At 61.2% G+C, this 410115-nt stretch carries 401 protein-coding genes, 1 tRNA gene and 3 pseudogenes (1 of these 405 running past the window's edge); 222 read left to right on the plus strand and 183 right to left on the minus strand.

The annotated features are described in order from the left end of the window. From V2B23_RS05240 to V2B23_RS05275, 8 genes are all read right to left on the minus strand, one after another. On the minus strand, positions 1–791 hold the 5' portion of the coding sequence (locus V2B23_RS05240; RefSeq protein WP_430949376.1) for a threonine aldolase family protein. It extends 220 nt beyond the left edge of the window; only the first 791 of its 1011 coding nucleotides appear in the window; the start codon lies at positions 789–791; its stop codon lies beyond the left edge, outside the window. Positions 792–851: 60 nt separating this feature from the next. After that, positions 852–2273 (minus strand): DUF2252 domain-containing protein, encoded by a 1422-nt coding sequence (locus tag V2B23_RS05245; protein WP_430949377.1) that lies wholly within the window; start codon positions 2271–2273, stop codon positions 852–854. 80 nt (positions 2274–2353) lie between these two features. After that, positions 2354–2677: a DUF6292 family protein gene (locus V2B23_RS05250; protein WP_430949378.1), complete on the minus strand. Its 324-nt coding sequence runs from the start codon at positions 2675–2677 to the stop codon at positions 2354–2356. Between the two features lie 69 nt (positions 2678–2746). Beyond that, on the minus strand, positions 2747–2923 hold the full coding sequence (locus tag V2B23_RS05255; protein ID WP_430949379.1) for a hypothetical protein: 177 nt from the start codon (positions 2921–2923) through the stop codon (positions 2747–2749). A gap of 141 nt (positions 2924–3064) precedes the next feature. Continuing rightward, positions 3065–3616 carry an acyl-CoA thioesterase gene (locus V2B23_RS05260; protein ID WP_430949380.1) on the minus strand — a complete coding sequence of 184 codons (552 nt, stop codon included), beginning with the start codon at positions 3614–3616 and terminating at the stop codon, positions 3065–3067. 160 nt (positions 3617–3776) lie between these two features. After that, on the minus strand, positions 3777–4142 hold the full coding sequence (locus V2B23_RS05265; protein WP_430949381.1) for an antar domain protein: 366 nt from the start codon (positions 4140–4142) through the stop codon (positions 3777–3779). A gap of 336 nt (positions 4143–4478) precedes the next feature. After that, positions 4479–5312 (minus strand): alpha/beta hydrolase family protein, encoded by an 834-nt coding sequence (locus V2B23_RS05270; protein WP_430949382.1) that lies wholly within the window; start codon positions 5310–5312, stop codon positions 4479–4481. Between the two features lie 124 nt (positions 5313–5436). Continuing rightward, positions 5437–6480 (minus strand): LacI family DNA-binding transcriptional regulator, encoded by a 1044-nt coding sequence (locus tag V2B23_RS05275; protein ID WP_430949383.1) that lies wholly within the window; start codon positions 6478–6480, stop codon positions 5437–5439. A 257-nt stretch (positions 6481–6737) separates the two neighbouring features. Here V2B23_RS05275 and V2B23_RS05280 point away from each other — a divergent pair, with 257 nt between their 5' ends. After that, positions 6738–8372 (plus strand): N,N-dimethylformamidase beta subunit family domain-containing protein, encoded by a 1635-nt coding sequence (locus V2B23_RS05280; RefSeq protein WP_430949384.1) that lies wholly within the window; start codon positions 6738–6740, stop codon positions 8370–8372. Positions 8373–8551: 179 nt separating this feature from the next. Here the strand turns inward: V2B23_RS05280 and V2B23_RS05285 are convergent, their stop codons facing one another. Beyond that, entirely contained in the window at positions 8552–9193 is a 642-nt protein-coding gene (locus V2B23_RS05285; protein WP_430949385.1) for a nucleoside/nucleotide kinase family protein, read from the minus strand. 124 nt (positions 9194–9317) lie between these two features. On the opposite strand from V2B23_RS05285, the gene V2B23_RS05290 reads away from it, so the two are divergent. The 5 genes from V2B23_RS05290 (at position 9318) to V2B23_RS05310 (ending at position 15367) form a co-directional block, all read left to right on the plus strand. Further along, positions 9318–9911, plus strand: coding sequence for a TetR/AcrR family transcriptional regulator (locus tag V2B23_RS05290; RefSeq protein WP_430949386.1), 594 nt, complete (start codon positions 9318–9320; stop codon positions 9909–9911). A gap of 45 nt (positions 9912–9956) precedes the next feature. Then, positions 9957–10835 carry a crotonase/enoyl-CoA hydratase family protein gene (locus V2B23_RS05295; protein ID WP_430949387.1) on the plus strand — a complete coding sequence of 293 codons (879 nt, stop codon included), beginning with the start codon at positions 9957–9959 and terminating at the stop codon, positions 10833–10835. Positions 10836–10849: 14 nt separating this feature from the next. After that, positions 10850–12493: an AMP-binding protein gene (locus V2B23_RS05300; RefSeq protein ID WP_430949388.1), complete on the plus strand. Its 1644-nt coding sequence runs from the start codon at positions 10850–10852 to the stop codon at positions 12491–12493. Between the two features lie 82 nt (positions 12494–12575). Further along, entirely contained in the window at positions 12576–14129 is a 1554-nt protein-coding gene (locus V2B23_RS05305; protein WP_430949389.1) for an acetyl-CoA hydrolase/transferase family protein, read from the plus strand. Between the two features lie 26 nt (positions 14130–14155). Beyond that, positions 14156–15367: a PucR family transcriptional regulator gene (locus V2B23_RS05310; protein ID WP_430949390.1), complete on the plus strand. Its 1212-nt coding sequence runs from the start codon at positions 14156–14158 to the stop codon at positions 15365–15367. 6 nt (positions 15368–15373) lie between these two features. On the opposite strand, the gene V2B23_RS05315 is transcribed toward V2B23_RS05310, so the two are convergent. Continuing rightward, on the minus strand, positions 15374–15721 hold the full coding sequence (locus V2B23_RS05315; RefSeq protein ID WP_430949391.1) for a hypothetical protein: 348 nt from the start codon (positions 15719–15721) through the stop codon (positions 15374–15376). A 250-nt stretch (positions 15722–15971) separates the two neighbouring features. Between V2B23_RS05315 and V2B23_RS05320 the strand changes: the two genes are divergently transcribed. Together V2B23_RS05320 and V2B23_RS05325 are read left to right on the plus strand one after the other, a co-directional pair. Further along, positions 15972–17057, plus strand: a complete 1086-nt coding sequence (locus V2B23_RS05320; RefSeq protein WP_430949392.1) for a TerC family protein — start codon at positions 15972–15974, stop codon at positions 17055–17057. Between the two features lie 280 nt (positions 17058–17337). Further along, positions 17338–18984 (plus strand): alpha/beta hydrolase, encoded by a 1647-nt coding sequence (locus tag V2B23_RS05325; RefSeq protein ID WP_430949393.1) that lies wholly within the window; start codon positions 17338–17340, stop codon positions 18982–18984. Between the two features lie 108 nt (positions 18985–19092). Here V2B23_RS05325 and V2B23_RS05330 read toward each other — a convergent pair whose 3' ends face one another. The 4 genes from V2B23_RS05330 to V2B23_RS05345 all read right to left on the minus strand — a co-directional run bounded on the left by V2B23_RS05330 (position 19093) and on the right by V2B23_RS05345 (position 24304). After that, on the minus strand, positions 19093–20604 hold the full coding sequence (locus V2B23_RS05330) for an MFS transporter (RefSeq protein WP_430949394.1): 1512 nt from the start codon (positions 20602–20604) through the stop codon (positions 19093–19095). A gap of 120 nt (positions 20605–20724) precedes the next feature. Further along, the gene (locus V2B23_RS05335) at positions 20725–21834 is read right to left on the minus strand and encodes an NAD(P)-dependent alcohol dehydrogenase (protein WP_430949395.1); all 1110 of its coding nucleotides are present in this window, start codon (positions 21832–21834) and stop codon (positions 20725–20727) included. A gap of 23 nt (positions 21835–21857) precedes the next feature. Continuing rightward, the gene (locus V2B23_RS05340; protein WP_430949396.1) at positions 21858–23321 is read right to left on the minus strand and encodes a benzaldehyde dehydrogenase; all 1464 of its coding nucleotides are present in this window, start codon (positions 23319–23321) and stop codon (positions 21858–21860) included. A 92-nt stretch (positions 23322–23413) separates the two neighbouring features. Then, a complete protein-coding gene (locus V2B23_RS05345) occupies positions 23414–24304 on the minus strand; it encodes a LysR family transcriptional regulator (RefSeq protein WP_430949397.1) in 891 nt (296 codons plus the stop codon). 123 nt (positions 24305–24427) lie between these two features. Between V2B23_RS05345 and V2B23_RS05350 the strand changes: the two genes are divergently transcribed. Continuing rightward, entirely contained in the window at positions 24428–25798 is a 1371-nt protein-coding gene (locus V2B23_RS05350) for an NAD(P)/FAD-dependent oxidoreductase (protein WP_430949398.1), read from the plus strand. A 46-nt stretch (positions 25799–25844) separates the two neighbouring features. Here the strand turns inward: V2B23_RS05350 and V2B23_RS05355 are convergent, their stop codons facing one another. The 3 genes from V2B23_RS05355 to V2B23_RS05365 form a co-directional block, all read right to left on the minus strand. Beyond that, complete coding sequence (locus tag V2B23_RS05355) at positions 25845–27167, minus strand: ClC family H(+)/Cl(-) exchange transporter (protein ID WP_430949399.1); 1323 nt, start codon at positions 27165–27167, stop codon at positions 25845–25847. A gap of 99 nt (positions 27168–27266) precedes the next feature. Beyond that, complete coding sequence (locus tag V2B23_RS05360; protein WP_430949734.1) at positions 27267–28814, minus strand: FAD-binding protein; 1548 nt, start codon at positions 28812–28814, stop codon at positions 27267–27269. Between the two features lie 199 nt (positions 28815–29013). Next, entirely contained in the window at positions 29014–29634 is a 621-nt protein-coding gene (locus V2B23_RS05365; RefSeq protein ID WP_430949400.1) for a LysE/ArgO family amino acid transporter, read from the minus strand. Between the two features lie 74 nt (positions 29635–29708). Between V2B23_RS05365 and V2B23_RS05370 the strand changes: the two genes are divergently transcribed. The 5 genes from V2B23_RS05370 to V2B23_RS05390 all read left to right on the plus strand — a co-directional run bounded on the left by V2B23_RS05370 (position 29709) and on the right by V2B23_RS05390 (position 36866). Then, on the plus strand, positions 29709–30596 hold the full coding sequence (locus V2B23_RS05370; protein WP_430949401.1) for a LysR family transcriptional regulator ArgP: 888 nt from the start codon (positions 29709–29711) through the stop codon (positions 30594–30596). A 115-nt stretch (positions 30597–30711) separates the two neighbouring features. Continuing rightward, on the plus strand, positions 30712–32184 hold the full coding sequence (locus V2B23_RS05375; protein WP_430949402.1) for a class I adenylate-forming enzyme family protein: 1473 nt from the start codon (positions 30712–30714) through the stop codon (positions 32182–32184). Positions 32185–32269: 85 nt separating this feature from the next. After that, positions 32270–34117 carry a DUF3556 domain-containing protein gene (locus tag V2B23_RS05380; protein ID WP_430949403.1) on the plus strand — a complete coding sequence of 616 codons (1848 nt, stop codon included), beginning with the start codon at positions 32270–32272 and terminating at the stop codon, positions 34115–34117. Then, complete coding sequence (locus tag V2B23_RS05385; protein WP_430949404.1) at positions 34114–35547, plus strand: phytoene desaturase family protein; 1434 nt, start codon at positions 34114–34116, stop codon at positions 35545–35547. The genes V2B23_RS05380 and V2B23_RS05385 overlap by 4 nt, the downstream gene beginning before the upstream one ends. Continuing rightward, positions 35544–36866 carry a PucR family transcriptional regulator gene (locus V2B23_RS05390; protein ID WP_430949405.1) on the plus strand — a complete coding sequence of 441 codons (1323 nt, stop codon included), beginning with the start codon at positions 35544–35546 and terminating at the stop codon, positions 36864–36866. Before V2B23_RS05385 ends, V2B23_RS05390 begins: the two co-directional genes overlap by 4 nt. 9 nt (positions 36867–36875) lie before the next feature. Here V2B23_RS05390 and V2B23_RS05395 read toward each other — a convergent pair whose 3' ends face one another. Both V2B23_RS05395 and V2B23_RS05400 read right to left on the minus strand, forming a co-directional pair. After that, on the minus strand, positions 36876–38024 hold the full coding sequence (locus V2B23_RS05395; RefSeq protein WP_430949406.1) for an RNA polymerase sigma factor: 1149 nt from the start codon (positions 38022–38024) through the stop codon (positions 36876–36878). A gap of 9 nt (positions 38025–38033) precedes the next feature. Continuing rightward, complete coding sequence (locus V2B23_RS05400; protein WP_430949407.1) at positions 38034–38441, minus strand: YciI family protein; 408 nt, start codon at positions 38439–38441, stop codon at positions 38034–38036. A 167-nt stretch (positions 38442–38608) separates the two neighbouring features. Between V2B23_RS05400 and V2B23_RS05405 the strand changes: the two genes are divergently transcribed. From V2B23_RS05405 to V2B23_RS05435, 7 genes are all read left to right on the plus strand, one after another. Beyond that, complete coding sequence (locus V2B23_RS05405; RefSeq protein WP_430949408.1) at positions 38609–39898, plus strand: SWIM zinc finger family protein; 1290 nt, start codon at positions 38609–38611, stop codon at positions 39896–39898. Beyond that, positions 39895–41379 carry a DUF5691 domain-containing protein gene (locus V2B23_RS05410; protein WP_430949409.1) on the plus strand — a complete coding sequence of 495 codons (1485 nt, stop codon included), beginning with the start codon at positions 39895–39897 and terminating at the stop codon, positions 41377–41379. The genes V2B23_RS05405 and V2B23_RS05410 overlap by 4 nt, the downstream gene beginning before the upstream one ends. After that, positions 41376–42476 (plus strand): ATP-binding protein, encoded by a 1101-nt coding sequence (locus V2B23_RS05415; RefSeq protein WP_430949410.1) that lies wholly within the window; start codon positions 41376–41378, stop codon positions 42474–42476. Before V2B23_RS05410 ends, V2B23_RS05415 begins: the two co-directional genes overlap by 4 nt. 8 nt (positions 42477–42484) lie before the next feature. Then, complete coding sequence (locus V2B23_RS05420; protein WP_430949735.1) at positions 42485–44668, plus strand: DUF5682 family protein; 2184 nt, start codon at positions 42485–42487, stop codon at positions 44666–44668. Continuing rightward, positions 44665–45822, plus strand: a complete 1158-nt coding sequence (locus V2B23_RS05425; RefSeq protein WP_430949411.1) for a VWA domain-containing protein — start codon at positions 44665–44667, stop codon at positions 45820–45822. Before V2B23_RS05420 ends, V2B23_RS05425 begins: the two co-directional genes overlap by 4 nt. 29 nt (positions 45823–45851) lie before the next feature. After that, complete coding sequence (locus tag V2B23_RS05430; RefSeq protein WP_430949736.1) at positions 45852–47486, plus strand: MFS transporter; 1635 nt, start codon at positions 45852–45854, stop codon at positions 47484–47486. 205 nt (positions 47487–47691) lie between these two features. Continuing rightward, positions 47692–50019 (plus strand): putative bifunctional diguanylate cyclase/phosphodiesterase, encoded by a 2328-nt coding sequence (locus V2B23_RS05435; protein WP_430949412.1) that lies wholly within the window; start codon positions 47692–47694, stop codon positions 50017–50019. Here the strand turns inward: V2B23_RS05435 and V2B23_RS05440 are convergent. From V2B23_RS05440 to V2B23_RS05450, 3 genes are all read right to left on the minus strand, one after another. Next, positions 50006–51130: a GGDEF domain-containing protein gene (locus V2B23_RS05440; protein ID WP_430949413.1), complete on the minus strand. Its 1125-nt coding sequence runs from the start codon at positions 51128–51130 to the stop codon at positions 50006–50008. The genes V2B23_RS05435 and V2B23_RS05440 overlap by 14 nt on opposite strands. A gap of 64 nt (positions 51131–51194) precedes the next feature. Continuing rightward, entirely contained in the window at positions 51195–52319 is a 1125-nt protein-coding gene (locus V2B23_RS05445) for a GGDEF domain-containing protein (RefSeq protein ID WP_430949414.1), read from the minus strand. Positions 52320–52476: 157 nt separating this feature from the next. Beyond that, a complete protein-coding gene (locus V2B23_RS05450; protein ID WP_430949415.1) occupies positions 52477–53622 on the minus strand; it encodes a cation:proton antiporter in 1146 nt (381 codons plus the stop codon). Positions 53623–53710: 88 nt separating this feature from the next. Between V2B23_RS05450 and V2B23_RS05455 the strand changes: the two genes are divergently transcribed. Together V2B23_RS05455 and V2B23_RS05460 are read left to right on the plus strand one after the other, a co-directional pair. Next, complete coding sequence (locus V2B23_RS05455; protein ID WP_430949416.1) at positions 53711–54091, plus strand: cupredoxin domain-containing protein; 381 nt, start codon at positions 53711–53713, stop codon at positions 54089–54091. Between the two features lie 135 nt (positions 54092–54226). After that, positions 54227–55999 carry a CocE/NonD family hydrolase gene (locus V2B23_RS05460; protein WP_430949417.1) on the plus strand — a complete coding sequence of 591 codons (1773 nt, stop codon included), beginning with the start codon at positions 54227–54229 and terminating at the stop codon, positions 55997–55999. A gap of 12 nt (positions 56000–56011) precedes the next feature. Here the strand turns inward: V2B23_RS05460 and V2B23_RS05465 are convergent, their stop codons facing one another. From V2B23_RS05465 to V2B23_RS05500, 8 genes are all read right to left on the minus strand, one after another. Then, positions 56012–57205, minus strand: coding sequence for a globin domain-containing protein (locus V2B23_RS05465; RefSeq protein ID WP_430949418.1), 1194 nt, complete (start codon positions 57203–57205; stop codon positions 56012–56014). Between the two features lie 31 nt (positions 57206–57236). Next, positions 57237–57686 carry an RrF2 family transcriptional regulator gene (locus tag V2B23_RS05470; RefSeq protein ID WP_430949419.1) on the minus strand — a complete coding sequence of 150 codons (450 nt, stop codon included), beginning with the start codon at positions 57684–57686 and terminating at the stop codon, positions 57237–57239. A gap of 108 nt (positions 57687–57794) precedes the next feature. After that, entirely contained in the window at positions 57795–58925 is a 1131-nt protein-coding gene (gene galK, locus V2B23_RS05475) for a galactokinase (RefSeq protein ID WP_430949420.1), read from the minus strand. Further along, positions 58925–60025: a galactose-1-phosphate uridylyltransferase gene (gene galT, locus V2B23_RS05480; RefSeq protein WP_430949421.1), complete on the minus strand. Its 1101-nt coding sequence runs from the start codon at positions 60023–60025 to the stop codon at positions 58925–58927. The genes galK and galT overlap by 1 nt, the downstream gene beginning before the upstream one ends. Beyond that, the gene (locus V2B23_RS05485; protein WP_430949422.1) at positions 60022–60648 is read right to left on the minus strand and encodes an SMI1/KNR4 family protein; all 627 of its coding nucleotides are present in this window, start codon (positions 60646–60648) and stop codon (positions 60022–60024) included. Before V2B23_RS05485 ends, galT begins: the two co-directional genes overlap by 4 nt. A gap of 21 nt (positions 60649–60669) precedes the next feature. Beyond that, the gene (locus tag V2B23_RS05490; RefSeq protein ID WP_430949423.1) at positions 60670–61254 is read right to left on the minus strand and encodes a TetR family transcriptional regulator; all 585 of its coding nucleotides are present in this window, start codon (positions 61252–61254) and stop codon (positions 60670–60672) included. Next, positions 61251–62300: a saccharopine dehydrogenase gene (locus V2B23_RS05495; RefSeq protein WP_430949424.1), complete on the minus strand. Its 1050-nt coding sequence runs from the start codon at positions 62298–62300 to the stop codon at positions 61251–61253. Before V2B23_RS05495 ends, V2B23_RS05490 begins: the two co-directional genes overlap by 4 nt. Before the next feature lie 47 nt (positions 62301–62347). Beyond that, positions 62348–62701 carry a VOC family protein gene (locus V2B23_RS05500; RefSeq protein ID WP_430949425.1) on the minus strand — a complete coding sequence of 118 codons (354 nt, stop codon included), beginning with the start codon at positions 62699–62701 and terminating at the stop codon, positions 62348–62350. Positions 62702–62847: 146 nt separating this feature from the next. Here V2B23_RS05500 and V2B23_RS05505 point away from each other — a divergent pair, with 146 nt between their 5' ends. Continuing rightward, positions 62848–64308 carry an anion permease gene (locus V2B23_RS05505; protein ID WP_430949426.1) on the plus strand — a complete coding sequence of 487 codons (1461 nt, stop codon included), beginning with the start codon at positions 62848–62850 and terminating at the stop codon, positions 64306–64308. Here the strand turns inward: V2B23_RS05505 and V2B23_RS05510 are convergent, their stop codons facing one another. The 3 genes from V2B23_RS05510 to V2B23_RS05520 are packed head-to-tail and all read right to left on the minus strand — an operon-like array spanning position 64309 to position 67758. Then, the gene (locus tag V2B23_RS05510) at positions 64309–65058 is read right to left on the minus strand and encodes a succinate dehydrogenase/fumarate reductase iron-sulfur subunit (protein WP_430949427.1); all 750 of its coding nucleotides are present in this window, start codon (positions 65056–65058) and stop codon (positions 64309–64311) included. Then, a complete protein-coding gene (locus tag V2B23_RS05515) occupies positions 65055–67007 on the minus strand; it encodes a fumarate reductase/succinate dehydrogenase flavoprotein subunit (protein ID WP_430949428.1) in 1953 nt (650 codons plus the stop codon). Before V2B23_RS05515 ends, V2B23_RS05510 begins: the two co-directional genes overlap by 4 nt. A 4-nt stretch (positions 67008–67011) precedes the next feature. Then, positions 67012–67758 carry a succinate dehydrogenase cytochrome b subunit gene (locus V2B23_RS05520; protein ID WP_430949429.1) on the minus strand — a complete coding sequence of 249 codons (747 nt, stop codon included), beginning with the start codon at positions 67756–67758 and terminating at the stop codon, positions 67012–67014. A 155-nt stretch (positions 67759–67913) separates the two neighbouring features. Here V2B23_RS05520 and V2B23_RS05525 point away from each other — a divergent pair, with 155 nt between their 5' ends. The 3 genes from V2B23_RS05525 to V2B23_RS05535 all read left to right on the plus strand — a co-directional run bounded on the left by V2B23_RS05525 (position 67914) and on the right by V2B23_RS05535 (position 71237). Continuing rightward, positions 67914–69242 carry a lipase family protein gene (locus V2B23_RS05525; protein WP_430949430.1) on the plus strand — a complete coding sequence of 443 codons (1329 nt, stop codon included), beginning with the start codon at positions 67914–67916 and terminating at the stop codon, positions 69240–69242. Further along, a complete protein-coding gene (locus V2B23_RS05530; RefSeq protein ID WP_430949431.1) occupies positions 69243–70490 on the plus strand; it encodes a Tat pathway signal protein in 1248 nt (415 codons plus the stop codon). 108 nt (positions 70491–70598) lie between these two features. Then, positions 70599–71237: a YdcF family protein gene (locus V2B23_RS05535; RefSeq protein WP_430949432.1), complete on the plus strand. Its 639-nt coding sequence runs from the start codon at positions 70599–70601 to the stop codon at positions 71235–71237. Here V2B23_RS05535 and V2B23_RS05540 read toward each other — a convergent pair. Together V2B23_RS05540 and V2B23_RS05545 are read right to left on the minus strand one after the other, a co-directional pair. After that, positions 71221–72750, minus strand: a complete 1530-nt coding sequence (locus V2B23_RS05540) for an MFS transporter (protein WP_430949737.1) — start codon at positions 72748–72750, stop codon at positions 71221–71223. The two genes, V2B23_RS05535 and V2B23_RS05540, sit on opposite strands and share 17 nt — an antisense overlap. A 129-nt stretch (positions 72751–72879) precedes the next feature. Continuing rightward, positions 72880–73311 carry a MarR family winged helix-turn-helix transcriptional regulator gene (locus tag V2B23_RS05545; RefSeq protein ID WP_430949433.1) on the minus strand — a complete coding sequence of 144 codons (432 nt, stop codon included), beginning with the start codon at positions 73309–73311 and terminating at the stop codon, positions 72880–72882. A 357-nt stretch (positions 73312–73668) separates the two neighbouring features. Between V2B23_RS05545 and V2B23_RS05550 the strand changes: the two genes are divergently transcribed. Next, on the plus strand, positions 73669–74763 hold the full coding sequence (locus V2B23_RS05550; protein ID WP_430949434.1) for a diguanylate cyclase: 1095 nt from the start codon (positions 73669–73671) through the stop codon (positions 74761–74763). An 8-nt stretch (positions 74764–74771) separates the two neighbouring features. Here V2B23_RS05550 and V2B23_RS05555 read toward each other — a convergent pair whose 3' ends face one another. Together V2B23_RS05555 and V2B23_RS05560 are read right to left on the minus strand one after the other, a co-directional pair. Next, the gene (locus tag V2B23_RS05555; protein ID WP_430949435.1) at positions 74772–74984 is read right to left on the minus strand and encodes a DNA-binding protein; all 213 of its coding nucleotides are present in this window, start codon (positions 74982–74984) and stop codon (positions 74772–74774) included. After that, complete coding sequence (locus V2B23_RS05560; protein WP_430949436.1) at positions 74981–76384, minus strand: MFS transporter; 1404 nt, start codon at positions 76382–76384, stop codon at positions 74981–74983. The genes V2B23_RS05555 and V2B23_RS05560 overlap by 4 nt, the downstream gene beginning before the upstream one ends. A gap of 64 nt (positions 76385–76448) precedes the next feature. Here V2B23_RS05560 and soxR point away from each other — a divergent pair, with 64 nt between their 5' ends. Beyond that, entirely contained in the window at positions 76449–76889 is a 441-nt protein-coding gene (gene soxR / locus V2B23_RS05565) for a redox-sensitive transcriptional activator SoxR (protein WP_033233647.1), read from the plus strand. Positions 76890–76896: 7 nt separating this feature from the next. Here the strand turns inward: soxR and V2B23_RS05570 are convergent, their stop codons facing one another. From V2B23_RS05570 to V2B23_RS05580, 3 genes are all read right to left on the minus strand, one after another. After that, positions 76897–77721: an ABC transporter ATP-binding protein gene (locus V2B23_RS05570; RefSeq protein ID WP_430949437.1), complete on the minus strand. Its 825-nt coding sequence runs from the start codon at positions 77719–77721 to the stop codon at positions 76897–76899. A gap of 12 nt (positions 77722–77733) precedes the next feature. Next, the gene (locus tag V2B23_RS05575; protein ID WP_430949438.1) at positions 77734–78438 is read right to left on the minus strand and encodes a FadR/GntR family transcriptional regulator; all 705 of its coding nucleotides are present in this window, start codon (positions 78436–78438) and stop codon (positions 77734–77736) included. A gap of 87 nt (positions 78439–78525) precedes the next feature. Then, on the minus strand, positions 78526–79086 hold the full coding sequence (locus tag V2B23_RS05580) for a QsdR family transcriptional regulator (RefSeq protein WP_430949439.1): 561 nt from the start codon (positions 79084–79086) through the stop codon (positions 78526–78528). A 144-nt stretch (positions 79087–79230) separates the two neighbouring features. Here V2B23_RS05580 and V2B23_RS05585 point away from each other — a divergent pair, with 144 nt between their 5' ends. The 3 genes from V2B23_RS05585 to V2B23_RS05595 all read left to right on the plus strand — a co-directional run bounded on the left by V2B23_RS05585 (position 79231) and on the right by V2B23_RS05595 (position 83496). Beyond that, entirely contained in the window at positions 79231–80202 is a 972-nt protein-coding gene (locus V2B23_RS05585) for a phosphotriesterase family protein (protein WP_430949440.1), read from the plus strand. A 2-nt stretch (positions 80203–80204) separates the two neighbouring features. After that, positions 80205–81875 carry an AMP-binding protein gene (locus V2B23_RS05590; RefSeq protein ID WP_430949441.1) on the plus strand — a complete coding sequence of 557 codons (1671 nt, stop codon included), beginning with the start codon at positions 80205–80207 and terminating at the stop codon, positions 81873–81875. Between the two features lie 229 nt (positions 81876–82104). Further along, entirely contained in the window at positions 82105–83496 is a 1392-nt protein-coding gene (locus V2B23_RS05595; RefSeq protein ID WP_430949442.1) for an MFS transporter, read from the plus strand. A 49-nt stretch (positions 83497–83545) separates the two neighbouring features. Here V2B23_RS05595 and V2B23_RS05600 read toward each other — a convergent pair whose 3' ends face one another. Beyond that, a complete protein-coding gene (locus tag V2B23_RS05600; RefSeq protein ID WP_430949443.1) occupies positions 83546–85048 on the minus strand; it encodes an AMP-binding protein in 1503 nt (500 codons plus the stop codon). A 134-nt stretch (positions 85049–85182) separates the two neighbouring features. Between V2B23_RS05600 and V2B23_RS05605 the strand changes: the two genes are divergently transcribed. Continuing rightward, the gene (locus V2B23_RS05605) at positions 85183–85857 is read left to right on the plus strand and encodes a TetR/AcrR family transcriptional regulator (protein ID WP_430949444.1); all 675 of its coding nucleotides are present in this window, start codon (positions 85183–85185) and stop codon (positions 85855–85857) included. A 54-nt stretch (positions 85858–85911) separates the two neighbouring features. On the opposite strand, the gene V2B23_RS05610 is transcribed toward V2B23_RS05605, so the two are convergent. Then, positions 85912–86388: a MaoC family dehydratase gene (locus V2B23_RS05610; protein WP_430949445.1), complete on the minus strand. Its 477-nt coding sequence runs from the start codon at positions 86386–86388 to the stop codon at positions 85912–85914. 144 nt (positions 86389–86532) lie between these two features. Between V2B23_RS05610 and V2B23_RS05615 the strand changes: the two genes are divergently transcribed. The 11 genes from V2B23_RS05615 to V2B23_RS05665 are packed head-to-tail and all read left to right on the plus strand — an operon-like array spanning position 86533 to position 97320. Continuing rightward, positions 86533–87354 carry an SDR family oxidoreductase gene (locus V2B23_RS05615; protein ID WP_430949446.1) on the plus strand — a complete coding sequence of 274 codons (822 nt, stop codon included), beginning with the start codon at positions 86533–86535 and terminating at the stop codon, positions 87352–87354. Continuing rightward, entirely contained in the window at positions 87351–88151 is an 801-nt protein-coding gene (locus tag V2B23_RS05620; protein ID WP_430949447.1) for an enoyl-CoA hydratase-related protein, read from the plus strand. Before V2B23_RS05615 ends, V2B23_RS05620 begins: the two co-directional genes overlap by 4 nt. After that, positions 88138–89358 (plus strand): acyl-CoA dehydrogenase family protein, encoded by a 1221-nt coding sequence (locus V2B23_RS05625; RefSeq protein WP_430949448.1) that lies wholly within the window; start codon positions 88138–88140, stop codon positions 89356–89358. The genes V2B23_RS05620 and V2B23_RS05625 overlap by 14 nt, the downstream gene beginning before the upstream one ends. Before the next feature lies 1 nt (position 89359). Further along, entirely contained in the window at positions 89360–90142 is a 783-nt protein-coding gene (locus tag V2B23_RS05630; RefSeq protein WP_430949449.1) for an SDR family oxidoreductase, read from the plus strand. After that, positions 90135–91169 carry a phosphotransferase family protein gene (locus tag V2B23_RS05635; protein WP_430949450.1) on the plus strand — a complete coding sequence of 345 codons (1035 nt, stop codon included), beginning with the start codon at positions 90135–90137 and terminating at the stop codon, positions 91167–91169. Before V2B23_RS05630 ends, V2B23_RS05635 begins: the two co-directional genes overlap by 8 nt. 45 nt (positions 91170–91214) lie before the next feature. Beyond that, positions 91215–91973, plus strand: a complete 759-nt coding sequence (fabG, locus tag V2B23_RS05640) for a 3-oxoacyl-ACP reductase FabG (protein ID WP_430949451.1) — start codon at positions 91215–91217, stop codon at positions 91971–91973. 33 nt (positions 91974–92006) lie between these two features. Then, complete coding sequence (locus V2B23_RS05645) at positions 92007–93200, plus strand: acyl-CoA dehydrogenase family protein (RefSeq protein WP_430949452.1); 1194 nt, start codon at positions 92007–92009, stop codon at positions 93198–93200. After that, positions 93197–94294: an acyl-CoA dehydrogenase family protein gene (locus V2B23_RS05650; protein WP_430949453.1), complete on the plus strand. Its 1098-nt coding sequence runs from the start codon at positions 93197–93199 to the stop codon at positions 94292–94294. The genes V2B23_RS05645 and V2B23_RS05650 overlap by 4 nt, the downstream gene beginning before the upstream one ends. A 33-nt stretch (positions 94295–94327) precedes the next feature. Continuing rightward, on the plus strand, positions 94328–95311 hold the full coding sequence (locus V2B23_RS05655; RefSeq protein WP_430949454.1) for an NADPH:quinone oxidoreductase family protein: 984 nt from the start codon (positions 94328–94330) through the stop codon (positions 95309–95311). A gap of 27 nt (positions 95312–95338) precedes the next feature. Then, positions 95339–96538, plus strand: a complete 1200-nt coding sequence (locus V2B23_RS05660; protein ID WP_095887342.1) for an acetyl-CoA C-acyltransferase — start codon at positions 95339–95341, stop codon at positions 96536–96538. Beyond that, positions 96535–97320, plus strand: a complete 786-nt coding sequence (locus V2B23_RS05665; protein ID WP_430949455.1) for a RhlG family 3-oxoacyl-ACP reductase — start codon at positions 96535–96537, stop codon at positions 97318–97320. The genes V2B23_RS05660 and V2B23_RS05665 overlap by 4 nt, the downstream gene beginning before the upstream one ends. Positions 97321–97515: 195 nt before the next feature. Here the strand turns inward: V2B23_RS05665 and V2B23_RS05670 are convergent, their stop codons facing one another. Beyond that, on the minus strand, positions 97516–99540 hold the full coding sequence (locus V2B23_RS05670; protein ID WP_430949456.1) for a YhgE/Pip family protein: 2025 nt from the start codon (positions 99538–99540) through the stop codon (positions 97516–97518). Positions 99541–99784: 244 nt separating this feature from the next. Between V2B23_RS05670 and V2B23_RS05675 the strand changes: the two genes are divergently transcribed. The 6 genes from V2B23_RS05675 (at position 99785) to V2B23_RS05700 (ending at position 105815) form a co-directional block, all read left to right on the plus strand. Continuing rightward, on the plus strand, positions 99785–100429 hold the full coding sequence (locus tag V2B23_RS05675; protein WP_430949457.1) for a type 1 glutamine amidotransferase: 645 nt from the start codon (positions 99785–99787) through the stop codon (positions 100427–100429). 67 nt (positions 100430–100496) lie between these two features. Beyond that, a complete protein-coding gene (locus V2B23_RS05680) occupies positions 100497–101471 on the plus strand; it encodes a TIGR00341 family protein (protein WP_430949458.1) in 975 nt (324 codons plus the stop codon). A 54-nt stretch (positions 101472–101525) separates the two neighbouring features. Further along, positions 101526–102686, plus strand: coding sequence for a DUF4185 domain-containing protein (locus V2B23_RS05685; protein WP_430949459.1), 1161 nt, complete (start codon positions 101526–101528; stop codon positions 102684–102686). A gap of 23 nt (positions 102687–102709) precedes the next feature. After that, on the plus strand, positions 102710–103975 hold the full coding sequence (locus V2B23_RS05690; RefSeq protein WP_430949460.1) for a LuxR C-terminal-related transcriptional regulator: 1266 nt from the start codon (positions 102710–102712) through the stop codon (positions 103973–103975). A 128-nt stretch (positions 103976–104103) separates the two neighbouring features. Next, positions 104104–105192 carry an S-(hydroxymethyl)mycothiol dehydrogenase gene (locus V2B23_RS05695; RefSeq protein WP_033233613.1) on the plus strand — a complete coding sequence of 363 codons (1089 nt, stop codon included), beginning with the start codon at positions 104104–104106 and terminating at the stop codon, positions 105190–105192. Continuing rightward, entirely contained in the window at positions 105189–105815 is a 627-nt protein-coding gene (locus tag V2B23_RS05700) for an MBL fold metallo-hydrolase (protein ID WP_430949461.1), read from the plus strand. The genes V2B23_RS05695 and V2B23_RS05700 overlap by 4 nt, the downstream gene beginning before the upstream one ends. Positions 105816–105895: 80 nt before the next feature. Here V2B23_RS05700 and V2B23_RS05705 read toward each other — a convergent pair whose 3' ends face one another. Beyond that, positions 105896–106582 carry a dienelactone hydrolase family protein gene (locus V2B23_RS05705; protein WP_430949462.1) on the minus strand — a complete coding sequence of 229 codons (687 nt, stop codon included), beginning with the start codon at positions 106580–106582 and terminating at the stop codon, positions 105896–105898. Positions 106583–106764: 182 nt separating this feature from the next. Continuing rightward, positions 106765–107226 (minus strand): Hsp20/alpha crystallin family protein, encoded by a 462-nt coding sequence (locus tag V2B23_RS05710; protein ID WP_430949463.1) that lies wholly within the window; start codon positions 107224–107226, stop codon positions 106765–106767. A 197-nt stretch (positions 107227–107423) separates the two neighbouring features. Between V2B23_RS05710 and V2B23_RS05715 the strand changes: the two genes are divergently transcribed. Continuing rightward, a complete protein-coding gene (locus tag V2B23_RS05715) occupies positions 107424–108401 on the plus strand; it encodes a serine/threonine dehydratase (RefSeq protein ID WP_430949464.1) in 978 nt (325 codons plus the stop codon). 29 nt (positions 108402–108430) lie between these two features. Beyond that, complete coding sequence (locus V2B23_RS05720) at positions 108431–108814, plus strand: hypothetical protein (protein WP_430949465.1); 384 nt, start codon at positions 108431–108433, stop codon at positions 108812–108814. Between the two features lie 36 nt (positions 108815–108850). Here the strand turns inward: V2B23_RS05720 and V2B23_RS05725 are convergent, their stop codons facing one another. After that, positions 108851–109588: an SDR family oxidoreductase gene (locus tag V2B23_RS05725; RefSeq protein WP_430949466.1), complete on the minus strand. Its 738-nt coding sequence runs from the start codon at positions 109586–109588 to the stop codon at positions 108851–108853. After that, positions 109581–110288 carry a TetR/AcrR family transcriptional regulator gene (locus V2B23_RS05730; protein WP_430949467.1) on the minus strand — a complete coding sequence of 236 codons (708 nt, stop codon included), beginning with the start codon at positions 110286–110288 and terminating at the stop codon, positions 109581–109583. Before V2B23_RS05730 ends, V2B23_RS05725 begins: the two co-directional genes overlap by 8 nt. Positions 110289–110544: 256 nt before the next feature. Between V2B23_RS05730 and V2B23_RS05735 the strand changes: the two genes are divergently transcribed. Further along, positions 110545–111390: a pentapeptide repeat-containing protein gene (locus tag V2B23_RS05735; RefSeq protein ID WP_430949468.1), complete on the plus strand. Its 846-nt coding sequence runs from the start codon at positions 110545–110547 to the stop codon at positions 111388–111390. A gap of 24 nt (positions 111391–111414) precedes the next feature. Here the strand turns inward: V2B23_RS05735 and V2B23_RS05740 are convergent, their stop codons facing one another. Continuing rightward, positions 111415–112407, minus strand: a complete 993-nt coding sequence (locus tag V2B23_RS05740) for a helix-turn-helix transcriptional regulator (protein ID WP_430949469.1) — start codon at positions 112405–112407, stop codon at positions 111415–111417. Between the two features lie 103 nt (positions 112408–112510). On the opposite strand from V2B23_RS05740, the gene V2B23_RS05745 reads away from it, so the two are divergent. Then, the gene (locus tag V2B23_RS05745) at positions 112511–112978 is read left to right on the plus strand and encodes a VOC family protein (RefSeq protein ID WP_430949470.1); all 468 of its coding nucleotides are present in this window, start codon (positions 112511–112513) and stop codon (positions 112976–112978) included. Between the two features lie 14 nt (positions 112979–112992). On the opposite strand, the gene V2B23_RS05750 is transcribed toward V2B23_RS05745, so the two are convergent. The 11 genes from V2B23_RS05750 to V2B23_RS05800 form a co-directional block, all read right to left on the minus strand. Then, a complete protein-coding gene (locus tag V2B23_RS05750) occupies positions 112993–113532 on the minus strand; it encodes a hypothetical protein (protein WP_430949471.1) in 540 nt (179 codons plus the stop codon). A 262-nt stretch (positions 113533–113794) separates the two neighbouring features. After that, a complete protein-coding gene (gene aztD / locus V2B23_RS05755; protein WP_317818947.1) occupies positions 113795–115039 on the minus strand; it encodes a zinc metallochaperone AztD in 1245 nt (414 codons plus the stop codon). 76 nt (positions 115040–115115) lie between these two features. Then, the gene (locus V2B23_RS05760) at positions 115116–116360 is read right to left on the minus strand and encodes a benzoate/H(+) symporter BenE family transporter (RefSeq protein WP_430949472.1); all 1245 of its coding nucleotides are present in this window, start codon (positions 116358–116360) and stop codon (positions 115116–115118) included. 2 nt (positions 116361–116362) lie between these two features. Then, positions 116363–119065 (minus strand): LuxR C-terminal-related transcriptional regulator, encoded by a 2703-nt coding sequence (locus V2B23_RS05765; RefSeq protein WP_430949473.1) that lies wholly within the window; start codon positions 119063–119065, stop codon positions 116363–116365. Then, complete coding sequence (locus V2B23_RS05770) at positions 119062–120447, minus strand: MFS transporter (protein ID WP_430949474.1); 1386 nt, start codon at positions 120445–120447, stop codon at positions 119062–119064. Before V2B23_RS05770 ends, V2B23_RS05765 begins: the two co-directional genes overlap by 4 nt. A 42-nt stretch (positions 120448–120489) precedes the next feature. Next, the gene (locus V2B23_RS05775) at positions 120490–121272 is read right to left on the minus strand and encodes a 1,6-dihydroxycyclohexa-2,4-diene-1-carboxylate dehydrogenase (RefSeq protein WP_430949475.1); all 783 of its coding nucleotides are present in this window, start codon (positions 121270–121272) and stop codon (positions 120490–120492) included. Then, complete coding sequence (gene benC, locus V2B23_RS05780) at positions 121269–122867, minus strand: benzoate 1,2-dioxygenase electron transfer component BenC (RefSeq protein ID WP_430949476.1); 1599 nt, start codon at positions 122865–122867, stop codon at positions 121269–121271. Before benC ends, V2B23_RS05775 begins: the two co-directional genes overlap by 4 nt. A 28-nt stretch (positions 122868–122895) precedes the next feature. Then, positions 122896–123405 carry a benzoate 1,2-dioxygenase small subunit gene (gene benB, locus V2B23_RS05785; protein ID WP_430949477.1) on the minus strand — a complete coding sequence of 170 codons (510 nt, stop codon included), beginning with the start codon at positions 123403–123405 and terminating at the stop codon, positions 122896–122898. 11 nt (positions 123406–123416) lie between these two features. After that, positions 123417–124829: a benzoate 1,2-dioxygenase large subunit gene (benA, locus tag V2B23_RS05790; RefSeq protein ID WP_430949478.1), complete on the minus strand. Its 1413-nt coding sequence runs from the start codon at positions 124827–124829 to the stop codon at positions 123417–123419. Between the two features lie 235 nt (positions 124830–125064). Beyond that, positions 125065–126693, minus strand: coding sequence for a 4-hydroxyphenylacetate 3-hydroxylase family protein (locus tag V2B23_RS05795; protein WP_003939685.1), 1629 nt, complete (start codon positions 126691–126693; stop codon positions 125065–125067). A gap of 11 nt (positions 126694–126704) precedes the next feature. After that, entirely contained in the window at positions 126705–127274 is a 570-nt protein-coding gene (locus V2B23_RS05800) for a flavin reductase family protein (protein WP_430949479.1), read from the minus strand. 275 nt (positions 127275–127549) lie between these two features. Here V2B23_RS05800 and V2B23_RS05805 point away from each other — a divergent pair, with 275 nt between their 5' ends. After that, positions 127550–128488 carry an AraC family transcriptional regulator gene (locus V2B23_RS05805; RefSeq protein WP_430949480.1) on the plus strand — a complete coding sequence of 313 codons (939 nt, stop codon included), beginning with the start codon at positions 127550–127552 and terminating at the stop codon, positions 128486–128488. On the opposite strand, the gene V2B23_RS05810 is transcribed toward V2B23_RS05805, so the two are convergent. Further along, positions 128485–129255, minus strand: a complete 771-nt coding sequence (locus V2B23_RS05810; RefSeq protein ID WP_430949481.1) for an IclR family transcriptional regulator — start codon at positions 129253–129255, stop codon at positions 128485–128487. The genes V2B23_RS05805 and V2B23_RS05810 overlap by 4 nt on opposite strands. A 198-nt stretch (positions 129256–129453) precedes the next feature. Here V2B23_RS05810 and catA point away from each other — a divergent pair, with 198 nt between their 5' ends. The 3 genes from catA to catC are packed head-to-tail and all read left to right on the plus strand — an operon-like array spanning position 129454 to position 131740. Then, a complete protein-coding gene (gene catA / locus V2B23_RS05815; protein WP_430949482.1) occupies positions 129454–130293 on the plus strand; it encodes a catechol 1,2-dioxygenase in 840 nt (279 codons plus the stop codon). A 29-nt stretch (positions 130294–130322) separates the two neighbouring features. After that, entirely contained in the window at positions 130323–131444 is a 1122-nt protein-coding gene (locus V2B23_RS05820; RefSeq protein WP_430949483.1) for a muconate/chloromuconate family cycloisomerase, read from the plus strand. Between the two features lie 14 nt (positions 131445–131458). Next, a complete protein-coding gene (gene catC, locus V2B23_RS05825; protein ID WP_430949484.1) occupies positions 131459–131740 on the plus strand; it encodes a muconolactone Delta-isomerase in 282 nt (93 codons plus the stop codon). 143 nt (positions 131741–131883) lie between these two features. Here catC and V2B23_RS05830 read toward each other — a convergent pair whose 3' ends face one another. The 3 genes from V2B23_RS05830 to V2B23_RS05840 all read right to left on the minus strand — a co-directional run bounded on the left by V2B23_RS05830 (position 131884) and on the right by V2B23_RS05840 (position 136256). Further along, positions 131884–132999, minus strand: a complete 1116-nt coding sequence (locus V2B23_RS05830) for an NDMA-dependent alcohol dehydrogenase (RefSeq protein ID WP_430949485.1) — start codon at positions 132997–132999, stop codon at positions 131884–131886. A gap of 129 nt (positions 133000–133128) precedes the next feature. After that, positions 133129–134841 (minus strand): PucR family transcriptional regulator, encoded by a 1713-nt coding sequence (locus tag V2B23_RS05835; protein WP_430949486.1) that lies wholly within the window; start codon positions 134839–134841, stop codon positions 133129–133131. A 77-nt stretch (positions 134842–134918) separates the two neighbouring features. Further along, a complete protein-coding gene (locus V2B23_RS05840; RefSeq protein WP_430949738.1) occupies positions 134919–136256 on the minus strand; it encodes an ABC1 kinase family protein in 1338 nt (445 codons plus the stop codon). A 206-nt stretch (positions 136257–136462) separates the two neighbouring features. On the opposite strand from V2B23_RS05840, the gene V2B23_RS05845 reads away from it, so the two are divergent. Together V2B23_RS05845 and V2B23_RS05850 are read left to right on the plus strand one after the other, a co-directional pair. Beyond that, positions 136463–137182: a 2OG-Fe(II) oxygenase gene (locus tag V2B23_RS05845; protein WP_430949739.1), complete on the plus strand. Its 720-nt coding sequence runs from the start codon at positions 136463–136465 to the stop codon at positions 137180–137182. Continuing rightward, on the plus strand, positions 137172–137465 hold the full coding sequence (locus tag V2B23_RS05850; RefSeq protein WP_084702504.1) for an Ada metal-binding domain-containing protein: 294 nt from the start codon (positions 137172–137174) through the stop codon (positions 137463–137465). The genes V2B23_RS05845 and V2B23_RS05850 overlap by 11 nt, the downstream gene beginning before the upstream one ends. Here V2B23_RS05850 and V2B23_RS05855 read toward each other — a convergent pair. Genes V2B23_RS05855 through V2B23_RS05865 form a run of 3 tightly spaced genes read right to left on the minus strand, consistent with a single transcriptional unit; the run spans position 137428 to position 138726 of the window. After that, a complete protein-coding gene (locus V2B23_RS05855) occupies positions 137428–137856 on the minus strand; it encodes a VOC family protein (protein ID WP_045065366.1) in 429 nt (142 codons plus the stop codon). The genes V2B23_RS05850 and V2B23_RS05855 overlap by 38 nt on opposite strands. A 40-nt stretch (positions 137857–137896) precedes the next feature. Next, entirely contained in the window at positions 137897–138379 is a 483-nt protein-coding gene (locus V2B23_RS05860; protein ID WP_045065363.1) for an SRPBCC family protein, read from the minus strand. Beyond that, positions 138376–138726 (minus strand): ArsR/SmtB family transcription factor, encoded by a 351-nt coding sequence (locus tag V2B23_RS05865; RefSeq protein WP_430949487.1) that lies wholly within the window; start codon positions 138724–138726, stop codon positions 138376–138378. The genes V2B23_RS05860 and V2B23_RS05865 overlap by 4 nt, the downstream gene beginning before the upstream one ends. A 94-nt stretch (positions 138727–138820) precedes the next feature. Here V2B23_RS05865 and V2B23_RS05870 point away from each other — a divergent pair. Beyond that, positions 138821–139470 (plus strand): annotated as a pseudogene (locus V2B23_RS05870) (alpha-ketoglutarate-dependent dioxygenase AlkB family protein). A 5-nt stretch (positions 139471–139475) separates the two neighbouring features. Here V2B23_RS05870 and V2B23_RS05875 read toward each other — a convergent pair. The 6 genes from V2B23_RS05875 to V2B23_RS05900 form a co-directional block, all read right to left on the minus strand. Continuing rightward, on the minus strand, positions 139476–139934 hold the full coding sequence (locus V2B23_RS05875) for a hypothetical protein (RefSeq protein ID WP_430949488.1): 459 nt from the start codon (positions 139932–139934) through the stop codon (positions 139476–139478). Between the two features lie 70 nt (positions 139935–140004). Next, positions 140005–140277, minus strand: coding sequence for a zinc-binding dehydrogenase (locus V2B23_RS05880; protein ID WP_430949740.1), 273 nt, complete (start codon positions 140275–140277; stop codon positions 140005–140007). A gap of 44 nt (positions 140278–140321) precedes the next feature. After that, positions 140322–140984: a quinone oxidoreductase family protein gene (locus V2B23_RS05885; RefSeq protein WP_430949489.1), complete on the minus strand. Its 663-nt coding sequence runs from the start codon at positions 140982–140984 to the stop codon at positions 140322–140324. 27 nt (positions 140985–141011) lie between these two features. Beyond that, positions 141012–141425 (minus strand): (R)-mandelonitrile lyase, encoded by a 414-nt coding sequence (locus tag V2B23_RS05890; RefSeq protein WP_141486793.1) that lies wholly within the window; start codon positions 141423–141425, stop codon positions 141012–141014. Between the two features lie 9 nt (positions 141426–141434). After that, entirely contained in the window at positions 141435–142904 is a 1470-nt protein-coding gene (locus V2B23_RS05895) for an MFS transporter (RefSeq protein ID WP_430949490.1), read from the minus strand. Between the two features lie 3 nt (positions 142905–142907). After that, a complete protein-coding gene (locus V2B23_RS05900; RefSeq protein WP_430949491.1) occupies positions 142908–143945 on the minus strand; it encodes a zinc-dependent alcohol dehydrogenase family protein in 1038 nt (345 codons plus the stop codon). A 137-nt stretch (positions 143946–144082) separates the two neighbouring features. On the opposite strand from V2B23_RS05900, the gene V2B23_RS05905 reads away from it, so the two are divergent. Next, positions 144083–144967: a helix-turn-helix transcriptional regulator gene (locus tag V2B23_RS05905; protein ID WP_415394832.1), complete on the plus strand. Its 885-nt coding sequence runs from the start codon at positions 144083–144085 to the stop codon at positions 144965–144967. Positions 144968–144973: 6 nt separating this feature from the next. Here V2B23_RS05905 and V2B23_RS05910 read toward each other — a convergent pair whose 3' ends face one another. The 4 genes from V2B23_RS05910 to V2B23_RS05925 form a co-directional block, all read right to left on the minus strand. Further along, positions 144974–145435: an RrF2 family transcriptional regulator gene (locus V2B23_RS05910; RefSeq protein WP_430949492.1), complete on the minus strand. Its 462-nt coding sequence runs from the start codon at positions 145433–145435 to the stop codon at positions 144974–144976. Between the two features lie 62 nt (positions 145436–145497). Beyond that, entirely contained in the window at positions 145498–146247 is a 750-nt protein-coding gene (locus V2B23_RS05915; protein WP_430949493.1) for an SDR family oxidoreductase, read from the minus strand. Between the two features lie 67 nt (positions 146248–146314). Beyond that, positions 146315–147163, minus strand: a complete 849-nt coding sequence (locus V2B23_RS05920; protein WP_430949494.1) for an LLM class F420-dependent oxidoreductase — start codon at positions 147161–147163, stop codon at positions 146315–146317. Between the two features lie 29 nt (positions 147164–147192). Then, positions 147193–147516, minus strand: a complete 324-nt coding sequence (locus tag V2B23_RS05925; RefSeq protein WP_033233560.1) for a GYD domain-containing protein — start codon at positions 147514–147516, stop codon at positions 147193–147195. 73 nt (positions 147517–147589) lie between these two features. Here V2B23_RS05925 and V2B23_RS05930 point away from each other — a divergent pair, with 73 nt between their 5' ends. From V2B23_RS05930 to V2B23_RS05945, 4 genes are all read left to right on the plus strand, one after another. Next, positions 147590–147781, plus strand: coding sequence for a hypothetical protein (locus V2B23_RS05930; protein WP_033233559.1), 192 nt, complete (start codon positions 147590–147592; stop codon positions 147779–147781). A gap of 9 nt (positions 147782–147790) precedes the next feature. After that, entirely contained in the window at positions 147791–148606 is an 816-nt protein-coding gene (locus tag V2B23_RS05935; RefSeq protein ID WP_430949495.1) for a DUF72 domain-containing protein, read from the plus strand. A gap of 61 nt (positions 148607–148667) precedes the next feature. Then, positions 148668–149162, plus strand: a complete 495-nt coding sequence (locus V2B23_RS05940) for a hypothetical protein (protein WP_430949496.1) — start codon at positions 148668–148670, stop codon at positions 149160–149162. 27 nt (positions 149163–149189) lie between these two features. After that, positions 149190–149645 carry a PPOX class F420-dependent oxidoreductase gene (locus V2B23_RS05945; protein ID WP_138870729.1) on the plus strand — a complete coding sequence of 152 codons (456 nt, stop codon included), beginning with the start codon at positions 149190–149192 and terminating at the stop codon, positions 149643–149645. Here the strand turns inward: V2B23_RS05945 and V2B23_RS05950 are convergent. Beyond that, positions 149642–150082, minus strand: coding sequence for a winged helix-turn-helix transcriptional regulator (locus V2B23_RS05950; RefSeq protein ID WP_430949497.1), 441 nt, complete (start codon positions 150080–150082; stop codon positions 149642–149644). The two genes, V2B23_RS05945 and V2B23_RS05950, sit on opposite strands and share 4 nt — an antisense overlap. A gap of 110 nt (positions 150083–150192) precedes the next feature. On the opposite strand from V2B23_RS05950, the gene V2B23_RS05955 reads away from it, so the two are divergent. Then, complete coding sequence (locus V2B23_RS05955) at positions 150193–150597, plus strand: PaaI family thioesterase (protein ID WP_430949498.1); 405 nt, start codon at positions 150193–150195, stop codon at positions 150595–150597. 1 nt (position 150598) lies between these two features. Here the strand turns inward: V2B23_RS05955 and V2B23_RS05960 are convergent, their stop codons facing one another. Continuing rightward, positions 150599–151114, minus strand: a complete 516-nt coding sequence (locus tag V2B23_RS05960; protein WP_430949499.1) for a MarR family winged helix-turn-helix transcriptional regulator — start codon at positions 151112–151114, stop codon at positions 150599–150601. A 59-nt stretch (positions 151115–151173) separates the two neighbouring features. Between V2B23_RS05960 and V2B23_RS05965 the strand changes: the two genes are divergently transcribed. From V2B23_RS05965 to V2B23_RS05975, 3 genes are read left to right on the plus strand one after another with little or no spacing between them, the layout of a single operon-like run. Next, the gene (locus tag V2B23_RS05965) at positions 151174–152601 is read left to right on the plus strand and encodes an FUSC family protein (protein ID WP_430949500.1); all 1428 of its coding nucleotides are present in this window, start codon (positions 151174–151176) and stop codon (positions 152599–152601) included. A gap of 33 nt (positions 152602–152634) precedes the next feature. After that, on the plus strand, positions 152635–153786 hold the full coding sequence (locus V2B23_RS05970) for an alpha/beta hydrolase (protein ID WP_430949501.1): 1152 nt from the start codon (positions 152635–152637) through the stop codon (positions 153784–153786). After that, positions 153786–154427 (plus strand): SanA/YdcF family protein, encoded by a 642-nt coding sequence (locus tag V2B23_RS05975; RefSeq protein ID WP_430949502.1) that lies wholly within the window; start codon positions 153786–153788, stop codon positions 154425–154427. The genes V2B23_RS05970 and V2B23_RS05975 overlap by 1 nt, the downstream gene beginning before the upstream one ends. A 35-nt stretch (positions 154428–154462) precedes the next feature. Here V2B23_RS05975 and V2B23_RS05980 read toward each other — a convergent pair whose 3' ends face one another. Both V2B23_RS05980 and V2B23_RS05985 read right to left on the minus strand, forming a co-directional pair. After that, entirely contained in the window at positions 154463–154858 is a 396-nt protein-coding gene (locus V2B23_RS05980) for a VOC family protein (protein WP_430949503.1), read from the minus strand. Beyond that, the gene (locus V2B23_RS05985) at positions 154843–155127 is read right to left on the minus strand and encodes an ArsR/SmtB family transcription factor (protein ID WP_430949741.1); all 285 of its coding nucleotides are present in this window, start codon (positions 155125–155127) and stop codon (positions 154843–154845) included. The genes V2B23_RS05980 and V2B23_RS05985 overlap by 16 nt, the downstream gene beginning before the upstream one ends. Before the next feature lie 248 nt (positions 155128–155375). Between V2B23_RS05985 and V2B23_RS05990 the strand changes: the two genes are divergently transcribed. Together V2B23_RS05990 and V2B23_RS05995 are read left to right on the plus strand one after the other, a co-directional pair. Next, the gene (locus V2B23_RS05990; protein ID WP_430949504.1) at positions 155376–155747 is read left to right on the plus strand and encodes a DUF2255 family protein; all 372 of its coding nucleotides are present in this window, start codon (positions 155376–155378) and stop codon (positions 155745–155747) included. Positions 155748–155775: 28 nt separating this feature from the next. Beyond that, the gene (locus V2B23_RS05995) at positions 155776–156792 is read left to right on the plus strand and encodes a zinc-dependent alcohol dehydrogenase family protein (protein WP_430949505.1); all 1017 of its coding nucleotides are present in this window, start codon (positions 155776–155778) and stop codon (positions 156790–156792) included. A 28-nt stretch (positions 156793–156820) separates the two neighbouring features. Here V2B23_RS05995 and V2B23_RS06000 read toward each other — a convergent pair whose 3' ends face one another. Both V2B23_RS06000 and V2B23_RS06005 read right to left on the minus strand, forming a co-directional pair. Then, complete coding sequence (locus V2B23_RS06000) at positions 156821–158020, minus strand: AI-2E family transporter (protein WP_430949506.1); 1200 nt, start codon at positions 158018–158020, stop codon at positions 156821–156823. Positions 158021–158151: 131 nt separating this feature from the next. After that, positions 158152–158751: a TetR family transcriptional regulator gene (locus V2B23_RS06005; protein ID WP_430949507.1), complete on the minus strand. Its 600-nt coding sequence runs from the start codon at positions 158749–158751 to the stop codon at positions 158152–158154. 186 nt (positions 158752–158937) lie between these two features. Between V2B23_RS06005 and V2B23_RS06010 the strand changes: the two genes are divergently transcribed. Further along, positions 158938–159765, plus strand: coding sequence for a mycofactocin-coupled SDR family oxidoreductase (locus V2B23_RS06010; protein ID WP_430949508.1), 828 nt, complete (start codon positions 158938–158940; stop codon positions 159763–159765). A gap of 112 nt (positions 159766–159877) precedes the next feature. Here the strand turns inward: V2B23_RS06010 and V2B23_RS06015 are convergent, their stop codons facing one another. From V2B23_RS06015 to V2B23_RS06050, 8 genes are all read right to left on the minus strand, one after another. After that, positions 159878–160714, minus strand: a complete 837-nt coding sequence (locus tag V2B23_RS06015; protein WP_430949509.1) for a methylamine utilization protein — start codon at positions 160712–160714, stop codon at positions 159878–159880. Between the two features lie 49 nt (positions 160715–160763). Further along, the gene (locus V2B23_RS06020; RefSeq protein ID WP_430949510.1) at positions 160764–161087 is read right to left on the minus strand and encodes a cupredoxin domain-containing protein; all 324 of its coding nucleotides are present in this window, start codon (positions 161085–161087) and stop codon (positions 160764–160766) included. Then, positions 161087–161431 carry a cupredoxin domain-containing protein gene (locus V2B23_RS06025; RefSeq protein ID WP_430949511.1) on the minus strand — a complete coding sequence of 115 codons (345 nt, stop codon included), beginning with the start codon at positions 161429–161431 and terminating at the stop codon, positions 161087–161089. The genes V2B23_RS06020 and V2B23_RS06025 overlap by 1 nt, the downstream gene beginning before the upstream one ends. A gap of 28 nt (positions 161432–161459) precedes the next feature. Further along, positions 161460–163049: a multicopper oxidase family protein gene (locus V2B23_RS06030; protein WP_430949512.1), complete on the minus strand. Its 1590-nt coding sequence runs from the start codon at positions 163047–163049 to the stop codon at positions 161460–161462. Then, positions 163046–164368, minus strand: coding sequence for a hypothetical protein (locus V2B23_RS06035; RefSeq protein ID WP_430949513.1), 1323 nt, complete (start codon positions 164366–164368; stop codon positions 163046–163048). The genes V2B23_RS06030 and V2B23_RS06035 overlap by 4 nt, the downstream gene beginning before the upstream one ends. Then, the gene (locus V2B23_RS06040; protein WP_430949514.1) at positions 164365–165036 is read right to left on the minus strand and encodes a methylamine dehydrogenase light chain; all 672 of its coding nucleotides are present in this window, start codon (positions 165034–165036) and stop codon (positions 164365–164367) included. Before V2B23_RS06040 ends, V2B23_RS06035 begins: the two co-directional genes overlap by 4 nt. A 77-nt stretch (positions 165037–165113) precedes the next feature. Further along, on the minus strand, positions 165114–165722 hold the full coding sequence (locus V2B23_RS06045) for a redoxin domain-containing protein (protein WP_045065315.1): 609 nt from the start codon (positions 165720–165722) through the stop codon (positions 165114–165116). Positions 165723–165765: 43 nt separating this feature from the next. Continuing rightward, entirely contained in the window at positions 165766–166356 is a 591-nt protein-coding gene (locus V2B23_RS06050; RefSeq protein ID WP_430949515.1) for a MauE/DoxX family redox-associated membrane protein, read from the minus strand. 330 nt (positions 166357–166686) lie between these two features. Here V2B23_RS06050 and V2B23_RS06055 point away from each other — a divergent pair, with 330 nt between their 5' ends. Both V2B23_RS06055 and V2B23_RS06060 read left to right on the plus strand, forming a co-directional pair. Further along, a complete protein-coding gene (locus V2B23_RS06055; RefSeq protein WP_430949516.1) occupies positions 166687–168225 on the plus strand; it encodes an APC family permease in 1539 nt (512 codons plus the stop codon). Further along, a complete protein-coding gene (locus V2B23_RS06060) occupies positions 168222–169007 on the plus strand; it encodes an IclR family transcriptional regulator (RefSeq protein ID WP_430949517.1) in 786 nt (261 codons plus the stop codon). The genes V2B23_RS06055 and V2B23_RS06060 overlap by 4 nt, the downstream gene beginning before the upstream one ends. Before the next feature lie 4 nt (positions 169008–169011). On the opposite strand, the gene cobU is transcribed toward V2B23_RS06060, so the two are convergent. From cobU to V2B23_RS06080, 4 genes are read right to left on the minus strand one after another with little or no spacing between them, the layout of a single operon-like run. After that, positions 169012–170331, minus strand: coding sequence for a bifunctional adenosylcobinamide kinase/adenosylcobinamide-phosphate guanylyltransferase (gene cobU / locus V2B23_RS06065; RefSeq protein WP_430949518.1), 1320 nt, complete (start codon positions 170329–170331; stop codon positions 169012–169014). Beyond that, entirely contained in the window at positions 170331–171119 is a 789-nt protein-coding gene (locus V2B23_RS06070) for an ABC transporter ATP-binding protein (RefSeq protein WP_430949519.1), read from the minus strand. Before V2B23_RS06070 ends, cobU begins: the two co-directional genes overlap by 1 nt. Continuing rightward, entirely contained in the window at positions 171116–172150 is a 1035-nt protein-coding gene (locus tag V2B23_RS06075) for a FecCD family ABC transporter permease (RefSeq protein WP_138870704.1), read from the minus strand. Before V2B23_RS06075 ends, V2B23_RS06070 begins: the two co-directional genes overlap by 4 nt. An 8-nt stretch (positions 172151–172158) precedes the next feature. Beyond that, positions 172159–173121 (minus strand): ABC transporter substrate-binding protein, encoded by a 963-nt coding sequence (locus V2B23_RS06080; RefSeq protein ID WP_430949520.1) that lies wholly within the window; start codon positions 173119–173121, stop codon positions 172159–172161. 307 nt (positions 173122–173428) lie between these two features. Between V2B23_RS06080 and V2B23_RS06085 the strand changes: the two genes are divergently transcribed. The 3 genes from V2B23_RS06085 to V2B23_RS06095 are packed head-to-tail and all read left to right on the plus strand — an operon-like array spanning position 173429 to position 175784. Further along, entirely contained in the window at positions 173429–173845 is a 417-nt protein-coding gene (locus tag V2B23_RS06085; RefSeq protein ID WP_430949521.1) for a GntR family transcriptional regulator, read from the plus strand. After that, on the plus strand, positions 173842–174711 hold the full coding sequence (locus tag V2B23_RS06090; RefSeq protein WP_430949522.1) for an ABC transporter ATP-binding protein: 870 nt from the start codon (positions 173842–173844) through the stop codon (positions 174709–174711). The genes V2B23_RS06085 and V2B23_RS06090 overlap by 4 nt, the downstream gene beginning before the upstream one ends. Continuing rightward, the gene (locus V2B23_RS06095; RefSeq protein WP_430949523.1) at positions 174708–175784 is read left to right on the plus strand and encodes an ABC transporter permease; all 1077 of its coding nucleotides are present in this window, start codon (positions 174708–174710) and stop codon (positions 175782–175784) included. Before V2B23_RS06090 ends, V2B23_RS06095 begins: the two co-directional genes overlap by 4 nt. A 3-nt stretch (positions 175785–175787) precedes the next feature. On the opposite strand, the gene V2B23_RS06100 is transcribed toward V2B23_RS06095, so the two are convergent. Further along, positions 175788–176423, minus strand: a complete 636-nt coding sequence (locus V2B23_RS06100; protein ID WP_430949524.1) for a DUF4232 domain-containing protein — start codon at positions 176421–176423, stop codon at positions 175788–175790. 116 nt (positions 176424–176539) lie between these two features. Between V2B23_RS06100 and V2B23_RS06105 the strand changes: the two genes are divergently transcribed. Further along, a complete protein-coding gene (locus V2B23_RS06105; RefSeq protein WP_430949525.1) occupies positions 176540–177613 on the plus strand; it encodes a VIT1/CCC1 transporter family protein in 1074 nt (357 codons plus the stop codon). 49 nt (positions 177614–177662) lie between these two features. Here V2B23_RS06105 and V2B23_RS06110 read toward each other — a convergent pair whose 3' ends face one another. Both V2B23_RS06110 and V2B23_RS06115 read right to left on the minus strand, forming a co-directional pair. Then, positions 177663–179318 (minus strand): FAD-binding dehydrogenase, encoded by a 1656-nt coding sequence (locus tag V2B23_RS06110; RefSeq protein WP_430949526.1) that lies wholly within the window; start codon positions 179316–179318, stop codon positions 177663–177665. After that, positions 179315–179974, minus strand: coding sequence for a TetR/AcrR family transcriptional regulator (locus V2B23_RS06115; protein WP_430949527.1), 660 nt, complete (start codon positions 179972–179974; stop codon positions 179315–179317). The genes V2B23_RS06110 and V2B23_RS06115 overlap by 4 nt, the downstream gene beginning before the upstream one ends. A gap of 249 nt (positions 179975–180223) precedes the next feature. Here V2B23_RS06115 and V2B23_RS06120 point away from each other — a divergent pair, with 249 nt between their 5' ends. From V2B23_RS06120 to V2B23_RS06130, 3 genes are all read left to right on the plus strand, one after another. Continuing rightward, a complete protein-coding gene (locus V2B23_RS06120) occupies positions 180224–181354 on the plus strand; it encodes an LLM class flavin-dependent oxidoreductase (RefSeq protein ID WP_430949528.1) in 1131 nt (376 codons plus the stop codon). A 121-nt stretch (positions 181355–181475) separates the two neighbouring features. After that, positions 181476–181994 (plus strand): hypothetical protein, encoded by a 519-nt coding sequence (locus V2B23_RS06125; protein ID WP_430949529.1) that lies wholly within the window; start codon positions 181476–181478, stop codon positions 181992–181994. 12 nt (positions 181995–182006) lie between these two features. Then, positions 182007–182714: a hypothetical protein gene (locus V2B23_RS06130; protein ID WP_430949530.1), complete on the plus strand. Its 708-nt coding sequence runs from the start codon at positions 182007–182009 to the stop codon at positions 182712–182714. Positions 182715–182719: 5 nt separating this feature from the next. On the opposite strand, the gene V2B23_RS06135 is transcribed toward V2B23_RS06130, so the two are convergent. Next, positions 182720–183235 carry a CGNR zinc finger domain-containing protein gene (locus V2B23_RS06135; protein ID WP_430949531.1) on the minus strand — a complete coding sequence of 172 codons (516 nt, stop codon included), beginning with the start codon at positions 183233–183235 and terminating at the stop codon, positions 182720–182722. 265 nt (positions 183236–183500) lie between these two features. On the opposite strand from V2B23_RS06135, the gene V2B23_RS06140 reads away from it, so the two are divergent. The 3 genes from V2B23_RS06140 (at position 183501) to V2B23_RS06150 (ending at position 186022) form a co-directional block, all read left to right on the plus strand. Beyond that, complete coding sequence (locus V2B23_RS06140; RefSeq protein WP_430949532.1) at positions 183501–183989, plus strand: hypothetical protein; 489 nt, start codon at positions 183501–183503, stop codon at positions 183987–183989. A 129-nt stretch (positions 183990–184118) separates the two neighbouring features. Further along, positions 184119–185306, plus strand: coding sequence for an ATP-binding protein (locus tag V2B23_RS06145; protein ID WP_033233842.1), 1188 nt, complete (start codon positions 184119–184121; stop codon positions 185304–185306). After that, a complete protein-coding gene (locus V2B23_RS06150) occupies positions 185303–186022 on the plus strand; it encodes a M50 family metallopeptidase (RefSeq protein ID WP_430949533.1) in 720 nt (239 codons plus the stop codon). Before V2B23_RS06145 ends, V2B23_RS06150 begins: the two co-directional genes overlap by 4 nt. A 59-nt stretch (positions 186023–186081) precedes the next feature. On the opposite strand, the gene V2B23_RS06155 is transcribed toward V2B23_RS06150, so the two are convergent. Further along, on the minus strand, positions 186082–187089 hold the full coding sequence (locus V2B23_RS06155) for an NAD(P)H-dependent glycerol-3-phosphate dehydrogenase (protein WP_092804301.1): 1008 nt from the start codon (positions 187087–187089) through the stop codon (positions 186082–186084). A 101-nt stretch (positions 187090–187190) separates the two neighbouring features. Continuing rightward, entirely contained in the window at positions 187191–187916 is a 726-nt protein-coding gene (locus V2B23_RS06160) for a FadR/GntR family transcriptional regulator (RefSeq protein WP_430949534.1), read from the minus strand. A gap of 132 nt (positions 187917–188048) precedes the next feature. Between V2B23_RS06160 and V2B23_RS06165 the strand changes: the two genes are divergently transcribed. The 3 genes from V2B23_RS06165 (at position 188049) to V2B23_RS06175 (ending at position 191043) form a co-directional block, all read left to right on the plus strand. Beyond that, positions 188049–189437: a GntP family permease gene (locus tag V2B23_RS06165; RefSeq protein WP_033233479.1), complete on the plus strand. Its 1389-nt coding sequence runs from the start codon at positions 188049–188051 to the stop codon at positions 189435–189437. Between the two features lie 9 nt (positions 189438–189446). Further along, positions 189447–189971 carry a gluconokinase gene (locus V2B23_RS06170; RefSeq protein ID WP_430949535.1) on the plus strand — a complete coding sequence of 175 codons (525 nt, stop codon included), beginning with the start codon at positions 189447–189449 and terminating at the stop codon, positions 189969–189971. A gap of 100 nt (positions 189972–190071) precedes the next feature. Continuing rightward, positions 190072–191043 (plus strand): alpha/beta hydrolase, encoded by a 972-nt coding sequence (locus tag V2B23_RS06175; RefSeq protein ID WP_430949536.1) that lies wholly within the window; start codon positions 190072–190074, stop codon positions 191041–191043. 7 nt (positions 191044–191050) lie between these two features. Here the strand turns inward: V2B23_RS06175 and V2B23_RS06180 are convergent, their stop codons facing one another. Both V2B23_RS06180 and V2B23_RS06185 read right to left on the minus strand, forming a co-directional pair. Continuing rightward, complete coding sequence (locus V2B23_RS06180) at positions 191051–191923, minus strand: alpha/beta fold hydrolase (protein WP_430949537.1); 873 nt, start codon at positions 191921–191923, stop codon at positions 191051–191053. 90 nt (positions 191924–192013) lie between these two features. Next, positions 192014–193561, minus strand: coding sequence for an FAD-dependent oxidoreductase (locus V2B23_RS06185; RefSeq protein ID WP_430949538.1), 1548 nt, complete (start codon positions 193559–193561; stop codon positions 192014–192016). A gap of 225 nt (positions 193562–193786) precedes the next feature. Here V2B23_RS06185 and V2B23_RS06190 point away from each other — a divergent pair, with 225 nt between their 5' ends. After that, positions 193787–194299: a nuclear transport factor 2 family protein gene (locus V2B23_RS06190; RefSeq protein WP_430949539.1), complete on the plus strand. Its 513-nt coding sequence runs from the start codon at positions 193787–193789 to the stop codon at positions 194297–194299. Between the two features lie 122 nt (positions 194300–194421). Here the strand turns inward: V2B23_RS06190 and V2B23_RS06195 are convergent, their stop codons facing one another. Together V2B23_RS06195 and V2B23_RS06200 are read right to left on the minus strand one after the other, a co-directional pair. Continuing rightward, positions 194422–195216: an IclR family transcriptional regulator gene (locus V2B23_RS06195; protein ID WP_430949540.1), complete on the minus strand. Its 795-nt coding sequence runs from the start codon at positions 195214–195216 to the stop codon at positions 194422–194424. A 202-nt stretch (positions 195217–195418) separates the two neighbouring features. Then, positions 195419–195925: a flavin reductase family protein gene (locus V2B23_RS06200; RefSeq protein ID WP_430949541.1), complete on the minus strand. Its 507-nt coding sequence runs from the start codon at positions 195923–195925 to the stop codon at positions 195419–195421. A 266-nt stretch (positions 195926–196191) separates the two neighbouring features. Between V2B23_RS06200 and V2B23_RS06205 the strand changes: the two genes are divergently transcribed. Beyond that, the gene (locus V2B23_RS06205; RefSeq protein ID WP_430949742.1) at positions 196192–196803 is read left to right on the plus strand and encodes a PadR family transcriptional regulator; all 612 of its coding nucleotides are present in this window, start codon (positions 196192–196194) and stop codon (positions 196801–196803) included. Between the two features lie 32 nt (positions 196804–196835). Here V2B23_RS06205 and V2B23_RS06210 read toward each other — a convergent pair whose 3' ends face one another. Then, positions 196836–197597, minus strand: coding sequence for an IclR family transcriptional regulator (locus tag V2B23_RS06210; RefSeq protein WP_430949542.1), 762 nt, complete (start codon positions 197595–197597; stop codon positions 196836–196838). 316 nt (positions 197598–197913) lie between these two features. Between V2B23_RS06210 and V2B23_RS06215 the strand changes: the two genes are divergently transcribed. Next, on the plus strand, positions 197914–199473 hold the full coding sequence (locus V2B23_RS06215; RefSeq protein ID WP_430949743.1) for a flavin-containing monooxygenase: 1560 nt from the start codon (positions 197914–197916) through the stop codon (positions 199471–199473). Positions 199474–199527: 54 nt separating this feature from the next. Beyond that, entirely contained in the window at positions 199528–200454 is a 927-nt protein-coding gene (locus V2B23_RS06220; protein WP_430949543.1) for an alpha/beta hydrolase, read from the plus strand. Between the two features lie 150 nt (positions 200455–200604). Here V2B23_RS06220 and V2B23_RS06225 read toward each other — a convergent pair whose 3' ends face one another. Next, positions 200605–200847 (minus strand): hypothetical protein, encoded by a 243-nt coding sequence (locus tag V2B23_RS06225; RefSeq protein WP_045065251.1) that lies wholly within the window; start codon positions 200845–200847, stop codon positions 200605–200607. 353 nt (positions 200848–201200) lie between these two features. Here V2B23_RS06225 and V2B23_RS06230 point away from each other — a divergent pair, with 353 nt between their 5' ends. From V2B23_RS06230 to V2B23_RS06260, 7 genes are all read left to right on the plus strand, one after another. After that, positions 201201–202127, plus strand: coding sequence for an SMP-30/gluconolactonase/LRE family protein (locus V2B23_RS06230; protein WP_430949544.1), 927 nt, complete (start codon positions 201201–201203; stop codon positions 202125–202127). A 51-nt stretch (positions 202128–202178) separates the two neighbouring features. Further along, positions 202179–203084 carry an SDR family NAD(P)-dependent oxidoreductase gene (locus V2B23_RS06235; protein ID WP_430949545.1) on the plus strand — a complete coding sequence of 302 codons (906 nt, stop codon included), beginning with the start codon at positions 202179–202181 and terminating at the stop codon, positions 203082–203084. 33 nt (positions 203085–203117) lie between these two features. After that, entirely contained in the window at positions 203118–204350 is a 1233-nt protein-coding gene (locus V2B23_RS06240) for a cytochrome P450 (RefSeq protein WP_172937571.1), read from the plus strand. A 10-nt stretch (positions 204351–204360) separates the two neighbouring features. Next, positions 204361–204681 carry a 2Fe-2S iron-sulfur cluster-binding protein gene (locus V2B23_RS06245; RefSeq protein ID WP_430949546.1) on the plus strand — a complete coding sequence of 107 codons (321 nt, stop codon included), beginning with the start codon at positions 204361–204363 and terminating at the stop codon, positions 204679–204681. A 102-nt stretch (positions 204682–204783) separates the two neighbouring features. After that, on the plus strand, positions 204784–206268 hold the full coding sequence (locus V2B23_RS06250; protein ID WP_430949547.1) for an aldehyde dehydrogenase: 1485 nt from the start codon (positions 204784–204786) through the stop codon (positions 206266–206268). Next, entirely contained in the window at positions 206268–207377 is a 1110-nt protein-coding gene (locus V2B23_RS06255) for an NDMA-dependent alcohol dehydrogenase (protein WP_430949548.1), read from the plus strand. Before V2B23_RS06250 ends, V2B23_RS06255 begins: the two co-directional genes overlap by 1 nt. A gap of 49 nt (positions 207378–207426) precedes the next feature. After that, positions 207427–208674, plus strand: a complete 1248-nt coding sequence (locus tag V2B23_RS06260) for an MFS transporter (protein WP_430949549.1) — start codon at positions 207427–207429, stop codon at positions 208672–208674. A 19-nt stretch (positions 208675–208693) separates the two neighbouring features. Here the strand turns inward: V2B23_RS06260 and V2B23_RS06265 are convergent, their stop codons facing one another. Both V2B23_RS06265 and V2B23_RS06270 read right to left on the minus strand, forming a co-directional pair. Then, complete coding sequence (locus V2B23_RS06265) at positions 208694–209677, minus strand: MarR family winged helix-turn-helix transcriptional regulator (RefSeq protein ID WP_430949550.1); 984 nt, start codon at positions 209675–209677, stop codon at positions 208694–208696. Between the two features lie 36 nt (positions 209678–209713). Next, positions 209714–210691, minus strand: coding sequence for an alpha/beta hydrolase (locus tag V2B23_RS06270; protein WP_430949551.1), 978 nt, complete (start codon positions 210689–210691; stop codon positions 209714–209716). A gap of 175 nt (positions 210692–210866) precedes the next feature. Between V2B23_RS06270 and V2B23_RS06275 the strand changes: the two genes are divergently transcribed. The 10 genes from V2B23_RS06275 (at position 210867) to V2B23_RS06320 (ending at position 223022) form a co-directional block, all read left to right on the plus strand. After that, positions 210867–212012, plus strand: a complete 1146-nt coding sequence (locus tag V2B23_RS06275) for an acyl-CoA dehydrogenase family protein (RefSeq protein ID WP_430949744.1) — start codon at positions 210867–210869, stop codon at positions 212010–212012. After that, on the plus strand, positions 212009–213100 hold the full coding sequence (locus tag V2B23_RS06280; RefSeq protein WP_430949552.1) for an acyl-CoA dehydrogenase family protein: 1092 nt from the start codon (positions 212009–212011) through the stop codon (positions 213098–213100). The genes V2B23_RS06275 and V2B23_RS06280 overlap by 4 nt, the downstream gene beginning before the upstream one ends. Further along, entirely contained in the window at positions 213097–214344 is a 1248-nt protein-coding gene (locus V2B23_RS06285; RefSeq protein WP_430949553.1) for a CaiB/BaiF CoA transferase family protein, read from the plus strand. Before V2B23_RS06280 ends, V2B23_RS06285 begins: the two co-directional genes overlap by 4 nt. Before the next feature lie 131 nt (positions 214345–214475). Next, positions 214476–215213, plus strand: coding sequence for a GntR family transcriptional regulator (locus V2B23_RS06290; protein ID WP_045066737.1), 738 nt, complete (start codon positions 214476–214478; stop codon positions 215211–215213). Positions 215214–215311: 98 nt separating this feature from the next. Further along, on the plus strand, positions 215312–217261 hold the full coding sequence (locus tag V2B23_RS06295; RefSeq protein ID WP_430949554.1) for a flavin-containing monooxygenase: 1950 nt from the start codon (positions 215312–215314) through the stop codon (positions 217259–217261). A 149-nt stretch (positions 217262–217410) separates the two neighbouring features. After that, positions 217411–218169 (plus strand): SDR family NAD(P)-dependent oxidoreductase, encoded by a 759-nt coding sequence (locus tag V2B23_RS06300; RefSeq protein WP_430949555.1) that lies wholly within the window; start codon positions 217411–217413, stop codon positions 218167–218169. A gap of 170 nt (positions 218170–218339) precedes the next feature. Then, positions 218340–219500 carry a Rieske 2Fe-2S domain-containing protein gene (locus tag V2B23_RS06305; protein WP_430949556.1) on the plus strand — a complete coding sequence of 387 codons (1161 nt, stop codon included), beginning with the start codon at positions 218340–218342 and terminating at the stop codon, positions 219498–219500. A 37-nt stretch (positions 219501–219537) separates the two neighbouring features. After that, entirely contained in the window at positions 219538–220719 is a 1182-nt protein-coding gene (locus V2B23_RS06310) for an acyl-CoA dehydrogenase family protein (protein ID WP_430949557.1), read from the plus strand. A gap of 48 nt (positions 220720–220767) precedes the next feature. Next, positions 220768–221682, plus strand: a complete 915-nt coding sequence (locus tag V2B23_RS06315) for a VOC family protein (protein WP_430949558.1) — start codon at positions 220768–220770, stop codon at positions 221680–221682. A 101-nt stretch (positions 221683–221783) separates the two neighbouring features. Continuing rightward, positions 221784–223022 carry an NADH:flavin oxidoreductase gene (locus V2B23_RS06320; RefSeq protein WP_430949559.1) on the plus strand — a complete coding sequence of 413 codons (1239 nt, stop codon included), beginning with the start codon at positions 221784–221786 and terminating at the stop codon, positions 223020–223022. A gap of 113 nt (positions 223023–223135) precedes the next feature. Here the strand turns inward: V2B23_RS06320 and V2B23_RS06325 are convergent, their stop codons facing one another. The 9 genes from V2B23_RS06325 to V2B23_RS06365 all read right to left on the minus strand — a co-directional run bounded on the left by V2B23_RS06325 (position 223136) and on the right by V2B23_RS06365 (position 231351). Continuing rightward, entirely contained in the window at positions 223136–223786 is a 651-nt protein-coding gene (locus V2B23_RS06325) for a Dabb family protein (RefSeq protein ID WP_430949560.1), read from the minus strand. Beyond that, positions 223779–224126: a hypothetical protein gene (locus V2B23_RS06330; RefSeq protein ID WP_430949561.1), complete on the minus strand. Its 348-nt coding sequence runs from the start codon at positions 224124–224126 to the stop codon at positions 223779–223781. The genes V2B23_RS06325 and V2B23_RS06330 overlap by 8 nt, the downstream gene beginning before the upstream one ends. A gap of 86 nt (positions 224127–224212) precedes the next feature. Beyond that, positions 224213–225286 (minus strand): hypothetical protein, encoded by a 1074-nt coding sequence (locus tag V2B23_RS06335; protein WP_430949562.1) that lies wholly within the window; start codon positions 225284–225286, stop codon positions 224213–224215. Continuing rightward, positions 225283–226296: an ABC transporter ATP-binding protein gene (locus V2B23_RS06340; RefSeq protein WP_430949563.1), complete on the minus strand. Its 1014-nt coding sequence runs from the start codon at positions 226294–226296 to the stop codon at positions 225283–225285. The genes V2B23_RS06335 and V2B23_RS06340 overlap by 4 nt, the downstream gene beginning before the upstream one ends. Before the next feature lies 1 nt (position 226297). Beyond that, positions 226298–227407 (minus strand): ABC transporter ATP-binding protein, encoded by a 1110-nt coding sequence (locus V2B23_RS06345; RefSeq protein ID WP_430949564.1) that lies wholly within the window; start codon positions 227405–227407, stop codon positions 226298–226300. Positions 227408–227430: 23 nt separating this feature from the next. Next, positions 227431–228381 (minus strand): ABC transporter permease, encoded by a 951-nt coding sequence (locus V2B23_RS06350; RefSeq protein WP_430949565.1) that lies wholly within the window; start codon positions 228379–228381, stop codon positions 227431–227433. Then, positions 228378–229328: an ABC transporter permease gene (locus V2B23_RS06355; protein WP_430949566.1), complete on the minus strand. Its 951-nt coding sequence runs from the start codon at positions 229326–229328 to the stop codon at positions 228378–228380. Before V2B23_RS06355 ends, V2B23_RS06350 begins: the two co-directional genes overlap by 4 nt. Positions 229329–229353: 25 nt before the next feature. Beyond that, a complete protein-coding gene (locus V2B23_RS06360) occupies positions 229354–230814 on the minus strand; it encodes an ABC transporter substrate-binding protein (protein WP_430949567.1) in 1461 nt (486 codons plus the stop codon). Between the two features lie 144 nt (positions 230815–230958). Then, positions 230959–231351 carry a VOC family protein gene (locus V2B23_RS06365; RefSeq protein WP_430949568.1) on the minus strand — a complete coding sequence of 131 codons (393 nt, stop codon included), beginning with the start codon at positions 231349–231351 and terminating at the stop codon, positions 230959–230961. A 272-nt stretch (positions 231352–231623) separates the two neighbouring features. Here V2B23_RS06365 and V2B23_RS06370 point away from each other — a divergent pair, with 272 nt between their 5' ends. From V2B23_RS06370 to V2B23_RS06405, 8 genes are all read left to right on the plus strand, one after another. Beyond that, complete coding sequence (locus V2B23_RS06370) at positions 231624–232511, plus strand: SDR family NAD(P)-dependent oxidoreductase (protein WP_430949569.1); 888 nt, start codon at positions 231624–231626, stop codon at positions 232509–232511. Between the two features lie 134 nt (positions 232512–232645). Then, complete coding sequence (locus V2B23_RS06375) at positions 232646–233149, plus strand: hypothetical protein (RefSeq protein ID WP_430949570.1); 504 nt, start codon at positions 232646–232648, stop codon at positions 233147–233149. 16 nt (positions 233150–233165) lie between these two features. Further along, complete coding sequence (locus V2B23_RS06380; RefSeq protein WP_430949571.1) at positions 233166–234128, plus strand: alpha/beta hydrolase; 963 nt, start codon at positions 233166–233168, stop codon at positions 234126–234128. Continuing rightward, positions 234121–235029, plus strand: coding sequence for an SDR family NAD(P)-dependent oxidoreductase (locus V2B23_RS06385; RefSeq protein WP_430949572.1), 909 nt, complete (start codon positions 234121–234123; stop codon positions 235027–235029). The genes V2B23_RS06380 and V2B23_RS06385 overlap by 8 nt, the downstream gene beginning before the upstream one ends. Before the next feature lie 2 nt (positions 235030–235031). After that, positions 235032–237041 carry a flavin-containing monooxygenase gene (locus tag V2B23_RS06390; protein ID WP_430949573.1) on the plus strand — a complete coding sequence of 670 codons (2010 nt, stop codon included), beginning with the start codon at positions 235032–235034 and terminating at the stop codon, positions 237039–237041. A 166-nt stretch (positions 237042–237207) separates the two neighbouring features. Then, positions 237208–238911, plus strand: coding sequence for a 3-ketosteroid-delta-1-dehydrogenase (locus tag V2B23_RS06395; protein WP_430949574.1), 1704 nt, complete (start codon positions 237208–237210; stop codon positions 238909–238911). Next, on the plus strand, positions 238908–239735 hold the full coding sequence (locus tag V2B23_RS06400; protein WP_430949575.1) for an SDR family NAD(P)-dependent oxidoreductase: 828 nt from the start codon (positions 238908–238910) through the stop codon (positions 239733–239735). Before V2B23_RS06395 ends, V2B23_RS06400 begins: the two co-directional genes overlap by 4 nt. Before the next feature lie 110 nt (positions 239736–239845). Continuing rightward, complete coding sequence (locus V2B23_RS06405) at positions 239846–241129, plus strand: NAD(P)/FAD-dependent oxidoreductase (protein ID WP_430949576.1); 1284 nt, start codon at positions 239846–239848, stop codon at positions 241127–241129. Between the two features lie 106 nt (positions 241130–241235). Here the strand turns inward: V2B23_RS06405 and V2B23_RS06410 are convergent, their stop codons facing one another. Beyond that, positions 241236–242027 (minus strand): enoyl-CoA hydratase-related protein, encoded by a 792-nt coding sequence (locus V2B23_RS06410; RefSeq protein ID WP_430949577.1) that lies wholly within the window; start codon positions 242025–242027, stop codon positions 241236–241238. 311 nt (positions 242028–242338) lie between these two features. Between V2B23_RS06410 and V2B23_RS06415 the strand changes: the two genes are divergently transcribed. From V2B23_RS06415 to V2B23_RS06435, 5 genes are all read left to right on the plus strand, one after another. Continuing rightward, positions 242339–243763: an ABC transporter substrate-binding protein gene (locus tag V2B23_RS06415; RefSeq protein ID WP_430949578.1), complete on the plus strand. Its 1425-nt coding sequence runs from the start codon at positions 242339–242341 to the stop codon at positions 243761–243763. Positions 243764–243845: 82 nt separating this feature from the next. After that, positions 243846–246098, plus strand: coding sequence for an ABC transporter permease (locus tag V2B23_RS06420; protein WP_430949579.1), 2253 nt, complete (start codon positions 243846–243848; stop codon positions 246096–246098). After that, positions 246091–246834, plus strand: coding sequence for an ABC transporter ATP-binding protein (locus V2B23_RS06425; protein ID WP_430949580.1), 744 nt, complete (start codon positions 246091–246093; stop codon positions 246832–246834). Before V2B23_RS06420 ends, V2B23_RS06425 begins: the two co-directional genes overlap by 8 nt. Further along, a complete protein-coding gene (locus V2B23_RS06430) occupies positions 246831–247574 on the plus strand; it encodes an ABC transporter ATP-binding protein (RefSeq protein ID WP_430949581.1) in 744 nt (247 codons plus the stop codon). The genes V2B23_RS06425 and V2B23_RS06430 overlap by 4 nt, the downstream gene beginning before the upstream one ends. After that, a complete protein-coding gene (locus V2B23_RS06435) occupies positions 247571–247933 on the plus strand; it encodes a hypothetical protein (RefSeq protein WP_430949582.1) in 363 nt (120 codons plus the stop codon). The genes V2B23_RS06430 and V2B23_RS06435 overlap by 4 nt, the downstream gene beginning before the upstream one ends. Before the next feature lie 167 nt (positions 247934–248100). Here the strand turns inward: V2B23_RS06435 and V2B23_RS06440 are convergent, their stop codons facing one another. From V2B23_RS06440 to V2B23_RS06450, 3 genes are read right to left on the minus strand one after another with little or no spacing between them, the layout of a single operon-like run. Next, positions 248101–248475, minus strand: a complete 375-nt coding sequence (locus V2B23_RS06440; RefSeq protein ID WP_430949583.1) for a nuclear transport factor 2 family protein — start codon at positions 248473–248475, stop codon at positions 248101–248103. Between the two features lie 6 nt (positions 248476–248481). Continuing rightward, a complete protein-coding gene (locus V2B23_RS06445) occupies positions 248482–249258 on the minus strand; it encodes a glucose 1-dehydrogenase (RefSeq protein ID WP_430949584.1) in 777 nt (258 codons plus the stop codon). 47 nt (positions 249259–249305) lie between these two features. Then, on the minus strand, positions 249306–249755 hold the full coding sequence (locus tag V2B23_RS06450) for a nuclear transport factor 2 family protein (protein WP_045065181.1): 450 nt from the start codon (positions 249753–249755) through the stop codon (positions 249306–249308). Between the two features lie 77 nt (positions 249756–249832). On the opposite strand from V2B23_RS06450, the gene V2B23_RS06455 reads away from it, so the two are divergent. From V2B23_RS06455 to V2B23_RS06465, 3 genes are all read left to right on the plus strand, one after another. Further along, entirely contained in the window at positions 249833–251101 is a 1269-nt protein-coding gene (locus tag V2B23_RS06455) for a sensor histidine kinase (protein WP_430949585.1), read from the plus strand. A 15-nt stretch (positions 251102–251116) separates the two neighbouring features. After that, positions 251117–251803 carry a response regulator gene (locus V2B23_RS06460; protein ID WP_430949745.1) on the plus strand — a complete coding sequence of 229 codons (687 nt, stop codon included), beginning with the start codon at positions 251117–251119 and terminating at the stop codon, positions 251801–251803. 111 nt (positions 251804–251914) lie between these two features. Continuing rightward, positions 251915–254107, plus strand: coding sequence for an MMPL family transporter (locus V2B23_RS06465; protein ID WP_430949586.1), 2193 nt, complete (start codon positions 251915–251917; stop codon positions 254105–254107). Positions 254108–254335: 228 nt separating this feature from the next. On the opposite strand, the gene V2B23_RS06470 is transcribed toward V2B23_RS06465, so the two are convergent. Next, positions 254336–255583, minus strand: a complete 1248-nt coding sequence (locus V2B23_RS06470) for an MFS transporter (protein ID WP_430949587.1) — start codon at positions 255581–255583, stop codon at positions 254336–254338. Positions 255584–255594: 11 nt separating this feature from the next. Further along, a complete protein-coding gene (locus tag V2B23_RS06475) occupies positions 255595–256422 on the minus strand; it encodes an LLM class F420-dependent oxidoreductase (RefSeq protein WP_430949588.1) in 828 nt (275 codons plus the stop codon). 118 nt (positions 256423–256540) lie between these two features. Between V2B23_RS06475 and V2B23_RS06480 the strand changes: the two genes are divergently transcribed. Together V2B23_RS06480 and V2B23_RS06485 are read left to right on the plus strand one after the other, a co-directional pair. Next, positions 256541–257164, plus strand: coding sequence for a TetR family transcriptional regulator (locus V2B23_RS06480; RefSeq protein WP_430949589.1), 624 nt, complete (start codon positions 256541–256543; stop codon positions 257162–257164). A gap of 895 nt (positions 257165–258059) precedes the next feature. After that, on the plus strand, positions 258060–259550 hold the full coding sequence (locus V2B23_RS06485) for an MFS transporter (RefSeq protein WP_430949590.1): 1491 nt from the start codon (positions 258060–258062) through the stop codon (positions 259548–259550). A gap of 296 nt (positions 259551–259846) precedes the next feature. Here the strand turns inward: V2B23_RS06485 and V2B23_RS06490 are convergent, their stop codons facing one another. The 4 genes from V2B23_RS06490 to V2B23_RS06505 all read right to left on the minus strand — a co-directional run bounded on the left by V2B23_RS06490 (position 259847) and on the right by V2B23_RS06505 (position 262858). Continuing rightward, complete coding sequence (locus tag V2B23_RS06490) at positions 259847–260413, minus strand: nucleotidyltransferase family protein (protein ID WP_430949591.1); 567 nt, start codon at positions 260411–260413, stop codon at positions 259847–259849. Between the two features lie 5 nt (positions 260414–260418). Continuing rightward, the gene (locus V2B23_RS06495; protein WP_336880482.1) at positions 260419–261261 is read right to left on the minus strand and encodes an alpha/beta hydrolase; all 843 of its coding nucleotides are present in this window, start codon (positions 261259–261261) and stop codon (positions 260419–260421) included. Positions 261262–261310: 49 nt separating this feature from the next. Next, entirely contained in the window at positions 261311–261922 is a 612-nt protein-coding gene (locus V2B23_RS06500; protein ID WP_430949746.1) for a formylglycine-generating enzyme family protein, read from the minus strand. Positions 261923–262009: 87 nt separating this feature from the next. Next, on the minus strand, positions 262010–262858 hold the full coding sequence (locus tag V2B23_RS06505; protein WP_430949592.1) for a mechanosensitive ion channel family protein: 849 nt from the start codon (positions 262856–262858) through the stop codon (positions 262010–262012). 103 nt (positions 262859–262961) lie between these two features. Between V2B23_RS06505 and V2B23_RS06510 the strand changes: the two genes are divergently transcribed. From V2B23_RS06510 to V2B23_RS06525, 4 genes are all read left to right on the plus strand, one after another. Next, on the plus strand, positions 262962–263600 hold the full coding sequence (locus tag V2B23_RS06510) for a DUF2461 domain-containing protein (RefSeq protein WP_430949593.1): 639 nt from the start codon (positions 262962–262964) through the stop codon (positions 263598–263600). A 124-nt stretch (positions 263601–263724) separates the two neighbouring features. Further along, positions 263725–264717, plus strand: a complete 993-nt coding sequence (locus V2B23_RS06515; protein ID WP_430949594.1) for an ABC transporter substrate-binding protein — start codon at positions 263725–263727, stop codon at positions 264715–264717. Between the two features lie 76 nt (positions 264718–264793). Continuing rightward, positions 264794–265558 carry an alpha/beta fold hydrolase gene (locus V2B23_RS06520; RefSeq protein ID WP_430949595.1) on the plus strand — a complete coding sequence of 255 codons (765 nt, stop codon included), beginning with the start codon at positions 264794–264796 and terminating at the stop codon, positions 265556–265558. Between the two features lie 56 nt (positions 265559–265614). Then, positions 265615–266364: a Clp protease N-terminal domain-containing protein gene (locus tag V2B23_RS06525; RefSeq protein ID WP_430949596.1), complete on the plus strand. Its 750-nt coding sequence runs from the start codon at positions 265615–265617 to the stop codon at positions 266362–266364. Positions 266365–266423: 59 nt separating this feature from the next. Here V2B23_RS06525 and V2B23_RS06530 read toward each other — a convergent pair whose 3' ends face one another. Further along, positions 266424–266627, minus strand: coding sequence for a cold-shock protein (locus tag V2B23_RS06530; protein WP_003939930.1), 204 nt, complete (start codon positions 266625–266627; stop codon positions 266424–266426). A 163-nt stretch (positions 266628–266790) separates the two neighbouring features. On the opposite strand from V2B23_RS06530, the gene V2B23_RS06535 reads away from it, so the two are divergent. Next, the gene (locus V2B23_RS06535) at positions 266791–267510 is read left to right on the plus strand and encodes a dienelactone hydrolase family protein (RefSeq protein ID WP_430949597.1); all 720 of its coding nucleotides are present in this window, start codon (positions 266791–266793) and stop codon (positions 267508–267510) included. Between the two features lie 16 nt (positions 267511–267526). Here V2B23_RS06535 and V2B23_RS06540 read toward each other — a convergent pair whose 3' ends face one another. Beyond that, positions 267527–268252 carry an SDR family NAD(P)-dependent oxidoreductase gene (locus V2B23_RS06540; protein ID WP_430949598.1) on the minus strand — a complete coding sequence of 242 codons (726 nt, stop codon included), beginning with the start codon at positions 268250–268252 and terminating at the stop codon, positions 267527–267529. Positions 268253–268321: 69 nt separating this feature from the next. Between V2B23_RS06540 and V2B23_RS06545 the strand changes: the two genes are divergently transcribed. Continuing rightward, the gene (locus tag V2B23_RS06545) at positions 268322–268879 is read left to right on the plus strand and encodes a MarR family winged helix-turn-helix transcriptional regulator (protein WP_430949599.1); all 558 of its coding nucleotides are present in this window, start codon (positions 268322–268324) and stop codon (positions 268877–268879) included. Positions 268880–268926: 47 nt separating this feature from the next. Further along, positions 268927–269499 carry a peroxidase-related enzyme gene (locus tag V2B23_RS06550; RefSeq protein WP_430949600.1) on the plus strand — a complete coding sequence of 191 codons (573 nt, stop codon included), beginning with the start codon at positions 268927–268929 and terminating at the stop codon, positions 269497–269499. A gap of 61 nt (positions 269500–269560) precedes the next feature. Here the strand turns inward: V2B23_RS06550 and V2B23_RS06555 are convergent. From V2B23_RS06555 to V2B23_RS06565, 3 genes are all read right to left on the minus strand, one after another. Continuing rightward, positions 269561–269634, minus strand: a tRNA-Met gene (locus tag V2B23_RS06555). A 65-nt stretch (positions 269635–269699) separates the two neighbouring features. Then, complete coding sequence (locus tag V2B23_RS06560; protein WP_430949601.1) at positions 269700–270410, minus strand: FadR/GntR family transcriptional regulator; 711 nt, start codon at positions 270408–270410, stop codon at positions 269700–269702. A 22-nt stretch (positions 270411–270432) separates the two neighbouring features. After that, positions 270433–272100: an L-lactate permease gene (locus tag V2B23_RS06565; protein WP_430949602.1), complete on the minus strand. Its 1668-nt coding sequence runs from the start codon at positions 272098–272100 to the stop codon at positions 270433–270435. A 184-nt stretch (positions 272101–272284) separates the two neighbouring features. Between V2B23_RS06565 and V2B23_RS06570 the strand changes: the two genes are divergently transcribed. Genes V2B23_RS06570 through V2B23_RS06580 form a run of 3 tightly spaced genes read left to right on the plus strand, consistent with a single transcriptional unit; the run spans position 272285 to position 275171 of the window. Next, positions 272285–273034 (plus strand): (Fe-S)-binding protein, encoded by a 750-nt coding sequence (locus V2B23_RS06570; RefSeq protein ID WP_430949603.1) that lies wholly within the window; start codon positions 272285–272287, stop codon positions 273032–273034. Beyond that, positions 273031–274551: a LutB/LldF family L-lactate oxidation iron-sulfur protein gene (locus V2B23_RS06575; RefSeq protein ID WP_430949604.1), complete on the plus strand. Its 1521-nt coding sequence runs from the start codon at positions 273031–273033 to the stop codon at positions 274549–274551. The genes V2B23_RS06570 and V2B23_RS06575 overlap by 4 nt, the downstream gene beginning before the upstream one ends. After that, positions 274548–275171, plus strand: coding sequence for a LutC/YkgG family protein (locus V2B23_RS06580; protein WP_430949605.1), 624 nt, complete (start codon positions 274548–274550; stop codon positions 275169–275171). The genes V2B23_RS06575 and V2B23_RS06580 overlap by 4 nt, the downstream gene beginning before the upstream one ends. Positions 275172–275179: 8 nt before the next feature. Here the strand turns inward: V2B23_RS06580 and V2B23_RS06585 are convergent, their stop codons facing one another. From V2B23_RS06585 to V2B23_RS06595, 3 genes are all read right to left on the minus strand, one after another. Continuing rightward, on the minus strand, positions 275180–275413 hold the full coding sequence (locus V2B23_RS06585; RefSeq protein ID WP_430949606.1) for a hypothetical protein: 234 nt from the start codon (positions 275411–275413) through the stop codon (positions 275180–275182). Next, positions 275410–276552, minus strand: coding sequence for a Rieske 2Fe-2S domain-containing protein (locus tag V2B23_RS06590; protein WP_430949607.1), 1143 nt, complete (start codon positions 276550–276552; stop codon positions 275410–275412). Before V2B23_RS06590 ends, V2B23_RS06585 begins: the two co-directional genes overlap by 4 nt. Before the next feature lie 216 nt (positions 276553–276768). Then, complete coding sequence (locus V2B23_RS06595; RefSeq protein ID WP_187328638.1) at positions 276769–277548, minus strand: IclR family transcriptional regulator; 780 nt, start codon at positions 277546–277548, stop codon at positions 276769–276771. Between the two features lie 215 nt (positions 277549–277763). Between V2B23_RS06595 and V2B23_RS06600 the strand changes: the two genes are divergently transcribed. After that, complete coding sequence (locus V2B23_RS06600; protein ID WP_430949608.1) at positions 277764–278579, plus strand: mycofactocin-coupled SDR family oxidoreductase; 816 nt, start codon at positions 277764–277766, stop codon at positions 278577–278579. A 6-nt stretch (positions 278580–278585) separates the two neighbouring features. On the opposite strand, the gene V2B23_RS06605 is transcribed toward V2B23_RS06600, so the two are convergent. Together V2B23_RS06605 and V2B23_RS06610 are read right to left on the minus strand one after the other, a co-directional pair. Next, on the minus strand, positions 278586–279224 hold the full coding sequence (locus V2B23_RS06605) for an LON peptidase substrate-binding domain-containing protein (protein WP_095887259.1): 639 nt from the start codon (positions 279222–279224) through the stop codon (positions 278586–278588). Next, a complete protein-coding gene (locus V2B23_RS06610) occupies positions 279224–279700 on the minus strand; it encodes a DUF309 domain-containing protein (RefSeq protein WP_430949609.1) in 477 nt (158 codons plus the stop codon). Before V2B23_RS06610 ends, V2B23_RS06605 begins: the two co-directional genes overlap by 1 nt. A gap of 141 nt (positions 279701–279841) precedes the next feature. Between V2B23_RS06610 and V2B23_RS06615 the strand changes: the two genes are divergently transcribed. Beyond that, positions 279842–280186 (plus strand): YciI family protein, encoded by a 345-nt coding sequence (locus V2B23_RS06615; protein ID WP_430949610.1) that lies wholly within the window; start codon positions 279842–279844, stop codon positions 280184–280186. A gap of 6 nt (positions 280187–280192) precedes the next feature. Continuing rightward, positions 280193–281434 carry an RNA polymerase sigma factor gene (locus V2B23_RS06620; RefSeq protein WP_430949611.1) on the plus strand — a complete coding sequence of 414 codons (1242 nt, stop codon included), beginning with the start codon at positions 280193–280195 and terminating at the stop codon, positions 281432–281434. Here the strand turns inward: V2B23_RS06620 and V2B23_RS06625 are convergent, their stop codons facing one another. Beyond that, positions 281435–281824, minus strand: a complete 390-nt coding sequence (locus tag V2B23_RS06625; RefSeq protein ID WP_430949612.1) for a hypothetical protein — start codon at positions 281822–281824, stop codon at positions 281435–281437. It abuts the gene before it with no gap. 3 nt (positions 281825–281827) lie between these two features. Continuing rightward, positions 281828–282427, minus strand: coding sequence for a TetR/AcrR family transcriptional regulator (locus V2B23_RS06630; protein ID WP_430949613.1), 600 nt, complete (start codon positions 282425–282427; stop codon positions 281828–281830). A gap of 140 nt (positions 282428–282567) precedes the next feature. On the opposite strand from V2B23_RS06630, the gene V2B23_RS06635 reads away from it, so the two are divergent. The 3 genes from V2B23_RS06635 (at position 282568) to V2B23_RS06645 (ending at position 285268) form a co-directional block, all read left to right on the plus strand. Beyond that, on the plus strand, positions 282568–283713 hold the full coding sequence (locus V2B23_RS06635) for an acyl-CoA dehydrogenase family protein (protein WP_092804239.1): 1146 nt from the start codon (positions 282568–282570) through the stop codon (positions 283711–283713). 57 nt (positions 283714–283770) lie between these two features. Further along, on the plus strand, positions 283771–284532 hold the full coding sequence (locus V2B23_RS06640) for an SDR family NAD(P)-dependent oxidoreductase (protein ID WP_430949614.1): 762 nt from the start codon (positions 283771–283773) through the stop codon (positions 284530–284532). Positions 284533–284629: 97 nt separating this feature from the next. Further along, positions 284630–285268 carry a TetR/AcrR family transcriptional regulator gene (locus V2B23_RS06645; RefSeq protein ID WP_430949747.1) on the plus strand — a complete coding sequence of 213 codons (639 nt, stop codon included), beginning with the start codon at positions 284630–284632 and terminating at the stop codon, positions 285266–285268. Between the two features lie 8 nt (positions 285269–285276). Here the strand turns inward: V2B23_RS06645 and V2B23_RS06650 are convergent, their stop codons facing one another. Beyond that, positions 285277–285735, minus strand: coding sequence for an SRPBCC family protein (locus V2B23_RS06650; RefSeq protein WP_430949615.1), 459 nt, complete (start codon positions 285733–285735; stop codon positions 285277–285279). 90 nt (positions 285736–285825) lie between these two features. Here V2B23_RS06650 and V2B23_RS06655 point away from each other — a divergent pair, with 90 nt between their 5' ends. Then, on the plus strand, positions 285826–286452 hold the full coding sequence (locus V2B23_RS06655; RefSeq protein WP_430949616.1) for a TetR/AcrR family transcriptional regulator: 627 nt from the start codon (positions 285826–285828) through the stop codon (positions 286450–286452). A gap of 59 nt (positions 286453–286511) precedes the next feature. Here V2B23_RS06655 and V2B23_RS06660 read toward each other — a convergent pair whose 3' ends face one another. Next, positions 286512–287090, minus strand: coding sequence for a TetR/AcrR family transcriptional regulator (locus V2B23_RS06660; RefSeq protein ID WP_430949617.1), 579 nt, complete (start codon positions 287088–287090; stop codon positions 286512–286514). Between the two features lie 34 nt (positions 287091–287124). Between V2B23_RS06660 and V2B23_RS06665 the strand changes: the two genes are divergently transcribed. Continuing rightward, positions 287125–288096, plus strand: a complete 972-nt coding sequence (locus V2B23_RS06665) for a DMT family transporter (protein WP_430949618.1) — start codon at positions 287125–287127, stop codon at positions 288094–288096. Between the two features lie 4 nt (positions 288097–288100). Here the strand turns inward: V2B23_RS06665 and V2B23_RS06670 are convergent, their stop codons facing one another. After that, positions 288101–288688 carry a TetR/AcrR family transcriptional regulator gene (locus V2B23_RS06670; RefSeq protein WP_430949619.1) on the minus strand — a complete coding sequence of 196 codons (588 nt, stop codon included), beginning with the start codon at positions 288686–288688 and terminating at the stop codon, positions 288101–288103. Between the two features lie 94 nt (positions 288689–288782). Between V2B23_RS06670 and V2B23_RS06675 the strand changes: the two genes are divergently transcribed. From V2B23_RS06675 to V2B23_RS06690, 4 genes are all read left to right on the plus strand, one after another. Beyond that, positions 288783–290558 (plus strand): ABC transporter ATP-binding protein, encoded by a 1776-nt coding sequence (locus V2B23_RS06675; RefSeq protein ID WP_430949620.1) that lies wholly within the window; start codon positions 288783–288785, stop codon positions 290556–290558. A 72-nt stretch (positions 290559–290630) separates the two neighbouring features. Next, complete coding sequence (locus V2B23_RS06680; protein WP_430949748.1) at positions 290631–291839, plus strand: acyl-CoA dehydrogenase family protein; 1209 nt, start codon at positions 290631–290633, stop codon at positions 291837–291839. Then, positions 291839–292864, plus strand: a complete 1026-nt coding sequence (locus V2B23_RS06685; protein WP_430949621.1) for a phosphotransferase family protein — start codon at positions 291839–291841, stop codon at positions 292862–292864. Before V2B23_RS06680 ends, V2B23_RS06685 begins: the two co-directional genes overlap by 1 nt. Continuing rightward, positions 292861–293598: an SDR family NAD(P)-dependent oxidoreductase gene (locus V2B23_RS06690; RefSeq protein ID WP_430949622.1), complete on the plus strand. Its 738-nt coding sequence runs from the start codon at positions 292861–292863 to the stop codon at positions 293596–293598. Before V2B23_RS06685 ends, V2B23_RS06690 begins: the two co-directional genes overlap by 4 nt. On the opposite strand, the gene V2B23_RS06695 is transcribed toward V2B23_RS06690, so the two are convergent. Continuing rightward, positions 293599–294144, minus strand: a complete 546-nt coding sequence (locus tag V2B23_RS06695) for a ribulose 1,5-bisphosphate carboxylase large subunit (protein ID WP_430949623.1) — start codon at positions 294142–294144, stop codon at positions 293599–293601. It abuts the gene before it with no gap. A gap of 144 nt (positions 294145–294288) precedes the next feature. On the opposite strand from V2B23_RS06695, the gene V2B23_RS06700 reads away from it, so the two are divergent. The 4 genes from V2B23_RS06700 to V2B23_RS06715 are packed head-to-tail and all read left to right on the plus strand — an operon-like array spanning position 294289 to position 296780. Next, complete coding sequence (locus tag V2B23_RS06700; RefSeq protein ID WP_430949624.1) at positions 294289–294789, plus strand: methylated-DNA--[protein]-cysteine S-methyltransferase; 501 nt, start codon at positions 294289–294291, stop codon at positions 294787–294789. A gap of 43 nt (positions 294790–294832) precedes the next feature. Then, positions 294833–295330 carry an RNA polymerase sigma factor gene (locus V2B23_RS06705; RefSeq protein ID WP_430949625.1) on the plus strand — a complete coding sequence of 166 codons (498 nt, stop codon included), beginning with the start codon at positions 294833–294835 and terminating at the stop codon, positions 295328–295330. Next, positions 295327–295932, plus strand: coding sequence for a methylated-DNA--[protein]-cysteine S-methyltransferase (locus V2B23_RS06710; protein ID WP_430949626.1), 606 nt, complete (start codon positions 295327–295329; stop codon positions 295930–295932). The genes V2B23_RS06705 and V2B23_RS06710 overlap by 4 nt, the downstream gene beginning before the upstream one ends. Beyond that, positions 295929–296780: a DNA-3-methyladenine glycosylase family protein gene (locus V2B23_RS06715; protein ID WP_430949627.1), complete on the plus strand. Its 852-nt coding sequence runs from the start codon at positions 295929–295931 to the stop codon at positions 296778–296780. Before V2B23_RS06710 ends, V2B23_RS06715 begins: the two co-directional genes overlap by 4 nt. On the opposite strand, the pseudogene V2B23_RS06720 reads toward V2B23_RS06715, so the two are convergent. Next, positions 296781–299007 (minus strand): annotated as a pseudogene (locus V2B23_RS06720) (MMPL family transporter). 197 nt (positions 299008–299204) lie between these two features. Between V2B23_RS06720 and V2B23_RS06725 the strand changes: the two are divergent. Genes V2B23_RS06725 through V2B23_RS06740 form a run of 4 tightly spaced genes read left to right on the plus strand, consistent with a single transcriptional unit; the run spans position 299205 to position 303021 of the window. After that, positions 299205–299492: a hypothetical protein gene (locus V2B23_RS06725; protein ID WP_430949628.1), complete on the plus strand. Its 288-nt coding sequence runs from the start codon at positions 299205–299207 to the stop codon at positions 299490–299492. Next, the gene (locus tag V2B23_RS06730; protein WP_430949629.1) at positions 299489–300307 is read left to right on the plus strand and encodes a hypothetical protein; all 819 of its coding nucleotides are present in this window, start codon (positions 299489–299491) and stop codon (positions 300305–300307) included. Before V2B23_RS06725 ends, V2B23_RS06730 begins: the two co-directional genes overlap by 4 nt. 25 nt (positions 300308–300332) lie before the next feature. Then, complete coding sequence (locus V2B23_RS06735; RefSeq protein WP_430949630.1) at positions 300333–302264, plus strand: fumarate reductase/succinate dehydrogenase flavoprotein subunit; 1932 nt, start codon at positions 300333–300335, stop codon at positions 302262–302264. Position 302265: 1 nt separating this feature from the next. After that, positions 302266–303021: a succinate dehydrogenase/fumarate reductase iron-sulfur subunit gene (locus tag V2B23_RS06740; protein WP_430949631.1), complete on the plus strand. Its 756-nt coding sequence runs from the start codon at positions 302266–302268 to the stop codon at positions 303019–303021. A gap of 6 nt (positions 303022–303027) precedes the next feature. Here V2B23_RS06740 and V2B23_RS06745 read toward each other — a convergent pair whose 3' ends face one another. After that, positions 303028–303741, minus strand: a complete 714-nt coding sequence (locus V2B23_RS06745) for an IclR family transcriptional regulator (RefSeq protein ID WP_430949749.1) — start codon at positions 303739–303741, stop codon at positions 303028–303030. A gap of 109 nt (positions 303742–303850) precedes the next feature. On the opposite strand from V2B23_RS06745, the gene V2B23_RS06750 reads away from it, so the two are divergent. The 6 genes from V2B23_RS06750 (at position 303851) to V2B23_RS06775 (ending at position 310175) form a co-directional block, all read left to right on the plus strand. Beyond that, positions 303851–305062 carry a 4-hydroxybenzoate 3-monooxygenase gene (locus V2B23_RS06750; protein WP_430949632.1) on the plus strand — a complete coding sequence of 404 codons (1212 nt, stop codon included), beginning with the start codon at positions 303851–303853 and terminating at the stop codon, positions 305060–305062. Positions 305063–305155: 93 nt separating this feature from the next. Then, on the plus strand, positions 305156–306772 hold the full coding sequence (locus tag V2B23_RS06755) for an ABC transporter substrate-binding protein (protein ID WP_430949633.1): 1617 nt from the start codon (positions 305156–305158) through the stop codon (positions 306770–306772). After that, the gene (locus V2B23_RS06760) at positions 306769–307806 is read left to right on the plus strand and encodes an ABC transporter permease (RefSeq protein WP_430949634.1); all 1038 of its coding nucleotides are present in this window, start codon (positions 306769–306771) and stop codon (positions 307804–307806) included. Before V2B23_RS06755 ends, V2B23_RS06760 begins: the two co-directional genes overlap by 4 nt. Continuing rightward, positions 307799–308620 carry an ABC transporter permease gene (locus tag V2B23_RS06765; RefSeq protein WP_430949635.1) on the plus strand — a complete coding sequence of 274 codons (822 nt, stop codon included), beginning with the start codon at positions 307799–307801 and terminating at the stop codon, positions 308618–308620. Before V2B23_RS06760 ends, V2B23_RS06765 begins: the two co-directional genes overlap by 8 nt. Further along, a complete protein-coding gene (locus V2B23_RS06770; RefSeq protein ID WP_430949636.1) occupies positions 308617–309528 on the plus strand; it encodes an oligopeptide/dipeptide ABC transporter ATP-binding protein in 912 nt (303 codons plus the stop codon). The genes V2B23_RS06765 and V2B23_RS06770 overlap by 4 nt, the downstream gene beginning before the upstream one ends. Continuing rightward, positions 309525–310175, plus strand: coding sequence for an ABC transporter ATP-binding protein (locus V2B23_RS06775; protein WP_430949637.1), 651 nt, complete (start codon positions 309525–309527; stop codon positions 310173–310175). The genes V2B23_RS06770 and V2B23_RS06775 overlap by 4 nt, the downstream gene beginning before the upstream one ends. Here V2B23_RS06775 and V2B23_RS06780 read toward each other — a convergent pair. The 6 genes from V2B23_RS06780 to V2B23_RS06805 are packed head-to-tail and all read right to left on the minus strand — an operon-like array spanning position 310172 to position 316143. Next, positions 310172–311722 carry a bifunctional 3'-5' exonuclease/DNA polymerase gene (locus V2B23_RS06780; protein WP_430949638.1) on the minus strand — a complete coding sequence of 517 codons (1551 nt, stop codon included), beginning with the start codon at positions 311720–311722 and terminating at the stop codon, positions 310172–310174. The genes V2B23_RS06775 and V2B23_RS06780 overlap by 4 nt on opposite strands. A 60-nt stretch (positions 311723–311782) precedes the next feature. Next, positions 311783–312646, minus strand: a complete 864-nt coding sequence (locus tag V2B23_RS06785) for a biotin-dependent carboxyltransferase family protein (RefSeq protein ID WP_430949639.1) — start codon at positions 312644–312646, stop codon at positions 311783–311785. Continuing rightward, entirely contained in the window at positions 312643–313281 is a 639-nt protein-coding gene (locus tag V2B23_RS06790; RefSeq protein ID WP_430949640.1) for a 5-oxoprolinase subunit B family protein, read from the minus strand. The genes V2B23_RS06785 and V2B23_RS06790 overlap by 4 nt, the downstream gene beginning before the upstream one ends. Continuing rightward, a complete protein-coding gene (locus tag V2B23_RS06795) occupies positions 313278–314033 on the minus strand; it encodes a LamB/YcsF family protein (protein ID WP_430949641.1) in 756 nt (251 codons plus the stop codon). The genes V2B23_RS06790 and V2B23_RS06795 overlap by 4 nt, the downstream gene beginning before the upstream one ends. Beyond that, entirely contained in the window at positions 314030–314824 is a 795-nt protein-coding gene (locus tag V2B23_RS06800) for a putative hydro-lyase (protein ID WP_430949642.1), read from the minus strand. Before V2B23_RS06800 ends, V2B23_RS06795 begins: the two co-directional genes overlap by 4 nt. 53 nt (positions 314825–314877) lie before the next feature. Beyond that, complete coding sequence (locus V2B23_RS06805; RefSeq protein WP_430949643.1) at positions 314878–316143, minus strand: MFS transporter; 1266 nt, start codon at positions 316141–316143, stop codon at positions 314878–314880. Between the two features lie 171 nt (positions 316144–316314). On the opposite strand from V2B23_RS06805, the gene V2B23_RS06810 reads away from it, so the two are divergent. Continuing rightward, the gene (locus V2B23_RS06810) at positions 316315–317046 is read left to right on the plus strand and encodes a GntR family transcriptional regulator (protein WP_430949644.1); all 732 of its coding nucleotides are present in this window, start codon (positions 316315–316317) and stop codon (positions 317044–317046) included. A 14-nt stretch (positions 317047–317060) separates the two neighbouring features. Here the strand turns inward: V2B23_RS06810 and V2B23_RS06815 are convergent, their stop codons facing one another. Beyond that, a complete protein-coding gene (locus tag V2B23_RS06815) occupies positions 317061–318437 on the minus strand; it encodes an NAD-dependent succinate-semialdehyde dehydrogenase (protein ID WP_430949645.1) in 1377 nt (458 codons plus the stop codon). A gap of 225 nt (positions 318438–318662) precedes the next feature. Between V2B23_RS06815 and V2B23_RS06820 the strand changes: the two genes are divergently transcribed. The 8 genes from V2B23_RS06820 (at position 318663) to V2B23_RS06855 (ending at position 326770) form a co-directional block, all read left to right on the plus strand. Continuing rightward, entirely contained in the window at positions 318663–319253 is a 591-nt protein-coding gene (locus V2B23_RS06820) for a DUF4178 domain-containing protein (RefSeq protein ID WP_430949646.1), read from the plus strand. Beyond that, positions 319250–319750 carry a DUF2617 family protein gene (locus tag V2B23_RS06825; RefSeq protein WP_430949647.1) on the plus strand — a complete coding sequence of 167 codons (501 nt, stop codon included), beginning with the start codon at positions 319250–319252 and terminating at the stop codon, positions 319748–319750. The genes V2B23_RS06820 and V2B23_RS06825 overlap by 4 nt, the downstream gene beginning before the upstream one ends. Before the next feature lie 35 nt (positions 319751–319785). Further along, a complete protein-coding gene (locus tag V2B23_RS06830; protein WP_430949750.1) occupies positions 319786–320151 on the plus strand; it encodes a DUF4247 domain-containing protein in 366 nt (121 codons plus the stop codon). Positions 320152–320191: 40 nt separating this feature from the next. Continuing rightward, complete coding sequence (locus V2B23_RS06835) at positions 320192–320662, plus strand: DUF350 domain-containing protein (protein ID WP_430949648.1); 471 nt, start codon at positions 320192–320194, stop codon at positions 320660–320662. Next, positions 320662–322215, plus strand: coding sequence for a polyamine aminopropyltransferase (locus V2B23_RS06840; protein ID WP_430949649.1), 1554 nt, complete (start codon positions 320662–320664; stop codon positions 322213–322215). Before V2B23_RS06835 ends, V2B23_RS06840 begins: the two co-directional genes overlap by 1 nt. A gap of 18 nt (positions 322216–322233) precedes the next feature. After that, positions 322234–322899 carry a GAP family protein gene (locus V2B23_RS06845; RefSeq protein WP_430949650.1) on the plus strand — a complete coding sequence of 222 codons (666 nt, stop codon included), beginning with the start codon at positions 322234–322236 and terminating at the stop codon, positions 322897–322899. 44 nt (positions 322900–322943) lie between these two features. Next, positions 322944–324788: an SEC-C metal-binding domain-containing protein gene (locus V2B23_RS06850; RefSeq protein ID WP_430949651.1), complete on the plus strand. Its 1845-nt coding sequence runs from the start codon at positions 322944–322946 to the stop codon at positions 324786–324788. Positions 324789–324850: 62 nt separating this feature from the next. Next, positions 324851–326770, plus strand: a complete 1920-nt coding sequence (locus V2B23_RS06855; RefSeq protein WP_430949652.1) for an SEC-C metal-binding domain-containing protein — start codon at positions 324851–324853, stop codon at positions 326768–326770. Between the two features lie 62 nt (positions 326771–326832). Here the strand turns inward: V2B23_RS06855 and V2B23_RS06860 are convergent, their stop codons facing one another. Further along, complete coding sequence (locus tag V2B23_RS06860) at positions 326833–328263, minus strand: aldehyde dehydrogenase family protein (protein ID WP_430949653.1); 1431 nt, start codon at positions 328261–328263, stop codon at positions 326833–326835. Between the two features lie 110 nt (positions 328264–328373). On the opposite strand from V2B23_RS06860, the gene V2B23_RS06865 reads away from it, so the two are divergent. After that, positions 328374–329171, plus strand: coding sequence for an enoyl-CoA hydratase (locus tag V2B23_RS06865; protein WP_430949654.1), 798 nt, complete (start codon positions 328374–328376; stop codon positions 329169–329171). A gap of 45 nt (positions 329172–329216) precedes the next feature. Next, the gene (locus tag V2B23_RS06870; RefSeq protein ID WP_430949655.1) at positions 329217–330737 is read left to right on the plus strand and encodes an acyl-CoA synthetase; all 1521 of its coding nucleotides are present in this window, start codon (positions 329217–329219) and stop codon (positions 330735–330737) included. Here V2B23_RS06870 and V2B23_RS06875 read toward each other — a convergent pair. Together V2B23_RS06875 and V2B23_RS06880 are read right to left on the minus strand one after the other, a co-directional pair. Then, on the minus strand, positions 330734–332101 hold the full coding sequence (locus tag V2B23_RS06875; RefSeq protein ID WP_430949656.1) for an amidohydrolase family protein: 1368 nt from the start codon (positions 332099–332101) through the stop codon (positions 330734–330736). The two genes, V2B23_RS06870 and V2B23_RS06875, sit on opposite strands and share 4 nt — an antisense overlap. Continuing rightward, a complete protein-coding gene (locus tag V2B23_RS06880) occupies positions 332098–333279 on the minus strand; it encodes a CoA transferase (RefSeq protein WP_430949657.1) in 1182 nt (393 codons plus the stop codon). The genes V2B23_RS06875 and V2B23_RS06880 overlap by 4 nt, the downstream gene beginning before the upstream one ends. A 109-nt stretch (positions 333280–333388) precedes the next feature. On the opposite strand from V2B23_RS06880, the gene V2B23_RS06885 reads away from it, so the two are divergent. From V2B23_RS06885 to V2B23_RS06900, 4 genes are all read left to right on the plus strand, one after another. Then, a complete protein-coding gene (locus tag V2B23_RS06885) occupies positions 333389–334453 on the plus strand; it encodes an enoyl-CoA hydratase/isomerase family protein (RefSeq protein ID WP_430949658.1) in 1065 nt (354 codons plus the stop codon). 107 nt (positions 334454–334560) lie between these two features. Next, complete coding sequence (locus V2B23_RS06890; RefSeq protein ID WP_430949659.1) at positions 334561–335724, plus strand: acyl-CoA dehydrogenase family protein; 1164 nt, start codon at positions 334561–334563, stop codon at positions 335722–335724. 40 nt (positions 335725–335764) lie between these two features. Further along, on the plus strand, positions 335765–336505 hold the full coding sequence (fabG, locus tag V2B23_RS06895) for a 3-oxoacyl-ACP reductase FabG (protein WP_430949660.1): 741 nt from the start codon (positions 335765–335767) through the stop codon (positions 336503–336505). A gap of 21 nt (positions 336506–336526) precedes the next feature. Then, a complete protein-coding gene (locus tag V2B23_RS06900) occupies positions 336527–337735 on the plus strand; it encodes a CaiB/BaiF CoA transferase family protein (RefSeq protein ID WP_430949661.1) in 1209 nt (402 codons plus the stop codon). A gap of 12 nt (positions 337736–337747) precedes the next feature. Here V2B23_RS06900 and V2B23_RS06905 read toward each other — a convergent pair whose 3' ends face one another. Then, positions 337748–338968, minus strand: a complete 1221-nt coding sequence (locus V2B23_RS06905) for an acetyl-CoA C-acetyltransferase (protein WP_430949662.1) — start codon at positions 338966–338968, stop codon at positions 337748–337750. Positions 338969–339190: 222 nt separating this feature from the next. On the opposite strand from V2B23_RS06905, the gene V2B23_RS06910 reads away from it, so the two are divergent. The 7 genes from V2B23_RS06910 to V2B23_RS06940 all read left to right on the plus strand — a co-directional run bounded on the left by V2B23_RS06910 (position 339191) and on the right by V2B23_RS06940 (position 346578). After that, the gene (locus V2B23_RS06910) at positions 339191–340381 is read left to right on the plus strand and encodes an acyl-CoA dehydrogenase family protein (protein ID WP_430949663.1); all 1191 of its coding nucleotides are present in this window, start codon (positions 339191–339193) and stop codon (positions 340379–340381) included. A gap of 170 nt (positions 340382–340551) precedes the next feature. Then, positions 340552–342111 carry an AMP-binding protein gene (locus V2B23_RS06915; protein WP_430949664.1) on the plus strand — a complete coding sequence of 520 codons (1560 nt, stop codon included), beginning with the start codon at positions 340552–340554 and terminating at the stop codon, positions 342109–342111. Then, complete coding sequence (locus tag V2B23_RS06920; protein ID WP_430949665.1) at positions 342108–343154, plus strand: MBL fold metallo-hydrolase; 1047 nt, start codon at positions 342108–342110, stop codon at positions 343152–343154. Before V2B23_RS06915 ends, V2B23_RS06920 begins: the two co-directional genes overlap by 4 nt. Before the next feature lie 38 nt (positions 343155–343192). After that, positions 343193–343954 carry a crotonase/enoyl-CoA hydratase family protein gene (locus V2B23_RS06925; protein ID WP_430949666.1) on the plus strand — a complete coding sequence of 254 codons (762 nt, stop codon included), beginning with the start codon at positions 343193–343195 and terminating at the stop codon, positions 343952–343954. After that, on the plus strand, positions 343951–344763 hold the full coding sequence (locus tag V2B23_RS06930; RefSeq protein ID WP_430949667.1) for an enoyl-CoA hydratase/isomerase family protein: 813 nt from the start codon (positions 343951–343953) through the stop codon (positions 344761–344763). The genes V2B23_RS06925 and V2B23_RS06930 overlap by 4 nt, the downstream gene beginning before the upstream one ends. 30 nt (positions 344764–344793) lie before the next feature. Further along, complete coding sequence (locus V2B23_RS06935) at positions 344794–345696, plus strand: LysR family transcriptional regulator (RefSeq protein ID WP_430949668.1); 903 nt, start codon at positions 344794–344796, stop codon at positions 345694–345696. A gap of 3 nt (positions 345697–345699) precedes the next feature. Next, on the plus strand, positions 345700–346578 hold the full coding sequence (locus V2B23_RS06940; RefSeq protein WP_430949669.1) for a LysR family transcriptional regulator: 879 nt from the start codon (positions 345700–345702) through the stop codon (positions 346576–346578). On the opposite strand, the gene V2B23_RS06945 is transcribed toward V2B23_RS06940, so the two are convergent. The 5 genes from V2B23_RS06945 to V2B23_RS06965 all read right to left on the minus strand — a co-directional run bounded on the left by V2B23_RS06945 (position 346575) and on the right by V2B23_RS06965 (position 352640). Beyond that, the gene (locus V2B23_RS06945) at positions 346575–347537 is read right to left on the minus strand and encodes an NAD(P)H-dependent flavin oxidoreductase (RefSeq protein ID WP_430949670.1); all 963 of its coding nucleotides are present in this window, start codon (positions 347535–347537) and stop codon (positions 346575–346577) included. The two genes, V2B23_RS06940 and V2B23_RS06945, sit on opposite strands and share 4 nt — an antisense overlap. Continuing rightward, a complete protein-coding gene (locus V2B23_RS06950) occupies positions 347534–349219 on the minus strand; it encodes a class I adenylate-forming enzyme family protein (RefSeq protein ID WP_430949671.1) in 1686 nt (561 codons plus the stop codon). Before V2B23_RS06950 ends, V2B23_RS06945 begins: the two co-directional genes overlap by 4 nt. Positions 349220–349230: 11 nt before the next feature. Next, complete coding sequence (locus tag V2B23_RS06955) at positions 349231–349995, minus strand: SDR family NAD(P)-dependent oxidoreductase (RefSeq protein ID WP_430949672.1); 765 nt, start codon at positions 349993–349995, stop codon at positions 349231–349233. Between the two features lie 54 nt (positions 349996–350049). Further along, positions 350050–351180: a thiolase family protein gene (locus V2B23_RS06960; RefSeq protein ID WP_430949673.1), complete on the minus strand. Its 1131-nt coding sequence runs from the start codon at positions 351178–351180 to the stop codon at positions 350050–350052. A 122-nt stretch (positions 351181–351302) separates the two neighbouring features. After that, the gene (locus V2B23_RS06965; RefSeq protein ID WP_430949751.1) at positions 351303–352640 is read right to left on the minus strand and encodes an MFS transporter; all 1338 of its coding nucleotides are present in this window, start codon (positions 352638–352640) and stop codon (positions 351303–351305) included. A gap of 298 nt (positions 352641–352938) precedes the next feature. Here V2B23_RS06965 and V2B23_RS06970 point away from each other — a divergent pair, with 298 nt between their 5' ends. Next, entirely contained in the window at positions 352939–354096 is a 1158-nt protein-coding gene (locus V2B23_RS06970; RefSeq protein WP_430949674.1) for an acyl-CoA dehydrogenase family protein, read from the plus strand. Positions 354097–354163: 67 nt separating this feature from the next. On the opposite strand, the gene V2B23_RS06975 is transcribed toward V2B23_RS06970, so the two are convergent. Genes V2B23_RS06975 through V2B23_RS06985 form a run of 3 tightly spaced genes read right to left on the minus strand, consistent with a single transcriptional unit; the run spans position 354164 to position 357284 of the window. Then, positions 354164–355393 carry a CoA transferase gene (locus V2B23_RS06975; protein WP_430949675.1) on the minus strand — a complete coding sequence of 410 codons (1230 nt, stop codon included), beginning with the start codon at positions 355391–355393 and terminating at the stop codon, positions 354164–354166. 20 nt (positions 355394–355413) lie between these two features. Continuing rightward, positions 355414–356412, minus strand: a complete 999-nt coding sequence (locus V2B23_RS06980) for a MaoC family dehydratase (RefSeq protein ID WP_430949676.1) — start codon at positions 356410–356412, stop codon at positions 355414–355416. An 11-nt stretch (positions 356413–356423) separates the two neighbouring features. After that, on the minus strand, positions 356424–357284 hold the full coding sequence (locus V2B23_RS06985) for an HpcH/HpaI aldolase/citrate lyase family protein (protein WP_430949677.1): 861 nt from the start codon (positions 357282–357284) through the stop codon (positions 356424–356426). 220 nt (positions 357285–357504) lie between these two features. On the opposite strand from V2B23_RS06985, the gene V2B23_RS06990 reads away from it, so the two are divergent. The 5 genes from V2B23_RS06990 to V2B23_RS07010 are packed head-to-tail and all read left to right on the plus strand — an operon-like array spanning position 357505 to position 361599. Beyond that, positions 357505–358656, plus strand: coding sequence for an acyl-CoA dehydrogenase family protein (locus tag V2B23_RS06990; protein ID WP_033233268.1), 1152 nt, complete (start codon positions 357505–357507; stop codon positions 358654–358656). Positions 358657–358687: 31 nt separating this feature from the next. Next, a complete protein-coding gene (locus V2B23_RS06995) occupies positions 358688–359434 on the plus strand; it encodes a GntR family transcriptional regulator (RefSeq protein ID WP_430949678.1) in 747 nt (248 codons plus the stop codon). A gap of 51 nt (positions 359435–359485) precedes the next feature. After that, positions 359486–359938 (plus strand): MaoC family dehydratase, encoded by a 453-nt coding sequence (locus V2B23_RS07000; RefSeq protein ID WP_430949679.1) that lies wholly within the window; start codon positions 359486–359488, stop codon positions 359936–359938. A gap of 39 nt (positions 359939–359977) precedes the next feature. Further along, positions 359978–361174 (plus strand): acetyl-CoA C-acetyltransferase, encoded by a 1197-nt coding sequence (locus V2B23_RS07005; protein WP_430949680.1) that lies wholly within the window; start codon positions 359978–359980, stop codon positions 361172–361174. 56 nt (positions 361175–361230) lie between these two features. Beyond that, entirely contained in the window at positions 361231–361599 is a 369-nt protein-coding gene (locus V2B23_RS07010; RefSeq protein ID WP_430949681.1) for an ArsR/SmtB family transcription factor, read from the plus strand. Between the two features lies 1 nt (position 361600). Here V2B23_RS07010 and V2B23_RS07015 read toward each other — a convergent pair whose 3' ends face one another. The 3 genes from V2B23_RS07015 to V2B23_RS07025 all read right to left on the minus strand — a co-directional run bounded on the left by V2B23_RS07015 (position 361601) and on the right by V2B23_RS07025 (position 363767). Continuing rightward, positions 361601–362011 carry a hypothetical protein gene (locus V2B23_RS07015; RefSeq protein WP_033233259.1) on the minus strand — a complete coding sequence of 137 codons (411 nt, stop codon included), beginning with the start codon at positions 362009–362011 and terminating at the stop codon, positions 361601–361603. A gap of 116 nt (positions 362012–362127) precedes the next feature. Then, entirely contained in the window at positions 362128–362799 is a 672-nt protein-coding gene (locus V2B23_RS07020) for a pyridoxamine 5'-phosphate oxidase family protein (RefSeq protein WP_430949682.1), read from the minus strand. Positions 362800–362840: 41 nt separating this feature from the next. Continuing rightward, entirely contained in the window at positions 362841–363767 is a 927-nt protein-coding gene (locus V2B23_RS07025; protein ID WP_430949683.1) for a DNA-3-methyladenine glycosylase family protein, read from the minus strand. A gap of 73 nt (positions 363768–363840) precedes the next feature. On the opposite strand from V2B23_RS07025, the gene V2B23_RS07030 reads away from it, so the two are divergent. Next, positions 363841–364404, plus strand: coding sequence for a ribonuclease H family protein (locus tag V2B23_RS07030; RefSeq protein WP_430949684.1), 564 nt, complete (start codon positions 363841–363843; stop codon positions 364402–364404). A 25-nt stretch (positions 364405–364429) separates the two neighbouring features. Here the strand turns inward: V2B23_RS07030 and V2B23_RS07035 are convergent, their stop codons facing one another. Both V2B23_RS07035 and V2B23_RS07040 read right to left on the minus strand, forming a co-directional pair. Next, on the minus strand, positions 364430–365563 hold the full coding sequence (locus V2B23_RS07035) for an NADH:flavin oxidoreductase (protein ID WP_430949685.1): 1134 nt from the start codon (positions 365561–365563) through the stop codon (positions 364430–364432). A 5-nt stretch (positions 365564–365568) separates the two neighbouring features. Continuing rightward, positions 365569–366096, minus strand: coding sequence for a nuclear transport factor 2 family protein (locus tag V2B23_RS07040; protein ID WP_033233253.1), 528 nt, complete (start codon positions 366094–366096; stop codon positions 365569–365571). A 126-nt stretch (positions 366097–366222) separates the two neighbouring features. Here V2B23_RS07040 and V2B23_RS07045 point away from each other — a divergent pair, with 126 nt between their 5' ends. Continuing rightward, on the plus strand, positions 366223–367128 hold the full coding sequence (locus tag V2B23_RS07045) for an amidohydrolase family protein (RefSeq protein ID WP_430949686.1): 906 nt from the start codon (positions 366223–366225) through the stop codon (positions 367126–367128). Between the two features lie 45 nt (positions 367129–367173). On the opposite strand, the gene V2B23_RS07050 is transcribed toward V2B23_RS07045, so the two are convergent. Beyond that, the gene (locus V2B23_RS07050) at positions 367174–367917 is read right to left on the minus strand and encodes an SDR family NAD(P)-dependent oxidoreductase (protein WP_430949687.1); all 744 of its coding nucleotides are present in this window, start codon (positions 367915–367917) and stop codon (positions 367174–367176) included. A 28-nt stretch (positions 367918–367945) separates the two neighbouring features. Continuing rightward, positions 367946–368884 carry a 3-oxoacyl-ACP reductase gene (locus V2B23_RS07055; RefSeq protein WP_033233249.1) on the minus strand — a complete coding sequence of 313 codons (939 nt, stop codon included), beginning with the start codon at positions 368882–368884 and terminating at the stop codon, positions 367946–367948. Positions 368885–369142: 258 nt separating this feature from the next. Between V2B23_RS07055 and V2B23_RS07060 the strand changes: the two genes are divergently transcribed. Together V2B23_RS07060 and V2B23_RS07065 are read left to right on the plus strand one after the other, a co-directional pair. After that, positions 369143–369295 carry a hypothetical protein gene (locus V2B23_RS07060; protein ID WP_430949688.1) on the plus strand — a complete coding sequence of 51 codons (153 nt, stop codon included), beginning with the start codon at positions 369143–369145 and terminating at the stop codon, positions 369293–369295. 70 nt (positions 369296–369365) lie between these two features. Beyond that, positions 369366–370949: an acyl-CoA synthetase gene (locus tag V2B23_RS07065; protein ID WP_430949689.1), complete on the plus strand. Its 1584-nt coding sequence runs from the start codon at positions 369366–369368 to the stop codon at positions 370947–370949. 64 nt (positions 370950–371013) lie between these two features. Here V2B23_RS07065 and V2B23_RS07070 read toward each other — a convergent pair whose 3' ends face one another. Next, complete coding sequence (locus V2B23_RS07070) at positions 371014–371523, minus strand: nuclear transport factor 2 family protein (protein ID WP_430949690.1); 510 nt, start codon at positions 371521–371523, stop codon at positions 371014–371016. Positions 371524–371554: 31 nt separating this feature from the next. Continuing rightward, positions 371555–372424 (minus strand): TIGR03619 family F420-dependent LLM class oxidoreductase, encoded by an 870-nt coding sequence (locus tag V2B23_RS07075; protein ID WP_430949691.1) that lies wholly within the window; start codon positions 372422–372424, stop codon positions 371555–371557. A 138-nt stretch (positions 372425–372562) separates the two neighbouring features. On the opposite strand from V2B23_RS07075, the gene V2B23_RS07080 reads away from it, so the two are divergent. From V2B23_RS07080 to bphC, 4 genes are all read left to right on the plus strand, one after another. Then, the gene (locus V2B23_RS07080; protein ID WP_430949692.1) at positions 372563–373471 is read left to right on the plus strand and encodes an IclR family transcriptional regulator; all 909 of its coding nucleotides are present in this window, start codon (positions 372563–372565) and stop codon (positions 373469–373471) included. 76 nt (positions 373472–373547) lie between these two features. Continuing rightward, entirely contained in the window at positions 373548–374408 is an 861-nt protein-coding gene (locus V2B23_RS07085; RefSeq protein WP_430949693.1) for an alpha/beta fold hydrolase, read from the plus strand. 305 nt (positions 374409–374713) lie between these two features. Beyond that, on the plus strand, positions 374714–375892 hold the full coding sequence (locus tag V2B23_RS07090) for an acyl-CoA dehydrogenase family protein (RefSeq protein ID WP_033233236.1): 1179 nt from the start codon (positions 374714–374716) through the stop codon (positions 375890–375892). Positions 375893–375927: 35 nt separating this feature from the next. Continuing rightward, positions 375928–376848, plus strand: coding sequence for a biphenyl-2,3-diol 1,2-dioxygenase (gene bphC / locus V2B23_RS07095; protein ID WP_172936975.1), 921 nt, complete (start codon positions 375928–375930; stop codon positions 376846–376848). Between the two features lie 61 nt (positions 376849–376909). On the opposite strand, the gene V2B23_RS07100 is transcribed toward bphC, so the two are convergent. The 3 genes from V2B23_RS07100 to V2B23_RS07110 form a co-directional block, all read right to left on the minus strand. Next, the gene (locus V2B23_RS07100) at positions 376910–378223 is read right to left on the minus strand and encodes a bifunctional o-acetylhomoserine/o-acetylserine sulfhydrylase (protein WP_430949694.1); all 1314 of its coding nucleotides are present in this window, start codon (positions 378221–378223) and stop codon (positions 376910–376912) included. A gap of 37 nt (positions 378224–378260) precedes the next feature. Next, a complete protein-coding gene (locus V2B23_RS07105; RefSeq protein WP_430949695.1) occupies positions 378261–378776 on the minus strand; it encodes an OsmC family protein in 516 nt (171 codons plus the stop codon). Between the two features lie 243 nt (positions 378777–379019). After that, complete coding sequence (locus V2B23_RS07110; protein WP_430949696.1) at positions 379020–379781, minus strand: enoyl-CoA hydratase-related protein; 762 nt, start codon at positions 379779–379781, stop codon at positions 379020–379022. A gap of 72 nt (positions 379782–379853) precedes the next feature. Between V2B23_RS07110 and V2B23_RS07115 the strand changes: the two genes are divergently transcribed. Continuing rightward, positions 379854–380462 carry a TetR/AcrR family transcriptional regulator gene (locus tag V2B23_RS07115; protein WP_430949697.1) on the plus strand — a complete coding sequence of 203 codons (609 nt, stop codon included), beginning with the start codon at positions 379854–379856 and terminating at the stop codon, positions 380460–380462. Here V2B23_RS07115 and V2B23_RS07120 read toward each other — a convergent pair. Further along, positions 380459–381166 carry a TetR/AcrR family transcriptional regulator gene (locus V2B23_RS07120; RefSeq protein WP_430949698.1) on the minus strand — a complete coding sequence of 236 codons (708 nt, stop codon included), beginning with the start codon at positions 381164–381166 and terminating at the stop codon, positions 380459–380461. The genes V2B23_RS07115 and V2B23_RS07120 overlap by 4 nt on opposite strands. Positions 381167–381355: 189 nt before the next feature. Between V2B23_RS07120 and V2B23_RS07125 the strand changes: the two genes are divergently transcribed. The 5 genes from V2B23_RS07125 to V2B23_RS07145 all read left to right on the plus strand — a co-directional run bounded on the left by V2B23_RS07125 (position 381356) and on the right by V2B23_RS07145 (position 386877). Then, complete coding sequence (locus V2B23_RS07125; RefSeq protein ID WP_116102732.1) at positions 381356–382159, plus strand: SDR family NAD(P)-dependent oxidoreductase; 804 nt, start codon at positions 381356–381358, stop codon at positions 382157–382159. A 50-nt stretch (positions 382160–382209) separates the two neighbouring features. Continuing rightward, positions 382210–383331: a DUF5938 domain-containing protein gene (locus V2B23_RS07130; RefSeq protein WP_430949699.1), complete on the plus strand. Its 1122-nt coding sequence runs from the start codon at positions 382210–382212 to the stop codon at positions 383329–383331. Between the two features lie 34 nt (positions 383332–383365). Continuing rightward, complete coding sequence (locus V2B23_RS07135; RefSeq protein ID WP_430949700.1) at positions 383366–384886, plus strand: AMP-binding protein; 1521 nt, start codon at positions 383366–383368, stop codon at positions 384884–384886. 78 nt (positions 384887–384964) lie between these two features. Next, positions 384965–385909, plus strand: coding sequence for a TauD/TfdA dioxygenase family protein (locus tag V2B23_RS07140; protein WP_430949701.1), 945 nt, complete (start codon positions 384965–384967; stop codon positions 385907–385909). Positions 385910–386082: 173 nt separating this feature from the next. After that, positions 386083–386877, plus strand: coding sequence for an SDR family NAD(P)-dependent oxidoreductase (locus tag V2B23_RS07145; protein ID WP_430949702.1), 795 nt, complete (start codon positions 386083–386085; stop codon positions 386875–386877). Between the two features lies 1 nt (position 386878). Here the strand turns inward: V2B23_RS07145 and V2B23_RS07150 are convergent, their stop codons facing one another. Genes V2B23_RS07150 through V2B23_RS07165 form a run of 4 tightly spaced genes read right to left on the minus strand, consistent with a single transcriptional unit; the run spans position 386879 to position 389646 of the window. Next, complete coding sequence (locus V2B23_RS07150) at positions 386879–387337, minus strand: nuclear transport factor 2 family protein (protein WP_430949703.1); 459 nt, start codon at positions 387335–387337, stop codon at positions 386879–386881. 52 nt (positions 387338–387389) lie between these two features. After that, positions 387390–388178, minus strand: coding sequence for an SDR family NAD(P)-dependent oxidoreductase (locus tag V2B23_RS07155; RefSeq protein WP_430949704.1), 789 nt, complete (start codon positions 388176–388178; stop codon positions 387390–387392). Positions 388179–388208: 30 nt separating this feature from the next. Then, positions 388209–388505, minus strand: a complete 297-nt coding sequence (locus V2B23_RS07160; protein ID WP_430949705.1) for a hypothetical protein — start codon at positions 388503–388505, stop codon at positions 388209–388211. Then, positions 388483–389646, minus strand: a complete 1164-nt coding sequence (locus V2B23_RS07165) for a Rieske 2Fe-2S domain-containing protein (protein ID WP_430949706.1) — start codon at positions 389644–389646, stop codon at positions 388483–388485. Before V2B23_RS07165 ends, V2B23_RS07160 begins: the two co-directional genes overlap by 23 nt. Before the next feature lie 237 nt (positions 389647–389883). Between V2B23_RS07165 and hsaA the strand changes: the two genes are divergently transcribed. The 7 genes from hsaA to V2B23_RS07200 all read left to right on the plus strand — a co-directional run bounded on the left by hsaA (position 389884) and on the right by V2B23_RS07200 (position 397235). Continuing rightward, positions 389884–391050, plus strand: a complete 1167-nt coding sequence (gene hsaA / locus V2B23_RS07170; protein ID WP_430949707.1) for a 3-hydroxy-9,10-secoandrosta-1,3,5(10)-triene-9,17-dione monooxygenase oxygenase subunit — start codon at positions 389884–389886, stop codon at positions 391048–391050. 45 nt (positions 391051–391095) lie between these two features. Next, positions 391096–392391: a glutamine synthetase family protein gene (locus V2B23_RS07175; protein WP_430949708.1), complete on the plus strand. Its 1296-nt coding sequence runs from the start codon at positions 391096–391098 to the stop codon at positions 392389–392391. Between the two features lie 56 nt (positions 392392–392447). Further along, positions 392448–392795, plus strand: a complete 348-nt coding sequence (locus tag V2B23_RS07180) for an ArsR/SmtB family transcription factor (protein ID WP_430949709.1) — start codon at positions 392448–392450, stop codon at positions 392793–392795. After that, complete coding sequence (locus V2B23_RS07185) at positions 392792–393250, plus strand: SRPBCC family protein (protein ID WP_430949710.1); 459 nt, start codon at positions 392792–392794, stop codon at positions 393248–393250. Before V2B23_RS07180 ends, V2B23_RS07185 begins: the two co-directional genes overlap by 4 nt. Before the next feature lie 83 nt (positions 393251–393333). Continuing rightward, a complete protein-coding gene (locus V2B23_RS07190) occupies positions 393334–394206 on the plus strand; it encodes an SMP-30/gluconolactonase/LRE family protein (RefSeq protein ID WP_430949711.1) in 873 nt (290 codons plus the stop codon). Positions 394207–394216: 10 nt separating this feature from the next. Next, positions 394217–395221 (plus strand): TIGR03617 family F420-dependent LLM class oxidoreductase, encoded by a 1005-nt coding sequence (locus V2B23_RS07195; protein ID WP_430949712.1) that lies wholly within the window; start codon positions 394217–394219, stop codon positions 395219–395221. A 103-nt stretch (positions 395222–395324) separates the two neighbouring features. Next, positions 395325–397235, plus strand: coding sequence for an alkyl/aryl-sulfatase (locus tag V2B23_RS07200; protein WP_430949713.1), 1911 nt, complete (start codon positions 395325–395327; stop codon positions 397233–397235). Between the two features lie 57 nt (positions 397236–397292). Here V2B23_RS07200 and V2B23_RS07205 read toward each other — a convergent pair whose 3' ends face one another. Further along, the gene (locus V2B23_RS07205; RefSeq protein WP_430949714.1) at positions 397293–398825 is read right to left on the minus strand and encodes an FAD-dependent oxidoreductase; all 1533 of its coding nucleotides are present in this window, start codon (positions 398823–398825) and stop codon (positions 397293–397295) included. A gap of 171 nt (positions 398826–398996) precedes the next feature. Here V2B23_RS07205 and V2B23_RS07210 point away from each other — a divergent pair, with 171 nt between their 5' ends. The 10 genes from V2B23_RS07210 to V2B23_RS07255 all read left to right on the plus strand — a co-directional run bounded on the left by V2B23_RS07210 (position 398997) and on the right by V2B23_RS07255 (position 409898). Further along, positions 398997–399608 carry a TetR family transcriptional regulator gene (locus tag V2B23_RS07210; RefSeq protein ID WP_430949715.1) on the plus strand — a complete coding sequence of 204 codons (612 nt, stop codon included), beginning with the start codon at positions 398997–398999 and terminating at the stop codon, positions 399606–399608. A gap of 180 nt (positions 399609–399788) precedes the next feature. Beyond that, on the plus strand, positions 399789–400952 hold the full coding sequence (locus V2B23_RS07215) for a steroid 3-ketoacyl-CoA thiolase (RefSeq protein WP_430949752.1): 1164 nt from the start codon (positions 399789–399791) through the stop codon (positions 400950–400952). A gap of 34 nt (positions 400953–400986) precedes the next feature. Next, positions 400987–403167: an acyl-CoA dehydrogenase gene (locus tag V2B23_RS07220; protein ID WP_430949716.1), complete on the plus strand. Its 2181-nt coding sequence runs from the start codon at positions 400987–400989 to the stop codon at positions 403165–403167. Between the two features lie 7 nt (positions 403168–403174). Then, positions 403175–404377 carry a lipid-transfer protein gene (locus V2B23_RS07225; protein ID WP_430949717.1) on the plus strand — a complete coding sequence of 401 codons (1203 nt, stop codon included), beginning with the start codon at positions 403175–403177 and terminating at the stop codon, positions 404375–404377. Further along, positions 404377–405246: a MaoC/PaaZ C-terminal domain-containing protein gene (locus V2B23_RS07230; protein ID WP_430949718.1), complete on the plus strand. Its 870-nt coding sequence runs from the start codon at positions 404377–404379 to the stop codon at positions 405244–405246. Before V2B23_RS07225 ends, V2B23_RS07230 begins: the two co-directional genes overlap by 1 nt. Then, positions 405246–405896, plus strand: a complete 651-nt coding sequence (locus tag V2B23_RS07235; protein WP_430949719.1) for a PaaI family thioesterase — start codon at positions 405246–405248, stop codon at positions 405894–405896. The genes V2B23_RS07230 and V2B23_RS07235 overlap by 1 nt, the downstream gene beginning before the upstream one ends. A 25-nt stretch (positions 405897–405921) precedes the next feature. Then, the gene (locus tag V2B23_RS07240) at positions 405922–406710 is read left to right on the plus strand and encodes an SDR family NAD(P)-dependent oxidoreductase (RefSeq protein WP_430949720.1); all 789 of its coding nucleotides are present in this window, start codon (positions 405922–405924) and stop codon (positions 406708–406710) included. Between the two features lie 256 nt (positions 406711–406966). Further along, a complete protein-coding gene (locus tag V2B23_RS07245) occupies positions 406967–408412 on the plus strand; it encodes an aldehyde dehydrogenase (protein ID WP_430949721.1) in 1446 nt (481 codons plus the stop codon). 48 nt (positions 408413–408460) lie between these two features. Continuing rightward, positions 408461–409585, plus strand: coding sequence for an NDMA-dependent alcohol dehydrogenase (locus tag V2B23_RS07250; protein ID WP_430949722.1), 1125 nt, complete (start codon positions 408461–408463; stop codon positions 409583–409585). 172 nt (positions 409586–409757) lie between these two features. Next, positions 409758–409898: a hypothetical protein gene (locus V2B23_RS07255; RefSeq protein WP_181317471.1), complete on the plus strand. Its 141-nt coding sequence runs from the start codon at positions 409758–409760 to the stop codon at positions 409896–409898. Between the two features lie 22 nt (positions 409899–409920). On the opposite strand, the pseudogene V2B23_RS07260 reads toward V2B23_RS07255, so the two are convergent. After that, positions 409921–410115: pseudogene (locus V2B23_RS07260) on the minus strand (HNH endonuclease); the annotation flags it as partial.

Raw genomic sequence — 410115 nt, forward strand, 5'->3', positions numbered from 1 at the left:
GCATTGTCGTGATCGTCGGACAGTCGGGCCTGCGAGCGCAAGGCCACGATGCCGGCCGCGGCAAGCACGCCGCCCTGACGAACGCCGCCACCGAGCATCTTGCGAATCCTTCGGGCTTCGGTGATCAGTTCGGGTGACGCGGCCAGTATCGACCCGACCGGCGCGCCGAGTCCCTTGCTCAGGCACACCTGCACGGTATCGGCGCCGGTAGTCAGCTCGGCAGGTGAAACATCCAGTGCAGCAGCCGCATTCCAGAGACGGGCACCGTCGAGGTGAATGTTCAGGCCGCGCGAACGGGCTGCCTCGACCAGCGCCGCCCATTCGGCCGGATTCATGACGGCGCCACCGGCGAAGTTGTGGGTGTTCTCGAGGCAGAGCAGCGTGGTGTTCAACGTGAAATACGGACCGGGGGAGCCTGCGGCCTTCAGAACTGTCTCGGGGCTGGGCCGTCCGGGTCCGCCGTCGTGCGGCAGCGCCATTGGCATCCCCTGGGCGAGCCAGGCGGCAGTGCCCAACTCGGAACCCAGGACGTGGGAGTGCTCCGGCGCCAGGAACTGATCACCCCGGCGGAGGTGCAACATCAGCGCAATCAGGTTGCCCATCGATCCACTCGGTACCCACAAGGCGGCCGGAAAGCCCAGAGTATGTGCGACCTCTTCCTCGAGTGCTGCCATGGTCGGGTCGTGATCGAGGACGTCGTCACCGACCTCTGCGTCGGCCATGGCCTTGCGCATCTCCGCGTCAGGTTTGGTGACGGTGTCCGAGCGTAGGTCGATGTACGACGAAGTCATGACTCATTCGATCAAGTCGCGTGATCCGGCGTCAAACTGCAGTGAGTCGGACGTGAGGGATCAGATTCCCGGCTCCGCGGCGATCGTGCCGGCGGATACCGCTCGGCACAGGGCATCGTGGTCGCGTTCGGTCTGATCGGCGTAGAGCCGAGCGAACCGAGTGAGGGCGGTGTCCACCACGTCCGAAGTTCCCAGATAACCGGAAATCAATGACGCGCCACTGGTGCGCGCGTGACCCTTCGCGAGCAGTCGGCCGCAGATCGCGACGTAGTCGGTCAGCGCCGCAGCATCGATATTGTTCAGATCCACCGAACCTTTCATGTTCCGGAACTGACGGACGTAGTACTGACGGTCGTCGACGGTGCACCAACCGAGCAGTGGATCGCTGACCGTCTGGAGAGCCTGCTGGTATTCCGCGACACGTCGTCCTTGGTGATCGTGCCAGGCCGAGTCGCCGTGCACGAACGGCGCAACAACGGATCGGCGAGCCTGTTTGAGCTGCAGGAATATGACGTCGTCGGGGATGCTCCCTTCGCACAGGGCGACATAGGCTCGCAGTGCGACGCTTCCAACTCCGACGACCCGGTGTGCCACGTCGATCACGTTGTATCCCGAGACCACTCGACGCCAGTGCGGTGCAAGGGTTTCGAGATACTCGTCGAGACCTTCCAAGAGAAAGTCGGTGTCCTGTGGGGTGAGTCGTGTTGTGAGCGGCGGGTTCTCGAGTAGCTGTCGTCGTCCGTGATCCTCGACGGTGAATCGGGGAACCGCGTGATCGCTCGTACGTCGCCTGGCGCGTTCCGCTGCGCGTTGGATCTCGGCGAGCAAGCCTGGATCGGTGACGTGGTCGGTCAGCCCGTCGAGATCGACTCGGTCGAAGGAACGATCGAACAGTGGACGCTCGGACAGCTTTGCCAGGTGGAGGCGATACGCGGACACACACGAGGTTGTCGCTGTTTCGCATTGAGATTCGGTGAGGCCGTTCTGTCGACCGGCCACCCAGATGCTCGCAGCCAACCTACGCAGGTCCCATTCCCAGGGACCGGGATGTGCTTCGTCGAAATCGTTGAGGTCTATGACAAGTTCGCGTTCCGGCGATCCGTAGAACCCGAAGTTTCCGACGTGGGCGTCACCGCAGATGACGGGTGTGATGCCGGTGGCCGGGAGCGCCGCCATGTCCTCGGCCATCAGTCCGGCAGTGCCGCGGAGGAATCCGTACGGTGAAGCGACCATGCGCCCCACCCGAATCGGCACCAACCAGTCGAGTCTGCCCTCGTGGGCAGTGTTGACCTGATCGACCGGGTCACGTCGGTTCGGTGGTGGCGTCCAATCGCCAAGTGACGACCGTGCCACTCGTTTACGTAGACTCTTTCCGATCTTGCGCCGCTCACTGCGAGGGGTTTGACGCGCGCGCAGGGTCGCCCTGGCGTCTGGTTCGTTCTCGAGAGCCAACTGACCGGCAGGCCTGCTCAGCGGGTCCATGTCGGGCTCTCTTTCGTCGGGCGTGCGAAACTCGCGCTCGATCTTATGCCCGCTGGACTGAGCGCCGCGCGACGAGTTCCTTAACTACTCGCCTGGGCAATCAACTCGACGACGCGGTCGGCGCACAGTTCCGGATCCGGCATTCTCCCGATGCCGAGGCATTCGACGACGGTGAACGACGCATCCGGCGTGTCTTCCACACCGAGCGCCCACCCGAAGTAGTGGTTCCAGGCGAGTACGGCTCGGTGGCCGCTGTGCTGCGGAATCTCGTTGCCCAGCACAAGTACCGCGTCGAACGCCGGCCCGTCGAACCAGATAACCGATTCGGCAAAGGCGGAGGCGGCGACCGCGATTACGTACCTTTGACAAGTGGATTCGCTCGGAATGGCGATGTGTGCACGCATGCTCGCTCCTCCGACTCGGTTGCGATCGGAGGGTTCCCCATTGGTGCTGCCGAAGAAACGCCGTGCAGGTTACGTCCCGGCCACAGATTTACGACGCAGGCGATGCCCGAGATGTTTCCGTGCTGCGCGCGCCACCGATCGGGCGGAGAGGTGGTGCTCTCCGGTATCAATCGGGAGCAGATGTTCGAACACTGTGAACTTTCGGCTGCCCGCGTACCCGCTCAGGTAGTCGACATGGCTCGTCATACCGGCTCTGGCACTGCGGTATTCAGTCAAAGCAGCGTTTACGTTCCGATGTGAATCGAGCCCGTGTGTTGTCGTCTTCACCAGCGTCGCCGATGAGTGCGAACCCGTTACCTACGGGGTTGGTGACGGTTGGTGAGAAGCTCAGTCGTCATGTTCGGGCGTTAGGTCCCGAACTGCGGCTCGTATGGACTGTTCACGAAGTTCGTTCTCTCTGCGAAGCTCACGGCGCCTACGCCCCGCCTCGAATCGTTGCCTCGCAGTTGTTCCGGTTGGTCGGAGTTGGGGTACCTCAGCTGGTTTTCCGTCGCTGCCCATTGCCACCATCGTGAAGTAGCAACTGTTGGTATGTCGAGATTTTCCGAGAAGAATGTCTTCGGTTTCGACTCGTATTCCGATTTCCATCGACGTGCGCCCGGTGTAATTGACGGAAGCGGTGAAGGTGACGAGTTCTCCGACATGCACCGGTTCGCGGAACACGACACGATCCACAGACAGGGTCACGACGTACGTCTGGGCGTATCGACTCGCGCACGCGTATGCAACCTGGTCGAGGAACTTCAGAATCGTTCCGCCGTGCACGTTGCCCGAGAAGTTGGACATGTCCGGCGTCATGAGGACGGTCATGGACAGGGTTTGTTTTGCCGCGTGCTGCGATGCTTGCTTCAATGCAGACAGGGAGTTCGATTCAGACATCGAGTGGGCCTCTTGGGGTCGGTGGACGGTGAAGAGACCGTATCCGGCAAAGAGGGTTACTCGCGCGTACGAGGAGTGCGGTATCGGAGTTAAATACGAAGCTGGGGCAGTACACGATGTCCGTGTACTGCCCCAGCTGTCGTTTTTTGTCGGTTGTCTCTCAGGCGCCGACGAGATGGCGATGAAAGTGATCGCTGCGTCGATGGGCCTGGCTGAGATTCCTGATCTCGCGAAGCCAGAAGTGAGACGCCAGTGCATTATTGCTGCCGTAGCCTGTGCCGGACGTGTCTTCGTCGATCAAGGCGACAAGCGCCTTGATCAGGCTGGTGACCTTGAGGTTGTTGGTCTGAGAATGCCGGACCAGCAGGTCGGCGGCCTCGTCGGTGGTGCAGCGGTAGAGCGTGCAGACGATTTCGATGCCGCGTGCACGGAGACGGCCCGAAGTGGTCGGGATCCGTAGACCGTTTGTCGTGACACTGTTCGTGTCGTTGGTCGTGTTGTCGGGATGAATCATGGTGTTGTACAAGGTATTCCTTTGAACCACACGAGTTTTGGACCCGTGCGGTGTGTAGCGCGTGTTGATACTGGTGCAGTCGGTACGCGATTGGCGGCGGGCTCCGTCGGAGCCTTCGGCCTGGTCAACAATCTGCGGGACTGATGAAAGTGCGTAGTGATCAAAGGTGCGGATTTGCACCGAACTGGAAGTTTGCCCCTGGAACGAATATTGGAACTGTCGTTCCGGGCGAAGCGACCGGCTGCCTGACTGACGGCTGCCCTCTGATAACCCCACCGTACGTCATGGAGTCGGTTTCAGCTAATCCTTTTCCGGGCGATCATGCTCACAGTAGGCGGTTTCGCCTGTTCAGGGCGTGTTTACGTGATCGATAATTGCTTGCTTGGTGGTAGCCCACGCTGCGGATTCGGTGTTGGTGAATTCGCCGTGGCCGACGCCAGTAAGTTCGATCAGGTCGACGCGGTCACCGGCAGCGCGGGCGGCGTCGGCATAGCGTCGGCTCTGTTCGATCGAGACCACCCGGTCAGCTTGCCCATGCAGTGCAGTGATCGGGATGCCGATGGGAAGATGTTCGATCGGCGAGGCAATGCGGTATCGATCCGGGTAGTCGGACGGCATGCCGCCCAAAAGATTTCGAACAAATCGATCCTTGCCAGCGGTGGCCGCGAGTTCCATGTCGAAGACGCCGGCCATGATCGTGGCGGAACGAATGGGTACCTCGAGAGCCGGTTCGGGTGCGTCGATACCTTGGCTAGGTCGCGACGCTGCCCAGGCGGCGAGTTGGCCTCCCGCGGAGTAGCCGGCTACGTGCACGCGGCCCAAATCCAGTCTTCCGGAAGCCTTCTCCTGCACTGCGTCGGCCAAAGCGTTAGTTGCCGTGACGGTATCCGAGAGTGTGGTCGGCCATCCGCCGTGCCCACCCACACGGCGATACTCGATGTTCCACACGGCAATTCCGTAGGGCGTCAACGATCGCGCCCACGCGCCCGCGTAGTCGAGGTTGCTTTTCTGGGCCCATCCGCCACCATGAATGAGGACAACCACTGGTAGTGAATTGCCGTCGCCGGGAGGTAGATACAAATCCCCGAACGTGTCCGTGTCGGCGGCGTAAGAAACGCGGACAGGGTCTACGGATCGGTCAGTGCCCGCCGCGCTGGAAACGGAAATGACGAGGGTGAACAAGCAGACCAGCGCAACCGCGATATACCGAAGCAGCCGGTTGGCGGAGCGGTGCGCGATGGCCGGATTCCTCTCGTCACGCTGGGGTGATTGTCGTAAAGAGGAGTCTATCTACGATAAGTGAATTTCAGGTGACTACGGTTCGGTCCGTACTGGCTCTGATGCGAAGTTCGCTCCGGGTGTGACCATGAGAGCTGGGTTCATCGCCGTTGATCAGGTCAATCAACACCGCGACGGCAACTTCTGCTTGTTCTTCGGGGCAAAGATCGATTGCCGTGATCGGCGGATCCGAGATCGTGAGGGTCGGTTCGTCACTGTCCTGGGCAATGAGAATATCCCGGGGAATAGACAGACCTAGGTCGAGTGCAGCTCGTGCCGCCGCCGCCGCGCAACCGAGAATGAGTGAGACTATCGCGTCGGGCGGGTTCTCGGACGTCAACGCATCGTGGGCCGACGAATATGCGGAGTGGACAAGTTCCTCGACAGTGCGTTCGGGTTGTGCACTGCGTGGATTGCTGACCCGAGCCCGTATGCCCCGGACGCGGCACCACTCGGCATAGGCCTGTGTTGTGGCGCGGGTCCAGTCGGATTCCGGGCCGGGCGCCAGGGCGAGGATATTAGTTGCGCCCTGTTCTGTGAGATGGTTCAGCAGCACTTCGGTGGTCGCGACCAGGTCCGGACACACGGTGTATCCGAAATGGTCCGAAGGCCCGGGACCAATTGCTACAGAGGGCATTCGAATTTTCTCGAGTACATCGACGCGGGGATCCTGAGCGATCGGATCGGCCACGATCACTCCGTCCATTGCTATGCGTCGAAGACTGTTCGGGTCTTTCATCGACGGCAGCAGCAAGAGTGAGTGATCGGCCTGGAACGCGGCCTGAGTGGCGGCGGTTGCCATGCGTCCGTACCGGTCGAAGTTGAGGTATTCGTCCGAGGTCAACTCGTCCGGTACCGGGAGCATCAGTCCGAGGGTGGCAGTTCTGCCTGCCCGAAGATTCTGTGCCGAGCGATTGGCCCGGTATCCCAAGTGGTCGGCGGCCTCTTGAACGCGTGTGCGAGTCGCCGAGTCGACTCTGCCCTTGCCGTTGAGTGCGTAGGAAACGGTCGAAACGGCGACGCCCGCAGCAGCCGCGACGTCGCGAAGCGTCGGAACGTTCGGCGTGATCATCGGGGTCGCGTCCTTCAGTTGCTGGGCGATTTCTACTCAAGAGTAACGCCCAATCGTTTCGGCAAGCCCCGTCCTCGTGGGCGATTGTTTAGTTGGGACAATTTTGCCGAATCGTTTCATCGGCGCTCTTGACTATGCTGAAACGATTCGGCACTCTCGTAGAACACCGGGATAACTTCGAATGAAATTCGGTCGACCTCGGGCACGCCATTCCTAGTTCCAGCAGCGCCTTCATACGATGATCCACGGAGTTCCCCATGATCGAGAAAACCCGTCCGCATCACGCTGGCGTTGCTGCGGCGTGGTCGGCCCCCGGTGGTTTGGTCGAACGGCCGGGATTGATTCCGGGAGCGCCTGAGATTTGGGTGTACGCAGACAAGTTCTCCTACTTTGCCGGCGACACCGTCTCGGTTCGAGTACACACCACCGCCGACGAATACGATCTCGAGGTGGTGCGAGACGGCGCACGACCGAAGAGCATCGTCAAGTACCTCGGTCTACCAGGCAAACAACAGCCCACGCCCGACGACGCCTATGCGGTCGGGTGCGATTGGACGGAATCCGTTGCCTTTACCGTCGCGCCGAACTGGACTTCCGGGATGTATCTGATCCTGGTTCGAATGCGTCACGAAGGTGTGGTCGTCGAACGCGAGGGTTTCTTCATCGTCAAAGTGTGTGAGCCCGAGCATGCGGACATGGTCCTCATCCACACCACGAGCACGATGTTGGCCTATAACGACTGGGGTGGCGCCAACCATTACCGTGGTGTTCCGGACGGTTCCGGAGACATTGCGACACCGATTTCGTCGACGCAGCGCCCCATCGCGCGAGGCATGTTGCGCAAACCTGAAGGTGCCGCGCGTAATACTCACACTGATACGCCGGGCATCGGATGGGTTCCGCGCCACCCGTCGCACGAGTGGGCATGGTTGAACGGTTACTCGCGGCATCACTCCGACGCATTCTGGGCGACGTACGAACGCCCGTTCACGGTGTGGGCGGAGGAGCAAGCGTTTCTCGTGCACCACCTTACCCAGCACGACCTACATGAGGATCCCTCAGCGCTGCAAGGATATTCGTGTGCAGTCGTTGTCGGTCACGACGAGTACTGGTCGTGGGAAATGCGTGATCGTCTCGACGCATTTGTCGAAGGAGGAGGCGGCCTGGCGCGATTCGGCGGGAACTTCCTGTGGCAGGTACGTATCGAAGGTGACGCGCAGATTTGTTACAAGAACCCCTCCGACGATCCCATGCGGGAAGTGGATCCCACCCGCGTCACCACGGCATGGGATTCCCCCGAGATTGCCCGGCCGGGCGCGTGGACGACGGGTTTGACCGCGATGGCGGGGGTGTACAACCGTTACGGTGCAACAACTCCGAGGTCATCCGGAGGCTTTACCGTATACCGGCCGGATCATTGGGCATTGAACGGAACCGACCTGTATTACGGTGACAACTTCGGAATCGCGCCGGCCTGTATTGCTGCCTTCGCGATGGACGGTGCGGACTACACGTTCAGGAAAGGTCGGCCTTACGCCACTGGTGTCGACGGTGCACCCGAGGATCTGGAAATCATCGCAATGGCTCCGGCAGTATCGGGGCCACGGGACAACTGGAACGGCACCGTTCCGATCGGTGCGCCCTTCACCGAGGTGCCGGGAATCTTCGAAAGTGCTTATGGGAGAGAACTCCCCGAGCATCTGCGCGAGTTCGAATACGGTTCGGGAATGGTGGCAACACATCAGCGCGGTCTCGGAACCGTTTTCAATGCCGGAACGACCGAGTGGGTCAGTGGACTGATTCACCGCGATCCTTTTACCGAACGAATAACCGCAAACGTACTGAATCTGTTTGCTGCGCGACTGTCGAGCTTCACTGCGGAGACCAACTGACGGCGGCGATCAACGTTAGAGTTTCTTGCCGGGTAGGTGATGGCCGAAAGAAGGATCCATGCATACGTATGTATGGAGATATGAAATCGACTTGACCAGGGTTTTTAAATCAAACTACCGTAGTCTTCGGCGTTCAGTTGGATGACGGGTGGGTGCGGGAAGCTGCCGAATTTCGGCAGTCACCAGCGGATCTCCACGATCAGATCCGCACGTGACCTGGCTGCCGCGATCATGTCGGCGTTCGGTTGATCCACCCGTCTCACCCAGTCTGCGGCCGCTTCGGAACTCTTTCCGAAGCGGCTGTGGCGTTTCACCAAGCGTTCCGTGCGTGTCGCCTCCGGAACCTCGAGGTACCAGACGGTGTCGATCGCCGCTCGTACTTCCCGCCAGTTGGCGCTAGGCAGGAGGAGATAGTTTCCCTCGGTGACGATCAACGGTGTTCGAGGCTCGACAGCGGTTGCGCTGCCGATGGATTCGTCGATGTCGCGATTGAAGGCGGGTGCGTAGACCGTGGAATTCGAAGTTCGGAGGCGGTGTAGAAGCGCCGCGTAACCGTCGGCGTCGAAAGTCTCTGGAGCGCCCTTCTGCCCACGTCTGCCGAGTCGGTCGAGTTCCCGGTTGGCAAGATGAAAACCATCCATCTCGACTATGGCGCATCGCGAACCCAGCTTCCGTGCGATCGCCTGTGATGCCGTCGATTTCCCGGCTCCAGGTGCCCCCGTGATGCCGAGGATGTGCCTGCCACCGTCGGGAATCAGTGACGCTGCGCGTGTGGCAAGTTGATCGAGCGTCAGCGTGACGGTCGGCGGTGAGGTCCTCACATGCTGCTCCCATCGGTCTGTGAGTCTGGTGAAACGAGAGTACGCCGAGCGTCGCAACCTATTGACAGTCCAAATGGACTGTGAAACTGTGAGCCATGCCACTCGAGGCGTTGGAGGTGTGACCGTGACCCTGCGTGATGTGCAGCGCGAAGCGACACGCCACCGGATCCTTGATGCGGCAACGGATTTACTGATCGCAGAAGGATATTCGTCGTTGACGACGCAGTCGGTGCAAACGGCCGCCGGTGTCAGTCGTGGCGCTCTCCTGCACCACTTTCCGAACATGCAGCAGCTGACTGCGGCGTTGGTGTCGAACATCGTCGTGCGGAACGAGGCGGCGGTGCGAGTCGCGATGTCTCGGCAGGATCCGTCGGTGGATACGATCGAGAACTCGATCTCCGCTCTCTATGCAGCCCTGACCCGTCCGCCGTTTCAAGCAGAACTCGAATTGTGGTCTGCGGCTCGGACGGATCCGGTGTTGGCCGAGGTTCTCCGTGAGTCGGAGCGCGACGCCGGACGGGATCTACGACGCGTGGTCGACGACGCATTCGGGCCCGAAATTGTTGCTTCCGAGAACTATTCGCAAATTGCAGATCTAACCGTGCTGATGCTCCGTGGTTTGGCGTTGTCCCGGGCAGTGCACAAGAGCGATGCCTCTGCGCGTCGTTCGATCAGTCAATGGGCGGGCGTCGTTCGCCTGCTGCTCACCCAGAACTAGCGCAACTCGTTTCGTTCGAGGTGCGCTCGATCGACAGGACCGATGATGACGGATTTTGTGACCCTGAAATACGAGACCTCTGGTGGTAAGGCGTACATCACCCTGAACCGCCCCGATCGGCTCAACGCAATCGACGATCGGATGCCGTCGGACATCCGAAATGCAGTTGCGGCGGCCAATGACGACGACGACGTTCGCGTGATCATCCTGCAAGGCGCCGGCAAGGCGTTTTGCGCCGGGTACGACCTGAAGAAGTTCGCCGAAGGAGATCTCGACGGAAAGTGGAATCAAGGCCCGGTGTGGGACCCGATCAAGGACTTTCGGGGCATGAAGCAGAACACAGACGACTTCTTCACGCTCTGGCGATCGCTCAAGCCGACCATCTGCAAAGTTCAGGGGTATGCAGTCGCAGGCGGAAGCGACATTGCGCTGTCCTGCGACATGCTGATCATGGCTGACGACGCCCGCATCGGATACCCGCCTGCGCGCGTGTGGGGTTGCCCGACCACGGCTATGTGGGTGTACCGCCTCGGCGCCCAACGCGCCAAGCGAATGTTGTTGACGGGAGACACTATTGACGGTGTCACCGCGGCCGATTGGGGATTGGCGCTCGAATCGGTACCCGCCGACGAATTGGATGCTGCGGTGGAGGCTTTGGCGGATCGCATCGCCGGTGTCCCGCTCAATCAACTGGCGATGCAGAAGATGATGATCAATCAGGCGTACGACAACATGGGGTTGCAGGGCACCCAGGTGCTGGCAACCCTGTTCGACGGAATTACGCGTCACTCTCCGGAAGGGCGCTGGTTCAAGGATTTTGCCGAACGCGACGGATTTCACGCCGCGGTGCAGTACCGCGATTCCGGCCGCAAGATTCCAGACGGAGGCGGGCCGCTCCCCGCATCCGATACCCCTCCTCGATAGAAAGTGGATGTGAGATGAGCAGTGTTCTCGAAACGTCGTACTTCCCCGCCGACGTGTCGGACCCGATTGCGGAACAAACGGTGGGCGGGCTGCTGCGAGAGTGCGCCGCGGACTCGCCGAACCTGATTGCAATCAGAGAAGTAGTCCCGGCGCAATCTCATTCGCTGTCCGGGGCCGCCGAAACCGATCGCACGTGGACCTTCGCCGAACTTCTGGCGGAAGCTGAGGGGTGCGCGCACTACCTCTTGTCGCAGTTCGATCGTGGAGACCGGATCACCGTCTGGGCTCCGAACGTTCCCGAGTGGATGATTCTGCAATACGGCGCGGCGCTTGCCGGAATGGTTCTGGTGACCGCCAATCCGGCATTGGGTGCGGAGGAATTGGCGTATGTCCTGTCGCAGTCGCAGTCTCGCGGACTCTTTCATACCGGCAAGTTTCGCGGTGGTGATATGGCAGCGGTTGCATCCGAGGCGATTTCGATTGCGGGAGAAGAAGTTCTGGCAGTGAACTTCGAGGACTGGGATCGTCAGGTTCGAGGCTGGGCGGGTGAGCGGGGCGCACTGCCGGAGGTCTCTCCTGACGACAATGCGCAGATTCAGTACACGTCGGGAACCACCGGTGTTCCCAAAGGTGCGCTGCTGCATCACCGAGGACTGGTCAACAATGCCGATTTTGTCAGTCGCAGAGGCCAGTTCCCCGAACGGGGTTCGGTGGTCTCGGCCATGCCGCTGTTTCACACCGCGGGGTGCGGCATCCTGGTTCTCGGTGCTGCGCAGCGAAGAATGTCCGTCGGTCTGATCCAGTATTTCGATCCGACTGCGGTTCTCGATGCGGCGGAACGCTTTCGGGCCGACGTGGTCAGTGGAGTCCCGACGATGCTGATCGCGATGATCAACGATGCCAGCTTCGCGAGCCGCGATTTCTCGAACTGCTCGGTGGTTGTGTCCGGTGGATCGTCGGTCCCGCCCGAACTCGTCAGCACTGTGGAGTCGGCATTCGGTGCGGGGTTCAGCATCGTCTACGGACAAACCGAAGCGAGCCCCGTGATCACGCAGACCAGCCCCGCCGACACCCCCGAAGACAAGTCTGAGACGGTCGGTCTCGCGTTGCCTCAGGTCGAGGTGAAGATTTCCGACGTCGTGACCGGGGGCAGCGTGCCGCTCGGAGAGCAAGGTGAGATCTGCGCTCGCGGGTACCTCGTCATGACCGAGTACTTCCGCAAGCGCGAGGCTTCGGCAGCCACCGTCGACAAGGACGGCTGGCTGCACACCGGCGACTTGGGGACGATGGATCACCGTGGATACGTCCGGGTGACCGGCAGGCTCAAGGACATGATCATCCGCGGCGGCGAGAACATCTATCCGCGTGAGGTCGAGTCCGTGATCTTCACGCATCCGAAGATTCTTGATGTCGCGGTGGTCGGTGTTCCCGACGAGGTGTGGGGTGAGCGGGTGGTTGCCGTCGTTCGGTGGAAGGACGTGTCCGACCAACCGACTGCCGCCGAACTGGTCGAGTTCTGCAACGAACGACTCGCGCGCCACAAGGCACCCAAGGAGTGGTTCAGTGCGGAGGCCTTTCCGCTGACCGGCTCAGGCAAGATTCAGAAGTATCGAATCGCGAGTTTGGTCGGCGAAGGCGCCTACGGTGTCGTCAGCTGATCTGAGCGCATAGCACGTCGGAGCGATTCTGTCTGGGTTATCCCCGTAAGTCGCTTCGACGTGCCCTGTTTATCCTGGTGGCGTGACTTCCTCATTGGGTGAGCCCGGGCACACCGCAGCCTCCGGACGTATTCGCAGCACAGCTTTTGCTTCGAAAGTGATGTCCGCGACGGAAGCAGTCAAGTTCATTCACCCCGGCGATACCGTCGCGATCAGCGGTTTTGCCAGCGCCGGCACCCCCAAGGTCATCGTTCCTGCCCTCGCCGAGCGGATTCACCACACTCGCGGAGAGGGGTCGAACTTCACGATCAACCTCCTGACCGGCGCTTCGGTCTCCACCGAGACCGAGCGCCTACTCGCCGAGGTCGACGGAATCGCACTGCGCATGCCGTATCAGTCCGAGGCGACGGCCCGTAAGCGAATCAACGACGGCCGGATGGACTACGTCGACATCCACCTCTCGCACGTTGCCCAGCAGGTCTGGGAGGGCTACTACGGCAAGGTCGACGTGGCAGTTGTCGAGGTCGCCGGGATCACCGCGTCGGGTGAGCTGATTCCCTCCGCGTCGATCGGTAACAACAAAACTTGGCTCGATGTTGCCGACAGAGTCATTCTCGAGGTCAATTCGTGGGTGCCCGAGGCTATGGAAGGCATGCATGACGTGTACTACGGCACTGCCCTTCCGCCTCACCGCAAGCCGCTCGAGATCATTCGCGTCGAGGACCGCATCGGTCAGACGACCTTCCGGGTCGACCCCGCCAAGGTAGTTGCCGTCGTCGAGACCAACTGCCGCGACAGTGCGAGCCCACTGACTGCACCCGACGCCGTCAGCGAGGCCATCGCCGGTCACGTCCTGGAGTTCTTCGACTTCGAGGTGCGTTCGGGCCGCATGCCCGCCGATACGCTGCTGCCACTGCAAGCCGGCATCGGCAACGTCGCCAACGCGGTACTCGGCGGACTCGACCGCGGATCGTACAAAGGCCTGACCTGCTACTCCGAAGTCATCCAGGACGGCATGCTTCGCCTCATCAAGGACGGAACCGTCGCACACGCGTCGTCGACGGCCTTGGCGCTGACCGAGGAAGGCATCGAAGAACTGACCGCGAATGTCGATTTCTACCGCGAACACATCACGTTGCGTCCGCAGGAGATCAGCAACCATCCCGAGGTGATCCGTCGGCTCGGCATCATTGCGATGAACGGCATGCTCGAGGCCGACATCTACGGCAACGTGAACTCGACCCACGTCATGGGCACCAAGATCATGAATGGCATCGGCGGTTCCGGCGACTTCACGCGTAACGGCTACGTCTCGATGTTCCTGAGCCCGTCGACAGCCCGCGGTGGCGCGATTTCGGCGATCGTCCCGATGGTGCCGCACGTCGACCACACCGAACACGACACCCAGGTGCTGGTCACGGAGCAAGGCCTGGCGGATCTGCGCGGCCTGTCGCCGCGACGTCGCGCCCGCCTGATCATCGACAAGTGTGCGCACCCCGAATTCCGTCCGCTGCTTCATGACTATGTCGCCCGCGCCGATGCACAGCCGGGCGCGGGTCAGACTCCGCACATCCTGGGCGAGGCTTTCTCGTTCCATCAGCGCTACATCGATACGGGCTCGATGCATCTGTCCTGATGCCCGCGCAGTGAGAGAATGCGGGAGTGAACGGAACCGGTGTACCCGCAGATGTGCTTCGACGGGTTGCAGAAGCGGGGGCGGACGACGCCGGTGGCTTGCCGATCGAACTGCTGGGCGATTTCCTCGATGTGATCAGTTCAGCCGTCTGTGACGGTAAACCGCTGCAGCGGAGGCAACTTCACCGATTCCGCGGCCGTGGTGAGGACGCGGCCGAGCAAGGTGTTGCTTTACGTGCGTTGCTTGATCTGTACCTCTCGTCTGCCTGGCGTCTGTGGCGTGAACTTCCCGCTGTCATTGCAGCGCAATCGGATCCGAACGCGGTAGTGGCAGCCGGTGAGGTGATGCTCCGGGCTGTCGACGACGCCGTCGCGGAATTGACGGAGGGGTTCCAGCTCGCGCAGCGCTCGCTCGTGCGTTCGCAAGTATCCGCGCGACGCGAATTCGTGGACGATTTGTTGACCGGTGGCGCCGATGTTGTCGGATTGCTTGCTCGCGCTTCGAGTTTCGGGTTGCATTTGTCGGGACCGCATTCGGTGGCCGTCGTGACCGCTGCGCGCGAATTTACCGACGACAATCCTCTGGTCGGCGCTGTCGAGCGGGCCGTGCTCGGCAGTAAAGGAGACGCCGACGCGCTGGTCGCCAGCAAGAGCGGCAAACTCGTCATCGTGTTTGCGGCGCCGGATCGAGATGCAATCGACCATGTGCTTCGCGGAATTCGGGTGGCTCTCGAATCCGGGACCGATGGCGCCGGACGCGTTCAGTTGCAACGACGCGCCATGGACGTGGCCTGGCAGATTGCGGTCGGACGACCGCGCACCACAGCCGCCGGTGTGGTGGCGTCGTACCGCGAGGCGCTCGACGCACTCGATTTAGCGCAGCGGTTGTCACTGGACTCACCGGTGATCGACGCGCGGGATCTGTTGGTTTATCGCGTGCTGGTCAACGACAGGCCGGCAGTCACCGACCTGATTCAGACGCTCCTCACGCCGCTGCTCGAGGCGCGTGGGGGAGCGGAGCCGATGGTGGACACTCTGCTCGCCTACTTCGCGGCAGGCGGGAACACGGCAAAGACTGCCAGGGATCTGCACCTGTCGGTGCGGGCGGTGACCTACCGGTTGGATCGCATTCGTGAGCTCACCGGCCAGAACGTGAATGATCCAGGCGATGCTTTTGCTCTGCACGCCGCGGTGCTCGGGGCCAGGCTTCTCGATTGGCCCCGAATCCCGCTCACCTGATTGCTCTCAGCTGATGTCGGGCAACCCGGGCAGCGAATAACCTGATTCGTCGTCCCAGTCGACGGGCGTGTCGTCGAGCGAGACATCCCACTGCGCGCCGGGCAAGGCGCGCCTGAGTTCAGTCAGTGCGTTGAACCAGTACACGAGTGACGGGATGATTTCCGTTTCGTCGTTCGAGATCTTGGTGGACCCGTTCAGGACCGTGTTCGGGATGTCCGAGTCGTACAAGTCCAAGACTTCGGCGTCGAAGGGGAACTCGTCGTTGTGCACGGCGATCAGACGGTCGATTTCCGTCCTCTCGTCGGCCGACAACGGTTCGGGGCGAACGGCGGAGTAGTACAACGAGGTGCTCATGATTGCCAGGCTAGAACACTCGGACGGATTGCCGACCCGCCTAATTGAGCCAACATTGCCGTAATCCGGCAATTTCAACGGGAAAAGTCGTCGATAAATAGACCGTGATGGTTTGAAGTCGGCAAGGAAAACTGGTGAAGACGGTGAAATTGCCGTCGTAATCGAAGTAAGCAATCGAAGTAATCGTCTTCCAGGCAAAGGAGAATCCCGTGACTGAAGTTAGCCGTGGCAGTCGGGCAGGTGATCGGCGATGACGGTTCCCGTGTGGGCATGGGCCGCGTTTGCCGCCGTCATCGTCATCATGCTGCTGATCGACCTGCTTGCCCACCGCGGCGCGCACGTCATCGGATTCAAGGAAGCCGCCAGGTGGAGTGCACTCTGGGTCGGTTTGTCGCTGGTGTTCGCGGTGGTTGTCACCCTGACCTTGGGGGTGAACTCGGGTGTCGAATTCACCACGGCCTGGCTGCTGGAGAAGAGTCTCTCGGTCGACAACCTGTTTGTGTTCGCCCTGATCTTCGGTTACTTCAAGGTGCCGCGTGAGTACCAGCACCGCGTGCTGTTCTTCGGTGTCATCGGCGCCCTGATCTTCCGCGGTATCTTCCTCGCTGCCGGTGTCGCGATCGTTAGTAAGTTCACGGCAGTCCTGTTCGTGTTCGCCGCGATCCTTCTCTACAGCGCCTACAAGCTGCTCAAGGACGAGGACGAAAGCTTCGACCCCGGCACGTCGTTCGCGGTTCGCATGTTGCGCAAGATCATGCCGGTTCAGGACGAGTATGTCGGTACCAAGTTCTTCGTGAAGGAAGCCGGAAAGCGCATCGCAACACCGCTGTTCGCGGTTGTCGTGGCCATCGAAGCGGCCGACCTCGTGTTTGCCGTCGACAGTGTCCCGGCAGTTCTGGCAGTGAGCGACGACCCGTTTATCGTGTACTCCAGCAACGCGTTTGCGATCCTGGGTCTGCGCGCCTTGTACTTCCTGCTCTCGGGATTGCTCGAGAAGTTCCACTACCTGTCCAAGGGACTGTCGATCATCCTCGCCTTCATCGGCGTGAAGCTGATCATGCAGGCCGGCCACAAGGTGATCAGCACGTCTATTCCCGAGATTCCGTCGCTGGTAAGCCTCGCCGTGATCATCGTGGTGCTGGCAGGCTCGATCATCTTGAGCCTCAAGAAGCCGCTACCGGAAGATCCTGACACAGAAGAGGTTGCGTCCGGTGACACGCCGGTCGAGCTCGAGAAGACGGGCGGTGATGCCGGAGCCCGGGATTCCGACATCGAGTTCGCAGCCGGCGAGCACGACGACGATGACGACAAGGTGGATGCCCGTAGTAGGAGCTGACACCGACTGACCGAAAATCAAAGGGAGACCGCACAATGTGCGGTCTCCCTTTCTCTGCCCGGCCTCAGGGCCCGGAAAAGCACTGGCGGACAAGGCGTTGAGTTCGTCGGAACAGTACGCCCTCGAGGCGCCGAAAGCCGGCTACTGCAGCATAGGAATCGGTGCCCATACCTTCGAGGGTGACTCCTGAATTCAGTGGTGCGTCTGAAATACTGGCGGTGAAGCGGTGGGGTGGGTGCCACTGCCGTCACGACACTGACTACGAGGGGGCTGCGAGACTATGCCGGGGATCGACAGGAAATTGAATTCGATGCGGCGTGAAGATGCGACGTTCTCGCGGCGTAGTCGACTCGTGACTCTTGCCGTCGGCGTCACCGCGGTGATCTCCGTCGGGGGCGCACCCATCGCCGCTGCGGAGCCGGCACCGAGTGGAGATCTTCGTTGGGAGTCCTGCCCAGCCGAATATCAGCTCGATCCGGCATCTGATCAGTGTGCTTCGGTCACCGTTCCCCGCAACTACGCAGAACCTGACGCCGGCATGATCGACGTGCTCGTCACCCGGCACCGCGCCGAAGATCCGGGCTCGCGCAAAGGCGTGCTGTTCACCAATCCCGGAGGACCTGGTGGAGACGCGATCGGCTCGAACAGAATGTTCGTCGACGTCCTGCCCGATGCGATTCGCGCTCAGTGGGACGTGATCGGGGTCCAACCACGCGGACTCCCCTATGCCGGCGCCCTCTCGTGCGTAGTGGGTCCCGAGCAGGCGACGGCGGCGGGCTTCGGTTTCGGTGGGGCCGCGGCACGAAACGCATGCGAGTCCGGTGCGCCGGGCGCCGCGGCGCACCTGACGACCGAGAACACGGCGAGGGACTGGGAGCAGGTCCGGGTTGCGCTCGGCGAGGATGTCATCGACATCTATGGTCTGTCCTACGGCACTATTCTCGGATCCACGTACGCGACGCTTTTCCCTGAGCGCACCGGTCGCATGGTTCTCGATTCCGCGGTCGACCAGAATTGGTTGTGGAACGACGTGTTGTGGCAGCAGAACGACGGTTACAAAGCTCGCTTCTACGACCTCATGGATTGGATCGCCGCCAACAACGACACCTACGGCTTGGGCGAGACTCCGCTGAAGGTCTACCAGCGGTGGTCGGACGGGATTGTGGCGGAGGCCGGTGGTAACCCGACGCTTGCGCCGCCGCCTGCCCAGGTCGGTGACGTACCGCCCGGCCTCGAAGCACTCGCAAATGCCTACCGCAGCGGCGTCGATCTGACGGGACCGGCCCGCGTTCAGTTCGAGGCGTTCATTCGGGGCCTCGCAGATTCGTCGCATACGCAGATGTCGTCGAGCATCTACGTGATGACGCGGCAGGTGCTTCCCGCTCGGAACAGTTGGCCGCTCATGGCCCGGGTAATCCGCGACGGTGTCGAGGCGATTCCCGGCGGCGCCGGGATGAACGACATCCCGGAGCAAGAGTTGGAGCGAATTGCTCAGTCCCAGATGATGCAGTCACTGATCCTGTGCAACGAGAACAGTGTCGCGGACCGGCCCGACCGTATCCCGGGTTGGCTTTTCTCGACCTTCGTCACCGGAGACCTTTTCGAGCTCATCGGGTACGGCTACAGTGCCGGAACCTTCTGTGCCGGTGCGCCGCCCGTTGCCGCGCTGCCCGAGTTGAGCAACCGGGGACTGGCGACGGCGCCGCTTGTTCTGCAGGGGTTGCGTGACCCGCAGACGCCTTATCAGGGCGGGGTGCGGCTAGCCCGCGACATGGGCGCGAATCTGATCACCGTGGAAGGTGGAGATCACGGTGCCGGTATCCAGGGTGGTAACGCCGTCATCGATCAGGCCGTCACCGAATACCTCGAGACAGGGCGCACCACCGTCACGCATGCGCCCGAGGCTCCGATTATCGCCCCGCTATGAGGCCGTCTCGGCTTTGACGTGCGGGTGCACGCCGCTTCCGGTGGAGGTTGGCTTGTTTTGCTGCGTCTCGATCTCGCATTCCATTGTCAGATCGCCGGGCCACCGAACTCACTTAGCGGGAGGTAGTTCCGGGGTGGCACGTTGCTCCGAAGCTGCAAGGGAACGCGACGGTCGCAGACCCAGCCACCCAACCAGTCCCACCAGAACGAAGGCGACGGCGGCGGTCGAAAACGTAACGGTGAAGGCGGATTCACTGGGCATCGCGGGTACCCCGTCGGGGAGGTTCGCGATGGTCATCGACGCCAGAATCGTCGTCACCACTGCGCTGCCCATGGCGCTGCCGGTGGAGCGCGAGATCGAGTTGATGCCGTTGGCGATGCCGCTCTGGTGGAGCGGCACACTGGACATGATGATGGCGGGCATGGCTGCATAGCCGAGGCTGAGGGCGGCCCCGATCACCATGCCTGCACCGATGACCGATGCGGTGTGCGTGTGGTCGAACGCCAGCCACGCGAAGGGCAACGCCCCGAGGACCGCGGTGAGCCCCAGGACGAAGCGTGGCCCGCGAAGCCTGATGAGGCGACCGCCGATCGGGGCGGCGATCAAGGAAACCAACGCGCCTGGCAGCAAGAATTCGACCGAAGCACGCAGAATGCTCGCGTCGAATCCGTAGCCGGTGAGATCGCGGGGAAGTTGTGCGAGATACGAGATCCCGAGGAAGTTGGCGAACATCCCGAAGCCCACCACGACGCCGGCAAGATTTGCCATCATCACCGGGCGGTGGACGAACATCCGCATGTCGACCAGCGGTTCGTCGACGATCTTCTCGATCCACACCCAGATTGCGAACATCACGATCGAGGCCAGGAAAACGCCGATCGTCAATGGCGACCGCCAACCCCATTGGTGGCCTTGAGAAATCGACAGCAGAAGCAGAAGTAGTGCTGCTCCCAGACTCAGCGCACCGATGAGGTCAACGCGCCCACCGCTCTTGTGTGTGGTGGGCGGGACCAGGGTGATGACGGCAATCAAGGCCAGCACCGCGAATCCTGTGGCCATCCAGAAGGCGTTGCGGTAGTCGGCATCCGGGGCGGACGTGAGAAGGCCGGTGGCAACAAGGGCCAGCCCACTGCCGAATGCGAGAGTTCCACTGACCAAGGCCATTGCGCCGGGAAGCTTGTGCGGCCGCAGCTCTTCGCGCAAGACCGAGAGCGCCAATGGGAAGATCGCGGTTGCAGTTCCTTGAAGGACCCGACCGAGAATGAGCAGTGGCAGATTGTGTGCCAGCGCGGCGACGATCGAACCGATCACCATGACGACAAGAACGCCGACCAGTGTGCGTTTCTTGCCATGCTGATCCCCGTAGCGGCCCAGCAGCGGGGTGAAAACTGCTGCAGAGAGCAGGGTCGCCGTTGTCACCCAACTGACGCCGGCGGTCGAGATTCCCAGGTCGGATTGGATCCGTCCGAGAATCGGAACCGGCAACGTCTGCATCATCGAGACGATCATCGCGGCCAAGCTCAGGGCCGCGATGATCATCGCTTCTCGGCGCGGAGATGGTGCGATGGATTCGACTGCGGAGCTCGCGGCAGCAGTGTTTGTCGTAGTGGTATTCGTCAATGGGTCCTTCTCGGGAACTACAAGAGAAATGTACTTAATGTGGCGAAGTAAATTTCTCTGGATCGTAGGTCCGGGGAATTGATCCCGTCAACGGCTGTGTTCACCGAAGCTCGCTGGGAATCAGTCGAACAGCAAAACCGGCTTGAGCACACTGCCGTCCTTGATGCCCTCAGCGGCTTCATTGATCTGATCGAACCGGTAGTGCTTGACGAGCTTCTCCAGAGGGAAACGGCCCTGCTCGATCAGCGACACCAGCGACGGCAGAAATACTTGCGGCACCGCGTCGCCCTCGGTGACGCCGATGAACTTGCGGCCGTTGAGCAGGTAATTCACGTCCACTGCCACGGTAGTTCCGGCCGCCGGAGCGCCGATGGCAGCGACGGTACCCAGCGGAGCGAGGCATTCGATCGCAGTCGAGAGCACCGCGGCGTTACCGGTGGCGTCGATGGCGTAGTCGATGCCCAGGCCGCCGCTGATCCGGTCCAGTTCCGCTGCGGCGTCGACGTCCTTCGAATTGATCACATCGGTGGCGCCGAGTTCGCGCGCCAGGTCTAGTCGGGACGGCACTATGTCGATCGCGATGATGCGCTCCGCGCCCGTCAGTTTCGCCGCCATGACCGCCGCCATGCCCACTGCTCCGACGCCGAAGATTGCGATGGTCGAGCCGGATTCCGGCTTCAGGATGTTGAGTACCGCTCCTGCGCCGGTCTGGATGCCACATCCGAGCGGAGCGAGTAGACCAAGATCTGCGGTGTCGGAGACCTTGGTGGCGCCGCGTTCGTCGGCCAGGGCGTAGGTGGAGAATGAGGATTGAGCAAAGAAGTGGCCGCTCACGTCTTCGCCACCGCGCGAGATAGTGGCAGTGCCGTCGGCTCGGCTACCGCCGATCAAGTTGCGCGGCAAGAATTCCTGACAATATGCCGGGTGCGCTGTGCGGCAGTTTCGGCACGTTCCACAACTGGTGAAGGACAGCAGGACCTTGTCGCCGGGCTTGACCGTGGTGACCGCGTTGCCCACCTCTTCGACGATACCCGCGCCCTCGTGGCCCAGAACGCCGGGCAACGGGAAGGGAATGTGGCCGCCTTGAACGCCCAGGTCGGTGCCGCACACCCCCGCGGCCACGATGCGGACCAGAACCTCGTCCGCCCGTGGCGTGTCCAGTGTGACATCGCCGATGGTGAACGGGTCGCCGATCTTGTCGACGACTGCGGCACGTGCTGTTTGGGACATGTTGCGCTCCTGAGTGATTCGGATCAGAAGGGGTAGACGGGCAATGTGCTTTGCGCGGTTACCCATTGAGTTTCGGTGAAGGCGTCGAGGTTGGCGCCGATGCCGCCGACGCGACCCCCGTTGCCGGAGGACGCCATGCCGCCGAACGGAATAACGGCTTCGTCGCCGACGGTCTGATCGTTGATGTGCACGAGGCCGGTCGGAATCTGCTGGGCGATCTCGAGTCCACGCATGGCGTCGGCGGTCAGAATGCCCAGGGAAAGGCCGTATTCGGAGTTGTTTGCGATGGCGACCGCCTGGTCGATGCTGGAGAAGGACGTCACCGGAGCGACCGGGCCGAACACCTCGTCGGCAAAGGCAGGTGCTGAGAGTGGCGTATCGGCCAGGACCGTCGGCCGGTAGAAGAGGTCATCGTAGGTGCCGCCCGCGGCCAGTTTTGCTCCGGCCGCGATGCTTTCGGTGACCAGCGAATGGATGTGGTCGCGTTGTTTGGCGTCGATGATGGGGCCGAGCGCTACCTGGCCGGTGAATGGATCGCCGACCGGAAGTTTCTCGGCGTGCTCGGCGAGGAGAGCGGTGTAATCGGCGACGATGCTCTCGTGGACAAGTTGGCGGCCGGTCGTCATGCAGATCTGCCCCTGGTGCATGAACGAACCGAAAGCGCCTACCGACACTGCCTTTTCGAGGTCGACGTCATCCATGACGATCAGGGCGTTGTTGCCGCCCAGTTCGAGATGGGCGCGCTTGAGGTGCCGGCCGGCCAGTTCGCCGACTGCCCGGCCGGCGCGAGTCGATCCGGTGAATGCGATGACGCGGACGCTCGGATGAACCACGATGGCCTCACCGGCGTCGGCGCCGCCGGGCAGCATGCTGAACACGCCCGCGGGCAAGCCGGCTTCTTCGAAGATGCGGGCGAGGACGACGCCGCCACAGATCGCGGTGCGCGGATCTGGCTTGAGGATCACCGCATTGCCCAGCGCGAGGGCGGGAGCAACCGCGCGGATGGCCAGGATGATCGGAAAGTTGAAGGGAGCGATGACGCCGACAGTTCCGACGGGGACCCGCCGCGAGAAGCTGAGGCGAGGCTGTTCCGAACGCAGAACCTCACCGACCGGGTGGGCGGCCAGGGCAGCGGCGTTGTAGCACTCCTCTGCGGCGGTGTGGGTTTCCAGCCCGGCCTTGGCCGGAATGCTGCCGGCCTCACGGATCACCCACTCGCCGATTTCGTCGGCGTACTGCTCGAACAGTTGACCCGCGCGGCGCAAAACGGCTGCTCGCTCGGTGTACGGCCGTGCTGCCCAGTCTTTCTGAGCAGCGTTGGCCTTTGCTGCTGCGGCAGCGACGTCGTCAGGCGTGGCCATGCCGACGGTGCTGAGCTGATTACCAGTTGCGGGTTCGACGACTATGCGATCTGCGGCCCCGCCGGCGATCCATTCTCCCGCAAAGATCTTCGATTCCCAGACCGGTTCGGTCATCAAACTCGTCATGGTCGCTCCTTGGAAAAGGGATGCGCCGCTCGGCCGCATCACATGGTTACCCACCACGCTGCTCTGCCCAGGAATTGATGACCACCCAACTTTCACTCAGTGAAAGACGGGTTCATGGAATCTTTGAGTGCCTGAATCAGATCGTTGAATTCCGGCACATGTGTGGCGCCGCTGCGGGTTACACCGGATACGGGGATTCGCAAGCGGCCGTTAGCTTCTCGCATGAAGCTGATTCCGGCGCGCGGGGATTCGCCGGCGGTGATCGAGTACAGCAGGGTCCAGGCCTTTGGGTTCGTGATGACGTCGAGTGTGGCGGTGTGATCGCTCGGAATTGCCGGACCCAACTGCACTCGACGCCCGATTTCCCGGAAGGCGTCCTCCACGACCTGGTGAATCAAAACCTGGCTTTGGCGAGGTGGCAGCAGTAGCGGATACGCGGCGAGATCATTCAGGTCGACGCTCTGCTGGCCGGCCAACGGGTGCCGACTCGACATGACGATCAGAAGATCCTCGACGCCGAGGTCGATAGGTTCAAGCCCGGGGCGATCGACGCTGCCACGAATAAGTGCAATGTCTGCATCACCCGACGCGACCGCGTCCATTCGGTGCGCAAAACTCTTGATCACGAACTCCACGTCGAGGTCCGGATGTCGTTCGCGGACATGGGCAATCGCATCGAGCGTCTGGCCGGCGAAACTCATGTTTCCGGTGATGCGGATGCGTGCGCTGGGGTCGCGTGCCACCGAGTACGCCATGGTTTCGAGACTGAGAACCTGCTGAGCGATCGGCACCAATCGGGAGCCTGCCGGTGACAGGTGCACCGCCCGGGTGGACCGCTCGAAGAGCGTCGCGCCGAGTTCCTTCTCCAGTCGCGCCACCTGATGGCTGATGGCGGATTGGGAGATGAAGCACCGTTCGGCAGCGCGACTGAAGCTCAGTTCCTCGCTGACGACGAGAAAATACTTGAGTTGGCGAAAGTCCATACCGACATCCTACTTATGAGCAAAACAGATAACAGTCTTGCGAATACTGCAGCTAGCTGGACTGAGCCTATGACTGTTCCATACGGTAATAGTCATACTTTCAATTTGGTCAAGGAGTTTGTGGTGGACAGAACTGCTGCGGGTCGCGCAGATGTGGATGCAACGGGACACGAGAAGACGCCGGTCGTCATCGTCGGATCCGGGTTCGGGGCGCTTGCTGCCGCGAAGACGCTCACGAAGTCCAAGACCCCGTTTGTCCTGATCTCCGAAACCACTGAGCATCTCTTCCAGCCGCTGCTCTACCAGGTTGCGACTGGCGTGCTCTCGGCCGGCGAAATCGCTCCGCCGATCCGCAACATCCTGCAGAAGTTCCCCGACGCGGATGTTCGTCTCGGGCGCGTCGTCGAGGTCAACGCCGAAGAAAGCACAATCGTCTACGAGGCGTCGGGCCAACGGCACACTCTCGGATATCGCTCACTGATTGCGGCAACGGGAGCAACGCAGGCGTACTTCGGCCGCGACGAGTTTGCTGAGGTCACGTACAAGCTCAAGACCGTCGAAGACGCAGAATTGCTGCGTAAGCAGATCCTGCGCTGCTTCGAAGAGGCTCACACCACCACCGACGCAGTCACTCGCAAGAATCTGCTGAGCTTTGTTGTTGTCGGTGCCGGTGCAACGGGCGTCGAGTTGGCCGGTCAGATCAAGGAATTGGCACGACGCTATTTCGCGATGGCTATCAACAACATCAGTGCAGAAGAAGTCACCGTCACCATGGTCGAAGGTGCCGGCGTTGCACTGCCGGCCTTCGGTGGCAAGCTCAGTGAGTACACGCAGAAATCGCTCGAGAAGTCCGGTGTCGAGGTAGTTCTCAACACCATGGTCACTGCCATCGACGAGCATGGCGTCACAGTGTCGTCGATCCAGACCAAGGAAGAAAAGCGTATCGACGCCGAGACCGTCATCTGGTCGGCCGGTGTGCGCGCCAACGACTTTGCCGCAGTTCTCGGAGCTGCAACCGGTTGTGAGAGCGACCGTGCCGGCCGACTCCTCATCAATCCCGACCTCACCGTGGGTGGTTTCGCCAACGTGTATGCCGTCGGCGACATGACCTCGCTCAACGGGTTGCCGGGTCAGTCTCCCGTCGCGATGCAGGGTGGCCGTCACGCTGCCAAGATTGTCAATGGAAAGCGTAAGGCCGGAACGCCTTTCAAGTACATGGACAAGGGCAGTATGTCGATCATCAGCCGATTCAGCGCTGTGGTCCGGGTGGGCAAGAAGATCGAATTCAAGGGCACCATCGCATGGTTCATGTGGTTGGCTGTGCACGTCATGTACATGGTGGGCTTCCGAAACCGTTATGTCGCAGTGATGTCCTGGTTCGGGTCTTTCATCGGCCACCGTCGCCCGCACTTCCACTACACGCAGGAACCGGTGAAAATCGAAGCTGCTCCACCGGTGCTCGAGAAGGAACCCGAGTTGGCGCACTCCGCCTGACTCTCGCGGTTGCCCGGTAACGCAGAGTCTTCCAACGCCCACTTCGCTACGTGCGAGGTGGGCGTTGACTTTGCAGCATCCGTTCGCGCAAACTGTCGTAAATAGGTGCTGATCCGGCCAATGTCGCGACAACGACTGCGGCAGCGGTGGCGGCGAGCATCGGAACGAGTACCGAAGTGACTGCTGTCATTTCCACGACGATCACAATGCCGGTGAACGGCGCGCGCACCACGGCGCCGAAGAACGCGGCCATACCGACAATCGCCATCGCGACGGTGACTCCCGCGTCGACGCCGGGGATGAAGCTTGCCAGCCCGGCAAAAAGTGAACCCCAGAGAGCGCCGAGCGCGAGTAGTGGAGCAAAAAGGCCTCCGGGAGTTCCAGCGGCATAGGACAGCGGGCCGGTGAAGAATCGAACAACCAAGTACAGCAGCAGAATCGGCATGACAAAGGTGCGCCCACCGACAAGTATCTGCGAGACGGTATCACCGCCGCCGCCGACCAGTGGGTTGAGAAACAAAACGGCGCCGATGACAGCACCGATCATCGCCCCGATGACGGTCGGCGGAATACGGCGGAGGCGCGAGGCAAGATCGAGCATTCCCAGAACCAGGCGGTTATAGATAATCCCCAGTATCCCGGTGAGCAGTCCGAAGACGACAAACAGCGGTAGCAGCGCAATCTGCGGGCTGGGGACAGCGCCGGCCGCGAAGTCAGGCCGATCACCCATCACCAGCCGTGAGCATGCCACTGCCACCGCTACGCCGAACAGGGTGGGAAGGACCGTTCGGAGCCGGAACGATTTGGTGACTTCCTCGCAGACGAACAAGGCGCCACCGATGGGCGCATTGAAGGCGACGGCGAGTCCGGCTCCGGCCGTGGATGTTTGAAGCAGTCGCACATCCGGTGCCGAAAGCCTGGCTCGCCGACCTGCTTCTGCTCCGATCGCCGCACCCATATGCACGGTGGGGCCTTCGCGGCCGAGCACGAGTCCCGAGCCGATCGCCAACAGGCCGCCCACAAATCTTGCGGGCACGAGGACAAGTCGCGGAGGTTGTGCCTCGCCGCGGAAGACAGCTTCCACATGCTGGATACCGCTTCCCGCGGCAAGCGGCACGCGTTGCACGATCACGACGGCAAGCGCTGTGCACAACGCCACCAGTGCGACGGGGACAAGCCAGCCGACATAGGGAATCCCATGTGACCATTCCAGAATCGTCTCGCGCAGCCTGTCCGCCCTGTGCAGGCACCAACGGAACGCTCCACCGATGAAGCCGACACAAGCTCCGGCGACGATCGCGAGCAGGCACAGCAACACCAACCCGCGGCTGGCTTCACGCGGTTCGTCGCCGGTATCGTCCGCGGTCATCGTGGTCAGTCCTACCTGACGGTCACAACTCTCGAAACGTGAATTGCGTGGAACATGCGTCGTGTGAACGGTAACGCATGTGCGCCGGCAGCCTGTGCGTTACTCGCGCTCGGAGAGAATGTTCTGTACGGCGAGGTGGCTGAAGAGCATGCTGGTGCCGATGGGATTACCCCCGCCGGGATATACCGTTCCACTCGGCGCTGCCATGGTGTTTCCCGCCGCATAGAGGCCGGGAATCGGATTGTGCGACGTATCGAGAACTCGAGCTGCTGTGTCGGTGCGCAGCCCGCCCTTGGTGCCGAGGTCGGAGATTCCGAATGCCGCCGCGTGGAACGGGCCCTGCTCGATCGCCACCAGTGGTGGTTCGCCGCCCGAGAACGCACGATCATAGGCTTCGTCACCACGACCGAAGTCCTCGTCGACGCCGTTTTCGACCATCTTGTTGAATCGAGCGACCGTCTCCACCAGTATTTCGGACGGCACTCGGATCTTTTCAGCGAGGGCTTCAAGAGTGTCGGCGGTGTGCCACAGGCCGGCGTCGACGTACTTTTCAGTCTCTGTCATCGACACGTTCGGTGCCTGCACCGGTGGGCGCTCGCCCTCCTTGTCGTCGTAGATCATCCAATACGGCAGGGTGAGGGTGCCTTGTTCCATCTGAGCGATCACATCGCGCCCGAGGCGGTCGTACGGAGCCGACTCGTTGACGAACCGTGCACCGTCCTGGTTGACGAAGATGCCGCCGGTGAACCACAGTGCAAACGCCGAACGCCCGTCGGGATGGGTCAGTCCTGGTGACCACCATGCCTGATCCATCAGGTCGGTGTCAGCGCCGACTGCGATGGCAGCCTGATGCGTTTTGCCGAGGTTCGCTCCGGGCCCCATGGTGTCGCGGGCGTGGCCGGGAACCCCGTACTGCTGTCGCAGTTCGTCATTCGCCTCGAAACCTCCGGCAGCCAGGACCACGCCGCTGCGGGCACGGATGGCTACGCGTTCGCCATCGCGTTCGACGATGCCGCCGACGACGGCTCCTTCTTCGACCACAAGCTCGACAAGCGGGCTGTTCAAGGTCAACTTCGCATTCGGATACTTTTCGATGGCTTTGAGGAAGCGGGCGATCAGTGCTCGTCCGCCGATGAAAAAGTCGTCGGGTTGGGGGATCCCGAGACGGTCGAAGTCGAGGGGACCGCGCACAACCTCCCGCAGTTCCGGCGCCTGCGAGACCGGTAACGGGGTGGGCATGGTGTGCCGCTGTCCATCGAGGCGGGCTTTGGGTGCCTTGCCGAAATAGTCTGGCCAGGGGAGCATTTCGAACTTCAAGTTTTCATCCTGTTCGAGGTACTCGATCAGGGGTCCGCCGCCGCGGACGTACGTGTCCTGCAACTCGCGCGGAGTGCGGTCGCCGACTACAGCGTGGTAGTACTCGAGCGCGTCCTCGATGGTGTCGTCGGTACCCGCGCGTTGCAACGCCGGGTTGCACGGAAACCAGACGCCGCCGCCGCCGGAATATGCGGTGGTGCCGCCGAACTTGTCGGTCGCCTCGATAAGATTCACGGTCAGTCCCTCGCGAGCCGCCGTGTAGGCGCCGGTGACGCCGCCGGCGCCGGAACCGACGACCAGTACGTCGTATTCTTCGTTCCAGTTCATCATCATTCAGCCTTTCCCGGCTAAGCCGGTTTTCCAGGTGGGTCCACGCACGGAAAGCTACTGGTGTACAGATGCGAAGCGGCGAACCATGTCGTCAGTGATGTCCTCGACGTCGACGTAAAGTGATTTTAAGCACGGCCTTACCCGCGTGCGGTTGTCGATGTTCCAGTGAACGGGATACAAACTTCGGCCCGCCCGGCGTTCAGAGTTCGAGGAGCAAGCTGACCCCGAGAATCGTCATCATCACGGCGATAATGGCGTCGAGAACTCGCCAGGCGTTGGGTTTGGCAAACAGTGGCGTCAGCAAACGTGCGCCGTAACCGAGAGCGGCAAACCAGAGTGCGCTGGCGGTGATGGCGCCGGCAGCAAACCACCACCGTCCGATCTCGCCGCGGCCGTTGGCAATCGAACCCATCAGAACCACGGTGTCGAGGTAGACATGTGGATTGAGCCAGGTTAGTGCCAATGCCATGGTGACGGCGGCAAGCCTTGATCCGTTGCCGTGTTGATCGGGCGCCAACGTCTGCGGCCTGAAGGCGCGTTTGGCGGCGAATGCTGCATAGCTGAGAAGGAAAATCGCACCGGCAATGCGAACGAAAGTGATCAGTGACGGTGCGTGTTCGAGAATGGCTCCGATTCCACTGATACCGGCGAGAATCAGAATTGCGTCCGAGACGGCGCAGACTGTCACAATCGGGAGTACGTGCGAGCGCGTCAGGCCTTGGCGAAGTACAAACGCATTCTGGGCGCCGATCGCAACGATGAGCGAGAGTCCGACACCAAAACCGACGACGGCGGACGTCGGGTCACTATTGCTGAGCATGTCACCAGCCTGGCCGCCGAATAATCAGCAGTCCAGCTAATGATTCTTAAGCCGCATAAGAGTAACTTCAGATTATGTTGGACATTGAGCAGTTGAAAGCGCTCCACGCTGCGGTCGACGAGGGAACGTTCGACGCGGCGGCCCGGAAACTGCACATCACGCCATCTGCAGTCAGTCAGCGGATCAAAGCACTCGAACGGGCGGTGGGCCGGATTCTGCTGCAACGCACCAAGCCGGTTCAGGTCACTGACTCGGGGCGCGAAGTACTGCGTTTGGCCCGTCAGATAGATGCTCTCTCGCGGGATACCGTGCGCGAGTTGGGTCTTGACAGCGCGCAGGGTTCTCTGGCCCGCATCTCGGTTGCGGTCAACGCAGACTCGTTGTCCACGTGGGTACTTCAGGTGCTTGCAGATTTCACGGCCGAAGCGAGTTTCGATTTCCATATCGACGATCAGGACCATACAACCGATCTCTTACGTGACGGGTCGGTGATGGCAGCAGTAACCTCGGCGGCGACGCCGATTCAAGGGTGCACGTCGAGCCGGCTCGGCATCATGCGCTACCGGCCGATGGCAAGCGTCGAATTTTGTGACAGATGGTTCGCGGACGGTGTTACGGCAGAAGCACTTTCAGTGGCTCCGGTGGTGGTGTTCAACCGCAAGGATCTGCTGCAGGACAGGTACTTGGACAGGAAGGTCAGGTATCCCGTTGATCCCCCTCGTCACCAGGTGCCCTCGTCTGCGGGTTTTTCGGACGCGGTGCGACTGGGCTACGGCTGGGGCCTGTTGCCTGATCTGCAAAGTCACGAATCGGCGGATACGCTGATCGGGTTCGATCCGGATTTTGTCGACGACGTGCCGCTCTTCTGGCAGCAGTGGAAGTTGTCGCCGCCCATTTTGGTGCGAATCGCCGACGCCGTCGCTGCTCGAGCACGGGAAATCTTGCCTCAAACGAATGCCTGACCCATTGTGCTCCGGAGACAAAGAAATTCAGCAAGTTGAGCCTCGGCGACCGTTTCTTCGGCCCCGGATCGCCGATAGTGTTCTGAGTCACATGCAATGAAAGGTGCTGACTCACGTGGTGGACATCGGATATCTGGCCCCCGATCTGGCAAAGAAGTACGGATCCGCTCCGTGCCTTCGTGACGATGGAAGTGAACTGACCTATTCGGAGTTCGCCGATCGCGTAGAAGCTGTTGCGGCGCAACTCGCAAGCCGGGGTATCGGGCGCGGTGACGTCGTTGCGATCATGCTTCCCAACCGAGTCGAGTTGGTGACAGCGATCATGGCGGCCTGGCGTGTCGGCGCCGCTGCGACACCGATCAATCCGATGTTCACGGCCAATGAGGCTGACTATCAGATCATGGATTCCGGTGCGCAACTGGTCGTTACGGCTGGACTGGATGCGCCTAACGGTGGACGCGCAGTGCTGTGCGTCGATGATCTGGCTGCTGCGCCACCCCGCGTACCGTTGCCGGACGTTGCGGTGGTGGAGGAAGACCTTGCGCTCTTGATCTACACCAGTGGATCGACGGGTACACCCAAGGGCGTCATGCTGACCCATGCCAACCTGCAGTTCATGGCGTCGTCAATGGGGCGCAGCATCGGCATCACGGCGGCAGATCATTGTCTTCTGGTGCTGCCACTGTTTCACGTCAACGCTATATGCGTGAGCGTTCTCGCCCCACTGATCGTCGGCGGTCAGGTCAGTATCACCGGAAAGTTCTCGGTATCAAGGTTCTTCGACGACGTGGCACACTTGCGGCCCACGTACTTTTCCGCCGTTCCCGCCATCTATGCGATGCTGACGGCGCAGTCCGAAGGTGCAACGCTCGACACGTCGTCGTTGCGACTAGGTGTCTGCGGCGCTGCACCGATCAGTAAGGAACTCCTCGAGCGCGCCGAGGAGCGGTTCGGTTTTGTCATCGTGGAAGGCTACGGACTGACCGAGGGAACATGTGCGTCGGCGTGTAATCCCTATGACGGCATTCGCAAACTCGGCACCGTCGGTCCGGCGTTGCCCGGGCAAGAGATTGCGATCCTCGCCGACGACGGGACTTTTGCTCAGCGTGGCGTCGCGGGCGAGGTAATCATCAAGGGTGCCAACGTGATGCGCGGCTACCTGAACAGGCCGGAAGAGACGGCCAGAACTGTTGTGGACGGTTGGCTGCACACCGGCGACGTCGGAGTGCTGGACGAGGATGGCTACCTGACCCTGGTCGACCGCATCAAGGACATGATCATCCGGGGAGGAGAAAACATCTACCCCAAAGAAATCGAAAACTCGCTCGCCACACATCCTTCCGTGCTCGAAGCCGCAGTTATCGGAGCTCCGCACGAGGTCTACGGAGAGGTTCCTGTTGCCTATGTCGTCGCCTATCCCGATGCACCCGTCACCGAAGACGAACTGCTCGAACATGTCACGGCCTTGCTCACCCGAGTGAAGGTGCCAGTGGCGATCTACGTCGTCGATACGCTTCCCCGAAATCCGGTGGGCAAGATCGACAAACCCGGGATGCGACGAGCCCTGAGCGCAACTCCCGCCCACTAGTCCTATCCCTGTGGTACCAGCACAACTCGACGACGTGCGTCGAGTTGATCCGTCATGCCCACATTCCGTATTTCAGGAGCACATCATGGGATTCAAAGAAGGAAACTTCCCTCCCGTCGACCCGGCCACGTTCATGGACAAGCCTTTCCTTGAGCGTCTTCGCGACATGTCCACGCACTGGGTGGATTACGGCTTCGGGACACCGAAGATGGTCCATACCGTCTACATCATGAAGTTGCTGTTTCTCTACCTTCTGGCCGGAACCGCAGTTGCGACACTGACTTCCGGGCTTTCCTGGGTTGATCCAGGATCATGGTGGAATCAACCCGTCGTTTACCAAAAGCTCATCCTCTGGACGATGATGCTCGAGCTGCTGGGCTTGGCAGGTTCGTGGGGTCCACTGGCCGGCCACTTCAAGCCGATGACCGGTGGTGTCCTCTACTGGATACGGCCGGGAACGATTCGCCTGCCACCGTGGCCGGGCAAGGTTCCGCTCACCTCCGGTGACACCCGGACGGTGTTCGACGTGCTCATCTACGTTGCGGCGGTCGCCAATCTTCTTGTTGCCGCTGTCCTTCCCGGAGTGCACACCACGGGAATCGACGCGGCGATCGCCGACAACGCCGGACTGGTACGCCCGACGGTCTTGTACTCCTTGCTCGTGCTCATGGTGATTCTCGGGTTGCGGGACAAGGTGCCCTTCATCGCTGCCCGTAGTGAGCAGTACCTGCCGGCAATCTTCTTCTTCACATTCCTGCCGTTTGTCGACATGATTCTGGCGCTCAAACTGCTGATCGTCATGGTGTGGATCGGTGCCGGTGTCTCGAAGTTCGGCCGCCACTTCTCGCTGGTGGTTCCCCCGATGCTCAGCAATACGCCGTGGATCCCGTCGAAGAAGATCAAGCGAGCGCACTACCGCAACTTCCCGGAGGATCTGCGTCCTTCGCATCTGGGCGGCGGCGTCGCACACGTGGCCGGAACGATGGTCGAAATCGTCACCCCTTTGATCCTGCTGTTCTCGACGAACAAGACACTCACCATCCTTGCCGTGATCCTCATGGTCGGATTCCACCTCTTCATCGCGTCGACCTTCCCGCTGGCCGTTCCGTTGGAATGGAATCTTCTGTTCGCCTACGCCTCGGTCTTCCTGTTCCTGGGCTTCCCAGCGTGGGACGGTTACGGCCTCGGCGCCATGTCGTCGCCGTGGATCACCGCGGGAATTGTTGCAGCCCTTGCCTTCTTCCCGATTCTCGGCAATCTTCGACCTGATCTCGTGTCCTTCCTGCCGTCGATGCGTCAGTACGCCGGAAACTGGGCATCCGCAACGTGGGCATTCGCGCCCGGCGCCGAAGCCAAGATCGATCAGTGCATCAAGCGTCCGTCGCCTGATACCCGTAACCAGTTGATGACGATGTACCCCGAAGACGTGTCCGATGTCGTTCTGCATCAGCTGTTGGGCTGGCGTTCCATGCACAGCCAGGGGCGTGCACTGTTCTCACTGATGATCAGGCACCTCGGTGAGGACATCAACACGTACTCCTTGAGGGAGGCCGAATTCATGTGCAACTCCATCGTCGCCTTCAACTTCGGCGACGGCCATCTGCACGACGAGAAGATGATCGCGGCGATACAGCGTCGTTGCAACTTCGCGCCGGGCGAGTTCCTGGTGACGTGGATCGAATCCCAGCCCATCCACAAGGGCACGCAGGAGTACAAGGTGATCGACGCGGCGTTGGGCGTCATCGAACGGGGGACCTTCAAGGTGGCCGACGCGGTAGCCGAACAGCCGTGGTTGCCGAATGGCCCCATTCCGTTCGATGTTCAGTGGACACTGGACGTACGAGCCGACCGCGCGGCGACAGACCCTCAGGTCGTCTCCGAGCCGAGGATGCGGACGAAGAGCAGCAGTATCGAGCAAGAGGTGGGTAAGTGACAAAGGCCGTAGTTGTCGGCAGCGGGCCGAACGGGCTCGCTGCCGCAGTACACCTTGCCAGGAGCGGTGTGGACGTGCAGGTCCTCGAGGCCGCCGACCAGATCGGCGGAGGAACGCGCTCCGGTCCGATCGACGTGCCCGGGTTGATCCACGATCACTGCTCGGCGTTTCATCCGATGGGTATCGGTTCGCCATACCTGTCCAAGCTCGACCTCGAGCGATACGGGCTGATCTGGCGGTGGGCCGAGGCGGATTGTGCGCACCCCCTCGACAACGGTGATGCCGGTGTTCTGTACCGCTCGCTGGAGCAGACCGCGGCGGGGCTCGGCGCGGACGGGCCGCGATGGCAGCGCATGTTCAGCGACCTGTCGACGGGTTTCGACGCACTGGCGTCAGACCTGATGCGGCCCATCGTGAACGTTCCGCGTCATCCGCTGAGGCTTGCGGCTTTCGGTCCGCGAGCACTGCTTCCGGCAACCGTGACCGCGAAATTGTGGAAGACGGACAAGGGTAAGGCGTTGTTCGGTGGGGTCGCCGCGCACGCCTTCTACCCACTTCACCGTCCGGCCACGTCGGCCGTGGGGTTGATGATCACCGCGGCTGGTCACCGCTACGGTTGGCCGGTTGCCGAGGGCGGTTCACGCTCCATCACCGATGCGTTAGCGGCGATGCTCCGCGATCATGGTGGCAAGATCGACACCGGTACCCGGGTGCGCTCAGCTGCCGAGATTCCCGACGCCGATGTTGTTCTGATGGATGTCAATCCAGTTGGTGCTCTCGAAATCCTGGGGGATCGTCTCCCCGCCCGAGTGGCGAAGGCCTACCGGAAGTTCAAGTTGGCACCCGGCGCTTTCAAGGTCGATTTTGCGATCGAAGGTAATGTGCCGTGGACGAATCCGGATTGTGCTCGGGCGGGAACAGTCCATCTGGGAGGCGGTTTCGACGAAATTGTGGCAGCTGAGCGTGAGACGAATGCGGGGCACATGCCGGAGCGGCCGTTCGTGCTCCTAGGTCAGCAATACCTCGCTGATCCCACCCGCTCCGCCGGGAACATCCATCCGCTGTACGCCTATGCGCATGTGCCACAAGGATATACCGGCGACGCTACCGAGGCGATCGTTCGACAGATCGAAAGGTTTGCACCGGGGTTCCGGGATCAGATCGTGGCGACATCGAGTCGCAGTACCGCAGATCTGGCCCGAGACAATCCGAATCAGGTGGGTGGCGACATCATCGGCGGAGCAAACTCCGAACTGCAAGTGGTTTTGCGTCCACGCATCGCTGTAGATCCGTACAGTACCGGGATCGAGGGCACCTATCTGTGCTCGGCATCGACACCGCCAGGGGCCGGGGCACACGGAATGTGTGGGTACAACGCGGCCGAATCTGCACTGAAGTATCTCAGGCGGAAGGGTGCGGAGGTTTTGTGACTGGTCCATCGCACAAGGATCGAGACGCCGTTGCGAGGCGGCGCCTCGCCCGGGTGCCGGCTGCTGCGGACCCGGAAGTACTTGCCGTGGTTGCAGAATTGGCGCGACGCCTCGACGCGCGTAGTACTGAAATAGCGCGTGAAATGAGCGTCATGATGGCCCACGAGATCGACCAGTTGGACAACGATGCCAATTTGATCGAGATGCTCGAAGCCAGCGTGCAGGGAAATGTCACGACCATCATCCACGTGCTGGCAAACGACATTCCCATCGATCATCTCCAGCCCACTACCGCTGCAGTGGAATACGCGCTCAGGCTCGCCCAACGAGACGTCCCGTCCAACTCGTTGGTACGGGCATATCACATGGGCCAGGGCGATCTGATGAGGATCTGCCATGATGAGGTCAGCGCCCTCGACATTCCAGCCCGGCTGACCTTGGCTGTCCTGAAACATACTTCGGATGTGGTGTACAGCTACATCGACTGGATTACGTTGTACGTCTTCGATGCGTACGAGCAGGAGCGAAGTCGGTGGATCAACGCACAGGGCAACTTGCATTCGGCTGCGATCCACGCACTGTTGTCCGGAACTAGTGCAGACGCGGTAAGTTTCGAGGCTGAAACCGGATATCGGTTGGACCAGAACCATATTGCCGTGGTTGCCTGGTCGACGTGGGATGCCGATGCGTTGGGCTTCAATGCCCTCGATCGGCTGGTGCGTGATCTCGGCGCGGCGGCCGGCGCTGACAAATCAGTGATCGTCACCGCGATCGACCGTCGAACTGTGTGGGCGTGGTTGCCCTTCGGGCGCCGCGTTCCGGGACCGGATCTGCAGGTACTGTCGGCATCCGTGCCACTCGACGGTGGCACCCGCGTCGCCATCGGTCTTCCCGGGAATGGGATGTCCGGGTTCAAGCGTTCGCACGAGCAAGCGCGCGCCGCCTATTCTGTTGCAACCGTGCCGGATACGCCGGGACGGCCACTCGTGAGTTTTGGTGACCGAGGCATCGCGGTGGTGTCTCTCCTGTCCGACAATCTCGATGCGACCAAGTCCTGGGTGTGGGAAGTGCTGGGGCCGTTGGCCGCCGACACTCCGGCGGCGGCGTCACTACGGACGACGCTGAGCGTGTACTTTGCGAACGGCGAAAGTCACCTCCACACTGCCAATCAGATGAATCTGCACCGCAATACCGTGAAGTACCGCATCAACAAGGCGCTCGGCGATCCAGTCATCGTCGGGCGTGACAAGCTGGATCTTGCTCTGGCATTGCAGGTGTGCGAATTGCTTGGTCGTTCGGTGTTGCGCCCGCCCGGGTGAGGCAGGAATTCAGTCTGCACTCCGGCGGGAGTTGAGCCGGGAAGCCTGGCGTGTGAGGTGGTCGCGTTCGGCGAGGTTGGTTGCCTTGTGCGCGGCCTCGCCGTACAGGTGTGCAGCCGTCGTGAGGTCTCCGTCGCGCTCGTGGAGATACGCCGCCACCGCCGTGTAGCGGGGCAGTGAGTTGTCCAACCTTGCCAGTGCCGCCAGACCGGCGCGTGCTCCGTCAGCCTCTCCCACGGCGACCGCTCGGTTGAGGCGGACAACCGGGCTGTCGATGAGTTGCTCGAGTTCGTCGTACCACTCGACGATCTGAACCCAGTCGGTTTCCTCGGCGGTGAGCGCGTCAGCGTGGAGTGCCGCTATGGCGGCCTGAGCCTGGTATTCACCGAGCCGGTCGCGGGCGAGCGCGGCGTACAAGATCGTGATGCCTTCGCTGATCGCCTCCGTGTCCCACCGGCTGCGATCTTGCTCCGCAAGGGGCACAAGATTGCCGTCGGGCGAGATTCGGGCAGGCCGCCTGGCGTGGTGGAGCAACATGAGGGCGAGTAACCCCACCACTTCGGGGTGATCGATTGTGGCCGCGAGCTGCCGAGTGAGCCGGATGGCCTCGGCAGCGAGGTCGACATCGCCGGAGTACCCCTCGTTGAAGACCAGATAGAGGACTCGCAGGACCGTGGCGACATCGCCCGGCTGATCGAACCGCACGCCGGATACGGCGCGCTTGGCCCGGCTGATGCGCTGCGCCATCGTCGATTCGGGGACCAGGTAAGCCTGCGCGATCTGGCGGGTGGTCAGCCCGCCGACGGCCCGTAGCGTGAGCGCGACCGCGGACGACGACGTCAGAGACGGGTGAGCACACAGAAAGTAGAGCTGGAGTGTGTCGTCCACCGCGGGCGCGGACTCACGCACCGATTCTTCCTCGAGTAGCTGCTCACGCCTGGTGCGAGCGGCATCCGCTCGGGTCGCGTCGAGGAACCGCCGCCAGGCCACGGTGACCAACCAGCCCTTCGGGTCTCGCGGCGGGTTATCCGGCCAGACTCGGAGTGCCTCGAGCAGTGCATCCTGCACGGCATCCTCGGCCGCCGCGAAATCTGCTCCGCGGCGGACGAGAATGCCGAGCACGCTCGGAGTGAGGCTCCGAAGCAAGACCTCGTTCATCTGGCGAGGTCAGTCCGTGATCGTGGGTGGCGCGGTCAAGAAGGGGCGCAATTCGAGCCACTCGTGGATCGGCTTTCCGCCTGCTCCGGGTGCTGCCGACAACTCACCCGCCAGTTCGACGGCACGGTCGTAGCTGTCGACGTCGATCACCATCCAGCCGGCGATGAGGTCCTTGGTCTCCGCGAACGGACCGTCGGTGACGGGCGGTCGACCCTCTCCGTCGTACCGGACAAATGTTCCTGAAGGGGCGAGCGCCTGACCGTCGACGAACTCGCCCGTTCCCTCGAGTCGATCCGCGAAGTCCTGCATGTACTGCATGTGAGCCGTGATCTCTTCCGGCGTCCACTGATCCATGGGAATGTCGTTGACCGAAGCCGGAGCGCCGCGGTAATGCTTGAGAAGTAGGTACTTGGCCATCGTGTATCTCCTCGGGTTGGTGCCACCCATTCTGGTCGCACTTCACTACAGGGACGTAGCAAGTCACGGATTCTCGACATCATGCCGACAAGTTTTTCGAGCTTTGTGTCTGTGCTGGTGAAGCGTCTGGAAGCTGTGGTGTCGGCAGCGTGACCTACGGTGTTCTCGTGACTTCGCCGTGGACCGCCGGGCAGGTGGCATCGGTAGCTCCCGACGCCTCCTCGTTGGCAGCTGCGCAGAAACTGGCCGGTTCGTGGTCGCTGGCGGGGCAGATCGAGAACGCGCTCTGGGGACTGTGCCAGGGCAGTGGATCGAAGCCTTACCAGGCGATAGTCGATCTGAATGGTCCGGCCTACAAGTGCTCGTGCCCCAGCCGCAAGTTCCCGTGCAAGCACGCGCTCGGCCTTCTTCTCGAATGGTCGACCGGATGCGTCCCGGTGGCATCGGAACCGCCGGACTTCGCTACGGAGTGGTTGGCACAGCGGGAGCAGAAGGCGTCGCAGCAACCGGTACCCGCCGCCAAGGCAGTTGCCGATCCGGCCACTGCCCAGAAACGCGCCGAGCGAGTGGCAAGCGGATTGGTCGAACTGGACCTGTGGATCACCGACCAGATACGTGGCGGCCTGGCATCCATGGATATCTCCTGGGAAGCGCTCGACGGAGTGGCCGCGCGCATGGTCGACGCGCAGGCCCCCGGGGTTGCCGGCGCGCTCCGGTCACTGGCCGGGGCGGTAGCCGGCGCGGAGAACTGGCCCGAACTGGTGTTGGGTGAACTCGTGCGCCTACATCTCCTTGTTGTTGCGCATCAGAGAATGGACCAACTTCCCGGCCCACTTCGGGATTCGGTGCGAGCGCACGTCGGATACCCCGTGTCCACCGATAGTGTGATGGCACTGCCTACTGTTCGCGAACACTGGATGGTGATGGGTTCACGCATCACGGAGGAGAAGCGGCTCTTCACCCGCACCACGTGGCTCCTGGGGCGAGCTACGGGACGCTGGGCGATTTTGCTCGACTTCTCGCACGGTTCCCCCAACTTCTCGGGTGTCGTGCCGCCTGTCGGACATGTTGTCGACGCGGACCTGCACTTTTATCCCGGTGCGGCGGCGCTGCGGGCACGACTCGGAACAACACATGGTGACGCGGAGCCGTTCACGACGCTGCCGCCGGGAAACATTGCAGCGGCGCTGGAGCACTACACCGACGCTGTCAGCGCTGATCCGTGGTTGCGGTCATGGCCGGTTGTGGTCACGGATGTGACTCCGTCGTATGTCGGCGGATTATGGTTTCTGGTGGACCAGTCCGGTTCAGCGCTTCCCGCAGAAGGTGATTCGCGCATGATGTGGACACTCCTCGGAATTTCCGGTGGGCATCCGGTGAGTGTCTGCGGAACGTGGAATGCGCGGTGCATCGAGGCATTCTCCGTATTCGTGAATGGCCAGGTGATAGCGCTGTGAGCACTCTCATGTCGGCGGCTCTGCTCGGAACATCGCGTACAGCACCGAGTTTCGATGATCTTCCGGTCGATGTCCGTTCGGCTGCCACACGACTCGGCGGCGATCCGGCAGTAGTGCTGCTGGAGGCGGCAGCACTGGCCAGGGCCTACCGCGGAGGGGGAGCAGGTTCCGTCACTGCCGACCTGTCTGCACCTGCGGAGGACGATCCGCGGCTGGTTCTCCCCGAATCGTCCTCTGTGCATCTGCTTTCCATGCTGGCCGCCAAGGCGACGCTACTCGACGAGTGGTTTGCGCTGGCGCTCGAGCGAAACTTCCGGGCACCGGATCATCTGGTCGCGGAATTGCTGGCCTACGCGCGAGCCGGTGAGGTCTACCGTGAGAACATCCTGCGAATCGCCGGCGAGCGCGGGCAGTGGCTGGCTGCCCGAAATCCCGAGTGGTCCATGCTGATTCGTGGTCACGGCGGCGGCGTCGACGGGTGGCGGCACGGTACGCCGGCAGAACGTCTCCGGTGGTTGGTCGATACCCGCCGGAGCGAGCCGGCGAAGGCGTCGGAAGAGCTGATGCAATCCTGGGAAACGGAACGGGGAGAACACAAAGCGGCGTTTGTCGCAGCTCTCGTCACCGGATTGAGTGCCAATGACGTGCCTTTGCTCGAACGCGCCCTCGACGACAGGCGCAAGGATGTCAGGCGCGAAGCAGCGACGGTTCTCGCCCGACTGCCGCAGTCGTCTTTCGGTGAACGTATGGCTCGGCGCGTCCAGGAATGGGTGCGGATCGAACGGACACAGCCTGGTGTGCGACTTGTGGTCGAGGCACCCGAAGAAATCGATGCGGCCGCGAAGCGCGACGGGATCGAGGATCGACCGAACCCACACACCGATTACCGTGCCGAGTACGTACGGCAGGCGATCAGTGCAGCTCCACTATCTTTGTGGAACAACATAATCGGTCAACCGCCGGCGGTGCTGAACCTGAGTCTCGACCGAACCTGGGAACCGATCCTTCACGACGCCTGGTCCACAGCCGCTGTACTCCAAAACAGCTCGGAGTGGGCTCAGGCGATTTTCCGCACGCGTGGTCTGTCCACCGACAGGCGCCTTCTCCCGATGATCCCGCCGAGCGATCTGGCCGATCTCCTTCTGTCGGGAACCGGTGACGCGAACATCCTGCACCCGGACCGGGCGGCGATCTTCCAGGCGCTGCCTCGCCCGTGGCCGGAGGACATTACAGCTTCCGTGGTGGCGCAGTGGGAACGCGCCGCGGCCCGGCGTGCAGACGGCGGGGCCAGATCTGCGGAGTTCTCGCGCTACAAGTACTCCGAGTCGCTGCGTCTTGCACAGGCCAGCTTCCCGTACAGCGCAGTAACTGTGCTCGGCCGGGCTGCGGAACGTACCCGTGATCTCGACTGGCAGCAAGCTTTTGTCAAGACCGCCAACGCCATCGTCCACCGCAAGACACTGCTCGAGGAGCTCACATGAGTGCCACTGTTGATCCGACCTCACTGATGCGTCCGCACGCCGAGCAGGAATACGCACATGAACTAGCTGCACTGGCCGCAGCCGACACGCGTCCGCGGCCACCGTCGTGGAATCTCTCACCCTGGGCGGTGGTCACCTACCTACTGGGCGGGACGCTCGACGACGGTACCGTTATTTCCCCCAAGTACGTGGGCCCGCGTCGGCTGATGGAAGTCGCTGTCGCGACCCTCGCCACCGACCGCGCACTCCTCTTGCTCGGGGTGCCGGGAACCGCTAAAACCTGGGTGTCCGAGCATCTTTCGGCCGCCATTTCGGGGGCGTCGACGCTCTTGGTTCAGGGCACGTCCGGCACACCCGAAGAAGCGATCCGGTACGGCTGGAACTACGCGCGTCTGCTCGCCGAAGGCCCTACCGCCGGCGCGTTGGTGCCCTCGCCGGTGATGACCGCGATGGAAACCGGGAAGATCGCCCGAGTCGAGGAGTTGACGCGCATCCCGGCCGATGTGCAGGACGCGCTCATCACGATTCTGTCCGAGAAGACGCTTCCCGTACCCGAATTGGGTATGGAAGTGCAGGCGGCCAAGGGCTTCAACCTCATCGCCACTGCCAACGACCGCGACCGTGGTGTCAACGATCTGTCCTCCGCGTTGCGCCGACGCTTCAATACCGTCGTTCTGCCTCTGCCTGCCAGCGAGGAAGACGAGGTGGCCATCGTGGCCCGGCGGGTCGAACAATTGGGTGCGGCGCTGGAGTTGCCACTCGTTCCGGCAGCGGCCGAGGAAATTCGTCGAGTCGTCACGGTATTTCGCGAATTGCGGTCCGGCACCACGGCAGATGGCCGGACAAAGCTGAAGTCCCCGTCCGGGACGCTGTCAACAGCAGAGGCGATTTCGGTAGTCACCAACGGCTTGGCGTTGTCCGCGCACTTCGGTGACGGTGTCCTGCGCGCATCAGACGTCGCGGCCGGAATTCTCGGCACGGTGATCAAGGACCCGGTAGCGGACAGTGTCGTGTGGAACGAGTACCTCGAGGCCGTGGTGCGTGAACGAGGCGACTGGTCCGACTTCTACCGGGCCTGCCGCGAGGTCACCGGGTGACATTTGCCATGCAGGACAGCAGGGTCCGAGTTTTCGGGATCCGTCATCACGGGCCAGGTTCGGCGCGTGCGGTTCGGCGTGGGTTGGAGGAGTTTGCTCCGGAAGTTGTCCTGATCGAAGGTCCATCGGATGCGGATCCACTGGTAATGCTGGCGGCATCGGAAACCATGTCGCCACCGGTTGCCCTACTGGCGTATGCGACAGGGGAACCGTCGAAGGCCGCATTTTGGCCGTTTGCAGTATTCTCGCCGGAGTGGCAGGCACTTGACTGGGCCGCGAAAAACGGTGTGCAGGCACGCTTCTGTGACCTACCCGCGTACAACATGTTGGCGGATCAGCGTGAACTGAGCACGCGTGAAGGTGACCCGCTGGCCGAGTTGGCGGCGGCTGCAGGTTACGACGACACCGAGCGCTGGTGGGATTCCGTCATCGAATCCGACTCGGGTACGGGTAGCTCGGATGTCTTCGATGCGATCACCGACGCGATGGCCGCACTTCGGGAGACCGTTCCGATCGACGAGGAGACGGCGCATCGCGAGGCGTACATGCGTCAAGTGCTGCGAAAAACACTCAAGGACGGCCTGCAGCGAGTGGCCGTCGTCTGTGGTGCATGGCATGCGCCTGCGTTGGTCGGCCCGCTCGGTCCCGCTGCGGTGGATGCTCGAATCCTCAAGGGAATGACCAAGATCAAGACGTCGTTGACGTGGGTTCCCTGGACGCATTCGCGGCTTGCGTCCGTCTCCGGGTACGGGGCGGGGATCACCTCGCCGGGTTGGTATCACCACCTGTTCACAGCGCCGGACAAGACTGTTACCCGCTGGCTGACCAAGGTTGCCCGGGTGCTCCGCACAGAAGATCTGCCGATCTCGAGTGCACACGTCATCGAAGCGGTGAGACTGGCAGAAGCACTGGCAGTCATACGCTCTCGGCCTCTTGCCGGCTTGTCGGAAGTGACAGAGGCGACAAGGTCGGTGATGTGCGACGGCAACGACGTGTTGCTCGATCTGATCACCCGAAAACTGGTGGTCGGTGAATCTTTGGGTGAAGTACCCGAAGAAACTCCGACGGTTCCGCTGGAAGCAGATTTGCGGGCCCGGGCAAAAACGTTGCGTCTCAAACAGCAGGCCGGCGCAAAGAACCTTGATCTGGACTTGCGCCGCGACATCGACGTCGAGCGTTCACGATTCCTGCACAGGTTGGCTCTCCTCGATATCGACTGGGGAGTGCCCGCGGAGGACGAAGTGCGTTCGACGGGTACCTTCCGGGAAACCTGGGCTTTGCAATGGAAGCCGGAATTTGCGGTGTCGGTGATCGAGGCATCGCTATGGGGAACAACGGTATCGGTCGGAGCTGCGGCCAAAATCGAGGCACGAGTGCAGGCGCCGGACATTGCGCTCGCTGCGCTGATCGAACTCTTGGAACAGTGCCTCCTCGCTGATCTTCCGGACGCGCTCACCAGGGTGCTGACGAGTGTCAAAACTGTTGCAGCTCTTGATCATGACGTGACACATCTGATGGCGGCGTTGCCGATACTCACACGGACGCTGCGCTACGGTGACGTGCGCGGTACCGACGTATCTGCGCTGACGGAGGTTGCCGACGGACTGTTGGTTCGAATCTGTACCGGCCTGCCGGTGGCGGTCACCGGACTTGACGACGCGAGTGCCGAAGAGTTCCGTGATCATCTTGACAAGGTGCACGCGGCCGTGTTGATGCGCGACCATCCGGAGTCCATCGAGCGATGGCTGAAGGTGGTCTCGGGTCTCATCGACCGTGACGACGTCAACGGAATCCTGACGGGTCGGATGGTCCGATTGCTCCGTGATGCCGGATCGATATCGGAAATCGATGCGGCGCAGCGGTTGTCACGGGCACTGTCTGTCGGTAGCGCGCCAGTCGACAAAGCGGGGTGGGTCGACGGTTTTCTCGGCGGTGGTGGGCTGGTCCTGGTGCATGATCGAGCGCTACTGGACTTGATCGACAGTTGGGTGGGACGACTGCGCGAGCAGGATTTCATCGACACCCTCCCGTTGCTGCGCCGGACGTTCGGTGCATTCGAGGCGGGGGAGCGGCGCGCGATCGGGCAGGCCGTGCGCGGTGGCCGTGACACGGAGACCGCAGTCGAAACCGATGCCAGACGCGGCCGCGCAGCGATGGCTGTCGTTTCGGATATCTTGGGGGTCAACGCATGAGCGAAGACGATCAGCGGTTGCGGAGATGGCGCTTGATGCTGGGTGAATCCGCGGAGGAGTCGACTGGTGGACTCGGCTTGCCGGGAGACTCGCAGATGGATGCCGCGCTGGCCGCTCTCTACGACAGTTCGACACCTACGAAGGGAACTCGGCGCTCAGCGGGGTTGGGTGCGTCGGCGCCGAAAGTTGCACGGTGGCTCGGCGATATCCGTACCTACTTTCCCAGCACCGTGGTTCAGGTGATGCAGAAGGACGCGATAGAACGACTCGGACTGACGCACCTGCTGCTGGAACCGGAACTGCTCGACGCCGTCGAACCTGATGTGCATTTGGTGGGGACCTTGCTCAGCCTCAACCAGGTGATGCCGGAAGCCAGCAAGGCCACCGCCCGGATGGTGGTGGGCAAGGTCGTGCGCGAAGTGGAGGAGCGCATTGCTCAGAAGACCAAAGCCGCGGTGACCGGAGCGCTCAATCGTGCTGCCCGGACGTCCAATCCGAAGCTGCGAGACATCGATTGGAACCGCACCATCGCGGCGAACTTGAAGAATTACCTGCCCGAGTATCGCACTGTGGTGCCGGAACGACTGATCGGCTACGGACGGAAATCCACGGCCGTACAACGCGACGTGGTACTGGCCATCGACCAATCGGGTTCGATGGCGTCCAGTGTTGTCTACGCCTCGGTATTCGGCGCAGTCCTGGCGTCGATGCGCGCATTGAAGACGTCGCTCGTGGTGTTCGATACCGCGGTGGTTGATCTGACGGAGAAATTGGCGGATCCGGTGGACGTGCTGTTCGGAACTCAGTTGGGGGGCGGCACCGACATCAACCGAGCTATCGCCTACAGCCAGTCGTTGATTTCGCGGCCGTCCGAGTCGATGTTCGTGCTCATCTCCGATCTGTACGAGGGCGGAATTCGCAACGAGATGCTTCGACGAATGGCCGCGATGAAAGCGGCCGGCGTGCAGGTGGTGGTCTTGCTGGCGCTCTCCGACGACGGTGCACCCTCCTTCGATCACGACAACGCCGCTGCTTTGGGTGGGCTGGGGATTCCGGCATTTGCGTGTACGCCGGACAAGTTCCCGGAGTTACTGGCGGTGGCGTTGGAGCGTGGCGACGTAGGTGCGTGGGCAGACAAAAATCGCCCTGCTTGAAAGAACACATGTTCGGGTATGCCCTCGCGATGACCCATGCGCAGACATCGGCAACTCGAGCAGGTTCTGGTTTGGTCCTCGCGGTGTTGGCATGTGGCCAATTCTTGATGACTCTCGACAGTTCGGTCATGAACGTCTCGATGGCGACTGTGGCCGCCGACATCGGGACCACCATTACCGGCATCCAAACCGCTATCACGCTGTACACCCTGGTGATGGCGACTTTGATGATCACGGGCAGCAAGGTCGGTTCGATGATCGGCCGACGACGGGCCTTCGGGTTGGGGCTCGTCATCTACGGGATCGGGTCGTTCACGACGGCGATCGCGCCCAATCTTGCCGTACTGCTGATCGGATGGTCGCTCCTCGAGGGGATCGGTGCGGCATTGATCATGCCCGCGATCGTGGCGCTGGTGGCATCGAACTTTTCGGCGGAAAAACGCCCGGCAGCATACGGATTGGTAGCCGCCGCCGGCGCGATGGCAGTTGCCGTCGGACCACTGATCGGTGGCGCCGTCACGACGTTCGCGTCGTGGCGGTATGTCTTCCTCGGCGAGGTTGTCCTTGTTGTTGCGATCTTGTTGGTGTTGCGAAAGGTTGCCGATGTTGCCCCCACCAAGGGCCACCTCGACGGTGTGGGTTCCCTCCTGTCCGTGGCTGGGCTCGGCATGATCGTGTTCGGTGTTCTGCGTTCGAGTGAGTGGGGTTGGTTGCAGGCCAAACCCCAAGGGCCAGAGATGCTGGGGATGTCCCCGGTCGTGTGGCTATTGCTCGGTGGAATGTTGGTTGTCTACGGTTTCCTCCGCTGGGAAGCGTGGTTGGTCAGCGTAGGTAAGGAACCACTTGTCGATCCGGACATGCTGAGGAATCGGCAACTTACGGGCGGGCTTTCGATGTTCTTTGCCCAATTTCTCGTTCAAGCGGGAGTGTTTTTTGCAGTACCGCTATTCCTGTCCGTGGTTCTCGAGCTGAGCGCACTCGAGACCGGGGTGCGAATCCTGCCGTTGTCGGCGGCCCTGGTACTGGCCGCGATCGGAATTCCGAAGCTCCGGCCGACGGCGAATCCCCGTCGCGTCGTCCGCATCGGGTTGTTGTCGATGATCGTCGGCATCCTGTTGTTGGTTGCCGGGATGGATCCGGGCGCAAATGCCGCGATCGTGATGGTTCCGATGTTGTTCCTGGGGTTCGGTTTGGGGGCGCTGTCGTCACAACTCGGAGCCGTCACGGTGTCGGCACTGCCGGACGACAAGAGCGCAGAAGTAGGTGGATTACAGAACACCGCCACCAACCTCGGTGCGTCGCTGGGAACGGCGTTGATCGGTTCGGTGCTCATCGCAACACTGACAACGTCGGCAATTGCCGGGATCGAGGACAATCCGGCTGTTCCAGCATCGGTGCAGCAACAAGCCACGACGAATATGGTGTCCGGTGTTCCATTCCTCTCGACCACCCAACTTCAAGAATCCTTGGCGCAGGCCGGCCTGGACGAGCAGACTTCCGCAGCGATCGTCGACGTCAATTCCGAGGCCAGACTCGAAGCTCTGCGTGTCGCATTTGCCGTCGCGGCGTTCCTTGCGGTCGCGGCACTGTTCGCGACCGGTCGGATTCCGCGCCAACCGGTCGGGTCCGACGATCGAAAGAGTGAAATTTCTAGCTCCGACTGATATGTGCTTTTGCGTCCTGCACGTCGAGAAATAGCGATCTTCGCGAACTGGAAACTCGCAGTCGGCTAACGTCGAGCGAAGAAACAGTCGAAAAGTCTGGAAAACTCCATTGAACCGGCAATCCGATCGGTATGGCGACAAAGGAGGAACCGATGCCCGGACACCAGCGTCCGGCTGCGATCCGCCACGGTCTCAGGCCACCTGAATGTTGAGTTCTGTCCGACAATCAGGTCGCCGGTCCGCACTGCCGGAATCCGAGCACAGCGACTTCTTCCGGCGCCAGGTAAACGAGGCCGTTGCGGTCGCGCCGTTGGCGAACTTTGCCATCATGGCCGGCATCACTTCGGTGCTCGTGTTTGTCATTCCTCCGGAGCAGTACCTGATTCGCTGGGTCGGCGCTGTGGCGATTCTTCTTGTCTTCCTGAACTCGACTCAGGCGTGGATCTCCTTGCGTCAGAAGCGAGCGCAACGATCTGTTCGCCGGGACTACATCGGTCTGATGTTCGAGGTTGTAGTTCTGGGAGTCCTCGACGTCGTTCTGTTTGCGCTGCTGTTTTCCGAGACGGCAACCGATGACGTGATCCTGATCGCGACAATGGCCGGTCTCATGGGTGCCGGAACCATCAATTTCTATACCCTTCGCTCAGCTAGTTTGACCTGGATATATATCCATGGTGTCGGGTTGTTCATCATCTTTCTGTCGCACACGAAGCCGTATCTCCCGGTCTTGATGCTTCAACTGGTGATCTACACGTTTGCACTCACAATCGGTGCGCTGTATCTGTCCGCGTCATTCAAGCGGAGGTGGCTCGCCGAGATGCAAGCCGAATCGGAACGTCAGACAGTGGCCTTGTTGCTCGACGGATTCGAAGGTGGATCGCGCGACTGGCTGTGGGAAGTCGACGCTGCGGGACGCTTCACCCACACGTCCCCCCGGTTCGCGGAGGTGACGGGGTTAGCGGTTGGCGAGCTACAGGACAGGACTTTCGATCAGATGCTCGACCAACTTGCCATTACCTCCAGTGCGGAGGGCCGGAAGGCAGTTGATCTGTTGGTCGACAAGTTCGAACGCCGGGTGCCCTTCGGTGATCTGGTGGTGTCAGTCCGAGTCGACGGCGTTTGCCGCTGGTGGTCACTCTCCGCAAAGCCCCGAATCCGCGAGGACGGTGCAATGCTCGGATGGCGCGGTGTCGGTTCCGATATCACCGAGTGGTACGTCCGCGGGCAGGATATTTTGCGGCAGGCGGAGACTGATGCCCTGACAGGACTGCCCAACCGGCGAGCATTCGGACAAGCGCTGGAGCAGGCAATCGCGGACCGTGACGAAGGCCAGGTGCATGTCGCGATCCTCGACCTCGACAACTTCCAATCCGTCAACGACACACTGGGACATCCCGTGGGAGACGGGTTGTTGCTCGCGGTCACCGAGCGACTGTGTGCCGTAGCGGATTCGGATGTGTGCGCGCGCATGGGTGGTGACGAGTTCGGATTCATCGCCCGTATGCCCGCCGGCCAGAGCGAGCGAGGCGGATTCGAACGATATCTCGACGTCCTGCACGATCCGTTCTTTGTCGACGGCAACCGGATCGAAGTACGCGCGACCATCGGCTTCGCGACAAACCCACATGACTCCGCCGACGTCGACGAGTTGGTCATGCTCGCTGATCTTGCCCTGTACGAGGCCAAGTCGACGGGACGTAACCGGGTTGGCCGATTCTCCCCGGCGCTACGGGCGCGGGCATCGGAGCGTGCCACCGCGCAACAGGAGCTCGCCCGTGGAATCGCGGCCGACCAATTCGAACTTCACTACCAGCCCCAGGTAGACGCGGTGACCGGTGAGGTAGTGGCGTTCGAGGCATTGATTCGGTGGAACCATCCTGTGCGAGGTCTTCTCGGACCACGCCAGTTCATCGGAGTGGCTGAAGAAACCGGGATGATCATTCCGCTCGGGGCGCGCGCGTTGGCCCTTGCGTGTACGGCTGCCGCGAATTGGCCCGTCGGCATTGCGGTCACCGTCAACGTCTCATCCGTTCAGCTGGTGTCAACGGGCTTTCTTGCCACCGTTGTCGATGTATTGAGATCCACCGGACTCGAACCGCATTTGTTGCAGGTCGAAATTACCGAAACCGGAGTTGTCGACGATCGGGCCGTCGCAGATCTGCACCGATTGCGCGAACTCGGGGTTACCGTAGCTCTGGATGATTTCGGTACCGGATACTCGTCTTTTGTGACTTTGCAGCGGTTACCCATCGACGTCCTCAAGATCGACCGTGTGTTTATTGTCGATTGTGCCGACCAGCCGATGGCGGTGGTGCAATCGGTAGTTCAACTGGCCGGAACACTAGGGATGAAGTCGTTGGCTGAAGGCGTCGAGACGGCAGTGCAATTGCGACGTGTTCAAGCCGCGGGTTGTCAGCTTGTTCAGGGCTTTCACATAAGCAAGCCTCTGGATGCGGCGAATTTGGAAGAATATTTTGCCGCAACGAAGACTGAATCAGGCCGTCATATTCATCCGTTCGTCAGATTTCCGTAACCCGCAAACCGTTTCCTCCGGCGGCCTTCGCTTGATACATCATCGAGTCCGCGACATTCGATGCCACAGATATCGCGGACGATCCACCGGCCCAGGCTTTCGACCCCGCCGGCATTATCACTGCCCCGACGCTCACAGTGGTCGGGACGAGATCGGAATGATCCGAAATTGCAGCAGTAATGCCGTCGATCAATGTGCCAATTTCTTCGTGACATCCTGAAATGACAGCCAGGTACTCTTCGCCACCCACCCGCCCTACTACGCCCTGATTTCCTATATGAGTCTTCAGGCGGTTGGCAGTGCGAATGATCACTTGGTCGCCCTCGGAATGCCCGTGAAGATCGTTGACCATTTTGAATTTGTCGATGTCGACGACTATGAATGCCAGGCATTTTTCCTGCACCCGGGCCGAATCGAATAAATTGATGACAGCAGCCTCGAGGCCGCGGCGGTTGAACAGTCCGGTCAATGGATCACGATCGGAATCGCGGGCATCCCGGTAGAGGGTGCGCCACGTCAAATGCGAGAAAATCGGCACGACGGTCACGGCGCCCAGTAGAACGGTGGCTCGTGCCGCGATGGTCGTGGGGTCGACGGTTCCTTGTTGATAGGCGAGAACGAGGATGAGCGTCGTGATCGACGTTGCAAAGATTACGTGCGCCATAAGCCATCTCGCACTGACGAACAGCGTTGCGAAGGTACCGCTTATCGCAAAGATGATGCACCCGAACAACGCCGAGTCGCGGTCGGGGACAAGAATAATTGCCGATGCGATTCCGAGGTCGGCGAATATGCCGAATGCGAGCAGTCCGCGTCTGCCGGGAAATGGCAGCGTGAACCAACAGGTCATGACGATAAGCGATCCGATGACCATGCAGACCGACAGGAATTTGCCGGCAGTGGTTGTCGGTGTATCGGGTCCGATCAATTTGAAGAATGCGCCCGATCCGAGGATGGCAGTCATTACACCGAGCAAGCCACGGAAGATCGGCGCGATAGCGCGACTTGATCGTTGGTTACTTATCCACTCGTAGTCGTGTGGTTCGTCGAACCATTCCTTGAGCGTGCGCCACGAGGTGTTCCTCGAGTGCACGCGTTCCGGACTGGACATGTGGTTCATTCTCGCATTCGAGTATGGGAAGGCATGGCAATCACTCTCTGAGCGCTGTTTGCTCTCAGATATTGGTGGTTCGGACGCTATTTCCACCGGCAGCCTTCGCTTGGTACATCATCGAATCGGCGGCGTTCGACGCAACCGAGATGGCTGACGAACCACCCGTCCATGCTTTCGACTCGGTCGGCATGATCGCCACTCCGACGCTCACCGTTGTGCGTATGGGGTCCGGGTAATCGGAGATTGCCGGAACAATGCCCTCAGTCAAGGTAATAATCGTCTCGGGTGGCCCCGATATGACAGCGAGATACTCTTCACCGCCGACTCGACCGATTACGGCTCGCTGACCCAGGTGAGCGCTCAGCCGGTTGGCTGTTCTCTGGATTACCCGATCACCTGCGGGGTGCCCGTGTACATCGTTGACCAACTTGAACTTGTCGATATCGACAACGATGAATGCGAGACACCACTCGTCATCGCGGGCCTGATCGAATAGAACCGTAACCGCCGCGTCGAGTCCACGACGGTTGAATAGACCGGTCAGGGGGTCGTGGTCGGATTCGCGGGCATCTCGATACATCATCCGCCACGTCAGATGCGAGAAGATCGGGAGAAGGGTTACTGCGGCAAAGAGGACCAATGCTCGGGCGAGGAGTGTGCCGTGGTCGACTGTTCCCTCACCGAAAGCGAGAACAAAAACGATGATGCTGACGCCGGTAGCCCAGGCGACGTGGCCCAGAAGCCATTTAGCGCTGACGAACAATGTCGCGTAGGTGCCGCTCACGGCAAAGGCGATACACCCGAAAGTCGCTGAATCGCGATCAGTCACCATGAGAACCGCCCCAGCCAGACCGATGTCGGCAAAAATTGCGAAGGCGATAAGCCCACGCCGTCCGGGAAAGGGACGAGTGAACCAAAGGCCCGCGATGACAAAACAACTGACGACCACGATCGCCCCCAGGTATTTCCCGAGTGTTGTCGGCGGCGCGTCGGGTCCGACGAGTTTAACGAGCGCGGTAAGACCGAAGATCATCGAGATGATGCCGAGCAAAGCGCGACAGAGGGGCTGAATTGCGCGGCTGGAGCGGTGGAGTTTCATCCATTCGTAGTCGTGCTCCTCATGGAACCAATCACCGAGCAAATTCCATGAGGTACCCCCTGTTGGTAGATGGACAGGGGTGCGCATGTGTCCTATTTTGGCATTGAATTCGAGCGAAGAAAAACTAACATTCGCCAGGTTGATTTCTTCGGAGCGTCGCGGGGGACAAGTACCGCAATACTTCGCAGAACTGACTTTGTGCGTGTTTTGGTGAGAACCGAAATAGGTCGCGGCAATGAGTTTTTCACGGTTTCCCTGTAAGTAGTCGACTTGATCGTGCCGCACTTGCTCCGGCCAATGTCGCGGCACCGACAGTGATCATCGCGCCCAGCAGAATTGCTGCCGGTTCACCGTCGCCGAGCACGCCGAGTTGCGAGCCCACCGTTACCGCGGCAACGGGAACACCGAGCTGCGCAGCAGACAAGATGCCGAGCGGAAGAGGCAAACCCATTACCCGAACCACGGCATGAACTACGAGAGTTGCCATGCCTAAAGACACACCCAGCCAGATGGACGACGGATGGCTGACAAGGTCCCGAAGATTGATGGAAGCGCCGAGCCACACGAAGAACAGCGGCGCAAAAAAGCCATCCGTGACGGCGAAGAGCTGTTTCGCCAGGCGTCGAGGCTCGCCGATCGCCGAAAGGACCAAACCGAAAGCAAAGCCTGCGAGCATGACCGATACGTGAGTACTGGTTGCCAGCGCCGCTAGGGAGAACAAGATCACGAGATTGATCCGCAATTCGAGAGCGAACTTTCGCTTCTCCGAGAACTTGTGGAGCCGTCGCCACGATCCGGAGCGATGGAATGACCGGAGCCCGAAATAGAGCACGACCGCAGCGGCGATGACGGCAAAGGCACCGAGTCCCGCACGCACCGCGTTCCCGGGATCGATTACGAGCGGCACCGCCACGATGCATGCCGTGTCGGCGATGGCGATCTGTGCCGTCATTTGCAGAACGGATGTTCCGCCGAGCGCGAGTGAATCTACGATCGGAAGAATAAGTGCTGCAGACGACGACGCGATGAGCACCGCGTACAGAGCGGCGTGACCGGTATCGAAAACCGATGCCACCGCGTATCCCGCGACCGCGGCCAGAACTCCCACCACAACTGCGCGTACCGCGCCCTTACCCATCGCCGACCGAACCGCAGGATCGCGAACCGGCACATGCGACCCTGCAACCAACATCGTCAATGCAAATCCGATGTCGGCCATGAACGTGAAAGTGTGGTCAGTCGCGTCGAGCCATCCGAACCCGGTGATCCCGAGAACGACACCCGCCGCCAACTCACCAACTACGACCGGGATATGCCAACCTGCGCGCGCCGCCAGTAGCGGCCCGAGGAGACCGGCGAATGCAACCAGTGCGAGTACGTCGAACGTCACCGATGCCCTCCTCGCCGTTTGGTGCCTCAGTGCAGGGGTAATCATCGCATTGGGGATGACGGGGGGATTCGACCAGGAGGCGGTACCCATGAGAAGGATCGTCGCCGCAATCGCGGCGCTGTTCCTGTCGACATTTACCTTGATCGGTTGCAGTGACACCAGCGCCGATTCCCACGGCAGTCACTCTGCTGAGATGGGAGTGACAGCTGCAAACGCACAGGCAGCGGAAATTGTGATCAACGGCTTCGAATACTCCACACCGGCCCCCGTGATGCCGGGTCAAACTGTCACGGTCCGCAACAACAATGACAACCAGCATTCCGTTACGTCTGATACGCCAGGGTTATTCGATGTCATTGTCAACGAGAACGAAGTCGCTCGTCTGACAGCGCCCGAGGAACCGGGGACATACGCGTTCCACTGCACCTACTTCTCGGACATGCACGGGACCTTGACCGTGGAGGATTGAGAGGAAGTGATAGGCCCTCCCTCCGAGCGAAAGGTATCTTGGTCGCCTTCGATGCGCTGAAAGGTACTTTCGCTCGGTTGGGGAGATCCGTTTTGCCGTGAATAACCGGCCCGGAAACAGTTCCGGGTGTACGGTATGCGGGTGCGCCGGAGACTGGTAATCGGTATCGTCACGATAGTGGTTTGCGCCTTCGGCTTCGCGCCGCCCGCGCTCGCAGACAGTACGTATTCGTCGCAGCTACTGTACTTTTCGGTTCAGGTCGGCCCCGATCAGGCAACGCAGTGCACGGTTGTCGGCGAGCTGACCATCCCTGACGGCGTCAGTGCCGGCAATCGAGCGCCGGCGATCCTGACCACCAATGGGTTTGGCGGATCGTACAAAGACCAGATACCGATGGTGCAATTTCTTGCCGAGAACGGGTACGTGGGTCTGACGTATTCAGGCCTGGGCTTCGGCGGAACCACCTGCAAGATCACTCTCGACGCTCCTGCGTACGACGGCATTGCCGCGTCGCAGTTGGTCAGCTTCCTCGGCGGCGCAGAGGGAATTGCTTTCACTGATCCTGGTCTGACGCAACCTTTTCCGGCTCTGGACGTCGTGGCGCAAGATTTCGTGGACCACAACGGTGAGTCGTCGATCAACGATCCGCGCGTCGGCATGTCGGGCGGATCGTACGGCGGGGGTATTCAATTTGCCGCTGCCAGTGTCGATCCGCGAATCGACACGATCATTCCCATGATCACCTGGAACGATCTGTCGTATTCGTTGGCACCCAACAGTACCGGCATCGTCTCCGGCGTGTCGACGGTGGAACCCGGTGCGTCCAAGGTGCTGTTCGCGTCGTTACTGTTCGGATTGGGGGTCACGAATCCTGGCGTCGACGGGTATGTCGCCGACCCCGCGCGGCTCGAGGGTTGCCCGAACTACGTGCCGTACATGTGCAATGCCATTGCGCAGGCGGTGGTTACAGGTGAAGTGGGTCCGAAGATAGTCGCGGATCTGCTGGCGTCGTCGGTCGTGTCCTACATTGATCAGATCAAGATCCCGGTGTTGCTCGCGCAGGGGCAACAGGACACGTTGTTCGATTTGAACGAGGCGAGCGCCACCTATGAAGCGCTGAAAAGCCGTGGTGTGGATGTGAAGATGATCTGGCATTCGTGGGGACACAGTCACTTGGCTGCTGCGCCAGGCGAATTCAGCTTCAGTGCTCCGGACGCGGAAACTCAGTACGAGACAGGCCGATTCCTCGACTGGTTCGATCACTATCTTCGCGATGACAACACCGACACCGGACCGGAATTTGCCTACTTCCGTAATTGGATCGACTACCAGGGAAATGCGGCGCCTGCCTACGCGACGTCGAATACCGTGAACGTCGGCAGCAACCGGAACTTCCATCTTTCTGCAGACGGCGCGCTGTTGCCCGGCGGTGTGCCGCCGGTACCCGGCGCGAACACGATAGTCACCGCTCCGGCGGGGCTTCCGACTGGCATCGAACCGCTCAATATCTCTCCGGCAGGCAATATTCCGAATGTGCAGATCCCCGGAACCGAGGCCCTGTGGACCTCGGCTCCGATGACCGACACGATGGATGTCGTAGGTTCGCCGACTGTCACCTTGCGGGTTGCGGCGCCCGGCCAACCGGTAGTGTTTGCCAAGGTGTACGACGTGGCGCCCGACGGAAGCTCGACGTTGATCAATGGCCTGATCGCGCCCATCAGGATCAGTGATCCGTCGCAACCGGTGCCGGTGACCATGCCCGCGATCGTTCATCGTTTCGAACCCGGTCATGCTGTGCAACTGGCAATCACAGGGGGAGACATCAGCTTCCGGGGCGGTCTTGCCGGGATGCCGGTGACAATCTTCGCCGACGCCTCAGGTCCGCTGCAGCTTCCGGTGGTGGGCTGAGACGGCGGCACTTCAGATATTTGCCCAGCTGTCCGGCCCGAACACCTCGTAGTGGATATTCTGCGCCGGAACATCGCGCGCTATCAACGATTCGCGCATCGACAGCATGAACGGCATCGGGCCGCAGAGAAATGCCTGCGTGTTCGGTTCGAGTTCGATGTCACGCAGATCAGCGCGTCCTTCGTGAACTGCGCCGACGGGTGCAAGCGAGCCGAGGTCTTCGTACCACCGGTGCAATGTTGCGGCCGGAATCTTGTCGACCAGCTCGCTGAGTTCAGCGCGGTGAGCGTGATCAGCGATCGAGCGATCCGCGTGAATCACCGACACCGAGCGCTGCGCGCCGGTATCTGCGAGATGATTGAGCATGCCGATCATCGGCGTGCATCCGATTCCGGCAGACGCGAGCAGGAGTGGCGAATCGTCGTCCGGCATCATCAGATCGCCGAACGGTGTGGTTACCGATAGTTCGGAACCTTCGAACGCGTTGTTGTAGAGGAAGTTCGACACTTCACCGTCGGGTGTCCCCGAAATTCTCTTCACGCTGATGCGCCAGTCGGCGCTACTCGGTACCGAACAGAGGCTGTATTGACGAATCTGCCGAGCGCCGTCGGGGAGAACTACGCCGACTGAAAGATACTGTCCGGGAGCAAATGTGGGGAGAACGCTGCCGTCGAGTGACGTGAGTGTCAACGACACGGTATCGGCGGACTGCAATACCCGTTCGGTGATTCGAACCGTCCGCCATACGTCTCCGGGTTCGATTCCGGCGAGTTGATAGAGCCCACGTTCCATGGTGATCAACGTTTCCGCCATCAGCCAGTAAACCTCGTCCCACGCCTTCGCAACTTCGGGAGTGACTGCATCGCCGAGGATTTCGACGATTGCGGCAAAGAGGTGCTCGTGCACAATTGCGTACTGGTCCGGGGTGATTCCCAACGACGCGTGCTTGTGAGCAATACGCGAAAGGATCAGATCGACCTTCGCGCTGTCGGGTTCGAGTTGGAGTGTCGCGAAGGCGGCGATCGCTCCGGCCAGGGCTTTCTGCTGTTCACCTTGCTTTTGATTGCCACGGTTGAACAGATCGCGTTCGAGTTCGGGCCGGGCCTCGAACATCTTGCGGTAGAACAGGGTTGTGATATCTCCGATGGCGGCACCGACCACGGGAAGGGTGGCGCGAATGACCTCGGTTGACGCTCTGGAAAGCATGAGATGCTCCGTTCGGTCGAAATTCGGTTGTTCAGCCTGCTTCGTCGCTCCGAGTGGTGAGGCGAAGCAGAACAGTTTTGGACGGTTGGCGCGTCACGTCTTCGATCGTGACTCCGTCGAGTGAGGTAAAGAACGCCTCTTGTGCGTCGTGCAGTGCACTCCGCAGGAGGCAACCGCCGCGCAGGGGGCACGGTTTGTCGCCTTCGCAGTCGACTACCTCGCCGGGCCCTTCGAGGCGTCTGGCGAGCCAGCCGATGGTGGCGGTCCGACCCAGTTCGGTGATGGAGAGTCCGCCACCGCGCCCGCGTTTGGTGTTGACTATGCCCAGCTCACCGAGTCGTGTGACCACTTTGGTTGCGTGGGCGTACGACACGTTGAGTTGCTCGGCAATTACCCGCGTACTGGGGGAAGCGTCGGCGTCGAGTACGGCTAGCCGCATGACGACGCGCAATCCCAGGTCGGTGAACTGCGTCAGTTGCATGACTTGAATCTACATAATTCGCATCTGAGATGAGTATTTATGTGAGGGGGATCTCGAGGGAGCGAACGTACCTTTCGGCGCATCTGAGGCGATGAGAGGTACGTTCGCTCAAAGGCGGCTGGCCGAACCGCCCGGGGCGACGTCAAAAAAATGGGGCGGTTGCCAGGTTTGCGCTGCAAATGCCTCACGGACGGACTCGGTGACATCTGCGGACTTCCCAGCCGGTATCAGTGCGATAGCTGATCCGCCGAATCCGCCGCCGGTCATGCGAGCTCCCGCAGCGCCGGCGACTCGGGCAGCGGTGACCGCGACGTCGAGTTCATCGCACGAGACTTCGAAGTTGTCTCGTAGTGAGGTATGGGAGCTGTCCAACAGCGAACCGATATCGTCGAATCTTCTGGTGCGCAATAGTTCTGCGGTCAATAACGTTCGGTTGATTTCAGTAACCACATGCCGTGCCCGTGCCCGGAGTATCGGATCGCTCAGGGATTCGGCCTGCTCCGCGGTGGCTTCTCGTAGGCTGGGTATACCGAGAATGGCTGCTGCGTCCACGCATTGGGCGCGGCGCAGCCCGTACTGCCCGTCCGCGAGCGAGTGCTTCACACGCGTGTCGATGACCAAGAGTTCGAATCCGGCATCGTGGAGGTCGAAGGGAATGTGGTCGATAGATCCGTCCCGGCAGTCGAGCAACAGTGCGGTCGACGGCTTGGCGAACAGCGCTATGGTTTGATCCATGCCGCCGGTCGGTGCGCCGACGCCGTCGTTCTCGGCTCGGATGCACACCTGCACCAGCTGATCCCTGGTGAACATCGAACCGTGAAGATCATTGACCGCCAGGGCAACTGAACAGGTGAGAGCGGCTGAACTGGACAGGCCAGCTCCTACCGGAACCGACGAGTCGATTACCAGATCGATGCCACCAACGGTCATGCCTTCGCGGGCAAGCGACCACAGGACTGCCGTGGGGTACGCCGCCCAGTCTGCGCCGATTTCGCCGACGGCACCCACATATGTCGCTTCGGACTGTCTGCTGTGTATGCGGACGGCCTGGTCGTCGCGCGGGGCAACTGCTACCAGCGTCCGTTGCTCTAGTGCGACGGGCAGGCATAACCCGCTGTTGTAGTCGGTGTGCTCGCCGATCAGGTTGATGCGGCCCGGCGCCGACCACACGCCGGTTGCCTGATATCCGTACGTGTCGCGGAATTGTTGGAGTACAGAATCTTTCGATACGGAACTCATCAAGCGAGCTCACGTAGGCGGGTTGCGACTGCCTCGGGCACCGTGTCGCTGATCCAGGCGCCCATCGCCGACTCGGACCCGGCGAGGTACTTGAGTTTGCCGGGTGCACGCAGGATCGAGAACAACTGCAGGTGCAATCGCCAGAGATGCCGATCGATGCGAATCGGAGCCTGATGCCACGCCGCTATGTACGGCACGCGGTCGACTCCCGGATAGAAGCCGTCGATGCGCCGCAGTAGGTCTTGATAGACATGCGCAAGTTCCTCGCGCTCTTCGGTATTCAGTGACGGGAGGTCGGGGACGTCGCGGTGCGGTGCCAGATGAATCTCGATGGGCCAGCGCGCGGCGGCCGGGACGTAGGCACTCCAATGCTCCCCGGAGTAGACCACTCGGGCCCCGTCGCGTCGTTCGAAGGCAAGGACGTCCGCGAGGAGTGAGCGTCCGGTGCTCTGAAAGTGCTTGTCCGCCTGAACCAGCATCGCCTGGGTTCGCGGTGTGACGTAGGGGTAGGCGTAGATCTGGCCGTGGGGATGGGTGAGAGTCACACCGATCTCTTCTCCGCGGTTCTCGAAGCAGAACACTTGCTCCACCGATGGATCCGCCGACAACTCCTCCGTCCGCGAGATCCACGCGCCGACGATAGTGCGCAGGCGTTCGGCCGGTAGTTCGCCCACCGAAGCCGTGTGATCGCTCGAGAAGCACATCACCTCGCAGTGGCCGTCTGCGCGCCGATCATCGGGCCCGAAACGGCTGGCGGGCATTACTTCACCTCGTTCGGGCGCAAAACTGGGAAACCGATTTTCGAACACTGCGACGTCGTAGTTGGTCTCGGGTATTTCGGTGGGGGCGCCGACTCGAGTGGTGGGGCAGAGGGGGCATTGCGCTGCGCTGGGTAGGTGCGTTCGTGTCATTCGATGCGACGCCATCGTGATCCACTCGCCGGTCAGTACGTCGAACCGCATGTGCGACTCGTTTGTGGCGGAGGGTAGTTCGCGTAGATCGCGTGCGGTCCTCGTGTGGGTGGTGCCCGCGTCGTCGTAGTAGTAGATGTGTCGACCGTCGGCGAGCGTCCGACGCGTCGGACCGGGCGCTGGAGTCATGCGTCAACTTCCCATTCCAGAACACCCTTGCTCACAACAGGTTTCCACACTCCGATGGTGTCGCCGGTCTCGAGTGCGGTGGCGTGGGCCGCCAACATGACGGAGACGGACGCCCAGATCGGTCCGCCGTTGTCGGTCCCGTCCGACGCGTATTCGGTTACGCAATGGTGCAGGGCACCGCCCCGTGTGTCAACGAAATAGTGGTATTCATCCAGTCCGGCAAAGGGAATGAACGTCGGGATGAACATGTTTGCAGCACTACCCGCATCGTCTCGATCGCGTCGATCCATCTCGTCTGCGGGATAGAGGTCGGGATTCTCGTAGATCGTCTCGTCCCACGTTTCCAGCAGCGTGAGACGAACCTCCGTCGCGACGTCGATGGGGTACAAGAACTTGTCGGGAAGAACGCTTCCGAGAAAGAGTCCGGTCCTGTCGTCGTGAGTCAGGCTGCCGTTCTGGACTCGATAGAGATCACGAAGGTCCTGAGGCCACGAAACACCGGTCGACGCTTCGAACTCGTCGATGATGCTGTCACTGAGCCCTGGATGAAACGCGGCCGCTGTCACCGGTGCGTGTGTGCGGCACCAGGTGGTGATTCGACCCCATTCGTTTGCAACGCTCATGGGCTTTACGATACGTCCGCGTCAGGACCCGTGAATCAGGTACTGCAGCGTGTTCACCAGTGTTCGGTCCGAATCCTCGGACTTGCGGCCCGCGATTCCCGAGCGGAGAACTGCAGAACCTTCGAGCAGGCTCACAATCGTCTGCGCCGTTGCTGTGCGCCCCGTGGCATCAAGATCAGGTTGAGTGCACGCGACGACCCGCTCCACGTGCGAGACGTACTGCGCGTAGAAATCTCGGACCACAACGGAGACTTCCTCGTCGGCGGCGGATAATGCCCACACCTCGACGTACAGCCGAACAGTGGCCGGGTCGTCCTGTTCGCCGAGCAGGATTCTGACGAACTGCTCGGATTCCTCGCGGGACACCGTCTGCGGTGGGTCCGTCACGGCGGCCAATCGGTCGAGCGAACGGGTCAACGCGCGCGCCATGACTGCACGGATCAGGTCGGCGCGGGTGGGGTAGTAGTGCTGCAGATGCCCCACCCGCACGCCCGCCGCGGCGGCAAAGTCGCGCATGGCAGCGTTTGCGTTACCCTGCGTCGTCAGTACCTGTTCTGCAGCGTCGAGGAGTGCTGCCGCGCGAATGGCGCCCTTGGTCGGGGTCATGTTCGTAATACTGCCACGCCGAGATTCTCCAACTCGGAGACAGCGCGGCCCGGATTCGGAACTGATTCGGGGAAGGCAACTCCGGGACGTGCGTCGTCGCTCAGGACGTGCCGCACTGCGAGTGCGCCGCCTACTGCTGTGAGATGCGCCTGGCCTAGCGGATCGACAATTGTTGCGGTGGTAGCGCCGTTCGTCCCGGTGACGTCGACTCGTACCTGAGCGCTACCACCTGTGCCGGGTGAGTACAGCAAACCACGTCGGAGCGGTGTGAAGCGTTCTCCGCGTCCCCAGCGAAACAGACCGACCTTCTTGGCGGCGAGCAGTGCGGTTGTGGACGCATTCGAGCTGAAACCGATTCGCGTGCTTGCAGTATCGACATTCAGGGTCAACGGAAAAGTGAATTGCTCGGGAGTGTCGATCCTTCCGACCTTGGTGCGCGATCCCCGGAAATCCACCCAGCGAGTATCGGTCAACGGGCTGACAGTGACCGGGTTTCCGTTCTGCATAACCTCGAAGTCCTGACCGAGGCGGTCCATGAACTCGACGGAGTCGAGGCCGGCAATGTCGTTGACGTCGTAGCGAATCGAGACGTTGATCGTGTCGGCGCCGCCGAGTTCGTCGGCGAGCGCGGCGGCAACGATGTTGGTGACACCGCCCATCCAGCCGGACGACAGGTAAACCGGTGCGGTGGGTGACATCTGGCTTGCGACAGTGGCTGCGCGGGCGACCCGCGCAGTCCAGCGGGTGATGTCTACGTAGGGTATTCCCGCTTGGACTGCGGCAGTCAGCACGCGATCGTGTGGATCGTTGACGGCGGACACGACCGCACGAACCGAGGCGTCGAAAGGCGTCGGATCGGTGAGGTCCCAGCGGCGGACGGAGGCTCCGTGCCGACGGGCCGACTCGGCGCCCTTCTCGGGGGTACGTCCGGTCAGGAGTAGCGAAAAGTCAGGTGCAAGCAGGGCGGTCAGCGCGCTGCCGACGGTTCCGTATCCACCAGCTACGAGGATGGCACCGTCGGGGTCGTGGCGCAGTGAGTCGGTCATGCCGCCAACTCTAGGTCAAATGACCTAAAACGTCGAACGGCCCGGGGTCAGTCACGATGAGCCACGATGTTGACAACGTTGCCGTCCGGGGCCCGGACCAGGAATCGGCGCACACCCCACACCTCGGTTGTCAGTGGGTGCACGATCTCGTATCCGAGTTTCCGGGCTTCGTCGTACGCTCCGTCGACGTCGTCGGTGTGAACCGAGATGACCGAGTCCTCGGGGGAGGTCGCATCACGCGTGACGAGTTGTACATGCGCATCGGAGTCGGGAGACGCGAAGCGCGCCACCCAACCCATATTGAACTCCTCGGTGCTCAGACCGAGGAAGTCTGCGTAGAAACTTTTTGCCGTCTCTACGTCGGAAACTTTGAGGTTGGTGGTGATTCGTTGTGAGCGCATGCGGGTTCTCCTGACCGTCGACAATGGCGTACTTCGATGATTACCTGTGCGTCGGGACGTGTCGAGAGGTGCTGCGGCGATTGACTGCACGAAAATCCGGCAAGTGGGGGACAATCACCGTCAGGCGACAAGTCGAGGAGATGCAAATGTCCGAGGCCAAATCCGAGCGCACCGATGTAATAGTTGAACGGGAACCGTCGATGATGCAGCGGTACTACCCCGCTGCGGTGCCCGTGATCCTCGGTCTGATCATCTTCTTCCTGCCTGTGCCCAGCGGTGTCGATCCCAAAGGCATGCAGATGCTCGGCATCTTTGTCGGCACGATCGTCGCGTTGATTCTGCAACCGCTTCCCACCGGATCAGTTGCCCTGGTCGGGTTGTCGATCGCAATGATCACCCAGACGGAGACACCGTCGGAGGCGCTCGCGGGCTTCAGTAACACCACGATCTGGCTGATTGTCGCGTCCTTCTTCATTGCCGAAGGCTTTCTGGTCACCGGACTGGGCAAACGGATCGCGTTGATGTTCGTCACGAAACTCGGAAAGTCCAGTCTGGGACTGTCTTACGGGATGGCGTTGACCGATCTGATCCTTGCACCGGCAACACCCTCGAACACCGCGCGAGCGGGCGGCGTGGTGTATCCGATCATCGTCTCGCTGAGCAAACTCGAGGATTCCAATCCCGAACCGGAGGAGTCCCGAAAGAAACTCGGCGCGTACCTGCTGCTCACCTCGCTTCAGGTCAACGTAGTCACCTCGGCCATGTTCATCACCGCCATGGCCGGCAATCCGGTAGCCGTCGACGCGGCCGCCAAACTCGGTATCGAGATATCGTGGGGCAAATGGGCATTGGCGGCTTCGGTGCCGGGAATTGCCAGCTTGATCGCGATCCCGTGGGTGATGTCCAAGATCTTCCCGCCAACCATGCTGAAAACCCCCAAAGCTCCGGTGCAGGCCAGAGACGAGCTACGCAAGGCCGGTCCCGTGAGCCGCGACGAGAAGATCATGGCCGCAACGTTCATTCTGCTGCTTGTGCTCTGGTGTCTGGGCACACAACTCAACGTCAACGCCACCACCACCGCGTTTGTCGGCATCGCGATCCTCCTTGTCACGAAGGTGCTCAGTTGGAACAACCTGGTGACAGACAAGGGTGCATGGCAAACCTTGGTGTTCTTCGCCGTATTGGTGGGTATGGCAGGTCATCTCGAAGAGTTGGGCGTGATCGCGTGGATCGGCGGGCAGGTATCGTCCAGCGTCGACGGGCTGCCGTGGATCTGGGCGTTCGCGATCCTCACGCTGGTCTACTTCTACGCGCACTACCTGTTTGCTTCCAACACGGCGCAGATCGTCGCGATGTACGCGGTGTTCCTCGGTGCAGCAGTTGCCACCGGCGCTCCACCGCTGTTCTCGGCCTTGGTGTTCGGATTCATCGGCAGCCTGTTCGGCGGTATCTCGCACTACGCGTCCGGTCCCGCCGGAGTGGTCTACGGTTCCGGGTACATCAAGACGTCCGAGTGGTTCCGAATCGGGTTTGTCATGAGCGTTGTGATCATCCTCATCTGGACGATCATCGGTGGCGCGTGGATGAAACTTATCGGTGCCTGGTGATCAGTTGTCCTTGCGGCGCAGGCTGAACCGCATGGATTCCTTGTTGACGGCGGCGATTGCCGTCAGCGGAATCTCGGCCGGGCACACCTTCGCACATTCGCCGTAGGTCGAACACGGCCCGAAGTCGGCTTCCATCTGATCGGACATCGCGCGGGCGCGCTTGCCCCTTTCGTTGCGACCCTGCGTTGTCAACGACAGATGCGTGAGTTTGGAACCCGTGAACAGATGGGCCGCTCCGTTGGGGCAGGCGGCAACACAGGCGCCGCACCCGATGCAGGCCGCAAAGTCCAGCGCGGCTTCGGCACTCTGGTGGGAGAGCGGTTGACTGTCGGCGTCAGGTGCTGTGCCGGCGTTGACCGAAACATAGCCCCCGGCCTCGAGTACACGATCCATGGCCGACCGGTCCACCACCAGATCCCGAACTACCGGAAACGCCGCAGAACGAAACGGCTCCAAAACAATTCGATCGCCGTCCGAGAAACTACGAAGATGCTGGCGGCACGTCGGCGTGTTGGCTACCGGACCGTGCGGGGTGTTGTTGACGGTGATACCGCAAGAACCGCAAATCCCTTCGCGGCAATCGGAATCGAACGCGATGGGGCTGCTTCCCTCTTCGACGAGTTGGTCGTTGAGCCGATCGAGAAGTTCGAGTAGCGACATCTCGGCGCTCGCGTCGTCAACCTGATAGGTATCGAAGGCGCCGGAAGATTCAGGTCCGTTCTGGCGCCACACGTCCACAGTGATTTTCATGCGTAGTTCCTTGTTTGCAGCGGAACGGCGGTGAAGGACAACGGTTCGTCGTGACGGATGTGCCGACCGTCCTTGGCGGTTTCCCAGGCCGACACAAAGCACCAGCGATCGTCGTCGCGTAGTGCTTCCCCGTCCGGCGTCTGGTGCTCGGCACGAAAATGGGCTCCACATGATTCGTCCCGGTCGAGCGCGTCGACGCACATCAGTTCGGCGAGTTCGAGGAAATCGGCGACCCGTCCCGCCCGTTCGAGTTCCTGGTTGAACTGATTTCCGGTGCCCACAACCCGCAGGTCCGACCAGAATTCGCCCCGCAGTTCCCGGATCTCCGTGATGGCCTTGGTCAGCCCTTCTGCCGAACGGGTGACTCCGCAACCCGCATAGAGGATCTCGCCGAGTCGGCGATGGAATCTGTCGGGTCCGTGCTTGCCGCCCACAGACAACAGCAGGTCGATGCGTCCTCGTACGTCATTGAGCGTCGACACCACCGCCTCGTCGTCGAGGCTGAGTTCGGGAGTGCCGAGCAGGGGCGCAAGGTAGTTCGGAATTGCATAGGGAAGGGTGAACCACCCGTCGACGCAGGCGGAGAGTAGGGAATTGGCGCCGAGTCTGTTTGCACCGTGGTACCCCCAGCCGGCTTCGCCGCCGACGAACAGGCCTGGGATCGACGTCATCTGGTCGTAGTCGTTCCAGAGGCCCCCCATGGTGAAATGGGCGCCCGGTGCAATACGCATCGGCACCATGTACGGATCCTCACTGGTGGCATCGCGATACATCGAGAAGAGGTTTCCGTATCGCTCTTCGATCGTCTTGCGACCCAATCGTGCGAGGGCATCTCGAAAATCGAGGTACACACTGTTTTTCAGCGGACCGACGCCGTGACCGGTATCGATTTGCTCGCGGGCGGCGCGCGAGGAAACATCGCGGGGTGAGAGATTGCCGAAGGCGGGGTACTTGCGTTCGAGGTAGTAGTCGCGCTCGCTATCGGGGATGTCTCCGGGTTCGCGACTATCTCCCGGTTGTGTTGGTACCCAGATGCGGCCGTCGTTGCGGAGAGACTCGCTCATCAGAATGGTCTTGGACTGCCACTCGGAATTGACGGGCAGCGCGGTGGGATGGAACTGAATGAAGGACGGGGACGCCATCAGTGCTCCGCGCCGGTGCGCCCGCCACGCGGCAGTGGCGTTGGAGTTCTTGGCAAGAGTCGATTTGTGGAAGACCGTGCCGTAGCCACCCGACGCAAGGACAACCGCATGTCCTGTGGTGGACCTGATTTCGCCGGTCACGAGGTCGCGCGTCACAATTCCCTGGGCGCGTCCGTCAGCGACGATGAGATCGAGCATCTCGGTGCGGGTATGCAGGTTCACAGTGCCGGCAGCGATTTGGCGTTGCAGTGCCTGCGACGACGCTATCTGCAACTGCTGACCCGTCTGCCCACGCGTGTAGTACGTGCGCGAAACCTGGACGCCACCAAATGACCGGGTTGCCAAGGTCCCGCCGTATTCGCGTGCAAACGGGGCGCCGATGGCATTCATAAGGTCGATCACGCGCACGGATTCCTCGGCCAGTCGGAAGCAGTCCGCCTCCCGTCCACGGAAGTCGCCGCCCTTGACGGTGTCCTTGACGAATCGATCGAGGCTGTCGTTGTCGACTTTGCGGGCGCGGGCTGCGTTGATGCCACCTTGAGCGGCGACGCTGTGCGCGCGCCTCGGTGCATCGTGGAATGTGAACGACTCGACGTGGTAACCCAATTCGCCGAGCGACGCGGCACAGGCGGCGCCGGCGAGTCCGGTACCGACAACGATGATCGTGAACTTGCGGCGATTGAGTGGGCTGACGAGTTTGTAGTCGAGTTTGCGGTTCGGCCAGGCCGTCGACGGATCTCCCGGCGGTACGTTGCCGTCGATCGGGCTTCCGATGGTTCGCAGGTCGTCGGCGTCGAAGCTGCTCATCTGATCACACTCCTGTTGTCGAGACGAGTCCGGTGAGCACGGCGATGGGGATCGACATGTTTCCCACCATGACAACCAGCGCGATAATGCCGGCGAGTGCCACCGCAACTTGGCGGAACCGCTGGCCGGTCACGCCGAGATCATTGACGGCGCTCCATAATCCGTGTGCCAGATGCATGGCGAGGAGGGCCATCGCGAGTATGTAGAAGGCGGCGACAGCGGGGCGTTCGAAGCTGGCAACGAGGTTGTCGTAGGCATAACTCTGCGATCGGGTGGCCGCTTCGTATTCAGTGCTGCCAATAGGCCGGGTGCCGGTCGTGAGATCGAGGATGTGAAAGATGATGAACAGCAGGAGAACTGCGCCGGTCGCCGGCATTGTCCGGGCGGTGAACGAGGAGAGTCCTAACCCCTTGCGGCGGAACGGTCCTCGGGCTCTGCGCGCGCGAACGGTGAGAAGCCACGCGCACCACACATGGGCGATCAGTGAGACCAGGAGAACGATGCGGAGAATCCAGAGCAATCCTTCGTAGGGAAGGAACGGTTCGAAGACGGTTCGGAGCCAGTGTGCGTAGTCGTCGAAGTGTTCGGCGCCGGTGTACACCTTCAGATTGCCGATCATGTGGACAACTACGAATGCCGCAAAGATCAGCCCTGTCACTGCCATCAGAATCTTGCACGTGACGTTCGACGGGCGCGGGCGTGACCGTGGTGAATCGGTACCGGCGTGCGGTACACGGGTCGGAGCACTCACTCGTAAAACCTCCCAAGCCAGACGTGCCGGATAGGTGTCGTCAGCCTAGGCGTGATTGCGCAATTGAGCAGGGGAACGCAGTGTGACTTGTCGGTTCGTGCCAGTCAATGGTTATGTAACGGACAATATTACTCGGAAGTAAGGAAGCGTGGGCGATGGTGAACTCGACGTCACGACGACGAGCAGTGTGCGTCGGCGCTGCATCTGTCCTGGCAGCGGCCCTGATCGCGGCGGGGGCGCCGGCTGGGGCGCAGGAAGCCGTCGACCTGTCCGAGGTCTTCAATCCGCTGGTTGTGCAAGCTCTCCAGGGTGGTGAGATCTCGGGGGAGTTCACTCCGCTGGGACTCTCGTCGGATGATCCGTGGTTCGACGAACCGGAGCTCAGCGGCGACACGGCGCCGGGAACCCTGCTCAAAGCCCGCCCAGTGAGCGTGCAGGTCTATCAGGTGCGTCCGGACGTGGTCAGCGCCTACCAACTCATGTACACGACAACCGATCATTTCGGACGTCGGGTGATCAGCACCGGAATCCTGATGATTCCCGAGGACGGCACCGCTCCCGCTGATCGCAAGATCATCGGTTATGCCGAGGCGAACGACAGCCTCGGAGCCAACTGCGCTCCCAGTCACCAGTGGACCGGTGGTAATCAGAGCGACCCGGCCATGTTCTCGGCACTCGGACCCGTTGCGGAGATGTTCGGACGCGGTTGGGCCGTCATGATGAGCGATGTCGGAAACGATGGGGACACGTCGCCGCATCCGTTCTCCGTCGGTCAGTTCTCGGGCAAGGCCACCCTCGACGGTGTGCGCGCGGCACTGGCACTTCCCGAGGCCGGATTGGCATCCGATACACCGGTTGGCATCTACGGAGTTGCCGGTGGCGGTGTCGCAGCGGGCTTTGCGGCGGAGCAAGCTCATACCTACGCGCCCGAGCTGAACGTGACGGCCAGTGCGATCCAGGCGATGATGATCGATCCCGCGACGTTCGAGGCAACTGCCGCCGGTGGCATCGGTTCCGGGTTTGTCTTCTCGTCCGTCCTCGGTTTTGATGCCGGGTATCCGGAGATCAAGCTTGACGATCACTTCACTCCGGTTGGCCGCGACGTTGCTGCGGCTTTTCGGACATCTTGTCAGGCACTGTATTTGGGACTTCCGTTCGTTCCGTTCGACGTTTTGCTGACCAACCCCGCGCCCCGAACCATTCCGGCATTGGCGGCTGCCTACGAGGACAACACGTTGGGTAAGCAGACACCGCAGTCGAAGCTGCTCATCTCGTCCTGCGAAGACGATTTTCTCGTGCCCTTCAGTGAGGCACAGGAATTGGCGGACACCTATCGCGCCGACGGCGGTGACGTCGATCTGATTCCTTCGCAGTGTGGGCCTCTCGACTATGTCACCAACCTGTACAAAACGGTCACCGATCAGCTCGGTATGCAGGACGTCGCCTGGCTGGCCGCGGCGTTCGATGAAGCGGAGGGCAAGTAGATGATCCGAAAGCCTGTGACACGCAGAGATTTTGCCCGCGCCGTTGTGGTGGGCTCGGTTGCGCTCGGCAGTGCGATGGCGGTAGGAGCAACTGCTTCGGCGCGCGAGGTGGATCGGTACCTCGATCTCGCCGCCGTCAACGCCGATGCCGAAGCAGCAGGTGGGCTTCATCCGGTTCTGCCCTCCGATTCTGCGGCACTCCGTACCCTTCTTGACCAGGCCAGATTGTCAGAGGTGGATCCGCGGCGGTATCAGGTATTGCTGAAGCAGTATTGGCTTGCAGTCGGAACGGAGTCTGCGGGAATCGACCTTGCCTCCTGGACTCCGTTCGACGGAGTTCATGCAAATCTCGGCAACCTGACCAATACCTTTGCGTTCTACGAGCGACTTCAACTCGAGCACAGTGAATTACAGTGGGCTGGAATGGGTGGGATGGTTGGCCCGGCTTTTGCAGCGGGACTACTCGACGTGGATTTCGGGCGGGTCGTCCTGAACATCCGGGCGATCAGCGACGCTATGGCCGTGGTGTGGCGCGAACTCGATCGTGTCGGCACACCCATCGCGCAGTCGGTGGCAGCGCCCGAAGACCTCCAGTCATTGCTCCAGGTGGGGCACGAAATTCGACCTGAGGATGTGATGTGGTTCCAGGGCAAGGTTATTGCCATGAGCAAACACATCTTCTCGGACCTCATCCCCATGCATATGGCATGGATTCACAACGGGGCCGACGGAATAGATGAACTGGACCGGGCGGGTTTGCTCGACGAAAATGCGCGAATTGCCTGGCACAACATTGCATCCGGTAATCCGGAAGCGGTGTTCGACGGCAACGTGCGACTGCTTCGGCGTGAGCAGTACCAATCCGTCGGTGATCAATGGGACGAGGCAAAGGATTATCGAGGTAGCGTCGGGCGGGCGCTGACGTACTTGACCACGTTTGCCGCGTCGCCGTCGATGCCGGGAGTTGTCCCACCTCGTGAGTCCGATTCGCTCGAGTTTCAGGTCGGCGCAGCAAGAATCGCGACTCCGTTGCCGGACTTCAACTGGGCGGATCGAGACGGGCGTTGGACATACATCACCAACCAATTGCTGCCCGTCTACCGCGATCTCATGAACGATCAACCGGTCCTGTGGCGCGAGACATTGGCTGCCCCGGTATCTCAACGGATTGCGGGTCAGGGCATGATCGCGCGTCTGCCGGATCTGCTGCGCTCGATGTTCTCGGCGGTCGAGATCGACTGGAACTGACAGCGGATCCAGGATATTTCCTGAATAACAATCCCGCCAAAACGGGTAAATAAGACAAAATTCTCGTTACCGTGACCGGACATCCGACATTTCAGGGGGTCCAGCTTGATGGTCACTGTGCGTAAATCGGTGCTGAAGGGAATTGTTGCAGCCTCGTTGGTTGCGGTAGCGGGGGTGGGACTCTCACCGGCAACAGCCAGCGCCGATGTCACGCCCGTAACCCTGGTCAACGGCGTTCTGTCCACAGTCGGAGGTTGCCAAACCACCGTTCGTGAATTGATCGTGTTCTGCACGGGCGCAGAGACGTTGACCAGGCGGTCGCCGATTCTCCTCGATCTGAATCCGGTCGGAACCAACATCGTTGTGCTCGGCGCCGGGCTTTTCGACGACGGCACCATGCGAGACATGTTGGTCGATCGTCTGCAAGCTGCCTTGTACCTCGCGCAGAGGTATCCAGCCGCACCGATCATCACCAGTGGCGGTGCGCCCAAGTCGGGTGTCACCGAAGCCAGGGCTATGCGGGATTGGCTGGTAGCCAATGGCGTTCACCCGGGCCGTATCACCGAGGAAGGCCGATCGGGTTCGACCGTCCAGAACGCACAATTCTCTGCGCGGATACTGGCCGATCGCGGAGCAACCGGCGTTGTCGTGGTGTCGAGCGCCAACCATGTCGAGCGGGCGATGATCGACTTCAGAGTTGCGGTGGCAGGCAGAATGCTCGTCGCCGGTGTTATTGCTGCGACTTGATCAACTCCGCTTCGGCCAGCAGTTGCTCGTCGCCGCTCTGGGTGCGTAGAGCACGTTCCTTGATGAAGGCGACGGCAACAAGGCTGAGCAGGCTCAGGACGCCGGCAATCAGAAACAGGCGCGCGGAGGCGTCGCCGTACGCGACGCGGACGACGTCGGCTAGGGCGTCGGGCAGTTCATTGAGATTGGACAGTCCGGCTCCTCCCGTTGCGTCGACGCCGATTGCGCTCAAGCCCCGAGCAGTCAGATGAGCCACGTGTGTCGACAGAACTGCGCCGAGGATCGAGACTCCGGCTGCCCCGCCGAGCGAGCGGAAGAATGTGATGGTTGAACTAGCCGCTCCGAGATCGCTCGCATCTACCGTATTCTGCACTGCGAGAACAAGATTTTGCATCACCATTCCCATGCCAGTGCCCGCGATGAACAAAAATACGCCGATCCAGACGACCGGGGTGGCATGGTCGATGGTGGCGAGCAGGAAGAATCCGAGTGTCATCGTGCTCGCACCGGCAACGAGGAAGATCTTCCATCGACCGAACTTGGTGATGAGTGAGCCGGAGATGCTGGACGAGAGGGTGGATCCGATCACCATCGGAAGTGTCAGAAGCCCTGCGACAGTGGGTGAGTAACCGCGTGCGATCTGAAAGTACTGTCCCAGGAATACCGCGCCACCGAAGATGGCAACACCGACGGTGATGCTTGCGAAGGTCGCGAGCGAGGTGGTGCGGTCACGGAAAAGTCGCAGGGGAATGATGGGTTCCGCCACTACGCTCTCGACCCAGACTGCCACGGCGAGAAGCATGATTCCGAGACCGCACAGGAAGAACGACATCCCGGAGGCCCACTCGAAGTTCTTGCCCGCCAAAGTCACCCAGATGAGGAGTGTGCTTACGCCGCCCGCGATGAGCGTCGCGCCGGCGTAGTCGATCTTGACCTTCCTGCGTACGACCGGAAGATTAAGGGTGCGCTGCACGACTATCAGTGCGATCACTGCCAACGGGACGCAGACGAAGAAGGTCCAGCGCCACCCCAACCAGCTGGTGTCCACGATAACCCCGCCGATGAGTGGACCGGCGATGGTTGCAATCGACATGACGGCTGCGATCGGGCCTTGGTATCGGCCACGCTCGCGAGGGCTGAACATGGCTGCGATCACGATGATGACAAGCGCCTGCAAGCCGCCGAGCCCCAGACCCTGCACTACTCGGAAGGCGATCAATATGCCGACGGATTGTGCGAGTCCGGCCAGGATGGATCCGATGGTGAAGATCAGTATGGAGAGCTGAACCAGCAGTTTCTTGCTCACCAGATCCGAGAACTTGCCCCAGATCGGGGTTGTCGCGGTGGAGGCCAGCAGGGTTGCCGTCACGACCCAGGTGTATTGATCTTGGGTTCCGTGTAGTTCGGTGATGATGGTCGGCAGGGCATTCGAGACGATGGTCGAGGACAGGAAAGCCACGAACATTCCGAGGAGAAGTCCGACAAGCGCCTCGATCTTCTGCCGGTGTGTCATCGGAGCGGCGAGGGCCTCCGGCAGGCGGATCGATCCGACTTCTTCATGCGTGACCACGGCGACCCCACTTAGTTAGTTGACATATGCAACATTAGGCTAAGTTGGTTGTAGAACGCAACGGTTTTGCGATTAGTTGTCCATGCTGCCCAGTCGATGCAGAAGCGACGTCAGCGCGATGACGTCCTCGGGGTCCCACGTCGCCAATCGTGCGCGCCACTCGTCGGTCTGGCGATTCTGGACAGTGGTCACACGTTCGCGGGCCTCGGGTGTCAGGGCAACCAGTTTTGCCCGGGCGTCATCGGGGTCGGGGATTCGCTGTACCAGTCCGAGGCGCTCGGCCGAATCGATTTGTCTGGTCAATGTCGATTTCTCGATATCGAGCGCAGCAATGAGATCCGACATCGGAACCGCATTCGAACGGTTCAGTAGAACGAGGACGGAGTAGAGCGCCGGATCGAGTTTGGGGTGGATCGCCCGCGCGTACTTACGGGCGCGAGCGCGCCCGCGCTGCCACATATCGGCGAGTTCCATCTGCAAACCCGAGATGGGATCTGAAACCACTGTTGCTACCCCTTAGGTGCGTCGACTTCCGGTGTTCATCCAACCAGAAGGGGCGCGGGATGCGAGTTCCGCATGAATCGTCACCCGAAGGCAAATTAGCCACAGCTTCGGGTCTTCGACTACGGAGTCGGCAAGAATCTCCTTTCGGTTTGATGCGGTGCTGATCTATTGTCTGATTCGGGACGGTCCATAGCTGGATAGTTGCTTGACCAGGCGCTATTGCATGTCGAACATGTTGGTCAGACCGTCCGTTATGGTTATGCTGCACGCTATGGCCGAATTTTCGGGGAAATCAGGCAGGTGCACGCCACGCGGGAGGAAGCGAGAGATTTGCTCTCGAATGATTGTGGCTCCATCATGAAAGCCTTGATCGACCTGCTTGCGCTGTGGTGGCGTCTGCCAGATCAGTATCAGAGTTTCCTGCGTTACCTCGAAGATCGTGGCCTTGTGGGGGCCTGCCGGATTCTGGTTGGTGGAACAGCATGCGGGATGGGATTGGTCCTCATGCTCATGAGGTGGAGTCCTGCGGGGCCCCACGGTACGTTCTGGCGATCCGTCAACCTGTTTGTGGTGGCTGCCTGCCTGATCGCCGCCCTTATCTGGTGGCTGATTCCACCGACCCGGCTGTGGTCCTACACCTTTGTTATCGGCTCCGATATTGCCATCGCATTGGCGTCGTTCTCTGACGCCGATCCGCTGGCACGATTATTGTGCTGTGTGGTTTTTGCATCGATCGGTGGATACATCGCATTTTTCCACAACCCCACGTTGCAGCTCGGGCACTTGGTCTTTGCCACTCTCGCAACGGTTGCGGCCGGCTGGTCTCTACTGTTCGGAGACAGCCCGGACCCAGGATTGGGAATTGCCAAGATAGGTGTCACTCTCGCGACAATCTATGTGATTCCCGTCGTTTCACAGATCATGCTGGCGATGCTCAGTTCTGACGCAACAACATCGGAATTCGATCCGCTGACAGGGCTTCTCAATCGACGCGGGCTTTCACGTCGGGCGACGGACATCGTGGGCGAGCAGATAGACGAACACAATGCGCTTCTGGTTGTGGTGATCGATCTCGACCGATTCAAAGAGATCAATGACCTGCACGGACACGATATCGGCGACAACACGATTATCAGGACCGGTTTGCGTATCAGGCTATGGACGTCGCAGTCGGCTTTGATTGCTCGCGTCGGGGGCGACGAATTTGTAGTGCTCGAGCGGGCGCCCTTCAATTCGGTGGCAAAACTGTCGACGCGGATCACCACTTTCATGAGCGGTGACAATGACGTACCGGCAATCAGTTCGAGTATCGGAATCGCGATTCGTACGGCGCCCCGAGAAGTGGACGAAACCGTGGACGACATTGTTTCCGCACTATTCAGAGTGGCCGATTCGGCTATGTATCAAGCAAAACGTGAGGGTGGCAATCAGGTGCGTGCCAGCGTCGTGTGAAGAATTCTTCAGTCGCGGAACGACAACCCTCGTTCAGCGAGTGCCTCACCCAGAATTCGAAGGGCTTTGGGGCCCATTCCGTGGAGCTTTGCCAATTCGGATTCGGATACCGATGCGAGCTGCGACAACTCGGTGTACCCGGCGGCAAGAAGAGCCCGCGTTGCCGGCGCGCTGGTTTTCGGGAAACCGTCGCCTGGCTGTGCTGACTGAGATTCGGTCACGGTTGATCTCCTCGAGACGACGGGAAGGCGCGCGCTGCGATCGCCACACCGATACAGGCTACGACGGCAAATGTGATCAGGAGTAATTGTGCGGATCGCAAAGTCGACGGTGCGCCGAGATTCACCATCACTCCGGCCAGAGCGGCGCCGAACGCGTTGGCGATCAATTGCACGGTATTGATCGCCGCGGCGGCTTTTGCTCCCTCGCCTGGTTCCGAAACCGAGTTCATCGCACCGACAGCCAGGTGTGGCCAGGCGATGCCGACACCCGCCCCGGCAATGACCAGTCCGACGATCCACGCCGCGATTGCGCCGCCGCCGGCCTGATCGGTGAGAAACGTGGCCGTCAGAGCAAGTCCGAATGCGACCAGAACCGGTCCGCCGACAACGATTGTGCGGACAGCCCGAGGTGACGTTGCCGAGGCACTCGGAATTTCGCCGAGGGTCCAGCCGAGGGCGAGGGCGGCGCCGAGGAAACCGGCGGCCAAGGGTGTCATGCCGGCAAGGCGCTGACCGAACAGGGGAATGAACGTTTCGACCGTCGAGCTCAGGGCCAAGACGACGATGGTCAAGTACACCCATTTGAGGGACGACGCGGTGAACGTCGACGGCGGGAGTACTCCATGGCTCGCGCGACGGTCTGCTGCGACGAAAGCAATCAGCAGCAGCACGGCGGCAAGAACCAGAGCTGCGGTCACCGCAACGTTGGACAGAATTCCCGCGACGCTCACCAACAGCGCTGCCGCGGTCAGCAGCGCCAGCGAGAGGACCGGAACCGGACTGCTGGTGGTGTTGCCTGGAGTATGTGACGGCAGCACGCTGGGGACGAGCGCGGCAACTGTGATCGTTGCGACCACCAAGACGCCGAATGCCCAGCGCCAAGCGCCGAATTGAGCGAACACTCCACCGATGGCCGGCCCGGCGAACGTGCCGACACCCCACATCGCTGATACGAGTGCCGCTGCGCGCGTCCACAACTGCTTGGGCAGGGCGGCGTTGATGACGGCATAGCCGAGGCCCGCAAGCAGTCCACCGCCGGCTCCTTGAACCGCACGCCCGACCAGAAGCATTTCCATCGACGGACTGAGCGCGCAGACAATCGTGCCGATTGCGAAGATCGCAAGCGCAATCAGATACGCGCCTCGAGGTCCTCTCGCGCCGAGGATTCGGGTGACCAGCATCGAGGAGATGACTGAGGCAATAAGGAAAACTGTTGCAGTCCAAGCGTAATACCGTTGCCCGCCGATGTCGTCGATTGCCGTCGGAAGCAAGCTGGTCGTGAGATAGACGTTCGTGGCATACAGCGCCACGCCGCCCGCCAGGACGGTAGCGGTCCCGAGATGCCGGCCGCTCAGTAATTGGCGCCATGTGCCGACGGAGACATCAGTAGGGGAATGCATGTCGATGAAGGTAGAGTCTCAAGTGCGCTTGAGGTCAACTTCGGGCGCGCGACGGGAGGCTGGGATGATCCGCAAGAGCGATGAACTCCTCTCCATCGGAGAGGTGTCGGCCCGCACCGGTGTGGCGGTGTCGGCCGTGCGGTACTACGAAACCCTGGGCCTGGTTCCTGCCGTTCGCACCGCCGGCAACATGCGAAAGTTCCCGCGGCACGCCATACGGCGAGTGACGTTGATCCAGTTGGCCGTCCGCTTCGGCATTCCGTTGTCGGAGGTCGGGGAAGTGTTCGCCTCCCTGCCGGAGGGACGCACACCCAACAAGAAAGACTGGGCAAAGATCTCGACCGCCTGGAATCAGCGACTCGAGGATCGTAAACAAGCGATTGCGCGCCTCCAGGAGGAGTTGACCGGGTGTATCGGGTGCGGGTGCTTGTCACTGCAGACCTGCAACCTGCTCAATCCGGGAGACGAACTCGGTCTGGGGGGGCAGGGCGCCCGCCGGATCTGACGAACTGTCAGATCAGTTCGCTCAGTTGGCTCAGTTGTCGAGGGCGGGACCTGGCATTCCAACGTCCGTTGCGTCGTTCGATCTCGATCGGATGTGAGAAGCAGTCGCTGATGTTCTCCGACGTGATCACATTGTCGGCGACTCCGGTTGCCGTGACAATGCCGTCCTTGATCAACAGTGCATGTGTTGTTGTGCTCGGAATTTCTTCGATGTGATGGGTAACAAGAATGCTTGCCAGGGAGGGGTTTTGGTTACGCAAGTCATCGAGGGCACTCAGCAGCTGTTCGCGGGCGGCCAAGTCGAGGCCAGTGGCGGGCTCGTCGAGAAGAAGCAATCGGGGCTCGACCATGAGTGCCCGGGCGATCAGTGCGCGTCCGCGCTCTCCCTGAGACAAATTGGGCCACAGTGCATTCGATCGGGGGCTCATGCCAAGCAGGTCGATCAAGGCGTCGGCGTGTGCTTCCTGCTCCGGAGTGGGCGACCAGCGAGGCATCAACTCAGTGGTGTTGGTGAGTCCGGTGATCACGACGTTGCGGACGGTGATCGGAATGCCGATCGTATGACGCGGATTGACATGCCCGATGTCCATCCGCAACTCACGCATGTCGACGCGGCCCAACTTGTGGCCTAGCACGAAGACGCTGCCGCGGGTGGGGTGCGCAGTTGCCCCGAACAGGCTCAGGAGCGTGCTCTTTCCCGCGCCGTTAGCCCCCAGCAATACCCAATGCTGGCCGGGCTCGATCGAAATGTTGATGTCCCGCAACAAGTACCGGCCGTCGCGGACCAGATCGACGTGTTCGGTCGACAGCACTGTGCCGCTGGGATGTTCCACGGTAAAGCCTCTCTATGAATCGAGAATGCGTAGCTGACGGAGGACGGTGTCGATGTTTTCGCGTGTTGCAGCTACTGCGGCCTCGGGATCCGAATCCCATAGCGCTTCGAGCAATCTGTCGTGGGCCTGTGAAGTGTCGGGAACTCCCTCCTCGATGTCCACCATGTCGATGAGAGTCTTGCGAAGAAGCGGACGCACCGATTCGAACAGTGACAGCAGGACAGCGTTTCCCGAAAGTCGAACGACTTCTGTGTGGAAATCGAGATCAGTGTCGACAAACTTCTCGACGTCCCGTTCGAAGTGGCTGTGGCGGATCGAAAGTCGGCGTCGAAGCCGCTCGAGATCTTCCGGTTGTGCGCGCTCCGCCGCAAGTCTGGCGGCCTCGACCTCCAACGCCCGGCGCACCTCGAAAACCTCGAGCATCTGCGAGCGTCGGAGTAGTCGGGTGAATTCGTCAGCGTGGTCCAGATCCTCCGCTGCGACAACAAAGGTTCCGACCCCGTGCCGTACCTCCAGCAACCCGGCATGAGCTAGCAGTCGGATCGCTTCGCGGATGGATGAACGCCCGACTCCCAGTTCTGCGGCGAGTGCGGCTTCGCTCGGAATCCGTTGCGTCGGCAGCCACACCGATTGGCGGATCTTCGACCGGAAGATCTCTTCGATCTGCGGCACCAGGGGACCGCTGCGCAACACGAAACCACCGTGGTCGTCGGACATTGCTACCTCTCGAATCGAATTCGCCTAGCGTAACAAGTCATCAGACCACTGAGGACTAACCCTCAGTGGTTGTGTTCGACCACGCACTCACGCACGCGGAACCCCGAGCAGAAGTGCGATCAGATCGAGAGCCGTCTCGATCTCTGCCTTCTCGCGACCTAACAGAGGTGCGTACAGGTGGATGTCGCAGATACGAACAAGCGCCTGGCCCAGCACTTGTGGCGACAAGCTGAGGGTCAGCTGGCCGGCATCGACCTGCGACTGCAGGATTTCGGCGGCAATGGATGCGGAAATGGACTCGATAGCACCGGGCATCAGCGCGAGCTTGATGAACACCATCGGTTCCCTCTTGGTGAGCGCGCGAAGCTCGGTTGAAGAGTCGACTGAACGCATCACTCGGCCGAATACGTCGATGACGTACTCCGGGCCCTTGCCTGATGCTTGTGACATCGCCTTGCGGTAAGTGCGCTCGGTGGCTTCCGCCAGCACCGTCCCCAGAAGTTCGTCGCGGTTTCCGACCCAGCGGTAGAGCGTCGCGCGGCCTACACCGAGGCGTTCGGCAAGTAGTGACATGTCGAGCGCCTCTTCGGCGAGATACATACTCGCGGCGGTGTCGATGGCGCGCCGGCGGTCGAGATCGGATGGCATACGGGCATTCTCTCCGGTGGGCCGGTGTGTCGATTTTCGGGTCCCTGTACGGCTCTGGCTATCTATTGACGAACTCGCCAAGGTGAGACACACTAGCTCATTGTCTCATCTTAGTGATGCCGATCACAGTCAGGGGTTTTATCGATGAGTTCAGTACAGACCGTTCGCGGTTCGGTGGACAGCGCCGATCTGGGGAAGGTGTTGATGCACGAGCACGTCTTCGTTCTCGGAGAGGAGATGCGCCAGAACTATCCCGACTACCCGGAGCCTTGGGACGAGGAGGCTCGGGTGGCGGACGCAGTTGCCAAGCTGACCGAACTGAAGTCCCGCGGGATCAACACAATCGTCGATCCCACCGTGATCGGACTCGGTCGATACATTCCGCGCATTGCGCGAATCAACGAGCAGGTCGATCTCAACATCATCGTCGCCACCGGCATCTACACCTACAACGACATTCCGTTCCAATTCCATCACACAGGACCAGGATTGCTGTTCGATGTGCGAGAGCCGATGGTCGATCTGTTTGTCGAAGACATTCGAGAAGGCATCGCCGGAACCGGTATTCGCGCGGCATTCCTCAAGTGCGCCATCGAAGAGCCCGGGCTTACTCCCGGTGTCGAGCGAGTAATGCGCGCAGTTGGAGCAGCGCAGGTCGAAACCGGCGTGCCCATAACTGTCCACACCGATCCCCATACCGAATCCGGGCTCGTTGCACAGAAAGTCCTGGCCGAAGAGGGTGCAGATCTGACCAAGGTCGTGATCGGTCATTCGGGCGACTCGACGGATCTGGACTATCTGTGTGCGCTCGCAGATGCAGGCTCCCTACTGGGCATGGACCGCTTCGGTCTGGATGTGCTTTTGCCGTTCGAGGAGCGCGTGAACACCGTGGTCGAGATGGCTCGTCGCGGCTACGCAGAAAAAATGGTCCTCGCTCACGACGCGTCGTGCTTCATCGACTGGTTCTCCAGTGAGGCGAAGGCTGCCGCGGTGCCGAACTGGAACTACACGCATATCAGCGATCACGTCATCCCGACCTTGCTGGAGCGAGGCGTCACGGAAGACCAGATCGCGACGATGCTGGTCGACAATCCGCGTCGATACTTCGAGAGCTGATCATGGACGACGTGCATGCGAGCAAGCCGCTGGGGTCGGTTCCCTGGCTTGCGCTGTACGACAGTGGTACTGCGCCAACCGTCGACATCGAATACACCAATGCCCTGGAGATGTTCCGTGCGTCGGTGGCCCGCGACACTGATGCTCCCGCCATCCGGTACTTCGATGCGACTCTCACGTTCGGCGAACTCGACGCGATGTCTGACGCTTTGGCAGTGGCTCTCGCCGGTGACGGTATCGGCTTCGGCGATCGGGTGGCATTTGTCCTGCAAAATGTGCCGCAGTTCTTTGTAGCGACGCTGGCCGTATGGAAGTTGGGAGCCGTCGTGGTTCCGGTCAATCCGATGTACCGCGACCGTGAGTTGGCGACGGTCCTGCTCGACAGCGGTGCCGTTGCGGTGATCTGTCTCGAGTCCTCGGCCGAAACGGTGGTGACGGCGTCTGCGGGTACGGATGTTGGATGTGTTATCACCACGTCGGAACTCGACTTCCAATCACGGAGTGATCAACGGATTTTCGGGTCTGCCATCAGAGCGAGGCGCGAGGGTTGCCGCGATCTGCTGAAGCTGATCGAGGAGAACCGCGGCGCCGCACCCGATCCCGTCGATCTCGAGCCGGGCGATCTTGCCTATCTGCCGTACACGTCCGGTACGACGGGTCCGCCAAAGGGGTCTATGAACACGCACTCCAATGTGGTGTTCGCAGCGCAGATCTATCGGGACTGGTTGGGCCTGCGCCCAGGCGGAGCGATGTTTGCCGTAGCACCGTTGTTTCACATCACTGGATTGATCGGGCACGTCGCGGCGCCACTGCTGTCGGGGGCCGCGACAATTCTCACGTGTAGATTCCACCCGGTTGTTGCGGCAGAGTCTATTTCGGAGCATCGCGCCACCGCGATCATCGGTGCAATTACCGTTTTCATTGCCTGGACGGATAATCCGGCGGTATCGAAGGAGTTGCTCGGTAGTCTCGAATCGGTCTACTCGGGTGGCGCGCCCATTCCGCACGCAGCGCTCGAGTCGTTTCGGGCGAAGTTCGGTCACTACATCCACAACGGCTACGGTCTGACCGAAACCAACAGTCCTGCAATCGTTGTGCCGAATTCGCGAGAAGCGCCGGTCGACCTGGCGTCGGGTGCGGTAGCGGTAGGCGTGCCTGTCTCGAGTACGTATGCCGAGGTTGTGAACGAGAACGACAACCCTGTACCGGTCGGGGAGTACGGGGAGATAGTTGTCAGCGGCCCGCAGGTCGCGCTCGGATACTGGAACAAGCCGGAAGAGACCGCCCACGCCATGCCACACGGCCGTTTTCACACCGGCGATGTAGGTTTCATGGATGCCGACGGATGGTTCTACGTGGTCGATCGGATGAAGGATCAGATCAATGCCTCGGGATTCAAGGTATGGCCGCGCGAAGTGGAAGATGTTCTCTACGAACATCCTTCCGTTCGTGAGGCTGCAGTAGTGGGTGTCATGGACCCCTATCGCGGAGAGACCGTGAAAGCCTTCGTTTCACTCAAGGAGGGACTGGAGACGACGCCGGATGAACTGGTGGAATTCTGCAAGGTCCGTCTGGCCGCGTACAAGTACCCGCGCATGATCGAGGTCATGAGTGACCTTCCGAAGACCGTGAGCGGCAAGATTCTTCGCCGTGAATTGAGGGTTCCGCGCTAATTCCACACTCCAATGACTGCCGGCTCATCGAATCGTGATGGGCCGGCAGTTGTCGTGTTTGACTGAATTGCATCAAATATTGTGCGCAACAATGCTATTCAGTGATTGACATCACTCCGTGGGTGCCGCACACTGGTCACATCATCCGAACTTGAAGTTGGCGTCAGTTTCTACTCTCGGGGTGGCGCTTCGTTCGGATGCAATCGCTACGACCCATCGAGGAGTAGGCATGACTAGATCGGTAGTGAATTCGGGCGGGCCCGGAGGGGGCGTATCCGATCAAGAGCGCACCAGGAAGCGCGCACATCGCAAGCTTCTCGGCGCCGGACTTTTGGGCAGCTCGATCGAATGGTACGACTTCTTTCTGTACGGAACGGCTGCAGCACTTGTCTTTCCGCAGGTATTCTTCCCGCACTCGTCTGCCCTCATGGGTACGTTGCTCTCGTTCAGTACGTTCTGGGCCGGATTCGTCGCCCGCCCGATCGGTGGGATTGTTGCCGGCCATTTCGGGGACAAGTACGGACGTAAGCCTGCCGTGGTTACCTGTCTGCTCCTGATGGCATTGGCGACGTTCCTGATCGGCGCGATTCCGAGTGCATCGGCAATCGGCGTCGCTGCTCCGATTCTGTTGGTCACCTTGCGATTCATTCAAGGGCTCGCCTGTGGCGGACAGTGGGGTGGCATAGTCCTGCTTCTCACTGAGTCGGCGAGTCCCAAGAAGCGGGGATTCTCCGGAACCTTTGGACAGATGGGTGTTTCGTTCGGCGTGGTTCTCGGCAACGTGGTGTTTCTGATCGCTACCGCGACGATTTCGAACGAAGCATTCCTGAGCTGGGGGTGGCGAATTCCCTTCTTTGCCAGTGCATTACTCTTCCCCGTCGTCCTGTACATCCAGACCAAGGTCGAAGACACTCCGGAATTTCTGGAGTTGCAGAAAGAAGCAGCTCGAAACAAGAAGAATGTGGTGGTGCAGGCGCCGCTGACAAAAGCGATCAAAACTCATTGGCGCAAGATTCTGCTCGGCTGCGGCCTCCTAGCGGCTACCAATTCGCTGTTCTACATCAGCATTGCCGGTGTTTTGAGCTACGGCACAACGGAACTCGGACTCAAACGGAACTCTCTTCTGATCATCTCGCTCCTCAGTGCGCTCCTGACCGTCGGAGTGGTGCTGTGGTCGGGAAAGATGTCGGACAGGATCGGGCGTCGTCCGATGATCTTGATCGGTGCGGCCGCGATCGTCGTCTGGGCGTTTCCGTACTTCTGGTTGATCAACACCAAGTCGCTACCGCTCTTCTTTGTTGCTGTCACGGTCGGCAGCGTGTTCCAGTCGATGACGTACGGGCCCATCGCGGCATACATGGGCGAGTTGTTCGCCCCGAATGTCCGCTACTCCGCAGCGTCTCTTGCCTACCAACTGGCGGCGATCACTGTCAGCGGTGGCACACCGTTCATCATGACGGCGCTGATCGCAAAGACGGGAACCACGACCCTGGTTGCTGTGTTCGTCGCACTCATGGGATTGGTGACCTTCTTCAGTGCGTGGGCACTTGCGGAGACCAATCCGAAGGAAGTCCGCGATGATCCGGAAGCGATCCCTGGTGCGCATCTGTATGCGTCGTAGCTAGACAGGAAAGCCCCGGCAGACAATTCTGCCGGGGCTTGTTGCGAACTCAGCTCTGTTTCAGCGTGACCAGTCCGGTGCGGTCGATCGAGCGTTTGAGGATCTTACCGGTGGAACCCTTGGGCAGTGCGTCGATGAACTGCACAACCCGAGGAATCTTGTACGCGGACAGGCGCTCCCGTGCCCATGCAGTCACGTCTGCAGCATCGACGGCGCTACCCGGACGCACCGCTACGACTGCCGCGACTTCCTCGCCGTAGTAGTCGTCCGGGATGCCTATCACCGCAGCTTCGATGATGTCGGGATGCTGATACAGCACCTCTTCCACTTCGCCGGGGTACACGTTGTACCCGCCGCGGATGATCAGATCCTTGACCCGATCGACTATGCGAAGGTCGCCGTCCGCATCGGTTTCACCGAGGTCTCCGGTGCGGAACCACCCGTCTGGGGAGAGCACTGCCGACGTATCGTCCGGGCGCTTCCAGTATCCCTTCATGACGGTGGGGCCCTTGATGAATATCTCTCCGACTGTGCCTGTGGGGCAGGGTTTTCCGTCGTGATCACGAACCTCTACTTCGGTTCTCGGGACTGCCTGGCCGGTGTAGCCGATTTTCGGTGGACGGTCGATGCTGTTGAACGTTCCGAACGCGCTGGTCTCGGTGAGGCCGTACCCCTCGAGGATCGTGCAGGCGAACCGAGTTTCGAAGGCGCGGGCTACCTCACCGGGAAGGGATGCTCCACCGGAGATGGCGATTCTGAGTTGATCGAAGTCGGAGCTGTCCACCTCGGCTGCTGCGTGCAGCATGGCATTCCACATCGTCGGGACACCGGCCATGATGGTGAGCTTGTCCTTGCGGACCAGATCGAGCATGGCGGTGGGATCGAAACGCGGAAGCAGGGAGAGCGATCCGCCGCCGGTGAAGGTTGCCATCATCACGGAGCCCTGCCCGAAGATGTGGAACAGCGGCAGTCCTGTTCCTGTTCGGTCCGAAGGGTTTCCCCGGCTGCTCTCGGCTCCGATTTCGCCGGCTGACAACAGGTTTCCCACGGTCAGCTGAGCGCCCTTCGGCCGTCCGGTTGTGCCGGATGTGTAGAGAATCGCAGTGGTGTCGTGTACATCTCGGTCAGCAATGGCTGTCGGTTCCTGGTCGGTTCTCGCCGTTTCTTCGGTGAGTGTCCAGACCGGCACGCCGCGGGCAGCGCCGGCGTCGTGGGTCGCCGGCCCGAGTTGATGCCAGGCGATGGCGAGTGAGATATCGGCGTCGTCGAGTACGTACTCGATCTCGGGCTGTGCCGACATTGTATTGACCGGGACGACAACGCAACCGGCTGCCTGAATGCCCATGTACGCCACGATGAATTCTGCAACCGACGGAGCGGCGAGCAACACCCGATCGCCTTCGCTCAATCCGGCAGCACGGATTCGGCCGCCGAACGAGAGGGAGGCGTCGTGGAGTTGTCGGTATGTCCAGTCCTGGCCGGAACCGCGAATCGCGATGTTGTCCGGTGTGGCTGCGGCGGATCGGGTTACCGGATCGAGAACGCTGACCATGGATATGCCTTTCAGGAGAATCGGCCGATTGTGGGTCCTGATGTCTTTGCCGAGCGTACACTTGAACTCGGTGTCAACATTGAGTTTGACGTGAATCTTCCTCAGTGGCAGTGAACTTCGGAAAGGTGAGTAGCGTGGTGGATGATGATTCGCGGATATCCGAACTGCCTCTTGCCCCGCCGGCGGGGCATCGTGATCCGCCGAGCACCGAACGGGGTGTTCGCACCAGGTCTGCACTGATCGCTTCTGCACGTGTGGTTTTCGAGCGGGATGGCTATTTGGATGCACGATTGATAGATATAGCGAAGGAAGCTGGGTGTGCCACCGGTTCCTTCTATACCTATTTTGCCAACAAGGAAGAGGTCTTCGCGGCAGTTCTCGAGGTGGCTCGTGAAGAAATGATGCATCCGGGCATGGGCAGGGTTGCCGGCACCGACGATCCTCATGCCGTTCTGGAGGCAAGTAATCGGGCGTATCTTGCTGCATACCAACGGAATGCAAAGTTGATGGGATTGATGGAGCAAGTTGCCAGTATCGACCCGGAGTTCCGCAGGATTCGCAATGAGCGAGCAGACGCCTTTATTGTGCGCAACGCGCGAGGTATTGCCGAACTTCAGGGGCGTGGCGTCGTGGATCCCAGCTTGAACCCGCTGCTGACGTCAATGGCATTGTCCGGCATGGTGAGTCGATTTGCCCACAGTGTATTCACTCTGGGTGAGGGGCAAGTGGATGGCAGGCCGGTCGATTTCGACGAGATCGTCGCCACCGTGACCGACCTGTGGGCCAATGCGCTGAAGTTCCCCGGATAGAGCTGACGACGCGCGCCCTGGTCGAGAGTGCTCGAGGCGCGCGTCGATATCGTCTCAGCTCTTCTCGACGACGCGAGCTACCGCTTCCGCGACGGCCACAGGCTTGTCGGAACCTTCGCGTTCGAGAACCTGGCGCGTCTTTACCTGGATGCCGCCAGGCAACTGTTCGGCGGACACCACGGTTGAGCGCATCCGCAGGCGCGAGCCCACCGGGACGGGTGCGGGGAAGCGCACTTTGTCGTATCCGTAGTTGAGGCTGTGCGCAAAGCCGTTGAATGCCAGGAGTTGGGAGGAGAACTGTGGACCCAGTGAGAGGCTGAAAAGTCCGTGCGCGATGGTGGTGCCGAATGCGCTCGCCGCCGCACGCTCTGGGTCGACGTGAATCCACTGGTGATCGTTGGTGGCCGCGGCAAAAGCGTCGATGCGGTCCTGGGTGATCTCGTACCACTCGGTGGGGCCTAGTTCCTGGCCGATCAGCTTCTCGAGCTCGGCAAACGTGGACGGGCGGACGGGCAATTGATCTTCAGTCATCGTGGTCCTTTACTCGCAGTTCAGGAGGTTGGAAAATAGATTCCACTGGCGACGGTTGAAGTTGACGCCGGATTCAACTATACATGACAAGAGACGTGGATCACGGTAAAAGCTTTCGGTGAATGCAAGCGAGAGGAATCGCCAATGAAGGTCGCGCAGAAGGTTGCAATTGTCACCGGAGGTGGCGGCGGTATCGGGGGAGCGCTCGCCAGGAAGTTGGCGGCGGATGGCGCCCACGTAGTTGTGGCCGATCTCAATGCGGATGCAGCTGCCGCTGTGTCCGACGCGGTCAACGCGGAGCACCCAGGATCGGCGGTGTCCGCCGGCGGCGACGTGTCCGACGCCGGTGTAATCGAGGGATTGATCGCGCAGGCCGAGGAGGCTTTCGGTCCCGTTGATCTCTACTTCGCGAATGCAGGTATCACCGGCGGCCTCGGTCTCGATGTCGACGAGGACGGCTGGGACGTAGCCTTCGACATCAACGTGCGGGCCCACATTCGCGCTGCTCGTTTGTTGGTTCCCGGATGGGTCGAGCGGGGCGAAGGGTACTTCGTCAGCACCGCTTCGGCTGCCGGCCTGCTCACACAGGTCGGTTCGGCGGTGTACTCGGTCACCAAGCATGCGGCAGTGGGTTTTGCCGAGTGGCTGTCGATGACATACGGAGACAAGGGCGTCCGAGTCAGCTGTCTGTGTCCGATGGGTGTCAATACCAAGCTCCTCTACGAGGGGAAAGAGACCGGTGATCCCCTCGGGGTCGCTGCGACGGGAGCTGTGCTTGCGGCCGGCGAGGTGATCGAGCCCGATCAGTGCGCCGAAATCGTCCTGGCTGCAGTGGACGCCGAGCAGTTCCTCATCCTCCCGCACCCGAAGGTGCTGGACATGTACCGGCAGAAGGGTGCTGACTACGATCGCTGGCTCAGCGGCATGCGCCGTTACCAGGCGTCGTTGCTCGCCGGAACGCGATGAGTCCGGAACTCGTACTTTCGCAGCGGCGTGGCCCCGTCCTACTGCTGACCTTCAATCGTCCGGATGTCCTGAACGCCTGGACAAACGAACTCGAGGACGTGTACTTCGATCTACTGGCCGCCGCGGACGACGATCCCGGCGTCCGGGCAATCGTGATCACGGGTGCGGGTCGTGGATTCTGCTCCGGTGCAGATCTGAGCAACCTGAAGAACGTCGGCGACGTTTCCGACGAGGATCTGGTGCGGCCGCGGCCTCGGGAGTTTCCCATGTCGCTACGTAAGCCGTTGATCGGCGCGATCAATGGAGTAGCGGCCGGACTTGGTTTCGTGGAAGCGCTGTACTGCGACGTTCGATTCGGCTCGTCTGCAACACGATTCACCACCGCATTTGCCAAGCGTGGGCTGATCGCCGAGTACGGCATCTCATGGATGTTGCCTAGACTTGTCGGCCGGAGTCGGGCCACCGATTTACTGCTGTCGAGTCGAATGGTCGGCGCGGACGAGGCGTACCGCATCGGACTGATCGACCACCTCGTCGACGGTGATGTCGTAGAAGCAGCGGTTGCCTACGCCGCAGAAGTCGCGGCCAACTGCTCGCCGACCTCGTTGTCCGTCATGAAAACCCAGCTGAGTGCCGACGGGACGGGCACGTTCGACGAATCCGCGCAGCGCGCGGAAACGCTCATGGTCAATGCATTTCGCGGACCGGACGTCGTCGAAGGTGTTACCAGTCATTTGGAGCGCCGGCCACCCAATTTTCCTTCCCTCTCTGTCAGGAGTTCACATGTCAGTCTTTGAGTTCTCGGATCGCACCAAGAAGTACCAGGCCGAACTGCTCGACTTCATGGACAAGCACGTCTATCCAGCCGAAGCTGTCTACGAAGCGCAGATGCGCGAGTCCGGCAACCCCCATTTCCAGCCGCCGATCATCGAAGACCTGAAGTCGGAAGCCAAGGCGCGTGGACTGTGGAATCTCTTCCACCCACACCCCGAATGGGGCCCCGGCCTGACCAACCTGGAATACGCACCGCTTGCAGAGATCATGGGCCGTAGCCACCTCGCCTCCGAAGCCACCAACTGCGCCGCTCCGGATACGGGAAACATGGAGGTGCTCACGCTCTTCGGCACCGACGAGCACAAGGAGAAGTACCTCAAACCGCTGCTCAATGGTGAAATCCGGTCCGCCTTTGCGATGACCGAGCCCGAGGTTGCCAGCTCCGACGCCACCAATATCCAGCTTCGCATGGACCGTGACGGCGACGAGTACGTACTGAACGGCCGTAAGTGGTTCGCTTCCAACGCTTTGCACCAGAACTGCAAAGTTCTGATCGTCATGGGCAAGACGGACGTCAATGCCGCGACGCACCGGCAGCAGTCGATGATGGTCGTGCCGATCGACGCTCCCGGTGTCACGATTCTGCGTAACCTGCCGGTGTTCGGTTACCAGGACCGTGAGGGGCATGGCGAGATCACCTTCGAGGACGTGCGCGTCCCGGCCAAGGACATCCTCGCCGGCGAGGGTGAAGGTTTTGCGATCAGTCAGGCCCGCCTCGGCCCCGGCCGTATCCATCACTGCATGCGTGCCATCGGAATGGCCGAGCGCGCACTGGAACTGATGTGCAAGCGCGCTTCCACTCGCATCACGTTCGGAAAGCCCGTCAGTGACAACGCCAACATCCAGGACTGGATCGCCGAGGCGCGCATCGACATCGAAATGGTTCGACTCCTCACGCTCAAGGCCGCGCACATGATGGACACGGTGGGCAACAAGGAAGCGCGTACCGAGATCGCGGCCATCAAGGTTGCGGCGCCGAACATCGCGCTCAAGATCATCGACCGTGCCATCCAGGTTCACGGAGGTGGCGGTGTCACGGACGACTTCCCGCTCGCGATGGCTTACGCCCACATGCGCACCCTTCGCCTCGCCGACGGCCCCGACGAGGTACACAAGCGCGCCATCGCGAAGCAGGAACTGCGCAAGTACCGCGAAGTCAAGGCGAACTGACATGGCAGGACTGGACCTCACAGGCAAGACGGCAATCATCACGGGCGCCTCGCGGGGCATCGGGCTCGCGACCGCGCAGGCGATTGCGGCAGCGGGCGGGAACGTCGTACTGACTTCGCGCTCACAGGAATCCGCAGATGCGGCTGCCGCGCAGGTGACCGGTAACGCCATCGGTATCGGTGCGCACGCGACGGACGAAGACGCGGCCCGTAAGTGCGTCGAGCAGACGATCGAGCGTTTCGGCAGTCTCGACATCCTGGTGAACAACGCGGGAACCAACCCGTCGTTCGGGCCGATCATCAACCAGGATCACTCGCGCTTTGCCAAGACCTTCGACGTCAACGTGTGGGCTCCAGTCCTGTGGACCGGGCTGGCGGCGCGAGCCTGGATGAGTGAGCACGGTGGATCCGTGGTCAACACCGCCTCCATCGGCGGTATGGCATTCGAGGCGGGAATAGGCACGTACAACGCGTCGAAAGCCGCGCTGATCCACATCACCAAACAATTGGCGCTCGAACTGTCGCCGAAGATTCGCGTCAACGCAGTTGCGCCGGGAGTGGTGAGAACCAAACTCGCCGAAGCGCTGTGGAAAGAACATGAAGAAGCGGTATCCGCGTCAACTGCACTCGGCCGGATCGGTGAACCGGAAGATATCGCTGCGGCCATCGCTTTCCTGGTTTCCGACGCTGCTCAGTGGATTACCGGTGAGATCATGACGATCGACGGAGGCCAGCTGCTCGGCGACGTCACGTCGTTCAGGCAAGGAGCGTCGTCCGGTGGCTAGCGTCGACGTCGTGGGACTCGATACCGAAGCGGTCACCGGCTGGATAGGAGGCCTGGGGGTCGACTTCAGCGGGCCGTTGTCCTTCGATCGAATCGGCCTGGGGCAGTCCAATCTCACCTACCTGGTGCGTGATCCGGACGGCAACCGCTGGGTGCTACGACGCCCACCGCTCGGTCACCTGCTGGCTTCGGCTCACGACGTAGCGCGCGAAGCTCGAATTCTGAGCGCTCTCGAATCCACGGCTGTACCTTCGCCGCGCGTGTTCGGTTTGACCGAGGATCCGGCCGTCACCGAAGTCCCGCTGCTCCTCATGGAATTCGTGGACGGCGAAGTGGTCGACCGGATGCCTCTCGCGGAAGCGTTGTCGGAGGATCGTCGCCGGGCAATCGGCATCTCGCTCGCTCAGACGCTGGCGAAGATACACGCCGTCGACCTGAAGCAGGCCGGTCTCGACGACCTGGCAAGCCACAAGCCCTACGCCGCACGGCAGCTGAAGCGTTGGGGTGGACAGTGGGAGCAGTCGAAGACACGGGAATGCCCTGATCTGGACGATCTCACCCGACGTCTGATTGCAGCTCAGCCGGCTCACACCGAAACCACGTTGGTGCACGGCGACTTTCACCTACGCAACGTGATCACCTCCGCTCAGAACGGTGAGGTTGTCGCGGCCCTCGACTGGGAACTCTGCACACTCGGTGATCCGTTGGCGGATGTCGGAAGCTTGTTGGCGTACTGGCCGGCGGCGGGGGAGAACACGGGCGGCGACTTTCCGGCGTCGGCGCTCCCCGGATTCCCGTCGAGAGACGAGATCTCCCGGATCTACCTCGAGGCCACGGGGCGAGATCCGGCTGCGCTGAAGTTCTGGCACACCTTGGGGCTGTGGAAGATCGCCGTGATCGCCGAAGGCGTGATGCGTCGCGCCCGCGACGAACCGCAGAATGCTGCCGAGAGCGGAACTCCCACAGTGGAACGTATTGACGCCTTGGTGGCCAAAGCCAGGGAAATTGCAGATCAGGCCGGGATCTGACGAGATCGTCCGGTGTCCGTCGAATCACGAAATCATGGAGGGCCAGTGAGCCAGGAACGTAGAACAGCAATTGTCACGGGAGCAACTCGCGGAATCGGTGCTGCCGTGGCAAAGAGATTGTCGGACGACGGCTTTGCCGTTGCCGTGCTCGACCTGGACGAAGCATCGTGCGCGGGAACCGTAGACGCGATCAAGGCTGCAGGCGGCCAAGCACTGGCCGTCGGCGCTGACGTCTCCGACGAAGCGTCCGTCGCCGCAGCGGTAGAGCGCGTGGCGGCAGAACTCGGTGCTCCCACCGTACTGATCAACAATGCCGGCATCACTCGCGACAACCTTCTGTTCAAGATGAGCGTCGCCGAGTGGGATTCGGTGATGAACGTCCACCTGCGCGGAGCATTCCTCATGTCTCGCGCGGTGCAGAAGTACATGGTGGAAGCCAAGTTCGGGCGAATCGTGAACCTCTCGAGCACGTCGGCACTCGGTAATCGTGGACAGGTCAACTACTCCGCAGCCAAGGCTGGGATGCAGGGATTCACCAAGACACTGGCCTTCGAACTCGGAAAGTTCGGCGTCACCGCTAACGCGATTGCGCCCGGATTCATCGAAACCGAGATGACCGCCGCGACGGCCGAGCGTATGGGCGTCGGGTTCGAGGACTTCAAGACCGCTGCCGCTTCGCAGATTCCGGTCAATCGCGTCGGACAACCCGAGGACATCGCGCACACAGCATCGTTCTTCGTCAGTGAAGGCGCCGGTTTTGTTTCCGGGCAGGTCGTCTATGTTGCCGGTGGGCCCAAGGACTGAGTTTTTACTCACCGCTCGAATCGAGGAGTTGGCATGGCTTTCGACGAAGAAGCAGTATCGCATGACCTCACCGACAAGGTGAACACGTTTCTCGCAGAGAATGATCCGGCGTCGACGTCGGTAGCAGATTTTCTCGGCGCACGATTCGATGCAGGATTGGCGTGGGTTCACTTTCCCGAAGGCCATGGCGGTCTTGGTCTGCCGCAGAGCTTTCAGCGACAGATCAACGCGCAATTGGCGGCAGCGGGAGCCCCGGGTCCGGACACCGGCAAGAACGGTATCGGCCTCGGCATGGCAGCGCCCACCATCGCAGCGTTCGGCACCGAAGAGCAGAAACGAAAATTCTTGCGGCCGTTGTGGACATCCGAAACGGTGTACTGCCAGCTCTTCAGTGAGCCGGGCGCAGGATCGGACCTGGCTGCCGTCGCCACCCGGGCTGTGCGTGACGGCGACGACTGGATAGTGAACGGACAGAAGGTCTGGACGTCGGGGGCTCAGAACGCTCAGTTGGCGATTCTTGTTGCCCGGACTGATCCGGAGCGGTCCAAGCACGCTGGATTGAGCTACTTCATCTGTGACATGACCGATCCCGGAGTTGATGTCAGGCCGCTCCGCCAGATCACCGGTGAGGCCGAATTCAACGAGGTATTCCTCACGGACGTCAGGATTCCGGACGCCAACCGCCTCGGCGCGGAAGGTCAGGGATGGAAGGTTGCAACCACCACTCTGAACAACGAGCGTGTGGCCATCGGTTCGGGCGCACCGCGTGAGGGCGGCATGATCGGTAAGGTCGCACAGGCTTGGCGCGAACAACCTACGCTGCGGCGGCCCGCGATGCACGACGAGTTGATGCGGCTCTGGACCGAATCGGAGGTCGCGCGGCTGACGGGTGAGCGTCTGCGCCAGCAGCTTGCCGCCGGCCAACCGGGGCCCGAAGGTTCGGGAATGAAGCTGGCGTTTGCCGGTTTGGCGCAGCAGATTTCAGGTTTCGAGCTGGAAATGCACGGCGAAGACGGGTTGCGGTACGACGATTGGACGTTGCGTCGTCCGGATTTTGTCGACTTCACCGGGCGTGAACCCGGCTACCGATACCTGCGAGCCAAGGGCAATTCGATCGAGGGCGGAACGTCCGAGATCCTGCGCAACGTCATCGCAGAGCGCGTTCTCGGGTTGCCGCCCGAGCATCGCGTCGACAAGGACATCGCCTGGAAGGACCTGCCCCGATGAGCGCCGATCTGTTGTACTCCGAGACCGAACAAGACCTGCGGGCCAGCATCCGACGCCTACTGAGTGAGCGCGCCGGTGCCGACACCGTGGTCACTGCCTACGACGACGTGTCTGCCGACTTCACCGGGCTGTGGAAGTCCCTGGCTTCGGAACTCGGTCTGGCGGGTCTGCTGATCCCCGAAGACCTGGGCGGTGCGGGTGCGTCCACACGTGAGGCTGCAGTCGTGATGGAGGAGATCGGCCGGGCAGTTGCTCCGGTTCCGTTCTTCACGAGTGCGGTCCTGGCGACGACGGCGTTACTGAAAGCCGGCGAGACCGAGGTGCTCGGTCAAATGGCGGCCGGAGATTCGACCGCTGCTCTGATCGTCCCGTTGTCCACTGCACCAGGCGCTTTCACGCCCACGGTCACGGCGACAGCGAGCGGACTGGTCGGCAGCGTGACCACCGTTGCCGGCGTCGCCGAGTCCGATGTTCTTGTTGTTCCGGTTGCCGGCGCGAGCGGTCTGGAGCTGCACACCGTGCGGATCGCTGACGCTACCGTCACCCCGATCCTGTCCCTGGACATGACGCGCCGACTGGCGGACGTCGAGTTCACGGAGGCACCATCGGTCCGCGTCGACAGTGGGAATGCAGCTGAGGCCGTTGAGGAGGCATTGCTCTGCGGAAGTGCGCTCCTGGCTTCGGAGCAGTTCGCCGTGGCGCAGTGGTGCCTCGAGACCACTCTCGCGTATGTAAAGGAACGCAAGCAGTTCGGCCGGGCAATCGGTTCGTACCAGGCGATCAAGCATCGTCTTGCGGACTTGTGGCTCGAAGTCAGCTCTGCGGGTGCGGCCGCGCGTTATGCGGCTGATACCTATGCACGCGGTGATTCCGACGCGGCAGTTGCCGCGACGCTTGCTCAGGCGTACTGCAGCGGAGTCGCGGTTCACGCGGCGGAGGAATGTGTACAGCTGCACGGCGGGATCGGTATGACGTGGGAGTATCCGGCGCACCTGTACCTCAAGAGAGCCAAGAGTGACCAATTGACGCTGGGAACTGCATATCAGCACCGGGCGCGGCTTGCCGAGCTCGTCGACCTCCCCATCTCGTCCTGAACCATCCTCACTACCGAAACTGGAGAAAACACTGTGAAGGCTTGGCGCGTCAATCAACTCGGTGAACCCCGCGATGTCCTCTCGTTGGAAGAGGCGTCGGAGCCCACCGCTGGTGCCACGGAAATGCTCGTGAAGGTGCTCGCTGCGCCGGCGAACTTCCCCGACGTACTCATGTGCCGTGGTGAGTACCAGATCAAGCCGCCGCTGCCCTTCACTCCCGGTGTGGAGTTGTGTGGTGAGGTTGTGTCCGTGGGTGATTCGGTCACGAAGTTTGCGGTAGGAGACCGCGTGATCGGCAATCCGAGCTTGCCGGCGGGTGGCTTTGCGGAATTCTCGGTGCTGGACCAGAACAACACATTTCCGGCGCCGTCGGCACTGGACGACGCTGAAGCCTCCGCACTGAGCATCGGCTATCAGACGGCGTGGTTCGCGCTGCACCGCCGCACACAACTCCTCGAAGGTGAGACCCTGCTGGTCCATGCCGCCGCAGGTGGTGTGGGCAGTGCCGCAGTGCAACTCGGCAAAGCAGCCGGAGCCAAAGTGGTCGGTGTCGTCGGCGGACCGGCGAAGGCCGAGTACGCCCGCAAGCTCGGTGCCGATCTCGTGGTGGACCGTCACAGTGAGGACTTTGTCGCGGCGGTAAAGGAGTTTACCGGCGGCAAGGGTGCCGACGTGGTCTTCGATCCGGTCGGCGGCGATGCCTACGCGAAGTCGACCAAGTGCATCGCCTTCGAAGGCCGGATCGTCATCATCGGATTTGCGGGTGGCACCATCCCGCAGCCGGCTCTCAATCATGCTCTCATCAAGAACTATTCGATCATCGGTCTGCACTGGGGCCTGTACAAGGCGTACAACCAGCAGGCCATCGACGATTGCCACGTCGAGCTCACCAGGCTCGCCGATGCGGGCTTGGTCAAACCTCTGATCAGTGAGCGGTTGTCGTTGACGGACGTGGCTGACGGTATCGGTCGCCTCGGCGACGGCACCACGGTCGGCCGCGTCGTGTTCCAGCCCTGAACCGCACCGCACTAGAAAGGTCCCCCCATGAGACAAGCTGTCATCGTTTCCACCGCCCGCACCCCGATCGGTAAGGCGTACCGCGGCGCATTCAACAACACGCAAGCACAAGAGCTTGCTGCACACGCAATTTCGAATGCCGTTGCGCGTGCCGGCCTCGAGGGCGGCGAAGTCGAGGACGTCATCCTCGGCGCCGCGCTGCAGCAGGGATCTTCCGGCGGCAACGTCGCACGGCAAGCGGTGCTGCGGGCCGGGCTTCCGGACTCGGTTTCCGGAATGACGATCGACCGTCAGTGCTCGTCCGGACTGATGGCCATTGCGACGGCGGCAAAACAGATCGTCGACGACGGTATGCAGATCGCGATCGGTGGTGGCGTCGAATCGATCTCGTTGGTCCAGAACGATCACATGAACAACTTCCGTGCGGCAGATCCGTGGTTGAAGGAGAACAAGCCGTCGATCTACATGCCGATGTTGCATACGGCCGAGATCGTGGCCGAACGCTACGGCGTCACGCGTGAGCAGCAGGACGAGTTTGCACTGGTGTCTCAGCAGCGCACTGCAGCAGCTCAGGAAGCAGGCCGTTTCGATCTCGAGATCGTGCCGCTGACTTCGGTCAAGCAGGTTCAGAACAAGGAGACCGGCGAGATCGGCACCGAGTCGGTCACACTGACTCGCGACGAAGGTAATCGTGCGTCCACCACGTTGGAGGGCCTCGCGAGCCTGCGTCCGGTGCTGGCCGACGGTACTGTCAGCGCGCATTCGTCCATCACCGCCGGAAATTCGTCACAGCTGTCCGACGGCGCGTCGGCATCGGTGTTGATGGAGGCTGGTGAGGCGGAACGTCGCGGCCTGGCCCCTCTTGGCATCTACCGCGGAATGGCTGTTGCCGGTTGCGCACCGGACGAGATGGGAATCGGTCCGGTATTCGCGATTCCGCGTCTGCTCGACCTGCACGGACTGAAGATCGACGACATCGATCTGTGGGAATTGAACGAGGCATTTGCTTCTCAGGCGCTGTACTGCCGCGACAAGCTCGGCATCGACCCCGACAAGTACAACGTCGACGGTGGCGGAATTTCCGTCGGACATCCGTACGGGATGACGGGTGCGAGGTTGGTCGGCCATGCTCTCCTGGAAGGGAAGCGCCGCGGCGCCAAGCTGGTTGTTGTCACCATGTGCATCGGCGGCGGCATGGGTGCTGCCGGGCTTTTCGAGGTCGCATGAGCTTGCTGGAGGGATTGTTCGACGTCAGTGGCAAGACTGTCGTCGTGACGGGTGGTTCGCGCGGAATCGGCTACATGATCGCTCGAGGATTTGTCGAAGGCGGCGCGACGGTCGTCATCTCGGCCCGTAAAGCGGAAGCGTGCGATGAAGCAGCGCGAGAGCTTTCCGAGTTCGGCACCTGCATCTCGCACCCGGCGGACTTGTCCACGGACGAGGGAATCGAGAGCCTCGCTGCGAAGGTCGCCGAGATTTCGCCGACACTCGACGTGCTGGTGAACAATGCCGGCGCAACGTGGGGCGCCCCCGTCGACGATTTCCCGGCAGCCGGCTTCGACAAGATCTTCGACATCAACGTCAAGGCGATCTTCCTGCTGACACAAAAGTTGTTGCCACAGTTGCGTTCTGCGGCAACCGCGGAAGATCCCGCCCGAGTGATCAACATCGGATCGATCGACGGGCTTGTGGTGTCAGGTTCGGAAAACTTCTCGTACGGAGCGAGTAAGGCTGCAGTACACATGCTGACCCGCAAGTTGGCGGCGACGCTCGCCGCGGAACAGATTACGGTCAATGCCATTGCGCCTGGACCTTTCCCGTCGAAAATGATGGCGTTCTTGCTCGAGAACGAGGAGAGCGCACAAGCGGTGGCGGATTCGGTTCCGCTGGGCCGGATCGGAACGCCACAGGATGCGGCCGGTCTTGCAATCTTTTTGTCCTCACGCGGCGGCGCCTACTTGACGGGGACGGTAATCCCCCTTGACGGTGGTACGAGCGGAGCGCGCTGATCGGTTGACGATATTGAACTGTCCGGGTTGGCCTGAAAGTCTGAAATACTAAGACTTTCAGGCCAACTCGCTTTTGTCCGATTGTAATATCGGTTACTTCCGTGGTCCAACGGCTCGGATCTGTATTTCCTTGCCACCACGTGGGCCGACTACAACGTGATGCTGATGCGCACGACACTCGTTCGCTGGCGCCGGTTACGTCTGCGCCGGTTGCAGATAGACGATCTCTTCCGTGATCGGTGCGTCGTCGATTGGCGGATCTTGTCGACGACGCCACCAGATGGTGAACACGACGGCTCCGATCACCAAGGCAGCCAAGGCGGCTACGGCCAGCCAGAATCTCGGCCCGTAGTAGCCGACCAGGACCATGCGCATCGCGTTGCGCGCCCAGGTCAGTGGCATCAAGGCGTGCAACCACCGCAGCGGGGCAGGCATCTGTTCGATGGGATAGACCGCGCCGAATGCAAAGATCTGAATCATCAGGGCGCTCAGTGCGATGAATGTTCCGTTGACGGCGCCGAAGACAACGGTGAACAGGCGTCCGCAGGCAACTGCAGCTGCACCGACAAGGATCATCACGGCGACCATCGCGGCCACGCTGGGTGGGTCGACATCCGCGACGGTCATCGCAATTACGGACAGTAGCAATGCCGTGACAAAGGTGACGAGTGCCGGAATGCGGTAGCGGCGCAGACCTTCACGCAGCATCGAGCCATGCACCTGCTGTGAGCGTCCACGACGTGGGCGAACTACGAACCAAGTGAGAATTCCGCAGAGGAACAGGGCCACCGACATCACTGCCGGCACCGCACCAGGTCCGAATCCGGCTGCCGGGTAGTTGTTTCGAGCGTCAACTGCGACCGGTGCCGACAAGAGGTTGGCAGTGGTAGCGCGTTCCTCGTCGGTGAACTGCGGTACCTGCGCGGCGCCGTCGGTGAGTCCCTGGGCAAGTTCGCCCGAGCCTGCATTCAGTTCACCCATGCCGACATTCAATTCTCCAAGACCGTCGCGGAGTTCGATGCTGCCTGCCGCCAGTTGGCCGAGGCCGGAGGACAGTTCGTTTGCGCCCGAATCCAGTTGGTGCGCACCATCGGACAGTTGCCCGAGGCCGGTGCTCAATTCGCCGGCACCGGCCGCAGCAGCGTTCAATCCGCCGCGATAGTCACTTGCCGGATCGGTGAGTTGGCGGGTGATTTCCCGGGCACCGTCCCGTAGTTGGCCGAGCTGGCCCATGACATCGTCATCTGCAGGTTGTGCGGTGAGCGAGGCTCGCAACGTGGAGAGCGCGTCGACAAGCCCTGCGGACACGGGATCACCCGCGAGCCGAAGCGAATTCGTCAACGCGTCGATCTGACCGACCACAGCACCCGCCGAGTCGGCGATGTCGAGGATTGGCGTCGTCACCATGTCGACCACTTCACTGATCTGGCGTGCGCCTGCGCCGAGTTCGTCTGCTCCGCCCACCAACTGCTGCAGGCCGGCGGCGAGTTCTCGAGACCCGGCTGCGGCCTCATCGGTACCCGCGGCGAGTTCGCCCGCTCCCGTTGCGAGTTCCTGTCCGCCCTGGTTCGCCTCGCCGAGACCGGCCGCGAGTTCCGCGCTGCCGGCGTAGAGCTGGTTGGTGCCGGCCAGTGCGGCGGCGGAGCCGTCGGAAAGCTGTTGTGCACCAGCGGCTGCTTCTCCGAAGCCGGTTCCGAGTTCGCCGAGTCCCACCAGGACCTGGTCGATGGACTGCTCGCCGATGGATTCGGAAACGGCCGAACGTACCTGCGCGATGATGCTCTCACCCACGGGTCCTGCGACGAGGCTGTTGTAGTCGTTGTAGACCACCTGCAATTGGGCTTTCCGTCCCGAACCAGTAGCCGCACTTGCCACATCGGCGCTGAACGACTCGGGTATCACGACGGAGAAGTAGTACGTGCCGTCATCGACGCCCGTCTGCGCTTCCTGAGCCGTGACGACCTTCCAGGCGACGTCGCCGCTGTCGACAAGCGCGGCCACCACGTCGTCTCCCGCAACAATGTGGGTGCCGTCGAGATCGGTGCCCTTGTCGGCGTTGACGATGGCCACGGGCAGGCGGTTCACAGTGTCGCCTGGGTCCCACAGCGCCCACATGTAGAAGGCGGCAATCGAGAGCGGTGCGATCACCAGCACCGCGAGGATCGTGCGAATGACATGTGCACGCCGGGGCGAAGCGTCGTGAGCGGATGTGGACACCATGAACAGCTCGTTTCTCGTGAACCGGAGTGGACGGCGGGGCACTCCGAACGCGCTGGACATACGTCCAGCTCGGTCACACTACAAAGCAATCGGTCGCGGCGTGAGGGTTTCCGCAGAATTGGTGCACAGCCGACAAATCGGCGCTGGAACTGATCCGGGAGGAATACGAGGAATAATCAGCGACATGCGATTCTTGGAACTGCGGCACGCACAATGCGAGCCCCCTGCTGCTTACTCTCCGGTCTTGGACACGTATGGCGATGTGCAGACCGTCCTGTTGGGAACCGACCCGCTTCCCACCCATGTCGAGTTCGACGCGGTGATCGTCATGGGTGGCCCGATGGGCGTCGGAGATCAAGAGGACATCGAGTGGTTGGCTTCCGAGATCGCGTACATTCGTGCGCTCGTCGACGCCGATGTTCCGGTCTGGGGAGTGTGCCTCGGTTCGCAATTGTTGGCGGCAGCGCTTGGTGCTCGCGTGTACACCGGTGCGGTCCCGGAGGTGGGCGTCGAGGACGTCACGTTGACCGAGGCCGGAACACTGGATCCGATCTGGGGGAGTCTGCCCGCCACCTTTCCTGCCATGCAATGGCATTCGGATACCTTCGAGATCCCGGAGGGTGGCGTGCATCTCGCAGGTTCTGCCAAGTACCCGAACCAACTCTTCCGGTACAAGCAGAGTTACGGCGTGCAGTTTCATCTCGAAGCGTCGTGTGAGGTGGCACGCGATTGGATGGAGTTGGACGAGTACCGCGAGTCGCTGCTGACGTCGCTGGGCGCCGACGGACCTCGGATCTTCATCGAGCAGTTGGCATCCGCGGAAACCGAAGGGCTCGAGTTTGCCGCGACAGTCATGGACAGGTGGCTGAAGTCGATTTCGCCCAGGTAAGCCCACAGTGGCCACCTAAGGCTTACGGTGTGGAGAATGTCCGGGTTCTTGTCCGAAAGGATCGGCTATGCGCTCATTTCTGATTCCGGACAGCCAGCGTCGTAGCCTCGAGGAACTTGACGATCGGCTGGATCTCTCCACCGGCGACAAGGCGGCTAAACGTTCCGCGTTCTGGATAATGCTTGTTCTCTCCGGGATGATCGCGAGCGCCGGGGTCGTGGGTGACTCGACGGCCACTGTGATCGGGGCGATGATCGTCGCTCCGTTATCTACACCGATTCTGGGAATCGGCCTCGGCATTGTCACCGGTCGGGGTGCGCTCATTGCCCGCAGCGTTGTGTACGTGGCGGGTGGGCTCGTTCTTGTCGTTGCTCTCGGCTTTCTGTTTTCCCTTGTTCTACTCAACCCGACGAGCGTGCTGTCCAACTCTCAGGTGACCGGACGAACCACCCCGACGTTGACGGATCTCGCGGCGGCCATAGCCACAGGGTTTGCCGGGTCGATCGCGATTACCCGGCGCGATGTCGGTGACGTGCTCCCCGGCGTGGCGATCGCGATCTCACTGGTTCCACCTCTTGCCGTTGTGGGTGTCTGTCTCGGATCGGGTGCACCGTCGCTAGCGTTGGGTGCGCTGATCCTCTTTGCGTCGAATGTCGTTGCCATGGTGATCACGGCGACGGTGGTACTGGTGATCGCCGGTTATGCGCGCGAATCAGGGGCAGCTGCCGCGGGACATCGACGTGTCTACCTGGTGCTGGCGTCGGCCTTGGTTGTTGTTGCCATCCCGATGGTGGTGAATTCTCTGGCTTCGTTGTGGGCGAGCCAGATCCATGATGCGGCGCAGCAGTGGCTCGCCGGAGTTCCGGGCGTTCAGGTCGGGTCCGTCACGTGGCAGGCCCACACCGCGGTGATCGAAGTACTGGGACCGCAGGATCTGCCGCCCGTCGAAGACCTCGAGCGTTCGGTCGACGCGTTGGTGCCCTGGGGTCCGCACATCGTGATACTTCACGCCGTCGGCGCCCGAGTAGAGGCCGCGGAATAGAAGCGAAGTTACGTTCGCCTCCGTTCGGGGCATCCTCCCCGCGGAAGGGGAGCGATGAAACAGTCATGGAAATTGCCGGTAGTCGCACTGGCCTGTGCCTTTGTGCCCGCTGCAGTGGTCACAACAACAGCTCACGCCTCGCCGTGGGGTTGCAACATCTCGGCGATCTTCGACAAGTCGGGTGGGCCGACCAACCCGATTCCGTGGCTCAACGGAACGGACGGGAATCTCCCCGACTTGCAAGGCCGCACGTCTGCGGTCGAATACATCACCGGAGCACTCAGCCCCAATCAGACGGTCGAACGGTTCAACGTGCTCGGCACCGATCTCGGGATCATGTGGGACAACGGCGCAGGCCAGGTTCTGACGGTCTTCGGCGATACCGTCGGATTGAATTCGGACCCGACGTGCGGCGGTGTTGTGGGTGACTGGCGAAGCAACGTCCTTTTTCGCAGCGCCGACGGCATTCTGAGTGACGGCATGAATATCGACTCCTCACCGGTCGATCGTCCCAACCGCTCCCGCGAAATCATCGACAGCCTCAAAGTCACCGGAGTCGAAACCAGCAGCATTCCCACGACAGGTATCGCGGTGGGTGGCGTGCAGTACGTCAACTACATGTCGGTGCGGTCGTGGGGAGGATCAGGAGAATGGGTGACAAATTTCTCGCAGATCGCTTCCTCTCGGGACAACGGCGAAACGTGGCAGGTGGAACCGGCGTCGGCGCGCCCGAACCTGCCGCTGACCGGTAACGCCAACTTCCAGATGGGGTCCTTCGTCAAGGACGGTGGGTATGTCTACAACTTCGGGACACCCTCCGGCAGGTTCGGCGAAGCGCGACTTTCACGAGTGAAGGAAGAGTCGATCGTAGACGTCGCGGCGTACGAATACTGGGACGGAAAGTCTTGGGTGCCAAACAAACCCGACGTAGCGACGCCGGTTCTGGACGGCGACGTCAGCGAACTGTCGGTGCAGTACAACAACTATCTCGGAAAGTTCGTTGCGATGTACTCGAACGAATGGGGCGCTCTGGTGTTGCGTACCGCCGACCAGTTGACCGGCCCGTGGAGTGCCCCCGACATCGTGATCGAACCGGGTGCGGTCCCGGGGCTCTACGGCGCGTACATGCATCCGTGGTCGCAGGGGCAGGATTTGTACTTCCTTGCCACGACGTGGTCGGACTACAACGTGATGTTGATGAAGACGACGCTGTAAAAGTGAGTGGTTATCGTTGAACGGTGAGCACCGCCGAACAATTCCCCACCCTCATCTCCGAACTACGCGACGTACTGGTGGGTCCGCTGCCCGAGATCGGCCGCAGATTCTCGGTGCTGCTCGCTGATCTGGTGCCGCACACCGCGCTCGTGATCTTCACACGCGAATGCACCGGCCGGCCACGCAAGGTGGCTGGAGATCCGGCGGTCGTGGATCGAGTCACCATTGCCGAGCTCGATCGTATCCGTACCGATCTTACTGTGGGACAGATCTTTCGGGGGAATTTGACGGTTGCCGGCCGGGAGCGTGAAGTGGTCGCTGTTCTCGACCGGACAGACACGGTACTGGTACTGATGCCGCGCTCGACGACCTCTCGGGCATCGGCGCTCGAGTTGACGGCGGCACTGTTCGGCGTGGTCGCGACCGGCATTCAACTGCAAGTCCGCAATGCCAGTCCGGCATATTTGGCGGAGTCGCGGGCGGCGTCGTCGGAACGTGCGCGCACGGTTGCCGAGATGACCGAGGTTCACGCGGCGACCCTGGAGACCATCCTCGCTACGTTGCGTTCGGATGATCTCGACGACACCCGGGCGCGAACATCTGCCAGGGAAACGACGTCGTCGGCCTTGATCGGCTTGCGGTCCGCTGTCGACGTCCATCGGGAACTGGCAGAAGAGGCAATCACCACGGCTTTTGCGCGGATGCGGGGGGAGTTGCGATCACTGCTCAAACACCGCAACGTCGAGTTGGAACTGGTGGAACCGCCGGTCGAGGGCCGAGGGCTTCCCGGTGAAGTTGCGCACGGCGCGCGGGCGGTGGTGCGAGGCGCGGTGCTCGCTCTTGCAGATCAACACACGCTGTCCCGGATCCGGGTGGCGTGGAGCCTGGACGGTTCCGCTCTGCTGATCGACATCCGCGACGACGGGCGAGGTGAAGCCGACGTCGCCGACTTGGAACGCCAATTACGTTCGCGGGTAGAGACGTTGGGTGGAACCATCGAATCGGAATCGACTACGGGGTGGGGCAGCCGGATCAGTGCCACCATTCCGCTCGACGTGGTTGCGGCGACGCCCGCCGACCACACGCTGTCCGATCTGGCGCCGCGAGAAATCGAAGTGCTCGAGCATCTGGTTGCGGGTCGTCGGAACAAGGCGATCTCCGAGCGTCTCGGTGTCAGTGAGAGCACCGTCAAGTTTCACGTCGCCGGAGTTCTCAAGAAATTGGGCGTCGACAGTCGCGGTGCTGCCGCAGCTGTAGGCGCGGAAGCCGGTGTCAAGCCGGCTTCCTAGCTCTTCGGATAGGTCGGTCAGTTATTTCGGCCAGGGTTCCGGCTCGGGTATTCGGGCTAACCTCGTAGTGCGTTCATATATTGCTATGTGACGACATGTCCGACAACGCACAAGCCAGGAGCAGAGCCATGCCACAGCAGGTACGCGGCGTCATCGCCCGATCCAAGGGTGCCCCCGTCGAAATCGTTCCCATCACGATTCCCGATCCCGGTGCCAACGAGGTGGTTGTTGCCATCGCAGCGTGCGGCGTTTGCCACACCGACCTCACCTACCGCGACGGCGGCATCAACGACGAATACCCGTTCCTGCTCGGACACGAGGCGTCGGGCATCGTCGAGAGCGTCGGCGCGGGAGTCACACACGTCGAGGTCGGCGACTTTGTCGTCCTGAACTGGCGTGCTGTCTGCGGGCAGTGTCGTGCATGTAAGCGCGGACGTCCTCAGTACTGCTTCGACACTTTCAATGCCGAGCAGAAGATGACCCTCGAAGACGGAACCGAACTGACCCCGGCCCTCGGCATCGGCGCGTTTGCCGACAAGACCCTTGTCCACGAAGGCCAGTGCACCAAGGTCGACGCCTCGGCCGATCCCGCTGTTGTCGGCCTGCTCGGTTGCGGTGTCATGGCCGGCATGGGTGCCGCGATGAACACCGGCAACGTCGGCCGCGGCGACTCGGTGGCCGTCATCGGCTGCGGTGGTGTCGGCGACGCCGCCATCATGGGTTCGCGTCTGGCCGGCGCCAACACCATCATCGCCATCGACCGTGATCCGCGAAAGCTGGAGTGGGCCACAGAACTTGGTGCAACCCACACGATCAACGCCACCGAGGTCGACGACGTTGTCGAGGCTGTTCAGGAGCTGACCGGTGGTTTCGGCGCCGACGTCGTCGTTGACGCAGTCGGGCGCCCGGAGACGTGGAAGCAGGCTTTCTACGCGCGTGACCTCGCGGGAACTGTAGTGCTGGTGGGTGTTCCGACGCCGGACATGACTCTCGAGATGCCGCTTGTCGACTTCTTCTCCCGTGGTGGCGCACTCAAGTCGTCATGGTACGGAGATTGCCTGCCCGAGCGCGACTTCCCGGTCCTGGTCGATCTGTACCAGCAGGGACGTCTGCCGCTCGAGAAGTTCGTCAGCGAGCGCATCAAGCTCGACGAGGTCGAGAAGGCCTTCGAGACGATGCACCGCGGTGAGGTCCTGCGCTCGGTGGTGGTCCTGTGACCTTGCGTGTGGATCGTGTTGTCACGTCGGGTTCATTCAGCCTCGACGGCGGAACCTGGGACGTGGACAACAACATCTGGCTGATCGGTGACGACAACGAGGTGGTTGTCGTGGACGCCGCACACACCGCGCAGCCCATCATCGACGCTGTTGGCGGTCGCAAGGTCGTCGGAATCGTCTGCACGCACGGGCACAACGATCACGTCACCGTTGCGCCGGAACTGTCCGAGAAGCTGGACGCGCCGATCTACCTGAATCCGGCTGACGATGTCCTCTGGGAGATGACACATCCAGGCGTCAAGCACCTGAGTTTGGAAGACGGACAACGAATCTCCGTGGCAGGCACCGACATTCTGGCTATGCGCACGCCGGGCCACTCGCCGGGATCGACCTGCCTCTACCTGCCCGAGGCTGGAGAACTGTTCAGCGGCGACACCTTGTTCTCCGGTGGACCAGGAGCAACAGGGCGCTCGTACTCCGATTTCCCGACCATCATCGGATCGATCCGCGACAAGCTGTTTGCCCTACCCGCCGCGACCACGGTTCATACCGGTCACGGTGACGGTACGACGATCGGTACCGAGGCTCCGCATCTCGAGGAATGGATCCGCGCCGGATCCTGACTACGGCAGAAACGGTCGGTGCGAACACGACGTGTGTTCGCACCGACCTTGAGGGCGCGTTCCCTGACCTGAACTGGGCGTCAGAGGGTATCGGCAAAGAACTCCATCGTGCGTGACCAGGCGAGCGTTGCGGCGTCGGGGTTGTAGTGGTCGCCTGCGGTGTCGTTGTTGAACGCGTGGCCGGCGTCGGGATAGCGATACACCTGGGCGAGTTCGGAGGCGGCCCCGCGTAATTGTTCGACGCTCTCCGGCGGGATACCGGTGTCGAGATCGCCGTAGTGACCGAGCCACGGAACCCTCAGTTGGGCGGCAAGTTCGGTACCGGCCGCGATTCCCGACCAGCGTGCTTCGGCAACCGCGCCACCGTAATAGGTGACCGCCGCATCGACAAGTGGAACCGTCGTGCACCACAGTGACACGGTGCCACCCATGCAGAATCCGAGGGAGCCGATCTTGCCGGCTCCCTCGGACCTGCAGTACGAGACCGCGGCACGTACGTCGTGACCGATCCCCTCACTGTTGAGAGCCATGAGAGAGTCCTTGGCCGAGGGGAAATCGGTGAAGAACGACTGTGATCCACGGTGGTAGAGGTGCGGGGCAACAGCAAGATATCCGGCGTCGGCGAGGCGTATCAGAATGCTCTCGATGTGGGTGTTGACGCCCCACGCTTCCTGCAGCACGATCACGGCAGGTGCCTGCACGGCAGGGGATTCGGGCCGGGCGATGCTCAGCGGTACGTCGTTCACAGTGCTGGTGAGGATGTCCATTTTCCGACTGTAAGCGACCGTTCGGCCTGTCGCAGCGACCTCCTCGGATTGTGACGCCATTGCTTCGGTCCTCTGAGCGCACGTAGCGAGATGGTGACCACCGAAAGGTGATCACCATCAACTGCATCATTCCGGGCCCGGAAATCACCTCCTTCGGCCGGAATACGGCAGGTGGCAGTTACTCAATGGTTGGAGTCCTGCTCATGCGCCGGGTTGATCATTGTCTGCTCGGAATCTCCCGCGCGACTGACTTCGATGCGCCGCGGCTTTGCCTGCTCGGCAATCGGAATCGTGACGGACAGAACGCCGTTGTTGTACGTCGCGGAAATTCGGTCGGCATCGATGTTCTCTCCGAGTGCCAGTTGCCGCCGGTAGCTCCCGGCGAACCTCTCCGAAGCCATCCACTGCATGTTTTCGTCCGACGATGCAGTGCGCGTTGCAGAGAGCGTCAGCATTCCGTGATCGACACTCACGTCGACGGTTCCTGGATCGACTCCGGGAAGATCGGCGTTGAGCACGTAGTGATCGTTGACCCGGTAGAGGTCCATCGGCATGAAGCGAGGAACACGGCGCGCGCCTACGTCTGCGCCGAGCAGTGACTTCGCAATCGAATCGATATCACTGAAAGGGTCGAACCGAAGCACAGTACCCACCTCCCATGTTCACATGGTCGCAGTCCCTGTGACAGCAACCGAAATCACTGCGCAACAAGAGATTAGCACTCTGACCAGTTTAGTGCCAGGTCGCGATTTCGAGATATCGCACGATTTTCTGCGACGTGTGTGGCCCCGCGATGAATGTGGCCGGAGGTCGGTACGGGCGCGATCCGTAAGGTTGGCCTATGACTCCTCGCACCGAGAACATCGCAGGGCCGGCCGCTGTGACGACTGCTGATGTCGAGGCCGCCCGCAAGCGGATCGACGGACTGGCTCGACGGACTCCGATCTTTCGCGCCACGGTCCCGGCACCACAAGGCGACGTTGCGGTGCTGTTCAAGCTCGAGTACCTCCAACACGGCGGTTCGTTCAAGGTCCGCGGCAGTTTCAACGCGATCGAGCGGGCAGCTGCCGACGGCACGATGCCCAGTGCGGGTGTGGTGATCGCATCGGGTGGAAACGCGGCAATCGGCGCTGCGTGGGCGTCGCGTCGCCGTGGGCTGGGGTGCACCGTGGTCGTGCCGGAAACTGCGCCCGATGCAAAAGTTGCGGCGCTCGGCGCGCTGGGGGCAACGGTCGAAAAGGTGGGCGACCGGTATGTTCTCGCGGCCGCCGCAGCAACCGAGATCGCCTTGTCGAGCGGAGCTTTGGAGCTTCACGCCTACGATCTTCCCGACATAGTGGCCGGTGCGGGAACCATCGCGCTCGAGGTTGCGGAGGAAGCTTCAGGGCCGATTACTTACTGCATCGCTGTGGGAGGCGGCGGGCTGGTCGCGGGGATCGCTGCCGCTGCGCGGCCAGAGGATCGAGTCGTTGCAGTTGAGCCGATCGGGGCCGCCACATTGCATGCTGCTCTTGAAGCTGGACATCCTGTCGATATCGAGTTGGACAGCATTGCGTCCGATTCTCTCGGCGCGTCTCGTGTTGGCGGCATCGCCTGGGCGACTGCCACCGACAATGCGCTGGATAGCGTTGTTGTAGATGATCGTTCGATCGTTCAAGCTAGATCCCTCCTGTGGAAGGAGTTTCGGATACTGGTGGAATTAGGTACCGCCGCAGCGCTGGTTCCGGTGTTGGATGGCAGGGTCACACCGCCGGAAGGCGGTGAGTTGTGCGTAGTTCTCTGCGGCGCCAACGTAAGTCTGGGTGACCTGGACGTGTGAGAAATCTGCTGGTGGGTACTGCTTTCAGTATGAGTACCAGCAGTGTTATCTGGATCATTGTGGTTGTGGTCGTTGTGGTGGTGATCGTGGCGCTTCTGGTGTGGACAGCTCGAAACAAACGTAACGAGCGGCGCCACCTGGAGGCCGAGGCGATTCGCAAAGACGTGGCGGACTCGTCGTTCGAAGTAGGCCAGCGTGAGGCCAGGGCAAAGGAAAGTGAGGCAAAGGCTCGCATGGTGCAAGCTGAGGCCGACGCCAAAGCTGCGGAAGCATCTGCCCTGCAACAGCATGCGGCGCAGCACCGGCGGGACGTAGCAAGCTCCAAGGATGAATTGAACGAGAAGCGGGATCAGGCGGACACTATCGATCCGGCCACCCCGAACCCTGAGAAGCCACAACCGAAGAACGAGTGAGCTAGGCGAGGTTGTAACGGGTGCGGGCGAGATGCGCTAGACGACGCCACCGTTGACGTAGACCACCTGACCGTTGACCCACCGTGCCGGGCCCGCGAGAAACGCGACCGCCTCCGCGATGTCGAGCGGAGTCCCGAGTCGTTCGAGGGGTGCCATCTTCGACAGGTTTTCCACTGTCGCTTCGTCTTTCCCGTCCAGGAACAGGTCGGTGGCAGTGGGACCCGGAGCGACCGCGTTGACCGTGATGTCGCGTCCTCGTAGCTCTTTCGCAAGAACCAGGGTGATCGCGTCCACAGCGCCTTTGGTGGCCGCGTACGCAGCGTAGGTCGGGAAGGCCAGCTTCTTCACGGAGGTGGAGAAGTTGATGATGGCACCGCCGCTGCGCACCCGCCTCGCGGCTTGTTGATCGACAACAAACGTGCCCCGAACATTGGTGCGGTGCATCCGGTCGAAGTCGTCGAAGTTCAATTCGGCGACGGTCGAGAGAATCATGATTCCGGCTGCGTGGACGACAACGTCGATGCCTCCGAACTCCTGCTCGACCGTATCGAACAGAGCCGCGACTTCACCTTCGTCGGCAACGTCGGCGTGGACTGCGATAGCCTGTCCGCCCGCGGCGGTGATTGTGTCGACGGTTTCGTGGGCGCGTCCGAGATTTCCCGAATAGTGAACGGCCACAGACATTCCATCGGCGGCGAGCTTCTCTGCGGTCGCTCGGCCGATTCCGCCGGAAGCTCCGGTGACGATAGCGACGCGGGTGGTGGTATCAGTCATGATGAAACTCCTGAAAGGGTTTGGGTGCATCGGACAGCTTGCGGAGCCACTCACGCAGCAGGCCAACCTCGTTGGTGGAGAGGCAAGTTGAATCCGCCGTGGCGAGTTGGGCGTCCAGGGTGGATGCGACGGTGTTGAGTGTGGCGTCCGGTTGCGCGCCGGATTCGTTGATGACGGATGCGAGGATTCCGTCGCGAACCCGCTGCGACAGTGTTGGGTCTGGATACTGCTCCGGCCTCACGACGAGCATCAGTGCGACGCCCGCATTGGCAGACATCACCATCTGGGTGGCAACGTCGACGGATACGGTCAGAACGCCTGCCGCGGCACAGCGTTCGAGAACCGAACGTAGCAGGGCCTGAGCGTGCAGTGTGGTCTCGGCACTCTTAGCGGAGGGCGAGTGCAACAAGCGGTAGTGAGCGGGGTGCGCGAGTGCAAATGCTGTGTGTGAATCCCAGCCGGCCCTTAGATCTGCTACCGGATCGGCAGAGGGGACGGCCGCACGTTTGCCGTCCAGGTATTCCGTGAAACCTGCATCGACGACGGCTGCGAGCAGGCCGTCCTTGTCGCCGAATTGGCGGTAGAGCGCGGGAGCGCCGACACCGGCTCTTTCACAGACGGCGCGGGTCGAGATCTCGCCGTCCGGAGAGGCGTTGAGTAACTCGGTTGCCGCCGCCAGTATCTTTGCTCTCGAGCTCATGAAATCAACGATAACAAAATTTCGTTATCATTGATACCAGGCTGTTTCGGTTCTCGACCCATCGCAGATTCGTCGTGCCTGAACTGGTACTTTGTCTGCAGTGATAAACAAAACTTGTCTGTGACCCAGACCCGTCGCGATGACTGTGTGCCGCGCCTTCGCGCGGTGGTGATTCCGTGTGCCCCGAGAGGGAACCTGACTTCGGTTCCCGCCTCCTGTCCTGCATCGGAATCCCCATTTTGGAGCTCACTTCACCATGTCATCGACACACTCATCTGTTCGCCGCGAGAATCTGCGCGCCGACTGCAATAACTGTTTCGCCTTGTGCTGCACGGCCTTCGGGTTCTCGCGATCGGTAGATTTTGCCGAGGACAAGCCGGCGGGTTCTCCGTGCCGGCACCTCGGCTCGAATTTCTCCTGCACCGTCCACGAAGGACTTCGACCCCGGGGGTTCCGCGGCTGCACGGTCTTCGACTGCTTCGGCGCGGGACAGGTTGTGTCGCAGCAGTTGTTCTCCGGCGTCAGCTGGCGCGAGCGTCCTGATGCGCAGCAATACATGTTCTCCGCCTTCAAGATCGTCAAACAGTTGCACGAGATGCTGTGGTACTTGTTCGAGGCGCAGGAACGCACCTATGACCCGGACGCTGCGCACGAAGCTCGCGAACTCGCATCCACCATTGCCGCACTGATCCGCGGCGGACAGGCCGAACTGTTCTCGACTGACATCGGCGCATTACATTCTGTGGTCAGGGCAGTGCTGATGGAGATCAGTGCGGAAGTTCGGGCTTCCTACTTTGCCGAAGTTGATCAGTTGGACTCGATCATCGCCGCCGGAGTGGACCTTGCCGGATCGGACCTGCGCGCACACAGGTTGTGTGGGGCCGATCTGCGAGGGGCCTGCTTGATCGCCGTGGATCTGAGGGGAAGTGACCTCACAGCGGTAGACCTGCTCGGGGCGGATCTGCGTGATGCCAGGCTGGACGGCGCGGATCTTTCGGCCGCGTTGTTCGTCACCCAGCCTCAGGTGAACGCAGCCAGAGGTAACGACGACACACGTTTGCCCGACGGTGTTGCAGCCCCGCCGCATTGGCTTGTTCGCTAGCGTTCCTGCGGCCGGGGAGAACACCTAGCTCGCAGCGGTCGAAGCGTTGCGGGTGGCGAGTTGCGCGAAGGCGCGGGTCAGTTCTACTGGGCCGATGACATCGATGTCGGTGTCGAATCGGTTGAGGGAGGCTGCCAGGGCCACCCAGGACCATGATCCGGCTTCGAGGCTGCACCGGTCGGGGCCAAGGTCTTCGACGAAGCCGTCCCCGGCAAAGGGAAGAACGTAGCTGGCCGGCCGATGGAGAATGACCTTGCCGTGGCATGGCCATGTGTTGATGTGCTCTGAGCCTTTGAAGCGTGCGGACACGTATTCGGTGACGTCGCCGCCGGGGATCTCCCGCGGCGCGAACCGGGGGCCGTTCGGGGTCCGCGGGGTGATGCGATCGGCGCGGAAGATTCGCCATTCGTCTCTCTCGAGATCCCACGCGACGAGGTACCAGCGACGATTGGAGGTCACGAGATGATGCGGCTCCACCCGGCGTGGGGGCGCTGGTTCGCCGTTATCGGTTGAACTGTCGGCCGGGCGGTCGCTCGCATAATCGAAACGGAGCACTTCGAGAGCGCGGATCGCTGTGGACATCGCAACGAGTACCTCCGGTGACACGGAGTCGGACGCCGTGTCACCGGGCCCGGCCGAAATCGCCGTGAATGCGAGAGCGTCGAGTCGATGGCGCAGACGCGACGGCATCACTTGCCGCACGGTGGTCAGAGCACGAACTGCACCCTCTTCGATTCCGACGCCGGTCATGGTCGCCGTCTGCAGGGCAACAGCCAACGCGATGACTTGATCGTCGTCGAACAGGAGGGGAGGCAGCTCACTACCCGCATCGAGTCGGTATCCGCCGTCCGGGCCCATGGTTGCCGCAATGTTGTAGCCCATTTCCCGCAGCCGGTCGATGTCGCGGCGGACCGTGCGATGACTGACGTCGAGCCGCTCGGAGAGTAGGGCGCCTGGCCAGTCACGCCTGGTCTGCAACAGGGACAGCAGATTCAAGAGCCGGGACGTGGTCGCCATCTCACGAGATTAGTTCGAGTCTAGGACAAAAACCGTCCTAGACGCCTGTGAGAGTGGCAGTCGTCAAGAAGAAAGCCGGACAGCGTTCTTACTAGGAGCAGGCATGAGCATCAAGACAACGACCCACCTCAACTTTCGCGGCGACGCCCGAGCAGCCCTGGAGTTCTACCAGTCCGTCTTCGGTGGCCAGGTCACAATTGCAACCTACGGCGACTTCGGGATGCCCAAAGACGTGCCCGGCGCGGAGAACGTCGTCTTCGGCCAGGTCGAAACCACAGACGGATTTTGCGTGATGGCGTACGACATCCCCGGGCAGTCGGGCGGCTCGGCGGGAAATGCCGGCTCGACGCACCGCGAGAACGGCACCACGATCACCGAACAGCCGTTCTTCGTCTCCGTTCGCGGTGAGACCATCGAAGAGGTGCAGAATTACTGGGCCAAGCTCTCAGCCGGTGCATCCATCATCGAGGGGCTTGCCGCGGCAGTGTGGAGTCCCGGTTTCGGCATGCTCACCGATGCTTTCGGGGTGACCTGGATCCTCGACGTCTCCGCCGCGGAAAGCCCGGCGTAGTCACTCCTCGTGCTTCAGAGTGGGATCGGAGGGAGTGGTTCGATGTCGTAAGTGCGCGGTCCGAACAAGCTCAAAGCTCGATCGCGGATGGACGGAAGTGCTTCTGAGAGACTGTCGCCGAGTCGGTGGAGAGAGTTGAGTGAGCGTGATTCCCAGACTGGGAACTCCCCGTCGGTGCCGCGCGATGTTGTATCCCACAGCAGAGCGTCGCCGTTCTCGCTCAATCCGAATACGTGCAGCGAGGCGGGGAGCGACCAATCGCCGTCGGGTTCGACCATCCAATCGAACTCCTCGCTGTGGCCCTCTCGGTAGACGGAATGGAGGTTCGCGGTGAGATACCCTGCGCGCCCTTGCCAGCCATCGGCAAATCCGGGATGCACGGGCGGGTAGATGAGCCAGAGTCCGAAGGACCGCGCCCAACCTGCATGCCGGATATATGCACGATATGAAGCGGGGAAGCCGTCCCCATCCGGGAAACGAAAGGAATCCAAAACGGCGAAATCAATGTGTCCGAGCGTTGGTTGGCCGTCCACCGTCAATCCATGTGTGAGCACGTCCTCGACACTAACAATCCCGTCGCGATTCGAGGCTTCCCCTGCGGTCTCGTCGTCGGTAACTTTCTGAAGAAGAGGAATCAAATGGATCTGGACTGTTCATCTTCGGTTGCTGAAATCTGAATAACCTGCCGACCGCTGCATTCGCCGGTGGCTTCGGTGTAAATGTGGCTGGTGGTCGACATGCCGTTCGGAATCCGTACTCGTAAGACGGCTTCGGCCCCCACCTCGGTGCGAGACGGGGGCAGAAGCGAAATCCGAATCAGCCAGTGACACCGGTCAATTCGTTCGGGGTGTGATCGAGGGTGGTTTCGGTCAGGATGCTGCCGTCTTCGAGATCGACGGCGATCAGCTTCTTCGACGCGGGGTCGGTGACGTAGGCCGTGTGGTCCAGTGTGAAGAGGGTGGGCCTGGGCTCCTGCCATTCGGTGGGTTCGGTCCACTCGCCGATGACGGCAATCTTCTTGGTCACTGCGCCGGTGTTCGGGTCGATGACGTGGATAGCGCCGTCGGTCCCGAGAACAAGTGCCTCGCCGTGCGGTCCGCGACCGAGTGATCGGAAGGTGTAACTGGTCCCGAGATCAACGAGCTTCAGTTCCGATGTACTGGTATTGGTGAGTGAGATCCGCTGTGGTCGTTCGAGTTCGGCGTCCGGATCTGTTTTGTAGTCACCGAGTACGATCTCGGAGTCTTCGGAGCCGGCCTGGTTTCCGATGCGTCCGTATGGATCCGGGCTCTGGACCTTGGTGATCGCGCCGTTCTTGTACACGAGCAGGCCGTCCTGGCAGCCCAGCACGATCGTTTCATCTGCTGCGACTGCCTCGCCGTGAACGCCCGGGCACTGCTCGTTGCGCATTACCTCTTTGCGATCGGCGTCGAGTACTGCAATTCCGTTGCGAGACTCGGAGTTTCCGATGGTGGTCAACAGGCTTCCATCGGCGAGTGCGACAGCCACCCCGTGATGCGCCTGCGGGGTTGTGTACGTCTCGACGCGCGGCTGCCGCTTGGCCAGCTGAACTGGATCGAATATTTCGACCAGGCCGGATCCGTCGTTGAAGAGGACAGTTTTTCCGGCATGTCGCACAACGTGTCCGGGCTCGTTGGCCGCGAACTCGACATCTGACATCGCGGGATCGGCTGTGTAGTAATGGGAATGGTCACCGTGGGCCGAGGACCATGTACCGGTGTCGAGAACCTTGAACGCTTCGCCGGCGGAGATCATGACGTGCCGACCGTCGCCGGCCGGGTTGAGTCGTGTGAAGCCGTCGATATCGGTTTCGCCGACGACGTCGAGGGAGGTTGCATCCAGTACCAGGACGCCGCCGTCGTAGGAGATGGCGAGACGTGGTGTTGCCGAAGCCTGTTCGTTCGGTGCCGACGACGCGGCGGTGGTTGTTGCCTCCGCCGCGTCCGTGGTGTCAGAGGAACATCCTGTGACGAGGGCGAGTGAGAGGCCCACTGATGTGGCAAGAGTGAGGCGCCGCGATACGCGGGTGTTGAGGTGCATGGGTATAGATCTACTGCTTAATGTAAATGATTGTCAAAGTCGCGTATGCGAATATTCGCATGTCAGGGCAACTTCGTCACGAGTAGTCAGAGCGCTCGAGGATGCGTGAGGCGATCACTCCCAGTACTAGTCCCCAGAATGCGCCACCGATATTGAACAGTTCGACGTCGGAGATAGTCACGAGGAACGCGATCAACGCGCCGAAGGTGAATCGCGAACCGAATGCAGTGACGAAGGCGCCTTGCAGTGCCTTCAGCATTGCCAATCCGCCCAGTGTCACGATGAACGCAGCGGGCGTGCCCAGCATCATCGACACGAAGGTCGGGGCAAAAAGGCCGAAGACAACCGCGAGCACGCCGCAGAAAATGCCGGCGGTGTACTGCCTTGTTCGTTCGCCGGACGCTGACAAGAGAGCGTTGGTGGGCCCGGTCAGGCAGGTTGATACGCATCCCACCGCCGCGTTGACGAGTGAGAACACGCCACACGCAATCGTTGCGCTGCCGATCGGCGGTTGATGGCCGGCCGCTCGGAGGACGGCGATCCCTTGGCCGTTCTGCACAACAACCACGGTGATTGCCAGCGGCACAACAAGTTCGATCATGGCCTGCCATGCCCATGTCGGTGCGGACAGCACCGGATGCGCAAACCACTCGTGATCGCCACCGGTAGGGGTGAACCGTCCGGTAGCGAGAATGACCACCACCCCGACAATCAACGCACCGAGAACGGGAGGGATGTACCTCCCCAGTTTTGCGAAGGCGCTGAGTACAACAAAGGTGACGATCATCGGCATTGCAATGGCGGCGTCGTGGGCGGGCGCCTCTACCAGGTCGGTACCGAAATGAAGGAAAACACCTGCCACCATTGCCATGACGATGGGCATGGGGAGTGCGTTCATGATCGGCGTGATCCATCCGGTCAGTCCCAGTAGCAAGATCAGAGCGCCCGTTGCAAAGAATGCTCCGATCGCCTGCTCCCACGGAAGGTGCTGCAGGGACGCTCCGACGACGACGGTTCCGGGAATGGTCCAGAAGAACGCAAGTGGTTGCCGGTACAGCCAGGACGCGGTGATCGTCAGGATTCCGTTGACGAAGAAGGCGCCGAAAATCCAAGAGGCCAACTGTGATTGGCTCAGACCACCGGCCAAACCGGCAGCAAGTATGACGGCTACCGGGCCGGTGGCGGAGAAGACGATACCGATAACAGCGTTTGCGCCGTATGTTCCGCCGAAGTCTCGCAAGACGCGCCGAGGGCTGTGGAGGGGGTGGGGTAGCGGTTCGGTGATGACACGGGTGGGTGCAATTGTCGAGGTATTCGACATGTTCAGGTCTCCTGGTGGGGATCGCCAAGTTCGCGTTCACGAAAGAGCGCCGCGAGTTCACTGCGAGAGCGCAGTCCGAGTTTCGCGTACGCACGAGTGAGGTGATACTGGATTGTCTTGACAGAGAGGAACAATTCGCCCGCAGCTTCCTTGTTGGACTTGCCGGCGGCGACAAGATCGGCAACGGCTCGCTCTTGGGGGGTCAGGTCGGTGATCCCCTTGTCCAGGCGTGAAAGGTTCAGCCCGCCCGCGCGCAGTTCCCGCTCACAACGCTCGACGTACGTCGCTGCGCCTAGCGCGTAGTAGAGCTCGCGGGCGTCCCTCAGTACGACGTCTGCCTCGGCGCGTTTGCCGGCTCTTCGAAGCGTTTGGCCGTAGGCAAAATTGATTCGGGCGCGGTCGTAGGGGAGCGGCAGGTCTTCGAGATTGAGAAGCGCGTTGTCGAAACAGTTTCTGGCTGCGACGAGTTCGCTTCTGGCTCCATGGATTCGGCCACGAACATATCCAAGACGTGCCGTGGCAGAACGGTGCCCGCGAATGCGTGCTGTCTCCTCGTGTGGCTGTAAGAATGCGTCGGCGTCGTCGACCCGTCCGACCATGACCAGCGCATTTGCATAGAGGTCGACCCACGGCCAGAACCCGGGTTCGTCGAGCCACTGTTGTGCTGTGCTCGAGGTCAGGGGTGCCAGCGCTGCCAGTACATCGGTGTAGTCGGCCGCAGCTTCGGAGAATTGTGCCCGGGCGAGAAGTGCAGGCACGTACATGATTTCGTAGGAATGTGCACCAACATGCGCGCGGCGCACATGATGACGGGCCAGGTCCCAGTTCCCGCGAAGCGCGTGTATTTGTGCTCCGGACCAATGAACCAACGGTCGGACGATGTCGATCTCGAAACGGTCGACTTGGGCGGCGGCACCGTCGATTGTCGACAGTGCGTCGTCCCACGAGCCCAAGGCGAACTGTGTGCGGGCAAGCCAGGCCTGCGCCCACAGCGAGATACGTGCCGAGCCGCTGGAAAATTCAGTGGAGACAGCACTTTCGAGATCGCGCCGAGCCGCCTCGGGGTGATCCACTGCCAGTTCGAGCCAACCGCGGCCCATCTGGAATCGCTGAGCTTGAGCGCCGGGCCGGATGCGGTCCGACAGTTCTTCATAGGCCGCGAGTGCCTGTTCGGTGCGTCCGGTGGCACCGAGTCCGAGGCCTTTGATTGCCTCGGACTCCACCGCGGCAGGATCCGACGGTCCGACCAATTCGACTGCGCGGTCGACCCACTCGACCAGAGCTGTGCCGTCGAGTCGTGCTAGGGAATGCAGGACCATTCGCTGGGCGATCATTGCCGCGACTGCAGGATCGAGATCCGCAGGGCAACTATTCCAGGCGTGAGCCAGTAAGTCGGCAGCTTCGCTGGGGCGTCCCCGGTGAATCGCAAGGTAACCGAGGACTGCGTCCCGCAGCGGTCCGCGGGCAATACTCTCGATTTCGGGAACGAAGTCCATGGCGTGCGGAATGTCGCCCGCACCGGTCAGTGCGTCAATTCCCCTCAGCAGCCGGTTCTCGTGGTCTTTCCTGCTGGTGGTGAGACGGCTGGCGGTGACCATGGCGTCGGCCACCTCCGACCACGCGCCGTCAGCTGCTCGGAGTTCCGCGTAGGCAACCAATTCTGTGGCAAGCGCTTCGTCGTGTGTGGTGGCGGCAGCGGCCAGATGAAACAACCGCTCTCCGTCGCTCCAAGCAATCTCGGCTGCGCGACGATGCAGTTGGTGCAGCTGGGCAGGTCCCAAGCTGGCACTCACGGCAGCCGCAACCATCTTTGCTCGCACGGATACTTCGGTGCTGCCGCGCTGTTCATGGACGGTGAGTAGACCGCGGGCAAAGGCGTCGTCCAGCGCGCCGACGATGTCGTCGACGTCGGCCAATTGGGCGAGGTGGGACAACGTCGTGCTGCGTCCGAGGATCGCGGCGGCTTCGACCAACGTGCGTGCTCCGTCGGAGCACTGCGCAAGTGTGCCCGCGATCGACGCTGCGCGATGGCGGGGAACAGGCAGGGTGCGGTGCCACTGCGTCCAGTACGTCGGCGGCAATTCGTCGAGAAGCGAGACGACGTCGAGTGTGTTGCCCGCTGTGAATTCCTGAAGTTGGAGCGCGACGCCGGAACTGAGATCAATTCCGTTGCGAACCCGAGCGATGTCGACGATGGTAGCGGCGTCGAGGGCGCTGATGTGCAGTCGCCGCGACCAGTGAAGTTCGAGAATGCGCCGGACCTCGGCGTTGATGTGTGGTGATTCTTCGACGACAAGCACAACCAACAACTGCACGCCCCGGCCTCGATGAAGTGCAGAGGTTAACGCCTGAAGCGAGCCGACGTCACTGTGATGGGCATCGTCGACGATAACCATGGTCAATTGGTCGGCGCTGTCGAGAATCTTCTTGGCAACGGCGACGGGATCGTGGCCCGACACCGGATGCTCGAGTAGCTGTGCGACCACCCCGAACGGAGTCTGAGACTCCCACTCCAATCCGCGGGCGGATCGAAGTGTGTGCTGCGCCGAGATTTCGGCGAACCGGTTGACCAGAGTCGACTTGCCGCTGCCCACATCGCCCTCCACGAGAACGAGGGACGGAGTGCGTGCCTTCGCGGCGGCCAGTGCCTGGCCGAGAACGGTCAGTTCGCGTTCTCGGCCTACCAGCACGTCACGAAGTGTCACCTGACTACCGTAACGCCGGGCTCACCGCGGGATCCGTTTTCCGACCGGACTTCTGCCGCCGGAACTGCGGTGGTATCGAGATCTGGAGCCTGCTTGGGTACGAAGAAGGTCACGATGGAGCCCAGCACGGCGATGCCGGCGAACACGTAGAACGCGGATTCGGAACTGATACCGGCGCTGATCAAGCTTCCGCCGATCAGCGGGCCGAAGATGCCGCCGAGACGGCCGAAGCCTGCGCACCACGCGACGCCCGCCGCTCGGGCCGCCGTCGAATAGTAGTTGGAGACAAAGCCGTAGATGAGCACCTGAGTACCGATGGTGCCGACACCGGCGATCGCAACAGATGCGAGAAGGACGGGTAGTGGGAAGCCGAACGTGAACAGCAGGAGTGCTAGTGCAGCCAAACCGAAAGTGGTTGCGACAACCCGCTGCGGCCCGGTGATGTCGGCGATGCGCGACGCCAGTAGGCCGCCGATGATCGCGCCGCCGTTGAGGACCAGTAGGAACGAGAGTGAGTCCTTGGCGTTGTATCCCGCATTCTCCATGATCTTGGGCAACCAGGTGTTCAGCCCATAGGTCAGAAGTAGTCCGGCAAAACTCATGAGTCCCAGTAGTGCTGTGCCCCAGACATATTGCTTGCTGGCCAGGGCCCGGAACCCGACTCGTTCCGCTGGCTGATCGGTGGTGCGAGTTGCATTGACGGGCAGAGGAATTCCGGTTCTCGTGGAAATTGCCCGAGCTTCGTCGCCCCGACCGCGGGCTACAAGCCACGCGGGAGATTCGGGAAGTTTGAACCAGGCAAGCGGGAACAGGATGACCAACGGAAGAGCGCCGATGAGAAAGAGTCCCCGCCAACCGATGGAATCGCGCAGAAGGATTGCCAGGATCGACGCCATGACACCGCCGGCCGGGACGCCGCTGTACACGATGGCGTTGAACAGATTTCGACGCCCTGGCGGTGCGAACTCGGCGATCATTGCTCCGGCAGTGGCAACCAGTCCGCCGACGCCGATACCGGTGAAGAATCGCAGGAGGCCGAAAGTGGTGATGCTGGTTGCGAACGCCGCCAGCGCCATGCCGACCGAGAACCAGACAATGTTGATCAGCATCATCTTTCGGCGACCGAAGTGGTCACCAATCGCGCCGCAGGTCAACGCACCTACCATGACCCCGACGAGGGCGTACGAGCCCAATGCGCCGGCCTGAGAGGCAGAGAGCACTCCGATATGGCCGGGATCGTCCATCAGAACCGGCAGAATCGTGCCGTATACGACGAGGTCGTATCCGTCGAACAGGATGGCTATGGCGGCGATGGTGACTACCCACAGCACGGAGGAGCGATGGCGGGCGCTGGCCCAGGAACCGCGTTCGATCGAGGACATGGCAAATCTCCGTTCGAGAGATCAGGAATTAGGGTGACTCGCTCAGCCGAGGTCGCCGCCGGCAACGGGAAGGACCGTTCCGGTGACGTACGACGCCTCATCGGAGGCAAGGAAGGTAATGGCCGCAGTTTGTTCGTCGAGGGTGCCGTAACGCTTGAGTAGTGACGAGTCGACGGTCTGGTCGACGATCTGCTGGTACCAGAGTTTCTCTTCGTCGGTCTGTGCACCGGGGCCGCGGGCTACGACGCGAGGTGGCGCTTCTGTTCCACCGGGAGCTGTTGCCACGACGCGAATTCCGTACTGCGCGACTTCCATCGCCAGTGCCGCGGTGATGGCGCCGACTCCGCCCTTGGCCGCTGCGTAGGGAACACGGTTGACGCCCCGGGTAGCGACCGAGGAGACGTTGACGATGGTTCCGCTCGCCCGTTCGATCAAGTGGGGTAGCACTGCTCGGCACGTCCACAGGGTGGGGAACAACGAACGTGTGACCTCGGCGTGGATCTGCTCCGGGGTGTAATGCTCGTAGGGTTTTGCCCAGATTGTGCCGCCGACATTGTTGACCAGCACGTCGATGCGTCCGAAGTGCTCCAACGCGGAATCTATTGCGTGTTGCGCACCTTCGAAGCTCTCGAGATCCGCAGTTACCGAATGGGAACGATCCAACGGTGCCGCAATCTCGTGGACCAGCTCTGCGCGGTCCACGAGAACGACGGAACCACCTTCGGCGGAGATTCTTTCGGCGACGCTGCGCCCGATCCCCTGGGCGGCCCCTGTCACCACCACCACACGATCATCGAAGCGTCCGGCGAACACACGTGGGCTCATTGAGCTGCGCTCATGCGGTTGTCGGCCATCGCCCGCCGCATCGTGGACTTGGCGTGCTTACTGTGGGCCACGATCAGATCGCGGGCAGCAGCCCTGTTGTTCTCTTCGAATGCTCGCACTATGCCGAGGTGGTCGTCTACCACATGTTCGTCGACCCAATCCGCAGTTCGCAGTTCACGATTCATCAGCTCCGTGACTTCGAGCCGATGATAAGCCTGCAAGAGAACGTCGTTGCCAGTGCACCGGAACAGGAAATCGTGAAACAGTGCGTTTGTTTTCGTGAAAGCTGCTGCGTCGGTGAACCGGTCGCGGCTGATCGACAGGGCGGAACTCTCGGCCAGGATTCGGTATTCGATCAACTGGGCCGTTGTGAGTCGGCCGATCGTGAGCTCCATGGCACCGAGTTCGAGTGACATTCGGGCATCGAACTGCGCATCCGATTCGGCGACAGGTGGGTGCTCCTCGCCGATTTCGTAAGTACCGACATCGGCAGCGGTGACCGGTGCCGAAACTACGGGAAGTCCCATGCAGACAGCAGCTTTGGCGGCGCGGTCGGTATCGGTGGCCTGCGGCACGGTCACGGCCGGGGTTGCCGCGCTGTTGAACTTCTCGAAGTAGAAGTTCGTGGGTGTGATCGACACGTCCTTGAAGTGCTGGCGTACGGCTTCGACCATCGGTGGTGGGCCGCACAGGTAGACGTCGACGTCTCCGGCGTCGAGATGATGCGGCTCGATCAAACTCGTGACGTACCCCTTGTTCGGTGCTGTGCTGCCGGGATCGGAGACACAGTAGTCGAAGGTGAACTGCGGCAACGATCCTGCGTACGCGCGCAGCTTTTCCAGTTCGACCAGATCGAGGTCGGAGTTCACGCCGTAGATCAGGTGGACGGGTCGCGTCATACCGTCGGTCTGCATTTTCGCCAGGATCGAAAGCAGTGGAGCCACACCGGTTCCACCGGCGAGCAGCAGTGCGCGTCGCTGTCCGCTACGCAGGAAGAAACTACCCATCGGGCCGGCCAATTCCAATGTGTCACCGACCTGCGCTCGCTGACTGAGATAGTCGGACATCAGACCGCCCGGCGTGATCTTGACCAGGAATGATGCGGACTCGACGTCGGGTCCGGTGCTGAACGAGTACGAGCGTGTTGCTTCGGTTCCCGGAACGAGGATGTTCACGTACTGACCGGGGAGGAAGATCAGGTCCGCGCGGTTCTCCACCGAGACGGTGAAGCCGATAGTCGAATCCGAGTGACGAACGATCTCGGTGATGGTGGACATGTGCGAACCCGCGGCGGTCTTGGCCACCGCTGATGTGGTGGGGATCTGCAGTACGAGATCGGATTCCGGCACCATCTGGCAGGGCAGGCAGTATCCCTGCTCGGCTTCGTCGTCCGTGAGCGCCTCGTCGATGTAGTCGCCGGCGTCGAAAGTGCCTGATTCGCAGAGCGATTTGCAGGTGCCGCAGGCCCCGTCGCGGCAGTCGAGGGGGATGTTGATTCGGGCGCGATAGGAGGCGTCTGCGACGGTCTCGTCGGTGTTGCATTCGACGAAGCGCGTGATGCCGTCCTCGAAACTCAGTGCTACTTGAAAGGTCATGGGAAACAGCTCGATTCGATCGTGAGAGTCAGAAGTGATAGATGTCGACAACATGATGGATGTAGTCGTTCTTGAGGACTACCTTCTTCTTCAGAATCAACGGCTGCTCGCCCGCGAAGTCGATTGTGTAGTGCGAGGTGCCGAAGTAGGTGTCGACGGTGTTGTAGCGGAAGTACAGCGTGAACCAGTTGAAGCGCACGTCTACTACCGAACCACGTGCCTCGACGATTTCGACGTTGGTGATGTTGTGACCGGTGCGTGGCTCGGGAAGGCTTGTCGCGCTGGAACGATCGGTTCGGATACGGAAAATGCGATCTTCGATGCCGCCCCGGTTGGGGTAGTAGATCAAGGAGATCTCGGTCTGCGGATCGGTGGTCAGTTCCCCGTCGTCAGCCCAGGCCGGCATCCAGAACTCGGAATCGGGGTGGTAGCACTCGATCCACTTCTCGAACTCACGATCGTCGAGGTAGCGGGACTCGCGGTAGAGGAACTGTTCGATGGCGTGCTGGGTGACGGTGGTGTCGGTGGCAGTAGTCATGATCGAGTTCCTCATCTCGTCCGAGCGGAATCGGTGCGCTGGGCGCCGGCTTCTTCGGCATCGACCGCGGCGATCATGGCGTCGCGCCAGTAGCCGTGCTGAATCGGGTACAGGCCTTCGTCTTCGGTCTTGGCTCCGCTGGAGAGAACGCGATCCATGCCCAGATCCTTGGCGACGTCGTTGGGTCCGGAAACCTGGTGCGTCACACCACGGCTCAGGTCGTTCCAGGGCGCTCCGGCTGCCTGATAGGTCTTCTGGCAGGACCGGAACTCTTCGAGATCGTCCGGGGTGGCCATGCCGCTGGCATTGAAGAAGTCCTCGTACTGACGGATGCGGTTGCTTCGGGCTGCGGCACTTTCGCCCTTGGGTGCGATGCAGTAGATGGTGACTTCGGTCTGGTCCACGGAGATCGGACGGAAGTGCCGGATCTGACTGCTGAACTGATCCATGAGATAGACGTTCGGATAGAGGCAGAGGTTCCTTGAAGCACCGACCATGAATTCGGCCTTCTTGGTACCGAACTGAGCTTCCAGCTCCGCTTTGCGCTCGAACAGTGGGCGGTCTTCGGGATTGCCCCACCACATCCACAGAAGGAGGTGTCCGTAGTCGTAGGAGAAGTATCCGCCGCCCTGCTTGCCCCAGGTGCCGGCGTCCATGGCCTTGGTTTCATTGGATGACTCTCCGGCAGTGCGGCGGGCCGTGGTGGCGGCGTAGTTCCAGTGCGTCGAGGAGACGTGGTAGCCGTCAGCGCCGTTCTCGGTCTGCAACTTCCAGTTGCCGTCGTACGTGTAGGTGGAGACGCCGCGCAGCACTTCGAGTCCGTCGGGTGACTGATCGACGATCATGTCGATCACCTTCGTGGTGTCGCCGAGATGTTCTTCGAGGGGCAGGACGTCGGGATTGAGGCTGCCGAAGAGGAACCCTCGATAATTTTCGAACCGTGCGACCTTCGTCAAGTCGTGCGAGCCGTCCTTGTTGAACTGTTCCGGGTAGCCGCCGGACCGAGCATCCTTGGCCTTGAGGAGCTTTCCGCTGTTGTTGAAAGTCCAGCCGTGGAACGGACAGGTGAAAGTGGTTCGGTTGTCTGTCTTGCGGCGGCAGAGCATCGCGCCCCGGTGGCTGCAGGCATTGATCAGTGCGCCGAGTTCGCCATCCTTGTTTCGAGTGATGACGATGGGCTGACGGCCCATGTAGGTGGTGAAGTAGTCACCGACGTTGGGGATCTGGCTTTCATGTGCAAGATAGATCCAGTTGCCCTCGAAGATGTGAGTCATTTCGAGTTCGAAAAGTTGCTCATCGGTAAATACGCTGCGGCGCACTTGATAGCGGCCGGTGTCCGGGTCCTCGACGAGAGCGTCGTCGAGGACGGCGCGCATATTCGCGTATTTGTCTGTGCTCTGAGCAGCGTCCAACATATCTGTCATGGGAAACCTCCAGCTCGAGTAGGCGACCAGCTGCGACTACCGAGGGCTGTCGGTATCTGCTTGGGGCCTGCTTTCCGGACGGGGCTGCGTCCGGTACTGGATTTACCTTGACATTCTGTGTCTCAGGTCACACTAGGCAAAAGCCTAGTCCTGACCCAGGGCATGGTGTTCGCGAACGTGGCGGCGCCGCTAGGGCGGACTCGTCACCGCGAGTCCGCCCTAGCGGCGGCGGGAGTTACCGGTTCTTGAAGAACGAGACGTCGTCGTTGCCGATGAGGTCAGGAACCGTCCAGCCGTCGAGATCGTATTCACTCAGGCACTGTTCGGCCAGACCCTTCATGGAGCTGGCGTGCCCACGATTCTGCGCGGCGAAGAGGAGTTCCGCCTTGACGTTCTCGTGGTTCCCTGAGTAGTTCCGCTCGTACAGCTCGTGTCGGCCGCCGAATTCGGTACCGATCGAATCCCACAGAGCCTTCATGACTTTAACCCGGTCGACGGCTGTGATTCCGTCGGAGCCGCGAACGTACTTGTCGAGGTACGGACGCACGTCCGGGCTCTTGAAGTCGAGTGAGCTCGACGGCAGGTAGATCAGGCCTGATGCCACGTCCTGCTCGATGATTTCCTTGATCCGCGGGTATCCCTGGATCATGAACATCCGATAGGTGAGGCCGTATTCGAGCTTCGGGATCACCGAATCGCCGACCCACTGCTCGGGGTCGCGTGCCATCGATTCGGTCAAGGACCAGAAGAGGTTTCGCCAGCCGATTACTTCACCGACACGAGTCTGGACTCCGCGGAAGCCGCCTGCACCGGTGGCTTCGAGTGCCTTCATCAACAGGCCGGCGATGAAGTCGAGTTTCACGGCCAGGCGCGTGCAGCCCTGAAAGGTGAAGCGCGGCAGGAATCCCGACTGAGGGAAGAAAGCGTTGATCCGGTCGACGTCGCCGTACATGAAGACGTTCTCCCACGGCACCAGTACCTTGTCGAAGACGAAGATGGTGTCGTTCTCGTCCATCCGGCTCGACAGTGGGTAGTCGAACGGACTGCCCATCACCGCAGCATGTTCGGTGTACGAGGTACGGCAGATCAGCTTCACGCCCGGTGCGTCCATCGGCACCGTGCAGATCAACGCGAACTGCTTCTTCTTGATCGGTAGGCCGTAGTGAGCGATGAAGTTGTAGTTGGTGATCGCCGATCCGGTGGCGACCACCTTGGCGCCACTGACGATCAAGCCGGCATCGGTTTCCTTCTCCACCTTCATGAAGACGTCGCCGACCTCGTCCGGCGGAAGTTGGCGATCTACAGGGGGGTTGATGATCGCATGGTTCCAGTACAGGACTTTCTCCTGCGATTCGCGGTACCAGCGCTCGGCATTGTCCTGGAACGGTGCGTACAACTCCTTGTTGGCGTGGAGGGTTCCGAGGAAACTCGCCTTGTAGTCGGGGGAGCGACCCATCCAGCCGTAGGTCATACGAGCCCACGTCGCGATGGCGTCGCGCTCCTTGAGTAGATCAGCCGACGACGTCGGGGTGCGGAAGAACGGCATGGTGACACCGCCGTTGCCCGTGTCGGTCGGAACAGTCAGAGCGTCCACATGCTCGCCGGTGTGCAGAGCGTCGTACAGCCTTGCGGTCATACGGATCGGATTCCGGAAAGCAGGATGCGTCGTGACGTCCTTGACGCGGTCACCGTGCAACCAGATCTCGCGACCGTCCTGCAGGCTCGAGATGTACTCGTCGCCGGTCATCGGCCGGGTGGCGAAGTTCTTCGTGCGGTTGGCTTCGCAATCAGCGGCCGGATTGACTTGTGGCGCTCCGGAATCTGCGGGGTCGACGCCGGTGGGAGGAATTTCGGTGGTCGTCATGGCAAAGCCTTTCAGATCGTTTGGGGTGCGGGCTGAAGATGAATCGGAGTGAATGAGGTGGTGGCGTCGAACCACCCGCTGTGGGGGTCATCCTGGCTGCCGTTCCAGACTGTGGTCGACGAGGTGGCACCTAGATCGTGAAAGGTGCTTCGGTAGAACAGAAGTGGATCTTTGCCGCTGGACTGAGCGTCGACGATCTCGCCGATGAAGATGATGTGGTCGCCGCCGTCGTACTCCTTCCACGGTTTGCACGAGATTGTTGCGGCGGCGCCGTCGAGTAGTGGCGCGGTAGGTCCGTCGATCCATCGGGGTTCTGTGCGCTGCGGTCGGCCGGCAAAATGCATGGCCGTGTCCACTTGGTCGGCAGCAAGGATGTTCACGGCAAACGGCGCGTTGCCGAGGTAGCCGCATGCCTTGGACTTTCGAGTCATCGTGATCTGGCACAGGCGCGGTTCCAGGGAGATTGCCGTGAATGCTGTGACCGTCGCTCCATGCGGTTGACCGTCGGCGTTGGTGCAGGTGATGACGGTGACGCCGCTGGCAAATTGGCCGAAGATGCCTCGAAGCTGATTTTGTTCCATGACCGGACCTCCTTGTCGGATGGCTGGTGAGTGAGAGTGCCGCGAAGTGCGGGAGGCGGAAGTTGCAGACGACTCGCGCCGGGAATGAAGACGAACGTACGGCGAGCGCGGCCTTCGGTCGATCCGTACAGCGCGGTGTCTATCCGGATTGCGCACCCGATAACAGCTCGCGTCCGATTTTCCTTGGAAGTGACCGGGGACACAGTGTTCAATGATGTCCAGCGCCCATGCTTGGCAATGTGGCTGGTCACGGGTTTGGAAGGTGAAGAAGGACGATGGTCGATTCCATGATCGGTACAGCTCCGCTGGACTGGGACGAGGCATGTCATGCGGTGTCGGACGCCTATTTTCCGCACACTCTGACGCCGTTGTCCCGGCACGCGGCCAGTGGTGTCGGGGTGTGCACCGCCGAGTTGGGTCCGTTGCGGATCGCTCACATTCGGTGGGGCGCAGACGTCGCAGTCGAATCTGATCATCCCGGTGCCTACGGGGTGAACATCCCGCTCTCGGGCGAGCTCGAGTCGGTGTTCGCGGGCTCGCACGTGCTCTCGACGCAGGGCGTGGCGACGGTGTGTCCGCCCGACATCACGACAAAAATCACGCGTTGGAGTGCGGACTGCGAGATCGTCGGAGTACGGATGGACCGCGAATACCTCGACCGCGAGATGGAGAAGGTGCTCGGCCGGCCTGGAATGCACTTGCCCGATCAAGTGGATCTTCGCGGGGACGACGGGGCCAGGTGGCTGAACTTTGTTCGCTCACTGTCGGATCAGATACTCGGCCCGGTCGGAGTGCTGCACAACGAACTGGTGGCAGGTCAGCTCTCCGGCGCTGTGGTCACAGCGTTTGTCCTTGCTGCGATGCCCGAAAACGAGGATGTGGTGCGACATGCCAGGCCACGCATCGTCAAGCGGGTGCTCGACGAGATGCATGACGACCCGGCTCGCGTGTGGACCGCAGCGGAGATGGCCGAAGTGGCGGGCGTCAGTGTGCGGAGATTGCAGGAAGGATTTCGGCAGTATGTGGGCCGGAGCCCCTCGGAGTGCCTGCTCGACATCCGTCTCGAGCGAGTCCACGCAGATCTGCGCGATGCCGACGACTCTACGACGGTCACGGATGTCGCTGTGAGATGGGGTTTTACGCACACCGGGCGATTCGCATCGTCGTTCCGACGCAAGTACGGTCTGCTTCCTTCTGAAGTGTTGAGAAACTAGCTCCGGTATCCCATGTCGGCGCTGAGTTGATTCGCCTTCTCCACGAGGAAAGGTGCGACGTCGGCGCGGAAGGCTTCCGGGGTTGTTCGTCCCGCCGAGGTTGAACACGCGGTCACGCCCACAACGCTTCCGCCGGCATCGCGGACGGGGGCGGCGAGGGAGATCAAACCGTCTTCGAGTTCCTCGGAGGTGAGTGCGTAGCCCTGTTCGCGCACCACACGAAGTGCGGTGTGGAATGCGCCTTCGTCGGTGATCGTGGTGGGCGTCAGGGCGTCGAACGTGGAGTGTGCGATGACGTTGTCGACGATGTCGGTTGGCGCCCAAGCGAGCAGGGCGCGGCCCATGGAGGTGGCATAGGCAGGCACGCGGGTGCCGACGCTGACGTTGATGCTCATGATCCGGCGGACGGGTACACGCGCGGCGTAGACCACGTCCACGCCGTCCAGCACGCCGAGCGACGCGGATTCGTGGGTGTGTTCCGCGATCTCCAGCAGACGGGGGAGAGCCGCCTCCGTCAGGGCATGTGACGCGGAGAAGTGCTGCCCGATGCTCAGAACGCGAGGGGTGAGCGACCACCGACTGTTGTTGCCGATGACGTATCCGAGCTTCTGCAAGGTGAGGAGGATGCGCCGGACGGCGGGGCGGGAGAGTCCCGTTTCGGCGGCAAGATCGGCGAGCGACGGGTTGGGATTCTTCTCGTCGAACGCCATCAACACGGCGAATCCGCGCTCGATGCTCTGGATGTAATCGCGATCGTTCTCGGTCACGGGATGGCCCTTCAGCTGCGGATATATCGACCTAGTGTGCCCGAAGGTTGACAAGATCTGTGATTGGGCGCACAGTACAAGCGTACGCACAGCGTAACAGATGTACGCACAGCGTACAACCAGACTTGGGAAGCCGACTCAGCCCAGCAGTACGGCGCCCACCCGGTAACAGCCATACACGGCCCCGAGGAGGACCACATGACCACTTCCGAGAGCCCCACCGCAGTAGGTTCGGGCACTGCCGCCACCGACAAGTTCCTGCAGGAGCGCGTCAGTGCGGACACCCCGCCCGAGCGCGTCTCGGCGATCGCCAAGGACGTCCTCGAGGCACTTGCCGGCGTCATCGACAAGCACGGCGTCACGTACCCCGAGTATCGGGTGCTCAAGCAGTGGCTGATCGACATCGGCCAGTTCGGTGAATGGCCACTGTGGCTGGACGTCTTCCTCGAGCACAACGTCGAAGAGGTTGCGTACCGTGGACAGAGCGGTACGAAGGGCAGCATCGAGGGTCCGTACTACGTGGCCGACGCCAAGGCATTGCCGGCTAAATGCGAACTTCCCATGCGTGACAACGAGGTTGGATCGAAGCTGGTCTTCGAGGGCCAGGTTCGCGACCTCGACGGCAAGGGCCTGGACGGTGCAACTGTCGAGCTGTGGCATGCGGACGACGAGGGGTACTACTCCCACTTCGCGCCGCACATCCCCGACGGCAATCTGCGCGGAACGATCGCGACCGACGGTGAAGGACGTTTCGAGATCACCACGATTCAGCCTGCGCCGTACCAGATTCCGACCGACGGACCCACCGGCTGGTTCATCGAGAAGGCCGGCTGGCACCCGTGGCGTCCCGCGCACCTGCACCTCATGGTGAAGGCTCCCGGAAAGCGCACGATCACCACCCAGCTGTACTTCTCGGGCGGTGAGTGGATCGAGGACGACGTCGCAACGGCCACGAAGCCCGAACTGATTCTCGACCCGAAGCCCGGCGCAGACGGAACGAACCGAGTCACGTACGACTTCGTGCTCGATCCGGCCTGATTCGCAACTGACCACGAGAAAGTGATCTGATGACAGACCTGTCGATCGTCTCCATCGAGACGACCATCCTCGACGTTCCTCTGGTTCGCCCCCACAAATTCGCCACCACGTCGATGACAGCGCAGCCGTTGTTGCTGGTCGCGATTCGCACCTCCGACGGAGTGATCGGATACGGCGAAGGTGTCGTTCCGGGGGGCCCGTGGTGGGGCGGTGAATCGGTGGAGACGATGCAGGTCATCATCGAGAAGTACATCGCACCGGTGGTGGTCGGCAGGCGCGTCGACCACATCACCGCGATCATGGCCGGCATCGAAAAAGTTGTTGCCAATGCACGATTCGCGAAGGCAGCCGTCGACGTGGCGTTGCATGACGCCTGGGCCCGTAGCCTGGGCGTGCCGGTGCACACGCTGCTCGGCGGAGCCTTCCGCGAAAGCGTCGACGTCACATGGGCACTGGGCGCGGCGCCGGCGGCAGAGATCATCGAGGAAGCTCACGAAAAGCTCGAAGCCCGACTCAATTTCAGCTTCAAACTGAAGATGGGCGCGCTCGATCCTGCCGTCGATGTTGCGCGCATCGTCGAGATCGCGCAGGCGCTCGACGGTCATGCCGGTGTCCGCGTCGACGTCAACGCGCGGTGGGATCGCTTCACCGCGCTGCGGTACCTGCCGCAACTCGCCGAGGGCGGCGTCGAGTTGATCGAACAGCCCACTCCGGCAGACCAAATCGAGGTCCTCGCCGAACTCAGTAGGCTGCTGCCGATTCCGATCATGGCTGACGAGAGCGTGCAGACCCCGCACGACGCTCTGGAAATCGCGCGTCGGAGCGCTGCCGATGTCATCGCCCTCAAGACCACCAAATGCGGTGGCCTCCAGCGCAGTCGCGACATCGTCGCGATCGCCAAGGCTGCGGGTATCGCATGCCACGGTGCGACGTCCATCGAAGGGCCGATCGGCACAGCGGCTTCGTTGCACTTCGCCTGCGCCGAACCCGGAATCAACTTCGGAACAGAGCTTTTCGGACCGTTGCTCTTCAGTGAAGAATTGCTCCAGGAACCCCTGAAGTATTCCGAAGGTCAGTTGCACCTTCCGTCCGGGCCTGGCCTGGGAGTCGAACTGAACATGGACGCCGTCAAGACCTGGACCAGGAACTAGAGGAACAAAAGAACATGGCACTTTTTCACGTACGGATGGACGTCGATATTCCACGCGATCTGGACCCGGTGGTGCGCGCGGAGACCGTAGCAACGGAGAAGGCGTACTCGCAGGACCTTCAGCGCCGTGGCAAGTGGGTGCATTTGTGGCGAATCGTGGGTCAGTTCAGCAACATCAGCATTTTCGATGTCGAGTCGGCTGACGAACTGCACGAGATTCTGTGGAATCTGCCTCTGTTTCCGTACATGAGCATCGAAGTCATGCCGTTGACGCAACACGGATCTTCGATCAAGTAGCCGGTCATGCCTGCGTAGTCGCCGAGAGCGGTTGATTCGCGTACGCCGCGATCTCGCCGACCTGATCGATGGGCGCGTCGGGCGATGGGACGCTGATCCGACCTGTCTGGACTCGACCTGAGGAGGAGTCCAGACAGCGCGTGTCAGAAGTTGATAACGCCGCGGAGGTTACGGCCGGAATGCATGTCCGCGAAGCCCTCGTTGATCTGATCGAGGGAGTAGCGGTTGGTGATCAACCCGTCGAGGTTGAGCTTTCCGCTCGTGTAGAGATCGATCATCCACGGGATGTCGGCAGTGGGGTTGGAGGCGCCGAAGAGCGATCCCTGAATTCTCTTCTGGTAGAGCGTAAGTTCCATCAGGCTCACGGGAATTCCGATGTCCGTCATCTTGCCCAGTCCGGTGACCACACAGGTGCCGGCCTTACGGATGGATGAGAAGGCCTGTGCCACATGGTCTCCAGTGGTTACGCCGACCGTGACGATCGCGGAGTCGGCGCCCTGGCCGTTGGTGAAGGACCGAGCGATGTCGGTTGCTTCTTCCATCGTGGACACTGCGTGTGTGGCACCGAATTTCAGGGAGCTCGTGCGCTTGAATTCGACTGGATCCACCGCGATGATGTGTGCCGCGCCGGCGTGCGCGGCGCCTTGAACCGCATTGATTCCGATGCCGCCGACGCCCATGACGATCACGGTCTGGCCCGGGTACACCTGGGCGGAGTTGACGGCTGCGCCCCAACCGGTGCCGACGCCGCAGCCCAGCAGACACAGCGTCTCGAGCGGGAGGTGCTTGTCCACCTTGACGGCGGAGAGCGTGCTGACCGTGGTGTATTCGCTGAAGGTGGAAAGGCCGCAGGTCTGTGAAACCGGCTCGCCGTCCAACGACATGCGGTAGCTTTCGGCGTCGCCGGGACGACCACCCGTCATGATTGCTGCGCCGTTGTCGCACAGGTTCTGAATTCCGCTTGCACACCAACGGCATCGGCCACAGGCGGCAAGGAAGGAGAAGATGACGTGGTCGCCTTCGGTCCATCCCTCGGTGTTCGGGCCGACCTCCACCACAATGCCCGCGCCTTCGTGGCCACCGCAGATGGGGTAGCGGCCCACTGCATGATCGCCGCTGGCGATGTGGTCGTCGGAATGGCACAGGCCGGAGGCAACCATTTTGACGGTCAGTTCATTGGTGCGGGGTGAATCGAGTTCGAGGTCGACGACCTCGTACTTGCCGGGCGCTTGACGGATGACGGCTCCGCGAGTTCTCAAGGGTGCTCCTGAGTTAGACGTGTTCGATTCATTGACGAGTGTTGTGTACCGCGCAATTGGAGTGCGGTACGTGATGTGTCTCGTTGATCGGACGGAGCGCGATTCTGGGAGCGGTTCACACGGTAGGTGTTACAGCCGTTCGGGTTCAGACGGTCCCCGGCTGACGAGCGCCAGTTGAAGCTCTGTCAGTAGTCGTGTGTCCGGTTCGTCGAGCGAGATTCCCATGATCTGTTCAGCGCGACGGACGCGGTACCGCAACGTGTTGGGGTGCACTTTCAGCAAGGCCGCAGCTTTTTTCACATCACCGAACGCAGCGAGGTAGCTCGTGAGTGTGAACTGCATGTCCGAGGAGTTCTTGTCGTCGTAAGACAACAATCGATCCACCCTGGGATCGCGCAGTCGGTCGTGATCCCCGATCAGGTCGAGGATTTCGCCGAGTAACACTGCGGTGCGGGAGGCAGCCAGAGTAGTGACGCGGGAGGGCGTGTCGCCGGGAGCATCGAGTACCCGGTCGACTTCTCTGCGGGCCTCCGGCACCCCGGACAGCCGGGGAATCATCACCGCGACTGCAGCCCGCGCGACGATATCCGACGAACTCTCCAGATAGTGAACTGTGTCGGAGGCCCAGTCGCTGATCAGCGATTCGCCTTCTGCATGAGGGAAGAGCACGTAGATCCGGTCGACTATCGCCGTGGTGACGGCGTCACGTCGGAAAGCGCTGGCGTGCAGGCGCAGTGAGTTCGTCATCCGCCGCAACTCGGCCGGGGTCTGCTCGGTGGTCGCAAATCCCACCACAGCGGCCGGTCCGTCGAGGGACAGCGAGAGTGAATCCGCTAGGGAAGTGATATCGACGCCGCCGCCCAGGGCGCCGAACAGTCGCTGGATCTGGGCGCTCTCCCGGCGAGACGCGTCGAGAATCCGGATCACGATGCGTGAGGCCACTTCTGCTGCGCCGCGAAGCACCTCGTCGGAACCGTCGTGAAGTGGTGTTCCCGCAGTCTGGACCCAGATGGTTCCGAGATGCTGCTGGTGCACGCCGGAGGTAGCGACGCTTGTGCCGCGGCGCCGAATGCTGACGGCCAGCCGGTGTGCGGCGCCGAACTCCGGCGCGGCCGGGATGTCGATGATCTCGTCCGAGCGTCGTAGATGTTCGAACGTGCCTCGCTTCTGCAGCCATTCGCTGTAGCCGCTCGGCCATTCGCGGCCGAGCACCGACCGTTGGTGCAGTTCGTCCTCATTCTCGTGTCCAGTGGAATGGGCAAGGATGTGCTGGGCATTGTCGTTGATCGTGACCAAGCCGCCGGTCAGTTCGGCGACGGTCTCGGAGAGCGCGAACAAGTCGGAATCGCCAGTGGGGTCAAGCCCAGAACCTTGAGGGGCAGTACGACGGCGGTACGTGTTCTTGATGAGCAACTGCTGTATCAGCGAGTAGATGTGACCGGAGCTGGCCTTCGGGTGAACGGACGCGAGTGCAATTCCCGACTTTTCCGCGGCTGCCCGCAATGCGCCTTCGTTGCCGGCATTCTTGACGAGCACCAGCTTCGGCTTGTGCGGATGGTGCTCCGACGCGACCAGCCACTCGATCACCGAATCAATCGGAACTCCGACCGGCAGATACACGTCGGACAGTGCGCCCGGGGGTTCCGAGCCGTCGACGTCGGAGTCCTCGAGGAGTGTCATCGATCGAATTTCGACATCGAGCCCACCCGGACTGACGAGTAATTCGATAACGGAACTGTCGAAAGAGGTGATGAGCGTGCCGATGGTGGTTGCAGGGGTGGTTCCGCTGATTCGGTTGTCTGCGGACTTCTGCTCGGCAATGGTGGCGGGTGCTGTTTGCACGGCGTGCTCCTAGCGCAGGGGGTTGCTTCAGATTAATCCCCGCGCCTGGATTGTCGTAGTAGTTAAGTTAGGCAGATTTATTCCGGAAGGGTGATTCCCAAATTGTGCGCCTTGGCCGTGACGTCGTCGGGAAACACATTCTTGAAAAGGTAAAGGTCCTGACCGATAACCCAGCCCGGTGCGAGCGCGGTGGCATAACGCTCGAAATAGCCGAGCTGCTTGCCGAACAGAACCAATTCCTCGGGGCTGGCCACACCCCACTGTCTGCCTAGCTGGATCAGCGCCATGATGAGTTCACTCAACTTGAGTTCTCCCAGGTCGCGCCCCAGAATTGGCGCCAATGCCGTGGCAACCTGCAGGCCGAGTTGGTCGTCGTTCACCTCGTAGTCGGTGGCGTATCCCAAGGCGCGGATACCGCGGGCGACACGGGCGAAATCTCCGTCGATCAATGTTGCACGAAACATGTCGGTGAGAATTGTTTGCCACGTTTCGGGGAGAATTCCGACAATTCCGAAATCGAGCATCGCGATTCGACCGTCATCGAGGACCCAGAGATTTCCAGCGTGAACATCACCGTGAAATGGCCCGTGAACAATGACGGATTCGAGCCAAACCTTCACGCCGCGCCGAATCAGCATCCGGGCTTCGTCGACGCCGTCCGGACTCGCGACAAAACGATCGAGAGGAACACCCCGCATTCGCTCCATGCAGATCACCCGCGGCCCGCAGTAATCCCAGTACACCTCGGGCGTCGTCACGCCCTTGTTGTCGCCGAAAGCGCCGATGTTGTTCCGGAACGTCGTCTGTCGATCGGCTTCCACGGCACTGTTCAGTTCCGTCATCGTGGCAGTGTGCAGGTCGCGGATAATGGCCGTAGCATTGGCTATTCGTAGGAACTCGACGAACTTCTCGAGAATTCTCGCGCCTCGATATGCGGCCCTGAGATCGATGAGCATGCGGGCGTAGATACCCGGCCGCTGAATCTTGATGACAGCTTCACGTCCGTCGTGCAGGACGCACGCATGTACTTGCGCCACCGATGCAGCCGCCAGCGGCTGATCGTCGAACGTCGCGAACAGCTCGGAGATCGAGTATCCGAGGTCGGCTTCCACGACGCTGCGGGCCTGCTGCGCGGGGAACGGTGGCACGTCGTCAAGGCACCGGAGGCAGGCATTGGCCAGTGGTGCCGGGAAAATGCCCGACGACGACGCAACCAGTTGCCCGAGCTTCACGAACGTCGGGCCGAGGGTGATGAAGCCGTCCACCACACCGTCGGACGCCGCGTCAGCGATGGTGCGTCCGCGTCTGCGGAACGGCCACACGATCAGAGCAAGCATGATCGACGTGGACAGCACCACCGCGATGACTGCCGATCGCCACAGCTGGGGGAGGCCGAATCGTTCCAGGTCAGGCATACGTACATCGAGAGCGCCTACGGGCACCCCTGAAGAGTAAGGACCGACTGGACGTCGCGTGTGGTCCGGCACGGCTCTCCCTTGTTCAACGGTCGACTTTAGTCAGCATGTCGAGTCACACTAACTTGCCGAGTGCGGGCAATGACTCAGCCTACGTACAGCATGGGCTGTTCTCACGTTTCTGCGCGCCGGATCGTCTACGACGTATGGACCACTTCACCGATCTGCCCGCTCGTGTCGATTCCCTCGATTGGCCTGCGCTGATCGAAGGAATCAATACCAGTGGGTGCGCCCGGACCGGGCCGTTGCTCGACGAGTCGGAATGCAAGGAAATCGCGTCGTGGTACTCGGAGGTGGGCCGGTTTCGGAGCATGATCGACATGGCCCGGTACCGATTCGGGCAAGGGGAGTACCGATACTTTCGTGATCCGGTACCGGAGCCGATCGCCGTCATGCGAGCCGCCTTCTACCGGCAGCTTCTGCCTGTTGCGCGTGAGTGGGCTTTCAAGCTGGGGGACCACGCGCCCTGGCCGGATACCTTCGACGAATGGATCGAGTTGTGCCATGACAGCGGCCAACAGCGTCCGACGCCGATTCTTCTGTCGTACGGCCGTGGCGACTGGAATGCGCTGCACCGGGACCTGTACGGCGAGTTGGTATTTCCGATGCAAGTGGTGATCGGGCTGGACAAGCCGAACGTCGATTACACGGGTGGTGAATTCATGTTGGTGGAGCAGCGGCCGCGCGCCCAGTCCAAGGGAACCGTCACAGTGCTCGAGCAAGGACATGCCCTGATTTTCACCACCAGGGACAGGCCGGTTCCCAGCGCGCGCGGTTGGTCCAGAGCGCCTGTGCGACATGGTGTCAGCGTCGTGCGGTCAGGGGCGCGTCGAACATTGGGATTGGTGCTTCATGATGCCGAATAAGTCGTACATCCTCCGCGACGCCCACAACAAACCGTACGAGAGTCAGACGCCCGGGGTGCTTGGTGGACACCGGAAAACGAAGATCTACGGTCGACTCGACTGCCGAGGGGCCGCGCGCGCAATCGCGCGCGGTGGGTATGTCGCCAGTCGGGTGTTCTTCGCCGACGAGCCGACCGCGATTGCGGCCGGCTATCGACCCTGTGCTGTCTGCATGCCCGCGGACTACGCAGTGTGGAAGGCTGCTTCTACTGGCCGAAGCGGTCCTGGTACTCCTTCGGAATGAGCGGCTTTTCACCGCGAACCTTCAGCTGCTGAACCGCCCAGGTGTTGCCGTCAGGATCGGAGAACCCGAAGAGGGTGCCGCCGTCACGCTCGTCGAAAACTGTGACCTCGCTGGCGTCGACGCCCCGGTCGATGAGCTCCTGCCTGGCCGCTGCCGCGTCGGACACAACCAATTGCAGGCCCTTCAACGAGCCGGGAGGCATCTCGGTTTGTGACGGCAGGTTGCCGATGACGATGGAACAACCCGATCCACGTGGCGTGAGCTGGGCGACCGTCATGTGCTCGTTCACGGTGTGGTGATCGAGATTGAATCCGACCTGATCGCGATAGAACGCAATGGAGCGCTCGAGATCGCTGACCGGAACGATGACTACTTCGAGGGTCCAATCCATGAGAGTGCCTTCCGCAGTGAGTAATCGGGCAAACAGGTGATCAGGACTGTGCGACGATCTTGTCCAGGCGCTCGTAACCTTCGACGACGCCGCGCTCCATATTGCTCTCGATCATGCCGTCGCGCGCCTCGAGGCTCGGATATACGGAGTGGCCGGAGAGGCGGGTGCGCCCGTTGCCCAGATCCTCGAACGTCATGGATTCGATGCTGACCACATCGGGGAAGCCCTCGTATTCGAAGGTCTGGATGGCAAATTCGTTCTCACGAACAACGTGGAAAACGCCGTTGAACGTGTACTCGCCACCCTCTGGATCGCGGTGGATGTACTTGTATCGACCGCCGCTGACAAAGTCGTATTCCTCGATGTCCATCTCGTACCCGTTGGGGCCGAGCCATTGCTTGACCAGTTCGGGATCAGAGTGGGCCGCGAACACGGCACTCACGGGTGCGTCGAATTCGCGCGTGATGTCGATGAACGGAACGCCCTCGGGCGCCGTGATCGTGACGGGATTGGTGGTGCTCATGTCTGTGTCTCCTTCTGTGTGGTGTGCAGTAGGTGATCAAGTTTTCGGAACTGTTGTTCGTGGACCAGTCGATAGCGGTCGATCCAGGCCGTCAAAGCCTCGAGTGCTGCGGCATTCAGATGCACTGGGCGCCTCTGGGCGTCGCGGCTGCGAGTGACCAAACCCGCGGTTTCGAGTACCTGAATATGTTTGGAGACAGCCTGTTTCGTTATTTCGAACGGCTCGGCCAGCTCGTTGACCGTCTGGGGTCCGGTACTCAGGCGGGCGATGATCCGTCGTCGTACCGGGTCGGCAAGTGCCATGAATGCCTTGTCGAGACGATCATCGGCCCCGGGATCCACGATCACTTGTCAATCATCTCCTTTATCAACCAATCTGTTGATTACGATACGAGTCGAGGTGCAGAGTGTCAATGCCTCGGCGCCTACTAGCCTGGAACTCATGAACGCGCTGATCCCGCGCCCGCGGATGGAGGTATCCCCGGGAGCCGTCCACGTTCCGGATTGGCTGGGCCTGGACCAACAGCGCACGCTCGTGAGCGAATGTCGACAGTGGGCAACCGCGCCGGTCCCGATGCGCTCGGCGGTGGTTCCGGGTGGACACAAGATGTCCGTCCAAACCGTGTGCCTCGGCTGGCATTGGCAGCCCTACAAATACACGCGTACGGCCGACGATGTGAACGGTGCGGCTGTAGCCGCACTACCCGAGTGGCTGATCGAGTTGGGGCGCAAAGCTGTGCGAGTGGCGTACGGAGATTCAGGTGAGATCTACACCCCCAACACGGCGCTGATCAACTTCTACGACGACGGCGCCCGGATGGGAATGCATCAGGACAAGGACGAACGCTGCGACGCGCCCGTCGTGTCCCTGAGCATCGGCCAGAGTTGCATATTCCGCTTCGGGAACACGGAGAATCGAAACCGGCCTTACACCGACATCGAACTTCAGTCTGGCGATCTCTTCGTGTTCGGTGGAGAGTCACGGTTTGCCTACCACGGAGTCCCGAAAGTTATTGCAGAAGCGTATATCCGGACAGCGGATTGACGTCTGGCCGGTTGAACATCACGCTCCGGGATACCGGTATGCGGTGAGGTTTTCAGGCTGCCAATGCCCGTTTCACGCGTGAATTATGGATGAGGGCAGGCAGTATCAAAGCTAGAACTGACACCATCGCGCACAGTCCGAGGAAGAGGTATGACCAATTCATTCCCGACGCTCGGAGTGCAGTCAAGGTGCCGGCTGCAAACAACGGCATACCGACTCCGGCAAGCAGGTCCATCTCGCGCGGAGACACCGGAGGGGCGCCCCACATCGGTATCCGTTTGCCCGCGTTCTCTCTCAGCGTGCGCGATATCGACATGGCATAGAGGACTATGCCGACAAGGCTGACGGCAACTCCCATCACAACAGAGCCGGCTCCGGTTCCAGTCGAGAGCAGGGCATACGCAAAGGCGCACATGGTTCCCAGCATGACCGCCGCAGATTTCCATCTCGGCGTCGAAGTCTGCATCGGCGCGTGAACGCTCACCGGCCGCATCGGTTCGAGAGGCTCCATGGGATCAGCGTGCCATGAGTCAGACCGAAAACGAACCATTCATCCTGTTGGGGTGTGACGCACAGATCGATCAGGGCATCGGCATCACGATCTTTCCGACGGTATTGCCGCTACGCATGCGGTGTGCCGCGTCGGACGCTTCCACGAAGGGATAGATGCTGTCGATGACGGGACGTATCCGACCGTCGACGACAGCAGGTATGACCTCGTTGGCGAGGGCAGCAATCACGTTCCCGAGTTCTTCTGCTCGACCGAAGCCGAATGATGCTCCATGCAGGTGAAGATGGCGGTAGGAGAGCGCGTCCAGGTCGATCGTGGACTGCGCGGCGTCGAGGCGTCCGATATTGACGAGGTGCCCGCCGTCTCGGGTGGCGGGTAGGCAGGCCGCTAGAGTCTGCCGCCGGCGTGGTCGAGTACGACGTCGACTCCTCGACCATCTGTTGCTTCGAGTACGGCGTCCGTGAGATTTCGATTCGTCGTGACGACAACGGTGTCTGCGCCGGCTTTGATCAATACGTCTTCCTTGTCCGGAGATCGTGTGGTGCCGATGACGGCGGCTGCGCCCAACGCCTTCGCGATCTGAACTCCCAGCAGGCCGATGCCTGACGTGGCCGCCGTGATGAGTACCGTCTGTCCCGGCGTGTAGCCGGCGAGCATCAGAGCCCCGTGTTCGGTGAGTAGTGCGGTCGGCAGGGCTGTGGCTTCGTTGTATTCCAGGTTGTCGGGCATGGCTATGACGTGCCGGTAATCCGCGAGGACGAACTGCGCGAAACTGCTCGGCGCAGTTCCCATGACACGATCGCCCACTGTGAGGTTGTGGGTACCGGGGCCGAGTGCTGCTATGTCACCGGCAAATTCGTATCCGGCGACGTACGCGTTGTCGGAGCCCGGTGTGTCGAACTCAGCGAGCATCTGCGGATCGGCGTTGTTCAGTGCGACGGCATGAGTGCGCACAAGAACCTGTCCGGGGCCAGGCTCGGGAACGGGAACTTCGTGGGCCACCCAGTCCGGGCCCTGCCCACCGAACAATGCAGTCATGGTCTCAGTCACGATGTTGCGCTCCTTGATATTCGGACTTCACCGGCGATTGCTACGAGGGGCGTTGTATTCCTCGTCGGTGACCTTGTCGCCCCACGTTGTTTCCGTGCTGCCGTCGCCGGGACCTTCCCACAAGGCGAGGTGGCTCATGAAGTGGTCGGGCGCCGCGCCGTGCCAATGTTCTTCGCCGGGCGGTGTGTAGACGGTGTCACCGGGGTGAGCCTCGATGATCTCGCCGCCGCGAGCCTGAATCAGGGCGGTGCCGGACACGATGTGCAAGGTCTGCCCCAGCGCGTGGGAGTGCCAGTCTGTGCGTGAGCACGGCGCAAAGCGAACCATGTTGGCGCGCATGCGTGACGGTTCCTGGCCTGAGTAGATGACGTCCCACCAGACGTCGCCGGTGAACCAGTCTGCGGGAGCTTTGCTCGTGGGCGGTTGCTTCAGAATCTCCATGGGAATTCCTTATGTTGTGGATGAACGATGTTCGATTGACTGTCTCTGCAAACTCGCACTTCTTCGACCTGCTTTTCGTTTACCCGCTGGCGGCACGATGAAGACAAGAAGTATGACGAGGCAACCGGCAAGGAGGCCGGCGCCTGCGGTCAGTGCAGTCGAGACATGCTCGGTGAGTGCTTCTTTCGGGGATTCCGCAGCGGATCCGGCCCCGGCTGAGATCGCGACGAGAATGCCGAGTCCCAGTGCGCTACCCAGTTGGTGTGCTGTGTTGACCAGTCCGGACGCGGCCCCGGCGTCGTCGGCCTTCACCCCGGCGATTCCGGCAGCGGTGAGCGGCGCAAACGCGAGACCTTGGCCTGCGCCGATCAAGATCATCGGTAGTGCAACGCCGCTCAGATAAGTGCTGCCCGAATGCACGAAGCTGAGCCACGTCATACCTACCAATGTGAGTGCCACACCCGCGGCGAGCAACGGAGCGTTTCCGAATCGAGGGGTCAATCGCGGAATCAGCAGTGCAACTGCAAAATTGACGACCGTCATCGGGAAGAAGGCCACACCGGCTTGGAAAGCGCTGAATCCCATTGCGCCCTGCAGAAGTTGAGTGGTGAAGTAGAAGAATCCGATCATGGCGCCGAGGTACAACATGCGGGCGGCGTAGGCGCCGGATCGTTCGCGAGAGCGGAAGAGTCGAAGCGGCATGATGGGTTGCTCCGCGCGCGATTCATTGCGAATCAGCAGAGCCAGGAGAACCGCACCGAGCGTCAGCGTCAGGAAGGTGGTCGGTGATGCCCATCCGGCTTCGGCGGAGTTGACTATGCCGAAGACCAGTGCGGCCATTCCGAGTGTGGCGTAGACGGCGCCGGCTACATCGAAACGTCCTGTGCTCGGCTTTGTTTCGGGAATGAACCGCGGTGCGAGAACGATCATCGCGATGCCGATCGGGACGTTGATGAAAAATCCTGCGCGCCAGGACACCCAATCGGCAAGGGCACCGCCGATCACGAGGCCGAGGCTCGCGCCGATCCCGGCGGCTGCGCCGTACCAGGCAACCGCGCGTGTCCGTTCGCGCCCTGGCGGGAAGCTTGCCGTCAGGAGTGACAGTGATGCCGGTGCGACCACCGCGGCGCCGACACCCTGGAGGGCGCGGGCCGCGATGAGCCACCAACCGTTGGGAGCAACCCCGACCAGGAACGACGCGGCTGCGAAGATCGCCAACCCGGCAACAAAGACGCGGCGACGGCCGAAGATGTCGCCGAGTCTCGCGCCGAGAAGGAGAAGGCCGCCGAACACGAGGGTGTACGCGTCCTGCACCCAGGACAACCCGGTCGCCGAATACCCCATCTCGGCTGCGATGCTTGGCAGCCCGGTGAAGATGATCGAGTTGTCGAGCAGGATCATGAAGTAGCTGATCAGAATGATCGCGAGGATTGCCGTGGAGTTGACGCGACCGGTCCGGGCAGTGTCGACGGTGGTCATGGGTTACGGCTGAACGAGAACTTTGAGTGCCTCACGTGTGTCCATCGCGCGGTAGGCGTCCGGTACCTCGTCGAGGTTGACAGTTCGGTCGAAAACCTTGCCCGGCTGGATCTTTCCGTCGAGAACGTCTGGCATGAGCTCCTCGATGTACGCGCGCACGGGAGCGGGACCACCGGTGAGTGTGACGTTGGGTCCGAACAGGCTGCCGAAACCGACGGGTGCCACCTCGTACTGAGGTACACCGACGCGGCTGATGACACCGCCGGGGCGAACGACACCGATCGCCTGCTCGTAGGCGGGCATGTGGCCCACGGCTTCGAGCACAACATGGGTGCCGTCACCGCCGGTCAGTTCGCGGACCTTGGCGATGCCCTCGTCGCCGCGCTCGGCGACGATATCGGTTGCTCCGAACTCGATGCCCAGATCGGTGCGCGACTTGTGACGGCCCATGAGGATGATCCGCTCGGCGCCCAGTCGTTTGGCGGAGAGAACTGCCATGAGGCCGACGGCGCCGTCGCCGATGACGGTGACCGAGGTGCGTTCGTTCACTCGACCCTTGACGGCAGCGTGGTAGCCGGTGCCCAGGACGTCGGACAGGGTGAGCAGTGAGGGGAGCAGTTCCGAGTCTTCGCCGACGGGTGCTTTGACGAGGGTGCCGTCTGCCAGTGGCACGCGGATGGCCTCCGCTTGGGCGCCACCGATGCCGTTTCCTGCCCAGAATCCGCCATGGCGGCACGACGTCTGCAGTCCTTCGCGGCAGAACTCGCAGGTTCCGTCCGACCAGGCGAACGGGGCGATGACAAAGTCGCCTTTCTTCAGCGTGGCTACGTCGCCGCCGACCTCTTCGACGACGCCGACAAATTCGTGGCCCATCGGAGTGCCGCCCGGTGTGGCAGGCATGTCGTGGTACGGATGCAGGTCGGATCCGCAGACGCATGCTCGAACGATGCGTACCAGGGCGTCGGTCGGCTGCTGCAGTGCCGGGTCAGGCACGTTCTCGACGCGAACGTCTCCGGCGCTGTACATGATGGTTGCGCGCATGATGAATCCTCTCGGGTTGTTCGGTTCGCGGTGTCGATACCCAGTGAACCGTCCGAATCATGACGGCGGGAGTTCCTGTCGTTCCAGGTACCGGCAGTACCTCCCTGCGCTTCGACGACTCGAGTAACGTAATCGGCATGGACAACCGAGCCGAGATCCGCGAGTTCCTCAGCTCCCGCCGCGCGCGCATCACTCCCGAGCAGGCGGGACTACCGGCGTACGGCGGAAACCGTCGGGTCAAAGGACTGCGCCGCGAAGAAGTTGCCTTGCTGGCGGGTGTCAGCATCGACTACTACGTGCGAATGGAACGCGGCAATCTTTCTGGAGCGTCGGATTCGGTGCTCGAAAGTCTTTCCCGGGCACTTCAACTCGACGAGGCAGAGCAGGATCACCTGTTCGACCTGGCGAAGACCGCAAGTGCGTCGGCTCCGCCGAAGCGGAGATCCGCACCCAAAGGTGTCAGTCCGGCCATTCAGCAGATACTCGACGCCATCACCGACGCCCCCGCGTGGGTCCGGAACGCCCGTCACGATATGTTGGCCGCCAATCGAATGGCCCGGGCGCTGTATTCGCCGGTACTGGCAGATCCACGTCGTCCCGCCAACAATGCGCGCTTTGTGTACCTCGACCCGGCTTCGCAGGAATTTTTCGCCGACTGGGAACGTGCTGCCGACGATATTGCGGCAATGCTCCGATCTGAGGCGGGGAAGAACCCGCACGACAAGGCGCTCACCGAATTGATCGGTGAATTAGCCACGCGCAGTGAGGTATTCCGCACGCGATGGGCGAAACACAATGTGCGCTTTCATCGAACAGGCTTCAAGAAGGTGCATCATCCCGTTGTCGGAGATCTCGAGCTGAACTTCGAGGCGATGGAACTTCCCTCAAACCCCGGGCTGACGCTGCTGGTCTACACCGCAGCGCCGGATACTCCGACGGCAGATGCGCTGAAACTCCTGGCGAGTTGGGCGGCTACCCAGGATCAGTTGGATCCGGCCAACGACAAAGAAACGTCCCTGTAGGAGCACTCAGTTCGACGGCGCCGTCAGAATTTTCTTGAGGGCGGGGAGATCGAGCGTTGCCGCAAGATCTGCAATGGTGACTCCCGACAGCGAAGCACGCCATACCTTTTCGGCATCGGCCATGACCTTGGCGATACCGCACGGGGCGAGGCACTGCTCCGGCGGCGCGGCGAGGATTCCTTGTTGCCGAATCTCCGTGCACCGGAACGCAGGTTCCTTACCGTCGACGGCCTGAACGACGTCGAGAACTGTGATGTTCTCGGGTGGCCGGGTCAGGATGTATCCGCCGTCGCGGCCCTCGGTCGGATTGACAAGACCGGCCTGCGCCAGAGCGCGCAGATGTTTTGCCAGGTATGTCTTCGACACCCCGTGCAGTTCGGCGAGTCTGGCTGTGGGAACCGGGCCGTCAGCCTGGCTGAGGACCACACAGCAATGGAGCGACCACTCCACTCCTCCGGAAAGCTTCATACAAGAACTCTATCGACGCCGTGGAAACCGGTTGGGGCCGGACATCGGTGGTGTTGCCTTCTTCAGGCTTTCGAGGCCAACCACTCGTCCAGTGTTGTCGGCGCAATCCAGGCGTTCGCGCCGGGAGTTGGTGTGAGCGAGGCACTGTCGAGTTTCGCGCCGAAGTAGCCGGCCTCCGGATCGGGCGCCACTGAGCGGTCGTCGCCGGTGACGGAGAACAAGCGTCGTACCAATTCGTCGATACCCAGCGGTTCGGGTCCGGCGATCTCGACCGTGCCGTTCACCGGCGGGCCGGTCACAACCTCCGCAACGTGAGATACGACGTCCCGCGACGCGATCGGCTGAAGATGCGCCGGCGTTGCATGGACCGTGCCGTCCACAGTCCCGGCATCGGCGATTCCGGCGATGAACTCGAAGAACTGGGTCGAGCGGACGATCGAGTAGGGAATCGGCCCGGCCTTGACCAGGTCTTCCTGGGCGACCTTGGCTCGCATGTACCCGGAATCAGACAGTCGATCGGCACCCACGATGGACAGGATGACGTGGTGCCCGACGCCCGCCTTCTCCTCCGCGGCGAGGATATGGCTGGTCCCGTCGCGGAAGAAAGCCATGACGTCGTCGTCCGACCACGACGGGGAATTCGTAAGATCTACGACTACATCTGCGCCGGTCACGGCTTCGAGGAGGCCTTCGCCCGTGGTTGTGTCGATACCGTCCGCGCGGCCGAGTGCCTTTACATCGTGCCCGGCATCACCGAGCTTCGATGCGACCTGACTTCCGATGAGCCCACTCCCGAAAATGACGATCTTCATGTTCTACTCCTTTACTTGGATAATTCATGTCCAAGTATACTCGGATATGAATTATCCAAGTCAAGAGTTACCGGAACAGTTCTGCAGCCAATGCCTCGTACGTCGCAATCGGATCTCCATCGGCCGGAAGTGCCTGGATCGCAACGTGGTCGGCACCGGCCGCTATATGTTCACGCAACCTGTCCGCGATGGAACGGGCGGTTCCGTAGGCCACTAGTGCGTCGATGACACGATCGTTTCCGTCGTTCGCAATTTCGTCGGGTGCAAAGCCGAGGCGTTCGAGATTGGTTGTGTAGTTGCGTAGGTGCAGATATGGATTGGCCACAGCCGGACGGCCGATCGCCCGCGCCTGGCCTGGATCGGTCTCGAGAACAACTTTGTGTTCCGGCGCAAGAATTTTCGACGGTCCGAGAATCTCGCGTGCTTCGGCAGTGTGTTCGGGAGTTGTCAGATAAGGATGCGCACCGGCAGCGCGATCAGCCGACAGCTTCAATACCTTGGGGCCGAGAGCGGCGAGAACGCGACGAGATTCCGGAACCTGAGCCGCGTCGAGTTCATCCAGGTAGGACACCAAGGTGGCGTACGGCTTCGAGTAATCGCCGGTGGCTTCGGGATGCCCGATGCCGATTCCGAGGAGGAACCGTCCCGGGTGCTTGGCTTCGAGTCGGTGGTACGACTCGGCAACTTCAGCAGCGGGTGACGACCAGACGTTGACGATCCCGGTTGCCACGGTGATGCGTTCCGTCGCGTCGAGTAGCTTCTCGGCCACCCGAAGGTCCGCGCGCGGTGAACCTCCGATCCAGATGGTGCCGAACCCGAGTTTCTCGATTGCCGCCCCCAGATCCGGCTTCAATCCGGCGGCTCCTCGCCAGATTCCGTAGGTGCCCAGGTCAGGTGTCTGCGTCGCGTCAGTCATGGTGGTTGTAACCCGAGTGTGACCTGGATCTATTCCGTGCCGGGCGCACGGTAGTCGGTGGGGCGATTGACTGCTTCGTCGATTTCCTCGGGCGTGAGCAGTGTGACGGATTCGGATCGAGCCGCTCCCTCGGCGGTGGTGCGAATGCTCAAGGCCGCGGCGGCAACGGCGTCGGGAAGGCTGCCGATGACAAACATGTCATGACTGCCGAGTGCAAAGTGACAGGATTCGACTGTGCCACCGACACTTTCGACCATGTGGGTTATTGCATCGCGACGGGCGGTGCCACCTTCCTTCTGAAGGCCGGCGGCCCCGGTTGGTGTGTACGTCACTTGCCAGAGGTACTTCGGCATTTCGGCTCCTTGCTCGGCAGGGGTATTCACCTCCGAGGGGTGTACCCACAAAGGGGTAGGGGACAATCAACCCATGGTTGGTACTCCGGTGATCGTGACGATCGTGTCTGTCTGTGTGGGTTTTGTGATCTTCATGCTCGCGGCAAGCGGCGCCCGCGGAAAGTGGGATCGTCGGCTCGTCATCGGGTTGTTTGTCGCAGCGGTGGTGTGCCTGACCGTCGTACCGGTGTCCGTTGCGCTCAGCGCTGGGGTATCGGGCGTCTAGTCTGATCTGGTGGCAGATATCCGAGTAGGTATCTCAGGGTGGACGTACCCCGCCTGGCGTGGGGACTTCTATCCGACCGGTCTTGCACATCGCAAGGAATTATCCTATGCCGCAGAGAAATTGACCTCGATCGAAATCAACGGTTCGTTCTATGCGCTTCAGAAACCGGAGAGTTTCGCGAAGTGGCGCAGTGAAACACCCGAGAATTTTGTGTTTGCCCTCAAGGGCGGTCGGTACATCACGCATATGAAGCGACTGCTCGACACACAGACGGGGCTGGCCAACTTCTTTGCTGCGGGTGTGCTTGCGCTGGGGCCGAAACTCGGACCGATCTTCTGGCAGTTGCCGCCTACTTTGCAGTTCGAGCCCGAGCGGTTGGCGAGCTTCTTCGAACTGCTTCCGCGTACGACGACGCAGGCTGCTGAACTGGCAGCCCGGCACGACGAGAAGCTGACCGAAGACCGGGTGCTGGCGCACGCAGAGATCGAACTCCCGATCCGTTATGCGGTGGAGGCGCGCCATGCCAGCTTTGCCGTGCCGGAGGCGGTGGAACTGATGCGCGAGCACGGCATCGGGTTTGTTGTCGCCGATACCGCGGGAAGGTATCCGCAGATCACTACGCCGACCAGCGATTTTGTGTACGTGCGCATGCACGGCGACAAGGAACTGTACGCAAGCGGTTACACCGACACAGCTCTGGACAGTTGGTCCGAACGCGCTCGGGGTTGGATGAGCGACGGGCTCGACGTGTTTGTGTACTTCGACAACGACATGAAGGGCTTTGCGCCGCACAACGCCATGGCGTTCCTGGCCCGTTTCACATGAATCCTTGTTGTCGGTGCTACCTGGCAAGCTCACACGCGAGCGCGAACAAGGAGAACCGAACGTGAACCCCCAGCAGAGTTGGCCCACCGAGTGGCCGAAGGTTGCCCGCGACATCGCTACTGCCACGGCAGACGCACTAGCCGCGGTGCGAGCGGCCAACCGCGACGCGCTGACGGAGGCGGTCGAGGAACTGCGCACGCTGTCCTTCGAGCAGGTCACATCAGTGCACGCGGCTATCGTTCGTGAACTCCTCGAGGACACCCACCCGGACGGACTCTCGAGCGAAGATGTGCAGGACGCGCTCACTGCCTGCGCCAAGTCCACCATCGTGTGGCTTCCCGACCTCGACGTGCAGGCCCTAGCCGCGGTGTACACCGGTGCCCTCGGCATCACCGATCTCGAAGACGACTCATTCCGGATCGGCCACGGTGCGTACCTGCGTTCAGCCGTGCTGGTGATCGGTAGTTTGTCCGCGGTCGTCAAGAAACCGCTGACGACGTACATCACTGCCGCGATTGGCGAGATCGCGCGCGCTCAGACCATCGAGATGCCGTGAGCGCGTAAACCCACCTAGGCTGGTCGTATGTCGAAAATTGCGAGTGCAGACCGGGTTTCGCATGCCGAGTTACTCGAATTCATCAGACCGCGCCACCGTGCCACTCTCGTGACCGTCCGCAAGTCCGGCGAACTCCAGATTTCGCCGGTCACGTGTGGCGTCGACGACGAAGGCCGCATCGTCATCTCCACCTACCCGGAGCGGGCTAAAGCGGTGAATGTACGTCGTACTCCCGCCGTGTCGTTGTGTATCCACTCCGACGAGTGGAACGGGCCGTACGTGCAGGTGAACGGGACGGCCGAGCTCATCGACCTGCCGGAATCCGTCGAACCCCTCGTCGACTACTACCGCTCGATCGCCGGCGATCATCCCGACTGGGACGAGTACCGCCAAGCGATGCACAAGCAGGGCAAGAGCCTGATCCGCGTCACCGTCGATTCGTGGGGGCCGATTGCAACAGGTGGATTTCCACCGGAGCGCTAGGGAGCTGTCGGGGAGAGGTGCAGGACGGTGGCGTCCCGCGCCTCGAGCGGCTCGTTGCAATGGGCACACACCACCTGCGCGTGCAGCTGCTCGCCGCACCGATGTTCGACGACGGTGGGAGGCGGACCGTCGATCGCGTAGGTGTCTCCCCATTCCATGATCGCCATCAGAATCGGGTACAGAGCTTTACCGGACTCGGTGGCGACGTATTCGTAGCGTGGGGGATGGCCTTCGTACAAGCGTTTTGTCAGCACGTCGGCGTCGACGAGCGTGCGAAGTCGGGCGGCAAGGATATCTCGACTGGCGCCGGTGCCCCTCGCGATGGCGTCGAAGCGTCGTTGCCCGAGGACGATCTCACGCAGGATCAGAAGCGACCATTTCTCGCCTACAAGATCCAAGGCCTTGGCGATGGAGCAGTTACGACCTTTGGGTTTCATGGTCACTCCGATCGGCAGTGGGTTGCGAAATCCAACTTAGCACTTGACGGCATGAAATCCATGCCGCAGTGTGAGTCGGGAAATCCAACCGACTAGACGAGAAGTTTGACGTGGCCGATGTGGATCTCGAGGCAGCGAGCGCTTTTGTGAGCGCCGCAGGATTGCAACTCGACGAGGTGTCCGGCACCAAAGTCGTCGGACACATCGACCTGTCCGACGCTCATCACACGCCGTGGGGAGTGGTGCACGGCGGCGTCTACACAACGGCCGTGGAGTCCGCGGCAAGTATCGGTGCCAGCACCGCTGTCGCGGACCGCGGCGAATTTGCGGTGGGCGTTCACAACGGAACCGACTTCATACGAGCCCGCACCGGTGGCCGCGTCGACGTCGTGGCACTACCGATTCAGCAGGGCCGCGTTCAGCAGTTGTGGTCGGTTGTCATCACCGATCCGGAATCAGGAAAAGAAGTGGCGCGTGGACAGGTTCGGTTGCAGAACGTTCCGTTGCCGATGTAGCTCAGTCCGGCAATCCGGCGTCGATGTTGACCGAGATTCGCTTGAGGAGTGCGGTGAGTTGCACTTTCTCGTCCTCGCTCAGTCCTGATAGCAACCGGCGGTCGCGTTCGACTCGGCGCGGAAACTCTGCTTCGACCAAAGCCCTTCCGGCTTCGGTCAATTGGAGAAGCACGACGCGTCCGTCGCGTTCGAACCGTTGACGCTCCACCAGTCCGAGCTTGGCCAGTCGATCGGCATGTTTGGTGGTGGCGGCGCCGCTGAACATGGTGACTGCGGTGACTTCGCTGGCGCGTAGTGGGCGATCGCTGCGTGCCAGTGCGCTCATCACGTCGAATTCGGCGCGAGAAACGCCGCTGGGAGCCAGGGCGCGATCAAGTTGGTGGAGGGACTGTGAACTGATGCGGGTGATCCGTCCCATCACCTCGACCGGGGAGGTGTCGATCTCAGGGTAGGCGCGCTTCCATTCACGACGAACTTTGTCGATGAAGTCGTCTTCGGGACTGTTCGCCTGATCCATGGCACACATCTTAGCGACTGATTTCACAGTACTTCACAAGTAATTTACTAGTGAAATATATGTATGCTGGATCAGTGACGACTACTCCGACCCCCAGCACGACATCGAGCCGACTCCGCCATTCGAGCGGAGCAATTGCGCATTCGGTGTCAGCGCAGACGTGGCGGGCGGCGTTCCGGCTCGGTTCCGCCGACGCTGGAATTGCCCCGGCAATACGAGTGGGCCTGGCAACCGCGGTAGTCCTGATTCTGGGCGGTGCGCTCGGGCACGAAGAGCTGGCGGGATTTGCGGCGCTGGGCGCGCTGAGTGCGGCGTTCGGACGATACGAGCCGTACCCCCGGTTGGCGGGCAAACTCGCGATGGTGGGCGCAGCACTTGTTGTGTTCATTGCATTTGGTGCGGCTTTGGGGATGTTCGGTGTGCCGGTCTGGGCGCAGATCGGGGTTCTCTCACTGGCGGCCGGCGCTGCGTACTGCTTCATCTCCGGTTTCCGCATCACTGGTCCGGGGCCCGTGATTCTTGTCTTTGCAGCGACGGGCGCAGCCGGTTTTGCCACGAGTGTTTCGGATCTGGTTCGGCTGGTCGTCGCCGGAACGATCGGTGTCCTGATCGGATGGGCCGCGGCGATGCTTCCCGCGCTTGTGCTGCCGATGGGGCCCGCACGTCTGGCTGTCGCCCGCGCGCTTGCGAACGTCGGGAGGCTCGAGGCCGGCGGTTCAGTCCCGACTGCGCTGGCGTCGATTGCCCATGCACGGACGGTTATCGCGTCGAGCGGTCGGATCAAGTCGACGCTGGGTCATGGACGTGAACTGATGGCGGTGCTCGGCGAAGCGGATGCCGCAATGCGATTGTGGAGCGAGCAGGGCGACCCGACGCTGATTCGCGATATTGCATTGCACGAGGGTGAGCTTCGTAAGATGAAGCGCTCCAGCATGATCGAGCACTCGCTCGAATCTGTATCGGAATTACCCGCGCCGGAGAACTACGTCGTCGCCGGTCTACGGCATCTGTACTCGCGCGCCGTGGTGATGAATGCCGTTCGTATTGTCGTGGCGTCGGCATTGGCCGGATGGGTTGCCGCGGGCGCCGGACTCGAGCATCCGCTCTGGGCGTCGATGGGTGCGATGGCGGCGATGCAGGGACTGAACTACAAGCAGACCGTTCAACGGGGAATCCAACGGCTTGTCGGCAACGTCGGCGGAGCGGTCATTGCTGCCGCTCTGATCGCCCTGACACTCGGTTATTGGCAGGCTGTTGTTGCAGTGGTGATTCTGCAGACCGCGGCGGAGTTGTTTGTCGTCAAGAATTACGCGTTGACGTCGGTTGCCGTGACGCCGATGGCCCTGGTGCTCATCGGTCTCAGCGCACCCATCGAGACCAGCGCGGCGCTCGCGCGAGTGGCGGACACCCTCATCGGAGTGGTGATCGGTGTTGTCGTCGCGGCCGTGACAATCAGCCGCGCCGATCGGAACCACGTCCTACGATGACTCCAGTGCATCGGAGTGAGGGGTTGTGGGTACGTGAATTTCCAGTCGAAGTCGATTATTGCGGCGCTGTGTGCTGCGGCAATTAGTTCGGTGGTCTTGGCGCCGCTGGCGTCTGCGGAGGCACCGGGGGTATCGGTTGCGACCGGAACCGTTGTCTCGAGCGAACCGCTGCCGCGGGATCTCTGGATACCGGGGACCGCCGACGCTACCCGATTCACGTACTGGACCATCGGTTCCGACGGCAGTCCCGCCCTCAGTAGTGGTGCGTACTACGTACCGGCCGGTCCCGCTCCTGAAGGTGGCTGGCCCGTCATCGCGTGGGCACACGGAACCACTGGTCTCGACGACTCCTGCGCGCCCTCCCTGGTCGGGCCAGGTCTCCCGGAACGCGACTACCCGTATCTGGGCCGCTGGCTCGCCGAAGGCTACGCCGTGGTCGCAACCGATTACGTCGGCCTGGGAACTCCGGGACTCATGCCGTACCTCGACGGAAAAGTGGAGGCACACAGCGTCGTTGACTCCGTGAAGGGCGCTCGCGCCCTCGATTCTTCGATCTCGAATCGTTGGGCAGTGGTCGGACAATCGCAAGGCGGCGGTGCGGCAATCACCACCGCCCGATACGCAACCGAATACGGCGGGGATTCCCTCGACTACCGCGGCGGTGTGGGCACGGGTGTGCCGGCCAACATCGAACTGGTCTTCCTGCCGGCCGGCCCCGGATTTCCGCCCATCGCACTTGGCGGAGGCCTGACGTCGTATGCCCTCTACATTCTTGCGGGTCTGCGTGAAGCTCACCCGGAAATCGACGTGAACTCGTACCTGACTCCGCTGGGGCGCGAGCAGGTCGATCTGGCCGAAAAGCTGTGTGCCGCAGACTTGGAAGAGGCATCGAAGAAGCTCGTGATGGGCGATGTGCTGTCGCGCCCGCTCAACGAAATCCCGAACTTCTACGGTCTTCTGAACGACTACATGGGTGTGCCGACCAGCGGCTACGACCGCCCCATCTTCATCGGCCAAGGGTTGTTGGACGTGGATGTGCCTGCCCCGTCGGCACTTTCGCTCGTTGCGGCGCTGGTTGCGAATGGTGAGCCCGTTACCTTCAAGGCCTACAACACCGACCACAGTGGCGCGTTGATCGAATCGCAGGCCGACACCATTCCGTTTGTTGCCAACCTCTTCCGCTAATGAAGCGATGGATTGCGGGCCTCGTTGCACTCGGCGTCGTTGCCTATGTGGGGTTTCTCGTCTGGATATCCGTCGCTGCGTCGGGTCACACCTTCGACGTCGCGGATTCGCCCGAGGCTCCGGTGGTAATCGTTCTGGGCGCTCAGATCAAGGACGGCAAGCCGATGGCGTTCCTGAAAGGGCGCCTCGACGCGGCCGTTCAACTGGTCGAGGACGGTAAAGCGAGTGCCGTTCTGGTGTCGGGGGATGCGAGCGGGGCTTCGGGGGATGAGATCGCCGCCATGGCAAACTACCTGGTAGAGCAGGGGATCGATGAGCGTCGTATCGTCGGGGATCCATACGGCCTGGACACGTATGACACCTGTTCGCGGGCAATACATACGTATGGTGTGTCGAAGGCGTTGATCGTCACGCAGGGCTACCACGTGCCCCGCGCCGTCGCGTTGTGCCGTGACGCCGGGATCGATGCGGACGGTGTGAACAGTGATTGTGGTTGCTCAACACCGACATTAGTCAAAAATGCAGCCCGAGAGTGGATTTTCGCCAAGCCCAAAGCGGCAATCGACATGCTGTCCGGTCGCGATGCCAAGGTCACGACCCCGCCGGAGGATTCGGTCAAATATGCTGTGCGCCTTTATTAACCGCGGTCGGTTGATAAAGGCGCACAGCCGAAGTCCTACTGAGCCGGCTTCTCGGCGATGATCTGGATGAGGTTGCCGCACGTGTCGTCGAAGACGGCGACGACGGCGGTGCCGATATCGGTAGGCGGCTGGGTGAACTCCACACCCTTTTCCGTCAGACGGGCGTACTCGGCCTCGACGTCCTCGACGGCAAACTGAGCGAGTGGAATGCCCTCTTCGGCGAGTGCATCGCGATACGGTTTCACAGCCGGGTGCTTCGCGGGCTCGAGCAGGAGTTGTGGGCCGTCGGGAGCCTCCGACGAGACAACCGTGAGCCACGCATCTTCGCCCAGTGGGATGTCGTGGTGCTTCGTGAAACCGAGGACATCGGTGTAGAAGGCGAGCGCTGCTCGCTGGTCGTCGACGAACAGGCTTGTCAGTTTGATTTGCATTGTGTTCCTGTCTCGAGGGGCCATCGCCGGGTGATTTCGGAGAGTGGCTCGGGATTGAAGTAGTGGAACTTGGAGCGTCCGCGCCGCTCCGTCACGACCAGTCCAGCGGACTCGAGCACGCCGAGGTGCTGCGAGATCGCCTGACGTGTGAAGCCCAGACCGTGTTGCATCGTGAGCAGTGAACAGATCTCGAACAGAGTCTGGCCGTCGTGTGCCGCGAGTTCGTCGAGGATGATGCGCCTCGTGTCGTCGTCGAGAGCACGGTAGATGGTGACCACGGCACCACTATAGGCAAGCTTGCGCTTGCATATCAATAGCTGTTGAGTGAGCACGGTTTGTGCGCAGCGAACAGCGGTTGTGGCGTGCAGCAATGGGTGCTCGCTGCGCACAAGGGGTGTCAGGTTGGCGATGTCCGTCCAGGGAGGCACTGGCATTACCGGTAATCGTCAGCCCTCGCACCCGTGGCAGATCTGGGGTTGGCTGAAGGAATATGTCGTCGACGCAAGGGGCACATGCCATGGCGGGCTGGAGTGAAGATCAGGTAGCGGCAATCGCGAACCCTCAGGAGGTACATGTCGCGACCAGGCGGGCGGACGGTTCGCTGAGAAAGCCCACGATCATCTGGATCGTCGGCGACGGTGACCGGCTCTTTATCCGATCCACTAACGGCAGGCCCGCAGCCTGGTTCAAGGGCGCGATCGCGACGGGAACCGGGCAGATTATTTCCGGCGGCAGCGCGTACGACGTGAAGTTCGTCGAAGCAGACGACGCAGACCTTCCGCTTGTCGACAGTGCCTACCGGAAGAAGTACCGCCAGTATCCGAGCATTGTCGATCACCTTGTCGAAAGTGGACCGCGTTCGGCCACCCTCGAAGTTTTCCCCGCCTGATACGCGAACAGTAGCGAAGGAGTAGTTCATGCGCGGCACAATTATCTACGGCCCCAATGACATCCGATTCGAAGACCGACCCGATCCGGTGATCGTGGAGCCCACCGACGCGATAGTCCGCACAGTGGCAGCGTGCGTGTGCGGTTCGGATCTGTGGCGCTACCGCGGTATCGCGGAGGTCGCCAAGCCCACCCCCATCGGGCACGAATACGTTGGCATCGTCGAAGCGGTGGGCAGCGACGTCACCACCGTGAAGCCCGGACAGTTTGTGGTGGGTGGATTCTTGACCAGCGACAACACCTGCGCGCTCTGCAAAGTGGGTGCGCACGCGAACTGCCTTCACGGCACCGGATACGACGGTTGCCAGGCAGAGTTGATCCGTGTCCAGAATGCCGACGGGACACTCATCGCCACCCCCGAACTGCCGGACGGGGCGATGATCCCGAACATCCTGGCGCTCTCCGACGTCATGTGTACCGGCTGGCATGCGGCGGTCAGCGCAGGCGTCAAGCCGGGAAGCACGGTCGTGGTTGTTGGCGACGGCGCGGTGGGCCTCTCCGGAGTTCTTGCGGCAGCGGAGCTGGGTGCGGAGCGGATCATCGCGATGAGCCGCCATGAGGATCGACAGCGTCTCGCACTGGAATTCGGTGCCACCGAGATCGTTGCCGAGCGCGGCGACGAAGGCGTCGAGAGGGTCAAGGAACTCACCTCGGGAATCGGCGCGGACTCGGTGCTCGAGTGCGTCGGCACTCAAGATTCCGTCGAGCAGGCTCTGCGGTCCGCGCGCCCTGGCGGCATGGTTGGCTGGGTCGGCGTTCCCCATGTCGCAGATCTTCCTCAGCGGCACATGTTTTGGAAGAACGTCGGTTTGCGCGGCGGACCTGCCCCGGTGCGGGCATACCTCGACCATCTTCTGGACCGCGTCTGGAACGGGCACATCCAGCCGGGCAAGGTCTTCGATCTGACTCTGCCGCTCGATCAGGTCGCGGAGGCATATGCAGCGATGGACGAGCGACGCTCCATCAAGGCCATGCTCATTCCGTGAACGCAGGAGTTTGAACGAACCCCGGTAGTTATCGACGGTCCAGCTGTGGGAGGAGTGTTTCGCGGGCCAGTAGCAAGATCGCCGCAGCGATCGGGATGGCGAGCAGTGCGCCGACGATTCCGAGCAGAGCCCCACCGAGCAGGACAGCAACGACCGTAATCAGGGGTGGCACTTGGACGGTTCGGCCGATGATACGCGGAACGAGTACGTAGTCCTCGACGAGTCGGAGCATGATAAAGAAGGCGACGGTGGCGAGCGAAATTGGCAGTGACACAGTCAAAGCGACCAGGGCGACGACGATTCCGGCGAGTGTCGATCCGACTATCGGGATCAGGTCGAGTACTGCGACGAGTACGGCGAGCAGTAGTGGGTAGGGAACACCGAAGGCGATCAGCCAGATGAAGGTGAGGACGGCGGTGATGAGCGAGATCAGGATGTTCCCGAGGACGTATCCGCCAACCTTGGCGAAGATCCCGTCGCCGATCAGGATGGTCCGCGGGCGGCGGGAGTGGGGTGCCAGGCGGTAGAGCGAGGCGCGGATTCGGGGGAAGTTGGCGAGGAAGTAGGCGGTGCGGACGACTACTATGACGGTTCCGCTGATCGCGCTGAACACGAACTTGCCGGCACCGAGGATCCCGCCGACGACACCCGGGACACCGTCGCCACCGATCGTCTGTTGGAGCTTGTCCTGAAGATGGAATCGAGAATTGAGTTCGTCGATAGCGGGGTAGCGCTCTTGGAGGTGGTGCAGGTAGTCGGGGGCGTTGTCGACGAGTGCGCTGCCTTGGGTGACGATCGGAGGTATCGCGGCAGCGAGGAATCCGGCGAGCATGCCGAAAGCCGCGAGGAAGACCACGGTCACAGCTGCCCAACGGGGAATTCGGCGTTCCACCAACCACGACACGACGGGTTCGAGGCCGACTGCGAGGAACGCGGCGATGACAATGAGGACGAGCACTCCGTGTGCTGCGATCAGCAACTCGATCCCGCCGTAAGTGACGGCCACTCCGGCGGCCGCCGCCATCCCGATCATGAACGGAGACTTGCGGTCGAAGCTCGGTCCGGGCTCACCCAGTGGGTGGGCAGGTGAGCTGATTCGGGCGGCGTCTTGTTCCGCGGCGATGATCGGTTGTCCTTCGGCGGCGGTATGGGGTTGACCGACTGCGTCACCGTGGGCAGGTTCTGTACCTCCGACCGTGGGCGGCGAGTCGTTGTCGGGTTCGGGCATCGGAACCTCCGGCATCTCGAGGTGCGCCCAGCGGGACGGACAGTTCTTTCGCTGCGCTGTCCTGGTGGTTTACCTCGAGCGGAGGTAATCCAAGCCGAGCATCCGGTCTCGATTCCGAGGGGCGAGGCGAGCTACACGTCGGTGTCGGTGGGTAGGGACGGGAGTAGTAGGAGAAGCGCACGTTCGAGCTGATCAGCGAGTTGCGTCTCCGGGTGCGTTATCCAGTACTCGTGGGCCGATTGTGTGGCGGCGAGAACCGCGTGTCCCACCGCAATCGGGAAGAATTCGTCGGTGGTGCGGGCGCTCACGAATTCGGTGGCAGCGGCTCGCCACCGCGTATGACGCTGCGATGCCTGCGCTTGCACGGCGGGTTCCGTCAGGACCAGTTGGGCGCGGTGTCTGGCCCATTCGATCTGGTCGTCGGGGAAGGCCATTGCCGTGACGACGGCGCGCACCAAGACGGCTTCGTACGGTTCGGTCGTGGTGCTATCGGCGAGTGCTTGTCGCAGACGGCTGATCTCGGCATCCGATTCGACCCACAGGACGTCGGCCTTGGTCGGGAAGTATCGGAAGAAGGTTCGAGTGCTTATGCCCGCTTCGTTCGCGATGTCCTCGACGTTGGTCCGGTCGAAGCCGCGTTCGACGAACAGTCTCTGGGCGACGGCGGCGAGGTGGTGCGCGGTTGTTGCCGCCGGCCTGCCGCCGCGGTCGATTCGGTTGTCGGTACTCATCACGCGGTCCATCGTTCCAGGTTCGTTCGGGCATGCGTCGATCTTCGGGCTTCGGAGGGTTTCGCGTAATCGTCCCGGGGTGAGTTTTCCCAAAACGCCATGTTTTGGCATCGACTGACATAACCTCTGTCGTACGACGCGGCGCCGCTGAAGGTCGGTGCTGCATGTGCCGAAAGGTTTGCTGTCATGGGGCAATTCGATGGTCAGGTTGCATTCGTCACCGGTGCTGCACGGGGTCAGGGGCGCAGCCATGCCCTACGGCTCGCGCAAGAAGGAGCCGACATCATCGCGATAGACGTCTGTCGACAGGTCGACACAGTGCCGTATCCGACCGCCACTGCCGACGACCTCGCGGAAACCGAGCGCGAGGTCAAAGCTCTCGGTCGTCGCATTGTTGCCCGCGAAGTCGACGTCCGGGACCTCGAAGGCTTGAAAGTGGCGGTCGACGCCGGTGTCGATGAGCTCGGCCGGCTCGACATCGTGCTCGCCAATGCAGGCATCTCGGTGCCTGCTCCGACGCTCGAGATGTCCGAGGAGACCTGGTCGACGATGATCGACATCAATCTCACCGGAGTGTGGAAGACCTGCGTCGCCTCGGTGCCGCATATCGTCGCGGGTGGTCGGGGCGGTTCCGTGGTGATCACGAGCTCGCTAGCGGCTCTGAAAGCGAACGCGAACACCGCACATTACTCAGCGGCTAAAGCGGGTCTGGTCGGGTTCATGAAGGTACTCGCCAAAGAACTTGCGCCGCAGAATATCCGAGTCAACACCATCCATCCCACCACCGTCGCCACCGACATGATCCTCAACGACGCCACCTACAAGCTCTTCCGGCCAGACCTCGCCGCGCCGACACGCGCTGATTTCGAGGAAGCCGCATTGACACTCAACACCCTGCCGGTGCCCGCGCTCGAATCATCCGACATCACCGAGGCGGTGCTCTACCTCGTCGGAGACAGCGGACGCTATGTCACGGGAACCACGCACACCGTCGACGCCGGCGGTCAGCTCTAACCGACGGCTCGGGCTCATAACAAGGCCCTCGCGCACGAGTTGGCCCAGCACAAGATTCGCTGGTGTGGCCGGTGAGCAAATGCTCACCGGCCACACTACTTTCGACGGAAACTCAGATCAACGCGAAGGCAGCAAACGCTCCCAGCGCGATCAGTGCAGCGCCCGTGATGCTCTGCACCCGACGGTCCACGACGCACATCACCGAGAGGAAGCCCGGCATCGAGCCACCGCGCTTGGTGTGCACGATTGCCGCGAGGCTTGGCATGCAGCGGCCGAGGGACACAACGGTGAACAGTGCCGCGCCCAGAGCCGGTGAACCCGAGGCGATGACGCCGAGTGCCAAGAGGTAGTAAGCACTCGATCGGATGAAGATCAGGAATCCGGGTCCGATGATCGCGCCGAAGATCAATGAGACCTTCCACGGCGCCATGGTGCGGCGCAGATGACGCGGAAGCTGTTGGCGCCGCATCGGAGTCGGCATCGTGAGGACGCCCAACTCGTGCAGACCGTACGCAAGTGCCACAACAGCCCAGGCGCCTAACGCCCAGCCGATCGGAATGAAACCAGATATCGCTGCGCCGAGAGCGCCGATCAGGGCGCCGGTGACGGCTCCCGTCGTGACGGAACCCAGTGCATGCCAACCGAGTCGGCGCACCGGCGTCGAAGATCCCTTACGGTCACCTTGCTTCGGTGCAGCAACAACTCCTGCAACCGACATTCCGCAGGTCGACCAGTTGGCGGCCAGTGAGGTGACCAGTCCGGCTCCGACGACTGCAGTGGTCAAAGCGGTTGTCGCAGAGGGCGCGACCACGAGTGCGATGCCGGCGCCCGCCGCAGCACCTGCCGCGATCAGGCTGGCGCGGGTGGCGGTGCCGACCGAGCCTTGAAGGGTCGGCCGGATGTCAGGGACATCGGTCTGGAGTGGGCCGTGTGAGAGAACGGTAGTCATCAGATCCTCCAAAATGTATGTAGTTCAACGAAAAGTGATGAGCCAGAAGTCACAGCACTGTGATGACTCCGATCATGTACGGGTGCACGGAGCACGAGTACTCGTAGACGCCGGCGCTTTCGAACGTGTGCCGGAAGGTGCCGTCTCCGGTGATGCCACTGTCGAACAGTCCGGGCGATTCCACGTGATGCAGTAGTCCGCCGTCATCGAAACGCCACTCGACGGTGCCGCCGTGTTCCACGGTTACGTCCATCGGGCTGAACTGAACATTGCTGATCTCGACCACGACGTCGGGGGCGGGATCTTCTGTGCCGCAAGCAGGAACACACGTTACTGCGACGGCAAGGCCGAAGCCGACGATCCACCTCCTCACTATTGAACGATCACGGTGCCGACCATCATCGGATGGGGCGTGCAGTGGTAGGTGAAGGTGCCGGCGTCGTCGAACGTGAACGAGAAGGTTCCCTCGGTGAGCAACTCGCTCTTCAGTTTCCCTTCGAGCTCACCGTTGCCGACCACGTCGTGGGGAAGTCCGCTGTCGTCGAACTTCCACTCGACGGTCTGGCCCTTCTCGATCGTGACCGACGCCGGTGTGTAGGCCATGTTCTTCACCTCGATCACGACGGCAGGTTCGTCCGACGCCGAACTGTCGCTGCTGCAGGCGGTGAGACTCAAAGCCGCACAAGCGGCGAGGAAAGCGGGAACGAGCTTCTTCATGAGAGGTCCTCTCGATTCTTCTTACTTGTCAGCGGACGTAACGCAGATTTGCCGTCATTCCGGCTTCGAAGTGGTAGGCATTGTGGCAGTGGAACATCCACTCGCCGGGATTGTCGGCATCGAACTCGATGGCGAGTTCGCTGCCTGGTAGCACGTTGACGGTGTCACGGCGAAGCCCGCCGTAATCCGGCACCGCAAAGGTATGGCCGTGGGTGTGCATGGGATGCCACATGGTGGACGTGTTTTTCATCGTGATCCGAACGCGTTCACCCTGTTTCATCACGAGCTTGCCCGCATCGGCGCCGGCCATACCCCACACGTAGCGGTCTCCGGCCTGGATCAGTTCGATGTGGTAGTCGCGATCCGGTGATTTGGTCTCGAGGCGTGCGGATTCCGCGGGGCGGAGCGCGCTTTCGAGTACCAATCGGCCACCCAATTCCGAGATCACGCCACCCACATCCGGATTCGAAAGCGCCAAGGCGTCGGTGCTGCGCAGGACCGTCGACGCGTAGCCGTCGCGGCCCTCGACCTTGGCTACCACCGGCCACGTTCCAGACTTCACCGTCACGAGTACGTCGTAGCGCTGAGCCATTCCGACGATGATGGCGTCGGCAGGAGTCGGTTCCACGTCGTAACCGTCGGTGGCGACAATCGTCATCTCATGCCCGGCCACGGCAAATCGGTACGGAGTTTCGGCGGCCGCGTTGATGATTCGTAGTCGCAGGGTCGAACCAGGTGCGGCGGTCACAACAGCGGGATCGTTGGGCGGTCGCCCGTTGATCAAGTGCAGTGGATACGCGATGTGCTGCGTCATGCCGCCCAAAGCGTCGGAAGAACCATGGCCGGCGCTCACCAACTGCTGCGCAACTGCCATGTCTCCTGCGGTGTGCTCGACGGGTGTTGATGCGGCCCCGCCATGGCCGCCGTGGCCACCGGCAATCGCCGGATTGAGTGCCATCAGTACGGAATCGGGCGTGGTGCCCAATCCGTCGACCCAGTCGTCGAGTACCAGAACGGCATCGGCGTCGGCCCCACTGGAGTCGTTCGGGTCCTCGACGATCATGGCGCCGAAGAGTCCGCGGTCTGCCTGAAGTCCGCTGTGCGAGTGGTACCAGTACGTTCCCGGATCCGGGGCGACGAAGTTGTAGTCGAAGGTCGAAGCCGCCGCGATGGGAGCCTGCGTGGTGGGTGCCGCGCCGTCCATGTCGTTGCGGATTCGAATTCCGTGCCAGTGCAGCGTGGTTTCGGCATCGAGGCTGTTCTGGACGGAGACGTTCACTCGATCACCGGACTTCAGCCGAAGTTCCGGAGCGAGAGCAGCGCCACCGTACGTCCACGTGTCCACAAGACGTCCGCCGAGATCAACCGTCGAGAATCCGGCGGCCAGGGCAAACGCGGCGGTGGTTCCGTTCCAGGCTCGTGCCGACTCTGCGGCAGCAACTTCGGGGTCGGTGGGCAGGATGTAGTCGAGATCGGCCGGCGGCGTCGGAGTTGCTGCAGTGGAACTGCATCCGGCGATCGTTCCCACTGCGCCGAGCCCGAGTGCTCCGGCGCCGAGTGCTCCCAGACTCAGGAACCGACGCCGGCCCATCACCACACCGGATCCGGGACGACTCATCGGAGTACTTCTGGTGTGATCAACCCGGTGACATCACCGACATTCCCCGAGATGTCGACGGAACTGACCTGCTCACCGGTAGTTGCGTTGTAGCCCACGATCTTCTGCGGAGCGGAGCCTTCTACCTCCGGCCCGGTACCGAGTACGTAGAACGTGGCGCCGTCGACCGAGAACGCCGTGCTTCCGATATCGGTGAGGCCGAGGTCGGCGAGAGAAAGACTCTTGATCGGGGCGAACGTAGCCGCGTCGAAGAGATCGACCTTCACAATCGAACCACCGCGTGCTGAGTCCGGGTGAATTGCGCTGTCGGTGTACTCGATTGCCAGACGCGTTGCATCGGCGTTGATGAGGTTCTCGGAGAAGCGTCCGGAATCCTGGCCCGCATTTCCGATAGGCTTGACGGCTTCCTTGGGTAGTCCGTTCGAGAAGTCGAAGACGAAGACGTCACCGTTCTCACTGACCAACAACGCTTTCTGTGCGTCGGCCGCCCACGTCACCTTGCGAGTTGAGACGAAATCGTCGGGCAATACCTTGGATCGGGCAGTCTCGGTGGGGACTCCGTCGTCGCTGATCGTGACCTGCAGGAGCTCGCGAGTGTCCTCGCACACGCTGTACAGCTCGTGTCCGACCATCCAGGTGAACGGTCCACATCCGACGATCTGGAGGGCTCCGGTGGCTTCCTGCTTCTCCAAGTCGACTACACGGATTCCGTACAAGCCGTCGTCCCAGGTGACAAAGAACTTGCCGTCGGAGGTGACAGCATTGGAGCCGGGACGCGAATGCACGCGTGCGACGTCCGGAAGCATGACCTCGGCCGGCTCCAGCAGGTTGCCGGAGTAAGTGCTGACCGTGAAATCGGCTGCGCCACGCGAACCTCGGGGACGCCACACTTCGGCGGCGAGCACCGCAGGGTCATCGCCTGAGTCGCCGACAAATCCGTGGATGACGGGATCCCAGATGCCGGGTCCGACGGTGATACGGCTCTCGGCCACACCGGTTTTCGGATCGATGACGTTGACACTGAGTTCGAGGGCTCCGAATCCTCCTTCGACGCCGAGGAGTCGGTCAGCGGCAATCGGAGTGATCGAGCTGACGTGCAGGGGTTCGGGAATGGTGTCGCCGATTTCCTGATCGTTGGCCCCGAGCGAAATACCCTCACCCGGAGCAGTGAACGGGACGGTGGGGTATGTGACATCACCTGCGCTGGATGGTTCGTCGTTGTCGGACGAACTGCAACCGGCCAAGGCGAGCACAACGGTGAGTGGGAGTATCGCGACGGCAGGCCGGGCGAGCTTTCGGGTGCGTGAACTGCTACTCATGATCCGGCACCGACCTTGGGGCGTGCTGCCGGACGGGTCTGGCAGTCCTCACCGATGATGGGAGCCATGGTGCAGGTGTACGCCTGCGATTCGTCGGAGACACACCAGATGATTTCCTGGTCGTAACTGCCGGAAACCGGGTTGTACATCACTGCCTGCATGTCCGGCTCGCCGCAGAATGCGTTGGAACATGAAGGCGCGCCGCAGCAGTCGTAGTACGCGATCAGGTAGGTCTTTCCGGTATCGGGATTGGTGCAGCACCCAACCCAGAACTCGGCGCCGGGCTTACTGCCGGGCGCGCACGTGGTGACACCGCCGCCGTTGCAGGCAGCGCAGGATGTGCCGTCCATGTTGCACCAGCGCCAGTATTCACATTCCGCGGGATTCTTGCCGTCGTACACGGGGACAAGCGGTTCCGGGCCGGGTGCCGGAGCGGGAGGCGCGGCTTCTTGCGCAAACGCGGTGCGCGTGACGGGCAAGGTGCTGATCAGCGCAACGCCGGACACTCCCATGGTCCACTTGCCGATTCGGCTGATCATCGATCGCCGCGAGACGCGTTCGGAGAGCTTGCGGCCGGTGCGGCTGGTCAGTGAACCACCCTGGCCCGCCATCCATTCGGCCTGCGCTTGAACGGTAGCCTCGTCTACCGGATATCGATTCTCTGTCATGTTGTGCTGTGGAAACGCATTGTCGTCCAACGATTTTCTCCTGATTCGTGAAGAGGAACGAGCAGAACTGAAGGTGATCAGGCCGCGCTGCCCGACTTAGCCTGCGCATGAAGGTGCTGGAGTGAGGGGGTGCCGGACTCGAGTGCGTTGAGCAAGCTCTCGACCTGAGCCATGTGGTTGCACAGGCCCTTTCCGCGAATCTTGCCGTGCTCGTCGAGAATCACGCCGTACGGAGTGGTGCCCACCTGGTAGGCGATACCGACGTCACGAGCGTCGATGTAGCTGAGTTCGGAGCCGATGCCGCTGCCGGCCAAGAACTCGCGGTGCTCTTCGGGAGTTCCGTCGGAGATGATGACAACGTCGAGGTCGGACTCGGCTCGGGCCATGGCTCGCACGCCGGGAAGCAGGCTCTTGCAGGTCGAGCAACTCGGTGCCGTGAACAGCAGGAGCTGCGCCTTGTCTCGATGGCCACCAACTCCGACGGTTCGCCCTTCCTGGTCGATCAAACCGGCAAACGACGGCCCAACCTGTTCGACCTTGGGACCGGTGTCCATCATCCGGGCACCGAGAGGTCCGAGACGCACCTGCACACGGCCGATTTCACGGGCGAGAGCGAGAACCATCAAGAACAGTACGGCCACGGCGATCACGAGAATCACGGTCGCTACGAGCAGAAAAGTAGTCATCGTAGAAGTCCTGCCTTTGCGCAGTCGGTGAATAGGGAGAAGGTCAAACGCCGTACCGAGACGTGGCGCCGGCGGCACGCAATCGGACGGAAGCACTCGAGAGGTAGTCGTCGACGGGGCGCTTGCCGAGATGAACGACGGATCGGATCTGCGCAACGGCGACGCCGGCCAGCACCAGGAGGAGTGCGAGGGTGGCAGCCGTTGCTTGTGCGCCCGCGCCTGCGGAGCTGCCGATTACCAGGATTGCGAGTGATGCGGCGGCAAGGATTCCGGCACGCACCGCATGGAACCATCCGATGCGCGGGATCTCGCCGATGCCGAATGCGAAGCAACCACAGTCGAGGTCGCGTCGGCCGCGAGCAAGGTTGACGACAAGGCCGACAAAGAAGGAGACGAACATGAGTACGGCAATCCCGGCGGCCCACTGCCGGGCGATGCCGGTCACGAGAAGTGCGCCCGCCACAGTCTCGGCGATGGGAAGTGCCCGGGCAATCGGTCCTTCGAGCCCGCTCGGAAGGACTTTGTATCCACGTACCGAACGCAGAACACCGTCGTAGTCCGTCAGCTTGGGGATGCCGGCGAGCAGTAGGACAAACCCGATGATCGCCGATACGGCAGCGATGGTGAAGTCCATGATTCCTCCCTTTCAGGTCGGCAAGCGCTGGTGTGTGGGACACATCCTGTACTGGTGATGAGGCGAACATGCTTCGGCGTGGATACGTCCGGGGGATACGCAACTGGGAATGCCTACCGTGGGTGAGAATCGATATTTCTGCAGGTCAATAGGTTTCATCGGCACGGGATCGGCCTGGTTCGGAGCTGTGGCAGTACCCACGGGCGCCACGACGGGTGCGCGGATTCCCACTTGGATCGTCACTGCGCGCCACGGTGGAAACTGCGCGGAAACAAATGCGGACTAACTTGACCGAAATCGGTGAATCGGATATCGGACGGACGGTGAGACATGGCCGTGACTGCGGCGTTACGTGCGGCGCTCGCGCGAGCACAGAGCGCGGATCAGGACAGCGAGCCGGTGTACTCGCCGTTGCGCGGTCTGGGGCGGCGGAGGCTGACGCCGATCGATCTTCTCGGCCAGTCACTGTCGACCATCGCGCCGGCTACGGGAATGGTGTTCATCGCATTGTGGATGATCACGTACAGCCCTGGGTACGCGGGTTTGGCCGCTATCGCCGCGACAACGTCGGCGGTCTTTCTGGTTGCTCTCTGCATCACGCATTTCACTCGCAGGCTGGCGGCGGCTGGTTCGCTCTACAGCTTTGTCTTCCAAGGTACCGGAACACGAAGTGCGCTTTTGGTCGGAGCCGCGTTGGTCGTCGGGTATCTCGGTATTTCGATATCGGTGTTCGCACAGGCGGTTCCGAGTTTGCTGGACACGATTTCGCTGATCGGCACAAATATCGGCGGACGATTGTCGACGATAGTCGTGACCGTACTGATCGCCCTCACTGTTGCCTGGATAGCAGTGCGTGGAGTTCGCTTTGCGACCCGCGCGATCCTGGTGATCGAAAGCTGTTCGCTGATCTTGATCATCGCGGTGATGCTGGCAACCCGTACCGATACGACAACCACTGTGTCACTGCCGAATCAGTCCTTGAGTGTGGTTCCGTTTCTGGCGATGCTGACCGTTCTGAGCATGGCCGGCTTCGAGAGCGCGGCATTCTTCGGCCCGGAGGCCAAGCGCCCGTTGATCACTGTCACACGCACAGTTCTGATTTCGCCGATCATCTGCGGGCTACTGTTCGTCTTTGCAGCGTGGGCTGCGATGACGGGGCACGGTGCGACCATCGTCGGGGCGTACTTCCAGGGGACGGCATCCGGTGCCAGTGCCGGGGTGGTTCTGGCCGTCAAGATCGGTATGACGTGCTCGTGGCTGGCGTGCACTCTCGGTTGCGCTCAAGCGGGTTCGAGGTTGTTGTACTCCATGGGCGTCGAACGGGTGCTGCCGTCATCGCTGGCCCGGATGCACCGTCGATTCCGGACCCCCTACATTGCGGTCCTCGCGTTTGTCTCTGTCAGCACGGTCGGCGTCCTGTTGTTTTCCGATGCGGTGAGAGACGATTCGGGCTCGTTCGACGGAGTGGTGGAAATTGCCCTCGTCTGTGCGTACACGTTGGTGGCCTTCGCGTCCTGGAAGTTCTTGAACCGTATCGGCGAGCACACAGCCGTGACGCGTGTATGCACGTTGTCGGTCAGCGTCGCCGGGGCCGGTTTGCTCGTGTACATCATTCTCGACGGTGCCGTCCACGGAATCTGGGCGCTGCCGTGTGCCGCTGGAGCGCTTGCCGTATCCGGACTGATCTGGAGTGCAATTCTCCGGCGGGTACGGCCTGAGAGTCTCACGGCGGTGGGGGCTTTCGACAGCCTTGAAACTGCGGACCTCCTTCCCGGGGCCGGCACACTCCTTATCGGCGACGACGGCCGACGACGCCTGGTTCCGGATCGTTCTGCCACAGACGGCGACCTACCGGAGTGGGGCGAGTGAGCGCCGACCGCGCCACCACCGGCACCAGAGTCGGTAAACGGACCAGCGAAGAATCACACTTCAGCGGGCAGCAACCCAAAGCGGTTCAGAAGGCGCTCGGGATGCTCGAGGCTGTTGCGCATCTGGGACCGGGAACAACCGCGAAGGAGATCGCCACTTTCGCGGGCGTTCCATCGGCCACGGCGTATCGCATGCTGAATCTGTTGGTGGCAGAAGGGTTTCTCGTGAGGGTGCCGGACCTGTCCGGCTTTGCGTTGGGGCGTCGGACAGCTGAGTTGTCGCATGCCGCAACAACGAGTGGCCCGGCGCCGTCGCTGCACGAACAAGTCGAAGACATGCGTACCCATACGAGATACGGATTGCATGTTGCGTCGTTCAACGCCGGGCGACTCCGATTCATCGACAAGGACCCAGATCACGAGATCATCGGGATTACCACTCTCTCGAAGAACATCCATGCAAATGCGCTGGGCAAACTGCTGCTTGCCTACGACGAGCGGCTCGTTGTCGATGTGGAACTACGTCGACTCACCGAATTCACGATTGCTGATCGCGCCATGCTGGCCGAGCAGTTACGTTCGGTTCGATTGCAGGGGTTTGCATTCGAGAACCAGGAATCCCGGCTCGGGCGGTCGGCGTTGGCGGTACCGATTCGCGATCATGCCGACTTGGTGTCCGGCGGATTGTGTATCCAGGGTTCCTGCGAGCGTGTCACTGTGGAAGACCGAGAGTTGGTGGGCTTTCTCTTCGATTGCGCACGGCGTCTCACCGGGCTGATCTGACGCGTCAGCGTAGACGGGCAGGTAGTCCAGCCGTCATCAGGACAACAGACTCTGACGCATCGGCGATGCGGGCGTTCAGTAGGCCTAGCAGATCGCGAAAGAGGCGACCGGACTTGGTTTCCGGAACTACCCCACTGCCGACTTCGTTGGTGACTGCAATGATCGGGACAGGGCAGGACTTCCAGGCCGCCAGCAACTGATCGATGTCTTCGCGAACCGCAACGGTGTTGCCGTCCATCCAGGCATCGCGGCGATTCATCCATGCTGTCAGCCAGGTGCCCAGGCAGTCGAGCAGAATGGGTTCGGTTGCACTGTTTAGTGTTTCGACTACATCGACGGTTTCGAGTGTCGTCCAGGTTGCCGGCCGCCGCGCGCGATGTGACGCTACCCGCTCCGTCCAGTCGGGATCGTCATCATGCGGATCTCCGGTGGCGATGTATGTGACGTGCCGGTATCCGGAAAGTAGTGCTTCGGCGTAGGTGGACTTGCCCGCCCGGGCGCCACCGGTAACCAGAGTTCGGCCGGGCGCGGGGGAGCCGATGTGCAGCACTGTGCCGTCGAGAACTGTTCGTGCGCCCGACTGTTCGAGTTCCGCTGACAGTTCGTGTTCGAGCGGATTGTGGTGGCCGAGGTGGACTGCCACGATGTCGGTTCGATCTGTGACTGCGCCGACCTCGCGCAGTGCGGCGACCGTCCGGGCGAAGCTGGGCAGATCGTGGTGCCCGGTGTCGTGATCGGTCTTGAACCCGAAGGTTTCTTCGAGGAAAAGGGCGTCGAACCAGGCGTTCGCGAGCCCGGTGATTGTTGACGGTGCGAGGGGGCCGGTATCGGTAGCCCAGAAAATACGGGTACCGGCTTGGTCGGTGATGTCGTAGAGCAGGGTCGGAACTTCGTGTGTCGCTTCGAGAGCGCGAACGTCGTACGTACCCAGCGTGATCGATTGTCCCGCGACAAGCGGTGTGAAGGTGACAGGGTCGTGGGGTCCCACCCAGTCGCGGCAGAGATCTAGGGCGTCAGGCGGTCCGAGTACCTGCAGTGGTTCGTTGCGACCGGCCCAGGACCGGAAGAGCAGAGCCATCGGACCGAGATGATCGGGATGCGAGTGTGTGAGCAGGATGTGTTCGACTCCCGCGAGGGTGCGGCCGGATCGCGAAGCAGCGCGAGGAACTTCGGGGCCGCAGTCGAGCAGGATTCGATTGTCCAGCAGGGCCGCTGTGTGACCTCGGACGGTGCCGGTTGCCAGTGCGGCGGTGCAGGATGTGCACTCGCAGAAGGGGTTGGGCCAACCGTCGGCGGCACCGGTACCCAGAAGCAGCAGTTCCATCAGCGGTCGTCCTTCTCGCGGATCGGTACGACGACGGGTCCGCTCGGTCGATCGAGAACCTCGACGCGGGCGCCGTATATCTCACCGAGAAGGTCAGAACGTAGAACGTCGGCCGGTGGTCCGTCTGCCACGACGCGGCCTCGATCGAGCAAGACGATGCGTGATCCGTACTGCCCCGCGAGAGTGAGATCGTGCATCGCGGCAATCACGGTGATGTTGTCCGACACGCGCATTGCCTCAACCAGATCGAGGACCTGCTGCTGGTGGCCGATGTCGAGGGCGCTGGTCGGCTCGTCGAGGAGCAGCACCTTCGGCTCCTGCGCGAGCGCGCGGGCCAGAACTACTCGCTGCAATTCGCCGCCGGACAGCTCGGTTGCCCGGCGATCCGCAAACTCCGTGAGGTCAAGGCGTTCGATGACGTTGTTGATCACCATGCGATCAGCGGCGGTTTCCGTGCCGAAGCGTCGTAGATACGGAGTTCGGCCGAGAGCAACAAGTTCGGTGACCGTTGCGCCTTCCGGTACCACTGGCCGTTGTGGCATCAGCGCGACAACTTGAGACATGGCTTTACGGCCGGCATCTCGAGGTTTGCGGCCGGAGACCGTGAGTTCGCCCGCAGACGGAATCAACCCGGCGAGCGCATGCATCAGCGTGGTTTTCCCGGCGCCGTTCGGCCCGACGACGGCAACCCATTCACCTACTGCAACGTCGAGACTGATGCCGTCGACGACGTTGTTGCCGCCCAGAACAACCCGAAGGTCGTGGCAGTGAACGGCAAACTCGGTCATGACGACACCCGACTGCGGCGCAGGACGAGCAGGAAGAACGGAGCGCCGATCATGGCTGTCACAACGCCGATGGGAAGTTCGGCGGGGGACATCAATGATCGTGCGGCAACGTCGGTGAGGACGAGGAACGCCGCGCCCAGCATGAGCGACAGGGGGAGAAGCAGTCGATGTGAAGGTCCTGCTACCAGTCGAACGGCATGGGGAACAACAATTCCCACAAACCCGATGAGGCCGCTGGCACTGACTACCGCTGCCGTTCCGAGAGTTGCCGCAAGAACCAGGACGAGCCGAGATCGGGCGGGATCCACACCGAGGCTGGCTGCCTCCACGTCGCCGACTGCCATGACGTCCAGTACGCGCCGGTGAATCAGGATGACTGCCGAGGCGACAATCACGTACGGCAGCACAACAAGAACTTCCGACCATCCGTCCGTCGACAGTCCGCCGAGCAACCACGAATAGACCTCGCGCAGTGAGTCGTCGAACCGTTGCTGCACAAAAGTCTGTGCGGCGTTGGTGAACGCGGCCACCGCAACGCCGGCAAGAATGATGACGACCGCGTTCTGGGCGCCGCCGATGCTGCGGCCCAGAGCATAGGTGATGAACACGGCTAGTACGCCACCGACAAAGGCGGCCATGGGGATTCCGAACATCCCCAAAGCCCCACCGGAGACGATGGCCAAGGTTGCACCGAGCCCCGCACCACTGGAAACACCCAGAAGATAGGGATCTGCCAACGGATTTCGGAACACACCCTGATATGCGGCTCCCGCGACGGCGAGCATCGCTCCGACCAAGGCGCCCAGGACAACTCGGGGAAGTCGGATCTGCCACAGAATTGCCTGCTGTTGAACGGTCAGCCCGGAATCGATGTCGACGCCCGGAATCCCGTCGAGCAGTTCGAGAATGACACGATCAGGGGTAAGGCCCGCCGGTCCCACCAGAATGCCGATCAGCAGTGCCGCGCACAGAATGAGTGCGGCACCGACAAGCGCGGTGGTTCGATGGTTCGCGAGACCGGCTTTGGGCATCAGAGAGCTCAGGCCGTCGGAACCTGCGCCACAATCGCGGCGACGGCCTTCACCTGATCGGTGACGCGGGGTCCCCATCGGCTGGACAGGTCTTCGTCGAGTACATGGATCTGGTTGCCGGTCACTGCCTTCATTCCGTTCCAACCGGGGCGCGCTGCAACAGCTTCCGCGGTGACGCCGCAGCACTGCGAGTCCGCCAGGAAGATCAGATCAGGGTTGGCCTGAACCACGAACTCCGCCGAAAGCTGTGGGTAATCGCCCTGAGCGGCTGCGTCGGCGATGCTCTTCATGCCGAACAAACCGTAGATCTGGCCGATGAAACTTGTGCTCGTCACCGTGTAGAGAGAGGAGTCGAGTTCGTGGAAGTAGGTGAGCGGCTGCTGACGAGCCGGAACGCTCGCGACGGCTGCGTCGATGTCGGTGCGCATGTCACCGACCACCTCGGTGCCCTGATCTTCGTGGCCGGTTGCGATCGCGATGCGCTCGATCTGTGCATAGACGTCGTCGATGCTCGTCGCAGCCGGCAGTAAGAGCGTCGGCACCTTTGCCTTCTGGAGTCCGGACACGAGGTCGTTCATGTCGTCGGACGCGATAACCAGATCGGGTGCGTAGCCGAGGATGGCTTCGACGTTGGGTGAGAAGCCGGACAGGTCGGTGACCGGGATGCCGGCCGGGTAGTCGGACTGGTTGTCGACGGCCTTGACCTGATCGCCCGCACCGACAGCCCAGAGCGTCTCGGTTGCGCTGGGGCTGAGCGAGACGATCGACGCCGGACGCGACTCGATGGTGATGTCGGTGCCGGAACCGGTGGGACCGGATTCCACCGTCACTGGGAATGCGCCGTCGGAGACCGCTGACGTGGTGGGGGCGTCGGAGGTGGTGGAACTGCTGCAGGCTCCGGCCAACAGCGCCGTACTCACCGCCAGCGCCGCAAAGATCGATCGGAACGTGCGTGTGGGCCGAATGTTCACAGCCACCCCTCCATCAGTGCGGAGAAAGTCGCCATGCGGCGCGGCCGGAGGGCTGGGCTGCACGAGCGTCCTTCGTCCGAGGACCATCGTGTCGCCACGAGGCTGGGTGACCTGACTCGTTCATCCGTGGGTACACGGACGACTTCACAGTTGCGTCGACAGTGCCGGGCTTTCACCGGACTTCACAAGCAGCGTGGCACCCCGGAAACCCGGGGCATGTGCACTTTACAGGGGCGGCCTCTCTTGACTCGAGCGGCAAAGGCACGGTAAACATCTATTCCACTAATGAACTAGTGAAAGGGTTCGGATGATCGACTTCCGTATCGACCGCCGATCCGGCATTCCCACCTACGTGCAATTGGTCGTGCAGGTGAAGCAGGCACTACGGCTCGGTGACCTACAGGTCGGCGACCGTCTGCCTACCGCCAAGGATGTTGTGGGTGCTCTTGCCATCAACCCCAACACTGTTCTGAAGGCATACAAGGAACTCGAGCGCGACGGACTTGTTGCGCCGCGGCCGGGGTTGGGGACGTTCGTGACCAAGTCGCTCGCGAAGCCGGGAATGGCGGAGAACTCCGCTCTGCGGGCGGAGCTTTCTCGGTGGGTGCGTGACGCCGTGGCCGCGGGCCTCGAACGCACCGACGTCGAGGCACTTGTCGACATGGAACTCGCGCGTGAGTTCACCAAATCTGATTCGTCCGAGAGTGAGGGGGAGGCATCGTGACCGAGCAAGAATCAGCGCTCACCATGGCTGACGTGGACAAGAGCTTCGGGCGCAAAAAGGTGCTCGACGCATGCACCTTCGAAGTCGCGGCGGGCAGCATCACCGCTCTGGTCGGCGTCAACGGCGCCGGCAAGTCGACACTCATGTCCTTGGCTGTGGGATTGACGACGCCGGATCACGGCGCAATTTCCGTGCTCGGCGCCGCTCCGAGCCGCGACGGCATCAGCCCTGGCCTTGCCTATCTGGCACAGCACAAGCCGCTGTATCCGAAATTCACTGTTGCGGAACTTCTCCGGTTCGGTGCCTATACCAACGACAACTGGGATGCGAAGTACGCGCTCGGCTTGGTGGAACGTGCCGATATTCCGCTCGATGCGAAGGCGAAGACGCTTTCACATGGCCAACGAACCAGGGTGGCATTGGCTTTGGCGCTCGGACGCCGGCCGAAGCTCCTTCTCCTCGACGAACCGTTGGCAGACCTCGATCCCCTTGCCCGACGGTCTGTCGCCACCTCGCTGCTCGAGGATGTCGCCGAATACGGCACTACAGTGTTGCTGTCTTCGCACATCATTTCCGAACTGGCCGACGTCTCGGATCGGTTACTTCTTCTCGGCGACGGCACTGCTCGACTCTCCGGGCCGTTGGATGAATTGGTGTCTGCCCATTACGTTTTGGTGGGTGACGGTGATCCGTCGGATGTGATCGGTGCGGGCGCTGTTGTCCACACCGATGTCGGGTTGCGCCGAAATTCCCACCTCGTAGCCGGCCGTCGACCGAACGAATTAGCAGGTTGGACTGTCGACGATGCAACTCTGGACGATCTGGTGCTCGGGCATCTGAGCGTGGAAGCGAAGGTGTCGGCATGATCTGGGTTACCTGGCGTCATCATCGAACGTCGCTCATTGTCTCGCTGGGAATCATTGCGGTGCTGGCGCTTACGGGCTTGGTCGGTGGCGCAGTTATCAAGAGCGACGGAAGTGGCCGCCCCTTCGGATCGTTTTTCGGTTGTTTCGGCAACACAACGGCGATCTGTGCGGCGGAAACTGCTCTGACCGCGACCACTCTCATTGCAACGATGCTGCCGGTGTTCCTGGGTGCATTGGTTGGTGTAACAGTGTTTTCTCGGGATATCGAGCAGGGAACACATGTGTTGGGGCTTACCCAGTCGGTCAGTCGGGCTCGCTGGTTCTGGACCAGAGTGCTGGTTGTCTTTGTTCCGTTGACCGTCGCTGCGGCGTTGCTCGGTTTCGTGTTGGAATGGACTCGGGTACTCCCCGCCAGCAGCACCTTCGCGTTTGTTGCCGGCCGAGCGACATTCGTCGACCCACCGAACCTGTCGTATCCTTTCTTCCAGTCCAGTGGATTGGCCTTGGGTGCTTACACATTCATGGCACTGATTCTTGGCGCGGCTCTCGCGCTGCTGGTGCGGAGTTCGATCGGTGCAATGGCGTTGACGATGGCCGGTGTCGTGGCAGTACTGGCTCTGTTCCAGTTTGTTGCCAGGCCGCACTACGCCGAACTGAGCGTCGAAGCATCGCCTCTGGACGGATCCAGTAGATATTCTTCGTATTTGGGCGGCTACGACCAATTTGGCGGCGACTGGGAAATCGAGCAGGGGTATGTCGACATCCAGGGAAATTTTGTCGACGTTGACTATGACGAATGCACCTGGACTGGCTCTGGCGACGACAGTCCGTACGAACAGCGCCCCGAGGAGACAGGTACGCAGTACTCACTCCGTATGGATGTACTGCAGGCACAGCAGGACCGAGATATGGAGATCTGCTTGCGTGAGCATGGAGCAGACCACCGCGAGAACCGCTATCACTCCGCCGATCAGTTCCGACGCTTCCAATTTACGGAAGCCGCTCTGACACTGGTTCTTTCGGGACTGTTCTTGATTCCCGCGCTCTGGAGCCTACGACGCCTCAAGCCGTAATGCTCAGCCGGTGACCGGTGCGACGCTCAGTTGATTGATGTTCGCGCCGGTCATCGAGCACCCCTTGGTGGGGTAGGAGAGGAACACCGCGTCATAGGAGTTCGGTGGGTACACGCGTAGTCCGGCGACGTCGGTGACACCGCACTGGTCGGCCGGATAGTTCTCGACATTGGTGGCGCGGACCAAGGCGGTTCCGGTGGAACCCGGTGCGAGGGAGACCGCGGATCCGGATCCCGTGCGCGTAGCCGCTGCGCCCACTTCATTGCCGTCCGCGCCGGTTACGTAGGAAACGCCGGGGAAGCCGTCGAGGGTGCAGGTTCGCGTGCTGGTGTTGGTGAAGACCACCGGTAGTTCGGTGGAACCTGCGGCGCCGCTTGCCTGTCCGAGAGTGACACTCAGTTCTGCGACCGTGCAGTTTTCGGGACTGACCTGCGTGCTCGATGCTGCCGAGTGGGTCGCGTGTGTAGTGGTTGCCGGAGCCGGGCCGGGCGCTGCGGAGGTTGGTATCGCCGAGGTAGTGGTGGAAACAGCAGTGCTGGTGGCCGTGTCGGAACTGTCGGATCCGCAACCGCTGACGAGGGCAATTGCCGTCAGCGGTGCCGCGAGTATGACGATCCGACGTATTACTGTGGGATTCATGGTTCGCTCCTCCGGCCAGCCGACATGTGTGTCCGGTATATCCGAATCATGGCTGGGATGTGCGGGAATGCGTCAACTGAGTGCGCCATTTCACGCGCCGAACATGAGGAGATTCGATGCCGACAGTTCCGGACGCGAGGCCTGATCCCGACCCACGTGACATCAAGCGTTGGCGACGCTACCTTGCCGACGAGAAGGCCGAAGCCGCTGTGTATCGCGACCTCGCAGGGCGGCGAACGGGGGAGGAGCGTGAGATTCTCCTGGCACTCGCCGAAGCGGAGGGTCGGCACGAAGCGCACTGGCGTGCCCTCCTCGGCGAACATGTCGGAAAGCCGATGCCAGGCGACATACGCACTCGTATCCTCGGTTTCCTCGCCCGACGATTCGGCTCGGTCTTTGTTCTTGCCCTCGCTCAACGTGCGGAGACCAGATCGCCCTACCCGAACGACGCGGATGCAACCGCCGCGATGGGGGCAGACGAGAAGATCCACGAAGAAGTGGTGCGCGCGCTGGCAACTCGAGGGCGCAATCGGCTTTCGGGGACCTTCCGCGCGGCAGTGTTCGGTGCAAACGACGGTCTGGTGAGTAACTTGGCCCTGGTTCTCGGTATCAGTGGCAGCGGCGTCTCGAATCAGATCGTGTTGCTCACCGGCATGGCTGGATTGCTTGCCGGCGCGCTGTCGATGGGTGCCGGTGAATACGTTTCCGTCCGCTCGCAGCGTGAATTGTTGGAAGCGTCGACTCCGGGTACCGACGCACGCGATGCAGTCGGATTGCTCGACGTCGACGCAAATGAATTGGCCCTGGTGTACCGAGCCCGCGGCATGACGGCAGAGGAGGCCGAAGTGAGAGCGGCGGAGGTCTTGAAGCACAACAACTTCGGTACGACGGATGTCGAAGACACCCACGAGTCTGTCGGCACCGGATTGGGAGCTGCAGCGGCCAGCTTCTGCTTCTTTGCCTCCGGCGCAATCATTCCCGTGTTGCCGTACCTGTTCGGGATGGAAGGTGTAGCGGCGTTGATTGTGGCTTCGGTGCTGGTGGGTATTGCCCTTCTGTGCACCGGCATTGTTGTCGGGCTGCTTTCGGGCGGTCCGCCTTTCAAGCGGGCGCTGCGCCAGCTTGCCATCGGTTACGTCGCCGCGGCGGCAACATATCTACTCGGAATGTTGTTCGGGACATCGTTGTAGAGCACCGGCCTCGGGATCGCACGATCTCGAGGCCGGCGTAACCAGTTCGCTACAGATCCCTCGCCAGTGCTCGGCCCGCCGCGCGGCCCGAGAAGATACAACCACCGAGGAATGTCCCTTCGAGTGCGCTGTACCCGTGGACACCGCCACCGCCGAATCCGGCGACTTCACCGGCTGCATAGAGGCCGTCGAAGACGCTGCCGTCGGCCTTGATCACTTGCGAGTCGAGATTGGTTTCCAAGCCGCCGAGCGTCTTTCGGGTGAGTAGGTGCAGACGGACAGCGATCAGTGGCCCGTTCTTCGGGTCGAGAATCTTGTGCGGCGCAACAACCCGCACGATTTTGTCTGCCAGCAGATTACGGGCGCCGTGGATGGCGGTGACCTGGAAGTCCTTGCTGTACTTGTTGTCCACCTCGCGGTCGCGGGCGATCATTTCGCGCTCGATGTCTTCGAAATCGAGTAGCGGCGTGTCGGTCAGGGCATTCATTCCGTCGACCAAGTCGCGAAGGTTGTTGCGCACCACGAAGTCCGCACCCTTCTGCTTGAAGGCTTCGACGGGGCCGGGTGCACCCTTCTTGATGCGTTCGAGGAGGAGCTTGAAATCTCGATTGGTGAAGTCCGGATTCTGTTCCGAGCCGGAGAGCGCAAATTCCTTCTCGATGATTTTCTGATCGAGGATGAACCACGTGTACTCGTGGCCGCTGTCGAGGATGTACTTGAAGGTGCCCATCGTGTCGAACCCGGGGAAGTTGGGTACCGGCAGACGCTTGCCGGTAGCGTCGAACCACATCGACGACGGTCCGGGGATGATGCGGATTCCGTGGTTGGGCCAGATGGGATTCCAGTTCTGGATGCCTTCTGTGTAGTGCCACATGCGGTCTCGGTTGACGATGTTTCCGCCCGCGGATTCGGTGATTTCGAGCATGCGTCCGTCGACGTGGGCGGGTACGCCGGTCAACATGTGCTTCGGCGCCTTGCCGAGTCGTTCCGGCCAGTTCTTCTTCACGAGCTCGTAGTTGCCGCCGATTCCGCCGGAGGTCACCACGACAGCTTGTGCGGCGAACTCGAAATCGCCGACCGGGGTCCGGGAACTCTCAACTCCGCGAGGGTTGTTGGAAGGCTCGAGAACGGTGCCGCGGACGCCGGTGACAGCGCCGTCGGTGACCACCAGTTGATCAACCTGGTGGCGGTGCTTGAACGTGACCAGACCACGTTTCTGAGCGGCAATTACGCGACTGAGGAACACGTCGACGACGCCGGGGCCTGTTCCCCAAGTGAGATGGAAGCGGGGGACTGAATTACCGTGTCCGAGAGCCATTCCGCGTCCACGCTCGGCCCAGCCGACGTTGGGCATCAATCGAAGCCCCAGATCGTGCAGGTACTGACGCTTGTCGCCGGCCGCGAATTCGACGTACGCCTTTGCCCATTGGCGAGGCCAGTGGTCTTCGCGATCCCGGTCGAAGGCCGCGGTACCCATCCAGTCCTGCATGGCGAGGTCGAGTGAGTCCTTGATGCCGAGTCGGCGTTGTTCCGGACTGTTGACGAGGAAGAGTCCACCGAGTGACCAGAACGCCTGAGCGCCAAGGTTGGCTGCGTTTTCCTGTTCTACGACAAGGACTTTGCGTCCCGCCCGGGTCAGTTCGTACGTGGCGACAAGGCCGGCAAGCCCGGCCCCGACAACGATGACGTCGGCATGTTCGCTCATGGGGACTCCTCTGATGATGGGTGGGGCGGGATTGGTTCGGTGTAGGACAGCAGGATTCGAGTGAAGATGTCGCGGCGAAGGGCAAAGGCAGCATCGGTGTCGGGATCGACCAGGCACTGCACGCTGGTGCCGTCGTGAACGGCGACGAGGGCGCGCCCCAACGTGGTCGGGTCTCCCACGATGCGCCGTCCGACGTCACCGAGTGCGGATTCCACCAGGGGGAGCAAAGTCTGGAGTATCGCGTCTTCGCGGTCGGCCACTGCGGTTCGCAGTGCATCGTTTCGCAGTGCGTGCGCCGTGAACTCGGCATTGATTCGGTACCACTGCGCGTCGACCGGGACTACGGAAACAATGCTTGCGACGACGGCAGCCATGTCGAGGGAGTCGGTGGTGATCGCGGCGGTGGCCGACTTCAGATCGGCGAGCATCGCCGCGGACCGTTGTTCCCACATGGCAAAGAACAGTTGATCGAGAGAGTCGAAATTGGAGTAGAAGGCTCCACGCGAGTATCCCCCTCGCTCGCAGATCTGCTCGACGGTTGCGTGTCCGAATCCATAGTCGCCAAAAACCTCAGCGGCCGCGTCGAGTAGTCGCTGACGCGTCTGACCTCGACGTTTAGTGACACGTTTTGTGGGGGAGGTGTCAATATCCGTCATCGGTACCTCCTTTGTACTGGTTCCCCAAACGATACACGGATGTATCCGATGCGGTGGCGTATCTAAAAACCCATCTTCGTCCGGTATTTCTATCCATATCTAGTAAATTTTGAAGATTTATGAATATCTGTATATGCGCGGTGGCTGCCTTTAAGAATCCGCGTGATTTCAACCCTGTTGTCGGGCGCGCTCGAACGGTCTAATGGGGTCTTTGTCCCTTGTTTATCGTTGTCGATCGAAGGAACTGCCATGTCCTTGCGTTTCCACTGGTACCTGCCCACCTATGGCGATTCCCGCAATCTGATGGCCGGTGGCCACGGTAGCGGCATGTCCGGAGATCGACCGGCAACGTTGAAGTATCTCAACCAGATCGGCGCCGCAGCAGAGGCCAACGGCTTCGAGGCTGTCCTCACTCCTACGGGAGCCTGGTGCGAGGACGCCTGGCTGACGACGGCGATGATGATCGACACCACCGAAACTTTGAAATTCCTTGTCGCCCTCCGGCCCGGCCTGACGAGTCCGACACTGGCAGCTCAGATGGCGGCAACATTCCAGTGGCAATCAGGCGGACGATTGCTCCTGAACGTCGTGACCGGCGGCGAGGACTACGAGCAGCGGACATTCGGTGACTTCCTGGACAAGAATCAGCGCTACGCGCGTTGCGGCGAGTACCTCGACATCGTGCGTCAACTGTGGGCAGGCAACGGTCCGGTCGATTTTTCCGGCGAATACGTCAGCGTGGAAAATGCTGAGCTGCATCGTCTTCCGGACCCGGTTCCGCCTGTCTTCTTCGGCGGATCGTCACCCGCTGCGGGGACCGTCGCTTCGCGCTTTGCCGATACGTACCTCACCTGGGGTGAAACGCCATCTGCTGTTGCCGCGAAAATCGCGTGGATCAGGGACTTGGCGGAGATCCAGGGGCGACGGCTCGATTACGGAATTCGCTTGCACGTCATCAGTCGTGACACGAGCGAAGAAGCCTGGGCCGAGGCTGATCGTCTGCTCGGTGCTCTGGACCCCGCGACGGTGGAGCGTGCGCAGGCGAACCTCGCCCGGTCGAATTCGGAGGGCCAACGCCTGATGAACGAACTGCACGGAGGCGGAGCCGCATACCGGGAAGGCATCGGCGCGCGTTCACTGGAAATTGCGCCCAACCTGTGGACGGGAGTCGGATTGGTGCGCGGTGGTGCGGGTACCGCCCTGGTCGGTTCGCACGAGGAAGTTGCGGACAGGATCGCGGAATACGCGGCAATCGGGTTGGACCACTTCATCTTGTCGGGCTATCCGCATCTGGAGGAGACCTACCAGTTCGGTGAGGGAGTTCGCCCCATCCTCGAGCGTCGTGGTCTGGTTCGCGGCGCAGTAGCGACTCGGGTGTAAACGTATGCGGGACATTGGTCCTTGATCTGCCTTCAATGCATGCGACTCCGGCGGTTCGAACGACCCGGCAGGACGGGTGATTCTACCCTTTGCTGATTGCCGCGGAACGTGATCGAGAGGGATGTCAATGCAGATACAGGGCCGAAGTGCAGTTCGTCGGGTAGTCGGGACCGTCGCTGTAGCCGCGGCAGCGCTCGGTGTCGGGGTGTTGATCAACCCGGGCGTCGCGTCGGCAGCGACGACGGCGCCCGAGGTGTCGTACTCGGTTGACGGCAACGACCTGACGCTGACGGTGCACAACACCAACACGTCGCTCACCTCGTGGTGCCAGGTATTTGTCCTGAACGCGGTGGACGCGGCGGCTGTTGCCCAGGAGCCCGGCAAACTGCTCGATCCGAATGTTGTTGTTTATCCGGATGTTTCGAAACCCTCCACGCTTTTCGGTGTCGGCGTGGGCCCGGCCGTAACCACGACCGCACCTGATCTACCCGATGGTACGTACGCCGTAATCGGTGGATGCGTCGACTTCTCCGACGGAAGTGGACTGACCCCGACAATCGGAACTCCCACCGTGGTTGTCATCGGCGGTCCCCTCAGTGGCATCAACACCGGTAGTCTCACAGGACTGTTCGGCAGCTGAGCGGAGAAGGTTATGGCCACACGTGGATTCGCCAGGATTCTCAGCGGTATTGCACTGACGTCCGCTGCTGTGATCGGAATGGCATTTCTGACGCCGGCTACCGCGTCGGCGGAACGGGTTGTATTGCCACCCCCGCTCTCGGTGAGAGTGTCGGGCAACAACATCACGTTCACCATCAAGAATCCGAATCCGCGACTGAGCCTGATCAACTGCACTCCTGCCATTGTCGATATCAAGAATCTGCCCGCCGTTATCAGTGACCCGGCGTCGTTGCTCGAGCCCGGTGTCCTTGTCTATCCACAGGTTACGAACATCGGTGATCTGTTCGGAGTCCTTCCACAGCGGGAGCTGACCAAGACCGTCACCGACATTCCCGGCGGGGTTTACGCGGTTGTCGGTGCCTGCGTGTTTATTCCGAGTCTGATTCCACCGATCAGGACGCTTCCGGCAATAAGCTTGCCTGAAGTTGTAGTAGTCGGCGGATTCTTCGAAGGGCTCGGAACGGGAAGTGTCTCAGGCTCATTGGACGGCCTCGGGTTCGAGAGTCTCAACGATCTCATCGAGGCCTGGGAACGGATATCCGCCGGAAGTAGCGATTCGGGTAGCGGTAACGGCAGCGCCGTCAACGCCGGCAGCAACAGCGAGAGCCTCGGCACTAATCTCGGGAGCTTCGACTTCCAAGGCGGCTCGGGCATCGATGTAGTCGTGCCCACCTCGTAGCGAGTTCAGGTTCGCGCGCGATGGCGTCGTACCGCGTCTCGATTCGAACAGGTCGGGGAGCAGTACCGTTGCCTGCCGTTGCGTGAGGTATCTGCGTAGATGTTGGTGCACTCCTCGAGGGAACATCGGCCCAGACGGTGCATTCCGCGGCCCACTAGGTGTAGCGCCGTCCCGACCGAGAAGAGGGCCTTGAGGACCTCGGCAAGCGACTGTTGCGGATCGCGGTAGTGCAGATGCCAGCCGTCGCCCGCGTGATTGGTCATGCGTGGGTAGGCCGACGCTTGCTCCAACATGATGTTGACCAGTTCGGCGCGACCTTCCGCATCAGTGAGGTCGACGATTTTCGACCACTCGGTCAGAAGGTCGAGGGTCTCGCCCAGGTCCTTCTCGGCGATGGGGAAATCGAGAATGATGCCCGCGTCGACGCAGCGCTCGACGAGTTCATCCAGTGTCTGAGGGTGGCGATTGGCGAGGTCGGCAGCCAGAGTCACCGCATATTCGCCGTAAGGGTTGAGATGCACAATGGCATTACATCATGGTTGTCGTATGAAGAAAACAGAACTAGCCAGCGTCCAGTGCATCCACCGGTGGGAAATCGAATCACGTCATCGGACCAGCGAAGGGACTGTCACCTACCTGCGCTGCCATTGCGGTTCGTGGCAGACCTTGCTCACCGAATGGACCTCAGGGGGCATCGGCTCGGCCATAGCCGCACCGATTGAGGCGAAGTCCAGATCATGATCGAACGCGCCGGTGTCTCGCCCCCGTTCGAGTTAAGGTGCCGACATGGGCTTCTCGTTGATCTTCATGCGCATCAAGCAGGACGAGCAGATTGATGCCGACCGAGGCGGCGTGGCCGACTTCCTCGAGCGGCGTGGCTTGAAAGTCGTTGCGGGTCGGTACGGAGGCGAGATCTTCGATCGCGGCGACCAGCCTCTGAGCTTTGACGATCGTTTCTCGGACCTGTACCTCGACCCGTTGGACCAGAGCGGTCCTTTGTGTGGCGGTATCTTTCATGCCAGCCTTACCGGTGCGGAGTGCGAGTTCATCTACGAGCTGTGTGTCGCTGCCGGTTTTATGATCGTCAACCCCTCTGGTGATCCGACGTTTGTTGTGCCGCAGCGCAATCACACGCCTGAAGATCTCCCCGAGCTCGACGACGTAGCGTGGGTGGAGAGCGCCGCCGAACTCGTGCAGGCCCTCACCGGGAGCTTCGAGGAGTTCCGCGCCTATCGGAGCAAAGTTCTCTCGCAGTACCCGGATCGTCCGCACTGAGTGCGCTCATCGGCAACGCCTGGCGGATTCGTCCGACGAACCCCAGCGCATATTGCTCTTACTAGATCTCTCTAGGACACGCCCTAGATGACGGCATATTCGGCTAGCTGACTTGTACCGTCGATGGGCATGGACCCCGTACGCAATCCATATGCACCTGGCGCCGGCCAACGGCCGCCGGAACTGGCCGGTCGAGACAAGCAGATAGATGCGTTCGACGTCGTGCTCGAGCGCATTGCGCGCGGTCGACCCGAGCGCAGTGTTGTCCTGACCGGGCTCCGCGGTGTGGGAAAGACCGTGCTGCTGAACCAGCTCAGGTCGGCTGCCATCTCGAAGAGTTGGGGGACGGGCAAGATCGAGGCTCGACCCGACCAGGACCTACGACGCCCACTGTCGTCGGCTCTGCACATGGCCGTCCGGGAGATCGCGGTCTCGCATCGCGATCCCGAGCGGGTCGAGCAGTTTCTCGGTGTCCTGAAATCGTTTGCGCTCCGGGCGACGGCGGACAAGGGGATGCGGGAGCGATGGCAACCCGGGATAGACGCGCCGGCGTTGAAGGGTCGGGCCGACAGTGGCGACATCGAAATCGACTTGGTCGAACTGCTGATGGATGCGTCGTCGTTGGCACGGGACGTCGGTGTCGGTATCGCGATTTTCATCGACGAAATGCAGGATCTCGGTGCGGCAGACGTATCGGCGATCTGTGGTGCCTGCCACGAATTGAGTCAGGACGCAGCACCTTTGATAGTGGTGGGAGCGGGCCTTCCGCACCTGCCGGCAGTGTTGTCCGCGTCGAAAAGCTATTCGGAGCGGCTGTTCAGCTACCACCGGATCGATCGACTCGAACGCGACGCGGCGGACCAGGCGTTGATCGCGCCCGCCGCGCGTGAGGACGTCGAGTTCACGGACGCGGCGCTCGACGCTCTGTACGACGCGGCGGACGGCTACCCGTATTTTGTCCAGGCCTACGGAAAAGCCACATGGGATGTGGCCGCGTCGAGTCCGATCACGAAAGACGATGTGCGGGTAGGTGCTCCGACAGCCGAAGAGGAATTGGCGGTCGGGTTCTTCGGATCACGGTATGAGAGAGCAACTCCGGCAGAGCGGGAGTACATGCGAGCCATGGCAGATCTTTCCGGTGACGACGGTCCGGTTGCAACGGCAGCCATCGCTGTTGAACTCGGACGCAAACCCGCGTCCTTGTCGCCGGCGCGTGACGGGCTGATCAAGAAGGGGCTGATCTACTCCGCGGAACGAGGCTCGATCGGATTTACGGTGCCGCACTTCGGTCGCTACTTGCGTGGGCAGGCAGAGTGAACGCGCTCGAGACCGCGTGGGATCGGGTTACGGCGATCAGCCCTGCTCCGCAAGCCTGGGTAGTTCCGCTGGCAGCCCTCGTCGCCGTGGTGATAGTCCTCGAACCGCACCTGTGGCAGGTTGCGCGAAACGTCGTGACCATCGCGCACGAAGGCGCTCATCTCATTGTTGCTGTCCTGGTCGGCCGACGGTTGAAAGGTCTTCGGCTGCACTCGGATACGTCGGGGGTTGCCATTTCCTCGGGCAAACCGACGGGATTCGGTGTCATCGTGATGACGTTCGCGGGCTATGTGGGTCCGTCGATTCTCGGACTGGGAGCGGCTGCCTTGTTGGGTGCGCAACGCGCTGTGTTGGTGTTGTGGATCGGACTGTTTGTTGTTGCGGTGATGATGGTGTTGATCCGCAATCTGTACGGGGTGTTCTCGCTGGCCGTTGTGGGGGCGGCGCTGTTTGGTCTCGTCTGGTGGGGATCGGCGGAACTGCAGGTGGCCGCCGCATACTTCTTGACGCTCTTCCTGCTGTTTGCCGGACCTCGCCCGGTCGTTGAACTGCAACGTCAGCGGAGTCGCCGCGGCGGTGCGCCGGATTCCGACGCCGATCAGCTGGCCAGACTCTCGCCGATACCCGCGATCGTGTGGGTTGGGTTGTTCTTCGTGGTGAACGTGGGAGTGCTGGCTGTCGGCGGTTGGTGGATCCTGCGTCCCGTGGTTGGTTGAGCGTCGATTGAGCTATCTACAGGTATCTAGCTAACGGGCTAGATGCCTGTAGATATTGATCACGCGATGTCTTCCTCGTCGCCTGCGGCAACCCTCTGCAGGCCTCGGTAAGCGTCGTTGGCACTTTGACGGCCGGCGATGACCGCCTCGACCTCCGCCGCAATGGGCATGTCCACGCCGTACTCACGGGCCAGGGCCATGACCGTCGGCGCGGTTTTCACGCCCTCGGCAACCTGACCTAGTTTCTCGACGGCTTCCTCGACAGTCAGACCCTGCGCCAGTGCCTCGCCCACTCGGCGGTTGCGGGAGGTGGGAGCCATGCAGGTGGCAATCAAATCGCCGACGCCGGTCAAGCCGGCAAAGGTTCGCGGATTGGCGCCCATCGCTTCGCCCATACGCGTCATCTCCGCGAGCCCGCGCGCCAACACCATGGCGCGGGTGTTGTCGCCGACGCCCAGACCGTCGGCCATTCCGGACGCAATCGCGACGATGTTCTTGAGGACGCCGCCGAGTTCACACCCCAGGACGTCGGTGTTGCGGTAGACCCGGAACACGGACGACGCAAAGAGTGGCTGCAGTGCTGCGGCAACGCGGTCGTCCTGCGTCGCAACGACGGAGGCGGCGGCCATGCCGTCGACAATCTCCTTGGCGATATTGGGTCCCGCGAGAAGCCCGACTGGGTGCCCGGGCAGGCACTCGGCGATCACCTCGGTGGGTCGCTGACGAGTTCCGGGCTCGAGGCCCTTGGCGAGCGACAGGATCGGTACCCACGCGCGGACCTCGTTGGAGATCTCGGCCAGTGTGGAACGCACGGCATGCGACGGAACACCGCAGACCAGAACGTCGGCCTCCCGTGCTGCCTGAACCAGGTCGGATGTCGCTTTCAAACCTTTCGGAAGCCTGCGTTCACCGAGGTACCTGCTGTTGGTGCGCTGGGAGTTGATCTCGTCAGCGGTGTCCGCACTGCGTGCCCACAGCAAGGTGGGTGTGTTGCGGGCGGCCAGCCCGGCAACCGTGGTTCCCCAGGATCCTGCGCCGAGTACTACGACGCGTACCGGGCGGGCCATCAGAGTGCGCTCTCGGGCGTAGCGAGTGATGTCATGGTTCCAAGCGTTCCACTTGCGGAGCGGTTGCGGAGCAAATCAGCAGAGTCTGTGGCTCGGCTTACTTACGTCGTGCTCGGCGGCGCGGATGTGCGCATGGTTTCGACGGCGTCGGCGGACTCCGCGACGATCGACCGCATCGCGGCTTCGGCGGCGTCGGCGTCACCGGACTGGATTGCCGACGCGACCACTCCGTGCAGGTGAATGGCTTCCGGATCGGCTTCGTGGGGCATCAGGGCGTGGCGGGTTCGGCCCTCGAGGATCTCGACGACGATCTGCGACATCGCACGCAGCATCGGGTTTCCGGACGCGGCGAGCAGTGTGCGATGAAAGTCCGAATCGTGCCCCAGATAGGCGTCGGTATCGGCGGCGCGGGAGGTAGCTGACATTCCGATCACCGCCGCAGTGAGCGCGCCGCACTGCTGCGGGGTGGCCCGGGTCGCGGCCAAGCGAGCGGCCAGCGGTTCGATTCCCGAGCGTAGTTCGCTGAGGATCGACAGTTGCTCGAACCGGCCGGGGCCGGCCAATTGCCAGCGGATGACAGTGGGATCGAGTGCGTTCCAATGCTCCGATCCCAGGATCGTGATTCCGACGCGTCGACGCACCGATGCGAGGCCGAGTGATTCGAGTACTCGCACGACTTCCCGGATGACTGTGCGGGAAACGTCGTAGCGGGTTGCGACTTCATCCGCGGAGATGGTGGTGCCCGGCGTGAGGGCGCCACTGACGATGTCCTGACCCAGTTGTTCCAGCATCGAGTCGTGCAGTTGCTGAAACGGAAGTGAGACCATGCGTAGATCGTCCCATGTGTATGGATTAAGCCCGATGAAAGTCCGATAAATACTACAAATTAGTGTCTGATCTTGAAATTGTAGGTTAATTGAGGAACAGTGACCTCCATCACTCGTTGGACTGGAGTCCCTATGAACACCACAGCACTGCTGGCAGCGGAGGTTGTCCCGGCTGGAAGCGATGCTCGACTGATCATCGCCGCCGTCGCGGGCGTCGCCGTGATCATCGCGCTCATCACCTGGCTCGATCTGCACCCCTTCCTTGCTCTGTCGATCGGAGCGGTAGGCGTCGGATTGGCCGCCGGGCTAGGTTCGGCTGAGTCCGTTGCGGCCTTCGCGACAGGGTTCGGTTCGACGATGGGCGGCGTCGGCATTCTCATCGGCTTCGGTGCCATGTTCGGCAAACTGCTGGCCGACTCCGGCGGTGCTGATCGAATAGTGGACACGCTCGTCAGTCGATCCAGTGACCGGGCACTGCCGTGGACGATGGCACTGGTTGGCGCCGTCATCGGTCTGCCGATGTTCTTCGAAATCGGCCTCGTCCTGTTGATGCCCGTCATCATTCTGGTGGCTCGGCGGTCCGGGCAGTCCTTGATTCGTATCGCGATTCCCACCCTCGCAGGCCTGTCCGCGATGCACGGTCTGGTTCCGCCGCATCCCGGTCCTCTGGTAGCCGTTTCCGCGTTGAATGCAAACCTCGGTCTGACATTGGCGCTTGGTGTGCTCGTTGCCATCCCGACGGTGATTCTGGCCGGCCCGGTCTTCGGCAAGATCGCGGCCCGCTGGGTCGACGTCAAAGTTCCCGATCTCTTTGTCACCGGCGAGGATCGGGGCGAAGAGGAGAAGGTGCAGCGCCCCAGTTTTGCGGCCACGCTTGCCTCGATCATGCTTCCCGTGGTGCTTATGCTCGGCAAAGCTCTGGCCGAGGTCATTGCGCCTGATTCCGAATCGCTTCCCAAATCAGTACTCGACTTCCTCGGAACCCCGGTTGTTGCTTTGGGCCTCGCAGTTCTAGTCGGTATGGTGCTGCTCGGACGGGGCGGCGGAATGGATCGCAAGGCCATTTCGAAGTCGCTCGAGAGTTCACTGCCGCCGATTGCCGGCATCTTGCTGATCGTCGGCGCCGGTGGTGGTTTCAAGCAGGTGCTTATCGACACGGGTATCGCTGACGTGATTGCCGACGCGATCAAGGGCAGCAGCTTGCCGGTGCTCTTCCTCGCGTGGCTGGTCGCTGTATTGATCCGCGTCGCAACAGGTTCGGCAACCGTGGCGACAGTCACGGCGTCCGGAATCCTGGCTCCCGTTGCCGCCGAGCTTTCGTCCACCCACGTTTCGTTGATGGTGCTGGCGATCGGCGCGGGTTCGCTCTTCCTTTCTCACGTCAACGACGCAGGGTTCTGGTTGGTCAAGGAATACCTCGGCGTCACCGTTGTGCAGAACCTCAAGACGTGGACAGTGATGGAATGCATCATTTCGGTATCCGGACTGGCCGGTGTCCTTGTCCTGAGCGCAATTATCTAGGGGTTGGACATGACTGACAAAGCAGCACAGAAGAATCCCGTGCTTGTCGTGATGGGTGTATCGGGCTCCGGGAAATCGACTGTCGGCGGGATGATTGCCGGCGCGATGGGCTGGGATCTTCAAGAGGGCGACGATCTTCATCCGCAGGCCAACATCGAGAAGATGGCTACCGGGCATCCGTTGAACGACGACGATCGCTGGCCGTGGTTGGACAAGATCGCGCAATGGATCACGCATCACACCGATGCAGGGCAGCCCGGCATCGTCACGTGCTCGGCACTCAAACGCAGTTACCGCGACATACTGCGGGGCGAGAACGTGGTGTTCGTTCACCTCGCCGGTTCGCGCGATCAGATCGGCCAGCGGCTGACCGCGCGCCTCGACCACTACATGCCGCCCTCGCTGCTGGACTCGCAGATCTCCACGCTCGAGCCGATCGACCCGGACGAGCAGGCGATCATCATCGACGTCGGTGGCAGTCCAGTCGAGATAGTGGAGGACATTCTGCGACGCCTCGAAGAGCTCGGCTACTGAGTTCGGGCGCCAGCCTGTTCTCGGGAAATTGCGTCGGTTATCGTTCAGTCAAGGTATGTGTAACTCGGATACACAAAATATCTTGACCTGGGAGGACGCTATGCGGACGCGAGATTCGACGGTATGGCATTGGAACGTGAGCCCGCGCGCACGTTTCGTATTTGCTGTGACCAGGACGTTTGTGAAGCCCGCGTTCACCTTCTGGCCGACCAGTGACCGCGGGATACGGCAACTCGAAAAGCTCGACGCGCTCGCCGACCGCCTGCCCAAGCCCAAGAACCTCGACATCGAACCACTGACGATGGGCGGTGTTCCTTGTGAAAAGGTGACGCACCCACGTCGTGCCACCGGCGCGCTCGCGGGAGCCACCATCCTCTATTTCCACGGCGGTGGATTCATCTTCTGCGGACTTGCCACCCACCGAGCACTGTGTGGCCTGCTGTCCGCCAAAGCCGGCGTCCCGGTAATCTCCGTTCGGTACCGGCAGTTGCCCGAAGGATCGATCGGCACGTCCGTGGTCGACGCCATGGCCGCCTACACGGCACTCCTCGAGACTGCGGAAGATCCGAACAAGATTGTGGTTGCCGGTGATTCGGCAGGCGGCTACCTGGCAATGAAGGTCGCCGAGATTGCCGCGTTGCGCGGAATCACGCGCCCGGCCGCCGTTATCGGGTACTCGCCGCTCCTCAACGTAGACCTCGAAGAGCACGATCCTGATTTCATGAAACGTGATGCTTACCTGCCGATGTCGCAGGTCGAGAAACTCAAGGACCGTTGGCTGAACGGACCGGACAACATTGTCGGCGAGCAGTCTCCGATCAATGCCGACCCCAAGTTGCTTGCGCCCTCGTTTCTGGTGTGCGCCGAGTACGAACTGATGCGCCCGGACGTGGAAATAATGACCGAAAACTTCATCAAGGCAGAGCAAACCGTCGAAACCCACATCTGGAGTGGGCAGATCCATGCCTTCCCGGTGATCGGCAAGGCGCTGCGTGAAGGGCGCACGATCGTTGATCTGAGTATCGCGTTCCTGGAACGTACTTTGGCGTCGAAGCGCCAGATCAGCGCCTGACTCTTCTCTATCTGTCGGCTTCTGGGCGGGTGAGGAATGCCAGGACGGCCGAGACCCAGGCGTTGCGGGCCTCGATCATCGTCCAGTGACCGCACCTGGGGAAGATGTGCACTTCACCGTTCGGGATGTCACGCATCGGCAGAATCGCCATGTCGACGGGGCTGACGCGGTCATCGCGACCCCAGGTGAGCAGTGTCGGAGCCTTGATCTTGTTCAACTGCGCCCAGTACGGAACATCCGTCGACGCAGCAGCGGCGGCGCCCATGGCGGCCATGGCCTTGCTGCTGTACATCCGACGCGCAATCTCGAGCGTCGTCGGCTCGGTGGCGAGCGCCCAACGCTCTTCGATGAGCTGCTCGGTGACCACGGCCGGATCGAAGACCATCGACTGCAGCCACCGGATCAGGCCCTCGCGGGTGGGGTTGTCGGTGAATTCCATGAGGAGCTTGATGCCTTCACCGGGGCCGGGCGAGAAGGTGTTCTTGCCCATGCCGCCGATGGTGACGAGCTTGTTGACGCGGTGCGGTTGGTCGATCGCGACCTTGGTGGCGACGATGCCGCCCATGGAGTTGCCGATCAGGTGGACGGGGCCCAGGCCGAGTCCGTCGAGGAACGCGCTGACCGAGGCCTGAGCCATCATCATCGGGTGGCCGTCGCCGGGGTCGCTGACGCCGAAGCCGGGGAACTCGAGAACGTAGCAGTGGAAGTGCTCGGCGAAGTCCGCGAGAACACCGCGGTAGTTGCGCCAGCCGGTGACTCCGGGGCCCGATCCGTGCAGCAGCACCAGCGGCGGACCGTCGCCGGCCTCGTGGTACCGGAGCACACCGAGATCGGTCTGCAGCTCTTTCAGAGTGTCCTCGTAGCTCAGTTCAGTCGTCATACTCCGAACGATGCCACTGTCAAGCCCGTTCGGCCACAGGCCATCCCGATCACAGAGAAACTATCTGCGATCAGGATGGCCACCAGCGGATCAATTCACCATGTGTTCAACTGCCCGATAAGAAAACACCATTGCGGTTCCCAGCGGCACGCCAGGGCCGGGGTAATGCCGACCGCTCAGAGATGCCGCCGTATTCCCTGCGGCATAAAGCCCTTCGATGCTGGAGCCGTCGGCCCGAAGGACTCGTCCGTCGGCGTCCGTGCGAAGGCCGCCTTTTGTGCCGAGATCGCTGAGAACGATTCGTGCAGCGTAGAAAGGTCCTTGTGAAATCGCGTGCAGCGCGGGGTTGGGAGCGTCGCCCGAATCCGAAGGAGGACAGAAGAACAGATCGTACGGGTCCTCGCCGCGTGTAAAGTCCTCGTCGGTTCCACGTTTCGCGAAGTCGTTGAAACGGGCGACTGTCGCAGAGAGATTCGCGGCCGGTACACCGATCGCGTTAGCGAGCGCATCAATGGTATCGGCCTTTACCCAAGTGCCGGCAGATAGATGGTGGGCCGCAGTCGCTTCAGGCACGGAAATCGCAGGGAGAATTCCTTCTCCCTCGCGCGAATCGAACACCAGGTAAGACGGAACCGCCGGAGTGGTCTTGTCCCGGGAGATCATCGCGCGTCCGAATTGGTCGTAAGGCAGGGACTCGTTCAGGTAGCGTTCGCCCTGTGCGTCGACGACGATGCCCCCTCGGAGCCCAACCATGAAAGCTCCACGGCCGTCGGGCATTTCCACCCCCGGGCACCACCAGGCTTCGTCGAGCAGGTCCGTTGCCGCACCGATCTCGACGGCAGCGTTCACGAGATCGCCGGTGTTCGCTCCTTGTGGACCCATACTCCACTGCGCTTTTCCGGGAGTTTTGTTGGCAGTACGCATCTCGCTGCTGCCTTCGATGCCGCCGGCAGCAAGAAGAACCCCGTATTTCGCTTTGATCCGAATGCTTTCACCGTGGGGATTCGTTGCATGGACTCCAGCAACGCGTTCGCCGTCGACAATCAGTGATCGCGCAGGAGTGTTGTTGTGCAGCACTGCGTGTCCGGTGCCCTCGAGCGCTAGTAGCAGTCGGCCGATCAGCGCGCGTCCGCCGATCAGAGTCTCCTCCGGCTGTGCGCCCCCGGCGCGATCGATTCCGGGTTCGGGTCGAATCAAGTGGCGCAGTTCCCCGATGTCGCTGCACGGCAGATTGATCGGATTGATCGCGCGACCGGAATCCATACGACCCGGGCGCTTGTAGTAGTCGGGAAACGGGCGCCACTCGAACTCGATGTTCGGGTCTTTCTCCAGCAATTCGACGACGGCCGGTGCCGTGTCGACAAATGCTTCTTGTCGTTCGAGTTCGTGGTCACCGAGAAGTGCGCGGAGATAGGTGCGAGCCTTCTCGAGCGAATCGCCTATTCCGGCACGTTCCTGAACGGATGTTCCAGCAAGCCAGATTGCTGCCCCCGAGTAGGCGGAGGTACCGCCGAATCGCGCTGTCTTCTCCAGGATCACGGTCTTCAAGCCTTGCGCTGCAGCGGTATACGCTCCGGTGAGCGCTCCGCCGCCGGAACCTACGACGATCACGTCGCATTCGGTTGTCCAGTTCTGCATTCTTCCGTTTCCTCACTGCGAATATGTTGAATCTCTACGCAATACCGTGTGGAGGGTGTACGCCAGGGTGAATCCCATTGGTGGGTTATCGTTTCGCGTCGACAACTCGGGCGGAGGTTCACTACCGCATTCGAAAGGCTCCAGTTCAAGGATTCACCGTGGTGAGGTGTCCGTTCATCGGAACAGGTTGTTGCCCAATGGCATGCGCGCTGACACTATCGTGAAATGGGAACCGAAATCACCTTGACGGTGGGCGAGCAACTCCTGGCCATCGAAAGCATCAAGAACACTTTTGCTGCCCGACTACGGTGCATGGACAACAAGCAATGGGAGATGTACCCGGCGTTGCATACCGACGACGTTATTTCGGAGACGTGGGGAGGCGCGCCCATCGACAGGCAGCCGCAGACTGACGGCGTTGCGAATCGAGTTGTGGGGAACGAACGATTGGCGCGCACGATCAGTTCATTGCTCGACGGCGACACCAAGATCACATCGGTCCATCACGGGCACACGCCAGAGATCGAATTGACGTCGAACACTACTGCTCGCGGTATCTGGGCGATGGAAGACAAATTGTGGTGGACGAATGGAGATCGCGAAGAGCATTTGCACGGGTACGGCCACTACCACGAGGAATACCGCCAGGAAGGCGGTCGATGGCTTATCAGTTACCGGTCGTTGACACGGTTGAGAGTGGACGCTACCCCGGACTTTCACTCGTCTGCTCGGTACTGATTGTCGCAGCAGCGTGCGTGTACGCGATGGTGAAGGCACGTGGCCGGCAGATCGTCTGACTTCTGCCGGCCTCGATGCGTCGAGGAAAGGTTGTGCGCGTGAGGTATTCGAGGATCCGAGGGTTACGAAGCCTCGCGGTGGTCTCCCGATTTGAGATCATTGGCGACGCACGCGTCCCAGATGTTTCGAGCTGCGATGCGAACCGTGCCGACAAGCTGATTCATCTTCATGTCTTCGATGGGTCCACAGACCGAGATTGCCGCCCGATTGCCGTAGTGGTGGTCCCGGGGTCCGATTGATGTTGCAACACAACCTATCCCCGGCACAGTTTCTTCACGATCCATCGCTACGCCGTGGTTGCGGACGCGTTCGAGTTCCTCGTAAAGTCGCTCGTGCGACGTGATGCTGTAAGGCGTCGACTGGCGAAGCGGACCCGCGGTTGCGTTGTGCATTCGTTCGGGTTCGAGATTGGCCAATATGGCTTTGCCGACACCAGTGAGGTGCGCGGGGATCCGGGCTCCTACTTTGGTCGGAAGCGACAGAGGCTTCCGACCCGGGATGCGGTCCAGATACAGAGCGTCACCCTTGTTCAGGACTGCAAGATGCACCGTGAGTCCGGAAGAGCGAGCCAGTCGGTTCAATACGGGGAGAGCGCCATGGCGGAGTCGGTTCTGGTTGAGTGCCCATTGTCCGACTTCGTATGATCTGGTGCCGAATTCGTACCGGTGCTCTTCTCGCGCAACCCATTGCGCCTCTACGAGTTGCTCGAGAAGTCGGTGAGCGGTTGAGCGAGGAATTCCGGTCTTGTGGGTTATCTGTGAAAGCGTCAGAGGGCCTGCCCCTTTGAATGATTCGAGGATGACCGAAATTCGATCGACGACGGACACCAGATCGTCTACGTTGCGTGTACTTCTCACCGGATCTCCTGACCTTGACCTCAATGCTGTGATGGCCGTCACCCTAATGAGGGTGGGTCGGTCTTCGCAAACGACTGACCCACCTCGCGGGAACATCCGGCGTATCGATCCGTGACTGCATATTTGCTGTCCGGGTGGTCTGCGGAGGTCGTGATCGAGAGTTACGGCTATATTTTGTCGAAATACACTGTTCCAGAGTGCTTCAGAGGCCGTATCTGCCTCGGAAGAAGACCAAGGGCGAGTCGTTTTCTCGCTCGACGCGCAGCGCACGAACTGCTCCGACAACGATGTGGTGGTCGCCGCCGTCGTGGACCGTCTCGATGTCGCAGTCGATCCAAGCAAGTGTGTTCGCTATCAGAACGGCCCCGTGTCGAGTCGTCCACGGTGCAGATTCGAATTTGGTGCCGGTGGATGATCCGAACGCAACGCACACAGCTTGTTGGTCGTGTGCGAGGACATTTACAGTGAAGCGGCCGGTGGCGGCGATGCGTGGCCAACTTGTCGAGTTCTTCCCCGGGCACACGAGTATCTGCGGCGGGTCGATTGACAACGACGTGAATGATTGGCAGGCGAAGCCGATCGGGTGCCCGTCCGACGACAGGCCGGTGATCACGGTGACTCCGCTGCAGAAGTTTCCGAGTGTATATCTGAACTGCGCGGCATCTGGTCGCGCTTCGTTGCCGGGTTCGCGACGATCGCTTTGAATCATGTGTAGAGCATCGTCAGTAGGTATGTGTGGTAGGGACATTCGTCTCCCTCGGTGACTGTCGGCACGTGATGTGCAGAAGCAATTCTGGGGTTTCACGGATGCCACCGGCGCCGTCGTTCCCGTCAGTCGGGAGGAAAAGTGGGTGTTCCATTCAGCGGGGACAGCCTTAGGCGGTGAATGCATGTCGTTGTTAGTCTTGGTCCGTGCCCGATCTCAATGACGCATCCTTACCGGCTTTGCCCGCCACGAGTTGGGCAGTGCTGGGAATGCTCACGTTCGGTGAAGAATTGAGTGGAACCGATCTGAAGAAGTGGGCAGATTGGAGCGTGGGGTTTTACTACTGGAGCCCGTCGCTCAGTCAGGTCTACACAGAGTTGAAGAAACTCGAGACAGTTGGCTTCGTGCAATCTCGAGAGATTTCGGAATGGGGAGAACGCACCCGCCGCGTCTATGGAATAACGCAATCGGGAGTCGACGCGGTCCGGATATGGTCGCGGGAGTCGCCCGTTGAGTTTCCGGTACTGAAGCACAGCGTCATGTTGCGTTTGTGGATGGGCCATTTGAACGATCCGGACCACTTGAAGGCGATCGTATGCAATCACATCGCGAACGTCGAAGAAAAGATGGCCAAGGCTGCCCAGCATGCCGATCATTCCGAAGGTGAGCCGGGTTGGGCGTTTTCGAAGATGAGTCTTCGCTGGGCGGCACGCCACTTCCAAGCAGAAATCGACCTGGCTCGTGATTTACTCGAGGAAATCGACGAAGCTGCCGAACTGTTCGCACAGAGTCGTGTCGACGAACTCGGCCTACCGACTCCGGTCGATCCGGGAATATGGAAGTCTGTTGACGACGCAATCCAGAAGCCCCGGTCTGACTGAACTTTCCTGAACAGTTGCGATTGGAGTTGGAATCAACGAGCCGATGATCCGTGCGGAGTTGACCGTAAGGTCTTGCTGCGCTGCATTGTTGGAACAACATGGTTGTTGACGCGACGCCAGACTGCGGTAGCAGTGTTGACCAGGATTTCTGTCAGCCGAGGATCGGGTGGGTTCAGAGGAAGCTGGTGGCTAGGTCCGGAGAGCGACAATGCAGATGTCGCCGACCCGATAGGGCCGATCGGGGTGGCGATGGAACCGAACCCTTCGATCGGTGTATTCCGCTCACACGCGATACCGGTTTCACGAAGTCGATCGTACGACGGTCCGGACGCTCCGTTGTACGCCAGCAGGATTCTTCCGAGCGCAACCTGGTCTGCTTTGTCGCGTGACCCGACGCGGTTCGGGACGGCACCGGCAAGTCGGCCACCGACATACTCGTGAAATACGAGTTCGTCTCCGTCGAGCGCTGCGAGTTGGACAGCAAGTCCGGTTACACGATGCAGTTCGTGGAGGTGGGGAATGACGGCCGAGTGCAACCGGTCCTGTCGCACCGCCAATGAACCGAGTTCCATCAGGCGCAAGCCCAGTGTGTAGTCGTGGCCCTCACGCTGTAGCCATCGCAGTTGGACGAGATGTTCGAGCATTCGGTGCACAGAAGACCGGGGCAATCCTGTGCGACGAACAATCTGAGCGAGGGTCAGCCTGGCACTCCCGTCGAAGGTGTCGAGCAGGAGAGAAACGCGATCGAGGAAGGCGTTTGGGGTTGAGCGGTCGATCGTCGACTGGATCGTCATCGGGCTAGCTCCTGTTCGGCTGTTTCTCCACCAAAAGCCTTGGACTTCGGTATTCCTATTAGGAATCATGACACGGCTTGGTGGATTTGTGAAGCAGTTCACCAACTGGAGGTCGCTGTCGGGGAGCGACCGCTGGACGGGAGACTTGGTTCTCAAGGCTGAGCGGGCGATTTATCGTGGCGGAACGCAAGTGTTCCGGTTGTCGGACATCGGCGACGGATTTCGAGAGGGATGTCGCATCGTGAATACCAGAAACACCGAAGATGAGAACAGTCGCGACTTCGACGTGATAGTGGTCGGAGCTGGCATTGCCGGCATGTACGCCGTGCATACCTTGCGGCAACGGGGATTGCGGGTCCAAGGATACGAGTCAGCTTCTGGCGTTGGGGGGACCTGGTATCACAACCGTTATCCTGGCGCGCGATGCGACATTGAAAGCTTGGATTACTCTTACTCGTTTTCCGAAGAGCTTCAACAAGATTGGGAGTGGAGTGAGCGCTATGCCACCCAGCCCGAGATATTGAGCTACCTCGAACACGTGGCGGAACGGTTCGACCTGAATCGGAGCTTCCAGTTCGATACCCGTATTACCTCGGCCACCTTCGACGAATCCACATCAACATGGCATGTCGTCACCGAAGGGAACGATCAAACGTCAGCGCGATTCTGCATTTTCGCGACGGGATGCTTGTCGGCTGCGAATCTGCCCGACATCGCCGGTCGAGACGATTACACCGGCGAGTCGTACCACACGGGACAGTGGCCACACGACGGAGTTGACTTCGGAGGCAAACGCGTTGGCGTCATCGGAACAGGTTCGTCGGGTATTCAATCGATACCGCTGATCGCGGAGTCTGCGGAGCATGTGTACGTCTTCCAGCGTAGCGCCAACTACTCGATCCCAGCAGGCAATCATCCGTTGGCTCCGGAGGCGAGGCACGAAAGCAAGGCGAATTACGCAGAGCGGCGCAGGCTTTCATGGATCAGCGGTGGGGGGTCACCATTCACTCCATATCCCAAACGGGCAATGGAGGTCGACGAGGCAGAGCGAACCCGGGTATACGAAGAATGGTGGAAGCGCGGGGGAGTCCTTTTCGGTAAAGCCTTTCCGGATCAGACCGCGAGCATCGAAGCCAACGACACGGCACGCAAGTTTGCAGAGGCGAAGATACGAGAACTCGTACACGATCCCGAACTCGCCGAAGCACTGACGCCGAAGGATCATCCGATCGGCACCAAGCGCATTGTCACCGATGACGGGTACTACGAGACGTTCAACCGCGACAACGTTTCACTTGTGGACTTGCGAAAGGCGCCGATCGATCGCATTACGCCCGGTGGTATCAAGACGAGCGCCGAGAACTTCGAACTCGATATGATCGTTTACGCAACCGGTTTCGATGCGATGACCGGATCGTTGAATCGCATCGACATTCGGGGACGTGGGGGTCGTCAGCTCGGCACCGAATGGTCCGCAGGACCGCGCACATATCTCGGACTGGGAGTGCACGGCTTTCCGAACCTGTTTATTGTGACCGGCCCTGGTAGTCCGAGCGTGCTGTCGAATATGGTCCTCGCTGCTGAGCAACACGTCAATTGGATCGCCGGCTGCCTGGATTACATGGGCGAGCACGGCACTGAAACGATCGAAGCGAGCGCCGAGGCGGTGGAGACGTGGGTCGAGGAATGCAACGACCGAGCGTCGGCGACGCTTTTTCCCACGGCGAATTCGTGGTACATGGGAGCCAATATTCCCGGCAAGCCCCGAGTGTTCATGCCCTACATCGGTGGTTTCGGCGTCTACGGGCAAATCTTGCGCGAGGTTGCGGAGGCCGGATACAAAGGATTTGAACTGGACGGTGCGAAGGCGCTGTAACAGGCGATTTCCACACCGAGATAACAGAATTCGTAGACGATCAGGAGATCATTCATGACAGTGCATCCCGAAGTTGCGGCAATGCTTTCCGCGCTGGAATCCGGATTCCCGGACGTCACAAAATTTCCACCAGTCGAATTGCGTGAGCTGATCCGTAGTCGACGTGCTCCGCTGCAGGCGTTGCCGGACATGCTTGCGGTTCACGATCTCACCATCGACGGTCCCGGTGGAGACTTGCCACTGAGAGTGTTCCGGCCACACGAAGATCGCCAAGATCTGCCGGTTGTAGTGTTCGCTCACGGCGGTGGTTTTGTATTCTGTGACCTGGACAGTCATGACGAATTCTGTCGCTCGATGGCGGAAGGTGTTGGCGCTGTCGTGGTTGCGGTCGACTACAGGCTTGCTCCCGAGCATCTTGCTCCGGCTGCCCACGATGATGTGTACGCAGCCTTGGAATGGGTGGCGAAGAACGCGGGCGACTATGGCGCAGATCCGTCCAAGATCGTCCTCGCCGGGGACAGCGCCGGTGGAAATCTAGCAGCCACGGTATCCATTGCAGCGAGAGATCGAGGTGGCCCGGAAATTGCGGCACAGGTTCTCATGTATCCGGTGATAGACGATGATTTCGAGACGGAATCGTATCGGCTGTACGGCACAGGTCACTACAACACCACTTCGGCGATGAAGTGGTACTGGCAGCAGTATGCACCCAACGGGACCGACGATCCGCGTCTGGTTCCGACGCGGGCAGAGACTCTTGCCGGCCTACCGCCGGCGGTAATCGTCACCGCCGAGCTGGATCCGCCCTGCACATCGGGGGACACGTACGCGCAGATGCTGGAGATGGCCGGTGTGACCGTCCGGCATCACCGTTTCGACGGACTGTTTCACGGATTTCTGACGTTCACGTCGCTCTCGTTCACGGAACCCGCTCGTCGTGATATCTGGACGATGCTTCGCGGAGTGCTCGACGAGAGTTAGGAGCGATTGGGGACCTGTGAAGCTCTTGAATGACAATCGAGTTCGGGTTGGCCGTGGCGGTGGACGAGGGCGCCCGCGGTCAACCCGAACTCGTTCCTCGGTTCAGGCCCGTAGGCCACGCCCTGATGTGAGTTCCTACTGGACTGAACCTTAACTGACACTTGGTAGTTCGATCCTGCTCTCGGTAAGTTCCTGTGAGCGCACCGCGTTGTCGATGCTGCGTCGCAACGCCGGGCAGGCCCGGTCGTTGTCTCCCAGGGGGCGGTGCGCTTCCGCGATGAACGTGCAGTCGTTCGCGTCGTCGACCCACTGGATGGTGGTGTGGGCAGTGCTGAACTTTTCGACGAGTACGCAACGGTCACACACTTCACACGTCAATTTCTGCAGCGTCATCGTAGATCCTCCTGTTGGTTCGGCGAGCGGCTATCCAAGGCTCGCTCAGTTCGCCGGAAATTAGTACGGGTAATCCCGTTGGGCCGACGCTCTTCTTGTGCGTCGGGTGTGCCGTCCCCGAATAGTTCTTGTGAATTGCTTCGGCGTAGTGCTCGAATGGGTATCGTCAGGTCAAATCTGGATCCAATTTTGAGTCCCAAGTTACGGGCGTCAAATAAATTAGTTGACAATCCGCATATACCAAGTAGTGTGAACGGCATCACATGCCCAAGGTTTGCCTCTGGATCCCTTGCATAGCAGCATGTTTCGTTGTTTACGGCGAGCGCATGAACGCCGCCACGGAAGGAAAAGTCATGACCAATGCCGTTGCTGACGCAGTTGCAGGCGCTCGCATCCTCGAAGCGAACGAGATTGCCAAGGGATTCTCGTGGCCGGAGTGCCCCCGCTGGCACGACGGCGCCCTGTGGTTCTCGGACATGTACACGTCGACAATCAAGACTGTTGACGCGACCGGTGAGGTCCGCACGGTAGTCGACGCGACCTCGCGGGCGGCTGACACCACAGTTCCTATCGTGCTGGGAGGATTCGGTTGGCTGCCCGACGGACGCATGATCGTCACGTCCATGCATGAAAAGCTGGTGCTGGTGTTCGACGGCGCATCCTTGGAGGAGTACTCGGATCTGTCCGCGCATGCGCCGGGCCCCATCAATGACATGGTGGTCGATACCGACGGTCGTGCCTACGTCACCCAGCTCGGGTTCGATCTCTTCAACGGTGCGGAGCCGGTAGCGGCACCGCTGATCTCTGTCGAGATGGATGGCTCCGCCGCTGCAATCGACTCGATCGGTCCGCTCATGGGAGCCAACGGAATTGCCCTTTCCGAGGATGGAACTCGCCTGTACACTGCAGAGGCATTTGCCAACCGGCTTCTCGTCATCGATCGTGCGGCTGACGGCACATTGTCGAACCCCCGCGAATTTGCACCGGCCCCGTTCCTTCCGGACGGTATTTGCCTGGACTCCGACGGCGGCGTCTGGGCGGCTATGCCGGGAAGTGGATACGTCGGCCGTTTCGTGGAGGGCGGCGAGATCACCGATGCGATCGCGATTCCTCTCGAGCGGGGTGTCGGGTCTGCCTGCATGCTAGGCGGTTCGGATCGCTCAACTCTCTTTGTCACGGTAGGTGTCGAGGTGTTCGATTTCGAGAAGTCTGCGCGCGAAGCACTCGCGTCGATCTGGTCGGCCGAAGTCCATCACAGTGGCGGCGGCACCCGTCCCTGATCTGCCAGACACGATTGATCCTGCACCGCATAGCCCTGGAAGAGGAAGAGTATGAGCGAGTTACGTTTCGACGATCGTGTTGTTGTCATCACCGGAGCCGGGCGCGGAATCGGGCGAGAGTATGCATTGCTGCTCGGAGCACGGGGTGCAAGCGTGGTGGTCGGTGATATTGGTGCCCGAACGGACGGGTCGGGGCTCGACGGCGACAACCCCGCTGCTGACGTGGCTGCTGAAATTGCTGCTGCCGGGGGACGCGCCGTAGCCTGCACTGCCGACGTATCCACAGAGGAAGGCGCTCGAACTCTTGTCGATGCAGCCATATCCAACTTCGGACGACTGGACGCCGTCATCAACAATGCCGGAATTGTGCGTACCGCTGCTTGGACGGAGGTTCCGGACGAGGAATACCAGCGGCACTTGGATGTTCATTACTTCGGATCGCTTTTTCTGTCGCGTGCAGCCTGGCCTCACCTCGTAGACTCCGGCGCCGGCCGTATTGTGAACACGGTCTCGGGGGCAATGCTGGGCAACTCGATGATGACCCATTACGGCAGTTCCAAGGGGGCCGTGTTCGCGCTGACCCGCAATCTGGCGCTGGAGGGCGCCGAGCACGGGATCAAAGTCAATGCCGTCGCTCCAGGTGCAGGTACCCGGATGGCCGAGGCTTCTGCCGATGGTCTGTCACCGGAGGTTCTCGAATACATGCGCACGGCGCTGCGAGCTGAGCAGGTAGCACCTGTCGGCGCGTACTTGGTTCACGCCGATACCGCGGTAACGGGTGAGGTATTCAACGTGGCAGGCGGCGCAGTGAATCGCATGGCAATTGTCAACACGGTTGGTATTGCCGATCCCGAGTTGTCGATCGAAACGGTTGCAAACCGGTTCGACGAGATCATGGCAGTTACCACCGATGCCGTACCCCAGGTCGTCACCCCGCCGCATGTACCGGCTTCTTGACTCTCTCTGCCTCACATCCTCTTTGGAGATGACATGACTACCGTTGAAGAACCCGTAGCAGACACTACGTATCCGTTTGCCGCGGTCCCGCCCACCGAAGCTGCCGCCCGGTACAAGGCAATCGCAGCCGATCGACCGATGACCAAGGTGACGATGCCGATCGGCGGTGACGTCTGGATCATCCACCGCAACAGCACTGCCCGCGCCATGCTCAGCGATCCTCGGTTCGTGCGTGAGCCTTTCCGCACAGGTGAACGTAAGGTCCCCTACTTCGTGGAGTTCCCGGACTTCCTCAAGACGACCATTCAGTTCGAGGATCCGCCCCAGCACAGTAAGCTCCGTCGGTTGGTTCAGAAGTCCATCTCGCCGAAACGTGTTCGTGGTATGCGTGATTCGGCAGTCGAATTCGCGAACACCCTTATCGACGAGATGGTAGCAAAGGGCTCACCGTCCAACCTCGTCGACGACTACGCCGTTGCGTTGCCCATTCAGATGATCTGCAATCTTCTCGGAGTCCCTCCGGAGGATCGGTCGAAATTCCAGAAGTGGAGTTCCGCGACTCTTGCGGTGGCGAATATGCCCGAGGAAGAGGTCATGACCAACATGGGTGAGCTAATCCAGTACATGATGGCCTTGATCGACGAGCGTCGTCGTGAGCCGCGCGAGGATCTGCTCAGCGATTTGGCCAACGCGCGAGACAAAGACGACAGCCTTACCGACGCTGAAATTATGCCGATCGCATTGATTCTCATTGTCGCCGGCTTCGACAATACGGCCAACTTCATTTGCTCGGGTGTGTACTCGCTTCTGAATAATCCCGACCAGCTCGCCGTCCTACTCGAGGACGTCGACGGCGTTGCGCCGACAGCGGTGGAGGAGATTCTGCGGCACGGACGATTCGAACTCGGTCAAGATATCGCCGGCAGTGGCGGTTTGGTTCCGTTTGTTGCCACCGAGGACATCGAACTCGACGGTCAGCTCGTGGCTGAGGGCGAGGCGATTCTCGTTGATCCTGCAGCGACAGCCCATGACGGGATCGCGGTCGAGGATGGCGAGCGTTTCGATGTCACCCGCGCAGACAATCCGCATTTGACTTTGAGCTACGGCCTGCATCATTGCCTTGGTGCGCCACTTGCGCGAATGGAGATGCAGGTCGGCATCGCCGAGTTGTTCCGGCGCTTGCCTGATATTCGACTCGCGGGCGACGTCGTTGTCGATTTCGACAATCTTGTGCAGCCGATCACGTCTCTCCCGGTCGCCTGGTAGGGGGGCACACATGCCAAAGGTTTTCTACACGCAGGCGGACGGGTCGGAGAAGGTGATCGACGGTGTTGCCGGCGACTCCGTGATGCAGACCGCTGTAAGAAACGGAGTCAGTGGGATTGTCGGACAGTGCGGTGGGGTGCTCTCGTGCGCGACGTGCCACGTTTTCCTTGGCGAGTCGGACATGGACAAGTTTTCCGGGCCAAGTGAAGACGAGGACGACATGCTCGACTGCGCGGCTACGGACCGTGAGGAGACCTCGCGGCTGTCCTGTCAATTGACGCTGCAGGACGGTGTTGATCTGCATTGCACGATTCCCAAGCTTCAACTCTGATTTGTTTGAACATCTATCCGCCTCCCGTATGTGGGGAAGGCGGATAGATGCGTTGGGAAGCTGTTCTTTTGGATGAGTTGTTGTGGAGGCGGAGTAGTGATGATGTCTGATTATTCACGGGATGATTTGTTTATCGGCGGTCGTTGGCTTCCCCCGGCGTCTGGTGATTCACTGATACTGCTCGAGGCGGCAACCGGAAAGCCTTTGGGGGCAGCGCCTTTGGGAGGCTTGGCGGATGTCGATTCGGCGGTGCAGGCAGCGCGCGCGGCTTTCGATTCGGGACCGTGGCCGCGTTTGACCCCCGTAGAGCGTGCACAGGTTCTGCGGCGCTTCGCGGAGGAGTTGTCGGTGCGCGGTGATGCCACGGCGGAGCTGATCAGTCGTGAGAACGGGTCGCCGATAGCAGTGTCGCGCGGGGCTAATACTGCTGTGCCGGTGAGGCTTTTGCACCAGTACGCCGATCTGATCGAATCCGGATGGTTGGAGGAGATCAGACCCAGTGGCCGTGGGGCGACAATTGTTCGGAAGGCACCGGTCGGTGTGGTGGCAGCTATTGTTCCGTGGAATTTTCCGCTGCTGATTGCCGTGGCAAAGATTGCCCCGGCCCTTGCCGCCGGGTGTTCGGTGGTGGTGAAGCCGTCGCCGGAGACGGCGCTGGATGCGTTTGTGCTGGCGGATGCTGCGGAGGCAGCGGGGTTGCCGCCGGGTGTGCTCAATGTTGTACCCGCAGATCGGGCAGTCAGTGCAGCCTTGGTGGCACATCCCGGTGTCGACAAGGTGTCGTTCACCGGTAGTACCGCTGCGGGGCGTCGGCTCGGGGAGTCGTGTGGCCGGCTGGTGCGGCGAGTGACGCTCGAGCTGGGTGGTAAGTCGGCCTCGATCGTGTGTGAGGATGCCGATCTGGATGTCTTTGCGGCAAACCTGAACTCGACGTCGTTCATCAACAACGGGCAGGCATGTGTTCTGCATTCGCGTGTTCTGGCACCCCGATCGCGCTACGAAGAGGTAGTGGCGGTGGTGGAACAGGCCGCTCGTTCGTTGGTTGTCGGTGATCCGTTGAATCCGGAGGTGACCTGTGGACCGATGGTGTCGAGTGGTCATCGAGATCGGGTACTCGGCTATGTCGATGCGGCCAAGGCTTCGGGTGCCCGCGTGGTAACCGGCGGTGGACGCCCGAAGTCGCTTCAGGACGGATGGTTCGTAGAGCCGACAGTCATAGCGGACGTGGACAATTCGAGTGCATTGGCACAGGAGGAGGTATTCGGCCCCGTTGTGGCGGTGATCCCGTATGAGGGGGAGGAGCAAGCTGTTTCGTTGGCGAATGCGAGTGAATTCGGATTGGCCGGCTCGGTGTGGACTCGTGACGAACAGCGGGGGATCGATATTGCGCGTCGTGTCCGTACCGGCACGTTCGGGGTGAATTACTACCAGATGGATCTGGGTTCGCCGTTCGGTGGTTTCAAGTCCAGTGGCATCGGCCGCGAGTTCGGCCCTGAGGGTTTGGCGTCGTTTGTGGAGTATCAGTCGATTTACGTCAGTGCCGATCAGTTGGCGGGGTCGGCGCGCGAAGAAGGAGAGGTCGAATAGTGAAGACTCGTGCGGCGGTGTTGTGGGCTCCGGGAGAGCCGTGGTCGGTGGAGGAGATCGAGCTCGACGAGCCCCAAAACGGTGAGGTGCTGGTCAAGATGACGGCCACGGGGCTATGTCATTCCGACGAGCATATGCGTGACGGCACGAACGTTATGCAGTACCCGTTCATCGGCGGCCACGAAGGTTCAGGTGTGGTGGAGCGTATCGGTGCCGGCGTCACGGACCTGGCCCCAGGTGACCATGTGGTGTTCAGTTTCATTCCGGCGTGTGGGCGTTGTCGCGCATGCGCGAAGGGGATGTCGAGCGTGTGCGACATGGGCGCGCATATCGGTGTCGGCACGCAAATCAGTGACGATACCTCGCGACATCACGTGCGGGGCAAGGATGCTCGCCTGATGTGCATCGTCGGGACGTTTTCCGAGTACACGGTGGTCAATCAGGCCTCATGCGTGAAGATCACCAATGACGTGCCATTGGACAAGGCGGCTTTGGTCGGGTGCGGTGTCACCACAGGGTGGGGTTCGTCGGTGTACGTGGGCAAGGTGACAGCCGGCGATACCGTCGTGGTTCTGGGCATGGGTGGTGTGGGATGTGGTGCCGTGCAGGGCGCGGCTCAGGCTGGTGCGCGTCATGTTGTTGTCGTCGACCCGTCCGAGTTCAAACGCTCGGAGGCGAAGCGCTTCGGTGCAACTCATACGGCGGCCGATATCGAAGAGGCGCAGTCACTTCTCGTTGACCTGACGTGGGGCGCGATGGCGGACGTCGTCGTGATCACGGTAGGCAAGATGTCGAGGGATCTGTTGGCTCCTGCGGTGAATATGTTGGGCAAAGGTGGTGTGTGTGTCCAGGTTTCGATCGGCGATCCGCTCGAGATGACGGTTGATCTGAGTTTGATCGGTCTGACGTCGATGCGGAAGTCGATTTCGGGATCGTGGTACGGCAATGCCAATCCGCGTTCGGATATTCCGCTACTGCTACGGATGTACATGGAGGGAAAGATCCTTCTCGACGAAATGGTCACCAAGACGTACGTGTTGGATGAGATCAACGAGGCGTTCGAGGACATGCGGGCGGCGTCGATCATTCGCGGAATGATCCTGTTCTGACTATGCACTCGGATGAGCGTTCGGCACTGAACAGTTCTGAGACAGTGCGATGACGGCTGTCGTCGACGGGATTCGGGGTCTGCAGGCGAGGACGTTTGCTTCGCTGTCGAATCCTAATTTTCGATTGTTCATGTCGGGGCAGTCGGTCTCGTTGACGGGCAATTGGATGCAGACGATTGCTCAGTCCTGGTTGGTTCTCGAGTTAACCGGTTCCGCGACGGCAATCGGCATCGTGTTGGCGTTGCAAACGATTCCGATGTTGCTGCTCGGGCCGTACGGGGGAGTGATCGCCGATCGGTTCGACAGGCGCACTTTGATGATCGGATTGCAGACGACGTTGGGATTGCTCGCCCTCGTCCTCGGAGTTCTGGTTGTCCTCGACGTCGTCGCTTTGTGGCACGTGTACGTGATTGCCGGTCTGTTCGGTTTGGTGCAGTGCTTCGAGAATCCGGCCAGGCAGGCATTTGTTGCGGAGTTGGTTGGTCACGGAGATCTCCGTAATGCGGTCAGCCTGAACTCGACTGTGGGCAGCGTGGCCAGGGCCGTGGGACCGGCGATCGCCGGCGTGACGATTGCTGCGGGCGGATTGGGGATCTGTTTTCTGTTTAATGCTGTTGGATATGGCGCTGTGGTCATATCGCTTGTGCGATTGGATATCTCGGCTCTAGTCGCTGCGCCTGGTGCCAGCCGGGTCAAGCGTCAGATGAGAGATGGTCTGGCCTATGTGCGGTCCGAGACGAAACTTCTGACGCCACTTCTGATGATGGCCTTGGTGGGATGTTTGACGTACGAATTTCACGTGGTTTTCCCGATTGTCGCCACGCAGACGTTCGGGGCCGACGCGCAGATGTACGGGTTCATGACGACGGCTATGGCGATCGGTGCTGTGATCGGCGGTTTGCTGATGGCTGCGTGGGGCAGGACGGGGGTCACGCCGTTGCTTTCCAGTTGCACGATCTTCGGGTTGGCTCTTGTTGCGGCCGCTGTTTCGCCGGCGTTGTGGATTTTGCTGGCGGTGTTGGTGGCCGTCGGGATGTGCAGTGTTTCGTTTGCGGTGACAGTGAGTAGCTCTCTGCAGCTCGAAGCGGATCCGGCGATGCGAGGGCGGGTCATGTCTTTATGGTCGGCCGCGTTCATCGGGTCCTCGGCGGTCGGCGCGCCAATTGCGGGTTGGGTGTGTCAGGAGTGGGGAGGCAGAGCGGGACTACTGCTCGGTGCCTTCACCTGCTTTGCGGCAACGGCACTCGGGTCGGTGTTGTTCGTGCGTAACCGAGTGACGGCCGCAGGGGTTTCCTGACACGCTGTCGACCCGGCACTCAGCCGTATCGGACCGCCGTCATGTCGGCAGTACTCAGAACGTCGTCGAGGTACTGATCGGTTAGCGCTGCGTACTGCTGCGCGAGGTCCTTGTCGATATCGGCGAATAGGTCGCGCAGGCTGTCGAGTCGAGAGGTACGTATCCTGGCCAGTACGGACGCGCCACTGGCCGTCGTTTCGACAGGACGACTGCGTCTATCTGTTCCTTCGTCAGTTCGAAGGACCAGGTTCTCCGATTCCAGAAATGAAATAGTCCGGGACGCGGAGGCTTGGTCGAGTGCGAGTCGCGAAACGACGTCCGATACGCTCGTCGGCCCGAACCACCCGATGTCTTGAAGAACGAAGTACTGGGACGGACTGAGTGATACGCGTGCTTTGGCGAGGGCGGCATCGAAATCGGCTCGACCGATAAGATAGACAAAATCTGCGATCGCACTCAGACACCTTGCTTCTACGGGGTTTCCGGCGATCTCCGATATCGCAATCCGGGTTCCGCTCTGCTCGGCGACATTCGATTCTGTTCCAGCGGGAACGGGAAGCGTTCTCCGAACTCGGTCGACTGCGCACTCGATCCAGTCGGCAAACGTATTGACCTCTTGGTCCGCCCACGTGTCCAGGGGGCGTCGCATTTCCGTCAACCACGATCTCTGCCACCTGAGCACGACTTGCAATCCGTAGTCGGACAGGAAGTGCACGATACGTCTGCCGTCGTCCGGGGCACGCTCTTTGACCACCAGACCTGCTCGCACCAGGCGTGTCACCTGGCGACTCGATTGTGTGATGTCAACCCGGAGAGTTGCGGCGAGCTCACTCCCTGTGAGCGGGCTGTTCGCGAGAATCTCCAGCGTCTCGATGCCTGAACGAGGAACGGCCACACCGGTAGCCGACTCGAAACGTCGCCGGCTTGCACTGCTGTGTGAGGAGAAGGCAAGAAGGTCGATGTATCGAAGCAGCGCGACGGGAAGGGATGGAGTACGTGACACCGAAGGAATCGTAGTCCGCTTCCCGCTCCAGGGGAGTCACCGAGTGCCGGCGAACCGTGCTGCGACGAGTCCGCCAACCTCCGACATGGCGATTCGAGCGCGTTTTACCGACTGCGTCTGCATGAAGAATCCGTGCGCTACGCCGGGGTAGCGAATGATTGCCGTGGGCACCCCGGCGTCTTGGAGTCGATGGCCGTAATCTTCCACCGCGTCACGCAGCGGATCGGCGTATCCCGATACGACGACCGCGGGCGGCAGGTCCGTGAGGTCGGATGCCAGTGCTGGGACACCGTACTCGTCGTCGCGGCTGGGATCCTCGCCGAGGTACAACGACTTCATCCAGTCGATGTCGGCCGTGCACAGGAAGGGGCTGTCGCCGAACTCGCGCATCGAGGGCCGGTCCTGCCGCCGCTCGAGGCCTGGGTAGATCAGGACTTGTTGTGCGATGTGAGGACCGTGCTCGTTCCTTGACCGAAGCGCTGTCGCGGCAGCCAGGCTCCCGCCGGCGCTGTCTCCGCCTACGCCGATACGGAGTGGATCGATGCCGAAACGATCGGCTTCGCTGTGGGCCCATGCAAGTGCTTCGTAGGCTTCGTCATTCGCGACGGGGTACCGATGTTCCGGTGCAAGCCGATAGTCGACGTTCAGGATCACCGCAGAGGTCGCGGCGGCGATCTCACGCGCGAGCAGATCGAAGGAATCGAGCGAACCCATGATCATGCCGCCGCCATGGAACCAAACGAGTGCGGGCGCTTCCGTCTCAGGTGCGGTGGATGGAATGTATACGCGCACAGGGACTTCGCCGTGTGTTCCAGTGAACGACATCGTCTCGACAGTGTGCATGTCGGGTCCGGGGCCGCGCACAATTGACTCGAGTGCGCGCCGGGATTCCTCGACTCCCCTTTCGTGGGATCGAGGAACATTGTTCCGCTTCATGGTCTCGGCCATCGCCGCGACCTCGGGATCCAGTTGATGATTCGTCCGGCTCGACTTCGAGTGTGGTGTGGCGGACATGGTCATGATTCCTGTGAGCCTCCGTCGAGGAAATATCTACCGAGCATCGGGGTGAAGTGCCAACTACGGTACACCGATCGTCCAGAAAGAATCATAAATTGGATCCAATAACGTATGGTGAGTTCGACGGGTCTTCGACAGACCGGACGAGGAGGGTGCTGTGACCGCCACCGAGATGGCGCCAACTACTGGAAGTGCTGATTCGACGCATCGAGAATTGCGAAACGAAGTTCGCAAATTTCTCGCGGCCGAGATCAGCACCGGGACTTTCATCCCACAATGCGATAGTTGGATGGCTGGCTTCGACCCTGCTTTCAGTGCGCGAGTCGGAGAGCGAGGTTGGCTCGGCATGGTCGTGCCTACTGCCTATGGAGGGCATGGCCGCAGCCCCCTCGAGCGACTGGTCGTGGCAGAGGAGATGCTTGCGCACGGAGCGCCTGTTGCCGCCCATTGGATCGCGGACCGGCAAACGGCACCAAACCTGCTGAAGTTCGGCACCGAGGAGCAGAAGGAACGCTATCTTCCCGGAATTGCCTCCGGTACAACCTTTTTTGCCATCGGTATGAGCGAACCGGATGCCGGGTCCGACTTGGCATCCGTTCGAACCAAGGCCGTCGAGGACGGTGACAGCTGGCGTCTGACCGGAACGAAGGTATGGACCACCGGAGCGCATCTCGCGCACGCCATGATCGTTCTCGCCCGTACAGACACTGACGAGTCGGGCCGCCACGGGGGACTGTCTCAGTTCGTGGTGGACCTGCCGAATCCGAACATCGAGATTCGCCCGATCCGGAGCATCGACGGAGCTGCGCATTTCAACGAAGTCATCTTCCACGATGCGAAGATTCCGCGCTCGGCACTACTCGGAACACGGGCCGACGGCTGGCTGCAGGTGATGAGTGAACTCGCGTTCGAACGGTCGGGGCCGGAGCGATATCTGAGCACGATGCCGTTGCTGCGGGCGTGGGCGGAAAGGCTACGGGCACAGGGAGCTACGCCAGAACAACGCGTGGCTTTGGGCATGCTCACATCCCGAGCGTGGACATTGCGCAGGATGTCGCTGATCGTCGCCTCGGAACTGGCGGCAGGACGGTCGCCCGACGTCATGGCTGCGATGGTCAAGGATCTGGGTTCGACGTTCGAGGGAGATCTCGTCGACGTCGTCCGGCGATCGAGTGGCGTTGCCGCGCGTCTGCACACTGAAGATCCGTTTGCGGAATTGCTTGCGCACAGCCTTTTGCACACACCAGCGTTCACCCTCCGCGGCGGAACCAACGAAATCCTGCGCTCCATCATCGGACGCGGAATGGGGCTCAGATGAGTGAATATCGAGCGGAGCTCGTCGACGCCGCGAATGCGATGATCGACCGCGCCGGCCCAAGCCACGAGGTGCCCCTCCAGCATGCGGACGACGCAGTATGGCGGGCGTTGCAGGACGCCGGTTTCACCACGCTCGGAGTGCCGGAAGAATCGGGTGGAAGCGGCGGAAGCCTTTCCGACGCGCTCGAAATCGTGAGTGTCCTCTCTCGTCGCGGTGCCGCAACACCGATCGTGGAGCACGGTGTGTTGGCCGCCTGGATTGCTGCCGAAGCCGGTTTGAGTCTCGGCGACGACATTGCAACGGTATCGACGAAGGGCGAAATCGCTGTGCGTGACGATGGCGCCGGCGGCCTGATTCTCGACGGCCGACTCGAGGCAGTCGTGTGGGGTGAACTGGCGCGAACTGTTGTTGTCGTGATCCCACGCGAGCCGACCTGCCATGTTGCGCTGGTATCCACGGACCACGCATCGGTCACGGTGTTGCCCGGGACAGATACGACCGGAATTCCGGTGAACGACATAATGCTCACAGGAACGCCGGTTACCCGCCACGGCTGCGCCGAGAACGTAGTTCGAGACGATGTGATCCGACGCGGTGCGTTGGCGTACACGACTGCGTCGGCGGCGGCCGCACGCGCGGTTTGTGATGCGACCGTCCGATACGCCGGTGAACGAACTCAGTTCGGCCGACCCTTGGCGAAGTTTCAGGCTGTGCAACAGCGCCTGGCCCAGTTGGCAAGCGTTACGAAGGCTGTCGAGACCGCAGCAGCGACGGCCCGCGCATCAGTTGACGCCGGCGCGCCGTCGTCGGCAGTGGACGTAGCTGCCGCGGCCACTTTCGTGTTTGCATCGGCGCGTGAGATCGGGGCTGCCGGACACCAAATCCACGGTGCCATTGGATTTACCTCCGAACATGCGCTCGGTCGTTCGACCACGTCGCTCTGGGCGTGGCGTGAGAGATGGGAATCAGAGGAGTACTGGGCCGATCAGGTGGCCTCTCGGGTGCTCGATCAGGGGTTTGATCTGTGGGACGTAGTTACCGGTTTCGAACCGGGTAGGGACATCGTGAAGGGAGAGATCAGCGCATGAGTGTGTTCACGTCGTCGAGCGAAGCCAATGCCGTCACACCACCCGTCGTGATCGACGGTCGAGCTGCGTGGCGGTCGGCAGATCGTGACGGCGTCCTTTCCGGGTTGCGTGTTCTGGATCTGAGCCGGGTTCTGGCGGGGCCGTACGCAGCTCAGATGCTTGCGGATCACGGCGCGGACGTGCTCAAGGTAGAGGCTCCCAGCGGAGACGAAACCCGGGGTTGGGGGCCCCCGTTCGACGAGGACGGAATCAGTGCTTACTACGGCGGCATGAACCACAGTAAGGACAACATCTGCCTCGACCTGCGAACCGAACAGGGGCGTGAGGTACTCGGGCATCTCCTGAGAGCTGCCGACGTTGTGGTCGAGAATTTCAAGGCCGGGACGCTCGCTGCATGGGGATTCGACTACGAGTCGGTGCTCGCCCCGGCGAACCCGGGCATGATCTATTGCAGGATAACGGGATTCGGTGTCGATGGACCGATGGGCGGTCTGCCCGGTTACGACGCAGTGCTGCAATCCTTCGGTGGGTTGATGAGCGTCAACGGGTATCCGGAGGGCAATCCGCTTCGAGTTGGTGTTCCGATCGTCGACATCGTGGCAGCGAACTTGGCGTTCAGCGGAGTTCTGCTAGCCGTCCTCGATCGGACGAGGACCGGGAACGGACAACTGGTCGACATTGCACTTCTCGACGCGGTGATCTCGATTCTTCATCCCCACGCCGCGAATTGGACGGTCAGTGGTGTTGTGCCCCAGCGGACCGGCGAGCTCCATCCGACCGTCGTGCCCTATCAGGTCTTTGCTACAGGTGACGGTGATTTCTTCATCAGTGCAGCAAATGACAGGCAGTTCGCCTCGCTTGCAGCGGTTCTCGGTGTTCCCGAGATCGTTACGGATCCTCGCTTCGTTGCCAATCGTGACCGCCATAAACACCGCGAGGAGTTAATTGCGCTGATCGCGCCTCTGATCGAGACCTGGCGACGCGAGGAGTTGGGTGCCCGGCTCACCGAAGCTGGTGTTCCGTGCAGTCCGGTAAACACAGTGGCGCAGGCGCTGCAGTCACCTCAAGTGCGCCATCGTGAGCTATTTGTCGAACGTGACGGATACCGGGGAATCGGTGTTCCTATCTCGCTGGGCAATGCGAAGACGGCCGCTCAGACTCCGGCGGTGAAGTGTGGCGCTCACACCGTCGAGGTTCTGGCGGCCATGGGATACGACGCGGAGTCGATAGACACTCTCGCTTAGCGGCGGCGAGACGCGACCGAGAGGCAAGGGCAGGAGACAGCGGTGATGCAACAATGGTGTATCCGAGATCGGTGCCGATCGCCGCGCTGAGCATCGGAACCGTCGAGAAAAATGTCCTAGAGGAGAAATTCGTGTCCCCCAGATCGAAAGCGCGCCAGCTCGAGACCGAGTCGTCGTCGACCGGCGGAGTAGTAGCTCAGGGGCGATCGGTCTCGGAGCAGGCAGCATCTCGGGTCGTTGCGGAAATCGAGCGAATGATCATCACCGGGGAACTGCTGCCGGGACAACAGATTCGGCAGGAAACCATGGCAGAACGCCTGGGCGTCAGCCGACTGCCGATCCGGGAAGGACTGCGGCAACTCACCTCGGAGGGCCTTGTCCGGCACGTACACAATGTCGGGTACGCCGTAGCGCGGCTGGAAAAGTCGGAGTTCGATCAGATCTACCTCATGCGGGCTGCACTCGAGAAGGAAGTGCTTCTGTCGCTACCGGTTTTCGACGATGCGGCTCTGGCGGAAGTCAAAGATTTGGCCGTCGAAGTGGCTGCAGCGGCCGATTCGGAGGATTACCTACTGATGCGTATGCGAAATCGGGAGTTTCATTTCGCGATGTTCGATCGGTCGCCGCTGCAATTGATCGTTTCGGAATTGCGCCGATTGTGGACGCTGGCCATGCCCTATCACGCCGTGTACCTGTACGACCCTGAAGGGCGCGCTCGAGTGGTGCGCGAGCACGACGAAATGATCGCAGCGTTGTCGGTGGGTGACAACGAGCAACTTGTGAATCTGATGAATTTGCACCGACACGGTGGCGAAGCCAGTACCAGTCTGATGCTTCGCGCTGGTGGAGCGACGCGGCCGGCGCACTGACCTACCGTTCTGCCCCATTCGGTGGAATGGAGAGAACGGGTCCATCTGCATCTTTTGCTGGATCCAATTTCCTAAACCAATAACGATAGAGAAGGCATATGAACGAATCGACCGACCAAGCTGCTGTGGAAACATTCGACCAGGAACCTGTTGCGCTTGACCGTGAGACTCTCGCCAGGAACCTGCAGGATGCGGATCCGGCGATCCTGCTGTTATGCGCTGCACACGCGACCGGTGATCTGACACTTCTCGATCGATACGCGTCGTCGATCAGCCGTCGGCCGGGAGAGGGGCGCAATGCGCTGCCTGTGGTCACGATGGAAGCAGGTGCTCGTGCATCGGTAACGGATCTTCTACTAGGAGCGCTTGGCGCTGCGCCGATCGTCCCGGAACTGCTTGTCGGAGACCTCGCCGTGTTCGCACGCATGGTCGAGATCGCAGTGGGCGAGAAAGTGTCGCCCGAATTTCTGCCTCTGCTGTTGGAACAGAGCGGCTTTGTTCCGTCGCAATCGGTTGTACCGCGAACCAAGTCTCCGAAGCCGGGCATGCGAATCGCTGTCCTCGGTGCGGGCATGGCCGGTATCGCTGCGGGAATCATGGCGGAGCGCTTCGGCTACGAATACGAGATTTTCGAACAGAGCAACGACATCGGGGGCACGTGGCGAATGAACACGTACCCCGGAGTGGCTGTGGATACTCCCAGTCTGTACTACTCGTATTCGTTCGATCTGAATGCAGACTGGACTCGGTACTACCCCGTGGGCAACGAGTACCAGCAGTATCTGCGACGGGTCGTGGAATCGCACGGCATCAAGGAGCACATCAGTTTCGACACCGAGGTCACCGGACTTCGATGGATCGAACGAGATTCGGAGTGGGAGTTATCGATTCGTGCCGTCGATGGCACGATGCAAACCTCGCGGGCGACCATCGTCATCACTGCTTTCGGATTCTTGAACCGCCCGAAGTTTCCGGAGGTCTCCGGAATCGAAGACTTCGAGGGCATCTCCATGCACACTGCCCAGTGGAAAGATGCAGATCTCCAAGGCAAGCGAGTCGCAGTAATCGGTGCGGGAGCTACCGCGGTGCAGGTGGTAGGAGAGATCGCAGACTCCGTTTCCGATCTGACTCTCTTTCAAAGGCAACCACATTGGGTGATGCCGGGTGCTCCGGGTTCGGGCGTCGTGCCGGACACCGAGCGCTGGCTCCTCGCGCGGTTGCCGTTCTACAACCAGTGGTTTCGACTCAAGACCTATTGGGGTCTGAGCGACAACCTGTACGACAACATCCGTGCAGATCCGGAGTGGGCGAAGAACAACGTGTCTATTTCGGCCGCGAACGATCGAGTGATGCAAACAGGGCTTGCCTACCTACACAGTATGTTTGCCGATCGGCCGGATCTTCTGGCCGAGCTCACCCCCGATTACGCGCCGGCCGGCAAGCGGTTGATCCGGGATCCCGGCAATTTCTATGCCTCGCTTAAACTTCCGCATGTCAGCCTGACGAGTGAGCGCATCGAGAAGATTGTTCCGAGTGGGGTGGTTACTGCCGACGGCCGGACACATGAAGTGGATGTCATCATTTACGCCACGGGTTTCACACTCGATTTTCTGTCTCCGATGGATATCGTCGGGCGTGAGGGTCGTGTTCTGAATGACGAGTGGCGGGGCGATGATTCGTTCGCTTACCTTGGCGGCACAGTCCCCGGCTTCCCGAACCTTTTCGTGACATCGGCCCCGAATACCAGTCCCGGACACGGCGGCGGGCACAATTTTCCTACGGAATCCGTCCTGCACTACATCTTCGAATGCCTGCAGATTCTCGTGGAAAACGGCGGTAATTCCATCGAAGTGAGTGCCGAGGCAACGGTGGAGTACAACGCCAGAGTCGCAGCGCAACTGGAGAACACGGTGTGGACTATCGCAACCGGCGCACATACCTACTACCGCAATCGGGCTGGACGTGTGATCCTCCCAAGCCCTTGGCGAATGGTGGACTTCTGGACGATGCTGCGCGAGCCTGATTTGTCGGCGTTCACGATCCGTTGACCTTGTGAGCTTCATGTCAAAGCGGGGTTTCCTGCCCGCAGTATTGGATCCAATAATTTGTCCAGACAGTTGACTTTTGTCATATAAAGTTGTGGACTGGATCACACGTCGTCGACGCGGCGTCGTGTCTATCGAGAGGAGAAACCTTCGTGTTCAGCTTGGAAGGTCGGGTTGCACTTGTGACCGGCGCAGGTCAGAGCGTCGGAGCGGGGATTGCCACGGTGCTTGCTCGCCAGGGTGCAGCCGTAATCGTGAACGATCTGTTTGCCGATCGTGCAGAAAAAGTGGCGGCTGCTATCGAGGAAGAGGGTGGTCGAGCGATCGCTTCCGCGTTCGACGTCACCGACTACGACGCGGTTGTCGAGCATGTGCGGGCTGCGGAGACGCTGTTCGGGCGGCATGTGGACGTGCTCGTGAATAATGCCGGAATTGCCGAGGGGCGTTTCAACCTTCCGTTCCGGCAGCTCACGCCGGAGCAATGGCGTGCGCCGATCGATCTCAATATCTTCGGTGCTTTCAATTGTGTCCAGGTGGTTCTCGAGGGCATGTGTGACGCCGGCTGGGGTCGTGTCGTCCAGATCTCGTCCGGATCTGCTCGTACCGGCCAGAATATCGGTGTCTCGATGTACGCGACGGGAAAGAGTGGTGTCGAGGGCTTTATTCGCCACCTTGCTGCAGAGACTGGCCAATTCGGCGTCACTGCAAACATTCTGGCGTTAGGGCATCAGAAGAATCTCGAGGAGAAGATGCCCGAGGAGATGATCAACGACATCATCGCAACCATACCGATCCGGCGTCTGGGGGATGCCATCGAAGTAGGCGCGGCATGCGCTTACCTGGCGTCCGATGAGTCCGGGGGCATGACAGGGCAGACCATTGACTTCAACGGTGGCTCTCAGACCAGGTAGATCTCTCGTTCCGCTCGAGATCCGGATGTGTCGTGTCCAGTCGAGATGGTCGCAGCATCCGATTACTCTCCCGTTCTTCGGGAACGCGCCATCTGTGGGCCGGTTTTCGTTGAGAGGCTGATCACATTCACCTTCGGGGCGCTTTACGATCGAAATGCAGGAGGTTTCACATGAGCTCTACCGCAACGGATTCCGAAGAGGTAAGAACAATCGAGGCGGGAGCGCCTCCGGTCCGGTTTGCCCGTGGTTGGCACTGTCTAGGGTTGCTACGCGATTTCAAGGACGGGAAGCCGCACCAGATCTCCGCGTTCGGAACGGAGCTGGTTGTTTTCGCGGGGGAAAACGGAAAAGTCAACGTACTCAATGCCTTCTGCCCACACATGGGAGGAAATCTGGCACTCGGTGAGGTGAAAGGTGACACGATCGCCTGTCCGTTCCACGATTGGCGTTGGCGGGGTGATGGCAAGTGTGCCGAAATCCCCTACGCGCGGCGTGTTCCTCCCCTTGCACGAACGAAGTCGTGGACAACTCTCGAGCGCAATGGACAGCTGTACGTCTGGCACGACCCGCAGGGTAGTAAACCGACCGAAGAAGTCACCATTCCCGAAATTGCGGTCTACGGAGATCCGGAATGGACCGACTGGACTTGGAAAACGCTGAAGGTCGAAGGGTCGAACTGTCGAGAGATCGTCGACAATGTCGTGGACATGGCTCACTTCTTCTACGTCCATTATGGGATGCCGCAATACTTCCGGAATGTCTTCGAAGGTCACGTCGCAACCCAAGTTATGCGATCGAAGCCACGAGCTGACGCTGTCGACGCAAGCATCGGAAGCAACTATGATCGCGAAAGTGCATCAGATGCATCATATTTCGGGCCTTCGTACATGATTGACAAATTGTGGACCGAATCCCTCGAAGATGACCCGAACATCATCCTGATCAACTGCCATTACCCGATTTCTCCGACCTCATTCGTTCTGCAATACGGCGTCATCGTCAAGAAGCCGGAGGGCGTGTCGGATGAGGTGGCCGCAGAGATCGCGGACACGATTGCCGGCGGCGTCGCAATAGGTTTCGAGCAGGACATCGAGATTTGGAAGAACAAGTCTCCCATCGATAATCCTCTTCTGTCGGAAGAGGATGGGCCGGTATACCAATTGCGCCGTTGGTACCAGCAATTCTACGTGGATGTCGAAAACATCGAACCGGAAATGGTCAATCGCTTCGAGTACGAGATCGATACCGAAAGAGCTTTGACGAGTTGGCAGGAAGAGATCGATGCCAACCTAGCTGCCGGACGTAGCGCGATTCCGGCGCCCGCGTCCTGAATCCCGACACATTTCGAAAATCTTCAGGAGAAGCACTGTGAGCCATCAAGTTCTTGACAACATCGTCGCTCTCGCAGACGACCTGCGTGCTCGCGCAGAAGAAGCAGAGTCACTAGGTCGACTGCCCGACGACATGGCGAAGGGTCTCAAGAGCTCTGGGATCATCCGCATGCTCGCACGCAAGGAGTACGACGGGTTCGAAGCACATCCCCGAGACTTTTCCGAAGCGGTGATGAAGACTGCCAGCGTGTACGGTTCGGCGGGCTGGGTGGCCGGCATCGTCGGCGTGCATCCGTGGCAGTTGGCTATGGCGGATCCCAAGGTTCAGCAGGAAGTGCTGGGTTCGGACAGTGACACGTGGCAGGCATCGCCGTACATGCCGGGTGGCGTCGCGACCCCGGTTGACGGCGGTTACATCGTGTCCGGTCGCTGGCAGTTTTCTTCCGGTACCGACCACTGTGACTGGATCTTCCTCGGAGCGATGATCGGCGACAAGAACGGTGCGCCGCTCATGCCACCGCAGGGGCTGCATGTCATTCTGCCTCGATCCGACTACGAAATAGTCGAGGACAGTTGGGATGTCGTTGGCCTGCGCGGTACCGGAAGTAAGGACATCATTGTCACAAACCAATTGATTCCGAGCTACCGAGTAATGGACGCGGGTAAGGTCATCGACGGTACCGCTGCGCAGGAGTACGGCGTTACCGAGACGCTGTACAAGATGCCCTGGTCGACGATGTTCCCGCTTGGGATTACCTCCGCCACTATCGGGATCGCGGAAGGTGTTCTCGCAGCCGGGATCGCCTATCAGCGTGAGCGGGTCGGGGCAACGGGCGCAGCGATCAAGGATGATCCATACACCTTGCACGCCCTCGGTGAGGCTGCATCGGAAATCGACGCATCGCGGCAGCAGTTGTTGAGTCAAGTCGACCGCATATTCGACAAGGTTGATGCAGGGCAAACGATTTCATTCGAGGAACGAGCACTTGTGCGGCGGAACCAGACTCGCGCGGCCTGGCGTGCCGTGCGTGCTGCCGACGAGATTTTCGACCGATCAGGCGGCAATGCACTTCGGAACGACAATCCGCTGCAACGATTCTGGCGAGATGCGCATGCGGGTCTGCACCACGCTATTCACGTGTCGAGTATTCCGTACCACTCGTCGGCGCTCAGTTCACTCGGGGCAGAGCCGCAGGGAACACTACGCATCATGATCTGAGCGTCGATGTTATTCCTGCGCAGTATCATTCAAAGTCAGTGAGGAAATATGAGCGAGATCAAGGCCCTGGGGTATGTCAGGGTGGACGCAACCGACATCGACAGATGGCGGGAGTTGGCCTTCGACGTATTGGGATTCGCCGAAGGATCCGGCCCCGAAGATGGAGCGCTACACCTACGGATGGATGAGCGTGGTGCGCGTCTGGTGATCGCACCGGCTGCGATCGACCGGGTGACGGCCGTCGGATGGGAGGTTCGTGATCAGTTGGCGCTTGCGCGACTGCGCGAGCGACTCGAGGGTTTGGGGCACGTAGTCAAGCCGATGTCCCTCGAAGAAGCCGATGCCCGTGGTGTCGAGGAGGCATTCTCGATGGACGATCCGGGCGGAACACCGTTGGAGTTCTTCCACGGGCCGGTGCTTGATCACAGCCCTGTACTGACCGGCTACGGTCAGAAGTTCGTTACGGGTGATCAGGGCTTGGGTCACGTCGTCGTGCCGAGCCCGAATTTCGACGAAACGTATCGCTTTTACACCGAGACACTGGAATTCCTGCCCCGAGGCGCTTTCCGAATGCCGGCTCCGCCGGAGTACGGTCCCATGCGCATCCGGTTCCTCGGAGTGAATCAGCGTCACCACAGTCTTGCTCTGATGCCTGTTCCAGAAGGCAAAGACCCAGGCTTGGTGCATGTGATGGTCGAGGTCGAGGATCTGGACACGGTTGGACGTGCGTTGGACCAGGTGATGAAACGGGACTTCCCTGTTTCGTCGACACTGGGCCGACACACAAACGACAAGATGATCTCGTTCTACGTCCGGGTTCCGGGTGGCTGGGACATCGAGTTCGGTACCGAGGGAGCCCTGGTCGACGAGAGTTATTACACGTCGGAAGAAATCACTGCGGACAGCTATTGGGGCCACGAGTGGTTGTGGGCCAAGGAGATGGCTGCAAACGCGGCAGAGTGAGCTTACGAGTCCCGTTCGGGTGTTTATGTTTTCGCCCGAACGGGGCTTTTCTCTACCTGAACCTATTTCCGCCGGCAAGTGATTGGACGATGAGAGAAGACATGACTCGATCTGATGGACCTGACATTTTCTCACCGGCGAAGCTCGGTCCGGTTCGCCTGCGTAATCGCACTATCAAGGCGGCCACTTACGAGAATATGGCTCGCGACGGTTTGGTCACCGACCCGTTGATCGACTTCCACGTCGCACATGCCCGTGGCGGTGTTGCCATGACGACCGTTGCCTACTGCGCCGTGGCACCTGATGGACGCACCGACGGCCATCAGATCGTTTGGCGCGACGAGGCTATGCCAGGTCTCCGCAAGCTGACCGATGCGGTTCACGATGCGGGCGCGGCGATCTCGGCTCAGATAGGACACTCGGGGCCGGTCAATAACGGGAAGTCGACTGGCACTCGGCCCATTGCTCCGAGCCGGCATTTCAACAAGCAGTTCTTTCGCGCTGTCGGCCCAGCCACACGAGAAGACATCACAAGAGTGGTGAAGGCGCACGGAAATGCTGCGCGAATGGCGATCGACGCGGGATTCGACGCTGTCGAGGTGCATCTCGGGCACAATTATCTGGCAAGTTCCTTCCTGAGTCCGAAACTGAACCGTCGTGAGGACAAATACGGTGGCTCACTGCAGAATCGAGCCCGACTGGCGCTCGAGATCCTTCACGAGGTCCGTGAGGCAGCACAGGATCGCCTGGGCATCATCACCAAATTGAATATGGATGACGGTGTCCCTGGTGGCTTTTGGATCGACGAAGCATGCCAGGTCGCGCAGTGGATCGAGCAGTCGGGCACTGTCGACGCTCTGGAGATGACTGCGGGAAGTTCGCTGCTCAATCCTATGTACTTGTTCAAGGGGGATTCCCCGATCACGGAGTTCGCTGCTGCTGTGCCCGAACCTGTCCGATCGGGAATCAAGCTTGTCGGCAAGCATGTCCTTCGCGAGTACCCCTATTACGACGGGTACCTACTCGACGATGCTCTACAGATCCGGTCAGCTGTCGATATGCCGATGATTCTTCTCGGCGGCGTGACGAACAAGCAGACCATGGATCGTGCGATGTCGGAAGGTTTCGAGTTTGTCGCGATGGGACGTGCGCTGCTACGGGAGCCGGACCTGATCAACCGAATCGCGGCCGACTCAGCGGTTCGTTCGCTCTGCAATCACAACAACAAATGCATGACGACTATCTTCACCGGAACTCGATGTGTGCTGGTTCCTCAAGACCTGCCGTCGCCGATTCCGAGTGAATCGTCGTCCACTCGCGCGGTGACGCCAGTGTCCTGAGGAACAGATAGTCAGGACGTTGTTCTGACGGTGGGATGTCGTAGCTATTACAACGAAGAAGTCCGGTATCAGCGTCACAGGCGCTGATACCGGACTTCACTTCTACAGTCTTGTCAATCGCCGGCGAGAATCTTGTCGTCGATCGAGCAGAAGCTGTGGCAGACCCGATCGCGAACGATGACCTCGGTGCACTCCGGATCGAACCAACGGTCCACGACACCCCAATGGATCGGATGATCGAGGTACTGTCCGAGCAACGAAGCATGGTCGGTGAATTCCTGTTCCCACACATGTGTCCACGGCGTCGGACCGACGGCAGTTGTGACACGGCTCAGCCGCCATGCGCCGATAGACGAGACCAGCGCAGGCATCCGCAACAAATCGCTTTCGAAATGCTCGACGCTGCTCGGCTCGGTGCCGGGCGCGACTCGCAGAAGCAGCGTTCGGTAAACACTGTTACGGGTGTCGATCGTCGACCGCCCGGTCGACCCTGACTGATACTCGACGCCGTGGAACCGTTCGATCGCCGGATGCCCGAAGCTGCCGTCGAGTGCGTCGCTCGCCAATCTCCACGATAGGTCGTCCTTGAACTGTAAGTGGACGATCAAATCGCCGCCGTTGATTACTCCTGGCAGCGTCCTCGACACAACCTGGCGGATAGCGCCGGCCGCTTCGGCCGCAGTTGTCACAGAGAGCACGGCCTCGTCCCACGCCTCGCTCGATGCACTTTCGTCGGCATGGACAATTCGTGTGACGTTATACATCGGAGAGCCCCTCGATATCGGCTGCGTTAGCGGCCATGGTGCGACTGCGCTCGACTATCAACGCAGAATGCCGTTCCCACCAGTGGCTGGACTCCGGATCGGCTCGACCCTGGCGTGTCATATTCCACCAGCCGGACGTGCCTTCCACTGTCCAGGTGATCGTCACGATGTTGGTTTCGTCCTCGACCCATAGCGGGGGACTGACGAGAACACTTGCCAGGGTCATTCCGCGGCGCTGCGCAGCGGGTACGTACTCGGTTGTGTACGCATCGACGAACTTCTTCCCACACCCCGGTTCCGTGATGATCCGGTCGATCACATAGACCTTCTCGCCTGCCATACTTCTTAACCTACTTCTGGTTGAAACCCGTACAGAAATGGTCGTCTCGCGTAGCGGGAGACTTTGCACGGATCCGTGGGTTGTCGCTAGGACTGGTCTTTGCGTGCGCTACGCATGATGTCCAGCGGAGCTTCTGCGGGGTAGTCCGACGGAGCCATCGCGTAGGTGCGCGTGAGTGTCGAGACGAAGTCGGCGTCGTTGAGTGGATCCGAGGGTCTCGTGTACGAGACGCCACGGGCATCGAGGTCGTCGATCAGCATGCCGAGGGCTTGCTCGACCGTCAGATCGTCGGTGTGATCGAGGTACCGTTTCACATCCGAAAGATCATCGAAAACGTTTGCGCTGTAGTGGAATAGAAAGCGCATGTCGTCATCGTGGTATCGGGCGATCTCTTCGGATCCGTTGCGAACGACCCATTCGTCGGTGCCGACGCCTTCGATGACGGAATCGAGTTGGAGCTTCGGTATGGACCGCTTGTCCCGAGGACCGCTCGCCTCGCCCCGATGGAACATCTTCTCGTTGTTGGTGAGAAGTCCATTGTTCCAGAACGGAGCGGCGAATCGACGGGGTGCGAGGTCCGGGCCGTCGGGCCAGTAGGTGAACCCGCCATCGATGTCGGAGTTGTAGTAGTACGCGATTACCTGGCCGGTCTTGATTTCCCAGCGCTCGAACAATCCGGACTTGGCCATGACGCTGATCAGCCACAGAGGTGCGTTGCCCATGTCGATCCCGCGCCAGCTGGCGCCGTCGAAGTGACCGGCGTCGTAACTGTGTGCCGGTGCGCGCAAGTTGAAGAGGTAGCTGCTCGGAACCGCATAGGCGGCCCCGTGGATGCCTTTGATCATGTCGAGCAGACGTCGGTTGAAGTAAAGTTCGTGCGCCTTGTCCTCATAGGCCACGCCCCGATCGCCGAAGTAGCTGCGGAAGGTCGGGGTCAGGAGATCGGACAACTCCAGTTTTACATCAGGATCGCGATTCTTCGGTCCCGAGACGGCGAGGTACTCCTCTGCGCTTTTGAAATGGTGAGCTGCGATGAGACGCCACGGCCCGTTGTTACGAACGATGTCGAAGAGAACCGCCGCCTCGTCGGGCGTGTAGATCTCCTCGATGAACTGCGGTGGCACTGCTGGAGTCATGGGATGGCGCGTGCTTGTAGTCATGGCTGCTTCCTATCGTTCGGTTCGGACAGTGGAAAATGGCATGCGACAAAATGGTTCGGTGCAACTTCGCGGATCACGGGTTCCTCTGCAGAACAGAGCGAATCCGCCCTCGGGCATCGCGTGCGAAACCTACATCCGCTGGGTGGATCGTGTGGTGACGGCAGTTCACCGACAAGTGCGTCGCCGGTCGGCGCGGCCATGGGGTCGGGTTCGGGAATTGCGGCGAGAAGAGCCTCGGTGTACGGATGACGAGGTGCTGCATACAGCGAGTCCGGGGAAGCGACCTCGCAGATCTTTCCCAGGTACATCACCACCACTCGATCGCTGACGTTCTTCACTACCGCGAGGTCGTGGGCGATGAACAGCAGGGTCAATCCGTACCGTTCCTTCATGTCTTCGAGGAGGTTCAGGATTTGCGCCTGGACCGAGACGTCAAGTGCGGATACCGGTTCGTCGCACACCACCAGATCGGGTTCCACGACAATGGCTCGAGCGATCGAAATCCGTTGGCACTGACCGCCGGAGAATTCATGTGGACGGCGATCTCCAGCGACTTCCGGATCCAGTCCGACGACCGACAACATGTCGTCGACGGCTGCGGCCCGTTCCGCTCGACTGCCCTTACCCGCTACGTCGAGACCTTCGGCAACGATATGCCGAACGCGACGGAGAGGGTTGAGTGAAGAAATGGGGTCCTGAAAGATCATTTGCAGCTTGCGACGCTCGGAGCGCAACTCGGAAGCGGACATTGCGGCGAGGTTGCGGCCGTCGAATAGCACCTCACCGGATGTCGGTTTGGGAAGTTGCATGATCGCTTTTGCGACTGTGGACTTGCCGCAACCGGATTCGCCCACCAACCCCAAGGTTTCGCCGCGAAGTATGTCGAGACTGATGTCGGCTACGGCCGCGAACTTCTCGCCGCCTCCGGTGGAGTATTCGACAACAAGATTGTGCACTCGAAGCACCGGATTCTCGGCTTCTCTCAAGTGCGCGGTACCAGTACCGGCCATATCAGAGCACGTTCCTTTCATCGACGGGAAGACCTGCTGCAGAACGACCTTCGCGCACGTTGTCAGCTAGAGCCTGGTCCCCGGATGGAGTCCCGACAGGAAAGAAACACGCATGCCGGTGACGATCGTTGATCCCGTTGGTGGGCATCAGCGCCGGCGTTTCGACCAGGCACCGTGGCCGCGCATGGAGACATCTGGCGGCAAACGCGCAACCAGGCGCCGGGTCGATCACGGACGGTGGTCGTCCGGGAATCGCTTGAAGGCGAGTGTGACTCGGATCCGAGACGCGCGGAATCGATCGTAGTAGTGCTTGTGTATACGGGTGACGCATTTCCGTGAAGAGGGCATTTGTCGGAGCCTGTTCGACGATGCGCCCGGCATACATCACGGCTATTTCGTCGGTGCGGCCGGCCACGACCCCGAGATCGTGGGTGATGAGAATCGTTGCCATGCCGTTCTCGTTCTGAAGTCGCGCAAGCAGGTTGAGGACCTGATGCTGGACCGTCACGTCGAGTGCGGTGGTGGGTTCGTCGGCAATGAGCAAGCGAGGGGAGCATGCGAGTGCGAGCGCGATGACCACACGTTGCCTCATACCGCCGGACATGTTGTGCGGATACTGTTTCAAGCGCTTTCGTGGGTCCGGGATACCGACCCAGGTGAGGAGTTCCTCTGCCCGTGTCAGAGCGTCGGCTTTGCTCAGATTCATATGACGCCGCAGTGTCTCGGTCAACTGATGCCCGATGGTCAGGACCGGCGTCAATGACGTCATCGGGTCCTGAAATACCATGGCGACGCGTGACCCCCACAGATCGCGAGCCTGCGCCTTGGACAGAGATGCGGTGTCCCGGCCCTCGATCTCGATTCGCGATCGCGGTTGAATGACAGCGCTCGGTGCGAGGATATTCATCACAGCTCGCGACAGCACCGATTTCCCGGATCCCGACTCGCCCACCACACCGAGGGTGCGGCCCGCCTGCACGTCGAGAGTGACGCCGTCTACAGCTCGGACCATGCCGCGTGGCGTATCGAACCACACCCGAAGATCGGACACCTCGAGAACAGACGGCGTCGATTCGTCGTCGATGTCAACTGCGTCAAGTGTTGTTGTCATGGCATTTTGCTTGCCTCTCGAAGTCACAGCGAAGACTCCCGACCCACACGTCCGCGGGCCCAGTCACCGATTCGGTTGAGTGAAAACACCGTCAAGAAGAAAAAGACCCCCGGGACGAGTACCAGAAATGGTGTCTCGTACAAACTTTCGCGGCCGGCAGCGATCATGCCGCCCCAACTCGGGGTAGGCGGTGGAATCCCGAGGCCGAGGAAGCTCAAGGACCCCTCGGCTACGACGAGTCCAGCGGCGACGATGGTGGCAAACGAAACGACAGGCAGGAGCACGTTCGGCAGAATTTCCCGAATGATGATCCGCAGATCGGTGCAACCCATCGACCGTGCTGCAGTGACGAACTCCCGTGAGGCGAAGGCGATAGTGTTGGCCCGCGCGATTCGGGCGAAGGTAGGAGCGCCTACCGCCCCGAGCCCAAGCGCCAAGGTGGTCGCGCTCGGTTCCTGCACCGCAACCAGGGCGATCAGCAGGATGAGCGGTGGAAAGGCAAGCACCGCATCGGTGCTGATGCCCAATATCGTGTCGACTGCGCCCCGGAAGTATCCGGAGAGAAGACCCACGATGGTTCCGACCGTCAGTGCCAACAGCGTTGCGCCGATTGCGACGGCGAGGGAGACACGCGCTCCGTAGAGCGCCCTGCTGAGTTGATCTCGGCCGAGCTGATCAGTGCCGAGAATGTGTCCCACATCGCGAAAGGGGGCCAATGAGTACACATTGCTGATCTGGTCGTACGCCGGAAGCGGGAGTACGTCCGCAAAAACTGCAGCGAGAACGATGATCACCATCCACGCCGCACCAAGGCCGGCACCGACGTCTCTCCGACGACGCCGTCGGCGTTTGACGTTTTCGGATACTGCGGGGAGTGCGTGCGGTTCACCCTCCAGAGCGTTCGGCGCTTCGAGGGAAGACTGCGGCAAGACATCGACAGCGGTCGAGTTGCGCGAAGATCCAGTGACGCTCATGTTGTTCTCACTCTCGGATCGAGCAATGGATAGGTGAGGTCCACCAGTGCGTTGATGAGCACGTATCCGACGGCGACGACAAGAACAATGCCTTGAATCATGAACAAGTCTCGGCCGGTAATCGATGTCAACACAAGGGAACCCAGCCCCGGGAGTGAGAAGAGTGACTCCACGATCACGGTCCCGCCGATCAGGCGCCCGAGTGTTACCCCCATGACGGTCAGCAGAGAGAAGACAGATGGGCGCAGTGCATGGGTCAATAGAATCCGTGGAGCAGAAAGTCCACGTGCTCTGGCCGAGAGCACAAAATCCTGCTGAAGTGTTGCAATCATGTCGTTGCGAAGCAGTCGGATGAAGCCGACTGCTTCCAACGCGGCAAGGGTTATCACTGGCAGCGCCAAGCTGCGCAGATGCGGAATCAATCCCTCGGACAGCGGGGTCCATCCGGTAACAGGAAGCGCACCCAGAGTGACTGCAAAAACGAAGACCAGGAGCACACCGAGGAGAAAGCTCGGAATCGACAGGGTCACAGCGCAGATCAGTGTTGTGATCCTGTCGACGAGACCGCCGGGCCGGTACGCCGAGTACACGCCCACGGGAACGGCAATGAGGAGCGCGAGCAAGATCGACACAAAAGCAAGTTCCAGAGTGACGGGTAGACGCTCGACAATTGCGTCGGCCACCGGTACCTGCGATTGAATCGATCGCCCGAGATCGCCCTGTAAGGCACTACCGAGCCATTCGAAGTATCGCTGCAACATCGGTCCGTCGAGACCGAATCGCTCGTTCGCCGCAGCCCGCATCTCCTCTGTTGCCCCGTCCGGAAGCAAGGCATCGATCGGATCTCCCGGAATCAACTCCAGGAGTAGAAATGTCGCCACGCTCACCAACAGCAGCACTGCGGCCAGCTTGGCCAGATACCGACTTACGTTCCGGCTCTTCACCATCGGATTAACCTTCCACCGAGCGTTGTTACTGCTGGATCCAGGCAAGTTCAGGGCGGAACCAGTACTGGTAGGCAACCTCAACACCGTTGACGTCCTGTGCGGTCAGCATGCGAGTGACGGCATGTAGCCAGAATCGATATGCCGAAGTGTCTACGAGTTCACGAATGGCCGTCTTGTAGGCCTCTTCGACCACGGCAGGATCGTTCGAGGAGTGCGTGAGATCAAGTGCTTGATCGACTACCGGGTTCGAGTATCCGCTGTTGTTACTTGATCCGTTGGTGTGGAAGACCTTGTACAGTCGCTCGGGATTGGCTCCGCCGAGACTGCTGACGATGAGGTCGTAGTTGCCTCCGACCATTGCAGAGGCAAAGGCACCGCCGTCGAGGGCTGCGATCTCGAGCTTCAGCCCGTCCACTTCCTGGAGTTGGGCCTGCAACAGTTCGGATACCTGCGCCAACACCGGACTGCCCGCCACAGTAACGTACTTCAGAACGATCTCCTGGCCGCCGTTACGTGCCCGGTATCCGTCGATGAGCTTTTGGGCTCCTGCGACGTCGCGTTCGGGCCAGGTGGCCTCGGGATCGTAGAGTGGGCTGTTCTCTGGCGAGAACGCCGTGGCCACAGGTTCGCCCGAGTAAACGGCAGCGACAATCTGTTCGTTGTCGACGAGCTTGCCCACCGCATCACGAACATCTTGGTCGGCCAAGGCGCCGCGGTTGGCAATGCGAACACCACCACCCCCCATCAGATTTGCAGCGGTGACCTTCAGCCCAGCGGCTTCAGCGCGATCGGCATACTTCTGCAGCGTCACAGCCATGATGTCGAGTTCGCCGGCCTGCAAGGCATTGAACCGCTGATCGTCCGCGGCAATCGTTTTCATCACGACTCGGTCGACGTAGGGGCGCGGCTGGTCCCAGTAGTTCGGATTGCGATCGAGAACCATTTCGCTACCACGTGACCACGAGGTCAGCGTGAACGGTCCCGCGCCTACCGGGGAGTTACCGAAATCGGGGCCCTTCGCCGTAATGGCCGTGGGAGAACCGATGAACGCGAGGTCCTCTGTGAAAGACAGTGGCAGTTGGTGATTGACCTTGTCGGCGGTGATCTTGACGGTCTGTGGATCGATCACCTCCCATGAGATCGACTTTGCGGTCACGGCGCTCGACGAGAGAAGGGCAGGATCGAGTATGCGCTGCCAATTGAAAGCGACGGCATCCGCGTCGAACGGTGTGCCATCGGTGAAGGTCATATTCGGGCGCAGTTCGAGCATCCAGGTCTGGCCGTCCTCGGTAGTGAGTGACTCAGCCATTCCAGGTTCGAACTCGCCTGACTCGATGTCGTAGTACATCAGGGCGCCGAACACAGCCTGGCAGGGCGCGAGCCCGGTACCGATGGCGCATGTAGCCGGATCCACCGACTGAGGTTCGGTATTGAACGAGTAGTTGATGGTTCCACCGCGCTGCGGTTCACCGGCGGGTTCGCCCACCGACGCAGTCCCCGCCCCGGAGCACGAAGTCAGGAGCAGTGCCGATGCGATGGCTGATGCTGCAATTGCAGAAGTTGTTCGACGTCTCGACATATCTACCTTCATGATTGTCTTAATCGGTTGACTGAGAAGTAATTTCGACCTCTAGAAGTTCTGGACGATCTCGAGTAGATGTCCCTCCGGGTCGTTCACGAAAGCAACGATGGCTCGCATTTCGGTGTATTCCTTGGGGGGTTCGGTTACCGAACCGCCGGCCAGTTCCGCCAGTCGAAGCGTTTCTTCGATATCCGTTACGTTGAAACCCAGCACGGCCTCACCAGGGGCAGGCGTTGCGCGCTCCAGGTATCGCCAGAGAATCAAACTGGAGTCGTCGTCCCGGTCGCTCGTCAGGATGATCTCCTCGATGGCGTCCTTGCCCTCGCCGAGGTCGAGTCGGGCCTTGACTGTCAATCCGAGTGTCGCCACGTAGAAGTCTGCTAGGGACGCCACGTCATCTGCGAAAATTTTCGTGAAGGCGAAACGTGTACCGATACTCATGAATACCTCGCTGTAGGAGATGCTTTGAGAGAGCTGATCCGCGTACGCGCGGGAGAAGTTGGCCTCGCAGTGAGGCTGATCACTCTCGTATTAGTCCATCGGTGGCCAGCGTGGTCAACGTCGTCTCCCGCTACGCGGGAGTGGTCAACATCGTCTCCCGTTATGTGGGAGAGCGGTAACCAGTCCGACTTCCCGCGCATCATTCTGTGGGGGCGCAGAACATATTCATACTGACCGCAGGCAACTTCGAAACCTACAAGCTGGAGAATTACATGACAAATACATTGACGGGCAAGACCGCGTTGGTCACAGGAAGTAGTCGCGGCATCGGACGTGCGATTGCTCGCCGACTGGCGGCCGAGGGCGCAACCGTGGTGGTTACAGCACGGTCGGCAGGCCCGACTTCGGCGATTCGAGGCGGGGAGAGTGTTGTAGTCGAAGGCTCACTTGCCGAGACCGTTGCGATGATCGAGGCGAATGGTGGTAGCGCGCTGGCTATTCCGGCTGATCTTGAAAATACCGATGCGCGCGACACCCTGATCGAACGCGTTGTCGAAGCCACCGGTGGAATCGACATCCTGGTCAACAACGCTGGGTTTGCCGACTATTCGACCGTCGAGAAGATGTCTCTCGAGACGTTCGACCGAACTATCGAGCACTACATTCGTGCGCCATTCGTGCTGGCACAAGCTGCAATCCCGCATATGCGTTCCCGCGGCGCGGGATGGATCGTGAATATCGGATCGTCGACAGGGCTGAGCCCGATCAGGCCGTTCCGCGAGTACAACAGGACCTCGGGTGACGTGATCTATGCGGCAACCAAAGCCGCCCTGCATCGCATGACTCAGGGCCTCGCAGCGGAACTGCTCGACGACAACATAGCGGTCAATGTTGTGGGTCCGTCGACAGCTATCTCGACGCCGGGCGCCGATGCACTACTTCCTACGGGCTACGAGACGGAGCCGGTCGAATACCTCGTGGAGACAGTCCTCGCGATGTGCACTGTTCCCGCCGATGAACGGACCGGGCTCGTCGCGTTCAGCTTGCATTTTCCGTGGCACAACGAGCTCGATGTCAAGACATTGGACGGTCAGGGATCTATGCCACGCCGTGAACCGTCTGCGTGGGCGAATCCCAACATCGCTCCGGCTGGCATGTGAATTCGGGCGGCCAATCGTATGTGTCGCCTGAATGGAACAGGTGCTTCCGCGCGAGAGCGTCATCACACTAACGTCGCTACGTATACGGCGTTTCCAAGTCACGGAATGTCAGTCGCCAGAGTGAGGAGTTCGAAGTGTCGTCCGACAGGGGTAATGCAGGGACCGTAATCGGTGAGCTGGTCCAGTTGGTGGGTAGTTGGTGGTTTCACTACGACGAGTGGAACCGGGATGCCCTACGTGCCGTGATTGTCGACGACTTTGCATTCAGTTGCAGAAGTGACACCGGCACAACGGAATACGAGGACTTCATACGCTGTGACGTGCGCGGCGCCGATGAAGTGATGGCGTGGCAGGAGTCTCACCGCCATGCGAGCCCGTACCCGTTGCGTCACAACAGCAATAACATATTCGTAACGGAGAGGACGGGCAATACCGTCGCTTTCTCGTCGTATATCTTCGTGACCAAAATTGTCGACGGCCGACCGTACGCTGTTTCGAGCGGGCTGGCGCATTGGACGGCCCAGATTGCCGGCGACGCCGTGCTACTTGCGAGTCTCGAAGTTGTTCTCGATACCCGAGAGTCGGTTGTGTACTCGGAGTTGTCGCCCCATCACGACGCGCGTAGCTCCGCGGTTTGAGGTTGAGGTTCGCACTATGCCGTTGTCGCCCGCCGCGCAGAACCTCGTAGACGCTGCCGCCGCACGATTTCCCCAGTCGATGAGTGGAACCCCGCTCGCCGAGTTACGTTCGGTGCTCGGGCGGATTGCAGTGCCGCCGACAACACCCATTTATCAGTCCCGTGATGTCATCGTTTCGACCTCACTCGCAGACATACCCGTTCGGATTTACCGCCCCTCTGCGGAGCCGAGTCTTCCCGTCGTGCAATGGATGCACAGTGGTGGCTTCACGATGGGTGGGCTGAATCAGAACGAGGAATATCTCCGCAAACTGAGTATTGCTGCAAATGTTGTCGTTGTGTCCGTTGACTATCGTCTGGCGCCGGAAAATCCGTACCCGGCCGCGCTCGACGATTGCCGAGATGTGTGGTGCTGGATCAAGACGTCACCGATCGAGCTTGGTGAGACCACTGGGGTGAGAACGGCATTGGCTGGTGAAAGTGCTGGTGGAACATTGGTGTTCGCGCTGGGGCAGCAGCTACGCGATCGTCGGCTGCCGATGCCAGACGCCCAGGTGAGTTTCTACGGTGGTGCAGAAATGAGAATTTCGAACCCGGAGCATTCGACGAATATGTTGACACTTGCAGACTGCCAGTGGTTCTGGGACCAGTATGTGAGTACAGAGGCCGAGCGGACGTCTCCCTACGTGAATCCTGGTCTGGCGCAGGATGTCAGTGGACTGCCGTCCGCGCTGATCGTGACCGCCGAGATAGACCCTACCCGTGACGCCACAGAAGAGTACGCCCGACACATGATGCGAGCAGGGGTGAGAGTCGAGTTGGTGCGGTACGACGGGATGATGCACGGTTTCGCGACCCTGACCGCGGCGCTCGAGCCGGCGAGAGAACTTTTCGGTCGAACAATCGACTTTCTGCAGTCCAGTCTTCATCCCACCGATCGTGGTCCGGATGCATTGATCAGAGGGAGTAACGATGTCTGAAGCTCAAAGTCGCTTCGGTTCCGGCACAGCAGTTGTCACCGGCGGAGCTGCCGGAATCGGCGAAGGGTTCGTCCTACATCTCGCGCAGCTGGGTATGACGGTTGTTATTGCGGACATCGACACCGACAAGGCTGCCTGGGTTGCTGAAGGAATCAACGCGGCTGGGGGATCCGCAGTGAGCTACGGGATCGACGTCACCGATGCGGCCGCCGTCGAGGACATGGCCGAGAGCATTTTCTCGCGGTTCGGAAGCGTGGAATTGCTCATCAACAATGCCGGAGTCGAAACGGCTGGACTCCTCTGGGAAGTCGATGTCGAACGGTGGAAGCGTGTCATGGACATCAACGTCGACGGTGTCTTTTACTGTCTCCGCTCCTTCGTGCCCCGCATGTTGGCAGTGGGTACCCCCTCGTGTATCGCTAATCTGTCGTCTGTAGGCGGATTGAACAGTGTAGCCGTGCAAGGTCCCTACGTCGTGAGTAAGTTCGCGGTGCTGGCGATGACAGAGAGTCTGTACCAAGATATTTCGTTGACAGGTGCGCCAATTCAGGTCTCGGCGGTTGTTCCGCATTCGATTCGAAGCGAGATCTTTCGAGCCGCGCAGCGCGAAGCGCCGTCGAGCAATCCCATCGCGAATGCAGTGTTCGATGCAATGCAACGTGACAACGTAACAACCGGACTCGATCCGGTCGAGGCAGCGCAGCACATGACCGAAGCAATCGCCCGCGGAGATTTCTGGGTCTTCTCGAACGACGACGCTTGCCGGCGATCGGCCACTCAACGCGCTGATCAACTCAGAGACCTGACCTCTCCTGTAGATCCTCGTATCATGCTGGAGCGCATGGGGATTTCTGTTCCAGCACGAACCTCTTTGCAATCTACTGATCCTTCGAAGGGCTGAAAATGACAGCGACCGATTTTGTCGACGGGGCAGGAACACAACTCGACGGTGACGATGCTGCCCAACTCGCGGCCGCGATTGCCGTATGCAACCCTGCTGCACTGCTGATGTCGATGGTGCACGTGAGTGGTGACCTCGGACTACTCGACGAGTTTGCAGCCGAACTCGATGCTGCCAGAAAAGATATGGCCAATGCCCCGAACACGACCGGAGTTCACTATTCGTCGGGCAGCGGGACTTCGGCACTGCCTCTTGGGGCTTTCCCGGACAGTGTTTCGGAGAAGATCCGAGCACGTGCCGCGCAGCTGTTAAGAGCGGAATCAACTGCAGCACTCGGAGTTCCGGACGAGGTTCTGTTTCGGCGAATGGCCTCGCTGTGTACCGCTTCGGACGTTGACGCGGAGTTCATTCCGTTGTTGTTCGAACAGGCCGGTTTCCGTATCGGTCAACGTTGTGTGCCGGTAACAAAATCTCCGCCAGAGGATTTCGACGTCATAGTCGTCGGCGCCGGCATTATCGGGATCAACGCAGCCGTCAAACTGGGCGACGCAGGATTTCGATACCGTGTCTTCGAAGCCCGCGACGAGATCGGCGGAACATGGTCGCGGAACACCTATCCCGGCGCTGCAGTGGACACTCCGAGCCACTACTACTCCTATTCGTTCGAGCTCAACCCTGACTGGTCGAAGTACTACCCGTCCGGGCCTGAATACTTGGCTTATCTGGAACGCGTCGTAGAAAAGTACGGTTTGAACCGTCACATCGAACTGTCGACGAAGGTTCTGTCGGCCGATTGGATCGAGCGGGAGCAGAAGTGGCACGTGCGGACACAGTCTGCTGACGGTGCGATAACAGACCATCGAGCACAAGCGTTGGTGACGGCGCTCGGTGTCCTCAACGCGCCGAACATTCCGGACGTGCCGGGTTTGGATTCGTTCGAAGGAACTGTGGTCCACACGGCGGAGTGGAGCGACGAGATCGACGTCGAAGGACGTCGCGTGGTTGTTCTGGGAACCGGATGCACATCGGTTCAACTAGTGACGAACATCGTGGACAAGGTCGAGACACTTGACGTGGTTGTTCGTACCCCACACTGGATTGTTCCGGAAAAGACTGTGGTCAACGATGTTCCGCAGGCAGAACGTTGGGCGATGCGGCACTTGCCTTATTACCAGCAGTGGTTCCGGCTCAGGGCTTACTGGCTTGCGTCCGACAATCTGTACCCGGTACCGAGGATCGACCCGGAATGGGCGAAGTCGCACTTGTCGGTCTCTCCCGTTAACGATCTCGTTATGCAGACCTCCCTGCGATACCTGAACGAGTCCTTTCCCGATCGCCCGGACCTGATAGAAAAGCTGACCCCCGACTTCCGGCCCTACGCAAAACGCATAGTCAAGGATCCGGGATTTTTTCAGGCGCTCAGGCGCGAGAACGTGAACCTTCATCGTGCAGGTTTCGCCGAGGTGCACCCGGACGGAGTAACAACGACGGACGGAGAGTTCATCGCTGCGGACGTCATCATTCTCGCCACGGGCTTCAAGCTCGAGTACGCTTCGCTGATCGACATCACCGGGCGGGAAGGTCAACGGCTGGCTGAACTGTGGGAGTTCGGCGATGATCCCCGTGCGTATCTGGGTATTCAAGTGCCAGGGTTCCCGAATCTCTTTGTCACGGCAGGGCCAAATGCTGCGCCCAATCATGGTGCGGGGCACAATATCACCAGCGAAGAACACGTGCATTATGTGGTCGAGTGCTTGCAGTACCTCGTAGAAAACGACTACGCGTCGATGGACGTCGAGAACCAGGCAATGGCGGAGTACAACCAGAAGGTTGACGCTGCACTCGACAAGACGGTGTGGGCGCATCCTGGCAAGGACGTCACGGGCTACTACCGAAACAGCAAGGGGCGAGCGATCGTTCCTTGTCCGTGGCGGCTCGTCGACTACTGGACGATGCTGCGTGAGCCCGATGTGGAGAACTTCACCTTCACGCCGCGATCCGCCACGAAATAGGCCGATTAGGCGGTTAGCAAAGACATCCGGGGAAGCGACATCCGGGAAGCCTTGACGATTCATTCAGCCGGCCCATCCAACTCTCTTGTCTGAGCCGGCGTCAACCCAACCATGACGAGCTGATGTCTGTATTTTGCCGACGGCGGCCGAAGATCGAAGGAGCACCATGTCCATCAGTCCAGCACCAGCCGCGACGACAGCGCACAACATCACTGTGGATCTGCTCGTAGTGGGATCGGGTACAGGTATGGCCGCTGCGCTCGCAGCACACGAGCTTGGGCTCTCGACCCTCGTCATCGAGAAGACCGAGTACGTCGGTGGGTCGACGGCACGATCCGGAGGTGCATTCTGGTTGCCTGCCAACAAAATTCTGGAAAAGTCCGGAGCCGGTGATTCCCGTGCCAGGGCCGGCAAATACGTCCGATCCGTTGTAGGCGATTCGGCGCCGGCAGATCGCGGTGAGAGCTTCCTCGACCATGCGTCCGACACGCTGGATATGTTGCTTCGGACAACTCCGATGAAGTTCTTCTGGGCGGAGGGCTACTCCGACTACCATCCAGAGGAACCGGGTGGTTCGGCAGCGGGCCGCACCTGCGAGTGCTTGCCGTTCGACGCATCGGTTCTCGGTTCCGAGCGCAAGCGCCTGCGACCCGGACTGATGGAGGCGTCGCTGCCGATGCCAGTCACCGGCGCGGACTACAAGTGGATGAACCTGATGGCAAAGATGCCGGCCAAGGCATTGCCGCGCATCTTCCGTAGGCTTGCTGTTGGGCTTGGCGGTCTAGCTCTGGGGCGCGAATACATCGCTGGGGGACAGGCTTTGGCCGCGGGCTTGTTCGCAGGCATCCTCGATGCACAAATTCCGGTATGGACCGAGACGGCGCTCGTGCGACTGGTGGACACTGACGGCCGTGTGACTGGCGCTGTTGTCGAGCAGAGCGGGCGCGAAATGACGGTTACGGCCCGACGCGGTGTGATCCTTGCTGCCGGTGGATTCGATCATGATATGGATATGCGGCGAAAGTTCCAGTCCGAGAGTCTAGTCGAGCATGCGAGCCTGGGTTCCGACCAGAATACGGGCGACGCGATCCGGATTGCACAGGATCTCGGCGCGGACATCGACCTGATGGACCAGTCCTGGTGGTTCCCGGCAGTGGCACCGTTGCCTGGTGCTCAACCTGCAGTCATGCTGGCCGAGCGGTCCTTGCCGGGTTCGTTCATCGTCGATCAGACGGGTCGCCGATTCACGAACGAGTCCGAGGACTACATGTCGTTCGGTCAACGAGTGCTCGAGCGAGAGCGTGCCGGAGACCCGGTCGAGTCGATGTGGATTGTCTTCGATCAGCGTTACCGCAACAGTTACCTCTTTGCTGCCGGTCTTTTCCCACGCCAGCCCCTTCCGGAGTCGTGGTATGACGCCGGAATCGCCTACAAGGCTTCAAATCCGGAAGATCTGAGCCGGATGATAGGCGTTCCCGTCGATAGCTTTGTCGAGACCTTCGAGAGCTTCAACGAGTCTGCCCGGACCGGCATGGATCCCGACTTCCATCGCGGAAACAGCGCATACGACCGTTATTACGGCGATCCGACGATTTCGCCGAACCCCAATCTGCGTCCTCTCGCCGATGGCCCGCTGTACGCCGTCAAGATGGTTCTCAGTGACCTGGGTACCTGTGGCGGGATTCGGGCCGACGCCAAGGGCCGGGTACGTCGGGAGGACGGCAGCGAGATCGAGGGCCTGTACGCGATCGGCAACACCGCAGCCAATGCCTTCGGGGACACGTATCCGGGCGCCGGCGCAACTATCGGGCAAGGATTGGTGTTCGGTTACATCGCAGCACGGGATGCCGCAGGGGTTCAGAACGGATGAGAGATCTTCAGGGCCGTGTAGCGGTAGTGACCGGCGGCGCAAATGGCATCGGGCTCGGCTTGGCTCGTCGTTTCTTGCAGGAAGGAATGAAGGTAGTCGTCGCTGACAACGATTTTGGTGATCTCGACCGGGCTGAGAAAGATCTGTCGACGATCGGCGAGGTCCTTGCAGTGCGCACCGATGTGGCTGATGCTGCCTCCGTCGAGGCACTTGCTCGGTCCTCGGTCGATCGTTTCGGTGCCGTCCACGTTCTGTGCAACAACGCGGGCGTCGGAGGTATGCAACGGTTTTCGACCACAAGTACGGCAACGTGGGAGTGGACTGTTGGAGTTACTATGTGGGGCGCTATTCACGGATGCAGGATCTTCCTGCCGATTTTGGCGGAACAGGACAGTGCCTACATCATCAATACCGCTTCTATGGCGGGCTTCCTGACCGGTCCGTATCAAGCCCCGTACAAGGTTGCCAAGGCCGCTGTAGTGGCGCTGTCGGAGAGTCTGTCCAACGAATTTGCCACCGAGCATCCGAATGTCCGAGTGGCAGCGCTGTGCCCGGCATATACGTCAACAGCTATACGACATGATGAGCGGAACGCACCCGCCGGCCACGTTCCGAGGGCACTGGCCGATCCGGAACTCGAAAGCTTGCGGGAATCCGTGAATGCGGCGATCGAGCAGGACGGCATATCGACCGAAGAAGTTGCCGACCTGGTCGTCCGGGCAATGGCCGAAGAGAAGACGCATATCTTCCCTCATCCCGAGTGGCTCGACAACTGGCAGGATCGGGTCGACAAGGTTCGGGAACAGGTGTCCGGTACCAATTGACGTGACGGGTTCGGGGCTGGAATTTAGTTGACAGAAAACATCTATCTAGTAGCGTTGGGGATCAGTCCGAGCATCAATCGGCAGACGCCCGACGGGCAAGACGGAGGATCGTGAACAGCTCCCATCCCGGCACTCTTATTGTCGGAGCATCTCAGGCCGGTGTACAACTGGCGAGCAGTCTGCGGGCTGAAGGCTATGGACCTCCGATTCGCATCGTCGGCGCGGAGCTTCATGATCCGTATCATCGACCGCCACTGTCCAAAGCGTTTCTGACAGGTGAGGTATCTGTTGCCGACTTGATGTTGCGAAATCGGGAGTTCTATTCCGAGAACGCAATTGACCTGGTCCTCGGTGAACGGGTAGTCGAAATCGATATGAATGGGGACGGTTCTGGAAGCATCGGTACCAGCCTGGGGGCACACCACGAATTCGAACACTTGGTGCTGTCCACCGGCGCCCGACCTCGCCGGCTTGCCATTCCCGGCGCTGATTCCCGGACGCGGGGTGTGGTGTATCTGCGCGACGTCGAGCACGCGCTGCATATGCGTGAACAACTCGCGCGCGCACAGCACGTCGTTGTCATCGGAGGCGGATTTGTCGGGCTCGAAGCTGCTGCGACTGCACAAGCGATGGGTAAGAACGTCACCGTCGTCGAGGTAGGGAGGCAACTGATGGGTAGGGCACTCGGCCCGCACACCTCAGCCTTCTTGCTCGACGCACATCGTACTGCCGACATTGCCGTTCTACTCGAAACTGTCCCCACCGAGATTTTGGTGTCGACATCGAGCGACGTGATCGGCGTGATGCTCGGTAGTGGGCAGAGGCTCCCGGCGGATCTTGTCCTTATCGGGGTAGGCGTACTTCCGCGGGATGAACTCGGTACCGCAATCGGGCTCGATTGTGACAACGGCATTCTCGTGGACGAGCATTGCGTGGCATCTGACGGATCGACAATCGCAATAGGCGATTGCGCAAATCAACCCAATCCGATGACGCGACCGGGCCTGGGTGATCGCGTTCGGCTCGAATCGGTCGACAACGCCGTTGAACAGGCAACTGTTGCAGCAAGAACCATTGCGGGGAAGCCGTCGTCGCTACGGGGTTTACCGTGGTTCTGGTCTGATCAAGGGAAGTGCAAACTTCAGATCACCGGTTTGATCGAAGGTTACGACCAAACCGTGACTCGCACGGATCCGGCTCGCCCACATCGGCTTACGTCGCTGTACTTCCGTGAGCGCATGTTGATTGCCGCCGAATGTGTGAATTCCCCGGCAGATTTCCTCACGTTGAAGTCTGCGTTGAGTTCTCGTATGGAACTGTCTCCGGATGATCTGTCCGACGTCGACGTGCCGATCAAGAAGTTGGTGGCATCTGTCGGCAGCACGGCGGGATAGACAGCAGCACACTCGATTGCGCCCTTGTGCAGCAATCGACTGTGTTGCAGACGGACGACGTGACCTTCGTATGGTTCGCGTCGTCCGTCTTTTCTCTATGTAAGGCCTAGTTGACTGGAGTCGGTTTTGCGGGCTTGTTCTTCCACCCTGCGTCGCCCTTGCGTCCCATCGACCACATTTGTACGCCTCTTTCGATCTCGAGCGCTGAGGCCCAGGAGACCGCGGGGGGACCGAGTTCCAATCGGATGCTGTTCTTGATTGCCCTGGCCAGTTCGGGGTCGGCGGCTGCGTGTCGAACAAGTTGTGCGGCTTCAGCATCCATATCGTCGGCATCGGCGCACGCGTATGCAAGTCCCCGGCGTACGGCGTCGGTGCCCGAAAGCGCGATGCCTAGTCCGGCCATCGCGATGGTTTCGGATGTGCTGAGTGCACGTCCCAACAGTGACAAATGGCCGCCGCCGGGATGGATGTGGCGGGCGAGAAACCCGCTGTCCAGCACGGCATCCGGAGTTACCAGCATCATATCTGTGGCCATTGCCAGGTTGAGGCCGGCGCCAACTGCGCCGCCCACGACCATCGACACGGTTGGTACAGGCAGCGATCCCACGCGTACAAAGCTCTCGTAGACCGCCGAGGTCCGTCGGACGGCTTCTGCAGATGCGGGATCTGCGGATGATGCTGCCAAATCTCGTGTGTCGGCGCCGCTGCAGAAGTACGGGCCTTCAGCACCTACCAGGACGGCGCCAATCGAGCTGTCTTTCTCGATTCGATCGCAGAACTCGACGATGGATGCAGCCATATCCAGAGTGATGGCGTTCTTTCTGGAGGGGTTGTCGAGAGTGATTCTCGCGACCGAGCCTTCAACTGCGAAACGGACGGGTTCATGGGATGGGTGCATAGGAGGTCCTCCGGCATTGGTTTCTGCGCGCTGACCAGCAGCAACAGATGATCATAATTGGATCCAGTACAGGATACATATTTATGAGTCGGGATACGAGTCCGCACGGCGTCCTGTCGGGGCGCAAGCCTCAGGGGAGTCTGCGTCACACCCGTCCCATAGATGTGATGTGGCGCACTTAGGTCTCCCGATAGTCGGGAGACTAGCGAATTTGCGCAGTGTGACGCGTTTACGCTCGCCGAACTGCATACCGAAGCTGACTCGCTGTCCGGATATCGCCGGGTCGAGTCGACAATGAGGAGAGCGATATCGTGAAACCCAACAAGACGACGAAGTTGGTTGTGGCACTTGCTGTGACCGCCGTCCTGGCGTCTGCCTGTTCGTCGGATCGCGGCGACGACCCGTCGGCTACATCGAGTGGTGGATCAGCTGCAACAGCCGATGCTGCGTCGAGCAGTTCCGATGCGAAGTTCGGAACTCTGGACTCACCGTGCGGCGACGGGGATGCAAAGGGCGCGACGGATCAGGGTGTCAGCGACACCGAGATCAAGATCGGTTTCGGGGACGATCGCGGGTACGCGCAAGCTCCGGGGCTGAACAAGGAGATGAGTGACGCGGTCAACGCCCTCATCTCCTGGTGCAACGATCAGGGTGGCATCAACGGCCGCAAGGTTGTCGGCACCGATTACGACGCAGCGCTCATGCAGGCGAACTCGGTTATGCAGGAAGCCTGCGGTAGCCAGTTCATGATGGTTGGCCACGGATTTGCGATGGACCAGACGTCGGAGCAGACCCGTGTGGCCTGCAACTTGGTTGCGGTTCCCGGATTCACGGTGTCGCCGGTTGCCGCCAACGGACCGATGACCTATCAGGGTGTCCCGTTCCCCGTCGACTACGCCAACGCGTCGGCATGGTTCCAGATGGCAGAAATGCACCCCGATACGCTGAACGACTTCGACATCGTGAACAGCACAATTCCGTCGATCATTACGGCGTCCACCAAGGTGCGCTCGATGGCTGAGGCTGCGGGCTTCAAGCTCAAGGACTGCGGTGTGACCCTGAACTACGAGGGGGAGGCGAGTTACCTTCCGTTTGCCGAGAAGTTCAAAGCCTGTGGTGTCAAGGGTTTGTGGACTTCTCGTTCGCCGGTGCCAGCAGAACTGAATTTCATCAAGTCGCTCGATCAGGTTGGTATCGATCCGATCTTCGCCGGTGAGGCTACCTGGTATGACTCAGGAGTTGCCGCCTGGAACAAGGACACCGGACTGCTCGACAACCTCAGCGCGGGTTCGATCTTCCCGTTGATCGAGAATGCGGACAAGGTTCCGGCGGTACAGAAGTACGTCGACCTCGTTTCGGAAGAGAACGGAAAGATTGCGCTGCTCGGTATGCAGTCGGCTTCGTCGTTCCTGCTCTGGGCCACTGCGGCGGATAAGTGCGGATCTGATCTGACGCGTCAGTGCATGGTTAACGAACTGTCGTCGATCCACGATTGGACCGGCGGTGGGTTGCATGCCGCTACCGATCCGGGCAAGAACATGCCGGCTTCGTGCGGGTTGATGGTGGGATTGACTGGCGGAACGTATGCGCAGTCATTCCCGGACACCGCTGCCGAGTTCAAGTGCGACCCGAAGTATCTGATCGCAACCGACAAGAGCACGTGGGGCACCGATCTGGGGGCTGATCGTGTGGCGACCCTCTATCAGAACGCGAATGTGATCAAGCCGCAGTCCTGATTCACCTGAGGTAGGTGGCGCGCTCCGTGTGCCTCGAGTGCGCGCAGCGTGCCACCTTTCCTCCCCTAACGAGGGTTCAGTTATGAACACTTTTGTCACTTTCACGATCTTGGGTTTGGTCCTGGGGTCGGTGTATGCGATCGCCGCTTCCGGGTTGGTGCTCACGTACAACACGTCCGGAATTTTCAATTTCGCGCATGGCGCTCAGGCGATGCTGGGTGCGTTCATCTATTGGCAGTTGCGGTACGGGTGGGAACTTCCGACCGTGGTTGCGCTGTTGATTTCTTTGGTTGTGGTCGGTCCGTTGATGGGGCTGGGCCTGTATGTGCTGATCATGAAGGGCCTGCGCGATACGGCGGAGGTCACCAAAATTGTTGTCACGGTGTCGATCCTGCTGGGTATGCTCTCGATTTCGCATTGGTTCTGGCATCCGGAGACCGCGCGGACGATGCAGATGTTCTTCGGTGATCAGTCGAAGATCACGGTGTTCGGTGCGAGCATCCGTTATCACGAGTTGATTTGTATCCTTGTTGCGATCGGTATCGCGGTGGGTCTGCGGATCTTGTTCACCAAATCCCGCGCGGGTGTCGCGATGCGCGGTGTGGTCGACGATCCGGATTTGTTGCGTCTGAACGGTCATAACCCGGAACGCTTGGCGGCGTTGTCGTGGGCGATGGGTTCGACGTTGGCGGTGTTGGCGGGTATTTTGATCACCCCGATCAGCGGCGGCACCCTCGAGGCGAACATGTTGACGTTGTTGGTGATCGACGCGTTCGCTGCGGCGATGTTCGGTCGGTTGCGCAGTATTCCGCGTACGTTTGTCGGCGCTGTGGTTCTCGGTTTGGCGGGGACGTACGTGTTGGCGTACTTCCCGACGAGTTGGAGTTGGACGTCGAATTTCCGTGTCTCGCTGCCGATGATCGCGCTGTTCGTGGTGTTGATCGTGCTGCCGCAGGACCGTCTGCGCGGCGCGGTGACCCGTACCCGCGAGCGGTATCACGTGCCGTCGGTCCGCAAGGCCGTCATCTGGGGTGTCGCGCTGATCGTGATCGTGTATCTGCTGCGTCTTCTGATGGTGACGTCGGCGATCACGACGTTGACGATCGGTATGACGTTCGCGATCATCGCGCTCTCGCTGACGTTGTTGACCGGGTATGCGGGTGAATTGAACTTGGCGCCGGTCTCTTTCGGTGCGATTGCCACCATCGTGGCGTTCCATTTCGGGATTTCCGGTAGTGGGTTGGCGGCGCATCTGAACCTGTGGGGCATCATCGTCGGCGTGCTCGTCACTGCCGTCATCGGTGGCCTCGTCGCGTTGCCGGCGCTGCGTCTGCGCGGGTTGTATCTGGCGCTCGCGACGATGGCGTTCGGTGTGTTCCTCTCGAACATGGTTTTGCGTGATACCACCGAACACGAGATGTTCGGCATCCGGTACTCGCTGTTCAAGGACGGCAATATCGCGATCCCGCCGCTCAAGGTCGGGCCGCTCGATCTCAGCAACGACACGGTGTTCCTGATGACCGTGACCGCACTGTTCTCCGTGCTCGGTGTCGGAGTGATCGCGTTGCGCAACAGCGGTTACGGGCGTCGTCTCGCGGCGATGAAGGACAGCCCCGCCGGTTCGGCGATGCTCGGCCAATCGTTGGTGCGGCTCAAGCTGAGCGTGTTCATGATCTCCTCCGGCATCGCCGGATTGGGCGGGATCCTGATGTCGAGCGCGATGGGCTCGGTCTCGGGGGAAAGTTTCGCGATCATGGTCTCGCTGTCGCTGTTGATGCTCACCGTCGTCGCCGGAATCGGTTACGTCAGTGGCGCACTGTTCGGTGGTTTGATGGCGGGTATCGGTTTTGCCGTCATCATGGTCTCGTTCACCAATCTCGCGTCGGCGCAGCCGGAGCTCGAGGGAATGTGGTTGCTGCTGGGCAACATTGCCGCGGTGAGCCCGGCGTTGATCGGTATCGGTGTCGGCGCGAACCCCAGTGGCACCATCCACCAGGTCGTCGAAGGGTACCGCCGGTTGATGAACGCCAAACCGGTCTTCTACGGCGGCGCAGCCGTGATCGCGGTGACGTACCTGCTGGCCCTGACCGGGGTGCTCGGGAACTGGTGGTTTGCCTCCATCACCATCGCGGTGGTGTTCCTGTTGCCGGTGATCGGTGAAATGGTCATGCCGGGCGCAGTTCTCACCCCCGACGAGTTGGCGGCGAAGAAGACGCTGGTGCCCGAGGAGGTCGGGATCGACGTCCCGTACAGCGACGAGGTCCGCGAGGAACTCGACCGCGAACTCGGCATCGACCTCGACAAGTCCGAAAAGGAGTTGGCCGCTCATGTCTGAGACACCTTTGCTCGAAACTCGTGGTGTCACGGTACGTTTCGGTGGTCACGTGGCCGTCAAGGATGTTTCCCTGACGGTGGCTCCGGGAACGGTGACCGGGTTGATCGGCCCGAACGGCGCCGGGAAGACCACCCTGTTCAACACCATCACCGGATTGCAGAAACCGACGTCCGGACAGGTCTTCCTCGACGGGGTGGACGTGACGAAGTTGGCGCCGCACAAACGCGCCAACAAAGGTTTGGCGCGCACGTTCCAGCGTCTCGAGTTGTTCGTCTCGTTGTCGGTGCGTGACAACCTGCGCGTCGCCGGGGACATCCACAAAGCGAACAGCGGCAACAAGATCGACGTCGACGCCGAAACGGATCGACTGCTCGAGCTGACCGGCCTGAAGGATGTGGCGGACAAAGATGTCTCCGACATCCCCACCGGCCGCGCCCGCGTGGTGGAGGTGGCGCGGGCCCTGATGACGAATCCGCGGATTCTGCTTCTCGACGAGCCGGCATCCGGTCAGACGGAGCAGGAAACGGAGGTGTTCGCGCAGATGCTCACCGACCTCGCAGCCGGGGGTTTGGGGATTTGTCTGGTGGAGCACGATATTCCGTTGGTGATGAAGGTGTGCTCGACGATTCACGTGCTCGACTACGGAGCGGTGTTGGCCTCGGGTGATCCGGAGAAGATCCGCACCGACCCGGACGTGATCGCCGCGTACATCGGCACCGAGGAGGAAGCAGTATGACCGCAGCAACGATCGACCCGGCAGCGGCCGACGCGGGCCGCGCGGAGCCGTTGCTCGAATTATCGGGTGTGCGTGCCGGTTACGGCTCCATCGAAGTCCTGCACGGCGTGGACCTCGTCCTGCAGCCCGGCGCCGTCGTGGCATTGCTCGGCCCCAACGGCGGCGGAAAAACCTCGACGTTGAAGGTGTGCTCCGGTGTCCTGCCGCTCACACGCGGTGAGTTCAAGCTCGCCGGACGGGTCGTCAACGGTATCGAGGCGTCCGAACTCGCCCGATTGGGTGTGTGCTCCATCCCGGAAGGCCGCGGGATCTTCGCGAACCTGTCGGTGCGGGAGAACCTGTGGATCGCCACCGGAACCGGAGCCTCGCTCGCCGACCTGGAAGAGGTTGCCTACACACGGTTCCCGATCCTGGGGGAGCGTCGGAGTCAGTTGGCGGGTTCGATGTCGGGCGGTGAGCAGCAGATGCTCGCACTCTCGCGGGCACTGGGCACTCATCCGACGGTGTTGCTACTCGACGAGTTGTCGATGGGTTTGGCACCTCGAATTGTCTCGCAAATGTACGACGTGGTGGGTTCACTTGCCGCGGAAGGTATTTCCATCCTCGTGGCGGAGCAGTTCGCGCGGGCGGTGTTGCCGATCGCGACGTCGGCGGCGTTGATGTTGCAGGGTCGCGTTACTCGGGTCGGCGACCCGCATGAGATCGAAGAAGAACTTTCTACCAGCTATCTAGGAGGATGACGATGACTACAGTTGAAGATCGCCGTGATGAGTTCAAGAAGAACATCACCGACCTCAAACTCGACAAGGGACAGTCCGGCGGCGACGCGAAAACACTGTTCGGCGGCCTGATCCTGATGGTGGTGGGAGTGGTCGGCGCGTTTGTCCTCTACATTTCCTCGCTCACGGAATCGGATCTGCGCAACATCGCGTCGTACCAGATCTTGGCGGTCGCGTTCCTGGCGTTGACGGTCATCGGAGCAGCGATGTTCATCGCCGCGTCCGTCGCGAAGGTTCTGCGGTTGTGGCTGGTGCGTCAGCTCCTCGAAGGCCAGGCCCAGACCGATCAGATCGCACAGGCACTGAACACCCGCATCTGAACCACGCTCAACCGAAAAGGCCCGCCACGGAAACCGTGGCGGGCACTTTCTTGGCTTTCTATACGGGGGTTCGTATCTGGTTAGTGTGGGAAAAGCCGGAGGGCAATCGATTAACGTAAGTCGGGCATGTACACACTACTGGCACTGATCAGCGGATCCAGTGACGGTCATCCTTGTGTTTGTAGGTCCGATGGTGACCAGATGGCTTTCATCGACACAATGCGCGCATCGTCGTCGAATGTCATGAGGTCTATGGGTTCGACGACAACGGTCGTATCGTCTATCTTGGTGGTCACACGGAAATGAAACGCAGCGGTATTGGCCGCGATGCGAAGTGTCAGTAGCTCGATCTCGCGTTCTCCGCCTCTGACCGATTGGTAGAACTCGACGATCTGATCACGTCCCACGTGTGCGGGTGTGCCAACCGGGTCCTCGACAGTTGCCTCCGGGGAGTACAAATCGGCGATCTCTTCGCCTGTTCCCATCGCAGCCGCACTCAGATACCTGCGGATGATCTTTTCGATCTCTTCGTGTGTGGGCATGTCAGTTCACTCCGGTCCGCCGGGAAGCCCGGCGTGGTAGTAGCCGGCAGTCCAACCGCCATCGACTGCAAGTTCAGACCCGGTCATGTAACTGGCCGCGTCGCTGATGAGAAACGCAGTCGCGGCGGCAATCTCATTCGGTTCACCGATTCGGCGAAGTGGAACTCGAGTGTACGGCTGGTTGAGTTCCGCCCCGGTGATGCCTGTCGGATTACCCAACTGTGTATTAACGCCGCCTGGATGAACTGAATTGACTCGAATGTCAGGGCCCAATTCGAGTGCTTGTGCTTTGGTCAACCCGCGAAGCGCCCACTTGCTGGCTACGTATGCGCTGAGACCGTTTACTGCCCTCAGTCCGTCCAGTGATGAAATGTTGACAATTGCACCACCCGATCCAGCCTGTTTGATAGCGGGCGCAATGGTTTTCACGCCGAGCATGGCGCCGAGGACGTTGATCGACAGCAGTCGCATCACCTTTTCCTCCTCGATGTCCAACACACCGCTGAAGTAGTTGATGCCCGCATTGTTGACGAGAGAAGTCACGGTGCCATGATGCTCGAGAGTGTGAAGAAGCGCAGCCTGCCAATCGCTTTCGCTTGTGACATCGAGTCGGAAGAACGAAGCCGTATCTCCGAGTTTTGCCACCAGTGACTTTCCGGGTTCCTCGGCGACATCGGCGACCACTACGCGAGCGCCCTGCTCAGTGAGCAGCTTTGCGGTGGCGGCCCCCATCCCTTGTGCACCGCCGGTAATGATGACAGTCTTGTTGGTCAGTGCGTTCATCGTGACGTTACCTCCTAGAGAAATTTCACTACTCTTTTTGGCTCTGATTAGATTGGGGGAGAGGGTATTGCGTGTGCCAGAACTTCAATGTTGCCCATTGTCCCTGTGTGAATTTTGCAACGTCGAGTGAGCTTCCAACCGCTCGCGATTCTCGACCACGAGTCGTGGTAGTCGCCCAACGTTCGAAAGTACTGTCCCTCGAGGTGTCCTGTGCCGAGGTGCATATCTGCTACATACGCCCTACTCGTGGCTTTATCTCCGTCGACTTCGATCAAGACGTTTCCGATCAGGTGCTGGGTGGGGCCGCACTCGTCGAGGAATGAACGGAGTAGAGCAACAATTTCTTCAGCAGAGGTCAGTTGTCCGTTTCCGAAGTCGCCGGTTGCATCGGGAGCAGCGATCGCTTCGATCGTGGACCAGTCTCTCTCGTCCATTGCCCGCGCGATTTGGATGATCTTGCGGTAGATCTGGCGTTCGTCTTCTGCGACGCTGTTCATTGCACTTCCTCCTCTTGAGCGGTGTTGGATTCATCCACCACCCTTGCGAGGGTAGGTCGAATGATGTTGTACGCGTTATGATCCCTCCCATTCAGATGGAGGAATTCGGGAACGCCCGTGTTCACGATGAGGCAGGCGTCAGTTTTCAGAGTGGCATGATCGACAGTATGCGTGCAGTGGTGGACTGGTTCGATGTCAGAGCAGATCCCGTGGGTAAGTTGCCGAAGCTGATTGGCTACGCGACGGCAATGGTCGAAATAGTCTCGATGGGGCTGGACGGTCGCTTCGTCGGAGTGACATTGCTGCTCACTGTCGCAGCCTGCGTGCTGGTCTCGGTGAAGACCGTCCCACCTAAGCTAGTCTGTGCGGGCTTTGTGCTCGGGATCTGCGCCAACGAGATGTTCGCCGACCCAAAGGCCGTCACTGTCATTGTGATGGCGTACGTGTGGCTGTTCGACATGTCAGTCGCACGACCCAGATCCGAAGCCTTGATCTACGTGCTTTGGGTTGGTGGGTCCCTCTGCGCGGCGCATATTCTGGGTGCGCGCTTGTCGATCGCCACATTGACGGTACTGGTCTACGCCTTGTGGGCGGCGGTAGTAGCGTCGCTCGGTGCGGCCATTCAGTCGCAGAGACTGTATGTGGCAAGTGTCGTAGATCGTGCCGCCCGAGCCGAGCGAACCAAGGAGGAAACTGCTCTGCGACGCGTTGCAGAAGAACGGCTGCGAATTGCGCGCGAATTGCACGATGTCGTTGCACATCACATCACGGTGGTCGGAATGCAGATCAATCTCGCGCGGGCGCGCCTCGGTGGTGCCTCCGCTGATGTGGAGAGCGCTCTCGTGCAAGCAGGCGATTCCACTCATTCCGTCATCCTCGAGATGCAAGACATCCTGCAAGTGCTCCGGGATATGGGCTCTGATCAGAGTGAGGCATTGGCGCCGGCTGACGTTGGCTCTTCCGATCTCGGCCAACTGGTGCAGTCGTTCGCGCTACTGGAGAACCCTCCTCGTTTGGGCGTCGAGGGTGTTCCGCCGCCAGATATTCCCCCCTCGGTCGACCTGGCCGTGTATCGCGTTGTGCAGGAGGCATTAACGAACGCCTACAAGCACGGAATCGGGAGGGCAGAGGTTAACGTGAACTTCGGGACGAATGCCGAGATCACGGTAACCGTGCGCAACTGCACGGCGCCCCGAATCGAACAGACCGAGGCGAGTGGATTGGGGTTGGTCGGTATGAGGGAGAGGGTTCAGGCGGTCGGGGGCAGCCTCGATATTGTCGACGATGGGCGCGTCTTCACTCTGCGAGCAGTCTTTCCCCCTCGGCGTCGTCATCACTCGGCGTAGACTTCTCGCACTGTGATGTCTGTACGAGTTCTCGTCGTCGATGATCAACCTGCAATCCGGGCCAGTTTGTGCGAGCTTCTCGAAGTCGCAGAGGATGTTTCGGTGGTAGGGGAGGCGGGAAATGGAGACGAAGCTGTGGCCTTGGCTCAAGTCGTGCTTCCCTCGGTCGTTGTGCTCGACCTCAGAATGCCCCGCAGGGATGGTCTATGGGCTATCGACACGATGCGGGCAGATCCACTTCTTGCGGATACAAGAATTCTCGTCCTGACCACCTTTGAAAACGATCAGAATGTGGTGACTGCACTCCAAAAAGGAGCCAATGGGTTTATCGGGAAGACGGCTCCCCAGGAGACGCTTGTCGAGGCAGTGCGTACTGTTGCCAGTGGCGGAAGCTGGTTGTCCACCACCGCCGCGACCAGTGTGGTTCAGTACTTGAACGCAACCGCTTCTAGTCAAATGCCTTCTATCGCAATTTATCCCGGCGTCGAAGATCTGACTCAGCGTGAGCGAGAAGTGCTGAAAATGGTTGGCCGGGGTCTTACAAACGTCGAAATTGCAGATGAACTGACAATCTCCCAATACACGGTCAAGACTCATGTCAACAGGGCGATGATGAAACTGGGTGTGACGGATCGGTCCGGACTTGTCGTGATCGCATACCGTAGCGGTCTTGTTCCCCCCTCTGATTGTGAGGGCGGCTAGCGAGACGTACTGCGTGTGCAGTACATGGATACTGCGCAGGGACGACGCCGCAATATTCCTTCTCGACGATCCTTGAAGACAGTTCTGTTGCTGTCGTAGAGAAGGATTGAAATGGGTCGATTGTTGTACAGATTGGGCACTTTCAGTGCTACCCACCGCAAAACTGTCTTGGCTGCATGGGTGGCAATCATGGCTGCGGTGCTCGTCGGGTTGATGTCAGGTCCGCAAACCAACGCGGATAGCTTCGAAATCCCTGGTACCGAATCGAGTGACGCCCTCGATACACTCACGGAGAAGTTCCCAACGTCGAGCGGGGGCGATGTCACCAGTCTCGAGGTTGTCTTCCATGCGAATGGCCCGTTGAGTGACCCCGCACTTTCGGCAGCCGTCACAGATACCGTAGCTGCGTTAGGGCAAGTTCAAGACGTAGTGATGGCGACGAATCCGCTTAGCGACAGAACATTTCGTGTATCCGCCGATGGGGAGACGGCAGTCTCCACCGTTACCTACACTCTCACCGATGACGCTGACAAAGGGGAATTGCAGGACCGTCTCGAGCAGGTAGCTGCTCGAGGTTCAGTGCAAGGTATTGACGTCATCGTGGGAGGAGACCTAGGAGTCGAAGGACCCCATCTGTTCGGTCCGAGTGAGATCATCGGTGTTGCGATTGCCTTCCTTGTCCTGATGATCACGTACGGCTCGCTTGTTGCAGCCGGAGTGAACATGCTCACTGCGCTCATCGGTGTTGCTGTCGGAATCTGTGGTGTGTTGGCCTATTCCGCGATGGCGCCGATTCAGCCGACAACTCCGATCTTGGCGGTAATGCTCGGGCTTGCAGTCGGAATCGACTACACACTATTCGTGCTGGCCCGCTTCCGCTCTGAACTGCGCGAAGGAAAATCGGTATTGGAGTCGGTCTCACGTGCAGTCGGCACTGCGGGTTCGGCGGTGGTCTTCGCCGGTGCAACAGTCGTGATCGCACTGGCAGGGTTGAGCGTCGTAGGGATCCCGTTCCTTACCGAAATGGGATTGGCTGCTGCTTTCGGGGTAATTGTGGCTGTCGCTGTGTCTTTGACGCTTTTGCCAGTCATTCTGGTGACCGTCGGGCGCCGAGTGCTTCCCCGTAAGCACCGCGACACAGACAGTAGGTCGGTCTCGGTCAAGGACTCCACGACTCCGACATTCTACGAACGCTGGGGCGCTCTCGTTGCCCACAAACCGAAGCGACTCCTGATTCCGGCCGTCGTGGCTCTCGTAGCATTGTCGGTTCCGGTGTTTTCGCTCAATACCTCGCTGAACACACCCGGAGGGGCGGACCCCAATTCGTCTCAGCGACAAGCCTATGACTTGATCTCCGAGGGATTCGGTGCAGGTTCGCAGAGTCCGATGGTGGTGCTGGTGGAGAGCGACTATGCCGGCACGGCCGGCTCTCGGGCTATCGATGCGATCTCGGGCGTGCCGTACTTGGCGTCACTGTCTCCGGTGATCATCAATGGAGACAACACCGCAGCGATGATCAACGTCATATCCGAAGGCGGGCCGAACGATCAACGCACAGCCGATTTGGTCAAGGAAATCCGCGCGGCAGTATCAGGTATACCTGATGCCTCGGTGGCTGTGACCGGAGAGACTGCTGTCTCAATTGACGTCGACGCCAAATTGCACACGGCGTTGATCATGTATATCGCCCTGATCGTGGGCCTTGCGTTCGTTCTCCTCACGGTGCTGTTCCGGTCATTCTTTGTGCCGTTGGTAGCAACCGTCGGATTCCTCTTGTCACTGGGTGCAGGAATGGGGGCGTCTGTTGCGGTCTTCCAATGGGGTTGGCTCGGAGGTCTATTCGGAGTATCGGAGGGTGCACCGATTCTCAGCTTCTTGCCGGTCATCGTTGTGGGTATTCTCTTCGGTCTCGCTATGGACTATCAAGTGTTTTTGGTGTCGCGGATCCATGAGGCACATGTGCGCGGCCTCAGTACGAAGGAAGCCGTCATTGATGGTTTCGCGCGCTCAGGGCCTGTGGTGGTAGCAGCAGCAACCATCATGGCCGCGGTTTTCGGTGGATTCATGTTGAGCGGTGACAGTCTCGTCGGTTCGATCGCTCTCGCGCTGACGGTTGGTGTCATCACGGATGCCTTCGTTGTTCGAATGATCATCGTGCCGGCAGCGATGTCGCTGATCGGGAGCAATTCGTGGTGGTTGCCGGCCAAATTGGATCGTATCTTGCCCGAGATCGATGCCGAAGGACATGATCTCGACGTAGAACCAAAGAACGAGCGCGCACCGAGGCGCGCGATGCAAACGTAGATGCGGCTTGACGTTTGAATTTACCTCAGGCGCACTGACAGCATCGACAGGCAGGATCGGCGCCCTATGGGTAATGTCGATCCTGCTTCGGCGTTCCACAGAGCATTCGCACGAGCTGATCCGTACTGACCGTGATCCGTGAGGTTGATTGCACGGGTGACGGATCTGCAGATGTTCTCACGGATGCCGTTCTTACACAGACCAACTCGATCTTCCTCGGTGGCATCGTCAACGCGCTCGGGTCGTTTGCACCAGAACGGCAGTCAACACAGCGCCGATCAACAGAAATGCGCCCACATAGATCACCAGGCCGTTCCAGCCGGCATACGCGAAAGCGATTCCTCCCAGAGCGCCAACTACGGAGCTGCCGAGGTAGTAGCTGAGCAGGTAGAGGGAAGAGGCGCCGGCTCGATTGCGCGACGCTCTGGCGCTTACCCAGCTGCTGGAGATCGAGTGGGCGCCGAAGAAGCCGATCGTAAGCAGCAGGACGCCGATCAGAACGGCGGACAAGTTGTCAGCCAGGCTGATGGCGAGTCCTGCGCCCATTAGCGCTAATAGACTGATCAACACAGATCCGCGGCCCCAGGAATCCGATATTCTGCCGGCGATTGCTGATGACGCGGCGCCGGCGAGGTACATCAGGAACACCAGTGCCACCACTGTCGGCGGGAGATTGAACGGGGCATCGAGCAACCTGTAACCGAGGTAGTTGTAGACCGTGATAAAGCCGCCCATCAACACGAATCCGAGACCGAACAGACAAAGGAGTGGACCGTCTTGCAGATGGGCTTTGAGCTGACGAGCCGTCATCGCAAGCTTGATGGGTTGTTGCGCAAAGTTTTTGGACGGCGGAATCAACCTCGTAAATGTCACCGCGAACGTGAGAGCGACAATTGTTGTCAGCTCCATGGCCCATCTCCACGTTGTGAGATCAACTGCGATGGTTGGGATCAGTCGCCCGGTGAGCCCGCCGATGGATGTGCCGGCGACGTACGTGCCCATAGCAGCGCCGAGCGATCCAGCGTCGATCTCCTCGGCCAGATATGCCATGGCTACCGCAGGCACACCTGCGCACAGCATTCCCTGCAGCGCACGACCTGCCAGAAAAAACTCGAATGATGGGCTCCATGGCAGCACCAGTCCTAAGAAGGCTGCTGACAATGCGGAGATCGACATCACTCGGACACGGCCGAATCGTTCGGACAGCATGCCGGCGGGAACGATGGAGAAGGCCAGCAATGCTGTTGTCGCCGAGACGGCCAGGGCGGAGGCAGCAGGAGAAACCCCGTAGTGCTCGGTAAACACCGGGAGCAAACCTTGGACGTAATACAGCGTCATGAATGTCGCCATTCCGGCGGCAAAAAGTGCTACCGCGGCGCGACGGTAAGCGGCGCTCCCAGGCGAATGACCAGCGCGCTCAACTAATCCGGCGGCCGGAATACGGGTTGGCTCTGAGGGGCATTTCTCCTGAGTCATGGTGAGTACGGTTACTGAGCGGTGGTGGAGATCGCCCCGGCGAACTCGTCAAGTACTCGGAGCGTGGCATCCTGGGGAAGGGTGGGCAGCGTGAACAGTACCCGCTCGACGCCGAGCGCCGCGTATATGTCCAGCGATTCACGGTCGTGAGATGCACCGAAAACTGTTACCGGCGTGTCTGTTCCAGTAACTTGGCGCATACGATCCATCTGTATGCCGAGTTCGTGGGGTGGAATGCCGATGGGCATCCATGCCTGCCCGTACTCGGCGAGTCGCGCAAATGCTCTCTCACTGACCCCACCGACGTAGATCGGAGGGTGCGGTAGTTGGACCGGCTTGGGCCAGGAGTAGATCGGGTCGAAGCTGACGAGTTCACCGTGAAAGCCCGCTTCTTCCTCTGTCCACAATTTGATGATTGCTCGTATGCGCTCATCCATCAAGCGTCCGCGACTACGTGGATTCGTACCGTGGTTACGCATCTCGTCTTCGAGCCACCCTGCCCCTACTCCGAAGACCGCCCGACCGCCGGAGATCAAGTCCAGAGTGGCAACTTCCTTCGCTGTGATGATCGGGTCGCGTTGCGCTACCAACGCGATCCCGGTGCCGAGCAGCAAGGTCTTGGTGACTGCCGCAACTGCGCCCAGGGCAACAAAGGGGTCAACTGTTCGGTAGTACTCGCGAGCGAGTGTGAAGTCTGGGCTCGGTGACTGCCAACTCGTGGGGATATGAGTGTGCTCGGCCAGGAACAGTGCGTCGATGCCACGTTCTTCGAGGCCAGTGCCCAATGCAGTGGGTCTGATGCTCTCGTCGGTCAGGAATGTAGAAACGCCGTATTTCATTCTTGGGCCTTCCGTGATGGTGTCGGTAACCGTAGACGTTACGACACTTCATTCCAATTTGGAACTGCATAATATTTTGGTACTCAGTTTCAAGAAGATACCGCTGTATAGTTGCGCCATGGCGAGTGTCGTAGGTGCATCGGAGGGATCCCCGGAGGTTCCGGGTTTGCGAGACCGGATGCGTCAAGCGATGCGAGTCGAGGTGGGCGAGGTTGCATGCCGGCTTTTCGCTGAGCGTGGATTCGACAAAACCACGGTCGATCAGATTGCTGCTGAGGCAGGTTTGTCGAGAACCAGTGTTTTCCGGTACTTCGGTACAAAGGAAGATATCGCGCTGGGGTCCATGGACACGTGGGGTGAACAGATTGCTCTCAGGTTGGCAGGCCGGCCCGAGCGCGAATCGTCGTGGCTCGCGCTGAGGCGTTGTTTCGATGTGATGGTGGAGGCTCGCGACCAGTCCCCGGAATCGGAACTGCCATATTGGCGAATGCTGTGCGAAACTCCTGAACTCAAATCCCGCCATTGGGAACGGCAACTGGGTTGGCAGGAAGCATTGATACCCGAGGTCGTGCGACGGCACTCCGCAGGACCGACCGGTGTGGCGAATCTCGAGGCACGGGTGCTGGTCAGTTCTGCACTCGTATGCTTGGGTATCGCGACTGATGCATGGCTGGCCGACAATGGTGATACCCGAATGTCGGATCTGTTGGACAGTGCTATGAGTACGCTAGTCCCGCTATGAGACTCGACTGATTGCAGCTGCTGGACAGTGGCCGTCGTCGAAGGCACTCTGGTGATGAGGCACGCACGAATGGATTCGGTTCGGCCACGAGGCTTGCTTCACAGGCCGTCGCCGACTATGGGTGCCTCGAGGAAATGCTCTGCGCACATGGTCGCCAATGGTCGAGAACGTCGATCCGCGCGGACGGCGTTCGTTCGACTTAACCGAAACTGCTACGGGTGCAGGCTGATCGACACTGTTCACGACACACTCCTCACGAACATTCGAGAACTGAGATGGTCTTCGGACAATCACGTAGGCCGATCTGCGATACAAGTCCGATTTGGCTCAACTTGTCGAGGCGGGCGAACTCAACCCCTAGTAGTAGGTAAGAGGACTGCATACTCATATCAAAGCCCTTGAACGAACGGTCATTCGAGGGGCTCTCCCGGTGAATGGAAACCTTCCGTAATAAGCCGTCTCACGCGGAAGTCAGTAGCACGAAATTGAATCGGAGCGAGTTTCCGTGGGACGTGGTGTCCGAGCTTCCGGAGTTGGTTTGCCGCTCTGACGCTCTCTCGGTGACTCGTGCTTGTGTGTCCGCCTCACGAGCGTGTTTGGGTGTGAGCGCCAGCGTTCGTCGCCTGGCTGTGGCACAGGTTCGGGTCTGTCGGATTCCCGTTTATCGGGAAGATGAGTTCGACGCCGTAACCCCGTCATATAGCGTTTTTCGGCGTGGCTGCGAATCGTCAAGGGCTGCAAGCGACCGTATAGTTCCGCCCGGCCAACCAGACTGGTACGGATGGTCAGACGGGCGAAATTCTGCTGGGCAGCCAATGTGCTTTACATAGTTCGATTGACGTCGGGGTCGTGCCTGACACAGCGACGACCCTCGTGCGGTCGTGAAGGAGCGCCGATGCACCGAGCAGTTGAAACGACGGACTCCGTATCCGAAATAGTCGTTGAGGGGGAGGGCAGTTCGGCCGACAGTGCACCGGTGGACCGGAAGGCGCGCATTGGGGTGATGATGCTGTGCGCCGCGGGTATAGCGATGTCCCTGACACAAACGTTAATAATGCCGCTTATCCCGATGTTGCCGATGATGCTTGATACTTCTGCTGGGAATGCGTCATGGGCTGTGACCGTGACGATGGCCGTTGGAGCGGTAGCGACACCGATAGCCGGTCGTTTGGGCGACATGTACGGCAAGCGACGGCTACTGCTGCTATGTATTGCGTCGGTCGCTGCAGGGTCAATGGTTTGTGCGGTTTCGTCATCGCTTCCGCTTTTCCTCGTAGGTCGGGCATTGCAGGGTCTCGGTGTTGCTTTCGTTTCGGTCGGGATCAGCGTGATGCGTGAGTTCCTGTCTGCGAAACGTTTGGGTGTTGCGGTTGGAATGATGAGCTCGTCGATGGCTGTGGGTGGCGCTCTGGGGCTTCCATTCGCTGCCTTCGTTGCAGAGGCATTCGGTTGGCGGGTGTTGTTCTGGGTCGGAGCGGCAGGGTCGGTGGTTTGCTTCGGGGGTATCTATGCCCTGGTTTCCCCCAGCCGAATCCGCATGGGGGGTCGCTTCGATCTGATCGGTGCGCTTGGCCTCGCACTGGTTCTGCTCACCTTGCTACTGCCAGTGAGCAAGGGCTTGGATTGGGGTTGGACGAGTCCGGTCACGTTGTCGTTGTGTGGGTTGTCTGTGCTGGCTTTCGCTGGTTGGTTGGCGTACGAACGTCGACGGGTCAATCCACTTTTGGATCTGGGTATCGCATCCCGGCGCACAGTTGTGTTGGCAAATATTGTCGGTCTCACCGCGGCCTTCGCTTTTTACGGGATGGAGCTAGCTCCGATCCAGATGTTGATGGCCCCGACCTCAACTCCGCATGGCTTGGGAGTCACGATGCTCACTGCTGGTTTGCTCATGGCTCCTGCCGGGCTCGTGGCATTCGTATCGTCGAATATCGGCGCTCGAATGGGAGCGTCCTTGGGGACGCGGCGCACTCTCGTGATTGCGGGATGCTTGCTATGCGTCGCTTTGCTCGCCATGTTGATTGCACTTGCTGTCAAGTGGGAATTCCCGGCGGTTTATCTCGTCGCTGTAACGTGTTTCGTCGGTGCATCTGTCGGAATTTCCTACGCAATTTTGCCCACTCTCATCATGGAAGCTACGCCGGTCGAGCAGACGGGAGAAGCCAACGGCCTCAATGCACTGATGCGCATCATCGGCTTGGCGCTGTCTGCCGCTGTCGTAGGCATGATTTTGGCGAACAACCTCACGCCGATTCCAGAGTCGGGGCTAAGCGTGCCATCGCCGTCCGGATACATGTGGTCCACGGCGATTGCACTAGCTGCGAGCGTTGTGACTGTAATTGCCGCACTACTTCTACCCCGAAGCGGGTACACACAGACAAAGTAAGGATCTCACCCGTTCTATCTAGGTGTGAATTGCTTTGAGGGCGTTCGAAGTAGCCGATCCACTCGACCTGAGGGTGTGGAGCGACGACTGACTCATCGAGTCAGTTCGGATCGAACATGGGATGTGGCCCATTAACGACGGACGGGATGTCCAGCGTGATCTTCGCTTCACTGGTCAGGGCTGCAGACTGGGAGTCGTTCCGTAAGTGCTGTTCTCGATCACACCCTCTGTGGTCACGTTGAGAGTGCCTGCGTACCCAGCCATGTAGAACTCCGGCGGGACACGGACCCGGGCGATCAGGCTTGTGGGTAGTCCACGTCCCGGCCGGTGCTCAAGTCTGAGCATTCCACGTGATCGGCGTGGTGCGCGCGCAGATACGCGTTGGCGCCGCTGTCGCCCGCCAGGGAAGCAATCAGGGCCGGCCAGTGATTGCGGCCGATGACGACGGGATGTCCTGGGATGCCGTGAAATACAGCGCGTCGGAGGTCATCTGACTGAACCGTCGGGCCGATCACTCGGGTAATGGTGTCGACATCGAGGTCTGGCAGGTCGACAAGGGTGATGACCGCGGCAACAGCATCCAGGTTCTGCGCCGCCTCCAGGCCCGAGCGTAGTGATTCGCTCATGCCTTTCTGCCAGTTTGATTCCACCACAAGGGTATCGGTGAACTCAGGTGGAAGGAGTGCTGCGGCGTCGGCTGCTCGAGCTCCGAGCACCACGATAACCGGCGAGCAGCCCGCGTCGCGGAGAGTCGACACACCGCGGCGTAGCCATGATCGGCCGTCGGCGTCGAACTTCAAGGCCTTGGGTGTGCCCATGCGGGATCCTCCGCCTGCGGCCAAGAGGATCCCGCACGATGTCATTGAACCTAAGCTCCGGTAACGCGAGGGCGCAGCCACTCGACAAGATCGTTCAGAACTTCTTCCTGCTCAGGCTCGTTGAAGATTTCGTGGTACAGGCCGTCGTAGACCTTCAGGGTCACGTCAGGGGAGCCTGCGAGGTCAGCGACCAGCTTGCTTCCGGCGGGGTCGGTGAGTCTGTCGGCTGAACCATGCTGCAGTAGAACAGGAATGGTGAGTGAGGGCAGGCGGGCTGGGAATCCTTCTGCCGCCGTGATCATTCCGCGCGCAATGCCGGCCGGAACCTTGCCGTGATGGACCAGCGGATCTGCGTTGTACTTGTCGACAACCTTCTGATCGCGAGACACCGCCGCAGCTTCCAGGCTCTCGACCGGAACGTCAGGGAGGTACTTGCCGAGGAACTTGCCCACCTGCATGACGATTTTGGGAGTACCGGTGGCGATGATCACGGCAGGTCCGGAAAGCGCCAATGCCTTGAGGTCCGATTGATGATCCAGGGCGTACGAGAGTGCAATCGCGCCGCCCATGCTGTGACCGAGAAGGAACTTGTCCTTGCCGGGGTAGGCGGCGGTGGCGATACCGAACAGGGTGTTGACGTCGTCGGTGAAGTCGGAGAATTCCTTGAGGTGAACGCGCTTGCCGCCGGAGCGTCCGTGCCCACGATGATCGGGTGCGTACACGACCAGACCGAGTTCACCCAGTCTCGCGGCCACGTGGTCGTAGCGCCGAGCATGCTCCCCGAGTCCGTGGCACAGGACAAGGATGCCGGTGGGCTCGCGGTCCGGCGTCCACACGTCGTAGACGATCTTGGTGCCGGACACTCCGGTGAACGACGACTCTTCACGCTGCATTGTTGTGCCCTCTCTCCCCACCGGTTCCGGTGCGCGGATTCTTCACATGTTATGCGCCGGGACCGGCCGATTGGGCGATACGGAACCCCAAGTCGTCGATTGCGAAGCTCGGGTGGCTACGACGCCGAACGCTGGCTCCGCAACCGCGTGCACTTTCCGCCCAACTGCCACCGCGGAAGATGCGGTAAGTGCCGTATACCTCCGGGTCGTACAGATCCCAGCACCATTCCCAGACGTTGCCGATCATGTCGTGGAGTCCCCACACGTTCGGGGCCTTCGATCCGACCGGATGGGGCGTATCGCTGGAGTTTCCTTCGTACCAGGCAATTTCGTCGATCGGGCCGTAGCGATACCCGGGAGTTCCGGCTTTGCAGGCGTACTGCCATTCCGCTTCGGTGGGGAGTCGGTAGCCATTCGACGCGCGATCCCAGGTAGGAGATTCGCCGTCGATGTCGTGATAGGCAGGTGCCAGTCCGGCCTGCACCGACAGGTTGTTGCACTCCGCAATTGCGTCGATCCATGACACGTTGACCTTGGGATTCGCCGATTCGCGCATGGTCGTGACGTAACGTGCCAGCCGGAACGGAGCGACGTCGACGCTCCACTGGGTGCCCTTGCGGTCGTCGCGCAGATCGACCACGCCGCCGGGTATGTCGACCATCAACTCCGATGCGGTGCTCACTTTTCTCCCTCTGCGTTCGAGTAATTGCATCCGTCGAAGGCGTCGGCGTCAATAGTTTTGCTCAGCTCAGGTTTCGATCGGGCGGAGAATCGGTGAGTATGGCGCGTCGATGCCGTGTTGCTCGAACGCCGTCAAAGCGGAGCGGGCAAATGCACGCTGTACTGCCCACTGCCGTCCGGGTTTGACCTGGGCGGTTACCCGGATGGTAATCGATTCTGCAGTAACGGAATTGACTCCCAACATCTCCGGCTTTTCGATCATGTCCGACCGGATGGTGTCGGATTCAGCCGCCTCGAGAACGGCCCGTGTTGCGACTTCGCATGCCCGGTGCACGTTGGCATTGTGAGCGATGGGGAGATCGAGTACAGCGGTCGCATAGCCCTGACTCATGTTTCCGACTCGGAGAATCTCGCCGTTACGGCAGTACCACAACGTTCCGTTTGCATCTCGGACTGTTGTGACACGCAGACCGACGGTTTCGACAGTGCCCACCGCATCCCCCAGATCTACAACGTCGCCGACGCCGTATTGGTCTTCGAGCAACATGAAGATTCCGGAGAGGAAGTCGCGCACCAGATTTTGTGCGCCGAAACCGATGGCAAGGCCGATGACGCCGGCAGAGGCGATGAACGGGGCAACATTGACCCCCAGGATCCCGAGTACCTGCAGCACGCACCACGTCAGGATGAAGATGGAGACAGTCGATTTGAGGACGGAACCAATGGTGCGGGCACGCTGCGTTCTTCGCGCGTTGACCGAAGGCTTGCGCCCGTTCGACATTCGATCGATCACACGGTGCAGAGCGAATCGCAGAATGACCGCCAGCACCACGTAGATCGCGATTTCGATGGGTCGGTGGATGAGCCAGTCTCGATTGGTATCGGTCAGTTGCCAGGCCTGTATTTCGGAAATCATCCCCACGCAGTCTACGGATTCTGCCGGATCGGGGCATCACTGCAGCGCATGGCTCAGATCGGGAGGTGATGGCCTCTCCAGTCGGTACGACTACGCTTGACGCATGGCTGCGTTCACCGGAATTCCTGTTGCTGCACTCGACTTCTACGAGGATCTCGAAGCTGACAACAGCAAGGTGTGGTGGGCGGCCAACAAGGAGACGTACGACGAGATCGTTCGTCGACCGATGGCGGCATTGGCTACGGAATTGGAAGACGAATTCGGTACAGCCAAACTGTTTCGGCCGTACCGTGACGTGCGTTTCTCGAAAGACAAGATTCCGTACAAGACTCACCAAGGTGCTTTTGTAGGCCTCGCCCAGAGTTGCGGCTATTACGTTCAGATCGATGCAGCGGGCCTGATGGTTGCCGGGGGCTTCTACGCCAGCACGTCCGAAACGATTGCCCGGTACCGGGCGGCGGTCGACGACGACGTCCGAGGCCCGGAACTGGAGAAAATACTCGCAGGTGTGCGCAAGGCCGGATTCACGGTCGGTGGTGACACGCTCAAGACAGCACCGCGCGGGTACACCGTCGATCACCCACGCATCGAACTGTTGCGGCACAAGTCGTTGACGGCCGGATTGAGCTATCCCAGCCCGTCGTGGTTGGACAGTCCTCGGACGCTGAAGGAAGTCCGCAAAGCGTGGCGCGCATTGACTCCGTTGGTCGAGTGGTCCGGGCAGGTGCTGGGGGCAAACTGAGAACAGTGGCCGGAACCGAACACTTCTGGGCCGGTCGCGACGATGCGCGGTACGTACTCTATTAGGGCATCCTTATTCGCTCGTGAAGGGCGGATGATCACGTTCTTCTGGAAGGTCCGCGCACATGCCCGCTTCATCTACCCTGTTGCTCCCGCGGGGGTACACCGATAATCGCATCGTCTCGAATCTGACTCGACGCCAATTCGGAATCGGTGCAGGAATCGCCGGATTGGGTGCTTTTCTCGCGGCGTGCGGCGAGAGCGGAAGTAGTGCAGGCGCATACGAAATGCGGTCGGTGACCACCCCGCTCGGAACGTACGATATTCCCGTCGAGCCTAAGCGCGTTGTCGCGATCGACTCGCGGCTTGATCTCGAACCTGCTGTGGCGCTGGAGCTTCCGCTTGTCGGATACACCTACGCAAAGGCCACACCCTGGGTGCCCGTCGACGCATCGGTGCCTTTCCTGTCCGAAATCCCGAATCGTGAGCAGATTCTTGCGCTCGAACCTGACTTGATCGTGTGCCTCAATTATGAGAGTGAGTGGTGGCCGGTTAGCGAAATGCAGACCATCGCACCGGTTCTCACCACCGAGTTCACCGACGACTGGCGAACCAACCTCACCAGGTTGTCGGGCTGGCTCGGCCGAACCGAGACACTCGACCAGTTGATTCTCAACTATGACAACCTGATTGCGGATATTCAATCGCGCCATGCCGAGAAGATCGCGTCGAAGACGGTCGCTAGTGTGTCGTTCCTACCGGACACCAACACTCTGTACGTCACCAGTATTCGTACGTCTGAGAAGGGTGACAAGCCCAGTGACATGACGCTCGGCGATATCGGCGGAAAGACTGTCACTGCGGAAGGTCTGGATCCGGAAGGTGGCGTCAGTCTCGAGGGTCTGGACGTACTGGCCGGCGTCGACGGTTTCATGATCACCGAGGACGAGGACAGTGCGGCGTACCAGGCATTGGTGGCCAGCAAGCTGTGGCAGCGACTCCCGGCGGTGCAGGCAGGCAACGTCACCAACCTCGGCGGATCGACCTTCTACGGTTCGATCTACACCATTTCGTACGTCGCCCAAGGTTGGGACGCTCTGTACGCCAAAATCAACTGACACCGAAGCGATGACTTCCGGCGATTGTGGCGGTCTAATCAGGGAAGGAGATGTTCTCCAACCCTAGGAGATTGTCATGGAGACAGTGCGCTCCGCGGACGGAACAATCATCGCGTACGAACGCTCCGGCGCGGGACCTGCAGTGGTTCTTGTTGCCGGAGCGTTTTGCGACCGGCATTGGTTCGACTCCCTGGTTGCGGAGTTGGCAGGGGATTTCACGGTGTATTCCTACGACAGGCGTGGTCGCGGAGACAGCGGCGACGGCGGTGCGTATTCCATCGGAGCCGAGGTGGAGGACTTGCGCGCTGTTGTCGCCGCTACCGGGGAGGTACCGCTGGTCTACGGGCTATCTTCGGGCGCCGCACTGGCGTTGGAAGCTGCGTCGCAGGGCGTTCCGATAAGGAAGCTGGCCGTCTACGAGGCGCCGTACATGGACGAAGGTCAGGCGGATGCCGCTGCGTTGGGTGACCTCCGCCGATTGGTTGTCGCCGGGGACAAGGAGGGGGCCGTGGTCCGGTTCCTTGCACTGACCGGTGCGTCGTCGCACATGGTCGAGGAGATGAAGCGCAGCCCTGACTGGCCGGACATGTGCAGAATTGCTCATACCTTGCCGTACGACGTCGCCATCTGTAACCACGGCAGTGAGTCGCTCGATTGGCTGACCTCGGCTGCCGTTCCCACGTTGGTCATGTACGGCGGCGACAGTGGGCAGTGGGGCCGCTCCTCGGCGGCGCGAATCAGCGAAAGGATCGTGGGAGCAAAGGCGCTGGAGATTCCAGGCCAGGCGCACGGTGTGTCCGACAATGCAATTGTGCCGGTATTGCGCGAGTTCTTTTCTTGACAGCCGATCGTCAACCTAGGGTTGACGACTCTCATGCGTCAACCTAGGGTTGACGCATGAGTGATCCAGTGAAGATGACAAACCAAGTCCGACTCGACGATCTCATCGCTGCCATCAAGAAAGTTCACACCGACGCGTTGGATCAATTGACCGACGCAATGGTCGCCGCCGATCATCTCGGTGAAGTAGCTGATCACCTGATCGGTCACTTCGTAGACCAGGCGCGGCGCTCAGGCGCGTCGTGGACCGACATCGGTCGGAGCATGGGCGTCTCCAAACAAGCTGCGCAGAAGCGTTTTGTGCCGAAAGCGGCTGGTGAGGGCAAGTTGATGGTTCCCGAAGACGGTTTCAGCCGGTTCACGGTTCGGGCCAAGAATGTGGTCATGGCCGCGCAGAACGAAGCCCGAGCGGCGGGTAATGCGGAGATTCGACCCGAACATCTTGTTCTCGGGCTCCTGACCGAACCGGAAGCGTTAGGACCGGCGGCTATTGCAGCGCAGGGGATCGAACTTGCCGCAGTGCGCGCGGCCATCGTAGAGGGTTTGCCTGCGGCCGAATCAGAGGAGTTGCCGCAACTCATCCCGTACGACGCTCAATCCCGGAAGGTTCTCGAACTGACCTTCCGTGAGGCTCTTCGCTTGGGGCACAACTACATCGGCACCGAACACATCTTGTTAGCACTGCTGGAACTCGAGGACGGTTCCGGTGTTCTGAGCGACCTCGGCGTCGACAAGGCTGTCGCGGAATCGAATATCGAGGCCGCGGTGTCTGCTGTGATCAAAGCCCGTGGGGACGATCAAGAGTAGTAGGAGAAACAGAAGAGGGCCGCACCCTTGCGGGTACGACCCTCTTCTTGTGTCACTGACTAGACAGCGCGCACATTGGTGGCCTGGGGGCCCTTCTGGCCCTGGCCAACCTCGAACTCCACACGCTGGTTCTCGTCGAGCGACTTGTAGCCGTTGCCTGAGATCTCAGAGTAGTGAACGAACACGTCCGGTGTTCCGTCGTCGGGAGCAATGAAACCAAAGCCCTTTTCGCCGTTGAACCACTTCACGATGCCCTGTGCCATACAAATACTCCCTACAAAATCGATCCGGGTTTCACATCGAAGTCCCGATCTCGATTCCCCTATCCTCCCATGCCGCCCATCTGGGCGCACGCCCGCGTACGAAAACGCACTTCAGATGGGGTGAATCGGGCACATTTACCAAGCAAATGCTTACGATCGGGTCATGGTGGACATCGATCTGACGGCCCGCGCTGCAGTTGTCGGCAGATCCCAACCGCTCCGCGGCATCCTCGAAACTCCCGACACTCCGGGCCCGTGGCCGGGTGTGGTGATGATTCACGAGGCCTTCGGGCTCGACGACGTCATGCGGAGGCAAGCGCAGCGCCTCGCTGCCGCCGGCTTTCTGACGTTGGCCGTAGATCTGTACAGCGCGGGTGGGACGAGACGTTGTCTCGTACCGACCATGACGGCGATGCTGCGTGGCCAGGGGCGGGCATTTGCCGACATCGAGGTCGCACGAAACTGGCTGGTCGAATCCGTAGACTGCACCGGAAAGATCGGAGTCATCGGATTTTGTATGGGCGGCGGGTTCGCTCTGATCAGCGCCGAAGATTTTGACGCCGCTTCGGTCAACTACGGTCAGCTACCTCGAAAACTTGATGCGGCAGTGGCAGATTCATGTCCGCTGGTGGGTAGCTTCGGCGGTAAGGACGTCACCTTGCGGGGTGCGGCGGTGAAACTGGAAACCGCCCTGAACAAGGCCGGCGTCGAACACGACATCAAGGAATATCCGACGGCCGGGCACGCGTTTCTCAACGACGCCGAAGCTGGCCCCAAGGTGCTGCGTCCACTGGAACGAATCCTCGGGATGGGACCTGATCCCGTTGCGGCAGAAGATGCCTGGCGGAGAATAGACTCATTCTTCGGTCGTCATCTGCGCTAGATCAACGGCGGCTAGATCAACGACTTGTTCGTTCTCCGCCGTTGACCGCGATGACCTGCCCGGTGATCTGTCCGGCGCCCGCCGAGGCCAGGAAGAAGACTGCGGCAGCGACGTCTTCCGGGGTGCCGGCGCGCTTGGTGCTCGTGGATTCGATCAGCGCCTCCCGTCGAGCGTCGGTAAGAACGTCCCGGAAGAATTCGGTGTCGGCGATGTAGCCGGGAGAAACTATGTTCGCGGTGATTCCGTGTGGGCCCAATTCGGCGGCCAGGTCGATATTCCAGGTTGCAACAGCAGCTTTGGCGGCGCCGTAAGCGCCCGCGCCTTTGTCTGCGGCGATGGATCCGATGGTGATGACACGGCCACCGGGGGTGAGGCGATCGCGGACGGCAGCAGTGGTCAGAACCGCCGACAGCAGGTTGGAATCGAGATTGGCTCGCCATCCGGCGGCCAAGGTATCGAGATCCGACGGTGCGTCTCGATCGAAGTCCGTGTTACCGCCCGCACAATGCACTACGACGTCGACGATTGCCGGAAGTGTGTCTTGTAGCCGCTTCAGATCTTTCGGGTCGGAGTTGTCGCAGGTTATTGCGTGAACGTTCGAGCCCAGTTCGCGTGCCGTCTGCTCGAGCGGTCCGGTGCGCCGTCCTGTGATGAACACTGTGTCGCCATCCTGAGCGAACGCGGAGGCAACGGCGCGCCCGATGCCTGTTCCGCCGCCCGTGACCAGAACTGTGCGTGTCATGTCTACCTCCAGTGAGTTACGTTTAGGTCTATACGAGAACGTATCATTTAGATCTAAATGAGGTGTGATGTGGCTGGTGGATTAGACCCTGACGACGATGTCGACGCGATTGCCTTGGCTTGGTTGCGTGAGCGTCCGGGAACCCGGGTCGAGGGCATCGGCATTGTGACCAGGCTGTGGGCGTGCGCAAAACTCCTCGGTGAGGACCGACGGCGAATCCTTGCCGATGCGGGCGCGGACACGGCGACGCTCGATCTGTTGAGCGTTTTGCGGAGATCCGGGGAGCCGTATCGATTGACCACCCGTCAGATCACCGAACGGACCGGGGTGACCGCAGGCGCAATCTCGCAGAGGTTGGCCCGGGCGGAAGCGGCCGGTTTTGTGGAGCGATCGCCGGCGAAGGTGGGATCGAGGGTTGTCGACGTGTCGCTGACGGCAGCCGGGCACGAGGTGGTGGAGCAGTTGGTCGACCGTGTGCTCGGTCGCGAGGCTGACTTGGTTTCGGTGTTGTCTGCTTCGCAGCAAACGCAACTCGCGGAGTTGTTGCGAATATTCCTCGAAGGACTGCATGGCGAACTGGGGGACCCTGGTGCAATGCACGTCGGAGCCCCTGGACAACTCAGTTAATGATGATTATCTTAATTTGATCATTGGCTGACAGCCCAGGAGGCACCGTGACCGACCGTTTTCCGCAAGTAGAGCTGGCCGACGTGCCCGAGGATATCGCTGCCAAAATCCTTGCTGTTCAGGAAAAATCAGGGTTCGTGCCCAATGTGTTCTTGATGTTCGCGCGTCGTCCGGCAGAGTTTCGGGCCTTCTTCGATTACCACGACGCGATCATGCTCAAGGAAGGCTCGGCGCTCACCAAGGGTGATCGCGAAATGATCGTCACCACGATCTCGGCAGCCAACAAATGCACGTACTGTGTGGTCGCACACGGTGCGATCCTCCGAATCTACGAAAAGAAGCCGCTGGTTGCCGATCAGGTGGCAGTGAACTATCGAACAGCGGACATCTCCGATCGTCAGCGGGCGATGCTCGACTTCGCAACCAAGGTCAACTCCGCTTCGCATGAGATCTACGATGCGGATTTCGAGGCGTTGCACAAGCACGGCTTCGGTGACGAGGATGCCTGGGACATCGCTGCTGTTACCGCGTTCTTCGGCCTGAGCAACAGAATGGCCAGTTTCTCGGGGATGATGCCGAATCCGGAGTTCTATCTGATGGGCCGGGTGGCCCGTTCCTGAATTGGTAATGCACAGCAAAAGGCCCGTAGGTTGCTTGCGCAACCTACGGGCCTTTGCTTTGTAGCGGGGACAGGATTTGAACCTGCGACCTCTGGGTTATGAGCCCAGCGAGCTACCGAGCTGCTCCACCCCGCGTCGGTGTGAAACCAACCTTACACCACAAAAGTGGGTGCAATTACCAACCCCCGTTCGGGCCTCGTTCAGGCTCCGGTGTGGGTGCTCTCCGCGTAGTACCCGCGGATGTGACCGGTGATCCGTTCGCGTGCCAACTCGGGATCTCCGGCCTGCACGGCGTCGACTATTCCGCGGTGTTCGTGGCGGAGCCGGCAGCATGTGGTCGGCCAGGAATCGAGGTTCACTCCGGAGAGGACGTACGCCTCGATGGATTCGCGTAGCCCCGTCATCATCGCCGCGACAACCTGGTTGCCGGCAGCGTCCGCCAGTGCAACGTGGAATTGTGCGTCGAGGATCAGGAACTCGTGTGCGCTGAGATCAAGGTTGTCCATGGAGTCGAGTAATTCGACGGCGGCTCCCAGATCGGGAGTGGGTTGTGTTCGCGCAAGTTCCTGCATGACCTCGGCCTCGAGTACCAGTCGTGTTTTCACGACGTCTGATACCGGAAACCCTTGTGCGGCAACTTGCATCCGCATCAGCATGGTCATGCCGCCGGTCGGGCGGGCGACGATCATCGCACCGGAGGTCGGGCCGGATCCCGTCTGGGCTTTGAGTAGTCCGAGTGCTTCCATGACGCGCAGAGCCTCACGTACCGATGATCGACCGACGCCGAGTTCGGCCGCCAGAATGCGCTCACCAGGAAGCCGCTGACCCGGGACAACTTCTCCCGAGGTCAGCCGCTTCTCCAGGTGCGTCAGTACTTGTTCCCACGCGCGTGGACTCGAATCGGAGGGCATGAGCCAAGAGCCTAGGTGGCGCCTACGGGAGCATCCACGACAGGACCGGTGTGGATTGCAGATACACGAGCGTGCACAAGACGAGCAGCATGACGAGGCTGTATCCGATGACCTTGCGCAACAGGATGGGCTCGCTGCCTACCTGGCCGACTGCAGTTGCCGCGATCGTCAAGTTTTGCGGGCTGACCAGCTTTCCTACGACGCCACCCGATGTATTTGCGGCAACCAAGAGTGTCGGATCGATACCCGCGGTTTGTCCCGCAACCTGCTGCAGCTTGGCGAACAGGGCGTTTGCGGAGGTGTCGGAACCGGTCACGGCTGTACCGAGCCAGCCGAGCATCGGGGAGAAGAAGGCAAATGCAGCGCCGGTGCCGGCCAGCCAGGTGCCGATCGAGACGGTCTGTCCGGATTGGTTCATGACGTAGCTCAAGCCGAGCACAGTGGCGACTGTTGCGATAGCTAGACGCATCTTGACGACTGTTGTGCCGAAGGTGATCAGCGATTGCCGGGCGGTCAACGGGAATCGTCCGCCGTGAGTCCAGAAGCCGTAAACAGCTGTGACGATGATGCCGCAGATCAGGAGCAGCGTGCCGGGGTTCGACAGCCAAGAGAACGTGTAGATCGCGCTCGACGAGGGAGTTCCCGTGTCGGTCAGCAGATTTCCGTACAGTCCCGGCCATTCGACCTTGCGATCGGTCTTGCTCAGCCAGGCTGGAAGGTCGAACCCGGCGGTCCAGAGCTTGGCGACGCCGAAGACCACGACTACGAGAAGATAAGGGAAGAGTGCCAGGAAGGTTCTTGACGGACTGAGCTTTTCGGGCTCGACCTTGGAACGCTGATCGTCGGGAGTGGCGGGATGCCAGAAGCGCAGCATCACGACCGCAGCCGCGAGGCCGGCGAGAGATGCGACCACGTCGGTCAATTCGTACGAGAAGTGACTCGAGCACCAGAACTGCGCGAGGGCAAAGACGGCGCCGGTGACCAGTGCGATGGGCCAGACCTGCTTCATTCCGCGTTTTCCGTCAACCAGGAACAGGAGCAGAAGCGGTACGAACAGTGCCAGAATCGGAGTCTGACGACCGACGACGGCTGCGATCTCGGTAGCGGGAATGCCCGTCAGGTTACCGGCGGTCGTGATCGGAATTGCCATGGCGCCGAAGGCAACCGGTGCAGTATTGGCAACCAGGACGGTCACCGCCGCGCGGATCGGCGGCATTCCCAGTGCGATGAGCATGGCGCCGGTAATGGCGACGGGCGCTCCGAAACCTGCGAGCGCTTCGAGCATTCCGCCGAAGCAGAATGCGATGAGCATTGCCTGTACGCGCATGTCGCCACGACCGACAGTGTTGAAGACGCGCCTCAGGTCTTCGAAACGTCCACTGACGACCGTCAATTCGTAGAACCAGATGGCTGTGACCACGATCCACATGACCGGAAAGAGCCCGAAGGTGATGCCCTGGAGAGCTGAGAGTGCTGTCAGTGACGTGGGCATGTCGAAGCCGACGACAGCCACAATCGCTGCAACTGCCAGCGCGCCGAGTCCGGAGTACCAGGCTTTGAGCTTGAAGCCGGTCAGAAGGACGAAGAACGTCGCCAGGGGAAGTAGCCCGACGAGCGCCGACGCGGTCAACGACCCGCCGATCGCGGTAGTGGACGGTGTGAAACTCACCGCGAGTAGCTCGGTAGCCACTGGTATCTCCTGACAGGCGGTCTGAATGACGGTTTGTGTGGTCGGACCACAGGAACGTACACCATGACCCGGCTCACAATCGAGCATTGTGTGGATTTTTTGTTTTTTCGGGGTATTCGGGTTCCTCGTGGCGCTGACCGTGCTTTACTGTGGTCTGACCACACCGAAAGATTGCGGAGATCACATGCGAGTAGCGCTGTTCGCCACCTGTATCGGAGACACGATGTTTCCTGATGCGGCCAAGGCCACCGCCCTCCTGCTCACCCGTCTCGGGCACGACGTCGTGTTTCCTCCCGGGCAGACCTGCTGCGGGCAGATGCACGTCAACACCGGCTATCAGCCCGGTGCACTGCCGCTGGTCGCGAACTACGCCGATACGTTCGGCGACACGTCGATCGACGCGGTTGTTGCGCCGTCGGGATCGTGTGTGGGCTCGGTCCGGCATCAGCACGAGGTTGTCGCCGAGCGCTACGGCACAGCGTCACTGTGTGGGCAAGTGCAGACGGTGAAAGCTAAAACGTACGAACTCTCCGAATTCCTCGTCGACGTTCTGGGTGTCACCGATGTCGGCGCGTACTTCCCACACCGGGTCACCTATCACCCGACTTGCCACTCGCTGCGCATGCTGCGAGTAGGCGACAAGCCGCTGCAGTTGCTGCGCAACGTTCGCGACATCGATCTGGTGGAACTCCCCGAAGCAGATTCCTGCTGCGGATTCGGCGGCACGTTTGCCATCAAGAATGCCGAGACGTCGACGGCCATGTTGGCCGACAAGATTCGCCATGTGGCCGACACCGGTGCCGAGTTCTGCAGCGCCGGTGATTCCTCCTGCCTGATGCATATCGGCGGCGGAATGTCGCGACTGCAGATGGGCACCAAGACCATTCACCTCGCGGAGATTCTGGCATCGGTGGAAAGCCGGGTGCACGCATGAGCGCAGTGACGTTGGGTCTGCCCAGCTTCCCCCCGAGATCCCCCGAAGGTGCGGGATTCCTGCGCGGAACCGAAAAGTTCCCCGTCGCAGCGCATCACGAGCTGGCAAATGCGCAACTGCGTCGCAATATAGGCAAGGCCACACACACCATCCGTGCCAAGCGCCTCAATGTCACCGGTGAGCTTCCGGACTGGGAAGAGTTGCGCGATGCCGGATCTGCGATCAAGACCGATGTCATGGCACGGTTGCCTGAACTCCTCGAACAGTTCGAAGCTGCGGTCATCGCTCGCGGCGGACACGTTCACTGGGCGGCAGATGCCAACGAGGCCAACGCTATTGTGACCGAGCTCGTCAAAGCCACCGGCTCCGATGAGGTCATCAAGGTCAAATCGATGGCAACGCAGGAGATCGGACTCAACGAATACCTGGAAAACCAGGGCATTCTGGCGTACGAGACCGATCTTGCGGAATTGATCGTCCAACTCGGCCACGACAAACCGTCGCACATCCTGGTTCCTGCGATCCATCGCAATCGATCTGAAATTCGGGAGATCTTCCTGCGTGAGATGCCCGATGTGGACCCCGATCTCGGGGACAATCCGGCCGATCTTGCGGCAGCCGCGCGAAAGTTCCTGCGCCACAAGTTCATGACCACCCCGGTGGCTATCTCCGGTGCAAACTTCGGGATCGCGGATACCGGCACGCTCACCGTCGTGGAGTCCGAGGGCAACGGACGTATGTGCCTGACGCTGCCGAAAACTCTGATCACCGTGATGGGCATCGAGAAGATCCTGCCGACATATCAGGATCTCGAGGTGTTCCTCCAACTTCTCCCGCGATCCTCGACGGGTGAGCGTATGAACCCGTACACCTCGATGTGGACCGGCGTCACGCCCGGTGACGGCCCACAGGAGTTTCACCTTGTGCTGCTCGACAACGGCCGTACCGCGGCCTTGGCCGACAAGATCGGCCGCGAAGCGCTCAACTGCATTCGGTGCTCGGCCTGCCTCAACGTGTGCCCTGTCTACGAACGCACGGGAGGACACGCTTACGGATCAACGTATCCGGGACCGATCGGTGCAGTGCTCACACCCCAGCTGGCCGGAATGCACGGCAAGGACGACCCCAACTCGACGCTTCCCTTTGCTTCGAGCCTGTGCGGTGCGTGCTTCGACGCGTGCCCGGTCAAGATCGACATCCCCTCGCTGCTTGTCGAATTGAGGCACCAGAAGGTGGAACAGGCCGGTGTGACGGCTGAATCGGTGGCGATGAAAGCAGCGTCGTTTGCGATGTCCTCGTCGAGGCGCTGGACCGCTGCGCAGAAGGCAGCTGGGCTGGGCCGCATAGTGGCCGGCAAGAAGGGCAAGATTTCGACGCTTCCGCCACCGCTGAACGGCTGGACTGCGGCCAGGGATATCCCGGCACCGCCCAAGCAAACGTTTCGATCCTGGTGGGACTCCGATGAAGGCCGAGCGGCACTGGATGAGGCTCGTCGTGACGGGAAGGCAGGCAAATGAATTCACGCGAAGTGGTGCTCGGACGCATCCGTGACGCCATCACACTGGCTCCGGCTCGCGACGCCGAAATCCCGCGCCATTACCGCACCGGCAGAAGCTTGCCCGATGCCGAGCGCATCGAACTTCTTGTCGACCGTTTGGTGGACTACAAGGCGCATGTCCACCAGTGCAGCGCATCGGATATCGCGGAAAAGATCAACGATATTCTCGCCGCGAACGATCTGAAAACAGTGGGCATACCGGCCGGCCTCGACCGCTCCTGGCTTGTCGGCTTCGGCGGCGAATTGGTGATCGACAGCTCCGAAGTGCCGGCGCCCGAGCTCGAGAGACTGGACGCGGTAGTTACCGGGTCAAGAGTGTCCTGCGCTGAGACCGGCACCATTTTTCTCGATGCCGGTCCGGATCAAGGGCGTCGCGCGTTGACTCTGGTGCCCGACACCCACATTTGCGTCGTAGATGCCGCAAGCGTGGAAGTGGGTGTGCCCGAGGCGATGACAAAGCTGACCCCCGAGCGGCCCACCACCATGATCAGCGGGCCGTCGGCGACCTCGGATATCGAACTCGAACGTGTCGAAGGTGTTCACGGCCCACGAAATCTGCATGTCGTGATCGTCGACTGATGAAGGTGTCAGTCGAGGTTGCCGAACCTTCCCTCGACAGCCGCGGCATCGATCGCGTCGCGTAGCCGTGGGCAGCTGCGGATCGCGGCGATGTCGTGCGTCTCCGTAGCGGGGACGCCGAGTTCGGTGCACTTGGACAGCGTCGCCGCGTCCCACTGCACCGTTGTGTGGTGCCAACTGAACTTCTCCACCACAACCTCAGCCGAGCATGTCCCGCAGGTGATCTGAACAGCCTCGCTCACTGACGTGCTGCCATGTTGTCGGCGACCTCTTGTCGCCACGACTCGACGGGACGTGTGGTGTCGAGTTCGTATTCGAAGCGGGCCACCATGTCCGGGGTGATGTCGGCGACGTCGACGTAGAACTGCTCGTACCAACGGCGAAGCTGGTACACCGGACCGTCCTGTTCGCAGAGGAGTGGATTGTCGATGCGTGCCTTGTTCTTCCAGATCTCGACGTCCTGCTCGAAACCGGTGCTGATGAACCCGCTCATGCTCTCGGCCATGCTGGTCGCCGCTTCACCGTCGAGATGTTCGGAGTTCTTGACGATCACGCCGTATGTCAACACGAAACTGTTTTCGTCGATCGGGTAGTGGCAGTTGAGGAGAACCGACTCGATATCGAAGTTCTCGTAGTGGTATGTCAACTCGTCGATCATGAACGACGGGCCGTAATACGCTGCCGAAGAACTATTTCCGGACAGTTTCGGTTCACCGGCCGCGGCGGGCCGACGAAAATCGTCCCGACCAACGCCGTTCATGTACTGAGCAGCGACGTGGCCTTCGAAGACATTCTTGAAGTACGTGGGAAATGACTTGTGGATGTAGAAGAAATGAGCCATGTCGACGTTGTTGTCGATGAGTTCACGGCAGTTCGTGTTGACGACGATCTGCTTGAAGCCCTTCCAATCCGTCCACTCGTCGGACAGGGCGCCGAGAATGCGCGGCGGTGCTACCTCGGGCGGCGGCGGGTTACCCTCGGGGTCGTTGTAGACGAACAGCATTCCGTCCTGATCGAGCGTCGGCCAGGAGCGCGTTCGGGCCAGCGGAGGTACGCGGCGGGCGTAGGGGATGCCGGTGCATTTGCCGTTGCCGCCCCAACGCCAGTCGTGGAACGGGCACGCTACAGAGTCACCCTTGACCTCACCTTGCGACAGATCGCCACCCATGTGGCGGCAGTAGGCGTCCAGCACCTTCAGATCACCACTCTCGCCGGCAAAGACGACCAGCTTGGTTCCGAAAGCGTTGATGGAGTGCGGTTTTCCGTCGTTGAATTCGCGAGATAGGCCAAGGCAGTGCCAGCCGCGAGCGAATCGGGTGGGGGCGTCGCCGGCCTGAATCTCGCGGATAGCGTCGTCTGAGTCGGGTACTGATGTTGTCATTGGTGAGGCTCCTTTGGTCGAATGCTGGTTGGGTGAATGCGTGATCAGCCAGTGACGTGGGCCGCGTTACCGCTCAGCCCGATGACGTCCCATCTTGACGCGAATCGTCCACGTGATTCCTTTCGTCATCTTTGTCAGTGAGCGCCGTACTCGAATCAGTAAGCCAAAGGCTGTGGATGGAGAGTCGGTGCATCTCGGCCATTGAGATGGAGCAGGTCACACGGCTGCTGCTAGGTCGTCAGCGGCCTTTCTGACCAGTGGCGTGACTCGGTCGAGATGAACCTTCTCAGCCTCGCCCGCGACACACAGCGACACCACCGCACCGTCGGGAGTTCTTATCGCGCAACCCAAGCTGGAGATTCTTCCGGAACCGAACCCCGTGACCCTCCCGGTCGATTGATAGGCGATGCCGTGCGACGTACGAATACGTGCAAGTTCGGCGTGCAGGGCATCCAATTCTCGAGGGTCGTCGGAAGGTACAGCAGCAAGGTTTCTCTCGATCATCGGATCGACTTCTTCCGGGGAAAGCAGAGCCAGCATGGAACGCCCACCCGCGCCGCGGTGCGCGGGAAATCGTGCACCGACGCGTGAGCGCAACGCGGCGGCGAGCGGTCCACCCATCTTGTCCAGAAAGTACTCGTGTCCACCGTGGAGAACACCGAGATGAATCACCATGCCGGTGCGCAGATAGAGCTCGCGAATGATGTCGTTGGCCGCAATACGCACATGCGCTTGCGCCACTTCCGGGCCGACCGTGCCCAGCGCCCGAGGGCCGAGGCGGTACGCACGATCGTGTCGCATGAGCCAATCCAGTTCGACCATCTCCAGGAGAATCCGGTGGGTAGTCGATCGCGGCAAACCGGTCCGCAGTGCCAGTTCTTCGAGGTTGAGCCGCTCGTGCGGTGAGGTGTATGCATCGACAATCGACGTCACGCGAGCCAACATGGATTCTCGGGTAGCTCGCCTGACCTTGGAGGTTGTGACCGTTCCATTCACGACTTTGGTGTCCTCAACTGCGTCGGAGGCAGGGAGTATCCCGCCACTCGTTGACAACAGTGACGGTGATGCAGGACACATTCAAATGTCAGTCCCGGTGTTCGGAAGTCGTGCGCAAGGTGCGGCGCAGAGGACGTCGTCTCGACTTCCGTTTCCGCTCCCGTTGTCCGGGAATGGATGACCCTGTCTGTCACAGTCGCATTACCGTCCGTGGAATGACACAACTGTTGGCAGGCAAGGTCGTTTTCATCACCGGTGCAGCGCGGGGCCAGGGCCGCAATCATGCGATTCGACTCGCTCAGGAAGGCGCCGACGTCATCGCCGTCGACGTGTGCGCGTCCGTCTCTGAGGACGTGGGCTACGCAGCTGCAACCGAAGCTGACCTGGAAGAAACAGCGCGCCTCGTTCGAGCCGAGGGCCGCGAGATCGTTACCGCGGTCGCGGACGTGCGCAACCTCGAGGCTCTGCGCGGGGCAGTGGCGTCGGGCGTCGAGAAGTTCGGTCGCCTCGACGTCGTGATCGCCAACGCCGGTATCGCAACGTGGAACCGGTTCTGGGAGATGCCGGAAGAGCAGTGGTCGACGCTGGTGGACATCAATCTCAACGGTGTCTGGCGCACGATGGCGGCTGCGGTTCCCGCGATGATCGAGGCCGGCAACGGTGGCTCCATCGTGCTTGTCAGCAGCGCTGCCGGCGTTGCCGAAGCGCCCGGTTGCGCGCACTACTCGGCGGCCAAGCACGGCCTCGTGGGCTTGGCCCGCACTGCGGCAACGGAATTGGGCAGCTTCGACATTCGAGTCAACAGCATTCACCCGGGCGCAGTGGAGACCGAGATGGGCAACGATCCCAACGTCGGCAAGGTTCTCACGACCCATCCGGAGTACATGAATTCCTACAAGTGGCCCCTCACCTCCGTTCCGCGCACGACGGTCGAGGACATCTCCAATGCGGTGGTCTACCTCGCGACAGATCTCTCCCGCGCAGTCACCGGAACGAAGATCGTCATCGATATGGGTCAGACCATGGCGTAATCGCACTCAGAGCAGATTGAACTGCGCCACCTCGATGGTGTTTTCGACTGCTTCGGACAGTGTGCGGATACGTTCGTCGGCGCCTGGCGCGGTCAATATCGCCAGGCGGTCGGCGTCGCCCATCGGAATGCTGCGGGCCAGGGCGTACAGCCGCGAACCCAACGGATCCAAGGGAGACGGTGGGGCAGGCATTCGTGGAGTCTGTTCGCCGGCCCGCAGTGCAAGCTTTCCCAACATTCCGTACATGAACTCGATGCGCTCGAGCAAAGAGTCGTATTCGTAGGCTGTAACGGGTGTTCCGTTGTTCTCGTCGGGCCACAGTTCTACTTCTGCACGCGGATAAGGATCATCCGGTAGCCACTGTTCGACGCGAATACGGTCTTCCGTCCGGCAGTACAACTGATACCGCCCGGCACCCATCTCGACATGGGATTCTATGCGTGCCAGGGTGCCGACATCGTGGCGTGATTCCCCTCCGCCCACCTCGTGACCTCGAGCGATGAGGACAACTCCGAACAGTGGACCGTCGGCGGCCGCGAGAACGTTCTCGACCAGCGCCCGGTATCGGGGCTCGAAGATGTTGAGCGGCAGCAATTCACCCGGAAGCAACGCGGAGCCGAGCGGGAACATCGGGAAGATAGGCATCAGGGAATTCTCAACCTCGGAATCGGAGGGGCGGGGAAATCTCCGGGACGATCGATCTCTGCGATCAAATGCTCGGACCATGTCAGTAAACCTGCAATGTCGAGGTCGTGGGGACTTTCGATCTCGTAGTGCCTGATCCGATCGTGCCCCTGGGTCAGCAGTGACACCGCGCCGGTGGTGTTGCCGCGGAGCAAGTGTGTGAGCCCGACGGCAAGTTGGGCCATTCCCTGCCACAGATCGCGTTCCTCGGCGGGTGCGTTTTTCCACGTTCCTTCGAGAATCTCGTGTGCGTGAAACGGCATCCCGTGATCGAGGAGACGTTGTGCCTCGGTGATCGCCTCGTCCGGCGGTAGACGTACGTCGTCCGGAATTCGAGGAACACCTTCCGTGGAATCGTGGGGCAGTGGGCGCCCGAGACCGTCGCGCGGGCGTGCGTTGAGTGGCTTTCCGCCGACATCGCGGTCGCGTTCGGACATAAACTTCAGCCTAGCGGCAGCTCGTCGCAGTGCCTGCCAAAAGCTTTTTCGCGTTGTCTGTCGATTTGAGGAAGAACCGTTCGTCGTCATGTTGTAAGGCACGAAAGCCGGAAGAGAAACAACAGACCAGGGAGTTCAGCCATGAAGTACATGTTGCTCATCTACACCGCACCCGGCGGGGACACCGAACCTCAGTGCACGATGGAGGACTGGGAGATCTACGACAAGGAAATGAAGGAAGCTGGAATCTGGGTGTCCGGTGATGCTCTCGCCGACCTGACCACCACGACAACGGTTCGAGTCTCGCAGTCCGGAGAAAAGACCGTCACCGACGGACCCTTCGCTGAAACCCGCGAAATCCTCGGCGGCTACGACGTCATCGACGTTCCCGATCTGGATGCGGCGCTGGCCTGGGCCGCGCGGTGCCCCGGCGCGCGCGACGGTGGCAGCGTCGAGGTGCGTCCGCTGGCCGGGTTCGGGGACTGATTCGCCGTGGACGAGCAGGCCGAGAACTCCATCGAGTCAGTGTTCCGGGAGGAACGTGGACGACTCTTGGCCTCGCTCGTCCGCCGCTTCGGTGATCTGGATCTGGCCGAGGAAGTCACCTCCGATGCAATCGAGGCCGCGTTGGTGCATTGGCCGGTCGATGGAGTGCCGGCCAAACCCGGCGCCTGGCTGCTGACCACGGCGCGTCGCAAAGCCGTCGACAGGCTTCGTCGTGATCAGGCCTATGCGGCGCGACTGGCGGTGATGCAGGTGGACGCCGATCGTGCCGACCCGGCGCCGCCCGCCGTCGAGGGGGAACTTCCCGACGAGCGGTTGCAGCTGTTCTTCACCTGCTCACACCCAGCGCTGGCCGAGGACGACCGAATCGCACTCACCTTGCGTTGTCTCGGGGGGTTGACGACGCCCGAAGTTGCTCGGGCCTTCCTCGTGCCTTCGGCGACGATGGCGCAGCGGATTGTGCGGGCGAAGAAGAAGATCCGTCAGGCTCGGATTCCCTTCCGGACTCCCAGCGCCGAAGAACTCCCCGAGCGTCTGCCCGGTGTTCTACAGGTGATTTATTCGGTGTTCACCGAGGGGTACGCCGCCAGCTCGGGTCCGGATCTGCAACGCGTCGACTTGGCGGTAGAGGCAATCAGGCTGGCGAGGATCTTGCGCGCTTTGCTTCCCGATGAGCGCGAGATCGCCGGGTTGCTCGCGTTGATGCTTCTCGTGCATGCGCGCCGAGATGCCCGTACCGACGCTGGTGGCGGGATCGTGCTCCTCGAAGATCAGGATCGCGGGTGCTGGGACCAGCCGATGATCGAGGAAGGCAGCGACCTCGTCGTGGTCGCGTTGACGGGGGGAGCGCCGGGGCCGTACGGGGTGCAGGCTGCCATCGCCGCATTGCATGACGAGGCTGCGGATGTGCAGAGCACCGACTGGCCGCAGATCTGCGCGCTCTACGGAGTGCTCCTCACGTTGACTCCTTCGCCTGTCGTGGCCGTCAATCGGGCAGTTGCCTTGGCGATGCGCGACGGCGAGGAGGTCGGGCTGGCAGCGTTGGAGGAACTGGCAGCGGAGCCCAAACTTGCCGACTACCACCCGTATCACCTTGCACGTGCCGAACTGCTCGCGCGGTTGGGGCGCACCGACGCGGCAATGTCTGCATACCGACGTGCGCTGAATTTGGTTGGTACAGAACCGGAGCGGGCCTACTTGGAGCGTCGGCTCGGTGAGATAGCGGAGTAGCTACTTCGGTGGTTGCCGGTACGACGGCCTTCCTTGCCCGACCCAGTGAATGCCGTCTGCATCGGGCACATATGGATCCGGGAGATAACAAGGGTAGAACTCGCCCACGTGCCAGGCGCCCGCAATAGACGCGGGCTCAGCAGTTCCGAATCCGGACCGGATTGTGGGCAGGTGCTCCCGCCACCCCACAAGTCGAGAATCGTCTCGTTGCCACACTCGCACAACCAACGTCATGATCGAATCTGCCCATTCCAGGCGTTCGATTTCGTACACACCGGTATCCCACGGGCGTTCCGACAGCATCATCGTCAAGGCTGACAGGAATTGCATGTCCCAGTCGGACTGTTCGGAATTGCCGTGCCGCTCGGTGGGCTCGAGGGGATCAGTCATCGCTCAGGTCGCGCCGACCATCCGTAAGGCCAGGTCTCCGTACAGCTTTCCGATGTCTTCCGGATCCGTGTAATTGCCGGCCGGGAACCAGCGGCACACATCGACGCACAGGGACATCAGTGCGAGTGTGACACCTTCTGCGTCGGGGATCGCGAAATCACCTGACTGGACTCCGGCATTGACGACTTCCCTGACCACTCGCGTCGTGCTGCGGCGAAGCGCGACGACGGTTCGGTAGTGCTCTGGTGTGAGTGCAGTGAGTTCGTATTGGACGACGCGAGCGAGTGAGTGGTGCCCGGCCTGCCAACTGGCGAAGGTGCTGATCAGTTCCTGCAAACGAACGGACGGTTCTTCACCAGGTCGGTCGGCGCCTTCGACCACCTTCAATGCTTCGGTGTGACCTTCGAAGCTGATTGCGAAAAGCAGCTCTTCTTTCGAGCGGTAGTGCGGGTACATGGCGGCGGGACTCATGTCGAGTCGTGCGGCGATGTCACGCGTGGTGGTGCCGCCGTAGCCCGCGGAGGCAAAAGCGTCCACGGCTGCCGCGCGGATACGGGCCGCAGCTTTGGAGGGGCTGATCACCACGTCAGGTGAATCGCTCACGGTTTCCTCCAGGTGTGACGGGTTTCGATGTTGACAATATCGCGCTCTCGAACCACTATAAGCAAGTGCTTAGATTCTAAGCGCTCGCTTAGATTGGTCGTCACGTGCGGGAACGCCGCACCGAAAGGAAGCAACTCGTCATGCGTCGCACTCTGTACGGACCCGATCACGAGGCATTTCGCGAATCTGCCCGCGAATTCGTCAACCGGAACATCCTTCCGGTCGCAGAGAAGCTGATCGACCAGCGCTTCATCGATCGTGAAATCTGGCTCGAAGCGGGACGCAACGGCTTCCTCGGGCTCGAGGTTCCAGAGGCATACGGCGGAAGCGAAGCCGGCGACTACCGCTTCAATGCGGTACTGGCAGAAGAACTCTCGCGCGCCAGTGCAGCTGTTGCCTCGAGCTTCGGCATTCACGCCGACGTTGTTGCTCCTTACCTCGTTCAGCTCACCACCGAAGAGCAGAAGCAGCGTTGGCTGCCCAAGTTCTGCACCGGCGAGATGCTGACCGCAATCGGCATGACCGAGCCTTCCGGCGGATCCGACCTCGCTTCGCTCAAGACTACTGCGGTCAAGGACGGCGACGACTGGATCATCAACGGCTCCAAGACCTTCATAACCAACGGCTACAACGCCGACCTCGTGATCGTCGCGGCCCGCACCAGCCCCGAGAAGAAGTCCAAGGGCATCACCCTCTTTGCCGTGGAAACCGGCATGGACGGTTTCGAGCGCGGACGCAAGCTCGACAAGGTCGGCCAGCACGAGTCCGATACCGCCGAACTGTTCTTCGAGAACGTTCGCGTGCCGTCCGCCAACATCATCGGTGAGATCGACCGCGGCTTCATCCACATGATGGAAATGCTGCCGCAGGAACGCGTCGGCGCTGCGGTGTCCAACATCGCGCACGCTGCTCCGATCCTCGAAGAGACGCTGCAATATGCCAAGGACCGCAAGGCTTTCGGTCAGCCCATCGGCTCGCTGCAGTGGAACAAATTCCTGCTCGCAGATTTGGTGACCCGAGTCGAGGTCACCCAGGCCTACGTCGACAACTGCGTCGCCGCCCATGCTGCCGGTGAGCTGACCGCCATCGACGCAGCCAAGGCGAAGTGGTGGACCGCACAGGTCCAGAACGAGGTGCTCGATCACTGTGTTCAATTGCACGGTGGCTACGGATACATGACCGAGTACCGCGCTGCCCGCGCCTGGATGGACGCTCGCGTCACCAAGATCTGGGCCGGATCCAACGAAATCATGAAGGAACTCATCGGCCGCGACCTCGGCCTGTAGTTTCGACCGCAAGCGCTGTTTTCCCCGAGCCCTACGACCACAGGAGCATCACCGCGTATGTCTGTTCTCGACAAGTTCTCTCTGACAGATCGAGTTGTCATCGTGACCGGTGCGTCGTCGGGTCTCGGGGTGGCATTTGCAAAAGCCGCAGCCGAGGCGGGAGCCGACGTGGTGCTCGCGGCCCGGCGCGTCGACAAGCTCGAAGACACCGCCAAGCTCGTGCGTGATGCAGGGCGTGAAGCATTGTGCGTGGCCACCGACATTGTCGATCCGGCACAGGCTCAGCACATGGTCGACGCGGCTATGGAGAAGTTCGGTCGCGTGGACGTACTCGTCAACAACGCCGGCGTCGGAACCGCGGTTCCGGCAACCCGTGAAACTCCCGACGAGTTTCGTTCCGTCATCGACATCAATCTCAACGGTTCGTACTGGGCTGCGCAGGCCTGCGGTCGTGTGATGCTGCCGGGCAGCTCCATCGTCAATATCTCGAGCATCCTCGGGTTGACCACCGCCGGGCTGCCGCAGGCCGCGTACGCAGCCAGCAAGGCAGGCATCGTCGGATTGACCCGCGACCTGGCTCAGCAGTGGGGAACCCGCAAGGGCATCCGCGTCAATGCCATCGCACCGGGATTCTTCAAGTCGGAAATGACCGACCAATACAACGACGGCTACTTGGACGCGATGGCTCCGCGCCTGATCCTCGGCCGCATGGGCGATCCGGAAGAGCTCGCGGCCACCATGGTGTGGCTCGCGTCCGAGGCAGGCGGATACGTCACCGGTCAGACCATCGCCGTCGACGGAGGAATCACCATCACCTGACGCCGATGCCGAGATGTCGCCGGCTTTGCCGTATAAGTAGCTGGTGACCTCTCGCGCCGAACCTCAGGAGAACTGGGAAGACCGTCCGCCACCATCCATGGCTGCGACGGAGCTTCTGCGTGACCTGCCGGTGACTGCCCGCGGCGTCCGGACCAGGGCTTCCTTGGTCGCAGCGGCTCGAACGGTGTTCGAGCGCGCAGGGTATCTCGATGCCCGTCTGACGGACATCACGAAAGAAGCGAACTGCTCCACGGGCACGTTCTACACGTACTTCGACAACAAAGAGCAGATCTTTGCCGCTGTCCTCGAAGTCGCGCAGGAAGACATGCTGCACCCCGGCATGGGTCGTGTCCGCGACGCAGACAATCCTTACGCTGTGCTCGAGTCGAGCAACCGCGCGTACCTGACGGCGTTTCAACGCAACGCCAAATTGATGGGTCTGCTCGAGCAGGTGTCGCAGATCGATCCGGCATTCGCGAAACTACGACGCGACCGCGGCGCAACCTTCATCACGCGCAATGCAAAAGCCATCGAACGGTTGCAGGCGGAAGGAAAGGCCGACACGTCGCTGGATCCGTTGTTGGCGTCGCGGGCACTCTCGTCGATGGTGAGTCGCTTCGCGTACAGCGTGTTCGTCTCCGAGGAACCGGGCTCAGACGGCAAGCCCGTGCGCTTCGAGGACGTAGTCCAGACCGCTACCCAGATTTGGGCAAACGCGCTCCAATTGCCTCGGTAACCGCCGCCTCAGCGGGTTCCGCGGGCGAACTCCGCTTCGAGATTCTGGCGCAGAGTTTCCTCACTGTTGCGGACCGCGTTCTCGATGAACGGACCCACGACGAGACCGAGAGCTTTGCCTGTCAGGCCGTCGGGCAGCTTGTAGGCAAAATCGACCGCCAACTCGGTTTTGGTGTCGTCTATCCGCGTGAATTCCCAGGTAGAGGAATTGGCGACATCTCCCAGCGACGAGAGTGTGATGATGCGGTCTTTCTCCCACTCGGTGATTTCGAGCTTCGAGCGGATGGTGCTCGGACCAATTTGGATGGCGGCGTCGAACGTTGCCCCCAGACCTTGATCGAAGCCCCCGTCGGGGTGGAACTCGGATACGCCGTACATCCAGTTCACGACATTCCGGTAGTCGTCAATATAGGCAAACGCGACGTCAACGGGTACGGCGGCAACCGCGGAATGGCGAACGTGGATCATGACTGGTCCCTTGTTTATCGGTGGACATCGACTGTAACCAATGACGGTGACATGTTCGGTGTCGGCGCAAGTGGATCTACGGTAACGGTTATGACAAACGAGCCTGCTATGCCCGAATCCTGGCGACACTACGAAGACCGGGGTCTGTCCAAGCCTCTCGCGGCGGCACTGGAAGCGTTTGTCGAGCAGGGGTACCACGGGGCCTCGATTCGGGACATCGCAGCGCGAGCGGGGCTCTCGGTGCCAGGTCTGTACCACCACTATCCGTCGAAGCAGGCCTTGCTCGTCGGCTTGACCACGGTGGTGATGGGCGAGTTGCTCGAACGAAGTCATGCCGCCGAGATCGAAGCCGGCCCCGATCCGTCGGATCGCTTCGACGCGGTGATCGAATCACTGTTGCGGTTCCACATGTTTCGACGGGAGCAGTCGTTCATCGCGTCTTCGGAGCTTCGGAGTATGGAACCGGAGGGGCGGGCAAGCTACATCGCTCAGCGTGACGAACAGCAGAAGCAGGTCGACCGGATCATTCTCGACGGAGTTCGAGCGGGTGAGTTCGACGCCGAGTATCCGGTGGACGCGAGTCGGGCCGTGGTGACGATGTGCGTGGCGGTGGCGCAGTGGTATCGGCCGGATGGTGAATTGTCGCCGGACGAGTTGGTGGAGCGGTATTTGGGGATTGCGAGGTGCACGGTGGGGGCGAAGCGGGTGGGGAGGTGACGGTGGGGGCGAAGCGGGTGGGGATGTGACGTTTGGTTGATGCGGCTGGACTTCGGCGATCACCTGGAGTTCTTCAGCAATTCGAGGGCCGCGTCCCGGCCGGCGCCGAAGGGGTCGGTGCCTATACCGATCCCGTCTGCGACGAGGGCACCTTCGTGAAGCAGCATGAGGGACTCGACGAGGCGTTCGTCGGAGTGCCCTTCCGTCGCCAGAATGCGCCGAAAGAGCCCCAACATTTCCTGCTTCTGGTCGGCGATAACAGCGAACACCCGATGTGAGCGATCACTGAACTCGGCGTGCGCGTTGATCATGCTGCACCCCTTGCCTCCGCTCGCCCTGGACCAGGAGGCCGAAGCATCGAACACCGCACTCAACTGTTCGGCGCGACTGTCTCCGGCTGATGCCAGCTTCTTGTCGCGAAAGGCTCGCCACCGCCGATCTCGGTCCTTCAGGTATTCCACGACCAGACCGTCCTTCGAGCCGAACCGCTCGTACAAAGTCTTCTTCGTGACCCCGGCGTCCAGTGCGACGGTATCCACGCCCACGGCGTGAATTCCCTTTTCGTAGAACAACTTCGACGCCGATTCCAGGATACGAAGCGCTTTCGGAGTCAATTCGGGTGTGGATTCCTCTGCCATGGACAAAAGTATACCGATCTGTATAGTCGAATCCATGAGTAAACAGATCGGTATACCTCGGATCGTGACCTCGAGATCTGCCGTGACGGCTACCTTGTCGGCCCTGTTCGTCGCGTGCTGGAGTTCGGGATTCATCGGAGCAAAACTCGGCGCCGGCAGTGCCGAGATCCCCACGTTGCTGATGTGGCGGTTCCTTCCGCTCGCGGCGGTACTCGTGCCGATTGTCTGGCTGTCCGCCCGGCGCCGGAACATGATGCCGACACCGCGGACTCTCGGCAGGCAGGCGGTGATCGGGATGCTCTCTCAGAGCGGCTACCTGTTGTCTGTGTACTGGGCAGTCGATCTCGGCGTGAACACCGGAACCACCGCGCTGATCGACGGTATCCAGCCGCTGGTGGCAGCGGCGCTGCTCGGTCCGGTCCTCGGCGTCGCAGTCCCGCGGATGCAGTGGGTCGGATTGGTGATCGGACTGGGCGGCGTCGCAATGGTCACGGCAGCCGACGCCGGAGCCGGTACATCGGCACCGTGGTGGGCGTACGCGATTCCGTTCCTGGGGATGCTCAGCCTGGTTGCATCGACCTTCGTCCAGCAACGCGCTCCCGCGTCCACGCCACCACTGCAGGCTCTGGCCATCCACTGCTCAACCAGCGCAATAGTTTTCACGGCTCTAGCGGTCGCTTCCGGTAATGCCGTGCCGCCGAGTGGCAACACATTCTGGATCGCATTGCTCTGGTTGATCGTGCTGTCCACCTTCGGCGGTTACGGGCTGTACTGGTTGTTACTCCGTCGCGTCGGAGTTACGTCCGTCAACACGTTGATGTTCCTGATCGCCCCCGTCACCGCGGTCTGGGGTGCGCTGATGTTCGGAGAATCCTTCACTCCGTACACCGCGCTCGGCTTGGCGGTGGGCATCTTCGCAGTCGTAGTGGTCGCTCACGTGGGCAGTCGCCCGAAGAAGCGGGACGAAGCCGATGCGGGAACGGATTCCTGCTCTCGCCAGCGGTGACGGCCTAGACCGCGGGATCGGGTGTGATCCCGCGACGGAGACTGCGAACCGTCAGATCCAACGCTTGCAATCGGGTGCCTGCGCCGCGATTGACGTAGTCCGTCGACGTGTACAGCAGCGACCACAACAGGTTCTGCACCCAGTCCGAACTCATGTCGGGATCGATGGAACCGTCGGAGTGCCCGCGCTCGATGGCGTCGCTGACTCCGCTGTCGTTCGACGCGGACTCGGCAAACGAATCTTCTTGATACACACCAGGTGTGAAGAACAGGACCGTCAGAAGGTCGGCCAGTTCGAAATACTCGTGGCACAGGCGAACCAGTGCTTCGGCGCCGGTGCCGTCACCGAGTCGCGCAGCTGCGCCAGCTTTGTCTACGGCGCGGGTGGCCTCTGACGCGACAGCTTCGACCAGGTCTGACCGTTCGGGAAAGTAGCGGTGCAAGGTGGTTCGGCCGACTTTTGCGGCCGATGCGATTTCGCTGAGCGTCGCGGCGGGTTTGGACGCGAACACCGAAATGGCGGCCTCGAGGATGGCCTTCCGTGTGCGCTCGCGGGTTGCGCTTTGTTCTGGTGCGCTGTGGATCGTTGTCACGAATTCGAAGCGTAGCCGTGTCCGGTTTCGGTATCCAGTCTTTCCGTATCGGAATTTCCTTGCCCTTTTTGGAACATTCGTGTTCCATAAATTCATGCTTGAATCCGATACTCCTACCGCGCCGAAATGGAGCAACCTTCGCGTTCTCTCGGAGTTCGCTCGCCCGCACCTGCCGTCGCTCCTGCTCGGGTTGGTCTTGGCTCTGTGTGGCTCCGCGGCGACACTGGCAACGCCGATGGTCACCAAGTGGGTTCTCGACACACTTGATACCGGCGCTTCGCTGCAAGGGCCGATCCTGACGCTGGTCGTCCTTCTCGTCGTGGGTGCGGTGCTCGGCTGTGCTCAATGGATCGTCCTGGGCACGGCTGCGGAGAAGGTCGTGTTCGACGCCAGGTCCTCGCTGATCAGGCGGTTCCTGGCCGCGACCGTGCCGTCGGTGCAATCGCGGTCAGTCGGCGAATTGGTCACCCGAGTCACGTCGGACACCTTGCTGTTGCGTGAGGCCGCGTCGTCGGCCGCGGTGAACATTCTCAATGCCGCCGCCCTGACCATCGGAACGATTGTCCTGATGGGTGTTCTCGATCTGCCGTTGCTGGGCGTGACCATGGTGGCAATCGTGTTCGCCTCCATTCTCTTTGCCGTTCTGATGCCTCGGATTTCCGCAGCCGAGGCTCGAACCCAGGAATCGCTCGGCAAGCTCGGTGGAGTTCTCGAAGGTGGCTTGCGCGCAATCCGGACGGTCAAGGTGTCACTCGCCGAGGATCGAGTCGGCACTCTTGTGACGAACAATGCGGCCGACGCGAAAAAGCATGCAATCACAGCGGTTCGAGTATCCGCGACCGCATGGACTGTTGCGTGGACCGCCATCCAAGGGTCGATCATCGCCATACTGGGGTTCGGTGCCTGGCGCGTCGCCGACGGCGAAATGGCAGTCTCGACGCTCATTGCATTTTTGCTCTACGCCTTCACTCTGATGGGTCCGGTCTCGGAGCTCGCACAAAACGTGACCTCTGTTCAGTCGGGAATCGCGGCAGCCATCAGGATTCGCGAGATGCAGTCGATGCCCACGGAGACACAGGACGTGGCGGTCGACGTTGTCGAGAAGACCGACCTGGCCGCCCCGCTGATCGAATTGCGCAACGTCACGGTCAGTTACCACGGCTCGACCGAGCCGGCGCTGAGCGACGTCTCGCTGGTCATCCCGCAGCGGGGGCATATGGCAATCGTCGGACCGTCGGGTGCAGGAAAAACCACGTTGCTCTCGACTGTGCTGCGATTTGTCGAACCAGGAACCGGTGAGGTTCTTCTGCACGGAGTCGGATACAACGCGCTCGATCATCGAGCCGTGCGTGAAAGCCTGGCATATGTCGAGCAGGAGACGCCGGTGGTGCCGGGAACGATTCGAGAGAACGTCGTCTTCAGTCATCCCGACGCGACCGATGAAGAAGTGCAGGCTGTTCTGCGTCTACTTCGACTCGACGACGCGATCGAGGCTTTGCCCAACGGGCTCGACACCGCACTGACAGCCACATCGCTGTCGGGTGGACAACGTCAGCGGATAGCGATGGCGCGCGCGGTTCTGCGGCCGAGTGCGTTGCTCCTGCTCGACGAAGCCACTGCCCAGGTCGACACGCTCACCGAAGCCGCGATTGTCGATGCGATCAACGAACGTGCGCGCACCGGAGCCGTCGTGACGATCGCTCATCGACTCTCGACCGTGCGCGACGCAGACTGGATCGTGGTCATGGAAGGCGGCCGGGTTCGCAACATCGGCAACCACGACGAGCTCATGAACAAGGACGACCTGTACCGGGACATGGTGGTTGCCGGCCGGCTCGATCATTCCGAGGCTTTGCTCGAGGATTGTTGACCCGGCGAGTCGGCATGTGCGAGAGTGCTGGTACCGAGCGATCGCTCGGTCGGTCTCACTTGGAGGTGGATGGTGGCAATCGATCTGACGTATGCGCCGGAGGTGACCGCGCTGATCGAGAAGACGCGCGCCTTCACCCGGGATGTAGTTCTCCCGATCGAGGACAAGCACGGCGGCGACATTGCCGTTGCCGGCGGCGACGCAACTCGCATCGAGATGCAGACCGCGGCAAAGGCTGCAGGCGTCTTCGCTCCCCATGCGCCGATCGAATACGGCGGGCACGGCCTCAACATGAGTGATCGTGCGCCGGTATTCGAGGAAGCCGGCTACTCACTGTTCGGTCCCACCGCACTGAACATCGCTGCCCCGGACGAGGGCAACGTCCACATGCTGGCCCACGTGGCAAATGCCGCGCAGAAGGAACAGTTCCTCGCGCCGCTCGCCCGCGGTGACAAGCGTTCGGCTTTTGCCATGACAGAGCCGGCGCCCGGTGCCGGATCCGATCCGTCGGCTCTCAACACCCGCGCCGAGAAGGCCCCGGGTGGCTGGAAGATCAACGGTAAGAAGTGGTTCATCACCGGCGCTGACGGCGCAGGCTTCTTCATCATCATGGCGCGCACGTCGGGTGAACCCGGCCAACGTGGCGGTGCCACAATGTTTCTCGCGCCGGCAGAATCGCCGGGATTGATCGTCGGTCGTCATATCGGCACACTCGACAAGTCCATGATCGGTGGCCACTGCGAGGTCACTTTCGAGGATCTCTTCGTCCCCGGCGAGGCTGTTCTTGGCGAGGTCGACCAGGGCTTCGCGTACGCACAGGTCCGTCTCGGTCCCGCTCGCATGACGCACGTGATGCGCTGGCTGGGCGCGGCGCGTCGCGGGCACGACATCGCCGTGGCCCGGGTGGCGGAGCGCGAAGGGTTCGGTTCCAAGCTCGGTGATCTCGGGATGATCCAGAAGATGATCGCCGACAACGAAATCGACATCGCGGCCACTCGCGCGCTGTTGGTTCAGGCGTGCTGGGAGCTGGATCAGGGAGGACATGCAAGCAACTCCACGTCGATCGCAAAAACGTATGCAGCGGAGGCGATCTTCCGTATCGTCGATCGGTCCATTCAGATGTGCGGCGGTATCGGTGTGTCCGACGACTTGCCTCTCGCGCGACTGTCCCGCGAGGTCCGCCCGTTCCGCGTGTACGACGGACCGTCCGAGGTTCATCGGTGGGCAATCGCGAAGCGCGTTGTGGGAGCGGCACGTCGAGCTGCGCGAGACGGTGCGTGATGACTGAGTTTCCCGGTCTCGACCTCGTTGCCCTGCGGAAGTACCTGCTCGACTCGGACGTCGCGGTAACCGGCGATCTGCGTGCGAAACTGATCTCCGGCGGCAAGTCCAACCTCACCTACGGGATCTACGACGACGCGTCGAGTTGGATTGTGCGCCGCCCTCCGACTGCGGGTTTGACGCCGTCGGCGCATGATGTGGCGCGGGAATTCCGCATCACGTCGGCACTGCAGAACACTGCGGTGCCGGTGGCTCCCACCGTCGCCCTGTGCGAGGACGCGTCGGTGATGGGTGCGACGTTTACCGTCGTCGAGTTCATCGACGGTCAAGTGATCCGGACGAAGTCGGAACTTGATGCTCTTCCCGCAGAACAGGTCACGGCCTGTGTCGATGAACTGGTGCGCGTTCTTGCTGAACTGCATGCCGTCGACTACAACGCGGTCGGTCTCGGAGAGCTAGGGCGTCCTGACGGGTACGTCGCGCGGCAGGTGAAATTGTGGGCCGGTCAATGGTCGCGGGTGAAGGTCGAGGATTCTGCGGACGTCGACCGCTTGGCTTCTGCGCTCTCGGAACTGATTCCGGAGAATTCCGAGTCGTCGATCGTTCACGGTGACTACCGGATCGACAACACGATCCTCGCTGCCGACGATGTCACGAAGGTCGCGGCAGTGGTGGACTGGGAACTGTCCACTCTCGGTGACCCTTTGGCCGATATCGCCATGATGTGCGTGTATCGCCATTCCGCGTTGGACCTTGTTCTCGGGGAGCCGGCAGCCTGGACCAGTTCGTCATTGCCGTCTGTTGCCGATCTGGCCCAGCGCTATTCGCTCGTTTCGGGTCGCGACCTCGGCAACTGGAACTTCTACATGGCACTCGGATTCTTCAAGCTTGCCGTTGTCGCCCAGGGGATCGATCATCGTTTCCGGGCCGGGGCGACAGTCGGTGGTGGTTTCGAGAGTGCGGGAACGGCTGTACCCGAACTGATCTCGGCGGGGCTGAATGCATTGAACGGGAAGTTCGCGTGAGTGCGTCGGCGCTCGTCACAGGCGCATCCAAAGGCATCGGACTGGGCATTGCGACGCGTCTCGCGACGCTCGGATACGGATTGACCATCACGGCGCGAGACAGTGAGAAACTCGACGCAGTTGCCGGGGAACTTCGCCGCGCCGGTTCACCCGACGTTCTGGTCCTAGCCGGCGATATGGCGGACGAGAGCTTTGCGACGGAATTGGTTTCCGCCCACGGAGATCGATTCGGTTCGATGCGTGCACTCATCCTCAACGCTGGTGTGGGGACAAGCGGGCGGATCGCGGACTACCCCATGAAGCGCTTCGACAAGACGCTCGCAGTGAATCTGCGGACGCCGTTGGCGCTGCTTCAGGCGTCGTTGCCGTTCCTGCGAGTGGCAGCGGATGCACACCCGAGTGGCGGAGCAAAGGTCGTTGCGCTGGCATCAATTGCCGGGGTGTACGCCGAAAGTGGTCTGGGTGTTTACGGCGCAACCAAAGCGGCGTTGATATCGATGATCGAAGCGCTCAACGCCGAAGAATCCGGAAACGGCATCAGCGGCACGGCAATTGCTCCGGGATATGTCGACACCGACATGTCGGCCTGGACGCACGATCGGATTACGCCGGAAACCATGATAAAGGTCGACGATATCGTCGAGTTGGTGGACGGACTGCTCAAGCTCTCGTCTCGAGCGGTAGTTCCCAAGATCGTGATGACCCGAGCCGGCACCGACGGCTACGGGGCCTGATCAACCCGGCCGATTCTCGCCACGTTTGCGGAAGAAATGGAACCCGGGCACGCCGACGATCGCCTGTTTCAGGTCTTTGACGACCCCCAGGAGTTCGTGGACTTCGGGGGAGACCGAGTCCAAGGTGGCGAGAATCGGCAGGACAGCAGTGACTCGTTCGGTGAGTTCCGGGAGCTTGTCGATCAGCGTTATGGCGGCTGTGACTTCGGATTCGCTGAGATCATCCGCAAACCTGGCAGCTAACGGAGCCAGTTGAACTGCGATGGGTTCGTACAGTTCGAGAAGTTGCTGCGCGATGTCCGATGTTTGCTCGACGGCTTCGATCAACGTCTCAGCGCGAACAGTGACGGAAGCTGCGCCGACTACGACGCGGTCTGCGTTCTCGGCTATCTGGCTGATTCGCGCAACCAACCTCTCGACGCTTACCAACAGCGCCTCGAGGCGGGCTGGGAGTGTGACTGCGAAAACGACCGTCGACAGCGACCAATGCACCACATCGCTGACGGTGTGGACCAGGCTGGAACGTCCCGGCAAAACTAGAGCCATCACTCGATCCTGCCTGATGAAGGTCGGAAGTGCAGGCATTTCTCACATTCCTGTGAGTCGGGTCGTCTTCGAGATATGAGTAGCTCAGGGCCGGGCGTTCCCACATCTTGGCCATCGCTACTCGATACCTGGAAGGATCGAGACATGGCGCTTAACCGTACCCATACAGTGATCGAGTCGCCGATCGGGCCGTTGACACTGGTCGCGACGGCAAACGGCCTGTGTGGTCTCTACATGGCGGAGCATCGTCACAAGCCGAACGAGTCGACTTTCGGGGAGAGTGCACCCTCGAATTTCGGTGCTGTCCGGGAACAGCTAGACGAGTATTTTTCCGGGGAGCGAACCGAGTTCTCGTTGCCGTTGGACCCGTCGGGCACGCAGTTTCAGCAACGAGTGTGGGATGCGCTGCGGACAATTCCCTACGGCCAGACGTGGTCTTATCTGGAGCTTGCGCAAACTCTTGGCAACCCTCTGGCGATTCGTGCTGTCGCGGCGGCAAACGGTAAGAATCCGATCAGCATCATCGTGCCCTGCCATCGCGTGGTCGGTAGTGACGGGAGTCTGACGGGTTTTGCCGGCGGTCTCGACCGCAAGCGCTTTCTGCTCGAACAAGAGTCCGGCGGAATCTCGGACGTGCTGTTCTGATGGAACGAACTCACATAACTCGGGGCGCGAGCGTTTACCGATCGTGGCACTGAAACCGTTCGAGAACGTCGTGGCAGAGCACGGGGCGGTGGTGCTTCGTGTGTGTCGCGCAGTGGTCGGTCCGATTGATGCCGAAGACGCGTGGTCCGAGACCTTCCTGGCGGCAATGCGTGCCTATCCGGACCTGGATCCCGACGCGAATGTCGAGGCATGGCTGGTGACCATTGCGCACCGCAAAGCCATCGACATCGTGCGAGTGCGAGGGCGCGTCGCGGTTCCCACCGACGACCTTCCGGAATTGCCGACGCGTATCGGCCTTCCCGGAGCGTGGAACCACGAACTCTGGGATGCGCTCGAGCAACTGCCGTTCAAGCAGCGAGCGTCGGTGGCATACCACTTCCTGGGTGGGCTGCCGTACGCGGAGGTCGCCGAAATTCTGGGCAGTACTCCGGCCGCCGCGAGGAAGGCGGGCTCCGACGGTATTGCGTCCCTGCGAAAAACCTACTTGCCCAACACCGTTCCGGAAGGGAGCCGGTCATGACCACAGATGCCGACGTGTTCGGCGCACTTCCCGCGTCCGACCCGGAAGCACTTGCGCGACTGCATTCACGGTTGGCTGATGCGGCTGCGGCGGCGCAATTGATCGATGTTGCCTATCGGATCGTCGACTCGCCGATCGGGAAATTACTCCTCGCTGCAACGGATGTCGGATTGGTGCGGGTGGCGTTTGCCGTCGAGGGACACGACGTCGTGCTGGGACGGCTGGCCGATACTGTCAGTCCTCGTGTCCTGCATCATCCGCGCAGGCTCGACACCGTTGCCCGCGAGCTGGACGAGTACTTTGCCGGCGCCCGAAGGGAATTCGATCTGGATTTGGATTTCCAGCTGGCAAAGGGATTTCGGCGGGAAGTGCTGCGCCACCTCCCGGAGATCGAATATGGCCACACCGCAAGCTATTCGACGGTTGCCGCGGCGTCGGGTAGTCCGCGTGCAGTGCGTGCGGTAGGCACGGCGTGTGCCAAGAACCCACTGCCGTTGGTGGTGCCATGTCACAGGGTTGTCCGAAGTGACGGAAGCCTGGGCCAGTACGCGGGTGGTCCGGAGCGCAAGGCCGTACTGCTGGACCTGGAATCGCGGCAATGAACAAGGCTGTGACGCTGACTCTTCCGTTCACTCCGCCGTATGCGACGGAGCCGTTGATCGGTGCGCTCGAGGCTCATGCAGTCGCCGGACTGGAACGTCACGACGACGGAGTCCATGTGCGCGTCGTCCCGCTGGCGACCGGCCCCGCGATCGTGTCGGTGTCATGGCACGAGGATTGTGTGTCGGTGAGCGTCGACAGGGATACGGACACTGCTCAGCTCGAGTCGGTTGTACGGCGGTGGCTCGATCTCGACGGTGATCATCGTGTGTGGGAGGCGGCGCTGGCGTCGGACGGGACGCTGGCTCCGCTGATCTCGGCCCGGCCAGGTTTACGTGTGCTCGGTAGCGTCGACGGTTTCGAGACTGCGGTGCTGACTGTTCTGGGGCAGCAGGTTTCGCTGGGGGCGGCGCGAACATTTGGTGGACGGTTTGTCGGAGCGTTCGGACTACCCGTGAATCACGAGTTCTCGGCCTTCCCATCGGCGGAGTCTGTAGCGGCCAGTTCTCCGGAGGCGATACAGAAAGCTGTCGGATTGACCAGTGCGCGTGCACGAACGGTGCACACCTTGGCGATTGCCGCTGCCGAGTATCTTGATCTCGGCTGGGATGCCGACCCGCTGCGATTTCGGGCTGATCTTCTAGCTCTGCCAGGAATCGGGCCGTGGACTGCCGACTATCTGACCGTGAGGATCCTCGGAGATCGGGACGCGTTTGTGCCGGATGATCTGGTTCTCAAACGCGCGTTGGGTGTGTCGTCCGGCAAGGAAGCTGCGGCATTGTCGGAGCAATGGCGACCGTGGCGCGCTTACGCGTTGTTTCATCTGTGGACGAAAGAAGCTTTTCTCTAGTCAGTCTTTCGAGGTCGCCAGGCTAGATGGCCACCAGATTTTCTTGCCGATGTCGTGGGACAGAGCGGGAACCAGGACGCTGCGCACTATGATCGTGTCCAGCAGCACGCCGAACGCAACGGCAAAACCGATCTCGGCCAAGAAGACCAGTGGAAGAATTCCTAGGACGGCAAACGTTGCCGCCAACACGATCCCGGCCGAAGTGATGACGCCGCCGGTGACGGCAAGTCCTCGCAATACACCTGCGCGAGTGCCGAATTCACCGGTTTCCTCGCGAACGCGGGTCATCAGGAAGATGTTGTAGTCGATGCCCAGCGCTACGAGGAAGACAAACGAGTAGAGCGGGAATGACTGGTCAGCACCCGCAAAACCGAAGACGTGAGTGAAGAAGAAACCGCTGACGCCCAAGGTGGCAGCAAACGAAAGGACCACCGTTGCAATCAGAATCACGGGGATGACCAGCGCGCGAAGAAGTATGGCAAGAACAACGAAGATTACCGCCAGCACGATGGGGATGATGAGATTGCGGTCGCGCACGGACGCCGCTTGAACGTCGAGAGTGGTTGCGGTGCTGCCGCCAACAAGAGCGTCGGCGCCCGGGACTTCGTGGACAGCGGTGCGGAGGCGCTTGATCGTCTCGAGTGCCTGCGGGGAATCGTATGAATCGACAAGCATCGCGTTGATCATGGTTCGCCCGTTGATCGGCGGGGCGGTGAAGCCCGGTGGGGCACAGCCAGCGGCCGCTGCCTGGGCGACGGCGGCTGGATTGGTCTTGATCAATTCGCTGACCTTCGCGACGTCAACTTGCGTGCATACGGACCCGGCGTCCTGGGATATGCCCTCGACAGCGCTTGCCGCCTTGATGACCGCGTCGGACTGATCCGCGTTGGCAGTGATGACGGCCGGTGCGCCGGCTCCCGGGTCGAACGCGGAATCGTAGAGTTCTTGCCCGACAACGGCATCCGGAGTGTTGGTGAAGTTCTGGGCCGCGGTCAGCCCATCGGTTTTCAGGCTTCCGATTCCGGCCGCGAACAACACGATGAGCAGAATCGACGCGCCGATCCACAACGAGCGATCCCTGTTGCCGACGGTTGTCGCGATCTTGCCCCACATGCCGTGCGTCGCAAGATCTGCGGCGTGATCGACGCGTGGTGTCCGGGGCCAGAACACCCAGCGGCCGACCACCGCCAGTGCAACGGGCATGAACGTCATCATCACCAGATACGTGCAGGCAATCCCGATCGCGGCCACCGGGCCGAGGCTCTTGTTGGAGTTCAACTGCGAGAAGGTCAGACAGAGCAATCCGAGAACGACGGTGACAGCCGAAGCCGTGATCGCGGGCGCCGATTCGCGCCACGCTCGGATCATCGCGTCGAATCGATTGGGATAGCTGTGAAGTTCTTCGCGGTATCGCGAAATGAGCAGCAGCGCATAGTCGGTGCCCGCACCGATCACGAGTACGAACAGGATTCCCTGAGATTGACCGGTCAAAGTCAGGATCTCGGCCTTCGCGAGGAAGTAGATCACCATCGACGACAAGCCGATGGCCAGGAGCGCCGAGAACAGCGGAAAGAACCACAGCACCGGCGATCGGTAGACCACCAGCAGGATCAGTATGACAACCAGTAACGCCGCGCCGAGGAGTGCACTGTCCAACCCGGCAAACGCGTCGATGAATGCCACCAGGAGCCCGCCAGGCCCGGCGGGTAGTACTTCGAGGTCGCCGGCAGCCTTCTCAGCAGCGTCGAGGACGTTCTGTTCGGTTGCCGCCAGCTCCTCGCCGGACACCGCGGTGCCGTCGTCCTTGGCGATCAGCGGCACAAAAATGGATGCAATGGTGCCGTCGGCGGAGAATTGTGTTGGCTGCATTCCGTCTGCGTCGACGCCGGGTACTCCGGAAATGGCTTGGCGTGCAGATTCGACAGCGGCTTTTGTCCGCATCGGACAGCGCAGAATCCCGATGGAATACGACAAAACCAGGAATGGTCTCCACCGGAAGGAATTTCGCGGATTCATTCGCAACGACGGTGGACTCCGCCGAACTCGGAAGATACGACGAGTTGTCGTTCTTCTGAACCTCCGCGAGTTTGCTTTGGAAAGAACCGCCGAATCCGCCCGCGACAAAGGCGAAGATCGCCAATGCGATCACCGTGAATATCGGCAGGCGGAAGGCTCTGGTCGCTCTGCCGTCGTTCTTTTCCGCGTCAGTGGAATCCAGTTTGGTCATCGTTCTCCTGGGGGCACATGAGGCCGGCACCGATAAAACAACATTTTCAGTAGAACACGCGAGCAGGCGCGGTGGAACTACCGCAATTGGGGTACCCGTTCATGCGAGGAACACAACTTTCACGCGCAGGAGGTACAGCGACCCGGTTGTCGAAGCCGATATGAGTCACCACTTCTACCGATCGGTTGGAGAGATCTATGTCAACCACCGAAATGCTCGAACTCGAGCGCACCATCGACCATCTCCGTCACTGTGTCGGTTCGCTGCGGTCCTTGTACGGCGACGTACCGCAGGTCCGCCGGTTGGCCAATGATCTGGAGCGCCTGGAGATCGACTCCGGCGATCTGGCCGCGTCACCGCCGCACCTGACCCATCACGAACAGGCCGAACGAATTCCCGTGCCCGACACGCCGTACGACGCGTCGATGTGGCAGGGCGCCGATGACGAGGGTATCGGCGGCCACCCGACCGAGCACGACGGATGAGTGCACCACCGGTCGATTCGAGTGGGGTCGGTGCGCCTTCGCGTGCTCGCATTGCGCCGCGCACGCTGAGAACGGACCGGTGGTGGCGAGCGCCGCTGCTGACCGTACTGGGATTGTCCGTCTTCCTGGTCTACGCGACGATCCGGGCGTTTGTCCGCAGCGCGTACTGGGTCGCGGAATACCATTACCTGACGCCGTTCTATTCTCCGTGCCTGAGCGACTCGTGTGCTCCGGGTTCCAGCGATTTCGGCACACCGATCGGTGAGTTGCCGATGTGGATTCCGCTCGGGTTCCTGGTGCTGCCATTTCTGCTGGGCTTCCGGCTGACCTGTTACTACTACCGCAAGGCCTATTACCGGTCGGTGTGGCTGTCGCCGCCTGCGTGTGCGGTCGCGGAACCACATCGCGCGTACTCGGGCGAAACACGGCTTCCGCTGATCATCCAGAACTCGCATCGGTACTTTTTCTACGTGGCGCTTGTTGTGTCGATCATCAATACCTACGACGCGATTCGGGCTTTCCACGGAGCAGACGGTGGCTTCGGGATAGGTCTCGGCACGCTGATCCTTGTGGGCAACGTGTGCTTGCTGTGGGCCTATACGGTGTCGTGCCATTCGTGCCGCCACGTCACGGGAGGACGGCTCACCCATTTTTCGAAACATCCGATCCGCTACTGGTTGTGGACACAGGTGAGCAAACTCAACACGCGGCACATGCAGCTTGCGTGGACCACGCTCGGCACGCTGATGATCACCGATTTCTACATCATGCTCGTGGCCAGTGGGACGATCGACGACCTGCGTCTGATCAATTGACCACCCAATTCTTCAGGGAGAGTGAATGACCGAAGTCGAACGGCACACTTACGACGTCGTGGTGATCGGAGCCGGCGGAGCCGGGCTACGCGCGGTGATCGAGGCCAGAGAACAGGGACTTTCCGTTGCCGTGGTTTGTAAGTCGCTGTTCGGCAAGGCTCACACCGTGATGGCGGAGGGTGGGTGCGCTGCCGCGATGGGCAATGCCAACGAGAAGGACACCTGGCAGACGCACTTCCAGGACACGATGCGCGGTGGCAAATTCCTCAACAACTGGCGGATGGCGGAGCTGCACGCGCGTGAGGCGCCGGATCGGGTGTGGGAACTCGAAAGCTATGGCGCACTGTTCGATCGGACGCCGGATGGGCGAATCAGTCAACGTAACTTCGGTGGTCACACCTATCCCCGGCTCGCTCACGTCGGTGACCGCACCGGTCTCGAGATCATTCGGACGATGCAGCAGAAGATTGTCTCGCTTCAGCAGGAAGACTTCGCGGCCACGGGAGACTACGAGGCCCGGATCAAGGTTTTCGCGGAATGCACCATCTCGGAACTGACCAAGGACGGCGACCGTATTTCCGGTGCCTTCGGATACTGGCGTGAGAGCGGACGGTGCGTACTGTTCGAAGCGCCGGCGGTGGTGATGGCCACCGGCGGAATTGGCAAGTCGTTCAAGGTCACATCCAATTCCTGGGAGTACACCGGAGACGGACACGCGCTGGCACTCCGCGCGGGCGCCAACTTGATCAACATGGAGTTCGTTCAGTTCCACCCGACGGGCATGGTGTGGCCGCCGAGCGTCAAGGGCATCCTCGTGACGGAGGGAGTACGTGGCGACGGTGGGGTGCTCAAGAACTCCGAGGGCGACCGCTTCATGTTTTCCTACATTCCACCGGTGTTCAAGGGACAGTACGCGGAGACGGCAGAAGAAGCCGATCGTTGGTACGAGGACCAGGAGAACAACAGGCGCACCCCTGATCTGCTACCCCGCGACGAGGTGGCCCGCGCCATCAACACCGAGGTGAAGGAGGGACGCGAAACCCCGCATGGCGGTGTGTACCTCGACATCGCGTCCCGGATGCCGGCCGAGGAAATCAAGCGCCGGTTGCCGTCGATGTATCACCAGTTCAAGGAGCTCGCGGACGTCGACATCACGAAAGAACAAATGGAAGTTGGTCCGACCTGCCACTACGTGATGGGCGGGATCGAGGTGGACCCCGACTCCGGTTCATCGAACGTGCCAGGGCTTTTTGCGGCGGGGGAGTGTTCCGGCGGAATGCACGGGTCCAACCGGCTGGGCGGAAATTCACTGTCGGATTTGCTCGTGTTCGGTAGGCGAGCGGGTCTTGGCGCCGCGACCTATGTGAAGTCGCTGCCTGCCCGACCGATCGTGGCAGACGACGACGTGGATGCTGCATCGCGGATGTTGCTCTCGCCGTTCGAAACTCAGGGTGAGGCTGGTGTGCTCGAGAACCCGTACACCCTGCACACCGAACTGCAGCAGACGATGAACGACTTGGTCGGCATCATCCGCACCGCTGAGGAAGTCGACCGAGCGCTACGCACGCTCGACGACATCAAACGACGGATCGATTCGGTTGTGGTGGAGGGGCACCGGCAGTTCAATCCGGGATGGCATCTGGCTGTGGACCTGCGAAACATGGTGCTGGTCAGCGAATGTGTAGCGAAGGCTGCGCTCCTGCGCACCGAGAGCCGGGGCGGACATACTCGAGACGATCACCCGGCGATGGCTGCGCAGTGGCGCAACACCTTGCTGGTGTGCGCCGTGGACGCAGCGGTGGCTGGGCGCCCGAATGTCGTTGTTCCCGACGTGCAGGTCACCTCCGAGCCGCAATCTCCGATGCGACCGGACCTTTTGGCGCTCTTCGATATCGACGAGTTGGCTAAGTACTACACCGACTCCGAACTTGCCGGCCATCCGGGAAGGACTACCTGACATGGGCTACGACGCGAGTTTCCGGGTGTGGCGTGGTGACGCAGATGGTGGTGAGTTGCGGGACTATTCGGTTCCGGTGAACGAGGGTGAGGTGGTGCTCGACATCATTCACCGGTTGCAGGCCACGCAGACTCCGGACCTCGCGGTGCGATGGAACTGCAAGGCGGGCAAGTGCGGATCGTGCTCGGCGGAGATCAACGGACGTCCACGGCTGATGTGTATGACACGGATGTCGACTTTCGCGGAGGACGAGGTGGTGACCGTGACTCCGATGCGCGCCTTCCCGATCATCCGTGACCTGGTCACCGATGTCTCGTTCAATTACCGGAAGGCACGCGAGATTCCGTCGTTCACACCGCCACCCGGCTTGGCTCCCGGCGAGTACCGAATGCAGCAGATCGACGTCGCCCGCTCGCAGGAGTTCCGCAAGTGCATCGAATGCTTCCTGTGTCAGAACACTTGTCACGTCGTGCGTGATCACGAGGACAACAAGGAGGCGTTTTCCGGCCCCCGCTTCTTCATTCGGATCGCCGAACTCGAAATGCACCCTCTCGATACAGCAGACCGTCGGGACGCCGCGCAAGACCAGTCCGGACTCGGTCTGTGCAACATCACCAAATGCTGTACCGAGGTGTGCCCGGAGGACATCAAGATCACCGACAACGCGATCATCCCGATGAAGGAACGAGTGGTGGATCGGCGCTACGACCCGTTGGTCTGGCTGGGCAACAAGATTTTTCGTCGTGGTGAATCCTGATTCGGGTCAGAAAATTCCTCGAGAGATCGCGCGACTGGCTGCCTGCAGTGCCGGGACGAGGGGAGCACTGCCGGTGTCGAGTGGAACGACAACGGATAGCGCCGCTACGACGTCGCGAGAGCGGCGAATGGGCGACGCTATCGCCAGCGTGCCGAGATTGAGGTACTGGCGAGCTACGACGACGTCGGTGCGGCGGATCTCGGCCAGCAGAGTGCGCAGCGTCGGTTCCTCGGTGATCGTGAAGGGCGTCAACGCCCGCAACCCGGCCGCGACAACGTCGTCGAAGACGTCCTGGGAAGCATGAGCCAGAAGCACCAGTCCGCCGCTGGAAGCGTGCAGCGGCAATCGTCCACCTGCCCGGCCGACGAGTCCGACGGCGTCGTGGCTCGACAACCGCTCGAGGTAGACCGCCTCGAGGTTGTCGCGGACAACCAATTGCACGTTCTGCCCGGTGATTTCGTGCAAGTCCTCCATGAACGGCATTGCGACGGAACGTAAACCGTGTGCTCGGGGCGCACGGGACCCGATCTCCCAGACCCGAAGTCCGATCTGAAACCGGCCGTCGTCTCCACGTTCGAGCGCTCCGAGCCTGGTGAGTTCTCGGCAGATGCGAAAGACCGTCGGCACCGGCAATTCGGAACCCAGTGCAAGTTCGGTGATTGTCTGGCGGGGGTGCTGCGGAGTGAACAGATCGAGCAGGACCATAGCTCGTTCCAGCATCCCCGGCGGAGTAGCGACTTCTTTCACTCAACGAAAACTACCTTGTTGGCAGCCCCCGTGTCCCGCGACCATCCAATCAGTGAAAGTTTTTCCTACCGAGGAGAGTTCTATGAGTCTGCCGCCCATTCGCACCCAGGTCGGTATCGTCGGGGCCGGACCGGCCGGTCTGATGCTCTCTCATCTTCTTCATCTTCAGGGGATCGATTCCGTTGTCCTGGAATGCCGTACCCGCGAAGACGTCGAAGGAACGATCCGGGCGGGAATTCTCGAGCAGAACACTGTGGATTTGATGATCGCAACCGGCGTGGGTGATCGGTTACTCGCGGAAGGCCATCGCCACACCGGTACCCAGATCAGGTTCGCCGGTGAGGGTCGTCGCGTCGATTTCGAGGGACTCACCGGTCGGGCAGTGACGGTGTACCCGCAGCATGAGGTGCTCATCGACCTGATCGCACGCCGACTGGCAGACGGTGGGGACATTCGCTTCGGCGTCAGTGACGTCGAGGTACACGAGCACACTGGCGATCACCCGTTCATCACGTTTGTCGACGCCGACGGTCAGGCGCAGCGGCTGGACTCCGAACTTGTTGCGGGATGCGATGGTTCGCGAACCGGGACGCGCCACCTCATTCCGGAGCCCGAGGTACGTACCGACTACTTCCGCCAGTACCCGTTCGTCTGGTTCGGCATTCTTGCCGAAGCTCCCCGAACCTCGGACGAACTCATCTACGCCCACAGCCCGCGGGGATTTTCACTCTGCAGCACGCGATCCGAAACCGTCCAACGGCACTATCTACAGGTTTCGGTGGACGACACTGTCGACGACTGGTCGGACGATCGAATCTGGGACGAGTTGCACCGACGCGTGGACGGACCTGGCGTCGAGGTCAAGGAGGGGGCCATCTTCTCGAAGAGCATCCTGCCGTTCCGTAGCTTTGTGTGTGAACCCATGCAATCCGGCCGCTTGTTCTTGGCCGGGGACGCCGCGCACACTGTCCCGCCGACCGGCGCAAAGGGTATGAACCTGGCGCTGGCAGACGTGTGGGTACTGGCCGACGCCATGGTCGGCTTCTTTACCTCCGGGGATCGACAAGCCCTCGACGGCTACTCTTCGGCTGTGTTGCCAAGGGTGTGGCGTGCTCAGCATTTTTCGTGGTGGATGTCGACGATGCTGCATACAGCGCCTGATGCGTCGCCGTTCGACATCAAGCGCCAGGAAGCCGAACTCGATGTTGTGACCAGCTCCGAAGCGGGACTGACCTTGATTGCCGAGAATTACACCGGGATGCCGCTGCCGCAGCTCGTTCACGCGTTGCCCTAGCAGTAGGCCGCCTGCCAAAAAGTCCGCATTGCCCCTTTTTTATCTGAATATCTGTACAGATGTTATTTTTATTCAGAGAAAAAGGGGCAAATAATGGGTCTCATCCGTTCCGGAGTTCCGACGCTCGTGAGCGCTGCCGTCGTCGGCACCTTGCTCGTCACGTCGTGCAGCACCCCGTCAGGCACGGCGACCGCGGGCGACGGTCTGGTCCTCGCCGACGGCTACGAACTTGGCGGATACAACCCCGTCGCGGGCTTCGGTGCGGCCGGCGAAGCCAAGATGTACGACGGTTTGGTGCGCCTCACCGGCGGTGACGGAATGCCTGGTTTCGAACCGGCGCTGGCCACGTCGATCCCCACTGCCAACGCCGACGCCACCCTCTGGACCGTCACTCTCCGCGCCGGTGTGACCTTCTCCGACGGTTCCACTTTTGACGCCGCCGATGTGGTTGCCACTTACAAGGCGATCCTCGATCCGGCATCGGCGTCCGAGGCGAAGTCGTCGTTCGACATGATCAGCGATGTCGTAGCGCTGGACCAGAACACCGTCGAGTTCCACCTCGCCTACTCCTACGCCCCGCTACTCAGCAAAATGCTGATCGGCATCGTGCCGTCGGAGTCCGTGGCGACACCCGCTCTGGCGGCCGAGTCGACGCTCAACACCGAACCCATCGGAACCGGGCCGTACGCCCTTGTCGATCTGTCACCCGACCGCGCGGTGTTTGCGGCCAACGAGAACTACTGGGACGGCGCACCGGAAATCAAGAAGCTCACGCTGCTCTACGTTCCGGACGACAACACCCGGGCGCAGCGGATGGCCTCGGGCGAGATAGACGGCACCAATCTCCCGCCGCTGCTTGCCAATACGTTCGAATCTCGGGACGGGATGTCGGTGACGGCACATCAGTCCGCGGACTGGCGTGGTGTTTCGCTGCCCACCGACAATCCGGTTACCGGTGACCCGGCGATGCGCATGGCGCTCAATCTTGCCGCCAACCGGCAGTCCATGATCGACAACGTTCTCGGTGGGCACGGCCGTGTTGCCGCCACGCCGATTCCCGAAGTCTATGGCGCTTCCTACAACCCGGATGCCACATTTGCGTACGATCCGGCCAAGGCCGAGCAGATCCTCACCGATGCCGGTTGGATCGAAGGCAGTGACGGGATTCGTTCGAAAGACGGTCGACGTGCGCAGTTCACGATCATGTACAACTCCGTGGACACGGTTCGTCGAGACCTGGCCCAGGCCTTTGCATCCGACGCACTCGGGATCGGCGTCGAAGTTGATCTCGAAGCGCTGTCCTGGGATCGCATCGACCCGCGAATCAATCGGGACTCCACGCTGCTCGGCGGCGGCGACGAACCGTTCGATCCCGATACCCAGGCCTACGACGCACTGAATTCCGCGTCCATCGCTCCCGGTGTCGGCAGCATCTACGACAATCCCAGCGATTACTCGAATCAAGTTGTCGACGCCGGCCTCGATGTCGGTCGCCGAAGCCTCGACCAAGCGACCCGCGATGCCGCGTACCGAGACGTCCAGCAGGCTTACGTCGATGATCCCGGTTACGTCTACCTGGTGTTCCTCGATCACACGTACGTGTCGAAAGATTCCGATTGGGCGATGTCCGGTCCGGTGCTCGAACCGCACGCGCACGGAGTGACCTGGGGTCCGTGGTGGTCATTGCAGACGTGGACGCAAGAACAATGACAGCGCTCGACGTACGAGCCGGCGCCATAACGTCGGACCCGCCGCGATCGCACGACGCTCGCCGACGGTCCATCCTCTTCATGGTCGGGCGCCGGATGCTGTTCATCGTCCCGGTGATCATCGTCGTGTCCGCCGGTTTGTTTGCCGCCGCGGCAATTTCGCCGTTCGATCCGCTCGTCGGCTATCTGGGCACGCGGTACATGACGACCAGCGAAGCGGACAAGGCCCTGATCGCCGCGCAGATGGGTTTCGACAACCCCTGGTACAGCACGTACTGGACGTGGTTACGGGGAGTGGTGACCGGCGATCTGGGGATATCCCGTTCCTTCAATCAGCCGGTTACCCAGGTCATCTCCGAACGTCTGCCGTGGACGCTACTCCTGGTGGGAACCAGCCTGGTGATCGCGATTCTCGCGTCGCTGGTTCTGGGGGTGCTCGCGGGAATCCGCAAGGGTGGGTTCCTGGACAGAACCATGTCCGGGCTGTGCGTCGTCGTGCAAGGACTTCCACCGTTTGTTCTCTCGCTCGGCGCCATCGCGCTCTTCGCGCTGACTCTCGGTTGGCTACCCGTGGCCGGGTTGACCGACGGCGGTGCCGATCCCACACCGGGGCAGGTCATTCGGCACCTGATTCTCCCGGTCGCTGTCCTCGCGATCTCGCAAATGCCGTGGCTACTTCTCGCAGTGCGCGAATCCGTCGTCGGATCCACTGGTGAAGGATTTGTCGCCGGCGCGGTGGCGCGCGGAATACCGGCGTCCACCATTACGAAACGTCATATCGTGCCGACGTCACTTGCGCCGTTTGTCAACATCATCGGAGTCCGATTGCCCGAACTGGTCGTCGGTGCGGTACTGGTGGAAGAAGTGTTCAGTTGGCCGGGAATTGCGGGTGCCATCGTCTCCTCCGCCCGGGACCTCGACATGGCGTTGCTCGCGTTCCTCACGGTCGGAACAACTCTGACGGTCATGCTCGGATCGCTTCTCGCCGATGTTGTTGTTGCCCTCCTCGACCCGAGGGTGAGCACAGATGGCTAAGCACCGCTTCTCAATCGCCGTCGGTGTACTGATCCTCGTCGCGCTCTACGCGGGCTTGGTTCCGTGGATCGCCGACGTCGACGATCGTGTCACCGACTTCGCGCAGGCCCGGACGGCTCCGTCGCTCGCGCATCCCTTCGGTACCGACTCGGCCGGGCGAGAGTTGTTTGTTCGGGTCGCTGCCGGTATCCGGACGTCGTTGCTGATCGCTATCGCCTGCGCACTGCTGTCCACGGTGATCGGGGTGGTGGTAGGCACCACTGCCGGGCTCCTCGGCGGCTGGGTGGATCGAATTGTCATGCGCGGCACCGACGCGGTGAACGCTCTGCCTCACTTGTTGCTCGGCATCGTCATCGTGGCCATGTTCCGCGGAAGCATCATCGCCATCGTGCTCTCGATCGCACTCACACACTGGACCCAGGTGGCCCGCATCATCCGCGGCGAGATCCTGAATCTGCGTGACCGCCCGTACATCGACGCCGCCGTCCTCGCCGGAGCCAGCCGTCGACACGTGATCACGCGCCACCTCGTTCCGGCTGCTGCGCCGCAGGCCTTGATTGCGGTAGTCCTGTTGCTGCCGCACGCCGTGTGGCACGAGTCCACACTCTCGTTCCTCGGATTCGGCTTGCCGCCCCACAAGCCCAGTCTGGGAACACTTCTGGAAGAGGCTCGCAGTTCTCTGCTGCTCGGTGGTTGGTGGACGCTGGTGTTTCCCGCAGCTGTCCTGGTGATCACAACCGTCGCGGTGGCGGTGGCCGGTTCGGCATTGCGTTCCGCACTCGCGCCGCCTCGACCATCGGAGCTACGACTGTGAATACCGGCCTTCGGATCGACGGTCTCACCGTCCGGATTCCGCTACCCGACGGCTCGGTTGTGCACGCTGCCAGCGACATCGACCTCGCAGTGCCGCCCGGGACTGTCACAGCGCTCGTCGGTGAATCCGGCTGCGGCAAGTCCATCATCGCAACATCGGTGATGAACATGCTGCCGCCTGGCACTCGCCGCACCGGCACGATCACCGTCGACGGTATCGACGTGTTTTCCGGTACGCCTTTCCGTGGCAGCCACGCAGCGCTCGTACCACAATCTGCCGCAACATATCTCACTCCTGTTCGGACGGCACGATCACAGCTGCAGGAAACAATCGACGCACTCGGCACCACCCACACCTGCGACGGCTTGGCCACTCGAGTGGGTCTCGAACCTTCCGCCCTCGACTGCTACCCGCACGAATTGTCGGGTGGCATGGCGCAGCGGGTCGCCATTGCCGGTGCGTTGGCCGGAGACCCGTCGGTGATCGTGGCCGACGAGCCGACCGCCAACCTGGATCGCGCGCTCACCGATCATGTCCTCGGCCTGCTACGAGACTGCGCCGACGCGGGTGCCGCGGTTCTGCTGATCACCCACGATCTTGCGTCGTTGACCCGCGTTGCGATCGCAGACAGGTTGGCCGTCATGTACGCCTCGCGCATCATGGAGACTGGTCCGGCTGCGCAGGTTCTGCAGGACCCGCTTCACGACTACACCCGAGACCTGCTCGGAGCCTTGCCGTCTCGCGGGCTCAATCCGATCCCCGGATCACCGCCTCAATTGACGAATCTTCCGGACGAGTGCGTCTACTACCTGCGCCGACCCGAGTCCATACAATCCGGTGGACCGACCGAACTGGTCACGTTCGGAGAACGCACGTACCGAACCCGTCGGGAGGTGAGTGCACGATGAGTTTGCGCGCCCTGGAAGTCAGCGGTGGCTACGAGCGTGGGCGTCCCGTCCTCGAGAATGTCTCCCTCGAGATCCCGGCCGGCCATCTGATCGGGTTGACCGGGCCGTCCGGAACCGGAAAATCGACGCTGGCAAGGATTCTCGCGTCGCTGGATGTGCCGTGGTCCGGCGAAGTACAGATCGACGGTTCTCCCGTCACCGGAACCAAGTTCGGTGTTCCCGCTGCGCTCAGAGGAGCGGTGTCCATGCTCTTCCAATCACCCCGCGCCGCAACTGATCCCCGGCACACTCTGGCACGGATCATCGGTCAGCCCGCCGACATCGCAGGCCGCGCCGTCGACATCGAAGCACTGGCAGCAGAAGTGGGACTCACACCCGACTTGCTGACGCGTCGACCGCATCAGGTCAGTGACGGCCAGCTTCAACGCGCCGCGCTGGCGAGATCATTGGCGCAGCAACCTCGTTACCTTATCTGCGACGAAGCCACCGCGATGCTCGATGCCGCTACCACCGCCACCCTCGTTCGGTTGATCGAGCGTCGATCGACCGATCACGGCATCGGGGTGCTGCTCATCAGCCATGATCGCGACCTGCTCGATGCGTGCTGCACACGCGTACACGAACTCGACGACATCCGAGCGGGCTAGGCGCTGCTCTTTCCGTAGCTTTCGCGGACCCCGACCTCCATGGGGAATCGAACAACCGTGTCGCCGAACAGCAGTCGAGTTGCCGATGCCGCCGCAGCCAAGACGTGAGCTGTGCCGGACTCGGGGTTTCGCGTGTGCACCACAACCTCGTCGTGCTGGAAGAACACCAACTCGCCATCCGGATCCGCGGCGAGGCGTCGACGCAGGTCCGCTAGGAGGCACAGAGCCCATTCCGACGCCGTCGCCTGCACCACGAAGTTGCGGGTGAAGCGTCCGCGAGCGTGAGCGTCGCCGTGTGAATAGAAATCGGGAGACGGCGGGGGACACGCTCGGCCGAGCAGAGAGTGCACTACCTCGCCGCGCTCGCCGGCTTTGGCTGCCTGCTCGACGTACTCGACCGCTACGGGGAAACGCTTGCGCAGCAACGTGAGTAGCGCTTTGGCTTCACCGGCGGTGGCGCCGTAGAGCACGCCGAGGATGGCAACTTTGGCTTTGGCGCGGTCGCCGCCAAATGCTTCGGCGCCCACGAGGGCGTACAGATCGTCATCACCGGCTGCTGCCATCATGCGACGGTCGCGTGACATGGCGGCCAGAATCCGGGGCTCGAGCTGACCGGCGTCCGCCACCACAAATACATGCCCGGGATCGGCAACAACGCTCGAGCGCATGGTTTTCGGAATCTGCAGGGCGCCGCCGCCTCGGCTTGCCCACCGGCCCGAGACAACACCGCCGGGAACGTAGATGGGGCGGAAGCGATCGCCGCGCACCCAACTGTCCATCCACTGCCAACCATTGGTGCTGTACAACTTGGCGAGTTCGCGGTGACGCAAGAGCAACGGTACCGCCGGGTGATCAACTTCCTGCAGAAACCACTTGCGCGTCGACCGAAGTTCGATGCCCTGGCGCCCGAATGCCTCGGTGATCTCGACGGACGATGCAGGGTTCACCGTGCGCCCGAACGCGTCGCTGATCTGGGTGGCAAGTTCCTGCATGCGAACGGGGAGGTCGTACCCCGTTGGCCGGGGGCCAAGTCTCTCCTCGAGAAGTTCGCGGTGCTTCTGCGTGGAGAACGGCAAACCGGTGTGCGTCATTTCAGCTGCGCTGAGCGCGCCCGCTGATTCTGCGGCAATCAGAAGATCCAGGCGTGCGTCGGCACCGATGACGGCGCGTTGCTCCGCGAACTCGGCAACAACACCGTCAGGATCGAGGACGGGAGCGGTGTCGAACAAGCCGAGACGGTCGTCGTCGGACTCCTCGGCCGGTGGTGACGGCTGACCCGCGCGCATGCTCAGGATCGCGCGGGTCAGTGAAATATCGTGGCAGCGCTGGACGTGGACCCCGGCGCGCAGCAACATCGGGTAGACCGACGCTGTGCTCGGCCAGACCCACCGTGGATGCTCGGCACTCTCGATAGCCTGGACCGCGGCTATCAGATCGGGATATTCGACGCGGTCGCCGACGGCAGTCCCATCGGGGTCGGTGCGAACAACCGTCGCGGTGACTGCTCCCGTGGACGTCGTACTACCGGGAACCAGGACAACTCTCACTGCTCCAGTGTGACGGTTGGGTCCGACATCGACGATGCAATCAACCCGAGTGAATCAAAATCAACCGTTGACGAACCGAATCTGCTGACCAGGGCGAGCTTGGCCGAGTCGGTCGATATCGGCGTCGGCCACAACACCTACAACGGGATATCCGCCGGTGATGGGATGATCTGCCAGGAAGATGACGGGTTGGCCGCTGGGCGGAACTTGAATCGAACCGAGTGCAACGCCTTCTGTAGGCAGTTCATGTCCGTCTGCCCGCTGCAGGAGTTCGTCATTGCTGACACGATCGAGGCGGGCACCGATGCGATCGGAGTCCGTGGAGATTGACCAGCGCCCCTGCGTCAGGGTTTCCGGATTGGCAAAACGATCCGCGCGCGGCCCGAAGATCACCCGAATGTCGAGTGTTCCGTTCGAAACCGGTTGAACAGGTGCCACGTCCACGAGCGGAAATGCGACTGGAGTGGGCCCGATCGAAAGCACGTCGTTGGGCTTGAGGGGCGCCGGTCCGATCCCGGAAAGTGTGTCGGTACTGCGTGATCCGAGGATCTTGGGCACTGCGATTCCGCCCCGGACGGTCAGGTACGTCCGCAGCCCGCTGGGTGCAAAGTCCAAGCGGACTACCTGACCAGGGCCCGCGACGACGACGCTCGAATGCCCGACAGGGACGCCGTCGAGGTATGCCTGCGCTGGGGCTCCGGTGAAGGCCAGGGTGATCTGCTGGTGCGTGCGAAGACTCAGGCCACCCATCAGAATTTCCACTCCGGCAGCGTTTTCGGAGTTGCCGACAAGTCGATTGCCGAGGCGCAATGATCGTCTGTCGGCAGCACCGGACACGCCGACGCCGGAGCGCAGATGACCAGTTCGACCGAGGTCCTGGATCAAGCTCAGCGGACCGGTTTCGAGTATCTCCACCCCGGTCATCGCTTGTCCTCGTTCACGAATCGCACCCGACGCCCGGGCTGTACGGCGGCGGGCGGTGTTAAGTCCAAGTCCCACATCACGGCGTCTGTACTGCCGATGATCTGCCAGCCGCCCGGGGAGGCTCGTGGGTACACCGCGCTGTATCCGCCGGCCAGGGCAACGGCGCCGGCTGGCACCGCGGTGCGTGACTGGGCACGGCGCGGGACGTCGAGTCGAGCGTCGCCGGACGTCAGATAGGCAAATCCCGGCGCAAATCCGATGAAGGCGCAGCGCCATACTGCAGAGGTGTGAGCTGAAATGACCTCGGCGCGGCTCATTTTCAAGATCCTTGCTACGTCGTCGAGGTCTGGTCCGTCGTAGCGGACATTGACGGTGAAGGGAGTATCGTCGCCGCGCTCGTCCGGAATTGCCTCGGACATGGTGCGCGCCAATTCGTTCAGTTCATGGAGCACCGCAGTCACATGTGCCGTGGGCCTGCAGATCACGAGAACCGTGCGTGCTGCGGGCAGGAAATCCTCCACTCCTGCGGGAGTGTTGCGCGTGAGGGCATGGGTGAATGCCAGAACATCGGCCTCGGTGTCGAGGTCCACCAGAAGCGCGTGCTCACCGGCCGGGAGGATAGTCGGGCGACTCATGCGAACGACTCCACCCGAATGCGGGAGTTGATCAGGCCGGCCCTGATGGAGTTGGCCATGGCAACGGCGCCCGGCGAATCACCGTGAACACAAATGCTTTTCACCGACATCGGGATGGCGATCCCGTCGGAGGTGAGTACAGTTCCGCTGCCGGCCAAGTCGATCGCCTGTGCGGTCGCTGCGTCCGGATCGGAGATGACCGCACCAGGTTCACTACGCGGGGTCAGCGTCCCGAACCGGGTGTACGTGCGATCGGCGAATCCCTCGGCGACAAAGTCGACGCCGTGTGCTTCCGCAGCTTTCTGCAGATGAGACTGTGGTGGTCCCAGCAGCGCAAGGCGATTCGAGAATTCGGTCATGGCGGTCACGATAGCGTCGGCGAGTTCGGGACTCTTCGATGCGGAGTGATAGAGCGCGCCGTGGGGCTTGACGTAAGTGACGGAAGACCCCGCGGAGTGAGCGAATCCTGCCAGTGCGCCGACCTGATAGAGAGTTTCGTCCAACAGATCACCTGGTGTGATGTCGATGTGCCGTCGGCCGAATCCGACCAGATCCCGAAAACCGATGTGCGCTCCGATGGACACCGAATGTTCGACCGCCATCTCGCAGGTCCGTCGCATGGTGGCCGCATCGCCGGCATGGAATCCGCACGCGATATTGGCGCTCGTCACGATGTCGAGGAGCGCCGCGTCGTCGCCCATACGCCAGTCTCCGAAGCTTTCTCCGAGATCACAATTGAGGTCGATGTTCATGCCAGATCCAGGGTGTAATCGCTGTCCGGGGCGTCTGTGACCAGCATATGCCCCGGAGCGTGGGTGATGGCGAACGGGAGTTTCGACGCCATGACCGCAGCTTGCGGAGTGACGCCGCAGGCCCAGAACATCGGTACGTCGCCCGGTTGGAGTTCCACAGCGTCGCCGAAGTCCGGACGGCTCAGGTCGGCGATGCCGAGTTCGGCTGGATCCCCGATGTGGATGGGTGCACCGTGCACCGCGGGCATGCGCGCGGTGATGGAGCGGGCCTGTTCGACCTGGGCTGCGGGGACGGGACGCATGGACACCACAGTCGGCCCGCTGACCCGTCCGGCAGGTCGGCACTCGCGATTTGTGATGTACATCGGGACGTTTCGGTTCTGCTCGACATGGCGAAGGGGAATCCCGGCCGCCATCAGAGGGTGCTCGAAGGTGAAGCTGCAGCCGATGTGAAATGCCACCAGATCGTCGCGCCAGTACTGCGTCGCATCCGGACTCTCAGTGGTCAGCTCGCCGTCGACCCACACGCGATAGAGCGGGAAATCCGTCCTGATGTCTGCTCCGGGAGCGAGAATCGTCGTGAACTCCCCGGCGTCGGTGACGTCGAGTACCGGGCAGGGCTTGGGGTTCCGCTGCGTGAAGAGCAGAACGTCGTATGCCCAGTCCTTGGGGACCGCAATGAGATTGGTCTGGGCGAAGCCCGGTGCGATTCCCGACGTGGGGAATACGTCTCCGGCTCTGAATCCCGCCCGAGCCGAGCGTGGATCCGGGTTGGTGCGATTCTCGATCATGGTGAAATCCAATCCTCTTCCTCGAATGACGCCGATCAGTTCGAAAACACAGATCAGTTGAGTTGGCGTCCCAGGGTTTCGGGTAGTCCGAATAGTGCCAGAACAGCGATGCCGTAGCCGATGGCACCGAAGATCATGGCGCCGCCGATGCCCAGGCTGCTGGCTGCGAGGAAACCGACGATGGCGGGGAACACCGCACCGACTGCGCGACCGAAGTTGTAGGTGAAGCCCTGGCCGGTACCGCGGTGCGCGGTCGGGTAGAGCTCCGAGAGGAACGAACCGAATCCGCTGAAGATCGCCGACGTGCAGAAGCCAAGCGGGAATCCGAGAATCATGATGAGGGTGTTGGCGCCGTCGGGGACCTGCGTGTAAAGCACCATGAACACGGCCGACAAGGTGGCGAACAACTGCATAGTCCGCTTGCGGCCGAGCTTGTCGGTGAGGATGCCGCCGCTGACATAGCCGAGGAACGCGCCACTGATGAGGATCGCGAGATAGCCGCCGGTGCCCACGACGTCGAGGCCGCGTGAGTTCTTCAGGTAGGTCGGAAGCCACGACGCGAGGGTGTAGTAACCGCCCTGGACTCCGGTGGCGAGAAGCGAAGCGAACAGCGTGGTCTTGAGCATCGGCCCGCGGAAGATGGCGACGAAAGAACCCCTGTCGGCTTTCTTCTCACGCTTCTCTGTGATTTCTTCCGGGTCCTTCAGGTTGCGACGCACCCAGATGATGAGGAATGCGGGGATGACACCGGTCCAGAACAGAACGCGCCACGCGATATCGGGATCGAAGAGTTGGAAGACGATCGTGTAGATGATGACCGACAAGCCCCAGCCCACTGCCCAGGCGCTCTGGACGAATGCGACTGCTCGGCCGCGGTACTCGGGCTTTGCGTATTCGGCCACCAGAATTGCGCCGGCTGCCCATTCGCCGCCGAAGCCGAGACCCTGGAACGCGCGGAAGATGAGCAGCGTCTCGAAGTTGGGTGCAAAGCCGCACAGGACCGTGAAGATCGTGTAGGTCGCGACCGTCACCTGCAGGGTGCGGACACGTCCGATGCGGTCCACCAGGATGCCGGCGAGGACGCCGCCGAGTGCGGAGACCACCAACGTGACAGTGGTCAGCAGACCGGCCTGTCCCGTCGTGATCGAGAAGTACGCGGCAATCGCGGCCAATCCGAGGGGGAGTACCTGGAAGTCGTAGGAGTCGAGGCCGTAGCCGCCGAAAGCGCCGACGAATGCCTTCTTGCCCTTCGGTCCAAGCGTGCGGAACCAGTCGAACGGGCGCGGAGGGGCACCTTCGGTTTGAATCGGAACGGTCATCGGTACCTCGCGTGAAGATGGAATGTCAGGACCCCCAACGTACAAAATCGTTCAACGATCCTGCAATCCCATGATGCGATAATTAATGTGCCGGAAACTTTTTGGGGGCGGCCGCGAGCCGGCCGGGCGCTCCGCTCTCACTATGATGAGGGCAGCGACAAACCACTAGGAGTGCACTTGACCAGCCTGAATCCTCCGAAAGAGGATGCTCACGCCGCGTTGGCCGCCCATCGAGGGCTTCTCGAGCGCACCAGCCGAACAGCGCGAGTCGCGGGGATTCTGCGCGAGCTGATCATCGACGGAAGCTTTCGTCCGGGCGCACGGCTGTCCGAGCCCGACATCTGCGCCGCGTTGGATGTCTCCCGAAATACCGTGCGCGAGGCGTTCCAGATCCTCATCGAAGACCGGTTGGTTTCACACGAACTCAACCGTGGCGTATTCGTTCGCGTCCCGTCGGCTGACGACATCGCCGAGTTGTACATCTGCCGTCGGGTGGTCGAGTCGGCGGGAGTGCGAGACTTCGATCCGGAAACAGGCAATCTCGGTGACGTCGCCGCCGCACTCGAGCTCGCGGAAGAGCGTCTGGCCGCCGATGACTGGACCGGGGTGGGAACAGCCGACATTCATTTCCATCGCGCTATCGCTGGTTTGAGCAACAGCAGCAGAATCGACGAACTGATGGGCGGCGTGTGGAACGAACTGCGTCTGGTCTTTCACGTCATGGACGACGCGCACCGATTCCACTCGCCGTACCTCGCTCGGAATCACGAGATACACAGCGCGTTGAAAGCCGGTGACAATGCGACGGCGGTCGAATTGTTGCAGCGGTATCTGTACGACGCGCGCGATCAGATCCTGGCCGACTATCCGGCCGCCGTCGAAAAGTTGTCAGGTCGAGCGTAAAGCGATCGGTTCTTCTATTTCTTGGACACGCGGATCAATTTCTTGTTGGCAAATTCGTCCATACCCCAAGGGCCGAGCTCGCGTCCCACTCCGGAACGCTTGACTCCGCCGAAGGGAAGGCCGGGCAGTGTGGTGCCGTGTTCGTTGACAAAGGCCATTCCGACGTCGAGATCGGCGGCGACCGCACGCGCAGCGTCCAGGTCTGTACTCCAGACGGATCCGCTCAACCCGTACACCGACGAATTGGCAAGATCGACGGCATCTTTCGCTGACTTCACCTTGTACACCACGCCGGCCGGCCCGAAGAGTTCTTCGCTGTAGGCACGCATCTCCGGGGTGACATCCGTGAGCAAAGTCGGTTGGACGTAGGCGCCGGGTCGGTCGATCTTCGCACCGCCGGTCAGGAGTGTTGCGCCCTTGTCGACGGCGTCTTGGACCTGCTCGAGCAATGTATCTGCTGCGCTCTGGGACGACAGCGGTCCGAGGACCGTATCCGCTTCCAGTGGATCACCGGCCGTGACGGACTGGAACGACGCGGTCAATTTCCGAGTGAAATCGTCGTAGAAGTCCTCGACGACGATGAATCGTTTGGCCGCGTTGCACGCCTGACCGGCGTTGGACAGGCGAGCCTTGGCTGCCGCCTTGACGGTGGCGTCCATGTCGTCGGAGTCGAGGACGATGAACACGTCCGAACCACCGAGTTCCAGTACCACCTTCTTGAGGTTGCGCCCCGCCGTTTCCGCAACGCTGGTCCCGGCGCGTTCGCTGCCGGTCAACGAGACACCTTGCACACGGGGGTCCGCGATCATGTCGGCGATCTGCTCGTTGCTCGCAAAAACGTTGACGTACGCATCCTCGGGCAGCCCCGCCTGCTGCAGAATCTCCTCCATCAGCAGCGCCGACTGGGGACAGTTGGACGCGTGTTTGAGGATGACGGTGTTCCCGAGCATGAGATTTGGCGCCGCAAATCGGGCGACCTGGTAGTAAGGATAGTTCCACGGCATGACGCCGACGAGTGCCCCGATCGGGCGTCGGTACACCACGGATTCTTCGGCACCGGGAACATCGAGTCGTTCTTCTGCGAGCAACGCCGGTCCGTGATCGGCGTACCACTGGTAGATCGCAGCGGACAGTTGTACCTCGCCCTTGGCTTCGCGAACGGGTTTGCCCATTTCCAGCGCGATCATGCGTGCCAGTTCATCGGCGCGTTCGTTGTACAGTTCGGCGGTTCTGGTCAGTATCTGCGCGCGTTGTGTCGGCGTGCTCTTTCGCCAGTTCAGATAGCCGTTATGAGCCTTTTCCAGTGCGGCTTCCACTCCGGCGTCATCCAAAGTATCGAATTCCCTGACGGTTTCACCTGTCGCGGGATTGACTGTTTTGTAATTGGCCATAGTTGTTCAACGTCCGAGACTCCTCGAGGATTCCGAGATCTTCACATCGAAAGTTAATCCGTTCAACGGGTTTCAGGGAAATCTCGACCGGGTACACTCGGCCGTTTGTCCGAAACTGGCATCAAGCAGGATCGGTCGCAGCGACGTACGGGCGCTCGAGCGAGTAGCGATCGGTAGGGTATTGCCCCGGCGCCCTTGCCGAGCCCGACGATTTCGGAGTGACCGTTGACGAACGTGCTGATAGTTGTACTGATACTTGTTGTGATCGCGGCAGTGGCCTTCGTGGTTCTGCGTGGTCGTAAGAGCGCGCCGGTGGGGCGTGTAGACCCGCTTGCGGACTATCCGGAGGTATACGACCCCCATAAGATCGGTGTCGGCGACATCGTCACCTACGCGGGGATCGATCACGTTGTTCGCGGGACCATCACCCTCGACGAGGAGGGGTACCTCTGGCGCGAGCACCTTCTCGACGGTTCGACCGGCCGCCGCTGGCTGACCGTCGAAGACGACGAGGGTGAACTCGAGATGACACTGTGGATGCGGCGCGAGGGCACCAACCTCGAACCGAGTGGCGACGTCATTCTCGACGACAAGGTACACCGCAAGATCGAAAGCGGAACGGCACGGTTCACTGCCGAGGGCACCACAGGCACCGCACCGTCGGGCGTGATGGACTACGCCGACTATGCAACTGCCGACAAGACCGGGCTCATTGCTTTCGAGAAGTGGGCTCGGGGCCAGTCGTGGGAGGTTTCCACCGGCCGCGCAGTCACCCGTGCAGAGTTGACTGTCATACATTCCGGCCCGCCGCAGTGAGCGTGCATCTCCTCGACGTGGAGCCCACCGACGTGGATGCGTCTGCGCTGGGCCTTGTGGTGGACGCACCTGCGCCACCGGCTTTGGCCCAGCTTGTCATCGAAACAGATGACGGGGCTCTGATTTTGGGAGTGCTGGGGGCATCGCATGTGGTGACAGCCCGCGCGGGTGGTGAAACATTGACCGAGCAGGTGTCCTGCGATGCGCTCGCAGCTGGTGGCGATCCGCTGCCTGGTGCCGAAGTTCTCGGACCGTATCGTTTCGAATCTTCCACGCAGACTCTCGATCGAGCCGAGTTCGTCGCCGAGGCTGCCCGATTGAAAGTGCAGGCAGCGGCGGATGGTTGGATCTGCGGATCTTTTCCCGGGGACGACACCGCTGTCACGGTGTTGTTCGGCAGCAGTAGGGGGAACGGATGGGCTTGGCAGAGTTGGCATTTGTACCCAGGGGAGGGGACTGGAGTGATTGTGAAGACTAGAAGTAGGTGGCATCCGTGATCGGCAGGAAATGGGTTGTTCCCGTCATGATTGCCATGGCGTGTGTGCTGTCGTCGTGCGGCAACGCGGTCAAGGACTTCATTGCGGACAACTATTCCAAGAGTTCTCAAGTCGGCGACGTCGCCATGTATTCGTCGAAAGATCCTGTCGGTACGACGGTGTCGCGGATCGTCGACGCGGAAGAACCTGCGGCCCGCAGTGCCGACGGCGGCAACGAGTACCTGCGCTACGACGACGACATCGTCACCGTCAGCGCGGCTGCCGGAGGAAGCACGATCAAGGTCGAAGACATCAACGGCACGTACCGCAGCGGCGGATATGCCTATCTGGGGCCAGGATTCAATCCTGGGTCACCGGCCGGTGGAGGCAGCGGCAGCGGTGGATCGGGAAGTGCCAAATGACCATATCGAGTGACAATCGGACCAAACTCAGGAGAACTTCGTGAACGTCAACCTTGCTTCTGAACTTGTGGAAATCGGCACCGTTGACCTAGCTCTGCTGGTCGGTGGGATACTGGGGACCCTGGCGTACTTCGTCGTCGGAGTTGCAGTTCTGGCTACCGGATTTCTGGTTCTCGATCTCATGACACCGGGCAATCTCCGCCACCAGGTGTACGTCGACAAGAATCCCAATGCGGCAATTCTTCTGGGCGCCAACCATCTTGCGCTTGCCATCATCGTCGTGACCGCCATTCTCACCAGCTCCGACGGATTTGCCCAGGGACTTGCGGATTCAGCCGTGTACGGTCTGTTCGCAATTGTTCTTCAGGCCATTGCACTGCGACTGATGAACGCGTTTCTGCCGGGTAAGTTGGTTGCGCTGGTGCAGGATCCGAAGATGTGCGGTGCGGCCTGGGCGGTGGGCGTGACCCTGCTGTCCATCGGCTTGGTGAACGCCGCTGCTCTCACCTGATGACCGTCACCGATTCGCAGGCTGTGCTCACTGCCCGGGCGCGGGTGCTGCTCCTTGTCGCCGTCGCTGCCTGCGCTGCCTGCGGACTGATCTACGAGTTGGCGCTGCTCACTCTGTCGGTCAGTCTCACCGGCGGCGGAATCACGCAGACGTCACTGATCGTGGCCGGATTTGTTGCTGCGCTCGGCATCGGTGCCCTCGCCGCCAAACCGTTATTGGGGCACGCTGCTATTTCCTTTGTGACAGTAGAGATTCTGCTCGGCATCATCGGTGGATTCAGCGCCGTCACGCTCTACGTCACCTTCACGTTCTTCGGTTCCAGTGCCGCAGTTCTTGTTGCTGCCACGGCACTGATCGGCATTCTCGTGGGTGCGGAAGTCCCGCTGCTGATGACGTTGCTGCAATCCGGACGCACCGACAACGACGCACAAAGTGCCGGCAAAGTGCTCGCCAATCTCAATGCAGCGGACTACTTGGGTGCGCTGATCGGCGGGTTGCTCTGGCCGTTTGTCTTGTTGCCGTGGGTCGGGATGATCCGAGGCGCAGCAATTACCGGCATGATCAACCTCGTCGCCGCGGCTGTGGTTGCCTTGATTCTGCTGCGGTGGCAGCTCAGCCTGCGTGCTCGACTGATTGCTGTTGTGGCAATGCTGTTGGCCGCGAGCCTGATCGGATGGTTGTTGATCGCCGCCTCGGACATCGAAACCACGGCCCGCCAGCGCCTGTATACGGACCCCGTTGTCGCGGCATCGCGATCGCAGTATCAAGAAATTGTTGTCACAGAACGTAAGAACGACGTCCGGCTCTTCCTCGACGGTGATCTCCAATTCTCGAGCGTCGACGAACATCGCTACACGGAGTCTCTGGTGTATCCGGCGCTCACCAACAATCCACAACGGGTATTGATCTTGGGCGGGGGAGACGGACTTGCAGCACGGGAAGTGTTGCGGATGCCCAGTATTGCGGAAATTGTGCAGGTGGAGCTCGATCCTGCCGTCATCGAGCTGGCGAACACTCGACTGCGATCGTTGAACGGAGGCGCACTCGAAGACTCGCGAGTGCACGTTGTCCTCGACGACGCATTTCGGTGGTTGCGTGAGACGCCTCAACCCGGCTTCGACTCCGTGATCGTCGATCTTCCTGATCCTGATACCCCGGCACTGGGCAGGCTCTATTCGATGGAGTTCTACGGCCTGGCCGCGGCAGTGCTCAATCCGGGCGGATTGATGGTCGTCCAGTCCGGCAGTCCGTATTCGACGCCCGATGCCTACTGGCGAACAGTGTCGACGGTGTCCGCCGTCGGTCTCGGGGTCTCCCCGTACCACGTGTTCGTTCCCAGTTTTGGTGACTGGGGATACGTACTCGCCCAAGTAGGCGGAGCGCCACCGGAATTGCGTCTGCCTGACGGCACTCCGGAATTGCGCTTTCTCGACGAACCCACATTGGCGTCGGCCGCGGTCTTCCCGCGGGACCGTCCACGCCGCGACATGGAACCGTCGACGCTTGACCAGCCTCGGATAGTAGATGATATGCGCAAGGGCTATGAGCGCTAACTAACCGAGAGGACCCACGTGCTGGATGCGCTAGGTCAATCATTGCCCATTGCAGTCGGCTTGGCGGTTGTGTCCGTGCCGATGGCGGTTGTGGTTCTCATGCTGGTCACCGCGGGCGCACGACGCTCGGTTGCGGCATTCCTTCTCGGCTGGGTCGTGGGCATCGGAACAGTTGTGGCACTGACTATCGCTTTTGTCGACACCGCTGTGCCCGAAACCGAGACCACGCAGTGGGCAAGTATCGCTCGGATTGTGCTCGGATTCGTTCTGTTCGGACTTGCGTTCAAACAGTGGCGATCCCGGCCGCGAGGCGACGCTGAAGCTGTGCAGCCGAAGTGGATGTCGAGCGTCAGTTCGCTCAGCCCGCTGAAATCCCTGGGGATCGCGTTGCTCTCAGCGGCGAATCCCAAGAATGCTGCCCTTGCGGTCGCGGGAGGCGCTGCCATCGCCGCTGGAACCAACGTCGTGCCAGAGCAAGCCATCGCCGCCGTTGTGTTCACGATCGTCGCGAGCATCGCCGTAGCTGCACCGGTTGTGGTCAACCTCGTTTTCGGCGAGGGTGCCGCGTCGATGCTCGACTCGGCAAAGTCGTGGATGGCCGCCAACAACGCCGTCATGATGACGGCGATCTTGACTCTGCTCGGCGCGATGGTGCTGGGTGAAGGGGTCAGTGGGCTCGGCTAGTCGAGGCAGGTAGGCCAGCCCCCGCGCTCGCCTACTATTGGGTGGTGAACGAAGTCGACGACAATGCCCTCGCTACTGCTGCGATGACGGCTCTGCGTGAGCGCGGTCCGCTCAGTCTCGAAGAATGGGCGCAGTGCGTCAGTGAGTTCGGCTCGCCGTCCGACATTGCCGACGTGCTCGAGTACCTCGATGATCCGATGATCGGATACCTCCCCGGCGGTAGGTATGTCGCTCTCGACGAGCTACTCGAAGGGTTGGTGTTCACGCACAGGCTCAGCGAAATCGAGATCGCGTCCGAGGTGATCGAGGCGACGCCTGATCTCGAACCGGTGCTGCGTTTCGCGTCGAGCATCGACGGCGAAGTTCGGGTTGTCGAGGCAGAGTTCGAACAAGACTTGTTGCGAGAGCGCGGAATCGACGCCACTCTCAGTCGCCGTGTTGTTGCCTTGCCCCGCGGGACTTTGGCCAACTTCGCCGCTGGTGATCTGATCGCGATTGCCGTCGAAGACGGTGAGCTGACGGTGTGGCAGGCGGATGTCGAGGACGAGCCGGATCTGGCGCCGGCACTCGAGAAGATATTCGCCGAAAACGGAGTGGAAGCGCTCGAGGCGGTGGGCTGGCAACTTGCTGTCGAGAACTCGTCGTTGTTCACTGTTCCCAGCACTCCGGTGGGCGAGATGTTTGCGGCGGCAGGATACGAGCATCAGCGAGAACTCCTTGCACGCAACGGATTCGACTTTGCTGCCTATTCAGTCCAGCTTCATACCGCGGAGATTGCGTCGACCTACGATCTCACGCACGACGAAGCTGTAGCTGTTGTAGCTTTTGTCGACCTGGCTCAGCGGGGCTATGTCGACGCCGAGATCGAGAATCTCGACCTTCGTGACTGGGCTCGTCGACATATCGGGGTCGTTCCTGATTCGTTTGCCGCGCTTGCGGATGCAGGCGCGGCTGTGGCGGCTTTCGATCTGGGGTTCCGGAATCAGGACCCCACCGCGGACATGATCCTCGAAGCTCTTGGCGGAGAACTGGCCGAACGCGGTCCCAAGGCGGTCAGGCCCGCGGCACACTGGTTGGCAGGTAAGGCAGCAGATCGTCTCGGACGCGTACTCGACGCGGAAGCGCACTACGAGAAGGCGCTGGAATGGGAAGCTGATTGGGGTCCGGCACTTTTCGAGTTGGCCCAGTTTGCGGCCGACCGGAGCGACGCAACCCGAGCACTGTCTTTGCTGGGCAGGATTGACGGTGGATCCGAGGAAACCCTGTACGAAGTGTTGCAGGAGTTCATTCCGGTAGAGCATCCCGAGCTGGGACGAAACGACAAGTGCTGGTGTGGATCCGGCCGAAAATACAAGGTCTGTCACCTGGGGAAGGTTGACGAGTCGGTTCGAGAAGACGGCCGCTGGCTCTACAAGAAGGCGTGTATGTTCGCGTTTTCCTCCGAATTTGCCGACATGGTGGTTGAGTTCGACGATCTTGTCGCTCCCGACAGCGATGGCGATGATCGAAGCATTTTCGACGGGCCGGCCTTGGACATCGCGCTGTTCGAGGGCGGAATCTTCGCGCAGTTCATCACCCGCCGCGAAAATTTACTCACCGAACATGAGGTGGCGACGGCACATCAATGGCTCGACGTCGAGCGTTCCGTGTTCGAGGTCGTTGAGATGAACACGCTGCTCGATCGCCGGACCGGCGACACGGTGACTGTGAGCGGTGCCGCCGATCTCGAGCCCGGTGATCTGCTGTGCGCCCGCCTTCTGCCTGCAGGTTCGAGCGCCCAGGTTGTCGGCAGCGTCATCGTGCCTTCCGAGTTGCAGGCCGCCAATGTGCTCCAGGTGCTAGGGCAGGACAGTCACGATGTCGCCGAGCTGATCAGAGTGCTGAGCTGAGGGCGTCGGCGCTGGTCGATGCGGAATACTCGTCCCGGGGCCTACCCGATAAAGTTGGATAGGTGAGCGAACCTATGGACCCCAATGACTTGATCGCCGAAGCTGCGATGGAGTTGTTGCGCGAACATGGCCCCCAGACCGCTGCTGACTGGGGAAACTTGCTGGCTGACGCCGGCCATGGAACCCCAGACGACATGACGGAGTTCGTGGAATACGTCGAGGATCCGCTGCTCGGCTATTTGACCGGGGCCCGCTATGCCGCGCTCGACACATTGTTCGAGCACCGGATACTCACACATCGCCTCACCGAAGCCGAGATCAGCTCTGGCGTTCTCGACGCAAACCCTGATCTCATGGTCTTGCGTGTTTTTCTCGACAGCTTCGATGACACCGAGGATCGGGAGATTCGCGTGGTACATCGGGGGCTCGACGACGCGGCCCTGGCCGAACGCGGAATCGACGACCCGACGTTCCCCGCAGACGAAGGCTTTCTGCTTGCCCCCGACGCATTGTCGGAATGCTCGGCGGGCGATCTGATCGGGCTGTTCGTCGCAGATCGTGAGCTGACGCTCTGCACCGTCGCCGACGTAGTGGATCCGACACCCGGTTTTGCGGACGCGCTCTCGAACATCCTCACCGACACCGGCGCCGAAACACTCGACGCGATTGTGTGGCAGTTGATGCTCGAGGAACCGACACTGTTCCGGCAGCCCGCAGCTCCACTGGGGGAACTGCTCGAATCGGCCGGCTATGTTCGCGACGGCGATTACGTCGCGATCGAAGGGTTCGATTTCGAGGCGTTCCACTTGGCGAACCGCGCGCGGATGCTCGAGATTCGCGACAACCTGCACCCCGACGAGGCAGCTGCGGTTATCGCGCTGGTCGATCTGGTGTCGGCTGCGCATCTCGAATTCCCGGAAGACACGTCGGAAATCGGCGACTGGGCGCGTGCACAGATCGCGGAGAATCCGCAGATCTATGTGGCAGTTGCCGAACCGCCGGCAGCTGCTGCGGCACTTGAATTGTTGTCCGAACTCGACGACCACGACGAGATCTTGCACGCGGTGGCTACGGCGCTGGCTGACAAGGGACCGCGCCGGGTAAAGCCTGCCGCGTACTGGCTCGCAGGTAAGGCGGCGGATCGTCTCGGCAAGATCATTGTGGCCGAGGCCTACTACGAGAGCGCGCTCGATCGCGATCCCGATTGGGTACCGGCGATTTTCGAGCTTGCGTTGCTCGCGGCGGATCGGAGCGACGCAACGCGGGCGCTTGCATTGTTGGGTCGGATCGAAGGCGGAGAGTCGGAGATTCTGCACGACGTGCTCGCGCGGTATGCGCCTGCGGAACATCCTGAACTGGGACGTAATGACAAGTGCTGGTGTGGATCCGGGCGCAAGTACAAGGTCTGCCATCTGGGTAAGTCGGAGATCACCTTCGACGATCGGGCAAATTGGTTGTACATCAAGGCGCAACTCTTCTCCCGCAGCCCCGAGTACTTCGACGTTGTCTTCGACCTCGCCGAGATTCGCGCCCAGCATTGGGATGACGACGACGCGTTGACTCGAGCACTCGAGGGCGGATTAGCCGTTGACACAGCACTTTTCGACAGCAACATCTTCAGAGTGTTTGTCGAGCGGCGAGGTGAACTGCTGCCGGCCGACGAACTGGAACTGGCGCAGCAGTGGTTGCAGGTACCGCAGTCGGTGTACGAGGTTGCGTCGACGGTGCCCGGTACGTCACTGACGCTGCGCGATGTCCGAACCGACGTGGCGTACGACGTCGCGGACGAATGGGGAAGTCTGAACCTCGAAGCTGGTTCGTTGGTCTGTGCGCGGGTGTTGTCCGCAGGCAGCGCGATGCGCACCTTCGGCGGAATCGAACCGATCACAGCTGCCGACAAAGACGGACTGATTGCCTTGCTCGATTCACCGGACACGGAGCCATGGCAGTTAGTTGAGTTCCTGAGTGCTCGGTTCGCTTAAGCTGCGCCCGTGCGCCTTTCCGGTAGCGGCGACTACCGGAAAGGCGCACAGGGGCTTTGCCCCTAAGGTGTGACCTGAGCCAGCATCATCTGCTCGAAGCTGTCACCGTACGGCGGCAACATGCCCCACTCGCCGCGCGGATCATGTTCTGCCGCTTCGAGAACCGTGCGTGCGTGGCTGAACTCGAGGAATCCTTCGCGGCCGTGGTAGTGGCCGATTCCGGAGGCTCCGACACCGCCGAACGGTGCGTCGGAGAGGCCGGGGTGTGCCATCGCGTCGTTGATCGTGACACCGCCGGAATTGGTGCGCTCGAGGACCGATTCCTTCTCGTCGAGATCGGTACCGAAGTAGTACAGCGCCAACGGCTTCGGGCGCGAGTTGATGTCAGCGACAACGGCGTCCATCTCGTCGTAAGGCAAGATCACGACGGCCGGTCCGAAGATTTCTTCCTTCATGATCTCGGCGTCCGCCGGGGGATCGACGACCATCCGCAGTGGGCGACGACGCGTGTCGGCCGAGAGTTCTTCGTCGGGAACGGTGATGATGCGGGCGCCGCGATCGGCAGCATCGGCGATGTATCCCTCGATGCGGGCGAGATGACGATCGTTGACGATGGAGACCATGTCGGTGTTGTCGGCGACGGTGGGGAAGAGGCCGGTGAACGAATTGGCGAACGCGGTGATGAAGCGTTCGATGCCTTCACGCGGAACGTAGATCAGGTCGGGAGAGACGCAGAGCTGACCGCCGTTGGTGGACTTCGCAATAGCCAATCGGTGTGCAGCTTCGCCGAAGTCTGCGCTCTTGCCCAGGACGCTCGGCGATTTTCCACCCAGTTCGAGCGTGACCGGGACGAGGTTCTTCGCGGCGTTGGCCATCACCAGCTTGCCGACGGACGTGCTTCCGGTAAAGACCAAGTGATCGAAGGGTAGTGACGTGAGATTGTCGGCAACATCGGGTCCGCCTGTGACGACGGCGATTTCGAGTGGATCAAGGGTGCGCGCCGCGGCGTCGGCCAGGACGGCAGCGGTGTGCGGCACGATTTCGGAGGGCTTCAGAACGGCACGGTTGCCGGCACCGAGTGCGCAGGCGAGGGGGCTCAAGAGCGTGAAGAGGGGTGCGTTCCAGGTGCCGATGATGCCGATGGAACCCTTGGGCTGGTACGCGACGTAAGCCTTGGCGCCCAGCTGATCCTGGACGGCCCCGGTGGAGCGGGGAGAGCGAACCATCCAGTCTTCGAGGGAATCTCGAACGTGCTTGAGTGAAACCATCGATCCGAGAACGTCATTCATGACCGAGTAGGCCGGGAGGCGTCCACCGAAGTCTTCGTTCATGGCTTCGGTCAGATCTTTGTGGTTCGCCACGAGAAGGTCGATCACCTGTTGGATGCGCCGGCGACGTTCCTCTGCAGTCGGCGCTCCCACGGCGCGGGTGGCGTCCTGTTGCGCCTGCAGGATCTGCGCAAGGTCGGTGGTGATGATGGCGTCGGTGCTCATGGGCACTCCTCGTAGTGGCGAAGTATTAACTGAAAAGGTATCGACGCTTCGGTAGGAGTTGCCCGTTTCGTCTCGTTGACCGGGACGGATTCGATTGGTAGAGAGGACGCATGTCGAAGACGCAGATAAACGAGAGCGCGGTAGCTACATCGGTCGACGAGTCGACGGGCATCGGATTTCTGACGCTCGATCAGCCGCAGCGGCGCAATCCGCTTTCGGCGCAGACCATGCGTGAGGTGACCACGGGCCTTCGGGAACTCTCCGCAGACCCGCGAGTCCGCATCGTTGTCGTGCGAGCCGAGGGGCCGGTGTTCTCAGCTGGTCACGATCTGACGGAGATGATCGGCCGCACCCTCGATGACGAGCGCGCGATTTTCGATGGCTGCACCGAGATGATGGAGACGGTCCAGCAGATTGCCCAGCCGGTGATCGCTGCGGTTCAGGGTCCGGCAATCGCAGCGGGATGCCAGTTGGCGGCGTCGTGCGATCTTGTGGTGGCGGCGTCGAATGCTGTTTTCGGTACTCCCGGAGTGAAGATCGGGTTGTTCTGCTCCACGCCGATGGTGGCCCTGAGCAGGGCAGTGGGCAGAAAACGGTCGATGCAGATGCTGCTGACGGGCCAAACCATCGATGCTGAGACGGCGGCAGATTGGGGTCTGGTGAACTTCGTGGTCGAGCCGGCTGACCTCGACCGGGAAGTGCGCGACTTGGCTGCGAAGATCACGACCGCCAGCCCGCTGACGGTTCGGATCGGTAAGCAGGCGTTCTATCGGCAGATCGATCTGCCCCAGGCGCAGGCGTATGAAGCGATGGCCGAAACGATGGCCACCAATGCCGTGACCTGCGACGCTCAGGAAGGTATGCAGGCGTTTGTGGATAAGCGGGCGCCGCAGTGGCAAAACAAGTGAACTACACCCTTTCGGATTAGTTGGACGTCCGATAATCTATCGTTCATGAGCCTGGACCCGCGTACCAACACCATCGACGGAGTGCTTCGGCGCTCGGCAGCCAAATACCCGGATCGGGTGGCCGTTGTTTTCGAAGACCGCTCGCGCACGTATCGAGAACTCGACGAGGCGGTAACGCGGGTCGCGGCGCATCTCGTCAACCTGGGTTTGCAGCACGGCGATCGTGTGGCCGCGTACGGAACCAACTCCGACGCGTATGTCATCGGGTTCCTCGCGTGCTGCCGGGCAGGATTGGTCCACGTTCCGGTGAATTACGCGCTCAAGGGTGATGAACTGCGCTACCTGGTTGCCCAGTCCGGCGCTCGGGCGGTTCTGGTGGATCCGGCATTGTTGCCGACGCTGGACTCGGTGCGTGGCGATCTCGATATCGACCACGTTGTGCCGCTGCGTGACGACACGAATTCGGTGGTCACCATCAGCGCCGCCGGCGAGGTTCCGGCATTCGAACCGCGGGCGTCGTCAACCGATCTCGCGCAGTTGCTCTACACATCGGGTACAACGTCGAAGCCCAAGGGCGCGATGATGACTCACGCCGCGCTGGTGCACGAGTACGTGTCGTCGGTGATCGCGCTCGGGCTCGACAAGGCAGATAACCCTTTGATCTGCATGCCCATGTACCACTCTGCGGGAATGCACGTGTTCATGCTTCCGTACCTGTCCGTCGGGGCGACGGTCAACGTGATGGCAGCCCCGGACATCCCGGAGATTCTGCGCCGCATCGAGGCCGACAAGATCGGCTCGCTGTTCCTCGCTCCCACTGTCTGGGTGCCGCTGGCCAATCATCCCGATCTCGACACGCGGGATCTGTCGTCGCTGAAGAAAGCGCAGTACGGTGCGTCGATCATGCCGGTCACCGTGCTGAACCGTCTGCGCGAGCGTTACCCCGACATCGGCTTCTACAACTGCTTCGGACAGTCCGAGATCGGCCCGCTGGCAACCGTTCTGCTGCCGGACGAGCACGCGGATCGGCCGTCGTCGTGCGGTCGGGCAGTGTTCTTCGTGGAAACCCGCGTTGTCGACGCCGAGGGCAACGATGTTGCGGACGGCGTCTCCGGTGAGGTTCTCTACCGCTCGCCGCAACTCTGCAATGGCTACTGGGAAAATCCGGAAGCAACCGCAGAAGCCTTCCGCGACGGCTGGTTCCATTCCGGCGACTTGGTCGTGCGAGACAGTGAAGGATTCATCACCGTCGTCGACCGCATCAAGGACGTGATCAACACGGGCGGCATTCTCGTCGCATCCCGTGAAGTCGAAGACGCCATCTACACGCATCCGGCGGTTGCCGAAGTTGCCGTCATCGGCACACCCGACGAGAAGTGGATCGAAGCGATCACCGCAATCGTCGTCCTCAAGGACGGTCAGGACGCCCTGACGCCGGAGGTCTTGATCGCCTATGTGAAGGAGAAGATCGCTCCCTTCAAGGTGCCCAAGCACATTCGCTTCGTGCAGGAGCTTCCCCGCAATCAAAGTGGGAAGCTGTTGAAGCGGGAACTGCGCACCGTCTAGTAGACCTGCCTGCCGCCGATGATCGTGGCTAGTACCGACGGAGGCTGCGAGTCGGAGATCAGAACCAGATCGCCCGCCGCGCCGACTCCTGCTCGGCGCGGCGGGCCGCCTGGATCCCCGGGACGGCCGAGATAGGCGTCCAATGCGGTGTTGTAGTCGATTGTCTCCGCATCGCCCAGAACAGTGCCCGCGGGCGTCACGCGCGTCTGCGACGCTGCGATAACCGTCCACGGGTTGAGGGGTCCGTACGGCGCATCGCTCGAAAAAGCTACCGGCACAGATGCATTCAGCAAGGATTGGCAACGGTACAGATCCTGGTGGTCGATGGCAGCCACATGTTCGAGGTAGTCGTCGCCTCGGTCGGCAATGAACCCGGGCTGGGTTACGACGGCCAAACCGAGGCGATTGATCTCGGAGATGGATTCGAGTGGTATCAGTGCGCCGTGTTCGATCCGATCACCGGGGATTGTGCCGATTTCACCGAGTACGGACAGCAAGATCAGCAGAGCTTCGCGGCTGACGCTGTGTGCTGCAATCGCTCGCCCGAGCGAGTGAGCGGACGAGACGACGGTGGCCAACTGTTCGAGATCGGGAAGTCCGGAATCGGCGAGCACGATCTTGTAGGGACCGACGGATGGTTCCGTCGACGGCAGTGAGGCACCGAGTGGTACGCCGAGGAGATGGACTCGTTGTGGTAGATCTCCTGAAGACATTGCTGTGCAGATGGATTCGATGCTCTCTCGAGCGAGGTCCGGTGTTGCATCAGTTACTGCAGTGACGCCGAGCCGTGACAGTTCGGTCCCCACATCGCGCAACGGCGGTGGGGCATTTCCCGGAATCTGCGCTCGGAGCCAGGAATCTGCGCGCCACACTCGGCCGGTCGGTTGTCCGGCTGCATCGCGTTCGATACCGGGATGGTCTGCCCGTTCCAATCCGGACGCAACGACGCCCGCTGTGTTGAGCACCCACATTGCGCCACTGCGATGTTGGATACGAACAGGTCGTGATGCGTGAAGATGATCGAGGGCTTCGCGATCGAGATCGCCCGCTACCGATTCGAAGTATCCGACACCTCGCACCCAGCCATCGGAACCCGGTGAAACCTGCAGTGCGGCAGCTAGTTCTCCGGAATTTCGGACGGCGGGCGGGCCACATTCCACTGAATTTCGTCGGGCAGCCAGCGCATGTAGGTGGATGTGGTGATCACACAGGCCGGGAATGATCTGATTGCCGTCGGCATCGAGGACGTCCTCGCCGTGGCGAGTCAGTCCGCGGCCGATCTCGGTGATCACGCCGCCCGTGATGCGAAGGTCGAGGCTGTGATGGCCACCGACAGAACAATTGGTGATCAGCAGATGGTTCACGGGGCGACGATTCCGAGGCCGCGGAGAACGGCGTGTGTGTCAGAGCCGGAGGTGGACGCACTGCCGACGTACTGGCGTTTCTCCGGAATAGCCACAGTGCACGATGGGGGCAACGGAGCATCGGTTCCGTGGGTGAGCGTCGACGCGACGAGGTCGGCCATCGAGAGGTCCCAGAGGTATCCTGCGCCGGTGGGCGTCTCCGACATGGCGAGGGCGGCTGCCATGAGTCCGCTCAGGGGATCGGCTATCGCGTCGCCGACAAATACGGGCGCACCTGAATTATCTTGTGCAACAAGACCACTTGATGCTGCGACGTCGTCACCGAATCCGATGCGAGCGGAGTTTCTTCCTGCCGCAGTGATGGAGATCCAGGTGGTACCGGATGCGGCCGCAGCTTCTGCGTCGAGCCCGAAGCCCGCGAGTGCGCGTGGCCGCGACGCCTCGATAACGATGTCTGCGCGTTCAACGAGCTGCGCCAGCGCCGACCTGTCGGGAGCGGCACTCGGATCGAGGACGACGGATTCGTGCCCGGCATGCAGCAATGTGTAGAACTCGCTGTTACCGCGACGTGCTCCGTCCGGTCTTGTCGGGGTCTCCACCTTCACGACCCGCGCGCCCGCCGCTCCGAGTAGGTGTGAGCACAACGGACCTGCCCACAGCGCGCTGAAGTCGACTACGAGCAAATCCTCGACCGATCGCCGGGTGGTAGGCATAGGAACCGACGTAGTCGAATGTGTTACCGGAGCGGCCGCCAACCCGAGCAGGGATGCGCGCTCGGCCAGATCGGTTCCGGGATGTGTGGCCAGCCAGGCACTTACCGCAGGCCAGGGATCATCGTCGATCTCCGCGGAGATCAACGCTCCGAGAAGAATCGGGTCGTCCGGTCGAGCACAGGACACGGCCGCCCAGCCATCCCGTGTGGGGAGGAGGCGGCAACTGCCTCCGAGGGAGACGGAGCCACTGCGGGTAAATCCGGTGAATGCCGCGCGTTCGGAAAGGAAGCGGGCTCCATCTTCGTTGCCGTTGATGAATTCACCGAGGTGCCGCGCCAGGGTGGCGGCGTTTCCGGGGGGAATTCTGGGAGATTCGTTGGGGGAACCGGTAAGTGGCACTATCCCGCTGCCGAGCCAGTCGAGGACCCGACGGTCCTCGTCCGCGTCATCGGGCCAGGCAAACATTCTCCGATGTTACACTCCGAAAAGTATTACCGGAAAAGGTATCCCGCGTGCAGAACTGTCGTCGGGTGCAGGAAGCCGAGCGATGATTCGGCGCTCGAGAAGGATGAAGATGGTCAACCAGATGCACGCGCTGTCGCCGCAGGACATTCTCGACGGCAGGATCGATCTTCCACTTCTTGCAGACGGTGGCGCACTTGATAATCCAGTGGTCCTGGTCGACTTGGACGAGGAGTTCTCTGAGGACGTAGCCCGTGCGGTGTCGGCAAAAGTCTTCGAATCCGACCGTGTTGTTCTCGGGCGGTACACGGGCCGTACACCGGATGCCGCAACAAGAACACTGGCGCGGTCGCTCGACTCGACGGTGTCGACAGTATTGGCTGACAATGTCCGAGAGTTTGTAGGCGTCGAAGACCCCGACGCTGAACTGGCGTATGTCCTCGACCGCTTCCAGGAAAATCCTTATGCGTCGGTTGTTGCCTCGCAGGTTCTGCGCTTGGGTGAAAATCTGTCCATCCCGGCTGCTCTTGACGTTGAATCTCTGGCCTACTCGACGCTGTTGGGGACTCCGGACTTCAACCGGTGGATCGCCGGACGCGGGCCGCGGCCGCTGCCGCCCCCAGCGCCGCAGGAACCTGTACTGATCGAGCGCCGAGATGGGTTGTTGCACATCACGCTCAACCGGCCGGAACGTCGGAACGCCTACGGGGCGCAGGTGCGTGACGGACTGGTCGCAGCATTACAGGTCGCCGTGATGGACTCCGGTATCGAGAAGGTTCTGCTCGATGGCGCTGGGCCGTCGTTCTCCGCGGGCGGCGATCTCGACGAGTTCGGTACCACTCCGGATTTGGCTATCGCGCATCTGATTCGAACGCGATCGGGAGCTGCGCGGCTGATGGCGCGCCTGTCCGATCGACTCGAGGTACAGGTTCACGGAAGTTGTGTGGGAGCGGGCATCGAGGTTCCGGCCTTTGCTGCCGACGTGTGTGCGCACCCGGATACGGTGTTCCGCCTACCCGAGATCTCGATGGGTTTGATTCCCGGAGCGGGTGGCACTGTGTCGATTCCGCGCCGGATCGGGCGCTGGCGCTCCTACCACCTGTTTCTCTCCGGTGCGGCGATCAATGCGGAGCGTGCGCTCGACTGGGGCCTGATCGATTCGATAGCGCCGATATAGGCATCGCCTTACCTTCGGTTCGTTTGCAAGTCTTTGACTCGTAATGCTCGACCGTATTGACTTTCGACAGACGCATCAATGTGGAACGAGCAAGGTGAGTGGTGGGTATGCAGGTCGACGCGGACGACTTCGCCGATATCTTGGCGACGGCAAGGGAATTCATCCGGAAGGAAGTTGTCCCCCGTGAGCAGGAGATAGCCGATACCGATGCCATTCCGGAGGACATCCGGAAGAAGGCTGCCGATATCGGACTGTTCGGTTACGCCATTCCCCAGGAATGGGGTGGTCTGGGCCTCGACCTCACACAAGACGTGGAACTCGCGATGGAGTTCGGGTACACGTCGCTGGCTCTGCGCTCGATGTTCGGTACCAACAACGGAATCGCCGGACAGGTACTCGTCGGCTTCGGCACCGATGAGCAGAAGGCGGAATGGCTCGAACGCATCGCATCGGGTGAGGTAGTCGCGTCCTTCGCCTTGACCGAGCCCGGCGCGGGATCCAACCCCGCGGGTCTGCGCACCAAGGCGGTCCGCGGCGGGAGCGACTGGGTGATCACCGGCAACAAGCGGTTCATCACCAACGCTCCGACAGCGCAACTGTTTGTCGTGTTCGCACGCACGCGTCCGGCTGACTCGGACGGTCCCGGAATCGCGGTCTTCCTGGTCCCGGCCGATACCGAAGGTGTCACGGTGGGGCCGAAGGACAAGAAGATGGGCCAGGAAGGTGCCTGGACCTCCGAAGTCAGCTTCGACAACGTACGCGTCCCCGCATCGGCCCTGGTCGGTGGCGACGAAGACACCGGGTATCGCGCTGCAATGACTTCATTGGCTCGCGGACGCGTTCATATCGCCGCCTTGTCGGTGGGAGCGGCCCAGCGAGCCCTCGATGAATCTGTCGCCTTTGCCACCGTCACGGAACAGGGTGGGACCGTGATCGGTGACTTTCAATTGGTCCAGGCGATGCTCGCCGATCAACAAGTCGGTGTGATGGCCGGCCGGGCAATGGTCCGTGAAGTTGCGGCGCGCTACGTCAGCGGCGAGGATCGTCGACTCGGGCCGTCAGCGGCAAAGCTCTACTGCACGGAGATGGTCGGAAACGTAGCCGACCTTGCCGTCCAGATCCACGGGGGCAGCGGATACATGCGCGGCGTTCCTGTCGAGCGGATCTATCGGGAAGTGCGGTTGCTGCGCCTGTACGAGGGAACCAGCGAAATTCAGCGGTTGATACTCGGCGGCGGTCTTGTGTCGCAGGCAAAGAAGCAAGCGAAGTAACACCAGCACGGATTTTCTTCAACTGACGAATGGGGTAGACATGGGACTGTTGGACGGCAAGGTGACGGTAGTTACCGGCGGCGCACAGGGTATCGGTTTCGAAATTGCCCGAACCTTCATCAAAGAAGGTGCCACCGTAGTGATCGGCGATATCAACGAGACCGTCGGCGTCGCTGCGGCAGCTGAACTCGGTGGTGACTCCGTGGCGCGGTTCGTTTCGTGCGACGTTCGTGACGCCGGCCAGGTCGAGGCAATGCTCGATCTGGCTGAAAGTGCTTTCGGCCCGGTCGATGTCATGGTCAACAACGCCGGCATGACCCGCGACGCGACGATGCGGAACATGACCGAACAGGACTTCGACGATGTGATTGCCGTACATCTCAAGGGTGCGTGGAACGGAACTCGCGCAGCCGCGGCCCGCATGCGCGAGCGTGAGACGGGGTCGATCGTGAACATCTCGTCGATCTCCGGCAAGGTCGGCATGTTGGGGCAGACCAACTACTCGGCCGCCAAAGCCGGAATCGTCGGTCTGACGAAAGCCGCTGCCAAAGAGGTTGCGTTCAAGAATGTTCGGGTCAATGCCGTCCAGCCTGGATTGATCCGCACAGCGATGACCGAGGCGATGCCAGAGCGCGTCTGGAACAGCAAGCTGGCCGAAATTCCGATGGGTCGGGCAGCGGAGCCGTCCGAGGTCGCGTCCGTAGTGGTGTTCCTCGCGAGTGACATGTCCAGTTACCTGACCGGCACCGTCCTGGAAATTACGGGTGGGCGTCACATCTGACGCGCGTGCTTCAATTCGGAAATGAACTCTGACATGGGACAGTCGCATTCGGATCTCCCACTCGACGGGATTACCGTGGTGGCGTTGGAACAAGCCGTTGCGGCACCGCTCGCCAGTCGGCATCTCGCGGACATGGGTGCTCGCGTGATCAAGATCGAGCGGGTCGGTGAAGGCGATTTCGCTCGTCACTACGACGGCGCGGTGCGCGGTCAGGGCTCACACTTTGTGTGGCTCAATCGTTCCAAGGAATCGATAGCCGTCGACGTCAAGTCGGAGGCGGGCCGTCGAGTCGTGCTCGATCTCATCGCGGAAGCCGACGTGTTTTTGCAGAACCTCGCTCCGGATGCTGCAGATCGACTGGGCTTCGGTGCGGACACGCTCCGCGCAGAGTTCCCTCGGCTCATCGTGATCAACATGTCGGGATATGGCAGCGCCGGACCACGTCGTGAGCGCAAGGCGTACGACATGTTGGTGCAGGCCGAGACCGGCATGATCTCGGTGACCGGAACACCCGAGACGGCTACGAAAACGGGTGTTCCGGTTTCCGACATCGCAGCCGGGATGTACGCACTGACATCGATATTGGGTGCCTTGTTCCGTCGGGAGAGAACGGGCATGGGCGCAACGGTCGACGTGTCGATGTTCGACGCGACCGTCGAGTGGCTCGGCCACCCGATGTACATGAAAATGTATGCAGACAAGCAGATTCCGCGAGTCGGGCTCGGGCATGCGGCCATCGTTCCTTACGATTCGTTCCCGACGTCGGACGGTGAGATCCTCATCGGAGTCCAGAACGAGCGCGGATGGCGCGCACTCATGGTCGACGTGTTCGGGCGGGAAGATCTGGTGGATCATCCGCGGTATGCCACCAATATCGTCCGGGTCGAGAATCGTACCGAGGTGGATGACATGGTCGGATCACTCTCGCGGCTGTATTCGACAGCAGAACTGGATAAGCGTCTGGCGGCAGCGGGTGTGCCCGCAGCTGCATTGAACGACATGGGCGGATTGCTGAAACACCCTCAGCTGGAAGAGCGTTCGCGGTGGCGATCCGTGGGGACCGAAGTTGGGCCCATCGACGCAGTGCTACCACCGATGACCTTCTCAGACGTGGAAATGAAGATGGGCGACGTGCCCTCCCTGGGTCAGCACACCGAGTCGATTCTGACGGAGTTGGGGCGCACTGCCGATCAGATCGCGGATCTTCACCGAGACGGATCGATCGGATAGCGCCCCAACGCTTTATCGTCGTAGGTTCTCGAAGACCGCGGCGATGCCCTGGCCGCCGCCGATGCACATGGATTCGATTCCGTAGCGGCCCTGGCGACGGTCGAGTTCACGCAGCAGGTTCGCGAGGATTCGTCCGCCGGTAGCTCCGACGGGGTGGCCCAGTGAGATGCCGGAACCGTTGACGTTGAACCGTTCGAGGAGATCTGTTTCGGTCAGACCCCAGGCGCGGGCGCAGGCGAGGACCTGAGCGGCGAATGCTTCGTTGACTTCGATCAAGTCGATGTCGGAGAGCTGCAGATCGACCCGCGAGAGTGCTTTCGCCACGGCAGAAATGGGACCGATGCCCATGCGGTTCGGCTCGACTCCGGTGACGCCCCAGCTGACGAGTTTCGCGAAGGGGCGCAATCCCAGCCGTTCGGCATTGGCGGGCGTGGTGACGATGGCCGCTGCGCCGCCGTCGTTCTGCCCGCAGGCATTTCCGGCGGTGACGGTCGCGTCCGGGTCGACGCGGCTACGCAGCGGACGTAGTGCGGCGAGGTCGGACAGTTGCACATCTCGCCGCGGGTGCTCGTCCTGGGTAACAACTTTCGCCCCGCCGCGGCGGGATGGGACGGTGACGGGAATGATCTCCTCGTCGAAGTATCCCTTGTCCTGTGCGTTCACGGCACGCTCGTGCGAGCGAAGCGCGTAACGGTCCTGCTCGTCGCGCGAGATCGCATATTCGCGTCGTAGATTTTCGGCTGTTTCGATCATGCCGCCTTCGACCGGGAAATTAACGCCTCCCGAGTTGGTGCGGGGCTTGGCCAAACGGTCGTGGAACTCCACCGACGGTTTCTTCGTACCCCAACGAATGTCATTGGAATAGAATTCGACGCCACTCATGCTCTCGGCGCCGCCGGCGATCACCAGATCACTCATGCCGGTCTGAACCTGCATGGCCGCGTAGATGATTGCCTGCAAACCGGATCCGCAACGGCGGTCGAGTTGAATTCCGGGAACCGAGACGTTCAGTCCGGCGTCGAGTGCTGCGATGCGCCCGATGGCGGCGGCCTCGCCGTTTGCGTAGCCCTGACCGAAGACGACGTCGTCGATGTCGGCGGACTGGAGTCCGGTCCGCTCGATCAGTCCCCGCATCACGGTGGCTGCAAGCGTGGTTACCGGAACGTCTTTGAAGACACCGCCGAAGCCGCCTACTGGTGTACGAACGGGTTCACAGATGACTGCGTCATACATGGAATGCGCCTGTCGGGAGAGTGTGGACGAGGAAGTGGCGTTAGAGAAATACGAACGCGTGCCCTCGAATATTCAGCACAGGCGTCGTGATTGTCAACAGCAGTAGAAGTGCTGCTCGGACATAGTTTTTCCCTAACCGTTCGTATGGTTGTCGAACTTTGACACCCCTGTGTTTCGGGGATTGAATGGTCGGAGGATCTCCCTCGATGAACAGGTGGAACAGTGACGCGTTTGGCGCAGACTGCAGGATTGACCGAGACGCAGAACGACATCATCGGTGCCGTGCGTGAATTCGTCGATCGTGTGGTGATTCCCGCAGCGCAAGAACTCGAGCACACCGACACGTATCCCACGGACATCGTCAAGCAGATGAAAGACATGGGTCTGTTCGGTCTGACGATCGACGAGGAGTTCGGTGGCATCGGCGAATCACTCCTGACGTACGCACTGTGCGTCGAGGAATTGGCGCGCGGCTGGATGAGCGTGTCCGGTGTCATCAACACCCATTTCATAGTGGCGCACATGATTTCGGCACACGGGACGCCGGAGCAGAAGGCGAACTACCTGCCGCGTCTGGCTACCGGGGAGCTCACCGGTGCTTTCTCGATGTCGGAGCCGGCTCTGGGTTCCGACGTTGCTGCCATCTCGACCAAGGCGAAGCGCACCGAATCCGGCGACTACGTGGTGAACGGGCAGAAGATGTGGCTGACGAACGGCGGTTCGTCGACGCTGGTGGCTGTGCTCGTGAAGACGGACGAAGGAGCGGAGAAGGCGCACAACAATCTGACGACGTTGCTGATCGAGAAGCCTGCCGGGTTCGGTGAAGTTCTTCCCGGCCTGACCATCCCCGGCAAGATCGAGAAGATGGGCTACAAGGGCATCGACACGACGGAGATGGTCTTCGACGGTTTCGAGATCGGCGCCGACGCGGTTCTCGGCGGCAAGCCCGGCGTCGGGTTCCGGCACATGATGGACGGCGTCGAGGTCGGCCGGGTGAATGTGGCGGCGCGTGCGTGCGGTATCGCGCAGCGTGCTTTCGAACTTGCGGTGACGTATGCAAAGCAGCGTGAGACATTCGGTAAGCCGATTGCCGAGCATCAGGCCATCGCGTTCCGTATCGCGGAGATGGGTACCAAAGTCGAAGCGGCCCATCTGATGATGGTGAATGCGGCTCGGCTCAAGGATTCGGGTGAACGAAACGATGTTGCTGCCGGTATGGCAAAGTACCTGGCCAGTGAGTTCTGTGCCGAAGTCACCCAGGACAGTTTCCGAATTCACGGCGGTTACGGGTACTCCAAGGAGTACGAGATCGAGCGCTTGATGCGTGAGGCGCCCTTCCTGCTGATCGGCGAGGGCACCAGTGATATCCAGAAGCAGATCATCAGCAAGGGGCTGCTGCGCTCGTATAGCTGAACCGACACTGTCCCGGCTGCAGTGACATCCTTCGACCTGCCGATATAGGTCTGAGCTATGGCTCTATGCGTCTACTCGTCTTTGTGGCGCGGGCCATAGCGATGGTCGACTGTTCCAGTACCGCCGCTGCGTTCTGTGCTCGGTGAGTACCTGAAACTCAGGAGCGTGATGTGAGCGAGCTTCACCTACCCAACCGGATACGCCAGTCGGCGTCGACACGGCCGTTTGATCCGGCGATCACGTGCGGCGACCGGACGTTGACATGCGCCGACCTCGACGCCGAGACCAATGCGCTCGCGAGTGCACTGGTGGGAGTCGCCACGGACGGTGCTCGTGTTGGCGCCTTGTTGAGGATGGGACTCGAAGGAGCAGAGGTCTTCATCGCGTGTGCAAAGGCAGGCGCGGTCTTCATTCCGTTGAACTGGCGGCTCAGTCCGCGGGAACTCGTGGACATCGCCGAGGACGCAGAACTCGACGTGTTGATTGTCGACGACGAGTTCGCGGTAGGGGCAGCCGCGATTGCCGCAGTGTTATCGGAGGTGACGGTTGTTGCCGTGGGACATCAAGGGGGCGTGACAGATTCGCGAACCTGGGCGGAGTTTGTGGCGTCAGGGACGGGCATCGACCCCGGACTGGGGCACGATCCGGACACCGCGGTTCTGCAGCTGTACACGTCCGGGACCACCGGACGACCCAAAGGCGTCGTCGCCACGCACCGGAATCTGTACAACGAACCCGAGGGTTTCGAAGTGTACGAATTCGTTTCGAATGCAGTGGCTCTCGACGCACTTCCGCTCTTTCACATCGCCGGCGCAGGCTGGATGAGTACGTGTCTGTCGGCCGGGGTGCCGATGGTGCTACTCGGAGATATGGCGCCGGCGCGGGTGGCTGAAGCCATTGCAACACAACATGTCACCCATGCATTTCTGGTACCGGCGGTAATTCAGACACTGGTGGATCTGCCCACTCTCGAGGGTTTCGATCTGTCCAGCTTGGAGGTGGTTGCGTACGGGGCATCGCCGATCACGCCGGCACTCCTGGCTCATGCGATTCAGGTTCTGAACTGCAAGTTCGTTCAGCGCTACGGGATGACCGAGACAACAGGGTCGGTGTCGGTACTTCGCGCATACGACCATCACGTCAGTGGACCGCGCTCCGGGTTACTGCGGTCTGCCGGAAAGCCGATGATCGGCGTGGAGATCTCCATTCGTGACGTCATGACGGGTGAGGAACTGCCGCCCAACACCTCCGGTGAGATCGTCGCGCGCAGCCGAAACAACACGCGCGGATATTGGCGACGTGAACGTGAGAGCGCCGAATTGTTCACCCACGACGGCTTTCTTCGAACAGGCGACGCCGGGCACCTGGACGACGAGGGCTACCTGTTTGTCACCGACCGTCTCAAGGACATGATCATCACCGGCGGCGAGAACGTGTATCCGATCGAGGTGGAATCGATTCTGGCCGAGCATCCTTCGGTTGCGGAAGTAGCAGTGGTCGGGGTTCCCGACAAACGCTGGGGTGAATCCGTCACGGCGGTGGTGAAACTGGTCGACGGTGCCGATGTGCCCAGCGTCGGTGAGCTGATCGACTTCAGCACAGCAAGATTGGCGTCGTACAAGAAACCCCGACAGATCCACTTCGTGGACTCCCTGCCGCGCAATGCGAGTGGGAAACTGCTCAAGTCGAGCCTGCGAACCATGCTGAGTGCGAGCGGAGAAGCATCGTGATCGTGACCGAAGACGTCGGTGTTGCACAACGCGAGGCGTGGGCGAACAATGTTCTTCCGCCGGTAGAGCAGGTACGCGACGGGTTGTGGTCCATCCCGGTTCCCATGCCGGACAACCCTTTGCGGTACGTGCTCGTCTACGCACTCGCGCTCGACGACGGGCTTGCGCTTATCGATGTCGGTTGGGATCACGAACAGTCGTGGCAGGCTCTCGTCGACGGCATCGCGTCGATCGGTTACCACGTTTCCGAGGTGCGGTATGCGGCAATCACGCACCTGCATCCTGATCACTTCGGTCTGGCACCGCGCCTTCGGCACGTCAGCGGCGCAACACTGGCAATGCATGTGGCTGATGCGACGCTACTCGGATACCGCGGTCCCGAGCAGGCCCGCGAGGACATCACCGGCTGGAATGTGCAACTGTCCGAACTCGGAGCACCGACTGAAGTACTCGACGCGTCTCGGGTCGATCTGGTGCGGTTCGGCGAGCATGAATCCCTCGACATTGTTCTGGGCGATGGGGATTCACTCGATCTACCGGGATGGAATCTCCGCGCGCAATGGACGCCGGGGCACACACCGGGACATCTCTGCTTCGTGGAAGAGGACAGGGGCTTGTTGTTCAGCGGTGATCACATGCTGCCGCGGATCAGTCCGAACATCTCCACGGTTCCCGGTGAACTCGAGAATCCGCTGCATCGCTACCTGCTCTCGCTCGAGGCAACAACAACCCTGGGCGAATGCGAGGTGCTGCCTGCACACGAGTACCGATTCCGCGGGATCGCCGATCGCGCACGTCAGTTGATGGGACATCACGAGGAGAGGCTGTCGGAAATCGTGGCGGCCGTTGCGGCCGAACCCGAATCGACGGCCTGGGAACTGTCGCGCACGATTTCCTGGTCGCGCCCGTTCGATCAGATGTCGCCGCGACTACTTCGCTTGGCAGTCCGCGAAACCCACGCTCATCTGGTGGTGTTGGCCAAGCGCGAGATGGTGACCGCGTCCGGTCGTTCGCCCGTGCGATGGACTCTTCGCGCACTGTGACCATTGAAAAATCCTCATCACGGAAGTAGGAACCGAACATGAGCGTTGTGCTCACCGACTTCGCCGACGGCATTGCCGTCATCACACTCAACCGGCCCGAGGCCAGGAATGCGGTCGATCTCGAACTTGCAGAAGCCTTGGCTGCTGCGATCGACGAGTTCGAGGAGAGAACCGATCTCACTATCGCCATTCTGACCGGTGCTGGTGGAACCTTCTGCGCTGGTATGGATCTCAAGGGATTCGCGCGTGGGGAACGGCCGTCGTTACCCGGTCGTGGGTTTGCCGGTTTGACTGAGGCCCCGCCGTCGAAGCCGCTGATCGCAGCTGTCGAAGGTTGGGCACTCGCAGGCGGTTGCGAACTGGCCTTGGCGGCCGATCTGATCGTGGCGTCGACAGATGCGAAATTCGGCTTGCCCGAGGTGAAGCGGGGGCTCGCCGCTGCCGCCGGCGGCCTTCTGCGTCTGCCCAAGATTCTCCCGTATCAGCTGGCCATGGAGATCGCGATCACCGGTGACCCGCTCAGCGCGACGTTGGCGCATCATCACGGTCTGGTCAACCGGCTCACCGAACCTGGACAGGCGCTGACCGTCGCACGTGAACTTGCGGCCAGGGTAGCGGCAAACGGTCCACTGGCTGTTCGAGCGACCAAGCAGGTACTGGCAATGTCTGCCAAATACACCGACCCGGATGCTTTTGTCGCGCAGCGCGAATTCATCGATCCGGTCTTTGCTTCTCGGGATGCCAAGGAAGGTGCGACGGCATTCGCCGAGAAGCGCTCGCCCGTCTGGAGTGGCTCATGAGTGCCGAAACCATCGAGCGTGCGGCCGTCAGCATCGAGCGCATCGGCACTGTTGCCACGATCGTTCTCGACCGGCCACACCGTCGCAACGCCCTCGATCTCGATGCCTGGATCGCTCTGCGCGAGGCACTGCAAGAACTTCAGGAGGACTCGCAGATCCGCTCCGTGATCCTGACCGGCGCGGGCGGCACCTTCTGTGCGGGTTCCGATCTCGACAAGCGAGGTTCGTCGCACCCACTCGATCGCATGCGAGTCATCAACGCGACCGCCGTCGCATTGGGTGAGTTCCCCAAGCCCCTGGTGGCGAAGGTCGACGGGTTTGCGGTCGGAGCCGGATGGAACATGGCATTGCTCTGCGACTTCGTCGTGGCAGCAAAGGGTGCGAAGTTCAGTCAGATCTTTGCCAAACGGGGATTGTCCGTCGACTTCGGTGGGTCGTGGATCCTGCCGAGGCTGGTCGGCGTCCAGCAAGCGAAACGATTGGTGATGCTCGCCGAGACGATCGACGCACAGGAAGCCTACGAACTCGGATTGGTGACCTATCTGGTCGAACCGGCCGAGCTCGACGAACGCACGTCCGAACTTGCGCAGCGGTTGGCTGATGGTCCGCCTGCTGCGTTGAGTCAGTCGGCCGCCATGCTCGAACAGCACGCCTCGCTGACCTTGCGAGAGGCGTTGGACAACGAGGCGAGGGCGCAGGCCGTCAATTTCGCGACGGACGCTACCGACGCAGTTCGAGCCTTCGTGGAAAAGCGCGAGCCGGTCTTCACCGGAGAGTGGGCGCTGCCAGGGGCAACTCGAGTGGAATGAGGGATGCATAGCGGGTCGTATGATGGGTGAGTGGATCTGCACTTTGTCACCTACTTCGTCGCTGTTGTCGACCACGGTGGGATAACGAAGGCGGCTCAGGCTCTCTACATTTCGCAACCTTCGCTTTCTCAGGCGATTCGTACGCTCGAGCGCCGGTTGGGCGCTACGTTGTTCGACCGGACGGGTAGACGTCTGGTCCTCACCGATGCCGGCCGCACATTCGATCTAGCCGCCAGGCGAATCCTTGCCGACGTCGAGCGAGCGAAGGCCAAGGTGACCGCCGTCCGTGAACTCGAGTTCGGTCGTGTCGACGTCGTGTCGTACTCGGCATTCTCGATCGATCCGATGGTCGAGTTGGTTCGGCGATTCCGGGCCAACTTCCCGAAGATCGTCGTGCGGGTTCTCGATACCTTCGGACCAGCCGGGGTGGATACTGCCTTGAGGCGTGGATCCGCCGAGGTCGGAGTCACCGATCTGAGTATCGGATACGAAGGTCTGGTCACCGCACCGATAGCGACGCAGGAGATGGTGCTTGCCACGCATGCGTCGTTGTCCGACCGGCTTGTGAAACCGTTGGTCGATCCGGTTCGACGTGACGTCCTCCATGCTCTGCCACTGGTGGTAGATCTCGGAGATCAATCGAACCAATTCCGTTCTCTGCTCACCGCCGGGGCAGAGAACGTCGTGGTGGATTGTGTGCACCCCGTGACCACCTGGGAGCTCGTGCGTCGGGGTATCGGAGCCACAGTTGTGCCGAGAAAGGTTGCGCAGCAACAGATGAAGGATGTACTCGCGTTCTCGTTCGATCCGCCGCTGACCCGCGACGTCGGTCTTGTCCATCGCGCCGGCGAGCAGTCGCCCGCTGCCGCCGCTTTCATCGCAACGGCTGCCGAAATGGCTACCGCTGCTGCAGGATCCACGGCGAAGGATTGAATTGTGGAATTTCGACAGATGGAGTACTTTCTCGCGGTTGTCGAGAACAAGGGAATCAGCGGCGCGGCGGCTGCACTGGGCGTAGCTCAGCCGACAGTGTCTCAGGCACTGCGCGGGCTGGAACGCGAACTGGGAGTGAGGCTCTTCCATCGGATCGGGCGGGGGATGGTGCTCAGTGCAGCCGGGCGCAGTCTGGTCGGGCCCAGCCGGCAGGTGCTCCGCGATGTTGCTGCCGCCGAGGGGCAGTTGACTGCTACTGACGGCGCCGTCGTCGGTCGACTCGACATCATGGCGTTTCCCGCTCTCACGTCCGGAACCATCGTCGATCTGATCGCCGAGTTCTGCATTCGCTATCCCCGGGCGCGAGTGAGGTTCTCGGAGTTGGAGCGCGAAGACAATCTCGATTCTCTGATTCGCGACGGCCATTGCGAATTCGCGGTTGCCCATTTGCCCCTCGAAGCAGCGAAGGGATTCGAGATCATCGAGCTGGGGGAACAGGACTATCGACTGGTCTATCCTCTCGGAACCGTACTTCCGGAGGGGCCGGTGCGTCTTGCCGAGATGCCCGACATCCCCATGGTTTTTGTTCCTCGCGGAGCAGCGATGGGCGACGCTATCGAAGACTCGATTCGCAAGGCTGGAACGAGAACCGAACTTGCCGTCGTCACCGAGCAGCGGGAATCGAGGCTGCCCATGGTCATTGCCGGACTCGGCGGGTCGTTGGTCGAGCGTGCCGTGGCGAAGTCGATGCCGCAGCAGGTTGTCGAGCGGGCCTGTGAGCCGAGATTCCTGCGGACGTACGGGCTTGTTTTCGACCCGTCCATCCTCTCTCCGGTGGGGAAGGCATTCGTGGACTTGGTCCACGAATGCCTTCCGAGCTAGCGACGGCAGATACGTTCGCGCGCAGCCTCGTACTCTGCGGCGAGACGCTCGACCACGGAGTGCGTCGGAAGGACAGCGTCGATCGGCCCGATGCCCTGACCGGCGCCCCAGATGTCGCGCCACGCCTTGGTGTCGGTGTCCGCGGTCGCGAAACTCATTGCGGAAGGATCGGATTCGGCAAGGTTGTCCGGGTCCAAACCGGCGGCAACGATGCTGCCGCGCAGGTAGTTTCCGTGTACTCCGGTGAACAGGTTGGAGTAGACGATGTCGGAGGCCCCTGAACCCACGATCATCTCCTTGTACGCGGGATCGGCGTTAGCTTCTTCGGTTGCGATGAATGCCGAGCCGACGTAAGCCAGGTCGGCTCCCGCGGCGAGTGCAGCGAGAATCGAATCTCCGTGCGCGATGGCGCCCGAGAGCAGTAGTGGTCCGGCGAACCACTCGCGGATCTCCCGAATCAGAGCGAAAGGTGACTGTGTACCGGCATGACCACCTGCTCCGGCAGCTACCGCGATCAGGCCGTCTGCACCCTTCTCGACGGCCTTGCGTGCAAAGCGGTTGTCGATGACGTCGTGCAGGACGATTCCGCCGTACGCATGAACGGCATCGTTGATGTCGGTGCGCGCGCCGAGCGAGGTGATGACGATGGGAACCTCGAACTCGGCGATGGTCGCCAGATCCTCTTCCAGCCGGTTGTTTGACCGGTGGACGATGAGGTTGACGGCAAAAGGTGCGGACGGATTTTCCGGGTGCTGACGGTCATGTTCCTCACGCGCCACCGTGATCAGCTTGAGCCAATCCCGAAGTGCTGATTGCGGACGGGCATTCAGTGCCGGGAACGACCCGATGATCCCAGCGGTGCACTGTGCGATGACGAGGTCAGGAGTCGAGATGATGAACATCGGTGAGGCGAGAGCCGGTACACGCAACCGAGAAGTCAGATCGGCGAAGGTTGTCATCTAGGAAGCACCTGTCTTTCGACGGATTCGAGAAGTCTCGAGCGGAGATCGGTCTTGAGGACCTTGCCCGCAGCCGACGTGGGGAGTAGTTCGACCTCGACAACTTCGCGAATCTTCTTGTATGGCAGCACCTGCGCGGCGACAAACGACTTGATCTGCTCGGCGTCGAATTCGGCTCCGGGAATCATCACGACAAAAGCTACCGGCTCTTGGCCGTTGCTTCCCACCTCACGGCCGACGACCGCGGCCGTCGAGATTGCGGGGTGCGAGATCAGAATTTCCTCGAGTTCACGGGGATAGACGTTGTATCCCTTGTAGATGAGCATGTCCTTGGCCCGGTCACAGATGAAGAGGTATCCGTCCGAATCCTCGTACGCGATGTCCCCGGTGTCCAGCCACCCGTCGACAAATTGCTCTGCGGTGGTTTCCGGGTGGCCGAGATAGCCGTCGGTGACCTGAGGCCCGCGTACCCACAGTTCGCCGCGTTCGTTGTCGCCGAGCACTGTGTGTCTGTCGATCTGATCGCGAATCTGGATCTCGGTGTCGAAGATCGGGAAGCCGACGCTGCCCTGACGGTATTCCGAGCCGTTGATCAGCGGAGCCGCCGTGACCACACAGGTCGCCTCGGTCAGCCCGTAACCCTCGACGACAAGAGCTTTGGGAAATGCGCGGCGGAGAGTTGCGAGCGTGACGCTGTCGATCGGGGCGGCGCCCGAGGACACGACGCAGACGCTGTCGGTGTTGCGCACGATCGCGTCGGGGTGGACCGACAGTGCGTGCCACATGGCTGGAGAACCGGTGAGATAGGTGGCCCCGTGCTTTTCGATCAACTCGAGCATTCGGCCAGGTTCGAAACGGCCGGCAAATACTTGAGTGAGCCCGGAAATCAACAGGAACGACGTGTTGAGCAACGAATGTGCATGGAATAGGGGCGAGACCACGATGGTCGCCCCGGTTCCCGGCGTCGGACCGAGTACGTCGAGGCCGTCGATGCGTCGAGGCGTGACGAGACCGTCAGGACCTGCCTCCAACTCGTGCCCGGTTCGCCACCCACACATCTGAGTGATGTTGCCGACGACGTTGCGGTGAAGAACACGAACGCCTTTGGAGACTCCGGTGGTGCCGCCGGTGAACGCAATGTGTGCGATGTCGTCGCTACGAACGGAGGCAGGGGCGAATTCGGTGGGTAGATCGGCGATGAAGGAGTCGAACGCCACGACCGTCTCCGGTGCGTCGACGTCGCTCTCGATGTCCTGAACCATCACGATCGTACGTACGGAGGTTCCTGAAGAGGCCGCGAACAGTATCTGCAGCTGCGAACTCTGAGTGACCGCAGCAACAGCGGACGTCTCTTCGATCTGTTTGCGCAGTCCAAGTTCTGGCTGCAGCGGATTGACCAATGTGACTGTCGCCCCGGCCTGCAGGCATCCGTAGTAGGCCTGGAGGAACTCGACGCAGTTCCCGAGGTGCATCAAGACGACATCACCGACACCGACTCCGGACTGCCGCAGTGCGCCGGCGAATTGTGCACTGCGCTCACCGAGTTCGCGGAACGTGCACGTGCGCTCACCGTCCACGACAGCGAGGCGGTCACCGTAGAGAGCCGCCATGCTGGGCGCCCAGTACGCCATGGTGGTATCCGGATACTGCATGTTGTGGCGCAATTGTGGATTGGCGGTCATGCTCGCGCCCGTCACCTGGGCGCCATTCGGATAGCGCCGTCGAGTCTGATGGTTTCGCCGTTGAGATAGCCGTTTTCGAGGATGGATACCGCTAGCTGGCCGAACTCGTCTGGACGACCCAACCGCGACGGATTGGGAACCGAGGCTTCGAGGCCTGCCCGCACGTCTTCGCGCAGACGTGCCAGCAACGGTGTGTCCATGATGCCTGGCGCGATGGTGTTGACGCGGATACCTCGGCTGGCGAGATCGCGGGCAGCGGTGACGGTCATTCCGACGATCCCGGCTTTGGATGCCGTGTAGTTGATCTGGCCGATCTGACCTTCGAAGGCTGCGACCGACGCCGTCATCACGATGGCGCCGCGCTCACCGTCCGCGGCATCGAGTTCTGCCATCCGCTCGGCGCCGAGACGAAGTGCGTTGAACGAACCGACAAGATTGAGCTTGACGACAAACTCGAAATCCTCGACCGATCCGGCTTTACCGTCCTTGTCGAGAATGCGCATGCGACGTCCGGCACCCGCGCAGTGGACAACAGCGCGTAAGCCACCGCGTTCGTGCGCCGCATCGAGTGCGTCCGCGAATTGTTCGCTGTCGGTGATGTCGGCCTCGACGAACTGCGCCGCCGCTCCGAGGTCCGCTGCTATCTGCTTACCTTCGGAGGAAGGCAAGTCGATCAACGTGACATGCGCTCCGGCGTCGAGCAGCCGTCGAGCGGTGGCCAGGCCCAAACCTGAAGCGCCGCCCGTGATCGCGGTGGAAAGTCCCTCGAGTTTCATGAATCAATTCTTCTTTCCTGCTGGATGACGTGTCGGTCCGACAATGACGTCGGGTCAGATCAATTCGAGAATTGTCGCGTTGGCCATGCCGCCGGCTTCGCACATCGACTGCAGTCCGTAACGGATTCCGTTATCGCGCATGTGATGCGCGAGTCGCGTCATCAGAATTGCGCCTGATCCTCCGAGTGGGTGGCCGACCGCGATCGCGCCGCCGAGCGGATTCACACGATCGATGGCCGCGCCGGTTTCAGCCTGCCAGGCAAGCGGAACGGGCGCGAACGCCTCGTTGATCTCGAAGGCGCCGATGTCGTCGATGGACAACCCGGATCGCTGCAATGCCTTTGCAGTGGCAGCAATCGGACCGGTGAGCATGATGACAGGATCATCGGCCGCGACAACTGCGGTGTGAATGCGGACGAGTGGTTTCCAACCGCGTGCTCGGGCGTACTCACTGGTCGTGACGAGTGTGGCGCCGGCTCCGTCGGAAATCTGAGAAGAGTTGCCGGCGTGGATCACTCCGTCTGCGTCGAAGGCCGCCGGCAGTTTCGCGAGCGACTCCAGGCTTCCCCCTCGCCGAATCCCTTCGTCCTGAGACAAATCGGCGATCGGAGCGATCTGTCCGGTGAATGCGCCTGCATCGGTGGCGCTGGCCGCGAGTTCGTGTGAGCGGAGTGAGTATTCGTCGAGAGCCGTCCGTGTGAGGGCCCATTTCCGAGCCATCATTTCGGCACCGGTTCCCTGACTGAATCCGTCGACACCGAAGCGTTCGAGTACCGAAGCGGGGAAATGCTCACCGTTCTTGCTGGCGGTTCCCATCGGAACTCGAGACATCGACTCGACGCCGCCGGCGACGACCACGTCGTTCTGACCGGAGATGACGGTGGCCGCGGCGAAGGAGACTGCCTGTTGGCTCGATCCACAGGCTCGGGTGAGCGTGACCCCGGGAACGCTGTCGGGCCAACCGGCGGCGAGTGCCGCTGTGCGGGCGATGCTTCCGGCTTGTTCGCCGACCTGACTGACGCATCCCCAGATCACGTCGTCGACCGTCGCCGTATCGAGTCCCGTCCGTTCGGCGAGTGCGCGCAGTACATGTGCGGACAGATCGGCCGGATGGATCTCCGAGAGGGAGCGGCCGCGACGGCCGATCGGTGTACGTACTGCGTCGACGATGACGGCATCTCGCATGTGTCTCTCCTGCTGTTCGGGCCCGGTATTTCGTGCTTGCTTCGAGTCGATCACGAGCGATATCGATCCGGCAATGTCTTTCGGTGAATGGCTTTGTTAGTGAATGGCTATGAGAGGAGTACTCAGCCGCGGATGAGCTTTCGATCGCGATCCGGATTGGCGAAGACGAGGACCAGAATCGCGGCGATGACGCCGATGATGCCGATCGCCTGGAAGGACTGGGCGTAACCGTCGGCAGGCGTTGCGGCGTTGTCCACGATGACTCCCGTTGCGTAAGGCGCAATCAGGCCGCCGATCGACATGATGGCCAGGAAGAATCCCATGGTCCCGGCAGTCTGCTGCGGCGGGCACAGTTCGGAGATCGCAGCGTTGATAAGCGGGAACGTAATTGCCGAGAACCCGTAACCGATCGACACCATGGCAACCGCGACGGCGGGAGCGGAGATCTGCGGCAGGAACAGGAGAATGGACCCGCAGATCAGAACCCCGACACAGGGAACGATGACGCGAACCGTGCGAGATGTGAAACCGCGGCCGATCAACTTGTCGGTGACGGAACCGGAGGTGATCATGAGGACCAGGCCCACGATCGACGGCAGCGCAAACATCGAACCGGCTTGCATCGCACTGTAACCGAGGCCGACCTCGAAGTACGACGGCAGCCAGGTGAGGACGACGGTGGTCAGTGCGTAAATGGCGGCGATGAGAAAGCAGCAACTGACGAACGTGCGGGAAAGCAGGATCTTGCGCCACGGAACGTTCGGTTCGGTGACGGCTTGTGCAGTCGTCGCGACTGCTTCGTCGGTATCGGCGTGCTTGGTCGCCTTGACTGCCTTGCTCGTGTACGGGCCCTCGGACCAACCGGCCAGCCAGCAACCCATCCACACCAGACCGAGAACGGAGAGCGAGAGAACTGCTGCGCGCCAACCGTAATGAACGGCGATGAACGTCAGCACGGGTGCGAGGGCGATCTTTGCGACGGAAGCGGATCCGGCGAGCATCGCGCCGGGAAGGCCGCGCTTGGCCGGTGGGTGCCACGAATATGCGGCGGTGTGCATCAGAGCCGAACTGGGTCCCTCGGCAAGTCCGAGCAGCATCCTCGAGACGATCAGCATCGCGAGACTTGCGCCGAGAACGAGGGGGAGCATGACCACGGACCAGATCGCCGCCAAGATCAGCAGCGCCCAACGCAGGGTCAGGTACTTGTTCAGCGGTCCGGCCAGGAAGCCGCCGATGCAGAACATCAGGAAGAACAGTGAGCCGACCATGCCGATTTGCGACGACTTCAGCCCGAGCTCACGAGCCAGCGGTTGCGCGATGATTCCGAGGACTGCTTTGTCTGCGTAGTTGACGATGTAGAGGAAGACGACCAGTCCGGTCATCGTCCATGCCCGCTTGCGGGTGCCGAAGACAGGGACCGAAGACGCTTCTGGCTGGACGTCGTTGCGATGCTGCGCGATGTTGGTCACGGGCGTCCCTTCGAGGTTGGTTGGCGGTTGCGATCGTGATCGAAGCGCGGCCTCGAAGCGATCGATTGTGTGCGTTGCCGGCTGTTCCATTCAACGTGTTCTGGATCACTTTCGGCAATGTCGCGTCGGTGATCGGAACGATAGCGGTTGCCTATGTGTCGCAGGTCAGGGTGCATTGGAATGCCCTATCGGACGCATAGGTGATGGGTGTTGGATCGAACGCGGCAGATTGAGGCAAGGTGTGAAAAAAAGATCACCTTGGTTTCCCTCGACCGACTGGAGTTCATACATGCAGCGCACCGTGTTCAACGAGGATCACGAGGCATTCCGGGCAACCGTCCGCGATTTCATCGCGAAGGAAGTGACGCCAGTCCACGAGAAGTGGGAAGAGGACGGTCACCCGCCCCGTGATTTCTACCGACGGCTCGGAGAGCTGGGCGTACTCGGAATTCAGGTGCCGGAAGAATACGGCGGAGGCGGCGAGAAATCGCTCAAGTTCAACGTCGTCGTCGCCGAGGAAGTTGCCGCGGCCGGGGCGTCGTTCGGCTCGCAGTCGGTGCATACGAACCTGATCCTGCCGTACCTGCTCGAGTACGCGAACGACGAACAGAAGAATCGGTGGCTGCCCGGGTTTGCGTCCGGCGATCTGATGTTTGCGATTGCCATGACCGAACCGGGAACGGGTTCGGATCTGGCGAACATCGCGACGTCGGCCAAGCTGTCCGAAGACGGTACGCACTACGTGGTCAACGGAGCCAAGACGTTCATCACCGGCGGCGTACTCGCCGATCGGGTCCTGGTGGTGTGCCGCACTTCGCCCAGTACGGCAGAGAACCGTCGTAGTGGATTGTCGATTCTGGTGGTGGACACGTCGTCACCTGGTTTCTCGGTGGGGCGCAAGATCAACAAGATCGGACTCAAGACCTCGGATACCGCGGAGCTTTCGTTTGTCGACGTCCAGGTACCTGTCGAGGATCGGCTCGGCGAGGAAGGTGGCGGCTTCAGCTATTTGACCCATAACCTGGCCCAGGAACGATTGACCATCGCTTTCGGTGCGGCCGCGACTGCCACTGCAGCGCTTCGCTTTGCCATCGACTACGTCAAGGACCGCAAGGTGTTCGGCAAGCCCGTTGCGGCGTTCCAGAACACCAAATTCGTTCTGGCGGAGTGCGCTACCGAGGTTGACGCCATCCAGTTGGTGTCCGACAACGCGCTCGAGTGCCACGACCGTGGCACGCTGACCATCGCCGACGCGGCAAAGGCGAAGCTGTTCTGTACCGAGGCAGCAGGTCGAGTAATCGACAAGTGCCTCCAGCTGCACGGTGGGTACGGCTACATCACCGAGTATCCCATCGCACGCCTTTACGCTGACACGCGCGTCACGCGAATCTACGGTGGCACAAGTGAAGTCATGAAGACCATCATCGCAAAAGATCTTGGCCTCTGACAGTTCGTGCGTACCTACAACTTCGGCCTCGGGAGAATTTCCCGAGGCCGACGTTGTATACGGGTGATCAGAGCGGCGGAACGCCGACGGTGCCGTTCTTTGCCAGCTCAGCTGCATGATCTGCCGTCGTGCCGAGTATGTCGGCCAGGACGGTCACGGAATCTTCGCCGACCACCGGGGCTGGTCCGGTCGTGAAGTGAGTTCCGTCGAATGATGCGGGATGGCCGGCGGCCAGGTAGGAACCGATGCGAGGTTGTTCGAGCGTCGTGAACATCGGGTTCTTCTCGAGTTCGCCGGATTCGACAACCGTTTCGAAACTACGGTAGCGCTCGGACAGGATCGATGTCTTGTCCAGTGCTGCAGCAACTTCGCTACCGCTGTGTTCGCGGAACCAACGCGAGAACAGTGCGGTGAGCACCTCGCGGTGGGTGTACCTGTCGGCCTCGGTGGTGAAATCTGCGCCCAGGGCAGCTTCGACGGCTTCGACGGCGACGGTTGTGCCGGTCATGGCCGTGAGGTCACGGAAATGGCGGGTGGTCAGCGCGACGATCATGAAACGTTCGTTGTCGCTGGTGAGGAAATCGATTCCGTACGTTCCGTACACCGCGTTGCCGCCGGACGTGCGGCTGTGTCCGTTGATCTGGACCTCGGTGAAGTATCCGAGTGTGCCCGCCGTTGCGAGCGCGACGTCTTCGAGGGGCAGGGTGATCTGTGACCCCTCGCCGGTGGTGTCACGTTTGCGTGCTGCTGCGGTAATCGCCAGTGCCGCATGTAGTCCGCAGGCCATGTCCCAGGCGGGAAGTACGTGATTAACCACGCCGGCATGGTCGGCAGGGCCGGTCATCATCGGAAATCCCAACCCGGCGTTGACGGTGTAGTCGACTCCGGGGGAGCCGTCGCGGCGGCCCAGGATTTCGAGGGTGATGACGTCTTCTCTCAGAGCAGCGAGGGTGGCGTGACTCATCCACGCGCGCCCGCCCGCGTTGGTGACCAGGATGCCGTTACCGCGGCCGGGTGCGGTGACGAGTCGTTGCACCAATGCCTGCCCCTCGTCGGAGCGCATGTTCACGGCGAGTGACTTCTTGCCCTTGTTCAGGCCCGTCCAGTAGATGCTCTCGCCCTGGTCGGTCACCGGCCAACGGTTGTAATCCGAAGCGCCGCCGATGGGATCGATTCTGATGACCTCGGCGCCGAGTTGGGAGAGGGTCAGTCCGCACAGGGGAGCCGCGACGAAGCTGGAGATCTCGATGATGCGGAGTCCTGCCAACGGGCCGGCGGAGGTGTTCTGGGTGGTCATGATGGTCCTTAGCGTGTCGGTCATGCCATCAGAGCTGTGAATCGCCAGTCCAGCACGGGAGTGTCGGTGGCAGAGCTGTTGTGGGAGAAAACAAGTGATCGAAGCTCGACTGCAGTGCCGTGTTCGAGTGGAGTTGCGCTCTCGACGCGGAGTTCGCTCGTGAGCGTATCGCCTTCGTGGACAGGTCCGGTGTGATCACACGAATGCCATCCGAGAACGGTGACCAGGTTCGGGAGTGCCCGAGTGGCCTGAGCGAGGGCGATTCCTATGGTGTGGCCACCGTAGACGAGACGGCCATGGGCGGCGACGCGTTCGTCGTGATGTGTCGCCGCGATATTGAGGCTCAACCGGGCGAGTTCAGGTGCGCTGGAGACGACGTCGCCGCTGCTGCGGTGGATCGAACCGACCAGTGCCTGCTCGAAGTGCTTGCCGGGAACCTTGTTTCGGTAAGCATCGAGGTTCCAGTCTTGCGGCGTCACGTACGGGGCGAGCGCGTCAGGGCCGATGGACGACAGATCGTCGTCGTGCCGGGTGCGCCCGTCGTCGGGATTGCCGCTCAGAGGCAGCATCGCACAGCGGTAGAAGTCGAGAACGGTGTTGCCGTTCTGGTCCGTGGACGTCATCCGCAGTGCTGCAAGGCCGGTGGGGGCGCGGCCGGGCTTGGACGAGTTTTCGCGCAGTCCCACCACCTCGGTACGCGTGTACAGGGTGTCGCCGAGTAGTGGGAACCTGTGGAATCGCAGTCCGCGGTAGAAGAGGTTGGCCTTCACGTGGTGGGTGACCACCGTGGACTGGCCGATCGCGATGTCGGTGACCAAACCGGGATTGGCAACGGGTGCAGGGCTACCCGTGACCGCCGTCGAGAGATGGGCGTCGAGGGAAAGCCGCATCCGGTCGCCGAGGATGGCCTGATGGGTGGCGGCGAGGCCACTCGTCAGCGTTACGGCGGGGGCTTCGTCGAAAACCTGCCCGTGGGTGAGTTCGTCGAAATACGGTCCACCAACATAATGCTCGCTCATATTCTGACTCCTTATGCTCGGGCGAGTGTGCGACGTGCTGCGACGGCGACGGCTTCGTCGAGCATCTGGCCGTCGAGTTGTGCGGCGCCGGCGCCCGAGGCTTCGGCTTCATCGAGTGCGCCCAGAACACGTCGGGCGTCGGTGACATCGGAGTCCGACGGTGTGAATGCCGCAGTAGCGGAATCGATCTGCGCCGGGTGGATGACCCACTTTCCGTCGAATCCGAGCGCGCTGGTCCAGGCTGCGGAGTGCCGGAAGGCGTCGTCGTCGGTGATTCCGAGGAAGGGTCCGTCGATGGCAGCGATACCGGCGGTGCGGCAGGCGATCAGAATTCTGTCCTGCACGGCCAGCCAGTGCTCCGGGAGAGCGGTCCGTGAGCGTCCCAGTGTTGCACCGAGATCGGCGTATCCGATGACGATTGCCTGCAGTCGCGTCGTCGATCCGGTGACGGCGTCGACGTTCGAGACGCCCAACGGTGTCTCGATGAGCGCTTGCAGGGTTACGGAGTTTCCGCCTGCTGCCACGAGAAGCCGCTGCGCTTCGAGGAGTTCCTCGGCGGATTCCACCTTCGGGACTATCGCACTGGTCAATGATTCGCCGAGTGTGCCGCACGCGGTCATGTCGCCCTCGAACCACGGGGTGGTCGGTCCGTTGACGCGCACGGACACGGTTCGGGTTGCGCCGAACTCGCGAACAAGTTCGGCGACAAGCTCGCGGGCGGTGTGTTTGTTGGCCGTGGTGACGGCGTCTTCGAGATCGAGGACCACCTCGTCCGCGGTCGAGTTCAGTGCTTTGCGTGCTTTGCGCTCGTCTGATCCAGGAGCGACCAGGGAGGTGCGGCGTCGGACAGGTCGGTACTCGTTGCTAGTCACGTGTGTCGATTACCTCGATCAGGGCCCAAATGTACGGCCAGTTGAAAATGTGGTGAGTTGCCGTGAATCAGTCGAGATTGCAGGCCTATATCCAGAATTGCACTGGTCTTGCCACGATGCTGGCAGCATTTGCGGGTGGCTGTCAAGGCGAAGTGTTGACAAAGGGCTAACAATGGCTAAATATGGCCGTACAAACTTTGAACAATGTCGAGGCGGATTCATGCTCAAGCTCAACGACGAAGAGACCTTCCTGGTCGACACGGTGCGATCGTTCATAGATCGCGAGGTCAAGCCCTCCGTGCAGGAGGTGGAGCACGCGAACGAATATCCCGAAAAGTGGATCGACCAGATGAAGCAGATCGGGATCTACGGCCTCGCCATTCCCGAGGAATACGGTGGATGCCCAGTATCGATGCCTTGCTATGCGCAGGTAACCCAGGAGCTGTCCAGAGGTTGGATGACACTGGCGGGTGCAATGGGTGGCCATACGGTGGTAGCCAAGCTCATCACCCTGTTCGGCACCGAGGAACAGAAACTGAAGTATCTGCCGCTGATGGCAACCGGTGAAATTCGAGCCACCATGGCTCTTACCGAACCTGGTGGTGGCTCGGATCTGCAGGCGATGACCACCAACGCCAAGAGTGACGGTACCGATCTGGTCATCAACGGAGCCAAGACCTGGATCACCAATGCGCGGCGATCCGGTGTGATCGCACTGTTGTGCAAGACGGATCCTTCGGCAAGTCCGCGGCATGCCGGTATCTCGATCGTCCTGGTCGAACAGGGCGAGGGGCTCAACGTTTCCCGTGATCTCCCCAAGCTCGGCTACAAGGGCGTCGAGAGTTGCGAGTTGTCCTTCGACAACTACCGCATCTCCGAAGACGCGATCCTCGGTGGCGTGCCTGGCAAGGGCTTCGGACAGATGATGAAGGGCCTCGAAACCGGCCGTATCCAGGTGGCCTGCCGGGCGCTCGGCGTCGCGACCGCCGCACTCGAGGATTCGCTTGCCTATGCCCAGCAGCGTGAAAGCTTCGGCAAGCCGATCTGGAAGCATCAGTCGATCGGTAACTACCTCGCGGACATGGCCACCAAGCTGACCGCGGCTCGGCAATTGACCTGGCACGCGGCAGAGAAGTACGACAGCGGCGAGCGGTGCGACATGGAAGCCGGAATGGCCAAGCTGTATGCGTCCGAGGTTGCCATGGAAATTGCGTTGTCCGCGGTCCGCATTCACGGTGGCTACGGTTATTCGACGGAATACGACGTAGAGCGCTATTTCCGGGACGCTCCACTGATGATCGTGGGCGAGGGTACCAACGAGATTCAGCGCAACGTCATTGTCGCGCAGCTGGTTGCGCGCGGTGGTCTGTGACCACTCGGTGAGCCAGTAGAATCTGAATGCTATGAGCGGTAAGGAAAGAGAGACGGAGCCGGCGTACCAACGCCTCTCCCGTGAGCTTCGTCAGCAGATAACCGCCGGAACTTACCGCGACGGTCTTCAGTTGCCCACCGAATCCGAACTGGCGAGCCGGCACGGCGTGAGCCGGCAGACGGTTCGACGAGCATTCCACGACCTGGTTTCCGAGGGCATCGTGTACCGGGTTCCGGGTCGTGGCACGTTCGTGACGGAGAACAGTGGCCAGTATCTGCGGCATCTGGGGTCGATCGAAGACCTGATGAATTTGTCGAAGGACACGACAATGGAAGTGATCTCGCCGCTGGTTCGGCGCGTGGATATCGAGGCGGCAAGCAGGCTCCGGTTGGATACGGATGTGGTGTACACGGTGGCATTTCGCCGATTTCACGAAGGCATTCCCTTTGTGCAGACCACCGCGCACCTGCCCGAAGCGGTTGCCCGTCACATCGTCGATGCACCCGAAATGCTGGCAGGTGCCGTCAGCTCCTATACCGTGATCGGATTATTGGAGCCATTGCTGGACAGTCCGATAATTGAAGCAGCGCAGTCGATTACAGTTGCACCAGCCACTGCTGACGTGGCCAGAGGCGTCAACTGTGAACCTGGGCATGCGATGTTGCGCGTCGATCGCCTGTATACCAATGCTGCCGGGCTGGCCAATGAACTGTCGGTGAGTTACTTCCTGCCCGAGCAGTACACCTATCGAGTGACGCTACGACGAGGTGCGCACTAGCGGTTCCCGCATTCGTATCTCGTTGTCACCCAAAATCTCTCAGGAGAGACTATGCGAGTTTTCAACGGAATCGACGACGTCGAGTCGGCAGTAGGCGAGCACCTCGGATACAGCGAGTGGTTTCCGGTCACCCAGGAGCGAGTCGACAAGTTTGCCGAAGCTACCGAAGACCACCAGTGGATTCACGTGGATCCCGAACGCGCCGCGCAGGGTCCGTACGGCGGCACCATTGCACACGGTTACCTGACCCTGTCGCTACTGCCCGTGCTCGGTGCCCAGGTGATGCGCGTCGACGGCATAGCCATGACGGTCAATTACGGCAGCAACAAGGTTCGATTCCCTGAGCCGGTGAAGGTCGGTTCGTCGGTGCGAGCGGGAGCGGAGATTCTCTCCTTCGAGCGCACTGCGAAGGGCGCGACGATTGTCGTGCGCTACACGATCGAGATCGAGGGGGCAGGAAAGCCCGCTTTGGTAGCGGATACCGTTCGCCTGCTCGTCGTCTGATTCATTCCCATACTTACAGAACAAGATTCGAGGAAGTTGATGAAACGAGCAGCGCTGGTTGCGCCGGTTCGGACCGGGGTGGGTCGCTTCGGCGGTGCACTACGTGATGTGCCTGCCGAGACTTTGGCAGCCACAGTGATCAAGGAGACGGTTCGTCGCAGCGGCATCGATCCCGCGCTCATCGACGATGTTGCGATGGGGCAGTCGTACGCCAATTCGGAGGCACCGTGCATCGGCCGGTGGGCAGCGCTCGAGGCGGGGCTTCCCATCTCGGTTGCAGGTTTTCAGACGGATCGCCGATGCGGAACGGGCCTGCAGGCCGTCATCACCGCGGCGATGATGGTCCAAACAGGCGCTGCCGACGTGGTTCTCGCAGGCGGCGTCGAATCGATGAGCGGCATCGAACACTACACCACCGGAGCGCGGTGGGGCACCAAAGCCGGTGGGCTGCAACTGTTCGACAGGCTTGACCGTGGCCGTGAGCGGTCACAGCCGGAGTGGCGATTCGGCAAGATCAGCGGCATGATCGAAACTGCCGAGAATGTTGCGCAACGCTGCGACATCAGTCGCGAGCAGTCTGATCAGTTTGCGGTGGACAGTCATCGCAAGGCGACGGCAGCGCGAGATTCCGGCCGTTTCGACACCGAGATCGTCTCCGTGGAACTGACCGATCGCAAGGGCAACGTCACGGAGTTCCGCAGCGACGAGGGAATTCGCGACGACACGTCGATGGACACGCTCGGTCGGTTGCGCACCGTCACGAAGGGCGGCGTCGTCACGGCCGGAAACGCCAGTCAGCAGAATGATGCTGCCGCAGCGATGTTGGTGGTTGCCGAAGATCGATTGGACGAGTTGGGTCTCGAACCGATCGGCTTCCTGGACAGTTGGGCTGCCGCTGGCTGTGAACCCGCGCTGATGGGACTCGGTCCCGTCGCAGCAGTGTCGAAGCTCTTTGCCCGGACCGGGGGCAGCTTCTCCGATTTCGAGTTGGTGGAGTTGAACGAGGCATTTGCGTGCCAGGTTCTCGGCGTCGTGAAGGAATGGGGTTTCGAGGACCTCGATCGGCTCAACGTCAACGGCTCCGGGATTTCACTCGGACATCCCGTCGGGGCGACGGGTGCCCGAATGACGACTACAGCCCTGCATGAACTCAGCCGGCGCGGTAGCGGAAAAGCGCTGCTGACCATGTGCATCGGCGGCGGGCAGGGCCTGGCTGCTGTGGTGGAGTCCGCCTGAGCACACCCTGAGTACACTCCGTATGAGGGACAACAGCACTACGGAGGCGGTCGGGCATGGAGTCAAGCGGCGCTTTGAACATCGCCGATGTCCGGCGCGGACAGGCGGCGCTCGAGGGCCTGGACGTGACTGTGTGGGCCAACAGGTTTGAACTGCTGTCCGACGCCAATCGCCTTCGTCTTCTCCTGTGCCTGCATCACGCGCCGGGTATCTGCGTCACGGACCTGTCCGTGGCATTGGGAATGAGCGGGACGGCTGTCTCGCATGCACTTCGGTTGCTTCGGAGCCAGGGGTGGGTGACGGCGACGCGAGACGGCCGTTCGATGCGATACCAATTGGCTGACGACACAGTTCACCAGCTACTGCACTCGATCGGCGCCACGCACTTCGGCGACGATCCCACACATGGTCACACGCACGACTGAATTACGGAGTGGCGAAGAATTTCTCCACGGCCGGTGCGGCATTCGGGTTTCCGTTCATGATGCCGTTGCCCAGGCCGATGCCCGTTCCGATGGCTCCGCCGACGATGCATCCGGCGATGAAATTGGGGAAGATCGACAAACACCCAATTCCGATACCCGTGGCCGCACCGCCGAGCGTCGACTGTAAACCACCGTTGTTCCACCCGATATTGATTTCGTTTGTCATGGTGTCGAACGCAGCTTGTTTGGCATCGTTACCGGGGAAGAGCGTCGCTGCAGTCGGACTGTTCGTACTTACCGGTTGATTGAACGGGTCGAAGCCGGTGTTCGGAGCCGCCACAGCCGTGCCGGCGCCTGCGCCGACGGCAGCAACGACAATCGCGGTCATGGTCAGAGTTCGGGACAGTTTCATGGGGAAAGCCAATCTGTCTGTGTGGAACTTTCGGGCACAAGCGGACCCGTCGACTTCCTCGCGACGGGTCGTGACAAGTGGCTACCCAGCTCCGATACCCCTGAAACCGCCCAGTCTCATTCGTTATTCGACAGACGAGCGCGGAGCGCTTCGTTCTCAGTGGTGAGCCTGGCAAGGTCCGCTTGGAGTGAGTCGATGTGTTCCTGCAGTGGCTTGCGGGCCAGCGCCAGAGATTCGTCCATTCGTTCCTTGTCGTAGCGCGGAGTGATGTTTCGTGCGCAGTTCCAATCGAACGCTTCCACGTCGACGACTATCGAGCGCTGCGCCTTGGCCGACATAGTGCCGCCGGGAACCTCCAGAAGTTGTTGCAGCAGCGCGGGGTCGGCATCGGCGTCGACTACGTGAGCCCGACCGTAGATTTTCAGGCGGGTTCGTGTCGGATAGTCGACGACAAAAAGCGAGACGCGGTTGTTGGTCTCGAGATTGCCGAGCGTCACGAACTGTTGATTTCCGGGCAGGTCGGCAAAGCCGATTCGGTTCGGGCCCAACACGTGGAGAAATCCGCGAGGACCACCACGATGCTGGATGTACGGCCAACCGTCGGAAGTGACCGTGGACAGGAAGAACGAATCGACAGACGTAACGAAACCCTGAGCGCGAGAGTCGAATTCCATGGGTCCGGTATCGGGCTGATCGAGTTTCGATCCGTAGATCGTGAAACTGCCCGACTCACGCTGACGCTCGACCGCAGCGGGTGAGAACGCGATGTGCGCGTATCGACTCGACATGTTTACTCTCCTTGCGCTCAGTGCCAACGATGATCTTGCGCTCAGTGCCAACGATGATCGGCGATAGCGGTGCGTGGCCCGAACTTCGGTTTGACGGCCTGGCCGCTGACCTGCAGGAGTCGGACCGCCCGATACCGATGCGGTTGCAGGGGAGCGAGGTACTCGACCATACGAGCGTCGTCGATCGGTTCGCCGAGGAGTGACCAGCCGACTACTGCGGCGAGATGGTAATCGCCCACCGACAGAGCGTCCGAATCCCCGAACGCACGCTGAGCAACTTCGGCTGCGGTCCAGATACCGACGCCGGGCACGGCTCGCAGGCGCCTCGTCGCTTCCGTCCTCGAGAACGCCGACGCTTGCTCCAGTCGATCGGCGACCCGAGCGCACTGCACGATCGTCCTGGATCTTGCCGGGTCGACGTTCGCGCGATGAAACTCCCACGACGGCATCCGTCGCCACTGATCCGCGGTGAGTGGAACTCGCATTCCGTCGGGCGCCGGTCCGGGAGCGCGTTCTCCGAACTTGGTCAGCAGACGTCGCCACGCTGCAAAGGCGTCGACGCCATGGACCCGTTGCTCGAGGATGGCGGGGACGAGGGCCTCCATGACGCGTCCGGTGCGTCCGATCCGCAGATGCGGGAAGCGTCGATGAGCTTCGGCCAGCTTGGGATGTTCGGGAGCAAAATCGTCGGCTTCGTCGTCGAGACCGAGCAGTGCTTCGGCTCCACCCAGGAATTCCGTAGCGCCGACTCCCCAGGCCTGCACGCGGATGGTGTGGCGATTCGACTGCGTGATGCGGTAGGTCACAGGACCCGAGAGTTGGCGGGAAACTCGCCAGATCGCGCCGTCCGGGGCATTCCTGTGAGCGGGGTCGCCAGGTCCGCGCTGATGCGGGCTGAGCGTCAGCGCGGCATCGAGTGGTCGCTGAGAAGTCACCGTGACTTCGGCAGCCTCGAGTTTCGGCGTCATTGTCGGCCAGCGTATCTGCAACGGTCGCCCCGCGTTCAGACACATGTCGGTGGGGCAACGTAAGGTCCCAGCCATGATCATCGTGAGCACCGACGGATCCTGTCTGCGCAACCCCGGCGGAGCTATCGGCTGGGCTTGGGTAAATCACGAGGGTCCGTCGATGTCGGGCGGCGAATCATCCGGAACCAATCAGATCGCCGAGTTGAGGGCGCTCTTCGAGGCCGTTGTCGCTCACCCCGGAGACGAGCCTTTGCTCATCGAATCGGACTCCCAATACGCCATCAAATGTGCGTCCGAGTGGCTGCCGAGTTGGAAGCGTAAGGGCTGGAAAACCGCGAGCGGCGGCGCCGTCAAGAACTTGGAACTGGTGCAGGGCATCGACCGTGCCATCACCGATCGTGTCGGGCCGGTGCGTTTCCGTTGGGTGCGCGGGCACGTGGGCAACCACTACAACGAGATGGCCGACAAGCTGGCAGGCGAAGCTGCCCGCGCCATCGTCTCCGGGGACATACCGTCGGTACCGCTTGCGGCGCAGACTCCGGCGACGGTGAAGAAAGAAGTAACCGTCGTGAACTCCTCATACAAGGAGAAGTCCACGACGGCTGTCGAACCGGAAGATCTGTTCACACTGTTCTGAAAAGGCGCACAGGGGGCGCAGCCGCCTAGATCAAGCTGCCTTCGTGCACTGCTCGATCGAATGCGGGCAACGGGCCGCCGGCACGCAGGGTGGTTGCGAGTGCCGGATCAGCCAAGTGCAAGCGACCGATCGCGATCAGATCGAACTCACCGCTGCCGACGCGCTCCTCGAGTTGCGGGATGTTGTCCACGACGGGCGCAACGCCTTCGATGCGACTGTCGCGCAGCGACTTTCCGATCCCGACGCTGCCGACGGCCATCGTGACGGCGCCGGTCAGCTTCTTGGCCCAGCCGGCGAGCGAGAGGTCGCTGCCTTCGAAGGCGGGGACGTCGAAGCGACGGATGCTGGCGTCCAGCACGTCGACCCCGGCATCGACCAAAGCGCCCAGGATCACGCCCAACTCTTCCGGGGTCTCCGCGATCTTCGCGGTGAAATCCTGCTGCTTGTGCTGGGAGAAGCGGTAGATGATCGGCAGATCCGGGCCGATCGCTTCGCGGATGGCAGCCACGACGGCTGCGGGGAACTTGGTACGACGCTCCAAGTCGCCGCCCCACGCGTCGTCGCGCCGGTTGGTGCCTTCCCAGAAGAACGAATCCAGCAGGTAGCCGTGGCCGCCGTGGATGGCGATGCCGTCGAAGCCGAGCTCGACAGCGTGCTTCGCACTGCGGACGTAGGCGGCGATCACGTCTTCGATGTCCTGCTCGGTCATCGCGGCGGTTGTGGCCTGAGCGCGCTCGACGTAGGCGGCGGAGTACGAAGTGACGCCGAGCGGGCCCCACTCACCGGACGGGCGCATCGGCTTGAGCGAAGGATCCATCTGCGTCATCGCGCCCCACAGCGGGCCGACGTGCCAGAGTTGCGGCACGATCTTTCCGCCGGCCCCGTGAACGTCGTCGATGACCTTGCGCCAACCGGCCTGAGCGGCGGGAGTGTGAAGGTTGGGGACGTTTGCGTGGTCCACCGCAGTGACGTGGTCGATCGCAACGCCTTCGGTGACGATCAGCCCGGTGCCGCCCTCAGCGCGTCGACGGTAGTAGTCGGCGACATCCTGTCCGGGGACGCCCTCGATGGAGTAGGTGCGCGTCATCGGGGACATCACGATGCGGTTGGGCAATTCGAGCGAACGAATGCGCAGAGGCTGGAAAAGGGGACTGGTCATGTCAATCACAGTGCTTTCATGAATCGGAAGAATCCGGGGTCCTGATCGACGCGCAACCTCGTGAGAGTGCGGTAGCTGATCAGCCACTTACCGTTCTCTTTGCGGTATTCCTCGTGGTAGTGGCCGTAGCCGTGCAGGTGCAGTTCCTTCTCACCGTCGTTCCACCACAGCATGTCCTCCATGGCCCAGATTCCCGTGGCGGTGGTGGGGGACGTCAGCACGATTTCAGGGGTGTGTGCGTGGTGCGCCGTGGTGAGAGGAATTTCGCCGTCGAGCATGTTCCGAATGGCGTTGGTGAGTTTCTCGATACCGACCACCTGATTGGAGGTGTCACCGGTCTTGGGTTGCTTGTCCGTGGGGAGGCCACCCCAGGTTTCGCTGACGACGTCCTCGGTGTGCAGTGTCGGGTAGATATGCCACTGCTTGGTGTCCATGCAACGCAGGCGAGCCGAGAAGACCTTCTTGATTTCCTCGATTGCGAGTAGTTCCTCGACAGGACTGAGCGACGCGACTTCGGACTCGGTCAAAGACATGCAACCTCCAGCAGTAATCGGCACGATGCCTTCAGATTCGAGTGCGCACGGCCTTGCCGTCAATCACCTGTCTCAGTGAGCGCGACAGCACTCGGTATGGTCGAGCAAACGGAAGGAGCGCTCGCTATGTGCGTAGATACGGATTCGGTCCCCGGGGCCGAGGAGATCGCCGCGGTTCGGGACTTCTGGGATGAGTTGGGTGTTCCGGGCTTGATCGACGTTCACACCCACTTCATGCCCAAGAGTGTCATGGACAAGGTGTGGGGGTACTTCGACTCGGCTGGGCCGATGATCGGTCGGCCATGGCCGATCACGTATCGCATGGTGGAAGAGGAGCGCGTACATCGGCTGCGTGAATTCGGAGTCCGCGCCTTTACCTCGATGATCTACCCGCACAAGAACGCGATGGCCGAGTGGCTCAATCAGTGGGCCGTCGAGTTTGCCGCGCAGACACCTGATTGCCTGCATACGGCTACGTTCTATCCCGAGGAGTCGGCGGCGTCCTACGTCGGACAGGCTGTGGAGTCGGGAGCTCGAATCTTCAAGTCCCACATCCAGGTCGGCAATTACGATCCGAACGATCCGCTGCTCGACGACGTGTGGGGTCAGCTCGAGGATGCCGAGATACCGATCGTCATTCATTGCGGCTCAGGGCCGGCGCCGGGTACGTTCACCGGTCCGGATCGGATCGCGTCGCTGCTGGCGCGCTACCCGAGGTTGCCGCTGATCATTGCCCACATGGGCATGCCGGAGTACAGCGAATTCCTTGATCTTGCAGAGGCGTACGGGAATGTGCGCCTGGATACAACGATGGCGTTCACAGATTTCACGGAAGAGCAGTGTGCCTTTCCGAAGTCGGATATCTCTCGCCTGATCGACATGCAGGACCGGATACTCTTCGGGAGCGATTTCCCGAACATTCCGTACCCGTATCTCAAATCGTTGCAAGCACTTACGCGGTTCGATCTCGGGGACGAGTGGTTGCGCGCCGTCGTACACGACAACGCGGCCAAGCTCTTCTCGGTGAGCTGAGCCCACCGAGAAGAACTTCGACTCAGCGCAGTGAAGAGCGTCGGCTCAGCGCAGTTTGATGCTGCCGCCGTCGGCCATCAACGTCTGACCGGTCATGTACTGCGAGTCGTCGCTCGCGAGGAACACAGCGACCGGAGCGATGTCGGTCTCGGGATCACCGATACGCCCGAGGGGCACCTTGGCGCGCGATGCTTCTGCGCGTTCCGGGAACGCCTCGGCCCACTTGACGACGCCTTCGGTTGCGGCGAACGGGCAGATCACGTTGACGCGAATGCCTTCCGGTGCCCACTCGTTGGCAACGACGCGAGTCAGGCCGCGTACAGCTTCCTTGGCTGCTGCGTACGACGTCTGGGTGGGCATACCGTCCAAGCCGGAACCGGAGGCGAAGTTGATGACCGAACCCTTGGTCTTCGCCAGTTCGTCGTGGCACGCCTGCATCAGGTGGACAACGGGGTAGAAGCCGGTGTTGAAGGACAGATCGAACATGTCCTGCGTCGTTTCCAACAACGGAGCCTGGCGCGACGCGTGAGCGTTGTTGACCAGGATGTCGAGCTTGCCGAATGCTTCGAGCGCGGCGTCGCGGATTTGCTCGGCCGAACCTGCTGCAGCAAGGTCGACGTTGAGGAACTTGCCGGAGCCGGCCAGTTCCTGCTCGAGGGCCTGGCCCTGCTCGTCGTTGATGTCGACGAACAGGACCTTCGCGCCTTCACGGGCAAAAACTCGGGTGATTGCGCGACCGATTCCACCGGCGCCTCCGGTGACAATCGCTACCTTGCCGTTCAGCCTCATGAAAACGCTCCTTCTGTGTTGATACTGCTTAGACGGTTGCAGTCTCGTCGACTGCGAGTGCGATCTTTTCGAGGCCGGCGATGCTGTAAGCGGCGTAGGTCTCGTAGGGGCCACGGCCTGAGAAGTACGACGAGAGCTGACCGCCGAGCTCCTCGACGGTGAACGCGGATCCGGCTGCGTCGAAACGGTTCTCGACCTTCGGTGCTTCCATCAGTGCCACCATCTTGCCGTAGACGACAAAGACCTGTCCGTTGATCTCGTCCGAAGCGGGTGAGGCCAGGTAGCTGACCAGCGTTGCAACACGCTCGGGTGCAAGCGGATCGAGGCCGGTGACACCGGTGTTGTTCTCGCCGAACGCATCTGCCGTCATTGCGGTCCGGGCGCGCGGGCAGATTGCGTTGCTGCGGACGCCGTAACGGGAGAGACCGGCAGCGCTCGAGAGCGTCAGAGCCGTGATGCCGGCCTTGGCTGCCGAGTAGTTGGGCTGTCCGGCGCTGCCGAAGAGGAAGGCTTCGGAGGAAGTGTTGATGATGCGACCGTAGACGGGAGCGTCAGCTGCCTTGCTTGCGGCGCGCCAGTGCACTGCAGCTGCATGGGAGGTTGCGGCGTGGCCCTTGAGGTGCACGCGAATGACGTCGTCCCAGTCGGATTCGGTCAGGTTGAAGATCATCTTGTCGCGCAGGATGCCCGCGTTGTTGACGAGGATGTCGAAGGAGCCGAAGTTCTTGACGCCTTCCTCGACGAAGCGCGCGCCGAGGGACCAGTCGGAGACGTCGCCCGTGATGGCGATGGCTTGTCCGCCTGCGGCCTTGATCTCGTCGACCACGTCATTGGCTGCGGGGCCCATGTCGTTGACGATGACGGCTGCGCCGGCTGCTGCGAGGCCGAGTGCCTCAGCGCGACCGAGTCCGGCGCCGGCGCCGGTGACTGCGGCTACTTTGCCTTCCAAGCTCAGTGATTGCGTCATGTCGTGCTCCTTCGATCCGGGTCAGAAATTAGTATTCATTCTAATTTGTTGAATCTATTTTGGCGTAACTTCGGCAAAACTAACAGAGACAAAATCAGAATTAGTTCTAGTTTTGATCAGAAATGCGAGCCAGAACACTGCAGTCCCGGTCAGTGGGAGCGGTGATGTAGGTCACGAGCTGGACATGCCACCTTGTGGCTACGCGCCGACCAGGCGCGCACGCACTTGCGTCACCGCCGATACTGCCCGGAGCAACCCATGTTCAACGACTCGCCTGCTCGGAAGCATCTACGCCTCAGCCAATCGTCCGAGATCCTCACCGCAGGATCCGCTCTGGCTGCATCGGGTGGAGCGACCGGAGGATCTGCGCAGCTCCTGGCATCGTTGTTGGGGCGTCGGATCGGCGGATGACGCACTCGAAGTACCGCTAGGTGCGGCCGGGCCGGGCCTGCCGCACCTGAAATAACGGAAGGCACCAACAGTGTCACTGAATTTGGCAGATCTGTACGAGGGCGTCACGGACTTGATCTCGGATCGCACGGCAATCGTGTGCGACGGGCGTCGACGGACTTACGCGGAACTCGACGAAGGCTCCAACCGCATCGCCCATCACCTCGCGAGTGTGGGCGTCGGCCCGGGTGATCACGTTGCTCTGCACATGCGCAACAGCATCGAATACGTCGAGAGCCTGTTGGGCTGCCTCAAGATTCGCGCAGTGCCGATCAATGTCAACTATCGCTATGTCGATGCCGAGCTGACGTACCTCTACAACGACTCCATGGCGGTCGCACTCATCGTCGACGAGGAGTTCGCCGACACCGTCGCGTCGATCCTTCCCACCACGCCCGGCATGAAGCATGTCGTCGTCGTCGGCCAAGCCGAGCTTGCCGGAGTCGACAGCATCAGTTACGACGTTGCAACGCAGGCACAGTCCGCCAAGCGGGACTTCGGACCGCGCAGCGAAGACGACCTCTTTGTCATCTACACCGGCGGCACCACGGGTATGCCCAAGGGTGTCATGTGGCGTCACGAGGATTTCTACTTCGCGGCGCTCACGGGTGGAAACCCTTTCGGCCCTCCGCATGTCAAGGCCGAAGATCTGTACGCCGCTGTGCCGCACGTCCCAGCGATGAACATGCTCAGCACCGCACCGCTGATGCACGGCGCAGCGTCCTACTCGCTGTTCACCGGATTCTTCATGGGCGCCAACGCAATTCTGATGGCGCGTTTCGACGCGAAGAAGACGCTCCAGCTTGCCGGGAGCGAAAAGGCTGTCTCCATTACCGTTGTCGGTGACGCGATGGCACGCCCCCTCGCCGACGAATTGGCTGCGAACGGCGCGGAGTACGACCTCGGTACGGTGGGCATGGTCTCTTCCGGCGGAGCGTTGTTCTCGCTCTCCTTGCGTGAGCAGTTGAAGTCGATCATTCCGAACCTGATCATCCGCGACGGTTTCGGTTCGTCCGAGTCCGGCGTCGACGGCAACCTCGAGATCGGCGCGGACGGCTTGATGCGGATCGCCGCTCGCGACGAGACGCGTGTTGTGGACGAGCGGATGCGTCCGCTCGAGCCCGGTTCACCCGAAACCGGGTACATCGCCCGTTCCGGTCACGTCCCGGTCGGATACTTCAACGATCCCGTGAAGACGGCAGCTACGTTCCCTGTCATCGACGGCGTTCGCATGTCGGTACTCGGCGACATCGGACGGGTCGAAGCCGACGGGACCATCGTGCTCTTGGGTCGTGGATCCCAGTGCATCAACACCGGTGGTGAGAAGGTGTACCCCGAAGAGGTCGAGCAGGCGATCAAGAGCCATCCTGCTGTTCTCGACGCCCTGGTCGCTGGAGTGCCGGACGACAAGTTCGGCGAGCGCGTGGCTGCAGTCATCACGACTCGTGACGGTTTCGACGTCCCGGACCTCGCCGAGATCGGTGAGCATTGCGCGTCGCAGGTCGCTCGGTACAAGGTGCCTCGCACTGTCGTGAGCGTGTCGGAGATCCGGCGTTCTCCCAGTGGCAAGGCCGATTACCGCTGGGCCAAGGCAACTTTGACGGAAGCTAACTAGTTTCGACGTCATCCAGCGCGTTTTGTGAGGGGCGCGCTGGATGACGTCAAGGCTGAGCAAAAAGCTAGTTCGCCACTCCTGCGGCCAAAAGGGCGCGGGCTTCGGGGCGGCCGTCGAGGAGCGCGTTGGTCCGCAATTCGACCTTCCAGACACCGTCGTTCTTGACCAGTTCCCACCGGTTCGCGGTGATGCGCAGGACCTTGAAGCCGGACGGGTTCTCGGGGTCCTTGATCACGAGCTGCGAGTGGCAGGTTGCGACGGCCTTGTTGCCGTCGATGCGGATGTGCGCCGGCGTCATCATGTGCGCTGCGCCGTTCATGATCCAGTTCTGATGAGAGGCACTGCGCACCATGGCGCGGAGTTCGCCGCGGCCGTGCATTGCTCCTGTGTCGACGTCGTAGACGCCGTCCTCGAGCCACAGGTTTGCGACCTCGTCGGCAGATCCGCTGTCGACGGCCGGGCTGTATGCGGTGAGCAGTTCCGTGATCGCCAACTTGTCTTCGAGCAGTTCGACTCGGGCAATCAGTGATTCGACCAGGGCAAGAGAGTTGCTCAGTGCGGTGGCGTCGGTCATCGGAATTCCTTACGTAGACGAAGTGGATCGATCAGGTGAAATCGACGCCCTCGGCGAGGGCGATGCGGTGAAGCTCTTCGAGCTGTTCACCGAAGTGATCAGCGCTCGACGCGCTGATCGACGTGCTGGCGATGGTGGCACCGGCGTCGCGGACCCGGGTGAGTGAACGGACGACTCGTTCGCGGTCGCCCAGCGGATCGAAGGCCGCGCCGGTGGACAAGACGACGTCGAAGTTCTCGGGGAGCGGCGCCGCCGCGAGCATGTCGCCGAGTTCAGAGAGGCGCAGTCCGAAGGGCACCCAACCGTCGCCGTGGGCGAGCGCTCGGCGCAATGAGCGCTTGGTGCGGCCACCGATCCACAGTGGCACGCGCGGTTGGACGGCGTGCGGCTCGACAACAAATCCCGAGTAGTCGTAGAACTCGCCGTGGTACTCCGGGAGCCGAGTGGAGAGCGAGGTGCGCAGCGCTGCGAGGGCGTCGTCGGCGCGAGCTCCACGATCGGTGAACGGAGCGTTTATGAGATCGAATTCTTCTTTTAGTGTTCCGACTCCGAGGCCGAGAACAAGTCGGCCGTTGCTGATTCGATCCAGCGTTCCGTAGCGCTTCGCGATCTCCAGTGGGTGGTGGTATCCGAGCACGAGCACTTGGGTTGCGAGCCGAATGGTGCGTGTTCGGGCTGCGAGATATCCGAGAGTTGCGAGCGGATCCCAGTAGGTTCCGCCGCGTTCTTCGGCTGTTTCCGTGGGGACTGCGATATGTTCACTGCAGGTCAGGTGGTGAAAACCGAGGCGATCGGCAGTTTCGGCGATCTGTGCAACGTCGTCGATCTCGGCCGTGGCTTCCCAGTCTGATCGGGTGCTGGGGTGCTGGATCAGTACCGGTGTGACGAGTCCGAGGTGCATCAAGTGTTTATAGCTGCGGGACACTTGTCGTGACACCGAAATTTCCGGTGATCGGGATGAAATTGCCGAATCGGCTTTCCGGATGCTGTGACCTAGGTTATAGTCACTAGAATCAATTCCAGTTTCCGGGAGGCGTCAATGACCATCGTTGAAATCAACGACACCATGACCACTGCTCAGCCGACCAACGCTCAGGCCAAAAAGGACTTGCCGCCGTCGATGGTCGAGCGAATGACGCTGATTCTCGACGCCTTCGACGGACGCGCAGCACGGCTCACCCTGGAAGAGGTGGCGTGCCGCACGCAGCTGCCGCGCTCCACCGTCCACCGCATTCTCGATCAGCTCGTCAAGCTCGACTGGGTCGATCACGCCTCGTTCGGCTACTGCCTGGGGCGGCGGGCACTCGGCCTCGGTGGCGGCGACGGTGGCCACAGCCAGATTCGTGAAGCCGCTGCGCCCCTCCTGCACGAACTGCACCTGCAGACCGGAATGGTTGTGCATCTCTCGGTGCTCGACGGCCGCGAAACCGTCTACCTCGACAAGGTCGGCGGCCGATTTGCTGCGGCACTCCCGTCGCGTGTCGGTGGCCGGGTTCTTGCCCACTCCACCGCGGGTGGCAAGGCGATGCTCGCGTGGATCGACCCCGAACGCGTCGACGCTTTGTTCGGCGCGACGCTTCCGCGCTGTACCGAGAACACCATCGCGGAGATCGGCATTCTGCATCAGGAACTCAACCGCATCCGTCAGCGTCGGGGCTTGGCCTTCGAGCGCGGTGAATCCGCTCGCGGCCTGGCGTGCGTCGCAGCCGCGATTCGTGGGCATGAGGGCCCCGTCGGCAGCATTGCATTGTGCGGCGACATGCGGACGGCTCAGCTCGAGCGAGTCGCTCCGTTGGTGGTCGACGCTGCCCGTGAGGTCTCGCGCTCGCTGTACCCCGAGCTGGGTGCGCCGCGCCGTGGCCGCAAGGCTCCTCCGATCCCGACCAACACCTTCTCGGCAGACACGATGGACCGACTTCTGGCGGCATCCACCGAGCAGTGGATCTGAGTTTTCTCGCCCTTTCTGTCTCGCTGATCGGGACGGTTCGTAGCAGCTCAGCAGCGGTGATGGCACCGTTCGGGGTATGACGACTGAACTGAGCTACGAGGACACTCTGAAAGAGCTGCAGACCGATCTCGGTGTGCTCCGGTACCACGAGGCCGGCGACGGTCCGCCGCTGGTGCTGCTGCACGGATCGGGCCCCGGAGTCACCGGCTGGCGCAACTACCGCGGCGTTCTCGCGGACTTCGCCGAGCACTTCCACTGCTACGTTCTCGAGTTCCCCGGCTTCGGCGTCAGCGACCCCGGCGACGGCCACCCGATGATGATGGCTCAGGCCTCGGTCAGCGCGTTCCTCGACGGACTCGGCCTGGGCCCCGTCCACCTGATCGGCAACTCCATGGGCGGCATCGTCGCCACCAAGGTCGCAATCGACCAACCGCACCGCGTCAACAAGCTCGTCACCATCGGCGGCATGGGCAAGAATACCTTCTCGCCCGGCCCCGGTGAAGGCATCAAGCTCCTCATGGAATTCACCGACAACCCCACCCGCGAGGGCCTGATCCGGTGGCTGCAGTCGATGGTCTTCGATCCGGCCGTGGTTACCGAGCAGCTCATCGAAGAGCGTTGGGCGCTCGCCACCGAGCCGACGACGCTCGAGATTGCGCGTCGGATGTACAGCAGCAAGGCCATGGCCGCCATGGGCGCCGCCGCTGCTGCGTCGACGGATGTTCCGTACTGGGCGCAGTTGAACAAGATCAAGGCTCCGACACTGCTCACGTGGGGTCGCGATGACCGCGTCAGTCCCGTCGACATGGCGATTCTGCCGATGCGCGATATCCCGAACGGTGAAGTGCACATCTTCCCCAGGTGCGGTCACTGGACGATGATCGAGGCCCGCGACGCCTGGGTCTCGGCCGTTCTGGCATTCCTGACCCGCCCGTAAAGGGGCCTTCGGCCCCGTGCGCCTTTCCGGCAGTTCCCGCTACCAAAAAGGCGCACAGGGGCTGCTCCCACTCACCGGGAAGCATTTCTGCACTACCGAGCCGCACCTGCCACGGTTTCACCAACAGATTTTCACCTCGCCAGATCTTTCAGGAGGACGCGATGCTCAGTGATACGCAGCGAGTTTTCCGCCGCAAGGTAGTTGGTGGGCAGGAAGACCAGTTGATCGACATCGCGCTTGGACTCGCCGCGAAGAAGTCTGCCTAGGCATTCGCCGGGTACCGAAACCAGAAAGCCGAGAAAACCATGGGACAGGTTCTAGACAACATCTCTCAGTTCGCCGACGAGATCCGCGCAGGCGGCGTCGAGGGCGACAAGATCATGCAGCTGTCGGACGGCAACGCGAAGCGTCTTCGCGATTCCGGCGTCATCCGCATGTTCCAGCCCAAGGAATTCGGTGGGCTCGAATCGCACCCGCGTGAGTTCGCCGAGACGGCAATGGCTATCGGCGCGATGGACGGCGCAACCGGCTGGGTCAGCGGCATCGTCGGCGTCCACCCGTGGGAGCTTGCATTCTTCGACAAGAAGGCACAGGAAGAGGTCTGGGGCGAGAACCCGGACACCTGGATGGCTTCCCCGTACGCACCGATGGGTGTTGCTCGTCCCGTCGACGGTGGCTACATCCTCAACGGTCGCTGGTCATTCTCCTCGGGAACGGACCACTGTGACTGGGTCATGATCGGCGCGATGGTCGGCGACGCCGAGGGCAAGCCCCTCATGCCGCCGAAGCACCTGCACGTCCTGCTGCCGCGTAGCGATTACGAAATCGACCAGGACAGCTGGAACGTCGTAGGCCTGCGAGGCACCGGTTCCAAGGACCTCATCATCAAGGATGCTTTCCTCCCCGCCTACCGCACCATCGACGCGTCCAAGGTGTACGACGGCAGCGCGTGGAAGGAAGCCGGCCGCACGGAGACCCTGTACAAGTTCCCGTTCTCCTGCATCTTCCCGCTCGGCATCACCTCCTCGTTGATCGGTATCGCCGAAGGTGCATTGGCCTGCAACATCGCCGCCCAGCGTGAGCGCGTCACAGTCAGCGGTGTCCCGATCAAGGAAGATCCGTACGTTCTCTTCGCCATCGGCGAGGCTGCCGCGGAGATCGCGGCTTCTCGCGCGGCGATCCTCGAGACGGTCGACCGTTTCTGGGACATGACCGAGAAGGGTCAGGAAGTATCGTTCGAGCTTCGTTCCATCGGCCGACGCACGCAGACGGCTGCCGCGTGGCGTGCAGTGCGCGCAGTGGACGAGATCTTCGCTCGCTCCGGCGGCGGCGCCCTCCAGCTCAGCACTCCGATGCAGCGATTCTGGCGTGACGCGCACGCGGGTCTCTCGCATGCCATCCACGTGCCCGGATCGATCTTCCACGCGTCGACCCTGACGCAGCTCGGTGGCGAGCCGCAGGGCATCCACCGCTCGATGATCTAGTCCCACAAATACTTTCGAAGCAAGGACGGTTAGGCATGACTGAAATTCGGGGCCTGGGGTATCTCAGGATCCAAACGCAGGACGTGGCTCGCTGGCGCGAGCTCGTTGTTGACGGACTCGGTCTCGCGGTCGGCAGCGGCCCGGAACCCGACGGCCTCTACCTCCGTCTGGACGAGCGTCGCTCGCGACTGATCGTCCTTCCGGGTGAGTCGGACAAGGCACTGGCAGTGGGCTGGGAAGTGCGAGATCAGTTCGCGCTTCAGCGTGTTCGCGAAGCCGTCGAGAAGGCCGGGGTCGAGGTCGAGGTTCTCTCCGAGACCGATGCCAGCTACCGCGACGCCGAGCAGGTCATCGCGTTCAACGATCCAAACGGCAACCGTGTCGAGGTCTTCTTCGGACCGGTTCTCGACCACAGCCCGTTGGTCACCCCGCACGGTGGACGCTTTGTCACCGGCGATCAGGGACTCGGCCACGTCGTGCTCCCCGTCACGCGTTTCGACGAAGCGCACACCTTCTACACCGAGGTTCTGGGCTTCCTGCCGCGCGGCTCCATTCGCCTCGGCGGCATCGACGCGCCGCCGCCGGCTCGCCGTGTCCGCTTCATGGGTGTCAACCAGCGTCACCACAGCCTGGCACTGTGCCCGGCCCCGCCGGTCGACGAGCCCGGTCTGGTGCACCTGATGATGGAGGCCGAGACCCTCGACTCTGTCGGTCAGGCACTCGATCGTGTTGCCAAGCTCGGCTTCACGATCTCCTCGACCCTCGGACGCCACACGAACGACAAGATGGTCTCGTTCTACGTGCGCGCTCCCGGCGGTTGGGACCTCGAATTCGGTTGCGAGGGAATGCTGGTCGACGAAGCGTTCTACACCGCTGAGGAAATTACAGCGGACAGTTACTGGGGCCATGACTGGTCCGCAAGCGAACCGCTTGCGGCCTTCACGCCCAAGAGCTAGTTTTTGCACAAAAAGCTCGGCCCCGACTTCGTGTCGGGGCCGAGTTTTTTGTTGTGGTTGATCAGGAAGCTGCTGCAGCCAAACCGATTTCGAGGTCGGCGAGGATGTCGTCGATACCTTCGATTCCGACTGCCAGTCGGACGAGTCCGGGAGTGACTCCGGAGGCGAGCTGCTCTTCTGGAGTGAGCTGCGAGTGCGTCGTCGATGCGGGGTGGATGACGAGTGAGCGGACGTCACCGATGTTGGCGACGTGGCTGTGCAGAGTCAGGGCGTTGACGAACTTCTTGCCGGCATCGACCCCGCCGGCCAGCTCGAACGCGACAATCGCGCCGGTGCCCTTGGGCGCCAGCTGCTTTCCGCGCTCGTGCCAGGGAGACGACGGCAGTCCGGCGTAGGCGACCGACGTAACCTCGGCGTGGCCGTCGAGGAACTCGGCGACCTTCTGCGCATTGGACACGTGGCGTTCGATACGCAGGCTCAGCGTTTCGATGCCTTGCGAGATCAGGAACGCGTTGAACGGTGCGATTGCCGAACCGAGGTCGCGCAGAAGCTGAACGCGGGCCTTGAGAGCGTAGGCGGGCGCGCCGAGGTCGGCGAAGGTGACGCCGTGGTAGCTGGGATCCGGGGTGGTGAAGTTGGTGTGGCGGCCCTGGGTCCAGTCGAAGGTTCCGCCGTCGATGATGACGCCGGCAATTGCGGTGCCGTGTCCGCCAAGGTATTTGGTGGCGGAGTGGACGACGATGTCCGCGCCGTGCTTCAGCGGCTGAATGAGGTACGGAGTTGCGACCGTGTTGTCGACGATCAGCGGGATGCCGTTCTCATGGGCAATCGCGCTGATGCCGGGGATGTCGAACACGTCGTTCTTGGGGTTGGAGATGGTTTCGCCGTAGAACGCCTTGGTGTTCGGACGGATTGCCTCACGCCAGTGATCGAGGTTGTCCGGGTCTTCGACGAAGTCGACGGTGATACCGAGCTTGGGCAGTGTGTAGTGGAAGAGGTTGTACGTGCCGCCGTACAAGCGCGGGCTGGAGACGATGTGGTCACCGGCTTCGGCGAGGTTGAGGATCGCGAAAGTCTCCGCGGCCTGGCCGGATGCAACCAGCAGCGCTGCGACTCCGCCTTCGAGGGCGGCGATGCGCTGCTCGACGGCGTCCTGCGTCGGGTTCATGATGCGGGTATAGATGTTGCCGGGTTCGGCGAGGCCGAACAGCGCGGCGGCGTGGTCGGTGCTGTCGAAGACGTAGCTCGTTGTCTGGTAGATCGGCAGTGCCCGAGCATTTGTGGCGCTGTCCGGTCCCTGTCCGGCGTGGACCTGCTTGGTTTCGAACGACCAGTTAGCGGTCGGATCGGTGTCGACGGGGGTGTTCTCGCTCATGAATTCATACTCCGTGGTGAAGGTGGGTTGATGCGGGTCAGGCGGTTTCGACGACTGTATGCACTGGGACGGGATTGCGGGTGAGATCGAGCACGGGGCAATGGGCGTCGACCGTCTCCTGCAATTCCAGGTAGCGCTCTCGCGATTCCGGGCCGGTCAGTGTGACAACAACACGAACCTCGGAAAAGCCGGGGCGGACAGCGTCGTCGAATCCGAAGAAACCGCGCACGTCGAGGTCGCCTTCAGCGCGTGCCGAGATGTCGTCGAGTCGGATGCCGAGCTTGTCTGCCCACACTCGGTAGGTCACCACCTGGCAGGACAGAAGTGACGCGAGGTAGTACTCGACCGGATTGGCGGCAGTGTTCTCGCCACCGAGGGCCGGCGGTTCGTCGACCTCGACGCTGTATTTGCCGAGCGTGACTGTGCTGGCAACGGCATCGTGGGCTTGCGCCGACGCCTTGAAGACGACGTGAGCCTTGCTGGGGTCCTTGCCGATGGCGTCAGCGTTTGCGGCGACAACGGAACTCAAGTGTGAAACGGAAGCGGTGGTCATGACAGAAAGATCCCCTGATCTGGGTGAGCATACGAATATCTTCCGCAGGCGGTGACCGCGGAAGTAGGTCCGATCAGAAGATCGGACACCCAGAGGTACAGACGTGCGCAAAATCGACATGGCGACGCCGCGTCAGCAGCGTGCGTGTCGTGTATGCGCCGAATCCCGTCACGCCAGTGACTGTAACCGCCTGGCAACCTTTCCCACCAGCCCTATAGGGAATCCGTCCCGAATGCTGGTTGCTCACGCGCGCTGGACGTTGTTCCAACGTGGCACCCGGCGGTTGGCAAATGCGTCGAGTCCCTCGGCGATGTCCGGCGATTGCAGGATGTGATCGCGCGCCGTGTCGGTGACATCCCAGCCCTGCGAATCATCTTCGGTGTACAGGGCATTCACCGACTTCAAGGTCAGGCTCACCGAGGTGGGGGAGGATTCGCAGATTTCCGACGCCATAGCCAAGGCTTCTTCGAGTGCCTTGCCCGGTTCGGTCACCGCATTGACGACGCCCAGATTCAGCGCGCGTTCGGGATCGAGTGTGCGGCCGGTTATCAAGAGTTCGCGAGCAACGTTGAGGGGAAGGGCGCGTGGCGCCCGGAACAGGGCACCCGACGTGGCGACTAACCCGCGACGGGTCTCGGGAAGGCCGAATTGTGCTGTGCGAGAGGCAACAATCAAGTCGCAGGCCAAGGCGATTTCGAATCCGCCGCCCAGTGCATATCCCTCGACTGCGGCGATCAACGGTGTGTTGCGCTGCCGCCGGATGATGCCGTATTCGCCACCGCGCGGCATGCGAAGGTCGGCGCGCTCACGGATGTCGGTGCCGGCGCAGAAGACGGTGGTTGTGCCGGTGATGATGCCGACCCACAGCTCGGGATCGTCGTCGAGGAGATCGAGTGCGGATTCGATGCCTTCGGCAGTTTCGCGGTTGATCGCGTTGCGTCGTTCTTCGCGTTCGATCCGAACGATAAGTACCTTGCCCTGGCGTTCAGTGCTTACAGTCGACATAATTGGACTGTAGTCCATCTATATTCTTCCGTACGCTGATTGCAAGGCCAAGTGCTGAGGAGGCGAGTGCGCGTGGTTGCCAAAGATATGGTTTCCAAACGTGAGCAGAACAAGCGCGACACCAACGATCGGTTGCTGTCCGCATCCCGTGTTCTCTTCTCGGCACAAGGATTTGCCAGCACTACCGTCGACGATATCGCTGAACGGGCCGAGGTTTCGCGGGCTACTTTCTTCAATTATTTCCAGGGCAAGGATGCGGTTCTCGAAGCGCTGCACAGCGACCACCTGGATCAGCTTGCGTCAATGGTGGACAGGCTGATGGGGACGCCGATGTCCACGACGGATCGAATCGTCAAGCTCTTCGAGGATTTTGCACTGCAGTCGGTGAAGCATCCGCGCTATTTGCGCATGGTGACAACGGAATTGGAACGCGACTTTGCCGCATCCGGTGCGGGAGCTGCCCATGACAAGCGGTTTCACGTGGAACTGCTGCGCGTTGTCACGGCCGGTCTCGAGGCCGGCGAAGTTCGAGCCGACTATCCACCGTTGTTCTTGGCGCAGATGATCGGTGGCGTCTACAGCACGCTGGTCAGGTTCTGGCGTCAGGATGCCGACTACGACGTGGTGGCCGAATTCGACCGCGGCGCAAGGTTTGTCGCGGAGAGTATCGCTGCCCGCTAGGCGTGAGGAGTGGGCACCACCTGTGAGAGAATCGACTGTACGGTGTCGGACAGATACGTGGCAGCGCAAGCGTCGCCGGAGAAATGGCGAAGCAGACTCTGTTGGAAGAGTCCGTCGAAAACTCCGTACATAGCGGAGGGCGTGATGGTGGGTTCGGTGTCGAGGAGTTCTGCGTAGCGGCTGACGATGCGCCAGATCATGTTTTCGAGGCTTTCATCGATTGCGGCCACATCCGCGCGGAAAGAATCCTCGAACAGGGACTGTGCCCGCAGGTCGTACCAGAGCCGGTGCATCGTCGCCTCATTGATCAGGGTCTCGGCCAAGATGGCCCCGAATCCCACTCGCAGCTCGTCGGGGGTCTGCGCGGTAGAGACTATGCCGTCGTAGCGGGTGACGCATCGCGCCTTGTAGTGGCGAACGCAGTGCGTGATGAGGTCGACTTTGTCGCTGAAGTAGTAGTGCAGGACGCCGTGGGAAAACTCGGAGTTCTGAGCGATTTCGCGCAGGCTGGTACGCGCATAGCCGAGTTCGGCGAGTGTTTGCAACGCTGCTTCGGCCAACTCGTCACGGCGATCCGAGAACTTGTCGACCTGCCGACGTGAGACCTTGTCGGCATTGCTCGGCGAGGACTTTTTAGTTGTCCCACTTGCATTCTCGACGGTGGTTGTCACGGCGTTACGTCCTGTTCGTGCGATGTGTGCCATCAGTATGACCGGCTGCTGGAAACAGTGTAGTCCCTGCTCTTTGACGATCGTGTAACAAAATCTTGACAGTCGTCAAGATTTCTCTTGACACTCGTCCAAAGTTGAATACTCTGTGACACACGCCACTTGGCAGCGTCGCTGTGAACGGTGGCATCGCGACATTCATTTCAGTCATGGAGGCAGTGAAAAATGAGCGTGTTTGATCTCGAGGGACGAAAAGCACTGGTCACGGGCGGCGCCAAGGGTCTCGGTGCCGGAATGGCAGAGGCGTTGGCAAAGGCGGGAGCGTCGGTGATGATCGGCGACGTTCTCGAGGACGAGGGCCGGGCAACCGCGGAGGCCGTCGGTTCGGGCGGAGCCAAGACCGGTTTCGTGAAGCTGGACGTCACAGACGACGCCAACTGGGCTGACGCGGTCGCAGCCACGACGGAGACCCTGGGTGGTTTCGACATCCTCGTCAACAACGCGGGCATTGAAATTTCTTCTCTGGTGGTGGACCTGGACGCGGATGACATCCGTCGGATGTGTGAGGTGAACATCCTCGGCACGGCGCTCGGCACCAAACACGGTTTGCGCAGCATGCGGCCTGGTGGGATAGCTGGTGGCGGAGGTTCCATCATCAACATCTCCTCGGTTGCGGCCACCATTCCGTTTCCCGGTATCAGTGGGTACTCGGCCACCAAGTCCGCCGTCGACCGTTTTACCCGCGTTGCTGCGACGGAGTCCGGAAAGCTCGGTTACGGCGTACGCGTGAACTGCGTCTATCCGGGACTTGTCGCGACGGAGATGGGTCTGGGTCTCGCGTCGGACATGGAGAAACTCGGTTTGTGGCCCAGTGCGGAGGCGGCCGTGGGCGACGTCATCGGGCTCACCCCGCTGGGGCGTCTCGGTGAAGTGAACGACATGGCGGACGCCGTCGTCTTCCTGTCCTCGGATGCTGCCCGCTTCATCACCGGTATCGGCCTGCCCGTTGACGGCGGAATGGGTATGTAACCCACACAGTCTTTTTCGGCTCAACCCCAACTTCGAAAGGTTCAACCAACATGTCTGACAAGAAGCCAGTTGTCGTCTACGGCGTTTCCGGGTACACGGGACGCCTCGTGTGTGAATACCTGCGAGAGTTCAACATTCCGTTCGTCGCCGCCGGCCGAGACGCCGCACGCATCCAGGAGGTGCTCGACAAGATCCCCGGCCTCGACACTGTTGATCACGAAGTGGTCGAGGTGGAGCACACGGTAGAAGCATTGACCGAGTTGTTCACCGGCGCACAGGTAGTCAGCAACATGGTCGGCCCGTTCATCAAGTTGGGTGGCACCGTGGTCGAGGCAGCGCTCAATGCCGGCTGTCACTACATGGACACCACCGGTGAGCAGGACTGGGTTCTCGACGTCCAAGAGAAGTTCGGGGACAAGTACCAGGAGAAGGGCCTGCTGCTCTCACCCGGTATTGCGCAGATGTACACGACGGGTGAGATCGCTGCCAACATCGCGCTGGAGAATCCGGGCCTCGATACCCTCGATATTCTGGTGTTGTGGAAGGGATTTCCCACGTACGCGTCCACTCAGACCATCTTCACTATCCTCAAAGCCAATTGGTACTACCTCGAGCAGAACAAGTACGTGCAGTGGGCGCCCGGTTCGACCTTCGACGTTGTTGTTCCGGGTCAGCACGAAACCGCTCTCGCTCTGCCGTGGGGCGGAACCTGCCATCCTGTGTGGTTCAAGAACGACCCGCGTGTGTCCAACGTCAAGGCTGCGGGTGGCGTGTTCGACCGGTCGGTGATGGAAGGTGTTGTTGCCACCCAGAAGATGGTGGAAGAGCAGATCAAGACGTTGCCCGCGGATCAGCAGGAGGCAGCGCTGGCAGAAATCGCCGGTTCGGTGCAGGCAGGCATGCCGCCCCGCGAAAACCCGCGCATCAACACGTCGATGGACTCGGTGTATGCGTCCGGTCCGCTCGGACGTGCTCACGTCGTCATCCACGGCAACTGCAACTACAAGCAGACGGGCCTACTGCAGGCATACGCGGCTCACTCGCTGCTGCAGCAGCCGCCCAAGCGTGCCGGGTTGGCATCGGCGTGCCAAGCCTTCGGCCACCGTGAATTGCTCGGTGCGCTGAGGAGTTTCGGATTGGTGCTGGACCCGGAAATCACCGTCAACACCTAGACCACCATTCGATTCGGCCTGAGAGGCTCCCGCTATGCGTTTGACCGACTATCTCGACAAGGGAGCCTCTCTCGGTTCCACCGCGCCATGTTTGACGATGGGGGAGCGCACGCTCACCTACGGTGACGTTCAACAGTTCAGTCGCCGGTTTGCCTCATCCCTGGCAGCCTCCGGGATTGCGCCGGGAGACAAAGTGGCAATTCTGTCCGGCAATGATCCGATCTCGTTTTCGTGCGTTTTCGGTATCAGCCGGGCGGGAGCGGTGTGGTGTCCGATCAATCCGCGCAACGAGGCTGCGGAAAACCGAGACCTGCTGGATCTGTTCGATACTCGGGCGCTGTTCTTCCAGAAGTCGTATGCGCCTCTTGTCGACTCGATCAGGGAGGCGCTTCCGAAATTGGTGACGCTGGTCTGCATCGACGGTGAGACCGACTGGGCACCGTCCCTCGAAAAATGGCTCGGGACAGAAGATTCAGAGGTTCAGCCGCCAGATGACGTGACCATGCTCGTCGGAACCGGCGGCACCACCGGGCGTCCCAAGGGTGTGATGCTGACCGGCCACAATATCGAGACGATGACAGCGATCACGTTGATGAGTTACCCGTTCGAGGGTCGCCCGGTGTATCTGGCGTTGGCGCCGTTGACCCACGCGGCCGGGGTTCTCTGCTTTCCCGTCATGGCGTTGGGCGGCGAAGTGGTGATCATGCCGAAACCCGATCTCGGTGCCTTCTTGGAGAACGTACAGAGGCATAAGGTCACGCACACGTTCCTGCCGCCGACGCTGATCTACATGCTGCTCGAGCATCCGGATCTGGCAGACACAGATCTTGGCTCGCTGCAATGCTTCTGGTACGGCGCAGCGCCCATCTCGCCGACCAGGTTGGGGGAGGCGATCGCCAAGATCGGACCGGTCATGGCGCAACTGTTCGGTCAGAGCGAAGCGCCGATGATGATTTCGACGATGGCACCGAAGGATCATTTCGGCCCGGACGGTGCCATTGCAACCGAGCGACTGTCCTCCGCGGGACGCCCGTCGCCCTTGGTTACGGTCGGGGTAATGAACGACAAGGGCCAACTGCTCGGGCGCGGAGAGCGCGGGGAGGTCGTGATTCGCAGTTCGCTCGTGATGGCGGGGTACTTCAAAAACCCGGAAGCCAGTGCGGAAGCGTCGGCGCACGGGTGGCATCACACTGGTGATATCGGATATCTGGACGAGGAGAACTTCCTCTTCATCGTCGACCGGGCGAAGGACATGATCATCACCGGGGGATTCAACGTCTATTCGGTGGAAGTCGAGCAGGCTCTCATGGCCTATCCGGGAATTCAGGACTGTGGGGTGATCGGTCTGCCGGACGACAAGTGGGGCGAGCGTGTTGTGGCTGTAGTGCAACCGCATCCGGGAGCGGTCATCGACGAAGCGGAAGTCATGGCCTTTGTAAAGGCTCGAATCGGAAGCGTGAAGACACCGAAAGAGGTTGTCGTCTGGGAGGATCTGCCGCGGTCGAAAGTGGGGAAGGTGCTCAAGAACGAGATCAAGGGGGTGCTCCTGGAATGATTCGTTGACAGGTTAAGGTTAGCTCCTTAAAGTTGTAGTGATCTGGTTCACTGCCGCTGCGCTCGAGGGAGTCTGAAGATGGCCGTCCTGTTTCCCACCATGATCTTTCCGATCCCGACGGACCCACTGGCTGCGTATGGCCCGTTGGTGGCAAAGCGGAATCCGGAAACGGTTGCCCCCGAGCCGTATATCCATTTTGCGGTCAAGCCGCACACGCCCACCATTGGTGCGGAAATCTCGGGGCTGCGGCTGGGTGGCGACCTTTCCGACGACGTCATGGCCGAACTGCGGCGCGCCTTGCTCGAGTGGAAGGTGCTGTTCTTTCGGGACCAGGACATCAACCGCGTGGAGCATCGCGCCTTCGCGGAACGCTGGGGTTCGCTGGAACAGCATCCGTTCTTCAAATACACCCAGCCGGGTCAGACGGACATCGACGTCACGACGCTGGCCAAGGATGCAATGGTTGGGGGCGTCGAGAACAACTGGCACAACGATGTGACGTGGCACGAGCATCCGTCCTTTGCGGCAGTTCTTCGGGCTGTCGAAGTGCCGGAAGTCGGGGGTGACACGTTGTGGGCTGACACTGCTGCGGCGTACGACCTCCTGCCGCAGGGCATTAAGGACCGCATCGAACACCTTGAAGCAGAGCATGATTGGATCAATGCGTTCGGAAAGTCGATGCCGGCCGAAGCGGTGGACATGCTGCGCCCCAAATTTCCGCCAGTGCAGCATCCGGTTGTGCGAGTCATTCCCGAGAGCGGCCGACGGGTCCTGTTCGTGAACATGACCTTCACACAACGGATCGTCGGGGTGTCGCAAGAGGAGTCGAACGAGCTTCTCACCCTGCTGTACCGGCACGTCAACCGTCCGGAGTTTCAGGTCCGGTTGAAGTGGGAGCCGAATACCGTTGCCTTCTGGGATAATCGGACGTGTCAGCACTATGCGTCGAGTGATTACTTTCCCGCGCGGCGTGTAATGGATCGGATCTCCATCGTGGGAGACCGGCCGGTTGGGATCGCGTAGCTGCCTGCCGAATTTCGGGTGTAGCAGGGGGCAAGGCCGCTCGTCACCTACTTGTGACTTGATTCAAGAAAGTTGGACTGAGCCGTTCGTCAGGCGTTCACTGGGATCAATTGGGTATTTCCCGTTTTACGGGAGATACGGACCTAGGGTGAATGCCCCGAAAGGGAACAGATATGAACAGGCTCGAAGGCAAGAACGTTGTGATCACGGGTGCTGCCAGCGGAATCGGCCGGGCTGCGGCACACATGATGGCTGCAGAAGGCGCGAAGGTTCTGGTTGCCGATCTTGATGCATCACATGCGGAGGATGCTGCTGCTTCGATTCGTGAATCAGGTGGTATCGCAGTAGGTTTCGGTGTCAATGTGATGGACGAAGATGCCGTCGCCGCGATGATCGAACGAGCCGTAGCCGAATTCGGTGGCATCAATGTGCTGTGTAATCACGTCGGTGGAAGCAATCCGCGCAAGGATCTTGACCTGCTCCGGATGGACTTGGACGAGTGGGATCGTGTGATGGCGCTCAATGCTCGCAGCACCGTTGTCGCGTCGCGGCTCGCGATTCCACACATGATCGAGGCCGGCGGTGGGTCGATCGTGAACACCGCGTCGGTTGGCGGATTGATCGGTGACTCTTTGCAGTCGGCCTACGGAGCGGCCAAGGCTGCGGTGATCCGGCTGACGCAGTACATCGCCGTGCAGTACGGGCCGGAGAACATTCGGTGCAACGCCGTTGCACCGGGTGCGATCATGACACCTGCTCTCATTGACAACATTCCTGCTGACGTCATCGAGGGCATGAAGCAGGCAAACGCTCTGCCCTACCTCGGCGAACCCGAAGACATCGCACACGCCATGGTCTACCTGGCTTCGGACGAATCTCGCTACATGAGCGGGCAGACCTTGGTGGTCGACGGCGGACTCACCAGCAAGAGCCCCCTCGCGACCGGTCGTTCGTCGATGTTGGGTTGAGTCACCTACGCCAGCCGCTGGGGCCCGCGCCGAGAACCTCGATGGACCCGCGGACTCCGTGGGAATGTTTGGTGCGGTGTGTCATTCGCCAGGTTCCGTCGATTAGTGCCCACGAATCGTGGTAATCGCCTAGCGTCGAAAAACTGAGGTGCGCCTTGCTGCCCGTACCCAGATGCATGTCACTGACGTAGGCGCGGCTGGTGGCAATATCGCCGACGACCTCGACCAGCACGTTGCCGACCAGATGTTGGGTGGGGCCGCAGTCGTCGAGGAACGAGCGGATGGAAGCCACTACCTCGGCCGGTCCGCGTAGCGTTCCGGTGCCTAGTTCTGCCGTGGCGTCCGGCGTCATGATGCGGTGGAGTTCATCCCAATCGCGAGCGTCCATGGCTCGGGCGAACTCGAAGACGGAGCGGGTGATCTCGCGTTCGGCGAGAAGAGTGGTGATGTCGACGCTCATGCTGTGCGCCTTTCTCGGGCGTCGGGGAGTTGAAAAAGGCGCACAGCAGATGTCAGCGGTTGAGCAGCTTGCGCATCGCCTCGGCAGCGCCCTTGACCATTTTGTCGCGGGGGAAGCCGCTGCGCTTTTGAGCGCCCTCGTAATTGCCTGCCGCAACCCAGATCGGGCCGTCGGCAAGGTGTTCGAGGCCTTCGCGTGCAACATCTTCGGGCTCCGCGACGTTCATCCCGGGGATGTCGAAGTTGAGGCCGGCGCGAATCATTGCCGGTGTGCGTGTGACACCGAGAATGAACTCGACGACGTGAACGCCGTACGGCTGGAGTTCGAGCCACAGGCTCTCGGCGAATATGCGTCCGAATGCCTTGGACGCTGCGTAGATGCTCTGGTGCTCGGAGCCCATGAATCCGGCCAACGAACCGAGCAGCATGATGCCGCCGCGCCCGCGATCCTTCATCAAACCGCCGAAGTGGTGCGAGAGTTCGAGCTGCTTGTTGATGTTCAGCTCGATGACTCCGGCAAATCCTTTCAGATCACCGGTGACGAACTCATGGCCGTAGCTGTTGGCGCCGGCGTTGAAGATGAGCAGGCCCACCTCGACGTCGTCGGTGACAGCCTTGATCTGATCCAGCGCGTCGGGAACGAGCAGATCCAATGCAAGAGTGCGTACTTCGACGCCGTTGGCGCGTGCCTTGGCCGCGGTCTCCTCGAGCGGGCCCGGCTTGCGGGCGATCAGCACGAGGTTGATGCCGATCTTGCTGAGCTCGTCGGCGAACCCTGCGCCGACACCTTCGGAACCGCCGGCGATGACTGCCCACGGTCCGTAGTACTGAGGATCGATCATTACTACCTTCTTCGAAAGATGTTGGCTTGACTAGTGAAACGGAGCTGGTACGGGTTCGCTGTCGTCGACGATCGGCTTGGGCACCGGCTCGTCGTTGAGAATCTCGAGCTTGCCGGCCGTTGCGGCGTTCACGATGGACGCGGTCAAGGCGCCGCATTCCTTGCGGGGAGCGCCTGGGCGTCCCTCGCGTTGCCCGAATTCACGTTCGTCGGCGATTTCGAGGCACTTGGCGCGGGCCTGGTCACTCCACTGAACAGTGGTGTGCTCCCAACTGTTCTTCTGGACCAGGACCTGCGCCTTGCACTCAGCGCACTGAAGAGGCTGCATCTTCTTCTGCCTTCTTCGCAGCGAGGTTGTCTTCGACTTCCTTCTGCCAGGCGGCGACGGGGCGCGCGGTGTCGAGTTCGAATTCGAAGCGCTCCGTCATCTCGGGAGCGATGTCCGCGACGTCGACGTAGAACTGTTCGTACCAGCGACGGAGCTGGTACACCGGGCCGTCCTCTTCGCACAGGAGCGGGTTCTCGATGCGAGTCTTGTTCTTCCAGATCTCGACGTCCTGCTCGAAGCCCTTGGCGATGAACGTGCCGAAGTTCGCGGCCATCGCGTCGGCAGCTTCACCCTGGAAACGATCCGACTTCTTGACGATGATGCCGTACTGGAGCACGAACTTGTCTGCGCTGACCGGGTAGTGGCAGTTGATGAGCACGGAGTCGACGTTGTAGTCCTCGTACTCGTAGGTCAGGTCGTCGACCATGAAGGAGGGGCCGAAGTACGTGGCGACGGAGTTGCTGCCGACCATCTTCGGGGTGCCTGCTGCGTGGGGACGCATGTCCGAGCGAGCGACGCCGCGCATGTACTGCGTTGCGGCGTGGCCTTCGAAGACGTTCTTGAAGTACGTCGGGAAGGAGTAGTGCACGTAGAAGAAGTGCGCCATGTCGACGATGTTGTCGACGATTTCACGGCAGTTGGTGTCGACGGTCGTGGTGTACCAGACCCAGTCGCTCCACTCGTCGCTGAGCGCGCCTTCGATGCGGGGGATGGCTACGTCGTCCGTCGGCGGGTTGCCCTCGGGGTCATGCCAGACGAAGAGCATGCCGTCCTGGTCCAGGGTCTGCCATGCGCGCGTCTTGGCGAGCGGGGGAACGCGGCGTGCATACGGAATCTTCTGGCACTTGCCGTTGCCGCCCCAGCGCCAATCGTGGAACGGACAGGCAATGGCGTCGCCCTTGACGGTGCCCTGGCTCAGGTCGCCACCCATGTGACGGCAGTACGCGTCGAGAATCTTGACGTTGCCTTCGCTGTCGGCGAAGACTACGAGCTTGGTGCCGAACGCCTCGATGGAGTGCGGCTCGCCGTCCTTGAAGGACTCCGTGAGTCCAATGCAGTGCCATCCACGTGCAAAGCGAGTAGGTGCGGTTCCAGCTTGGATCTCGCGAACCTCGTCGTTGTCGGACTGATTGATCGTCACGATGAGTCCCGTCCTTTCCAGGGTCAATGTCAGACTGACGCTAGGTGAGCCGTGATGGGTGCTCTGGCCGCCGTCTCACTAGGCGGGACCGGTGTGTGACTGAGTCGAAGACGGCATCAGTCCCGGCCTCCGGGACTTCCGGTCAGCGGAACCACGGATGAGGATATCGTGACGGGGCATCCGCTATGTCTATTTGCCGATCCAGTTTCCGTTGATCGGTGCAAGGAGTGTCTTCCCATGGTCAACAAGGTTCTGAGCACTGTTCGCGATCTGCTTCCCAAGATTGCCGAGCGGGCTCAGAAGGTGGACGACTCCAGGAAGATACCGGATCGAACCATTCGTGAGCTTGGCGATGCGGGTGTCTTCGCGATGTTGCAGCCCAAGCGCTACGGCGGCGCCGAGAGTGATCCCGTCCAGTTCTACGAAGTGGTTCGTGCGATTTCCGCCGCCTGCGGGTCGACCGGGTGGGTCGCGTCGGTCGTCGGCGTACATCCGTGGCATCTGGCCCTGTTCGACGATCGTGCCCAGGCAGATGTCTGGGGTGAGGATCAGTCGACGCTCATCTCGTCTGCCTATGCGCCGGTCGGTCGTCTGACGGCGGTGGAAGGCGGTTACGAACTGTCCGGCAACTGGGGATTCTCCTCAGGATGTGAGCACGCCACCTGGGCTTTGCTGGGAGCGATGGTCGTGGGGATGGACGGGCGTCCGGTCGACTTCATGACTGTGTTGGTACCGCGCACGGATTACGAGATCCGCGACGTCTGGGACGTGGTGGGTATGCGCGGGACGGCGAGCAACGAAATAGTTGTGAAGAAGGCCTTTGTCCCCGAGCACCGGTTGAAGCGCAATTACGAGACGGCCCACTTGCAGGGACCTGGCCAGGCGGTCAATACCGGTCCGCTGTACAAACTGCCGTTCGGAACTATCTTCACGTCGACGGTGGCAGCACCCTGCGTGGGAATTGTCGCAGGTTGCTACGAGGGTTACCTCGAAGTCATGCGTGAGCGTGTTCGGCTCAGCCTGGGCGGCGGACGGTTCAGCGAGGACCAGTTCGCACAGGTGGCCGTGGCGCGGGCCTCCTCGGAGATTGATGCGGCGATTCTGCAGATGGATCGAAACGTCCGCGAGATGTACGAACTCGCCGCGGCCGGTAAGGAGTTACCGCTCTCGATGCGGCTACGTGCTCGGCGTGATCAGGTTCGCGCTACCGAGCGTTCAGTGGAAGCGATCGACATGCTGTTCAAGACGGCCGGCGGAAACTCGCTGTCGCGCGGCAATCCGATCGAGCGGGCGTGGCGCGACGTTCACGCGGGCAGCGTGCACGTGGCAAACGAACCGGAGCGGGCGCTGGCGCTGTACGGACGAGCAGCTTTCGGTTTGCCGGTCGAAGACAATCTGATCTGACTATCCCGGGTTCACAATGTGAGGTTGCGGGGTAACCTCCGCCCTGTGAGGTACACCTCCGAACTGATCATCGGGTCGATTGTCGATCTGGCCGGTGTTTCGCGGGCGAAAGTGGTGCCCGCGAACAGGGTTGACGTTTTTGTCACCAGTGGGATGGGTGCGTCGCCCAGTTGGAGTGTGTTCTGCGCCGACGACGCCCTCGCCTTCACCGAAGAGCTTTCCGCGGTGGGTGATCTTCGGCTGAGGATCGCGGAATCAGACCTACGTGCCGTGGGTGACGACGTGTCCTGGGCGCCTGCGACGCTGTACGAGTTGGATGGGTCGATATCGGCTGTGTGCAGTCGAACAGCACTACGACGCACAGTCCACACGCTTGCGCACGACAATCTCGACGCTCGGGTGGGTCACGAAATCGAGTTCACACTCTTCGGCGGCGATGTGGCCGAACGCTGGTCTGCTTACGGACTCGGAGCTGCACTTGCTCAGGAGAGCTTTGTCAAGGATCTCCTTGTGAATGCCGAACGCGCCCAACTGAATATCGAACAGTTTCACGCGGAGTACGGTCCCGGACAGTTCGAGATTTCGCTGGCCCCGGCGTCACCGCTCGAAGCGGCAGACAGTGCGATCGCGGCCCGAATTCTGATCTGCCGCACCGCCCGATCGCACGGAATGGCTGCCTCCTTCTCCCCGATGCCCAGTGTCGGTGGTTCTGGAAACGGCGCACATCAGCATATTTCGTTGACTCGATCCGGCGAGCCGATCTTCTCCGGCGGGAAACAGGTATACGGGATGACCGCAGACGGTGCCGGTGCTGTGGGTGGCCTACTTGCTCACCTCGCAGACCTGGGCGCGGTGTTGGCGTCGTCGCCGCTTTCGGGACTGCGGTTGCAGCCAGACACTTGGTCTGGTGCCTTCATCTGTTGGGGTCACGAAAACCGCGAGGCCGCAGTCCGATTCTGCGGCGAATCCATCGGAAATCCGCACGGCGCCAATGTCGAAGTGAAAGTGGTGGATTCCACCGCAAATCCGTATCTTGCTACCGCCGTCATTCTTGGTGCCATGCACGCGGGTATTGCCGGCGCACTGTCGCTGCCGCCGGAAGTGAGCGTCAATCCGTCCAGTCTGACTGATGCGAAGCGGGCGGAACTTTCGATCACGCGTATGCCGACCGAGATGGGCGAGATGCTGCAACGACTGCGTCTGTCGGACGTTGCGAAGAGCGTCCTCGGAGACGCGATCATCGGTTCAATGGTCGCCGTGAAAGCACTCGAAAGGTCACGGTGCTCGGAGTTGGACGAGCCCGTGCTCGTCGAGCGATTGCGATACGCCTGGAGTGCTTGACGGGGCCCGCTGCGCGATCTAAATTTAAGTTGTTCCTTAATTAAGGAGTTGCTTAAATGAGTAACGAGCTCGATGCGGTGTTCGGAGCACTGGCAGATCCCACGCGGCGCGCGATGCTGTCACGTTTGACCAGCGGTTCCATGACCGTGGGGGAGTTGGCCGAGCCGTTCGAGATGAGTCGGCCGGCGATATCGCAGCATCTGAAGGTGCTCGAGAAGGCTGGATTGATCGAACGGACGGCCACCGCGCAATGGCGCACCTGCACGCTGCGTGCCGAAGGTCTGGACCATGCAGCCGTCTGGGTCGAGGAACACCGGCGCGGTTGGAACGAGCGTTTCGATCTTCTCGACGAGCGGCTCCGTGAACTGAAAAAACGTGAAACTGAAGAAGGAGAAGGGCAATGAGTGAGCACAATGTCGATCAGACCGCAGAATTCACCATCATCCGAATCTTCGACGCACCGCGTGAGCTGATGTGGCGCGCCTGGACCGACCCGGACGAGGCGGCTCGCTGGTGGCATCCGCGTGGTGTGAGTAGCCCCCGCGAGCACGTCGCCATCGACCCGCGCGTCGGTGGGACATACAGCTATTTGATGATCAACGACGACGATGGCGCCGAATACCCTACTTGCGGAACGTATCTCGAAGTCGAAGAGCCGGAGCGGCTGGTCTTCACCTGGGGTAGCCCGGGCGAGTCGGTTGAGAGTGCGCCCCGCATCACCGTCACGTTGTCCGAGCGTGGGGACAAGACGGAAATGACCTTCCACCTGGTTGGTATCCCCGGATTCAAGGGCGATGGGAACGTGTACGACGGTTGGAACGAGGCCTTCGACATCTTCGAGGAGTCGATGACTGAATAGTCGCAATCGGGCCCTGTGTCCGGGTGCCGGTGATTGAATGGCGGAAAGCTCGCTCTTCACCGATGCAAGGGGAGTCCAAGGCCATGGCGCGTGAGACGACTGTCGTACTCGACGGCTACACCTATTTCGAATGCCCACGTTGGCACGACGACCGCATCTGGGTATCGGATTTCTACAGCCATCAGGTGGTTTCGGCTCGCGAAGACGGAACGGATGTTCGCGTCGAGGCCGAAGTTCCCGGTCAGCCGTCGGGTCTCGGCTGGTTGCCGGACGGCAGATTGCTGGTGGTGTCGATGCGCGATCGCAAGGTCCTTCGTCGCGAACCGGACGGGCAACTGGTCGTTCATGCAGATTTGTCGAAGTATGTGAGCGGCAACGTCAACGACATGATTGTCAACGCTCAGGGCCGTGCGTACGTCGGCAATTTCGGGTTCGATCTGATGAATCTGGCTGCGGTGGAGACTGCAGATCTGCTGCGGGTCGATCCGGACGGCAGCGTGCACGTCGTCGCGCGGGATCTGCATTTTCCCAATGGCATGGCTCTGACTTCAGGCGGGGAACTGCTGGTGGACGAGACCCTGGGCAATCGCATCAGCGTCTTCTCGGTCGCAGACGACGGTTCCTTGGGTGAGCGACGTGATTGGGCGACGTTCGGGGTCGTGCCTGATGGTTCGACGATGGAGTCCACCATCTCCCAGATGGTGATCGCGCCCGACGGGTGCTGCATCGATGCCGACGATTCGATGTGGGTGGCCGACGCAATCGGTAGCCGGATACTTCATGTGGCACAGGGATCTGGCGTGATCGACGAGATTCCGTTCGAAACCGGGGTGTTTGCCTGCGGTTTGGGTGGAGCCGACGGACGAACACTGTTTGTCTGTGCGGCACCGGATTTCAACGAGCACGCACGTAAGGTGGCAACGGAGGGGAAGTTGTTGTCGATACGTCTGGAGTAGTTGGATTCACATGGAATTAGTGACGTCGCTGCCTGCCGATACCCCGCTCCGGCACGTTGCGGAACGGGTGCACCGCATAGAGGAACTCGGTTTCGACACTGTGCACATCTCGGAGACCGTACGAGATCCGTTTGCTGTTGCGGCTCTGGCCGTTGAGCACAGTTCCAGGCTCACCGTGCGGACGTCCATGGTGGTGGCGTTTGCGCGTAGTCCGATGCTGACGGCATTGGCGGCCTGGGATCTGGCGGACTTCTCCGGCGGCCGGTTCCAGTTGGGTGTGGCAACTCAGGTGCGCGGAAACATCGTCGGACGGTATTCGATGCCGTGGACGGATCCTGTTGCGCAACTGCGCGATTACGTCGGTGCTGTCCGGGCGATATTCGAGGCTTTCCGATCCGGCAGTGCTCTCGACTACGAGGGAACGCACTACCCATTCAACCGGCTGCAGCCGTATTTCAATCCGGGGCCGATTGGCGTTCCGGCACCGGAGATCTGGACCGGCGGCGTAAACGCGCGAATGTGCGCCCTTGCCGGCGACATCGCCGACGGTTTTGTTGCACATCCGACGAGCTCACATCCGAAAGTGCTCGCGGAGAAAATTATTCCGGCGCTCGAGTCTGGCGGCCGAAAACCTCGGATTGTTGCAGTTCCGAAGGTGATCACCGGGCGTGATGGCGCCGCAGTAGCTGCTGCCCGTGAGCCGGTACGCAAAGAGCTTGCGTTCCTGTACTCCACACCGGCCTACCGAATTGCGTTGGATGTACTGGGATTCCCTGAGGTCGGTGAGAAGTTGACGTCGATGGCGCGCTCCGGCGACTGGGCCGATCTGGCCGGCGTGCTTACCGACGACGTCCTTGACGGGTTGATCACACAATGCACGTACTCAGAGTTGCCTGAAGTGCTGGCTGCGAAGTACGGAAACCTCTGTGACGGCGTTGCCTTGGCGATCCCGACGGACCCGGCCGACGACGGGGAGTTCCGAAGGATGTGCGCCGAGTTTCGAGCCTCGGAGTAGAGCTGCTGCGGATTGATCTCATCTCTTGCGGGTGATGCGCTGATGATGCCCGCAGACCAGATTGACTCCAGAGGGTTCTGAGACGAAATCGGAGGAGACGTTCATGTCCGGTCAGACAAAGCCAGCAACTGCATTCACCGCCGAGGTCAACCGCGCAGCGGTGGCTGACTATCCGATGTCGGATCGGGAGGATTTCGGCGACGTAGATCGTGGATTCATCGCCGGCTGGAAAGACGATCAGGTCTTCAACGACAAGGGCGAACTGATCCATGACGGTCAGCCGCTCGAGTACATCGCCGACGACAAGCAGGCGCCGGAGTCTGTGAATCCGAGTCTGTGGCGGCAGTCGCAACTGGTGAGGCGCTGTGGGCTTTACAAGGTTGTCGACGGGCTCTACCAAGTTCGATTCGCGGTGAACTTGACGATTGTCGACGCCCCGGACGGGCTGGTCATTATCGACACCACCACCAGTGCCGACCTGGCTAAAGCGGGACTCGAACTGTTTCGGCGTGAGCTGAACAACCACAAGCCGATCGTTGCAATTATCTATACCCACACCCATTTCGACCACTACGCGGGCGTCAAAGGGCTTGTGGACGAGGCCGATGTGGTGGCGGGCAAGATCCCCATCGTCGCCCCGGGTACCATCGAGTCCTTCAACAAGCACGCCATCGGTGAGAACGTCATCACGGGCAACGCGATGTCGCGTCGGATGGGATACACCTTCGGCCTGATTCTCCCGCAATGTGATTGCGGGCTGGTGACCGTTGGCCTGGGATCGGGTGCGGACGGAATGAACATCCACATGACCTACATTCCGCCTACCGACGGCATCACCAAGACCGGTGAGGTGCGCAATCTCGGCGGGTGGGACTTCGAATTCCTCTATGCACCGGACACCGAAGCGCCTGAAGAGATGCACATCTGGATCCCTGCCATCAAAGCACTCACGTGTGCCGAGAACGCGAACCACTCGATGCACAATATCCAGACCATCCGTGGCGCACGCACCCGAGATGCGCGCAACTTCGCCAGGTACCTGGACGAGACCTTGGTGCGATGGGGTGCCGACGTCGAAGTGCATCACGGCCCGCACACCTGGCCCGTGTGGGGAAACTCGACAGTGGTGGAATTTCTTGAATCACAACGGGACATGTACAAGTTCATTCACGACCAGGCATTGCGATTCGCGAATCAGGGTTACACACCGCTCGAAGCCGCGGAGGTCGTGCGACTACCGGAGTCAATCGGTCAGAAGTGGTACAACCGCTACTACCACGGCGGCTTGCATCACAATGTTCGCGCAGTCTTCCACAAGGAACTGGGTTTCTGGGACGGTGACCCTGCGACGATTTTGCCGTTGTTGCCGGTAGACCATGCCAAGCGACACGTCGATCTGATCGGACGTGAGAAGTTACTTACCGAGGGGCGCAACGCTTTCGAGGCCGGTGACTACCGGTGGGCAGTGCAACTGCTGCACCACCTCGTTTTTGCCGACCCTGACGACATCGTGGCGAAAAACCTGCAGGCCGACGCGTACGAGCAGCTCGGCTACCAGCAGGAAGTGCCGCAGTACCGTTCGATATTCCTTGCCACTGCAATGGAATTGCGTGATGGCGTGACCGGCGCAGGTCAAGTCAACACCGACAGCACCGACACCATCCTCGCGATGCCGATCGACCTGCTCTTCGACTATGCGGGTGTACATCTCATCGCGGAACAGGCGGACGACGTCGACATTTCCATCAACTTCAATTTTGCCGACACAAAACAGGATTGGAACATGTGGGTGCGACGGGCGGTGCTGAACGCTCGGGCCGGGCACGTCCCGGATGCGCAGTTGACGCTCAGCGGCCCCAAGCCTCTGCTTGCGGGAATCCTGCTGAAACCGGGTGACGCATCAGCGATTCTCGACGGTGGGAAAGTAAGTGCAACAGGTGATCTGTCGGTTTTGAAGACGCTGGCCGAGGTGATGGATACCTTCGATCCGAATTTCGATATCGCCACGCCGTGAAACAAAGCAAGTGGGGCAGGCGGTACGACATCGCCTGCCCCAATTGCCTGTGTTGTGCTACTTCGCCATATCCTGGGCTGCTCGGTAGGAGAAGACCATGGCCGTACCGAGCGGAACGCCGGGGCCGGGGTAGAAGCGACCGCTGAGCGACGCACTCGTGTTGCCCGCTGCATAGAGGCCGTCGATCACGGTACCGTCGGCACGCAGAACGTGGCCGTCGATGTCGGTGACCAAACCGCCCTTGGTGCCGAGGTCGCTGAGCACGATGCGTGCCGCGTAGAACGGGCCCGTCTCGATTGCGGTGAGTGCTGCATTGGCGCCGCCGTTGGGCGGGCAGAAGAACGCATCGTAGGGATCTTCGCCGCGATGGAACTGCTCGTCGACACCCAATTTAGCTGCGTCGTTGAACTTTTCGACGGTACTGCGCAGCGCGTCGGCCGGAATGCCGGTCTTTGCGGCGAGCTCTTCGAGAGTGTCTGCAGCTACCCAGGTTCCAGCCTCGAGGTGCTTGGCAGGAGGGGTGTTGGGGATGCTGATCGCGGGCAATCCGCCGCGTTCACGGGAATCGAAGATCATGAACGACGGTACGGCAGAACCGTTGTCGTTGTGTGCATCCATCGCGCGACCGAACTGGTCGTACGGCAGCGACTCGTTGAGGTAGCGTTCGCCGGCATTGTCGACGATCAGGCCGCCGCGGACACCGACCATGAATGCGGCGCTGCCGTCGGGCTGCTCGACTCCGGGGCAGAACCAGGCCTGATCCAGCAGCGCTGTTGCGCCGCCGACAGCAACGCCGGCACTGATCGCGTCGCCGGTATTCGCGCCCAACGGGCCCATGCTCCAGATGGCCTTGCCCGGGGTGCCGGACTGCTCGCGCAACGTGTCATTGCCTTCGATTCCGCCGGCGGCCATGAGCACGCCCCGGTTTGCCTTGATGCGCTGGGTTTCGCCGCCGGATTCGACCTCGGCGCCGACTACGCGGCCATCTTCGACGATCAGTGACGTGAGAGTGGTTTCGGTGCGCAGATCGGCCTTGCCGGTGCTCTGGACGGCTGCGAGGAGACGGCCGATCAGTGCGCGTCCGCCAATCATCTTGCCGGGCGCATGGCCCTGGCCGGTGCGGTCCTGATCGAGCTCGGGACGAACCAGTTCTGCTAGGCCGCCGATGTCGGCCGGGTCCAGATCCAGCGGGTTGATGGAGCGTCCCGTGTCCATCCGGCCTTCGGCCTTGTAGTAGTCGGGGAAAGCCCGGAACTCGAATTCGATGTTCGGGTTCTTCTCCAACAGAGCGACGACAGCGGGCGCCGTGTCGACGTACGCATCCTGGCGACCGGACTCGGAGTCACCGAGCAGCGAGCGCAGGTAGGTGCGCGCGTTCTCGGTGGAATCGGGCAGGCCGGCGCGTTCCTGGACCTGAGTTCCCGGTAGCCAGATGGAAGCTCCGGAATACGACGACGTTCCGCCGAAGCGGTTGGTCTTTTCGATCACGATGGTGCTCAATCCGGCAGCTGCGGCGGTATAAGCACCGGTCAGCGCGCCGCCGCCGGAACCGACGACCAATACGTCGCACTCCGTGGTCCAGTCCTGCATCATTGCGTCCTAACTCGAAGAGGGTGGGGCCTATACGCAATACCCAGTGGCCCGCGTTGGCTATGTCAGGTCTCACTCAGCGGGCAATACGCCGACATGCGGGGATTGGGTGCGAGAATTGACTCGGTCGGCTGCGGCCGCTACACACTCACAGAATGATTAGGGGCGACCGTGCCGAGAATTGCCGAGGTCAGAGACGCGGCCGAGCCCAGTTCGGACGAGCAGCGGGCACGCCATGTCCGGATGTTGCGAGCAGCAGAAGAGCTGGCGACGGAGAAGGAGCTTGCTCGCGTCCAGATGCACGAGGTCGCGAAGCGTGCCGGAGTCGCTATCGGGACGCTGTACCGCTACTTCCCGTCGAAAACTCACTTGTTTGTTGCCGTGATGGTCGAGCAGATCGATCAAATCGGCGACACCTTCAGCAAGCATCAGGTGCAGTCGGTAAATCCACAAGATGCGGTGTACGAAGTGTTGGTGCGCGCCACTCGCGGATTACTGCGTCGGCCGGCCCTCTCGACAGCGATGCTGCAATCAACGAGCACCGCCAACGTCGCAACAGTCCCCGATGCAGGCAAGATCGATCGTGGTTTTCGTCAGATCGTGTTGGATGCGGCGGGAATCGACAATCCCACCGAGGACGACAACACCGCATTGCGGCTGCTGATGCAGCTGTGGTTCGGCGTGATTCAGTCCTGCCTCAACGGCAGGATCTCGATCCCCGACGCGGAATACGACATCCGTAAGGGCTGCGATTTGCTCCTGGTCAATCTTTCGCGGCACTGACAGCGATTCGCCTCCGGGCGTTGAGCTTGTCTTACTCTCAAAATTGAAATGAATTCTAGTTAAGGAAGCGCACTGAACGTGGACCGCCGCGTTGCTCTACTTAAATAAATAGAATACATTGCAGAAAAGTGATAGGTGAGCCAGCTCACCAACCGATATCTCTACGAAGGAGCGCTCATCATGGGCCATGCAGTCATCGTCGAAGCCGCCCGCACACCGATCGGCCGTCGTCGCGGCGCGCTGGCGGGACTGCACCCCGCCGAGATTCTGGGAGCAGCGCAACTCGGGGTCCTCGAGCGGGCAGGCGTGGCGCCGGAAGACATCGGACAGATCATCGGCGGTTGCGTCACGCAAGCGGGTGAGCAGTCCAACAACGTCACACGTCAGGCATGGCTGCACGCCGGCCTGCCATACGGCACGGCAGTAACGACCATCGACTGTGCGTGCGGATCTGCTCAGCAGGCAGTGCATTTGGTGTCCGGCCTGATTTCCTCCGGTCAGATCTCGGCCGGTATCGGCTGTGGTGTCGAAGCAATGAGTCGTGTGTTCCTGGGCCAGGCAAATGCGCCCGGAACGGGAAACCCGTACCCGGACGACTGGACCGTCGACATGGGTGACCAGTTCACCTCTGCGCAGCGTATTGCCGAGAAGCGTGGCATCACGCGCGCCGACGTCGACGCATTCGGTCTCGAGTCGCAGCGCCGCGCAGCCCAGGCGTGGGCGGAAGGTCGCTTCGATCGCGAGATCGTGCCAGTCAAGGCTCCGGTCGTCACCAAGGAAGGCACGCCGACCGGTGAGATCGCCACTGTCACCCGTGACGGCGGCCTGCGCGAGACGACGGCAGAAGCGCTCGCCGGTCTCAAGCCTGTCATCGAAGGCCACATCCACACCGCCGGCAACTCGTCGCAGATCAGCGACGGCGCCGCAGCAGTGCTGCTGATGAGTGAAGAGCGCGCACAGGAACTGGGTCTCAAGCCCCGCGCGCGGATCATCGCATCCGGCATGGTCGGATCCGATCCCTTCTACCACTTGGACGGACCGATCGAGTCCACCCAGATGGTGCTCGACAAAGCCGGAATGACCCTGAACGACATCGATCTCGTCGAAATCAATGAGGCCTTTGCCTCCGTCGTCCTCTCCTGGGCCCAGGTCCACGGAGCAGACATGTCCAAGGTCAACGTCAACGGCGGAGCAATCGCACTCGGACACCCCGTCGGTTCCACCGGCGCTCGCCTGATCACCACCGCGCTGCACGAACTCGAGCGTTCCGACAAGTCCACGGCTCTGATCACGATGTGCGCCGGTGGAGCTCTTTCGACCGCCACCATCATCGAACGCATCTGACCCGTACTCACACTTTCGAATTAACGAGGTAGACATGACTATTGGATTGAGTGAAGAAGATCGCGACCTCCGCGATTCCGTACGGGGCTGGGCCGCGCGCCACGCAACGCCGACCGTCATCCGCGAAGCTGTCGAGGCGAAGGTCGAAACCCGCCCGCAGCTCTGGGACGGACTTGCCGAGCAGGGCCTTCTGGGACTGCACATAGCCGAAGAATTCGGTGGCGCCGGATACGGACTGGTCGAACTCGCGATCGTCGTCGAGGAACTGGGACGCTCCATGGTTCCCGGCCCGTTCCTGCCGACCGTGCTTGTCAGCGCAGTGCTCAGCGACGCCGGAGTCACCGCTCCGCTGGCCGGCCTGGTAGACGGCAGTGCACTCGGAGCTGTTGCCGTGCAGCCAGGTTCGCTGAAGATCGCGCGCGACGGTGACACCGTTACCCTCAGCGGAACGTCCAGTCACATTCTCGGCGGACATGTCGGCGATCTGTTCCTGCTCGCTACGGACAGCGGATTCGTGCTGCTCGGACGTGACCGCCTCGAGGTCACCGATTTGGTCAGCTACGACGTCGTGCGTCGTAACTCCGAGGTCGCGGTCGACGGACTGGTGCTCACCGACGCCGAGATCATCGACATCGACAGCCAGCGTGTACTCGACATCGCCGCAACACTGTTCGCGGCCGAGGCTTCGGGACTGGCCGACTGGGCGGTGACCACTTCTGCCGACTACGCAAAGGTGCGTCAGCAGTTCGGTCGCCCGATCGGTCAGTTCCAGGGCGTCAAGCACAAGGCCGCCCGGATGCTCGCTCTTGCCGAGCAGGCCCGTGTCTGTGCTTGGGATGCAGCGCGTGCGCTGACACCCGCCAACGGTGTCGGCGCCGAAGAGGCTTCTCTCGCAGCAGCAGTCGCCGGAGCCACGGCCCTCGAGGCCGGTTTCTCCGTCACGCGCGACTGCATCCAGGTGCTCGGCGGTATCGGCTACACGTGGGAGCACGACGCCCATCTGTACCTGCGGCGCGCGCAGTCCTTGCGGATTCTGCTGGGCTCCACAGCTTCCTGGCGTCGCCGCGTTGCCGAACTGACCGTTGCCGGCACCCGCCGCGTGCTCAGCATCGAATTGCCGCCGGAGGCAGAGGCGATCCGCGCCGACGTTCGCGCTGAACTCGCTCCCGCTCTCGAACTCGAAGGCGCCGCGCAGAAGACCTATCTCGCGGAAAAGGGCTACACCGCACCGCACTTCACGGCTCCGTGGGGCAAGTCCGCCGACGCCGTCAGCCAGCTCGTGATTGCCGAGGAACTGCGCGCGGCGAAGATCAAGCCGCACGACATGATCATCGGCAACTGGGTTATCCCGACGCTCATCGCGCACGGCAACGAAGAGCAGCTCGCCAAGTTCGTCCCGCCGTCACTGCGCGGAGACATCGTCTGGTGCCAGCTCTTCTCCGAGCCTGGCGCAGGTTCCGACCTCGCGGCTCTGAGCACGAAGGCCACCAAGGTCGACGGTGGCTGGAAGTTGCAGGGCCAGAAGGTATGGACGTCGATGGCACGCGACGCGCACTGGGGCATCTGCCTCGCACGCACCGACGCCGACGCACCCAAGCACAAGGGCCTGTCCTACTTCCTCATCGACATCAAGAACAGTGGCCTCGACATTCGCCCGCTGCGTGAGATCACCGGTGAAGCACTGTTCAACGAGGTGTTCTTCGACGACGTCTTCGTTCCCGACGAGTGCCTCGTCGGCGAGCCGGGCGACGGCTGGAAGCTCGCTCGCACGACACTGGCCAACGAGCGTGTCTCGCTGTCCAACGACTCCTCTTTGGGATCGGGCGGCGAGGCACTGCTGAGCCTGGTCGACGGACTGCCAGGCGGTATCGACGACGAGCAGCTCACGGTTCTCGGAAAGGTGCTGTGCGACGCGCAGTCCGGCGGTTTGCTGGGCCTGCGGACCACGCTGCGCTCGCTGTCCGGTGCACAGCCGGGCGCTGAGTCCTCCGTTGCGAAGCTCATCGGTGTCGAACACATCCAGCAGGTGTGGGACGTGGCAATGGAGTGGGCCGGACCGAGTTCGCTTCTGGGCGATCAGCATCGGATGTCCGCTACCCAGATGTTCCTGAACTCGCAGTGCATGTCCATCGCGGGTGGTACAACCAATGTTCAGCTCAACATCATCGGTGAGCGAATCCTGGGTCTGCCTCGCGACCCCGAACCGGGAAAGTGACCTCCACATGAGCAATCGCACCTTCGTCATCGGCGTGGGCATGACCAAGTTCGAGAAGATCGAGACCCGCGACTGGGAATACCCGGACATGGTGACCGAAGCCGTCTCGAATGCCCTGACCGATGCAAGGATCAGCTACGACCAGATCCAGCGCGCCGCAGTCGGTTACGTGTTCAACGCGTCGACAGCGGGCCAGCGTGCCCTGTACGAAACGGGTCTGTCCGGTATTCCGATCTTCAATGTCAACAACAACTGCGCCACCGGTTCGACGGCGCTGATGATGGCTCGCGAGTGGGTCCAGGCCGGACAAGCCGACTGCGCACTGGCCGTCGGGTTCGAGAAGATGACCAAGACGGCACTGACCGGTAACGGTGAGATGCCCAAGGTCACCACGTTGGAATCACAGCTGAAGATCATGGTCGAGGACTACGGGTTCGCCCGTTCACCGATGACCGCTCAGCTGTTCGGCAACGCTGCCGTCGAGCACATGCAGAAGTACGGCACCACGGTCGAACAGATTGCCGCCGTTGCGGTCAAGAACCACAAGCACTCGGTCAACAACCCGTATGCGCAGTTCCGTGACGAGTACACCCTCGAACAAGTACTCGAGGACAAGATGATTCACGCGCCGCTGACACGTTCGCAGTGTTCGCCGACCTCGGACGGCGCCGGCGCTGCCGTCGTCGTGAGTGAGAAGTTCGTCCGTGAACACGGACTCGAGGACCGTGCGATCGAGATCGTCGCTCAGGCCATGACCACCGACACCTCGGCAGCGTTTGCCGAGAAGTCGATGATCGACGTGGTCGGCGCGCCGATGACGGCCGCGGCCGCCGAGCAGGTCTTTGCCGAAGCCGGCATCAGCATCGACGACGTCGATGTCATCGAACTGCACGACTGCTTTGCGATCAACGAGATCATCACCTACGAAGGTCTCGGAATGTGCGGCGCCGGTGAAGGCGGCAAGCTCGTCGAATCCGGTGCCACGACGTACGGCGGCCAGTGGGTCGTCAATCCGTCTGGCGGCCTGATCTCGAAGGGCCACCCGCTAGGTGCCACCGGGTTGGCGCAGTGCGCCGAACTGACGTGGCAGCTCCGCGGTACCGCAGACGCCCGTCAGGTCGATGGCGCTCGAATCGGATTGCAGCACAACCTCGGACTGGGCGGCGCGTGCGTCGTGACGGTCTACCGAGCCGGAACTTTGGAGAACTGATGGCTATCGATCTCGAGGTGGCATTGTCCGCCGAACCGACTGTGCGCGAAGCGTCGTGGACCGACCGCGACGTCATGCTCTACCAGCTGGGACTCGGAGCGGGAGTGAATGCTCTGGACCCCGCCGAGCTCACTTGGGTGTACGAAAAGGGTTTGAAGGTTCTTCCGACCTTTGCCATGGTTGCGGGTCAGGGTATTTCGGCAGGAGTGCTGCCGCCGGCAGCGATGAACATGCCCGGCATCGATATCGACCTGCGCAAAATCCTGCACGGTGGACAGTCGCTGACCCTGCACGCGCCGATCCCGTCGACGGGTACTGCGCGAATCTCCACTCGCATTGCCGATGTGTGGGACAAGGGCAAGGCTGCCGTCATCGTGCTCGAAACCGCAGCTGCGGACTCCGACGGTAATCCGTTGTGGACCACCGGAATGCAGATCTGGGCCCGGGGTGAAGGTGGATTCGGTGGGGGCGCCGGCCCCGAAGTTGTTGCCGGAGTTCCCGATCGTGCGCCCGACGCCGTGCTGACCTCCGCAACCAGCTCGTCGCAGGCGTTGCTCTACCGGCTCAGTGCCGACATGAACCCGCTGCACGCCGATCCGGCATTTGCGAAGATGGCCGGCTTCGACGCACCGATCCTGCACGGTCTCGCGTCGTACGGCATCGTCTGCAAGGCCGTCGTGGACGGTGTTCTGGGCGGCGACCCGTCGCGGGTGAAGAACTACTCGGTGCGCTTTGCCGGTTCGTTGTTCCCGGGCGAATCCATCACCACGTCGGTGTGGCAGGACGGCAACACCTTGACACTGGCAGCAACCTGCCCCGAGCGGGAGAACTCCCCGGTTCTCACGCACGCCACAATGGAGATCAACTGATGAACGTCGGAACCCACCCCACTGCCGCAACACATCCGGGCGGAACTGTTCTGACGTCGCCGCCGCAGGATGCTCCCATCGATCGTGCGACCGAGGCGGCGCGCAGGCTCATCGACGCGCTACAGCGCACTGATCGCGGCAACGCAAACCTCGATCGAGTTGCCGAGGAACTCAACAGCATCGTCGCTCATCTCGAGCAGCATGCGCCCGAGGTCGAAGAGCGATTGATCGATATGTGGAACGGCGAAGGCGTCACTCGGCACGACCCGGTGACCGGTCGGGAAAATGCCATCGCACCGCCAGTGGTTCTCGAAGGACTCGAAGACGGTTCGGTCCAGGGCGTCGTCACGTTGACCTTGCCGTACCAGGGCCCTCCCGGCCACGTGCATGGCGGCGTGTCGGCGATGCTGCTCGATCACGTTCTCGGTGTCGCCAACGCTTGGGGCGGAACTGCCGGTATGACAGCACAATTGAGCACGCGCTATCACCGTCCGACACCGTTGTTCGTGCCCCTCACCATCAGCGGCAAGTTCATCTCCAAAGAAGGCCGCAAGGTTCACACGGTGGGTGAGATCAGGACTCCCGACGGTGAAGTGTGCGTCTCTGTCGAGGGCCTGTTCATCGACAAGACAATTCCGCGCCCCAGGTAGGGGTTCTGACGAAGGAGGAACCCCAGTGGGGAAGCTCGACGGACGTGTAGCTGTTGTCACCGGCGCCGGCATGGGCATCGGACGTGGTGTGGCAGGCGCCTTCGCGCGTGAAGGCGCGTCGGTGCTGGTCGCCGAGATCGACGAGGCGGCTGGTCTCGAAACCGCCCAGTGGTTGCGCGACGAGTGGGGCGCGGAAGCGGAATTCATCCGTACAGACGTCACCGACAAAGCTCAGGTTGTTGCCATGGTCGACAAGGCCGTCGAGCGGTTCGGACGCCTCGACATTCTGGTCAACAATGCTTGGCGGACTTTCGGGTTCGCTCGCCTCGAGAAGATGACAGACGAGCAGTTGCGCGGCGGTTTCGACATGGCAGTGATGGCCGCTTTCTGGGCCATGCAAGCTGCGTTGCCGGAACTCGAGCGTCACGGCACCGGCCGCGTGATCAATATGTGCAGCCTCAACGGCGTGAATGCTCACATGTACTCGGTGCAGTACAACGCGGCCAAGGAAGCATTGCGGACACTGACTCGCACTGCCGCGCGTGAGTGGGCTCCCAAGCACGTGAACTGCAACGTCATCTGCCCCGGTGCGCAGAGTGCGGCATACAAGCGTGTCGCTGAAGCCAATCCGGAGAATGTGGCCGTCATGGCCGCTCAGAATCCGATGGGGCGGATCGGCGATCCCCTCGACGACATCGGACCCGTAGCGGCCTTCCTGGCAAGTGACGACAGTCGTTATGTCACCGGCAACACCCTCTTCGTCGACGGTGGTGGGCACATCAACGGTGTGCAGTGGGCACCTACCGTGGACTGACTTCACCGCGCATACACACAAGTGGCTCGACGCTGATTCAGCGTCGAGCCACTGTGCGTTTGTAGGCCATGCCCTGCGCCGGCCTCGAGTACCCGACACAAACCATGTCCTTGACAGCGCCTCGTCGCTCACCGATAGTAGTCAAACGAACGATCGCTAACCTGTCGATTGCGGGTTGAGGTTTCACGGCGTGTGTATTGGCGCCCGCGATCGATCGCTCAGGCTATTCTTCCGAGCTGAAAGTACCGAGGCAGACATGGAAATTGAGCATTCGACTCTGTTCATCGACGGCGACTGGGCAAAGCCTGCGACTGGCGGTGTGATTCAGGTAGCTTCGCCAGCTACCGAACAGTTGTTTGGCAGCTTTCCGGAATCTTCGGCGGCAGATGTCGACTCGGCAGTTGCTGCTGCAGGCCGAGCACTGCGCTCCGCGGAGTGGGCAAAGCTGGACGGATCCGAGCGTGCCGCGATTCTCGACAGGTTCGCGGACGCCGTCGAACGCCGATCGGAGGAGCGTGCTTCGCTGGTCAGCCGGCAGAACGGTATGCCGATCACTCTTGCCCGGTTCGCTGAGGGGGACGCCCCGGTGCAGCTGCTGCGCTACTACTCCGATCTGATTCGTTCCTCGTCGGTCGAAGAAGTGCGTCAGAGCCGCTCCAGCGCTGGTACGACGATCGTTCGCAAGGAACCGGTCGGCGTCGTGGCCGCGATCGCGCCGTGGAATTACCCCGCCATCCTGTCGATGTTCAAGATCGCTCCCGCACTGGCCGCCGGTTGCACGGTAGTGCTCAAGCCTTCTCCCGAAACGACACTCGACTCCTACGTCCTGGCGGAAGCAGCCGTCGAAGCCGGACTGCCTGCCGGCGTTCTCAATATCGTCACCGGCGGTCCCGACGTCGGTCAGTACCTGGTTGCCCACCCTGGCGTCTCCAAGGTTGCGTTTACCGGTTCGACGCCCGCTGGTAGGCACATCGGTCGAGTCTGTGGTGAACTTCTGCGTCCCGTCACCCTGGAACTGGGCGGAAAGTCAGCCGCATTGATTCTCGATGATGCTGATATCGAAACCACCGTGGCAGGCCTGGCCACGGCGTCTCTGCTGAACAGTGGTCAAACGTGCTACATGTCGACGCGAATTCTTGCACCGGCCAATCGGTATTCAGAATTCCTCGATGCGGTGACTGCGATGGCGGCGTCGCTGCCGATCGGTGACCCCTCTGACCCCGATACCTTTGTGGGCCCCTTGGTCAGTGAGCGGCAGTACAAGCGAGTTCTGTCGCTGATCGACGCGGGAAGCGCCGAGGGCGCAACGGTCACGACAGGTGGCAAGCGTCCTGCGCACCTCGATCGTGGATGGTTCGTGGAGCCGACAGTATTCGGCAATCTCGGCAACGACGCGAACATCGCGAAGGAAGAAGTGTTCGGGCCGGTACTGACCGTGATCCCCTACAGCGACGAAGCCGACGCCATCGCGTTGGCGAATGATTCCGAGTACGGCCTCGGCGGCACGGTGTGGACTGCCGACCGCGATCGAGGAATCGACGTGGCCCGGAAGGTGGAAACAGGTTCCTTCGGAGTGAATACCTATGGCCTGGACTGGGGTTCGCCCTTCGGTGGTGTCAAGGCGAGTGGAGTAGGCCGTGAATTGGGGCCGGAAGGGCTCGCGTCGTACTACAGCCTCAAATCGATCTTCTTGCCGGAATAGGACTTTCCCGGTCTGCCATTCACTCGACATTTCGAAAGAGGTTTCACGATGAAGACAAAAGCAGCAGTTCTGTTCGAGGTTGGAAAGCCCTGGGAAATAACGGAAATCGAACTCGGAGACCCGGTCGTTGGCGAGGTGCAGGTGCGCTTGGTCAGTTCGGGAATGTGCCACTCCGACCATCACCTTCGGACAGGCCAGAGTCCTGCTCCGCTACCGATCATCGGGGGCCATGAAGGTGCCGGTGTAGTGGTAAAAGTTGGCCCCGGAGTGCGTGAATTCGAAGTCGGGGATCACGTGGTGACTGCTTTTCTCCCAGCCTGTGGCGTGTGCCGGTCCTGTGCGAGTGGTTTGCAGAATATCTGCGACGAAGGCGCCGGACTGTTGACAGGACTGGCGATTTCGGACAAGACGCACCGAGCAAGCGTAAACGGAAACCCGGTTGGACAGATGTGTCTGCTCGGCACGTTCAGTCCGTACATCACAGTCAACAAGGCGTCGTTGGTGAAGATCGAGAAGGATATTCCGCTCAGAGAAGCGGCGCTGTTGGGATGCGGAGTAGCCACCGGTTGGGGTTCCGCGACCGCGATCGGTGAGACCAAGGTTGGTGACACAGTTGTTGTCATCGGTTGTGGTGGTGTGGGAATGAACTCGGTCCAGGGGGCGGCCGCTGCCGGAGCCCGCTTTGTCGTAGCGGTGGATCCCTCTGAGTTCAAACGCAATTCGGCGCTGTCGTTTGGTGCCACTCACACATTCTCTGATATCGAGAGTGCCATAGACACCATCTCCGAGATCACCTGGGGAGCAATGGCAAACGTCACCATCATCACCGTCGGAGAAATCAAGGGCGATATCATCCAGCCTGCTATGACGGCGACGGCCAAGGGTGGGCAGGTAGTAGTCACGGCCATGGGCGACTTCCAGGACACCACCGTGACGTTGAGCCTGTTCGAGCTGACGCTGCTGCAAAAACGGCTGCAGGGTGCCATTTTCGGCGGAGTCGGACCCCGCACTCAGATCCCACAACTCCTGGATCACTACCGAAGCGGCGCTCTCAAACTCGGTGAACTCGTCACGAACACGTACAAGCTCGAAGACGTTAACCAGGGCTATGCGGATATGTTCGACAACAAGAATATTCGAGGTCTTATCGAGTACTCGGAGGCAGATTACTGAGCAGACCGACTGCTGGGTCTTTTTGCAGGTCTACCGGCCCCGGAGTCCGCACGTCGTGTGCGGACTCCGGGGCAGTGTTGTATCCACTCGCAAACTGTCCGACTTAGTCGATTTAGACGTATTCTCGTTGCAGGAATAGCGCGGACTCGGTTCGGAAGAGAAGAGGCTCGGGATGTCCGATTGGGTGAAGAAGATCGAGGCCGAGGCCAAAGGTCTGCTAGCCGAGGCCGAAGAAGAGCTGACCGTGTTGGAGGGCGTCGACACCATCGATCCGCTAGCCGAGCAAGATGAAGACACGCCCACCTCGGATTGAGCCTTAAGCACGCCGGGGCCCGTCAGAACGGTGGAGCGTCGTTGCCGTAGTCGATGTGTGCGCGGGGTAGGGGTAGCCGGAGGGTTTTCCGGCGTTTCCGTTCGGTGCTCTGTGCCGCCCGGTGCTGAATCTTGACGCGCCGGTGTTTGCGTTCACTTCGGATGCGGGCAGCTTTGTTCTCCAGTCGAGTCCGCCGCGGTTTGCCTCCTTCCGGTAG

The sequence above is a fragment of the Rhodococcus sp. 24CO genome, assembly GCF_050586165.1.
GTDB lineage: Bacteria > Actinomycetota > Actinomycetes > Mycobacteriales > Mycobacteriaceae > Rhodococcus_F.

What these genes read in the sequence shown, in the direction of transcription:
- V2B23_RS07120 (WP_430949698.1), bottom strand. Translation starts at nt 381,166, where the DNA reads ATGGCACACATCGCACGAACAGGACGTAACGCCGTGACAACCACCGTC.
- V2B23_RS05250 (WP_430949378.1), bottom strand. Translation starts at nt 2,677, where the DNA reads ATGCGTGCACACATCGCCATTCCGAGCGAATCCACTTGTCAAAGGTAC.
- V2B23_RS07055 (WP_033233249.1), bottom strand. Translation starts at nt 368,884, where the DNA reads ATGACGCAATCACTGAGCTTGGAAGGCAAAGTAGCCGCAGTCACCGGC.
- V2B23_RS05420 (WP_430949735.1), top strand. Translation starts at nt 42,485, where the DNA reads ATGCAGGACAGCAGGGTCCGAGTTTTCGGGATCCGTCATCACGGGCCA.
- V2B23_RS05505 (WP_430949426.1), top strand. Translation starts at nt 62,848, where the DNA reads ATGTCCGAGGCCAAATCCGAGCGCACCGATGTAATAGTTGAACGGGAA.
- V2B23_RS06355 (WP_430949566.1), bottom strand. Translation starts at nt 229,328, where the DNA reads ATGGTGAAGAGCCGGAACGTAAGTCGGTATCTGGCCAAGCTGGCCGCA.
- V2B23_RS05740 (WP_430949469.1), bottom strand. Translation starts at nt 112,407, where the DNA reads ATGGCGACCACGTCCCGGCTCTTGAATCTGCTGTCCCTGTTGCAGACC.
- V2B23_RS06370 (WP_430949569.1), top strand. Translation starts at nt 231,624, where the DNA reads ATGACAAATACATTGACGGGCAAGACCGCGTTGGTCACAGGAAGTAGT.
- V2B23_RS05980 (WP_430949503.1), bottom strand. Translation starts at nt 154,858, where the DNA reads ATGCAAATCAAACTGACAAGCCTGTTCGTCGACGACCAGCGAGCAGCG.
- V2B23_RS07050 (WP_430949687.1), bottom strand. Translation starts at nt 367,917, where the DNA reads ATGAGGCTGAACGGCAAGGTAGCGATTGTCACCGGAGGCGCCGGTGGA.
- V2B23_RS06695 (WP_430949623.1), bottom strand. Translation starts at nt 294,144, where the DNA reads ATGGCTCTAGTTTTGCCGGGACGTTCCAGCCTGGTCCACACCGTCAGC.
- V2B23_RS05445 (WP_430949414.1), bottom strand. Translation starts at nt 52,319, where the DNA reads ATGCGCACCCCTGTCCATCTACCAACAGGGGGTACCTCATGGAATTTG.
- V2B23_RS06155 (WP_092804301.1), bottom strand. Translation starts at nt 187,089, where the DNA reads ATGGCCCGCCCGGTACGCGTCGTAGTACTCGGCGCAGGATCCTGGGGA.
- V2B23_RS05760 (WP_430949472.1), bottom strand. Translation starts at nt 116,360, where the DNA reads ATGTCGAATACCTCGACAATTGCACCCACCCGTGTCATCACCGAACCG.
- V2B23_RS06605 (WP_095887259.1), bottom strand. Translation starts at nt 279,224, where the DNA reads ATGCCTATCTTCCCGATGTTCCCGCTCGGCTCCGCGTTGCTTCCGGGT.
- V2B23_RS05660 (WP_095887342.1), top strand. Translation starts at nt 95,339, where the DNA reads ATGAGACAAGCTGTCATCGTTTCCACCGCCCGCACCCCGATCGGTAAG.
- V2B23_RS05855 (WP_045065366.1), bottom strand. Translation starts at nt 137,856, where the DNA reads ATGGATTGGACCCTCGAAGTAGTCATCGTTCCGGTCAGCGATCTCGAG.
- V2B23_RS05465 (WP_430949418.1), bottom strand. Translation starts at nt 57,205, where the DNA reads ATGCTTTCCAGAGCGTCAACCGAGGTCATTCGCGCCACCCTTCCCGTG.
- V2B23_RS07040 (WP_033233253.1), bottom strand. Translation starts at nt 366,096, where the DNA reads ATGTCTTTGACCGAGTCCGAAGTCGCGTCGCTCAGTCCTGTCGAGGAA.
- V2B23_RS06205 (WP_430949742.1), top strand. Translation starts at nt 196,192, where the DNA reads ATGCTCACGTTCGGTGAAGAATTGAGTGGAACCGATCTGAAGAAGTGG.
- V2B23_RS06190 (WP_430949539.1), top strand. Translation starts at nt 193,787, where the DNA reads ATGGGAACCGAAATCACCTTGACGGTGGGCGAGCAACTCCTGGCCATC.
- V2B23_RS06125 (WP_430949529.1), top strand. Translation starts at nt 181,476, where the DNA reads ATGTCAATGCAGATACAGGGCCGAAGTGCAGTTCGTCGGGTAGTCGGG.
- V2B23_RS05435 (WP_430949412.1), top strand. Translation starts at nt 47,692, where the DNA reads ATGTTGAGTTCTGTCCGACAATCAGGTCGCCGGTCCGCACTGCCGGAA.
- V2B23_RS06200 (WP_430949541.1), bottom strand. Translation starts at nt 195,925, where the DNA reads ATGATTCAAAGCGATCGTCGCGAACCCGGCAACGAAGCGCGACCAGAT.
- V2B23_RS06480 (WP_430949589.1), top strand. Translation starts at nt 256,541, where the DNA reads ATGGCGAGTGTCGTAGGTGCATCGGAGGGATCCCCGGAGGTTCCGGGT.
- V2B23_RS06635 (WP_092804239.1), top strand. Translation starts at nt 282,568, where the DNA reads ATGCGTCGCACTCTGTACGGACCCGATCACGAGGCATTTCGCGAATCT.
- V2B23_RS06700 (WP_430949624.1), top strand. Translation starts at nt 294,289, where the DNA reads ATGGCGCTTAACCGTACCCATACAGTGATCGAGTCGCCGATCGGGCCG.
- V2B23_RS06760 (WP_430949634.1), top strand. Translation starts at nt 306,769, where the DNA reads ATGACAGCGCTCGACGTACGAGCCGGCGCCATAACGTCGGACCCGCCG.
- V2B23_RS06085 (WP_430949521.1), top strand. Translation starts at nt 173,429, where the DNA reads ATGATCGACTTCCGTATCGACCGCCGATCCGGCATTCCCACCTACGTG.
- V2B23_RS05440 (WP_430949413.1), bottom strand. Translation starts at nt 51,130, where the DNA reads ATGTCCAGTCCGGAACGCGTGCACTCGAGGAACACCTCGTGGCGCACG.
- V2B23_RS06380 (WP_430949571.1), top strand. Translation starts at nt 233,166, where the DNA reads ATGCCGTTGTCGCCCGCCGCGCAGAACCTCGTAGACGCTGCCGCCGCA.
- V2B23_RS05920 (WP_430949494.1), bottom strand. Translation starts at nt 147,163, where the DNA reads ATGACTGACGCGACGCAGACACCTGACCTGGGCACCTACGGAATCTGG.
- V2B23_RS06840 (WP_430949649.1), top strand. Translation starts at nt 320,662, where the DNA reads ATGACCGTCACCGATTCGCAGGCTGTGCTCACTGCCCGGGCGCGGGTG.
- V2B23_RS05770 (WP_430949474.1), bottom strand. Translation starts at nt 120,447, where the DNA reads ATGTCCTCGATCGAACGCGGTTCCTGGGCCAGCGCCCGCCATCGCTCC.
- V2B23_RS05345 (WP_430949397.1), bottom strand. Translation starts at nt 24,304, where the DNA reads ATGGACTTTCGCCAACTCAAGTATTTTCTCGTCGTCAGCGAGGAACTG.
- V2B23_RS06500 (WP_430949746.1), bottom strand. Translation starts at nt 261,922, where the DNA reads ATGGTCGACATACCCGGCGGCGTGGTCGATCTGCGCGACGACCGCAAG.
- catC (WP_430949484.1), top strand. Translation starts at nt 131,459, where the DNA reads ATGGCACTTTTTCACGTACGGATGGACGTCGATATTCCACGCGATCTG.
- V2B23_RS05895 (WP_430949490.1), bottom strand. Translation starts at nt 142,904, where the DNA reads ATGACCACCGTCGACACTGCCCGGACCGGTCGCGTCAACTCCACGGCA.
- V2B23_RS05510 (WP_430949427.1), bottom strand. Translation starts at nt 65,058, where the DNA reads ATGAAAATCACTGTGGACGTGTGGCGCCAGAACGGACCTGAATCTTCC.
- V2B23_RS05550 (WP_430949434.1), top strand. Translation starts at nt 73,669, where the DNA reads ATGAAAGCCTTGATCGACCTGCTTGCGCTGTGGTGGCGTCTGCCAGAT.
- V2B23_RS06880 (WP_430949657.1), bottom strand. Translation starts at nt 333,279, where the DNA reads ATGTTTGCCTGGCCCGATGACGCGGACGAGGACCGTCGGGTCCTCGAC.
- V2B23_RS06520 (WP_430949595.1), top strand. Translation starts at nt 264,794, where the DNA reads ATGGAGACAGTGCGCTCCGCGGACGGAACAATCATCGCGTACGAACGC.
- V2B23_RS06475 (WP_430949588.1), bottom strand. Translation starts at nt 256,422, where the DNA reads ATGAAATACGGCGTTTCTACATTCCTGACCGACGAGAGCATCAGACCC.
- V2B23_RS05325 (WP_430949393.1), top strand. Translation starts at nt 17,338, where the DNA reads ATGCCGGGGATCGACAGGAAATTGAATTCGATGCGGCGTGAAGATGCG.
- V2B23_RS05485 (WP_430949422.1), bottom strand. Translation starts at nt 60,648, where the DNA reads ATGAGCGTTGCAAACGAATGGGGTCGAATCACCACCTGGTGCCGCACA.
- V2B23_RS06860 (WP_430949653.1), bottom strand. Translation starts at nt 328,263, where the DNA reads ATGAGCACCGACGCCATCATCACCACCGACCTTGCGCAGATCCTGCAG.
- V2B23_RS07035 (WP_430949685.1), bottom strand. Translation starts at nt 365,563, where the DNA reads ATGACCAGTCCCCTTTTCCAGCCTCTGCGCATTCGTTCGCTCGAATTG.
- V2B23_RS07230 (WP_430949718.1), top strand. Translation starts at nt 404,377, where the DNA reads ATGGCTATCGATCTCGAGGTGGCATTGTCCGCCGAACCGACTGTGCGC.
- V2B23_RS05610 (WP_430949445.1), bottom strand. Translation starts at nt 86,388, where the DNA reads ATGACTGAAGATCAATTGCCCGTCCGCCCGTCCACGTTTGCCGAGCTC.
- V2B23_RS05820 (WP_430949483.1), top strand. Translation starts at nt 130,323, where the DNA reads ATGACAGACCTGTCGATCGTCTCCATCGAGACGACCATCCTCGACGTT.
- V2B23_RS06685 (WP_430949621.1), top strand. Translation starts at nt 291,839, where the DNA reads ATGACTGAGTTTCCCGGTCTCGACCTCGTTGCCCTGCGGAAGTACCTG.
- V2B23_RS06070 (WP_430949519.1), bottom strand. Translation starts at nt 171,119, where the DNA reads ATGACCGAGTTTGCCGTTCACTGCCACGACCTTCGGGTTGTTCTGGGC.
- V2B23_RS05925 (WP_033233560.1), bottom strand. Translation starts at nt 147,516, where the DNA reads ATGCCGAAGTACCTCTGGCAAGTGACGTACACACCAACCGGGGCCGCC.
- V2B23_RS05860 (WP_045065363.1), bottom strand. Translation starts at nt 138,379, where the DNA reads ATGAGCACCACCAATCCCGTCACGATCACGGCGCCCGAGGGCGTTCCG.
- V2B23_RS05260 (WP_430949380.1), bottom strand. Translation starts at nt 3,616, where the DNA reads ATGTCTGAATCGAACTCCCTGTCTGCATTGAAGCAAGCATCGCAGCAC.
- V2B23_RS06505 (WP_430949592.1), bottom strand. Translation starts at nt 262,858, where the DNA reads ATGATTTCCGAAATACAGGCCTGGCAACTGACCGATACCAATCGAGAC.
- V2B23_RS06515 (WP_430949594.1), top strand. Translation starts at nt 263,725, where the DNA reads ATGCCCGCTTCATCTACCCTGTTGCTCCCGCGGGGGTACACCGATAAT.
- V2B23_RS06240 (WP_172937571.1), top strand. Translation starts at nt 203,118, where the DNA reads ATGACTACCGTTGAAGAACCCGTAGCAGACACTACGTATCCGTTTGCC.
- V2B23_RS06245 (WP_430949546.1), top strand. Translation starts at nt 204,361, where the DNA reads ATGCCAAAGGTTTTCTACACGCAGGCGGACGGGTCGGAGAAGGTGATC.
- V2B23_RS06775 (WP_430949637.1), top strand. Translation starts at nt 309,525, where the DNA reads ATGAGTTTGCGCGCCCTGGAAGTCAGCGGTGGCTACGAGCGTGGGCGT.
- V2B23_RS05460 (WP_430949417.1), top strand. Translation starts at nt 54,227, where the DNA reads ATGCGGGTGCGCCGGAGACTGGTAATCGGTATCGTCACGATAGTGGTT.
- V2B23_RS06430 (WP_430949581.1), top strand. Translation starts at nt 246,831, where the DNA reads ATGACCGCAGCAACGATCGACCCGGCAGCGGCCGACGCGGGCCGCGCG.
- V2B23_RS06740 (WP_430949631.1), top strand. Translation starts at nt 302,266, where the DNA reads ATGGGCTACGACGCGAGTTTCCGGGTGTGGCGTGGTGACGCAGATGGT.
- V2B23_RS05455 (WP_430949416.1), top strand. Translation starts at nt 53,711, where the DNA reads ATGAGAAGGATCGTCGCCGCAATCGCGGCGCTGTTCCTGTCGACATTT.
- V2B23_RS06395 (WP_430949574.1), top strand. Translation starts at nt 237,208, where the DNA reads ATGTCCATCAGTCCAGCACCAGCCGCGACGACAGCGCACAACATCACT.
- V2B23_RS05950 (WP_430949497.1), bottom strand. Translation starts at nt 150,082, where the DNA reads ATGAAACCCAAAGGTCGTAACTGCTCCATCGCCAAGGCCTTGGATCTT.
- V2B23_RS07255 (WP_181317471.1), top strand. Translation starts at nt 409,758, where the DNA reads ATGTCCGATTGGGTGAAGAAGATCGAGGCCGAGGCCAAAGGTCTGCTA.
- V2B23_RS06665 (WP_430949618.1), top strand. Translation starts at nt 287,125, where the DNA reads ATGAGTAAACAGATCGGTATACCTCGGATCGTGACCTCGAGATCTGCC.
- V2B23_RS05355 (WP_430949399.1), bottom strand. Translation starts at nt 27,167, where the DNA reads ATGACCGCGGACGATACCGGCGACGAACCGCGTGAAGCCAGCCGCGGG.
- V2B23_RS05725 (WP_430949466.1), bottom strand. Translation starts at nt 109,588, where the DNA reads ATGACTGATACCACCACCCGCGTCGCTATCGTCACCGGAGCTTCCGGC.
- V2B23_RS05295 (WP_430949387.1), top strand. Translation starts at nt 9,957, where the DNA reads ATGACGGATTTTGTGACCCTGAAATACGAGACCTCTGGTGGTAAGGCG.
- V2B23_RS06950 (WP_430949671.1), bottom strand. Translation starts at nt 349,219, where the DNA reads ATGACCGCCAATCCACAATTGCGCCACAACATGCAGTATCCGGATACC.
- benB (WP_430949477.1), bottom strand. Translation starts at nt 123,405, where the DNA reads ATGACTACTGCCACCGACACCACCGTCACCCAGCACGCCATCGAACAG.
- V2B23_RS06890 (WP_430949659.1), top strand. Translation starts at nt 334,561, where the DNA reads ATGCAGGTCGACGCGGACGACTTCGCCGATATCTTGGCGACGGCAAGG.
- V2B23_RS06790 (WP_430949640.1), bottom strand. Translation starts at nt 313,281, where the DNA reads ATGAGTCGCCCGACTATCCTCCCGGCCGGTGAGCACGCGCTTCTGGTG.
- V2B23_RS06460 (WP_430949745.1), top strand. Translation starts at nt 251,117, where the DNA reads ATGTCTGTACGAGTTCTCGTCGTCGATGATCAACCTGCAATCCGGGCC.
- V2B23_RS06100 (WP_430949524.1), bottom strand. Translation starts at nt 176,423, where the DNA reads ATGAATCCCACAGTAATACGTCGGATCGTCATACTCGCGGCACCGCTG.
- V2B23_RS06930 (WP_430949667.1), top strand. Translation starts at nt 343,951, where the DNA reads ATGAGTGCCGAAACCATCGAGCGTGCGGCCGTCAGCATCGAGCGCATC.
- V2B23_RS06005 (WP_430949507.1), bottom strand. Translation starts at nt 158,751, where the DNA reads ATGAGTACCGACAACCGAATCGACCGCGGCGGCAGGCCGGCGGCAACA.
- V2B23_RS06495 (WP_336880482.1), bottom strand. Translation starts at nt 261,261, where the DNA reads ATGCAGCGTGAAGAGTCGTCGTTCACCGGAGTGTCCGGCACCAAGATC.
- V2B23_RS05625 (WP_430949448.1), top strand. Translation starts at nt 88,138, where the DNA reads ATGTCAGTCTTTGAGTTCTCGGATCGCACCAAGAAGTACCAGGCCGAA.
- V2B23_RS05845 (WP_430949739.1), top strand. Translation starts at nt 136,463, where the DNA reads ATGGACCACTTCACCGATCTGCCCGCTCGTGTCGATTCCCTCGATTGG.
- V2B23_RS07110 (WP_430949696.1), bottom strand. Translation starts at nt 379,781, where the DNA reads ATGTCGACTGTAAGCACTGAACGCCAGGGCAAGGTACTTATCGTTCGG.
- V2B23_RS07030 (WP_430949684.1), top strand. Translation starts at nt 363,841, where the DNA reads ATGATCATCGTGAGCACCGACGGATCCTGTCTGCGCAACCCCGGCGGA.
- V2B23_RS06900 (WP_430949661.1), top strand. Translation starts at nt 336,527, where the DNA reads ATGAACTCTGACATGGGACAGTCGCATTCGGATCTCCCACTCGACGGG.
- V2B23_RS05735 (WP_430949468.1), top strand. Translation starts at nt 110,545, where the DNA reads ATGTCATCGACACACTCATCTGTTCGCCGCGAGAATCTGCGCGCCGAC.
- V2B23_RS06250 (WP_430949547.1), top strand. Translation starts at nt 204,784, where the DNA reads ATGTCTGATTATTCACGGGATGATTTGTTTATCGGCGGTCGTTGGCTT.
- V2B23_RS07025 (WP_430949683.1), bottom strand. Translation starts at nt 363,767, where the DNA reads ATGACGCCGAAACTCGAGGCTGCCGAAGTCACGGTGACTTCTCAGCGA.
- V2B23_RS06055 (WP_430949516.1), top strand. Translation starts at nt 166,687, where the DNA reads ATGGCCGTGACTGCGGCGTTACGTGCGGCGCTCGCGCGAGCACAGAGC.
- V2B23_RS06485 (WP_430949590.1), top strand. Translation starts at nt 258,060, where the DNA reads ATGCACCGAGCAGTTGAAACGACGGACTCCGTATCCGAAATAGTCGTT.
- V2B23_RS05525 (WP_430949430.1), top strand. Translation starts at nt 67,914, where the DNA reads ATGGTGAACTCGACGTCACGACGACGAGCAGTGTGCGTCGGCGCTGCA.
- V2B23_RS05960 (WP_430949499.1), bottom strand. Translation starts at nt 151,114, where the DNA reads ATGGATCAGGCGAACAGTCCCGAAGACGACTTCATCGACAAAGTTCGT.
- V2B23_RS05335 (WP_430949395.1), bottom strand. Translation starts at nt 21,834, where the DNA reads ATGTCCCAAACAGCACGTGCCGCAGTCGTCGACAAGATCGGCGACCCG.
- V2B23_RS06160 (WP_430949534.1), bottom strand. Translation starts at nt 187,916, where the DNA reads ATGGTCTCACTTCCGTTTCAGCAACTGCACGACTCGATGCTGGAACAA.
- V2B23_RS07015 (WP_033233259.1), bottom strand. Translation starts at nt 362,011, where the DNA reads ATGAAACTGTCCCGAACTCTGACCATGACCGCGATTGTCGTTGCTGCC.
- V2B23_RS05275 (WP_430949383.1), bottom strand. Translation starts at nt 6,480, where the DNA reads ATGATCACGCCGAACGTTCCGACGCTTCGCGACGTCGCGGCTGCTGCG.
- V2B23_RS06715 (WP_430949627.1), top strand. Translation starts at nt 295,929, where the DNA reads ATGAACAAGGCTGTGACGCTGACTCTTCCGTTCACTCCGCCGTATGCG.
- V2B23_RS06725 (WP_430949628.1), top strand. Translation starts at nt 299,205, where the DNA reads ATGTCAACCACCGAAATGCTCGAACTCGAGCGCACCATCGACCATCTC.
- V2B23_RS05905 (WP_415394832.1), top strand. Translation starts at nt 144,083, where the DNA reads ATGGACAACCGAGCCGAGATCCGCGAGTTCCTCAGCTCCCGCCGCGCG.
- V2B23_RS06145 (WP_033233842.1), top strand. Translation starts at nt 184,119, where the DNA reads ATGGACCCCGTACGCAATCCATATGCACCTGGCGCCGGCCAACGGCCG.
- V2B23_RS06945 (WP_430949670.1), bottom strand. Translation starts at nt 347,537, where the DNA reads ATGACAACCTTCGCCGATCTGACTTCTCGGTTGCGTGTACCGGCTCTC.
- V2B23_RS06925 (WP_430949666.1), top strand. Translation starts at nt 343,193, where the DNA reads ATGAGCGTTGTGCTCACCGACTTCGCCGACGGCATTGCCGTCATCACA.
- V2B23_RS06610 (WP_430949609.1), bottom strand. Translation starts at nt 279,700, where the DNA reads ATGTCCGAACGCGACCGCGATGTCGGCGGAAAGCCACTCAACGCACGC.
- V2B23_RS05990 (WP_430949504.1), top strand. Translation starts at nt 155,376, where the DNA reads ATGGCGGGCTGGAGTGAAGATCAGGTAGCGGCAATCGCGAACCCTCAG.
- V2B23_RS07125 (WP_116102732.1), top strand. Translation starts at nt 381,356, where the DNA reads ATGAGCGTGTTTGATCTCGAGGGACGAAAAGCACTGGTCACGGGCGGC.
- galT (WP_430949421.1), bottom strand. Translation starts at nt 60,025, where the DNA reads ATGACTCCAGCGCCCGGTCCGACGCGTCGGACGCTCGCCGACGGTCGA.
- cobU (WP_430949518.1), bottom strand. Translation starts at nt 170,331, where the DNA reads ATGGAACTGCTGCTTCTGGGTACCGGTGCCGCCGACGGTTGGCCCAAC.
- V2B23_RS05470 (WP_430949419.1), bottom strand. Translation starts at nt 57,686, where the DNA reads ATGCAACTGACGCAGTTCACCGACCTGGGATTGCGCGTCGTCATGCGG.
- V2B23_RS05630 (WP_430949449.1), top strand. Translation starts at nt 89,360, where the DNA reads ATGGCAGGACTGGACCTCACAGGCAAGACGGCAATCATCACGGGCGCC.
- V2B23_RS05320 (WP_430949392.1), top strand. Translation starts at nt 15,972, where the DNA reads ATGACGGTTCCCGTGTGGGCATGGGCCGCGTTTGCCGCCGTCATCGTC.
- V2B23_RS06470 (WP_430949587.1), bottom strand. Translation starts at nt 255,583, where the DNA reads ATGACTCAGGAGAAATGCCCCTCAGAGCCAACCCGTATTCCGGCCGCC.
- V2B23_RS06095 (WP_430949523.1), top strand. Translation starts at nt 174,708, where the DNA reads ATGATCTGGGTTACCTGGCGTCATCATCGAACGTCGCTCATTGTCTCG.
- V2B23_RS05915 (WP_430949493.1), bottom strand. Translation starts at nt 146,247, where the DNA reads ATGAAGATCGTCATTTTCGGGAGTGGGCTCATCGGAAGTCAGGTCGCA.
- V2B23_RS06320 (WP_430949559.1), top strand. Translation starts at nt 221,784, where the DNA reads ATGACTCGATCTGATGGACCTGACATTTTCTCACCGGCGAAGCTCGGT.
- V2B23_RS06075 (WP_138870704.1), bottom strand. Translation starts at nt 172,150, where the DNA reads ATGCCCAAAGCCGGTCTCGCGAACCATCGAACCACCGCGCTTGTCGGT.
- V2B23_RS06575 (WP_430949604.1), top strand. Translation starts at nt 273,031, where the DNA reads ATGAGCGCAGTGACGTTGGGTCTGCCCAGCTTCCCCCCGAGATCCCCC.
- V2B23_RS07150 (WP_430949703.1), bottom strand. Translation starts at nt 387,337, where the DNA reads ATGAGCGTCGACATCACCACTCTTCTCGCCGAACGCGAGATCACCCGC.
- catA (WP_430949482.1), top strand. Translation starts at nt 129,454, where the DNA reads ATGACCACTTCCGAGAGCCCCACCGCAGTAGGTTCGGGCACTGCCGCC.
- V2B23_RS07075 (WP_430949691.1), bottom strand. Translation starts at nt 372,424, where the DNA reads ATGCACCTCGGACTCGTCACACCGGTACTGATCCAGCACCCCAGCACC.
- V2B23_RS05670 (WP_430949456.1), bottom strand. Translation starts at nt 99,540, where the DNA reads ATGGTGTCCACATCCGCTCACGACGCTTCGCCCCGGCGTGCACATGTC.
- V2B23_RS05800 (WP_430949479.1), bottom strand. Translation starts at nt 127,274, where the DNA reads ATGGAACAAAATCAGCTTCGAGGCATCTTCGGCCAATTTGCCAGCGGC.
- V2B23_RS07220 (WP_430949716.1), top strand. Translation starts at nt 400,987, where the DNA reads ATGACTATTGGATTGAGTGAAGAAGATCGCGACCTCCGCGATTCCGTA.
- V2B23_RS06905 (WP_430949662.1), bottom strand. Translation starts at nt 338,968, where the DNA reads ATGTATGACGCAGTCATCTGTGAACCCGTTCGTACACCAGTAGGCGGC.
- V2B23_RS06340 (WP_430949563.1), bottom strand. Translation starts at nt 226,296, where the DNA reads ATGGCCGGTACTGGTACCGCGCACTTGAGAGAAGCCGAGAATCCGGTG.
- benA (WP_430949478.1), bottom strand. Translation starts at nt 124,829, where the DNA reads ATGACAGATATGTTGGACGCTGCTCAGAGCACAGACAAATACGCGAAT.
- V2B23_RS06865 (WP_430949654.1), top strand. Translation starts at nt 328,374, where the DNA reads ATGTCGAAGACGCAGATAAACGAGAGCGCGGTAGCTACATCGGTCGAC.
- V2B23_RS06285 (WP_430949553.1), top strand. Translation starts at nt 213,097, where the DNA reads ATGAGTGTGTTCACGTCGTCGAGCGAAGCCAATGCCGTCACACCACCC.
- V2B23_RS05805 (WP_430949480.1), top strand. Translation starts at nt 127,550, where the DNA reads ATGGTCGATTCCATGATCGGTACAGCTCCGCTGGACTGGGACGAGGCA.
- V2B23_RS06590 (WP_430949607.1), bottom strand. Translation starts at nt 276,552, where the DNA reads ATGACAACATCAGTACCCGACTCAGACGACGCTATCCGCGAGATTCAG.
- V2B23_RS05645 (WP_430949452.1), top strand. Translation starts at nt 92,007, where the DNA reads ATGGCTTTCGACGAAGAAGCAGTATCGCATGACCTCACCGACAAGGTG.
- V2B23_RS06385 (WP_430949572.1), top strand. Translation starts at nt 234,121, where the DNA reads ATGTCTGAAGCTCAAAGTCGCTTCGGTTCCGGCACAGCAGTTGTCACC.
- V2B23_RS05585 (WP_430949440.1), top strand. Translation starts at nt 79,231, where the DNA reads ATGAGTTCAGTACAGACCGTTCGCGGTTCGGTGGACAGCGCCGATCTG.
- V2B23_RS07205 (WP_430949714.1), bottom strand. Translation starts at nt 398,825, where the DNA reads ATGCAGGACTGGACCACGGAGTGCGACGTATTGGTCGTCGGTTCCGGC.
- V2B23_RS05315 (WP_430949391.1), bottom strand. Translation starts at nt 15,721, where the DNA reads ATGAGCACCTCGTTGTACTACTCCGCCGTTCGCCCCGAACCGTTGTCG.
- V2B23_RS06870 (WP_430949655.1), top strand. Translation starts at nt 329,217, where the DNA reads ATGAGCCTGGACCCGCGTACCAACACCATCGACGGAGTGCTTCGGCGC.
- V2B23_RS06625 (WP_430949612.1), bottom strand. Translation starts at nt 281,824, where the DNA reads ATGACTGATCCCCTCGAGCCCACCGAGCGGCACGGCAATTCCGAACAG.
- V2B23_RS05945 (WP_138870729.1), top strand. Translation starts at nt 149,190, where the DNA reads ATGTCGAAAATTGCGAGTGCAGACCGGGTTTCGCATGCCGAGTTACTC.
- V2B23_RS06675 (WP_430949620.1), top strand. Translation starts at nt 288,783, where the DNA reads ATGCTTGAATCCGATACTCCTACCGCGCCGAAATGGAGCAACCTTCGC.
- V2B23_RS06960 (WP_430949673.1), bottom strand. Translation starts at nt 351,180, where the DNA reads ATGCGAGATGCCGTCATCGTCGACGCAGTACGTACACCGATCGGCCGT.
- V2B23_RS05515 (WP_430949428.1), bottom strand. Translation starts at nt 67,007, where the DNA reads ATGAGCAGCTTCGACGCCGACGACCTGCGAACCATCGGAAGCCCGATC.
- V2B23_RS05930 (WP_033233559.1), top strand. Translation starts at nt 147,590, where the DNA reads ATGGTTGGTACTCCGGTGATCGTGACGATCGTGTCTGTCTGTGTGGGT.
- V2B23_RS06995 (WP_430949678.1), top strand. Translation starts at nt 358,688, where the DNA reads ATGAGCGGTAAGGAAAGAGAGACGGAGCCGGCGTACCAACGCCTCTCC.
- V2B23_RS05365 (WP_430949400.1), bottom strand. Translation starts at nt 29,634, where the DNA reads ATGCTCAGCAATAGTGACCCGACGTCCGCCGTCGTCGGTTTTGGTGTC.
- V2B23_RS07130 (WP_430949699.1), top strand. Translation starts at nt 382,210, where the DNA reads ATGTCTGACAAGAAGCCAGTTGTCGTCTACGGCGTTTCCGGGTACACG.
- V2B23_RS06225 (WP_045065251.1), bottom strand. Translation starts at nt 200,847, where the DNA reads ATGACGCTGCAGAAATTGACGTGTGAAGTGTGTGACCGTTGCGTACTC.
- V2B23_RS06560 (WP_430949601.1), bottom strand. Translation starts at nt 270,410, where the DNA reads ATGCCCTCCGATTCGAGTCCACGCGCGTGGGAACAAGTACTGACGCAC.
- V2B23_RS06260 (WP_430949549.1), top strand. Translation starts at nt 207,427, where the DNA reads ATGACGGCTGTCGTCGACGGGATTCGGGGTCTGCAGGCGAGGACGTTT.
- V2B23_RS06510 (WP_430949593.1), top strand. Translation starts at nt 262,962, where the DNA reads ATGGCTGCGTTCACCGGAATTCCTGTTGCTGCACTCGACTTCTACGAG.
- V2B23_RS06400 (WP_430949575.1), top strand. Translation starts at nt 238,908, where the DNA reads ATGAGAGATCTTCAGGGCCGTGTAGCGGTAGTGACCGGCGGCGCAAAT.
- V2B23_RS07235 (WP_430949719.1), top strand. Translation starts at nt 405,246, where the DNA reads ATGAACGTCGGAACCCACCCCACTGCCGCAACACATCCGGGCGGAACT.
- V2B23_RS05615 (WP_430949446.1), top strand. Translation starts at nt 86,533, where the DNA reads ATGAAGGTCGCGCAGAAGGTTGCAATTGTCACCGGAGGTGGCGGCGGT.
- V2B23_RS06490 (WP_430949591.1), bottom strand. Translation starts at nt 260,413, where the DNA reads ATGACATCGTGCGGGATCCTCTTGGCCGCAGGCGGAGGATCCCGCATG.
- V2B23_RS07190 (WP_430949711.1), top strand. Translation starts at nt 393,334, where the DNA reads ATGGCGCGTGAGACGACTGTCGTACTCGACGGCTACACCTATTTCGAA.
- V2B23_RS06170 (WP_430949535.1), top strand. Translation starts at nt 189,447, where the DNA reads ATGACTGACAAAGCAGCACAGAAGAATCCCGTGCTTGTCGTGATGGGT.
- V2B23_RS07045 (WP_430949686.1), top strand. Translation starts at nt 366,223, where the DNA reads ATGTGCGTAGATACGGATTCGGTCCCCGGGGCCGAGGAGATCGCCGCG.
- V2B23_RS05600 (WP_430949443.1), bottom strand. Translation starts at nt 85,048, where the DNA reads ATGGTCAGCGTTCTCGATCCGGTAACCCGATCCGCCGCAGCCACACCG.
- V2B23_RS06785 (WP_430949639.1), bottom strand. Translation starts at nt 312,646, where the DNA reads ATGACCGGGGTGGAGATACTCGAAACCGGTCCGCTGAGCTTGATCCAG.
- V2B23_RS05370 (WP_430949401.1), top strand. Translation starts at nt 29,709, where the DNA reads ATGTTGGACATTGAGCAGTTGAAAGCGCTCCACGCTGCGGTCGACGAG.
- V2B23_RS05875 (WP_430949488.1), bottom strand. Translation starts at nt 139,934, where the DNA reads ATGGAGCCTCTCGAACCGATGCGGCCGGTGAGCGTTCACGCGCCGATG.
- V2B23_RS05900 (WP_430949491.1), bottom strand. Translation starts at nt 143,945, where the DNA reads ATGCGCGCAACCATCATGTACAGCGCCGGAGACGTTCGCGTCGAGAAC.
- V2B23_RS05995 (WP_430949505.1), top strand. Translation starts at nt 155,776, where the DNA reads ATGCGCGGCACAATTATCTACGGCCCCAATGACATCCGATTCGAAGAC.
- V2B23_RS07105 (WP_430949695.1), bottom strand. Translation starts at nt 378,776, where the DNA reads ATGACCACCGCTTCCGTTTCACACTTGAGTTCCGTTGTCGCCGCAAAC.
- V2B23_RS07225 (WP_430949717.1), top strand. Translation starts at nt 403,175, where the DNA reads ATGAGCAATCGCACCTTCGTCATCGGCGTGGGCATGACCAAGTTCGAG.
- V2B23_RS06525 (WP_430949596.1), top strand. Translation starts at nt 265,615, where the DNA reads ATGAGTGATCCAGTGAAGATGACAAACCAAGTCCGACTCGACGATCTC.
- V2B23_RS06640 (WP_430949614.1), top strand. Translation starts at nt 283,771, where the DNA reads ATGTCTGTTCTCGACAAGTTCTCTCTGACAGATCGAGTTGTCATCGTG.
- V2B23_RS05535 (WP_430949432.1), top strand. Translation starts at nt 70,599, where the DNA reads ATGGTCACTGTGCGTAAATCGGTGCTGAAGGGAATTGTTGCAGCCTCG.
- V2B23_RS06365 (WP_430949568.1), bottom strand. Translation starts at nt 231,351, where the DNA reads ATGAGTATCGGTACACGTTTCGCCTTCACGAAAATTTTCGCAGATGAC.
- V2B23_RS07140 (WP_430949701.1), top strand. Translation starts at nt 384,965, where the DNA reads ATGGCCGTCCTGTTTCCCACCATGATCTTTCCGATCCCGACGGACCCA.
- V2B23_RS05715 (WP_430949464.1), top strand. Translation starts at nt 107,424, where the DNA reads ATGACTCCTCGCACCGAGAACATCGCAGGGCCGGCCGCTGTGACGACT.
- V2B23_RS06990 (WP_033233268.1), top strand. Translation starts at nt 357,505, where the DNA reads ATGCTCAAGCTCAACGACGAAGAGACCTTCCTGGTCGACACGGTGCGA.
- V2B23_RS06110 (WP_430949526.1), bottom strand. Translation starts at nt 179,318, where the DNA reads ATGAGCGAACATGCCGACGTCATCGTTGTCGGGGCCGGGCTTGCCGGC.
- V2B23_RS06275 (WP_430949744.1), top strand. Translation starts at nt 210,867, where the DNA reads ATGGCGCCAACTACTGGAAGTGCTGATTCGACGCATCGAGAATTGCGA.
- V2B23_RS06140 (WP_430949532.1), top strand. Translation starts at nt 183,501, where the DNA reads ATGGGCTTCTCGTTGATCTTCATGCGCATCAAGCAGGACGAGCAGATT.
- V2B23_RS06600 (WP_430949608.1), top strand. Translation starts at nt 277,764, where the DNA reads ATGACACAACTGTTGGCAGGCAAGGTCGTTTTCATCACCGGTGCAGCG.
- V2B23_RS06175 (WP_430949536.1), top strand. Translation starts at nt 190,072, where the DNA reads ATGCGGACGCGAGATTCGACGGTATGGCATTGGAACGTGAGCCCGCGC.
- V2B23_RS07020 (WP_430949682.1), bottom strand. Translation starts at nt 362,799, where the DNA reads ATGTCGAGTCGATACGCGCACATCGCGTTCTCACCCGCTGCGGTCGAG.
- V2B23_RS06980 (WP_430949676.1), bottom strand. Translation starts at nt 356,412, where the DNA reads ATGAGCGAGCATTATGTTGGTGGACCGTATTTCGACGAACTCACCCAC.
- V2B23_RS06540 (WP_430949598.1), bottom strand. Translation starts at nt 268,252, where the DNA reads ATGACACGCACAGTTCTGGTCACGGGCGGCGGAACAGGCATCGGGCGC.
- aztD (WP_317818947.1), bottom strand. Translation starts at nt 115,039, where the DNA reads ATGCACCTCAACACCCGCGTATCGCGGCGCCTCACTCTTGCCACATCA.
- V2B23_RS06830 (WP_430949750.1), top strand. Translation starts at nt 319,786, where the DNA reads ATGGCGTGTGTGCTGTCGTCGTGCGGCAACGCGGTCAAGGACTTCATT.
- V2B23_RS06970 (WP_430949674.1), top strand. Translation starts at nt 352,939, where the DNA reads ATGCAGCGCACCGTGTTCAACGAGGATCACGAGGCATTCCGGGCAACC.
- V2B23_RS05705 (WP_430949462.1), bottom strand. Translation starts at nt 106,582, where the DNA reads ATGGACATCCTCACCAGCACTGTGAACGACGTACCGCTGAGCATCGCC.
- V2B23_RS06580 (WP_430949605.1), top strand. Translation starts at nt 274,548, where the DNA reads ATGAATTCACGCGAAGTGGTGCTCGGACGCATCCGTGACGCCATCACA.
- V2B23_RS06295 (WP_430949554.1), top strand. Translation starts at nt 215,312, where the DNA reads ATGAACGAATCGACCGACCAAGCTGCTGTGGAAACATTCGACCAGGAA.
- V2B23_RS05695 (WP_033233613.1), top strand. Translation starts at nt 104,104, where the DNA reads ATGCCACAGCAGGTACGCGGCGTCATCGCCCGATCCAAGGGTGCCCCC.
- V2B23_RS05720 (WP_430949465.1), top strand. Translation starts at nt 108,431, where the DNA reads ATGAGTACCAGCAGTGTTATCTGGATCATTGTGGTTGTGGTCGTTGTG.
- V2B23_RS07135 (WP_430949700.1), top strand. Translation starts at nt 383,366, where the DNA reads ATGCGTTTGACCGACTATCTCGACAAGGGAGCCTCTCTCGGTTCCACC.
- V2B23_RS07145 (WP_430949702.1), top strand. Translation starts at nt 386,083, where the DNA reads ATGAACAGGCTCGAAGGCAAGAACGTTGTGATCACGGGTGCTGCCAGC.
- V2B23_RS06185 (WP_430949538.1), bottom strand. Translation starts at nt 193,561, where the DNA reads ATGCAGAACTGGACAACCGAATGCGACGTGATCGTCGTAGGTTCCGGC.
- V2B23_RS06805 (WP_430949643.1), bottom strand. Translation starts at nt 316,143, where the DNA reads ATGACCGTTCCGATTCAAACCGAAGGTGCCCCTCCGCGCCCGTTCGAC.
- V2B23_RS06105 (WP_430949525.1), top strand. Translation starts at nt 176,540, where the DNA reads ATGCCGACAGTTCCGGACGCGAGGCCTGATCCCGACCCACGTGACATC.
- V2B23_RS06455 (WP_430949585.1), top strand. Translation starts at nt 249,833, where the DNA reads ATGATCCCTCCCATTCAGATGGAGGAATTCGGGAACGCCCGTGTTCAC.
- V2B23_RS05575 (WP_430949438.1), bottom strand. Translation starts at nt 78,438, where the DNA reads ATGTCCGACGACCACGGTGGTTTCGTGTTGCGCAGCGGTCCCCTGGTG.
- V2B23_RS05300 (WP_430949388.1), top strand. Translation starts at nt 10,850, where the DNA reads ATGAGCAGTGTTCTCGAAACGTCGTACTTCCCCGCCGACGTGTCGGAC.
- V2B23_RS06440 (WP_430949583.1), bottom strand. Translation starts at nt 248,475, where the DNA reads ATGCCCACACACGAAGAGATCGAAAAGATCATCCGCAGGTATCTGAGT.
- V2B23_RS07080 (WP_430949692.1), top strand. Translation starts at nt 372,563, where the DNA reads ATGACCATCGTTGAAATCAACGACACCATGACCACTGCTCAGCCGACC.
- V2B23_RS07160 (WP_430949705.1), bottom strand. Translation starts at nt 388,505, where the DNA reads ATGCAGCCTCTTCAGTGCGCTGAGTGCAAGGCGCAGGTCCTGGTCCAG.
- V2B23_RS05580 (WP_430949439.1), bottom strand. Translation starts at nt 79,086, where the DNA reads ATGCCATCCGATCTCGACCGCCGGCGCGCCATCGACACCGCCGCGAGT.
- V2B23_RS06030 (WP_430949512.1), bottom strand. Translation starts at nt 163,049, where the DNA reads ATGAGTCGTCCCGGATCCGGTGTGGTGATGGGCCGGCGTCGGTTCCTG.
- V2B23_RS05495 (WP_430949424.1), bottom strand. Translation starts at nt 62,300, where the DNA reads ATGACCGACTCACTGCGCCACGACCCCGACGGTGCCATCCTCGTAGCT.
- V2B23_RS06650 (WP_430949615.1), bottom strand. Translation starts at nt 285,735, where the DNA reads ATGATCCACGTTCGCCATTCCGCGGTTGCCGCCGTACCCGTTGACGTC.
- V2B23_RS06750 (WP_430949632.1), top strand. Translation starts at nt 303,851, where the DNA reads ATGAGTCTGCCGCCCATTCGCACCCAGGTCGGTATCGTCGGGGCCGGA.
- V2B23_RS06975 (WP_430949675.1), bottom strand. Translation starts at nt 355,393, where the DNA reads ATGACCACCCAGAACACCTCCGCCGGCCCGTTGGCAGGACTCCGCATC.
- V2B23_RS05395 (WP_430949406.1), bottom strand. Translation starts at nt 38,024, where the DNA reads ATGAACGAGGTCTTGCTTCGGAGCCTCACTCCGAGCGTGCTCGGCATT.
- V2B23_RS06045 (WP_045065315.1), bottom strand. Translation starts at nt 165,722, where the DNA reads ATGACTACTTTTCTGCTCGTAGCGACCGTGATTCTCGTGATCGCCGTG.
- V2B23_RS06735 (WP_430949630.1), top strand. Translation starts at nt 300,333, where the DNA reads ATGACCGAAGTCGAACGGCACACTTACGACGTCGTGGTGATCGGAGCC.
- V2B23_RS05245 (WP_430949377.1), bottom strand. Translation starts at nt 2,273, where the DNA reads ATGGACCCGCTGAGCAGGCCTGCCGGTCAGTTGGCTCTCGAGAACGAA.
- V2B23_RS05730 (WP_430949467.1), bottom strand. Translation starts at nt 110,288, where the DNA reads ATGAGCTCGAGAGCAAAGATACTGGCGGCGGCAACCGAGTTACTCAAC.
- hsaA (WP_430949707.1), top strand. Translation starts at nt 389,884, where the DNA reads ATGGTCAACAAGGTTCTGAGCACTGTTCGCGATCTGCTTCCCAAGATT.
- V2B23_RS06010 (WP_430949508.1), top strand. Translation starts at nt 158,938, where the DNA reads ATGGGGCAATTCGATGGTCAGGTTGCATTCGTCACCGGTGCTGCACGG.
- V2B23_RS06350 (WP_430949565.1), bottom strand. Translation starts at nt 228,381, where the DNA reads ATGAGCGTCACTGGATCTTCGCGCAACTCGACCGCTGTCGATGTCTTG.
- V2B23_RS06660 (WP_430949617.1), bottom strand. Translation starts at nt 287,090, where the DNA reads ATGGCAGAGGAATCCACACCCGAATTGACTCCGAAAGCGCTTCGTATC.
- V2B23_RS06325 (WP_430949560.1), bottom strand. Translation starts at nt 223,786, where the DNA reads ATGTATAACGTCACACGAATTGTCCATGCCGACGAAAGTGCATCGAGC.
- V2B23_RS06345 (WP_430949564.1), bottom strand. Translation starts at nt 227,407, where the DNA reads ATGACAACAACACTTGACGCAGTTGACATCGACGACGAATCGACGCCG.
- V2B23_RS05400 (WP_430949407.1), bottom strand. Translation starts at nt 38,441, where the DNA reads ATGGCCAAGTACCTACTTCTCAAGCATTACCGCGGCGCTCCGGCTTCG.
- V2B23_RS06645 (WP_430949747.1), top strand. Translation starts at nt 284,630, where the DNA reads ATGGCTGCGACGGAGCTTCTGCGTGACCTGCCGGTGACTGCCCGCGGC.
- V2B23_RS05340 (WP_430949396.1), bottom strand. Translation starts at nt 23,321, where the DNA reads ATGACGAGTTTGATGACCGAACCGGTCTGGGAATCGAAGATCTTTGCG.
- V2B23_RS06655 (WP_430949616.1), top strand. Translation starts at nt 285,826, where the DNA reads ATGACAAACGAGCCTGCTATGCCCGAATCCTGGCGACACTACGAAGAC.
- galK (WP_430949420.1), bottom strand. Translation starts at nt 58,925, where the DNA reads ATGAGTTCCGTATCGAAAGATTCTGTACTCCAACAATTCCGCGACACG.
- V2B23_RS06120 (WP_430949528.1), top strand. Translation starts at nt 180,224, where the DNA reads ATGTCCTTGCGTTTCCACTGGTACCTGCCCACCTATGGCGATTCCCGC.
- soxR (WP_033233647.1), top strand. Translation starts at nt 76,449, where the DNA reads ATGATCCGCAAGAGCGATGAACTCCTCTCCATCGGAGAGGTGTCGGCC.
- V2B23_RS07100 (WP_430949694.1), bottom strand. Translation starts at nt 378,223, where the DNA reads ATGAGCGAGAACACCCCCGTCGACACCGATCCGACCGCTAACTGGTCG.
- V2B23_RS06165 (WP_033233479.1), top strand. Translation starts at nt 188,049, where the DNA reads ATGAACACCACAGCACTGCTGGCAGCGGAGGTTGTCCCGGCTGGAAGC.
- V2B23_RS06570 (WP_430949603.1), top strand. Translation starts at nt 272,285, where the DNA reads ATGCGAGTAGCGCTGTTCGCCACCTGTATCGGAGACACGATGTTTCCT.
- V2B23_RS05680 (WP_430949458.1), top strand. Translation starts at nt 100,497, where the DNA reads ATGCGCTCATTTCTGATTCCGGACAGCCAGCGTCGTAGCCTCGAGGAA.
- V2B23_RS07005 (WP_430949680.1), top strand. Translation starts at nt 359,978, where the DNA reads ATGAAACGAGCAGCGCTGGTTGCGCCGGTTCGGACCGGGGTGGGTCGC.
- V2B23_RS06115 (WP_430949527.1), bottom strand. Translation starts at nt 179,974, where the DNA reads ATGACGGATATTGACACCTCCCCCACAAAACGTGTCACTAAACGTCGA.
- V2B23_RS06025 (WP_430949511.1), bottom strand. Translation starts at nt 161,431, where the DNA reads ATGAAGAAGCTCGTTCCCGCTTTCCTCGCCGCTTGTGCGGCTTTGAGT.
- V2B23_RS06390 (WP_430949573.1), top strand. Translation starts at nt 235,032, where the DNA reads ATGACAGCGACCGATTTTGTCGACGGGGCAGGAACACAACTCGACGGT.
- V2B23_RS06435 (WP_430949582.1), top strand. Translation starts at nt 247,571, where the DNA reads ATGACGATGACTACAGTTGAAGATCGCCGTGATGAGTTCAAGAAGAAC.
- bphC (WP_172936975.1), top strand. Translation starts at nt 375,928, where the DNA reads ATGACTGAAATTCGGGGCCTGGGGTATCTCAGGATCCAAACGCAGGAC.
- V2B23_RS06335 (WP_430949562.1), bottom strand. Translation starts at nt 225,286, where the DNA reads ATGACTACAAGCACGCGCCATCCCATGACTCCAGCAGTGCCACCGCAG.
- V2B23_RS06465 (WP_430949586.1), top strand. Translation starts at nt 251,915, where the DNA reads ATGGGTCGATTGTTGTACAGATTGGGCACTTTCAGTGCTACCCACCGC.
- V2B23_RS06420 (WP_430949579.1), top strand. Translation starts at nt 243,846, where the DNA reads ATGAACACTTTTGTCACTTTCACGATCTTGGGTTTGGTCCTGGGGTCG.
- V2B23_RS05425 (WP_430949411.1), top strand. Translation starts at nt 44,665, where the DNA reads ATGAGCGAAGACGATCAGCGGTTGCGGAGATGGCGCTTGATGCTGGGT.
- V2B23_RS05745 (WP_430949470.1), top strand. Translation starts at nt 112,511, where the DNA reads ATGAGCATCAAGACAACGACCCACCTCAACTTTCGCGGCGACGCCCGA.
- V2B23_RS05890 (WP_141486793.1), bottom strand. Translation starts at nt 141,425, where the DNA reads ATGGAGATTCTGAAGCAACCGCCCACGAGCAAAGCTCCCGCAGACTGG.
- V2B23_RS05665 (WP_430949455.1), top strand. Translation starts at nt 96,535, where the DNA reads ATGAGCTTGCTGGAGGGATTGTTCGACGTCAGTGGCAAGACTGTCGTC.
- V2B23_RS05560 (WP_430949436.1), bottom strand. Translation starts at nt 76,384, where the DNA reads ATGCATTCCCCTACTGATGTCTCCGTCGGCACATGGCGCCAATTACTG.
- V2B23_RS05850 (WP_084702504.1), top strand. Translation starts at nt 137,172, where the DNA reads ATGCCGAATAAGTCGTACATCCTCCGCGACGCCCACAACAAACCGTAC.
- V2B23_RS07155 (WP_430949704.1), bottom strand. Translation starts at nt 388,178, where the DNA reads ATGATCGATCCTCAGTACTACGGACCGTGGGCAGTCATCGCCGGCGGT.
- V2B23_RS06795 (WP_430949641.1), bottom strand. Translation starts at nt 314,033, where the DNA reads ATGAACATCGACCTCAATTGTGATCTCGGAGAAAGCTTCGGAGACTGG.
- V2B23_RS05280 (WP_430949384.1), top strand. Translation starts at nt 6,738, where the DNA reads ATGATCGAGAAAACCCGTCCGCATCACGCTGGCGTTGCTGCGGCGTGG.
- V2B23_RS05975 (WP_430949502.1), top strand. Translation starts at nt 153,786, where the DNA reads ATGAAGCGATGGATTGCGGGCCTCGTTGCACTCGGCGTCGTTGCCTAT.
- V2B23_RS05910 (WP_430949492.1), bottom strand. Translation starts at nt 145,435, where the DNA reads ATGAAGCTTTCCGGAGGAGTGGAGTGGTCGCTCCATTGCTGTGTGGTC.
- V2B23_RS05620 (WP_430949447.1), top strand. Translation starts at nt 87,351, where the DNA reads ATGAGTCCGGAACTCGTACTTTCGCAGCGGCGTGGCCCCGTCCTACTG.
- V2B23_RS06050 (WP_430949515.1), bottom strand. Translation starts at nt 166,356, where the DNA reads ATGGACTTCACCATCGCTGCCGTATCGGCGATCATCGGGTTTGTCCTA.
- V2B23_RS05650 (WP_430949453.1), top strand. Translation starts at nt 93,197, where the DNA reads ATGAGCGCCGATCTGTTGTACTCCGAGACCGAACAAGACCTGCGGGCC.
- V2B23_RS06035 (WP_430949513.1), bottom strand. Translation starts at nt 164,368, where the DNA reads ATGAGTAGCAGTTCACGCACCCGAAAGCTCGCCCGGCCTGCCGTCGCG.
- V2B23_RS05595 (WP_430949442.1), top strand. Translation starts at nt 82,105, where the DNA reads ATGACTAGATCGGTAGTGAATTCGGGCGGGCCCGGAGGGGGCGTATCC.
- fabG (WP_430949660.1), top strand. Translation starts at nt 335,765, where the DNA reads ATGGGACTGTTGGACGGCAAGGTGACGGTAGTTACCGGCGGCGCACAG.
- V2B23_RS05415 (WP_430949410.1), top strand. Translation starts at nt 41,376, where the DNA reads ATGAGTGCCACTGTTGATCCGACCTCACTGATGCGTCCGCACGCCGAG.
- V2B23_RS05255 (WP_430949379.1), bottom strand. Translation starts at nt 2,923, where the DNA reads ATGACGAGCCATGTCGACTACCTGAGCGGGTACGCGGGCAGCCGAAAG.
- V2B23_RS05500 (WP_430949425.1), bottom strand. Translation starts at nt 62,701, where the DNA reads ATGCGCTCACAACGAATCACCACCAACCTCAAAGTTTCCGACGTAGAG.
- V2B23_RS07250 (WP_430949722.1), top strand. Translation starts at nt 408,461, where the DNA reads ATGAAGACAAAAGCAGCAGTTCTGTTCGAGGTTGGAAAGCCCTGGGAA.
- V2B23_RS07215 (WP_430949752.1), top strand. Translation starts at nt 399,789, where the DNA reads ATGGGCCATGCAGTCATCGTCGAAGCCGCCCGCACACCGATCGGCCGT.
- V2B23_RS06615 (WP_430949610.1), top strand. Translation starts at nt 279,842, where the DNA reads ATGAAGTACATGTTGCTCATCTACACCGCACCCGGCGGGGACACCGAA.
- V2B23_RS07090 (WP_033233236.1), top strand. Translation starts at nt 374,714, where the DNA reads ATGGGACAGGTTCTAGACAACATCTCTCAGTTCGCCGACGAGATCCGC.
- V2B23_RS05360 (WP_430949734.1), bottom strand. Translation starts at nt 28,814, where the DNA reads ATGATGAACTGGAACGAAGAATACGACGTACTGGTCGTCGGTTCCGGC.
- V2B23_RS06755 (WP_430949633.1), top strand. Translation starts at nt 305,156, where the DNA reads ATGGGTCTCATCCGTTCCGGAGTTCCGACGCTCGTGAGCGCTGCCGTC.
- V2B23_RS05530 (WP_430949431.1), top strand. Translation starts at nt 69,243, where the DNA reads ATGATCCGAAAGCCTGTGACACGCAGAGATTTTGCCCGCGCCGTTGTG.
- V2B23_RS06000 (WP_430949506.1), bottom strand. Translation starts at nt 158,020, where the DNA reads ATGCCCGAACCCGACAACGACTCGCCGCCCACGGTCGGAGGTACAGAA.
- V2B23_RS06015 (WP_430949509.1), bottom strand. Translation starts at nt 160,714, where the DNA reads ATGACTACCGTTCTCTCACACGGCCCACTCCAGACCGATGTCCCTGAC.
- V2B23_RS05490 (WP_430949423.1), bottom strand. Translation starts at nt 61,254, where the DNA reads ATGACCCCGACCAAGGGCGCCATTCGCGCGGCAGCACTCCTCGACGCT.
- V2B23_RS05685 (WP_430949459.1), top strand. Translation starts at nt 101,526, where the DNA reads ATGAAACAGTCATGGAAATTGCCGGTAGTCGCACTGGCCTGTGCCTTT.
- V2B23_RS07010 (WP_430949681.1), top strand. Translation starts at nt 361,231, where the DNA reads ATGGAGTCAAGCGGCGCTTTGAACATCGCCGATGTCCGGCGCGGACAG.
- V2B23_RS05590 (WP_430949441.1), top strand. Translation starts at nt 80,205, where the DNA reads ATGGACGACGTGCATGCGAGCAAGCCGCTGGGGTCGGTTCCCTGGCTT.
- benC (WP_430949476.1), bottom strand. Translation starts at nt 122,867, where the DNA reads ATGACCTTTCAAGTAGCACTGAGTTTCGAGGACGGCATCACGCGCTTC.
- V2B23_RS05430 (WP_430949736.1), top strand. Translation starts at nt 45,852, where the DNA reads ATGACCCATGCGCAGACATCGGCAACTCGAGCAGGTTCTGGTTTGGTC.
- V2B23_RS05795 (WP_003939685.1), bottom strand. Translation starts at nt 126,693, where the DNA reads ATGACGACCACCGAAATTCCTCCCACCGGCGTCGACCCCGCAGATTCC.
- V2B23_RS06955 (WP_430949672.1), bottom strand. Translation starts at nt 349,995, where the DNA reads ATGAAACTCGAGGGACTTTCCACCGCGATCACGGGCGGCGCTTCAGGT.
- V2B23_RS06425 (WP_430949580.1), top strand. Translation starts at nt 246,091, where the DNA reads ATGTCTGAGACACCTTTGCTCGAAACTCGTGGTGTCACGGTACGTTTC.
- V2B23_RS06215 (WP_430949743.1), top strand. Translation starts at nt 197,914, where the DNA reads ATGTACGCCGTGCATACCTTGCGGCAACGGGGATTGCGGGTCCAAGGA.
- V2B23_RS06280 (WP_430949552.1), top strand. Translation starts at nt 212,009, where the DNA reads ATGAGTGAATATCGAGCGGAGCTCGTCGACGCCGCGAATGCGATGATC.
- V2B23_RS06315 (WP_430949558.1), top strand. Translation starts at nt 220,768, where the DNA reads ATGAGCGAGATCAAGGCCCTGGGGTATGTCAGGGTGGACGCAACCGAC.
- V2B23_RS06230 (WP_430949544.1), top strand. Translation starts at nt 201,201, where the DNA reads ATGACCAATGCCGTTGCTGACGCAGTTGCAGGCGCTCGCATCCTCGAA.
- V2B23_RS07000 (WP_430949679.1), top strand. Translation starts at nt 359,486, where the DNA reads ATGCGAGTTTTCAACGGAATCGACGACGTCGAGTCGGCAGTAGGCGAG.
- V2B23_RS05965 (WP_430949500.1), top strand. Translation starts at nt 151,174, where the DNA reads ATGTATGCTGGATCAGTGACGACTACTCCGACCCCCAGCACGACATCG.
- V2B23_RS07200 (WP_430949713.1), top strand. Translation starts at nt 395,325, where the DNA reads ATGTCCGGTCAGACAAAGCCAGCAACTGCATTCACCGCCGAGGTCAAC.
- V2B23_RS07195 (WP_430949712.1), top strand. Translation starts at nt 394,217, where the DNA reads ATGGAATTAGTGACGTCGCTGCCTGCCGATACCCCGCTCCGGCACGTT.
- V2B23_RS06210 (WP_430949542.1), bottom strand. Translation starts at nt 197,597, where the DNA reads ATGACGATCCAGTCGACGATCGACCGCTCAACCCCAAACGCCTTCCTC.
- V2B23_RS06450 (WP_045065181.1), bottom strand. Translation starts at nt 249,755, where the DNA reads ATGAACAGCGTCGCAGAAGACGAACGCCAGATCTACCGCAAGATCATC.
- V2B23_RS06815 (WP_430949645.1), bottom strand. Translation starts at nt 318,437, where the DNA reads ATGGCCAATTACAAAACAGTCAATCCCGCGACAGGTGAAACCGTCAGG.
- V2B23_RS07060 (WP_430949688.1), top strand. Translation starts at nt 369,143, where the DNA reads ATGTTCAACGACTCGCCTGCTCGGAAGCATCTACGCCTCAGCCAATCG.
- V2B23_RS05540 (WP_430949737.1), bottom strand. Translation starts at nt 72,750, where the DNA reads ATGACACACCGGCAGAAGATCGAGGCGCTTGTCGGACTTCTCCTCGGA.
- V2B23_RS06410 (WP_430949577.1), bottom strand. Translation starts at nt 242,027, where the DNA reads ATGCACCCATCCCATGAACCCGTCCGTTTCGCAGTTGAAGGCTCGGTC.
- V2B23_RS06305 (WP_430949556.1), top strand. Translation starts at nt 218,340, where the DNA reads ATGAGCTCTACCGCAACGGATTCCGAAGAGGTAAGAACAATCGAGGCG.
- V2B23_RS06040 (WP_430949514.1), bottom strand. Translation starts at nt 165,036, where the DNA reads ATGACAGAGAATCGATATCCGGTAGACGAGGCTACCGTTCAAGCGCAG.
- V2B23_RS06710 (WP_430949626.1), top strand. Translation starts at nt 295,327, where the DNA reads ATGACCACAGATGCCGACGTGTTCGGCGCACTTCCCGCGTCCGACCCG.
- V2B23_RS07245 (WP_430949721.1), top strand. Translation starts at nt 406,967, where the DNA reads ATGGAAATTGAGCATTCGACTCTGTTCATCGACGGCGACTGGGCAAAG.
- V2B23_RS06130 (WP_430949530.1), top strand. Translation starts at nt 182,007, where the DNA reads ATGGCCACACGTGGATTCGCCAGGATTCTCAGCGGTATTGCACTGACG.
- V2B23_RS07180 (WP_430949709.1), top strand. Translation starts at nt 392,448, where the DNA reads ATGAGTAACGAGCTCGATGCGGTGTTCGGAGCACTGGCAGATCCCACG.
- V2B23_RS07085 (WP_430949693.1), top strand. Translation starts at nt 373,548, where the DNA reads ATGACGACTGAACTGAGCTACGAGGACACTCTGAAAGAGCTGCAGACC.
- V2B23_RS06180 (WP_430949537.1), bottom strand. Translation starts at nt 191,923, where the DNA reads ATGACGACTGAACTGAGCTACGAGGACACTCTGAAAGAGCTGCAGACC.
- V2B23_RS06535 (WP_430949597.1), top strand. Translation starts at nt 266,791, where the DNA reads ATGGTGGACATCGATCTGACGGCCCGCGCTGCAGTTGTCGGCAGATCC.
- V2B23_RS06730 (WP_430949629.1), top strand. Translation starts at nt 299,489, where the DNA reads ATGAGTGCACCACCGGTCGATTCGAGTGGGGTCGGTGCGCCTTCGCGT.
- V2B23_RS06235 (WP_430949545.1), top strand. Translation starts at nt 202,179, where the DNA reads ATGAGCGAGTTACGTTTCGACGATCGTGTTGTTGTCATCACCGGAGCC.
- V2B23_RS06800 (WP_430949642.1), bottom strand. Translation starts at nt 314,824, where the DNA reads ATGATCGAGAATCGCACCAACCCGGATCCACGCTCGGCTCGGGCGGGA.
- V2B23_RS06330 (WP_430949561.1), bottom strand. Translation starts at nt 224,126, where the DNA reads ATGGCAGGCGAGAAGGTCTATGTGATCGACCGGATCATCACGGAACCG.
- V2B23_RS05380 (WP_430949403.1), top strand. Translation starts at nt 32,270, where the DNA reads ATGGGATTCAAAGAAGGAAACTTCCCTCCCGTCGACCCGGCCACGTTC.
- V2B23_RS06765 (WP_430949635.1), top strand. Translation starts at nt 307,799, where the DNA reads ATGGCTAAGCACCGCTTCTCAATCGCCGTCGGTGTACTGATCCTCGTC.
- V2B23_RS07070 (WP_430949690.1), bottom strand. Translation starts at nt 371,523, where the DNA reads ATGACCGACGCCACCGCACTGAGCAACTCTCTTGCCCTGGTCGAATCA.
- V2B23_RS07185 (WP_430949710.1), top strand. Translation starts at nt 392,792, where the DNA reads ATGAGTGAGCACAATGTCGATCAGACCGCAGAATTCACCATCATCCGA.
- V2B23_RS06885 (WP_430949658.1), top strand. Translation starts at nt 333,389, where the DNA reads ATGGTCAACCAGATGCACGCGCTGTCGCCGCAGGACATTCTCGACGGC.
- V2B23_RS06445 (WP_430949584.1), bottom strand. Translation starts at nt 249,258, where the DNA reads ATGAACGCACTGACCAACAAGACTGTCATCATTACCGGCGGTGCACAA.
- V2B23_RS06220 (WP_430949543.1), top strand. Translation starts at nt 199,528, where the DNA reads ATGACAGTGCATCCCGAAGTTGCGGCAATGCTTTCCGCGCTGGAATCC.
- V2B23_RS06270 (WP_430949551.1), bottom strand. Translation starts at nt 210,691, where the DNA reads ATGTCCGCCACACCACACTCGAAGTCGAGCCGGACGAATCATCAACTG.
- V2B23_RS05840 (WP_430949738.1), bottom strand. Translation starts at nt 136,256, where the DNA reads ATGCCTGACCTGGAACGATTCGGCCTCCCCCAGCTGTGGCGATCGGCA.
- V2B23_RS06530 (WP_003939930.1), bottom strand. Translation starts at nt 266,627, where the DNA reads ATGGCACAGGGCATCGTGAAGTGGTTCAACGGCGAAAAGGGCTTTGGT.
- V2B23_RS05775 (WP_430949475.1), bottom strand. Translation starts at nt 121,272, where the DNA reads ATGAGCCCACGTGTGTTCGCCGGACGCTTCGATGATCGTGTGGTGGTG.
- V2B23_RS06745 (WP_430949749.1), bottom strand. Translation starts at nt 303,741, where the DNA reads ATGCTGGAACGAGCTATGGTCCTGCTCGATCTGTTCACTCCGCAGCAC.